General features: G+C 70.0%; 451 protein-coding genes, 3 tRNA genes and 1 riboswitch (1 of these 455 cut by a window edge). Of the genes, 237 read left to right on the top strand and 217 right to left on the bottom strand.

Translation table 11 applies throughout. The features are described 5' to 3' along the window. Positions 1 to 48: 48 nt before the first annotated feature. From WJM96_RS03055 to WJM96_RS03045, 3 genes are all read left to right on the top strand, one after another. Complete coding sequence (locus tag WJM96_RS03055; protein ID WP_424810947.1) at positions 49 to 663, top strand: YjbF family lipoprotein; 615 nt, start codon at positions 49 to 51, stop codon at positions 661 to 663. A gap of 61 nt (positions 664 to 724) precedes the next feature. After that, positions 725 to 1,258, top strand: coding sequence for a CHAP domain-containing protein (locus tag WJM96_RS03050; protein WP_424810946.1), 534 nt, complete (start codon positions 725 to 727; stop codon positions 1,256 to 1,258). Between the two features lie 32 nt (positions 1,259 to 1,290). Further along, a complete protein-coding gene (locus WJM96_RS03045; protein ID WP_424810945.1) occupies positions 1,291 to 2,265 on the top strand; it encodes a Bug family tripartite tricarboxylate transporter substrate binding protein in 975 nt (324 codons plus the stop codon). A 16-nt stretch (positions 2,266 to 2,281) separates the two neighbouring features. On the opposite strand, the gene WJM96_RS03040 is transcribed toward WJM96_RS03045, so the two are convergent. Beyond that, positions 2,282 to 2,476 (bottom strand): hypothetical protein, encoded by a 195-nt coding sequence (locus tag WJM96_RS03040; RefSeq protein ID WP_424810944.1) that lies wholly within the window; start codon positions 2,474 to 2,476, stop codon positions 2,282 to 2,284. Between the two features lie 205 nt (positions 2,477 to 2,681). On the opposite strand from WJM96_RS03040, the gene WJM96_RS03035 reads away from it, so the two are divergent. The 8 genes from WJM96_RS03035 to WJM96_RS03000 all read left to right on the top strand — a co-directional run bounded on the left by WJM96_RS03035 (position 2,682) and on the right by WJM96_RS03000 (position 8,043). Then, positions 2,682 to 3,008, top strand: coding sequence for a hypothetical protein (locus WJM96_RS03035; RefSeq protein WP_424810943.1), 327 nt, complete (start codon positions 2,682 to 2,684; stop codon positions 3,006 to 3,008). Between the two features lie 212 nt (positions 3,009 to 3,220). Next, a complete protein-coding gene (locus WJM96_RS03030) occupies positions 3,221 to 3,487 on the top strand; it encodes a twin-arginine translocase TatA/TatE family subunit (protein ID WP_424810942.1) in 267 nt (88 codons plus the stop codon). Positions 3,488 to 3,538: 51 nt separating this feature from the next. After that, the gene (locus tag WJM96_RS03025) at positions 3,539 to 4,156 is read left to right on the top strand and encodes a methylthioribulose 1-phosphate dehydratase (RefSeq protein ID WP_424810941.1); all 618 of its coding nucleotides are present in this window, start codon (positions 3,539 to 3,541) and stop codon (positions 4,154 to 4,156) included. Continuing rightward, positions 4,153 to 4,692 (top strand): 1,2-dihydroxy-3-keto-5-methylthiopentene dioxygenase, encoded by a 540-nt coding sequence (locus tag WJM96_RS03020; RefSeq protein WP_424810940.1) that lies wholly within the window; start codon positions 4,153 to 4,155, stop codon positions 4,690 to 4,692. The genes WJM96_RS03025 and WJM96_RS03020 overlap by 4 nt, the downstream gene beginning before the upstream one ends. Before the next feature lie 4 nt (positions 4,693 to 4,696). Then, positions 4,697 to 5,371, top strand: a complete 675-nt coding sequence (gene mtnC, locus WJM96_RS03015; protein WP_424810939.1) for an acireductone synthase — start codon at positions 4,697 to 4,699, stop codon at positions 5,369 to 5,371. A 45-nt stretch (positions 5,372 to 5,416) separates the two neighbouring features. Next, positions 5,417 to 6,397: a magnesium/cobalt transporter CorA gene (corA, locus tag WJM96_RS03010; protein WP_424810938.1), complete on the top strand. Its 981-nt coding sequence runs from the start codon at positions 5,417 to 5,419 to the stop codon at positions 6,395 to 6,397. Further along, on the top strand, positions 6,394 to 7,032 hold the full coding sequence (bluB, locus tag WJM96_RS03005) for a 5,6-dimethylbenzimidazole synthase (protein ID WP_424811815.1): 639 nt from the start codon (positions 6,394 to 6,396) through the stop codon (positions 7,030 to 7,032). The genes corA and bluB overlap by 4 nt, the downstream gene beginning before the upstream one ends. A gap of 57 nt (positions 7,033 to 7,089) precedes the next feature. Beyond that, positions 7,090 to 8,043 carry an acetamidase/formamidase family protein gene (locus tag WJM96_RS03000; protein WP_424810937.1) on the top strand — a complete coding sequence of 318 codons (954 nt, stop codon included), beginning with the start codon at positions 7,090 to 7,092 and terminating at the stop codon, positions 8,041 to 8,043. Positions 8,044 to 8,155: 112 nt separating this feature from the next. Here WJM96_RS03000 and WJM96_RS02995 read toward each other — a convergent pair whose 3' ends face one another. The 4 genes from WJM96_RS02995 to WJM96_RS02980 form a co-directional block, all read right to left on the bottom strand. Then, on the bottom strand, positions 8,156 to 9,178 hold the full coding sequence (locus WJM96_RS02995; RefSeq protein ID WP_424810936.1) for an amino acid ABC transporter substrate-binding protein: 1,023 nt from the start codon (positions 9,176 to 9,178) through the stop codon (positions 8,156 to 8,158). Between the two features lie 96 nt (positions 9,179 to 9,274). Then, complete coding sequence (locus WJM96_RS02990; RefSeq protein WP_424810935.1) at positions 9,275 to 10,297, bottom strand: amino acid ABC transporter substrate-binding protein; 1,023 nt, start codon at positions 10,295 to 10,297, stop codon at positions 9,275 to 9,277. 238 nt (positions 10,298 to 10,535) lie between these two features. Beyond that, entirely contained in the window at positions 10,536 to 11,585 is a 1,050-nt protein-coding gene (locus WJM96_RS02985) for an amino acid ABC transporter substrate-binding protein (RefSeq protein ID WP_424810934.1), read from the bottom strand. Between the two features lie 106 nt (positions 11,586 to 11,691). Beyond that, positions 11,692 to 13,110: a transglycosylase SLT domain-containing protein gene (locus WJM96_RS02980; RefSeq protein WP_424810933.1), complete on the bottom strand. Its 1,419-nt coding sequence runs from the start codon at positions 13,108 to 13,110 to the stop codon at positions 11,692 to 11,694. A gap of 188 nt (positions 13,111 to 13,298) precedes the next feature. Here WJM96_RS02980 and WJM96_RS02975 point away from each other — a divergent pair, with 188 nt between their 5' ends. Beyond that, positions 13,299 to 13,715 carry a hypothetical protein gene (locus WJM96_RS02975; RefSeq protein WP_424810932.1) on the top strand — a complete coding sequence of 139 codons (417 nt, stop codon included), beginning with the start codon at positions 13,299 to 13,301 and terminating at the stop codon, positions 13,713 to 13,715. Here the strand turns inward: WJM96_RS02975 and WJM96_RS02970 are convergent. Both WJM96_RS02970 and WJM96_RS02965 read right to left on the bottom strand, forming a co-directional pair. Then, the gene (locus WJM96_RS02970) at positions 13,712 to 15,073 is read right to left on the bottom strand and encodes an amidase (RefSeq protein ID WP_424810931.1); all 1,362 of its coding nucleotides are present in this window, start codon (positions 15,071 to 15,073) and stop codon (positions 13,712 to 13,714) included. The two genes, WJM96_RS02975 and WJM96_RS02970, sit on opposite strands and share 4 nt — an antisense overlap. Next, complete coding sequence (locus WJM96_RS02965; RefSeq protein WP_424810930.1) at positions 15,070 to 15,888, bottom strand: IclR family transcriptional regulator; 819 nt, start codon at positions 15,886 to 15,888, stop codon at positions 15,070 to 15,072. Before WJM96_RS02965 ends, WJM96_RS02970 begins: the two co-directional genes overlap by 4 nt. A 159-nt stretch (positions 15,889 to 16,047) precedes the next feature. On the opposite strand from WJM96_RS02965, the gene WJM96_RS02960 reads away from it, so the two are divergent. The 13 genes from WJM96_RS02960 to WJM96_RS02900 all read left to right on the top strand — a co-directional run bounded on the left by WJM96_RS02960 (position 16,048) and on the right by WJM96_RS02900 (position 30,201). Beyond that, positions 16,048 to 17,022 (top strand): Bug family tripartite tricarboxylate transporter substrate binding protein, encoded by a 975-nt coding sequence (locus WJM96_RS02960; RefSeq protein WP_424810929.1) that lies wholly within the window; start codon positions 16,048 to 16,050, stop codon positions 17,020 to 17,022. Between the two features lie 17 nt (positions 17,023 to 17,039). Beyond that, positions 17,040 to 17,726 (top strand): cyclase family protein, encoded by a 687-nt coding sequence (locus WJM96_RS02955; protein ID WP_424810928.1) that lies wholly within the window; start codon positions 17,040 to 17,042, stop codon positions 17,724 to 17,726. A 40-nt stretch (positions 17,727 to 17,766) separates the two neighbouring features. Then, on the top strand, positions 17,767 to 18,402 hold the full coding sequence (locus WJM96_RS02950) for an FMN-binding negative transcriptional regulator (protein WP_424810927.1): 636 nt from the start codon (positions 17,767 to 17,769) through the stop codon (positions 18,400 to 18,402). Positions 18,403 to 18,779: 377 nt separating this feature from the next. After that, complete coding sequence (locus WJM96_RS02945; RefSeq protein ID WP_424810926.1) at positions 18,780 to 20,954, top strand: TonB-dependent siderophore receptor; 2,175 nt, start codon at positions 18,780 to 18,782, stop codon at positions 20,952 to 20,954. Further along, positions 20,948 to 21,277 (top strand): DUF3649 domain-containing protein, encoded by a 330-nt coding sequence (locus WJM96_RS02940; protein WP_424810925.1) that lies wholly within the window; start codon positions 20,948 to 20,950, stop codon positions 21,275 to 21,277. Before WJM96_RS02945 ends, WJM96_RS02940 begins: the two co-directional genes overlap by 7 nt. Continuing rightward, on the top strand, positions 21,274 to 22,854 hold the full coding sequence (locus WJM96_RS02935; RefSeq protein WP_424810924.1) for a PepSY-associated TM helix domain-containing protein: 1,581 nt from the start codon (positions 21,274 to 21,276) through the stop codon (positions 22,852 to 22,854). The genes WJM96_RS02940 and WJM96_RS02935 overlap by 4 nt, the downstream gene beginning before the upstream one ends. After that, positions 22,854 to 23,192: a DUF3325 domain-containing protein gene (locus WJM96_RS02930; protein ID WP_424811814.1), complete on the top strand. Its 339-nt coding sequence runs from the start codon at positions 22,854 to 22,856 to the stop codon at positions 23,190 to 23,192. Before WJM96_RS02935 ends, WJM96_RS02930 begins: the two co-directional genes overlap by 1 nt. Continuing rightward, positions 23,189 to 23,866: a DUF4198 domain-containing protein gene (locus WJM96_RS02925; protein WP_424810923.1), complete on the top strand. Its 678-nt coding sequence runs from the start codon at positions 23,189 to 23,191 to the stop codon at positions 23,864 to 23,866. The genes WJM96_RS02930 and WJM96_RS02925 overlap by 4 nt, the downstream gene beginning before the upstream one ends. A gap of 161 nt (positions 23,867 to 24,027) precedes the next feature. Beyond that, positions 24,028 to 24,768 carry an LOG family protein gene (locus tag WJM96_RS02920; RefSeq protein WP_424810922.1) on the top strand — a complete coding sequence of 247 codons (741 nt, stop codon included), beginning with the start codon at positions 24,028 to 24,030 and terminating at the stop codon, positions 24,766 to 24,768. 79 nt (positions 24,769 to 24,847) lie between these two features. Beyond that, a complete protein-coding gene (locus WJM96_RS02915) occupies positions 24,848 to 25,756 on the top strand; it encodes a Ku protein (protein ID WP_424810921.1) in 909 nt (302 codons plus the stop codon). After that, on the top strand, positions 25,756 to 28,245 hold the full coding sequence (ligD, locus tag WJM96_RS02910) for a DNA ligase D (RefSeq protein ID WP_424810920.1): 2,490 nt from the start codon (positions 25,756 to 25,758) through the stop codon (positions 28,243 to 28,245). The genes WJM96_RS02915 and ligD overlap by 1 nt, the downstream gene beginning before the upstream one ends. A gap of 131 nt (positions 28,246 to 28,376) precedes the next feature. After that, on the top strand, positions 28,377 to 28,514 hold the full coding sequence (locus WJM96_RS02905; RefSeq protein WP_424810919.1) for a hypothetical protein: 138 nt from the start codon (positions 28,377 to 28,379) through the stop codon (positions 28,512 to 28,514). A 76-nt stretch (positions 28,515 to 28,590) separates the two neighbouring features. After that, entirely contained in the window at positions 28,591 to 30,201 is a 1,611-nt protein-coding gene (locus WJM96_RS02900) for a tetratricopeptide repeat protein (RefSeq protein WP_424810918.1), read from the top strand. A 43-nt stretch (positions 30,202 to 30,244) separates the two neighbouring features. Here the strand turns inward: WJM96_RS02900 and feoB are convergent, their stop codons facing one another. From feoB to WJM96_RS02880, 4 genes are all read right to left on the bottom strand, one after another. Beyond that, positions 30,245 to 32,134, bottom strand: coding sequence for a ferrous iron transport protein B (feoB, locus tag WJM96_RS02895; RefSeq protein ID WP_424810917.1), 1,890 nt, complete (start codon positions 32,132 to 32,134; stop codon positions 30,245 to 30,247). Continuing rightward, entirely contained in the window at positions 32,131 to 32,418 is a 288-nt protein-coding gene (locus tag WJM96_RS02890) for a FeoA family protein (RefSeq protein ID WP_424810916.1), read from the bottom strand. The genes feoB and WJM96_RS02890 overlap by 4 nt, the downstream gene beginning before the upstream one ends. A 111-nt stretch (positions 32,419 to 32,529) precedes the next feature. Beyond that, the gene (locus WJM96_RS02885) at positions 32,530 to 33,390 is read right to left on the bottom strand and encodes a hypothetical protein (protein WP_424810915.1); all 861 of its coding nucleotides are present in this window, start codon (positions 33,388 to 33,390) and stop codon (positions 32,530 to 32,532) included. A gap of 143 nt (positions 33,391 to 33,533) precedes the next feature. Continuing rightward, the gene (locus tag WJM96_RS02880; RefSeq protein WP_424810914.1) at positions 33,534 to 35,639 is read right to left on the bottom strand and encodes an AsmA family protein; all 2,106 of its coding nucleotides are present in this window, start codon (positions 35,637 to 35,639) and stop codon (positions 33,534 to 33,536) included. A 139-nt stretch (positions 35,640 to 35,778) separates the two neighbouring features. Here WJM96_RS02880 and WJM96_RS02875 point away from each other — a divergent pair, with 139 nt between their 5' ends. Continuing rightward, positions 35,779 to 37,830, top strand: a complete 2,052-nt coding sequence (locus tag WJM96_RS02875; RefSeq protein WP_424810913.1) for a catalase — start codon at positions 35,779 to 35,781, stop codon at positions 37,828 to 37,830. A gap of 8 nt (positions 37,831 to 37,838) precedes the next feature. Further along, positions 37,839 to 38,801, top strand: a complete 963-nt coding sequence (locus WJM96_RS02870) for an SDR family oxidoreductase (protein WP_424810912.1) — start codon at positions 37,839 to 37,841, stop codon at positions 38,799 to 38,801. An 8-nt stretch (positions 38,802 to 38,809) separates the two neighbouring features. On the opposite strand, the gene WJM96_RS02865 is transcribed toward WJM96_RS02870, so the two are convergent. Beyond that, positions 38,810 to 38,885: transfer RNA gene (locus WJM96_RS02865), tRNA-Ala, on the bottom strand. A gap of 154 nt (positions 38,886 to 39,039) precedes the next feature. Between WJM96_RS02865 and WJM96_RS02860 the strand changes: the two genes are divergently transcribed. Next, positions 39,040 to 39,351, top strand: a complete 312-nt coding sequence (locus WJM96_RS02860; protein WP_424810911.1) for a YggT family protein — start codon at positions 39,040 to 39,042, stop codon at positions 39,349 to 39,351. 10 nt (positions 39,352 to 39,361) lie between these two features. Then, a complete protein-coding gene (gene folD, locus WJM96_RS02855) occupies positions 39,362 to 40,201 on the top strand; it encodes a bifunctional methylenetetrahydrofolate dehydrogenase/methenyltetrahydrofolate cyclohydrolase FolD (RefSeq protein ID WP_424810910.1) in 840 nt (279 codons plus the stop codon). Positions 40,202 to 40,248: 47 nt separating this feature from the next. Here the strand turns inward: folD and WJM96_RS02850 are convergent, their stop codons facing one another. Next, positions 40,249 to 40,650 carry a group III truncated hemoglobin gene (locus WJM96_RS02850; protein WP_424810909.1) on the bottom strand — a complete coding sequence of 134 codons (402 nt, stop codon included), beginning with the start codon at positions 40,648 to 40,650 and terminating at the stop codon, positions 40,249 to 40,251. A 201-nt stretch (positions 40,651 to 40,851) separates the two neighbouring features. On the opposite strand from WJM96_RS02850, the gene WJM96_RS02845 reads away from it, so the two are divergent. The 6 genes from WJM96_RS02845 to WJM96_RS02820 all read left to right on the top strand — a co-directional run bounded on the left by WJM96_RS02845 (position 40,852) and on the right by WJM96_RS02820 (position 45,526). Next, positions 40,852 to 41,688, top strand: coding sequence for a DMT family transporter (locus WJM96_RS02845; RefSeq protein ID WP_424810908.1), 837 nt, complete (start codon positions 40,852 to 40,854; stop codon positions 41,686 to 41,688). A gap of 20 nt (positions 41,689 to 41,708) precedes the next feature. Then, positions 41,709 to 42,890 (top strand): bifunctional phosphopantothenoylcysteine decarboxylase/phosphopantothenate--cysteine ligase CoaBC, encoded by a 1,182-nt coding sequence (gene coaBC, locus WJM96_RS02840; protein ID WP_424810907.1) that lies wholly within the window; start codon positions 41,709 to 41,711, stop codon positions 42,888 to 42,890. Further along, complete coding sequence (gene dut / locus WJM96_RS02835) at positions 42,887 to 43,324, top strand: dUTP diphosphatase (protein WP_424810906.1); 438 nt, start codon at positions 42,887 to 42,889, stop codon at positions 43,322 to 43,324. Before coaBC ends, dut begins: the two co-directional genes overlap by 4 nt. Before the next feature lie 112 nt (positions 43,325 to 43,436). Further along, positions 43,437 to 44,234 carry a HesA/MoeB/ThiF family protein gene (locus WJM96_RS02830; protein ID WP_424810905.1) on the top strand — a complete coding sequence of 266 codons (798 nt, stop codon included), beginning with the start codon at positions 43,437 to 43,439 and terminating at the stop codon, positions 44,232 to 44,234. After that, positions 44,231 to 44,605: a DsrE family protein gene (locus WJM96_RS02825; RefSeq protein ID WP_424810904.1), complete on the top strand. Its 375-nt coding sequence runs from the start codon at positions 44,231 to 44,233 to the stop codon at positions 44,603 to 44,605. The genes WJM96_RS02830 and WJM96_RS02825 overlap by 4 nt, the downstream gene beginning before the upstream one ends. Before the next feature lie 48 nt (positions 44,606 to 44,653). Beyond that, positions 44,654 to 45,526, top strand: coding sequence for an SH3 domain-containing protein (locus WJM96_RS02820; protein WP_424810903.1), 873 nt, complete (start codon positions 44,654 to 44,656; stop codon positions 45,524 to 45,526). A 120-nt stretch (positions 45,527 to 45,646) separates the two neighbouring features. Here the strand turns inward: WJM96_RS02820 and WJM96_RS02815 are convergent, their stop codons facing one another. Together WJM96_RS02815 and accD are read right to left on the bottom strand one after the other, a co-directional pair. Then, positions 45,647 to 46,930: a bifunctional folylpolyglutamate synthase/dihydrofolate synthase gene (locus WJM96_RS02815; RefSeq protein ID WP_424810902.1), complete on the bottom strand. Its 1,284-nt coding sequence runs from the start codon at positions 46,928 to 46,930 to the stop codon at positions 45,647 to 45,649. 77 nt (positions 46,931 to 47,007) lie between these two features. Then, positions 47,008 to 47,883 carry an acetyl-CoA carboxylase, carboxyltransferase subunit beta gene (gene accD / locus WJM96_RS02810; RefSeq protein WP_424810901.1) on the bottom strand — a complete coding sequence of 292 codons (876 nt, stop codon included), beginning with the start codon at positions 47,881 to 47,883 and terminating at the stop codon, positions 47,008 to 47,010. A gap of 251 nt (positions 47,884 to 48,134) precedes the next feature. On the opposite strand from accD, the gene WJM96_RS02805 reads away from it, so the two are divergent. Further along, positions 48,135 to 48,758, top strand: a complete 624-nt coding sequence (locus tag WJM96_RS02805) for an FMN-binding negative transcriptional regulator (protein ID WP_424810900.1) — start codon at positions 48,135 to 48,137, stop codon at positions 48,756 to 48,758. Here the strand turns inward: WJM96_RS02805 and WJM96_RS02800 are convergent, their stop codons facing one another. Then, positions 48,759 to 49,313 carry a hypothetical protein gene (locus WJM96_RS02800; protein ID WP_424810899.1) on the bottom strand — a complete coding sequence of 185 codons (555 nt, stop codon included), beginning with the start codon at positions 49,311 to 49,313 and terminating at the stop codon, positions 48,759 to 48,761. It lies immediately after the preceding gene. Positions 49,314 to 49,324: 11 nt separating this feature from the next. Continuing rightward, entirely contained in the window at positions 49,325 to 49,657 is a 333-nt protein-coding gene (locus WJM96_RS02795) for a hypothetical protein (RefSeq protein ID WP_424810898.1), read from the bottom strand. 318 nt (positions 49,658 to 49,975) lie between these two features. Between WJM96_RS02795 and WJM96_RS02790 the strand changes: the two genes are divergently transcribed. The 3 genes from WJM96_RS02790 (at position 49,976) to WJM96_RS02780 (ending at position 52,729) form a co-directional block, all read left to right on the top strand. Next, the gene (locus WJM96_RS02790; protein ID WP_424810897.1) at positions 49,976 to 51,679 is read left to right on the top strand and encodes a transglycosylase domain-containing protein; all 1,704 of its coding nucleotides are present in this window, start codon (positions 49,976 to 49,978) and stop codon (positions 51,677 to 51,679) included. Positions 51,680 to 51,762: 83 nt separating this feature from the next. Continuing rightward, a complete protein-coding gene (locus WJM96_RS02785; protein WP_424810896.1) occupies positions 51,763 to 52,419 on the top strand; it encodes a hypothetical protein in 657 nt (218 codons plus the stop codon). A gap of 4 nt (positions 52,420 to 52,423) precedes the next feature. Then, positions 52,424 to 52,729 (top strand): AzlD family protein, encoded by a 306-nt coding sequence (locus tag WJM96_RS02780; protein WP_424810895.1) that lies wholly within the window; start codon positions 52,424 to 52,426, stop codon positions 52,727 to 52,729. Between the two features lies 1 nt (position 52,730). Here the strand turns inward: WJM96_RS02780 and WJM96_RS02775 are convergent, their stop codons facing one another. Then, positions 52,731 to 55,043 carry a mechanosensitive ion channel domain-containing protein gene (locus WJM96_RS02775; protein ID WP_424810894.1) on the bottom strand — a complete coding sequence of 771 codons (2,313 nt, stop codon included), beginning with the start codon at positions 55,041 to 55,043 and terminating at the stop codon, positions 52,731 to 52,733. Positions 55,044 to 55,119: 76 nt separating this feature from the next. On the opposite strand from WJM96_RS02775, the gene WJM96_RS02770 reads away from it, so the two are divergent. Both WJM96_RS02770 and WJM96_RS02765 read left to right on the top strand, forming a co-directional pair. Further along, complete coding sequence (locus WJM96_RS02770) at positions 55,120 to 56,337, top strand: MFS transporter (RefSeq protein ID WP_424810893.1); 1,218 nt, start codon at positions 55,120 to 55,122, stop codon at positions 56,335 to 56,337. Continuing rightward, on the top strand, positions 56,334 to 56,522 hold the full coding sequence (locus tag WJM96_RS02765) for a twin transmembrane helix small protein (protein ID WP_424810892.1): 189 nt from the start codon (positions 56,334 to 56,336) through the stop codon (positions 56,520 to 56,522). The genes WJM96_RS02770 and WJM96_RS02765 overlap by 4 nt, the downstream gene beginning before the upstream one ends. Before the next feature lie 42 nt (positions 56,523 to 56,564). Here WJM96_RS02765 and WJM96_RS02760 read toward each other — a convergent pair whose 3' ends face one another. Both WJM96_RS02760 and WJM96_RS02755 read right to left on the bottom strand, forming a co-directional pair. Beyond that, positions 56,565 to 57,536, bottom strand: a complete 972-nt coding sequence (locus WJM96_RS02760) for a Bug family tripartite tricarboxylate transporter substrate binding protein (protein ID WP_424810891.1) — start codon at positions 57,534 to 57,536, stop codon at positions 56,565 to 56,567. 167 nt (positions 57,537 to 57,703) lie between these two features. Continuing rightward, positions 57,704 to 60,010, bottom strand: coding sequence for an NADP-dependent malic enzyme (locus WJM96_RS02755; RefSeq protein WP_424810890.1), 2,307 nt, complete (start codon positions 60,008 to 60,010; stop codon positions 57,704 to 57,706). Positions 60,011 to 60,153: 143 nt separating this feature from the next. Between WJM96_RS02755 and mutS the strand changes: the two genes are divergently transcribed. The 4 genes from mutS to trpS all read left to right on the top strand — a co-directional run bounded on the left by mutS (position 60,154) and on the right by trpS (position 68,092). Beyond that, positions 60,154 to 62,691, top strand: coding sequence for a DNA mismatch repair protein MutS (mutS, locus tag WJM96_RS02750; RefSeq protein WP_424811813.1), 2,538 nt, complete (start codon positions 60,154 to 60,156; stop codon positions 62,689 to 62,691). Between the two features lie 10 nt (positions 62,692 to 62,701). Continuing rightward, the gene (locus WJM96_RS02745; RefSeq protein ID WP_424810889.1) at positions 62,702 to 65,464 is read left to right on the top strand and encodes a [protein-PII] uridylyltransferase; all 2,763 of its coding nucleotides are present in this window, start codon (positions 62,702 to 62,704) and stop codon (positions 65,462 to 65,464) included. Positions 65,465 to 65,468: 4 nt separating this feature from the next. Beyond that, complete coding sequence (gene murJ, locus WJM96_RS02740) at positions 65,469 to 67,007, top strand: murein biosynthesis integral membrane protein MurJ (RefSeq protein ID WP_424810888.1); 1,539 nt, start codon at positions 65,469 to 65,471, stop codon at positions 67,005 to 67,007. Positions 67,008 to 67,090: 83 nt separating this feature from the next. Beyond that, the gene (gene trpS, locus WJM96_RS02735; RefSeq protein ID WP_424810887.1) at positions 67,091 to 68,092 is read left to right on the top strand and encodes a tryptophan--tRNA ligase; all 1,002 of its coding nucleotides are present in this window, start codon (positions 67,091 to 67,093) and stop codon (positions 68,090 to 68,092) included. 114 nt (positions 68,093 to 68,206) lie between these two features. Here trpS and WJM96_RS02730 read toward each other — a convergent pair whose 3' ends face one another. Beyond that, positions 68,207 to 69,715, bottom strand: coding sequence for a bifunctional metallophosphatase/5'-nucleotidase (locus tag WJM96_RS02730; protein ID WP_424810886.1), 1,509 nt, complete (start codon positions 69,713 to 69,715; stop codon positions 68,207 to 68,209). Positions 69,716 to 69,877: 162 nt separating this feature from the next. On the opposite strand from WJM96_RS02730, the gene WJM96_RS02725 reads away from it, so the two are divergent. The 3 genes from WJM96_RS02725 to WJM96_RS02715 all read left to right on the top strand — a co-directional run bounded on the left by WJM96_RS02725 (position 69,878) and on the right by WJM96_RS02715 (position 72,053). Beyond that, complete coding sequence (locus WJM96_RS02725) at positions 69,878 to 70,759, top strand: sulfite exporter TauE/SafE family protein (RefSeq protein WP_424810885.1); 882 nt, start codon at positions 69,878 to 69,880, stop codon at positions 70,757 to 70,759. Between the two features lie 116 nt (positions 70,760 to 70,875). Then, entirely contained in the window at positions 70,876 to 71,565 is a 690-nt protein-coding gene (locus tag WJM96_RS02720; protein WP_424810884.1) for a TIGR02186 family protein, read from the top strand. Next, positions 71,565 to 72,053, top strand: coding sequence for a universal stress protein (locus WJM96_RS02715; RefSeq protein ID WP_424810883.1), 489 nt, complete (start codon positions 71,565 to 71,567; stop codon positions 72,051 to 72,053). Before WJM96_RS02720 ends, WJM96_RS02715 begins: the two co-directional genes overlap by 1 nt. Positions 72,054 to 72,162: 109 nt before the next feature. On the opposite strand, the gene WJM96_RS02710 is transcribed toward WJM96_RS02715, so the two are convergent. The 9 genes from WJM96_RS02710 to WJM96_RS02670 all read right to left on the bottom strand — a co-directional run bounded on the left by WJM96_RS02710 (position 72,163) and on the right by WJM96_RS02670 (position 83,916). After that, positions 72,163 to 72,615, bottom strand: coding sequence for a helix-turn-helix domain-containing protein (locus WJM96_RS02710; RefSeq protein WP_424811812.1), 453 nt, complete (start codon positions 72,613 to 72,615; stop codon positions 72,163 to 72,165). A gap of 273 nt (positions 72,616 to 72,888) precedes the next feature. Continuing rightward, positions 72,889 to 74,421: an apolipoprotein N-acyltransferase gene (gene lnt, locus WJM96_RS02705; RefSeq protein ID WP_424810882.1), complete on the bottom strand. Its 1,533-nt coding sequence runs from the start codon at positions 74,419 to 74,421 to the stop codon at positions 72,889 to 72,891. 37 nt (positions 74,422 to 74,458) lie between these two features. After that, positions 74,459 to 75,334: a hemolysin family protein gene (locus WJM96_RS02700; RefSeq protein ID WP_424810881.1), complete on the bottom strand. Its 876-nt coding sequence runs from the start codon at positions 75,332 to 75,334 to the stop codon at positions 74,459 to 74,461. Then, positions 75,334 to 75,840 (bottom strand): rRNA maturation RNase YbeY, encoded by a 507-nt coding sequence (ybeY, locus tag WJM96_RS02695; protein WP_424810880.1) that lies wholly within the window; start codon positions 75,838 to 75,840, stop codon positions 75,334 to 75,336. Before ybeY ends, WJM96_RS02700 begins: the two co-directional genes overlap by 1 nt. Then, a complete protein-coding gene (locus WJM96_RS02690; protein ID WP_424810879.1) occupies positions 75,824 to 76,897 on the bottom strand; it encodes a PhoH family protein in 1,074 nt (357 codons plus the stop codon). The genes ybeY and WJM96_RS02690 overlap by 17 nt, the downstream gene beginning before the upstream one ends. Then, the gene (gene miaB / locus WJM96_RS02685; RefSeq protein WP_424810878.1) at positions 76,894 to 78,291 is read right to left on the bottom strand and encodes a tRNA (N6-isopentenyl adenosine(37)-C2)-methylthiotransferase MiaB; all 1,398 of its coding nucleotides are present in this window, start codon (positions 78,289 to 78,291) and stop codon (positions 76,894 to 76,896) included. The genes WJM96_RS02690 and miaB overlap by 4 nt, the downstream gene beginning before the upstream one ends. A gap of 237 nt (positions 78,292 to 78,528) precedes the next feature. Further along, a complete protein-coding gene (locus WJM96_RS02680; RefSeq protein ID WP_424810877.1) occupies positions 78,529 to 79,704 on the bottom strand; it encodes a TolC family protein in 1,176 nt (391 codons plus the stop codon). Between the two features lie 5 nt (positions 79,705 to 79,709). Next, on the bottom strand, positions 79,710 to 82,829 hold the full coding sequence (locus tag WJM96_RS02675) for an efflux RND transporter permease subunit (RefSeq protein ID WP_424810876.1): 3,120 nt from the start codon (positions 82,827 to 82,829) through the stop codon (positions 79,710 to 79,712). Between the two features lies 1 nt (position 82,830). Continuing rightward, entirely contained in the window at positions 82,831 to 83,916 is a 1,086-nt protein-coding gene (locus WJM96_RS02670) for an efflux RND transporter periplasmic adaptor subunit (RefSeq protein WP_424810875.1), read from the bottom strand. Between the two features lie 240 nt (positions 83,917 to 84,156). Here WJM96_RS02670 and WJM96_RS02665 point away from each other — a divergent pair, with 240 nt between their 5' ends. Genes WJM96_RS02665 through WJM96_RS02655 form a run of 3 tightly spaced genes read left to right on the top strand, consistent with a single transcriptional unit; the run spans position 84,157 to position 87,112 of the window. Next, on the top strand, positions 84,157 to 84,903 hold the full coding sequence (locus WJM96_RS02665) for an SDR family NAD(P)-dependent oxidoreductase (RefSeq protein WP_424810874.1): 747 nt from the start codon (positions 84,157 to 84,159) through the stop codon (positions 84,901 to 84,903). Continuing rightward, complete coding sequence (locus WJM96_RS02660; RefSeq protein WP_424810873.1) at positions 84,900 to 86,252, top strand: cytochrome P450; 1,353 nt, start codon at positions 84,900 to 84,902, stop codon at positions 86,250 to 86,252. The genes WJM96_RS02665 and WJM96_RS02660 overlap by 4 nt, the downstream gene beginning before the upstream one ends. Beyond that, complete coding sequence (locus WJM96_RS02655; RefSeq protein WP_424810872.1) at positions 86,249 to 87,112, top strand: lysophospholipid acyltransferase family protein; 864 nt, start codon at positions 86,249 to 86,251, stop codon at positions 87,110 to 87,112. Before WJM96_RS02660 ends, WJM96_RS02655 begins: the two co-directional genes overlap by 4 nt. Here WJM96_RS02655 and WJM96_RS02650 read toward each other — a convergent pair. From WJM96_RS02650 to WJM96_RS02630, 5 genes are all read right to left on the bottom strand, one after another. Further along, positions 87,109 to 88,230, bottom strand: coding sequence for an alpha/beta hydrolase (locus tag WJM96_RS02650; protein ID WP_424810871.1), 1,122 nt, complete (start codon positions 88,228 to 88,230; stop codon positions 87,109 to 87,111). The genes WJM96_RS02655 and WJM96_RS02650 overlap by 4 nt on opposite strands. 8 nt (positions 88,231 to 88,238) lie before the next feature. Then, the gene (locus WJM96_RS02645; protein WP_424810870.1) at positions 88,239 to 89,690 is read right to left on the bottom strand and encodes a M81 family metallopeptidase; all 1,452 of its coding nucleotides are present in this window, start codon (positions 89,688 to 89,690) and stop codon (positions 88,239 to 88,241) included. A gap of 14 nt (positions 89,691 to 89,704) precedes the next feature. Beyond that, positions 89,705 to 89,977, bottom strand: coding sequence for a hypothetical protein (locus WJM96_RS02640; RefSeq protein WP_424810869.1), 273 nt, complete (start codon positions 89,975 to 89,977; stop codon positions 89,705 to 89,707). 177 nt (positions 89,978 to 90,154) lie between these two features. Then, positions 90,155 to 90,427: a hypothetical protein gene (locus tag WJM96_RS02635; RefSeq protein ID WP_424810868.1), complete on the bottom strand. Its 273-nt coding sequence runs from the start codon at positions 90,425 to 90,427 to the stop codon at positions 90,155 to 90,157. 121 nt (positions 90,428 to 90,548) lie between these two features. Next, positions 90,549 to 91,679, bottom strand: a complete 1,131-nt coding sequence (locus WJM96_RS02630) for a M20/M25/M40 family metallo-hydrolase (protein ID WP_424810867.1) — start codon at positions 91,677 to 91,679, stop codon at positions 90,549 to 90,551. A gap of 42 nt (positions 91,680 to 91,721) precedes the next feature. Between WJM96_RS02630 and WJM96_RS02625 the strand changes: the two genes are divergently transcribed. After that, entirely contained in the window at positions 91,722 to 92,453 is a 732-nt protein-coding gene (locus WJM96_RS02625) for an aspartate/glutamate racemase family protein (RefSeq protein ID WP_424810866.1), read from the top strand. A gap of 46 nt (positions 92,454 to 92,499) precedes the next feature. On the opposite strand, the gene WJM96_RS02620 is transcribed toward WJM96_RS02625, so the two are convergent. Continuing rightward, on the bottom strand, positions 92,500 to 93,330 hold the full coding sequence (locus tag WJM96_RS02620) for a DMT family transporter (RefSeq protein WP_424810865.1): 831 nt from the start codon (positions 93,328 to 93,330) through the stop codon (positions 92,500 to 92,502). A 262-nt stretch (positions 93,331 to 93,592) separates the two neighbouring features. On the opposite strand from WJM96_RS02620, the gene WJM96_RS02615 reads away from it, so the two are divergent. Next, positions 93,593 to 93,874, top strand: a complete 282-nt coding sequence (locus WJM96_RS02615; protein ID WP_424810864.1) for a hypothetical protein — start codon at positions 93,593 to 93,595, stop codon at positions 93,872 to 93,874. A 2-nt stretch (positions 93,875 to 93,876) separates the two neighbouring features. On the opposite strand, the gene WJM96_RS02610 is transcribed toward WJM96_RS02615, so the two are convergent. Both WJM96_RS02610 and WJM96_RS02605 read right to left on the bottom strand, forming a co-directional pair. Continuing rightward, positions 93,877 to 95,238 (bottom strand): sigma-54-dependent transcriptional regulator, encoded by a 1,362-nt coding sequence (locus WJM96_RS02610; protein ID WP_424810863.1) that lies wholly within the window; start codon positions 95,236 to 95,238, stop codon positions 93,877 to 93,879. After that, positions 95,238 to 95,534, bottom strand: a complete 297-nt coding sequence (locus tag WJM96_RS02605) for an Hpt domain-containing protein (protein ID WP_424810862.1) — start codon at positions 95,532 to 95,534, stop codon at positions 95,238 to 95,240. Before WJM96_RS02605 ends, WJM96_RS02610 begins: the two co-directional genes overlap by 1 nt. 322 nt (positions 95,535 to 95,856) lie before the next feature. Here WJM96_RS02605 and metZ point away from each other — a divergent pair, with 322 nt between their 5' ends. From metZ to WJM96_RS02540, 13 genes are all read left to right on the top strand, one after another. Continuing rightward, positions 95,857 to 97,065 carry an O-succinylhomoserine sulfhydrylase gene (gene metZ / locus WJM96_RS02600; RefSeq protein WP_424810861.1) on the top strand — a complete coding sequence of 403 codons (1,209 nt, stop codon included), beginning with the start codon at positions 95,857 to 95,859 and terminating at the stop codon, positions 97,063 to 97,065. A 5-nt stretch (positions 97,066 to 97,070) separates the two neighbouring features. Then, positions 97,071 to 97,682 carry a LysE family translocator gene (locus tag WJM96_RS02595; RefSeq protein WP_424810860.1) on the top strand — a complete coding sequence of 204 codons (612 nt, stop codon included), beginning with the start codon at positions 97,071 to 97,073 and terminating at the stop codon, positions 97,680 to 97,682. After that, positions 97,679 to 98,080: a Co2+/Mg2+ efflux protein ApaG gene (gene apaG / locus WJM96_RS02590; protein WP_424810859.1), complete on the top strand. Its 402-nt coding sequence runs from the start codon at positions 97,679 to 97,681 to the stop codon at positions 98,078 to 98,080. The genes WJM96_RS02595 and apaG overlap by 4 nt, the downstream gene beginning before the upstream one ends. A gap of 141 nt (positions 98,081 to 98,221) precedes the next feature. After that, positions 98,222 to 98,866, top strand: coding sequence for a GTP cyclohydrolase I FolE (gene folE / locus WJM96_RS02585; protein WP_424810858.1), 645 nt, complete (start codon positions 98,222 to 98,224; stop codon positions 98,864 to 98,866). A 122-nt stretch (positions 98,867 to 98,988) separates the two neighbouring features. After that, positions 98,989 to 99,648 carry a ribulose-phosphate 3-epimerase gene (gene rpe, locus WJM96_RS02580; protein ID WP_424810857.1) on the top strand — a complete coding sequence of 220 codons (660 nt, stop codon included), beginning with the start codon at positions 98,989 to 98,991 and terminating at the stop codon, positions 99,646 to 99,648. Further along, positions 99,648 to 101,282 (top strand): heparinase II/III family protein, encoded by a 1,635-nt coding sequence (locus WJM96_RS02575; RefSeq protein ID WP_424810856.1) that lies wholly within the window; start codon positions 99,648 to 99,650, stop codon positions 101,280 to 101,282. Before rpe ends, WJM96_RS02575 begins: the two co-directional genes overlap by 1 nt. A 16-nt stretch (positions 101,283 to 101,298) precedes the next feature. Next, on the top strand, positions 101,299 to 102,408 hold the full coding sequence (locus WJM96_RS02570; protein ID WP_424810855.1) for a glycosyltransferase family 4 protein: 1,110 nt from the start codon (positions 101,299 to 101,301) through the stop codon (positions 102,406 to 102,408). Between the two features lie 14 nt (positions 102,409 to 102,422). Then, entirely contained in the window at positions 102,423 to 104,000 is a 1,578-nt protein-coding gene (purH, locus tag WJM96_RS02565; RefSeq protein ID WP_424810854.1) for a bifunctional phosphoribosylaminoimidazolecarboxamide formyltransferase/IMP cyclohydrolase, read from the top strand. Positions 104,001 to 104,089: 89 nt separating this feature from the next. Further along, complete coding sequence (locus WJM96_RS02560; RefSeq protein WP_424810853.1) at positions 104,090 to 104,446, top strand: hypothetical protein; 357 nt, start codon at positions 104,090 to 104,092, stop codon at positions 104,444 to 104,446. 71 nt (positions 104,447 to 104,517) lie between these two features. Then, a complete protein-coding gene (locus WJM96_RS02555; protein WP_424810852.1) occupies positions 104,518 to 105,945 on the top strand; it encodes a DNA recombination protein RmuC in 1,428 nt (475 codons plus the stop codon). Continuing rightward, positions 105,945 to 107,177: a NupC/NupG family nucleoside CNT transporter gene (locus WJM96_RS02550; RefSeq protein WP_424810851.1), complete on the top strand. Its 1,233-nt coding sequence runs from the start codon at positions 105,945 to 105,947 to the stop codon at positions 107,175 to 107,177. Before WJM96_RS02555 ends, WJM96_RS02550 begins: the two co-directional genes overlap by 1 nt. A 36-nt stretch (positions 107,178 to 107,213) precedes the next feature. Further along, complete coding sequence (locus WJM96_RS02545) at positions 107,214 to 108,542, top strand: aspartate aminotransferase family protein (protein ID WP_424810850.1); 1,329 nt, start codon at positions 107,214 to 107,216, stop codon at positions 108,540 to 108,542. Continuing rightward, complete coding sequence (locus WJM96_RS02540) at positions 108,532 to 109,497, top strand: class I SAM-dependent methyltransferase (protein WP_424810849.1); 966 nt, start codon at positions 108,532 to 108,534, stop codon at positions 109,495 to 109,497. Before WJM96_RS02545 ends, WJM96_RS02540 begins: the two co-directional genes overlap by 11 nt. Before the next feature lie 28 nt (positions 109,498 to 109,525). On the opposite strand, the gene WJM96_RS02535 is transcribed toward WJM96_RS02540, so the two are convergent. Next, positions 109,526 to 111,061, bottom strand: a complete 1,536-nt coding sequence (locus WJM96_RS02535; RefSeq protein WP_424810848.1) for a M81 family metallopeptidase — start codon at positions 111,059 to 111,061, stop codon at positions 109,526 to 109,528. A 49-nt stretch (positions 111,062 to 111,110) separates the two neighbouring features. Between WJM96_RS02535 and argE the strand changes: the two genes are divergently transcribed. Continuing rightward, positions 111,111 to 112,274 (top strand): acetylornithine deacetylase, encoded by a 1,164-nt coding sequence (gene argE, locus WJM96_RS02530; protein WP_424810847.1) that lies wholly within the window; start codon positions 111,111 to 111,113, stop codon positions 112,272 to 112,274. A 32-nt stretch (positions 112,275 to 112,306) separates the two neighbouring features. Then, the gene (locus tag WJM96_RS02525) at positions 112,307 to 113,239 is read left to right on the top strand and encodes a peptidase M14 (RefSeq protein WP_424810846.1); all 933 of its coding nucleotides are present in this window, start codon (positions 112,307 to 112,309) and stop codon (positions 113,237 to 113,239) included. On the opposite strand, the gene WJM96_RS02520 is transcribed toward WJM96_RS02525, so the two are convergent. The 5 genes from WJM96_RS02520 to WJM96_RS02500 are packed head-to-tail and all read right to left on the bottom strand — an operon-like array spanning position 113,234 to position 117,789. After that, positions 113,234 to 114,016 (bottom strand): competence/damage-inducible protein A, encoded by a 783-nt coding sequence (locus WJM96_RS02520; RefSeq protein ID WP_424811811.1) that lies wholly within the window; start codon positions 114,014 to 114,016, stop codon positions 113,234 to 113,236. The two genes, WJM96_RS02525 and WJM96_RS02520, sit on opposite strands and share 6 nt — an antisense overlap. A 29-nt stretch (positions 114,017 to 114,045) precedes the next feature. Next, positions 114,046 to 114,996: a bifunctional GNAT family N-acetyltransferase/(deoxy)nucleoside triphosphate pyrophosphohydrolase gene (locus WJM96_RS02515; protein ID WP_424810845.1), complete on the bottom strand. Its 951-nt coding sequence runs from the start codon at positions 114,994 to 114,996 to the stop codon at positions 114,046 to 114,048. Further along, on the bottom strand, positions 114,977 to 116,206 hold the full coding sequence (gene argJ, locus WJM96_RS02510; RefSeq protein WP_424810844.1) for a bifunctional glutamate N-acetyltransferase/amino-acid acetyltransferase ArgJ: 1,230 nt from the start codon (positions 116,204 to 116,206) through the stop codon (positions 114,977 to 114,979). Before argJ ends, WJM96_RS02515 begins: the two co-directional genes overlap by 20 nt. 10 nt (positions 116,207 to 116,216) lie before the next feature. Further along, on the bottom strand, positions 116,217 to 116,771 hold the full coding sequence (locus tag WJM96_RS02505; RefSeq protein ID WP_424810843.1) for an NADPH-dependent FMN reductase: 555 nt from the start codon (positions 116,769 to 116,771) through the stop codon (positions 116,217 to 116,219). 4 nt (positions 116,772 to 116,775) lie between these two features. Continuing rightward, positions 116,776 to 117,789, bottom strand: a complete 1,014-nt coding sequence (locus WJM96_RS02500; protein WP_424810842.1) for a peptidylprolyl isomerase — start codon at positions 117,787 to 117,789, stop codon at positions 116,776 to 116,778. A 166-nt stretch (positions 117,790 to 117,955) separates the two neighbouring features. Between WJM96_RS02500 and secA the strand changes: the two genes are divergently transcribed. The 3 genes from secA (at position 117,956) to WJM96_RS02485 (ending at position 122,373) form a co-directional block, all read left to right on the top strand. Further along, complete coding sequence (gene secA, locus WJM96_RS02495) at positions 117,956 to 120,694, top strand: preprotein translocase subunit SecA (RefSeq protein ID WP_424810841.1); 2,739 nt, start codon at positions 117,956 to 117,958, stop codon at positions 120,692 to 120,694. 85 nt (positions 120,695 to 120,779) lie between these two features. Continuing rightward, on the top strand, positions 120,780 to 121,787 hold the full coding sequence (locus WJM96_RS02490; protein WP_424810840.1) for a Bug family tripartite tricarboxylate transporter substrate binding protein: 1,008 nt from the start codon (positions 120,780 to 120,782) through the stop codon (positions 121,785 to 121,787). Positions 121,788 to 121,794: 7 nt separating this feature from the next. Beyond that, entirely contained in the window at positions 121,795 to 122,373 is a 579-nt protein-coding gene (locus WJM96_RS02485; RefSeq protein ID WP_424810839.1) for a glutathione S-transferase family protein, read from the top strand. 1 nt (position 122,374) lies between these two features. Here WJM96_RS02485 and WJM96_RS02480 read toward each other — a convergent pair whose 3' ends face one another. Beyond that, positions 122,375 to 122,896, bottom strand: coding sequence for a cytochrome b (locus tag WJM96_RS02480; protein WP_424810838.1), 522 nt, complete (start codon positions 122,894 to 122,896; stop codon positions 122,375 to 122,377). A 32-nt stretch (positions 122,897 to 122,928) separates the two neighbouring features. Here WJM96_RS02480 and WJM96_RS02475 point away from each other — a divergent pair, with 32 nt between their 5' ends. Beyond that, the gene (locus WJM96_RS02475) at positions 122,929 to 123,867 is read left to right on the top strand and encodes a hypothetical protein (RefSeq protein ID WP_424810837.1); all 939 of its coding nucleotides are present in this window, start codon (positions 122,929 to 122,931) and stop codon (positions 123,865 to 123,867) included. Here WJM96_RS02475 and WJM96_RS02470 read toward each other — a convergent pair. Genes WJM96_RS02470 through WJM96_RS02460 form a run of 3 tightly spaced genes read right to left on the bottom strand, consistent with a single transcriptional unit; the run spans position 123,855 to position 126,735 of the window. Further along, on the bottom strand, positions 123,855 to 124,796 hold the full coding sequence (locus WJM96_RS02470) for a ketopantoate reductase family protein (protein ID WP_424810836.1): 942 nt from the start codon (positions 124,794 to 124,796) through the stop codon (positions 123,855 to 123,857). The genes WJM96_RS02475 and WJM96_RS02470 overlap by 13 nt on opposite strands. Then, positions 124,793 to 125,563, bottom strand: a complete 771-nt coding sequence (locus WJM96_RS02465) for a creatininase family protein (RefSeq protein ID WP_424810835.1) — start codon at positions 125,561 to 125,563, stop codon at positions 124,793 to 124,795. The genes WJM96_RS02470 and WJM96_RS02465 overlap by 4 nt, the downstream gene beginning before the upstream one ends. Beyond that, on the bottom strand, positions 125,560 to 126,735 hold the full coding sequence (locus tag WJM96_RS02460; protein WP_424810834.1) for a M20 metallopeptidase family protein: 1,176 nt from the start codon (positions 126,733 to 126,735) through the stop codon (positions 125,560 to 125,562). Before WJM96_RS02460 ends, WJM96_RS02465 begins: the two co-directional genes overlap by 4 nt. A 172-nt stretch (positions 126,736 to 126,907) precedes the next feature. Here WJM96_RS02460 and WJM96_RS02455 point away from each other — a divergent pair, with 172 nt between their 5' ends. From WJM96_RS02455 to WJM96_RS02415, 9 genes are all read left to right on the top strand, one after another. Continuing rightward, on the top strand, positions 126,908 to 127,846 hold the full coding sequence (locus WJM96_RS02455; RefSeq protein ID WP_424811810.1) for a Bug family tripartite tricarboxylate transporter substrate binding protein: 939 nt from the start codon (positions 126,908 to 126,910) through the stop codon (positions 127,844 to 127,846). Positions 127,847 to 127,939: 93 nt separating this feature from the next. Then, a complete protein-coding gene (locus tag WJM96_RS02450; protein WP_424810833.1) occupies positions 127,940 to 128,542 on the top strand; it encodes a hypothetical protein in 603 nt (200 codons plus the stop codon). Positions 128,543 to 128,565: 23 nt separating this feature from the next. Next, positions 128,566 to 130,068, top strand: coding sequence for a tripartite tricarboxylate transporter permease (locus WJM96_RS02445; RefSeq protein ID WP_424810832.1), 1,503 nt, complete (start codon positions 128,566 to 128,568; stop codon positions 130,066 to 130,068). 76 nt (positions 130,069 to 130,144) lie between these two features. Next, positions 130,145 to 130,897 carry an SDR family NAD(P)-dependent oxidoreductase gene (locus WJM96_RS02440; protein WP_424810831.1) on the top strand — a complete coding sequence of 251 codons (753 nt, stop codon included), beginning with the start codon at positions 130,145 to 130,147 and terminating at the stop codon, positions 130,895 to 130,897. A gap of 58 nt (positions 130,898 to 130,955) precedes the next feature. Then, positions 130,956 to 131,114 carry a hypothetical protein gene (locus WJM96_RS02435; RefSeq protein ID WP_424810830.1) on the top strand — a complete coding sequence of 53 codons (159 nt, stop codon included), beginning with the start codon at positions 130,956 to 130,958 and terminating at the stop codon, positions 131,112 to 131,114. 21 nt (positions 131,115 to 131,135) lie between these two features. Further along, a complete protein-coding gene (locus WJM96_RS02430; protein ID WP_424810829.1) occupies positions 131,136 to 132,704 on the top strand; it encodes a Na+/H+ antiporter in 1,569 nt (522 codons plus the stop codon). Between the two features lie 4 nt (positions 132,705 to 132,708). Next, complete coding sequence (locus WJM96_RS02425) at positions 132,709 to 136,998, top strand: DUF4011 domain-containing protein (RefSeq protein ID WP_424810828.1); 4,290 nt, start codon at positions 132,709 to 132,711, stop codon at positions 136,996 to 136,998. Between the two features lie 115 nt (positions 136,999 to 137,113). Continuing rightward, a complete protein-coding gene (locus WJM96_RS02420) occupies positions 137,114 to 137,689 on the top strand; it encodes a peroxiredoxin (RefSeq protein WP_424810827.1) in 576 nt (191 codons plus the stop codon). A gap of 161 nt (positions 137,690 to 137,850) precedes the next feature. Then, entirely contained in the window at positions 137,851 to 138,381 is a 531-nt protein-coding gene (locus tag WJM96_RS02415; RefSeq protein WP_424810826.1) for a carboxymuconolactone decarboxylase family protein, read from the top strand. Positions 138,382 to 138,405: 24 nt separating this feature from the next. Here WJM96_RS02415 and WJM96_RS02410 read toward each other — a convergent pair whose 3' ends face one another. The 3 genes from WJM96_RS02410 to tsaD all read right to left on the bottom strand — a co-directional run bounded on the left by WJM96_RS02410 (position 138,406) and on the right by tsaD (position 141,409). Then, complete coding sequence (locus WJM96_RS02410) at positions 138,406 to 139,047, bottom strand: trimeric intracellular cation channel family protein (protein WP_424810825.1); 642 nt, start codon at positions 139,045 to 139,047, stop codon at positions 138,406 to 138,408. 53 nt (positions 139,048 to 139,100) lie between these two features. Then, complete coding sequence (locus tag WJM96_RS02405) at positions 139,101 to 140,321, bottom strand: MFS transporter (protein ID WP_424810824.1); 1,221 nt, start codon at positions 140,319 to 140,321, stop codon at positions 139,101 to 139,103. Between the two features lie 62 nt (positions 140,322 to 140,383). Next, positions 140,384 to 141,409, bottom strand: coding sequence for a tRNA (adenosine(37)-N6)-threonylcarbamoyltransferase complex transferase subunit TsaD (tsaD, locus tag WJM96_RS02400; protein WP_424810823.1), 1,026 nt, complete (start codon positions 141,407 to 141,409; stop codon positions 140,384 to 140,386). Between tsaD and hemC the strand changes: the two genes are divergently transcribed. The 4 genes from hemC to WJM96_RS02380 are packed head-to-tail and all read left to right on the top strand — an operon-like array spanning position 141,408 to position 145,475. Further along, the gene (gene hemC / locus WJM96_RS02395) at positions 141,408 to 142,460 is read left to right on the top strand and encodes a hydroxymethylbilane synthase (RefSeq protein WP_424810822.1); all 1,053 of its coding nucleotides are present in this window, start codon (positions 141,408 to 141,410) and stop codon (positions 142,458 to 142,460) included. The genes tsaD and hemC overlap by 2 nt on opposite strands. Further along, a complete protein-coding gene (locus WJM96_RS02390) occupies positions 142,453 to 143,160 on the top strand; it encodes a uroporphyrinogen-III synthase (RefSeq protein WP_424810821.1) in 708 nt (235 codons plus the stop codon). Before hemC ends, WJM96_RS02390 begins: the two co-directional genes overlap by 8 nt. Next, positions 143,157 to 144,218, top strand: coding sequence for a hypothetical protein (locus WJM96_RS02385; protein WP_424810820.1), 1,062 nt, complete (start codon positions 143,157 to 143,159; stop codon positions 144,216 to 144,218). Before WJM96_RS02390 ends, WJM96_RS02385 begins: the two co-directional genes overlap by 4 nt. A gap of 6 nt (positions 144,219 to 144,224) precedes the next feature. After that, positions 144,225 to 145,475: a heme biosynthesis HemY N-terminal domain-containing protein gene (locus WJM96_RS02380; RefSeq protein ID WP_424810819.1), complete on the top strand. Its 1,251-nt coding sequence runs from the start codon at positions 144,225 to 144,227 to the stop codon at positions 145,473 to 145,475. Positions 145,476 to 145,478: 3 nt separating this feature from the next. On the opposite strand, the gene WJM96_RS02375 is transcribed toward WJM96_RS02380, so the two are convergent. The 7 genes from WJM96_RS02375 to radA form a co-directional block, all read right to left on the bottom strand. Beyond that, positions 145,479 to 146,054, bottom strand: coding sequence for a hypothetical protein (locus tag WJM96_RS02375; protein WP_424810818.1), 576 nt, complete (start codon positions 146,052 to 146,054; stop codon positions 145,479 to 145,481). A 40-nt stretch (positions 146,055 to 146,094) separates the two neighbouring features. Then, complete coding sequence (locus tag WJM96_RS02370) at positions 146,095 to 147,069, bottom strand: NAD(P)H-dependent glycerol-3-phosphate dehydrogenase (protein WP_424810817.1); 975 nt, start codon at positions 147,067 to 147,069, stop codon at positions 146,095 to 146,097. Further along, a complete protein-coding gene (locus WJM96_RS02365) occupies positions 147,062 to 147,880 on the bottom strand; it encodes a 23S rRNA (adenine(2030)-N(6))-methyltransferase RlmJ (RefSeq protein ID WP_424811809.1) in 819 nt (272 codons plus the stop codon). The genes WJM96_RS02370 and WJM96_RS02365 overlap by 8 nt, the downstream gene beginning before the upstream one ends. Before the next feature lie 3 nt (positions 147,881 to 147,883). Continuing rightward, positions 147,884 to 148,594, bottom strand: coding sequence for an SDR family NAD(P)-dependent oxidoreductase (locus WJM96_RS02360; protein WP_424810816.1), 711 nt, complete (start codon positions 148,592 to 148,594; stop codon positions 147,884 to 147,886). Then, complete coding sequence (gene purF / locus WJM96_RS02355; RefSeq protein WP_424810815.1) at positions 148,591 to 150,042, bottom strand: amidophosphoribosyltransferase; 1,452 nt, start codon at positions 150,040 to 150,042, stop codon at positions 148,591 to 148,593. Before purF ends, WJM96_RS02360 begins: the two co-directional genes overlap by 4 nt. Before the next feature lie 12 nt (positions 150,043 to 150,054). After that, positions 150,055 to 150,615: a CvpA family protein gene (locus WJM96_RS02350; protein WP_424810814.1), complete on the bottom strand. Its 561-nt coding sequence runs from the start codon at positions 150,613 to 150,615 to the stop codon at positions 150,055 to 150,057. Between the two features lie 78 nt (positions 150,616 to 150,693). Continuing rightward, on the bottom strand, positions 150,694 to 152,100 hold the full coding sequence (gene radA, locus WJM96_RS02345) for a DNA repair protein RadA (RefSeq protein ID WP_424810813.1): 1,407 nt from the start codon (positions 152,098 to 152,100) through the stop codon (positions 150,694 to 150,696). 162 nt (positions 152,101 to 152,262) lie between these two features. Between radA and WJM96_RS02340 the strand changes: the two genes are divergently transcribed. The 3 genes from WJM96_RS02340 to WJM96_RS02330 all read left to right on the top strand — a co-directional run bounded on the left by WJM96_RS02340 (position 152,263) and on the right by WJM96_RS02330 (position 154,629). Beyond that, positions 152,263 to 152,667: a hypothetical protein gene (locus tag WJM96_RS02340; RefSeq protein WP_424810812.1), complete on the top strand. Its 405-nt coding sequence runs from the start codon at positions 152,263 to 152,265 to the stop codon at positions 152,665 to 152,667. A 269-nt stretch (positions 152,668 to 152,936) separates the two neighbouring features. After that, positions 152,937 to 154,022: an acyltransferase family protein gene (locus tag WJM96_RS02335; RefSeq protein ID WP_424810811.1), complete on the top strand. Its 1,086-nt coding sequence runs from the start codon at positions 152,937 to 152,939 to the stop codon at positions 154,020 to 154,022. Between the two features lie 106 nt (positions 154,023 to 154,128). Next, positions 154,129 to 154,629, top strand: a complete 501-nt coding sequence (locus tag WJM96_RS02330) for a MarR family winged helix-turn-helix transcriptional regulator (protein WP_424810810.1) — start codon at positions 154,129 to 154,131, stop codon at positions 154,627 to 154,629. Here the strand turns inward: WJM96_RS02330 and ccmB are convergent. After that, complete coding sequence (ccmB, locus tag WJM96_RS02325; RefSeq protein WP_424810809.1) at positions 154,626 to 155,276, bottom strand: heme exporter protein CcmB; 651 nt, start codon at positions 155,274 to 155,276, stop codon at positions 154,626 to 154,628. The genes WJM96_RS02330 and ccmB overlap by 4 nt on opposite strands. Beyond that, positions 155,273 to 155,869 (bottom strand): heme ABC exporter ATP-binding protein CcmA, encoded by a 597-nt coding sequence (gene ccmA, locus WJM96_RS02320; RefSeq protein ID WP_424810808.1) that lies wholly within the window; start codon positions 155,867 to 155,869, stop codon positions 155,273 to 155,275. The genes ccmB and ccmA overlap by 4 nt, the downstream gene beginning before the upstream one ends. A gap of 66 nt (positions 155,870 to 155,935) precedes the next feature. Here ccmA and acnA point away from each other — a divergent pair, with 66 nt between their 5' ends. Together acnA and WJM96_RS02310 are read left to right on the top strand one after the other, a co-directional pair. Next, positions 155,936 to 158,632: an aconitate hydratase AcnA gene (acnA, locus tag WJM96_RS02315; RefSeq protein ID WP_424810807.1), complete on the top strand. Its 2,697-nt coding sequence runs from the start codon at positions 155,936 to 155,938 to the stop codon at positions 158,630 to 158,632. A gap of 4 nt (positions 158,633 to 158,636) precedes the next feature. Further along, complete coding sequence (locus WJM96_RS02310; RefSeq protein WP_424810806.1) at positions 158,637 to 159,044, top strand: hypothetical protein; 408 nt, start codon at positions 158,637 to 158,639, stop codon at positions 159,042 to 159,044. Positions 159,045 to 159,050: 6 nt separating this feature from the next. On the opposite strand, the gene WJM96_RS02305 is transcribed toward WJM96_RS02310, so the two are convergent. Next, complete coding sequence (locus tag WJM96_RS02305; protein ID WP_424810805.1) at positions 159,051 to 159,638, bottom strand: DUF4136 domain-containing protein; 588 nt, start codon at positions 159,636 to 159,638, stop codon at positions 159,051 to 159,053. Between the two features lie 112 nt (positions 159,639 to 159,750). Between WJM96_RS02305 and WJM96_RS02300 the strand changes: the two genes are divergently transcribed. Next, positions 159,751 to 160,434 carry a DJ-1/PfpI family protein gene (locus tag WJM96_RS02300; protein ID WP_424810804.1) on the top strand — a complete coding sequence of 228 codons (684 nt, stop codon included), beginning with the start codon at positions 159,751 to 159,753 and terminating at the stop codon, positions 160,432 to 160,434. Here WJM96_RS02300 and WJM96_RS02295 read toward each other — a convergent pair. The 11 genes from WJM96_RS02295 to WJM96_RS02245 all read right to left on the bottom strand — a co-directional run bounded on the left by WJM96_RS02295 (position 160,427) and on the right by WJM96_RS02245 (position 170,649). Further along, a complete protein-coding gene (locus WJM96_RS02295; RefSeq protein WP_424810803.1) occupies positions 160,427 to 161,014 on the bottom strand; it encodes a LysE family translocator in 588 nt (195 codons plus the stop codon). The genes WJM96_RS02300 and WJM96_RS02295 overlap by 8 nt on opposite strands. Before the next feature lie 132 nt (positions 161,015 to 161,146). Then, a complete protein-coding gene (rplI, locus tag WJM96_RS02290; RefSeq protein WP_424810802.1) occupies positions 161,147 to 161,698 on the bottom strand; it encodes a 50S ribosomal protein L9 in 552 nt (183 codons plus the stop codon). Between the two features lie 13 nt (positions 161,699 to 161,711). Continuing rightward, complete coding sequence (locus WJM96_RS02285; RefSeq protein WP_424810801.1) at positions 161,712 to 162,608, bottom strand: hypothetical protein; 897 nt, start codon at positions 162,606 to 162,608, stop codon at positions 161,712 to 161,714. A 16-nt stretch (positions 162,609 to 162,624) separates the two neighbouring features. Beyond that, entirely contained in the window at positions 162,625 to 162,903 is a 279-nt protein-coding gene (gene rpsR, locus WJM96_RS02280; protein WP_131548281.1) for a 30S ribosomal protein S18, read from the bottom strand. A gap of 4 nt (positions 162,904 to 162,907) precedes the next feature. Further along, entirely contained in the window at positions 162,908 to 163,372 is a 465-nt protein-coding gene (rpsF, locus tag WJM96_RS02275) for a 30S ribosomal protein S6 (RefSeq protein ID WP_424810800.1), read from the bottom strand. Between the two features lie 196 nt (positions 163,373 to 163,568). After that, a complete protein-coding gene (holA, locus tag WJM96_RS02270) occupies positions 163,569 to 164,582 on the bottom strand; it encodes a DNA polymerase III subunit delta (RefSeq protein ID WP_424810799.1) in 1,014 nt (337 codons plus the stop codon). 6 nt (positions 164,583 to 164,588) lie between these two features. Next, positions 164,589 to 165,134 (bottom strand): LPS assembly lipoprotein LptE, encoded by a 546-nt coding sequence (gene lptE / locus WJM96_RS02265; protein ID WP_424810798.1) that lies wholly within the window; start codon positions 165,132 to 165,134, stop codon positions 164,589 to 164,591. Next, positions 165,124 to 167,712: a leucine--tRNA ligase gene (gene leuS / locus WJM96_RS02260; RefSeq protein ID WP_424810797.1), complete on the bottom strand. Its 2,589-nt coding sequence runs from the start codon at positions 167,710 to 167,712 to the stop codon at positions 165,124 to 165,126. Before leuS ends, lptE begins: the two co-directional genes overlap by 11 nt. Positions 167,713 to 167,752: 40 nt before the next feature. Continuing rightward, on the bottom strand, positions 167,753 to 168,304 hold the full coding sequence (locus tag WJM96_RS02255; RefSeq protein WP_424810796.1) for a DUF3576 domain-containing protein: 552 nt from the start codon (positions 168,302 to 168,304) through the stop codon (positions 167,753 to 167,755). A gap of 89 nt (positions 168,305 to 168,393) precedes the next feature. Next, positions 168,394 to 169,839 (bottom strand): porin, encoded by a 1,446-nt coding sequence (locus WJM96_RS02250; RefSeq protein WP_424810795.1) that lies wholly within the window; start codon positions 169,837 to 169,839, stop codon positions 168,394 to 168,396. Between the two features lie 237 nt (positions 169,840 to 170,076). After that, positions 170,077 to 170,649 (bottom strand): thiamine phosphate synthase, encoded by a 573-nt coding sequence (locus WJM96_RS02245; RefSeq protein ID WP_424810794.1) that lies wholly within the window; start codon positions 170,647 to 170,649, stop codon positions 170,077 to 170,079. Between WJM96_RS02245 and WJM96_RS02240 the strand changes: the two genes are divergently transcribed. Then, a complete protein-coding gene (locus WJM96_RS02240) occupies positions 170,648 to 171,319 on the top strand; it encodes a YggS family pyridoxal phosphate-dependent enzyme (protein ID WP_424810793.1) in 672 nt (223 codons plus the stop codon). The two genes, WJM96_RS02245 and WJM96_RS02240, sit on opposite strands and share 2 nt — an antisense overlap. Here the strand turns inward: WJM96_RS02240 and WJM96_RS02235 are convergent. Then, positions 171,310 to 171,750 (bottom strand): hypothetical protein, encoded by a 441-nt coding sequence (locus tag WJM96_RS02235; RefSeq protein ID WP_424810792.1) that lies wholly within the window; start codon positions 171,748 to 171,750, stop codon positions 171,310 to 171,312. The genes WJM96_RS02240 and WJM96_RS02235 overlap by 10 nt on opposite strands. Before the next feature lie 133 nt (positions 171,751 to 171,883). On the opposite strand from WJM96_RS02235, the gene WJM96_RS02230 reads away from it, so the two are divergent. Next, the gene (locus WJM96_RS02230) at positions 171,884 to 172,441 is read left to right on the top strand and encodes a NifU family protein (protein WP_424810791.1); all 558 of its coding nucleotides are present in this window, start codon (positions 171,884 to 171,886) and stop codon (positions 172,439 to 172,441) included. A gap of 106 nt (positions 172,442 to 172,547) precedes the next feature. Beyond that, on the top strand, positions 172,548 to 173,138 hold the full coding sequence (locus WJM96_RS02225) for a malonic semialdehyde reductase (RefSeq protein ID WP_424810790.1): 591 nt from the start codon (positions 172,548 to 172,550) through the stop codon (positions 173,136 to 173,138). Between the two features lie 199 nt (positions 173,139 to 173,337). Here the strand turns inward: WJM96_RS02225 and WJM96_RS02220 are convergent, their stop codons facing one another. Then, positions 173,338 to 173,553 (bottom strand): hypothetical protein, encoded by a 216-nt coding sequence (locus tag WJM96_RS02220; protein WP_424810789.1) that lies wholly within the window; start codon positions 173,551 to 173,553, stop codon positions 173,338 to 173,340. A 145-nt stretch (positions 173,554 to 173,698) separates the two neighbouring features. Here WJM96_RS02220 and WJM96_RS02215 point away from each other — a divergent pair, with 145 nt between their 5' ends. The 3 genes from WJM96_RS02215 to WJM96_RS02205 are packed head-to-tail and all read left to right on the top strand — an operon-like array spanning position 173,699 to position 176,131. Next, the gene (locus WJM96_RS02215; RefSeq protein WP_424810788.1) at positions 173,699 to 174,055 is read left to right on the top strand and encodes a PepSY domain-containing protein; all 357 of its coding nucleotides are present in this window, start codon (positions 173,699 to 173,701) and stop codon (positions 174,053 to 174,055) included. Between the two features lie 48 nt (positions 174,056 to 174,103). After that, on the top strand, positions 174,104 to 174,766 hold the full coding sequence (locus WJM96_RS02210; protein ID WP_424810787.1) for a response regulator: 663 nt from the start codon (positions 174,104 to 174,106) through the stop codon (positions 174,764 to 174,766). A gap of 6 nt (positions 174,767 to 174,772) precedes the next feature. Beyond that, positions 174,773 to 176,131 carry a sensor histidine kinase gene (locus tag WJM96_RS02205; RefSeq protein WP_424810786.1) on the top strand — a complete coding sequence of 453 codons (1,359 nt, stop codon included), beginning with the start codon at positions 174,773 to 174,775 and terminating at the stop codon, positions 176,129 to 176,131. Positions 176,132 to 176,140: 9 nt separating this feature from the next. On the opposite strand, the gene WJM96_RS02200 is transcribed toward WJM96_RS02205, so the two are convergent. Then, positions 176,141 to 176,797 (bottom strand): response regulator transcription factor, encoded by a 657-nt coding sequence (locus WJM96_RS02200; protein WP_424810785.1) that lies wholly within the window; start codon positions 176,795 to 176,797, stop codon positions 176,141 to 176,143. A gap of 166 nt (positions 176,798 to 176,963) precedes the next feature. Here WJM96_RS02200 and WJM96_RS02195 point away from each other — a divergent pair, with 166 nt between their 5' ends. The 7 genes from WJM96_RS02195 (at position 176,964) to WJM96_RS02165 (ending at position 183,155) form a co-directional block, all read left to right on the top strand. Continuing rightward, entirely contained in the window at positions 176,964 to 178,124 is a 1,161-nt protein-coding gene (locus tag WJM96_RS02195; RefSeq protein ID WP_424810784.1) for a GTP cyclohydrolase II, read from the top strand. Positions 178,125 to 178,177: 53 nt separating this feature from the next. Further along, on the top strand, positions 178,178 to 179,443 hold the full coding sequence (locus WJM96_RS02190) for a glutamate-5-semialdehyde dehydrogenase (RefSeq protein ID WP_424810783.1): 1,266 nt from the start codon (positions 178,178 to 178,180) through the stop codon (positions 179,441 to 179,443). 79 nt (positions 179,444 to 179,522) lie between these two features. Next, positions 179,523 to 180,374, top strand: coding sequence for a 2-keto-4-pentenoate hydratase (locus WJM96_RS02185; RefSeq protein WP_424810782.1), 852 nt, complete (start codon positions 179,523 to 179,525; stop codon positions 180,372 to 180,374). Further along, positions 180,371 to 180,985: a nicotinate-nucleotide adenylyltransferase gene (locus WJM96_RS02180; protein WP_424810781.1), complete on the top strand. Its 615-nt coding sequence runs from the start codon at positions 180,371 to 180,373 to the stop codon at positions 180,983 to 180,985. Before WJM96_RS02185 ends, WJM96_RS02180 begins: the two co-directional genes overlap by 4 nt. Positions 180,986 to 181,000: 15 nt before the next feature. Beyond that, positions 181,001 to 181,789, top strand: a complete 789-nt coding sequence (gene rsfS / locus WJM96_RS02175) for a ribosome silencing factor (RefSeq protein WP_424810780.1) — start codon at positions 181,001 to 181,003, stop codon at positions 181,787 to 181,789. Further along, positions 181,786 to 182,250: a 23S rRNA (pseudouridine(1915)-N(3))-methyltransferase RlmH gene (locus WJM96_RS02170; protein WP_424810779.1), complete on the top strand. Its 465-nt coding sequence runs from the start codon at positions 181,786 to 181,788 to the stop codon at positions 182,248 to 182,250. The genes rsfS and WJM96_RS02170 overlap by 4 nt, the downstream gene beginning before the upstream one ends. Positions 182,251 to 182,312: 62 nt before the next feature. Further along, positions 182,313 to 183,155, top strand: coding sequence for an ion transporter (locus WJM96_RS02165; RefSeq protein WP_424810778.1), 843 nt, complete (start codon positions 182,313 to 182,315; stop codon positions 183,153 to 183,155). A 30-nt stretch (positions 183,156 to 183,185) separates the two neighbouring features. On the opposite strand, the gene WJM96_RS02160 is transcribed toward WJM96_RS02165, so the two are convergent. After that, on the bottom strand, positions 183,186 to 183,539 hold the full coding sequence (locus tag WJM96_RS02160) for a hypothetical protein (protein WP_424810777.1): 354 nt from the start codon (positions 183,537 to 183,539) through the stop codon (positions 183,186 to 183,188). Positions 183,540 to 183,594: 55 nt separating this feature from the next. Between WJM96_RS02160 and WJM96_RS02155 the strand changes: the two genes are divergently transcribed. Then, on the top strand, positions 183,595 to 184,125 hold the full coding sequence (locus tag WJM96_RS02155) for a TetR/AcrR family transcriptional regulator (RefSeq protein WP_424810776.1): 531 nt from the start codon (positions 183,595 to 183,597) through the stop codon (positions 184,123 to 184,125). Positions 184,126 to 184,149: 24 nt separating this feature from the next. Beyond that, positions 184,150 to 185,451: a DUF6765 family protein gene (locus WJM96_RS02150; protein ID WP_424810775.1), complete on the top strand. Its 1,302-nt coding sequence runs from the start codon at positions 184,150 to 184,152 to the stop codon at positions 185,449 to 185,451. Between the two features lie 146 nt (positions 185,452 to 185,597). On the opposite strand, the gene WJM96_RS02145 is transcribed toward WJM96_RS02150, so the two are convergent. Both WJM96_RS02145 and WJM96_RS02140 read right to left on the bottom strand, forming a co-directional pair. After that, positions 185,598 to 186,491: an NAD(P)-dependent oxidoreductase gene (locus WJM96_RS02145; protein WP_424810774.1), complete on the bottom strand. Its 894-nt coding sequence runs from the start codon at positions 186,489 to 186,491 to the stop codon at positions 185,598 to 185,600. A 5-nt stretch (positions 186,492 to 186,496) separates the two neighbouring features. Then, complete coding sequence (locus tag WJM96_RS02140; protein ID WP_424810773.1) at positions 186,497 to 186,934, bottom strand: carboxymuconolactone decarboxylase family protein; 438 nt, start codon at positions 186,932 to 186,934, stop codon at positions 186,497 to 186,499. A gap of 110 nt (positions 186,935 to 187,044) precedes the next feature. Here WJM96_RS02140 and WJM96_RS02135 point away from each other — a divergent pair, with 110 nt between their 5' ends. Together WJM96_RS02135 and WJM96_RS02130 are read left to right on the top strand one after the other, a co-directional pair. Further along, positions 187,045 to 187,932, top strand: coding sequence for an alpha/beta fold hydrolase (locus WJM96_RS02135; RefSeq protein WP_424810772.1), 888 nt, complete (start codon positions 187,045 to 187,047; stop codon positions 187,930 to 187,932). 45 nt (positions 187,933 to 187,977) lie between these two features. Then, a tRNA-Gly gene (locus WJM96_RS02130) sits at positions 187,978 to 188,052 on the top strand. A 108-nt stretch (positions 188,053 to 188,160) separates the two neighbouring features. Here the strand turns inward: WJM96_RS02130 and WJM96_RS02125 are convergent. Then, positions 188,161 to 189,090, bottom strand: a complete 930-nt coding sequence (locus tag WJM96_RS02125) for a Hint domain-containing protein (RefSeq protein ID WP_424810771.1) — start codon at positions 189,088 to 189,090, stop codon at positions 188,161 to 188,163. 224 nt (positions 189,091 to 189,314) lie between these two features. Here WJM96_RS02125 and WJM96_RS02120 point away from each other — a divergent pair, with 224 nt between their 5' ends. Continuing rightward, positions 189,315 to 189,647: a hypothetical protein gene (locus tag WJM96_RS02120; protein WP_424810770.1), complete on the top strand. Its 333-nt coding sequence runs from the start codon at positions 189,315 to 189,317 to the stop codon at positions 189,645 to 189,647. Here WJM96_RS02120 and WJM96_RS02115 read toward each other — a convergent pair. From WJM96_RS02115 to WJM96_RS02100, 4 genes are all read right to left on the bottom strand, one after another. Continuing rightward, positions 189,644 to 190,279, bottom strand: a complete 636-nt coding sequence (locus tag WJM96_RS02115; RefSeq protein ID WP_424810769.1) for a glutathione S-transferase N-terminal domain-containing protein — start codon at positions 190,277 to 190,279, stop codon at positions 189,644 to 189,646. The two genes, WJM96_RS02120 and WJM96_RS02115, sit on opposite strands and share 4 nt — an antisense overlap. A gap of 10 nt (positions 190,280 to 190,289) precedes the next feature. Beyond that, positions 190,290 to 191,258, bottom strand: a complete 969-nt coding sequence (locus tag WJM96_RS02110) for a Bug family tripartite tricarboxylate transporter substrate binding protein (protein ID WP_424810768.1) — start codon at positions 191,256 to 191,258, stop codon at positions 190,290 to 190,292. Positions 191,259 to 191,396: 138 nt separating this feature from the next. Then, complete coding sequence (locus WJM96_RS02105) at positions 191,397 to 191,750, bottom strand: Rieske (2Fe-2S) protein (protein WP_424810767.1); 354 nt, start codon at positions 191,748 to 191,750, stop codon at positions 191,397 to 191,399. After that, positions 191,750 to 192,178, bottom strand: coding sequence for an EVE domain-containing protein (locus WJM96_RS02100; protein ID WP_424810766.1), 429 nt, complete (start codon positions 192,176 to 192,178; stop codon positions 191,750 to 191,752). Before WJM96_RS02100 ends, WJM96_RS02105 begins: the two co-directional genes overlap by 1 nt. Before the next feature lie 110 nt (positions 192,179 to 192,288). Here WJM96_RS02100 and WJM96_RS02095 point away from each other — a divergent pair, with 110 nt between their 5' ends. The 7 genes from WJM96_RS02095 to ccmI are packed head-to-tail and all read left to right on the top strand — an operon-like array spanning position 192,289 to position 197,490. Next, on the top strand, positions 192,289 to 193,080 hold the full coding sequence (locus tag WJM96_RS02095; protein WP_424810765.1) for a heme ABC transporter permease: 792 nt from the start codon (positions 192,289 to 192,291) through the stop codon (positions 193,078 to 193,080). Continuing rightward, entirely contained in the window at positions 193,077 to 193,208 is a 132-nt protein-coding gene (ccmD, locus tag WJM96_RS02090; RefSeq protein WP_424810764.1) for a heme exporter protein CcmD, read from the top strand. Before WJM96_RS02095 ends, ccmD begins: the two co-directional genes overlap by 4 nt. Continuing rightward, entirely contained in the window at positions 193,205 to 193,699 is a 495-nt protein-coding gene (ccmE, locus tag WJM96_RS02085; RefSeq protein WP_424810763.1) for a cytochrome c maturation protein CcmE, read from the top strand. Before ccmD ends, ccmE begins: the two co-directional genes overlap by 4 nt. Further along, positions 193,696 to 195,663 (top strand): heme lyase CcmF/NrfE family subunit, encoded by a 1,968-nt coding sequence (locus tag WJM96_RS02080; protein ID WP_424810762.1) that lies wholly within the window; start codon positions 193,696 to 193,698, stop codon positions 195,661 to 195,663. Before ccmE ends, WJM96_RS02080 begins: the two co-directional genes overlap by 4 nt. Beyond that, positions 195,660 to 196,229: a DsbE family thiol:disulfide interchange protein gene (locus WJM96_RS02075; protein WP_424810761.1), complete on the top strand. Its 570-nt coding sequence runs from the start codon at positions 195,660 to 195,662 to the stop codon at positions 196,227 to 196,229. The genes WJM96_RS02080 and WJM96_RS02075 overlap by 4 nt, the downstream gene beginning before the upstream one ends. Then, the gene (locus WJM96_RS02070) at positions 196,229 to 196,699 is read left to right on the top strand and encodes a cytochrome c-type biogenesis protein (RefSeq protein ID WP_424811808.1); all 471 of its coding nucleotides are present in this window, start codon (positions 196,229 to 196,231) and stop codon (positions 196,697 to 196,699) included. Before WJM96_RS02075 ends, WJM96_RS02070 begins: the two co-directional genes overlap by 1 nt. Beyond that, complete coding sequence (ccmI, locus tag WJM96_RS02065) at positions 196,696 to 197,490, top strand: c-type cytochrome biogenesis protein CcmI (protein WP_424810760.1); 795 nt, start codon at positions 196,696 to 196,698, stop codon at positions 197,488 to 197,490. Before WJM96_RS02070 ends, ccmI begins: the two co-directional genes overlap by 4 nt. On the opposite strand, the gene mobA is transcribed toward ccmI, so the two are convergent. Both mobA and WJM96_RS02055 read right to left on the bottom strand, forming a co-directional pair. Then, complete coding sequence (mobA, locus tag WJM96_RS02060) at positions 197,483 to 198,067, bottom strand: molybdenum cofactor guanylyltransferase MobA (protein ID WP_424810759.1); 585 nt, start codon at positions 198,065 to 198,067, stop codon at positions 197,483 to 197,485. The two genes, ccmI and mobA, sit on opposite strands and share 8 nt — an antisense overlap. Further along, positions 198,064 to 198,522 carry a hypothetical protein gene (locus tag WJM96_RS02055; protein WP_424810758.1) on the bottom strand — a complete coding sequence of 153 codons (459 nt, stop codon included), beginning with the start codon at positions 198,520 to 198,522 and terminating at the stop codon, positions 198,064 to 198,066. The genes mobA and WJM96_RS02055 overlap by 4 nt, the downstream gene beginning before the upstream one ends. 91 nt (positions 198,523 to 198,613) lie before the next feature. Between WJM96_RS02055 and WJM96_RS02050 the strand changes: the two genes are divergently transcribed. From WJM96_RS02050 to nhaA, 4 genes are all read left to right on the top strand, one after another. Continuing rightward, positions 198,614 to 200,155 (top strand): acetolactate synthase large subunit, encoded by a 1,542-nt coding sequence (locus WJM96_RS02050; protein WP_424810757.1) that lies wholly within the window; start codon positions 198,614 to 198,616, stop codon positions 200,153 to 200,155. Between the two features lie 142 nt (positions 200,156 to 200,297). Beyond that, complete coding sequence (locus WJM96_RS02045; protein ID WP_424810756.1) at positions 200,298 to 200,864, top strand: DUF2585 domain-containing protein; 567 nt, start codon at positions 200,298 to 200,300, stop codon at positions 200,862 to 200,864. A 14-nt stretch (positions 200,865 to 200,878) separates the two neighbouring features. Then, positions 200,879 to 201,121, top strand: a complete 243-nt coding sequence (locus WJM96_RS02040; RefSeq protein WP_424810755.1) for a hypothetical protein — start codon at positions 200,879 to 200,881, stop codon at positions 201,119 to 201,121. Between the two features lie 119 nt (positions 201,122 to 201,240). Continuing rightward, on the top strand, positions 201,241 to 202,554 hold the full coding sequence (gene nhaA / locus WJM96_RS02035) for a Na+/H+ antiporter NhaA (RefSeq protein ID WP_424810754.1): 1,314 nt from the start codon (positions 201,241 to 201,243) through the stop codon (positions 202,552 to 202,554). Here nhaA and WJM96_RS02030 read toward each other — a convergent pair whose 3' ends face one another. Beyond that, positions 202,555 to 203,835, bottom strand: coding sequence for a TRAP transporter large permease (locus WJM96_RS02030; protein ID WP_424810753.1), 1,281 nt, complete (start codon positions 203,833 to 203,835; stop codon positions 202,555 to 202,557). Continuing rightward, positions 203,832 to 204,362 carry a TRAP transporter small permease gene (locus tag WJM96_RS02025; RefSeq protein ID WP_424810752.1) on the bottom strand — a complete coding sequence of 177 codons (531 nt, stop codon included), beginning with the start codon at positions 204,360 to 204,362 and terminating at the stop codon, positions 203,832 to 203,834. Before WJM96_RS02025 ends, WJM96_RS02030 begins: the two co-directional genes overlap by 4 nt. Positions 204,363 to 204,521: 159 nt before the next feature. Beyond that, positions 204,522 to 204,633: riboswitch (TPP riboswitch) on the top strand. Positions 204,634 to 204,685: 52 nt separating this feature from the next. Here WJM96_RS02025 and WJM96_RS02020 point away from each other — a divergent pair. After that, positions 204,686 to 206,257 carry an ABC transporter substrate-binding protein gene (locus tag WJM96_RS02020; protein ID WP_424810751.1) on the top strand — a complete coding sequence of 524 codons (1,572 nt, stop codon included), beginning with the start codon at positions 204,686 to 204,688 and terminating at the stop codon, positions 206,255 to 206,257. A 144-nt stretch (positions 206,258 to 206,401) separates the two neighbouring features. On the opposite strand, the gene WJM96_RS02015 is transcribed toward WJM96_RS02020, so the two are convergent. Both WJM96_RS02015 and WJM96_RS02010 read right to left on the bottom strand, forming a co-directional pair. After that, complete coding sequence (locus tag WJM96_RS02015; protein WP_424810750.1) at positions 206,402 to 206,824, bottom strand: phasin family protein; 423 nt, start codon at positions 206,822 to 206,824, stop codon at positions 206,402 to 206,404. Positions 206,825 to 206,919: 95 nt separating this feature from the next. Beyond that, positions 206,920 to 207,558, bottom strand: coding sequence for a TetR family transcriptional regulator (locus tag WJM96_RS02010; protein WP_424810749.1), 639 nt, complete (start codon positions 207,556 to 207,558; stop codon positions 206,920 to 206,922). Positions 207,559 to 207,635: 77 nt separating this feature from the next. On the opposite strand from WJM96_RS02010, the gene WJM96_RS02005 reads away from it, so the two are divergent. Continuing rightward, on the top strand, positions 207,636 to 208,445 hold the full coding sequence (locus WJM96_RS02005; protein ID WP_424810748.1) for an aminoglycoside phosphotransferase family protein: 810 nt from the start codon (positions 207,636 to 207,638) through the stop codon (positions 208,443 to 208,445). Here WJM96_RS02005 and WJM96_RS02000 read toward each other — a convergent pair. Then, complete coding sequence (locus WJM96_RS02000) at positions 208,442 to 209,419, bottom strand: Bug family tripartite tricarboxylate transporter substrate binding protein (RefSeq protein ID WP_424810747.1); 978 nt, start codon at positions 209,417 to 209,419, stop codon at positions 208,442 to 208,444. The genes WJM96_RS02005 and WJM96_RS02000 overlap by 4 nt on opposite strands. A 113-nt stretch (positions 209,420 to 209,532) precedes the next feature. On the opposite strand from WJM96_RS02000, the gene WJM96_RS01995 reads away from it, so the two are divergent. Next, positions 209,533 to 210,774 (top strand): amidohydrolase family protein, encoded by a 1,242-nt coding sequence (locus WJM96_RS01995; RefSeq protein ID WP_424810746.1) that lies wholly within the window; start codon positions 209,533 to 209,535, stop codon positions 210,772 to 210,774. Here the strand turns inward: WJM96_RS01995 and WJM96_RS01990 are convergent. From WJM96_RS01990 to WJM96_RS01970, 5 genes are all read right to left on the bottom strand, one after another. Continuing rightward, positions 210,737 to 212,137, bottom strand: coding sequence for a capsule biosynthesis protein (locus tag WJM96_RS01990; RefSeq protein WP_424810745.1), 1,401 nt, complete (start codon positions 212,135 to 212,137; stop codon positions 210,737 to 210,739). The two genes, WJM96_RS01995 and WJM96_RS01990, sit on opposite strands and share 38 nt — an antisense overlap. A 55-nt stretch (positions 212,138 to 212,192) precedes the next feature. Then, positions 212,193 to 212,966, bottom strand: coding sequence for a formyltransferase family protein (locus WJM96_RS01985; protein WP_424810744.1), 774 nt, complete (start codon positions 212,964 to 212,966; stop codon positions 212,193 to 212,195). 6 nt (positions 212,967 to 212,972) lie between these two features. Continuing rightward, complete coding sequence (locus tag WJM96_RS01980; RefSeq protein ID WP_424810743.1) at positions 212,973 to 214,274, bottom strand: aminotransferase class I/II-fold pyridoxal phosphate-dependent enzyme; 1,302 nt, start codon at positions 214,272 to 214,274, stop codon at positions 212,973 to 212,975. Then, positions 214,271 to 221,377: an SDR family NAD(P)-dependent oxidoreductase gene (locus tag WJM96_RS01975; RefSeq protein WP_424810742.1), complete on the bottom strand. Its 7,107-nt coding sequence runs from the start codon at positions 221,375 to 221,377 to the stop codon at positions 214,271 to 214,273. Before WJM96_RS01975 ends, WJM96_RS01980 begins: the two co-directional genes overlap by 4 nt. Before the next feature lie 135 nt (positions 221,378 to 221,512). Further along, positions 221,513 to 222,772, bottom strand: coding sequence for a glycosyltransferase family 4 protein (locus tag WJM96_RS01970; protein WP_424810741.1), 1,260 nt, complete (start codon positions 222,770 to 222,772; stop codon positions 221,513 to 221,515). Positions 222,773 to 223,089: 317 nt separating this feature from the next. Here WJM96_RS01970 and WJM96_RS01965 point away from each other — a divergent pair, with 317 nt between their 5' ends. Together WJM96_RS01965 and WJM96_RS01960 are read left to right on the top strand one after the other, a co-directional pair. Then, positions 223,090 to 223,524 carry a PaaI family thioesterase gene (locus tag WJM96_RS01965; protein ID WP_424810740.1) on the top strand — a complete coding sequence of 145 codons (435 nt, stop codon included), beginning with the start codon at positions 223,090 to 223,092 and terminating at the stop codon, positions 223,522 to 223,524. Then, on the top strand, positions 223,521 to 224,519 hold the full coding sequence (locus WJM96_RS01960) for an asparaginase (protein WP_424810739.1): 999 nt from the start codon (positions 223,521 to 223,523) through the stop codon (positions 224,517 to 224,519). Before WJM96_RS01965 ends, WJM96_RS01960 begins: the two co-directional genes overlap by 4 nt. 3 nt (positions 224,520 to 224,522) lie before the next feature. Here the strand turns inward: WJM96_RS01960 and WJM96_RS01955 are convergent, their stop codons facing one another. From WJM96_RS01955 to WJM96_RS01935, 5 genes are all read right to left on the bottom strand, one after another. Beyond that, positions 224,523 to 224,705 (bottom strand): hypothetical protein, encoded by a 183-nt coding sequence (locus WJM96_RS01955; RefSeq protein WP_424810738.1) that lies wholly within the window; start codon positions 224,703 to 224,705, stop codon positions 224,523 to 224,525. A gap of 60 nt (positions 224,706 to 224,765) precedes the next feature. After that, positions 224,766 to 225,209 carry an acyl-CoA thioesterase gene (locus WJM96_RS01950; protein WP_424810737.1) on the bottom strand — a complete coding sequence of 148 codons (444 nt, stop codon included), beginning with the start codon at positions 225,207 to 225,209 and terminating at the stop codon, positions 224,766 to 224,768. Further along, on the bottom strand, positions 225,187 to 225,561 hold the full coding sequence (locus tag WJM96_RS01945) for a hypothetical protein (protein ID WP_424810736.1): 375 nt from the start codon (positions 225,559 to 225,561) through the stop codon (positions 225,187 to 225,189). Before WJM96_RS01945 ends, WJM96_RS01950 begins: the two co-directional genes overlap by 23 nt. Before the next feature lie 61 nt (positions 225,562 to 225,622). After that, positions 225,623 to 226,015: a hypothetical protein gene (locus WJM96_RS01940; RefSeq protein ID WP_424810735.1), complete on the bottom strand. Its 393-nt coding sequence runs from the start codon at positions 226,013 to 226,015 to the stop codon at positions 225,623 to 225,625. 25 nt (positions 226,016 to 226,040) lie between these two features. Then, positions 226,041 to 226,757: a ribonuclease activity regulator RraA gene (locus WJM96_RS01935; RefSeq protein WP_424810734.1), complete on the bottom strand. Its 717-nt coding sequence runs from the start codon at positions 226,755 to 226,757 to the stop codon at positions 226,041 to 226,043. Between the two features lie 120 nt (positions 226,758 to 226,877). Here WJM96_RS01935 and WJM96_RS01930 point away from each other — a divergent pair, with 120 nt between their 5' ends. After that, positions 226,878 to 227,426 carry a DUF4142 domain-containing protein gene (locus WJM96_RS01930; protein WP_424810733.1) on the top strand — a complete coding sequence of 183 codons (549 nt, stop codon included), beginning with the start codon at positions 226,878 to 226,880 and terminating at the stop codon, positions 227,424 to 227,426. Here the strand turns inward: WJM96_RS01930 and WJM96_RS01925 are convergent. Both WJM96_RS01925 and gnd read right to left on the bottom strand, forming a co-directional pair. Beyond that, positions 227,417 to 227,911, bottom strand: coding sequence for a gluconokinase (locus tag WJM96_RS01925; RefSeq protein WP_424810732.1), 495 nt, complete (start codon positions 227,909 to 227,911; stop codon positions 227,417 to 227,419). The two genes, WJM96_RS01930 and WJM96_RS01925, sit on opposite strands and share 10 nt — an antisense overlap. Beyond that, complete coding sequence (gene gnd, locus WJM96_RS01920; RefSeq protein ID WP_424810731.1) at positions 227,908 to 228,861, bottom strand: phosphogluconate dehydrogenase (NAD(+)-dependent, decarboxylating); 954 nt, start codon at positions 228,859 to 228,861, stop codon at positions 227,908 to 227,910. The genes WJM96_RS01925 and gnd overlap by 4 nt, the downstream gene beginning before the upstream one ends. 69 nt (positions 228,862 to 228,930) lie before the next feature. Between gnd and WJM96_RS01915 the strand changes: the two genes are divergently transcribed. Next, positions 228,931 to 230,157: a pyridoxal phosphate-dependent decarboxylase family protein gene (locus tag WJM96_RS01915; RefSeq protein WP_424810730.1), complete on the top strand. Its 1,227-nt coding sequence runs from the start codon at positions 228,931 to 228,933 to the stop codon at positions 230,155 to 230,157. A 135-nt stretch (positions 230,158 to 230,292) separates the two neighbouring features. Here WJM96_RS01915 and WJM96_RS01910 read toward each other — a convergent pair whose 3' ends face one another. From WJM96_RS01910 to WJM96_RS01850, 13 genes are all read right to left on the bottom strand, one after another. Then, entirely contained in the window at positions 230,293 to 231,774 is a 1,482-nt protein-coding gene (locus tag WJM96_RS01910; protein WP_424810729.1) for a carboxypeptidase M32, read from the bottom strand. Further along, on the bottom strand, positions 231,771 to 232,514 hold the full coding sequence (locus tag WJM96_RS01905; RefSeq protein WP_424810728.1) for an SURF1 family protein: 744 nt from the start codon (positions 232,512 to 232,514) through the stop codon (positions 231,771 to 231,773). The genes WJM96_RS01910 and WJM96_RS01905 overlap by 4 nt, the downstream gene beginning before the upstream one ends. A gap of 185 nt (positions 232,515 to 232,699) precedes the next feature. Next, positions 232,700 to 233,536: a cytochrome c oxidase subunit 3 gene (locus WJM96_RS01900; RefSeq protein ID WP_424810727.1), complete on the bottom strand. Its 837-nt coding sequence runs from the start codon at positions 233,534 to 233,536 to the stop codon at positions 232,700 to 232,702. A 275-nt stretch (positions 233,537 to 233,811) separates the two neighbouring features. Next, entirely contained in the window at positions 233,812 to 234,432 is a 621-nt protein-coding gene (locus WJM96_RS01895; protein ID WP_424810726.1) for a cytochrome c oxidase assembly protein, read from the bottom strand. Next, positions 234,429 to 234,557 carry a hypothetical protein gene (locus tag WJM96_RS01890; RefSeq protein ID WP_424810725.1) on the bottom strand — a complete coding sequence of 43 codons (129 nt, stop codon included), beginning with the start codon at positions 234,555 to 234,557 and terminating at the stop codon, positions 234,429 to 234,431. Before WJM96_RS01890 ends, WJM96_RS01895 begins: the two co-directional genes overlap by 4 nt. Then, positions 234,554 to 235,516, bottom strand: coding sequence for a heme o synthase (locus WJM96_RS01885; protein WP_424810724.1), 963 nt, complete (start codon positions 235,514 to 235,516; stop codon positions 234,554 to 234,556). Before WJM96_RS01885 ends, WJM96_RS01890 begins: the two co-directional genes overlap by 4 nt. Positions 235,517 to 235,561: 45 nt before the next feature. Next, a complete protein-coding gene (gene ctaD / locus WJM96_RS01880) occupies positions 235,562 to 237,154 on the bottom strand; it encodes a cytochrome c oxidase subunit I (protein WP_424810723.1) in 1,593 nt (530 codons plus the stop codon). 85 nt (positions 237,155 to 237,239) lie between these two features. Continuing rightward, entirely contained in the window at positions 237,240 to 238,124 is an 885-nt protein-coding gene (coxB, locus tag WJM96_RS01875; protein WP_424810722.1) for a cytochrome c oxidase subunit II, read from the bottom strand. Between the two features lie 189 nt (positions 238,125 to 238,313). Next, a complete protein-coding gene (locus WJM96_RS01870) occupies positions 238,314 to 238,643 on the bottom strand; it encodes an ArsR/SmtB family transcription factor (protein WP_424810721.1) in 330 nt (109 codons plus the stop codon). 170 nt (positions 238,644 to 238,813) lie between these two features. Continuing rightward, entirely contained in the window at positions 238,814 to 239,398 is a 585-nt protein-coding gene (locus tag WJM96_RS01865; RefSeq protein WP_424810720.1) for a class I SAM-dependent methyltransferase, read from the bottom strand. A gap of 187 nt (positions 239,399 to 239,585) precedes the next feature. After that, a complete protein-coding gene (locus WJM96_RS01860; RefSeq protein ID WP_424810719.1) occupies positions 239,586 to 240,422 on the bottom strand; it encodes a DMT family transporter in 837 nt (278 codons plus the stop codon). A 118-nt stretch (positions 240,423 to 240,540) separates the two neighbouring features. Further along, on the bottom strand, positions 240,541 to 241,032 hold the full coding sequence (locus WJM96_RS01855; RefSeq protein ID WP_424810718.1) for a GcrA family cell cycle regulator: 492 nt from the start codon (positions 241,030 to 241,032) through the stop codon (positions 240,541 to 240,543). 177 nt (positions 241,033 to 241,209) lie between these two features. Then, entirely contained in the window at positions 241,210 to 242,439 is a 1,230-nt protein-coding gene (locus WJM96_RS01850) for an energy transducer TonB (RefSeq protein ID WP_424810717.1), read from the bottom strand. A 108-nt stretch (positions 242,440 to 242,547) separates the two neighbouring features. On the opposite strand from WJM96_RS01850, the gene WJM96_RS01845 reads away from it, so the two are divergent. Continuing rightward, the gene (locus WJM96_RS01845) at positions 242,548 to 243,639 is read left to right on the top strand and encodes a PQQ-dependent sugar dehydrogenase (protein WP_424810716.1); all 1,092 of its coding nucleotides are present in this window, start codon (positions 242,548 to 242,550) and stop codon (positions 243,637 to 243,639) included. Between the two features lie 3 nt (positions 243,640 to 243,642). Here the strand turns inward: WJM96_RS01845 and WJM96_RS01840 are convergent, their stop codons facing one another. Together WJM96_RS01840 and WJM96_RS01835 are read right to left on the bottom strand one after the other, a co-directional pair. Next, positions 243,643 to 244,206, bottom strand: a complete 564-nt coding sequence (locus tag WJM96_RS01840; protein ID WP_424810715.1) for a flavin reductase family protein — start codon at positions 244,204 to 244,206, stop codon at positions 243,643 to 243,645. Positions 244,207 to 244,241: 35 nt separating this feature from the next. Continuing rightward, complete coding sequence (locus WJM96_RS01835; protein ID WP_424810714.1) at positions 244,242 to 245,201, bottom strand: aldo/keto reductase; 960 nt, start codon at positions 245,199 to 245,201, stop codon at positions 244,242 to 244,244. A 131-nt stretch (positions 245,202 to 245,332) separates the two neighbouring features. Here WJM96_RS01835 and WJM96_RS01830 point away from each other — a divergent pair, with 131 nt between their 5' ends. Genes WJM96_RS01830 through WJM96_RS01810 form a run of 5 tightly spaced genes read left to right on the top strand, consistent with a single transcriptional unit; the run spans position 245,333 to position 250,430 of the window. Further along, positions 245,333 to 246,310 carry a Bug family tripartite tricarboxylate transporter substrate binding protein gene (locus WJM96_RS01830; protein ID WP_424810713.1) on the top strand — a complete coding sequence of 326 codons (978 nt, stop codon included), beginning with the start codon at positions 245,333 to 245,335 and terminating at the stop codon, positions 246,308 to 246,310. Then, entirely contained in the window at positions 246,310 to 247,245 is a 936-nt protein-coding gene (locus WJM96_RS01825) for a D-2-hydroxyacid dehydrogenase family protein (RefSeq protein ID WP_424810712.1), read from the top strand. The genes WJM96_RS01830 and WJM96_RS01825 overlap by 1 nt, the downstream gene beginning before the upstream one ends. Positions 247,246 to 247,282: 37 nt before the next feature. Continuing rightward, positions 247,283 to 248,512, top strand: coding sequence for an MFS transporter (locus WJM96_RS01820; protein WP_424810711.1), 1,230 nt, complete (start codon positions 247,283 to 247,285; stop codon positions 248,510 to 248,512). Between the two features lie 56 nt (positions 248,513 to 248,568). Next, positions 248,569 to 249,531 (top strand): Bug family tripartite tricarboxylate transporter substrate binding protein, encoded by a 963-nt coding sequence (locus WJM96_RS01815; protein WP_424810710.1) that lies wholly within the window; start codon positions 248,569 to 248,571, stop codon positions 249,529 to 249,531. A 17-nt stretch (positions 249,532 to 249,548) separates the two neighbouring features. Continuing rightward, a complete protein-coding gene (locus tag WJM96_RS01810) occupies positions 249,549 to 250,430 on the top strand; it encodes a TauD/TfdA dioxygenase family protein (RefSeq protein WP_424810709.1) in 882 nt (293 codons plus the stop codon). A gap of 9 nt (positions 250,431 to 250,439) precedes the next feature. Here the strand turns inward: WJM96_RS01810 and WJM96_RS01805 are convergent, their stop codons facing one another. From WJM96_RS01805 to WJM96_RS01790, 4 genes are read right to left on the bottom strand one after another with little or no spacing between them, the layout of a single operon-like run. Beyond that, the gene (locus WJM96_RS01805) at positions 250,440 to 251,366 is read right to left on the bottom strand and encodes a phosphatidate cytidylyltransferase (RefSeq protein ID WP_424810708.1); all 927 of its coding nucleotides are present in this window, start codon (positions 251,364 to 251,366) and stop codon (positions 250,440 to 250,442) included. Beyond that, a complete protein-coding gene (locus tag WJM96_RS01800; protein WP_424810707.1) occupies positions 251,363 to 251,965 on the bottom strand; it encodes a lysophospholipid acyltransferase family protein in 603 nt (200 codons plus the stop codon). Before WJM96_RS01800 ends, WJM96_RS01805 begins: the two co-directional genes overlap by 4 nt. Beyond that, positions 251,962 to 252,579 carry a CDP-alcohol phosphatidyltransferase family protein gene (locus WJM96_RS01795; protein WP_424810706.1) on the bottom strand — a complete coding sequence of 206 codons (618 nt, stop codon included), beginning with the start codon at positions 252,577 to 252,579 and terminating at the stop codon, positions 251,962 to 251,964. Before WJM96_RS01795 ends, WJM96_RS01800 begins: the two co-directional genes overlap by 4 nt. 3 nt (positions 252,580 to 252,582) lie before the next feature. Then, entirely contained in the window at positions 252,583 to 253,530 is a 948-nt protein-coding gene (locus WJM96_RS01790) for a tripartite tricarboxylate transporter substrate binding protein (protein WP_424810705.1), read from the bottom strand. Between the two features lie 100 nt (positions 253,531 to 253,630). Here WJM96_RS01790 and WJM96_RS01785 point away from each other — a divergent pair, with 100 nt between their 5' ends. Then, positions 253,631 to 254,470: an amidohydrolase family protein gene (locus WJM96_RS01785; RefSeq protein ID WP_424810704.1), complete on the top strand. Its 840-nt coding sequence runs from the start codon at positions 253,631 to 253,633 to the stop codon at positions 254,468 to 254,470. Here WJM96_RS01785 and WJM96_RS01780 read toward each other — a convergent pair. Together WJM96_RS01780 and WJM96_RS01775 are read right to left on the bottom strand one after the other, a co-directional pair. Next, positions 254,458 to 255,825 carry an ATP-binding protein gene (locus WJM96_RS01780; protein ID WP_424810703.1) on the bottom strand — a complete coding sequence of 456 codons (1,368 nt, stop codon included), beginning with the start codon at positions 255,823 to 255,825 and terminating at the stop codon, positions 254,458 to 254,460. The two genes, WJM96_RS01785 and WJM96_RS01780, sit on opposite strands and share 13 nt — an antisense overlap. A 1-nt stretch (position 255,826) precedes the next feature. Continuing rightward, complete coding sequence (locus tag WJM96_RS01775) at positions 255,827 to 256,960, bottom strand: penicillin-binding protein activator (protein WP_424810702.1); 1,134 nt, start codon at positions 256,958 to 256,960, stop codon at positions 255,827 to 255,829. On the opposite strand from WJM96_RS01775, the gene rsmI reads away from it, so the two are divergent. Then, on the top strand, positions 256,942 to 257,823 hold the full coding sequence (rsmI, locus tag WJM96_RS01770) for a 16S rRNA (cytidine(1402)-2'-O)-methyltransferase (protein WP_424810701.1): 882 nt from the start codon (positions 256,942 to 256,944) through the stop codon (positions 257,821 to 257,823). The genes WJM96_RS01775 and rsmI overlap by 19 nt on opposite strands. Position 257,824: 1 nt before the next feature. Here the strand turns inward: rsmI and WJM96_RS01765 are convergent, their stop codons facing one another. Next, positions 257,825 to 258,529 (bottom strand): substrate-binding periplasmic protein, encoded by a 705-nt coding sequence (locus WJM96_RS01765; RefSeq protein ID WP_424810700.1) that lies wholly within the window; start codon positions 258,527 to 258,529, stop codon positions 257,825 to 257,827. 79 nt (positions 258,530 to 258,608) lie between these two features. On the opposite strand from WJM96_RS01765, the gene WJM96_RS01760 reads away from it, so the two are divergent. Next, positions 258,609 to 261,221, top strand: coding sequence for a response regulator (locus WJM96_RS01760; RefSeq protein ID WP_424810699.1), 2,613 nt, complete (start codon positions 258,609 to 258,611; stop codon positions 261,219 to 261,221). Between the two features lie 134 nt (positions 261,222 to 261,355). Here the strand turns inward: WJM96_RS01760 and WJM96_RS01755 are convergent, their stop codons facing one another. The 3 genes from WJM96_RS01755 to WJM96_RS01745 form a co-directional block, all read right to left on the bottom strand. Beyond that, the gene (locus WJM96_RS01755; RefSeq protein WP_424810698.1) at positions 261,356 to 262,129 is read right to left on the bottom strand and encodes a creatininase family protein; all 774 of its coding nucleotides are present in this window, start codon (positions 262,127 to 262,129) and stop codon (positions 261,356 to 261,358) included. A gap of 120 nt (positions 262,130 to 262,249) precedes the next feature. Beyond that, positions 262,250 to 263,281: an aspartate-semialdehyde dehydrogenase gene (locus WJM96_RS01750; RefSeq protein WP_424810697.1), complete on the bottom strand. Its 1,032-nt coding sequence runs from the start codon at positions 263,279 to 263,281 to the stop codon at positions 262,250 to 262,252. 181 nt (positions 263,282 to 263,462) lie between these two features. Next, positions 263,463 to 264,299 (bottom strand): peptidase, encoded by an 837-nt coding sequence (locus WJM96_RS01745; RefSeq protein ID WP_424810696.1) that lies wholly within the window; start codon positions 264,297 to 264,299, stop codon positions 263,463 to 263,465. Between the two features lie 46 nt (positions 264,300 to 264,345). Between WJM96_RS01745 and WJM96_RS01740 the strand changes: the two genes are divergently transcribed. The 7 genes from WJM96_RS01740 to ureG are packed head-to-tail and all read left to right on the top strand — an operon-like array spanning position 264,346 to position 269,364. Next, positions 264,346 to 265,137 carry an urease accessory protein UreD gene (locus tag WJM96_RS01740; protein ID WP_424810695.1) on the top strand — a complete coding sequence of 264 codons (792 nt, stop codon included), beginning with the start codon at positions 264,346 to 264,348 and terminating at the stop codon, positions 265,135 to 265,137. A 24-nt stretch (positions 265,138 to 265,161) separates the two neighbouring features. After that, positions 265,162 to 265,464 (top strand): urease subunit gamma, encoded by a 303-nt coding sequence (locus tag WJM96_RS01735; protein WP_424810694.1) that lies wholly within the window; start codon positions 265,162 to 265,164, stop codon positions 265,462 to 265,464. A 10-nt stretch (positions 265,465 to 265,474) separates the two neighbouring features. Then, positions 265,475 to 265,780 carry an urease subunit beta gene (locus tag WJM96_RS01730; RefSeq protein ID WP_424810693.1) on the top strand — a complete coding sequence of 102 codons (306 nt, stop codon included), beginning with the start codon at positions 265,475 to 265,477 and terminating at the stop codon, positions 265,778 to 265,780. Further along, the gene (gene ureC / locus WJM96_RS01725; protein ID WP_424810692.1) at positions 265,780 to 267,489 is read left to right on the top strand and encodes an urease subunit alpha; all 1,710 of its coding nucleotides are present in this window, start codon (positions 265,780 to 265,782) and stop codon (positions 267,487 to 267,489) included. Before WJM96_RS01730 ends, ureC begins: the two co-directional genes overlap by 1 nt. 14 nt (positions 267,490 to 267,503) lie before the next feature. Then, positions 267,504 to 268,067: an urease accessory protein UreE gene (locus WJM96_RS01720; protein ID WP_424810691.1), complete on the top strand. Its 564-nt coding sequence runs from the start codon at positions 267,504 to 267,506 to the stop codon at positions 268,065 to 268,067. Beyond that, positions 268,064 to 268,735 carry an urease accessory protein UreF gene (locus tag WJM96_RS01715; RefSeq protein WP_424810690.1) on the top strand — a complete coding sequence of 224 codons (672 nt, stop codon included), beginning with the start codon at positions 268,064 to 268,066 and terminating at the stop codon, positions 268,733 to 268,735. The genes WJM96_RS01720 and WJM96_RS01715 overlap by 4 nt, the downstream gene beginning before the upstream one ends. After that, positions 268,732 to 269,364, top strand: coding sequence for an urease accessory protein UreG (gene ureG, locus WJM96_RS01710; protein WP_424810689.1), 633 nt, complete (start codon positions 268,732 to 268,734; stop codon positions 269,362 to 269,364). Before WJM96_RS01715 ends, ureG begins: the two co-directional genes overlap by 4 nt. Here ureG and WJM96_RS01705 read toward each other — a convergent pair. The 9 genes from WJM96_RS01705 to WJM96_RS01665 form a co-directional block, all read right to left on the bottom strand. Next, positions 269,354 to 270,682, bottom strand: coding sequence for an MFS transporter (locus tag WJM96_RS01705; RefSeq protein ID WP_424810688.1), 1,329 nt, complete (start codon positions 270,680 to 270,682; stop codon positions 269,354 to 269,356). The two genes, ureG and WJM96_RS01705, sit on opposite strands and share 11 nt — an antisense overlap. 85 nt (positions 270,683 to 270,767) lie before the next feature. After that, positions 270,768 to 271,376: a nitrile hydratase subunit alpha gene (locus WJM96_RS01700; RefSeq protein ID WP_424810687.1), complete on the bottom strand. Its 609-nt coding sequence runs from the start codon at positions 271,374 to 271,376 to the stop codon at positions 270,768 to 270,770. Next, the gene (locus WJM96_RS01695) at positions 271,376 to 271,687 is read right to left on the bottom strand and encodes an SH3-like domain-containing protein (RefSeq protein WP_424810686.1); all 312 of its coding nucleotides are present in this window, start codon (positions 271,685 to 271,687) and stop codon (positions 271,376 to 271,378) included. The genes WJM96_RS01700 and WJM96_RS01695 overlap by 1 nt, the downstream gene beginning before the upstream one ends. Beyond that, a complete protein-coding gene (locus WJM96_RS01690) occupies positions 271,684 to 271,989 on the bottom strand; it encodes a nitrile hydratase (RefSeq protein ID WP_424810685.1) in 306 nt (101 codons plus the stop codon). Before WJM96_RS01690 ends, WJM96_RS01695 begins: the two co-directional genes overlap by 4 nt. 42 nt (positions 271,990 to 272,031) lie before the next feature. After that, complete coding sequence (locus WJM96_RS01685; protein WP_424810684.1) at positions 272,032 to 273,762, bottom strand: polysaccharide biosynthesis/export family protein; 1,731 nt, start codon at positions 273,760 to 273,762, stop codon at positions 272,032 to 272,034. Then, positions 273,752 to 274,996: a capsule biosynthesis protein gene (locus tag WJM96_RS01680; protein ID WP_424810683.1), complete on the bottom strand. Its 1,245-nt coding sequence runs from the start codon at positions 274,994 to 274,996 to the stop codon at positions 273,752 to 273,754. Before WJM96_RS01680 ends, WJM96_RS01685 begins: the two co-directional genes overlap by 11 nt. Continuing rightward, positions 274,953 to 275,600, bottom strand: coding sequence for an ABC transporter ATP-binding protein (locus WJM96_RS01675; protein ID WP_424810682.1), 648 nt, complete (start codon positions 275,598 to 275,600; stop codon positions 274,953 to 274,955). Before WJM96_RS01675 ends, WJM96_RS01680 begins: the two co-directional genes overlap by 44 nt. A 6-nt stretch (positions 275,601 to 275,606) precedes the next feature. Continuing rightward, complete coding sequence (locus WJM96_RS01670) at positions 275,607 to 276,413, bottom strand: ABC transporter permease (protein WP_424810681.1); 807 nt, start codon at positions 276,411 to 276,413, stop codon at positions 275,607 to 275,609. 11 nt (positions 276,414 to 276,424) lie between these two features. Further along, complete coding sequence (locus tag WJM96_RS01665; protein ID WP_424810680.1) at positions 276,425 to 276,742, bottom strand: DVU3141 family protein; 318 nt, start codon at positions 276,740 to 276,742, stop codon at positions 276,425 to 276,427. Between the two features lie 195 nt (positions 276,743 to 276,937). Between WJM96_RS01665 and WJM96_RS01660 the strand changes: the two genes are divergently transcribed. Then, the gene (locus WJM96_RS01660; RefSeq protein WP_424810679.1) at positions 276,938 to 277,723 is read left to right on the top strand and encodes an SDR family NAD(P)-dependent oxidoreductase; all 786 of its coding nucleotides are present in this window, start codon (positions 276,938 to 276,940) and stop codon (positions 277,721 to 277,723) included. A 38-nt stretch (positions 277,724 to 277,761) separates the two neighbouring features. On the opposite strand, the gene WJM96_RS01655 is transcribed toward WJM96_RS01660, so the two are convergent. Together WJM96_RS01655 and WJM96_RS01650 are read right to left on the bottom strand one after the other, a co-directional pair. Beyond that, positions 277,762 to 279,108, bottom strand: coding sequence for a tetratricopeptide repeat protein (locus WJM96_RS01655; RefSeq protein WP_424810678.1), 1,347 nt, complete (start codon positions 279,106 to 279,108; stop codon positions 277,762 to 277,764). A gap of 4 nt (positions 279,109 to 279,112) precedes the next feature. Beyond that, entirely contained in the window at positions 279,113 to 280,231 is a 1,119-nt protein-coding gene (locus WJM96_RS01650; RefSeq protein ID WP_424810677.1) for a CaiB/BaiF CoA transferase family protein, read from the bottom strand. 129 nt (positions 280,232 to 280,360) lie between these two features. Here WJM96_RS01650 and WJM96_RS01645 point away from each other — a divergent pair, with 129 nt between their 5' ends. The 5 genes from WJM96_RS01645 (at position 280,361) to WJM96_RS01625 (ending at position 284,283) form a co-directional block, all read left to right on the top strand. Continuing rightward, positions 280,361 to 280,861 (top strand): DUF5675 family protein, encoded by a 501-nt coding sequence (locus tag WJM96_RS01645; RefSeq protein WP_424810676.1) that lies wholly within the window; start codon positions 280,361 to 280,363, stop codon positions 280,859 to 280,861. Between the two features lie 58 nt (positions 280,862 to 280,919). Then, entirely contained in the window at positions 280,920 to 281,885 is a 966-nt protein-coding gene (locus WJM96_RS01640) for a tripartite tricarboxylate transporter substrate binding protein (RefSeq protein WP_424810675.1), read from the top strand. Beyond that, complete coding sequence (locus WJM96_RS01635; protein ID WP_424810674.1) at positions 281,882 to 282,862, top strand: NADPH:quinone oxidoreductase family protein; 981 nt, start codon at positions 281,882 to 281,884, stop codon at positions 282,860 to 282,862. The genes WJM96_RS01640 and WJM96_RS01635 overlap by 4 nt, the downstream gene beginning before the upstream one ends. Next, entirely contained in the window at positions 282,859 to 283,857 is a 999-nt protein-coding gene (locus WJM96_RS01630; protein WP_424810673.1) for a hydroxyacid dehydrogenase, read from the top strand. Before WJM96_RS01635 ends, WJM96_RS01630 begins: the two co-directional genes overlap by 4 nt. Positions 283,858 to 283,926: 69 nt before the next feature. Next, positions 283,927 to 284,283 (top strand): PepSY domain-containing protein, encoded by a 357-nt coding sequence (locus WJM96_RS01625; protein ID WP_424810672.1) that lies wholly within the window; start codon positions 283,927 to 283,929, stop codon positions 284,281 to 284,283. Between the two features lie 261 nt (positions 284,284 to 284,544). Here WJM96_RS01625 and WJM96_RS01620 read toward each other — a convergent pair whose 3' ends face one another. The 5 genes from WJM96_RS01620 to WJM96_RS01600 all read right to left on the bottom strand — a co-directional run bounded on the left by WJM96_RS01620 (position 284,545) and on the right by WJM96_RS01600 (position 290,668). Beyond that, entirely contained in the window at positions 284,545 to 285,294 is a 750-nt protein-coding gene (locus WJM96_RS01620; protein WP_424810671.1) for an enoyl-CoA hydratase, read from the bottom strand. 29 nt (positions 285,295 to 285,323) lie between these two features. Then, entirely contained in the window at positions 285,324 to 285,827 is a 504-nt protein-coding gene (mobB, locus tag WJM96_RS01615; protein ID WP_424810670.1) for a molybdopterin-guanine dinucleotide biosynthesis protein B, read from the bottom strand. 9 nt (positions 285,828 to 285,836) lie between these two features. Next, the gene (locus tag WJM96_RS01610; protein ID WP_424810669.1) at positions 285,837 to 287,030 is read right to left on the bottom strand and encodes an MFS transporter; all 1,194 of its coding nucleotides are present in this window, start codon (positions 287,028 to 287,030) and stop codon (positions 285,837 to 285,839) included. An 84-nt stretch (positions 287,031 to 287,114) separates the two neighbouring features. Beyond that, positions 287,115 to 289,043 carry a lysylphosphatidylglycerol synthase domain-containing protein gene (locus WJM96_RS01605; RefSeq protein ID WP_424810668.1) on the bottom strand — a complete coding sequence of 643 codons (1,929 nt, stop codon included), beginning with the start codon at positions 289,041 to 289,043 and terminating at the stop codon, positions 287,115 to 287,117. After that, a complete protein-coding gene (locus tag WJM96_RS01600) occupies positions 289,040 to 290,668 on the bottom strand; it encodes a lysine--tRNA ligase (protein ID WP_424810667.1) in 1,629 nt (542 codons plus the stop codon). The genes WJM96_RS01605 and WJM96_RS01600 overlap by 4 nt, the downstream gene beginning before the upstream one ends. 173 nt (positions 290,669 to 290,841) lie before the next feature. On the opposite strand from WJM96_RS01600, the gene WJM96_RS01595 reads away from it, so the two are divergent. From WJM96_RS01595 to WJM96_RS01575, 5 genes are all read left to right on the top strand, one after another. Continuing rightward, a complete protein-coding gene (locus WJM96_RS01595) occupies positions 290,842 to 291,036 on the top strand; it encodes a DUF4089 domain-containing protein (RefSeq protein WP_424810666.1) in 195 nt (64 codons plus the stop codon). Next, entirely contained in the window at positions 291,033 to 292,427 is a 1,395-nt protein-coding gene (locus WJM96_RS01590; protein ID WP_424810665.1) for an AtzE family amidohydrolase, read from the top strand. Before WJM96_RS01595 ends, WJM96_RS01590 begins: the two co-directional genes overlap by 4 nt. A 7-nt stretch (positions 292,428 to 292,434) precedes the next feature. Then, a complete protein-coding gene (gene hpxZ / locus WJM96_RS01585; protein ID WP_424810664.1) occupies positions 292,435 to 292,827 on the top strand; it encodes an oxalurate catabolism protein HpxZ in 393 nt (130 codons plus the stop codon). 2 nt (positions 292,828 to 292,829) lie between these two features. Further along, the gene (locus WJM96_RS01580; protein ID WP_424810663.1) at positions 292,830 to 293,150 is read left to right on the top strand and encodes a hypothetical protein; all 321 of its coding nucleotides are present in this window, start codon (positions 292,830 to 292,832) and stop codon (positions 293,148 to 293,150) included. Positions 293,151 to 293,243: 93 nt separating this feature from the next. Next, positions 293,244 to 293,831, top strand: a complete 588-nt coding sequence (locus tag WJM96_RS01575) for a glycine zipper family protein (protein ID WP_424810662.1) — start codon at positions 293,244 to 293,246, stop codon at positions 293,829 to 293,831. Between the two features lie 4 nt (positions 293,832 to 293,835). Here the strand turns inward: WJM96_RS01575 and WJM96_RS01570 are convergent, their stop codons facing one another. Beyond that, positions 293,836 to 295,071, bottom strand: a complete 1,236-nt coding sequence (locus WJM96_RS01570; RefSeq protein WP_424810661.1) for an RsmB/NOP family class I SAM-dependent RNA methyltransferase — start codon at positions 295,069 to 295,071, stop codon at positions 293,836 to 293,838. 190 nt (positions 295,072 to 295,261) lie between these two features. Here WJM96_RS01570 and WJM96_RS01565 point away from each other — a divergent pair, with 190 nt between their 5' ends. From WJM96_RS01565 to WJM96_RS01500, 14 genes are all read left to right on the top strand, one after another. Next, positions 295,262 to 296,944, top strand: coding sequence for an ArnT family glycosyltransferase (locus WJM96_RS01565; RefSeq protein ID WP_424810660.1), 1,683 nt, complete (start codon positions 295,262 to 295,264; stop codon positions 296,942 to 296,944). After that, complete coding sequence (locus tag WJM96_RS01560; RefSeq protein ID WP_424810659.1) at positions 296,941 to 297,546, top strand: DedA family protein; 606 nt, start codon at positions 296,941 to 296,943, stop codon at positions 297,544 to 297,546. The genes WJM96_RS01565 and WJM96_RS01560 overlap by 4 nt, the downstream gene beginning before the upstream one ends. A gap of 225 nt (positions 297,547 to 297,771) precedes the next feature. Continuing rightward, positions 297,772 to 298,593, top strand: coding sequence for a prephenate dehydrogenase/arogenate dehydrogenase family protein (locus WJM96_RS01555; protein ID WP_424810658.1), 822 nt, complete (start codon positions 297,772 to 297,774; stop codon positions 298,591 to 298,593). Next, positions 298,557 to 299,306, top strand: coding sequence for an SDR family oxidoreductase (locus WJM96_RS01550; RefSeq protein WP_424810657.1), 750 nt, complete (start codon positions 298,557 to 298,559; stop codon positions 299,304 to 299,306). The genes WJM96_RS01555 and WJM96_RS01550 overlap by 37 nt, the downstream gene beginning before the upstream one ends. Positions 299,307 to 299,399: 93 nt before the next feature. Then, positions 299,400 to 300,380 (top strand): hypothetical protein, encoded by a 981-nt coding sequence (locus tag WJM96_RS01545; RefSeq protein ID WP_424810656.1) that lies wholly within the window; start codon positions 299,400 to 299,402, stop codon positions 300,378 to 300,380. Between the two features lie 71 nt (positions 300,381 to 300,451). After that, the gene (locus WJM96_RS01540; RefSeq protein ID WP_424810655.1) at positions 300,452 to 301,411 is read left to right on the top strand and encodes a Bug family tripartite tricarboxylate transporter substrate binding protein; all 960 of its coding nucleotides are present in this window, start codon (positions 300,452 to 300,454) and stop codon (positions 301,409 to 301,411) included. A gap of 7 nt (positions 301,412 to 301,418) precedes the next feature. Then, positions 301,419 to 301,916: a 2'-5' RNA ligase family protein gene (locus tag WJM96_RS01535; RefSeq protein WP_424810654.1), complete on the top strand. Its 498-nt coding sequence runs from the start codon at positions 301,419 to 301,421 to the stop codon at positions 301,914 to 301,916. A gap of 58 nt (positions 301,917 to 301,974) precedes the next feature. Further along, positions 301,975 to 302,826: a fumarylacetoacetate hydrolase family protein gene (locus tag WJM96_RS01530; RefSeq protein WP_424810653.1), complete on the top strand. Its 852-nt coding sequence runs from the start codon at positions 301,975 to 301,977 to the stop codon at positions 302,824 to 302,826. An 88-nt stretch (positions 302,827 to 302,914) separates the two neighbouring features. After that, positions 302,915 to 303,877 carry a Bug family tripartite tricarboxylate transporter substrate binding protein gene (locus WJM96_RS01525; protein ID WP_424810652.1) on the top strand — a complete coding sequence of 321 codons (963 nt, stop codon included), beginning with the start codon at positions 302,915 to 302,917 and terminating at the stop codon, positions 303,875 to 303,877. Next, positions 303,877 to 304,377 carry a prolyl-tRNA synthetase associated domain-containing protein gene (locus tag WJM96_RS01520; protein WP_424810651.1) on the top strand — a complete coding sequence of 167 codons (501 nt, stop codon included), beginning with the start codon at positions 303,877 to 303,879 and terminating at the stop codon, positions 304,375 to 304,377. Before WJM96_RS01525 ends, WJM96_RS01520 begins: the two co-directional genes overlap by 1 nt. Positions 304,378 to 304,456: 79 nt before the next feature. Continuing rightward, positions 304,457 to 305,377, top strand: a complete 921-nt coding sequence (locus WJM96_RS01515) for a tetratricopeptide repeat protein (RefSeq protein ID WP_424810650.1) — start codon at positions 304,457 to 304,459, stop codon at positions 305,375 to 305,377. A 73-nt stretch (positions 305,378 to 305,450) separates the two neighbouring features. Then, positions 305,451 to 306,116, top strand: coding sequence for an LON peptidase substrate-binding domain-containing protein (locus WJM96_RS01510; protein ID WP_424810649.1), 666 nt, complete (start codon positions 305,451 to 305,453; stop codon positions 306,114 to 306,116). A 10-nt stretch (positions 306,117 to 306,126) separates the two neighbouring features. Continuing rightward, a complete protein-coding gene (locus WJM96_RS01505) occupies positions 306,127 to 306,324 on the top strand; it encodes a Trm112 family protein (protein ID WP_424810648.1) in 198 nt (65 codons plus the stop codon). A 94-nt stretch (positions 306,325 to 306,418) separates the two neighbouring features. Then, positions 306,419 to 306,808: a gamma-butyrobetaine hydroxylase-like domain-containing protein gene (locus WJM96_RS01500; RefSeq protein WP_424810647.1), complete on the top strand. Its 390-nt coding sequence runs from the start codon at positions 306,419 to 306,421 to the stop codon at positions 306,806 to 306,808. Here the strand turns inward: WJM96_RS01500 and WJM96_RS01495 are convergent. Further along, positions 306,756 to 308,573 (bottom strand): glycosyltransferase, encoded by a 1,818-nt coding sequence (locus tag WJM96_RS01495; RefSeq protein WP_424810646.1) that lies wholly within the window; start codon positions 308,571 to 308,573, stop codon positions 306,756 to 306,758. The genes WJM96_RS01500 and WJM96_RS01495 overlap by 53 nt on opposite strands. 122 nt (positions 308,574 to 308,695) lie before the next feature. After that, positions 308,696 to 310,120: a mannose-1-phosphate guanylyltransferase/mannose-6-phosphate isomerase gene (locus WJM96_RS01490; protein WP_424810645.1), complete on the bottom strand. Its 1,425-nt coding sequence runs from the start codon at positions 310,118 to 310,120 to the stop codon at positions 308,696 to 308,698. 100 nt (positions 310,121 to 310,220) lie between these two features. Between WJM96_RS01490 and WJM96_RS01485 the strand changes: the two genes are divergently transcribed. Both WJM96_RS01485 and WJM96_RS01480 read left to right on the top strand, forming a co-directional pair. Next, positions 310,221 to 311,561: a glycosyltransferase family 4 protein gene (locus WJM96_RS01485; protein ID WP_424810644.1), complete on the top strand. Its 1,341-nt coding sequence runs from the start codon at positions 310,221 to 310,223 to the stop codon at positions 311,559 to 311,561. Next, positions 311,558 to 312,112: a DUF4214 domain-containing protein gene (locus tag WJM96_RS01480; protein ID WP_424810643.1), complete on the top strand. Its 555-nt coding sequence runs from the start codon at positions 311,558 to 311,560 to the stop codon at positions 312,110 to 312,112. The genes WJM96_RS01485 and WJM96_RS01480 overlap by 4 nt, the downstream gene beginning before the upstream one ends. Here WJM96_RS01480 and WJM96_RS01475 read toward each other — a convergent pair. From WJM96_RS01475 to WJM96_RS01465, 3 genes are all read right to left on the bottom strand, one after another. After that, entirely contained in the window at positions 312,109 to 314,418 is a 2,310-nt protein-coding gene (locus tag WJM96_RS01475; protein WP_424810642.1) for a hypothetical protein, read from the bottom strand. The genes WJM96_RS01480 and WJM96_RS01475 overlap by 4 nt on opposite strands. A gap of 97 nt (positions 314,419 to 314,515) precedes the next feature. Next, positions 314,516 to 315,232, bottom strand: a complete 717-nt coding sequence (locus WJM96_RS01470; protein ID WP_424810641.1) for a 2OG-Fe dioxygenase family protein — start codon at positions 315,230 to 315,232, stop codon at positions 314,516 to 314,518. Beyond that, the gene (locus WJM96_RS01465) at positions 315,229 to 315,993 is read right to left on the bottom strand and encodes a (Fe-S)-binding protein (RefSeq protein ID WP_424810640.1); all 765 of its coding nucleotides are present in this window, start codon (positions 315,991 to 315,993) and stop codon (positions 315,229 to 315,231) included. Before WJM96_RS01465 ends, WJM96_RS01470 begins: the two co-directional genes overlap by 4 nt. A gap of 264 nt (positions 315,994 to 316,257) precedes the next feature. Between WJM96_RS01465 and WJM96_RS01460 the strand changes: the two genes are divergently transcribed. Further along, positions 316,258 to 316,914 carry a hypothetical protein gene (locus WJM96_RS01460; protein WP_424810639.1) on the top strand — a complete coding sequence of 219 codons (657 nt, stop codon included), beginning with the start codon at positions 316,258 to 316,260 and terminating at the stop codon, positions 316,912 to 316,914. 6 nt (positions 316,915 to 316,920) lie between these two features. Here WJM96_RS01460 and WJM96_RS01455 read toward each other — a convergent pair whose 3' ends face one another. After that, positions 316,921 to 318,729: an ABC-F family ATP-binding cassette domain-containing protein gene (locus tag WJM96_RS01455; RefSeq protein ID WP_424810638.1), complete on the bottom strand. Its 1,809-nt coding sequence runs from the start codon at positions 318,727 to 318,729 to the stop codon at positions 316,921 to 316,923. 88 nt (positions 318,730 to 318,817) lie between these two features. Between WJM96_RS01455 and WJM96_RS01450 the strand changes: the two genes are divergently transcribed. Both WJM96_RS01450 and WJM96_RS01445 read left to right on the top strand, forming a co-directional pair. Next, the gene (locus tag WJM96_RS01450) at positions 318,818 to 319,987 is read left to right on the top strand and encodes a TMEM43 family protein (protein WP_424810637.1); all 1,170 of its coding nucleotides are present in this window, start codon (positions 318,818 to 318,820) and stop codon (positions 319,985 to 319,987) included. Next, positions 319,984 to 320,724 (top strand): SDR family NAD(P)-dependent oxidoreductase, encoded by a 741-nt coding sequence (locus tag WJM96_RS01445; RefSeq protein ID WP_424810636.1) that lies wholly within the window; start codon positions 319,984 to 319,986, stop codon positions 320,722 to 320,724. The genes WJM96_RS01450 and WJM96_RS01445 overlap by 4 nt, the downstream gene beginning before the upstream one ends. A gap of 47 nt (positions 320,725 to 320,771) precedes the next feature. Here WJM96_RS01445 and WJM96_RS01440 read toward each other — a convergent pair whose 3' ends face one another. The 6 genes from WJM96_RS01440 to WJM96_RS01415 all read right to left on the bottom strand — a co-directional run bounded on the left by WJM96_RS01440 (position 320,772) and on the right by WJM96_RS01415 (position 325,634). Continuing rightward, on the bottom strand, positions 320,772 to 321,410 hold the full coding sequence (locus WJM96_RS01440) for a carboxymuconolactone decarboxylase family protein (RefSeq protein ID WP_424810635.1): 639 nt from the start codon (positions 321,408 to 321,410) through the stop codon (positions 320,772 to 320,774). 64 nt (positions 321,411 to 321,474) lie between these two features. After that, positions 321,475 to 322,083, bottom strand: a complete 609-nt coding sequence (locus WJM96_RS01435) for a hypothetical protein (protein ID WP_424810634.1) — start codon at positions 322,081 to 322,083, stop codon at positions 321,475 to 321,477. Positions 322,084 to 322,150: 67 nt separating this feature from the next. Then, the gene (gene arfB / locus WJM96_RS01430; protein ID WP_424810633.1) at positions 322,151 to 322,558 is read right to left on the bottom strand and encodes an alternative ribosome rescue aminoacyl-tRNA hydrolase ArfB; all 408 of its coding nucleotides are present in this window, start codon (positions 322,556 to 322,558) and stop codon (positions 322,151 to 322,153) included. 33 nt (positions 322,559 to 322,591) lie between these two features. Next, on the bottom strand, positions 322,592 to 323,527 hold the full coding sequence (locus WJM96_RS01425; protein ID WP_424810632.1) for a tripartite tricarboxylate transporter substrate binding protein: 936 nt from the start codon (positions 323,525 to 323,527) through the stop codon (positions 322,592 to 322,594). 32 nt (positions 323,528 to 323,559) lie between these two features. Beyond that, positions 323,560 to 324,276: an ethanolamine ammonia-lyase subunit EutC gene (eutC, locus tag WJM96_RS01420; RefSeq protein ID WP_424810631.1), complete on the bottom strand. Its 717-nt coding sequence runs from the start codon at positions 324,274 to 324,276 to the stop codon at positions 323,560 to 323,562. After that, positions 324,273 to 325,634, bottom strand: a complete 1,362-nt coding sequence (locus WJM96_RS01415) for an ethanolamine ammonia-lyase subunit EutB (RefSeq protein ID WP_424810630.1) — start codon at positions 325,632 to 325,634, stop codon at positions 324,273 to 324,275. Before WJM96_RS01415 ends, eutC begins: the two co-directional genes overlap by 4 nt. A gap of 128 nt (positions 325,635 to 325,762) precedes the next feature. On the opposite strand from WJM96_RS01415, the gene WJM96_RS01410 reads away from it, so the two are divergent. Genes WJM96_RS01410 through WJM96_RS01395 form a run of 4 tightly spaced genes read left to right on the top strand, consistent with a single transcriptional unit; the run spans position 325,763 to position 329,249 of the window. Further along, a complete protein-coding gene (locus WJM96_RS01410) occupies positions 325,763 to 326,314 on the top strand; it encodes a phosphonopyruvate decarboxylase (RefSeq protein WP_424810629.1) in 552 nt (183 codons plus the stop codon). 4 nt (positions 326,315 to 326,318) lie between these two features. After that, entirely contained in the window at positions 326,319 to 326,924 is a 606-nt protein-coding gene (locus WJM96_RS01405) for a thiamine pyrophosphate-dependent enzyme (protein WP_424810628.1), read from the top strand. A gap of 13 nt (positions 326,925 to 326,937) precedes the next feature. Continuing rightward, positions 326,938 to 327,912 carry an NAD(P)-dependent oxidoreductase gene (locus WJM96_RS01400; protein WP_424810627.1) on the top strand — a complete coding sequence of 325 codons (975 nt, stop codon included), beginning with the start codon at positions 326,938 to 326,940 and terminating at the stop codon, positions 327,910 to 327,912. Beyond that, the gene (locus WJM96_RS01395; protein ID WP_424810626.1) at positions 327,909 to 329,249 is read left to right on the top strand and encodes an MmgE/PrpD family protein; all 1,341 of its coding nucleotides are present in this window, start codon (positions 327,909 to 327,911) and stop codon (positions 329,247 to 329,249) included. The genes WJM96_RS01400 and WJM96_RS01395 overlap by 4 nt, the downstream gene beginning before the upstream one ends. Here WJM96_RS01395 and WJM96_RS01390 read toward each other — a convergent pair. The 8 genes from WJM96_RS01390 to phnC all read right to left on the bottom strand — a co-directional run bounded on the left by WJM96_RS01390 (position 329,236) and on the right by phnC (position 336,812). Beyond that, positions 329,236 to 330,210: a Bug family tripartite tricarboxylate transporter substrate binding protein gene (locus tag WJM96_RS01390; protein ID WP_424810625.1), complete on the bottom strand. Its 975-nt coding sequence runs from the start codon at positions 330,208 to 330,210 to the stop codon at positions 329,236 to 329,238. The genes WJM96_RS01395 and WJM96_RS01390 overlap by 14 nt on opposite strands. Before the next feature lie 95 nt (positions 330,211 to 330,305). After that, positions 330,306 to 330,569: a hypothetical protein gene (locus WJM96_RS01385; protein WP_424810624.1), complete on the bottom strand. Its 264-nt coding sequence runs from the start codon at positions 330,567 to 330,569 to the stop codon at positions 330,306 to 330,308. A 147-nt stretch (positions 330,570 to 330,716) separates the two neighbouring features. Next, positions 330,717 to 331,904 carry a radical SAM family heme chaperone HemW gene (hemW, locus tag WJM96_RS01380; RefSeq protein ID WP_424810623.1) on the bottom strand — a complete coding sequence of 396 codons (1,188 nt, stop codon included), beginning with the start codon at positions 331,902 to 331,904 and terminating at the stop codon, positions 330,717 to 330,719. Between the two features lie 32 nt (positions 331,905 to 331,936). Next, positions 331,937 to 333,118, bottom strand: coding sequence for an MFS transporter (locus tag WJM96_RS01375; RefSeq protein ID WP_424810622.1), 1,182 nt, complete (start codon positions 333,116 to 333,118; stop codon positions 331,937 to 331,939). 63 nt (positions 333,119 to 333,181) lie between these two features. Then, positions 333,182 to 334,027: a phosphonate ABC transporter, permease protein PhnE gene (phnE, locus tag WJM96_RS01370; protein ID WP_424810621.1), complete on the bottom strand. Its 846-nt coding sequence runs from the start codon at positions 334,025 to 334,027 to the stop codon at positions 333,182 to 333,184. Further along, positions 334,024 to 334,905, bottom strand: a complete 882-nt coding sequence (phnE, locus tag WJM96_RS01365) for a phosphonate ABC transporter, permease protein PhnE (protein WP_424810620.1) — start codon at positions 334,903 to 334,905, stop codon at positions 334,024 to 334,026. The genes phnE (WJM96_RS01370) and phnE (WJM96_RS01365) overlap by 4 nt, the downstream gene beginning before the upstream one ends. Before the next feature lie 67 nt (positions 334,906 to 334,972). Then, the gene (gene phnD, locus WJM96_RS01360; protein ID WP_424810619.1) at positions 334,973 to 335,968 is read right to left on the bottom strand and encodes a phosphate/phosphite/phosphonate ABC transporter substrate-binding protein; all 996 of its coding nucleotides are present in this window, start codon (positions 335,966 to 335,968) and stop codon (positions 334,973 to 334,975) included. Positions 335,969 to 335,984: 16 nt separating this feature from the next. After that, entirely contained in the window at positions 335,985 to 336,812 is an 828-nt protein-coding gene (phnC, locus tag WJM96_RS01355) for a phosphonate ABC transporter ATP-binding protein (protein WP_424810618.1), read from the bottom strand. A gap of 120 nt (positions 336,813 to 336,932) precedes the next feature. Between phnC and WJM96_RS01350 the strand changes: the two genes are divergently transcribed. From WJM96_RS01350 to WJM96_RS01330, 5 genes are all read left to right on the top strand, one after another. Next, positions 336,933 to 337,910 carry a Bug family tripartite tricarboxylate transporter substrate binding protein gene (locus WJM96_RS01350; protein ID WP_424810617.1) on the top strand — a complete coding sequence of 326 codons (978 nt, stop codon included), beginning with the start codon at positions 336,933 to 336,935 and terminating at the stop codon, positions 337,908 to 337,910. Between the two features lie 2 nt (positions 337,911 to 337,912). Next, positions 337,913 to 338,101, top strand: a complete 189-nt coding sequence (locus WJM96_RS01345) for a hypothetical protein (protein ID WP_424810616.1) — start codon at positions 337,913 to 337,915, stop codon at positions 338,099 to 338,101. Positions 338,102 to 338,159: 58 nt separating this feature from the next. Then, the gene (locus WJM96_RS01340; protein ID WP_424810615.1) at positions 338,160 to 339,785 is read left to right on the top strand and encodes a long-chain-fatty-acid--CoA ligase; all 1,626 of its coding nucleotides are present in this window, start codon (positions 338,160 to 338,162) and stop codon (positions 339,783 to 339,785) included. A gap of 126 nt (positions 339,786 to 339,911) precedes the next feature. After that, entirely contained in the window at positions 339,912 to 341,534 is a 1,623-nt protein-coding gene (locus WJM96_RS01335; protein ID WP_424810614.1) for an ABC transporter substrate-binding protein, read from the top strand. 43 nt (positions 341,535 to 341,577) lie between these two features. Next, positions 341,578 to 341,913 carry an NIPSNAP family protein gene (locus WJM96_RS01330; protein WP_424810613.1) on the top strand — a complete coding sequence of 112 codons (336 nt, stop codon included), beginning with the start codon at positions 341,578 to 341,580 and terminating at the stop codon, positions 341,911 to 341,913. A 10-nt stretch (positions 341,914 to 341,923) separates the two neighbouring features. On the opposite strand, the gene WJM96_RS01325 is transcribed toward WJM96_RS01330, so the two are convergent. Next, positions 341,924 to 342,127, bottom strand: a complete 204-nt coding sequence (locus WJM96_RS01325; protein WP_424810612.1) for an isochorismatase family protein — start codon at positions 342,125 to 342,127, stop codon at positions 341,924 to 341,926. A gap of 52 nt (positions 342,128 to 342,179) precedes the next feature. Here WJM96_RS01325 and WJM96_RS01320 point away from each other — a divergent pair, with 52 nt between their 5' ends. Next, positions 342,180 to 342,593, top strand: a complete 414-nt coding sequence (locus tag WJM96_RS01320) for a hypothetical protein (RefSeq protein WP_424810611.1) — start codon at positions 342,180 to 342,182, stop codon at positions 342,591 to 342,593. Here the strand turns inward: WJM96_RS01320 and WJM96_RS01315 are convergent. Continuing rightward, on the bottom strand, positions 342,583 to 343,311 hold the full coding sequence (locus WJM96_RS01315) for a superoxide dismutase (RefSeq protein WP_424810610.1): 729 nt from the start codon (positions 343,309 to 343,311) through the stop codon (positions 342,583 to 342,585). The genes WJM96_RS01320 and WJM96_RS01315 overlap by 11 nt on opposite strands. A gap of 181 nt (positions 343,312 to 343,492) precedes the next feature. Here WJM96_RS01315 and WJM96_RS01310 point away from each other — a divergent pair, with 181 nt between their 5' ends. Then, complete coding sequence (locus WJM96_RS01310) at positions 343,493 to 344,509, top strand: enoyl-CoA hydratase/isomerase family protein (protein ID WP_424810609.1); 1,017 nt, start codon at positions 343,493 to 343,495, stop codon at positions 344,507 to 344,509. 38 nt (positions 344,510 to 344,547) lie between these two features. On the opposite strand, the gene WJM96_RS01305 is transcribed toward WJM96_RS01310, so the two are convergent. The 3 genes from WJM96_RS01305 to WJM96_RS01295 are packed head-to-tail and all read right to left on the bottom strand — an operon-like array spanning position 344,548 to position 347,470. Continuing rightward, a complete protein-coding gene (locus WJM96_RS01305; protein ID WP_424810608.1) occupies positions 344,548 to 345,459 on the bottom strand; it encodes an EamA family transporter in 912 nt (303 codons plus the stop codon). Positions 345,460 to 345,492: 33 nt separating this feature from the next. Then, positions 345,493 to 346,908 (bottom strand): amidohydrolase family protein, encoded by a 1,416-nt coding sequence (locus WJM96_RS01300; protein ID WP_424810607.1) that lies wholly within the window; start codon positions 346,906 to 346,908, stop codon positions 345,493 to 345,495. Positions 346,909 to 346,912: 4 nt separating this feature from the next. Next, positions 346,913 to 347,470 carry a histidine phosphatase family protein gene (locus WJM96_RS01295; protein ID WP_424810606.1) on the bottom strand — a complete coding sequence of 186 codons (558 nt, stop codon included), beginning with the start codon at positions 347,468 to 347,470 and terminating at the stop codon, positions 346,913 to 346,915. Positions 347,471 to 347,578: 108 nt separating this feature from the next. Between WJM96_RS01295 and WJM96_RS01290 the strand changes: the two genes are divergently transcribed. After that, entirely contained in the window at positions 347,579 to 348,247 is a 669-nt protein-coding gene (locus tag WJM96_RS01290; protein WP_424810605.1) for a Tim44/TimA family putative adaptor protein, read from the top strand. 4 nt (positions 348,248 to 348,251) lie between these two features. Here WJM96_RS01290 and WJM96_RS01285 read toward each other — a convergent pair whose 3' ends face one another. Genes WJM96_RS01285 through lysA form a run of 4 tightly spaced genes read right to left on the bottom strand, consistent with a single transcriptional unit; the run spans position 348,252 to position 354,187 of the window. Further along, positions 348,252 to 348,731 carry a DUF1003 domain-containing protein gene (locus tag WJM96_RS01285; RefSeq protein WP_424810604.1) on the bottom strand — a complete coding sequence of 160 codons (480 nt, stop codon included), beginning with the start codon at positions 348,729 to 348,731 and terminating at the stop codon, positions 348,252 to 348,254. A gap of 48 nt (positions 348,732 to 348,779) precedes the next feature. Further along, entirely contained in the window at positions 348,780 to 350,228 is a 1,449-nt protein-coding gene (locus WJM96_RS01280) for a DUF2252 domain-containing protein (RefSeq protein ID WP_424810603.1), read from the bottom strand. A 60-nt stretch (positions 350,229 to 350,288) separates the two neighbouring features. After that, positions 350,289 to 352,853 (bottom strand): TIGR02302 family protein, encoded by a 2,565-nt coding sequence (locus WJM96_RS01275; RefSeq protein WP_424810602.1) that lies wholly within the window; start codon positions 352,851 to 352,853, stop codon positions 350,289 to 350,291. Continuing rightward, a complete protein-coding gene (lysA, locus tag WJM96_RS01270; RefSeq protein WP_424810601.1) occupies positions 352,850 to 354,187 on the bottom strand; it encodes a diaminopimelate decarboxylase in 1,338 nt (445 codons plus the stop codon). The genes WJM96_RS01275 and lysA overlap by 4 nt, the downstream gene beginning before the upstream one ends. 82 nt (positions 354,188 to 354,269) lie before the next feature. Here lysA and WJM96_RS01265 point away from each other — a divergent pair, with 82 nt between their 5' ends. Both WJM96_RS01265 and WJM96_RS01260 read left to right on the top strand, forming a co-directional pair. Continuing rightward, positions 354,270 to 354,947 carry a substrate-binding domain-containing protein gene (locus WJM96_RS01265; RefSeq protein ID WP_424810600.1) on the top strand — a complete coding sequence of 226 codons (678 nt, stop codon included), beginning with the start codon at positions 354,270 to 354,272 and terminating at the stop codon, positions 354,945 to 354,947. A 186-nt stretch (positions 354,948 to 355,133) separates the two neighbouring features. After that, positions 355,134 to 355,895 (top strand): ADYC domain-containing protein, encoded by a 762-nt coding sequence (locus WJM96_RS01260; protein WP_424810599.1) that lies wholly within the window; start codon positions 355,134 to 355,136, stop codon positions 355,893 to 355,895. 4 nt (positions 355,896 to 355,899) lie between these two features. Here WJM96_RS01260 and WJM96_RS01255 read toward each other — a convergent pair whose 3' ends face one another. Continuing rightward, positions 355,900 to 357,075 carry a UxaA family hydrolase gene (locus WJM96_RS01255; protein ID WP_424810598.1) on the bottom strand — a complete coding sequence of 392 codons (1,176 nt, stop codon included), beginning with the start codon at positions 357,073 to 357,075 and terminating at the stop codon, positions 355,900 to 355,902. A gap of 10 nt (positions 357,076 to 357,085) precedes the next feature. Further along, complete coding sequence (locus tag WJM96_RS01250; RefSeq protein WP_424810597.1) at positions 357,086 to 357,370, bottom strand: UxaA family hydrolase; 285 nt, start codon at positions 357,368 to 357,370, stop codon at positions 357,086 to 357,088. Positions 357,371 to 357,503: 133 nt separating this feature from the next. Here WJM96_RS01250 and WJM96_RS01245 point away from each other — a divergent pair, with 133 nt between their 5' ends. Genes WJM96_RS01245 through WJM96_RS01235 form a run of 3 tightly spaced genes read left to right on the top strand, consistent with a single transcriptional unit; the run spans position 357,504 to position 360,427 of the window. After that, positions 357,504 to 358,757 carry a class I SAM-dependent methyltransferase gene (locus WJM96_RS01245; protein ID WP_424810596.1) on the top strand — a complete coding sequence of 418 codons (1,254 nt, stop codon included), beginning with the start codon at positions 357,504 to 357,506 and terminating at the stop codon, positions 358,755 to 358,757. Between the two features lie 22 nt (positions 358,758 to 358,779). Then, complete coding sequence (locus WJM96_RS01240; protein ID WP_424810595.1) at positions 358,780 to 359,658, top strand: branched-chain amino acid aminotransferase; 879 nt, start codon at positions 358,780 to 358,782, stop codon at positions 359,656 to 359,658. Between the two features lies 1 nt (position 359,659). Next, the gene (locus WJM96_RS01235; RefSeq protein ID WP_424810594.1) at positions 359,660 to 360,427 is read left to right on the top strand and encodes a helix-turn-helix domain-containing protein; all 768 of its coding nucleotides are present in this window, start codon (positions 359,660 to 359,662) and stop codon (positions 360,425 to 360,427) included. On the opposite strand, the gene WJM96_RS01230 is transcribed toward WJM96_RS01235, so the two are convergent. Further along, a complete protein-coding gene (locus tag WJM96_RS01230) occupies positions 360,417 to 360,749 on the bottom strand; it encodes a DUF1330 domain-containing protein (RefSeq protein WP_424810593.1) in 333 nt (110 codons plus the stop codon). The genes WJM96_RS01235 and WJM96_RS01230 overlap by 11 nt on opposite strands. Before the next feature lie 145 nt (positions 360,750 to 360,894). Between WJM96_RS01230 and WJM96_RS01225 the strand changes: the two genes are divergently transcribed. Continuing rightward, the gene (locus tag WJM96_RS01225) at positions 360,895 to 361,236 is read left to right on the top strand and encodes a nuclear transport factor 2 family protein (protein WP_424810592.1); all 342 of its coding nucleotides are present in this window, start codon (positions 360,895 to 360,897) and stop codon (positions 361,234 to 361,236) included. Here the strand turns inward: WJM96_RS01225 and WJM96_RS01220 are convergent. Both WJM96_RS01220 and WJM96_RS01215 read right to left on the bottom strand, forming a co-directional pair. Then, positions 361,233 to 362,201: a Bug family tripartite tricarboxylate transporter substrate binding protein gene (locus WJM96_RS01220; protein WP_424810591.1), complete on the bottom strand. Its 969-nt coding sequence runs from the start codon at positions 362,199 to 362,201 to the stop codon at positions 361,233 to 361,235. The two genes, WJM96_RS01225 and WJM96_RS01220, sit on opposite strands and share 4 nt — an antisense overlap. Before the next feature lie 92 nt (positions 362,202 to 362,293). Then, the gene (locus tag WJM96_RS01215) at positions 362,294 to 362,932 is read right to left on the bottom strand and encodes a glutathione S-transferase family protein (protein ID WP_424810590.1); all 639 of its coding nucleotides are present in this window, start codon (positions 362,930 to 362,932) and stop codon (positions 362,294 to 362,296) included. 27 nt (positions 362,933 to 362,959) lie between these two features. Here WJM96_RS01215 and WJM96_RS01210 point away from each other — a divergent pair, with 27 nt between their 5' ends. The 4 genes from WJM96_RS01210 to WJM96_RS01195 all read left to right on the top strand — a co-directional run bounded on the left by WJM96_RS01210 (position 362,960) and on the right by WJM96_RS01195 (position 367,065). After that, on the top strand, positions 362,960 to 363,619 hold the full coding sequence (locus WJM96_RS01210) for an RluA family pseudouridine synthase (RefSeq protein ID WP_424810589.1): 660 nt from the start codon (positions 362,960 to 362,962) through the stop codon (positions 363,617 to 363,619). Further along, positions 363,604 to 363,975 (top strand): hypothetical protein, encoded by a 372-nt coding sequence (locus WJM96_RS01205; RefSeq protein WP_424810588.1) that lies wholly within the window; start codon positions 363,604 to 363,606, stop codon positions 363,973 to 363,975. Before WJM96_RS01210 ends, WJM96_RS01205 begins: the two co-directional genes overlap by 16 nt. A gap of 85 nt (positions 363,976 to 364,060) precedes the next feature. Next, complete coding sequence (locus WJM96_RS01200) at positions 364,061 to 364,543, top strand: biliverdin-producing heme oxygenase (protein WP_424810587.1); 483 nt, start codon at positions 364,061 to 364,063, stop codon at positions 364,541 to 364,543. Beyond that, positions 364,540 to 367,065, top strand: a complete 2,526-nt coding sequence (locus WJM96_RS01195; protein WP_424810586.1) for an HWE histidine kinase domain-containing protein — start codon at positions 364,540 to 364,542, stop codon at positions 367,063 to 367,065. Before WJM96_RS01200 ends, WJM96_RS01195 begins: the two co-directional genes overlap by 4 nt. On the opposite strand, the gene pbpC is transcribed toward WJM96_RS01195, so the two are convergent. Further along, positions 367,058 to 368,926, bottom strand: a complete 1,869-nt coding sequence (gene pbpC, locus WJM96_RS01190; protein ID WP_424811807.1) for a penicillin-binding protein 1C — start codon at positions 368,924 to 368,926, stop codon at positions 367,058 to 367,060. The genes WJM96_RS01195 and pbpC overlap by 8 nt on opposite strands. Before the next feature lie 82 nt (positions 368,927 to 369,008). After that, a complete protein-coding gene (locus WJM96_RS01185; RefSeq protein WP_424810585.1) occupies positions 369,009 to 369,356 on the bottom strand; it encodes a hypothetical protein in 348 nt (115 codons plus the stop codon). 156 nt (positions 369,357 to 369,512) lie between these two features. On the opposite strand from WJM96_RS01185, the gene WJM96_RS01180 reads away from it, so the two are divergent. After that, positions 369,513 to 370,412 (top strand): LysR family transcriptional regulator, encoded by a 900-nt coding sequence (locus WJM96_RS01180; RefSeq protein WP_424810584.1) that lies wholly within the window; start codon positions 369,513 to 369,515, stop codon positions 370,410 to 370,412. A gap of 48 nt (positions 370,413 to 370,460) precedes the next feature. On the opposite strand, the gene WJM96_RS01175 is transcribed toward WJM96_RS01180, so the two are convergent. Continuing rightward, the gene (locus WJM96_RS01175; RefSeq protein ID WP_424810583.1) at positions 370,461 to 371,219 is read right to left on the bottom strand and encodes an HpcH/HpaI aldolase family protein; all 759 of its coding nucleotides are present in this window, start codon (positions 371,217 to 371,219) and stop codon (positions 370,461 to 370,463) included. Positions 371,220 to 371,375: 156 nt separating this feature from the next. Here WJM96_RS01175 and WJM96_RS01170 point away from each other — a divergent pair, with 156 nt between their 5' ends. Then, positions 371,376 to 372,770 carry an FAD-binding oxidoreductase gene (locus tag WJM96_RS01170; protein ID WP_424810582.1) on the top strand — a complete coding sequence of 465 codons (1,395 nt, stop codon included), beginning with the start codon at positions 371,376 to 371,378 and terminating at the stop codon, positions 372,768 to 372,770. Between the two features lie 33 nt (positions 372,771 to 372,803). After that, the gene (locus tag WJM96_RS01165) at positions 372,804 to 373,979 is read left to right on the top strand and encodes an MFS transporter (protein WP_424810581.1); all 1,176 of its coding nucleotides are present in this window, start codon (positions 372,804 to 372,806) and stop codon (positions 373,977 to 373,979) included. A 28-nt stretch (positions 373,980 to 374,007) separates the two neighbouring features. On the opposite strand, the gene WJM96_RS01160 is transcribed toward WJM96_RS01165, so the two are convergent. From WJM96_RS01160 to ada, 3 genes are all read right to left on the bottom strand, one after another. Continuing rightward, positions 374,008 to 374,433: a hypothetical protein gene (locus WJM96_RS01160; RefSeq protein ID WP_424810580.1), complete on the bottom strand. Its 426-nt coding sequence runs from the start codon at positions 374,431 to 374,433 to the stop codon at positions 374,008 to 374,010. A gap of 291 nt (positions 374,434 to 374,724) precedes the next feature. Then, positions 374,725 to 375,429 carry a 2OG-Fe(II) oxygenase gene (locus WJM96_RS01155; protein ID WP_424810579.1) on the bottom strand — a complete coding sequence of 235 codons (705 nt, stop codon included), beginning with the start codon at positions 375,427 to 375,429 and terminating at the stop codon, positions 374,725 to 374,727. Beyond that, positions 375,426 to 376,481 carry a bifunctional DNA-binding transcriptional regulator/O6-methylguanine-DNA methyltransferase Ada gene (ada, locus tag WJM96_RS01150; protein ID WP_424810578.1) on the bottom strand — a complete coding sequence of 352 codons (1,056 nt, stop codon included), beginning with the start codon at positions 376,479 to 376,481 and terminating at the stop codon, positions 375,426 to 375,428. The genes WJM96_RS01155 and ada overlap by 4 nt, the downstream gene beginning before the upstream one ends. A gap of 213 nt (positions 376,482 to 376,694) precedes the next feature. Between ada and WJM96_RS01145 the strand changes: the two genes are divergently transcribed. Continuing rightward, a complete protein-coding gene (locus tag WJM96_RS01145; protein ID WP_424810577.1) occupies positions 376,695 to 377,870 on the top strand; it encodes an MFS transporter in 1,176 nt (391 codons plus the stop codon). Here the strand turns inward: WJM96_RS01145 and WJM96_RS01140 are convergent, their stop codons facing one another. The 11 genes from WJM96_RS01140 to hisB all read right to left on the bottom strand — a co-directional run bounded on the left by WJM96_RS01140 (position 377,871) and on the right by hisB (position 385,001). After that, positions 377,871 to 378,722, bottom strand: a complete 852-nt coding sequence (locus tag WJM96_RS01140; RefSeq protein WP_424810576.1) for a SirB1 family protein — start codon at positions 378,720 to 378,722, stop codon at positions 377,871 to 377,873. It lies immediately after the preceding gene. 2 nt (positions 378,723 to 378,724) lie between these two features. Continuing rightward, a complete protein-coding gene (locus WJM96_RS01135; RefSeq protein ID WP_424810575.1) occupies positions 378,725 to 379,105 on the bottom strand; it encodes a histidine triad nucleotide-binding protein in 381 nt (126 codons plus the stop codon). Between the two features lie 61 nt (positions 379,106 to 379,166). Further along, positions 379,167 to 380,090 (bottom strand): DUF2332 domain-containing protein, encoded by a 924-nt coding sequence (locus tag WJM96_RS01130; protein ID WP_424811806.1) that lies wholly within the window; start codon positions 380,088 to 380,090, stop codon positions 379,167 to 379,169. Between the two features lie 68 nt (positions 380,091 to 380,158). After that, positions 380,159 to 380,716 (bottom strand): phosphoribosyl-ATP diphosphatase, encoded by a 558-nt coding sequence (locus WJM96_RS01125; RefSeq protein ID WP_424810574.1) that lies wholly within the window; start codon positions 380,714 to 380,716, stop codon positions 380,159 to 380,161. Beyond that, the gene (gene hisF / locus WJM96_RS01120; RefSeq protein ID WP_424810573.1) at positions 380,716 to 381,486 is read right to left on the bottom strand and encodes an imidazole glycerol phosphate synthase subunit HisF; all 771 of its coding nucleotides are present in this window, start codon (positions 381,484 to 381,486) and stop codon (positions 380,716 to 380,718) included. Before hisF ends, WJM96_RS01125 begins: the two co-directional genes overlap by 1 nt. A 127-nt stretch (positions 381,487 to 381,613) precedes the next feature. Next, entirely contained in the window at positions 381,614 to 382,045 is a 432-nt protein-coding gene (locus WJM96_RS01115) for an N-acetyltransferase family protein (protein WP_424810572.1), read from the bottom strand. Further along, positions 382,042 to 382,779, bottom strand: a complete 738-nt coding sequence (hisA, locus tag WJM96_RS01110; RefSeq protein WP_424810571.1) for a 1-(5-phosphoribosyl)-5-[(5-phosphoribosylamino)methylideneamino]imidazole-4-carboxamide isomerase — start codon at positions 382,777 to 382,779, stop codon at positions 382,042 to 382,044. Before hisA ends, WJM96_RS01115 begins: the two co-directional genes overlap by 4 nt. Next, positions 382,776 to 383,372: an N-acetyltransferase family protein gene (locus tag WJM96_RS01105; RefSeq protein ID WP_424810570.1), complete on the bottom strand. Its 597-nt coding sequence runs from the start codon at positions 383,370 to 383,372 to the stop codon at positions 382,776 to 382,778. The genes hisA and WJM96_RS01105 overlap by 4 nt, the downstream gene beginning before the upstream one ends. Next, positions 383,369 to 384,013: an imidazole glycerol phosphate synthase subunit HisH gene (gene hisH, locus WJM96_RS01100; protein ID WP_424811805.1), complete on the bottom strand. Its 645-nt coding sequence runs from the start codon at positions 384,011 to 384,013 to the stop codon at positions 383,369 to 383,371. Before hisH ends, WJM96_RS01105 begins: the two co-directional genes overlap by 4 nt. After that, positions 384,013 to 384,393: a DUF2628 domain-containing protein gene (locus tag WJM96_RS01095; protein WP_424810569.1), complete on the bottom strand. Its 381-nt coding sequence runs from the start codon at positions 384,391 to 384,393 to the stop codon at positions 384,013 to 384,015. The genes hisH and WJM96_RS01095 overlap by 1 nt, the downstream gene beginning before the upstream one ends. Further along, complete coding sequence (gene hisB / locus WJM96_RS01090; protein WP_424810568.1) at positions 384,393 to 385,001, bottom strand: imidazoleglycerol-phosphate dehydratase HisB; 609 nt, start codon at positions 384,999 to 385,001, stop codon at positions 384,393 to 384,395. The genes WJM96_RS01095 and hisB overlap by 1 nt, the downstream gene beginning before the upstream one ends. A 92-nt stretch (positions 385,002 to 385,093) precedes the next feature. On the opposite strand from hisB, the gene WJM96_RS01085 reads away from it, so the two are divergent. The 7 genes from WJM96_RS01085 (at position 385,094) to WJM96_RS01055 (ending at position 390,022) form a co-directional block, all read left to right on the top strand. Continuing rightward, positions 385,094 to 385,621, top strand: a complete 528-nt coding sequence (locus tag WJM96_RS01085; protein ID WP_424810567.1) for an HAD-IIIA family hydrolase — start codon at positions 385,094 to 385,096, stop codon at positions 385,619 to 385,621. Next, positions 385,618 to 386,070, top strand: coding sequence for a protoporphyrinogen oxidase HemJ (gene hemJ / locus WJM96_RS01080; protein WP_424810566.1), 453 nt, complete (start codon positions 385,618 to 385,620; stop codon positions 386,068 to 386,070). Before WJM96_RS01085 ends, hemJ begins: the two co-directional genes overlap by 4 nt. Continuing rightward, entirely contained in the window at positions 386,070 to 386,543 is a 474-nt protein-coding gene (locus WJM96_RS01075) for a hypothetical protein (RefSeq protein WP_424810565.1), read from the top strand. Before hemJ ends, WJM96_RS01075 begins: the two co-directional genes overlap by 1 nt. A gap of 169 nt (positions 386,544 to 386,712) precedes the next feature. Continuing rightward, a complete protein-coding gene (gene rho / locus WJM96_RS01070; RefSeq protein ID WP_424810564.1) occupies positions 386,713 to 388,005 on the top strand; it encodes a transcription termination factor Rho in 1,293 nt (430 codons plus the stop codon). A 477-nt stretch (positions 388,006 to 388,482) separates the two neighbouring features. After that, positions 388,483 to 388,722, top strand: coding sequence for a YMGG-like glycine zipper-containing protein (locus WJM96_RS01065; protein ID WP_424810563.1), 240 nt, complete (start codon positions 388,483 to 388,485; stop codon positions 388,720 to 388,722). After that, positions 388,719 to 389,279 carry an HD domain-containing protein gene (locus WJM96_RS01060; RefSeq protein WP_424810562.1) on the top strand — a complete coding sequence of 187 codons (561 nt, stop codon included), beginning with the start codon at positions 388,719 to 388,721 and terminating at the stop codon, positions 389,277 to 389,279. Before WJM96_RS01065 ends, WJM96_RS01060 begins: the two co-directional genes overlap by 4 nt. Continuing rightward, positions 389,276 to 390,022: an N-acetyltransferase family protein gene (locus WJM96_RS01055; RefSeq protein WP_424810561.1), complete on the top strand. Its 747-nt coding sequence runs from the start codon at positions 389,276 to 389,278 to the stop codon at positions 390,020 to 390,022. Before WJM96_RS01060 ends, WJM96_RS01055 begins: the two co-directional genes overlap by 4 nt. Here WJM96_RS01055 and WJM96_RS01050 read toward each other — a convergent pair whose 3' ends face one another. After that, on the bottom strand, positions 390,023 to 390,997 hold the full coding sequence (locus WJM96_RS01050; protein ID WP_424810560.1) for a quinone oxidoreductase family protein: 975 nt from the start codon (positions 390,995 to 390,997) through the stop codon (positions 390,023 to 390,025). Then, positions 390,994 to 391,476, bottom strand: coding sequence for a methylated-DNA--[protein]-cysteine S-methyltransferase (locus WJM96_RS01045; RefSeq protein WP_424810559.1), 483 nt, complete (start codon positions 391,474 to 391,476; stop codon positions 390,994 to 390,996). The genes WJM96_RS01050 and WJM96_RS01045 overlap by 4 nt, the downstream gene beginning before the upstream one ends. Before the next feature lie 98 nt (positions 391,477 to 391,574). On the opposite strand from WJM96_RS01045, the gene mnmE reads away from it, so the two are divergent. The 5 genes from mnmE to WJM96_RS01020 all read left to right on the top strand — a co-directional run bounded on the left by mnmE (position 391,575) and on the right by WJM96_RS01020 (position 397,085). Next, on the top strand, positions 391,575 to 392,894 hold the full coding sequence (mnmE, locus tag WJM96_RS01040) for a tRNA uridine-5-carboxymethylaminomethyl(34) synthesis GTPase MnmE (RefSeq protein WP_424810558.1): 1,320 nt from the start codon (positions 391,575 to 391,577) through the stop codon (positions 392,892 to 392,894). Positions 392,895 to 392,959: 65 nt separating this feature from the next. Then, complete coding sequence (gene mnmG, locus WJM96_RS01035; RefSeq protein ID WP_424810557.1) at positions 392,960 to 394,831, top strand: tRNA uridine-5-carboxymethylaminomethyl(34) synthesis enzyme MnmG; 1,872 nt, start codon at positions 392,960 to 392,962, stop codon at positions 394,829 to 394,831. Continuing rightward, complete coding sequence (gene rsmG, locus WJM96_RS01030) at positions 394,809 to 395,426, top strand: 16S rRNA (guanine(527)-N(7))-methyltransferase RsmG (protein WP_424810556.1); 618 nt, start codon at positions 394,809 to 394,811, stop codon at positions 395,424 to 395,426. Before mnmG ends, rsmG begins: the two co-directional genes overlap by 23 nt. Before the next feature lie 19 nt (positions 395,427 to 395,445). Continuing rightward, positions 395,446 to 396,240 (top strand): ParA family protein, encoded by a 795-nt coding sequence (locus WJM96_RS01025; protein ID WP_424810555.1) that lies wholly within the window; start codon positions 395,446 to 395,448, stop codon positions 396,238 to 396,240. A 2-nt stretch (positions 396,241 to 396,242) separates the two neighbouring features. Then, positions 396,243 to 397,085 carry a ParB/RepB/Spo0J family partition protein gene (locus WJM96_RS01020; protein WP_424810554.1) on the top strand — a complete coding sequence of 281 codons (843 nt, stop codon included), beginning with the start codon at positions 396,243 to 396,245 and terminating at the stop codon, positions 397,083 to 397,085. On the opposite strand, the gene WJM96_RS01015 is transcribed toward WJM96_RS01020, so the two are convergent. Further along, complete coding sequence (locus WJM96_RS01015) at positions 397,075 to 398,190, bottom strand: serine hydrolase domain-containing protein (RefSeq protein WP_424810553.1); 1,116 nt, start codon at positions 398,188 to 398,190, stop codon at positions 397,075 to 397,077. The genes WJM96_RS01020 and WJM96_RS01015 overlap by 11 nt on opposite strands. A 116-nt stretch (positions 398,191 to 398,306) precedes the next feature. Between WJM96_RS01015 and WJM96_RS01010 the strand changes: the two genes are divergently transcribed. The 8 genes from WJM96_RS01010 to WJM96_RS00975 all read left to right on the top strand — a co-directional run bounded on the left by WJM96_RS01010 (position 398,307) and on the right by WJM96_RS00975 (position 405,345). Next, positions 398,307 to 399,278, top strand: coding sequence for a tripartite tricarboxylate transporter substrate binding protein (locus WJM96_RS01010; protein WP_424810552.1), 972 nt, complete (start codon positions 398,307 to 398,309; stop codon positions 399,276 to 399,278). A 46-nt stretch (positions 399,279 to 399,324) separates the two neighbouring features. Further along, entirely contained in the window at positions 399,325 to 400,338 is a 1,014-nt protein-coding gene (locus WJM96_RS01005; protein WP_424810551.1) for an Ldh family oxidoreductase, read from the top strand. Then, positions 400,331 to 401,098: a TrmH family RNA methyltransferase gene (locus WJM96_RS01000; RefSeq protein WP_424810550.1), complete on the top strand. Its 768-nt coding sequence runs from the start codon at positions 400,331 to 400,333 to the stop codon at positions 401,096 to 401,098. Before WJM96_RS01005 ends, WJM96_RS01000 begins: the two co-directional genes overlap by 8 nt. A 35-nt stretch (positions 401,099 to 401,133) precedes the next feature. Beyond that, positions 401,134 to 402,240, top strand: a complete 1,107-nt coding sequence (locus WJM96_RS00995) for an ABC transporter permease (protein ID WP_424810549.1) — start codon at positions 401,134 to 401,136, stop codon at positions 402,238 to 402,240. Beyond that, positions 402,237 to 403,013, top strand: a complete 777-nt coding sequence (locus WJM96_RS00990) for an ABC transporter ATP-binding protein (RefSeq protein WP_424810548.1) — start codon at positions 402,237 to 402,239, stop codon at positions 403,011 to 403,013. Before WJM96_RS00995 ends, WJM96_RS00990 begins: the two co-directional genes overlap by 4 nt. Further along, positions 403,013 to 404,029 carry an MlaD family protein gene (locus WJM96_RS00985; protein WP_424810547.1) on the top strand — a complete coding sequence of 339 codons (1,017 nt, stop codon included), beginning with the start codon at positions 403,013 to 403,015 and terminating at the stop codon, positions 404,027 to 404,029. Before WJM96_RS00990 ends, WJM96_RS00985 begins: the two co-directional genes overlap by 1 nt. Beyond that, positions 404,026 to 404,625 carry an ABC-type transport auxiliary lipoprotein family protein gene (locus WJM96_RS00980; RefSeq protein ID WP_424810546.1) on the top strand — a complete coding sequence of 200 codons (600 nt, stop codon included), beginning with the start codon at positions 404,026 to 404,028 and terminating at the stop codon, positions 404,623 to 404,625. Before WJM96_RS00985 ends, WJM96_RS00980 begins: the two co-directional genes overlap by 4 nt. A gap of 249 nt (positions 404,626 to 404,874) precedes the next feature. Then, the gene (locus WJM96_RS00975) at positions 404,875 to 405,345 is read left to right on the top strand and encodes a DUF2939 domain-containing protein (RefSeq protein ID WP_424810545.1); all 471 of its coding nucleotides are present in this window, start codon (positions 404,875 to 404,877) and stop codon (positions 405,343 to 405,345) included. A gap of 21 nt (positions 405,346 to 405,366) precedes the next feature. Here the strand turns inward: WJM96_RS00975 and WJM96_RS00970 are convergent, their stop codons facing one another. Next, a complete protein-coding gene (locus WJM96_RS00970; RefSeq protein WP_424810544.1) occupies positions 405,367 to 406,626 on the bottom strand; it encodes a UbiH/UbiF/VisC/COQ6 family ubiquinone biosynthesis hydroxylase in 1,260 nt (419 codons plus the stop codon). Positions 406,627 to 406,836: 210 nt separating this feature from the next. Between WJM96_RS00970 and WJM96_RS00965 the strand changes: the two genes are divergently transcribed. The 3 genes from WJM96_RS00965 (at position 406,837) to WJM96_RS00955 (ending at position 408,952) form a co-directional block, all read left to right on the top strand. After that, positions 406,837 to 407,175, top strand: coding sequence for a P-II family nitrogen regulator (locus WJM96_RS00965; RefSeq protein ID WP_424810543.1), 339 nt, complete (start codon positions 406,837 to 406,839; stop codon positions 407,173 to 407,175). A gap of 65 nt (positions 407,176 to 407,240) precedes the next feature. Next, positions 407,241 to 408,569: an ammonium transporter gene (locus WJM96_RS00960; protein WP_424810542.1), complete on the top strand. Its 1,329-nt coding sequence runs from the start codon at positions 407,241 to 407,243 to the stop codon at positions 408,567 to 408,569. 98 nt (positions 408,570 to 408,667) lie between these two features. Next, the gene (locus WJM96_RS00955; protein ID WP_424810541.1) at positions 408,668 to 408,952 is read left to right on the top strand and encodes a hypothetical protein; all 285 of its coding nucleotides are present in this window, start codon (positions 408,668 to 408,670) and stop codon (positions 408,950 to 408,952) included. A 42-nt stretch (positions 408,953 to 408,994) separates the two neighbouring features. On the opposite strand, the gene bdcA is transcribed toward WJM96_RS00955, so the two are convergent. Next, positions 408,995 to 409,708, bottom strand: a complete 714-nt coding sequence (gene bdcA / locus WJM96_RS00950; protein WP_424810540.1) for an SDR family oxidoreductase — start codon at positions 409,706 to 409,708, stop codon at positions 408,995 to 408,997. Between the two features lie 134 nt (positions 409,709 to 409,842). Here bdcA and WJM96_RS00945 point away from each other — a divergent pair, with 134 nt between their 5' ends. Continuing rightward, a complete protein-coding gene (locus WJM96_RS00945) occupies positions 409,843 to 410,391 on the top strand; it encodes a TetR/AcrR family transcriptional regulator (protein WP_424810539.1) in 549 nt (182 codons plus the stop codon). A gap of 19 nt (positions 410,392 to 410,410) precedes the next feature. Here WJM96_RS00945 and WJM96_RS00940 read toward each other — a convergent pair whose 3' ends face one another. After that, positions 410,411 to 411,124, bottom strand: coding sequence for a DUF1428 domain-containing protein (locus WJM96_RS00940; protein WP_424810538.1), 714 nt, complete (start codon positions 411,122 to 411,124; stop codon positions 410,411 to 410,413). 77 nt (positions 411,125 to 411,201) lie between these two features. Here WJM96_RS00940 and WJM96_RS00935 point away from each other — a divergent pair, with 77 nt between their 5' ends. From WJM96_RS00935 to WJM96_RS00925, 3 genes are all read left to right on the top strand, one after another. Next, on the top strand, positions 411,202 to 411,660 hold the full coding sequence (locus WJM96_RS00935; protein ID WP_424810537.1) for a MarR family winged helix-turn-helix transcriptional regulator: 459 nt from the start codon (positions 411,202 to 411,204) through the stop codon (positions 411,658 to 411,660). 84 nt (positions 411,661 to 411,744) lie between these two features. Then, positions 411,745 to 412,212 carry a carboxymuconolactone decarboxylase family protein gene (locus WJM96_RS00930; protein WP_424810536.1) on the top strand — a complete coding sequence of 156 codons (468 nt, stop codon included), beginning with the start codon at positions 411,745 to 411,747 and terminating at the stop codon, positions 412,210 to 412,212. Further along, positions 412,199 to 413,098, top strand: a complete 900-nt coding sequence (locus WJM96_RS00925; RefSeq protein ID WP_424810535.1) for a sigma-70 family RNA polymerase sigma factor — start codon at positions 412,199 to 412,201, stop codon at positions 413,096 to 413,098. Before WJM96_RS00930 ends, WJM96_RS00925 begins: the two co-directional genes overlap by 14 nt. Here the strand turns inward: WJM96_RS00925 and phbB are convergent. From phbB to metX, 4 genes are all read right to left on the bottom strand, one after another. Beyond that, positions 413,073 to 413,795 carry an acetoacetyl-CoA reductase gene (phbB, locus tag WJM96_RS00920; RefSeq protein WP_424810534.1) on the bottom strand — a complete coding sequence of 241 codons (723 nt, stop codon included), beginning with the start codon at positions 413,793 to 413,795 and terminating at the stop codon, positions 413,073 to 413,075. The genes WJM96_RS00925 and phbB overlap by 26 nt on opposite strands. A gap of 140 nt (positions 413,796 to 413,935) precedes the next feature. Next, complete coding sequence (metW, locus tag WJM96_RS00915; RefSeq protein ID WP_424811804.1) at positions 413,936 to 414,532, bottom strand: methionine biosynthesis protein MetW; 597 nt, start codon at positions 414,530 to 414,532, stop codon at positions 413,936 to 413,938. Between the two features lie 377 nt (positions 414,533 to 414,909). Beyond that, entirely contained in the window at positions 414,910 to 415,476 is a 567-nt protein-coding gene (locus WJM96_RS00910) for a DinB family protein (protein ID WP_424810533.1), read from the bottom strand. Then, the gene (metX, locus tag WJM96_RS00905) at positions 415,473 to 416,621 is read right to left on the bottom strand and encodes a homoserine O-acetyltransferase MetX (RefSeq protein ID WP_424810532.1); all 1,149 of its coding nucleotides are present in this window, start codon (positions 416,619 to 416,621) and stop codon (positions 415,473 to 415,475) included. The genes WJM96_RS00910 and metX overlap by 4 nt, the downstream gene beginning before the upstream one ends. Before the next feature lie 111 nt (positions 416,622 to 416,732). Here metX and WJM96_RS00900 point away from each other — a divergent pair, with 111 nt between their 5' ends. The 3 genes from WJM96_RS00900 to WJM96_RS00890 are packed head-to-tail and all read left to right on the top strand — an operon-like array spanning position 416,733 to position 419,483. Beyond that, positions 416,733 to 417,515, top strand: a complete 783-nt coding sequence (locus WJM96_RS00900; RefSeq protein WP_424810531.1) for a chorismate mutase — start codon at positions 416,733 to 416,735, stop codon at positions 417,513 to 417,515. Beyond that, positions 417,512 to 418,603, top strand: a complete 1,092-nt coding sequence (gene hisC, locus WJM96_RS00895; protein ID WP_424810530.1) for a histidinol-phosphate transaminase — start codon at positions 417,512 to 417,514, stop codon at positions 418,601 to 418,603. The genes WJM96_RS00900 and hisC overlap by 4 nt, the downstream gene beginning before the upstream one ends. Beyond that, complete coding sequence (locus tag WJM96_RS00890; protein ID WP_424810529.1) at positions 418,596 to 419,483, top strand: prephenate/arogenate dehydrogenase family protein; 888 nt, start codon at positions 418,596 to 418,598, stop codon at positions 419,481 to 419,483. Before hisC ends, WJM96_RS00890 begins: the two co-directional genes overlap by 8 nt. 25 nt (positions 419,484 to 419,508) lie before the next feature. Here WJM96_RS00890 and WJM96_RS00885 read toward each other — a convergent pair whose 3' ends face one another. Genes WJM96_RS00885 through hemE form a run of 4 tightly spaced genes read right to left on the bottom strand, consistent with a single transcriptional unit; the run spans position 419,509 to position 423,570 of the window. After that, the gene (locus tag WJM96_RS00885) at positions 419,509 to 420,735 is read right to left on the bottom strand and encodes an MFS transporter (RefSeq protein WP_424810528.1); all 1,227 of its coding nucleotides are present in this window, start codon (positions 420,733 to 420,735) and stop codon (positions 419,509 to 419,511) included. 54 nt (positions 420,736 to 420,789) lie between these two features. Beyond that, on the bottom strand, positions 420,790 to 421,413 hold the full coding sequence (locus WJM96_RS00880) for an HAD-IA family hydrolase (RefSeq protein ID WP_424810527.1): 624 nt from the start codon (positions 421,411 to 421,413) through the stop codon (positions 420,790 to 420,792). After that, a complete protein-coding gene (gene hemH, locus WJM96_RS00875) occupies positions 421,410 to 422,495 on the bottom strand; it encodes a ferrochelatase (RefSeq protein WP_424810526.1) in 1,086 nt (361 codons plus the stop codon). The genes WJM96_RS00880 and hemH overlap by 4 nt, the downstream gene beginning before the upstream one ends. 31 nt (positions 422,496 to 422,526) lie before the next feature. Continuing rightward, positions 422,527 to 423,570 carry a uroporphyrinogen decarboxylase gene (gene hemE / locus WJM96_RS00870; protein WP_424811803.1) on the bottom strand — a complete coding sequence of 348 codons (1,044 nt, stop codon included), beginning with the start codon at positions 423,568 to 423,570 and terminating at the stop codon, positions 422,527 to 422,529. A gap of 304 nt (positions 423,571 to 423,874) precedes the next feature. On the opposite strand from hemE, the gene WJM96_RS00865 reads away from it, so the two are divergent. The 3 genes from WJM96_RS00865 to WJM96_RS00855 all read left to right on the top strand — a co-directional run bounded on the left by WJM96_RS00865 (position 423,875) and on the right by WJM96_RS00855 (position 425,460). After that, positions 423,875 to 424,765 carry a pyruvate, water dikinase regulatory protein gene (locus WJM96_RS00865; protein ID WP_424810525.1) on the top strand — a complete coding sequence of 297 codons (891 nt, stop codon included), beginning with the start codon at positions 423,875 to 423,877 and terminating at the stop codon, positions 424,763 to 424,765. Next, on the top strand, positions 424,762 to 425,355 hold the full coding sequence (locus WJM96_RS00860) for a Maf family protein (RefSeq protein ID WP_424810524.1): 594 nt from the start codon (positions 424,762 to 424,764) through the stop codon (positions 425,353 to 425,355). The genes WJM96_RS00865 and WJM96_RS00860 overlap by 4 nt, the downstream gene beginning before the upstream one ends. Positions 425,356 to 425,378: 23 nt before the next feature. Further along, positions 425,379 to 425,460, top strand: a tRNA-Leu gene (locus tag WJM96_RS00855). Between the two features lie 65 nt (positions 425,461 to 425,525). Here WJM96_RS00855 and WJM96_RS00850 read toward each other — a convergent pair. The 5 genes from WJM96_RS00850 to WJM96_RS00830 form a co-directional block, all read right to left on the bottom strand. Further along, positions 425,526 to 425,849 carry a hypothetical protein gene (locus tag WJM96_RS00850; RefSeq protein ID WP_424810523.1) on the bottom strand — a complete coding sequence of 108 codons (324 nt, stop codon included), beginning with the start codon at positions 425,847 to 425,849 and terminating at the stop codon, positions 425,526 to 425,528. Positions 425,850 to 426,027: 178 nt separating this feature from the next. After that, positions 426,028 to 426,867, bottom strand: a complete 840-nt coding sequence (locus tag WJM96_RS00845; RefSeq protein ID WP_424810522.1) for a YihY/virulence factor BrkB family protein — start codon at positions 426,865 to 426,867, stop codon at positions 426,028 to 426,030. A gap of 89 nt (positions 426,868 to 426,956) precedes the next feature. Next, positions 426,957 to 427,100: a hypothetical protein gene (locus WJM96_RS00840; protein ID WP_424810521.1), complete on the bottom strand. Its 144-nt coding sequence runs from the start codon at positions 427,098 to 427,100 to the stop codon at positions 426,957 to 426,959. Between the two features lie 52 nt (positions 427,101 to 427,152). Next, entirely contained in the window at positions 427,153 to 427,584 is a 432-nt protein-coding gene (locus WJM96_RS00835) for a phage holin family protein (RefSeq protein WP_424810520.1), read from the bottom strand. Continuing rightward, positions 427,584 to 427,847: a hypothetical protein gene (locus tag WJM96_RS00830; protein WP_424810519.1), complete on the bottom strand. Its 264-nt coding sequence runs from the start codon at positions 427,845 to 427,847 to the stop codon at positions 427,584 to 427,586. The genes WJM96_RS00835 and WJM96_RS00830 overlap by 1 nt, the downstream gene beginning before the upstream one ends. A 118-nt stretch (positions 427,848 to 427,965) precedes the next feature. On the opposite strand from WJM96_RS00830, the gene WJM96_RS00825 reads away from it, so the two are divergent. After that, complete coding sequence (locus WJM96_RS00825; RefSeq protein ID WP_424810518.1) at positions 427,966 to 429,690, top strand: AI-2E family transporter; 1,725 nt, start codon at positions 427,966 to 427,968, stop codon at positions 429,688 to 429,690. On the opposite strand, the gene WJM96_RS00820 is transcribed toward WJM96_RS00825, so the two are convergent. The 3 genes from WJM96_RS00820 to WJM96_RS00810 all read right to left on the bottom strand — a co-directional run bounded on the left by WJM96_RS00820 (position 429,626) and on the right by WJM96_RS00810 (position 434,230). Then, the gene (locus WJM96_RS00820) at positions 429,626 to 432,433 is read right to left on the bottom strand and encodes a PAS domain-containing protein (protein WP_424810517.1); all 2,808 of its coding nucleotides are present in this window, start codon (positions 432,431 to 432,433) and stop codon (positions 429,626 to 429,628) included. The two genes, WJM96_RS00825 and WJM96_RS00820, sit on opposite strands and share 65 nt — an antisense overlap. A 22-nt stretch (positions 432,434 to 432,455) precedes the next feature. Further along, positions 432,456 to 433,361 (bottom strand): transglutaminase family protein, encoded by a 906-nt coding sequence (locus WJM96_RS00815; RefSeq protein WP_424810516.1) that lies wholly within the window; start codon positions 433,359 to 433,361, stop codon positions 432,456 to 432,458. A gap of 104 nt (positions 433,362 to 433,465) precedes the next feature. Beyond that, positions 433,466 to 434,230 carry a Crp/Fnr family transcriptional regulator gene (locus WJM96_RS00810; protein WP_424810515.1) on the bottom strand — a complete coding sequence of 255 codons (765 nt, stop codon included), beginning with the start codon at positions 434,228 to 434,230 and terminating at the stop codon, positions 433,466 to 433,468. 38 nt (positions 434,231 to 434,268) lie between these two features. Between WJM96_RS00810 and WJM96_RS00805 the strand changes: the two genes are divergently transcribed. The 4 genes from WJM96_RS00805 to mdoH all read left to right on the top strand — a co-directional run. Further along, complete coding sequence (locus WJM96_RS00805; protein ID WP_424810514.1) at positions 434,269 to 435,342, top strand: sensor histidine kinase; 1,074 nt, start codon at positions 434,269 to 434,271, stop codon at positions 435,340 to 435,342. A 26-nt stretch (positions 435,343 to 435,368) separates the two neighbouring features. Then, a complete protein-coding gene (locus WJM96_RS00800; protein WP_424810513.1) occupies positions 435,369 to 435,548 on the top strand; it encodes a hypothetical protein in 180 nt (59 codons plus the stop codon). Between the two features lie 224 nt (positions 435,549 to 435,772). After that, a complete protein-coding gene (locus WJM96_RS00795; RefSeq protein ID WP_424810512.1) occupies positions 435,773 to 437,242 on the top strand; it encodes a glucan biosynthesis protein in 1,470 nt (489 codons plus the stop codon). After that, positions 437,230 to 437,699: the 5' portion of a glucans biosynthesis glucosyltransferase MdoH gene (gene mdoH / locus WJM96_RS00790; RefSeq protein WP_424810511.1), read on the top strand. The gene runs 1,423 nt beyond the window's last position; 470 of the gene's 1,893 nt are visible here — the first part of the coding sequence; it begins with the start codon at positions 437,230 to 437,232; the stop codon falls past the right edge of the window. Before WJM96_RS00795 ends, mdoH begins: the two co-directional genes overlap by 13 nt.

The following is a 437,699-nucleotide window of genomic DNA, read 5'->3' as shown; positions in this document are numbered from 1 at the left end:
CAAGACACCCCCCTCGCCACCGCCGGAACTTGTTCCTACTCTTCGCCGATGCGCACGATTCCGGTCCTGATGACGCTGCTTTTTCTTGCCGGATGCGAGGCGAATTCCTTTTGGCCCGCCCTGCCCTTCTCGGGCGAACCCGATCGCATGGCCATCGCCGCCGCCGAGAGCGGCGAGATCGAGCCGGATGCGCAGCAGATCCGCTTCCGCATCGGGCGGCGCCAGGCCACCGCCGTGCTCATCCAGCGGCAGGGCGAGCGGCGCATGTGGCGGGCGCCCGGCGGCGTGGTGGTGGCCACCGATGGCGCGCGCGTGGTCGCGACCGCGGGTCTGCCGCAGATCGTGACCGGCACGCGCTTCGACGGGCCCGACCCTCTGGAAGATCCGCGCGCCCTGCTGGACCGCAGCGCCGAGGCGCGGCGCCTGGTGGACGTCTCCGGCGCCTCGCGCGATCCGGCCAGCATGCGCTTCGGCCTCGCCTTCGACTGCCGGCTGCGCGCGGACCGGACGGAGGACAACGACATTGTGGTGGTCGAGCGCTGCCGCGTGCCGGGACAGTCCACCGTCACCAACCGCTTCTGGGCCGACGAGAACGGGCGCATCGGCTATGCCGAGCAATGGGCTGGCCCTGGGATGGGGCTGCTGGCGCTGGATTTCGATTAGCCGAATCCTGTAGCATCGCCTCGTCGCGCTTCGGGGGAAGCGCGCAGGGGGTTCTTTTCCAGTGCCGATCGCAAGCATTCCGCCGTCGCGGCGTGGCGTGCTGTGTCTCATCACCCTGCTGTCGCTCGCGGGCTGCGGCAGCACGCCCAGGCGCAGGCCCACCATCGCGGGCGTGCCCGATCCGGGCCCGTCGCTCGACCTCTCCTGCGTTCCCTACGCGCGGCAGCGTTCGGGCATCGACCTGCGCGGCGACGCCTGGCAGTGGTGGACCGCCGCGGAAGGCCGCTACCAGCGCGGCCAGAGGCCGGCGCGGGGCTCCGTGCTCGTGATCGCGCGCACGCGCCGCCTCCCCTCGGGGCACCTCGCCGTCGTCTCGCGCATTGTCTCGCCAAGGGAGATCCGGGTGGACCACGCGAACTGGGCCAACGGCTCGGGCCGGGGCCGCGTGGCGCGCGACCAGCCGGTGCTCGACGTCTCGCCGAACAATGACTGGACGGCCGTTCGCGTCTGGTATCCAGGCGCGGCGGACTACGGCAATACCGTTTTCGCAAGCCAGGGCTTCATCCACCCCCGGCTCGATTTCGCGGGAAGATGAGGGCATAACCGATCCAATCCCGGAGGATCGTAATGCCCGCCCATCGCCGCGCCGTTCTTGCCGTTCCCGCCTTGGCCCTGGGCGCCGGTGCCGCGCAGGCGCAACAGGCGTGGCCGGACCGGCCCGTGCGCCTGATCGTGAGCTTCCCCGGCGGCTCCACGCCCGATATCGCGGCCCGCGCCGTGGCCGGGCATTTCGCCCAGGTCTTCGGGCAGCCCTTCGTGGTGGACAACCGCGCGGGCGGCGGCGGCACCATCGGCGCCGAGGCGGCGGCGCGCGCGACGGATGGCCACAGCTTCGGCGTCACCATCGGCGGCCCCGGCTCCATCGCGAAGATCCTGAACCCGCAGCTCGGCTACGATCCGGTGCGCGACCTCGTGCCCGTCTCGCTGCTCGCACGCATGCCCTTCGTGCTGGCGGTGAACCCCAGCGTGCCGGTGCACAACGTCTCGGAGCTGATCGCATATGCGAAGGCCAATCCGGGCAAGCTGAACTACGGCTCGGTCGGCGCGGGCAGCACCGGCCATATGCTGGTGGCCGAGATGGCGGCGCGCCACGGCCTCGACATGACGCACGTGCCCTATCGCTCCGTGCCGCAATCCGTGACGGAGATCGTGGCGGGGCGCATCCAGCTCATGGCCGCGGCCGCCGGTTCGGTCCTCGCGCAGGCGCAGCAGGGCCAGGTGCGCGCCATCGGCGTCTCGGGCGACCGGCGCATGAGCCAGATCCCGGACGTGCCCCTGCTGACCGAACAGGGCGAGCCGGGCCAGGGCGTCTATGCCTGGATCGGCCTCTTCGCGCCCGTCGGCACGCCGCCCCAGCGCATCGAGCGCCTGGCGGCCGAGGCAGGCCGCGCCCTCTCGACCCCGGAGACGGGCCGCGTGCTGGAGACGGCGGGCTTCGAGCCGCTGGGCACGCCCCCCGCCGCCCTCGCCGCGCTGATCCGCGACGAGGTGGCGCATTGGGGGCCCGTCATCGATCGGCTGAACATCCGCCCCGAGAGCTGAGGGCGCCCGCGCCCCTTTAGTTCAACGCGCGATCCACGGCACGGCCCGCGCGTTCGGCCGGGCCGCTCGGCGGATCCACGGCATCGCGGATCCGTTCGCCCGCGCGGTCGAGCTCGCGCCCGGCCCGCTCGGCAGGGCCGGCGGGCTTGTCGCAGGCGGCGAGGCCAAGGCCGAGAGCCGCCACGGGAAGAAGAAGCAGGAAGCGTCGCATAAGGGGTTCCCTGAATGTGAAAGAACGCTGCCTGGGGAACGCCCGCATGCCTGCGAAGGTTGCCTTATATGGATGGGAAACCTCGCCACGCTGCGATGCGTTCGGTTTCCCAACGTTGCACTCATGGAGAAGCGGCCCTGCGAAGGTCCTGTTTCGACCGCATTTCCGGCGTGAACTGCAGCGGATGGATGGAAGGAAGAACGAGATGGAACGCCGTCGCATGATTTTGATGGGCCTCGCGGGCGCGGCCGTCGCCGCGCTGGGCGTGCGGCCGGCTGCCGCGGCCATCGGCAATGTCGTGGGTGCCGCCGTGCCCCCGCCCGGGGCCGAGCCCGTGCAGTGGGGCCCGCCGCCCGGCCCGCCGCCGGGCCATCCGCCTGGTCCGCCGCCGGGCTATGGCCCCCCGCCGGGGCCCCCGCCCGGCCATTGGCGCCGCGGGCGGCGTTGCTGGAACGAGACGCGCCGCGTCCGCTACCACGACCAGTGGGGGCGCCCCTATTGGCGCAACGTCACCCGTCGCGTCTGCCGCTGATTTCGACCCGGGGCGCGCGGGGGGCATTGCGTCCCGCGCGCGCTTGCACCACATGGAAGTCGGTGGGACGCGATCCGGAGGCCGGATCGCATGCCAGGGCCGGCCGATGGGGCCAGGCTGATGGCCCCCCGGGGCATCGCGGCTTCTGTTCGAGGCCAAGATGCTCTAGGTTCCGCACCATTACATAAGCTCCACGGGATCGAGGCGCGACGATGGGTTCCTTCAGCATCTGGCATTGGTTGATCGTCCTGATGGTTGTCCTGCTGCTGTTCGGCAGCGGCAAGATCAGCGGCCTCATGGGCGACCTGGCCAAGGGCATCAAATCCTTCAAGGCGAACATCAAGGAGGACGAGCCCGCTCGCGACGCCTCCATGGCCGCCGAGAGTGCGCCGCCCGCCGGCAGCATTCCTGGCCCGCAGCAGGCTGCGACGACCGCGCAGCCCGCCGCCACCAACACGACGGGCCGCCCCGCGGCCTGATTCACCTCCGGCCCGGGCGCCCCTCGCCCCGGGCCGCTCGGCGGGCTCGACATGCGCTCCATTCCGGAAATGGCGACCGAGGCGATCCGCGCCGCCGGCCGGCGGATGGACGCGCTCGGCTGGGTGCCGGCGACGGCCGGCAACATCTCCGTCCGCCTGCCGGATGGCCGCGTCGCCATCACGCGCTCCGGCTTTCACAAGGGCTTCATCCCGGAAGACGGGGTGATGGCCGTGGACCTGGACGGCCGCGCGGAGGACAGCAACCTCCGCCCCTCGGCCGAGACCGGATTGCATTGCGGCATCTATCGCCGCTTTCCCGAAGCGGGCGCCGCCCTGCATGGCCATTCCGTCCCCGCGACCGTGCTCTCGCGCCTGTCGGGCGATGCCATCGCGCTCGCCGGATATGAATTGTTGAAGGCATTTCCGGGCCTGCCGACGCATGAGGCCGCGATCCGCCTGCCCGTGGTCGACAATGACCAGGATATTCCCCGGCTTCAGGCCCGCGTGACGCAGGCCTGGGATGCCGACCCCGCCCATCCTCCGGGCTACCTCATCCGCGGCCATGGACTATATGTCTGGGCCGGCGATATGCCGGGGGCGCTGATGCGCCTCGAAGCCCTGGAATTCATGCTCGCCTGCGAGCTGGAAGCACGGAGATTGCGCCCATGAGCCGCTTGACCGTCTGGGATGCCGCCACGCAGGCAGAGCTCCTGAAGACCGAGGACCCTGCGAAGATCGCGGAGGCCCTCGCCCCTATCGGCGTGCGCTTCGAGCGATGGCCGGTGGCCGACCTGCCGCCCGGCGCCTCGGCCGAGGAGGTGCTCGAGGCCTATCGCCCGAAGCTCGACGCGCTCCTGAAGGAGTCGAAGGCCGGGACCGCCGACGTGATCCGCCTCACGGCCGACAATCCGCAGAAGGACGCGATCCGGCAGAAGTTCCTGTCGGAGCACATCCATACCGAGGACGAGGTCCGCTTCTTCCATGAGGGCGCGGGCAATTTCGTGATGCATGTGGACGGCAAGGTCTTCGACGCGCATTGCACGCGGGGCGACCTGATCTCGGTGCCGGCGAACACCAAGCACTGGTTCGACAGCGGCCTGAACCCGCATGTCACGGCGCTGCGCGTCTTCACCGACACCACGGGCTGGACGCCGCACTACACCGGCACCGACATGGCCGACAAGTTTCCGGTCGTGGTCGGATAGCCGCGTGTCGGGTGGGATCACGCATGTCCTGACGGACATCGAGGGGACCACCACCGCCATCGCCTTCGTCCATCGCAGCCTCTTCCCCTACGCGGCCTCCGCGCTCGAGGGGTTCCTGGCGCGGCATGGCGGCGAGGCGGAGGTGGCGGCGGCGCTTGCCGAGGTGCCGGGCGAGGACAAGCTCGCGCAGCTGCGTGCCTGGATGGCGGCCGACGCCAAGGTCACGCCCCTCAAGACGCTGCAGGGCCTCATCTGGCGCGAGGGCTACAAGGCCGGCGAGCTGAAGGGCCATCTCTGGCCCGATGTGCCCGGCGCGCTGCGGGAATGGCACGCCCGCGGCCTGCATCTCGCCATCTATTCCTCGGGCAGCGAGGAAGCGCAGCGCCTCATCGTCCGCCATTCCGAGGCGGGGGATCTGGAGCCCCTCTTCGAGGGCTTCTTCGACACGCGCATGGGCATGAAGCGCGAGGCCGCGAGCTACGCCAACATCGCCCGGGCCTGGGGCGTGGAGCCGGCGCGCATCCTCTTCCTGTCCGATGTCGCGGAGGAGCTGGACGCGGCGCGCGAGGCGGGCCTCGCGACCTGCCAGCTCGTCCGTGCCGAGGATGGCACCAGGCCCTCCGGCCGCCATCCCGAGGCCCATGATTTCACGGAGGTGACGCCGCTTCTCGCGGCGTGACAGCCTACCCCCTCTCAACCGCCTACGTCGCGCGGAGCGCCGCCCATGCTGACGACCTACACCGTCGAGAACGGCCAACTCGCGATGCGCGAAGGCGTGCACGACGCCCAGTCCCTTCGCCAGGCCATCTGGATCGACCTGATGCAGCCGACGCGCGACGAGGAGAACGCCGTCCAGAACGCGCTCGGCCTCGAAATCCCGACGCGCGAGGAAATGCAGGAGATCGAAAGCTCCTCGCGCCTCTATCGCGAGGGGGAGTCGCTCGTCCTCACCGCCAACTTCCTCTACGGCGTGGAGACGGGGGAATTCAGCTCGACGCCGATCTCCTTCGTGCTGGCCTACAACTCGCTCGTCACCGTGCGCTACGCCACGCCCAAGGCCTTCCCGGTCTTCGCCGCGCGCTGCCAGAAATCGCCCTCGCTGCTCAACAGCGGCGACGCGGTGATGCTGCATCTCTTCGAGCAGATCGTGGACCGCCTCGCCGACATCCTGGAGCGCATCGGCGCCGACATGGACCGCGCGAGCCACGCCGCCTTCCGCCGCGGCAAGCCGGGCGAGGTGACGCTCGGCCAGAACGACCTGAAGGAGACGCTGGTCACCCTCGGCCAGGTTGGTGAAGTCACGACGCGCGCCTCGGAGACGCTGCTCGGCCTCAACCGGATCCTGACCTTCGTGGGCGCCGAGAAGGCGACGGCCGTGCGCAAGGAGAACCAGGGCACCATCAAGACGCTGGTCCGCGACGTGCGCTCCCTGGTCGAGCACGCGAACTTCCTCAACAACAAGGCGACCTTCCTGCTGGATGCCGTGCTCGGCATCATCAATGTCGAGCAGACGAACATCATCAAGACCTTCACGGTCGTGAGCGTGGCGCTGATGCCGCCGACGCTGATCGCCAGCATCTACGGCATGAACTTCCAGCACATGCCCGAGCTGGAATGGGTGAGCGGCTATCCGCTCGCGCTCATCCTCATGGTCGCGACCGCGGTGGTGCCGGTCTGGTACTTCAAGCGGAAGGGCTGGCTCTGACACTCCCCGGCTTCGACGCGGCCTTCCGCGAGCAGCTCGACCTGCTGCTGCGCTGGCGGCGCGACGTGCGGCACTTCCGCCGCGACCCCTTGCCGGAAGGCACGCTCGAAGCCCTGGTGGAGCGCGCCTGCCTCGCGCCGTCGGTCGGCAACAGCCAGCCCTGGCGGTTCGTGGCGGTGGACAGCCCCGGTTGCCGTGCCGCGATCCGCGCCGAATTCGAGGAATGCAACGCCGCCGCCCTGGCCGCGCAGCCGGAGGAGCGCCAGGCCGCCTATGCCGCGCTCAAGCTCGCGGGGCTGCAGGAGGCGCCGGTCCACCTCGCCGTCTTCTGCGACGAGCAGACGCGGACCGGCCATGGTCTGGGCCGCGCGACCATGCCCGAGACCTTGCGCGCTTCCGCCATGGGCGCGGTGCTGACGCTCTGGCTCGCTGCCCGCGCGCGCGGGATCGGTGTGGGATGGGTCTCCATCCTGCGCGCCGGGCGCGTGGCGGCGATCCTGGACGTGCCCGGGAGCTGGGCACTGACCGCCTATCTCTGCCTCGGCTATCCGGAGCGCGAGGAAGAGACGCCGGAACTGGACCGGAGGGGCTGGCAGGGCCGCGACCCGGAGGCCGGGCGCATCCTCAGGCGTTGACCGCCTTGACCGCCGCAGCCGCGCCCGGCTTCATCGCGGCCTGACCAGGAGTCGCCGATGGCCGCCACCCACCATGTTTCCGCCACCCCTCAGACCATCCGCTGGGGCACCTTCGACGCCAGCTACAAGCCCGTGCTGGAGGTGGAGAGCGGCGACCTCGTGGTGCTGCAATGCGTCTCCGGCGCGCCGGACGTGATCGCCGAGGCCGTGGCGCTCGGCCTCAACATCCCGCCGGCCCTGACCGCCATCCACGCCAGCAACCCGCCGCGCCTCGGTCCGCACATCCTGACCGGCCCCGTCGCCGTGAAGGGCGCCAAGCCCGGCGACGTGCTGCGCGTGGATATCGAGAAGATCGAGCTCGGCGCCGAATGGGGCTTCTGCGGCTTTCGCCCGCTCGGCGGCACGCTGCCGGAGGATTTCCCCTACCGCCGCATGCTCCACATCCCGGTGGACCATGAGAAGCGCACAGGCCACGTGCCGGTCGGCCCCGGCATCGACCTGCCGCTCTCGCCCTTCTTCGGCGTGATGGGCGTGGCCCCGCCGCCGGAATGGGGCGCGATCTCGACCAAGGAGCCGCGCGCCCATGGCGGCAACCTGGACAACAAGGAGATCGGCGAGGGCGCCACGCTCTTCCTGCCGGTGCATGTCGAGGGCGGGCTCTTCTCCGCCGGCGACGGCCATGGGGTGCAGGGCGACGGCGAGGTCTGCATCAACGCGCTGGAGATGTGCCTCACCGGCCATTTCCGCCTGACGGTGGAGAAGGATGCCGGCCTGCTCTACCCGCGCGCCGAGACCAAGACGCATTTCATCACCATGGGGATGCACGAGGATCTCGACGAGGCGATGAAGAAGGCCCTGCGCGAGATGATCGGCTTCATCACCAGCCGCACCAACCTCAGCGCGGCGGACGCCTACCAGTTCTGCTCGCTGGCCGTGGATTTCCACGTGACGCAGACCGTGAACGGCGAGAAGGGCGTGCACGGGCTGCTGAAGAAGGGCCTGCTCTTCTAGCCCCTCGAACGCCGGGCGCGCGCGCTGCGCGCGCTTGGCTCCGCCGCCTTTCGCGGCCGTGTGATCCTGGGAAGTGAAGCCGGGCGCCGGGCCTGCCGGCGCCCGGGCCCCCTCAGCGCATCGGCAGGGCGTACATCAGGCCGCCATTGGTCCAGAGGTTGTTCTGGGCACGCGGCAGGCCGACCGGCGTGCGCTCGCCCATGGTGCGCTCATAAAGCTCGCCATAATTGCCGATGGCGCGGATCGCGTTATAGGCCCAGGCCGGGTCCAGCTTCAGCGACTGGCCGAGCTCGGGCGTCGCGCCCAGCAGGCGGCGGACGCTGGCATTGGTGCTGGTGCGGCGCATCTCCTCGGCGTTCGCCGCCGTCACGCCCAGCTCCTCCGCCTCGATCAGCGCATAGGTGTACCAGCGCACGAGGTCGAACCACTCGTCGTCGCCCCGGCGGATATAGGCCGCGTAGGGTTCCTTGCTGAAGCGCTCCGGCAGCACGACCCAGTCGCCCGGCGTCTGCATGGTCGAGCGCGTGGCGGCAAGCTGCGAAGCATCGGTGCCGAAGGCATCGCAGCGCCCGGCCTGCAGCGCGGCGGCCGCCTGGTCCGTGCGCTCGAACACCACGGGGGTGAAGGGCACGTTGACGCTGCGGAAGTAGTCCGCCGTCACCTGCTCGTTGGTCGTGCCCTGGATCAGGCAGATCGTCGCGCCGCCCAGGTCCCGCACGCGCTGCACGTTCAGGCTCTTGCGGACCATGAAGCCATGGCCGTCATAGAAATAGGTGACGGTGTGGCGCAGGCCGAGCGTGGTGTCGCGCAGCATGGTCTGCGTGCTGCCGCGGATGAGCACGTCGATCTCGCCCGAGCCCAGCGCGGTGAAGCGCGTCGAGGCCGTCAGCGGCACGAAGCGGATCTTGTTGATGTCGTTGAAGATGGCGACGGCCAGGCCGCGGCACATATCGACCTCGAGCCCCTGCCACACGCCCCGGCTGTCGGGCAGCGACATGCCGGCATTGCCGGTGTGGATGCCGCAGACGAGCTGGCCTCGCTGGCGGATCTGGTCGAGCGTGGGGCCGGCCTGGGCAGCGGCGCCCATCGCAACGGCGAATGCCGCGGCGAGCGCGGCACGGATATTCCATTTCATTCTGGCGATCCTGGTCCCTGTGGTAGTCCCCGGATGCTCGGCAGGCATCCGGGGGAAGTCAACATATGCGTGTGTTGCGTTGCGGTGACGGCCAGCTCAACGCATCGGCAGCGCGTACATCAGGCCGCCATTGGTCCAGAGATTGTTCGGGCCGCGCGGCAGGCCGACCGGCGTGCGCTCACCCATGGTGCGCTCATAGAGCTCGCCGTAATTGCCGATGGCGCGGATCGCGTTGTAGGCCCAGGCCGGGTCCAGCTTCAGCGACTGGCCGAGCTCCGGCGTCGCGCCCAGCAGGCGGCGCGTGTTGGCGTTGGTGCTGGTGCGGCGCATCTCTTCCGCATTGGCCTGGGTCACGCCCTGCTCCTCGGCCTCGATGAGCGCGGTGGTGTACCAGCGCACCACGTCGAACCACTCGTCGTCGCCGCGGCGGATGTAGGCGCCGTAGGGCTCCTTGCTGAAGCGCTCGGGCAGGATCTCCCAGTCGGCGGGCGTCTGCATGGTCGAGCGCACGGCCGCGAGCTGCGAGGCGTCGGTGCCGAAGGCGTCGCAGCGCCCGGCCTGCAGCGCGGCCTGCGCCTGGTCCGTGCGCTCGAAGACCACGGGGCGGAACTGCACGTTCACGCTGCGGAAGTAGTCCGCTGTCACCTGCTCGTTGGTCGTGCCCTGCACGAGGCAGATGGCCGCGCCCGCCATGTCGCGCACCCGCTGCACGCCGAGGCTCTTGCGGACCATGAAGCCGTGGCCGTCGTAGAAGTAGGTGGTGGCATGGCGCAGGCCGAGCGTGGTGTCGCGCAGCATGGTCTGCGTGCTGGTGCGGAAGAGCACATCCACCTCGCCCGAGCCGAGCGCGGTGAAGCGCGTCGAGGAGGAGAGCGGGATGAACCGCACCTTCGAGATGTCGTTGAAGATCGCGACGGCGAGGCCGCGGCAGAGATCCACGTCCAGGCCCTGCCACACGCCACGGCTATCGGGCAGCGAGAAGCCCGCGACGCCGGTGCCGATGCCGCAGTTCACGGCCCCGCGGGCACGGATCTGGTCGAGCGTCGGGCCGGCCTGGGCGCCGGCGCCAAAGGTCACGGCAAAGGCCGCGACGAGCGCGGCGCGAATGTTCCATTTCATGTTCTTGACCACCCAATCCCTGTATTGGCGGAAAGGATGGTCGCGGGGTGCGTGGCGCAGCGTCAACGCGGGAATCCGGCAGGCCAGCAGGGTCGTTTCGCCATTGCCGCCGCATTTGCGCTCGCGGCGCCGCAGGAGCGCCGCGAAATTGTGCAGCCCGGAAAACTTCGGCCCGAGGCGAGCCTCGGGCCGGGAGCGCAGAGCCAGCCGCGCGGAGCCCGCGCCCGGCGTCTGGGGCTTACCGGAAGGGCGGGGCGTAGAGCAGGCCGCCGCGCGTCCAGATCTCGTTCTGCGCGCGCGGCATCGCCAGCGGCGTGGTTGGGCCGAGGCTGCGGTTGTAGAGCTCGCCGTAATTGCCGATCGCACGGATGGCGTTGAAAGCCCAAGCCGGATCGAGGCCCATGCCCTGGCCCACCTCGGGCACCGCGCCCAGCAGGCGGCGGACGTTCGCGTCCTGCGAGGTGCGTCGCATCTCCTCGGCATTCGCCGCCGTCACGCCCTGCTCCTCGGCCTCGATGAGCGCGAAGGTGAACCAGCGCAGGATCTCGAACCACCGCTCGTCGCCACGGCGGATCACGGCGGTGTAGGGCTCCTTCGAGAAGCGCTCGGGCAGGATCACCCAGTCATTCGGGTTGGGCAGGGCCGAGCGCATGGCGGCGAGGCCCGAGGCGTCGAAGCCGAAGGCATCGCAACGGCCGGCGGAGAGGGCGGCCAGCACCTGCTCGTTCTGCTCCAGCAGCACGGGGCGGAACTGCAGGTTCTGGCTGCGGAAGTATTCCGCCGTGATCTGCTCGTTGGTCGTGCCGGGATTCAGGCAGATGGTCGCGCCGGCCAGGCCGCGCACGTTCTGCACATTGGCGTCGCGCCGCGCCATGAAGCCATGGCCGTCATAGAAATACGGCTCGACGAAGCGCAGGCCGAGCGTGGTGTCGCGCAGCACGGTCATGGTGCTGGTGAGGAAGAGGAGGTCCACCTCGCCCGCGTTCAGCGCGGTGAAGCGCGTGGCGAAGGAGAGCGGCACGAAGCGCACCTTGGTCGCGTCGCCGAAGATCGAGGCGGAGAGGCCGCGGCAAAGATCGGCCACCATGCCGCGATACTCGCCGCGGCTGTCGATGGTGGTGAAGCCCGGGGTCTGGGCGTTGACGCCGCAGATCAGGGTGCCGCGCTGGCGGATCTGGTTGAGCGTGGGCGATGTGAGGTTGGCTTGCGCCGAAGCCTCGGTCGCGGTCCAGGCGGCCGCGCAGAAGGCGAGCGCGGCCAATGGCGCGCGCAACCAGGAAGTCAGCATTCTCGATCCTCTCCCAAGCCGCCGGCGCGATTGGTGCAGCCCGCCGCGGAAGGCGAGGCTGCCTCCGCGACGGATTCGGATCAAGCAATGAAATGCAGCGCGCCGCTTAGTCCGGCGCGATCACGTTGCAGCCGCTGGCCGAGCGCACGCGCCCGCAGGCGGTCTGCGCGCTGCCTTGGCTGAGGCCCGCCACGCGCGCCCGGTAGAGCGTCGCGCGGCCAACCTGCACCGGCATCACGACGACGCGGCCATTGCCCAGGTTGCCCTGCGCGCCCTGGGCCGCGCGGCGCGCCTGGTCCGTCGAGGTGAAGGCGCCGACCTGCACCGCCCAGTTGCCGTTGGTGGCGACGGCCGGGCGCAGGGCGGCGGGCAGCGTGCCCGCATTCGCCGTGCCGATGAAGCTGAAGCGCGAGGGCTGCGCGGCCACCGGCGGCCGGCTGGCCACGAGCTGCGGCACGGCGCGCTCGGAACGCGAATTGGCCTCGGCGAGGCGCGCGGCGCCTTCCGGCGTCGAGCCATCGGGGATCGGGTCCATGCGGGCCACGACGATGCTGCCGCTGGACGGGGTGGGCGCGGGCTCGCTGTCGCGGATCGGCTCCATCGCCGCGACGACCGTGCCCTCGGGCCGCCACACGCGGCCACCGCCGGATTCGGCCAGGCTGCCGCCACCGAGGCTGCTGGCGGCGAGGCTGCTGGCCACGGCGCCCGAGGAGCTGACGGCACCGCCGCCGGTCTCGGCGAGGCTGCCGCCACCGGATGGCGCGGCCGAGGCGAGCACCGTGCCGCCACGCACCGGCGCGATGCGCGGCTCGGCAGGCGGGAGGGAGGCGTACTGGGCGTTGGACTCGCGGATCTGGCGGGCCTCGGCCAGCGCCATCTGCATGCTCGCATCCATGCGGCGCGGGCCGGCGGGAATGCGCAGCGGAACCTCGGCGGCCGCGTAAACCTCGGCCGGCGCGCGGCGGACCGGGCTGGAACGGATCACGTTGGGGCCGACGCGGGCGACGTAGTTGCGCGTCTCGGCGGGCAGGCCGCGGTTGTTGTAGAGGTAGTCCTCCAGGCGCCGCGGGCCGGCGTTGTACGCGGCCAGGAAGGCGGGCGAACCGTAGAGGTTGTACATCTCGCGCAGATAGGCCGTGCCGGCCATCAGGTTGTCGTAGGGGTGGTAGGGGTCGTCGCCCAGGTCGTGGCGGCGCTGCAGCTCGCGATAGGTGCCGGGCATCACCTGCATCAGGCCCATGGCCCCGACGGGCGAGGTGGCGGTGGCGCGGCCGCCGGATTCCTGGCGCATCACGCTGCGGATCCACTGCTCCGGCACGTCGAAGCGGCGCGAGGCCTCGCGGATCCAGGGCCCCCACGGGTCGCTGGCCGGGCCCGGCGGATCATAGCTGCGGCGGGCGTGATGGCTGGATGCGGTGGGACCGCTCGACGGCTGCGATCCGCAGGCCGCGAGGCTCGCGATCACGCCAAGCGCAGCCAAAGGGCGAACCAGCCGACGGGCTCGGCGCACGACGAAGATGGGCATTCCCCAGAAACTCCCCCTGATCGCTGCCTGGAAACCGAGACGTCCCAGGAACCACCCCCATGGTCAACAGGACACGGCAGCGATGAAACCGAGCCGCACAGTGGGCATGGCTGAGGCCAGAACCTACCGGCGGCGCTCCCCATGGAGCAAGAAAAGAAGACCACATCAGGGCAAAGGTGACATGGCCCATGGCAGACGGCCGCATGCTGCGGCATGATGGTCACATGTTCAACCCCGGCCTGAAGATCGTTCCCGTTCTGTGCTTGTTGGCGGCCGGTTGCGGCCCTGGCGGCGCTCCCTCGCAGCCGGCGGATGCGACGGGTGCGACCTTGGCGCCACAGCCCTCGCGGCAGACCGGCCATGTGGTGGGCGTCCGTCCGCTGGGCTCGGCCTCGGCCGGCGAGTCGCGGCAGCGCGCGATCTCGCAGGTGCTGGCCGTCTCGACAGGCGGCAGCGCAAGTCAGCAGGCGGGGATGGAGGTCGTGGTGCGCCTGGATCGCGGCCGCGACATCGCCTTCACGCGGCCGGCGGGCGAGAGCTGGCGAATCGGCCAGCAGGTCAGCGTGACGACGGCCGAGCGGCCGGAGCTGCTGCCGGGGACCTAGGCCGCCAGGAGACGCGCCACCTCGAAAAGCAGCTTCTCCGCGCCATACCGGCCTACGAGCTGCACGCCGATCGGCCGCCCGTCCGGATGTGTCTCGCCCGGCACGTTCAGCCCCGGATACCCGACCGCATTCACCCAGGTCGAAAACACGTTCATCGCGCGCGGATGGCCCGGCTTGCCATCGATCTCGCGCGGGAACTCGTCCTCGGCCGGCCAGGCGGGGGCGGCGGCGCTGGGCATGAGCAGCAGGTCGTACGCGCCCCAGGCGGCCGAGACATCGGCGCGGAAGGCATTCAGCCGGTCCACCGCGTCCACCAGCTCGGGGATGGAAAGGCGCGATCCCCGTTCGGCCATCGGGCGCAGCGACTCGCTGGAATCGCTCGCCCAGCGCTTCGGGAAGCGGCTGGCCATCCGCGCCACCCCGGCCACGGGGATGATGCCCCAGATCTCCCGGATCGCGGCGAGGTCGTAGGGCGGCGCGGCGGGCGCGACCTCCAGGCCCAGCGACGCGAGCCGCTTGGCGGCCAGCTCCACGGCACGGCGCACATGCGGGTCCACCAGCTCCTGGCCATAGGCGTTGAGCCAGCCCACGCGGATGCCGCCATCCACCCGCGGATCCGGCGGCAGGCGCTGGGAGGTGGGGTCGCGCGCATCGGGGCCGATGAGCGCAGCGTAGAGCAGCTCCAGATCCTCCAGCGTCCCCGCGATGAGGCCGACGGCCTGGAAATCCATCGCCATGGGCGGGAAGCCCCAGCGGCGCGGGACGCGGCCATTGGAGGGGCGGAGCCCGTAGAGGCCCCCATAGCCCGCGGGCAGGCGCGTGGAGCCCCCGGCATCGGTCGCGACGCCCAGCGGCACCATGCCCGCGCAGATGGAGGCCACGGCCCCGCCGCTGGAACCGCCGGGCGTGAGTCGCGGATCCATCGGGTGGCGCGTGTGGCCCGTGACAGGGCTGAAGGTGCGGCCGGAAAGCGCGAATTCCGGCGTGCTGGTCTTGCCCATGATGATGGCGCCCGCCGCGCGCAGGCGTTCCACCACGATGTCGTCGCGCTCGGGCACATGGTCCTGGAAGAAGGTGCTGCCCCAGCGCGCGGGCATGCCCTTCACGAACAGGTTGTCCTTCACGCCGACCGGAACGCCATCGAGCGGCCCGAGGCGCTGGCCGGCCTTCTGCCGCGCCTCCGCCTCGCGCGCCGCCGCGCGGGCCTCCTCGGCCGCGACATGCGCCCAGGCGTGCAGCTCCCCGTCCAGCGCGGCGATGCGCGCGAGGCTCTGCTCGACGAGCGCGACCGGCGTCGTTTCCCCGGCGTCGAGCCGTCGCGCCATGCTCGCGGCGCTTTCGCGTTCGAATGTCCTCACGTCCAGTCTCCGGCCGGTTCAGGATGGGCCTGCTGGGCGAGCAGGCCATTGAGGGTGCGGGCCTCGCGCGACAGCAGCGCCGCGACACGCTCCAGCCGCTCCGGCTTCAGGCGCTCGGAGATCGCGACGATGCAGAGCGAGGCCGCGGGCGCCGCGCCGGCGCCGAAGGGCACCGCGACGCCGCGATAGCGCGCCACGAAACGGCCGGTGGTGACGGCGTAGCCGCGCCGGTCCGTCGCTTGCAGTTCCTCCCTCACCCGCTCGGGCGTGATGCGGTAGCGCGGGTAGCGCGCGGCATTGGCGAGGACCGCCTGCTCGCGCTCCGGCCGCGGCAGCGCCGCCAGCACGGCCAGCGCGCCCGCCCCGACGCCGAGCGGCCTCCGGTTCCCGACCTCCAGCGGCAGCGCCTTGATCGGGAAGCTGCCCTCGCAGCGGTCGAGGCAGAGCGCGTCCTCCCCGCTGCGGACGGTGAGGTAGGTGGAATCGCCCGTCGCCTCCGCCAGGCGCCGCAGGACCGGCTCGCAGAGCTTGCGCAGGTCGAAGGGCGGCGCGGCGGCGAGGCCGAGCTCGTAGAGCAACCGCCCCGGCCGATAGGCGCGGCTGGCGGCGTCCTTGGCCAGCAGCTCCTCCTTCACCAAGGCCTGGAGCATGCGATGCGCGGTGGAAGGAACCAGCCCGGTGGCCGAGGCCAGCGCGCCGAGGGAGGCGCCGCCACCCCGCGCGGCCGCGATCTCGCGCAGCAGGGCGGCGGTGCGGTGGATGGTCTGGGCGCCGTCACGGCTGCGTGGTGCGGATTTAGTGCGATTTTCTTCCACTATGTGGAACCATGCCTTGCGGGGAGAAAGCTTGCTTTGCATGGTCCGGGCAAGCAATCCCGGCAGCGCCCATTTTCCACATTGTGGACGCTCCTGAAGGATTGGACACGGAAGGACCATCGCCATCATCACGGCCGCCTCCAACCGGGAGTTCCGCCGATGCGCGCCTTTTCCCGCCGTGGCCTTTTCGCCGCCGCCGCCAGCCTCGCCGCCGCGCCCGCCTTCGGGCAGGTCGGCAACTTCCCCAATCGCAGCCTGCGCCTGCTGGTACCCTTCCCGCCCGCCGGCGCAGCGGACGTGATGTCGCGCGTCATCGCGGAAGCCGCGCGGCCCGCGATCGGGCAATCGGTGGTGGTGGAGAACCGCTCGGGCGGCGGCGGCTCCATCGGCACCGAGGCGGCGATCCGCTCGCCGGCCGATGGCTACACCGTCTTCATGGGCAACCAGTCCACGCACTCCTTCAACCCGGAGATGCGGACGCTGGGCTACGACCCCGCCGTGAGCCTCGTGCCCATCGCGGCCGCGGGGAACGTCGCGCAGGTCATCTACGTGCGGAACAACCTGGGCGTGACGGATGTCGCGGGCCTCATCGCCCTGGCGAAGTCGCGGCCCGGCCAGATCAGCTACGGCACCTCGGGCGTGGGGACCGGCACGCACCTTTCGATGCTGCTGCTGGAGAGCCATGCGGGGATCGAGCTGAATCACGTGCCCTTCCGGGGCACGGCGCCCGCGACGGCGGCGCTGCTCGCGGGCCAGGTGGACCTGACCATCGACACCATGCCGACCGCGCTGCCGCATATCCAATCCGGCAGCGTGCGGCCCATCGCGGTTACGACCGCCACGCGCCACCCGCGCCTGCCCGACGTGCCCGCCCTGACCGAGGCGGGATTCCGCGACTACGAGGCGGTGCTCTACTACGCGCTCTTCGTGCATGCGGACACGCCGGCGCCCATCGTGAACTGGCTCGGCGACAAGTTCGAGCAGCTGATGGCGCAGCCCGCCGTGGGCACGAAGCTGCTCGACATGGGCTGCGACCCGCTGCCCGTCTCCCGCGCCGACCTTCCCGCCTACATCGCCCGCGACCGCGCGCGCTGGGGCGCCGTCATCCGCCGCGCCAACATCCGCGTCGAGTAGCCAGCAAGGACAAGACCATGGAATTCGTCGATCTCAGCCGCGAGCTCTTCCACAAGACGCAGGCGCACCCCTCGCACCCGCCGGTCATCATGACGGTCTGGAACGATCATTCGGAGCCGAAGAAGGCGGGCAACACCACCTTCACCAGCAAGGCGCTCTCCATCGCGTTCTCCGACCACGCGGGCAGCCATGTGGACGCGCCGGTGCATTTCGACCCGCGCCCGGAGGCGCTCTCGATCGACCAGATGCCGCTGGAGAAGTTCTACACCTCCGCCTTCTGCATCGATCTCTCGCACGTGCCGCTGCGCACCTCCGCGACGCTGGAGGAGGTGCAGGCCGCCGTCGCCAAGTCCGGCCAGACCATCCAGAAGGGCGACACGGTGCTGATCTATTTCGGCACCACGAAGCTGCTCGGCACGCCCGCCTACCAGCACGACTTCGCCGGCCTCTCGATCCCCGCGATCCGGTGGCTGGCGGAGCAGGGCATCGGGATGTTCGGCGTGGAGGCCATCAGCCCCGCACCCGAGGGTGAGCCGAATTTCCAGGCGCACATGGTCTGCGCGGAGCTCGGCATCACGCATATGGAATGCCTGACCAACCTCGACGCGCTGCTCGGGCGCGGGCGCTTCACCTTCATCGGCTTCCCGCTGAAGATTCGCGGCGGCACGGCGAGTCCGATCCGCGCCGTCGCGATGTTCAACTGAGCGCTTTCCCTCCCGGAGGTTTTGCCTGTAGCGATTCGGGATGCACCTCCTGCAGCCCGAATTCGCCATCCCGCCGGAAGAGGCCCTCGACTTCGCGGCAAGGCGGGGCTTCGGCCTCGTCACCTGCTTCGACGGCGAGCGGCCCATCGGCTCGCAGGTTCCGTTCGTCCTGCGGCGCGACGGCGCGTCGCCGGTCGTGCAGTTCCACGTCACCCGCCTGAATCCCCTCGCCGCGCTGGCCGATGGCGCGCGGGAGTTCCTGCTCGTCGCCAACGGGCCGGACACCTACATCTCCAACGACTGGTACGCGCGGGCGGACAACGTCTCCACCTGGCTCTACGAGGCCGTGCACCTGACCGGCCCCGCGCGGCGGCTGGAACTCGCGGCCAATCGCGGGCATGGCGACGCGCTGCTCGCGGTGGCGGAGGCGCGGGTGCCGCCCAAGCCGCCCTGGGGCCTCGCCACCATGGAGCCGGGCAAGCGCGAGGCGATGCTGGCCGGCATCGTCTCCATCGAGATCGCGGTGGCGCGCGTCGAGGGGCAGCGGAAGCACAACCAGCTCAAGCCCGACGAGGACCACCTCGCCATCGTGCGGATGCTGGAGGCGCGGGGCGAACCGAACGGCCTCGAGATCGCGCGCCGGATGCGTGAGGCCCGGCCGCACCTGCCCTACTGAAAAATTTTCGCGGCCCCACATTTTTCCTCTTGCCGCAAATGCGAATTAGTCGCATTTAAGGCGGGCCGGGGGCTGAGGGGTCTTCCGGTCGGACTTAGCCGGGGATCTCGCAGAGGCCCATCCCGACGTAGGGCGCGCGGTGACTGCCGCTAGACGTGACCGCGTCGCTCGAAGAGATCCCCGGCCCTTGTCCGCTCCAAGGCCGGCCTTCGGCCCGGCGCCCCGCGCGCGTCCCCCGCTCCCCACATCCCACTGAAATACCTGTGTTATTTTTGCCGCGCCGGTAACTTTCATGCAGTATAGCTCTTGATGACATTGCGAGTCAGTTGCAATAAGCCGCCAGGGCAGGACAGCCTGCCTGACTGACGAGGCGAGCTATGACCGACATCCCTTTCCGCCACGCCGCATGGCTTCCCGCCGTCGCGCTGATGGCTTTCGCCACCGCAGCCCAGGCGCAGCCTGCTGAGGGTGCCTCTTCCGTCGAGCTGCCGCTGCTGAGCGTCGAGGGAGCCCAAGGCACGGCGCGCGGCCCGGTCACCGGCTACATCGCCCCCACCGCCCTCTCCGGCACCAAGACCGACACCTCGCTGCTCGAGACGCCGCAATCCGTCTCGGTCATCACGCGCGACCGCATGGACACGCAGAACGTCCAGTCGCTCGGCCAGGCGTTCCGCTATTCCGCCGGCACGCACATGGAGCAGTACGGCGAGGACACGCGCGGCGAGTATTTCACGATCCGCGGCTTCGCGGCCGACGTCTATCTCGACGGCCTGCGCGCCCCCGCCTCCAGCGGTTACGGCGCGCTGCGGATCGAGCCCTGGGGCATGGAGCGCATCGAGGTGCTGCGCGGCGCCAATTCCGGCCTCTACGGCCAGGGTGGGCCGGGCGGCATCGTCAACGGCATCAGCCGCACGCCCAATGCCGAGATGCGGAACACCGTCACGGGCCAGACCGGCAGCTTCAACCGGCTGCAGGGCGCCTTCGACCTGGGCGGCGCCGTCAATGCCGACGGGACGATCCGCTGGCGCATGAACGGCCTGGTCCGCAACAGCGACACCCAGGCCGACAATGTCCTGAACAACCGCTACTACATCGCGCCGTCCGTGCGCTGGCAGCCGAACGCGCAGACCTCGCTGACGCTGCTGGGCAGCCTGCTCTACGACGACACGGGATCCTCGGCGCAGTTCCTGCCGCCGCGCGGCACCGTGCTCTACAACCCGAACGGCCGCATCTCGCGCAGCCTCAACACGGGCGATCCGGATTTCGACAAGTTCTACCGGCGCCAGGCCACGCTCGGCTACATGCTGGAGCACCGGCCGGCGGACAACATCACGCTGCGCCAGAACATGCGCTACACCTACCAGTCGCTCGACTATCTCTCGATCTACCCCGCCGCGGCCTCGATCACGGACCGGCGTGCCGTGGTCCGCGGCGTGGGCAATGTGCAGTCCGCCTTCAACAACATCTCGGTCGACAACCAGGCGGAGTTCCGCTTCGGCACGGGGCCGCTGCAGCACACCGTGCTCGCGGGCCTCGACTATCGCTGGCAGTTCAACGCGAACCGCACCGCCACCGGCACGGGGCCGGGCCTCGACTTCTTCACGCCGACCTATGGCGTGCCGATCATGCGGCCCTCGCTCTACCGCGTCGGCGGCACGACGCTCAGCGTCACCAACAACAACCAGTTCCTGAACCAGCTCGGACTCTACGCGCAGGACCAGATCCGCTGGGGCAACTGGCAGCTGACGCTGACCGGCCGGCAGGACTATGCCTCGGTCGACACGCGCAACAATCTGACCGGCGCCAAGAGCAACCTGGAGGATAGCGCCTTCACCGGCCGCGTCGGCCTGCTCTACGCCGCGCCCATCGGCATCTCGCCCTATGTCAGCTACGCGACGTCGTTCAATCCTTCGACCGGCACCTACGCGCCGCAGCGCGGCGGCGGCACCTTCGAGCCGACGCGCGGCGAGCAGGTCGAGATCGGCATCAAGTTCCAGCCGCGCGGCATGAACAGCTTCGTCACGGCCGCCGCCTACGACCTGCGGCAGACCAACGTCTCGACGGCCGACCCGGTCTACACCGGCTACAACATCCAGTCGGGCGAGGTGCGCGTGCGCGGGCTGGAGCTCGAGGCCACGATGAACCTGATGCCCGGCCTGAACGTCATCGGCGCCGTGACCTATCAGGAGCCGGAGATCACGCAGGCGAACAACCTGACGCGCGGCAACCGCCCGGTCGCGGCGCCCAACCACTTCGCCTCGCTCTGGGCCGACTACACCTGGCGCGTGAACGACGACCTGAGCTTCGGCTTCGGCAGCGGCGTTCGCTATGTCGGGAACACGCTCGGCAACAACAGCACCGGCTCGATCTACCACGTGCCGAGCTACACCCTGGTCGATGCCATGGCGCGCGCCGACTACAAGAACTGGCGCCTGCAGCTCAACGCCACGAACCTCGGCGACGAGTACTATGTCGCGGCCTGCAGCGGCGGCGCCAACTGCGCCTACGGCATCGGCCGCAGCATCTACGCGACGCTGGCCTACCGGTGGTAAGCGCGGGCGCCATCGCCGAGGGCCTGCGCTGGCGCAACATGCGCCAGTGGCGCTGGCCGGGCGTGCTCTCCCGGACCATAGCCGCCATTCTCGGGGGCTATGGTCTGGCGTCGCTCGCCGCGATCTGCATGGCGCTCTTCCTGCCCATGACCCGGGCCGACGCGGTCGTGACCGGCATGCTGGCGAGCTTCGCCATCTATGCCGGCGCGGTCATCTGGGTCTTCGCCGCCTCCAGCGCCTGGCGCGCCTGGCTCGGCCTCCTCGTGCCACTGATCGCGATGGCCGCCGCCGCCTGGCTCGCCACGCGGGGGATTTCCGCGTGAAGAACGGCTTCCGCCAGTCCATGGCCTGGCTGCACACCTGGTCCGGCCTGCTGGTCGGCTGGATCCTCTTCGCCGTCTTCGCGACCGGCACCGCGACGTATTTCCGCAACGAGATCTCGCAATACATGCGGCCCGAGTTGCAGGCGTCCGAACAGTCGCTCGAGCGCACGGCCCAGCTCACCTTCGCGACCCTGCAGCGGATCGGCGCGGGATCGCCCACCTGGTTCATCGGCATGCCGGACGAGCGCGACCCGGGCGTGACCGTCTTCTACCGGCGGCAGGGCAGCACCCAGCGGCGCTTCGACTTCGCGACGCTCGACCCTGCGACGGGCGAGCCGGTGGAGGCGCGCGGCACGCGCGGCGGCGAATTCTTCTACCGCTTCCATTTCGAGCTCCACATGCAGCCCCTCTGGGGCCGCTGGATCGTGAGCTTCTGCGCCATGATGATGCTGGTCGCCATCATCAGCGGCATCATCACGCACCGGCGCATCTTCGCCGACTTCTTCACCTTCCGCCCCGGCAAGGCGGCCGGACGCTCCTGGCTGGACGCGCACAACGCCTTCGCGGTGCTGGCACTGCCCTACCACCTGATGATCACCTACACGGGCCTCATCACGCTGATGCTGATGACCATGCCCTGGGGGGCGCAGGTCGTGTACAAGGGCGACACGCGCGCCTTCTTCAACGAGGCGATCGGCGCCATGCCCGCGCCGCGCCCCGCGCGCCAGGCCGCGCCGCTCGCCGATCCCGGCCCCATGGTCGCCGCCGCGCTGCGCGAGTGGGGAAGCATCGGCCGCATCACCGTGAACCTGCCGGGCGACGCCCATGCCCTCGTGCAGGTCAGCCGCGGCGATGGCGACCGCCTCTCGGCCAATCCGCAGACCATGGTGTTCAACGGCGTCACGGGCGCGCACATCTCCACGACGCCGATGGAATCCGCCGCGGCGGCGACGCGCGGCGTGACCTATGGGCTGCATCAGGGCCGCTTCGCCAGGCCCGTGATGCGCGCGCTCTTTTTCCTCTCCGGCCTCGCTGGCTGCGCCATGGTGGCGACCGGCCTCGTGCTCTGGGCGGCGAAGATCCGGCAGAAGCAGACGGCGCGGAAGCGCCGTACCTTCGGCCTCTGGCTGGTGGATTCGCTGAACGTCGGCGCCGTGGCGGGCCTGCCCTTCGCCATGGCCGCCTTCTTCCACGCCAACCGCCTCCTCCCGCTGCACATCGAGGACCGGCAGGAATGGGAGGTGAAGGTGTTCTTCGCCGCCTGGGTTCTCACGCTCGTCCACGCCATGTTCCGCCGCATCGGCCGCGCCTGGATCGAGGTCTTCGCACTCGCCGCCATCGCCGCGCTCGCCCTGCCCCTCGTGAACTTCGCCACCACTGGCCGTCACCTGGGCGTAAGCCTGCTGCGCGGCGATGTGGTGATGGCGGGCATGGACCTCGGCTTCGTCTTCCTGGGCCTGCTCTTCGCCGCGATCGCGCGCAAGCTGTGGCTGCGGGACAAGGCGCCCGCGCCGGTCCGCAAGTCCCGCGTGCCGCGTCCGGCCGCCTCTGCCCCGGCCGAGGTGGAGCCCGCGTGATGCTGCTCCTCGGCACGTCGCTCGCCTATGCGGGCTTCCTCGCGCTCTGCCTTTCGCTGGAGCGGCACTATCGCGACGTGGTGGGCGGCAGGCCCTCCTCCCGCCGGGTGCTTGCCCTGCGCGTGCTGGGCTGGGCGCTGATCGCGCTTTCCGCCTGGCCCTGCGTCTCGGTCTGGGGCTGGGCCATGGGCTCCGTCGGCTGGTTCGGCCTGCTGACCGCCGCGGCCCTCGGCCTCGTCTACCTCCTGCCCTACGCGCCCCGGCTCGCCGCGGCGCTGGGGCCCACCCTGCCGGTACTCGCCGGCATCGCCGTGTTCATCACAAGAGGAATGCCATGATCACCCTCCGGATCTCCATGATCGCCGCCGCGGCGGCGATGACCGCGATGGTCTTCGCCTTCTCGGCCAACGCGCACCAGATCTGGCTGGAGCGCGACGGCAACACCGCGCGCATATATTTCGGCGAACCCGTCGAGAATGTCCGCGAGAAGACGGGCGGCCTGCTGGACCGCATCACCGGCGCCCGCATCAACGGCCCCGACGGCAATGCCCTGCCCGAGACGCGCGCCGAGGACCACATCGCGGTGACGCTGCCCGCCGGCATGGGCGATGTGCGGATGGTCGCGAATTCCTTCCCGCCCTTCGGCCGCGCGCCGGAGCGTACGCGCCCCGTCATGCTGGCGCGCGAGGGCCGCAGCGAGACGCGCGCCGCCATGGATCTGGAGCTCGTGCCCGTCACCGCGAACGGCAACGAGTTCACGCTGATGCTGCGCGGCCAGCCGCTGCCGCGCGCGGAAGTCACGCTCGTCGCGCCGCCGCGCTGGGAGCGCAAGCTGCGCACGGACGCCCAGGGCCGCGTCACCTTCGAGACGCCCTGGGCGGGCCGCTACGTGGCCGAGGTGATCCACCTCGAGAACACGCCGGGCGGCGAGGGCGATGGCGCCTATGCGCGCGTCCGCACGGTGTCCACCCTGTCCTTCACGGTGGCCCAGGGCATCGCCTGGAACAACTAGGTCCTCCAAGCGGACCGCACTCCAGGCCCGGGGCAGAGCCTCGGGCCCCTTCCCTGGCCAGGCTCGCCCTGGAGGCGGGCCACGGTTCGCCCGCCCGCACGCGATGATGCAGAATGCTCCCCCGAGCCTCAGTGACAGTGAACGGGAGTGACGCATTGACCGTGGAACGCACGAATCTTCCCAGCTATCGGTTGCCCGCCCTGGACCAGGATTTCCTCCTGGGGGATTCCATGCGCGGCGTGCGCTTCCAGCTCGAATACGCGAAGGCCGAGGAGGCGCTGCGGAACTGGCGCATCCGCTCGACCATCGTGGTCTTCGGCTCGGCCCGCGTGCGGGAGGATGGGCCGGGCCGCCAGCCCTTCTTCTACGAGCAGGCGCGCGCCTTCGGCCGCATCGCCTCGGAACGCGGGGGCGCGCTGCGCCTGATGACCGAAGGCATCCGCGACAACGTCATCGCGACCGGCGGCGGTCCGGGCATCATGGAGGCCGCGAACCGCGGCGCGGCCGACGTGGGCGCGCCCAATATCGGCTTCAACATCGGCCTGCTGCACGAGCAGTTCCCCAACGACTATTCGACGCCGGAGCTCACCTTCCGCTTCCACTACTTCGCCATGCGGAAGATGCATCTGGCGATGCGGGCCAATGCGCTCGTCGTCTTCCCCGGCGGCTTCGGCACGCTGGACGAGCTCTTCGAGATCCTGAACCTCCGCATCACCGACAAGGCGCCCCCCGTCGCCATCGTCCTGGTGGACGAGGCCTATTGGCGATCGGTCGTGAATTTCGACGCGCTGATCGAGCACGGCATGATCAGCGAGCAGGACATGAGCGTCTTCGCATTCGCCGGCAATGCCGAGGAAGCCTGGGCGAAGCTCGCCGCCGCCGGGCTGGAGGCGCACGACTGACGCGAATTTCCTTGTAGGCCAAGCCTGCAACCGCCGATGCTGCAGAGGCGTTCCCATCCGGTTCAGGAGGAGGGATTCCATGGCGTCGCGCCCCACCTGGGAGGGCCATCTGCGGCTGTCGCTGGTCGCCTGCCCCGTCTCGCTCTACCCGGCCACCAGCTACGCCCGCGACATCCACTTCCACCTGATCAACCCGGAGACGGGCAACCGCATCCGCCAGGTCACCGTCGATCCGGAGGCGGGCGAGGTGGAGCGGAAGGAGCTGGTGCGCGGCTTCGAGTACGAGAAGGACCAGTACGTCCTCCTCACCAATGAGGAAATCAAGTCGGTCCGGCTCGAAAGCACGCGCACCATCGATATCGAGCGCTTCGTGGATGCCACGCAGATCGACCGGATCTGGTGGGATACGCCCTATTACCTGGCGCCTGACGGCAAGGCGGGCATCGACGCCTTCACCGTGATCCGCTCGGCGATGGAGGATTCCGCGAAGGTCGCCATCGCGCGCGTCGTCATCGGCACGCGCGAGCGCGTGGTGGCGATCGAGCCGCGGGGCAAGGGCCTGCTGCTGACCACGCTGCGCAGCCATGACGAGATCCGCGAGGCGGAGGAATACTTCGAGGGCATCCCCAACGCCAAGCCCGACAAGCGCATGCTCGAGATCGCCGACAAGATCATCGAGCAGCAGTCCGGCGCCTTCGATCCCACCCAGTTCAACGACCGCTATGAGGACGCGCTACGCGCGCTGATCGAGAGCAAGAAGGATGGCGGCGATGGCGGCGTCACCGCGCCCCCGCCGCGCGACGACAATGTGATCGACCTCATGGAGGCCTTGCGGAAGAGCCTGGAGCAGGGCGGCCGTCCGGCGAACGATCGCGGCAAGCCCGCGGCCAAGGCGCGGCCCGCCGCCAAGAAGCCCGCGGCGAAGAAGGCGCCAGCCAAGGCGCCGGCGCGGAAGGCGGCCCCTGCCAAGCGGCGCCGCGCGGGCTGATGGCCGACAAGCTCTCCGGCTACCGCGCCAAGCGCGATTTCTCGCGCAGCCCCGAGCCGCAAGGCGGCACGGCGGCGGGAGAGCGCCTCGCCTTCGTGGTGCAGAAGCACGACGCCACGCGGCTGCACTACGATTTCCGGCTGGAATGGGATGGCGTGCTGAAATCCTGGGCCGTGACGCGCGGCCCCTCCATGGACCCCGCCGACAAGCGCCTCGCGGTCGAGGTCGAGGACCATCCGCTGGACTATGGCAGCTTCGAGGGGATCATCCCCGCGCCGGGATACGGCGCCGGCACCGTGATGCTGTGGGACCACGGGTCCTGGGCGCCGCTGGATCCCAAGACCGTCGATCGAGACCTCGCGAAGGGGGAGCTGAAATTCGTCCTGGCCGGGGAGCGGCTGAAGGGCGGGTTCGTGCTGGTGCGCCTGAAGCCCCGCCCCGGAGAGAAATCCAAGCGCCACAACTGGCTTCTCATCAAGGAGCGCGACAGCATGGCGACGCCGGGGGCGGGCGATGCGGTGCTGAAGGCGCAGACCTCGGTGAAGACCGGCCGGACCCTGGATCAGATCGCGAAGAAGGCGCCGGGCAAAAAGGAAGTCTGGACGAGCGACGAGAAGAAGAAGCCCGCCGCCGAACCGATGCCCAGCTTCATCGCGCCGCAGCTCTGCCAGCTCGTCTCCACGCCGCCGGACGGGCAGGACTGGATCCACGAGCTCAAGCTCGACGGCTATCGCCTCCAGCTCCGCGTGGAGAAGGGCAAGGCCGCGATCCGCACGCGGACCGGCCTCGACTGGACGCAGCGCTTTCCCACCATCGCGAAGGAAGCGGCGGGCCTGCCCGATGCGATCATCGACGGCGAGGTGGTGGCGCTGGATGCCGACAACCAGCCGAGCTTCGGCCTGCTCCAGGCGGTGCTTTCCGGCGAGCGGAAGGCACCGCTGATCTACTACGCCTTCGACCTGATGCACGACGGCACGAAGGATATCCGGCGCGAGCCGCAACTGGCGCGAAAGGCCGCGCTGAAGGCGCTGCTGCCGGCGAAGGGGAAGTCCATCCTCTACCTCGACCATTTCGCGCAGCCGGGCGAGGCGGTGCTCTCCCACGCTTGCCGCCTCCATATGGAGGGCATCGTGTCCAAGCGTGCCGACGCGCCCTATGTCTCCGGGCGCGGCGGAACCTGGACCAAGGCCAAGTGCCGCGGTCGCGACGAGTTCCTCATCGGAGGCTGGTCGCTGGAGAAGCGCGGCGCGGGCAAGGGGCTCGGCTCGCTGCTGATGGGCGCGATGCGCGACGGCAAACTCGCCTATATGGGCCGCGTCGGGACCGGCTTCTCAGGCGCCGTGGGCGACAAGCTCATCGCCGCGCTGAAGCCGCTGCAGCGCAAGACCTCGCCCTTCGCCGGCGCCCAGCCCGCCCGCACCAGCGACGCGCTCTGGGCCGAGCCGAAGCTCGTGGCCGAGGTAGCCTATGGCGGGCTCACCGAGGAAGGCATCCTGCGCCACGCCAGCTTCCAGGGCCTGCGCGAGGACAAGCCGCCGGAACAGGTCGCGCCGCCGGAGCCCGCCGCGCCCAAGCCCAAGGCCCCGAAGCGCGCCAAGCCCGCGCTGGCGCTGACCCATCCCGAGAAGATCCTCTGGCCCGCGACGGAGACGACGCCGGAAGTCACCAAGGGCGATCTCGGCGCCTATTACGCGAAGCTCGCGGACCGCATCCTGGCCGAGGTCGCGGGCCGCCCCATCTCCGTCCTGCGCGCGCCCGACGGGATCACGAAGCAGCTCTTCTTCCAGCGGCACGCCATGCCGGGCCAGTCGCCGCTGATCCGTGCCGTGCCGGTGGAGGGGCAGCCCAAGCCCTACATGCGGATCGACGACGCGGCCGGGCTGGCGGCGCTCGCCCAGGTCTCGGTGGTGGAAATCCATCCCTGGGGCGCCAAGGCGGACCGCCCCGAGACGCCGGACCGCCTGATCTTCGACCTCGACCCCGCCGAGGGGCTGGGCTTCGACGCCGTGGTGAAGGGCGGGCTGGAGCTGCGCGAGCGGCTGAAGGGATACGGCCTCACGGCCTTTCCGCGCGTGACGGGCGGCAAGGGGCTGCACCTCGTCGTGCCGCTCGCGGTGCCGAAGCGCGGCGCGGTGCCCGACTGGCCCCAGGCCAAGCAGTTCGCGCGCCTCGTCTGCATGCTGATGGAGAAGGACGCGCCGAAGCTCTACACGACCACCATGGCGAAGAAGGCCCGCACGGGCCGGATCTTCCTCGACTATCTCCGCAACGACCGGCTTTCGACCGCCATCGCGAATTTCTCGCCGCGGGGCCGGCCTGGCGCGCCGGTTGCCCATCCGGTGGCGTGGTCGGAAGTAAAGCCAGGGCTGGACCCGGCCGGCCTTCGCCTGCCCGCTTTGCTGGACTCGCCGGTTCCCAAGGACCCCTGGAAGGACTTCGAGGCCATGGCGGGCTCGCTGCGGGCGGCGATGGAGAGAGCAATCCGTTGACAGGGGCACCCCCGAAGGGTGCACATTCCCCATCAACCTGTGGTTGTGCAGCCGTGAGCATAAGGCGGGAGGACCAGATGGGAGCCACCTGGTGGCTCGGCGGTGCCGGGCCTGGACCGAAAGCGGAAGGCATGGACGAACAGCGCGCGGGAACGATCGCGCGCCTCGCCGCGGTGACGCGTGAGCTGCGGGCGGCGCTGGACGCGGAAGCCGCCGCGCGCCATCCGTCGCGCGAGGATTTCTTGACTTCCCTCCGTCCGAATCCCTAAGCCTCCGCCTCTCGAGGAGGCCCGGACGGGCAGCCTGCGTTGCCCGGCCATGGAGCCTCCCGGTGGGGAGAGGTCCATGAAGCGTCACCCGAACATCGCGAGGATCGTCCTCGCCACCGGCATGGGGCTCGCCTGCCTCGCCGCCGCACCCGCCCATGGCCAGACGGCCGCGGCGCCCAGCCCGCACCGCACGCTCGGCACCGTGAACTTCCCGGTGACCTGCAGCCCGGCCGCACAGGCGGACTTCAACCACGCGATGCTGCTGCAGCACTCCTTCTGGTACCAGATGGCGGGGGAGAGCTTCCGCCAGGTGCGCCAGCAGGACCCGGGCTGCACCATGGCCTATTGGGGCGAGGCGCTGACGCTGCTCACCAACCCCTACAGCCCGCCCTCGCCGCAGAACCTGCGCCAGGGCAAGGCGCTGCTGGAAGAAGCGCAGCGGATCGGCACCCGCAGCCCGCGCGAGGCCGCCTATATCGAGGCGCTGGCCGTCCTCTTCGCGGGCGACAACCCGCCCGGGCATCGCGCACGCCTCACCGCCTATCGCGACGCGATGGGCCGCCTGCACGAGCGATTCCCGGACGACAAGGAAGCGATGATCCACTACGCGCTGCTGCTCGGCGTCGCATCCTCGCCCAACGACCGCAGCTATGCCGACCCGCTGCGCGGCGCCGCGATGCTGGAGCGCGAGCTGGTGCTGCAGCCGGAGCATCCGGGCATCGTCCACTACCTGATCCACCTCTACGACTACCCGGCGCTGGCCAGCCGCGGCGTGCGCGCCGCCGATCGCTACGGCACGCTGGCCGCCGATGCGCCACACGCGCTGCACATGCCGTCGCACATCTACACGCGCGTCGGCCGCTGGGAGGATTCCGTCGAGAGCAACAGACGCGCGGCCGAGCTCGCGCTGCGGAACCGCGAGCCGGACGATACGCTCCACGCCTATGACTACATGGTCTACGCCTATCTCCAGACCGGCCGCGACCGCGCGGCGCGCGAAGCGATGGAGCGTGCGATCTCGGCGCGGTTCGAGGGCCCTACGCGCAACGCCTATGCCTTCGCCATGGCCGCCATCCCCGCCCGCTTCGCGCTGGAGCGCGGCGACTGGGCGGATGCCGCGACCCTCACGCCGCGGGCCGAGCCGAACTTCGCCTATACCGAGGCGCTGACGCATTTCGCGCGCGCCATCGGCCTCTCGCGCAGCGGCCGTCCGATGGAGGCGACGCCGGATATCGAGGCGCTGGCCCGCATCGCGCAGGCGCTCCAGGCCCGCGATCCCTATTGGTCGGAGCAGGTGGCGATCCAGCGGGAGGCCGCCATGGGCGTCCAGCAATTCGCCGCCGGCCAGCGCGAGGACGGGCTGGCGACGCTGCGCGGCGCGGCCGAGCGCGAGGGCCGCACCGACAAGCATGTGGTCACGCCCGGCCCGCTGGCGCCGGCGCGCGAGCTCTATGCGGAGGCGCTGATGGAGGCCGGCGAGCCCGCGCGCGCGCTCACGGAGTTCGTGGCCGTGCAGGTGACCGAGCCGCGCCGCTTCCGCGCCATCCTCGGCGCCGCGCGCGCCGCGGAGGCTGCGGGCCAGCCCGACGAAGCGCGGCGCCACTATGCCGCGCTGGTCGATGTGGCGGGACAGGCGGATGGGCGGCGCGCGGAGCTGATCGCCGCGCGCGCCTATCTGGCGCGATAGCGCGAGCCAAGCCGCCGGAGGCGGCGCCCGGCGCCCGACCGCGCTATCCAGCCCCCAGCCAGCGCGCGGTCTGGAAGGTGACGAAGGCGGCGAGATAGGCGAGGCCCACCATGTAGGCGAAGGTGAACCACGCCCACCTGGCGCCGCCCGTCTCGCGCCGGATCACCGCCAGCGTCGCCGCGCATTGCGGCGCGAAGATATACCAGGCGAGGAAGGCCAGCGCCGTCGCCAGCGACCATTTCCCGGCCAGGGCCTGGCCGAGCTCGGTCGAATCATCCTCGGCATTCTCGATGGCATAGACGGTGCCGAGCGAGGCCACCGCGACTTCGCGCGCCGCCATGCCGGGGATGAGCGCCACGCCGATCTGCCAGTTGAAGCCGATGGGGCGCAGCACGGGCTCCACCGCATTGCCGATGGCGTAGGCGTAGCTGTACTCGATCGCGGGCTCGGTCGCGTCCTCCGGCGGGCGGGGCACGGAGGAGAGGAACCAGATCACGATCATCATCGCGAGGATGATCGTGCCCGCGCGCCGCAGGAAAGCCCGCGCGCGCTGCCAGAGCGCGATGGCCACGTCGCGCGCGCGCGGCCATTTGTAGTCCGGCAGCTCCAGCATGAAGGGGTCGTTGGGCGTTTTGCGCCACATCAGCTTGCGGAACACGAAGGACATGGCCAGCGCGCTCAGGATGCCGATGGCGTAGAGGCCGAACATCACCAGGCCCTGCAGCCCCACCCAGCCCCAGACCGTCTCGTCCGGGATGAAGGCGCCGATGATGAGCGTGTAGACCGGAATGCGCGCCGAGCACGTCATGAGCGGCGCGACCAGGATGGTCGCCAGCCGGTCGCGCCGGCTGTCGATGACGCGCGTGGACATGATGCCGGGGATGGCGCAGGCGAAGCTCGACAGCAACGGGATGAAGGCGCGCCCGTGCAGCCCCGCGCCGCCCATGATGCGGTCCATCAGGAAGGCGGCCCGCGCCATGTAGCCGAAATCCTCCAGCAGCAGGATGAAGAGGAACAGGATCAGGATCTGCGGCAGGAAGACCAGCACGCTGCCCACGCCCGCAATCAGCCCATCCTTCAGGAAGCTGCGCAGCAGCCCTGCCGCGCCCTCCTCCGGCAGGGTGGAGGCGACGAGATCGCCCAGCGCCGAGAAGCCGCCATCGATCAGGTCCATCGCGGGCTCGGCCCAGGCGAAGACGGCCTGGAACATCAGGAACAGCACCGCGAGCAGGATGACCATGCCCGCCACCGGATGCAGCAGCACGGCATCGAGGCGCCGCGTCAGCGGGTCGCGCTTGTCGGGGATGGCGACGCAGGCGGAGACGAGGCGGTCCGCCTCGCGCTGCGCCTCGCGCAGGGCGGCCGCGTCCGGCGCGCTCCATTCGAGGCGCTGCGCCTCGCCGGATGGCGCGGCATCGAAGGCGGCGAGCAGCGCATCCGTGCCGCCGCGCCGCACGGCGACGGAGGTGATGACCGGCACGCCGAGCTCCGCCGCCAGCTTCTCCACGTCGATCGCGATGCCGCGGTGGCGCGCGATGTCGATCATGTTGAGGGTGACGATCATCGGCCGCCCGGTGCGCTTGAGCTCCAGCGCCAGGCGCAGGCCGAGGCGCGGGCTGGTCGCGTCCACGACACAGACCAGGAGCTCGGGCGGCGCCACGCCTTCGACGCGGCCCAGCACCACGTCGCGCGCGATGGCCTCGTCGGGGCTGCGGGCGCGTAGCGAATAGGTGCCGGGCAGGTCCAGCAGCGAAACCTGGCGCCCGCCCGGAGTGGTGAGGCGGCCTTCCTTGCGCTCGATGGTCACGCCCGGGTAGTTCGCCGCGCGCTGATGGCTGCCGGTCAGCGCGTTGAACAGCGCCGTCTTGCCGCAATTCGGGTTGCCGACCAGCGCGATGCGGATGGCGCGCGCGCGCGAGCTGATCTCGTTCATGATGCGCTGCCGGCCGGCCCGACGAGGATGAAGGCCGCCTCGCTGCGGCGGAGCGCGACGGTGGTGGTCTGTACGCGGATGGCGATGGGGTCGCCGCCGAAGGGGCCCGTATGCAGCACCTCGACGCGGGCGCCCTCGACGAAGCCGAGCTCGATCAGCCGCCGTTCCAGCTCCTCGGCCGGGAGGCCGTGCGCGGCGAGCGGACGAAGGCCCAGGATGCGGCCGGAAAAGCCACGCGCCGCCTGGCCGAGATCGGCGGGCGGGGCGGGTTCGGAATCAGACATGCACGCGCGGATCCAGGAAGATGGCGCGCCTTTTTGATGCGAATAGCTGGCATTTGCAATTAGCCGGCGGCTTGATGCCGCCGGCGTTACGTTACGGGAGTGACACGTCCCTTAGTCGTCGCGCAACTGCCCGCCATAGGCCGCGGCCACGCTCGAGACGAAAGCCCCGATCAGCAGCGACAGCGCCATGAAGATGGCGAGCTTGGCGCCCGCCGCCCGCGCCTCGTCCGCCAGGCGCTGGGCGGCCACCTTGGCCTCCTTGCCCTGGGTCACGGCCTGGTCGATCCGCGTCCGCGCCTCGTCGGCCGAAACACCGGTCCGGGAAGCGATGAGGCCCGCCAGGTAGTCGCGGTCGGCCGCCGGAAGCTCGCCGGTCATGACCGCGTTGCTGACGATCCGCATGGCCTCGCCAGCGGCGACCCCGTCGTCACCCTGCGCCGGGGCGGCGCCGGGCTGGGCGGGGCGAAGCAGCCGGTCCAGCGCATAGGGCGTCACGGGACCCACGGTCTGCACCGCGGAGCTCGCGGCCGACCCCGCCGCGCCGACCACATTGCCGAGCGCCGCACCGAGCAGCGAGACGGCGATGATGGTCGCCAGCGCCCAGGACAGCAGGCCATGGGCGGTGTCGCGGAAGAAGACCTCGTCGCGGTGCACGGCCGTCCAGCGCGTGCGCAGCCGCCCGGCGACATAGCCGCCGAGGCCCGAGGCGATCCACTGCGTGATGATCAGCCACACGACGGTCATGACACCGAGCGTGGTGGCCGAAGCGCCCTGGCCCTCCCACGGGGAGACGGACCAGAAGCCGAACCCCGTGCCGATACCCAGCAGCACGAGCGAGGCACCGCAGGCCGCGACCGCGCCTGCGAAAATGGCCGCCCAGGATACGGCCGACTGTTCCGGCGCCGCGACCGCCGCGACGGGCGGCTCGCGGTCACGCAGGAACATCTCTCTGGATTCGACGAATTCCGACATGGCTCAGCGCCAGAGGAGCGCGAGCAGGATGATGACCGGGATGGGAACCCCGAGCAGCCAGAGAAGAATGCCGCGACCCATGTTTGCCTCCTTGGAATGATCGAACCTGTTGGCGAAACGGGAGAACTCGCCTCGCGGTTGCATCAGCGGGAAGCACCACGTGCACGGCCCACGAGATTCCGGCAGCGCGGGTCGTCGCCGATGCCGAACTGGATGGTCGGCAGGATCGCCAACGGCACCGCGACGAAGCCCAGAGCCGCCGCCAGGCCGCCGCGAATGCCCAGCTCGACCACATCCGGCGTCACCGAGGCATCGGCGAAAGTGCCGGCGATGTGGAAGCTCGTCGGCAGGGCGGCGATCGTCATGGACTTCGAATCCGTGCCGAGGCGCACGTCGATGCGCTCGTTCACGAGGTTCACGCTGCCCGTGGCGTTCATCAGCACGTCCTCGGTGTCGAGCAGGACGGTGCGCAGGTTCACGATGCCCCGCTGGAGGCCGAGGTCCGCGACGAAGCACTCCACGCGCGTCCGGTTCGGCAGGCCGAGCGCGGAGAAGATCGCATTTCCCAGCCTGAGGCCCGCAAGGTCGACCAGCAGGGCCGACATGTTGCCACCCGACATGAAAAGCCGCGCGCCGCCATTGCCGCGGGCGAGGAGCTGCGCGACGGACCGCCCGGTGCTGTCGAGCTGCAGCGTGCCGGAAAGCGCGCCGCCGCCTTCCGCGACACCCGTGGCGCCCAGCAGGCGCGAGACGTCCACGCGCTGGAACTCCGCCGTGCCGCGCAGCCGGAGCGCGCCATCCTCCTGCGGGGTCAGCACCATCTCGCTGGCGATGCGGCCCTGCCCGACGCCGAAGCTGACGGGATGCAGCGTCACGACGCCATCGACGATGTCCATGGCGACGCGCAGGTTGTCGAGCGGCATGTTGCGCCCCTCGATCCGCTCGGCGCGATAGTTCAGGTGGATGTTCGCGGCGCGAATGCGCGGCAGGCTCACCGGCGCATCCGGCAGCACGCGGCCCGAGCGCGCGTTGGATTGCCCCTCCGTCGGCGCGCCGCCGATGAAGCCCGCCAGATCGTCCAGGTTCACTCGGCGGGAGTTGAGGTTGGCCGTGACCTCGGGCCGCGGCCTTGTGCTTTCGGGCCGGCGGTCGGCCGGGACGGGCGGCGTGCGCTCGCGCCGGTTCGGCCCGGCCGCGGGAGGCGGCGCCTGCGTCACGGGCGGGCGTTCCGGCGGGCTCGCAGCGGCCTGCTGCTCCTGCCGCTGCTGGCGGCCGCGCGCCTGGGCGGGCGGCGCGGCGGGCGCCAGCGGCACCTCGGTCGCCGGACGCGCGGCATTGGGTGCCACCAGCACCTCGCCATTGAGATCCGTGCGGCCGACACGGCCTTGCATGTCATGGAAGCGCACGCGCCCCTCGGTGAAATCCAGCCGCCCCGCGACGCGATAGGCCGGCGTGGTCGGGATGGGCACGCCGGTGAGCGGCATGAGCAGCTTCATGTCCGGCCCCTGCAACTCCAGCCGCAGGTCGGCGCCGCGCAACGCGAGCGGCTCCGTCACCGTGCCTTCCAGCTTCACCTGGGTCGGTCCGTTCGCCAGCTGCATCCGCATGGGCCAGGGCCTGCTGGCATCGCGCAGGCCGAGCAGCGCGCCGCCCGTCATCTCGCCGTTGATGGGCTGCGCGGCATAGGTGCCCTCGGCCCGCATGGTGAAGGAAGGCTCCTGCCCTTCCGCATCCTGGGTCGAGAGCAGAAGGTTGAAGTCGGCCTCCAGCCGCTCCAGCGCGACGCGGGCACGCGCATCGGCGATGGCCAGGCGGCCGATCTCCACGCCCGGGCCGCCGCCGGCTTCGCCGCCCGCGCTGTCCAGCGCTGGGAAGGTGTAGTTGGCCGTGCCGTCCTCGCGCGCCAGCAACTGCAAGGCGGGCTCGCGCAGCGCGATGGAGGGGATGACCACGCGCCGCTCACGCAGCAGGGGCCAGAGCTCCACCGTCACCACCGTCTCGGGCAGGAGGGCGAAGGGCGGGTCGGCGGGGAATTCCGGCGGATTGGCGACGCGCATGTCGCGCAGCGTGATCTCCGGCACGCGGCCCAGCCGCACGTGGAGGTGCGCGATGCTCACCGGCCGGCCGAGCGCCGCGGTCGCGCGCGCCTCCACCAGCGGGATCAGCCAGTCCCATCGAAAGAGGAGTGCCAGGACCAGAATGGGAAGGGCGATGCCGGCGGACCAGCGCAACGCCTTGGGGATCCGCATCTCGATTCACCTCCAGGCCATGCAGCGAAACCCGCGCGACGCGGAGGGGTTGCCTTCATGCCACCGCACATAAATCCCGGTGGCGCCGAAACGGACGTCCTGCCCTCGGGTTCATGCTTCGGCGGAAGAGGGACATTCCATGGCTTCGGACGAGATGACCGGAAACGGCGGCGAAACCCATCAGACGGCGGGTGGCGCCCTTCCCACATTGACCACGAGCCAGGGCCTGCCCATCGCCGATGGCCAGAACTCGCTGCGCGCCGGCCCGCGCGGGGCAGGCCTGCTGGAAGATTTCATCCTGCGGGAGAAGATCTTCCACTTCGACCACGAGCGTATTCCGGAGCGCGTGGTCCACGCGCGCGGCTATGGCGCGCATGGCTATTTCGAGACCTATGAGTCCCTCGAGGCGATCACGCGCGCGGACCTGTTCCAGCGCGCGGGCGAGCGGACGCCGGCCTTCGTCCGCTTCTCGACCGTTGCGGGCAACAAGGGCTCCTCCGACCTGGCGCGCGACGTGCGCGGCTTCGCGGTGAAGCTCTACACCCAGCAGGGCAACTGGGATCTCGTGGGGAACAATATCCCGGTCTTCTTCATCCAGGACGCGATCAAGTTCCCCGACCTGATCCACGCCGCCAAGGACGAGCCGGACAGCGGCTTCCCGCAGGCCCAGACCGCCCACGACAATTTCTGGGACTTCGTGTCGCTGATGCCGGAATCCACGCACATGCTGATGTGGATCATGTCCGACCGCACGATCCCTCGCTCTTTCCGCTTCATGGAGGGCTTCGGCGTCCACAGCTTCCGCATGGTGAACGCCCAGGGCAAATCCACGTTCGTGAAGTTCCACTGGAAGCCGAAGCTCGGCATGCAGTCGGTGATGTGGAACGAGGCGGTGAAGATCAACGGCGCCGACCCCGATTTCCATCGCCGGGATCTATGGAACGCCATCCAGACCGGCGACTTTCCCGAATGGGAGCTAGGCCTGCAGCTCTTCGACGAGGAATTCGCCGCGAGCTTCGATTTCGACATCCTGGACCCGACCAAGATCATTCCCGAAGAGGTGGTCCCGGTTCGCCGCGTCGGCCGCCTGGTGCTCGACCGCGTGGTGGACAATTTCTTCGCGGAGACCGAGCAGGTCGCCTTCATGACGCAGAACGTCGTGCCCGGGATCGACTTCACCAATGACCCGCTGCTGCAGGGGCGGAACTTCTCCTACCTCGACACGCAGCTGAAGCGGCTCGGCGGGCCGAACTTCGCCCAGCTGCCGATCAATGCGCCGAAATGCCCTTTCCACCACTTCCAGCAGGATGGCCACATGGCCTTCCGCAACCCGAAGGGCCGCGTGAACTACGAGCCCAATTCCTGGGGAGAGGGCCCGCGAGAAGCGCCGGAGACGGGCTTCCGCAGCGTCCCCGCCGAGGAGATGGGACCCAAGCTGCGCATCCGGCCGGAACTCTTCGCGGACCACTACAGCCAGGCGCGCCAGTTCTTCCAGAGTCAGACGCCTGTCGAACAGGGGCACATCCGCGACGCCTTCGTCTTCGAACTCGGCAAGGTCCAGACGCCCGCCATCCGCGCGCGCATGCTCTCGCGCCTGCGGAATGTGGACGAGGCGCTGGCCGCGAAGATCGCCGATGGGCTGGGCATGGAGTTGCCCGGGGCCGCGGCGCCGGCGCGGCCCGTGATCGAGCTCGCACCATCGCCGGCGCTGAGCATCCAGCTGAACCCGCCCCCGAGCTTCGCCGGGCGGAAGGTCGGCGCCTTCGTCACGGACGGCACGGACATGGCTTTGCTGGCCGATCTGCAAGCCGAGCTGGCGGCGGAAGGCGCGGTGCTGGAGCTGGTGGCGCCGAAAGTCGGCGGAATCATCTCGAGCTCGGGCGAGATCGTGCCGGCCGACCACGCGCTGGAAGGCGGGCCGTCGGTGCTGTTCGACGCGGTGGCCTTGCTGCCGTCGGAAGCCGCGGCACGCATGCTCGCGCCGGTGGCCGTGATGCGCGACTGGCTCGCCGACGCGCATGCCCACTGCAAGTTCGTCGCCCACACCGCCTCCGCCGCGCCTCTCTTCGAGAAGGCCGGCGTGGCGATGGATGGCGGCTATATCCCACTCGCCAAGCCCGGCGATGCGGCGGGCTTCGTCACGGCCTGCCGCCAGCTTCGCTTCTGGGAACGCGAGCCACAGGTCAAGTGAGGAAGCCAATGAGCCAGGTCGAGGAACGCCAGCGGGCCATCCAGCGTCAGGTGAAGGAAGCCGACGCGAAGCGCCCGAAGGAGAAGCCCCAGGGAGCCATGCAGGCGGGCGCGCGCGAATACCCTGAACCGCCCTTCCCGGATCAGCTTCTGGACAAGCCCGGGCTGGAAAAGGACCAGAAGCTCCAGCCCATGTACGATGCGCCCTACTGGAAGGGCTCGGGCAAGCTGGAGGGCATGCGCGCCATCGTGACCGGCGGCGATTCCGGCATCGGGCGCGCGGTCGCGGTTCTCTTCGCGCGGGAGGGGGCGGATGTCTGCATCATGCACCTTCCCGGCGAGCAGGCCGATGCGGATAAGACCTGCGAGGCCATCCGGGGCGAGGGCCGCAAGGCGCACTCCATCGCTGGTGACGTCACCGACCGCGCCTTCTGCTTCAGCGCCGTGGAACAGGCCGCCGGCGCGCTGGGCGGGGTGGACATCCTGGTGAACAACGCCGCCTTCCAGCTTCACGTGGGCCAGTTCGAGGACCTGACGGAGGATCACTTCGACCTCACGCTCAAAACCAATCTCTATGGCTATTTCCACATGACGCAGGCCTGCATCCCCCGCATGAAGCCCGGCTCCTCCATCGTGAACTCGGGGTCGGTCACGGGGCTGATGGGAAGCCCGGCCATCGTGGACTACTCCATGACGAAGGGGGGCATCCACGCCTTCACCCGGGCGCTCTCGGGCGCGCTGATCGCGCGCGGAATCCGCGTCAATGCCGTGGCCCCGGGCCCGGTCTGGACGCCGCTCAACCCCAGCGACGATGCCGAGAAGGCGAAGCATTTCGGCGAGGGCACGCCCATGAAGCGCCCAGCCCAGCCGGAGGAGCTGGCGCCGGCCTACGTCTTCCTCGCGTCACCGCAGATGTCGAGCTACATCACGGGCGAGATTCTGCCTGTGATCGGCGGCTATGGGGCACATTGAGGGAGGGATGGTGGAGCTGAGCGGGATCGAACCGCTGGCCTCGTCATTGCGAACGACGCGCTCTCCCAACTGAGCTACAGCCCCGTATCCATCCGCCGCGTTGGGGCGCGGCGAGGGGCCGGTTCATGCTAGATCGGGCTTCCGGTGTCAACACCCCCCTCTCCCTCCAGCCCTGGCGCTTGCCCCGCGCCCTGCCATCCGCGACAAGGGGCGCTGACATCCGGAGTGCCGCCCCGCCATGATCCTCGATGCCGTCTTCTTCCTTCTCCAGGCCGGGCTCAGCCTGTTCTTCTGGGCCATCCTGATCGCGGCCGTCCTGTCGCTGCTGATCGGCTTCGGCGTCCTGGACACGCGTAACCGGCTGGTCTGGTCGCTCTCCGACTTCTTCTACCGCGTCACGGAACCTGCCATGCGGCCCGTGCGCAACATGCTTCCCAACTTCGGGAACATCGACCTTTCGCCCCTCGTGGTGCTGCTGCTGGTCCAGGCGGCGATGCTGCTGGTGGGGGCGATCCAGGGCTACCTGATCCGCGGCGGGCTTTATTTCTGAGGATTCGCGCATGACGCAGATCATCGACGGCAAGGCTGTGGCGGCGCGGCTGCGGTCGAGCCTCGCGGCCCGCATCGCCCAGCTCTCCTTCAAGCCCGGCCTGGCCGTCGTCCGCGTCGGCGAGGATCCCGCGAGCGGCGTCTATGTCCGCAACAAGGACCGCGCCGCGAGCGAGGCCGGCTTCGCCTCGCGCACCATCCACTTGCCTGAATCCACCACCGAGGCCGAGCTCCTGGCGCAGATCGCCGCGCTCAACGCCGACCCGGGCGTGGACGGAATCCTGGTGCAGCTGCCGCTGCCGAAGCACATCCGCTCCGAGGCCGCGATCGCCGCCGTGGACCCGGCCAAGGACGTGGACGGCTTCCACCCGGTGAATGCGGGCAAGCTCGCCTCGGGCCTGCCCGGCCTCGTACCCTGCACGCCGCGGGGCGTCATGCACCTGCTGGCCGAGGCCAAGGCCAAGCTCTCCGGCGCGCGCGCCGTGGTGGTGGGCCGCAGCCAGATCGTGGGCCGCCCCATGGCGCAGCTTCTGCTGGGCGCCGACTGCACCGTGACCATCGCCCATTCCCGCACCGCGGACCTGCCCGGCGAATGCCGAAGGGCGGATATCCTGGTCGCGGCGGTGGGCCGGCCGGAGATGATCCGGGGCGACTGGGTGCGCGAGGGCGCCATGGTCATCGACGTGGGCATCAACCGCATGCCCGACGGCAAGCTGAAGGGCGACGTCGCCTATGAGGAGGCGCTGCCCCGCGCCGCCGCCATCACGCCCGTGCCGGGCGGCGTCGGTCCCATGACCATCGCCTGCCTGCTGGAGAACACGCTGGAGGCGGCGCTGGCCCGCAGGGCCTAGCGCCTGGTCCGCGAAGCCGGCATCGCCGGAGAATCAGCCGCTCAGAATTATCCCGGCGTCCAGGCCTGCGGCCGGGCGCCGGGTACGAAGTCCAGCATCATCTGCAGGCTCCGCGCGATGCGGCTGGCGCGCTCCTGCAGCAGCGCCGCGGCTTCCGGCGGCATCTCGGCCTCCGTCGTCGCCTTCCAGAGCGCCAGCCAGCGCGCGAATTTCTCGGCGGAGAGATGCTCTCGGAGCCGCATGTGCACGGCCGCCGGATTTCCCTTGTACCGCTCGCCCCGGAGCATGACGCCGGACCAGAAATCCGCGAGCGTCTGGAGGTGCGCGGGCCAGTCGTCCACCTCGCCCTCGAAGACCGGGCCGAGCAGGGCGTCGGCGCGGATGCGTTCGTAGAAGCGCTGGACGAGGTGCGCCAGCGAGGCCTCGTCAATGCCGTCGGGGGTGGTCATGCGGTCAGGATAGCACGGAGATGCTTCCCAGCGCGCAGCGGACGACGGACAGGCTGCGCCTCACGGCCGGACTGACACAGCTCCTCCGGGCACAAGGAGGGCCCGCTATAGCATGGCAGTACCGCACCTCGACGCGCCCTTCCCCGCGCGCCAGGATGACGCCGAAACGACGGATCGCCTGTCATCAACCTTCTCCTCGTCGTGGCCTATGTCCTGCTCTGGGGCTCGGCCTTCAATGCCGCGCGGGTCATCGCGCTCGAATGGCCGCCGCTCTGGGCGCTGCTGCTCCGCTTCGCGGCGGTGGGGCCGCTGCTCTGGCTGCTGGTGCGTGCCCGCCACGCGCCGCTGCCGCGCGGGGGCGACCTGCTGCGCGTCATGGCCATGGGCGTCTTCGGCATGGGCGGCTACCTGGCCTGCGCCTGGGTCGCCTCGGGCTACGTGCCCTCGGGGCTGGTGGCCCTGCTCTCGGCCTGCGCGCCTCTCTTCGTCGCGCTGGGCGAGGCCGCGATGGGCCAGCGCATGTCGCGCACGGGCTGGCTCGGCCTCGGCCTTGGCTGGCTGGGCGTGGCGCTGCTCGGGCTGCTGCGTTCGGCCGATGGGATCGCGGCGGCCGAGGCCTGGGGGCTCGGCATCGCCATCCTGGGCGCGCTGCTCCAGGCCATCGGCGTGCTGGCCTATGCCCCCACGCGCGGCCGGGTGGCGGCCTGGCCAACCAATTTCGTGCAGACCGTGACGGCCAGCCTGCTGCTGCTCGTGCTCGTCGGCCTCTGGGGCGGGCCGATGCCGGGGGTGCCGAGCCTGCCGGTGGTCTCCGCGCTGCTCTACGTCTCGGTCGTGGTGGGCATGGCGGGCTATGCGCTGTTCTTCGTGGTCATCGCACGCTTCGGCGCCTCCAACGCGGCGGCGCTGCAGCTCATGGCCCCGCCGGTCGCGGCCGTCATCGGCTGGGCCCTGCTGGGCGAGCGGCTGGCCTGGGGCGACCTGCTGGGCGGGGCCATCACGCTGGCCGGGCTGCTGCTGATGTTCCGCGCGCGCTGAGGCTGGGATAGGGTCGCCGAATGCTCCAGGGCCGAAAGATCCTCCTGATCGTCTCCGGCAGCGTCGCGGCCTTCAAGGCGCTGATGCTGGTCCGGCTGCTGCGCGCCGAGGGCGCCGCCGTCCGCGCCGTGCTCACGGCCGGCGGCGCGCGCTTCGTGACGAAGGAGGCGCTGGCTGCCATCACCGGCGAGCATGTCTCCGACGACCTCTGGGCCGCCGAGGCCGAGATCGGCCATATCCGCCTCGCGCGCTGGGCCGATGCGGTCGTGGTGGCGCCCGCCTCCGCCAGCCGCCTCGCCCAGATGGCGCAGGGGCTCGCCGAGGATCTGGCAGGCTGCATCCTGCTCGCGACCCGCGCCCCGGTGCTGGTCGCGCCGGCCATGAATCCCGCCATGTGGGCCCATGCCGCGACGGCGGCGAACGTCGCTTCGCTGAAGGCGCGCGGCGTCCGCTTCGTCGGGCCCGAGGACGGCCCGATGGCCGAGCCCGAGAGCGGCCCCGGCCGCCTCTCCGAGCCCGAGCAGATGGCCGATGCCGTCCGCTCGCTGCTGTCCGACGGGCCGATGAAGGGCCGCCACATCGTCGTGACCGCCGGCCCGACGCAGGAGCCGATCGACCCCGTCCGCTACATCTCCAACCGCAGCAGCGGCAAGCAGGGCTACGCCATCGCCGCCGCCCTCTCGGCGCTCGGCGCGCGGGTGACGCTGGTCAGCGGGCCCACGAACCTCGCCGCGCCCGCCGGCGTCGCGCTGGTCCGCATCGAATCCGCGCGCGACATGCTGGCCGCCTGCGAGGCCGCCCTGCCCGCCGATGCCGCGATCTTCGCCGCCGCCGTCGCCGACTGGCGCGTGGCGCAGGAAGCGACGCAGAAGCTCAAGAAGGAGCCGGGCGCCGCCGCGCCGACGCTGACCATGGCGCTGAACCCGGACATCCTGGCCACCGTCTCGAAGCACGCGCAGCGCCCGAGGCTCGTCGTCGGCTTCGCGGCGGAGACGGAGCATGTCGTGGAGCACGCGCGGCAGAAGCTCGAGCGCAAGGGCTGCGACTGGATCGTGGCGAACGACGTGTCCGGCGACGTCTTCGGCGGCGAGCGGAACACGGTGCATCTGGTGACGAGGACTGGCGTGGAGGATTGGCCTGAAATGCCCAAGGGTGAAGTGGCGACGCGGCTCGCGGCGCGCGTGGCGGCGTTTTTCCAATGAAGGTTCTGGTGCAGCGCCTGCCCCATGCCGAGGGCCTTCCCCTCCCCGCCTACGCCACCGAGGGCGCGGCCGGCATGGACCTGCTGGCCGCCAAGGCCATGACCATCCCGGCCGGCGGCCGCGCCCTGGTGCCCACCGGCCTGCGCATCGCGCTGCCCGAGGGCTACGAGATGCAGATCCGCCCCCGCTCCGGCCTCGCGCTCAAGCACGGGATCACGCTGCCCAACTCCCCCGGCACGGTGGATGAGGATTATCGGGGCGAGGTGGGCGTCATCCTCCTCAACACCGGCGCCGAGGCCTTCGAGATCGCGCGGGGGGACCGAATCGCCCAGGCCGTCTTCGCGCCCGTGACGCGCGCGGAATGGGAGGAGGTCGTGGTCCTCCCCGAGACCCAGCGCGGAACCGGCGGCTTCGGCTCGACGGGCCGCAACTAGGCGATGATGGCTTCGCATCCGTTCACCTTCCATGGCCTGGCTGGTGGCGGGATTCAGACCCCCGGCGCATGCGCGCCTCTGTTCATCCCGCTCTAGCCCCCATATTCCCGCCATGGACCTCGATTTCACCGAAGACGAGCTGCACCGCTACTCGCGCCACATCCTGCTGAAGGAGGTCGGCGCCATCGGCCAGGCGAAGCTGCGGGCCGCGCGGGTGCTGATCGTCGGCGCGGGCGGGCTCGGCTCGCCGCTGGCGCTCTACCTGGCGGCGGCGGGCGTCGGCACGCTCGGCCTCGTGGACCATGACGAGCTGGAGCTGTCGAACCTCCAGCGGCAGGTCGCGCATGCGACCTCGCGCATCGGGCAGTTCAAGACGGACAGCACCGCCGCCGCCCTCAGGGACCTCAATCCCGACGTGAGGCTGGAGCTGCACACTCGCCGCATGGACCGCGCGGCGGCCGAGGAGCTGATCCCGCAATACGACGTGATCTGCGACGGCACCGACAACTTCCCCACGCGCTTCCTGCTGGGCGATGCCTGCCACCTGCTGAAGAAGCCGCTGGTCAGCGCCGCCGTGCTGCGCTTCGAGGGCCAGCTCTCGGTCTTCCGCGCGCATGAGGGCGCGCCCCAGCCCTGCCACCGCTGCCTGCACCCCGAGATGCCGCCCGAGGGGCTGGTCCCCACCTGCTCGCAGGCCGGCGTGCTCGGCGCCGTCGTGGGCGTCATGGGCACGCTGCAGGCAACCGAGGTGCTGAAGGTGATCCTGGGCATCGGCGAGGACATGTCCGGCCGCCTGCTGCTCTGGGACGCGCTGGATGCCCGCTTCCGCATGGTGAAGCTGCGCCGCGACCCCGAATGCGCGCTTTGCGGCGAGGCCGCGACGATCCACGACCTTTCCGCGCATTCATGAGCCGGCCGCTCGGAATCCTGCTCATCTCCGGCGGGCATGAGCGTGGGCACTACGCGCTGATGCTGGCCACCGGCGCCGCCGCCATCGGGCGGGAGGTGACGCTCTTCGCCACCAACGCCGGCTGCCGCCTGCTGCTGGCCGATGCGCCGCTGGAGCGCGACCCGCGCGAGTCGATGCTGGAATCGCGCGGCGTGGCGACAGTCGCGACGCTGATGGACGCGGCCCGGCAGCTCGGCATCCGGATGATCGCCTGCGAGGCCGGTCTGCGCGCCGAATCCCTGGAGGCCGCCACCCTGGCCGAAGGGGCCGAGAAGGCCGGCATCGTGACCTTCCTCGGCGCGGTCGGCGATGGGCAAATGCTGACCCTCTGACGGCACGGAGGCTTGACCCGGCGCGGCGGGAAGCGGCATCGAAGGGGCATGAGGGCTTTCTTCGCCATCGCGGTTCTCGCCCTGGCAGGCGCATCACTTCCGCCCGGCCTTTCGCGCGCGCAGTCCAGCCTGGGCGGCTCGCAGACGCTTGCGCCGCCCCGGGCCGCCGCGCCCGCTCCAACGGCCCAGGCGCAGCCCTCGACCACGCCCCGGACCAACACGGCCGGCCGCCGTCCCCCCGCCAATCCGCCGGCGGCCCAGCGCCCCCGCAGCGGCAGCCAGACGCAGGCCCGCCCCAACCAGGCCCGCCCCAACCAGGCCCGCCCGGCCCAGACGCCCGCCCAGCGCCAGGCGGCCGAGCGCCAGCGCCGCGAGGCTGCCGCCGCAGCCGCAGCCGCAGCCGCCGCTGCTGCTGCCGCCGCCGCGGCAGCGGCCGCCGCCCAGGCCGCCCCGCCCCCGCCCGAGCCGCAGCCCACCATCGGCAGCGTCACCGGCCTGCCCATGCCGCGCTTCGCGGCGCTGCGCTCGAACGACGTGAACCTGCGCGTCGGCCCCGACCGCCGCTATCCGATCGAGTGGCGCTACCAGCGCGCGGACCTGCCCGTGCAGATCATCCGCGAGCACGAGCAATGGCGGCGCATCCGCGACCCCGATGGCGCGGAAGGCTGGCTCGCCGCCTCCAACCTCCAGCCCGGCCGCCGCACCTTCATCGTGCTGGGCGAGCCGCAAGGCGAGGTCCCGCTGCGCCGCCGCGCGGAGGAAGGGGCCGCGCCCGTCGCGCGCCTGCGCCCCGGCGTCATCGGCCGCATCCGCGCCTGCGAAGCCGGCAGCGGCTGGTGCGAGGTGCAGGTGCAGGACCGCCGCGGCTACATCCGCCGCGCCGACATCTTCGGCGTGATGCCAGACGAGGAAATTAAGTAATTTCCTCGTTGCTTCTGCCCTCAGGCGCCCTGGGCTTGCGCGCCGCGCACAGGGGCGCTGGCTGAACCGCGGGCCTGGCGCGGCCGCGATCCGGGGCAGAGCCTCGGATCGTTCGTCCCCTCAGGCGCTGGTGCCGTCCAGCTTCAGCACTTCGCCGGCGAGGTAGAGGCTGCCGCAGATCAGGATGCGGCCCGGCTTCTCCTCGCGCAGGATTCGCGACAGCGCGCTCCGCACATCGGGCCCCGGCCGCGCGACGCCGCCGCTGGCCGCGATGATGTCGTCCACCGACATCGCGAGATGCTGCCCCGGCTCGCTCACCGCCGTCACGCTGGCCGCCAGCGGCAGGAGCGGCGCCAGGAAGCCTTCGGCGGTCTTGCCCTGCTTCATGCCCACGACGAGGTGCAGCGGGCGGTCGCGCCATTCCTCGGCGACGGTCTCGGCCAGGGCCTCGCCGGCCCCGGCATTGTGCCCGCCATCCAGCCAGAGCTGCCAGGGCTCGGCCGGCGCCAGCGCGCCCGACAGGCGCTGCATCCGCGCGGGCCAATGCGCCGCCGCGACGCCGCGCTTGATGGCCTCGTCCGTCAGCCAGGCGGGCTGCCAGGCGCGCAGCGACGCGATGGCGATGCCCGCATTGTCCGGCTGGTGGCGGCCGCGCAGTCCCAACGCCGGCAGCACGAGCCGCCCGCGCGCGTCGTTGTAGACATGGCCAGGACCGTGCGGGCCGATCGACCACGCCGCGTCGCGCGCCAGCAGCGGCGCGCGCATCTCCGCCGCGTAGCCGGCCAGCGTCGTCAGCGCCTCCGGATCCTGCCGCCCGGTGACGCAGGGCACGCCGGGCTTGATGATGCCCGCCTTCTCGTAGGCGATCTGCGCGAGCGTGACGCCGAGGAAGTCCATGTGGTCCATCGAGATGCTGGCGATGGCCGTCGCGGACGGGCTGTCCACCACATTGGTCGCGTCGTAGCGCCCGCCGAGGCCGACCTCGAGCACCAGCAGCTCCGCGGGCACGCGGCTGAAGAGCAGCAGCGCGACCGCCGTGGTGATCTCGAACACCGTGATGGGCTCCGCGCCGTTCACGCGCTCCACCTCCTCCAGCGCCTCGATCAGCGCTTCCTCGGAGACGAGCTTGCCCGCGAGGCGGATGCGCTCGTGGAAGCGCACGAGATGCGGCGAGGTGTAGACATGGACCCGCTGCCCGGCCGCCTCGCCGATGGCGCGCAGGAAGGCGCAGGTCGAGCCCTTGCCGTTGGTCCCCGCGACATGCACCACCGGCGGCAGCTTCCGCTCGGGATGGCCGAGCTGCGCGAGCAGCCGCTTCAGCCGGTCGAGGCTGAGATCGATCAGCACCGGATGCAGCTTGTGCAGCCGGTCGATGATCGCCTCGGAACGAGAAGATGGGATCATGTCGAAAAGCCTAGGCGCCAAACTTCCCGGCGAAGCCAAGCGCGCAGAGCGCGCGCCCGGCGCTTGAGGGCAGAGGATTAAGCCGCCTGCGGCGCCGGCTCCGAGGTTTCCGCATCGCGCAGCAGCCGGATCAGGCGGCCCAGCATCGCGCGCATCTCGCCGCGCGGCACCACCATGTCGAGGATGCCGTGCTCGAGCAGGTACTCCGCGCGCTGGAACCCCTCGGGCAGCTTCTCGCGCACCGTCTGCTCGATGACGCGCGCGCCGGCGAAGCCGATGAGCGCGCCGGGCTCGGCGATCTGCACGTCGCCCAGCATCGCGAAGCTCGCGGTCACGCCGCCCGTCGTGGGGTCGCAGAGCACGACGATGAAGGGCAGGCCCGCATCCTTCACCATCTGCGTCGCGATGACCGTGCGCGGCATCTGCATCAGGCTGACCGCGCCCTCCTGCATGCGCGCGCCGCCCGACGCGGTGAAGACGATCAGCGGCGCGTCCTGCAGCACCGCGAGCCGCGCGGCGGTCACGATCGCCTCGCCCACGCCCTGGCCCATGGAACCCGCCATGAAGGCGAACTCGAAGGCGGCGGCGACCGCCCGCTGCCCCTCGATCTGCCCGTGGCCGACCACCACCGCGTCATCCATGCCCGATTTCTGCTGCGCGTCGCGCAGGCGCTCCGAATAGCGGCGCTGGTCGCGGAAGCGCAGCGGGTCAGCCGGGGCCTTCGGCAGCTCGATCTTCTGCCAGCCTCCGTCGAGCGTGGCGTCCAGCCGCTGCCGGGCCGAGAGCCGCATGTGGAAGCCGCAATGGGGGCAGACGCGCAGATTCTTCTCCAGATCCGTCTGGAAGATCATCTGCTCGCACTGGGGGCACTTATGCCAAAGATTCTCCGGCACCTCGCGGGAACCGAAGAGCGTCTTGATCTTGGGCAGGGCCCACTCGGAAATCCAGTTCATGCTTCTTTGCCCTCAGGCGCCGGGCGCCGCCCCGGCGGCTTGGCTTCGCGCGGAGCTTACCCGGGTGAATGTCGGTCGCGCGCGCCGGCCGCCATGCGGCCGGAAGCGGTGTAGTCTCGTGGGCTGACATGACGGGGCTTGCCCGCCGGGTCAATGGTCCCGCACAGATTGGACCAGCAGACCCCACCCTGATTGGACGTAGCAACGGGACCAGTCTGGCGCCATGATCGCCCCAGACAGGAGCCCATGCCGTGTACATCCCGCCCGCCTTCCGCGTCGAAGACCTCACCCAGATCCATGCGCTGATCCGCGGCGCGCGCCTGGCCAGCCTCGTCACCGCGACGGCGGACGGGCTCATCGCCACGCCGCTGCCGATGCTGCTGGCGGCGGAGGAAGGGCCGAACGGCACGCTCTACGGTCACATCGCCCGCGCCAACCCCCAGGGCAAGCTGGCGGCGCAGGGCGAGGCCATGGCCATCTTCACGGGCCCGGACGCCTATGTGACGCCCGCCTGGTACGCTTCCAAGCCGGAGCACGGGAAGGTCGTGCCCACCTGGAACTACGTTGCCATCCACGCCTATGGCCCGCTGGAAGTCTTCGACGATGCGGAGCGGCTGCTCGACGTCGTCACGCGGCTGACGGAGCGGCACGAGGGCGGGCGGGCCGAACCCTGGGCCGTCTCCGACGCGCCCGAATCCTTCATCCGCGCCCAGCTTCGCGGCATCGTGGGCATCCGTATGCCCATCACGCGGCTCGATGCCAAGCGCAAGGCGAGCCAGAACCGCGACGCGGCCGACCGCGCGGGCGTGGCGCGGGGCCTCGGCGCCAGCGCCGACCCGGCGGACCGGGCCATGGCGGCCCTTATTCCCGAATAGCTAGCGCTTCCGGCGCGCGGCCTCGAGCCGGCGGGCCAGGCGCGGCTCCAGCGGCAGCGGGGGCTTGGGCGCGAAATGCCCGAAGGCGGCCGCCACCTCGTCGAAGCCGCGGTCCAGCCCGCCGCCGGGGATGGTGACATCGCCCATGCCCAGCCACTTGTTGCCCGGGCGCAGGATGGCATGCACCCATCCCGGCGGGTTCGAGGCGGGATCCTTCAGCCAGACCGTCACGTAGGCGATGCCCATATGCGGCCGCGCCTGCCAGCGGTCCACCGCGCTCCAGGGGATCGGCGTCTCGGACCAGCGGCGCCAGAGGAAGCCGTGCTCGTCCACTTCCAGCACCGGCCGCGAGTCGAACAGCATCCCCACCGAGAGCAGCATCCAGACGATGATGGGCAGCAGGACCACGAGCCCCAGGATCCGCAGCGCCAGGGGCGCGTCGGGCAACAGCACGGTCGCGGTGAAGCAGGGCGCGACCAGCGGCATCATGACAGCGATCAGGATCACGAGCCCACGGCGATAGGCATAGGCGCGGAAGGGCGGCCTCGTTTCCATGCGCGCCCTCCTCAGCGGCCATAACGGATGGCGACGAAGACACCGAGCACGGTGACCGCCGCCGAGAAAACGCACATCACGGCCACGGCGGCGTTCTTCAGCCGCTCGTGCCGCGCCGGATCGGGCGCGACATTGCGCTCCAGCCAGCGTCGGATCGGCCCCTTCAGCCAGTCGGACAGAAGGATCACGGCCGCGATCGCCCCGCCCCCGCCCAGGGTGAAGAGCGGGTCGCGGGCATGCACCCCCGGCCACAGCGCGATGCTCGCGTAGGCCGAGAGATAGAGCCACATCATGCCGTGGCCGATGGCGATTCCACGCCAGTCGGACAGGTCGATACGCGTCATCGGTGCCGGTGCTCCTGCCATGGGCCTTCAGGCAACGCCCGAGGCGGCCGAGCTTTGCAACGCTGGCGCCGTGCACGGGCAGGATGCTAAACCCGTCCCATGCCACGAGCGGCGGCCGCCAGGCTGCGTCCCGCGGCCCCTCGCCCTCGTGCCTCCCCCCGGCTCGAAAGACGGCCCCCCCCGAGCGGGCCCAAAACCAGCGGGCCCTCCCCGGGGTCCTCTGGCCGCACTGCGAAACCCGCGCGCCGGAGCCTCGGCGGGCGGCTCTTCCGGCTGGGCGTCATCCTGGCCATCTGGGGCACCTTCGCCTTCGCCGCCGTGCTGCTCTGGTTCACCTGGGACATGCCGCGCCCCGACGCCGCGCTCGAGCACCAGCGCCGCCCGAGCGTGACGCTGCAGACCGCCGATGGCGGGCCGCTGGGCAACCAGGGCGACCTCTATGGCGAGACGCTGCGGCTGCGCGACATGCCGGCCTATGTCCCCGCCGCGCTGCTCTCCATCGAGGACCGGCGCTTTCGCCAGCATTTCGGCGTGGACCCCATCGGCCTCGCCCGCGCGCTCTACCGCAACTTCCACGCGGGCGACGTGGTGCAGGGCGGCTCCACGCTCACGCAGCAGCTCGCCAAGAACATCTTCCTGAGCCCCGCGCGCAGCACGCGCCGCAAGGTGCAGGAGGCGCTCATGGCGCTCTGGCTCGAGCATCGCTTCAGCAAGGACCAGCTGCTCGAGATCTACCTGAACCGCGTCTATCTGGGCGGCGGCGCCTATGGGGTGGATGCGGCGGCGCGCCTCTATTTCGGCGTCTCGGCGCGGCGGCTGACCTTGCCGCAGGCGGCGATCCTCGCGGGGCTGCCGCAGGCGCCCTCCCGCTACAACCCGCGCTCCAATCCCGACGGCGCCATGGCCCGCGCGCGCGACGTACTGGCCGCCATGCGCGACACGGGCGCGATCGACGAGGCGCAGATGGCACGCGCCATCGACGAGATGGCCATCCCGCCCCGGCCCTCGCGCAATGGCGGCTGGTTCGCCGACTGGATCTTCGAGGATATTCCCGAGGCCTTCCCCGGCAGCGCCGACCTCGTGATCCGCACGACGCTGGATCCGCGCTGGCAGAACGCCGTGGAAACGCGCATGGCCGCGATCCTGGACGGGCCAGGGCGCGAGATGCGCGTCAGCCAGGGCGCCGTGATCGTGCTGGATGCGCAGAACGGCGCGGTGCGCGCCATGGCGGGCGGGCGGGACTTCCGCCGCTCGCCCTTCAACCGCGCCACGGATGCGCGCCGCCAGCCCGGCTCCACCTTCAAGGCGCTGGTCTATCTGGCGGCGCTGGAGCGCGGCGCGAGCCCCGGCGATTCCGTGAGCGACCTGCCCATCGCAGGCGGGCGCTGGTCGCCCTCCAACGGGCGCTACCGCTCACGCGGCTCCGTCACGCTGGAGGAGGCCTTCGCCCATTCGGTGAACACCTCGGCCGTGCGGGTGATGCAGATGGGCGGCGGGCCGCGCGCGGTGGCGGAGGTCGCGTCGCGCCTCGGCATCCGGGGCCGCTTCCCGCCGGACGGCTCGATCGCGCTGGGCACCGGCGAGGTGACGCTGATCGACCTCGCCGCCGCCTATGCCGCGCTGGTGAATGGCGGGCGGCGCGTGACGCCCTTCGGCATGGCCCGGGTGGAGGCCGAGCGCGGGCGCGTGCTGCCGGCTCCGCGCGTGGAGCCCGCCCAGGTGATCGCGGCCTCCCATGCCGAGCAGATGCGCCAGATGATGATGGCCGTGACGCGCTATGGCACCGGCCGCGCCGCGGCGGTCCCGGGCGTGACCACGGGCGGGAAGACGGGAACCACGCAGAACTATCACGACGCCTGGTTCATGGGCTTCGCGCAGCTCGCTTCCGGGCCGGTGGTGATCGGGGTATGGCTCGGCAATGACAACAATCTCGGGATGGACGATGTGGGCGGCGGCACCCTGCCCGCGCGGCTGTTCCGCGAGATCGTCGAGGCCGTGCGCGGCAATGAGTCGGCCCGGTAAACTCCCGCTTCTTCACTTTATTCCTTGTTATCATGTTGCAGTGCCTCCACGGTCCCGGAATGGGAAAACGGAGGGCGCGAACGATGCCTCACCTCAAGTGGTGCGGTTGGCTGCTCATGGCCGTTCTCGCCGCCGCCGGGCTGCGGCCGGCCCAGGCCGCCGGCGATCCCACGCGGCGCGACTGGCAGGTGAGCCTCTATGTGGGCCAGTTCCTGAAGGGCACCTTGCTGGAGCTTCCGAGCCAGTTCGTCCAGGGCGAGCTCGGCTTCCGCAGCGCCACCTTTTTCCAGCTCGACCTCGGCTACACGCCGTTCAAGTTCGACCTGCCGATCCCCTTCTGCACGGGCTGCGCCTTGCGCAACAACCAGTTCGAGCTGCATGCCGCCGTGGGACAGTATGCGGGCCGGCAGACCAATGCGGAGCTCGGCGCCTACTTCATGTTCCGCACCGGGCAGATCGGCCCGCGAACCGGGCTGCAGGCGAACATCGCCGCGGGGTGGGGCATCTCCTACGCCACCGGCACCACGGGGCTGGAGGTCGGCCGCACCGACATCCAGGGCGTGGACACCTACCGCACGCAGTTCCAGGTTCCCATCGAGGTCGAGTGGTGGCACCCCAACCTGCGCTCCGTCTCCATCGTGCTGCCGCGCATCCACCACCGCTCGGGCGGCTATGGCGCGCTGGCGGCCTATGGCAGCGGCTCCAACTTCATCGGCGGGTCGCTGCGCCTCAGCTGGTGACCGCATGACGCTTCGATGGGACGTGCTGCTCGCCATCCTCGGCATGGCGCTCTCGACCTACATGCTGCGCGCGGGCGGATATGCGCTGCTGCGCGCCTTCCGCCCGCCGCCCTTCGTGATCGCGATGCTGAGCCACATCCCGGGCTGCATCTTCGTGGCCTTCGTCACGCCCGCCATCGTGATGGGCGGCCCCTCGGCCGCCCTGGCGGCGGCCTGCACCATGGGCGTGATGATCGGCACGCGGAGCTACCTTCTGGCCATCGCCTCGGGCGTCGCGGTGATGTGGCTCCTGCGCGGCGCGGGGCTCTAGGTCAGGCTGGCGCGGTTTCCGGCTCGGGCGGGATGGGCGGCGTTTTGGCGGAGAAGAGGCGCAGCCCCGCCGCATCGCAATGCTTCTTCATGCGGCGGTTCAGCTCCCGCTGCACGGCCCAGCGGCGGGCCGGCGGGGTCATGATCCGGGCGCGCACGAAGACGCCCATATCCGTCATCTTGTCCAGGCCCATGACCTCGAGCGGCGCGAGGATCTGCGGCGCCCAGGCCTCGTCGTCGCGCATTTCCTGGCCCGCCTGGCGCAGCAGCAGCACGGCCTTGTCGGTGTCCACCGAGTAGTCGAGCGCGAAGTCCACCACCGCATAGCCGAAGTCGCGCGTCTGGTTCGTCACGGTGCTGACCGAGCTGAAGGGCACGATGTGCACCGAGCCATCGAGCGCGCGCAGCCGGATGGAGCGGATGGAGAGCTGCTCCACCGTGCCGGAGAGCCCCCCCAGCGTCACGGAATCGCCCACCGCCACCGCGTCCTCGAACAGCAGGAAGACGCCGGTGATCACGTCGCGCACCAGCGTCTGGCTGCCGAAACCGATGGCAAGGCCGACGACACCGGCACCTGCCAGAAGCGGTGCGACGTTGATGCCGACTTCGGTCAGCGCCGTGATCGTGACGACGATGACCAGCAGCACGCCGATGGCCGTCCGCAGCATGGGCAGCAAGGTCCGGACGCGGGCGCTGTTGGCGGCGGAGGCGCCATCGAGCCCGGTCAGCTTGCGCTGGATCGTCGCATTGGCGAATTCCCAGAACGCCACCGCCACGGCCGCGGTGATGGCGATGGTGAGGGCGGCCGAGACCAGCCGCCCGCCCCAGCGCCCCGGCCGGAACCAGGCAAGCGAGTTGAGCCCCCATGCCTGCAGCAGCAGCACCAGCACCACAGCCGAGATGACCATCGAGAGGATGGTCCGCAGCGCGGGAAGGTAGCGGTTCGCCCGCGCCTCCAGCCCCGGGAAACGATCCGCCAGCTCGCCGCTCACGCGGAACAGCCAGTCGAGCAGGCGCCGCGCGCCCTCGTCCACCAGCTTGGCGATGGCGATGATGAGCACGGTCGTGACCGAGGCGCCGAAGAGCCGCTCGAACCCGTCCTGGATCCGCAGCGCCCAGACGGCCCAGGCCGCGAGAAGCCACAGGATCACGACCACGTGCCAGGCCTGCGCGGCCTTGTCGCGCGCGGCCCGCATCCAGCGCCGGCCGGGCGCCACGGTCTCGCCTCCCTCGACCTTGGGCGCGGCGAGAAGGCGCGCGACGCTCGCGCGGTTCTGCATGACGACGATGGCGGTCAGCACCGTCATCACCAGCAGGCCGAAGCGCCAGATGACCTCGTGCGCTCCGTAGGGCAGGCCGAAGAGCATCACCGTCTCGGCCAGCGCGTAGAACAGCACGCCGGTGAGGGCGATGCGCCGCAGCCAGAGCATGGCGTATTCCGCGGTCTCGTCGTCGCAAGGCATGAGCCGGAGGCGCGGCTGGCCCGGCGCGAAGATCCGGCGGCCGACCGCCATGATGGCGCGCGCGGACATATAGGCGAAGACCACCGCCTCCATGATGATGCGGTTGGAAGGCCAGAGCGAATAGGTGCTGATCACGCCGATGCCGAAGAGGCCGAAGCCGAAAATCGGCACGGCATCCAGCAGCAGGTGCGCGATGATGTAGGGCATCCAGCGCAGCTTGCGCATCGGCCCCTGGATGGCTTCCGCCCGTGCCTCCAGCATCCGGTACGGCTTGCGCAGGACGAAGCGGAGGATCCGCTCGATGATGAAGCCGCCGATGAGGACCACGGCCAGCTTCCAGGCCAGCGCGAAGACCCGCTCCTGCAGGCGGTCGTCGAAGGTCAGGCGGCTGAACCACTCGCCGATGGCGCGCACCTCCATCGCCGAGGCGAGGGTCGAGAGCGCATTCTCCAGGAAGGCACCGAGGCGTTGGCCGACGCCGGTCACGATCTCGGCCGGAACGGAGGCGGCTTCCTCCACCGCCGGCTGCGCGGGGGCGGCGGGCGCGGCCGGGGCAGCTGCGGCCGCCGGCGCGGGAGCCGGGGCCTGAGCGGGGGCGGGCGCGGCCGTCCCGGCCGCGGGAGTCGCCGGCGGCAGGGATTCGAGGGCGCGAATCAGGGCGGAGCGGCGCGCGTCGTCCCGCAGCACCTCGAGCAGCGTGCCGAGCTCCGGCCCGGCCGGTGCCGCGGCCGGAGGCGCGGCGGCCGCCGGAGCGGCCGGAGCCGGGGCGGGAACGGGAACCGCCACCTGCGCCCTTGCCATGATGGGCAGGACGAGGAGCAGCGCGAGAAGGGGTAGGAGGCGGCGATGCATGGCCCCTGGTTTTGGGTCATGCCCGGGCGAGGTCAAGTTGCCACGACGCTTTGCGGCAGGCACCATGACCCATCCCATGTCCGAGAAAACATCCATCTGGGTCATCATGATCGCGCTTCTGGGCGCGCATATGGCAGGCATGGGAGCCTTCCTCACCGTCCCGGTCCTGGCCCCCGCCATCGCGGCGGAGACGGGGCTTTCGGCCAGTCTGGCGGGCGTCCACACGGCGCTGGCCTATCTGGGCGCGCTGTTCTCCGGCCCCATCACGCAGGGGCTGCTGAAGCGTCATGGCGGCGTGCGGGTCTGCCAGGGCGCGCTGCTCGTCATCGGCGCGGGCATCGCCATCGCCGCCATCGGGCATCCGCTCGCGATCGCGCTCTCGGCCATTCTGGGAGGGTTCGGGCATGGGCCCATCACGCCCTCCGGCAGCCACCTGCTGGCGCCGCGCACGCCGCCGGCGATCCGCAGCCTGATCTTCGGCCTCAAGCAATGCGGCGTGCCCGCGGGCGCGCTGCTGATCGCGGCGGTGGCTCCGGTCGTGGCGACGTATTTCGGCTGGCGCGCCGGGGTTCTCACCGTCTCCATCTTCTGCGTGGCCCTGGCCATGGCGCTGCAGCCCCTGCGCGCCGCGCTCGACACCGACCGCGCCCCGCCCGGCCAGGCGCCGCTGCGCCCCTGGCAGGACGCGAAATCGAGCCTCGCCATCCTGCGCGACGACCGCCAGGTGCGCTCGCTGACCATCGCCGCCGCGGGCTACGGCATCGGGCAGTTCTGCTTCAGCTCCTTCTTCGTGGTCTGGCAGGTGAGCATGTTCGGCCGCTCGCTGGAGGAGGCGGGGCTGACGCTGGCGCTGGCCCAGGCCGGGGGCGTCGCGGGCCGCATCGCCTGGGCCCTGGTCGCGGACCGTATCGGCGCGCGGCCGGTGCTGGTCGCGCTCGGCGTCGCCATCGGCTGCTTCAGCCTGCTCTTCGCCCTGGCGAGCCCGGGCTGGCCGGAGATCGCGGTGATCGCGCTCGGCGTCGCCATGGGGGCCTCGGCGGTCGCCTGGAACGGGGTCCTGCTGGGCGAGATCGCGCGCGTGGCGCCCGATGGCCGGGTGGGCGCCTCGACGGCCGCCATGGGCTTCGTCTTCGGGGGCACGATGGTGGTGGCGCCCACGCTCTTCTCCGGCCTGGTGCTGGCCACGGGCACCTATGCCTGGGGCTTCGCCATGTGCGCGCTCGCCGGCCTCACCGGCGCGCTGATCGTTGCACGTTTGATGATTCTCGGCGCCGGGCGCAGAATGACGGGATGAAGACTTTCTTCACCATCCTGGTCGGCGCCGCGATGCTGGCGACCCTCGGCGTCCTCATCGCGGGCATGATCGGCATGGCGCGCGGCCAGACGGGCGAGACCTCGCAGAAGCTGATGCGCTACCGCGTGCTGCTGCAGGGCCTGGCCCTGGTGCTCTTCGCCATCCTCATGATGGTGTGGCGCTAGCCGACGGGCCGGGCAACCCGGCGGCGCGCCATCCCCCGGGGATCAGTCGATACTGATCCGCGCATCCCGCGCGATGGACTGCCAGCGCATGGCGCTCGCCGCCACCCAGCTGTCATTCTCCGCGCGCGGCACGCTCAGCGGCTCGACGAAGGCGGTCTGCAGGCGCTGGGCCGTCTGCGGGTCGCGGCTTTTCTCCAGCGCCTCGGTCAGCCGCGCCACGATGTTCGCGGGCGTGCGCTTCACCACCGCCAGGTTGAACCAGATGCCGAGGTCGTAGCCCGCCAGGCCGGCCTCGATCATGGTCGGCACGTCCGGCAGCGCACTCGCTCGGCGCGTCGTCGTCACCGCCAGCGGCCGCAGCGCGCCCGCACGGATCTGCGCCGTCGAGGTCGCCGTGGTGTCGAAGCCGAAATCCACATCCTTCGCCAGCATCGCCGCCACCAGCGGCGAGGAACCGCGATAGGGCACATGCGTCGCCTCGATCCCCGCCATCTTCAGGAAGACGGTGGCCGAGAGATGCGAGGAGGACCCATTGCCGACCGAGCCATAGGTCAGCGGCCGGCGCTTCGCCTCCTGGATGAACTGCTGGACATTGGTCGCCTCCACCTTGCCCGGCACCACGGAGAGGATGTTCGCCACCTCGCCGATCGTGCCCAGGCTCGTGAAGTCGCGGACCGCGTCCACGCCCGTATTGGCGTAGAGGATGGGGTTCACGCCGAAGAGCGCCGTGGTCCCGAAGAGGATGGTGTGCCCGTCCGGCTCGGACTGCGCCACGGCGACGGTCCCGATATTGCCGCCGGCGCCCGCGCGGTTCTCCACCACCACGGGCTGGCCGAGCTCGCGCGACATGGGCTCGGCGATGATGCGGCCCACGATGTCGTTCACGCCGCCGGGCGGATAGGTGACGATGAGGCGGACCGGACGGCTCGGCGCCCAGGCCTGTGCATGGACGGCGGGTGCCGCGAGGAGACTTCCCATCCCGGCAAGTGCCGCGCGGCGCGTCGCAATCATCATCTCGGTCGCTTCCTTCCTTTGGGTCCCGAGTAGAACGGAAGCGAAGGATGGGCAACCACGGCGGACCTATCGGCCAGCCATCGGAGCGGCCCGAGGCTCAGCCTCGGGCCAGGCGCGCCAGCCAAGCCGCCGGAGGCTGCGCCCCGGCGCTCGAGGGCACTAGAAAGCTACTTCGCCTTCCGCACGATCGCCTGGTAGGCGGCCAGCGCCGACATATCCAGCACCTGGTTCACCCCCGCCCCCGTGGGCACGATCTGCGCGGGGTGGGAGGTGCCCATGAGCACCGGGCCGATGGTGGTGGCCGAGGTCAGGCGCGGCACCGCCTTCGTCAGGATATGCGCCGCGTGGAGGCCCGGCATCACCAGCACATTCGCCGGCCCCGTGAGGCGGCAGAACGGGTAGAGGCTCGCGCGCAGGTTCGGGTCCAGCGCCACATCCGCGCCCATCTCGCCGTCATACTCGAAGTCCACGCCCGCGGCGTCGAGCAGCTTCACGGCCTCGCGCAGGCTGCCGGGGATGCTGCCCTTGGGGTCGCCGAAGGTGGAGAAGGAGAGGAAGGCGACACGCGGCGTGAGGCCGAGCAGCCGCGCGGTGGCCGCGCTGCGCTGCGCGATGTCCGCCAGCGTCTTCGCATCCGGCCGCTCATGGATCGCGGTGTCGGCCACCAGCACGGTGCCCGAGCGGCGCGCGATCATCATGGTCAGGCCGAAGAGCGTGCCGCCATCGTCCAGCGCCATCAGAATGCCGTCGAGCGAGGCGGAGTAGCTGCGCGTCTCGCCCGTCAGCACAGCATCCGCATCGCCCATCGCCACCATGCAGGCGGCGAAGACGTTGCGGTCCTGGTTCACCAGGCGCTGGCAGTCGCGGAAGAGGAAGCCGTCGCGCTGCTTGCGCGCATAGAGCCAATCCGCATAGCGCCGGTTCTCGGAGGAGACGCGCGCGTTGTGGATCTCGATGCCGTCCGGCAGCCGCACGCCCAGCGCGGCGACCGTCGCGGTGATGCGCTCCTCGCGCCCCACCAGGATCGGCCGGCCGTAGCCCGCGTTGCGGAAGGCGATGGCGGCGCGGATCACCGTCTCGTCCTCGCCCTCGGCGAAGACGACGCGCTGCGGGTTCTCGCGCACGCGCTCATGGATCGCTTCCAGCGCGTTGGCCGCGACATCGAGGCGGCTCGCGAGCTCACGCCCGTAGCGCTGCGGGTCCACCAGCGGCTTGCGCGCGACGCCCGAGCGCACGGCGGCCTCCGCCACCGCCACCGGCACGCGCGCGATGAGGCGCGGGTCGAAGGCGTTGGGGATGATGTATTCCGGCCCGAAGACGAGCTGCCGCCCGGCGCCCGAGCGCGATACCTCCTCCGGCACCGCCTCGCGCGCGAGCTCGGCGAGCGACTGCGCGGCGGCGATCTTCATGTCGTCGTTGATGGTGCTGGCCCGCACGTCGAGCGCGCCGCGGAAGATGAAGGGGAAGCCCAGGACGTTATTCACCTGGTTCGGGTAGTCGGAACGCCCCGTGGCGATGATGCAGTCCGGACGGGCGGCGCGCGCCTCGTCGGGCGTGATCTCGGGGTCGGGGTTCGCCATGGCGAAGATGATGGGCTTGGGCGCCATCGCCTGGATCATCTCGGGTGTCAGCGCGCCCTTCACGGAGAGGCCGAAGAAGCAGTCCGCCCCTTCCAGCGCCTGCGCCAGCGTGCGGCGATCGGTCTCGATCGCATGCGCCGACTTCCACTGGTTCATGCCCTCGGTGCGGCCGCGATAGACCACGCCCTTGGTGTCGCAGAGGATGACGTTCTGCGGCGTCATGCCCATGGCCTTGAGCAGTTCGGCACAGGCGATGGCAGCGGCACCGGCGCCGTTGATGACGAGCTTCGTGTCCTTGAGATTTCGTCCGGTCAAATGCGCGGCGTTGATGAGGCCGGCGGCCGCGACGATGGCGGTGCCGTGCTGGTCGTCATGGAAGACGGGGATGTCCATGATCTCGCGCAGGCGGCTCTCGATCACGAAGCATTCCGGCGCCTTGATGTCCTCGAGATTGATGCCGCCGAAGCTGGGGCCGAGGAAGCGCACGCAGTTCACGAACTCGTCCACATCCTCGGTGTCGAGGCAGAGATCCATGCCGTCCACATCGGCGAAGCGCTTGAACAGCGCGACCTTGCCCTCCATCACCGGCTTGCCCGCGAGCGCGCCGAGATTGCCGAGGCCCAGCACCGCCGTGCCGTTGGAGACGACGGCGACGAAATTCCCCTTGCTCGTGTAGTCGTAGGCGAGGCTCGGGTTGCGGTGGATGTGCAGGCAAGGCTCCGCCACGCCGGGCGAATAGGCGAGGCTGAGGTCGCGCGCGGTGACGAGCGGCTTGGTGAGGCGCGTCTCCAGCTTGCCGGGGCGTCCCTCGGCATGCATGGCCAAGGCTTCCTCGCCGGTGATGCGCGCCGTTCGCGTATCGATCAATCCGTCCTTGCGCACATCATCCATCATGTGAGTTCCTGAATCGTGTCCATCGATTCACTTTGTAGCGAGCGCATTGCGGCCTGCGAAGGACGCCCCTTCGCGCCTGCGAAACGCTCGGCTATTCAAGCTTAGTGGAACAAAGGATCACCCCCGAAGGCGCGACGCCCGCGATGGCGCAATGGTTCGCGGCCAAGGCCGCGGCAGGCGCTGCGCTCGTCTTCTTCCGCATGGGCGATTTCTACGAATTGTTCCATGACGATGCGGAAGCGGCCAGCGAGGCCCTGGGCCTCGCGCTCACGCATCGCGGCGAGCATCAGGGCCGGCCCATCCGCATGTGCGGCGTGCCCGCGCATAGCCACGAAGCCTATCTCGCGCGGCTGATCCGCCGCGGCTTCCGCGTCGCCATCTGCGACCAGCTGGAGACGCCCGAGGAAGCCAAGGCCCGCCGCGCGCCGACCATCCGGCGCGAGATCACGCGCATCGTGACGCCCGGAACCGCCACGGAGGAAGCGCTGCTCGACGCCGCGCGACCCGCCTGGCTGCTGGCGCTCGTGCCCGGCGGCGCGGCGTGGCTGGACGTGACGACGGGGCTCTTCCACACCCAGGCGGGGGCCGAGCCCGCCGCGCTCATCGCCCGCCTCGGCCCGGCGGAGATCCTCGCGGAGGAAGGGATGGCCATCGAGGGCGCCATCCCCGCCGTCCCGCCGCGCGATGCGCCGTCGCGCCTCGCCGCCGCGCTCGACGCCGCCTCGCTGGAGGGTTTCGGCGAGTTCTCGGCGCCGGAGATCGCCGCGGCCTCCATGGCGGTGGAATATGTTCGCGCGGTGAATAACGGCGCACTGCCGCGCCTCTCGCCGCCGGTGGCCGAGGGCGCGCGCGGCGTGCTGCTGCTGGATGCCGCCACGCGCCGCAGCCTGGACATCCTGGACGGCCCGCGCGGCGCCTCGCTGCTGGGCGCGGTGGACCGCACACTCACCGGCCCGGGCGCGCGTGAACTCGCCGCCCGGCTGGCGAGCCCGCTGGACGAGATCGGCGCCATCCGCGCCCGCCACGAGGCCGTGGCCGAGCTTCGCGAGGACGCCGCGCGCCGGGAAGCGCTGCGCTCCGCGCTGAAGGGCGCGCCCGACATGGCGCGCGCCCTGGCCCGCATCAGCCTGGAACGCTTCGCCCCGCGAGACCTCGGCGCCATCCGCGACGGGCTGGCCCGCGCGGCGCAACTTTCTGTCGCGTTGGAAGCTTCGGAAGCTGGTTTGCTGACGGAAGCGATTTCGCCGCTTTCCGCCGCCCCGACGGTCGCGGCCGAGTTGTCGCGCGGCCTCAACACCGAATTGCCCGCCCGGCTCGACGATGGCGGCGTGGTCGCGCCCGGCTATGATGGGGAGCTGGATGCGCTCCGGCGGCTGCGCGACGACGCGCGCGGCGCCATCGCCGCCATGCAGATGCAGCTGGCCCAGGCCTGGGGCGTGGCAGCGCTGAAGATCCGCCACCACCAGCAGCTCGGCTACCTCGCGGAAGTGCCCTCCGCCGCGGGGGAGAAGTTGCTGCGCGAGGCGCCGGCGGCCGCGACCGGCGAGCTCGCGCCCATCCATCGCCAGAGCATGGCCAGCGCCCACCGCTTCACCTGCGCCGCGCTCGCCAGCCTCGACCGCCGCCTTTCCGAAGCGGGGGAACAGGCCGGCAGGCGCGAGAGGCTGGTCGTGGCGCACCTGCGGAAGATCATCCTCGCCGAGGCCGAGCCCATTGCCGCCGCCGCGCGCGAGATGGCCGGGATCGACGTCCTCGCGGGCTCGGCCGAGCTCGCGACCGAGGGCGAGTGGTGCCGGCCGGACCTCACCGAACGGCCGGACTTCGCCATCGAGGCGGGGCGTCATCCGGTCGTGGAGGCCGCGCTGCGCAAGGCCCGCGGCCCCGGCTTCGTGCCCAATGACTGCGACCTCTCGCCCGGCCACCGGCTCTGCCTGCTGACGGGCCCGAACATGGCGGGCAAGTCCACCTGGCTGCGGCAGAACGCGCTGATGGTGATCCTGGCGCAGGCCGGGCTGTTCCTGCCCGCGAAGGCGGCGCGGGTGGGCCTGGTGGACCGGCTCTTCAGCCGCGTCGGCGCTTCGGACGACCTCGCGGGCGGGCGATCCACCTTCATGGTCGAGATGACGGAGACGGCGGCGATCCTGAACATCGCGGGCCCCCGCAGCCTCGTGGTGCTGGACGAGGTGGGGCGCGGCACCGCGACCTGGGACGGCCTCGCCATCGCCACCGCCGTGCTGGAGGCGCTGCACGACCGCATCCGCTGCCGCACCCTCTTCGCCACGCATTTCCACGAACTCACCGTCATGGCGGACCGCCTGCCGGAGATGCGCCTCGCCGCCATGCAGGTGCGCGAATGGCGGGGCGAGGTGGTGTTCCAGCACAGCGTGGCCCCGGGCGCGGCCGAGAAGAGCTGGGGCGTGCATGTCGCCAAGCTGGCAGGGGTGCCGGCGCCCGTCCTGCGCCGGGCCGCCGCGGTCCTGGCCTCCCTGGAAGCCCGCGCCAAGGCCGCCGAGGACCCTCTGACGGCCGAGATGCCGCTCTTCGCGCGCCCGAGGCCCATGCCCTCGCATCCGGTGCTGGAGGCCCTCGCCGCGCTGGATCCGGATGCGATGAGCCCCCGCGACGCGCAGGAGGCGCTTTATCAACTCAAGGCCCTCGCGGCCGGAACGGAAGCTCTGTAGTCTGCTTGACATGACGACGACGACGGCCGCACGGGCCGAGGCGAGCTTGCTGGACGCCCTGCTGCCCGAGGGCCGGCCGGTCCCGCGCGACGTGGCGGTGGGCCTTCTCCGGCGCGAGTTGGGCAGCAAGCAGGCCAAGGTCCAGCGCGGGTTCGAACGGTACGAGTTCCAGGGCCTCGATGCCGCCAGGCAGCTCGGCCGGCACATGGATGGCATGCTGATGGCCATCCGCGCCTATGCGGAGGCCATGGTCCCGCCCGAGCGCGGCGCCCCGGACGACTTCGCGCTGGTCGCGACCGGCGGCTACGGGCGCGGCGTCCTCGCGCCGCATTCCGATATCGACCTGCTCTTCCTGACCGAGCGCGAGCCCGGCAAGCGCGGCCGCCGGCTCATCGAGTTCATGCTCTACCTGCTGTGGGATCTGGGCCTGAAGGTCGGCCACGCCACGCGCAGCATCAAGGACTGCCTGCGCGAGGGGAAGAAGGACACGACCGTCCTCACCGCGTTGGTGGATGCGCGCTTCCTTTCGGGCAACGCGCCGCTCTTCGCCGCCTTCCGCAAGAGCTTCGAGAAGCAGCGCGTCGACGACGGGCTCGCCCCCTTCCTCGCCGCCAAGCGGGCGGAGCGCGCCACGCGCCATGCGCGCTATGGCGAGAGCCCCTTCCTGGTCGAGCCGAACATCAAGGACGGCCGCGGCGGGCTGCGCGACCTGCAGACCCTCTACTGGCTCGCGCGCTACGCCTTCGGCGTGCGCCGGATGGATGAGCTGGCGGGCGCCGAAAGCCCCGGCGGCGGCCTGCTGACGGATGGAGAGGTGCGCGGCATCAACCGCACCTGGGACTTCCTCTGGACGCTCCGCTTCCACCTGCACTACGTCACCGGCCGCGCCGAGGAGCGCCTGACCTTCGACCTGCAGCCCGTGATCGCGGCGCGCATGTCCTACACCCGCCACGGCGCGCAGGATGGCGCCGAGCGGCTGATGAAGCACCTTTTCCTCACCTCGCGCGAGGTGGTGCGCCTCTCCCGCGTGCTGGAGCCCGCGATCGAGCGCGCCGCCCTCGGCCCGCCTGCCACGCGCAAGGGCGGCGACGACGGGCTGGCCGCGCTCGGCCTCGCCTTCGCCGACGGCAAGCTGGTCGCCGCGCCGCCAGACCGCGACTTCTCGCGCGAGCCGGTGCTCATGCTCCGCATCGTGAAGGCCGCGCGCGACCGCAATCTCGAGATCCATCCGCTCGCGATCCGCGCGCTGATCCGCCACTCGCGCCAGGCCGACCGGCTTCGCGGCGAGCCGGAGGCGAGCACCCTCTTCCTCGACCTGCTGACGGGCAAGGACGCGTCCAAATGGCTGCGCCTGCTGAACGAGGCGGGCTTCCTCAGCCGCTATATCCCCGAATGGGCCCGCATCGTGGGCCTCATGCAATTCGACACCTACCACGTCTTCACCGTGGACGAGCACACGATCGAGGCGATCGGCGTGCTGCAGCAGATCGAGCGCGGGGAGCTCGACAAGATCGCCCCCGTCGCGACCGAGCTGATGACGCAGCTCCAGTCCCGCCGCGCGCTCTATGTCGCGGCCCTGCTGCACGACATCGCCAAGGGACGCGGCGGCGACCATAGCGAGCTCGGCGCCCGCCTCGCGCAGGAGATCTGCCCGCGCCTGGGCATGAGCGCGGAGGAGACGGAGACCGTCTCCTGGCTGGTGCTGCACCACCTGCTCGTCAGCCAGACCGCCTTCAAGCGCGACATCGAGGATCCCAAGACCATCCTCGACATCGCCGACCAGGTGCAGTCGCCCGAGCGCCTGCGCCTGCTGCTGGTGCTGACCGTGGCCGACATGCGCGCCGTGGGCCCGCGCGTCTGGAACGCCTGGAAGGCCACCCTGCTGCGCGAGGTGTACTGGCGGGTCAGCGAAGTGCTCGCCGGCGGCATGACGGTGCCTGAGCGCGACGTGCGCGTGGCCCGGGCCAAGGAGGCCGCGGCCTCCCTCCTCACCCACTTCAAGCCCGAGGAGCTCGAGCACTTCATGGCGCTCGGCTATCCCGGCTACTGGCTCTCCTTCGATTCCGAGACGCATGCTCGCCACGCCGCCATCATCCGCCAGGCCGAGGCCGACAAGGCGCCGCTGACCGTCCGCACCCGGGTCATGCACGACCGCGCGGTGACGGAAGTGACGGTCTATTGCTCCGACCATCCGGGCCTATTCAGCCGCATCTCCGGCGCGCTCGCCGTCGCGGGCGCGACCATCGTGGATGCCCGCATCCATACGCTGACCAACGGCATGGCGCTCGACACCTTCTGGGTGCAGGACAGCGCCGGCGGCGCCTTCGAGGCCCCGCACCGCCTCGCCCGCCTCTCCGTGCTGATCGAGCAGGCGCTGTCGGGGCGGCTCAGGCTCGCCGCCGAGATCCGCAAGGTGCGGCGGGAGCCTGCCCGCCTTGCCGCCGTCACCGTGCCGCCGCGGGTGGTGGTCGACAATTTCGCCTCCAACACCCACACCGTCATCGAGGTGAACGGCCGCGACCGGCCCGGATTGCTGCACGACGTGACGGCCGCGATCAGCGAGCAGGGGCTGCAGATCGCCTCCGCGCACATCACCACCTATGGCGTGCGCGCGGTCGACGTCTTCTACGTGAAGGACGTCTTCGGCCTGAAGGTGGAGAACGAGCGCAAGCTCGGCCCGCTCCGGGCCGCGCTGCTGGAGGCGCTGACGCCCCCGCCCGCGCCGGGCGGCGGCAGCCCGCCCGCCCATCGCGAGGCCGCCGGCCCGGCCTGACCCGGTGCTCCGCTCCATCTTCACCGTCGGCGCCTGGACCATGGCGAGCCGCGTGCTCGGCTTCCTGCGCGACATGCTCATCGCGTCGAAGCTCGGCGCGGGGCCGATGGCCGATGCCTTCTTCGTCGCGCTCAAGCTGCCGAACCTGTTCCGCCGCCTTTTCGGCGAGGGCGCCTTCAACGCTGCCTTCGTCCCCGCCTTCGCCCAGGCGCTGACCCAGCGCGGCCACGCGGCGGCGCAGATGCTGGCCGAACGCATGGCGATGCTGCTGAGCCTCTGGCTCACGCTGCTCACGGTGCTGGGCATGGTGTTCATGCCGTGGCTGATGCAGGTGCTGGCGCCCGGCTTCTCGAACGATCCGGCCAAGTTCCAGCTCGCCGTCGAGCTGACGCGGATCACCTTCCCCTACCTGCTGCTCATCTGCCTGACGGCGCTGGTGAGCGGCGTGCTCAATGGCTTGGGCAAGTTCGCGGCGGCCGCTGCCGCGCCGATCTTCTTCAACCTGCTCTCCATGATCGCGCTCTTCGCGCTGGCGCCCTTCGTGGCGACGCCGGCGCATGCGCTGGCCTGGGGCGTCACGCTCTCGGGCATCGTGCAGCTCGGCTTCGTCTCCTGGGCCTGCGCGCGGGCGGGGATGGCGCTGAACCTCTTTCACGCGCCCAAGCTGCCGCCCGATGTGCGGATGGTGCTGCGGCGGATGGGGCCGGGGTTGATCGGCGCGGGGGTGACGCAGCTCAACCTCGCCATCGACGTGATCATCGCCTCCTTCCTGCCGGCGGGCGCGGTTTCCTACCTCTACTACGCCGACCGGGTGGCGCAGCTTCCGCTGGGGGTGATCGGCGCGGCGGTGGCCACCGCGCTGCTGCCGCTGCTGGCGCGGCAGATCCATGCCGGCCAGCCCCTCCAGGCGCATCGCAGCATCAACCGCGCCATCGAGATCTCGCTGATCCTGGCCGTGCCGGCGGCGGTGGCGCTGGCGGTGCTGGCGCTGCCCATCCTGGAAGCCCTGTTCCAGCGCGGCGCCTTCGGCGCGGAGGAAGCGCGGCTGACCTCCCGCGCGCTCGTCGCCTATTCCGTCGGCCTGCCGGCCTTCGTGCTGGTGAAGGTCTTCGTGCCCGGCTTCTTCGCGCGTGGCGACACGGCGACACCGGTGAAGGTGGGCATCTGCTGCGTCGTGCTGAACCTCGGCCTCAACCTCGCGCTGATGGGGCCGCTGCTGCATGTGGGCGTGGCGCTCTCCACCAGCCTCGCGGCCTGGGCCAATGCGCTGACGCTGGCCTTCCTGCTGGCGCGCCGCGGGCAGCTGGTGCCGGACCGGCGGCTCAGGCGCGCGGCGCCCCGGCTGCTGGGCGCCGCCATCGCCATGGGGGCGGCGCTGATGGCGCTGGCCTGGCTGCTGGGGCCCGGACCGGGGCTGCGGGGCGTGGTGCTGCTGGGCCTCGTCTGCGCGCTGGGCGCCCTCGTCTATTTCGGCGCGGCGCAGCTTTCGGGCGGCCTGGACCTGCGCGACCTGCGGCGGATGCTGCGGCGCCGGCGGAGCTGACAGGCCCGCTGCGGGGTTGACCTTCGCGCCCCTGCGCGCGAACCCTCTCCGGCCAATCCGGCACGCATACTCAGGAATTCGACATGAATCGCGTCTTCTCCGGCATCCAGCCCTCGGGGGTGCCCACTCTCGGCAACTACCTCGGCGCGATCCGCAACTGGGTGCCGATGCAGGACGAGCACGAGTGCCTCTTCTGCGTGGTGGACATGCACGCCATCACCGTGTTCCAGGAGCCCGCGCAGCTTCTCGCCCAGACTCGCGAGATGGCGGCGACGCTGCTGGCCTGCGGCCTCGACCCCGCCAAGTGCACGCTCTTCGTGCAGAGCCACGTGCCCGCGCACGCGGAGCTCGCCTGGATCTTCAACTGCGTGGCGCGGCTCGGCTGGCTGAACCGCATGACGCAGTTCAAGGACAAGGCAGGCAAGAATTCGGAGGCGATGTCCTCCGGCCTCTACGTCTATCCGAACCTGATGGCGGCCGACATCCTGGTCTACAAGGCCACGCGCGTGCCGGTGGGCGAGGACCAGAAGCAGCACCTGGAGCTGGCGAACGACATCGCGCAGAAGTTCAACCACGATTACGGCGTGGAGTTCTTCCCGCATATCGAACCGCATATCCTGGGCGTCGCCGCGCGCGTGATGTCGCTGCGGGACGGCACCAAGAAGATGTCGAAGTCCGATCCCTCGGACCAGTCGCGCATCAACCTCAACGACGATGCCGACACCATCCGCAACAAGATCAAGCGCGCCAAGACCGACCCCGAGCCGCTGCCCGAGGCGCTGGCGGGCCTGGAGGGCCGCGCCGAAGCGCGCAACCTCGTCGGCATCCTCGCCGCCATCACCGGCACGACGCCCGAGGGCGTGATCCGCGAGCATGGCGGCCAGGGCTTCGGCACCTTCAAGACGGTGCTGGCCGACGCGCTGATCGCGCATCTCGAACCCATCCGCACGAAGATGCTGCGCTACCTGGAGGACCTGCCCTCGCTGGATGCGGAGCTGCGCAAGGGCGCGGAGAAGGCCGAGGCGATCGCGCAGCCGATCGTGACCGAGGCGAAGCGCATCGTCGGCTTCCTGCCCAGGGCGTGAATGTTGATTTCTATAGGCTTTTCTGCCTATGGTGCGCCGCCAACGCCGGGGTCTCGCCCCGGCGTTTTCGATTCCGGCGGGTAAGATAGTAAGATGGTAAGATAGTAAGGCGGTTCAGCTGCCGAGCGACCGGCTCACCAGGTCCTCCAGCAGTGGCCCGTCGTCCCGCGCCTCCAGCGCCGCTTCCTGGAACATCGCGTAGCCGTCGCCGCCCCGGCGCAGGAAGTCGTTCGTGGCGACCACATAGGCGCGCTCCGGGTCCAGGGGCTTCCAGCTTCCATCGCCCTCGCGCACCTCCGCGCCCGTGACGCGCTGGCCCGCCGGGCGCGCGGCGTCGAAGGTGAAGCCCAGCCCCGCCGTCTGCGGAAAGCGGCCCGACCGCGCCGGCAGGCGCGAGAGCCCGTTCTCCAGCGCGGCGCGCAGCGTGGCGCCGCGCAGGCGGAGGCGGGCCACGGTATTGCCGAAGGGCAGGACGGTCAGCACGTCGCCCATGGTGACTTCGCCGGCGGGAAGGCCCGCGCGCAGGCCGCCGCCATTCTGCCAGCCGATCTCCGCGTCCATGCCACGGCGCATCGCCTCGGCCACCTTCTCGCCGAGGGGGCAGGGCGCGGTGCCGCAGGCGTCGTTGGGCAGGGCATCGGCCAGCCGGCCGACCACGCGGCGGCGCAGCGTCTCCAGCGGCGCGGCGAATTGCGCGACGATGGCGGCGACGGCCGGATCCTCGGCGATGTTGGCCGTCAGCTCCCGCATGTGCTGGGCGGAGGCCGCGATCTTGCCATCGGCCGCGATGTCGAGGTCGAAACGGTCCAGGTAGCGGCCATAGGCCTGAGCCTGGACGATGAGCACCGGCCGGTCCTGGCCGTCCACCACCACCGGCGGCGCGACCAGCGTGTGCGAATGCCCGCCCAGGATCACGTCCACCCCCGCGACCTCCGCCGCCAGGCGCCGGTCGGCGCTGAGGCCGAGATGGGAGAGCGCGACCACCGTTGCCGGCCCCTCGCGCCGGGCCTCCCAGACGGCGCGGTTCAGCGCCTCCAGCGGGTCGGTGAAGCGCAGGTTCCGGCCGGGCGCGGAGAGGATCGGCGTCTCCGGCGTCGTCAGCCCCACCACGACCACGCGCATGTTCTCGCGCCGGAAGGCCAGGGTGGGAAGGATCTTGCCCGCCAGCACGGGCTCGGCCGTCGCGTCGAGATTGGCCGAGAGCACCGGGAAGGGCACGGCGGCCAGGTAGCGGGCCAGCTTCTCCGGCCCGAGGTCGAATTCGTGGTTGCCGAGGGTGAAGGCCTGCACGCCCCAGGCCTTCTGCACGGCGGCCTCGGCGAGGCCCTCGTGCTCGGTGAAGAAGAGGCTGCCCAGGAAGGTGTCGCCGGCATCGAGCAGCAGCGAGGCGCGGCCATCCGCCCGCGCGGCCTCCCGCGCCTCGGCCACCGCGGTGGCGATGCGGGCGGAGCCGCCCCGGCAGGCATCGCCCAGACGGCAGGCGGCGGCACTTGGGGCGATGGATTCATGACGGCTGTGGAAATCGTTGAGATGGATGAGCGAGAGCCTCGTCGCCGCCTGGGCGGCAGCGGGGCGCAGCGCGGGGGCGGCAAGAAGGGCGGGCAGCAATCGGCGCGTCAGCATGGGGCATGTTCTAGACCCGTCGGCCGGCTCTGTAAGCTTCGGTCATCCATCGTGAGCCAAATCGCGCCGGCCCTGCCCTTGCCTTGCCATCTTTGCGGGTGAAGGGTGCGGCTCCCTTCTGCGTGGTCCTTGGTTTTGCAGGTCTATCTGCCGATCGCCGAAATGAGTGTGGATGCCCTCCTGCTGGTCGGCATCGGCTTCGGCGTGGGCTGGCTCTCAGGATTGTTCGGCGTGGGCGGCGGATTCCTGCTGACGCCGCTCCTGATGCTGATCGGCATTCCCTCCCCCGTCGCGGTCGCCTCGGGCGCCAACCAGACCCTGGGCGCCTCGGTCTCCGGCCTCATGGCCCAGGCGCGGCGCGGCAATGTGGACTGGCAGATGGGCACCGTGCTGGTCGTCGGCGGCCTGCTGGGCAGCGTCGTCGGCGTGCAGCTCTTCGCGCTGCTGCGGCGGGTCGGCCAGGTGGATGCGGCGGTCGCGATCTTCTACGTGGTGGTGCTGGGCACCGTCGGCACGCTGATGGTGATGGAGAGCGTGCGGGCCATCTTCCGGCGCCGCACCGCGCAGAGCCACCGGTTGCACACGCACAGCTGGGCGCATGGCCTGCCCTTCAAGATGCGCTTCCGCAAGAGCCGCCTCTACATCTCGGTCATCCCGCCGCTGGCGGTGGGCTTCATGATCGGCGTGCTCTCGGCCGTGATGGGCGTGGGCGGCGGCTTCATGCTGGTGCCGGCGATGATCTACATCCTGGGCATGCCGACGGCGGTGGTGATCGGCACCTCGCTGTTCCAGGTGGTCTGCGTCACCGCCTCGGTCACCTTTCTGCAGGCGGTGCAGGTGGGCGGCGTGGACATCGTGCTGACGCTGCTTCTGCTGCTGGGCGGCGTGGCGGGGGCGCAGTTCGGCGCCTCCATGGGCGGCAAGCTGCGGGGCGAGGAAACCCGCGCGCTGCTGGGCCTGCTGGTGCTCGGCGTCGCGACCTCCCTGCTGTGGGACCTGCTGCGCGTGCCGGCCAACCTGTTCAGCGTGGGGCCGGCATGGTGATGGCGGCCTCACACGCCGGGCGGCCACATCCGCGGCGGGCTTGGGTTCCGGCCCCCATTTCCGGCCGTAGTATCCTTCTGGCTTGCTGCCTGCTGCTGCTTGGCGCCCTGCCTGCCATGGCGCAGTCCTCGGAGCTGGTCGCCCGGCTTTCGACCGAGCGCGTCTCCATCACCACCGCCTTCACGGGCGAGAGCATCCTGGTCTTCGGCAGCACCGAGCAGCCCCTGGGCCCCGGGGGGGACGAGGTGGTGGTGCTCGCCCGCGGGCCCTCGGGCCCCTTCGTGGTCCGGCGGAAGGTGCAGGTGCTGGGCCTGTGGCTCAACGGGCCCTCGGCGCGGTTCGAGGACGTGCCGGTCTTCTATGCCGTGGCCGGCACGCGCCCCCCCTGGCAGCTGCTGCCGGAGCAGACGCGCCACCAGCTGGGCATAGGGCTCGATTCCATCCAGCTCGCCTCCACCGGCGCGCGGGCGCCGGGCTTCCGCCGCGCCCTGATCGAGCTCAAGCGCAGCTCCCGCCTTTGGCAGGAGGAGGATGCGCCGGTCGAGATCGCGGGCTCGCGTCTTTTCAACATGCGGCTGCAACTGCCTGCCACTGTACAACCGGGGAGTTACCGGGTCGAAGTGATGCTGGTGCGCGCCCGGCGTGTGGTGGCGGTCGAGCAGCTGGGCTTCATCGTGCAGCGCACGGGCACGGCGGCCGAGATCGAGAGTGTCGCGCGGGGCCGGCCCGTGATCTACGCTGCCATCTGCATTCTGCTCGCGGCCTTCGCCGGCTGGGCGGGCAGCGTGGTGTTCCGGAGGGCCTGATGCCAGAAGCAGCGGAACGGGCGAGGCGCGATCGCGTCTTCCTCGTCGTGGTCGACGACAGCCCCGAGCGGGCGGTAGCGCTGCGCTACGCCTCGCTGCGCGCCTCCAAATCCGGTGGGCGCGTCGCGCTGCTGCGCGTGGTGGAGCCGGTGGAACAGGCGGAATGGGCCGGCATCGGCGCCCTGATGGCGCAGGAGCGGCGCGAGGAGGCCGAGGCCCTGCTGGCAGGGCTCGCGGCCCAGGTGCGGGATATCACCGGCGGCCTGCCGATCCTCATCACGCGCGAGGGCAAGACGGCGGACCAGCTCATGGCGCTGCTGGCGGAGGACCCGCGCATCTCAATCCTGGTTCTGGCCTCGGCCGCGGACAGCAAGGGGCCGGGACCGCTGATCCAGGCGCTGACCGGGCGGCTTGCGGCGAAGATGACCGTGCCCATGACGGTCGTGCCCGGCACCATGTCCGACGCCGAATTGGAGAGGGTGACCTGATCCCACCTGCCAGGGTCATCGGGCCGCAAGGCCGCGAGCCCGTGGCGCGGCGGATGCCGCCGCCCGGCGTCCGAGGGCGAACAATATACCGAAAGAACCGCCTCGCGGATTATTCGGTCGGGGTCATCGCCTTGATGAGGTCGAAGACGCGCTTGCGGACCGAAGGGTCCGAGATGCGGTAGTAGGCGCGCACCAGTTCCAACGTCTCGCGGCGGTGAAGCGTGTCGTCCTCGAAGGCGTCCTGCGCCTCGGCGAAGCCGGAAACGCGGCGCGCGAAGCTCTGGCTCCCGCCGCCCACCGCGCCGGGCATGTCGTCGAAGAAAAAGCTGATCGGCACGTCCAGCACACGCGAGAGGTCGAAGAGGCGCGAGGCGCCGATCCGGTTCACGCCGCGCTCGTACTTCTGCACCTGCTGGAAGGTCAGGCCGAGAGCCTCGCCCAGCCGCTCCTGGCTCATGCCGAGGAGCGTGCGGCGAAGGCGCACACGTGAACCAACGTGAACATCGATGGGGCTCGGCCGATGCTCTCTTTCAACCCGCTCGACGCTCGTATCGCCCGACATCGCTTCTCTCATGCTGAACTGGTCCCGACTGGCTTGCGAGTGGCCTTCTTTGCTAGCCATACCTTGCCCCGAGGATCGGGGCCGAGGCCGCGCTTTCATGCCCGCCGGGGCCAAAAGCACGCCCATCTTGGGAGACGTACCTGACATATCTCGCGTCTCAGGCCAAATAGCGGCCATGCACACGAAGCGTCAATAATTTTCCCAGTCTCATTTATAATTTGCCGCGCGACCAATCGCTTGCGCTGGAAATAAATGCGGCGCGGCGTCCCGTTCTCAAACCTGGGAGGGCCGGCGCCACCCCAGAAGAAGCGCGACCGCCAGGCTCAAGATCAGGATTCCCCCTGGAATCCACCGCCCCCATCGGCCGAACAAGGTCGGCGGGCCTGCTGCCGGGAGCTCCGCGCGAAGCACGCCGGTCTCGCCCAGGCCCAGCCGCGCCACTTCCCGGCCGGCGCGGTCGAAGACGGCCGAAATCCCGGTCTGCGCCGCGCGAACCATCGGCAGCCCCTCCTCGACCGCCCGCATCCGCGCCGAGGCGAGATGCTGGTACGGGCCGGCCGAATTCCCGAACCAGGCGTCGTTCGTGACATTGAGCAGCCAGCCCGGCCGCTCGGCGCCGACCACTTCGCCGGGGAAGATGACCTCGTAGCAGATCAGCGGGCCCGGGGCGGGCAGCCCGCCCGGCAGGGGCAGGGTGCTGGGTCCCGGCCCGGCCGAGAAATCCATCCCCCCCGCCGCGAGCCGGATCGGCAGCAGGCCGCCGAAGGGCATGAACTCGCCGAAGGGAACCAGGTAGGACTTGTCGTAGAGGCCATGTCGCTGCCCGTCCGCATCCAGCACGACAAGGCTGTTGGCCAGCGCGTTGGCCCGCCCGTCCGGGCCCCATTCGGCGCGCACCGTGCCCGCCAGCAGCAGGCCTCGGGGAGGCAGCGCCTCGGTTGCGATGCGGATGGCCTCGGGATCCTGCGCCAGCAGGAAGGGGCTCGCGGTTTCCGGCCAGACGACGAGCACCGGCGCCTCGGGATGCTCCGCCACGGCGGCCGCGGCGCCCTGGGAGGTCAGGGCCACGTAGCGCTGGAAGATAGCGGCGCGGTGCGACGGGTCCCATTTCAGGTCCTGCCGCACATTCCCCTGCACGAGCACGAGTTGCGCGCCCGTGCCCTGCGGCGGCAGGCCCTGGAGCCTCCAAGCACCGTAGCCCATCCAGACGGCCAGGATGGCGCCGCCCGTGCCGAAGGCCCGGCGCGCACCGAGCAGCGGCAGCCCCGCCAGCAGGATGGTGAAGAAGGAGAGGCCGAAGGCGCCGATGAGCGCGGCCGGCTGCATCGGCAGGGGGGCGAAGGCCCAGGCCGTGCCCATGAGGTTCCAGGGGAAGCCCGTGAAGGCCCAGCCCCGCAGCAGTTCCGCCAGCACCCAGGCGCCCGCGAAGCCCAGGACCCGGGGCCACCCCGGCGCGAGCCGCCAGGCCACGAGAGCCGGGAGGATGCTGTAGAGCCCCATGGGCAGGGCCAGCCCCGGCGCGGCCAGCGGCACCAGCCAGAACCATTTGGCGACATCCGTCAGGATGGCATGGGTGACCCAGTAGAGCCCCACCAGCTGGTGCCCGAAACCGAACCAGGCCCCGATCCAGGCCGCCTGCCGCCAGCCCTTCGCCCGGCCCAGCAGGGTCAGCAAGCCCGGGATGGTCAGCAGAAGCACGGGCAGCGCGTAGACCGGCGGCAGCGCCAGCGCGGAGGCGGCGCCGAAGACGAAGGCCGCCAGCCACGGCCGCGCCGCGAGCCGCTCGAACACGGAATGAAGGCTCATGCGGATGTCCTGGAAGGGAGCTTTCGGCTCGAGGCCACTATTCCGCCGCCTGCGCGCCTTCCGAGGGGCGGCGGACGCGAAGGCGCCGGATGCGCCGGGCATCGGCGTCCAGCACCCGGAATTCGAGGCCCGAGCTGTGGGTGAAGATCTCGCCGCGCGCGGGCACCCGCCCGGCGATCGAGAGCACAAGCCCGCCGACCGTCTCGATATCGGCCACGCGCTCCTCATCCGTTAGGACAGGGCCGAGCTTCTCCTCGAAATCGGCGATCTCGGTGCGGCCATCGACCTCGAGCACGCCCTCGGCGCGCTCCACGATCTGCGGGGCCACGATCTCGTCATGCTCGTCGGCGATGTCGCCCACGATGGTCTCGACCAGGTCCTCGATGGTGATGAGGCCGTCGATGCCGCCGTACTCGTCCACCACCAGCGCCATGTGGATCCGCGCCTCGCGCATGCGGAGGAGCAGGTCGAGCACGGGGACGCTCGGCACCACCAGCAGCGGCTTGCGCAGGATGGCGCGCAGGTTGAACGGCGCCTGCCGGCCCACGGCCGCGAAGATGTCCTTGATGTGGACCATGCCCAGTACGTCGTCGAGCTGGTCCTCATAGACCGGATAGCGGCTGTGACCCTCGCGCTGCACGGCCGCCAGCGCCTGTTCGAGCGTGAGGTCGCAGGGCAGCGCGATGATGTCGGCGCGCGGCACCATGACATCGTTGGCCGTCGCGCCGCGCAGCTTCAGCACATTGCCGAGCAAGGCACGCTCATGCGGGCCAAGGTCGCGTGCGTCGTCCTCTTCCGGCTCGTCCGGGCCGTCGATGAGCTCCTCGACGCGGTCGCGCAGGCTCTCCTCGCGCTTGCCGAAGAAGCCCCTCAGGCGGCGCATGACGTCGTTCCGGTGATGATCGGAGGGCATCAGGCCGCCCACCGCACGCGCCAGGGGTTGGGCAGACCCAGCCGCCGCAGGATGCGCGCCTCGGCCCGCTCCATCGCCACCGCCTCGCCGGCCTCCAGATGGTCGTGGCCGAGGAGGTGCAGCAGCCCGTGCACGACGAGATGGGCGAAATGCGCCGGCAGCGTCCGCCCCTCGCCCGCGGCCTCGCGGCGCAGCACGCCCAGCGAAACCGCAAGGTCGCCCAGCGTCATGCTGCCATAGGGCGCGGGGAAGGAGAGGACGTTGGTCGCCTTCTCCTTGCCGCGGAAGCCGCCGTTCAGCCGGCGGATCTCCGCATCGTCGGTCAGCAGCAGGGTGAGATGGCCATTGGCGCCCTGGTCGGCCAGGGTGGCGTCCACGGCGCGGCGGGCCAGGGCCTCGACGCGCGGCACGGCGCCCCGCCAGCCGGGCGCCCCGAAGACGATCTCGACATCCGAAAGCCCAGCGGAGGAAAAACCTCCGCCGGGCGAACTACTTCCCGGCGACATCCAACTCCTTCCCGGAGCCGCGCCCCGGGTTGGACCTGGGTTGGGGCGGGCGCTCCATCTTCGCATAGGCCGAAACGATCCGGCCCACGAGCGGATGCCTTACCACATCGCGCTCGTCGAAATGGGTGAAACCAATTCCAGGCACGTCGCGCAAGACCGAAATGGCCTCGACGAGGCCGGATTTCTGGCCCGGCGGCAGGTCCACCTGCGAGGGATCGCCGGTGATGGCCATGCGCGTGCCCTCGCCCATGCGGGTCAGGAACATCTTCATCTGGGCGGCCGTGGTGTTCTGCGCCTCGTCCAGGATGGCGAAGCAATGCGCCAGGGTCCGGCCGCGCATGAAGGCGAGCGGGGCGATCTCGATCTCGCCCGCCGCCACGCGGCGGGCCACCTGCTCCGCCGGCAGCATGTCGTGCAGGGCGTCGTAGAGGGGGCGGAGGTAGGGGTCCACCTTCTCCTTCATATCGCCGGGCAGGAAGCCCAGCCGCTCGCCCGCCTCCACGGCGGGGCGGGACAGCACGATGCGGTCCACGCGCCCGGCCAGCAGCAGGGCCACGCCCTGCGCCACGGCCAGATAGGTCTTGCCCGTGCCCGCCGGCCCGATGCCGAAGACCATCTCGTTGCGCGACAGCGCGTCCATATAGGCCGACTGCGCCGGCGTCCGGGGCCCGATGAAACCGCGCCGCGTGCGGATCTGCGGGATATCCGCCAGCGGCAGGCGCGGGTCCTGCTCGGCCTCGCCCTCCGCCATGCGGATCGCCGCCTCCACTTCCGACGCGGTCAGGGCCTGCCCGCGCTCCAGACCGCGCCAGAGACCGCGCAGCACCTGTTCCGCCATTTCCGTCCTTTCGCCCGAGCCGCTGATGGTGAGCCGATTGCCGCGGCTCGCCAATCGCACGCCGCATCGCTGCTCGATCCGCGCCAGATGCCGGTCATGCTCGCCATAGAGCAGGGGCAGAAGGGCGTTGTCCTCGAATTGCAGCGTGATGCTGCGCTGGTCGGACGGAGGCGGGGCAGAAGCCCCGGAGCGGCTGCGGAGGGCGACGGTGTGGCTCAAGCGGCGTTCATCTCCCGGTCTAATGGCGTGGCGTGGAGCAGTTCGCCCAACAGAGAGTTGGGGTGACCCTTCAGAATCCGCACCGGGGCAACCTCCCCGATACGAGAAGAATTCGCGGCGACGTGCACCGGTTGCAGCCAGGGCGTACGGCCCGAGAGCTGGCCAGGATGGCGGCCGGCCCCGGTGAAGAGCACCTCCACCGTCTCGCCGGCCTTGGAGGCGTTGAAAGCCGCCTGCTGGTCGCGCAGCAGGGCCTGGACCTCCTGGAGCCGGCGGTCCTTGGTCGCCTCGTCCATATGGAAAGGCGCGCCGGCGGCAGGCGTGCCGGGCCGGGGCGAATACTTGAACGAAAAGGCCTGGGCGAAGCCGACCTGGCGGATCAGCTCCATCGTCGCCTGATGGTCGGCCTCCGTCTCGCCGGGATGGCCGGCGATGATGTCGGTCGAGAGCGCGAGGTCCGGCCGCGCGGCGCGCAGCCGCTGCACCAGCTTCAGGTAGTCCGCCGCCGTATGCCCGCGGTTCATCGCCTGCAGCACCCGGTCGGAGCCCGACTGCACGGGCAGGTGCAGGAAGGGCATGACGGCCGGCAGGTCCCGATGAGCGGCGATCAGAGCGTCGTCCATGTCCCGGGGGTGCGAGGTGGTATAGCGCAGGCGCTCGATGCCCGGGATCTCCGCCAGGGCGTAGAGCAGCCGGGCCAGGCCCCATTCGGAGCCATCGGGCCCTTCGCCGTGATAGGCGTTCACGTTCTGCCCGAGCAGCGTCAGCTCGCGCGTGCCCTGGGCCGCCATGCGGCGCGCCTCGGCCAGCACGGCGGCGGCGGGGCGGCTGTATTCGGCGCCGCGCGTGTAGGGCACCACGCAGAAGGCGCAGAACTTGTCGCAACCTTCCTGAATGGTGAGGAAGGCCGTGACGCCCTGCGGCGCGGCGGCGTCCGGCAGGTGGTCGAACTTCTCCTCGACAGGGAACTCCGTCTCCACGACGGCGCCCGCCGCGCGACCGGCGCGGGCCACCATCTCGGGCAGCTTGTGGTAGCTCTGAGGCCCGAGGACGATATCCACATAGGGCGCGCGCGCCACGATCTCGGCGCCCTCGGCCTGGGCCACGCAGCCGGCGACGGCGAGCACCATGCCCGCGCCCCCGGCCTCCCGCTCCTGCTTCATCAGCCGCAGGCGGCCGAGTTCGGAGAAGAGCTTCTCCGTCGCCTTCTCGCGGATATGGCAGGTGTTGAGGATGACCATGTCCGCGTCCTCGGGCGCATCCACCGGCTGGTAGCCGAGCGGCGCCAGCACGTCCGCCATGCGGCCGCTGTCGTACACATTCATCTGGCAACCCCAGCTGCGCACATAAAGGCGCTTCTTGTCCCGCGGCGGGAGGGGGGTCGAATTCGTCATGAAATGGCCTCGCTGCCCGCCCTCTGGGCGGTCCAGGCCAAGGAAATGCGGAGACTGGGCCGCGTGGTCAAGTCGAGCGGCCCATTTCCGGCTCGTTCCGGGGGCTTCTCATGCCCGGAAAACGTTCCAAACCGCCGCCGCGTCGGTCAAGAGATAGATTTGTTTTAGGCGGCCCCCAGGCGCCGGAGCGCACGCTCCGCGCTCGCGGACAGAGGCTCTGCCGCGGTCCGGTTATGCCTAGGGGACGATGCCCATCGCCTGGTTGAGGCGGGAGCGCGCGCGGCTCGCGTCGATCGTGGCGCGGCCCTCCTCATTCGCCGCCTCCAGCCGGAGCTGGCGCACGCGGTACAGGTCGAAGGTCCCCGTCTCGCCGGAGCGGAAGGCGCGCAGGGCCACGGCCTCCTGCTCATTAGCCACGCTCAGGCGCTGGCGGGCCAGGCGCTGCGCGGCCTCAGCGGCGGAGAGCGCGGCGCGGGCACGCGCGACCTCGGCATCCACGATACGCCGGGACTGGTTCAGCAGGGCGACGGCGCGCGTCACCTCGCTCTCCGCCTCCGCACGGCGCGGGGCGTTGCGCGCCTCGGTGGCGAGCGGGATACGGAAACGCAGGCCGATGCTGGTGGAATCGTTGGTACCGAGCCCGTTCTCCTGCCGCACGAAGGTTCCCAGCTCAGGATTGTCCCGCGGAGTGGCGGCGACGAGGCGCTGGCGCGCCTCGGCATGCGTCACGGCGGCTTCGGCCGCGCGCAAGGCAGGGTGCGGTCCGCGGCCACGCACTGTCTCCACGGGAAGGTTCGGCGGCAGCCCTCCGGTCAGCGTGCTGTAGGCGGCGGTCGCCTGTTCGCTCGCCGCCTCGGCCTGGGCGAGGCTCAGCTCCGCCGAGAGCGTCTCGTTGCGCGCCAGAATCGCCTCGGTCGGCGGAATGTCGCCGAGCTCGGCGCGGCGGGTGACGTCTCGCGCGATCTCGCGCGCCGTGCTGAGCCGTTCGCGCGCCAGCTGCGCGCCGCGGCGGGCTTCGGCCGCCTCCCACCACGTCTCACGCAGCAGGCCGGCGACCTCCAGCCGACGCAGCGCGATGCGCTGCTCGTACTCGGCGACCGAGCTTTCCACCGTGCCGCGGAGCGCGCCGCGCTGGCCCGGCAGCCACATGGGGGCCGCGAAATCCATCTCCATTTCGCGCTGCTCGCGGGGCCCGCGCGTGTCGGAGCGGAAGCTGCCGCTGATGGAGGGCGGGCCGGCGATCACGGATTGCGCCGTGACGCGCCGCGCCCCCGCCGCCATGCGCTGCGCCTCCAGCGAGCGGTAGCTCGCATCGAGCGCCAGCGCGGCCTCGAGATGGCGGTGCAGGCCGCCATCCTGGGCAATAGCGGGGAGAGGCGCCAGCAACGCGGCGCAAATAAGCAGATGTCGCATGGGCATTACTCCGCGGGCGCGTGCTGGACGGCGGGGGCCTTCGCTCGTGGCAGGGCAAAGCGCTCGTAGAGGATGGGCAGCAGCACCAGCGTCAGCACGGTCGCCGTCACGAGCCCGCCGATGACGACGATGGCGAGCGGCTTCTGGATCTCGCTGCCCGGTCCCGTCGCGAAGAGGAAGGGCACCAGGGCCAGGGCGGCAATGGAGGCCGTGAGCGTCACCGGCGTCATGCGCCGCTTGGCGCCTTCGCGCACGGCGGCGTGCAGCTCCAGCCCTTCCTCCGCCACCAGGCGGTTGATGTAGCTGATGAGCACGACGCCGTTGAGCACGGCGATGCCAATGAGCGTGAGGAAGCCCACCGAGGCCGGGACCGAGACGAACTCGCCCGAGGCCCAGAGCGCGATCATGCCGCCGATCAGCGCGAAGGGGACGTTGCAGAAGACCAGCGTCGCCTGCCGCACGGAACCGAAGGTGAGGAACAGCAGCAGGAAAATGGCGCCCAGGGCCAGCGGCACCACGATGGCCAGGCGCGCCTGCGCGCGCTGCTGGTTCTCGAACTGCCCGCCCCAGACGAGGCTGTAGCCCATCGGCATCGGTACCCGGGCTTCGACGGCCGCCTGCGCCTCGGTCACGAAGCCGCCGATGTCGCGGCCGCGGACATTGGTGATGACGGTCGCGAAGCGTTCCGCCTGCTCGCGGATCACCTGGACCGCGCCTTCCTCCTCGCGGATATCGGCCACCTGGTTCAGCAGCACCGTGCCGCCACTGGGCAGGGTGATCTGCACGCGGGCGAGGTCGGCGGCCGAGCGGCGGAGGCCGTCCTCGCCGCGCAGCAGCACCGGGATGCGGCGGTCGCCCTCCAGCACCGTGCCGGCGGAGCGCCCATCCACCCAGACGCGCAGCGCATCCTGCACATCGCTCGCATTCAGGCCGAGCCGGCCGGCCGCGAGGCGGTCGACGCGCACGGTCAGGTACTTCATGCCCTCGTTGCGGAGGGCGAAGACGTCGGAATTGCCGCGCACCTCCCGCACCACGGTCGCGATTTCGCGGCCCAGCCGGTTCAGCTCCGCGATGTCGGGACCGATGATCTTGATCACGACGTCGCCGCGCGAGCCGATGATCATCTCCTGCACGCGCATGTCGATGGGCTGGTTGAAGGAGAAGCTGATGCCGGGAACGTTCTCCAGCACGCCGCGAACTGCGTTCATCAGCGCTTCCATGCCGCCCTCGCGAATCTCCGGGCGCCATTCCTCCGGCGGCGCGATCGTGAGGAACATGTCCGTCTCGTTGAGACCGACGGGGTCGATGCCCAGCTCGTCGGCGCCGGCGCGGGCCATGATGCCGCGGATCTCCGGCACCTCGGCCATGATCTCCCGCTGCATGCGGAGATCCATCTGCGAGGCTTCCTCGATGCCGATGGTCGGGTGCTTGCGCAGCGTGATGACCGGCGTGCCCTCGTCCATCACCGGAATGAAGATGCTGCCGACCTGCGAGAAGGCCAGCACGGCCAGCACCAGCCCGGTGACGGCGCTGCCGCCGATGAAGAGAGGCCGGCGCATCGCCCATTCCAGGAAGGGATCGTAGACGGCGTGCATCTTGCGGACGAGCCAGGGCTCCTTCGAGTGGCCGCCGCGCAGCAGGAACACGCACATCACGGGCACCACCGTGAGCGCCAGGATCAGCGCCGCGAGCAGCGCGAAGATGATGGTGAGGGCGACAGGCCCGAAGAGGCGGCCCTCCAGCCCCTGCAACGAGAGCAGCGGCACGAAGACCGCGACGATGATGACGACACCGGAGACCAGCGGCACCATCACCTCACGCGTCGATTCGCCGACGATGCTCATGCGCTGGGTGAAGGTTGGCTCGCCATGATGCTCGCCCATGCGGTGGGCCGTGTTCTCCACGACCACCACGGCGCAGTCCACCAGCAGGCCGATGGCGATGGCCAGGCCGCCCAGCGACATGATGTTGGCCGATAGACCGTAGGAGGACATGACGCCGAAGGTAACCAGCACCGCCAGCGGCAGGCTGAGCGACACCACCAGCGCCGCGCGCCAGTTCCCGAGGAAGAGCAGCAGCAGCACCACCACGAGCGCGATGGCTTCCAGCAGCACCTTCTGGACGGTCCAGACCGCCTTCCCGATCAACTCGGCACGGTCATAGAAGACGACGAGGCGGACGCCCTCCGGCAACAGCCGCTCGATGGCGGGGATGCGCGCCTTGGCCCCATCCACCACGTCGCGAGCATTCACGCCGCGCAGGCCGAGGATGATGCCCCAGACCGCCTCGCCCTCGCCGTCGCGCGTCACCACGCCGTTGCGCGGCAGGGCGCCGAAGCGCACATCCGCCACATCCGCCACGCGCACCACACCGCCCGTGCGGCTCGCGAGCACGATGGCGCGCACATCCTCCAGCGACTGGATGCGCCCCTCGGCACGGACCAGCAGCGCCTCCTCGCCATCGCGAACCCGGCCGGCGCCGTCGCTGCGGTTGTTGCGCTCCAGCGCCTCCTCGAGCGCCGCCGTGGTGATCCCGCGCGAGGCCATGGCGGCCGGGTCCGGCACCACCTCGTAGGTGCGGACGAAGCCGCCCAGCACGTTCACGTCCGCCACGCCGGGAATGGAGCGCATCTGCGGCCGCACCACCCAGTCCATGAGGGTACGCGCGTCGGAAGGCGTGAGATTCTCGCCCTCCAGCGTGAACATGAACATCTCGCCCAGCGGCGTGACGATCGGCGCGAGCCCGCCCGAGACACCGTCCGGCAAATCATCCTCGATCTGCTGCAGGCGCTCGTTCACCTGCGCGCGTGCCCAGAAGATGTCCGTCCCCTGGGTGAACTCGAAGGTCATGAGCGTGACGGAGAAGCGCGTAGTGGAGCGCATGAAGGTGAGGCGCGGGATGCCGCGCATCGCCTGTTCGACCGGGTTGGTGACCCGCCGCTCTAGCTCCTCCGGCGTGAGGCCCGGCGCGCGAAGCGAAACGAGAACCTGTGTGGGCGATACGTCCGGGAAGGCGTCGATGGGCAGCGACTGATATGCGCGGAAGCCCCAGAAGGCGAGGCCGATGGCCATCAGCAGCACCAGCAGCCGCTGCCGGAGCGACGTCTCTACAAGCCGTCCCAGCATGTCAGCTCGCGTCGCCGTCGGAGAGCTCGCCCAGCAGGGCGAGGATGCCGCGCGTCGCGATCTGGTCGCTCGGCGAGAGCTCGCCGGTCAGCGAGGTGAACTGAGCCGTCTCGTTGAGCACGGTGACGGGGCGGGCGCGGAAGCCCTCCGGCGTGCGGATAAAGACCCAGCTGCGCTCCCGGTGGCGGACCACCGCGCCGGCGGGCACGCGGAACTGCGGTGCGCCGTTGCGGCGCAGCTCCATCGCGACGGTCACGGCCTGGCCAGGGCGCAGGGCCTCGGTGCCGTTGGTGATCTGGGCCACGGCGGTGACGCTCTGCGTGGGCGCATCCGCCGTGCGGCCGATGCGCAGCACGGTGCCTTCCGCCCCCTGGGCGGGTATCAGCACGCGCGCGCCGGGTTCGAGTGCCGGCACGCGGGAAATGGGAACTTGCACGTTGACCCAGAGGGCATGCAGGTCACCGATGGTGAGGAGCGGCGCAGCCTGGGCGACACGCTCGCCGGCAGTGGCGCCACGGGTCAGCACCACGCCGTCCACCGGGCTGCGGACGGCCAGCGTCGGCTGGATGCGGCGCGTTTGGCGGAGCTCCTCCACCGCCGGGTCTCCCATGCCCAGCAGCACCAGCATCTGCGTGCGCTCATCCAGCGCCGAGGCGGCAGCAATGGCTTCCGCCCGCGTGGTGATGAGGCGGCGCTCCGCGATCACGCGCTCGCGATGCAGCTGCTCGTCGCGGCGCAGCTTCTCGGCCGCGAGGTCATGGGCCGTGACGGCCTGCAGGAAAAGGCGCTGCGCCTCCACCAGCTCGGTGCTGCGAAGCTGGGCCACGGGCTGGCCACGGCGCACCGGCTCGTCCGGCGCCACCGTCAGGGTCTCCAGCAGCCCGGCCGCGGGGGCCGCGATGACGCGGAGCTGCATGGGCGGCACCACCACCGCGCCCGGCAGGGTGATCTCCGAGGGCCCGCTTTCAGGCTCGGGCCGGCCGAGCTCGAAGGCGCCGGCGCGCATCTGGCGCTCGTCCAGCCGGATCAGGACGTCGGGCGTCCCCGGCTGCGCGAGCGCCGGCGCGCCGAACGTCGAAAGAATCAACAGCGCACACGAACGGCGCGCGATGGCCCGGGACATCACGTCACTCCAAAGCCGGGCGAAGTCCCGGCGGCCTCGAATTTGCTTCCCTGGACGCGGGAAAGAGCACGTGATCGCGCTTCTTGGCCCGCGTCTCGGAATCGGGTGAAATCCCGTCCACAGGCATGGGCATGGATTAGGAAGGCTTGGCTTTACCCAGGCTGAACCGCACCTTGCCTCCAGCTGAACGGAGTCGAATCGCGCATGATCCTTCTCGTTACGGGTGCGACCGCGGGTTTTGGCCGCGCCATCGCGGCATGCTTCGCGAAGGAAGGCGCGCGCGTCATCGCCGCGGGCCGGAGAGAGGCGCGCTTGCTGCAGTTGCGCGAGGCGCTGGGCGCCGACCGCGTGCTGCCGATGGTGCTCGACGTGCGGGATCGCGCGGCGGTCGAGAGCGCAATTAACTCGCTTCCGGAAGAGTGGAAGGCCATCGACGTCTGCGTGAACAACGCGGGGCTAGCTCTCGGATTGTCCTCCGCGCAGGAGGCGAATCTCGACGACTGGGACCGCATGGTGGACACCAACATCAAGGGCCTCACCTATGTCACGCGCGCGGTGCTGCCGGGGATGGTGGCACGCGATCGTGGCCACATCATCAACATCGGCTCCACGGCGGGCGAGTTCCCCTACCCCGGCGGCAATGTCTATGGCGCCAGCAAGGCCTTCGTCCGCCAGTTCAGCCTGAACCTGCGCGCGGACCTCTTCGGAACGCGCGTGCGCGTGACGGAGATCGAACCGGGCCTGGTGGGCGGGACGGAGTTCAGCAACGTCCGTTTCGGAGATGACGCGAAGGCGGCGAACGTCTATGCGGGCGCCGACCCGCTGACACCCGACGACGTGGCCGAGGCCGTGCGCTGGGTGGCCATGCTGCCGCCGCGCGTGAACATCAACATCCTGCAAATGATGCCGGTGGGTCAGTCCTTCGGCCCGCTGAAGGTGCACAAGGCATGACCGACCACCCGCCCTATACCCCCCCGCATCCCACGCGATTCGAAGGCCGCCTTCCGATCACGGAGCTGCTGGCGCGCGCGCGCAAGAGCTTCCTGGAGATCTGGAGCGCGGGCTCCTTCCGCACGGAGGTGATCAACACGCAGATCATCCGCCAGCGGCTTTTCCTCTTCAACATGCCGGAGGCCATCCAGTCCGTCTTCGTCACGCAGGCCGCGGTCTTCGAGCGCAAGTCGCCACAGATGCGCCACGCCCTGGAGGCGCTGCTGGGCGACGGGCTCTTCATCTCCGACGGACTCGTCTGGAAGGAGCGCCGGCGCGTGGTCCAGCCGGTCACCCATCCCTCGCGCATGTCGGACCTCACCCCCGTCATGACCGAGGTCGCCGTGGAATGGCGCGACGCCTGGGGTAAGCTGCCGCAGAACGCCGAGATCGACGTGCTGAACGAGATGGGCCGCTTCACCGCCGAGGTGATCTGCCGCGCCATCTTCGGCACGGCGCTCGCGACCGGCGCTGGGCAGCAGGTGGTGAAGTCCTTCGCCGCCTACCAGTCCAAGATCGGCAACATGGACATGGTCTCGATCTTCGGCCTGCCGGATTTCCTGCCGCGCCTCCAGGGCTTCTGGGTCAGCGGCGAGGTTCGCAAGATCCATTCCGTGGTGGATGGGCTGATCGGTGACATCCTGGACGGCCGCGCCGGGCAGAAGTCGCTGATCGCGGCGATGGCCGAGCATTCGGGCATGTCGCGCATGGCCTTCCGCAACGAGGCCATCACCCTCTTCATGGCGGGGCACGAGACGACGGCGAACACGCTCGCCTGGGCCTGGTTCCTGCTTTCCGAGGCGACATGGGCCGAGGAGCGCATGCTGGCGGAGCTCGACAGCGTGCTCGGCGGCCGCGAGGCGACCTACGAGGATCTGGACAAGCTGCCGTATACCCGCGCGGTGGTGGAGGAGACCTTGCGCCTCTACCCGCCCGTCCCCGTGCTGGCGCGCCGGGCCTCCGAGGATACGGAAGTCGCGGGCCTTCAGATTCCGCGCGGCGCGGTGGTCGGCGCCTCACCCTGGCTGGTGCACCGGCACGAGCGGCACTGGGAGGCGCCGGACGAGTTCCGCCCGGAGCGCTTCCTGCCTGAGGCGACGCCGCCCGCGAAATACACCTACCTGCCCTTCAGCCTGGGGCCGCGCGTCTGCACGGGCCAGCATTTCGGGCTCTACGAGGCCATGATCTGCCTCGCCACGCTGGCGCAGCGCTTCAGGCTGCGCTGCCCGCCGGGCAAGACCGCCTATCCCGTCTGCCGCCTGACCCTCAGGCCCGGCGAGACGCTGCCCATGGTGCTCACGCGCCGATGAGGCGGCAGATCCTCGCGATCGTGGACCGCGTCTCGATCGCCTGGATGCGCCATGCGCCGGACCGCCTCGCGGATGCCTATGCGGGCTTCATGGCGCGGCGCGTCGTGCCGAAGCTGTACGGCGCGGCCTCGGCCCGCGCCCGCGCGAACTTCGCGCGGCTGCGGCCGGAGCTGGACGCGGAAGCCGCCGTCGCCGCGCATTGGGACAATACGGCGCGAAGCTTCCTCGAGGTGCCGCGCGCCATCCGCCTCTTCGACGAAGGGCGCGTGGCGGTCGAGGGCACGGAGCATCTCGGCGGGCGGCCGCTCATCGTGGCCGCGCTGCATCTCGGCAATTGGGAGATGGTGGGCCTCGCCATGGTTCGCGCCGGTTCGGCCCCCGTCGCCTTCTACCAGCCCACCAGCAGCGAGTTGCGCACGCGCACCGTGGTCGCCGAGCGGATCCGCGGCGGCGGGCGGCTGCTGCCCGTGGGGCGCGACGCCACGCGTCCCGCCCTGCGCGCGCTGGTGCAGGACCGGGACGTGCTGCTCGTCTTCCTCGACGAGCACCAGCACGGGCGCGTCGCCGCGCCCAGCCTCGGGCGCGGCCCCCGCAGCGGCGGAAACATCGAGGTCGCGGCGAGGCTCGCGCGGCATTCGGGCGCGGCCATCGTCGTCGGCCATTGCGAGCGCCTGGCGCCGGACGCATCCGGCCCGCGTTTCCATGTGCGGTTCGAGGCGCCGATCGAGGTGCCGCGCAGCGATGACCGCGACGCCGACATCCGCGCCGGGGTGGAGGCGCTGGATGCCTGCATCGAGCCGCTCATCCTCGGCCGGATCACGCAGTGGCTGATGCTGCCGGACTGGAAGCCCGAAGGTTAGTCAGGCGAGAGCATGCGCCCGGCCAGCCGGAAGGGGCTGGCCAGCACGGTGCCGACGGAATTGAAGACGAAGGCGCCCGCATGCCGCAGTTCGGAGCGCGGCGGGGCATGGCCGGCGGCCATCATCCGCGCATAGGCGGTGGCGAAGCCGACATAGCGGTCATGATTGAAGCCGTCCGAGGCGGCGACTTCGGTGATGTCGATGACGATGATCTGAGCGAGACGCGCGGCCTCCTGGACCTCGGGATTGTCGACGTCCAGCCGACCGAGCCGCCGCCGGTCCCCGGAAAGCCGACTGGAAACCGAGAGCGCCCGGTCGTCCCGCGACACCAGCACGGCCATGGGCGGGGAGAGGGGTCCGATCACCGCCACCTGCGTCCGGAAGACGTCGACATCGATGTCGGGCGATGCCAACGCCACCCGCAGCTGCTGCAGCACCTCCTGGCGTCCCGCCAGGCGCAATTGCCTCAGCGCCTCCACCGTCAGCCAGGCGCCCATGCTGTGGCCGATGATCGTCACCTGCTCCCCACGGCAAAGCTCGGCCACCCTGGCAAGAAGATTCGCCAGGGCGTCGCGCGAGTACATGGCCGAATCCCGGTCCGCCACATAGCCGAGCACCTCGGCGTCCGACGGCCAGGCGAACAGGATCGGGATGACATCCGGGTTCGTGTCCGCCGTCATCTGCACGACCCGGAACAGCGCCTCCGGGAAGTTGGTGTTGAAGCCGTGCACGAAGATGAAGACGCGCTTCCCGCCATTCTCGCAGCGACGGCCGCGCAATCCCGCCTCGAAGGAATCGCGGGTGAGGACATCGCTTCGCAGCGTCGTGAAGCTGGTGGCCGGGTCCGCCGGCACGCGGGGCCACTCGATCTGCCCCGCCCTGTGCGTCGGCGGCACGGATACGGCATATTCCGCGAAGTTGGTCGTTCGGGAGCGCGTGTTCGTGAAGCTGTTCGAACCGGCATCCGCACGCGCCCGCGTGGTGACCACCTGAACCGTGATGACCTGCCCATCGGCGGACACCGCTCCGGCGGGCCGAAGGACCTCCATGCCGGGCCGGGCGGCGCAGCCGATCAGCGAGACGGCGAGAACCAGCAGGAGGCAGATCCGGGACGACACGTGCCGACTTAAGCGCGCCACGCCCTGGGCACGTGGCGGAACGGCAGCGCCAGGAGGTCGAGCGCAGCGGGCCCTGGCGTGTCGCATTCCACGATGGCGCTGCAGCGCGAGGCGAAAGCCGCCCGGAAGTGGTTCTTCGCCTTGTTCGCGAGGATCCGCACGCCCGAGAGGTCGATGCCGTGCAGCTCGAAGAAGGCCGGGTCGACCGCGGCTTCCTTGCGGCTCGTGATCACCACGCGCAGCTTCCCCGCCCGCAGTACGGCCGTCGGGCCGAGGTCCACAGGTGCGCCGTGCTCCATCGGCCCGGTATTGAGGAACTGCCCGGCCGTTAGCGTCTCCACCACGCCGGTGAAGGGCACGGGCGGACCGAAATCGGACGTGGTGCGCCCGGCCAGCGGGCGCGCGATGGCGCCGCCCACGCCCGCCTGCTGCGCCGCCATCACGGCCTCCGGATCATGCAGGAAGCAATAGACGGTCTCGACCTGGAGCTTCGCGCCGAGCAGCACGCGCAGCAGGCCGGGGGTATCCGCCACCCCGCCGGAGAGCGGGTTGTCCGCGGGATCCAGCAGCGCGACCAGCCCGGCCGGCGCAGCCAGCGCCTTCTCCAGCGCCTCCTCCGGCGTTGGCAGGGTCACGGCGAAACGGTCGCGGCGCCTGTCGATCTCGGCCACCAGCTCACGCGCCAGGGCGCGGGCCGAGCGATGGTCCTCCGCCCAGACCATGGCGGAGGGCCCGGCGGTCGGCGTGTCGCCCCAGGCGAAGCCGCCGAAGAGAGAGGCATCCAGGATGGGCTTGCGCTCGGCCCTCCAGGCCTCAGCCCAGACCTCGGCCATGGGGCCGTCGGCATCGCGCATGTGGAAGGAATGCAGCACCACCGGCAGCTTGGCGATGGCGCCGTGGATGGGCTCGCCCGCGAGGCCGCGCTCCAGCAAAAGCAGCGCGCGCATCGCGGCACGGTCCATGTCGACATGCGGATAGGTGCGGTAGACCGAGGCGCCATCGAGCAGCGCCGCCACCTGCGGCGACATGTTGCCGTGGAAGTCGAAGCTCGCGACCAGCTTCACCTGCGGCCCGATCAGCGCGCGCACGCGGCGAATGGTGGTGAGGTCGGCTTCGGGATCGCTCTCCGTCAGGCAAGCGCCGTGGAGCGAGAGGTAGACGCCGTCGAAGCCGCCCTCCGAGAGGCCGGCCTCGACCTCGGAGATCCAGGCGTCATAGGCATCGTCGGTCATGGGGCCGCCGGGCTGGGCGGCCGTGCAGCGCAGGATGGTGGCGCTCCAGTCCGGCCGCTCGGCCAAGAAGGCATCGACGGCGCCGAGCTCGGTCGCCGTGCCGCGATAGAGGCGAAGCGCCTCGGTCCCCGCCGTCCATTCGCGCCCCTGGAAGGCGGCGAGAGGCGTGGGGACGGGCGAGAAGGAATTGCCCTCGAACCAGAGGCGGGCGACCGCGATCTTCGGCATGGGGAAAGTTAAGCTCAGCGCCCCTGCTGCGTGGTTCGCGGCTGGGACGCGGCCTGGCCCGTGCCGCTGAAGTTCTGGTTGAACTGCTGCTGCCGCTGGGCGCGGGCGGCGCGATCCGCGGCCACCGTGCCGGGCGAGGGCGCCACATTGCGCGCATTGTTCAGATCCTGGCCCATCGTCCAGTTCTGCCCGTGGATCGCCCCGCTGCCGCTGGAGCTGGTGCCCTGCGCGAAGGCCGAGGGGGCCAGGGCGGAAAGCAGGACGGTCATGATGGCCAGAGCGCGCATGCTGGGTCCTTCCAGGGTCATCTCGAGGGCGACAGAGTTAGCGCCTGATCCACCTTGGCGGAATCGCCGAAGTGGTGAGCAGTTGCTCAGACGTCGCTGAAGCGTGATCGGCGAAAGCGGATCACGCTTTAGCCCGGCCCCGCGCCTCGCGCCAGGACCGGGCTTTCGGCGCCCTGCTCAACGGGTCTGCAGGGAGGTCCGGCGCACCGGGGTGCCCACGCCGCTGTAGTACCGGTTGAATTGGGCCTGGCGCTGCGCGCGGGCGTTACGGTCCTTCATCCGGGGGCTGGTCTGCGGGGTCATGGCATCCAGGCTGTTCAGGTCCTGGCCCATGTTCCAGGCCTGGCCATGGTACACGCCCTGGGCGGTCACCTGCTGGGCGGAGGCGGGGGCGGCGGCCAGGCCGATGGTGGCCACCAGGATCAGGGCGGAGAAACCGATGCGGCGCATGACACTGTCCTTCGTCTCGGTGGCGGGGCCCGATGCCCCGCCGGTGAGAGAAGGAATAAGCCGCGGCTCACGATAGGCGTGAGACCGAGTTTTCTATTTCCACAATAGGTTTTGCCTATCGTCAGACGCTCTGCAGCAGCCCCGCAAAGAGCTTGGCGCGCGGCACGAGGCTGCTCACCTGCACGTGCTCCTCGAGCGTATGCGCCAGCGCGCCGACGATGCCGAGGCCGTCCAGAGTCGGGATGCCCATGGCCCCGGTGAAGTTGCCGTCCGAGCCGCCGCCGGCCGACTGGTGCGGCAGGGCGAAGCCCAGGCGCTTGGCGATGCCCTCGGCCGTCGCGTGCAGGGCCAGGACCTTGGCATCCGGCTCCCAGACCGGGCGCGTCACGCCGCGCTTCACTTCGAGCTGCACGTCGTTGCCGCTGGCCTTGAGCGCCAGCATCTTCTCGACCGCCGCGTCGAGGTCTTCCTGCCGCTTGGCCATGGAGAGGCTCTCGGCATCGCAATAGGTGGCGACGCAGTTCACCCACTGCCCGCCATGGATGACGCCGACCGAGAAGGTGCAGGCCTCGGTCGTCATCTCCTCGATGGCAACGATCTGCTTCGCCATCTCGCGGATGGCGCTGCGGCCCTCGCCCAGGCGCGCGCCGGCATGGCTCGGCCGGCCCGTGGTGCGGAGGTTGAAGCGCGCGATGGCGTAGCGGCCCGTGACCACGCCGCCATCCGGCCGCGCGGGCTCGGGCACCAGCACGATGGAGTGGCGCGACGCCTCGGCCTCGATGAGGTCGCGCGTCGAGGGGCTGCCGATCTCCTCGTCGGAGGTCAGCAGCACGGTGACGGGCTTGGACGTCGCGATCCCCGCCATGGCGAGCTGCCTGATCGCCTCGATGGCGAGGTAGGTGCCGCCCTTCATGTCCTGGATGCCGGGGCCGTAGGCCTTGTCGCCCTCGCGGCGGAAGGCCAGGCCGTTCTTCAGCGTGCCGACCGGATGCACCGTGTCGAGATGCGCGAGCACCAGGATGCCGGGCTCCTTGCTCGGATGCGGGAAGCGCGCGCGCACGCAGTCGCCCAGGCCCATGCGGCCGGGGATGGTCTCCACGCTCGCGCCCATGATGGCGAGGTGCCGCGCCGCGAGCGCCATCATGCGGTTCACGGCGGCGGCGTCATGCGTCGGGCTCTCGCACTCGACCCAGGTGCGGAGGCCCGCGAGCATCTCCTCGGCGTCGAAGGGCAGGTCGAGCTTGGCTTCCATGAATTCCTCGTTTCGTATGGCGGCATCGCCAGGGGAATCAGGATGCGTCTGCTCGTCGCCAATGCCAACACCACCGAGGCCATCACGCAGCTCTGCGCGGATTCCGCCCGCGCGGCGGCAGCAGCGGGGACGGAGATCGTCCCCGCCACGCCGCGATTCGGGCCCGAGGTCATCTCCACCCGCGCCGAGAACATCGTCGCCGGGCACGCGCTGCTGGAACTGCTGGCGGAGCATGCGGGCCAGGTCGACGCCGTGCTGCTCGCGGTCAGCCACGACACGGCGCTGGAGGCGGCGCGGCAGCTCATGCCCTGCCCGGTGGTCGCGATGACGGAGGCTGCGTGCTTCATGGCTTGCCTCCTCGGCGGCCGCTTCGGCCTCGTCACCTTCGGCGGCGTGGAGACCTACCGGGAGCGCATCGCCGCGCACGGCCTCGCGGACCGGCTCGCCAGCCTCGTCAGCGTGAACGCGACGCCGCAGGAGAGCGTGCGCGATCCGGAAGGCGTGGCGCGGAAGGTGGCGGGCGGCATCGCGAAGGCCGTGTCGGAGGGCGCGGATGCGGTGATCCTCAGCGGCGCCGCGCTGGCCGGCATGGCGCCGAAGCTGCAGGCGGAAGCGCCGGTGCCGCTGCTGGACGGGATCGCCTGCGGCGTGAAGCTCTGCGAGGCGCTGGTGACGCTCGGCCTGCCCAAGCCGCGCACGGGCAGCTACGCGGCGCCGGCCGGGCGCGTGACGAGCGGGCTTTCGCCCGCGCTGGCGGCGATGCTGAAGGCTTGAGCCGCCGATCCGCCGCTCCGGCGATGCCGCCTTCGCGGATCGGGCGCTAACGCGAGGCCTTGAGATTGAAGAGCCCCGCGCCGACCACCAGAACGGCGCCCGCCACCGTCAACGGTGCCAGCCGCTCGCCGAAGACGATGACGCCGGCGGCCGAGGCGAAGATCAGCTGGAAATAGGCCAGTGGCTGCAGCCGGCTCGCCTCCGCCGCCGCCAGCGCGCGGATGAGCAGGTAGTGCCCCATGGCGCCTGAGACGCAGAGCAGCCCCATCCAGAACCAGTCATGCATGGCGATGGGCGTCCAGATCCACGGCGTGGCCAGGGTGATGGCCGCGGCGCCCGCGAGGCCGGTGTAGAAGAAGCTCGTCTCCGGCGCGTCGTGCAGGCCCACCACGCGCGTCAGCAGCCCATAGGCCGCGAAGTTGAGCGCCGCGAGCAGCACGAGCAGCGAGGCGGGCGAGAAGAGTCCCGCGCCGGGCCGCAGGATGATGAGAACGCCCACCGCGCCCACGCCGATGGCGATCCATCGCCGCAACGTCACGCGCTCCCCCAGCACGGGACCGGCAAGGGCTGCGATGACGAGCGGATAGCAAGCGAAGATCGCATGCGCCTCGACGAGGCCGAGCAGGGTGAAGGACTTCACCATCATCCAGACCTGCACGACCAGCATCACCCCGCGCAGGGCTTGCAGGAAGGGCCGCTGGCTGCGGACGACCTGCCTGAGCCCGCCAGGCGCGCGCACCGCGCGCACCACCACGAAAGCCGCGAAGAACCAGTACCGGATGAGCAGGACGCCGAGCACGGAATAGCTCGCCGCCAGATAGCGGGAGAGCGCATCCTGCGTTCCGAAGACGAACATCGCCGCGACCATGAGCGCCATGCCGAGGCGCGTGCCGCTCGGTTGGGGAGGCGGCAAAACCCTATTCCGCGAGCGGCCCGGCGCCCCCCTCACGCAGGCGGCCTCGCGCTCGAAGGGCTTCCAGGTCGGGCGGCATCAGCTGGGTGGACATCCGCCCAGGCTAGAAAGCGGCCGGCCGCCACGCAATGGCATGCTGCAGTGCGAAACGCTCTGCACGCAGTCTCCTGCCCGAGGGCGGCCAAGAAGCTTGACGAAGATGACAATCACGCCATCTTTAGCGGCGATGATGGAATTCAGACCTTGCCCTCGCCGGAAGGCCATCGGCATCGGCTGCATCGCCCTGGGGCCGGTGGGGCTGATCCTGCCGATCATGCCCGGATTCATCTTCGTCGCCCTGGGTACCTTCATCCTGCGTGACCAGTATGCGTGGGCCCAGCGCAGCGTGCGGGTCGTCGACCGGCGTTGGCCGCACCTGATGCCGAGCATCGTGGAGCGCGAGAGCCGGGCCATGGCCTGGGGCGACCGGCAGATCACCCGCGTGAAGGGCGTCTTCCGCCTGCGCTGACCTCAGCCCGCCTTCTTCCAGGCCAGGAGCTTGCGGTAGATCGTGCTGGGGTTGACCTGCAGCAGCGCCGCCGCGCGCGGCACGTCCTGCCCCGTATGCTCCAGGGCCTCTAGGATCAGGCGCCGCTCCGATACCGCCAGGGGCTCGATCCGCGGGGGGTCAGGCGCGGGGCGCGGGTCCGGTTCGGCCGGGGCGTCGTGCAGCAGCAGCGCGGGCAGCATGGCCCGCGTTACCAGCGGGCCCTGGTGCAGCACCACCGCGTTCCGCAGCACGTTCTGGAGCTGGCGGACATTGCCGGGCCAGGGATAGGCGCGGATCGCGGCCTCCGCCTCGCCGTCGAAGCCCTCGAAGTCCTTGCGTTCCTCGCGGCCGTACAGGGCCAGGAGATGGCGCGCGATGAGGATCACATCCTCGCCGCGCGTGCGCAGGGGCGGCATCTCGATCGGCACGACATAGAGCCGGTAGTAGAGATCCTCGCGGAAGCGCCCGGCCTGGACCTCCTGCAGGATGTCGCGATGGGTGGCGCAGACGAGGCGCACATCCACCCGCTCAGGCTTCGTGCCGCCGAGCGGCGTCACCACCCCGGTCTGCACGAAGCGCAGCAGCTTCACCTGCATTTCGGCCGGCATCTCGCCGATCTCGTCGAGGAAGAGCGTGCCCCCATCCGCCGCCTGGGCGGCGCCGGCACGGTCGGCCGCCGCGCCGGTGAAGGCGCCCTTCACATGGCCGAAGATCTCGCTTTCCAGCAGGTCGCGGGGGATGGCGCCGCAGTTCAGGGCCACGAGCCGCTTGCCGGCGCGCGGCGAGGCGCGGTGCAGCGCCTCGGCCACCAGCTCCTTGCCGGTGCCGCTCTCGCCCGTCACGAAGACGGTGGCGCGGGAGGGCGCGGCGCTCTCGATGGTGCGGTAGACCGCCTGCATGGCGGGCGAGGCCCCGATGAAGCCATGGAAGCGCGCCCGGCCCAGCTCGTTCTGGGCGGCGTCCAGCTGGCGGCGCAGCAGCCGCTTCTCCAGCGCGTTCTCCAGCGTCACGCGCAGGCGCTCGGAGGAATAGGGCTTGAGGATGAAGTCGGCCGCGCCCTCGCGCATCGCCTCGACGGCCGCGTTCACCGAGCCGTGGGCGGTCAGCACGATCAGCGCCGCCTCCACCGCCTCGGCCCGAAGGCGGCGCATCAGCTCGATGCCCGAAAAATCCGGCAGGACGAGATCGACCAGGATGGCGTCCGGCCGCCAGGCGATGGCCGCGGCCAGGGCCTTCGCACCCGTCTCGGCGTGACGAATCTCGTGGCCCTGCTCGCGCAGCACGGCCTTCGCGATTTCGGCCTGGCTCGGCGTATCCTCGACGAGAAGGATCCGCCCCCGCATCAGTGGATCAGGGCGTGCAGCGCCTCGAGCGCTCCCTTCGCCTCCGCGAGGAGGCGGGGCAGCACGGTCGCTCCAGGCTCGGGCTGCCGGTGGTCCATGGCGATGCGGGCCTCCCGCTCCAGCCCCAGGGCGCCGACCGCGGCGGCCGCGCCGGCGAGGCTGTGCGCCGCGCGCATGTATCCGTCGAGGTCGCCCTTCTCATGCGCCTCGCGCAGCTCCCCCACGAGGCGGCCGAGATCCTCCTCGAAGGTCGCGATGATCGTGCGGAACACGTCGGGCGGGAGGTCGTCGGCCAACTGTTTCGCAACGCTTGGGTCTAGCGCACTCATGACGACGCATGACTGCATTCCGGAAGGTGCAACGTCAACAGTGCGATTCCAGCGCCAGCCGCGGCTTTCGTCGAGAAGGTTGACGGCCCCCCTGGGCAGGACTACGCATGGATGGTCCTCGCGATTTGTCCGGCCAGCTTGCGGCGAGGTCCCAACCGGGTCGCGGCCCCCCTTCTCCGGGAAGGCCGCGGAAAACAAGCGCGCTAAACGGCCCGGGACCGCCTTTCGGGGCGATCCCACACCCGTGACAGGGTGCCGGACGCCTGTGTTCCGAAGGGTGTCGATCCTCATGTCCCAGAAGTATCGCCCGGCTACCCAGCTCGTTCGCGGCGGCCTCACGCGCTCCAATCACGCCGAGACCTCCGAGGCGATGTATCTCACCTCCGGCTTCGTCTACGACAGCGCCGAGCAGGCCGAGGCGACCTTCAAGAACGAGATCGCGCACTACCAGTACAGCCGCTTCGCCAACCCCACCACGACCATGCTGGAAGAGAAGCTGGCCCTTCTCGAAGGCGCCGACCTCTGTCGGCTGATGGCGACGGGCATGGCGGCGGTGCATTCGGCCCTGCTTTCCCATCTCAAGACCGGCGACCGGCTGGTGGCCTCGCGCGCCCTTTTCGGTTCCTGCCATTGGATCGTGACGACGCTGCTGCCGCGCTACGGTATCGAGTCCGAGTTCGTGGACGGCGGCGACCTCGCGCAGTGGAAGGCCGCGCTGAGCAAGCCCGCGGCGATGGTGCTGCTGGAGACCCCGTCCAACCCGATGCTCGAGCTGGTGGATCTGCCGGCCGTGGCCAAGCTGGCCCATGAGGCCGGCGCGCTGGTCGTGGTGGACAATGTCTTCGCCACCCCCCTGCTGCAGCGGCCCTTGGAGTTGGGCGCCGACATCGTCGTCTATTCCACGACGAAGCACATGGACGGCCAGGGCCGCGTCCTGGGCGGCGCGGTGCTCGGGCCGAAGAAGTGGGTCGAGGAGACCCTGATGCCCTTCATCCGCAACACCGGCCCCGCCATGTCCCCCTTCAACGCCTGGGTGGTGCTGAAGGGGCTCGAGACGCTGAAGCTCCGCGTCGACCAGATGTGCCGCAACGCGGCCGCCGTGGCGGACTTCCTCTCCGAGCGGACCGAGGTGAAGCGCGTCCTCTACCCCTTCCGGGCCGACCATCCGCAGCACGCCCTGGCCGTGAAGCAGATGTCCGCCGGCGGCACGCTCGTCACCTTCGAGCTGAAGGGCGGCAAGGCGGAGACCTTCCGCTTCATGAACGCGCTGAAGCTCGTGGACATCTCGAACAACCTCGGCGACGCCAAGTCCATGGTGACGCACCCGGCCACCACCACGCATATGCGCGTGGCGCCGGAGGAGCGCGCGCGCCTCGGCATCACCGAGGGCACGGTGCGCCTCTCGGTCGGCCTCGAAGACGTGGCCGACATCATCGAGGACCTGGCCGAGGCGCTGGACGCCATCGGCGCCGGCGCCTCGGCGCGCGCGGCGGAGTAACCTGCATGACGGTCGAGACCTGGATCGCCTTCCTGCTGGCCTCGGCCGCGATGCTCGCGATCCCGGGCCCGACCATCCTGCTGGTCATCGGCCAGTCGCTGGGGGCGGGGCGCGGGCGCGCCCTGCCGCTGGTGGCCGGCGTCGCGCTGGGCGACCTCACGGCCATCACGCTGTCCCTGGCGGGGCTGGGCGCGCTGCTCGCGGCCTCCAGCCTGGCCTTCGCCATTCTCAAATGGGCGGGCGCGGCCTATCTGATCTGGCTCGGGGTCAAGCTGTGGCGGGCCCCCGTGGCCCAGGCCGCGGCACCGCCGCTCAGCGCGCGGCGGGCCATGCGCGACGCCTATGTGGTCACCGCGCTCAACCCCAAGAGCATCGCCTTCTTCGTGGCCTTCGTTCCGCAGTTCCTCGACGGCACACGCCCCTTCCTGCCCCAGGCCGCCATCCTGGTCGCGAGCTTCGTGACGCTGGCATCGGCCAACGCGCTGGCCTACGCGCTGTTGGCGGGCCGGATGTCGGGGCTGGTGACGCGCCCCGCCGTGCGGCGCGGCTTCAACCGGATCGGCGGCTCCATGCTCATCGGGGCGGGCGTGGCCACGGCCGCGATGCGACGCGCGTGAAGCCCTATTCCGCCACCACGCGGGGCGTTCGCGTCACCGTCCGGGCCTTCTACCTCGACGACCAGTCCAAGCCAGAAGAGGGCCAGTACGTCTGGGCCTACAAGGTCGAGATCACCAACGAGGGGCCGGCCGCGGTCCAGCTCCTGCGCCGCACCTGGCTCATTACCGATGCTCAGGGCCGCACGATCCGCGTCCATGGCGAGGGCGTGGTGGGCGAGCAGCCCGTGCTCGAGCCGGGCGAGAGCTTCGACTACACTTCCGGCACGCCCCTTGGCACGCCCTCGGGCTTCATGCGCGGCACCTATCACATGCAGGTGGTGGCGACCGGCGAGAGCTTCGACGCCCTGGTGCCTCCCTTCTCGCTGGACAGCCCGCACCAGGCCGGCGGGGTCCATTGAGGTGCTGACGATCCGGCGGAACGGCCCGCCTTCCGGGCGCACGCCACGATCTCCTGCGAGGAACTGCGGGTGGCGGCCTGAGCTTGCACCACAGCCAGCCTTGACCATGTTCCCGACCAGAGAAGCGAAAGTCACAACGCCATGAACCACCAGGCGCCGCCCGACCGGAAGCCGGACGAGGGGACGAAGAGCCCCACGAAGCCGACGCGCGAGGAAGCCGAGGCCGCGGTCCGCACCCTGCTGCTCTGGGCCGGCGACGACCCGGACCGCGAGGGCCTGCTCGACACGCCCGCCCGCGTCGTCCGCTCCTACGAGGAATTCTTCGCCGGCTATGGCGACGACCCCGAGGAGATGCTCGCCCGCTCCTTCGAGGAAACGGACGGCTATGACGAGATGGTCGTGCTGCGGGACATCCGGCTCGAGAGCTATTGCGAGCACCACATGGTTCCCATCATCGGCAAGGCCCATGTCGGCTACCTGCCGGATGGCAAGGTGGTGGGCATCTCCAAGCTCGCCCGCGTTATCGACGCCTATGCCAAGCGCCTGCAGATCCAGGAAAAGCTGACCTCGCAGATCGCCAATACGATCGAGAGCGTGCTGCAGCCCAAGGGCGTCGCCGTGGTGATCGAGGCGGGGCACCAGTGCATGACCACGCGCGGCGTCCACAAGACGGGCGTCTCCATGGTCACCTCACGCATGCTCGGCGCGTTCCGGACCAATGACAGCACCCGCCGGGAATTCCTCGCGATGATCGGCGGCCAGCGCGGCGGCGGGCTGGAGGGCTGATCCGGCCGCCGACGGCCTCCCCGCGCCATTTCCTCCGCGCGTAGGCCGTCGCTTGCGCTTTGCAAGGGTTGCATCCCGCATCGAATGGTTTAGTCCGATGCGACGCACCCTGCAGAGGCCCAATGACGGATATCCGCATCGCCCCTTCGCTGCTGGCAGCTGACTTTGCCCGCCTGGGGGAAGAGGTGCGCGCGGTCGAAGCGGCCGGCGCGGACTGGCTCCATCTCGACATCATGGACGGGCACTTCGTCCCGAACATCAGCTTCGGGCCCAGTCTGATCAAGGCCTTGCGGCCCCATTGCCGCCTCCCTTTCGATGTCCACCTGATGATCGCGCCGGCCGATCCCTACCTGGCTGCCTTCGCGGATGCCGGGGCCGACATCATCAGCCTGCACCCTGAGGCGGGGCCGCATCTGCATCGCAGCCTCCAGACCATCCAGGCCCTCGGCAAGAAGGCGGGCGTGGTGCTGAACCCGGCGACGCCGGTGGACAGCCTCACCCATGTCATGGACCTCGTGGACCTGATCCTCGTCATGTCCGTGAACCCCGGCTTCGGCGGGCAGAGCTTTCTTTCCAGCCAGCTGAGCAAGATCGCGACGCTGCGTCGCATGATCGACGCCTCCGGCCGCGAGATCGCGCTCCAGGTCGATGGCGGCGTCACCGCCAGGACGGCGCCGGACTGCATCGCCGCCGGGGCCGACGTGCTGGTCGCGGGGACGGCCGTCTTCGGCGCGCCCGACTATGCCTCCGCCATCGCCGCCCTGAAGAAGGGAGGCGCCTGATGTCCGATGTGATCCGCAACGCGCGGCTCCTCCTCGCCAAGCTCAAGCCCGTTCGCGTCCCCGACGCGCCCGCCCGCGCCTTCCGCGATCTCTGGCCCGGCGATGCCAACCGCGGCGCCCGCCTGCTACGCGGCGAGTTCGAGGTGCAGGGCAGCGCCCGCATCCTGGACGATTGGAGCCCGGCCGCCGGCCCGGTCCTCTGGCGCCAATGCGCCCATGGCTTCGCCTGGCTGCGGGACCTCCGCATGCTCGGCACCGATGCCGCCCGGGTGAAGGCGCGCGACCTCGCCGAGGATTGGCTGGCGCGCGGCGCCGCCGAGCCCATGGCCATGGCGCCCGAGGTCGCGGCCGCGCGCATCTCCGCCTGGCTCGGCCATTGGGACTTCCTGGCCGCGACCGCCGAGGACGGCTTCCGCCGCGCGCTCATGCAGCGCATGGCGCTGGACGGCCGCGCCATCGTGGCGGGACTGCCGGCCGAGGCCGCGCATCGCGGCGGGCTGGTCGTGCTCAAGGGCACCATCGCTGCCGCCGTGGCGCTGGAGGAAGAAGCCTGGCTGACCCGCGCCCTGCGCTTCCTGCCGGGCGAGCTGGAGCGCCAGTTCCACACCGATGGCGGCCATGTGGAGCGCAGCCCCGCGACCCAGCTCCTGGCACTTCAGGATCTGATCGAGATCCGCAACCTGCTCAACGGCTGTGGCGTGAACTCCCCGCCGCAGCTCTCCACGGCGCTGGACCGCGCCGGGCAGGCGCTGCGCCTTTTCCGCCATGGCGACATGGCGCTGGCCCTGTTCAACGGCACGCGCGAGGAAGCGCCGGCGCTGGTCGACGTGGTCCTCACCCAGGGCCAGGCCAAGGGCCGCGCGCCCCTCTCGCTGGAGGAGACGGGCTTCCATCGCCTCGCCGCCGGACGGACGCTCATCCTCGCCGATTGCGGCGCGCCGCCGCCGGGCCGGGCGCCGGATGCGCTTTCCGGCCTGCCCCGCGGGGCGGACCGCAACGCCCACGCGGGCACGCTGTCCTTCGAGATGTCGGTCGGCCGCGACCGCCTGGTCGTGAATTGCGGCGCCGCCCCGGCCGCCGAGGGCGGCTGGCGGGACGCGCTGCGCGGCACCGCCGCCCATTCCACCCTCATCCTCGACGACACCAACAGCAGCGAGCTGAAGCCCGAAGGGCTCGGCCGCCGGCCTGAGCGCGTGGAGATCGAGCGGCAGGAAGCCAATGGCGCGCAGTGGCTGGAGGCCGGGCATGACGGCTACCGCCGTACCCATGGCGTCATCCACCGCCGCCGCCTCTACCTCTCCGAGACCGGCGACGACCTGCGCGGCGAGGATGCGCTGGAACCTTTCCCGGGCCCTGCCGTGCCCTGGACCATCCGCTTCCACCTGCATCCCGGCGTGACCGCCGTGCTGCAGGAGGAGGAGGGCGGCGTCCTCATGCGGCTGCCCGGCGGCCAGGGCTGGCGCTTCCGAGCGCGCGGCGCGCGGATCGAGCTGGAAGAGAGCATCTACCTGGCCGCCGAGCCGCGCCGGACCAGCCAGATCGTCCTGACCTCCGACGGCGAGGCCGAGACGGTGCAATGGGCCATCAGCCGCGTCGTCTCGGGCGGGAATCACGAATCCGGCGGGGACGGCTGAGCCCGTCCATCTCCGGGTGAAGATCCTCGAGCTCACCAATGTCGATTTCTCGCTCCGGCACTTCCTTCTGCCGGTGATGCGGGGCGCGCGTGCGCGCGGGCATGAGGTGGTGGGCATCTCGGCCGAGGGGCCGCTGCTCGACGTCCCGCGCGCCGAGGGGTTTCGCATCATCCCCGTGCCGCTGGCTCGCAGCCTGAACCCGCGCGCCCATATCCCGGCCTTCCGCGAGCTCCGCCGCATCATGCGGGAGGAGAAGTTCGACCTGGTGCACGCGCACATGCCCATCTCCGGCTTCCTGGCGCGGATGGCGGCCAAGGTGGAGGGCGTGCCGCACGTCGCCTATACCTGCCACGGCTTCCTGTTCAACCAGCCGGGGCCGATCTGGCGGCGGGGCCTTTCGCTGGGCGTCGAATGGCTGGGCGGACGGATGACCGACACCTTCCTCACCGTCAGCGAGGAGGAGGCCGCCGATGCCCGGCGCCTCTTCATCCATCGCGGCGCGGTCGCGACCGGCAATGGCCGGGACCCGGCGATCTTCCATCCCGACCCCGCCGCCCGCGCCGCGCTGCGCGCCGAGATGGGGCTTTCCGAGGCGGATTGCGTCGTCATGGGCGCGTCGCGCCTCGTCCGCCATAAGGGCTGGCCAGAGCTGCTGCAGGCCATGGAGCGCGTGCCCGGCGCCCATCTCTGGGTGGTGGGCGAGCGCCTGCCGAGCGACCATGGCGAGGACCTCTCCCCCTATTTCGCCCGTGCTGCCGAGGTGCTGGGCCCGCGCCTGAAGATGCTGGGCTATCGCCACGACGTGCCCCGCTGGCTTCAGGCCGCCGATATCTTCGCCCTGCCGAGCCACTTCGAGGGTCTGCCCATGTCGGTCATCGAGGCCATGCTCACCGGCCTGCCCATCGTCGCCACCGACATCAGCGGGTGCCGCGAGCAGGTGGTTTCCGGCCAGACCGGCTATCTCGTGCCGCCCATGCAGGTTTCGGGCCTCGCCGATGCGTTGGAACGTCTGGCGGGCGACGCCGCGCTGAGGCAGAGGATGGGCGCAGCGGGCCTGGCCCGCGCCAAATCCCTGTTCACCGAGCAGGTCGTGGTGGACCGCACCCTGGACCTTCTTGGCTTATGATGGAGGTCCCCACCATGACCGACGCCCTTCCCATCCGCCGCGCCCTGCTCTCCGTCTCCGACAAGACAGGGATCGTGGAGTTCGCCCGCTTCCTGGCCGCCCGCGGCGCCGAGATCCTCTCCACCGGCGGCACCGCCCAGGCGATCCGCGACGCCGGCATCCCGGTAAAGGACGTCAGCGAGCACACCGGCTTCCCGGAGATCCTGGACGGCCGCGTGAAGACGCTGGTGCCGCAGGTGCATGGCGGCATCCTGGGCCGGCGTGACCTCGCGGACCACCTGGCGCAGATGGACAAGCACGCGATCGCGCCGATCGACCTCGTGGCCGTGAACCTCTACCCCTTCGAGGCGACCGTCGCGAAGGGCGCGGCCTTCGAGGATTGCATCGAGAACATCGACATCGGCGGGCCGGCGATGATCCGCAGCGCCGCCAAGAATTTCTCCGGCGTCGTGGTCTGCACCGAGCCCGCGCACCTGGCCCGGGTGACGGCGGACCTGGAGGCGGCCGGCGGCACCTCGCTGGCGTTGCGCAAGGAGCTGGCAGCGGCCGCCTATGCCCGCACCGCGGCCTATGACGCCGCCATCTCCGGCTGGTTCGCCGGACAGCTCGGCCAGGAATTCCCGCCGCGCCTCGCGGTCGCGGGCGTGCTGAAGCAGAGGCTGCGCTACGGCGAGAACCCGCACCAGAAGGCGGGCTTCTACCTGAGCGGCGAGACGCGCGAGGGCATCGCGACGGCCCGGCAGGTGCAGGGCAAGGAACTCTCCTACAACAACCTCAACGACACCGACGCCGCCTATGAATGCGTCGCCGAGTTCGACAAGCCCGCCATCGTCATCGTGAAGCACGCCAACCCCTGCGGCGTGGCCGAGGGCGCGGATCTGGCCTCGGCCTGGGACAAGGCGCTGCTCTGCGACCCCGTCTCGGCCTTCGGCGGCATCGTGGCGGCCAACCGCCCGCTGGACGCCGCGGCGGCCGAGAAGATCGCGGCCATCTTCACCGAGGTCGTGATCGCCCCCGGCGCCGACGAGGCCGCCCAGGCCATCTTCGCCAGGAAGAAGAACCTCCGCCTGCTGCTGACCGGCGGCGTGCCGGACCCGGTCGCCCCTGGCCTGTTCTTCAAGAGCGTGGCGGGCGGCTTCCTCGCCCAGTCGCGCGACGCCGGCCGCGTCACGGCCGAGGCGCTGAAGGTCGTGACCAAGCGCGCGCCGACCGAGGCCGAGATCGCCGACCTGCTCTTCGCCTTCCGCGTCTGCAAGCATGTGAAGTCCAACGCGATCATCTACGCCAAGGGCATGGCCACGGTGGGCATCGGCGCGGGACAGATGAACCGCGTGGAGAGCAGCCGCATCGCCGCCTGGAAGTCCGAGGCCGCCGCCAAGGCCGCCGGCCTGCCCGAGCCGCTGGCCAAGGGCAGCGTGGTCGCCTCCGACGCCTTCTTCCCCTTCGCCGATGGGCTGGAGACGGCGGCTGCGGCGGGCGTGACGGCCGTGATCCAGCCGGGCGGCTCCATCCGCGACAACGAGGTCATCGAGGCGGCGGACAAGGCCGGCCTTGCCATGGTCTTCACCGGGATGCGCCACTTCCGGCACTAAGCACCGCCGCTGATCGCCATCATCGGCACGGCCGATTGGCAGCTTCCTTCTTCCTCGCCCATCCTGCGGGGCAGAAAGGAAAAACCACGATGCTGAAGCCAATCGCCGCCGCCCTGCTGGCCCTCGCCGCCACCCAGGTCAGTCCCGCCCCCGCATGGGCGGCCACACCGCAATTCTGCGTCACCAACAGCAGTGCCACCATCATCCGTTCGCGCTTCAGCTATCTCTCGGCCGGGCAACGCTATCAGAGCGGCTGGGTGACCAGCGCCGCCGGACAGCAGAATTGCGTGCGGTTGCAGGACGTGTCGGAGATGGAATTCCAGGTGGACGTGAACGACTTCACCTGGAAATCGATCTGCCGCTCCAAGGCTCCGCGCCCCCTCGAAAGCGCCGTTCTCAACGTCACCGGAACCGCCTTCGGCGTGCAGTGCAACCTGCTGCAATAGGCTCTGCGCCGGGCTTCGCCGCGAATCCGGTTTGATGCGCATACTGCAGGCATGACGAACGGATTTGGGCGATGACGATGGAAGTGGCGCTGCTGGGCGTGGCGATCCTGCTGCTGCTCGCCGTGCTGGCGGTGCTGCTGACGCGGCGCGCCCCGGCCGATCCAGCCATCCCGGCGCTCCAGGTCGAACTGGCCGTCATGAAGGACACCCTGTCCCGCGACATGGCGCAGCAGAAGCTCGACCACTCGCGGGAGCTCTCCGGCTTCACCACCGAGCAGACCCGGCTGCTCGGCGAGACCATGCTGAAGCAGGCCGCGGCGCTGGCCGCGACCGAGAAGGCGCTGATGGAGCGGTTGGCCACCGGCGCCACTATGACCCAAGAAGCCACGGCCGCGCAGACCCAGGCCGTGGGCGCCGCCATGCTGAAGCAGACGGAAGCGCTCTCCGCCATGCAGGCGTCCCTGCTGGACCGGCTGGCCGCGCACGCCAAGGCGTCGCAGGAGGCCATGGCGGCCGAAACCACCCGCTCCCGCGACGTGCTGGACCGCAAGCTCAACGAGATGCGCGAGAACAGCGAGAAGCGTCTCGCCGAGATCCAGAAGAGCGTGAACGAACAGCTCGCGGGCGCGGTCGAGAAGCAGATGAACGAGAGCTTCAACCGCGTCATCGACCAGTTCACCGCCGTACAGAAGGCGATGGGCGACGTGCAGGCCGTCACCGCGCAGATCGGCGACATCAAGCGCCTCTTCGGCAATGTGAAGACGCGCGGCGGCTGGGGCGAGACGCAGGTGAAGGCCCTGCTGGACGATATCCTCCCCGAAGGCAGCTACGAGACCAATGTGCGCCTGCGCGAGGGCAGCGCCGATTCCGTCGAGTTCTGTGTCGTCATGCCGATGCAGGGGACCGAGCGCGTGCTGCTGCCGGTGGACGCGAAATTCCCCATCGAGGATTACGAGCGCCTGCTGACGGCCTGGGAGGCGGCCGACCCCATCGCGGAATCCGCCGCGCGCCGGGGCCTTGAGATCCGCATTCGGGGCGAGGCGCAGAAGATCGCGCAGAAATACATCATCCCGCCGCGCACGGTGGAGTTCGCCGTGATGTACCTGCCGACCGAGGGGCTCTACGCCGAGGTCGCGCGCATTCCGGGCCTCATCGACGATATCGGGCGCTCGCACCGCGTCCTGGTCCTGGGCCCGACTCTGCTGCCGGCCCTGCTGCGGACCATCCAGCTCGGCCACGTCACGCTCGCGCTGTCCAAGAATGCCGAATCGGTGCGCGAGCTGCTGGGCGCGACCAAGGCCGAGATGGCCAAGATGGAAGGCGTTCTGGGCCAGCTCGGCCGCCAGGTGGGCACGGTGGCCAATACCATCGGCAAGGCACAAACCCGCACGCGCGCCATCACGCGCAAGCTGCGCGGCATGGAGGCGCTGTCCGGCGAACGCGCGGAGGAGATCCTGGAAATCGGCCAGGACACCGCCGAAGAGGAAGACGAGGCCTGATGCTTCAACTCCAATCCGCCTTCGGCTTCGCGCTGCTCTGCGCGCTGTGCTGGCTGCTGGGCGGCTGCAAGCGCCATGTCTCGGCCCGCGCGGTGATCGGCGGCGTGGTCGGCACCATCGCCGTCGCCGCGCTGATGCTGAACATCCCACCGCTGCGCGCCGCCTTCGCCTATATCGGCCGGGCCGTGGACGCCCTGGCGCGCTCGACCCAGGCCGGCACCTCGCTGGTCTTCGGCTATCTCGGCGGAGGGCCGCTGCCCTATGCCGAGACGGCACCGGGGGCAAGCTTCATCCTCTTTTTCCAGGCGCTGCCCATTCTGCTGCTGGTCGGCGCGCTCTCGGCGCTGCTCTACCACTGGCGGGTACTGCCCTTCGTGGTGCGCGTGCTGGCCGTCGCCCTTCGCAAGCTGCTCGGGCTGGGGGGCGCGGCGGGCTTCTCCGTCTCCGCCAACGTCTTCGTGGGAATGGTGGAGGCCCCGCTGCTCATCCGCCCCTGGCTGGGCCGCCTGACCCGGTCGGAGCTCTTCGTCGTCATGGTCGCGGGCCTTGCGACCATCTCGGGCAACATGCTGGTCGTCTACGCGCTGATGATCTCCCCGCTCGTCCCCGATGCGGCCGGCCACCTGCTGACCGCCTCGCTGATGGGTGCGCCGGCGGCGGTGCTGGCTGCCCAGCTCATGGTCCCCTCGACAGGCGTTACGGAGGGCGAGGCAGAGGCCCCGCGCCTTTACGACAGCAGCATGGAGGCCATCGTCCAGGGCACGACGGACGGGCTTCAGCTTCTGCTCGGCATCATGGCGGCGCTCATCGTCTTCGTGGCGCTGGTGGCGCTGGGCAACGAGATCGTCCAGCCCCTCCTCGGCATCCAGCTGCAGCAGATCGCGGGCTGGATCCTCTGGCCGCTGGCCTGGGCTATGGGGACGCCCGCGGCCGAGGCGCAGGCGGTCGGCCGGTCGCTCGGCATCAAGCTCGTCATCAATGAGTTCGTAGCCTATCTCGACTTCGCCCGCTCGGGCGGCGAGGCGATGTCCGCCCGGACCCGCCTGATCCTGAGCTACGCGCTCTGCGGCTTCGCCAATTTCGGCTCGGTCGGGATCATGCTGGGCGGGATGTGCACCATGTGTCCCGAGCGCCGGGCCGAGATCGTTTCGCTGGGCCTCCCTGCCCTGGCGGCGGGAACCATCGCCTGCTGCATGCTGGGCGCGGCGGTCGGGGTGCTGACGCCGCCGTAATGCCGGGCTAGCTTCCGCGGACCAGCGGAGCCCGACATGTCCCATCTCGTCCATCGCAACCTGCGCGCCGACCCGCCCATCGCGGTCTCCGGCAGCGGCATCTGGCTTCGCGAGGCCTCGGGCCACGAGGTGATCGACGGCTCCGGCGGCGCGGCCGTTGCCTGCCTCGGGCACAGCCACCCGCATGTGCTGGCGGCGATGCGCGCGCAGCTGGAAAAGCTGACCTACGCCCATACCGCCCTCTTCTCCTGCGAGAGCGCCGAGAAGCTCGCGGACATGCTGGTCGGCCACAAGCCGGGCGGGCTGAGCCACGCCTACTTCGCCTCCTCCGGCAGCGAGGGGATGGAGGCGGCGATCAAGATGGCCCGCCAGTACTTCCTCGAGGCCGGGCAGCCGCAGCGCACGCGCTACATCGCCCGCCGCCAGAGCTATCACGGCAATACGCTGGGCGCGCTTTCGGCTGGCGGCAACGCCATGCGGCGCAAACCCTATGCACCGATCCTGAGCCAGGCCTTCAGCCATGTCTCGCCCTGCTATGCCTATCGCGACCGCGCGGACCACGAGACCGACGCCGACTACGTCCAGCGGCTGGCCGACGAGCTGGAGGCCGAGTTCCAGCGCCTCGGCCCCGATACCGTCATCGCCTTCTGCGCGGAGACGGTGGTGGGCGCGACGCTCGGCTGCGTCGCGGCCCTTCCCGGCTACTTCCCGGCCATGCGCGCGGTGTGCGACCGCCACGGCGCGCTGCTCATCCTGGACGAGGTGATGTCCGGCATGGGCCGCTGCGGCACCATGCACACCTGGGAGCAGGAGGGCGTGGTCCCCGATATCCAGGTCATCGCCAAGGGCCTGGGCGGCGGCTATCAGCCCATCGGCGGCATCCTGGCGCAGGAGAAGGTGATCGACACCATCCGCGCGGGCTCCGGCGGCTTCATGCACGGCCACACCTACCAGGCGCATCCCATGGCCTGCGCGGCGGCGATGGCGGTGCAGGAAGTCATCGCGAAGGACAACCTGCTCGGCAACGTGCAGGCCATGGGCGCGCTGCTGGAACAGCGGCTGACCGAGCGGCTCGGCAACCACCGCAACATCGGCGACATCCGCGGCCGCGGCCTTTTCTGGGCGATCGAGCTGGTGCAGGACCGCGGCACCAAGGCCGTCTTCGACCCGAAGCTCAAGATCAACGAACGCGTGAAGCAGGAAGCGTACAAGCGCGGCCTGGGCTGCTATCCCATGGGCGGCACCATCGACGGGCTGCAGGGCGACCACGTGATCCTGGCGCCCCCCTACACCGTCACATCCGCGGAGGTGGAGATGATCGTGGAGCGTTTCGGCGATGCCGTGGAGGCCGCCCTTGTCGGGTGAGGTGACGCGCGAGCACGTCATCCTCGCCTACCGCATGATGCTGGGCCGCGAGCCCGAGAGCGAGGACGTCATCCAGCACGGCATGACGAACTGGCCCGACCTCGCCAGCCTCGGCAAGGCCTTCGCGGGCAGCCAGGAGTTCGGGCAGCGCCACGGCGTCAACATCCACGGCATGACACCCCTCGATGCCGGGCCGATGGAGGTCGAGACCGAGGCCGATCCGAAGACGCTGGCCCGCATGATCAACCAGCTCGGCCATTACTGGAGCCAGATCGGCGAAAGCGCGCCCCATTGGTCGGTCCTGACCGAGGAGCGCTACCTGCCGGAGAATGTCGGCCCCAACCTCATGGCCTTCTACAGCCAGGGAGCCTGGGACGCGCGGCTGCTGGAGGCCGCCCTGGCCCGCATCGGACGGAAGCCGCAGGAATTCATGCACTGCGTCGAGTACGGCTGCGGCGTCGGGCGCGTGACGTTGCATCTGGCGGGCCTCTTCAAGAGGGTGACGGGGCTCGACATCTCCGCGCCTCATCTCAAGCTGGCCGGGGTCGCGATGCGCGAGGCGCAGTGCGAGAACGTGACGCTGAGGCGCGTCACCGCCGCCAACATCATGCCGGTCGGCGAGTGCAATCTCTGGTTCTCGCGCATCGTCCTGCAGCACAACCCGCCGCCGGTCATCCTGCACATCCTGGGCCGCGCCTTCGCGAGCCTCAAGCCGCGCGGCGTCGCCGTGTTCCAGGTCCCGGTCTGGCTCGAAGGCTACAAGTTCCGCAACGCCGAGTATCTCTCGCGCGAGCTCGGCACCGAGATGGAGATGCATGCGGTGCCCCAGCGCGCGGTGCTGGAGCTCGCCTATCGTCACGGGATGATCCTGCGCGACGTGCGCGAGGACAACTTCCTCGTCGGCGCGCCGGGGCGCGCCGTCTCGAACACCTTCGCCTTCGAGCGGATCTTTTGATGCCCTCAGGCGCCGGGCCGATGTTCGCCTAGTTCCAGCCCGGATCGGTCCACACGGCATCCGGGTTCAGCGGCCAGGCCGGCGGCAGGCGGCGCCAGGTGAAGTTGGTCAGCACCGGGCTGGTGAGCCCGGCGCTGTCCACCTCGAAGACGCGGTCCGGCGGGAAGAATTCGTCGAAGCCCGCGCGGAAATGCCCGCGGCTCTTGACCACCATCGTCTTCGCGGCGGCGATGTCGATCCCGTGCATCTCCAGCGTGCGTGGCTCGTGGCATTGCCGGCGCAGGCTGATGACCACGACACGCATCCCGGAATCGTCCAGCTCCAGCAGCGCGGTCGGGCCGAGGTCGAAGCGTCTCCCGGCCATGGAGCCACGCCGGCCGACGAGTTGGCCGTCCGTCGTCTTCAGCACACGCGCGCCGCTCTCGAAGCGTTCGGAGAACTCGCTTGGCTCGCGGTTGAAGACGGCGTGGAAATGCGCGCCCTCGCCCAGTCCCTGCGCCTCGGCCGCCAGCGCCGGATCGACGAAGAGGCCGAGCACCACGCCCGGTGCCCGCGCCTCATGCAGCTTCCGGAGCGTATAGGCCGTGCTGCCGCGCCCGCCGCCGCCCGGATTGTCGCCGGCATCGGAGAAAATGACGGGCGCGACCTCTCCCCGCCCCGCCGCGAGCGCGAGTTCCGCGGCCTCGTCCAGGCTCAGCAGCCGGCGCGTGTGTCGCGCGCGCTCGGCCCAGCCGCGCCGGGCCAGCTTCGCGCAGGCGCGCCGGGCCGCGCCCATGTCGCCGTCGCGCGCCGTCACGGTGACGGTGATGCCGCATTTGGGCAGGTCGCTGAAGGTGAAGCCGCCAGTGACGCTGGCGTTCAGGATGGCGGGATCCTCGGCCATGATGGCCTCGGCATCGCGCACCAGGTCGGCATAGGGCCCCTCGGCCGTCAGCAGCGTGACGGAGGGCGGCGTCAGCGGCAGGCGGATGAAGGCCTTCGCGGTCCGCATGCCGGTCAGCAACTCGCGCATCGCATCGGCCGCCTCGGCGCCGCGCGCCAGCATGTCGACATGCGGGTTGGTGCGATAGGCAATCAGCGCGTCGCAGTTCTCCACCAGCTTCTCGCTGACGTTGCAGTGAAGGTCATGCGTCACGACGATGGGCACGCCGGGCCCCACCACCTCGCGGACCATGGCCAGCATGGTGCCGTCGCTGTCCTCGTCGCCGGTCGCGCTGCTCGCCCCATGGCTGCCGATATAGACGCCGTCCACCGGCAGCGCGGCGGCCAGGCGGCTTCGCATCTCGTCGAGGAATGCCAGGAACACCGCCTGCGCGATCGGCCCGCCCGGCGGCGCGGCCACGACCAGGCCGGGGCAGGGCGTCCAGCCGCCCGTCTCGTCCATGCGGCGGTAGAAACCCGTCACCTCCAGCGGCAGCGTCGAGGATTCGGCGCGCGCCAGCTCCGTCATCGCCGCGCCGCGCGCGATGCAAAGACACTCGAAATCCTCGAGCACGGTGGGCGGCGCGAAGGCATTGGCCTCCAGATGCAACCCCAGGATGGCGATACGTGGCGCCTGCTTCACTTGAATCCCCCGGATGGACGCGAGGCTACGAGTGGATAAGCTTCCCTCCATGACGTCAATCGCGCGCGTCCTGTCCCTTTTGGAAACCCTCGTCGGCTTCGACACGACGAGCGCGCGGAGCAATGCGCCGCTGATCGAATTCGTGCGCGGCGAACTCGCCTCCCAAGGCATCGATAGCCGCGTGACGATGGAAGGCGAGAAAGCCAATCTCCACGCCATCATCGGCCCGCGCGTCGCTGGGGGGCTCGCGCTCTCCGCCCATGTGGACTGCGTGCCGGTGGAGGGGCAGGACTGGCTGGCCGATCCTTTCGTCCTGCGGCGCGGGAATGGCCGCGTCACGGGCCGCGGCACGACGGATATGAAGGGCTTCGTCGCCTGCATCCTCGCCATGGTGCCCGAGATGCTGGCCGCACCGCTGAAGCGGCCGCTCCACATCTGCCTCACCCATGACGAGGAGACGACCTTCCGCGGTGCCGAACGTCTGATGGACGAGCTCGGCGCGGATGCGCCACCACCTGGCCTCTGCATCGTGGGCGAGCCGAGCTCCATGACGCCCATCATCGCGCACAAGGGCTATGCGAGCTGGGATGCCGTGATCACCGGCCTCTCCGGCCACTCGTCCCGCGCGCATGAGACGGCGAATGCGCTGATGGCGGCGGCCGAGGCCGTCGCCTGGCTGGCGGAAGCCGCGCGCGTCCAGGCGCGCGAGGGGCGGCGGGTGGCGGGGTTCGAACCGCCCTACACCACGATCCATACCGGCATCTTCCATTCAGGCACCGGGCTCAACATCGTGCCGGACCGCGCGGAATTCTCCTTCGAGATCCGCGCCGTGCCCGGCGACGACGCGAACGCCATCCTCGAGCGCTTCACGGCGCATATCGAAGCCACGATCATGCCGCGCCTCCGCGCCGTGCACCCGCAAGCCGCGTTCCGCGTGACGCCGCGCGCCCTGGCGCCGCCGCTGGGCCTCGAAGAAGGGCATCCGCTGGTGAGCCTCGTGCAGCGCGCCTCGGGCAGCAATGCGGCGGGCTTCGTGAGCTACGGAACGGAAGCGGGTTATTTTCAGCGTGCCGGCATCCCCGCCATCGTCTGTGGCCCCGGTGACATCGCCCAGGCGCACCAGCCCGAGGAATGGATCGCCGAATCGCAGCTCATGGCCTGCTGCGACTTCCTCTCCCGCCTCATCGCCGACCAGAGCCGCGATCCGGCATGAGGCCGCACCTGCCCCCCACACTGGAGGCCCTGATGCGCGATGCGGGGGCGCCCCGGCAGACGCTGCGGCTGCGCACCCCCGATATCCGGCCCTGGCTGGAGGGCAATGCCGGGCCGGGCATATGGAGCTTCGGCAGCGGGGTGAAGGGGCCGCATGTGTGCATCGTCGGCGTCACGCATGGCAACGAGATTGCGGGCGCTGTGGTGCTGGACAATTTCCTGCGCGCCGGTCTTCGTCCCTCGCGCGGGCGCCTCTCGCTCGTCTTCGGCAATCTCGAAGCCTTCAGCCGCTTCGATCCCGACGACCCCACCGTCACCCGCTTCCTCGACGAGGATCTGAACCGCGTCTGGGCCCCGGAACTGCTGGACGGCAAGCGCGATTCCAGCGAGCTGCGGCGCGCACGGCAGATCCGCCCCGTGCTGGATACGGCCGACGTGGTGCTGGACCTGCATTCCATGCTCTGGCCGTCCGATCCGCTCACCCTCACCAACGGCCTGCCGCGGGCGCTGGACCTCGCGACGGCCCTGGCCGAGCCCATGCTGGTCGTCGCCGACCAAGGGCACGAGGCGGGCAAGCGCATCGTGGATTATGGCCGCTTCGCCGCTCCCGGCGGCACGGGGCGTGCCCTTCTCATCGAGGCCGGATGGCATTGGGAGCCGGAGACCGTCGCCCGGATGGATCGCATCGCCCGCCGCCTCCTGGCGCTGACCAGCGTGGTGCCCGCGCCGCTCGCGCCGCTGCAGCCCCCGCGCATCGCCCATGTGACGGAAACCGTGACCGCTCGCGGCCGCGACTTCATCTTCGCCAAGCCCTGGCGCGGCGGTGCCGTGGTGCCGGAGCGCGGCACGCTGATCGCGCATGACGATGGGCGCGAGATCCGCACCCCGCATGACGATTGCGTGCTGGTGATGCCCATGCTGCTGACGCAGCCAGGCCAGACGGCGATCCGCTTCGCGCGGCTATGAAGGCTCGCCCTGGATGGGGTCCGCACCCATCCGGCTCAGCATCTCGGTGATCTCGGCCGTCGCGGCTTCCACATCCGGAAGCGAGATGCCCTTGGAGACGAGCGCCACGCCGCCGCCGGGAAAGCCGGTCGCGCCGGGCACGGGGCGATAGAAGGGGTAGCTGCCGATGTCGAGATCGGGGAAGCGCTTCTGAATCGCCTCCAGCCCCTCGGCGATATTGCCTTCGAAGACACCCACGGCATGGACCGATCGCGAGACGACCGGCACGCCGCCCACCAGCGTCGGCGCCAGTACCTCGAACATCGCCTGCATGATGCGCGGCACGCCCGCCATCACATGCACATTGCCCATGGTGAAGCCGGGCGCGCTGGTGATCTCGCTGCGGATCGGCACGGCGCCGAGCGGCAGGGTCGCCATGCGCAGCCGCGCCGCGTTCATCTCCACCGGCGGGTCGCGGCGGGCATAGTCGGCCGCCATCAGCGCGCGGCTCTCCTCATGAACGGCCCAGGGCACGCCGAAGGCGGCGGCGATGCATTCGCTGGTGATGTCGTCATGGGTCGGGCCGATACCTCCCGTGGTGAAGACATGGTCGTACTTGGCGCGCACCTCGTTCACGGTCGAGATGATCGTGTCCGGCACATCGGGGATCACGCGCACCTCGCGCAGGGGAATGCCGAGCTCGCCCAGCCGGGTCGCGAGGAATTGCAGGTTGGCGTCGCGCGTGCGACCGGACAGCACCTCGTTGCCGATGATGAGCAGGCAGGCCGTCGGATTCAGCATTCTCGTATCCCTTCCGCCTCTGCCCGTCAGAGGAAATCCCGCAGCAGCGCCACCAGCGGCTCATCCGCCGGCGGCATCGGATAGTCGCGCAGCTTGTCGGGCCGCACCCAGGCGAGCTGCTGGCCCTCCTTCGGCGTCGCCCTCCCCTGCCATTTCCGGCAGATGTAGAGCGGCATCAGCAGGTGGAACTTCGCATAGGCATGGCTCGCGAAGAAGAGCGGCGAGAGGCAGGATTCATGCGTCTCGATGCCCAGCTCCTCCTGCAGCTCGCGGATCAGGGCGGCCTCGGGCGTCTCGCCGTCGTTCAGCTTGCCGCCCGGGAATTCCCAGAGGCCGGCGAGCGTCTTGCCCTCGGGGCGCTGCGCCAGCAGCACGCGCCCGTCGCCATCCACCAGCGCGCAGGCGACGACGAGCAGGATGGGCTTGGCCGCCGGCGCGGGGCGTTGTGCCGCCTTCCGGCGGAACATGGTCACCGGCATGTTGCGGTTGCGGGAGAGGAACTGCTGCACGCCCGGCCCGGCTTCCTCGAAGCCGAGCTTCCGCAGCACCGCCTGGGAGGCGAGGTTGTCCGTCAGCGCGCTGGCCTCGAACTCCGAGACCCCGAGCTTCTCCTCCGCCCAGCCCAGCAGCGCCGCGCCCGCCTCGCCCGCCACGCCCTGTCCCCAGAACTTGCGGCCGACCCAGTAGCCGATCTCGGGCAGCGCGTTCCGCTTGAGCGTGAGGCCGATGCAGCCCACCAGGGCGCCGTCCCGCGTGATGGCGAGGTGATAGGCGTCGCCCGAATCGATCTGCTCGCCCGCGGAAGCGATCCAGTCCAGCGCCAGCTGCTCGCGATAGGGGAAGGGCACGCGGGCCAGGTTGCCCGCGACCGAGTAGTCGTTCACCAGCCGCGTCACCGCCGCTGCATCCGAGGGCTCGAGCCGCCGAAGCTCGAGCCGCTCGGTCACGATGGGAAGATCAGCTGCGGTAACTGCCATTGATATCGATGTAGCCATGCGTGAGATCGCAGGTCCAGACGCGGGCCTTGCCGGTGCCGAGGCCGATATCCACGGTGATCTCGACCTCGCGGCCCTTCATGTGCGCAACGACGGGCGCCTCATCATAACCGGGGATGACGCCGCCCTCGCGCGCCATCCAGGTGCCGCCGACGGCGACGGAGAGCTTGTCGCGGTCCGCCGGCTCGCCCGCCTTGCCGACGGCCATGACGATGCGGCCCCAATTGGCGTCCTCGCCCGCGATCGCCGTCTTCACCAGCGGCGAATTGGCGATGGCCATGGCGATGCGGTGCGCCGACTTGGCGCTGACCGCACCCGTCACGTCCACCGTGATGAGCTTCTGCGCGCCCTCGCCGTCGCGCGCGACCATCAGCGCCAGCTCGTGCAGCACCTCGCCCAGGGCTCGGGCGAAGTCCTTCAGCATCGGGCCGCCCTCCGCGGGCACCCGCGGGTGCTTCGCCTGGCCGGTGGCGAAGAGCAGAACGGTGTCGGAGGTGGAGGTGTCGCTGTCCACCGTCACGCAGTTGAAGCTCTTGGCATTGGCCTTCACCAGCAGCTTCTGCAGCGCGGCCGCCGGGATCTTCGCGTCGGTCGCGATGAAGGAGAGCATGGTCGCCATGTCTGGCGCGATCATGCCGCTGCCCTTGGCGATGCCGCAGATCGTCACCGTCGAATCGCCGATCCTCGCCGTCCGGGTCGCGCCCTTGGGGAAGGTATCGGTGGTCATGATGGCCTTGGCCGCCGACTGCCAGGAATCGGCCTCCAGCTTGCCCACGGCGCCCGGCAGGGCGGCGAGCAGCACGTCCGTCGGCAGGCGTTCGCCGATCACGCCCGTGGAGGCGATGAAGACCTCCTTGGGCTTGCAGCCGATGAGCTTGGCCGTCTCGGCCGCCGTGCGCTCGCAGGTCTCGCGGCCGGCGCGGCCGGTGAAGACGTTGCTGTTGCCGGCATTCACCACCAGCGCCCGCGCCTTGCCGCCCTTGAGCGCGGCGCGGCACCAGTCCACGGGGGCGCCGGGGCACTTGTTCATGGTGAAGACGCCCGCGACCGTGGTGCCGGCGGCGAAGCGGAAGACGGTCATGTCCTCGCGCGCCTTGTACCGGATGCCGGCGGCGATGCTGGCGCATTCGGCACCCGCCACGGGCGGCATTTCCGGCAGCGGCAGCGCGAGGGGGGAGATGGCGGTGGTCATGTCGTCGAACTCAGCCCTTCAATCTGGCGATCCAGGTGCCGAAGGCCGCCATCAGCCGGCCCACGGCATCGCGGGTCTGCTGGTCGGTCAGCTTGCCTTCGGCGTCGAACTTGTCCTGCGCGCGGATCACGTAGACCTCCGGCGAGGGCATGGTCAGCGCGCCGCAGCCCTGCAGCGTCTGGCGCAGCTGCGCCTGGGCGCGGGCCGTTCCGATCAGGCTCATGGAGGCGCCCAGGATCGCGACCGGGCGGTTGATGAAGGGCGTCCTGGGCTCTCCATGCGGGCGGGACAGCCAGTCGACGGCGTTCTTCAGCGGCCCGGCGATGCCGTAATTATACTCGGGACAGCCGATGAGCAGCCCGTCGGCCGCCTTGGCGCGCAGCCGCAGTTCGGCGACCGCCTCGGGCATGCCTTCCTTCTCCAGGTCCTCGTCGAAGACGGGGATGCCGCGAATCTCGGCCATCTCCACCTCCATCCCCGCGGGCGCCAGCTCGGCGGCGGTGCGGAGAAGGGAACGGTTGTAGCTCGCGGCGCGGAGGCTGCCGCAGATGGCGAGAACCTTCATGGAGCTACCTCCGGGGCTGCGGCGCTCGCGCGGGCGCCGGCGGGTCGGCCTGGACGGCCGGGGCGGGCGCTTCAGCCGGAGGGGCATCCAGCCGCTCGATCCGGGCGGCGGAGCGGAAGCGTTGCACCGCGGCCTCCACCTCCTCCTGAATCAGGGTCTGGCGCAGCGTATCGCGGCTTTCCTCGAAGCTCGGCCCGCGGGAATTACGGCGCTCCTCCACCTTGATGATATGCCAGCCGAATTGGGTGCGGACCGGCTGCGGGCTCACCTGGCCGGGCTGGAGGGCGAAGGCGGCCGTGGCGAACTCGGGCACCATGTCGCCGCGCCGGAAAAAGCCGAGGTCACCCCCGTTGCGGGAGGCCGGGTCGGTCGAGCGGCGGCGGGCGACCTCCTCGAAATTCGCGCCCCGCTGGATTTCCTGGAGGATGGTGCGGGCATCCGCCTCGTTGGCCACCAGGATGTGGCGGGCATGGACCTCTTCCTCGGCCGGGCGGCCGGCGGCGTCGCGCTCGTAGCGGGCGCGCAGCGCCTCGTCGGTGATCCGAGGTATGATCTCGCGGCGGAGCAGGGTATCGCGCAGCTCGCTCTCCTCGGCCAGGCGGAGGCGGCGGCGCACCTCCGGATCCTGGTCCAGCCCGTCGCGGCGGGCGGCCTGGACGAGCGCACGGTCGCTGATGGCGCGGTCAACCAGCTGCTCGAAAACCTGCGGGGGCAGCATGCTGCGGAGCGTGGCAGCCGGGACCTGCCGCAGCTCGGGCGGCATGGCCTCGGCGGCGGCGGAAATCACATCCTCGAGACGGATTTCCTCGCCGTTCACGCGGGCTACGACCGGATTCGGCTCCCCGGCCGGGGCCGCGGGCGCGGCGGCGGGAGGGGTGGCCGCCGGGGGGGTGGCCGGGGCCGGCGTGGCGGCCGGAGGGGCCGCCGCCGGGCGGGTGCCCTGCGCGAAGGCAGGCGGCAGCGCGCCCCAGGGCGTGACCAGGAGGGAGGCCAGCAGCAACCGGGAGAGGGGGCTCATGATTCGCGATCCTTGGGTGGGCGGACAATGGCGGAAGGGCTCGCGCCCCACAACCCGGCTGGCCTTCGGGAGTTTCGGCACGTTGACCCGGCGGCATGCCGCGCCTACCTGTCACCCGCCCCCTATCCGCGCGTCCGCGCGCGGTTCCCGGAGAGTTTCGCCACTCATGTTCTCCCGTCTTGCCCGTGCCATTTTCGGTTCCGCGAACCAGCGCTCGCTGAAGCGGTACGAGGCGCGCGTCCCCGCGATCAACGCCCTGGAATCCCAGATGGAGGCCCTCCCCGACGAGGAGCTCCGGGGCAAGACGGCCGAATTCAAGCGCCGCCTGGCCCAGGGCGAGGATCTGGACGACATCCTGATCGAGGCCTTCGCCACGGTGCGCGAGGCCTCGAAGCGCGTCATGGGCATGCGCCATTTCGACGTGCAGCTCATCGGCGGCATGGTCCTGCACGACGGCAAGATCGCCGAGATGAAGACCGGCGAGGGCAAGACGCTGGTCGGCACGCTGCCGGTCTACCTCAACGCGCTCGCGGGCAAGGGCGTGCATGTCGTCACGGTCAACGACTACCTGGCTACACGCGACTCGGAATGGATGGGCAAGCTCTACGGCTTCCTCGGCCTCACGACCAAGGTGATCGTGAACGGGCTGAGCGACCAGCAGCGCTGGGAAGCCTACAATGCCGACATCACCTACGGCACGAACAACGAGTTCGGCTTCGACTACCTGCGCGACAACATGAAGTACCGGCTGGATGAGATGGTCCAGCGGCCTTTCTACTACGCCATCGTGGACGAGGTGGACTCGATCCTGGTGGACGAGGCGCGCACGCCGCTCATCATCTCCGGCCCCACCGAGGACACGTCGGACCTCTACCGCCGCGTCGACATGGTGATGGCCGAGTTCGTGAAGGACGAGGAGCGCTTCGAGAAGGACGAGAAGCAGCGCACGGTCGCCATGACGGAGAAGGGCGGCGAGGATATCGAGCGCCTGCTCGAGGAAGCCGGGGTGCTGACGGAGGGCAACCTCTACGACCCGCACAACGTCTCCATCGTCCATCACGTGAACCAGTCGCTGCGTGCGCACGTGCTGTTCAAGCGCGACGTGGAATACGTGGTCCGGCAGGACAAAATCGTCATCATCGACGAGTTCACGGGCCGCATGATGGAAGGCCGCCGCTACTCGGACGGGCTGCACCAGGCGCTGGAAGCCAAGGAGCACGTGACCGTCCAGCCCGAGAACCAGACGCTCGCCTCCATCACCTTCCAGAACTACTTCCGCCTCTACCCCAAGCTCGCCGGCATGACCGGCACGGCCGCGACCGAGGCCGACGAGTTCGCGGAGATCTACAAGCTCGAAGTGGTCGAGATTCCGACCAACCTCCCCGTCGCGCGCATCGACGAGGATGACGAGGTCTATCGCACGGCGATGGAGAAGTACGAGGCCGTCATCAAGCTCATCGGCGAGTGCAAGGAGCGCGGCCAGCCCTGCCTCGTCGGCACGACGAGCATCGAGAAGTCGGAGCTGATCTCCAGCCTGCTGAAGCAGCGCGGCATCGCCCACCAGGTGCTGAACGCCCGCTACCACGAGCAGGAGGCCGGCATCGTCGCCCAGGCCGGCCGCCCGGGCGCCGTCACCATCGCGACCAACATGGCCGGCCGCGGCACGGACATCCAGCTCGGCGGCAATGCCGAGATGCTGGCCCGCGCCGAGGTGCCCCGCAACGAGGACGGCAGCGAAGGCGAGGGCTTCGAGGAGGCGCTAGCCCGCCACAAGGCCGAGGTCGAGGCCGCGAAGCCGATCGCCAAGGCCGCCGGCGGCCTCTTCGTCATCGGCACGGAGCGGCATGAGAGCCGCCGCATCGACAACCAGCTGCGAGGCCGCTCCGGCCGCCAGGGCGACCCCGGCGGCAGCCGCTTCTTCCTCTCGCTGGAAGACGACCTGATGCGGATCTTCGGCAGCGACCGCATGGGCGGGATGCTGACGAAGCTCGGCCTCAAGGAAGGCGAGGCCATCATCCATCCCTGGATCAACAAGGCGCTCGAGAAGGCGCAGATGAAGGTCGAAGCCCGCAACTTCGACATGCGCAAGAACGTCCTGAAATACGACGACGTGATGAACGACCAGCGGCGCGAGGTCTACGCGCAGCGCCGCAGCTTCATGGAGGCGAACGAGCTCGCCGAGACCATCCAGGAGATGCGCGCCGAGACCATCGACGACATGGTCCGCCGCGCCATCCCCGAGAATGCCTATCCCGAGCAGTGGGACCTGGAGGGGCTGGAGAAGCGCACGCGCGACGTGCTGGGCCTCGACCTGCCGGTCGTCGCCTGGGGCCGCGAGGAAGGCATCGACGAGGTCCAGGTGCGCGAGCGCATCGAGGAAGCGGCCGACCAGCTCGCCGCGTCCAAGGCCGCCAATGTCGGTCCCGAATTCATGCGGATGGTCGAAAAATCCGTCCTGCTGCAGATCTTCGACCAGGTGTGGAAGGAGCATCTGCTGGCGCTTGACCACCTGCGCCAGGGCATCGGCCTGCGCGCCTATGGCCAGCGCGACCCGCTGAACGAATACAAGCGCGAGGCCTTCGTGCTGTTCAACGGCATGCTGGAGGAGCTGCGCGAGCGCGTGACGGCCATCCTCATGCGCGCCGAGTTCGCGCCCAACATGCCGCCGCCCATGCCGGAGCCCGTGGTCGTCACCGACATGCGCCACCCCGCGCCCGCCGAGGAATACGCGATGGAGGCGGGCCCCGCCCCCGCCTACGGGGCCGCGGCCGGCGAGCGGACCGAGCGGGTGATGGTCGAGGAGGTCGATCCCAATGATCCCTCCACCTGGGACCGCACGCCCCGCAATGCCCCCTGCCCCTGCGGGTCGGGCAAGAAGTACAAGCATTGCCACGGCAAGAGCTGAGACACACGATCCCTTCTTGGCGCTTTTCCGTGTTTTTGTTACAAAATGGAAACACGGGAACTTGGTCCCCCAGGGAGATGTCAGCATGAGCGCGCCGCTGGAGCGCCGCGTTGCCCTCGCAGTGGCCGGCAGCGCACTTTTCGCGCCGGCCCTGCGCGCCCAGACCGCGGTTCAGGCCCAGGCGGCCTGGAATCCTTCCCGCCCGATCACGATCATCGTCGGCTTTCCGCCCGGCGGCCGCACCGACGGCGCCGCCCGCATGATCCGCGCCGGGATGCAGACCGCCCTCGGCGTGCCGGTGGAGGTGGATAACCGCGGCGGGGAGTCCGGCAATTCGGGGACGGAGGCCGTGATGTCCGCCCGCCCCGACGGCCACACGCTGCTGGTCGGCAATATCGCTCCCATGGCCATCAACCCGCACACCATGGAGGGCATGTCGCTCGACCCGCGCGAGATGGCGCCGGTGGGCATGATCCTGCAAACCTCCCTGATCCTCGCCGCACACCCCTCGATCGGCGTGCGGGACCTCGCGGGGCTTCGGAGCTGGATCGCGGCGCAGGGCGGCCAGGGCATCCCCTATGGCTCACCCGGCACCGGCACCCTCTGCCACCTCGCCATGGAGTTGCTGCGCGAGCGCCTGGGCGAGCCCGCCTTGACGCATATCCCGGTGCGCGGCTCCTCGGCCGCCATCCATGAGCTCACGGCCGGGCGGGTGAAGCTGCTCTTCGAGGGCGCGGCGAGCCTGGCGCCCAAGATCCGGTCCGGCGCCGTGACGGGCATCCTGGCGACGGGCGCCACGCGCTGCCCCGCCCTGCCGCAGATCCCCACCGCCGCCGAGCAGGGACTGGAGAATTTCAGCTTCACCTCCTGGATCGGCCTGTTCGCCCCGCGCAAGACGCCCGCGTCCATCCTGGCGCGCCTCAACGCGGCGCTGAACACGACCCTGGCCGACAATGGCCTGCGCGAGCGCTCGGCCGGGCGCGGCGACGAGACCGGCGGTGGCCCGCCCGACACCATGGGCCGCGTCATGCTGGCCGACTACAACCGCTGGGGCACGGTGGCCCGCGAAAACAACATCCGCGCCGAGGACTGATCCGGGCATGCTGCGCCTCTATCTCTCGCCCGGCTCCAGTTCCATGGCCGCGCATATCGCGCTGCACGAGGTCGGCGCGGCCTTCGAGACGGTGCAGCTCTCCTTCGACCGGAAGGAGACGCAGACCCCGGAATTCCTCGCCATCAACCCGGCCGGCAAGGTGCCCACGCTGCTGGTCGACGGGCGTCCGCTGACGGAAGTGGCCGGCATCCTCTTCTACCTCGCCCGCCGCTTTCCCGAGGCCCGGCTGCTGCCTGAAGGGGCCGAGGAGCAGGCGCATGTCGTCTCCTGGATGTCTTTCTGTGCCTCCAGCGTGCATCCGGCGCGGCGCCTGGGAACGGAGCACGCGGTGGCCGTCTACCGCATCGTGGAAGAGAAGCTTGGCGGGCGGGAATGGTGCGTCGGCGCCTATTCCATCGCGGACATTCACCTCTTCCGGCTCTTCTGGCGCTTCCGGAACTCGCTCGGCCAGCCGGCCGGCACTTTCCCGGCTCTGGAGGCGCACTACGACCGCATGATGGCGCGGGCGGCGGTGCAAAGGACCATCGAGGCCGAGAAGGCCATGGGCTACGAACTGCCGGCCTGACTCACACCATCCGCAGCAGCGTGTCGTCCTTCCGGATCGCCTGATGGAAGATCACGCCGCCGATATGGGCGCAAAGCAGCAGCAGGATCGTCCAGCCGAGCCACACGTGACCCGCCAGCAGCGCATTCGCCAGGCCTTCGTTTGCCTCCATGAACTTCGGCAAGTTGATGAAGCCCAGGTAGGCCGTGTCGTCGCGCAGGGGGAAGCCGAAGGCATTGGTGGTGAAGAAGCCCAGCAGCGGCTGCAGGATCAGCGCGACATACAGCAGGTGATGCACGGAATTCGCCGCCACCCGCAGCATCGGCGGCAGGCCGGGGTCGAGCGGCACCGGATGCTTCACCTTCCACCAGAGCCGCAGCGCCGCCACGATCAGGATGGTGAGCCCCGCGCTCTCATGGATCGCGTAGAAGGCCATCTTGTGATCCTCGGCGATGTGCTGGATCACGAATCCGGTGGGCAGCGCCACCGCCATCAGGACCACGGTGATCCAGTGGAACCACTTGGCCGTCGTGCCGTAACCCATCGCCCTGCCCCCGATGTCCGGACCATCCTGGCATGGGCTTGATCGCGGCGCACGCGGATTGGTCGGTGGCGCCCGGCAAACGTTGGGCCTGCGTCGCCCGATCCAGCCCCGGCGGCTGGCGGGTCGAGGCACCGAGGCCGGTTCCTGAGCTCGGCCGCCTCGCCGGGGATCTGTTGCGGGAGGGCGTGCCGGCCGCGCTGGGGCTGGACCTGCCGCTCGGCGTGCCGCGCCATTACGCGGCACGGCGGCCGGAGCCGGGCTTCGTGGAATTCCTCCGCGCCCGCGCGGGCGATGCGCGCTTCTTCACGGTCAACGAGACGCTGGAGACCGTGGGCCTCGAGGCGCCCTTCTACCCGCGCCGGGGCCTGAAGGGCATGACGCGGGCGAGCCACGCCGCCGCGCTCGGCCTGCCGGACGCCCAGGCACTGCATCGCTGGTGCGACAGCGCCACCGCGCTGCGCCCCGCCGGCGCGCCGCCCTTCTGGACGCTGGGCGCCAACCAATCGGGCAAGGCCGGGCTGTCCGCCTGGCGCGACTGGTTGGCGCCCGCTTTGGCGGAAGGCGCGCCCATCGGGCTCTGGCCCTTCGCCGGGCCGCTGCACGGGCTGCTCGGCGCCGGGCGGCTGGCAGTGGCGGAGGTATACCCGGCGGAGGCGCTGCGGCAGCTCGGCCTGCGGCTGCGCGGCAGCAAGCGCGACCGCGCCGCGCGGCTCACCCTCGCGGAGCCCCTGCGCGAAGCGATGGCCCGCTTGTGCGCCAGGCCGGAGCCTGCGCTCTCCGCGGCCATCGCGGATGGCTTCGGCGCCGATCCGGCGGGCGAGGACCGGCTGGACTGCACCCTCGGCCTGCTCGCACTCATCGCCGTGATCGACGGCGCGCAGCCCGACTTCATCCCGGAGGACGAAGCCGTGCGGCGCTGGGAGGGCTGGGTTCTCGGCCAGCAGGAATTGCCGCGCGGCTACGCCGGATAGGCGCTCTTCCGCGCGAGGGCCACCATCAGCTCGAGCATCGGCGCCTTCACCCCGGCCTGGCGCGCCAGCTGCAGCGGGACGGTGAAGAGCGCGTCGAACTCCAGCGCCCGCCCCTGCTCCAGATCCTGCAGGATGGAGGGCTTGTGCGCGATGCCGACGGAGCGCTGCATCAGCTTCTCCGGCTCGCCCGGCACAGGATGGCCGAGCGCCTTGGCGATCTCCATCCCCTCGCGCAGCACGGCGAAGGCGGTGTCCAGGATCACCGGCTCGTCGAAGGTGCTCTTCATGTCCCGGCGCGAGAGCAGGCAGATCGGCCCGTTCGCGAGGTTGTTGAGCAGCTTCGTCCAGATATCCGTCCGGATGTCCCTGGACACGACACCGCCCATCCCGCCCGCATCCAGCACGGCCGCGATCTCCTGCACGCGAGGGGAGGCGCTGCCGTCGAGCTCGCCGAAGGCCACGCGGCTGCTGACGCTCTGCACCTTCACGGTGCCCGGGCTCGTCACGGTGCAGGCCGACCAGACGACGCCGCCGATGGTGCGGGCGAGGCCGATCTTCGAGCGCACGGCTCCGCCGGGATCGAGGATCGCGAGGTCGTCGTTCCACCACCAGGGAATCCCGTTGATGACGAAGACGACGGGCGTGTCGGGTCCCAGCAGCGGCGCGATGCTCTCGGCCACGCTGCCCAGCGCAGGCGCCTTCACCGTGACCACCACGGCGTCCTGGGCGCCGAGCTTCGCCGGGTCCTGCTCGGCGCGGACCTTGACGTTGAAGGTTTCGTCCGGCGTCTCGACGGTGATGCCGTTGGCCCGGATGCCATCGAGCTGCGGGCCGCGGGCGACGACGCTCACCTCCGCCTTGCCGCCCTTCGCCATGCGGCCGGCGACATGGCTGCCGATGGCGCCGGTGCCGAAAACGGTGATCTTCATTTCGAGTGATCCTTCATGGCGGCCAGCAGCGCGCTGGCCGCCTCGACGAAGCGCGCGACGATGCGCGCGCCATGATCGGCGCTGGCGCCCGACGGGTCCGCCGCCGCGACGCCGCCGGCCGCCACTTCCTCCAGCTCGATCGGCACGCCGATATCCACGCCCGCCGCGCGGATGGTCCCGAAGCCGCTGACCGGCAGGCCCAGGAAGGGCGGCAGGGGTTGGCGCGGCTTCATCGCCCCGGGCACACAAAGATCGGGGCGCAGATGCTGCGCGACGGAGGCGATCGGGTCGCCGCCATGGCCGAGCGCATCCGCCTTGCCGCCCAGCTCCTGCTGCCAACCCCCGGCAGACTTCCACAAGTGCAGCACGGGCGCGACCACGCCGTGGCCATGCCGGAGCCGGCGCTGCGCCTCCTCGATGGAAGCGATGTTCCCGCCATGCCCATTCAATATAAGGATGCGCTTCGCGCCGCCCTCGTGCAGCGCGACCAGCATCTCCGTCACGACCTCGGTCAGCGTCGAGGGGCTGAGCGCCACGCCGCCGGGGACGCCCCGGAAGAAGTCGGCCCCGCCGAAGGCGAGCGGTGGCAGGACCAGCGCCTCGCCGGTCGCCTCCGCGATGCGTAGCGCGATGGCCTCGGCGAACAGGTAGTCGCCCATCGGCAGCGCGGGACCATGTGTCTCCGTACTGCCGAGCGGCATGAGCACGGCGTGCCCCGCCGCGATGCGCCGCGCCACTTCCGGCGCGGCGAGCTCGGCGATCCTCACTTCAGCAGATCCGTGGCGATGCGCGACAGCGCCTGCACGCCGAGCGCGATGCAGCGCTCGTCCGGCTGGTAGAAGGCGTTGTGCAGCCGGTCCTCCCGGCCCTCGGCGCCGGAGCCCACGCGCAGGTGGAAGGCCGGCGCGCGGGAGGCGAATTCGGAGAAATCCTCGGCGCCCATCGAGGGGTCGCTGTTCTCCAGCTCCTGGCCGAAATGCGTGGCGACAGATGCGATGGCGGGCTCCAGCACGCGATCGTCATTATACAGAGCGCCGCAGAGGCGCGTGTACTCGATCGTCGCCTCCATGCGCATCGCGGCGGCCGAGGTCTCGACCAGGCGCCGGATCGCGCGCTCCGCCGTCTCGCGCGCCTTGGGGTGCAGCGTGCGGACGGTGCCCTTCAGCGTCACGCGCTCGGGGATGATGTTGTGCGTGGTGCCGCCCTGGAACATGCCGACGGTGACGACGCAGGAATGGATCGGGTTCTGCTCGCGGCTCACCACCGTCTGCAGCTGCGTCACGATATGCGCCGCACCCACGATGGGATCGACCGCCGCGTCCGGATGCGCGGCATGGCCGGACTTGCCGCGCAGCACGATGTCGAACTTGTCGGCGGCGGAGAGCGAATAGCCTCGCACATAGCCGAAGCTGCCGACTTCCATTTCCGGGTGGTTGTGGAAGCCGAGCGCGATGTCGATGCCCTCCGCCGCGCCATCCGCGATCATCGCCTTCGCGCCGCCCAATACTTCTTCGGCGGGCTGGAAGACCAGTAACACGCGGCCCGCGAGATTGGGCGCGAGACCCTTCAGGACCTCCGCCACGCCCAGCAGCGTGCTCGTGTGGATGTCATGTCCGCAGGCGTGCATCTTGCCCGCGACTTGGCTGGCGTAAGGAAGACCGGTTTCCTCCTGGATCGGCAGCGCATCCATGTCGGCGCGAATGGCAAGCGTCGGCCCAGGGCGCCCGCCCTCGATCACGCCGAGCACGCCCGTCCCACCCACGCCCGTGCGCGGCGCGATACCCATGCGCTCCAGCTCCGCGGCGACGATGCCGGCGGTGCGCACCTCCTCGAAGCCCAGCTCGGGATGCGCATGGATGTCGCGGCGTATTTCGATGAGGCGCGGCTCGATCTCCGCGGCGTGCTCTCGGATGCGCGCGGCAATGTCGTTGGTCAGCATGTCCGGTCCATTCTGGTGCGTTGCAATAATCTTCCCCCGTCGATTTCCGCTGTCCAGACGCGCTTGCCCCCGCTAAGCGACCATGCCATAGCCGAATGCGGGGAATGTCTGGTTGCCGGACAAATTGAATAAAAGGGAATAGATTTTTTTGACTTTCGCGCGACGCAGCTTGATGCAAGCGGCCGGGCTTCTGCTCCCGGTGGCGACGCGCGCGCAGACGCTTTGGCCCAGCCAGCCGATCCGGCTCGTCGTTCCCTTCGCGCCCGGCGGCACCACGGACCTCATCGCGCGGCTTGTCGCGACGCCCCTTCAGGAGCGCCTCGGCCAGCCCGTGGTGGTGGAAAACCGCCCGGGCGCCGGGGCGTCCCTTGGAAGCCTCGCCGTCGCGCAGGCTTCACCCGACGGCTACACCCTCGTCCTATCGAACATCGCGAGCCACGCGATCTCGCCGACGTTATACGGAAATCTGCGCTACGATCCGGTGCGGGACTTCAGCCACATCGCGCTGCTGACGCAGAACCCCTCGGTCATCGTGGCCCACCCCGGCTCCGGCCTTGCCAGCATGGAAGACGTCGCCCGCCACCACCGCGCCCGGGCGCTGGACATGGCGAGCAGCGGCTCCGGCTCCTCGAACCACCTTCTGATCGTCCGGCTCGGCCAGCTCCTGGGCCAGGACCTCAACCATGTGCCCTTCCGGGGTGCGGGCCCGGCCATGACGGCCGTCATCGGCGGCCAGGTGCCGCTGATGAGCGACAGCCTGCCCTCGGCCGCGGCGCATATCCGCCAGGGCAGCGTCCGCGCCATCGCGATGAGCAGCGCGGAACGGCACCCGTCCTTCCCGGACGTGCCGACGCTGCGCGAACAGGGCTTCGACGTCGTGGCCAGCAGTTGGTTCGGCCTTTCCGGACCGGCCCGCATGTCCCCCGCCGTCGTGTCGCGGCTGTCGGGCGAGGTCCGGGACATCCTGGCCGCGCCCGGGACCCGGGCGCGCTTCAATGAATTCGGCGGTACGCCAGGACAACTCAGTCCGGAAGAATACGCCGATTTCGTGAGCGCGGAGTTCGCTGCCTGGGCACCGCTCATTCGCGAAACTGGCGCCAAACCTGGGTAAAAAGTAACATCGTATCAGATTTTGCGGTTCGAGCTTGGCAGTTTAGACGAAATGCCGGAAGTTGCCGGCCCAAGTCGGGGGAGTACCTAATTTATGAAGTTGAAGCTGAACGGGAAGGATTTGGCCTCAGGCCTGCTCCTCATCGTGATCGCGCTGGTCGGCCTGTATCTGAACACGGATCACAGCCTGGGCACCGCCCGCCGCATGGGTCCGGGCTACATGCCCATGATGGTGTTCTGGATCCAGGCGCTGCTGGGCCTGGCCGTCGTCGGCATTTCCTTCTTCAGCGGGCCGGATCCGCTCGAGAAGTGGACCGGGATGGACACCGGCACGCTCATCGCCGGCATCGTGGTGGGCGTGATCGTCTATAAGGTCTCGCCGAGCATCTGGAGCTTCTTCGGGCAGACCTATAACGCGGTCGGCCTCGGCATCCTCGTCGGCTTCCTCGTCATGGCGGCATCGCCGGGATGGAAGCTGCTCGCCATCATCTGCGCCGCGATGGCCCTCTTCGGACTGCTGCTGGAGCAGGGCGGCTTCTTCGCCGCGCTGACCGGCCTGATCCTGCTGAGCTGCGTCGCCGAGCATACGCACACCAAGAAGGGCGTCTTCGGGCTGCTCGTCTTCCTGCTGGTGATGTGCTGGTGGGTGTTCATCTACGAACTCGATATCCGCGTGAATCTGTGGCCGCAGTGGTAACAGCGGGATAGGGAAAAGCGACCATGGAACTTCTTGTCTCAAACCTGCTGCACGGCTTCGGTGTCGCGCTCAGCATCCAGAATTTGGCCTTCGCGCTTCTGGGTGCCCTGATCGGCACCGCGATCGGCGTGCTGCCGGGCATCGGTCCGGTGGCGACGATCTCGCTGCTGCTGCCGATCACTTTCGGCCTCCCGGCCACCACCGCCATCATCATGCTCGCCGGCATCTTCTACGGCGCGCAGTACGGCGGCTCGACCACAGCCATCCTGCTGAACCTGCCAGGCGAGGTGTCGTCCGTCGTGACGACGCTCGAGGGCTACAAGATGGCCCGCAACGGCCGCGCCGGCGCGGCGCTGGCCACGGCCGCGCTGGGCTCCTTCTTCGCCGGCACGGTCGCCACCATCCTGGTCGCCGCCTCGGGCCCGCTGCTGACGCAGGTGGCGCTGAGCTTCGGCCCGGCTGACTACTTCTCGCTGATGCTGCTGGGCCTGATCATCGCCTGCGTGCTCGCGCAGGGTTCGATCGTGAAGGCGGTGGGCATGGTGGTGCTGGGCGTGGCGCTCGGCCTCGTCGGCACGGACGTGCAGACCGGCCAGCAGCGCTTCACCTTCGGCATTCCTGAGCTCTCGGACGGCCTGGGCTTCGTTCCCATCGCCATGGGCATGTTCGGCATCGCCGAGATCGTGCTGAACCTCGAGCGTCCGGAATCCCGCTCGGTGCTGAGCACCAAGGTCGGCCAGCTCTGGCTCACGAAGGAAGAGTTCAAGCGCGCGACCCCCGCGGTTCTCCGCGGCACCATCGTCGGCAGCTTCCTCGGCATCCTGCCGGGTGGCGGCGCCTCGCTGGCGGCCTTCGGCTCCTATATGATGGAGCGGAAGATGTCGAAGGGCCGGGCCATGTTCGGCAACGGCGCCATCGAGGGCGTGGCCGGTCCTGAGTCGGCGAACAACGCCGCCGCGCAGACCAGCTTCATCCCGCTGCTCACGCTGGGCATTCCGTCCAACGCCGTGATGGCGCTGATGGTCGGCGCGCTGATCATCCAGGGCATCCAGCCGGGCCCCCGCATGGTCGAGGCGCAGCCGGATCTGTTCTGGGGCCTCATCGCCTCGATGTGGATCGGCAACCTCATGCTGCTCGTCATCAACCTGCCGATGATCGGCATGTGGGTGAAGCTGCTGCAGGTTCCCTACCGCTTCCTCTACCCCTCGATCCTCGTGTTCTGCTCGATCGGCGTGTACTCGCTGAACAACAACGTGTTCGACGTCTACATGACCATCGTCTTCACGGTCTTCGGCTATGTCTGCAACAAGCTGAGGATGGAGCCCGCGCCGCTGCTGATCGGCTTCGTGCTCGGTCCGATGATGGAGGAGCACCTGCGCCGCGCCATGCTGCTCTCGCGCGGCGACTGGATGATCTTCGTCCAGCGGCCGATCTCGGCGACCATGCTGGGCATCGCGGCCATCGCGCTGATCCTGATGGCGCTGCCGACGATCCGCCACGGCAAGGAAAAGGCGATGGCCGAATAAGGCCCCGCCACCCACTTCAACATCGGCGCCTCGGAGGGCAACCTCCGGGGCGTTTTCTTTTTCGGGGGCTTGTTCGATGGATCTGCAGCTTCAGGGCAAGGTCGCCCTCGTCACCGGGGCGTCCGCTGGGCTGGGCCGCGCCATCGCCGCCGAGCTCGCGGCCGAGGGCTGCCGCATGGCGATCCTCGCGCGCCGTCGCCCCTTGCTCGAAGCCCTCGCCGCGGAGATGCCGGAGGGTGCGGAGCCGCTGCTCATCGAACAGGACTTCACCGCCCCCGGGGCGGCGGAGCGAATCCGCGACGCCGTGCTGGGCCGCTTCGGCCGCTGCGACATCCTGATCAACAATGCCGGCAGCTCCCGCCCGCAGACCGACCTCGGCAGCGACGAGGCCTGGATGCAGGCGATGGAGATCAACTTCCACGCCGGCCGCCGCATCGCCCATGCGCTGATCCCGGCCATGCAGGCCGCGGGCTACGGCCGAATCGTCAACATCACGGGCCAGGACGAGCCGCACAACATCAACGCGGCCAATGCGCCGAACGGGGCCGTGCACATCTGGGCCAAGGCGCTTTCCCGCCGGCTCGGGCGCGACGGGATCACGGTGAATTCCATCCCGCCCGGCCGCATCCATTCCGAACAGATCGACCAACGCATCCTGCCGACGGCGGAGGCCCAACAGGAATGGGCCGAGAAGGAGGTTCCCGTCGGCTATATCGGCGAGGCCCGGGATCTCGCGGTGCTGGCCACCTTCCTGGCCTCGCCGCTCGCCCGGTACATCACGGGCCAAGTGATCCACGTGGATGGTGGGACGCGCCGGTTTTCCCATTGATTCGCCTATGCATGACAGGTCCCCTCCCGGCGTGGCAGTCTTTGCGGCGGAGGTCCCCATGGCTTGGCTCGTTCGCATCGCTCTGATCGCCGGCGGCAGCGTGGCCGCCTACTTCGTGGCACCGGATTCGCCGAACTACACTGTCGTCCAGGGCATGATGACGGTGCTGCTCATCGCCATCATCGTCCTGGCATGCGTCGTCCTGCCGCGCCGCTGAGCAGCGGCGGAAGACCCTCCCATGCTGATCGTCGAGACCCTTCTCATCCTGATGGGCTTCTGCGTAGTGCTGGCTGTCCTCGCGCGGCTCGCCGGCATCCCTTATGCGGTCGCGCTCATCCTGGGCGGCATCGCCATTGCCTTCATTCCCGGCCTTCCGCGCGTACGGCTGGATCCCGAGATCGCGCTGGCCTTCTTCCTCCCACCGCTCCTCGTCTCCAGCGCCTTCCGCACCGACTGGACCGCCTTCCGGCGCAACATCCGGACCATCCTCCTGCTGGCGGTCGGGTGCGTCGTCTTCACGGCCTTCGCCATCGGCGCCGTGGCACGGATGATGATCCCAGACATGCCCTGGGCGGCCGCCATCGCGCTCGGCGCCATCCTTGCGCCGCCGGATGCCGTTGCCGCCTCGGCCGTGCTGAAGCGCGTCCGCCTGCCGCGCACGCTGGTCACGGTGCTGGAGGGCGAAAGCCTCATCAACGACGCCTCCTCCCTCGTCATCTACCGGTTTGCCGTGGCCGCGATGGCGGTGGGCAGCATTGCCCCGGCCGAGGCGGTGGGCACCTTCTTTCTCGTCGGGGTCGGCGGCATCGCGGTGGGCTATGCCATGGCCTGGCTGGCCCTCTGGATCATCGCGCGGCTCAACGAAACGCTGCTGGAGACCACGCTGACCTTCCTCGGCGCCTTCGCCACCTATTTCGTGGCGGAGGCGCTGCATCTCTCGGGCGTGCTGGCCGTGGTCACCGCTGGCATCATGTTCGGCCAGGCGCAGCATCGGGTCTTCTCCGCGCGAACGCGGCTCGAAAGCGTGTTCGTCTGGGAGTTCATCGAATTCGTGATGACCTCGCTGATCTTTATCCTGATCGGGCTGCAGCTCCGCGGCATCCTGGATCGGCTGGACGAGTATAGCGGCTGGTCGCTGCTGGGGCTGGCCGTCACCATCTCGCTCGCGCTCATCGCCTCGCGCTTCCTCTGGATCCTTCCGGCCATGTGGCTGCCGCGCCGGATCCACAGCCTGGCCCGACATATCGAGCCTCCGCCGCTGACGCACACCATCGCGCTTTCCTGGGCGGGGATGCGGGGCGTGGTCTCGCTCGCCGCCGCGCTGGCTTTGCCCTTCGACTTCCCGCAGCGCGACATCATCATCTTCCTCTCCTTCTGCGCGATCCTCGCGACGCTGGTGGCGCAGGGCACCACGCTCGAATGGGTGATCAAGCGGCTGGGCCTCGCCATGCCGCAGCACCCTCACGGCATCGACCCGGAGGAGGCGAAGGCCCGACTGATCGGCGCCCAGGCGGCGCGCGACGCGATCCAGGCGCGCGCCGACGACGTGCTCTACGGCCCGATCGCGCGCGACCTGCTGGGCGATTTCAAGGACCGCGCCGCGCATCTCGAGCGCATCAGCAAGGGCGGTGGCGCGGCCGCTGCCGAACGCGCCGCGCGGCGCGCCCTGCGGCTGGAAGCGCTGGATGCCGCGCGCGCCGCGATCCGCGAGTACCGCCATCGCCAAGGCCTGCCCGAGGAGCTTCTCGTGCGCCTCGGCCATGAGTTCGACTACGAGGAAAGCCGCCTCCGCCAAGCGCTGGGATGACGCCATGACCACCCTCGCCGACACGCTGAACCAGGCGCGCCGCGCGCTGATCGATCTTTCGGCCCGCAACCGGCTGCTGAGCCTTCCCGCGCCCGGGCGGGCGCGCGGGGTGATCCGCATCGATGACGAGGATGCGGAATTCGTGGTGGCCCAGCTCGCCGCCGGCAAGGCCTTCGGCTTCGAGGCCGGCGTCGTGGGCGCAGGCGGTAGGCGCCGCCGCGCGGATGGCGTCTCCACCGCCAAGGCGGATGCAACGCGCGAGGAGATGCGGCAGGACACCAACCTGCGCGTCGCGCAGACGCCGGAGGAGCTGACGCGCCGCCTCCGCAACCTGATGTCCGACGCCCGCAGCGCGCGGGAGGAGACGGGCGTCGCCAGCCTCTTCCTTGCCGTCGGCACGCTCGCCTGGCGCGATCCCGCGACACCGGGCACCGAGCGCCTCGCGCCCCTGCTGCTCATCCCCGCGAAGCTGGAGCGCGTGGGCGTCAGCAACCAGTTCCGCCTGACCGGCGTGCCGGAGGAGGCGATCGAAAACCTCTCGCTCCGCGAGAAGCTCTCGGCCGAGTTCCGCGTGACGCTGCCGGAATTCGCGGCCGAAGGCTGGACGGCGAAGATCGCGGAAGCCGTGGCCGGCCGGGCCGATTGGAAGGTGGATCCGGAGGCCCTGCATATCGGCCTCTTCGCCTTCGCCAAGTTCCTGATGTGGCGCGACCTCGACCCCGAGACCCATCCGGGCCTGCTCGAGCATCCGCTGCTGCGCCGCCTGCTCGACCCCCTGCCCGCCGCCCCCGAACCGCCGCCCTTCGCCGACGATGCCGATGTGGACACCGCCATTCCGGTCGAGCGGCTGGACCATGTGGTGGAAGTCGACGGCAGCCAGGCGCTGGCCGCCGAGGCGGTGCGCCAGGGCAAGAGCCTCGTCATCCAGGGCCCACCGGGCACGGGCAAGAGCCAGACCATCGTGAACATCCTGGCCCAGGCCGTGATGGACGGGCGCAGCGCCCTCTTCGTCGCGGAGAAGGCGGCGGCACTGGAGGTGGTGAAGCGCCGCCTGGACAATCTGGGCCTCGGCGCGGCGTTGCTGGTCCTGCACGGCGAGGATACGACGCGACGCGCCGTGCTGGACGAGCTGCGCGCCACCCTCGCCTTGCCGCCGCCGCCAACACCCCAGCGCGAGGCCGCGGTGCAGCGGCTGGGCGACCTCCGCGGCCGGCTGAACCGCCACGCGGCGGCCATGCGGGCGGCCGTCGGCCAGACAGGGGTCGCGGTGCAGGAGGTGGTGGGCCGTCTGGCAGCCCTTCGCGCGCAGGGCGCGACACCGCCGTCCTTCCAGCTCGATGCCTCCGGCTGGGATGCGACGCGGCTGCGCGGACTGCGCTCGGCGGGACGGGAGCTGGCGGCGCATGCGGCGGGCGCGCGCAGCCCGTGGCGCGGCGTCTCCCCCGATCTCGATGCGCTGACCGCAGCGCGGCTGCAAGCCGACCTGCCACGCCTCATCCGTGCCCTCGCCGCCTGCCCCGGCACCATTGCGGAGGCCGAGCAGGCCGCCGCGAATGTCGCGCTGCGCGCCGAGGCCCCCCTGCAGCCCGGCGATGTGGATGCGGCCCGGGAGCGTCTGGCGGACCTGCGCCTCGTGGCTTCGGCACGCGCCGACAGCCGCTACCTTCGCGGGGCGCTCGATATGCCAGGCCTCGCCGCCGCGCGCGGTACGCTGGCCAAGCCCGGCGGGCTCTTCTCCATCTTCGACGGCGCCCGGCGCGAGGCGCGCGAGAAGCTGGCTGCCGCGCTGCGCGACCCCGAGGACCAGCCGGCGCTCGAAGCGCTGCTCGCCGCCCAGGCGGCACAGACGCGGCTCGCGGGCTCCACCGGCGCGGACGAGGCGACGCTGAGCCAGGCGCTCGGCTGGATGGAGCGCCATGCCGGGATCTTCCAGGCCGCCCCGCCCAGCCCCGCCCAGGCCGAAGCCCTGGCGGCCTGGGCGACCGTCCGCGATACGCTCGGCCTCGCCGCGCCGGAGAGCTTCGCCGCGCTTGCGGAACGCCTTGCCGCCATGGCCGCGGAGCCCGAGGCGCTGGCGCCCTGGCAAGGCTGGGCGCGCGCCGTCGCTTCCGAACCCGCCCTGGCACCGCTCGCCGATGCGCTGCAATCCGGCGCGTTGATGCCCGATGCCGCCGAAGCCGCGCTCGACTTCGCGGTGTGGGAGGCGCTGTTCCGCCAGGCGATGCGCGAGCATCCCGAGCTCGCGGCCTTCGACGGCGCGGCGGCCGACCGTCTCGTCGCCGATTTCCGCGAGGCCGATGCGGCGCGCGTGCGCCTGGCGCGCGGCGAGGCCGCTTCGCGCCACGCCGCGCGCATCAAGGCGCTGGTGGCGGGCGAGGAGGCTGCCTCCCTCGCCTTCCTGCGCGGCGAGTTCGAGCGAAAGCGCGGCAACGCGCCCATCCGCACCCTGCTCTCGCGCGCCGCGCCGCTCATCCGCAAGGCCAAGCCCATCATGATGATGAGCCCGATGACGGCCTCGCAATTCCTGGCCAATCCGCATCACGCGACCATGCCGGGCTTCCCGCTCTTCGATCTCATGGTCATGGACGAGGCGAGCCAGATCGAGCCGGTGGACGCGCTAGGCGCCATCGCGCGCGCGCGGCAGATGGTGGTGGTCGGCGACGACAAGCAGATGCCGCCCTCCCGCTTCTTCCAGCGCATGACGGAGAGCGAGGATGACGCGCCCGTGGACGAGGACGCGGCGCTGGATGCGCGCGACGTGGAAAGCATCCTCGGGCTCGGCAATGCGCGCGGCCTGCCGGGCGCCATGCTGCGCTGGCACTACCGCAGCCGGCACGAGAGCCTGATCGCGACCTCCAACGCCGAGTTCTACGAGCACCGGCTGCTGGTCCTGCCCTCGCCGCGCCCGCGCAGCGCGGCCCTCGGCCTCTCGCTGGTGCGGGTCGAGGGGGAATATGGCGGCGGTGCCAACCTCCCGGAGGCCAAGGCGGTGGCCGAGGCGGTGATGCGCCATGCGCGCGAGACCCCCGGCGAGACGCTGGGCGTCGCCGCCTTCTCCGTCACGCAGCGCGACGCCATCCTCGACGCGGTGGAGGAGCAGCGGCGCGCGAGCCCCGGGACCGAGGGCTTCTTCACCGCGCATCCCGAGGAGCCCTTCTTCGTGAAGAACCTCGAGAACGTGCAGGGCGACGAGCGCGACGCGATCCTCATCAGCGTCGGCTATGGGCGCGGCACGGACGGCAAGGTCGCGATGCGCTTCGGCCCGCTCTCCATGGAAGGCGGCGAGCGGCGGCTGAACGTGCTCATCACGCGGGCGAAGCGGCGCTGCGTGGTCTTCTCCGGCATCGGCGCGGAGGAGATCGACCTCACCCGCGCGCAGGGCCGTGGCGTTGCCGCGCTCAAGACCTTCCTGGCCTTCGCCGCCGGCGGCGCGGATCGCGAGATGCAAGGCGGCAAGCCCTCGCCCATCGGCAGTCTGATCGAGGGGCTGGTGACGCAATCGGGACGCGAGCCGGTGGCGCAGCTCGGCCTTTCCGGCCTGTTCCTCGACATCGCGGCGAAGGGGCAGGAGGGCTACGACCTCGGCATCGAGCTGGACGCGGCCGACTGGTCCGGCCTGCGCTGCGCCCGCGACCGTGACCGGGGCCGCCAGGCCGCGCTGGAGGGCATGGGCTGGCGCCTCGCCCGCAGCTGGTCCTTCGACTGGCTGAACCAGCGCCAGGCCGCCGAGTCGCGGCTGCGCGCCGCCCTCGGGCTGGAAGCCCCCGCCGCACCCCCGCAGCCCGCGCCGGAAACCGGCCTCGCCGAGCCCTATCGCGAGGCCGCCATGGAGAAGCTGCCCGCGAATCGGGCCGAGCTCTCTGCGCTCATCGCCGCGATCGTGGAGACGGAGGCGCCCATCCACCCCGATGCGCTGCGTGAACGGCTCGGCCTGCTGCTCGGCGGCGCGGCTCCCGATGCGGCCGGATTCGCGGCCGTGCTGAAGGAGGCCCGGGTGCTCCGCGGCCTGCGCGAGGCGCAGGGCTTCTGGCTCGCCGAGGAGGACCGTCCTATCGAGCCGCGCGACCGCCGCTCCGCCGCGCCCTTCCTGCGCCGGCCCGCGATGATCCACCCGCAGGAGGTCGCCGCCGCCGCCCGCAAGCTCCTGGAGCTCCAGCCCCAGGCCAGCGAGGAGGAGCTGGCCGCCGGCGTGGCCCGGATGCTGGGCCTCGATGCCTCCGCCGCGCCCGCCATGGCGGCCAGAATCGCGGTCCTGCAAGGCTCTGGCGCGTTGAAAGCTCGCCCATCGACTTGATCGAAAATTCCGATCACTTGTGTTCAAACAATTCATTGGCCAAGGGCATGCTGCACTGCCATATCTGAGGCGTGGCCGGGACTTACCCGGCAGGACATCCGCAGGAGATAGCCGCATGCTGACCGTTGGCGACAAGTTCCCGAGCTTCGACCTCACCGCCGTGAAGGGCGGCGACGAGGGCCTGGGCGGCCCCGGCAAGTCCTTCACGCAGATCACGAGCGAGAGCGACGCGGGCAAGTGGAAGATCGTCTTCTTCTGGCCGAAGGACTTCACCTTCATCTGCCCGACCGAGATCGCCGCCTTCGGCAAGCTCGCCGGTGAATTCGCCGACCGCGACGCCGTCGTCTACGGCGTGAGCACGGACAGCGAGTTCGTCCACCTCAACTGGCGCGTCCACAATGCCGACCTGAAGGACCTGCCGATCCCGATGCTGGCGGACGTCAAGCGCGAGCTCTCGACCGCCCTGGGCATCCTCGACAAGAACGCCGGCGTGGCGCTGCGCGCGACCTTCGTCGTCGACCCCGAGGGCACGATCCAGCACGTGGGCATCAACGGCCTGAACGTCGGCCGCAACCCGCAGGAGACGCTGCGCATCCTCGACGCGCTGCAGACGGACGAGCTGTGCCCCTGCAACTGGACGAAGGGCGAGGACGCCCTGAAGCCGCAGGAGCTGTTCGAGAAGGCCGCCTAAGTATCTGTCGCTTGCGACGGTAGCCGCGACACCAACCCTACCGCCGCAAGCGAAAGGGGGGCATTCAGCCCCCCTTATACCCCCCGCTTTCCGCCGCCTTGGGCGGCGGAAAGTCGGTGGTTCTCTTCCCCACAATTCATCTCATTCGGAGCCCGCGTCCCATGTCGCTGGAATCGCTGCGTAACGCCCTGCCGGAATACGCCAAGGACCAGAAGCTGAACCTCGGTACCCTTTCCACCGAGCCCTCGCTCACGCAGCAGCAGCGCGCCGGCACCTTCATCGTCTCCGCTCTCGCCAGCCGCAACGCCCGCGTCATCCGCGCGATGATGGCCGAGTTCGGCCCGCAGCTGAGCGCCGAGGCCCTGACCGCCGCCAAGGCCGCCGCCTCCATCATGGGCATGAACAACATCTACTACCGCTTCACGCACCTCGTGGGCGGCGACTACCCGACCATGCCCGCCAAGCTGCGCATGAACGTCATGGCGAAGCCGGGCGTCGAGAAGGCGGACTTCGAGCTCTGGTCGCTCGCGGTTTCCGCCATCAACGGCTGCGGCATGTGCATGGAATCCCATGAGAAGGTGGTGAAGCACGCCGGCCTGACGGGCGAGCAGGTGCAGGCTGCCGTCCGCATCGCCGCCGTGGTGCATGCCACCGCCGTGACGCTGGATGGCGAGGAAGCGGTCGCGGCCTAAGCGCCCGCTCCAGGCGCCAAAGGCTCAGGGCGCCGGCGGCGGCCGCCCCGGCCTGGGGCGGTAGGTCGGCAGGCTCCAGCCGAAGCGCAGCGCCGCCGCGCGGATCAGGAAGCAGGCGCCCGCCGCGATCAGCAGCGCGGGCTCCCGCCAGGTGCCGGTCATCCGCAGCACGACGAAGACCGTCGCCCCGGCGGCGGCGGCCGTCACATAGATCTCGCGATGCAGGATCAGGGGCGACTCGTTGCTGATCACGTCGCGCACGATGCCGCCGCCCGTCGCCGTCGCCACGCCGAGCAGCACCGCCGCCCAGGGCCGCGCCCCGGCCAGAAGGGCAATTTCCGCGCCCAGCACCGCGTAGAGCGAGAGCCCCACGGCATCGGCCCAGAGCAGGGTGCGGTAGCGGTTCTCGATATGCGGCGCGATGAAGAAGACCAGCAGCGACACCGCGCAGGCCACGCCGATCAGTTCCGGCTTCTGCAGCCAGAAGACGGGCGTGCGCCCCAGCAGCACGTCGCGCAGCGTCCCGCCGCCGACGCCCGTGACGGCGCCCATGGCCATGAAGCCGATCACGTCCATCTGCTTGCGCGAGGCAACGAGCGCGCCCGAGGCGGCAAAGACCGCGATGCCCGCGAGGTCGAGCCAAGCCAACCAGGTATCGAGCAACACGAGCCAGCCTCCGCATCTCCGGACCGGATGATGCCATCCGGCGGGAGAATGCTCTACTCGGCCGGCTGCATCTGCGCGCGGCGCGAGAGCGACATGGTGCGCGCCCCGCCCGCGCAGACCAGCGAGAGCACCAGCAGCGCCGCCACCGTGGGCAGCACCATCCACGTCAGGCCGAAATCGATCAGCAGGCCCATCGGCACCGGCATGAGCGCGGAGCCCAGCGGCAGGCCGGAGCTGACGAAGCCGAAGACCTTGCCGATCTCGCCCGGCGGGCAGGCTTCCTTCAGCATGACGTCGCGCGGCGTGCGGGAGGAGCCCATGCAGAGCCCGCCCACCAGCGCCACCACCGGCAGCATGATCTCGGGATAGGGCACGAGGCCGAGGGAGAGCAGCAGCCCCGCCGCGATGAGCGTCAGCACGGTCACGAAGCCCAGCAGGTCGCCGCCGCCCTTCTTGTCGGTCCACCAGCCGCCGACCAGCGTGCCCATCGTCGCGCCGACCATGTAGCCGGTGAGCGCCATGGAGGCGATCGCGATCGGCGTGCCCCAGAGCTTGCCCAGCACGGTGATGAGGAAGGCCTGGATGCCCGCGCCCGACATGGCCGAGAGAAGGAAGAAGGCGAAGAAGGCGAGGATCGGCTTGCTGGTCAGCAGCCGCGCGCCGCCCTTGGGCTTGGCGCCGCGCGCCTTGGGCTGGTCGCTCAGGATGCGCGCCTGCCACAGGATGGTGCCCACCACCGGCACACCCAGCATGCCCAGCAGCAGCAGCGCACCGCGCCAGTCCATGACCAGCAGCAGCAGCGCGACCGTCGGGGGGGCGAGCGCGAAGCCGAGATTGCCGGTGAAGGTGTGCAGCGCGAAGGCGCGGCCCACGAATTCCTTGCGGATGGAGCCTGCGAGGATGGCGTAGTCCGCCGGATGGATGACCGAGTTGCCGACGCCCGAGAGCACGGCCAGCAACAGGATCTGCCAGAACTCGGTGGCGAAGGACATGGCGCTGATGGACAGCGCCATGAGCAGCGTGCCGCCCACCAGGAAGCGCCGCGCGCCGTGCTTGTCCACGAGGAAGCCGACCGGCGTCTGCAGCAGCGCCGTCGTGCCGCTCATCAGCGCGACCGCGAGCCCGAGCATCGCGAAGGAGACATGGAACTCGTCGCGCCAGGTCAGGAAGAGCGGCGCGAGGCAGAGCATGTAGAAATGCGAGAGGAAATGCCCGGTCCCGATCAGGGCGCAGATCTGCGCGTCGCGCTTGGGTGTCAGGGCCGTTTCGCTCATGTGGATAATTTCCGCCTCGGCCCGAGACACGTCAATCGAGTCACCAGCCGGTTACCGGAACTTCATGGCGGCGGAGACAGCTCTCCCAACGGCCAGCGCGGGCGGGGCGCCAGCCCCATCGGGTCCGTCTGGCCGGCCCGCAGCCGCTCCAGCCCCGCCCAGGCGACCATCACGGCGTTGTCGGTGCAGAGGCGCAGCGGCGGCGCCAGCAGCGGCAGGGGCGTCGCATCCGCCAGCGCGGAGCGCAGCGTCTGGTTGGCTGCCACGCCGCCTGCCAGCACCAGCGCCGTGGCGCCGGGCAGCATAGCATGGGCATGGCGCGCGCGGTCCGCGAGCACGGCCGCCACGCTGGCCTGGAAGCTGGCCGCGATGTCCTCCCGCCGCGCCTCGCCCTTCGCGACCGCGTGGGCGACGGCCGTCTTGAGCCCGCTGAAGGAGAAGTCGCAGCCCGCCCGGCCCAGCAGCGGACGCGGCAGCCTCAGCGCCCGGGCATCGCCCGTCCCGGCCAGCCGCTCCAGATGCGCGCCGCCGGGCCAGGGCAGGCCGAGCAGCTTGGCCGTCTTGTCGAAGGCCTCGCCCACCGCGTCGTCCAGCGTGGTGCCGAGGCGGCGGTAGCGGCCCAGCCCCTCCACCGCCACGCATTGGCAATGCCCGCCGGAGACCAGCAGCAGCAGGTAGGGGTAGGCCGGCGGCGCCTCGAAGAGCCCCGGGAGGCGCGCCGTCAGGGCATGAGCCTCCAGGTGATTCACGCCCAGGAAGGGCAGCCCCGCCCCCAGCGCCAGCCCCTTGCCGTAGCTTGCGCCCACCACCAGCCCGCCGATCAGCCCCGGCCCCGCCGTCGCGGCCACGCCGCCGAGGTCGCGCGGGGTCACCCCCGCCTCGCCCATCACCTGCGAAACGAGCCCGCCGAGCCTTTGCAGATGCGCGCGCGCCGCGATCTCCGGCACCACCCCGCCGAAGCGCGTGTGCTCCGCCACCTGGGTGAAGACCGCCTCGGCCAGGATGCGGCCGTCGCGGTCCAGCACCGCCGCGGCGGTTTCGTCGCAGCTGGATTCGATCCCGAGAACGGGCCCGAGGAGGGGGGCCATGGTGGGACAATCTGGCCGGGTTTCGCTCATCACGCCCGCCCTATATGACGCTGCCATGTCCTCCGCCATGCCTGGAGCCGCGCGTCCGCCTCATTCCCGCATGCGGGCCCTGCCGCTCCGCGTCGGTACGCGCGCCTCGCCGCTCGCCCTTTGGCAGACGCGGCATTTCCTCGAGATCATCACCGGCTTCTGCCCGGTGCTGCGCGGCGTGAACGCCTTCGAGGAGCACGCCATCCGCACGACGGGCGATCTCATCCAGAACCGGCGCCTCGCCGATATCGGCGGCAAGGGCCTCTTCGCCAAGGAAATCCACGAGGCGCTGATCGACGGCCGCGTGGATTTCGCGGTCCACAGCCTCAAGGACCTCGAGACGGAGATGCCGCCGGGCATCGTCCTGGCCTGCACGCTGAAGCGCGAGGATTCGCGCGACGCGCTGATCCTCGGGCCCGGCTGCGGCGCGCCCGATGCGGGCGACCCCTATGCCTGCCTGCCGGCGGGCGCCGTGGTCGGCTCCTCCTCGCTGCGGCGGCAGTCGCAGCTGCTCGCGGCGCGGCCGGACCTCCAGGTCGTCACCCTGCGCGGCAACGTGCAGACGCGGCTCGCCGCCGTCGCGGCGGGCGAGGTCACGGCCTCGCTGCTCGCGCTCGCCGGGCTGAAGCGCCTGGGGCTGCAGGGCGAGGCCGCGCTGGCGCTGGACCCCGAGGCCATGGTGCCCGCCGCCGGCCAGGGAATCGTCGCGATCACCTGCCGCGAGACGGATACCGAACTGCTGGAGCTGCTGGCCGGCATCGAGGACCGCGAGGCCTCGGCCGTCTCGAAGGCCGAGCGCGCGCTGCTGGCCGCGCTCGACGGCTCCTGCCGCACGCCCATTGGCGGGCATGCGCGGCTGCTGCCCGATGGCTCGCTGCATCTGACGGGCCTCGTCGCGCGCGCCGACGGCTCCTTCCTGCTCAAGCGCACCATCCACGGCGCGGCCGCCGACGCCGTGCGGCTGGGCCGCGAGCTGGGCGAGGAGCTGCGGCAGGACAGCCCGGCCGATATCTTTGCCTGAGCCCCGCCGCCCCGGCGTCCTGATCACACGCCCCGAGCCCGGCGCGGCGGAGACGGCGGCGCGCGTGGAGGCGCTGGGCTGGCGGCCCATCCTGGCGCCGGCGCTGGTGCTGGCCCCCCTTCCCGGCTTCCGGCCCGTCCCGGCCCAGGCGCTGCTGCTGACCAGCCGCGCCGCCGCCCGTGCGCTGGCGCCCTGGGACGTGCCGGTCATCGCGGTAGGCGATGCCACGGCCGAGGCGGCGCGCGAGCGCGGCTTCGTCCGCGTTACCGCCGCCGAGGGCGATGCCGCGGCCATGGCCGAGCTCGCCGCGCGGAGCCTGGACCCCGCCGCAGGGCCGCTGCTGCTCGCCGTGGGCCAGGGCTATTCGCTGGAGCTCGCGGCCGCGCTGCGGCGGCGCGGCTTCCGCGTGGTACGGCGCCTTGCCTATGCCGCCGCCGACGCCCCTGGGCTGCCGGAGGAAGCGGCCCGCGCGCTCCGCAACCGGGAAGTGTCACGGGCATTGTTCTTCTCGCCGCGCAGCGCGGCGTGTAGCCTCCGCGCCCTGACCGCCGCCGGGCTTGAGGAGACCACGCGCGGCATGGAGGCCATCGCGATCAGCCCGCGCGTCGCCCATGCGCTCCGGCCCGTTCCCTGGAAGGCGATCCGCATCGCCCCGCGGCCGGACCAGAGCCACATTCTGGAGTTGCTTGGTACCCCATGACCACGACCTCCCCTCGCAAGCTTCCGGTCGATCCCGCCTGGATCGCTCTGGCCGTGGCCGCCCTGGTGCTCATCGCCGCCGCCGCCTGGCTCATGTCGCGCGAGCGCCCGGCCCCGATGGCCGAGGCACGCCCCGGCGTGGCGGCGACCCCGTCCACCCCCGCGCCGCCGCCCGACCCGATGGCCCCGCTCAACGCCCGCATCGAGGAGCTGACGCGCCGGCTGCAGGCCAGCGAGGCCGCGCTGGCCGAGCTGCGCGCCCGCCCCTCCGGCGACCCTGCCGCCATCGCCGCCCTCCGGCAGGAGCTGGCGGCCGCCCGCGACGCCGGGCGCCGCGAGGCTGCGGAAAGCGCGACAGCCCTCCGCAACGAGGCCGAGGCCCGCGCCCGCGCCGCTGAGGAGGCGCTGACCCGCCGCCTGGCCGAGGCGCAATCGGCCCGGGCGAGCGCCGAGCAGGCCCTGGCGCGCCGCGTGGAAGCCGCCGAGCAGGCCGCCGCCCAGGCGCCCCAGGCCGCCGAGCGGCGCGTGGCAGCGCTGGAGCAGCAGATCAACGAGCGCCTCGCCCCCGTGCAGGAATCCCTGCGCCGCATTGCCGCCACGGAAGCGCGGGCCGAGCGCCTGGCCGCCATCGACGCACTGAACGCGCGGCTCGGCGCCGGGCAGCCGCTGGGCGACGCGCTGGGCCGTCTCGGCGCGCAGGCGCCCGCCGCCCTCACGCGCTACGCCAGTGCCAGCCCGCCGACCGAGGCCGCGCTGCGCCTTTCCTTCGAGGACGCGGTCCGCCGCGCCCGCGCCGCGACCCAGGCGCAGGACGGGCTGATCCCGCGGCTGAACTCCCTCATCACCATCCGCCGTGGCGAGGAGGTGGTCTGGGGAGATGCGTCGGAGACGCAGGTGGAGCGCGCCCGCCGCGCGCTGGAGGCCGGCGACGTCCCCGGCGCGCTCGCCGCCCTCGCCTTGCTGCCCGACACGCTGCGCCAGGCGCTCGGCGGCTGGATCGCCGAGGCCGAGGGGTTGGCAGCGGCCCGCGCCGCGCTGCGGCAGCTCGCGGCCGGCTGACGCGCCATGCGCCATGCGATCCGCATCCTCGTCGTCCTCGTCCTCGTCTTCGCGCTGGTGCTCTGGCTTGCCGGGCTCGGCGGCACGGTCGAGATCCGGCACGAGGACTGGTACATCGGCCTCACCTTGCCCGCCGCGATCGTGGTGGCGGTGCCGCTCTTCCTCGTGGGGCACGTGCTGCTGCGCTTCTGGTCCTGGCTGCGCGGCTGGCCCGCGCGCCGCCGGGAGCGGCGCCGGCTGAACGACCGCGCCCTGTCGGACATCGCGCTGACCCGCGCCATGGTGGCGCTCGCCGCCGGCCGCACCGAGGCGGCGCGGATCGAGGTGGAGCGGTCGAGGAAGCTCGGCAACGCCTCGCCCCAGCTGCTCATCCTGCAGGCCGAGGTGGCGCGCGCCCGGGGCGACGAGGCAGCCGCCACGGAGGCCTTCGAGGCCCTGGCCGCCCGGCCCGACGCCAGGTTCCTCGGCCTGCGCGGACTGCTGCGCCAGGCCGAAGCGCGTGGCGACTGGGACAGCGCACGGCAGATCGCCGCCGATGCGCAGGCGCTGGAGCCCAAGGCCGAATGGCTGCGTGCCGAGCGCTCCGAAGTCGCGCTGCGCCGCCAGGACTGGGGCGAGGCGCTCGCCCTCTCCAGCCCCGAGGCGCCGCGCGCCAGCCTCAGCCTCGCCGCTGCCGGGCAGGAGGCCGATCCAGCCAAGGCGCGCGAGCTGGAGCGCCAGGCCTTCATGGCGGACCCCAGCTTCTCCCCCGCCGCACTGGCCTATGCGAAGCGTCTCGCGGATGCGGGCAGCCCGCGCCGCGCGCGCAGCGTTCTGCAGCAGGCCTGGGACGCCGCACCGCAGCCCGATATCGCGGCCGCCTGGGTCGCCGCGGAGCCCGATCTCCTGCGCCGTGTGAAGCTGATCGACGAGCTGACGCGGGCCAATCCCTCCCATCCGGAAAGCCATCGCGCACGGGCACGGGTGGCGCTGGATGCGGGCCTTACCGGCCGCGCCCGGCAGGAGCTGCAGGCCTGGCTGGACAGCGGCCTGGCCGACCGCCGCTGCTACGCCCTGCTGGCCGAGCTGGAAGGCGCGGAGCACGGCCCCGACGCGGCGCGCGAGCGCGAGGCCGCCTGGCTGCGCGAAGCCGCCTCGGCGCCGGTCGCCCCCGGCTGGCGCTGCGGCCATTGCGGCGCCGAGCAGCGCGGCTGGGCACCGGTCTGCGATAATTGCGGCACGGCGGGCGCCATCGGCTGGACCGGCGCGCCGCGCTGAAACCTAGCCGCCGGGCGAGGTGGGAGCGAGGCGTGCCGGCGGCCGCGAGGTCCAGCGGTAGCCGGGCGGCACGGCGAAGCTGACGGCGCCCTGGTCCGCATAGCTGACGGCGACCGCCTCGATGCTGCCCCGCACGCCATCTGAAATCGCGTCGCTTCGCAGCAGCAGGCCATCGGGGGTGACGCAGAGCGTCCCCTCGGTCGAGCGGTCGCGGAATGCCCAGACGGTGCAGCCCTCGCCCGCCACCCGGTCCTGACCCCGGCGCGTGAAGCGCACGCGCGGCGAGGGGCCGAGCTGCCGGCGCAGCATGTCGGGCGGCATGGCCGTCACGCGCCGCGAGCCCTCGATGATGATGAAGCCCGTCTGCGCGCGGCGGTTCAGCACCGACCACCCGATGCCGGGCATCTCGACCCGCAGCATCTGGCGCGAGGCGGACCAGGAGGCCGCGACCTCGCGCGAGATCCCCTCGGAACCGCCCAGGCGATAGACCACGGCCACGTCCCGCTCCGGGAAGAAGGCCGGGCGCTCCTGCGCCATGGCGGGCACCGCCAGGAGCGACATCAGGAGAACCCGCTTCACCAACCGACCCATCCCGGTACTCCGCAATCCTGAGCGGAGACTATTCGTCGCGCGTCGGTCTGGCGAGAAGGGCGCGCGTGGCGCCCGCGACGTCGAGCCGGCCTTCGAGCACCTCCACCACGGAGGCGCAGATCGGCAGCTCCACCCCGGCCGCCTCGGCGCGGGCCAGCAGGGCGGGCGCGGTCATCACGCCCTCGGTCACCGCCTGGCGGCCCGCCAGGATCTCCTGCAGCTTCATGCCCCGCCCCAGCGCCATGCCGAGCGAGGTGTTGCGGCTGGAAGGCCCGGTCGCGGTCAGCATCAGGTCGCCCAGGCCGGAGAGGCCCGAGGCCGTCTCCACGCGTCCGCCCAGCCCGACGACGAGCCGCGAGAGCTCCGCGAGGCCTCGGGTGATGAGCGCAGCGCGCGCATTCTCGCCCAGCCCCGCCCCGGTCGCGATGCCGGCCGCGATGGCCAGCACGTTCTTCGCCGCGCCGCCCAGCTGCACGCCGAGCGCATCCTCGCTGCCATAGAGCCGCAGCGCGCCGCCCGAGAGCAGCGCCAGCGCACGTTCCCGCAGCGCCGGATCGGTGGAGGCCACGACGCTCGCGGCCGGAAGCCCCGCCGCCACCTCATGCGCGAAATTGGGGCCGGAGAGCACGCCCCCCGGCTGGCCCGGCCGCGCCTCGGCCAGCACCTCCAGCGGCAGGCGCAGGCTGCCGGCCTCGAGCCCCTTGCAGGCCAGCAGCAGGGGCGGCAGGCGCACGGGCAGGCGCGCCAGCACGGCACGCAGCGGCTGGACCGGGACGGCCAGCACCGTGAGCTCCGCCCGCGCCGCTTCCTCCGCATCGCCCGTGACGCGCAGGGCATCCGGCAGGAGAACGCCCGGCAGGCGAGGATTGGCGCGCGCCGTCGCGATCTCGGCCGCACGCGCCGGGTCGCGCGCCCAGAGCGTCACGCGATGCCCCTGGCGGCAGGCGTGGAGCGCCAGCGCCGTGCCCCAGGCCCCCGCACCGAGGACGGAGATCTCACTCATCGGCGACGCGCTCCAGGCTCCAGCCGCCGCCAGGCTCGCCGGTCGCGAGCCGTTCGGCCAGGGCCGCGAGGATCTCGCGCGCCGCTTCCTCGAAGCCGAAGGGCGGGTTCACCACCACCAGGCCGCAGCCATTGAGCCGCGCGGTATCGACCGGGTCCCGCAGATAGAGCTCGGCCGCCACGATGTCGCGCACGCCGCTTCCGGCCAGATCCGTGTGGAAGGCGCGCACGGGCGCGCGGCCCTTGATCGGATACCATGCCGCCTGCACCAGCCCGCGCGCGCGGCGCGAGACCTCGGCGATGGCGGCGGCCATGCGCTCGTACTCGCCCGGCTGCTCGAAGGGCGGGTCCATGAGAACGAGGCCGCGCTTCTCCGCGAAGGGCACCAGCGCCCGCAGCGCTTCCCAGGCATCGCGATGATGCACGGACACGCGCGGATCGCGCCGGAAGAGCGCGCGCAGCGTCGCGTGATCCTGCTCGTGCAGCTCGACGAGAGTGAGGCGGTCCTGCTCGCGCAGCAGCGCGGCGGTCAGCGCGGGCGAGCCCGGATAGTCCGTGCCGCCGCCCCCCAGCGCGACATAGTCGGCCAGCGGCCCGTCGCCGATTCCGGCGAGGCGCCCGATGCCCTCGCGCCACTCGCCCGTGCGCTGCGCCTCGCCGCCGGAAAGGTCATAGCGGCCGATGCCCGCATGGGTGTCGAGCACGCGGAACGCCGCCGGCTTGCGCGCGAGGGCGCGCAGAAGCCACACCAGCAGCGCGTGCTTCATGCAGTCCGCGAAATTTCCCGCGTGGAAGGCGTGGCGGTAGTTGATCGCTCAGATCCGCGTGACGTCGCCATGCGGGAAGGGCGAGCCGGCGACGAGAGCCGCGACCGCGGCGCCGACTTCCTCCGGCTGGCGGATCTTCTTCTGGTCCTCGCCGGGGAAGGCGACCATGCGAAGCTGAGTCGCGACAGGGCCCGGATCGACCAGCGCGACGCGCAGCTTGGTCTGCTCCAGCTCCGCGGCCCAGCAGCCCACGAGATGCGCCTGCGCGGCCTTGGCGGCGGAATAGAGGCCCCAATAGGCGGCGGGGGCGAAGACGTGGCGGTCCGTCAGCACCACCGCACGCCCTGCCTCGGCCGCGCGCAGCGGCGGATCGCAGGTGCGGATGAGGCGCCAGGTCGCACTGGTGTTCACCGCGAGGCTCTCCTCCCAGTCGCGCGGCATGATGTGCGCCACGGGAGTGAGCTTCGACAGCACGGCCGCCGCATGGACCAGGATGTCCAGCCGGCCGAAGCGCTCGACGATCGAGGGGCCGAGCATGTCGATCTGTTCGCCCTCGCGCTGGAGGTCGAGCGGGATGAGCGTCGCGCTGCCGCCGGCGGCGCGGATCATGTCATCCGTCTCCTCGAGGCCGCCCTGGCTGCGCGCCGTGATCACCAGATGCGCGCCGAGCCCGGCCAGCGCCACGGCCGTCGCGCGCCCGATCCCGCGGCTCGCGCCCGTGACGAGCGCGACCTTGCCCTTCAGGTTCTGAGTGGTCACGCGCTGATCCTGAGCCTGCCGGTCTGCTCTTCGGGCGTATCGGCCCAATCGGTGAGCGGGATCGCGTACTCGCCGGTGAAGCAGGCGTCGCAGAAGGCGGGGTCGCGCGCGTCGCGGCCCTTGCGGCCGAGCGCGCGGTAGAGGCCGTCGATGGAGATGAAGGCGAGGCTGTCCACGCCGATCAGCTTCGCCATCTCCTCGAGGTCGTGCTTCGCGGCCAGCAGCTGCGAGCGCTCGGGCGTGTCGATGCCGTAGAAGCAGCTGTGCGTCGTCGGCGGCGAGGAGATGCGCATATGCACCTCGGCCGCGCCGGCCTGGCGCACCATCTCGACGATCTTCTTCGAGGTCGTGCCGCGCACGATGCTGTCATCCACGAGGATGACGCGCTTGCCCTCGAGCATCGGGCGGTTGGCGCTGTGCTTCAGCTTCACACCCAGATGCCGGATCTGGTCCGTAGGCTCGATGAAGGTGCGGCCGACGTAGTGGTTGCGGATGATGCCGAGCTCGAACGGAATGCCGGATTCGGTGGCGTAGCCCATGGCGGCGGGGACGCCGCTGTCCGGCACGGGAACCACGACATCTGCCGCCACCGCGCTCTCGCGCGCCAGCTCGGCGCCGATGCGCTTGCGGGTGTCGTAGACCGGCGTTCCCTCGACCACCGAATCAGGGCGGGCGAAGTAGATGTACTCGAAGATGCAGAAGCGGTTCTCGGTGTTCGGGAAGGGCTTCACGGAGCGGATGCCGCTGTCGTCGATCACGACGATCTCGCCCGGTTCGATGTCGCGCACGAATTCCGCGCTGACGATGTCGAGCGCGCAGGTCTCGCTCGCGAGCACCCAGCCATCGTTGAGGCGGCCCAGCACCAGCGGGCGCACGCCCATCGGGTCGCGCGCACCGATGAGGCCGCCATTGTGGAGCGCCACCAGCGAATAGGCGCCCTGAACCTGCTTCAGCGCGTCGATCAGCCGGTCCAGCACCGTCGAGTAGAGGCTGATGGCGATGAGGTGGATGAACACCTCGCTGTCCGTGCTGGACTGGAAGAGGCAGCCGCGGCGCACCAGCGCGCGCTTCAGCGCGGCCGCATTGGTGAGGTTGCCGTTGTGGCCCACGCCGAAGCCGCCGAACTCGAAGTCGGCGAAGAGCGGCTGCACGTTGCGCAGCGCCGTCTCGCCCGTCGTGGCGTAGCGGTTGTGGCCGATCGCGGCGCGGCCCGGCAGGCTGTTCATCACCTTGGCGTCGCCGAAGATGTCGCCGACGAGGCCGAGGCCCTTATGCGTGTGGAAGATGCCCGCATCATCCAGCGTCACGATGCCCGAGGCTTCCTGGCCGCGATGCTGCAGGGCATGCAGGCCGAGGGCGGTCAGCGCCGCCGCGTCCTTGTGCCGCCAGACGCCGAAGACGCCGCATTCCTCGTGGAATTTGTCGTCGTCCGAGAGGGGCAGGGACATGGGGGGCGACCTCTAGGTTCGAGAGCGGGCAGGCGGACGCATCAGATCCTCCTGCGTCGGCTCGCGGCGTTCCGGGGGCGCCGCGATGCGGGGGCGATACTCCTCCGGCATCAAGGCCACAACCCATCTTGCGAGATCGACGACAAGAGGAAGCGCGCGGGCTTCACGCACCGCTTCGGGCCATCGTTCCACGGCGGGGACCACGAGTCCCGCGAGAACATAGGCCAAAGCAGCGATAAAGGCCCCGCGAACCAACCCAAATATGGCACCCAGGGAGCGGTCTACACCCCCCAGCGGGCTGCTCTGGACGCGACCCGCCAATGCGTGGATCACAAGCTTCAGCACCACCAGCACGACGAGGAAGACCACGCCGACGGCCACGCCATCGGCCAGCCAGTCGGGCTCGACCGTGCCTTCCATCATCGCCGCCAGCGGCTCCCGCAGGGCGAAGGCGGCGAAGGCGGCGCCGATCCAGGCGGCGACACCCAGGAATTCCCGCACGAAGCCGCGCAGGAAGGAAAGGATGGCGGAGACCACCATCACGATGAGGAGTATGCCATCCGCCCAGGTCATGCACCGCTGGCTATACAGGGCTCCAACGATTCGTGTGAGTCCCGGGCCTTCCTGGGGGCTTCCCGGGTTACCGCGCCGTCACGCCCGCGCCTTCTCCCGCTTGAGGGTTCCGGCCGCGAAGGGAGCGACGAGGTCTGCCAGATGGCCGATCTCGGTGAGCTTGAGCCCCTCCATCGGCGCCGGCGCCTTGTTGCCGCGCGCGACCCGGCGCGGCAGCACGGCCGCGCCGAAGCCCAGCTTCTGCGCCTCCCGCAGCCGCAGCTCGGCCTGCGAGACCTGCCGGATCTCGCCGGAAAGCCCGACCTCGCCGAAATAGACGGCGTCCGGGTCCGTCGGCCGGTCCGTGATGGCGGAGACCAGGGCCGCCGCCACCGCCATGTCCGCCGCGGGCTCGTTGATGCGCAGGCCGCCGGCGATGTTCAGGTAGACGTCCGCCTGCGCGAAGGTGAGGTTGCAGCGCGCCTCCAGCACCGCCAGCAGCATGGAGAGCCGCCCGCCCTCCCAGCCCACGACCTGGCGCCTGGGACTGCCGCCATTGCTGGGCGAGAGCAGGGCCTGCACCTCCACCAGCACGGGCCGCGAGCCCTCCATCCCCGCGAAGACGGCGCTGCCCGAGATGTTGCCCCGGCGTTCGGCGAGGAAGAGAGCCGAGGGGTTGGTGACCTCGACCAGCCCGCCCTCGGTCATCTCGAAGACGCCGATCTCGTCGGTGGCGCCGAAGCGGTTCTTGGTGGCGCGCAGGATGCGGAACTGGTGGCCCCGGTCGCCCTCGAAGTAGAGCGTGGCGTCGACCATGTGCTCCAGCACGCGTGGGCCGGCGAGCGTGCCCTCCTTCGTTACATGGCCGACCAGAACCAGCGCGAAGCCGCGCGCCTTGGCGCAGCGGATCAGCTCGAAGGCGCAGGTGCGGACCTGGGCGACGGTGCCGGGCGCCGAATCCAGCGCGTCGAGCCACATGGTCTGGATGGAATCGATGATGACGAGGGAGGCGTCCTTCTCGGCCTCGAGGCTCGCGATGATATCGCGGAGCGCGGAAGCCGCCGCCAGCGCCAGCGGCGCCTCAGCGAGGCCGAGGCGCCGCGCGCGCAGTCGCACTTGGGCCACCGCCTCCTCGCCCGAGATGTAGAGGACGCGCTTGCCCGCGCTCGACATGCGCGCGGCCGCCTGCAGGAGGATGGTGGACTTGCCGATGCCCGGGTCGCCGCCCACCAGCACGGCCGAGGCTGGGACGAAGCCGCCGCCCAGCACGCGATCCAGCTCGGCGATGCCCGTCAGGTGGCGCGGAGGCGGCGCGGATTCTCCGGCCAGCCCCACCAGCTCGATCCCGCGCCCGGGGGGCGCCTTGCCGGCGGGGCCGGGCCCGCGCGGGCCCACCGCTTCCTCGGTGAGGGTGTTCCATTCGCCGCAGGCGTCGCAGCGCCCCTGCCATTTGGGGAAATCGGCCCCGCAGGACTGGCAGACGAAGCGGGTGCGATCCTTGGCCATGAACAGAACGTATCAAGAACACAAGCCGCGCCGCAAGGGCGGGGAACGATAGGTTACGTCTATCGTGTCGTCTCGTTTCTTGGATTGGAGCCTATCGTCGGGCGCCGTTAGTTTTTCCTCATCGGACAGAACCGATCAACCCGATGGAAAGGAACCTCTGAGATGAAGACCTTCATGATGGCCACCGCGATCGCCGCCGCCACCCTGGGCATGACGGCCCTGCCCATGCGCGACGCCGCCGCACAAACCGCCCCCGCCAGCTACTGCCACAACCGCATCCAGGCTGTGAGCTTCTACGGCTCCGTGGCCAGCGACGGCCGTACCAGCACGGTGTCCTACTACGTGATCCTGCAGAACCGGACGGGCGAGCCGGTGCATTTCGCGGTGGCCTTCAACGCCACCCAGGCCCAGAACCGCCCTAACGGCACCATGTTCAGCACGCTGGGTCCCTGGGGCAACTCAGGCCCAATTTTGCTGGGCATCGATCGCTTCAACAACCCGAGCGGCTCTGGCGCGTTGAGCAATGTGTACGACCTGCCGCCCGCCACCCAGGTGGTGTGCCGCTAGGCCAAGAAAGAACTGCCGCCGCGCTGCCTCCCCCAACCCTGGCGCGGCGGACTTTGCCCCGGCGGGGTTCCCCCCACTCCCCGCCCCGCCGGGGCTCTTTCCCATCCCGAATTTATTTGCGAACGCGCGCCACCGGGGCGCGCGCTTTGCCGCATGGCTGCGGCCAGGCCGTCCGGCCTCTCCGGGGGCTTGTCACGATCGTTACTTGCCGACAGGGTCCAGAACGCCCCAGAAGAGCAACGGCTCCCAAAGGCCCCCAGAGGCATTATATGAAACGAACTGATATTTCTGTTGCCGCCGCCATGGAGCAGGGGTCGAACAACTTTGACTTGATACGGCTTATCGCGGCACTGACCGTGCTGATCAGCCATAGCTTCTCCCTTATTTCATCTCCGCATGAACCCTTCATTCGTTACCTGGGCAATTACGACAGTGGCGGCGGCCTTGCCGTCTCAATTTTCTTCTTCATCAGCGGGTTCCTTATATACCGCTCATCTGAGCGGCATAATATGGCCACCTATATGAAATCTCGCGCCCTGCGAATTATGCCAGGGTTACTGGTCTGCCTCATATTTACAACATTTATTGTAGGACCAATTTTTACAAATCTAAGCTTGGGAAATTATTTCACCAATTCGGAAACCCATAACCATCTTCTAGGCTTTTTTGTTTTTAATATTACGACCACACTACCCGGCGTTTTTTCTAATTTACCGATTCCCGCCGTTAATGGAAGCCTCTGGACACTGCCGATTGAGGCGACGTTCTATTTGTTGTTTCCCGTTTTTCTTTCTTTAGGTCTTATCAACGGGAGAACTCTGCTGTTGTGCGCTATTTTAGCGATAGGCTCTTACGTCGTCTTGCCCGCCTATTTGCCGCCAGAATTTGGCGTGCTTAGGTCCATACAATTTTTCCCCGCCTTAAGAATGTTTTGCTTTTTCACGATGGGCGCATGCTATTGGGAATTTCGCGACCGAATTAAACTTAGCGCAGGAACAGTGGCGTGCTTCGCGATTCTTCTCTATCTCGGAATATACAGCCCGGCCAAGTTCATCATTTACGTGCTCAGCGTGGGATATTTGGTCATGTACTTTGGCTTGGCTTTTCCCATCAAATTTGCGTTGGGACAAAGGGTGGGTGATATCTCTTACGGAACCTATCTGTATGCTTTCCCGGTACAGCAGGCTGTCATTACTGTGTTCGGGGCATCGATCGGCGCCCTCGGAGTTTCCGCCATCGCCGCTCCTATTGCCATGGGCTTGGGGTATCTCTCCTGGCGCTTCGTGGAGAAGCCTTTTCTCCAAATCCGGCACGCCATTCCCTCCTATGATAACGATTGGAACCGCGTGCGATAATAATTGCCCCGGGCATCGGTCCCGTACCCCTGCCCGAACCTGGGCCGAAGGTGCGGGCGCGGGCTTCTCTTTTTTCAGCATGCCTCCTGATAACGAGGTGCGAGAGATGTATATGCACAGTATGCACCGCGAGGCTCTCCGCACCCAGGATGTCGAATCGGCCTGCACCGCCATCAGTGCCGATTGCCTGGCTTTCGCCGCGCGCCGGGCGGCAAATCTGATTTCACGTGTCTATGCCCTCCACCTCTCGCCGTCGGGGCTGGAGCCTTCGCAGTTCCTCATCCTGAACGTCGTGGCCTCCCACAGCACGGGCTCCGCGCGCGAGTTGGCGGACCGTCTGGGCATCGAGCGGTCGACCCTGACGCGAAACCTCGCGCGGCTGCTGGAGGGTGGGCTGCTCGTCTCAGCACCCGGCGAGGGACGGCGCATCACCTATCGCCTGACGCCCGCCGGACGGGAGAAGCTGGCCGAAGCCCTCCCTCTCTGGGCCGCGGCGCAGGCGGCCGTGACCGCCAGGCTTCGCCCGGGCGTGGCCGAGGCAGCGCGGGATTCGCTCGATGAGCTGCACGGTGCCGCCGCCGAGCTGATCGACAAGGCGCCGGCCTAGCCTTCCCGCAGCGCGGCCCCGGCCGCGAGAGGCGCCAGCGGCGCGGCAAGGGCCAGCAGCGCGGCCTCCAGCAACAGATAGGGCTGCGCCGCCATCCCCTCCGCCGCCGCCGAGATCGCGGCGGCGCCGAAGATGATGGCGGGAATGCCCAACGGCAGCACGAGCAGCGGCAGCAGCACGCCGCCGCGCCGCGCGCCCAGCGTCAGCGCCGCGCCCGCCGTGCCCAGCAGGGAGAGAAAGGCCGAGCCCAGCGCCAGCGCCGCCACCGCCACGCCCCAGGCCTCCACGGGCAGGTTCAGCAACGCGGCCGCCACGGGCGTCGCGGCCATGAGCGGAACGCCCGTGGTGATCCAGTGCGCCAGCGCCTTCACCGCCGCGATCGCCGCAGGGTGCAGGCCGCTCAGCAGCAATTGATCCAGAGAACCATCCTCGGCCTCCGCGCCGAAGAGACGATCGAGCGGCAGCAGCGCCGCCAGCAGCGCGGCGGCCAGCATCGCGCCGGGCGCGAGCTGCGAGAGCAGCTCCGGCGAAGGCCCCGTGCCGAAGGGGAACAGCGCGGTCACCAGCACGAAGAACATCACGGCGGAAAGCGTGTCCGCCGGATGGCGCAGGGCCAGGCGCAGCTCGCGCCGGAGAAGGGCGATCACAGGCGCAGTTCCCGGCTGTCCGGCAGCGGCAGCGGCAGATGCGTCGCCGCGATCACCATGCCCCCGGCCGCGCGATGCGCGGCGAAGAGCGGCGCGAGACGCGCGACGGAATCCACGTCCAGCCCGACGCTGGGCTCATCCAGCAGCCAGAGGCGCGAGGTGCCCAGCAGCAGCCGCGCCAGCGCGACTCGGCGGCGCTGGCCCGCGGAGAGCACCCGCGCAGGCAGCTCCGCGAGCGGGAGCACACCCAAGGCATCGAGCGCGGCCATGACATCGCCGCCATGCAGCCCTGCCGACAAAGCGAGATTCTCGGCCACGGAGAACGAGGGCTTCAGGGCATCCTGGTGGCCGAGGTAGCGCAGGCGCGCGCCATGCGCCGGCAGATCGGCCAGCGCGTCCTCGCCGTTCCACAACAGCTTTCCGGCCTCCGCACGAAGCAGACCGGCGACGACACGAAGCAATGACGACTTCCCGGCGCCATTCGCGCCGGTCAGCAGCAGCGCCTCGCCGGGCTTTATTGCGAATGAGACGCAATTGAATACGAGCCGCTCCCCGCGCCAGCAGCCGAGTTCTTGCGCTTCGAGCAGCGTCACCTCCATGGACCGTCAACCGGCGTCATGCTTAAAATCGCGCCGAAAAAATATGAGGACGTATTCCAGATGCGGATGATCGGGCAGGACACTCTCAAGGTCGGCCGGACGCTTTCGGTGGATGGGAAGACGTATCACTATTTCAGCCTGCCCGAGGCTGCCAAGCAGATCGGCGACATCTCGCGGCTCCCCTTCTCGCTCAAGGTCCTGCTGGAGAACGTGCTGCGCTTCGAGGATGGTCGCAGCTACACCGTGGACGACGCCAAGGCCATCGCCGACTGGGTGAAGGAAGGCCGCAGCGATAAGGAAGTCCCCTTCAAGCCGTCGCGCATCCTGCTGCAGGACTTCACGGGCGTTCCCGCCGTCGTCGACCTCGCCGCCATGCGCGACGCGCTGCTCGGCCTCGGCGGCGATCCGCGCAAGGTGAACCCGCTGGTGCCGGTCGATCTCGTCATCGACCATTCGGTGATGGTGGATGTCTCCGGCACCGCCTCCGCGCTGCAGAAGAACGTGGACATCGAGTTCGAGCGCAATGGCGAGCGCTACGAGTTCCTGCGCTGGGGCCAGGAAGCCTTCAACAACTTCCGCGTCGTGCCGCCGGGCACCGGCATCTGCCACCAGGTGAACCTGGAATATCTCGGCCAGGTGGTTTGGACCGCGACCGACATCGGCAACACCTACGTCTATCCCGACAGCTGCTACGGCACCGACAGCCACACCACGATGATCAACGGCCTGGGCGTGCTCGGCTGGGGCGTCGGCGGCATCGAGGCCGAGGCCGCGATGCTCGGCCAGCCCATCGCCATGCTCATCCCCGACGTCATCGGCTTCAAGCTCAGCGGCAAGCTGCGCGAGGGCGTGACGGCGACGGACATGGTGCTCACCGTCACGCAGATGCTTCGTAAGAAGGGCGTCGTCGGCAAGTTCGTCGAGTTCTTCGGCCCCGGCCTCTCCAGCATGGCGCTGGCCGACCGCGCGACCATCGCGAACATGGCCCCCGAATACGGCGCGACCTGCGGCTTCTTCCCGGTCGACGAAGTGACCATGGGCTACCTGCGCCTCTCCGGCCGCGACGAGCACCGGATCAACCTCGTGCGCGAGTACTGCAAGGCGCAGGGCATGTGGCGCGAGGACGGCATGGCCGACCCCGTCTTCACCGACACGCTCGAGCTCGACCTCTCCACCGTCGAGCCCTCGATGGCCGGTCCGAAGCGCCCGCAGGACCGCGTGGCCCTGGGCTCCGTCGGCTCCTCCTTCGCCAAGGATCTCGCGGCGGGCACCATGGGCGTGCCGGGCGACGAGGCGAACAAGCGCGCGCCGGTCGAGGGCGCGCCCTATGACCTCGGCCACGGCGATGTCGTCATCGCCGCCATCACCTCCTGCACCAACACCTCGAACCCCTACGTGCTGGTCGCCGCCGGCCTCGTGGCGCGCAAGGCGCGGGCCAAGGGCCTCACGCCGAAGCCCTGGGTGAAGACCTCGCTGGCGCCGGGATCGCAGGTCGTCACCGACTACCTGAACGCCTCCGGCCTCACGGCCGATCTCGACGCGATGGGCTTCCAGACGGTCGGCTACGGCTGCACCACCTGCATCGGCAATTCCGGACCTCTGCCGGACGCCATGGTCGACGCGATCGAGGGCAACAAGCTCGTCGTCGCCGGCGTGCTCTCGGGCAACCGCAACTTCGAGGGCCGCGTCCACGCCAATGTCCGCGCGAACTACCTCGCCTCCCCGCCGCTCGTCGTCGCCTATGCGCTGGCGGGCACGGTGAAACTCGACCTGCAGCATGAGCCGATCGGCATCGGCAGCGACGGCAAGCCCGTCATGCTGCTCGACATCTGGCCGACGCAGGATGAGGTCAACGAGACCGTCCAGTCCGTGCTCACGCGCCAGATGTTCCAGTCGCGCTACTCCGACGTGTTCAAGGGCCCGCAGCAGTGGCAGGCCATCCGCGTCGATGCGGGCAGCGACACCTATCGCTGGAACTCGGGCTCCACCTACGTGCAGAATCCGCCCTATTTCGAGGGCATGAGCATGGAGGTGAAGCCGCTCGCCTCCGTCCATGGCGCGCGCGTGCTTGGCCTGCTCGGCGACAGCATCACGACCGACCACATCTCGCCCGCGGGCAACATCCGCAAGACGAGCCCGGCCGGCGAATACCTGCTGGAGCACCAGGTGCGGCCGCTGGACTTCAACAGCTACGGCGCCCGCCGCGGCAACCACGAAGTCATGATGCGCGGCACCTTCGCCAATATCCGCATCAAGAACGAGATGGTGCCCGGCATCGAGGGTGGCATCAGCAAGCACTACCCCTCGGGCGACGTGGCGCCGATCTACGACGTCGCCATGCGCTACAAGGCCGAGGGCGTGCCGCTGGTGGTCTTCGGCGGCAAGGAATACGGCACCGGCTCCTCGCGCGACTGGGCGGCCAAGGGCACCTTCCTGCTGGGCGTAAAGGCCGTCATCGCCGAGAGCTTCGAGCGTATCCACCGCTCCAACCTCGTGGGCATGGGCGTGCTGCCGCTGGTCTTCAAGGAAGGCGAGAACCGCAACACGCTCTCGCTGCGCGGCGACGAGGTGGTGGACATCATCGGCATCGAGAACCTGAAGCCCCGCATGATGCTGGAGCTTCGCATCACACGCGCCGATGGCCATGTAGTGACGACCGAGGTGCTGTGCCGCGTCGATACGGCCGACGAGGTCGAGTACTACAAGAATGGCGGCATCCTGCATTACGTGCTGCGCGGCATGGCCCGCGCGGCCTGATGTGATGATGCCGCGTTCCGCCGCGCTTCTCGCCGCGCTGTTCCTCGCGGGCTGCGCGGCGGAGCCCGCACGGAACGCGAACCTGCCGGCGATCGGCGTCGCCTTCCAATGGACGGCGGCCGATGGCTGCTCCCAGCGTTCCCCGGCGCTGAGCATCCAGGGCCTGCCGCCCGGCACCGCGCGGGTGACGGTTCGGATGACGGACCTCGATCTTCCTTCCTCCACGCATGGCGGCGGCGATGTCTTCGTGCCGCCTACGGGGCAGATCGCGGCCGGCACGCTGCCCGGCTATGCCGGGCCCTGCCCACCGACGGGCGAGATCCATTCCTACCGCATCACCGTCGACGCCCTGGATGCGAGCAACCGCGTCATCGGCACGGGCCAGGCGACGCGGCGCTTTCCGCCGACCTAGGCCGGCTTACCGTGCCGGCGCCGCCGGCGTGCCGACGCCCGCGCGATACGGATAGCGCGCGAAGATCGCGGCGACCGAGCTATCGATGCGCTCCTGCGGGTAGGTGCGGTCGCGCTCGGTGACCTGCGCCACCGCGACGCCCTCCCAGACCAGCGCGTCGCGCCGGCGATCCACCAGGTCGATGTTGATCGTGCCCTCGGTGTACTGGTCCACGAAGGGCCCGCTGCCGAAGGCGTAGCCGGGCCAGACCGCGTAGCCGCGATAGCCGTAATAGGCCATCGGCGGGGCGAAGGCCGGGCCGGGCGAAACCTGGATTCGCTCCTGCAGGCGGCCGTGGAAGTTCACCAGAAGGTCGGGGGCGGTGGCGGAATAGACGTAGCCGCGCGACGTCATCTCTCGCTCGGCCGCGGCCTTGAGGCGGTCCGTCGTCAGCGTGGTGTAGCCGGAGCGGTCTGTGCCCAGCGGGCTCGCCCAGCCGAAGGTGCGGTAGGCGGCGAAATTGGCGTTCCGGTCGTAATCCACGCGCACCTCGGGGCCGACGGCGCAGGCCGAAAGCGCGGCGAGAGGGGCGAGAAGGACAAGGCGGCGCAGCATGGGGCGTTTCCTTTAAAGGGCCTCACGCTATTGCGAACCGCTCGCAAATTCAACGTGAAGACTTGCCGCGGTGTTGCGCCGCCGTCACCATCCGCGCAGCAGGGAGAAGCGCATGACCCACCTCAACATCGGCAGCCTCATCTTCGACGAGCTGGATCAGGTCGATCTGACCGGGCCGCATGAGGTGCTCTCCCGCCTGCCGGATTCCACCTATGCGATCTACGGCAAGAGCCTCACGCCCGCGCGCGACATGAAGGGCCTGCGCATCCTGCCCGATGCGACGCTGGCCGATGCGCCGCAACTCGACGTGCTGCACATCCCCGGCGGCTTCGGCGTGGACGCACAGATGCAGGATGCGGAGACGCTGGAGTGGATCCGCCGCCAGGCGGAGGGCGCGCAGGCCGTGCTGACCGTCTGCACCGGCGCGCTGCTGCTGGGCGCGACGGGCCTGCTGCGCGGACGCCGCGCCACCACCCATTGGGCGAGCCATCACATCCTGCCGGCCTTCGGCGCGCTGCCCGTGCAGGCGCGGGTGGTGGAGGACGGGAAGTACGTGACCGCGGCGGGCGTCACCTCGGGCTTCGACGGCGCGCTGCACCTCGCGGCGAAGCTGCGGGGCCAGGCGGCGGCCGAGGGCATCCAGCTCTACATGCAGTACGACCCGAAGCCGCCCTTCAGCGCCGGCACGCCCGAGAGCGCGCCCGCCGAGATCGTGCAATCCACCCGCGCCGCCATGGCGCCCGTCATCGCCCGCCGCGAGGAGGCGGTGCGGCGGATCGCCGCAGCCTTCACCTGACCATCGGCACCAGGCTCAGCACCAGCAGCGCCGCCATCGACCAGTTGAAGGCGCGCAGGCGGATGCCATCGCCTAGCACCCGCCGCGCCGCCTGGCCCAGCCACGCCCAGAACAGCAGGCACGGCAGGCACACCACCGCGAAAACGGCCGCGATGGTCATGGCCTGGGGCAGGATGGGCTCGCCCGGCGTGGTGAAGGCGGGCAGGACGGCGAGGACGATCATCCAGGCCTTCGGGTTCACCCACTGGAAGGCGGCCGCCCCCAGGAAGCCCAGCGGCGGCGCCGGCTTGGCCTCGCCCGGCGGCGGGGCGGAGGCGATCTTCCAGGCGAGCCACAACAGCCAGCCGATGCCCGCGACCTGCATGGCCCGGTGCAGCCAGGGATAGCTCTCGAAGGGCATGCCGAGGCCGAGCGCGACCACGAGGAACATCGCCGGAAAGCCCAGGGTGATGCCCAGCATATGCGGCAATACCGGCCGGATCCCCACCTGCGCCGCGGAGGCCGCGACCATCAGCACATTCGGCCCCGGCGTGGCGGAGGTCGCGAAGGCGAAGCCGATGAGGGTGAGGAGGTACTCCATGGAGGGAGCGTCCAAGGAGGCGGGCATTACGTCAAATACACTGACGTAATGGCAGGGCCGCGCCGGGCGCGGGCACATGAAAAAGGGGGCCTCGCGGCCCCCTTTCCGTCTCGTGGGCCGGAGCCCCCGATCTTATTCGCGCGTGGCGGCGCCCAGCTCGGCGACCAGCTCGTCCTCGAGGGTGATCTCCTCCTCGCGGGCGATCTCCTCGCCACGGGCCTGCTTCTCCGCCTCTTCCTGGCTGCGAGCCACGTTGACGATCACGGGCAGCAGCACCTCGGGGTGCAGCTCGACGCGGACGGTCGTAAGACCGAGCGTCTTGATCGGCGCGTCCAGCAGCACCTGGGAGCGGTTCACCGTCAGGCCGGCGTCCGTGCAGCCATCGGCGATGTCGCGCGCGGAGACGGAGCCGTAGAGGCCACCACTCTCGCCGGCGGAGCGGATCAGGACGACCGTCAGGCCCTCCATGCGCTCGGCCACGCGCTCGGCCTCCTCGCGCCGCTTGAGGTTCTGCGCCTCGAGCTGCGCGCGGTCCTGCTCGAACCGGGCGAGGTTGGCCTTGGTGGCGCGGATCGCCTTGCCACCGGGGAGAAGGTAGTTGCGCGCGTAGCCAGGCTTCACCTTCACGAGCTCGCCCATCTGGCCGAGCTTGTCTACGCGCTGCATCAGGATGAGTTCAATCATGACACGCCTCAGATCAGGTTTGGGGCGGCATGGACTGCCGCCGGTATTGGTCGAAGAGGCCCACGCCGACCATCAGCGGAGCCATCACTTGCAGGAACAGGAGCATCAGCACGTAGAAGCCGGCCAGAAAGGCGACGCGCCCGGCCCGCCCGCGCAGCCGGCGATGCACGCCGAACACGCCAAGCAGGAAGACCGGCACCAGCAGCAGCAGCAGCGAGGACAGCGCGACCGCGCCCCCCGCGATGGCCCAGAAGGCCAGCGCCGCCGCCGGCAGCGGCAGGTACCAGGACGGCAGCCGCACACCCTCGAGCGAGGGGGTGGGCAGCAGCGCCAGGCCGCGCCGCGCGAGCAGAAGCTGCGCCGCGATGCCGTTGCCGAGCATGAGCAGCGCCACCCAGAAGCCGGCCGCAGCCGCCTTCACCTGGGTGATCTGCGCCACCATGCCGTCGGGCAGGTCCATGCCCATCCGGCGCAGGCCGCTCTCGACCGCCAGCCGCATCTCGTCCTCGAGGTCGGGGACGAAGAGGGCCAGCATCACCAGCACCACCACCGGCCAGAGACCGAGCAGCGCGAGCGGGAGCGAAAGCTCCATCCGCCCAGGCTGCATGGCGGTCGCCACCAGCAGAAGCGCCGGCACGCCGAGCATGGCCAGGTGGATCGCCACCCCCGCCGTGGAGACGCTGATCGCCAGCGCCACGGTGGAGACCACGACCGCGCCCAGAATGGCACGTACGCCGAAGCCGAAGCCCGCCGCGAAGAGCGGCAGCGGCGAGAGCCACAGCAACAGCCCGCCGAGCGGGAAGCCGCGCATCGCCGCGAGGGCGAGCAGCGCCGAGCCCAGCCCCGCGGCACCCGCCGCGAGGGCCGCAGGATGGCTGAAGAGCCCTCCCTGACCCGATGTCTGACTCACCCCGGACACTCCTGAATCAGTCGTTGATCACGTAGGGCAGCAGGGCCAGGAAGCGGGCGCGCTTGATGGCGTTCGCCAGCTCGCGCTGCTTCTTGCCGCTGACGGCCGTGATGCGGGACGGGACGATCTTGCCGCGCTCCGAGAGGAAGCGGGACAGGAGGCGCACGTCCTTGTAGTCGATCTTCGGCGCGTTCGGGCCGGAGAAGGGGCAGGACTTCCGGCGGCGGTAGAACGGGCGGCGGGCGCCCACGGCAGCGCGGCGGTTGGCGATGTTGGGTTCGGCGGTCTCGCTCATCGGCTCAGATCTCGTCGTTCATGTTGACGTCCATCTCGTCGCGCGGACGAGCACGGAACTCTTCACGGTCGTCGCGACCGCCGGTGCGGCCCGAGCTGAAGCGGCCAGCGGGCTTGGGCCCACGGAAGCCACGGTCGCGATCCTCGCCACGCTTGGCCAGGATGGCCGAGGGGCCTTCCTCGATCGCTTCGATCCGCAGCGTCATCTCGCGCAGCACGTCCTCGTGCAGGCCGAGCTGGCGCTCGACTTCCTGCATGGCGGCGGCGGGGGCGTTGATGCCGAGGAGCATGTAGTGCCCCTTGCGGTTCTTCTTGACCTTGTAGGCGAGGCCGCGGAGGCCCCAGTACTCGCGCTTCTGGACTTCGCCGCCCTGCTCGCCAAGCGTCGTCGCGATGTGATCCGCGATCGCCTCGACCTGCTGCTGGGTGACATCGTTCCGCGCGATGAACACGCATTCGTACAGTGGCATGTGAACTCCCTATGGCTGCTCAGCCCTGGCCCCGGGGATCGGTGCGCGCAAACGGGCATAGCCGCGGGCGTGCCAACGCCGGCGGCAGGGTCGGGGGCGTTAACCATGGCGGGCCCGGCGGGTCAATGGAGTTTTTGGTGCCCTCAGCGCCGAGCGCGGCCGGCTTCACCGGTGCAGCATTGATTCTGCTGGGAATCTACCGCGCGGCGCTCCGGGCCATGGCGAGCACGACCTGGCGCGCGATCACCTCGTCCGGCAGGCCCGTCGTCTTGGTCTGGCGCTCCGCGCGGAGCAGGGCCGCGCCCAGCGCCTCCAGCCGGGCGGGCGACCATCGCTGCAGCGCCCGCTCCGTGGCCGACTTCGCCTTCCAGAAGACCGGCGGCCGAAGCGCGCCTATCGCATCCGCCGGCGAGCTGCCGGACGCCACATCCAGCGCCGCGCGATGCAGCCGCTGCACATGCCGCAGCGCCGCCCTCAGCACCTGGACCGGATTGGCGCCCTCGGCGAAGGCCTTGGCGATGGCCCGGTCCGCCACCGAAACCTCGCCCAGCGTCGCGGCCAGCAGCGCCTCGTCGAGGTCCAGCATGCTGCCGTCGCCGAGGAGCTCCATCGCCTGCTCCCCGGTGATGCGCTCGCCGGGCTCGGCATGCAGGGCCAGGATCTCCAGGGAGCGGCGCATGGCCAAGCGGTCCTCGCCCGCGCGCTCGGCCAGCCAGTCGATGGCCGAGGGCTCGGCCTGCGCGCCCAGCTCGCCCAGGATGCGCGCGATCGAGGCCGTGAGGTCGCGCCCCCGCTCGGCATAGCATTCGATAACCTGGCCGCGGGCATGGGCGGCGACCAGCGTCCGGACCTTGGACTTGCCGGTGAGCCCCGTCCCCTCGACGATCACGAGCCCGGGCCCCGGTCCTTCCAGCGCCTGGCGCATCGGCTCGGACCAGGCATCGCGCGCCTCGCGCAGGCGGATGGCGACGCGCCCGCCGGTGAGCGGCACGGAAGCCGCCTCCCCCGCGAGCGAGCCTGGGTCCTTCGCGGCCTCGCGCCCCGGCTCCACGATGCGGATGGGATCGTCCCCGGCGACAGCACGCACCAGCTGGCCGGCACGCTCATTCACCAGGCCCGCGTCGTCGCCGATCAGCAGGACCACCCGGCAATCCTCGGGCGGGGAGGCCAGGAACGCCGTGAGGCGCTTCGGGTCGAGCTTCGCGGCCAAGCCGCGTCAGCCCTGCCCGCTGCGCCGGCGCAGCCCCGCCGCCACGGCGAGCACCACGCGCTCACTGAGTTCGTCGATGACGCGGCGCTCCATGGCATCGCGCGAGGAGTCGGCGGCGAAGAACTGCAGGTCGGGAATGTTGAAGGAGTCGAGCGTGCGGGCCGCGCCGCGATCCACCACCTCCGGCGGGACGGCGGCCGTGGAGAGAATCCAGTTGGCCGTCGCCAGCTGGCGCACGCGGGTGGGCGTGCCGTCGCGGCGGTAGCCCAGAACCTCGACCGCGAAGTTGAAGGTGACGGCGAGGTCGTAGCGCGCCGGCGTGCCTGGCCGCAGCCCTTCCAACTGCCGCTGCAGAGCGCGCCGCATGAGCTGGCCGTTGCGATCGTTGATCGGTCCGACCCTGACGGAGGCGAGCTGCGCCGTGAGGCTGGGCGACTGGCCGGCGACGGCCACGCTGTTGCGCTCGCCATCCGGCGCATAGACCGGCTGGAAGCCGCAGGCGCCGAGCAGCCCGGCGCCACCGCTCAGGAAAAGGGCGCGCCTAGACCACAAAATTGACCACCCGGCCCTTCACGTGGATGCGCTTCTTGATCGGCTTGCCGCCGAGCGCGCGCTGCACGTTCTCATCCGCCTCGGCCGCCGCGAAGACCTCCTCGTCCGTCGCATCGACCGAGACCTCGATCGTGCCGCGCAGCTTGCCCAGCACCTGCACGGCCAGCGTCACGCTGTCCGCGCGCAGCATCGCCGGGTCGGCCTCGGGCCAGGGCAGGTTGGCGACCAGCCCTTCGCCGGGGCGCAGCGTGGACCACAGCTCCTCCGCCAGATGCGGCATCATGGGCGAGAAGAGGCGCAGCATCGTCTCCAGCGCCTCGCGCCGTGCCGCCAGCGGGGCCGCGGAGGCATCGGCGATGGCATTGGCCAGCTCATGCGTCTTGGCGACGGCGACGTTGAAGGAGAAATCCTCCAGCGCCTCGGTCACCGCCGCGATGGCGCGGTGCGTGGCCTGCAGCAGCTTCTTGCCGGCCGCCGCATCGGGCTTGTCGGCCTCGGTCAGGTTCTGCGCCAGGCGCCAGACTCGGTGGATGAAACGGCTGGCGCCGGCCACGCCGGCTTCCGACCACTCCATGTCCCGCTCGGGCGGGTTGTCGCTCAGGATGAACCAGCGCGCGGTATCGGCGCCGTAGCGCGCGATGATGGCGCCCGGATCCACCGTGTTGCGCTTGGACTTGGACATGGACTCGACGCGGCCCACCGTCACCGGCTCCTCGGTCCCGCGCACCACGGAGGTTCCGTCCGCGCGCTTCTCCACCTCCTCGGGGTAGAGCCAGCGGCCATCGGCGCCCTTGTAGCTCTCGTGCTGGACCATGCCCTGGGTGAAGAGGCCCGCGAAGGGCTCGTCCAGCTTCACATGGCCGGTCTCGCGCATGCCTCGCGTGAAGAAGCGGCTGTAGAGCAGGTGCAGAATCGCGTGCTCGATGCCGCCGATATACTGGTCCACCGGCAGCCAGGCATCGACCGCCGCATGCGTCACCGGCTCATCGGCGTGCGGCGAGCAGAAGCGCGCGAAGTACCAGGAGCTGTCGACGAATGTGTCGAAGGTGTCCGTCTCGCGCCGCGCCGCCTTGCCGCAGGAGGGGCAGGCGACATGCTTCCAGGTCGGGTGGTGGTCCAGCGGATTGCCGGGACGCGAGAAGTCCACATCCTTCGGGAGCACGACGGGCAGCTGATCCCGCGGGACGGGCACGGCGCCGCAATCGTCGCAATGGATCACCGGAATGGGGCAGCCCCAGTAGCGCTGGCGGGAGACGCCCCAGTCGCGCAGGCGCCAGTTGGTGACGCCCTGGCCGCGGCCCATCTCCTCGATCTTCGCGATGGCAACGCGCTTCGCTTCCGCGACAGGCAGGCCGTCGAGGAATTGCGAGTTGAAGAGGGTGCCATCCTCGGTGAAGGCCTCGGCACCGATGGTGAAGGTGGCGGGATCCGCGCCCGGCGGCAGGACGACGGGCACGACGGGCAGGCCGTACTTGCGCGCGAAGTCCAGGTCGCGCTGGTCGCCGCTGGGGCAGCCGAAGATTGCGCCCGTCCCGTATTCCATGAGCACGAAGTTCGCGATCCACACCGGGTACTCGGCCCCGGTGAAGGGGTGCTTCACCTTGAAGCCGGTGTCGAAGCCCCGCTTCTCGGCCTGCTCGATCACGGCCTCGCTGGTGCCCTGGCTGCGGCACTCGGCGACGAAGGCCGCGGCCTGGGGATTGCGCGCGGCGGCCGCCGCCGCCAGCGGATGCTCGGCCGCGACAGCGAGGAAGGACATGCCGAAGAGCGTGTCGGGGCGCGTGGTGAACACCTCCACTTCCGACTCGCCGTCGACGGGCTGCGCCAGCTCGAAGCGCACGCGCGCGCCCTCGCTGCGACCGATCCAGTTGGCCTGCATGAGGCGCACGCGCTCGGGCCAGCGGTCCAGCGTGTCGAGGCTGGCCAGCAGGTCGGGCGCGAATTTGGTGATGGAGAAGAACCACTGGCTGAGCAGCTTCTTCTCGACCGGCGCGCCGGATCGCCAGCCCTTGCCGTCGATCACCTGCTCATTGGCGAGCACGGTGCCGTCGACCGGGTCCCAATTGACCCAGCTCTCCTTCCGCTCGACCAGGCCATCGGCCAGGAAGTCGAGGAAAAGCTTCTGCTGCTGGCCGTAGTACTCAGGGTCGCAGGTCGCGAACTCACGCGCCCATTCGATGGAGAGACCCATGCGCTTCAACTCTTCGCGCATGTTGGCGATGTTCTGGTAGGTCCAGGCCGCGGGATGCGTGCCGCGCTCGCGCGCGGCGTTCTCGGCCGGAAGGCCGAAGGCGTCCCAGCCCATGGGGTGCATCACCAGATGGCCGCGCGCGCGCTTGTATCGGGCGACCACGTCGCCCAGCGTGTAGTTGCGCACATGCCCCATGTGGATCTTGCCCGAGGGGTACGGAAACATCTCGAGCACATAGTACTTCTTCGTGCCGGCCGGCGGCACGTCGGGGACGGCGAAGCAGGCGGCGGCGTCCCAGCGCTGCTGCCAGAGCGGCTCGGCGGTGGCGAAGTCGTAACGGTCGGCCGCTGTATTCGCGACGACAGGGGGCTGAGGCGTATCGGGCATGGCTGACTGCATAGAGCCGGCCCGCCCACACCTCAAGCCGTCAGCGGCCGGCGGATTGGCTCCGCAGCTCGCGCGCGCGGGCGAGGACGCGGTCCTCGAGCTCGGAATTGGTGGAGGTGGAGGCCGGAGCGTCCACCCAGGCATTGCCACGGGACACCTGCCGGAAGACCTGCACGCGCACGCCGTCCGAGCGGAGTTGGCGGCCGATCACATAGGCGGTGGCCTTGAAGCGCTCGCCCTCGGCCTGCGGGGGCGTGTACCAATCGGTGATGATGACGCCGCCGAACGGGTCGGCGCTGGCCAGCGGCATGAAGGACAGGGTGTCGAGCGTGGCGCGCCAGAGATAGGCGTTCACCGTCATGCCGCCGCCGCCCGCATTGGCACCCGTTCCGCCGTTCTGCGCCTCTCGCGACCGGTCCACGCCGAACACTACGATACCGGAGGAGGAGCTGGCGCCGGTCTGCCGCAGCGCGAGCTCACGCGCATTGTCGGTGCCGTATTCGTCGTTTCGGACCTGACGGCCGCCAGAGCAGGCCGAGAGCAGGGTCAGACCGAGGCTGAGCGCGAGAATCGAGCGGCTGGCGTTTGTCATGGCTGCGCTTCTAGGCAAGCCCCGCGCAAAAGAAAAGAGGCGAAGGGTTACCCCTTCGCCTCCAATTCTTCACGAAACGTGACTGGCTATTAGAAGGCCAGGCGCGTGCCGAGGATGAACACGTCGCTGAACGCGCGGCTCTGGATGCCCGGGCGGACCGGGTCGAGGTCGCGGCCCTGCTCACGCACCGAGTAGTGAACCCACTCGGCGATCAGGTCCATGCCGGGGGCCAGGCGGTAGTTCGCACCGACCGAAACACCCCAACGGCGCATCATGGCGCAGTTGTTGGAGACGTTGACGTTCGCCGTCGCGCGGCAGCCGACCGACGTGACCGCCGTGCCCGCCGCGTTCTCCGAGTAGGTGTTCTTCGAGCCACCCTCGAAGAGGCCCGTCACGAAGTTCGAACCAATCGTGAAGGGACCGTAGGTGTACTGGGCGCCGATCGTCAGCTGCTCCGCCTGGCGGTCACCACGCATGGTGTTGCCCCAGAAGAAGTTATAGTCGCCCCAGGTGTAGTTCGCGCCGAGCGTGAAGCCATAAGCGCTCGCCTGCGCACCGACCTGCCAGATGTTCAGGCCGTTGAACACGCGCCACTGCGAGCCGTTCGCCGAGGCGAGGTCGCGGGCAGCGCCCGAACCGATGTAGCCGACCGTGGCGGCCAGGCCGACGCCGGCGTAGTTGCCGCGCCAACGGAGGGCAGCCTGCACCTCGTTGCGCTTCACAGCCTGCTCGGGACCCGCGGCGTAGATGCCGAAGTTACGAGCGCCAGAGAAGGCGTAAGCCGAGTCGCAGTAGCCCGAGCCGGAGTTGTTGGGGCAGCCCGTGTCCTCGCCGACGTTCGCGTTCGGAGCGTAGCTGGCGCCGAAGTCGAAGCCGAAGAACTGCGGGGACATGTAGATGATCTTGGAGGCGTCGCCGATGCCGCCCGGAGCGGTGACCGTACGGCCGCCGGCCTGACGGGTCACGAAGCTCTCCCAGGAGCCGTGCACGCCACCGGTACCGAAGCCCTGGACCCAGCCCGAGTTCATCAGGCCGCCCATGACACCGTCTTCGTCACCGAAGCGGACCTGACCGAAGCGGGCGTGCGCGATGAACGCGTACATCTCGTCAACCGCAACCGTCGTCTTGCCGGCCGAGGCGCGGCCGTTGACCACCTGGCGGCCTTCGAGGCCGTTGCTGTTCAGCGAGATGGTCGCACCGTAGGTGATGCCGTTCGCCAGCTTGCCGTTCACGATGACGTCGATGCCGGCGTCGGTCGAGATGTCGTGCTTGCCGAGGCGGGCGGTGTTCGCGCCGGCGACAGCGCCGGTCGGCGAGTTCCCCGGAATGCCTTCGGTGCCCGAGCCCACGTTCAGCGGCATGCCCGTACCCGTCACCGAGTTACGGCTGCTCTGCTGCGTGTAACCGTAGTAGGCACGGAAGTAACCGCCGATGCGGACGGTCGGCGCTTCCTGAGCGGAGGCCTCGGGCGCCATGACGGCAGCGCCCACGACCGCCGAGACGACTGCCGTCGTGCCCAGCAAAATCTTGCGCATGTTCAACTCTCCTCACGCGCCGGCCTCGACCGGCTTTGTTCCCCTGACCCTCCCCCCCCATCCCTGGGAGAGGCCGTGACCTCCGGTTACTCAGCAGGTCCGTAAGGACGCATCGCAACCGTATGTATCACCGAGCACATGCTGACTATGCGTTGCTGGATTGCGCGGCGGCAACCGGCTTCGGCATGGCGGCGCGACTTCCCTGAGACAGTGTGGCGCTTCCGCCACATCGGGCTGTCACCCCCAGGCGCCGATGGCCGCCCACCCCGCCAGGCGCCGCCGGGGCAGGCGCTTCGCCGATCGTGACGTCATTCCGCCGAGCGCCACGGCCTTCGCCCCGGAGGCCTTCGCCAGCGCCGCCCACCTATGCGGACCGAGGGCCGGGGCTCCCGGATGGCTCTCGGTGGGAAAGGCCGGCGAGACCAACACCGCATCCGCCCCCAGCCGCCGCGCCCGCGCGATCCCGTGCCGCCCATGTACCGCCACGGAAAGAAGGAAACCTCGCCGATTCAATAGGAAAGGCAGCAGATGCACTGTCCCCGCACGGTCCGGGACATGCAGGCCCGCGCCGATTCGCAGGGCCAGCCGGCCATCCCCGCTCACCACCGGCCGCAGCCCGAGCGCCCGGCAGCGCGCGGCAACGCGCCCCGCCAGCCGCGCCTCGATTCCCCGCAACAGCACGGCGGCCCCGCGCGGCAGGCGGCCCAGGAACGGCGTCGGGTCGGGCAGGCGCCGGGGGTCCGTGACCAGCCAGACACGGGGCACCGCCTGGCTGGCGCCGGGCCGGGCATTCCTTATTCTGGGGGACATGGATGACATCGGTGCAAACCTCGCCCGGATTCGCGAGAGAATCGAGGCTGCCGCCCACCGCGCCCGGCGTGATTCGGCGGAGGTCACGCTCGTCGCGGTCTCGAAGACACACCCGGCCGAATCGGTCCTGGCGGCCCTCGGCGCCGGGCAAACCACCTTCGGCGAGAACCGGGTGCAGGAGGCCGCGTCCAAATTCCCGGCGTTGCGGCCGGGGCATCCCGCGCTGCGGCTCCATATCATCGGCGGGCTGCAAACCAACAAGGCTCGCGACGCGGTGCGGATCGCGGATGTCATCGAAAGCCTCGACCGTCCGAAGCTCGCCGCCGCGCTCGCCGACGCCATGGAGAAGGAGGGCCGCCGACCCAGTCTCCTGGTTCAGGTGAATGTCGGCGACGAACCCCAGAAGGCCGGCATCGCCCGCGCCGGCGCCGCGGATTTCCTCCGCGCCTGCCGCGAGGAATGGAACCTGCCCGTCGAGGGCCTCATGTGCATCCCGCCGGCCGAGGGCGATCCCCGCCCGCATTTCGCCTGGCTGCGGGAACTCGCGGCGCGTGAGGGGCTGCGCACGCTCTCCATGGGGATGAGCGCGGATTTCGAGATCGCCATCGAGGAAGGCGCCACGCATGTGCGCGTCGGCTCCGCCATCTTCGGCCATCGCGACTACGCCTGAGCCGTCCTCGGCGGATCCGGCTGCGTCCATCGCCGGTAGGCCTCGGCCACCTGGCCGGACGGAACCGGCTGCCGCGCCAGGACCAGCGGGTCCGGCTCGCCATTCATCGCCGCGCGCAGCCGGCCGAGCGGTTCGGTCATCTCGATGGCCGAGGCGACACCCGCCAGGATCGCGCCCAGTCCGCCGCCCAGCACCGCCGCCCCCAGCACGCGCATGGCCGGATGAATCTCCGCCCCGGTCGCCGCCCGGTAGAGAATGCCCACTCCCGGCAGGTGATGCAGCGGGTTCAGCCCCTCCAGCACCTCGTCAAAGGTGATCTGGCCGGGGATGGGAATCGCTTCGTCCGGGCCGAGCGCCGGGCCGTTATCGGGCGCGGCCGGCACCTCGAGGCTGCCTGGCGGGCGGAAGGCGAGGCGGATCGGGTCGTTCATGGGGCCGGCCGTCGCAAACCGCATGCCATGATGGGCCGGCATGCCCGCCCATCGGGCTCGAACCGCCTCAAGCCTTGCGGCCGGTCGCAATCCAGACCACATCCGTCGTGATTAGACCGAGGTGCCCCGAGCCATGTTCATCGAGACCGAAAGCACGCCCAACCCCGCGACCCTGAAGTTCCTGCCGGGCCGGGACGTGATGGGCACCGGTACCGCCGATTTTGCCCTGGGCGACGACACCTCGCGCGCGCCGATGGCCGACCGCCTCATGGCGCTGGACGGCGTCGCGCGCGTGTTCCTCGGCGCCGACTTCATCACCATCACCAAGTCCGACGCGGCCGACTGGCAGGCGCTTCGCCCGCAGGTGCTGGGCGCGGTGATGGAGCACTTCCTTGCCGGTCTGCCGGTGATTGAGGGCCAGGAGAGCGAGGAGGCCGAGGATTTCGACCAGGCCGATTCGGATATCGTGGCCCAGATCAAGGATCTGCTCGACACGCGCGTCCGCCCGGCGGTGGCCGGGGATGGCGGCGACATCGTCTTCCGCGGCTTCCGCGACGGCACCGTGCGGCTGAAGATGCAAGGCGCGTGCAGCGGCTGCCCCTCCTCCCGCGCCACGCTGAAGCACGGCGTGGAGAACATGCTTCGCCACTATATTCCCGAGGTGGAGCAGGTCGAGCAGGTCGAGGGCTGAGCTCCCCTCATTTCATTTGATGATGAGGCTCATGGACCCGGGCGGGCTTGGCGCCCGGGCCCTGCTCTCGGCATAGTCGCCTCCAATTCCTCAATTGGAGCTCCTGATGACCGAGAAACTCTCCGACTCCGCGCTCGACACGCTGTTCCGCACGGCGCGCACGCAGAACAAGTGGCGCGACGAGCCGGTGACGGACGAGCAGCTCCATGAGCTCTATGACCTGCTGAAGTTCGGCCCGACGAGCGCCAATGCCTCGCCCGCGCGCTTCGTTTTCGTCCGCTCTCCGGAGGCCAAGGCCAAGCTCAAGCAGGCGCTGTCCGCGGGCAATACCGAAAAGACGATGACCGCGCCGGTGACGGTGATCGTGGCGCACGACCCCAAGTTCTACGACCACCTGACGCGCCTCTTCCCGCATGCCGATGCCAAGAGCTGGTTCGCGGGCAACTGGTCGCTGGCCGATACCACCGCCTTCCGCAACGGCACGCTGCAGGGCGCCTACCTGATACTGGCCGCACGAGCGATCGGCCTCGATACCGGCCCCATGAGCGGCTTCGACAACGCCAAGGTGGACGAGCTCTTCTTTGCCGACAGCGGGTTCAAGACGAACTTCCTCATCAACCTCGGCCATGGCGATCCGGCCGGCGTGATGGAGCGGCTGCCGCGCTTCGAGTTCGACGAGGTCGCCAAGATCGTTTGATTTTTCGTGCGTTCGGCCCGGGGCCTTGCCTCGGGCCGGGAGCGTGAAGCGCGATCGCGCCCAGGCCAATCGCTGGCCCCGATGCGACAGTACACGGGCCCAAGCCTAGGCCGCGGATACGGCTACCCGGCGCTTGCACGCATAAAAAAAGCGCCAGGGGCGAAGGGCCCCAGGCGCTTTTTTTCCATCGTCGCTGCGCTCAGCGGCGGGCGGCGTTGGTCATCCAGCCCGGCTGCATCGCACCGGCCACACGGCGGCTGCGAAGCTCCTCCGCGACCCGGGCCTCGCGGCGCAGACGGCCAGCGCGCTCGGCGTCCAGGCGCCGCCGGCGGCGGTCCTGCAGGACGAAGACGAGCGGGATGCAGGCCAGAGCCAGCATGAAGATCCCGAGCAGATGGGGCGCGACGTGTTCCACGGATCCAAACCTCTAAACACCGGAATCCGGGCCGCCCTTCGCGGCGCCGCCTTCCGACGATAGAAGCTACGTATTCCCCCTAGGCTGAACCGCTACTGAGTGCTCGGTTCAGGGATTGTTCAGCCCCCCAGGATCACTCAGCACCATGCGTCGCCGCTTCATTCCAGTACTGGCTTCCGTTGCGGCCCTTCTTGCCTCGCCCGTCGCGGCCCAGGACCGGCGGGACCATGAGCGGGCCCGCGCCGCCCTCGAAGCCGGGCAGATTCGTCCCCTGTCGGAGCTGTTGAGCGAGGTGGAACGCCGCTTCCGGGGCCGCGTCATCGAGGCCGAGCTGGAATTCGACGACGGCCAGTGGCTCTACGAGATCAAGATCCTCCCGCCCAATGGCCGGGTCTTCAATATCGAGCTGGACGCGGCCTCCGGCACCCTCATCCGTTCGCGCGGACCGGTGCAGGAGCGTTCGGCCGGCGAGATCCAGAACAACCGCGGCACGGCGCGCTGACGTCTTCGAAACTGGACGGCGCGCCTCTCTCCGAGCATGTTCCGCCGCATGCGCCTGCTCATCGTCGAAGACAGTCCAGAATTGCACCAACAGCTCCGCTCCGGCCTCTCGGAAGCCGGATTCGCGGTGGACGGCGCCATGGATGGCGAGGAAGCCCTGCATCTGGGCGAAACCGAGCCCTATGACGCGGTCGTGCTCGACCTGGGCCTGCCCCAGGTGGATGGCCTGACGGTGCTGCGCCGCTGGCGCTCGGCCGGGCGCAGCATGCCCGTCCTCATCCTCACCGCCCGCGATTCCTGGTCAGAGAAGGTCGAGGGGCTGAACGCCGGGGCGGATGACTACCTGGCCAAGCCCTTCGCCATGGCGGAGCTGGTGGCCCGCCTGAACGCCCTGATCCGCCGCTCCAACGGCGTCGCCTCGCCCGAGCTCGTCTTCGGCGACGTGCGGCTCGACACCTCGACCCGCAGCGTCTCCCGCGCCGGGCAGGCGGTGCGTCTGACGGCGCTGGAATACGGGCTCTTCGCCTACCTGGCGCTGCATGCCGGCCGCCCCGTCTCCAAGACCGAGCTGACCGAGCATCTCTATTCCCAGGATTTCGACCGCGACTCCAACACGCTCGAAGTGATCGTGGCCCGGCTGCGGCGCAAGCTGGGCGACGGGCTGATCGAAACCGTCCGCGGCCAGGGGTACCGGCTGCTCAGCCCCGGCTGAGCCGGCTTGAACTCCCTCACCCGCCGGCTCGTCATCCTCACCACGCTCTGGGTCTCGCTCGGGCTCGGCCTCATCGCGTGGTTCGTGGTGCGGACGGATGAGCAGCAGATCCAGACCACCGCCGATGCCCGCCTCTCCAGCCTGCTGGACGCGGTGGTGGCGGCTGTGGCCTTCGACCCTTCCTCGGGCCCGATCCTGCTGCGCCCCCTGGCGGACCCGGAGTTCGACCGCCCGCTTTCCGGCCACTACTGGCAGCTCACCGGGCCCGGCGGCACCCAGGCGACCTCGCGCTCCCTCTGGGATTCGCGCCTGGCGCCGCCCTTGCGCGCGCCCGAGGGGATTCGCGCCCGCAACATGGAGGGGCCGCGCGGCGAGCAGCTTCGCGTGCTGGAGCGCGACGTGCAGATCGAAAGCCGCGTCGGCCGCGTGCCCATCAGCGTCCAGGTCGCTTTCGCGCGCGAGAGCACGGATGACGAGATCGCCGACCTGCGCCGCGGCGTGATCCTGGCCTTCGCGCTGCTCGGCACGGGGCTGGTCGCGGTGGTGGCGCTGCTCGTGGTCTGGGGCCTCCGCCCGCTCAGCCGCACCCGGCAGGAACTGGCCGAGGTGCGCGAGGGCCTCCGCCAGCACATGGATGTCGTGGCCCCGCGCGAGATCGCGCCGCTCGTCGCCGAGATCGAGGCGCTGATCGAGCAGAACCGCGCGACGGTCGAGCGCGCGCGCAACCACGTGGGCAACCTGGCCCATGCGCTGAAGACCCCCATCGCCGTGCTGCGCAACGCACTGGATACGGGCGACGTGGCCGCCGCACGCGCCCAGTCCCAGACGCTGGAGCGGCTGGTGCAGCACCATCTGCGCCGCGCGCGGGCCGGCGCCCTGGCCGGCACGGCGGGCGCCGAGAGCATGCCGCTGGCCATCGCCGAAGCCCTGGCCAAGGCGCTGCACCGCCTCTCCGCCGCGCGGGGCATCCAGATCCGCGTGCTGGGCAATGCCGAGGTTCGGGTCCGCGCCGACAGCCAGGACCTGACCGAGATGCTCGGCAACCTGATGGAGAACGCCAGCAAGTACGGCGCGGGCCGCGTCACCGTGCGCGTGATGATGTCCAGCCCCGGCCGGGCGGCGATCCTGGTGGAGGATGACGGGCCCGGCCTGGCCGAGGGGCAGGATGGCGCGGCGCTGCTGCGCGGCGTGCGGTTGGACGAGGCGAAGCCCGGCTCGGGGCTGGGCCTTGCGATCGTCGCGGACCTCGCCTCGCTCTACGGCGGCACGTTGTCGCTGGAGCGCAGCCAGAGGTTGGGCGGGCTTTCGGCGCGGCTGGAGCTGCCCGGGCGGCTGGCGAGCGAAACCTATCAGGGGCCGGATTAGCGGCGCCGCTCAGCCGCCCAGCCGGTAGCCGCCCTCATCGGTCACCAGCAGCTGCGCCTCGTGCGGGTCGGCCTCGATCTTCCGGCGCAGGCGGTAGATATGGGTCTCCAGCGTGTGGGTCGTCACCGCGTCGGAATAGCCCCAGACCTCGCCCAGCAATTCGGCGCGCGGCACCGCGCGGCCCCCCGCGCGATGGAGATAGAGCAGGATGGCCGCCTCCTTCTCCGTGAGGCGGATGCGCTTGCCGCCCTCGGAGCGCAGCAGCTTGCCCACCGGATGAAAGGCATAGGGCCCGAGCGGGATGGCCGCGTCGGCCGAAGCGTCGAAGGTCGCCAGCACCGCATGCAGGCGGGAGACGAGCTCCGCGAGGCGCACGGGCTTGGGGACCACCCCGGCCACGTCCGGCGAGGGTGGCGCCCCGGCCGCCTGGCCGAGCAGGATCACCGGCCGGCCGGCGCCCGCCTCGCGCAGCCCCGCCGCCCATTCCGCCGCCGAGGCATCGAGCAGGGTCGCGTCGATGCGTCCGGCGGCCTCGGCGAGCTTGGGGCCGGCCTCCTCCGGGGTCGCGATATCGGCGCGGAATTCCGTGCCCTGGGCAAGCTGGGGCGGCAGCAGCGCGGCCAGCGCGGCGTCCGAGGTAACCAGCAGGAGTTTTCGGCCAGGCATGCGGGCCCATGTCGGTGGTGGCTGTCATTTTGGCATAGGCATCGGGGCTTGGTCAGGGGCTTCGTTGGAACCGGCCCAGGAAAGAATCTGCCCTGCCCCCCTGCAGCCGCGCATCTCATCGCCACATTCCAGCGTAAGGTAGAAGATGAAGCAGGATGCCAGTTGAATGAAAACATCCGTCCTCCGCCCGGCTGACGGCCAGGACGCGAGCGCGCCCTCCGCCGAAACGGCGGCGCTGCGCTCCGTCCATCGCGCCGTTTCGGACCTTCGCCGGGGCACGCCGGTCGTGTTGCGGGGCACGGGGGGCAGCCTGCTGGTGGCCGCGGCGGAAACCGTCTCCAACCCCGCCCTGGCGCAATTGACCGAGCTGGCCGACGCCGCGCCCGTGCTGCTCCTGCCGCCCGTTCGCGCGGCCGCCGTCCTGCAGCGCCCGGTGCCGCTCGCCGCGCCGGAGGAGGGCGTCGTCGCCCTGCGCCTGCCTGCCGCGCTGCTGATGCCGGAGCGCCTTCGGGCCCTCGCCGACCCCACTGAAGAGCTCCTCACCCTGCCCGGCGCCCCTGAGCGCGACGCGCCGCCGCCACCGCTGGCGCCGGCCGCCCTGGCCCTGGCCAAGCTCGGCCGGCTGCTGCCCGCCCTGGTCGCGGCGCCGGCCGCGAAGGTGCCGGCGCAGGCCGGGCTCCTGACCGTCGAGACCGCCGACATCCTCGCCTACCCCGAGAGCGCGGCCACGACGCTGCGCCAGGTGGGCACCGCCCGCGTCCCGCTGGAGGATGCGCCCGAGACGCGCATCACCGCCTTCCGCGCGGCCGATGGCGGTATCGAGCACCTGGCCATGATGGTGGGCGACCCGGCGGCGGTGCTGGCTTCCGGCGGCGCGCCGCTGGTGCGGCTGCATTCCGAATGCTTCACCGGGGACCTGCTGGGCTCGCTGCGCTGCGATTGCGGCCCGCAGCTGCGCGGCGCCCTGCGGCGCATGCACGAGGAAGGCGCCGGCATCCTGCTCTATTTGGCGCAGGAGGGGCGGGGCATCGGCCTCGTGAACAAGCTGCGCGCCTATGCGCTGCAGGACCAGGGGCTCGACACGCTCGATGCCAACCGCGCGCTCGGCTACGGCGCGGATGAGCGCAACTTCCTCGTCGCCGCCACCATGCTGCGGCTGCTCGACGTGCCGCGCGTGCGGCTGCTCACCAACAACCCGGACAAGATCGCGGCGCTCGCGGCCTGCGGGATCGAGGTGAAGGACCGCGTGCAGCACGCCTTCGCGGGCAATGGCGTGAACGACCGCTACCTCGCCACCAAGGCCGAGCGGTTCGGCCACCTGTTCTAGGACTAGCGGGGTCAGGGCACCGGGCCTATCTCTGGGCCCAGGAGTGCCATGACATGAACGTTCTCGCTGGTGATGCCGCCACGCTGCTCGACACCGCTGCCCGCGCCGCCCGCGCGGCCGCGGGCCCGCTCGCGCGCGCCGGCCGACCGGCGAAGGACGCGGCGCTGCGCCATGCCGCCGCCGCCATCCGTGCCCGCTCCGCCGAGATCCTCGCCGCCAATGCGGCCGACCTCGCCGCCGCGCCCGGCCTCTCGGCCTCCTTCCTCGACCGCGCGACGCTGACGCCCGCGCGGATTGAGGCGATGGCCAAGGGCCTCGATGAGATCGCGGAACTGCCCGACCCGGTCGGCCGCACGCTCGCCGAATGGACGCGGCCCAACGGGCTGCGCATCGCGCGCGTGGCCCAGCCCCTGGGCGTGATCGGCATGATCTTCGAGAGCCGGCCCAACGTCACCGCCGATGCCGGCGCGCTCTGCCTCAAGGCCGGCTCCGCTGTGCTGCTGCGCGGCGGCAGCGAGAGCACCCTTTCCGCCCGCGCCATCGCCGACTGCCTGCGCGCGGGCCTGCGCGAGGCGGGCCTGCCGGAGGACGCGGTGCAGCTCGCCCCCACGCAGGACCGTGCCTTCGTGGGCGAGATGCTGCGCGCGGCCGGGCTCATCGATCTCATCATCCCGCGCGGCGGCAAGGGCCTCGTGACACGGGTGATGGAGGAGGCGCGCGTGCCCGTCCTCGCGCATGCCGAGGGGCTCTGCCACACCTATGTCCATGAGGCCGCCGACCCGGCCATGGCGCGGACCATCCTCATGGATGCGAAGCTGCGCCGGACGGGCGTCTGCGGCTCGACCGAGACGCTGCTGATCGACGCCGGCGTCGCGCCCACGCTGCTGCCGCTGCTGGTGGGCGACCTCGCCGCCGCCGGCTGCCGCTTCCACGCCGATGCGCGCGCCCGCGCCATCCTGCCCGAACTGCCGGCGGCGACGGAGGAGCATTTCGCGACCGAGTGGCTCGACGCCGTGCTCAACGTCGCGGTGGTGGATGGGGTGGACGGCGCGCTCGCGCATATCCGCCGCTTCGGCAGCGAGCACACCGAGGCCATCGTCACGCAGGACGAGGCGGCGGCGAAGGCCTTCCTCGACGGGATCGATTCCGCCGTCGGCCTCTGGAACGCCTCCACGCAATTCTGCGACGGCGGCGAGTTCGGCTTCGGCGCGGAGATCGGGATCGCGACGGGACGCATGCATGCGCGCGGGCCGGTGGGGCTCGAGCAGCTTTGCACCTTCCGGTATCGCATCACGGGTACGGGGCAAGTGCGCGGCTGAGGGCAAGGCGCGCGGATCGGGCGCTAGCAAAACGATCCGCAATCCCGCTAAGCTCCCGGAAAACCGGGAGTAAACCCAGATGCGCCACCTGCTTCTCGCCGCCGCCGCGAGCCTTGCCCTGCTCCCCCAGGCGCGGGCCGCTTGTCCGAGCGCGGAGGCCATGCAGGCGCTCTCGCGCTCCATCCTCGCCAACACGCCTTCGTCCCCGCTCACGGGCATGACCAGCCTCGCCGACGGGCAATGCGCGCAGGACCAGCTCGTGCAGATCCTGGTGCCGCATTTCGGCCAGCCCGTGGGCTACAAGGTCGGCCTCACCAACGCGGCCGCGCAGCAGCGCTTCGGCGTCGCGCATCCGGTGACGGGCACGATCTACCAGAACACCATCCGCCTGCGCTCGGGCGGCGAGACGCCGGCGCGCTTCGGCGCGGTCCCCAATGTCGAGGCGGACATGCTGGTCCGCGTCTCCAGCGAGGCGATCAACGATGCGCGCGACCACCTGGCCGTGCTGCGCTCGATCGACCTCGTGATCCCCTTCATCGAGATGCCGGACCTCGTTCTCGCCTCCGGGATGGACGGTCCGAACCTGCTCGCCATCAATGTCGGTGCGCGGCTGGGCGTGGTGGGCGAGCCGATCCCGGTGCAGGTGACGGAGGATTTCGCCGCGCGCCTCGCCAGTATGACGGTGGTGCTGAGCAGCGACCAGCGCGAGATCGCGCGCGCCCCGGGCACGGCGCTGCTCGGCCATCCGCTGAACGTCATCCCCTGGCTGGCGCAGGACCTGGCGCAGCGGGGGCAGCGGATGCGCGTGGGGCAGTACATCTCCCTGGGCGGCTTCTCGCCCGCCGTCCCGGCCGAGGCCGGGCGGACCTATACGGTGCGCTATGAGGGCCTGCTGGCCCAGCCGGTGAATGTGACCGTGCGAACGAATTGAGCGGCGGAACAGGTGGCAGGCCCGGACGCTACGGCGATGGGCGCAGGCGGCGGATCGGCCTGCTCGGCGGCAGCTTCAACCCCGCGCATGAGGGGCACGCCCATGTGGCGCGGGCGGCGCTGCACGCGCTCGGCCTGGACGAGGTCTGGCTGATGGTCTCGCCGGGCAATCCGCTGAAGCCCAGCGCCGGCATGGCGCCCTTCGCGGAGCGCCTGGCCAGCGCGCGGCGGGTGGCGCGGGGGCGCGTCATCGCGACCGACATCGAGGCGAAGCTCGGCACGCGCTACACCCAGGACACGCTGGCCCTGCTGCGGAAACGCTTCCCGCGCGCGGAGTTCGTGCTGATCCTGGGCGCGGACAACCTGGTGCAGCTTCCGCGCTGGCGCCGCTGGAAGGACATCGCGCGCCACACGCCGCTGGCGGTCCTGCCGCGTCCGGGCTACAGCCGCCCGGCCTTGCACGGGCGGGCGGCCTCCGCGCTGCGGCGCAGGCGGCGGCGCGCGGGAGCCTTGCTCAATCGGCGCTGGACGAATGGGGCGCCCTGGTGCTTCGTGCCCGCGGCGGAACGGGCAATTTCCGCCACCGCCATCCGGGCGGGCTCCAAAACCTAGGGACAGACAGACTTCATGGCGCGCAAACCCGACGAGACCAGCACCAAGGCGCGCAAGCCCGCCACGGCGCGCGCCCCGGCCGCGAAGGCGCCTGCCGCGAAGGTGGCCAAGGCCCCCGCGGCGAAGGCGGCGCCCGCGCGCAAGCCCGCCGCGCCCAAGGCCGCCGCCCCCAAGGCCGCCGCCAAGCCGGCACCCGCGAGGAAGGCGGCGCCCGCCAAGCCGCGCGCCGCCGCCAAGCCTGCGGCCGCGAAGGCCGCCAAGCCGAAGGCAGGCACCCCGGCCCCCGCGCCGAAGACCAAGGCCGCCCCGCGCAGCACCACCGCCACGGTCCGCGCCGCCCCGCGCGCGGCCGCCAAGGCCCCGGCGAAGGCACCCGCGGCCAAGGCCCCCGCCGCGAAGGCCGCCAAGGCGCCGCGCAGCCGCAAGAAGCTCGATCCCAACCGGCTGGAGCGCCTGGTCGAGGCCGCGCGCAAGAGCCTGGAGGACGACAAGGCCGAGGACATCGTCGTCCTCGACGTCACCAACCGCGCCAGCTTCGCCGACCGCATGATCATCGCGACCGGCCTCGCCGATCGTCAGATCCAGGCGATGGCCTCGCATATCGACCAGGCGCTGGGCGAGGAGGGGCTGAAGCTCCGCCGCGACGCCGTGCAGAGCAGCGAGGAATGGGTGCTGATCGATGCGGGCGACCTCATCATCCACCTCTTCAAGCCGGAATCCCGCCTGAAGTTCGATCTCGAGAAGATGTGGGGCCCCGATAGCCCCCTGGGCGAGTCTGGCCCCGGCGAGCAGTCGCCCATTTGAAGGCACGGCTCGTCGCCATCGGCCGCTTCAAGTCCGGGGCCGAGGGCGCGCTCTTCTCCCAGTACAATGCCCGCCTGCGCCCGCCGCTGGAGCTCTCGGAACTGCCCGAGGCCAGCGGCAGCCCCGCCGAGGCGCGGCGGCGGGAGGGCCAGGCCCTCCTGGCCGCTCTCCCCGCCAACGCCCTGCTGGTCGCCCTCGACCTTGGCGGCGGCGCCGCCTCCAGCGAGGCGCTGGCCCAGCTCACGACCCGCTGGGAGGAGGCCGCGCGGCCCATCTGCTTCGCCATCGGCGGCGCCGAGGGGCTGGACGAGGCGGTGACCCGCCGGGCGGAGCACAGGCTCTCCCTCGGGCCGCTCACCTGGCCGCATCTGCTGGTCCGCGCGCTGCTGGCCGAGCAGCTGTTCCGGGCGCAGTGCATCCGCTCCAACCACCCTTATCACCGCGCGTGGCGCCCCGCCTGAAAGGGCTTGATCGACCGCGCGGGCCCGGCCATGCAGCCTGTCCGAAACATGGAGAATCGGACATGCAGGAAGTGCTGACCGCCGCCGACGAGGGCAGCGATCTGCGGGCAAGGGTGGCGCGCTTCGTGCTCGACCCCCGCTTCCAGCACTTCATCATCGGCCTGATCCTGCTGAACGCCGTGACGCTCGGCCTGGAAACCAGCGACTCCATCGTGGCGAGCTGGGGCACGGTGCTGAGGGCGATCGACGACGTGCTGCTCTGGCTCTTCACCGCCGAGATCGCGCTTCGCATCTTCGCCTTCCGCGGCCGCTTCTTCCGCGATGCCTGGGGCCTCTTCGACCTGGTGGTGGTGTCCATCGCCTGGGTTCCGGGCAGCGGGCCGCTCCAGGTCCTGCGGGCCGCGCGCGTGCTGCGGGTGCTGCGCCTCATCTCCGTCGTGCCCTCGCTGCGGAACGTGGTGGAGGCGATGCTGGGCGCGCTGCCGGGCATGGGCAGCATCGTGCTGCTGATGCTGCTGATCTTCTACGTCTTCGCGGTGATGGGCACGAAGCTCTTCGGCCCCGACATGCCGGAGCAGTTCGGCACGCTCGGCGCCAGCCTCTTTACGCTGTTCCAGCTCATGACGCTCGACGACTGGGCCAATATCGTGAAGCCGGCGATGGAGAGCCACTCCATGGCGCTGCTCTACTTCATGCCCTTCATCATCGTCTCGACCTTCGTGGTGCTGAACCTTTTCATCGGCGTCATCGTGGACAGCATCCAGACGCTGCGCGAGGAGCGCGACCGCGTGGCCATCGTCGCGGAGGAGGCGGCGAAGAGCGAGGAGCGGATGGAGATCCATCACCTCGTGCAGGAGATGCGGCTGCTGCGCGAGCAAGTGGCCGCGCTGCGCCGGGAACGCTGAGCGGCCGGCGCAGCGCGGCCCGGTCAGGCGCTAGCCGAAGAAGATTCCGTGCAGGTACCGCCCCGGCGCCATCGTGGCGGCGAGACCTGCCACGAAGAGCCCGCCGGCGTTGATCAGCATGATCCGCCGGTGCCGAGCGACATGTCCCTGCCGCACCATCCAGACCGCATAGGGCACCGTCAGCAGCGTCGCGACCGAGAGCAGGTGCAGGTAAGTGAAGTGCCCGTGCGAGCGCACGCCGAAGGAGGCGAGCGCCGTTCCCACCAGCGCGAGCCCCGCGATCCGGCCCAGCCATCGATGCGAGCCCCTGCCCTTGGGCAGGGTGAGCACCGCCAGCACGGAGACGAGCGCGAGAACGGAGAGGGACAGGTGCAGGATGAGCATGATGACAAGCCCGCCTCGATATGTGATCGTCGTTAACATACCTCGGATGTAATCAATGTCAACATCAGAAAAGCCGTATCACCACGGCGATTTGCGCGCCGCGCTGATCGAGGCGGGGGAGACCCTCCTGGATGCGGGGGGCGATGGCGCCGTGAGCCTGCGGGAGGCCGCGCGCATGGCCGGCGTCTCGGCCACTGCCGCCTATCGCCATTTCGCGGACAAGGACGCCCTGCTGGCGGCGCTGGCGGTGCGCGGCTTCCGCGCCTTCGGCCAGGCGCTGGGCGAGGCCGCGGCGGGCACGAAGGGCAATCCGCTCTACGCCCAGGGCCGGGCCTATGTGCGCTTCGCCCTCGCCCGGCCAGGGCGATTCCGCCTGATGTTCGGCCCGCTCCTGGCCCGCGCCGAGGCGCATCCCGAACTCCGGGACACCTCGCACCACGCCTTCGATGCCCTGCTCGCCGTCGCCGGGGACCGGGATGAGGCGCTGCGCCGCTGGGCCATGGTGCATGGCCTCGCGCACCTGCTGCTGGACGGCGCCATCCAGGAGGAGAATGTGGACGCGTTGCTGGAGCGCGTCATAAGTTGAACCGGCATGGATAGGAGGATCACCATGCAGCATCCCTTGCCCGGGCGCGGCGGCCGGCCGCTGCCGGATACGCTACGCGGCCAGCTGGAACGGGCCTTCGGCGCCGACCTGTCCGGTATCCGCCTGCATGGCTGCGCGGGGGCCCGGCGCGTGACGGAGTCCCTGGGTGCGCGCGGCGTGGCGGTCGACGGCGCCATCCTCCTCGCCCCCGGCGCGACGGCCGGGGTCGTGGCGCACGAGGTCGCGCACATCCTGCAATCGCGCCTGCCTGGCGACGCGCCGGATGCCGCCCGGGCCGAGGCGGAGGCGCGCCGCCTGGGGCCGCGCGCGCTCCGAGGCCTGCCCTGCCGGATCTCGGCGCCCGTGGATGCGCGCGAGCCGATGTGCTGGGAGGAGGCGGGGCACTACTACACCATCTACTTCACCGCGCTTGCCTGCCGCCTGCCGGATCGCGAGGCCATGCAGATCGCCTTCTGGGCGCAATTCCCCGACGAGGTCTCCGAGCTCGACGCCGTGAAGGCGGGCTTCGACATTCCCGCCGCCGCCGTCGGCCGTGCCGCCGCCTTCGTGACCGAGGACACGGGCATCAAATGGGCGTTCGAGGATTTCGTCTCGGGCCTCAACAACTCCATCATGAGTTCCTTCGGCATGGGCGGCTACGGGCGCATGCCGCCCTCGGCGCGCAAACCTTATAAGAACCTGCAGGTCAATCTGGACGTGCAGAAAGGCCTGCACTGCCTGACCGGCGCCAACTGGAATATCGAGACCAAGCGCCGAACGGATATCAGCCTGGCGGCCAGCCTGGCCGATGGCGCCTATGAGTTCGGCATGTCGCTGCATTCCTTCGGCGACAGCTTCGCCCATCGCAATCACGACACGGGCTGCATGTACCCGCCCTTCCTGGGCCATGGGCCGGAGACCAAGGTCGTCCAGATCGCGGGCGACGAGCTTTCGCGCAAGGCCGGGCTGGTGCATCCGGACTCGCTGGGCCCGCACCGGCAGTCGGAGTTCTTCGAGTATATCGAGCGGCTGCACGGGATCATCTCCACGCGCTACTCTCTGCTCTCGCCGGTGAAGAACGCGCAGCAAACGGCCTGGATCCTCGCGCCCATCATCGCGGACAAGCCGGACCCGAAGCAGCAGATCGGGCTCATCCGCAAGGCCGTCGTCGATGAGCTGCGCCTGCCCGCGATGCACGAATACGCGCCCGAAAAATACGAGGACCTGCCGCTCTCGGAATTCTCCAGCCATGACGCGCCCTACTACGCATCCTACTGGCATGTGCGGCGCGGGCTGGAGCTGGCGCGGGCCTGGGCCGAGGGCTGAAAAACTGGACTTTTCGGCGGGTTTCTGCTGATCTGTCTTCCAGCGGCGGGCGCATGGCGTCCGCCGTTTTCCGTTCGCCCGCACCGGTAAGATAGTAAGGTAGTAAGATAGTAAGGCGGACGGCCTTCCTGGCCGTCCGGGCCTCGCTACTTGTTGCCGCCGGCCAGCACTTGGTCGGCCAGCATCTCGCTCAGCTTCGCGACAGCCGTATGGTCCTCGCCGCGGCCGAGCATGGTGGCGGCGCTCGCCCACATCTCACGGCAGAGGGCGGCGAAGGGCGTCGGCACCGCCGTCTCCTTGCCGACCTCCAGCGCGATGGAGAGATCCTTCACCATCAGGTCCAGCCCGAAGCCGGAATCGAAGCGGCGCGACAGCACGAACTGGCGGAACTTCTTCTGCGTCGAGTTGTTCATGCCGGTCGAGGAGTTGAGCACATCCACCATCAGCCCGGGCTCCAGTCCGAACTTCTGGCCGATGAGCAGCGCCTCGATGCCGATAAGGAAACCGCCCGCGCTGACCAGGTTGTTGAGCGCCTTCATCGCCTGCCCCGCGCCGATCGGCCCGCAGCGGTGGATGGAAGTGCCCATGGCCTTGAGGAAGGGCTCGGCCGCGTCGAGGTCGGCATCGGCGCCACCGGCCATGATCGCGAGCTCGCCCGACTTCGCGCGCGGCACGCCGCCCGAGACGGGGCAGTCCACCATGCGGATCCCGCGCACCGCGAGCTTGTCCGCGATCTCGCGCGTGCGGGTCGGGTTGCCTGAGGTCATGTCGATGAAGAGCGCGCCAGGAGCGAGCGTCTCCGCCACCGCCTCCGCGACCTGCGCCACTTCCTTGCTGGTGGGCAGGATGCAGATGAAAGCGTCGGCGGTGCGGACAGCCTGCGCGGGCGAGGCCGCGGCGCTGCCGCCCACCTCGGTCGCGAATTGCGCCGTGCGCTCGGCGGAGATGTCGGTGACCACGACATCGAAGCCGGCCTTCACCAGATTGGCCGCCATGGGCCAGCCCATATTGCCGATGCCGGCAAAAGCCACGCGTGCCATCACCGCTACTTCTTCGTCTTCTTCTTCGGCTTCTCCTCGGCGGCCGCCTTAGGCTGGATCGCGCCTTCGGCGAGCAGCACCTCATGCGCCGCCTTGAAGGCGTCGAGGCCCGCGGGAATGCCGCAATAAGCGGTGGCGTGCAGCAGCGTGGCCTTGATCTCTTCCACGGTGATGCCGTTGTTCAGCGCGCCCTTCACGTGCAGCTTCACCTCGGGAATCTTGCCGAGCGCGGTGAGCATCGCGAGGTTGAGCAAGCTGCGCGTCTTGCGCGGCAGCGTCTTGTCGCCCCAGGCCCAGCCCCACGCCCAGGCGGTCGTCGCGCGCTGGAAGGACATCATGAAGTCGTCGGCCTTCGCCATGCTGGAATCGACGTATTCCGCGCCCAGCACCTCGCGTCGGATGGGCATGCCCTTCTTGAACAGGGCTTCATCATCGGCAGGCATTATACTCTCCTGGTCGTTTACAACGGCGGCACGCTCGCGCAGTGAATCTTCCGGGTCAATGGGCATGGACATCTACACGCGCTAGCTTCGGCTGAAATCGACGGGAGCGGATGATGTTCTTCGAGGGCTTCACGCTGGAAACACGGCAGGTCGGCGGGAATGCGGTGCGCTTCCGCAAGGGCGGCGAAGGACCGCCGCTGCTGCTTCTGCACGGAAATCCACAGACGCACGCGATGTGGCACAAGGTCGCGCCCGCGCTCGCGAAGCGTTTCACGGTCGTGGCCGCCGACATCCGCGGCTACGGCTATTCCGAGAAGCCGCCCGCCACGGCCGACCACGCGCCCTATTCGAAGCGCGAGATGGCGAAGGATGTGGTGGGGCTGATGCGCGAGCTCGGCTTCCCGCGCTTTCAGCTCGTCAGCCACGATCGCGGCGCGCGCCTCGCCCACCGGCTGACGCTGGATCACCCCGCTGCGGTGGAGCGTCTTTGCACCATGGACATCGTGCCGACGCTGCATCACTTCGAGCACACGAACATGGAATTCGCGCTCGGCTACTATCACTGGTTCTGGCTGGCGCAGCCGCATCCGGGGCCGGAGCGCATCATCGAGCAGGATGTCGAGCTGTGGTTCGACATCCACACCTCGCGCGAGCCCAAGGACAAGAGCTTCTTCCACCCTGAGGCGCGCGCCGACTATCTCAACGCGCTGCGCCAGCCCGGCACCATCCGCGCCATCTGCGAGGACTATCGCGCCGCCACCAGCATCGACCTGGAGCATGACCGCGCCAGCCGCGCGGCGGGCCAGAGGATCGCCTGCCCGCTCCTCGCGCTCTGGGGGGAGAAGGGCAAGATCGGCAAGTGGTACGAGCCGCTGAAGGTCTGGGGCGAATATGCCAGCGGGCCGGTGAGCGGCCATTCGGTGAACAGCGGCCACTACCTGGCCGAGGAGGCGCCGGAGGAGGTGCTGGCCGCGCTGGACGGCTTCCTGGCGCGCTGAGGGGCTTGAGAAGCGGGGCGCCGGGCGCTAAAGCCTGTAGACGATGCGGGCGTAGTTCAGAGGTAGAACGTCAGCTTCCCAAGCTGAATGTCGTGGGTTCGATTCCCATCGCCCGCTCCATCATTTCCCGCTCCCGGAAAGCGACAACGGCGCCGCGGCCAGGCCGGGCGCCGTTGCGATGTCCTGTCGACGATCGGGCGCGGGGGAACCGCGCCCGTCCTGGAGTCCTCAGGCTGCGACGCGGTCCTGCGCCAGCAGCTCGGCGGCGCGGGCGGCAACGCGCTCGCGGATCGCCGCCGGCAGCTGACGCGCGCTCTTCACGCGCGGCGACTCGAGCGCCTCCATGTTCTCGGCGGGCGTGCCGAACAGGGCCTTGTACTCGGCGTAGTTGTCGAAGCGGCCGCGGGAGACGAAGTCCACGAAGGTTTCGGCGGGCATCCCTTCCGCGAGCACCACGTCATGGGCATCGAGCTCGATGTGGTAGACCGTGAAACGCTCCCCGAGCTCGGACGGCGTCAGGCGGCGGATGGTGCTGCCGTTGACCAGGGCGCTGGCGTTCACCAGCAGTCCGTCGATCACCAGGGCATGGTCCGCCGTGACGCGCAGCTCGCGCGCAGGCAGGTTCGGGCCGAGCGCGCCGGCGGCGATGCTGACCGGGTGGCGCGTCTCATCGATGCCGAAGAGCGAAACGATCGTCTGGCGCCCCATCCACTTCACCGGGACAACGCCGCCATCGGCCGTGAGCACCATGTCACCGATCGCCAGGTCCTCGACCTTGACGGAGCCGGTCGGCGTGGCGATCAGCGTACCCGCCAGGAAGCAGTAGAGGCTCTCGTCGAAATCCTGGGCCGCATATGGCGGCGCGGTTCCTGCGCCAATGGGATACTCCGTATTACTGACAAAACCTTCCTGGCCGTTGAAGGTGAAATACGGCTCGCCAGTCGTGGTGCTCTGTCCGAGATAGGTGACGGAGGTGGTGGCGGGATCTCCATTTTGGTCGATGAAATTAACATTCACCGACGTACCAGGAGACAACGTATCTCCATCAGGGATATCGAAGGTATAGGGACCGGTTACCGTAAATCCGGCAATCTGATCTTCGGCGTTGATGTTTCCACCAGCTGTGTTGAAAAGATAATCGTAGGTATACGTCGCCATAACTATCTCTCCTCTCTACTGACAAAACAATCTCAGCCAGCCGGAAACCCAAGCTGAAGATTGGTCTCTCCAGCATGAAATATTCTTACGTCACTTTGCCTCATGGGAACGTTGGGGCGCAACGTAATTTTTCATGAATTCGGCGCCTTCGGTGCAACCCTCGCGAGTTCTCTGCCGTTCCCCTCTCGCGCCGAACGGACGCGCGCCCAACGGAGGTTGTGACCATGCGGATTGCCCTTTCCTCCATGGCCTTGGCCACGCTTCTCGTCACGGCGCCACTCCTCGGGGCACAGGCGCTGACGGAAGACGAGGCGCGCAGCGTGATCGAGCAACATGGCTATACCGGCGTCGGTGCGCTCGAGGCGGATGCCCGCGGCTACTGGCACGGACGTGTCCTGCGGAACGGCGCCGCGGCCGAAGTCAATGTGGATCGCGACGGGCATCTGGAAGACCGGTTGGAGCTGGCGGCCCTGCTGGCGATGGCCGAGCCTTCCGGTCAGGGCGGCATGCTGGCGGTAACGCCTCGGGTCACGCTCACCTCCAGCGTCGCGCGCTAGACCACTTTCTCCGTGATCGCCTGCGGCACCGGAGTGGTCGCCGCGAAGGACGGCCGCGACTCCAGCCGCGCGCTCATCGCCGCCAGGGCGGGGTACTCTGCCGCCCAATCGAATTCGGCGAACCGCACCGCGAGGTAGCGCAGAGCGGTGCCCGCGGCGATATCCGCCAGCCCGAAGCGCCCCGCCACCAGGAAGCCGCCATCGGCCGCCTCCGCGCGCTCGGCCAGGGCGCGCACGCCGCCCTCCACCTTGCGGCGCTGCCGCGCGATCCAGGGCTCGCTCGGCGCCTCGCGCTGACGTTCGAAGAATAGCAGCACCACGGCGTCGCAGATTCCGTCCGCGATGACCTCGACCTGCCGCGCCGCCAGGACATCTTCCTTGGTATCCGGAAGCAGCGGCGGCTCGGGGTGTTTCACCTCCAGCCATTCCAGGATGAAGCGGCTTTCGTAGATGCCGGCGCCGCTGGGAAGCACCAGCACCGGCAGCTTCTGCAGCGGGTTGTAGGCCGGGGTGGCCGTGTCGCCATGCCACGGCACCTCCGTCCGCAACTCGAACGGGATGCCCTTCTCGATCAGCGCGATCCGCACCTTGCGCGCATAGGGCGAGGGCGTCGCGCTGATCAGCTGGTACATGGCGGCGGGCCTACTGGATGTAGGCGCCCGTGGCGCGCACCACCTCGGCCCAGGAGGCACGCTCCCGCGCCTGCATGGCGGCGAGCTCCTCGGGCGTCGAGGGTTCGGGCACCGCGCCCTGCGTGCGCAGCACCTCGATGACGCCCGGCGTCGCCATGGCCTCCCGCGCCGCCTGGTTGAGGCGGTCGATGATGGGCCGCGGCGTGCGCGCCGGCGCGTAGAGCGCCTTCCACAGCCCGCTGTCCAGCGTGCCGCCGAGCTCGAGGATGGTCGGCGTGTTGGGGAAGAGGGCGATGCGCTGCTTCGCCGCTACGGCGACCGCACGGGTGCCGGTGTCGCGCGTCATCGTCTCGGCGCCGCCGGCCGGCAGGGACATGCAGTCCACCTGGCTCGCCATGATGGCCTGCATGCCGGGCGCCTGGCCGGTGAAGGGCACGTGCAGCATCTCGGCATGCTGCTCGCGGATCACGCGCTCCATGGCGAGGTGCGAGGTGGAGGCGACGCCCCAGCTCGCGAAGGTGATGGCTCCGGGCTGAGCCTTGGCCGCGGCCATCAGCCCCCCGAAGTCCCGGATCTGCGGCTTGGACGGGCCGACGACATAGGCGAAGGGCACGTTGGCCACGAAGGTGATGGGCGCGAAGTCGCGATCGGCGTCGTATTGCAGGTTGCGGTAGGCCGTCATGTTGATGGCCTGCGTGTCCACGATGCCCATCCACAGCGTATGGCCATCGGGCGCCGAGCGCGCGGCGGCCGTGGCACCCACGCCGCCCCCCGCGCCCGCCCGGTTCTCGACGACGACGGTGACGCCCAGGATGGGCGTCAGCGCCTGCGCCATCCCGCGGGAGACGATGTCGTTCAGGCCGCCCGGCGGGAAGCCCGAGATGATGCGGATAGTGCGGTCGGGATAGGCCAGGGCCGGCGTGGCCAGCGTGGCGGCGGCACCCGCGCCGAGAAGGGCGCGGCGGGTGAAGGCAGTCATTTGAACGTCCCTGTTGTTCGGGACTGGCGTCGTCCTCGGGACCACAGTGATGCAGAAAGGCTAACGTCCGGTCAATCGGACAAAAGCTTGCATGCCTAGGCTTTGACAGCGCCGGGCTTCCGCATCGCGCCCGCGCGATCAGGTGAGGCCGGCCTCCTCGGGCACGAGCACCTCGTCCGCCTCGATCCGCACCGGCACCGCTTCCAGCAGGTCGCCGATGCAGGGGCCGGAGACGCATTCGCCGTCGGCGATGCGGAAGCGCGCGCCATGGGCGGCGCAGACGATCATTTCGCCCTTGCGGTCGAGGAACCGGTTCGGGACCAGCTCCAGCGGCACGCCGACATGGGGGCAGGAGTTCACGTAGACGTGGATGGCCTCGCCCTTGCGGATGGCGAAGAGGCCCGAGAAGCCGCCGGGCGGCGCATCGAAGCCACGGGACTCGCCCTCCGGCAGGTCCCCGACCCGGCACAGGGTACGCCAACCCTCCGGCATCAGGCGGCGGGCGCCTTCTTCGACATTTCGAGGATGACCTTCGCGTGCTCCGGCGCGATGGGCATCACCGAGAGGCGCGACTGCCGCACCAGCGCGATCCCCTCCAGCCGGGGCTCGGCCTTGATGGCGGCGAGCGTGACGGGGTGCTTCAGGGGCTCGATGGCCTTCATGTCCACGCAGACCCAGCGGCCGGTCTCGTCGGTCGGGTCGGGATAGGCCTCGCGCGCCACCTCGACGATGCCGACCACCTCTTTCCCGATGTTCGAGTGGTAGAAGAAGGCGCGGTCCCCCTTCTTCATGGCCTTGAGGAAGGCGGCGGCCTGGTGGTTCCGCACCCCCGTCCAGGGCTCGACCTTGTTCTCCACCTGCTGCTGCCAGGAGAAGGCGTCCGGCTCGGACTTCACGAGGTGGATGGGCGTCTTGGCCATGGTGGGAATCCTCTGCGCCGGCCGAGCCTAGGCGGTTTCGGCGAAGGGAGGAATCTGCCCCGCGCGGCGGTGCTTTGATCGCCGGGGCGACAAGGCTTATATCCGCCCCCGTGGACACCGCCTCCCCTTCGCCCGCGGCGCCTCCGGCTCGGCCCGCGGGCGGATCGCTGCACCGCTTCGCCAATCCGGGACGCTTCCTGCGCCTCACCGAGAGCTGGCTGCCGTGGCTGTCGGGCGCGGCGGTGCTGGTGCTGGCCTGGGGCGTGGCCTGGGGCCTGTTCCGCGCGCCGCCCGACTGGCAGCAGGGCGAGACGGTGCGGATCATGTTCGTCCATGTGCCGATGGCCTGGCTGGCGATGGGCGGCTATGCCGGCCTCGCCGTGCTCTCGGTCATGTCGCTGATCTGGCGCCACCCGCTGGCCGACCTGACGGCGCGCGAGCTCTCGCCCATCGGCGCGGCCGTGACGGCGCTGTGCCTCATCACCGGCAGCCTCTGGGGGCGGCCCATGTGGGGCACCTGGTGGGTCTGGGACGCGCGGCTGACCTCGGTGCTCGTGCTCTTCTTCCTCTGGCTCGGCCATGCCGCGCTGGTCCGCGCCTTCGACGATACGGAGCGCGGCGCGCGCATGGGCGCGATCCTGGCGCTGATCGGCGTCGTGAACCTGCCGATCGTGAAGTTCTCGGTGGAGTGGTGGAACACGCTGCACCAGCCCGCGAGCGTCACGCGGCTGAATGCGCCGGGCATGCATGTGGACATCCTCTACCCGCTGCTGGTCTGCGCGCTGGGCTTCACGCTGGCCTTCGCCGCACTGGTGCTGGGCGCGACCCGCGCGGCCGTCATGGAGCGGCGCGTGCGCGCGTTGCAGCTGGCCGCCGCCCGGCGCGCGGAGCCGGCGGCATGACGCACCTGACCTTCGTGGCGGTGAGCTGGGCCCTGACGGCGTTGGTCTTCGCCGGCCTCGCCCTATCCATCATCGCGCGCAACCGCGCGGCGAAGCGACGCCTGGCGCAGCTGGAGCGCGCGCGATGACCCGCAAGCGCCGCCGCCTCTACATCCTGCTGCTCTGCGCGCTGGGCATCGGCTCGGCCACGGCGCTGACGCTGACGGCCTTCCAGGACAACCTCGTCTTCTTCCGTTCGCCCAGCGACATTGTTGCGGAGGCGCCACCCCCCGGCCGCGCCTTCCGCCTCGGCGGGCTGGTCGAGGCCGGGAGCATCGAGCGCGGCGGCGCCACCGTGCGCTTCCGCGTGACCGACGGCGCGCACACCATCCCGGTCGTCTTCAGCGGCGTGCTGCCCGACCTGTTCCGCGAGGGCCAGGGCGTCGTCACCCAGGGCGTGATGCGGCCCGACGGCACCTTCGCCGCGCGCGAGGTGCTGGCCCGCCACGACGAGACCTACATGCCGCCCGAGGTGGCCGAGGCGCTGAAGCGCTCTGGCCACTGGAACCCTTCCCAGGGCGCGGCCCCGCCGGCCGCCGGCTGGAACACCATGTCGCCGGAGCGACGGAGCGGCTCGTGATCCCTGAGCTCGGTCATTTCGCGCTGATCCTGGCGGCCATGCTCGCCGTCGCGCAGTCCGTGCTGCCGCTGGTCGGCGCGCAACGCGGCGATGCGCGGATGATGGGCTCGGCCGCGCCGCTTGCGGTCGCCGGGCTGCTGGCGGTGCTCGCCGCCTTCGCCGCGCTGATGTGGAGCTATGCGACGAACGACACGACGGTCTCGAACGTCGTCGCCAACAGCCATTCGCTGAAGCCGCTGATCTACAAGCTCTCGGGCACCTGGGGGAATCACGAGGGCTCGATGGTGCTCTGGGCGCTGGTGCTGGCGCTGTGCTCCGCCTCGGTCGCCGTCTTCGGCCGGGGCCTGCCCTCTGCGCTCCAGGCGCGGGTGATCGCGGTGCTGGGGACGATCTCGATCGGCTTCCTGGCCTTCATCCTCTTCACGTCGAACCCTTTCCAGCGGGTCTGGCCGCCGGCGCCGGACGGCAATGGGCTGAACCCGCTGCTGCAGGATATCGGCCTCGCGATCCATCCGCCGCTGCTCTACGCGGGCTATGTCGGCTATGCCGTCACCTTCGCCTTCGCGGTCGCCGCGCTCATCGAGGGGCGCGTGGACGCGGCCTGGGGGCGCTGGGTGCGCCCTTGGTCGCTGGCGGCCTGGTCCTTCCTGACGCTCGGCATCGCGATCGGCTCCTGGTGGGCCTATTACGAGCTCGGCTGGGGCGGCTACTGGTTCTGGGACCCGGTGGAGAACGCCTCGCTGCTGCCCTGGCTCGCGGGCACGGCGCTGCTGCATTCCGCCATCGTGGTCGAGAAGCGAGAGGCGCTGAAGATCTGGACGGTGCTGCTGGCGCTGCTGGCCTTCGCGCTCTCGCTGATGGGCACCTTCCTGGTGCGCTCGGGCATCCTGAACAGCGTGCACTCCTTCGCCTCCGATCCCGCGCGCGGCGTGTTCATCCTGGTGCTGCTGGGCATCTACATCGCGGGCAGCCTCGCGCTCTTCGCCTGGCGCGCGCCGGGGCTGGCGCCGGCCGGCATCTTCGCCCCCATGTCGCGCGAAGGCTCGCTGGTACTGAACAACCTGCTGCTCTGCTCCATCTGCGCGGTGGTGCTGGTGGGCACGCTCTACCCGCTCTTCCTCGACCTCCTGACGGGGCAGATGATCTCGGTCGGCCCGCCTTTCTTCAACACGGCCATCGCGCCGCTGACGCTGCCGCTGATCCTGGGCATGGCCATCGGCCCGCTGATGCCCTGGAAGCGCGCGGCGCTGTGGCCCGTGCTGCAGCGGCTGTGGTGGGTGGCCTGCCTTTCGCTGGGCGCCTTCATCCTGGCGCTCGCCGTGGCCGGCTGGCGGGTGCTTCCCGCGCTGGGCTTCGCCTGCGCCATGTGGCTGATCGCGGGCGCGGCGGCCGATATCGCGGATCGCGCGGGTCTCGGCCGCGCCAGCTTCCGCAATGTGCTGAACCGCGCGCGCCACCTGCCGCGGTCGGCCTGGGGCGCGGCCATCGCGCATGCGGGCATGGGCGTCACGCTGCTCGGCGTCGCCGGGATGGGGCTGGCCAGCGAGCATCTCGCCGCGCTGCGTCCCGGCGCCTCCACCCAGTTCGCCGGATACGAGTGGCGCCTCGATGGCGTGCGCGACGTGACGGGGCCAAACTTCACCGCGCGCCGCGCCACCATCACGCTGCTGCGCGACGGGCATCCCAGCCAGGTCATGGAGCCCTCGCGCCGCTTCTTCCCGCTCGCGCGCACCACGACGACCGAGGCCGCCATCCACACCAATCTGCTGCGCGACCTCTACGCCGTGCTGGGCGAGGAGCATGACGGCCAGGCGGTGCTGCGCCTGCACTTCAATCCGCTCGCGCCCTGGATCTGGCTCGGCGCCGCGATCATGGCGCTGGGCGGCGCGCTGTCGTTGAGCGATCGCCGCATACGCATCGCCGCCCCTGCGCGCCGCCGGCGCGAGGCCGAGGCGACGGCATGAGCCCGACCACCAAGCGCAAGCTGCTCTTCGCCGCGCCGCTCGGCGTCGCGGCCCTGGGCGGCGCCGGTTTCTGGGCGATGCTGAAGGGCCTCGGCGACGGCAGCTTCAATCCGCGCGGCGTGCCTTCCGCCCTGGTGGGGCGCCATGCGCCGGACTTCGCGGCACCCGCGCTGGAGGGCGGCAACCTGCCGCCGCTCGCGGCCAGCGACCTGCGCGGCTTCGGGCGGCCCGTCATCGTGAACTTCTGGGCGAGCTGGTGCGTGCCCTGCATCATCGAGCATCCGCAGCTCATGGCGCTGCATCGCCAGGGCGTGCCGATCCTCGGCATCAACTACAAGGACAAGCCGGCCGACGCGCGCGCCTTCCTCGCGCGGCATGGCAATCCCTTCACGCGGCTCGGCACGGACGAGGCGGGGCGCGTCGCGATCGACTGGGGCGTCTACGGCGTGCCCGAGAGCTACGTGCTGGACCGCGAGGGCGTGATCCGCTGGCGCTGGGCCGGCCCCATCACGCCCGAGGTTCTTTCCGGCGATATCGCCACGCTGCTGCGCCAATGGGGCGCGTGATGCGCTGGCTGCTGGTGCTGCTGCTCGCAACGGCTCCCGCCTGGTTCTCGCCCGCCTGGGCGCAGCGGCAGGACGACACGACCTATCGCCTGGCCGACCCCGCCGCCGAGGCCCGCGCGCGCGAGATCGGCAAGGAGCTGCGCTGCCTCGTCTGCCAGAACCAGTCCATCGAGGACAGCGAGGCCGAGCTGGCACGGGACCTGCGCCGCATCGTGCGCGAGCAGGTCGCGCGTGGCGCCTCGGACGCCGAGGTGATGCGCTTCGTCCACGACCGCTATGGCGATTTCGTGCTGCTGCGCCCGCCCGTGCGCGGCGCCACCCTGCTGCTCTGGGCCACGCCCGCGCTGGCGGTGCTGATCGGGCTCTTCGCGATCTGGCGGGTGCGGCGGCGCACGCCCGCCGCCGTCGCCGCCCTCACCGACGAGGAACGGGCGCGCCTCGCCAGCCTGCAGGGTGAGCCTCGCCCGTGACCTGGCTGGCCCTGGCGGTGCTGGCCGCCGTGATCCTCTCTCCGCTCGCCTATGCGCTGCTGCGGCCGGCGCGCGCGCGCGGCCGCGCCGAAGCGGACCTCACGCTCTACCGCGCGCAGCTCGCCGAGCTCGACACGCAGCTCGCGGAAGGACGGCTGGACCAGGCCGCGCATGCGGCGGCCGTGCTGGAGGTCCAGCGCCGCCTCCTCGCTGCCCCCGCCGACGCGCCGGCGGCGGCCCCGCGCTCCTCGTTCGCGCTGCTGCTGGCCTGCATCGCGGTGCCGGTGGTGGCGGTCTTCGTCTACCTGGACCGCGGCTATCCCGGCATGCCCTCGGCCACGCTGAGCGAGCGCCGCTCCGCCGAGGCCGCGGAGGACGCGTTGCTGCGGCAGCTCCGCGCCCGCCTCGCCCATGCCGATCCCGCGACGGAAAGCGGGCGCCAGGGCTTCAAGCTGCTCGGCAATGCCGAGCGCGGGCGCGGCAACCTCGCGGAAGCCGCCGCCGCCTGGGAGCGCGCGCTCTCCGGCCGGATGGACCTGCCCCTGCTGGGCGATCTGGTGGAGCTCCAGATCCAGCGCGGTGAAGCCGAGAGCGCGCTCGGCTGGACCGCGCGGGGCCTGGAGGCGTCACCAGGCGATCCGCGCCTGCGCTTCCTCCAGGGCCTTGCCCTGGCCCGCGCCGATCGCCGTGCCGAGGCGCGGAGCGTGTGGCAATCGCTGCTCGCGGATGCGCCGGCCGATGCGCCCTGGCGGCGCGTGGTGCAGGAAGCCGTCTCCGCCCTGCCTAACTGAGCAGGAGCCGCGCGGCCTCCGCCAGCTCCTCCGGCGTGTTGGCGTTGAAGAAGGGGTCGCGCGGCCCGGCGTCCCATTCCACTGACGCCGCGCCTTGGGCCAGGGCCCATTCGCCCACGCGCCGCTCGCCGCCCAGCACGGCCTCGCGCAGCGCCGGCGCCAGCGCGCGCGGCCAGAGACCGATGGGCGGGTGCCCCCGCCCGGCCGAGGATGCGAAGGCCAGCCGGGCGCGCGCCGCGTGCAGCCGCGCCACGAGGTCCGGCGGCAGGAAGGGCGCATCGCCGGTCACGGTCACGATCCAGGGAAGCGGCGAGGATTCCATCGCGGCCAGGATGCCCGCCAGCGGCCCGGGCCGGCCGCCGACGCTATCCGGCCAGACCGGCAGGCCGAAGCCCTCGAAGCGTGCTGGGTCCCCATTGGCGTTGATCGCGAGCCCCGCGCATTGCGGCGCCAGTCGCTCGATGACATGGGCCAGCATCGGGCGCCCGCCCAGCATGCTCAGCGGCTTGTCGCCGCCACCCATCCGGCGCGAAAGCCCGCCCGCGAGAATGACGCCGAAGGTGTCCGCGCGGCTCACCCGCGCACGGCGAAGGGTCGCATGAAGAAGACCGCGCCGAAGCCGAAGGCCCCGTTCAGCAGGACGGCGCGCGCGAGGAACTGGGTGCTGGGGCTCGTCACCGGCGCGCGGCCCATCAGCACGGGCAGGAGCAGCAGGTCCACCGCCGTCACGACGATGGCGCCGAAGAGGAAGCCGAAGGGCAGGTCCGGGAACTCCGTCGCGCGCAGCAGCGCCGCGATCACGATGCCCCAGAGCCCGCCCAGGATGAGCAGGAAGGCGAGTTGGGGCAGGCCGAAAGGTCCGGGAGCGAATACATATGCGCGCGGGAATTGGCCGAAGAACTCCACCAGAGCGGGAATTTTCGCGCCGTTGTGGTGCATGATGTGCAGCGTGCCCTGGTGAAAAGCCGCCATGGCGAGCACACCGGCAACAAAGCCGTAGAGAATGATCTTCCGCGGCAAGGAATGCGCCATCGATCGTCTCTCCCCGTCTTGTCGCGATGGCATCTTCGGCCCAGGCTGCGCGCCGCGTCCATAGGACAATCACGAAAGTGGAGTGTAGCGCGTGAACGGTGCCGAAAGTCTGGTCCATAGTCTGCTGAAGAGCGGCGTCGATGTCTGCTTCGCCAATCCCGGCACCAGCGAAATGCACTTCGTGGCCGCGCTCGACCGCGTGCCCGGCATGCGCTGCGTCCTCGGCCTGCAGGAGAATGTCGTCACCGGCGCTGCCGATGGCTACTACCGGATCAAGGGCAAGCCAGCGGTCACGCTGCTGCATTGCGGCCCGGGCCTGGCCAACGGCCTCGCGGCGCTGCACGACGCGCGCCGCGCCCATTCGGGCATCGTGAATTGCGTGGGCGACCAGGCGACCTACCATCGGCCGCTCGACGCGCCGCTGACGGCCGATACCGAGGGCTTCGCGCGCGGGGTCTCCGCCTGGGTGCGGACCAGCTCCAAGGCCAGCGAGATCGGCCAGGATGTCGCCGTCGCCGTGCAGGCGGCCAAGACCTCGCCGGGCCAGGTGGCCACGCTGGTCTGCCCGTCCGACACCTGCTGGGACGATGGCGGCGTGGTCGCCGAGGCCCTGCCCGTGCCTGCCACCCCGCAGGCCGAGGCGCATGCCATCCGCAACGCCGCGAAGGTGCTGCGCGAGAAGAAGAACATCCTGATCCTGCTCGGCGGCCCCACGGCGCTCACCGAGGCGGGGCAGATCGCGGCGCAGCGGATCGTGGCGCATACCGGCGCGCATATCCTGGCCGAGACCTCCAATGCGAAGATCGCGCGCGGCCAGGGCCGCATGCAGCTCGACCGCGTGCCCTATCCGCCGGATGCGGCCATCGAGCGGCTGAAGAACTACGAGCAGATCATCCTCGTCGGTTCCAAGGCGCCGGTCGGCTTCTTCGGCTATCCGAACTACCCCTCGCTGCACTATCCGCCGAAGGCCGAGATCACGGTGCTGACGCGGCAGGAGCAGGACGCGGTGACGGCGCTGACCGCGCTGGCCGAGGAGCTGGGCGCGCCCAAGGTCGCGATGCCGGACAACGGCCCGAAGCCCGAGCTGCCGCGCGGCGCGCCCTCGCCCGAGGGCCTGGCGAAGGTCATCGCGGCGCTGATGCCGGAGAACGCGATCATCGTGGACGAGTCCGTCACCTACGGCCGCGGCCTCTCGCCGCTGACGCATTGCGCGCCGAAGCATGATTGGCTGCAGAACCGCGGCGGCGCCATCGGCTATGGCTTCCCCGTCGCGGTCGGCGCGGCCGTCGGCGGCGAGGGCCGGCGCGTGATCTCGCTGCAGGCCGACGGCTCGGGCATGTACACGGTGCAGGCGCTCTGGACCCAGGCGCGCGAGAAGCTGCCGGTCACGACCATCGTGCTGTCGAACCGCAAGTACCAGATCCTGATCGGCGAGTATCACAATGTCGGCGCCAACCCTGGCCCGACCGCGATGCAGATGCTCGACCTCGGCAACCCGGACATCGACTGGGTGAAGATGGCGAACGGCATGGGCGTGGAGGCCGCCAAGGCCCACACGCTCGAGGAGCTGGCGGACCTCGTGTCGCAGAGCCTCGCGCAGGACGCGCCCTTCCTGATCGAGTTCATGATTTGACGGCGGCGCTCGATCTTGCCGATCGAGCGCACCCTCAGGCGCCGGGTGCAAACCTGCGGTTTGCTTGGCTTCACCGCATTCGCGCCGGCGCCCATCCGGGCGCTCGGCAGGTGCGGCGCACCTGCCGCCGGTTCCTGAGCCCATGAAGACGCTTTCGCGCGGCGCCTGGGTCGCGATCCTGATCGGGATGGTCGCCCTCACGGCGGCCATCCTGCTCTGGATGGGTCGCGTGCCCATCTGCACCTGCGGCTATGTGAAGCTCTGGCACGGCGTGGTCGTGAGCTCCGAGAATTCGCAGCACCTCACCGACTGGTACACGCCGTCGCACGTCATCCACGGCATTCTCTTCTACGGCGTGCTGCACCTGCTGTTCCCGACTGCCGGGCTGCTGCCCCGGCTGGCCCTCGCGACCATCGTCGAAGCGGCGTGGGAGATCACCGAGAACACCAACATGGTGATCAACCGCTATCGCGAGGCGACCATCGCGCTGGACTACTACGGCGACAGCGTCATCAACTCCGTCGCCGATATCCTGGCCATGTGGGTAGGCTTCTGGCTCGCCTCGCGCCTGCCCGTCTGGGTCACCGTGGCGCTGGTGGTGGTGCTGGAAATCGGCGTCGGCTGGATGATCCGCGACAACCTCACCCTCAATGTGCTCATGCTGCTCTGGCCGCTGGAGAGCGTGAAGGCCTGGCAGGCCGGGGGCTGAGGAGGAGGATCAGGATGGCAAGGACACCGTCGAAAACGACCGAGCCGGAACCGGAGGCCGATGCCGGCACGCCGCTCTCCGCGCTGACGCATCCCGAGGAGATGCGCGCGACCTTCGATGCAGAGTTCGGCAAATTCGCCTCCATGCGCGCGACCGCGCGCTGCACGCCCGCCGGCCTGGTGACCGTGGGGGTCATGGTCTCCAGCGTCCTGCTCTCCGTCGCCGCCATCATCTGGGCTTCCCGCCGCCGGCCGTAGCGGCCGGTTTCGGTTGCGCGGGCCCGGCCCGCATGCCAAACAAGGTGCGGGTGTCCGCCGCATTCCGCGGCGCGCAGGACGATGCGTGGTCGGGCCGCCACGCGGAGTCCGCGTGCCCGATGCCCCACACACTTCCCCGCGCCCAGCGCGTCGCCGAGCGCGCCTTCCGACGCTTCGAGGCCTTCCTGCATGTCGAGGCCGCGAGCGGCATCGTCCTGCTCGCGGCGGCGGCCGCTGCACTAGTCTGGGCCAATTCACCCTACGCGCACGCCTATGACGCGCTGTGGCACCTGCCGCTTTCCATCGGCCTCGGCGATGCCGTCTTCTCCCAGACGCTGCATTTCTGGATCAACGACGCGCTGATGACGGTCTTCTTCCTCGTCGTCGGGATGGAGATCCGGCGCGAGATGCATGAGGGCGCGCTGCGCGAACTCCGGCAGGCCGCGCTGCCCATCGGGGCGGCGGCCGGCGGCGTGCTGGTGCCGGCGCTGATCTACCTGGCCTTCAACGCCACGCCCGAGCGCGCCTCCGGCTGGGCGGTGCCGACGGCCACCGACATCGCCTTCGCGGTCGGCGTGCTGTCGCTGCTCGGGCGGTCCATGCCCTCCAACGTGCGGATCTTCCTGCTCGCGCTCGCCATCATCGACGACATCGCGGCGGTGCTGATCATCGCCTTCTTCTATTCGGGTGGGCTCGCCTGGGGCGGCTTCGCGATCGCGGGCACCGGCATCCTGATGGTGCTGGGCCTGCAGCGCATCGGCGTAGGCTCGGCCTTCGCCTATGTATTTCCGGGCGCCGTGGTCTGGGCCGGGCTGCTCGCGACCGGCGCGCATCCGACGCTGGCGGGCGTGGTGCTCGGCCTCATGACGCCCGTGCTGCCCGTTCGCCTGCGCGAGCGGCCGCTGGACACGATCCAGCGCGTCGCGAAGGAGCTCGGAGGCGGCGCGAAGCCCGAAGCCCGGCCGTTGCGGCAATTGCGCGTCGCGCAGCGCGAGATGCTGCCGCCCGTCGCGCGCGTGCAGGCGGCGCTGCACCCTTGGGTGGCCTATGGCGTGATGCCGCTCTTCGCCCTGGCCAATGCAGGGGTGAACCTGGGCGGCGTGGACCTCGCCTCGCCCGACGCGCGGATGGTGATGCTGGGCGTGGCGGTCGCGCTGGTGGTGGGCAAGCCGGCCGGCGTGCTCGGCGCGAGCTGGCTGATGGTACGGCTGGGCTGGTGCGCGCTGCCGCCCGGCGTCAGCTGGGCCGGGGTGACGCTGGTCGGCCTGCTGGCGGGCATCGGCTTCACCATGTCGATCTTCATCGCCATGCTCGGCTTCACCGACGAGAGCCTGCTGGGTGCGGCCAAGCTCGGCGTGCTGCTGGGCTCGGTCGTGGCGGCCATGCTCGGCCTGGCATGGGGTTGGCGCATCATGCGCCAACCCACCGGGTAACTACCGATACCACTTGGTCGGGAGCCACATCACCAGCTCCGGCACGTAGGTGCAGAGGAACAGCACCCCCAGCAGCGGAATCATGAAGGGCAGCACGCCCTTCGCCGCATCCTCGAAGCTGATATTCGCCACCTTCGCCAGGATGAAGAGCACGATCCCCACCGGTGGCGTCAGCAGCCCGATGCACAGGTTGAGCACCATGATCAGCCCGAAATGCACCGGGTCCACGCCGATATGCTCCATCACCGGCAGCATGATCGGCGTCAGGATCAGGATGGCCGGCAGCGGTTCGATGGCGAGGCCGACGAGCAGGAGGAAGATGTTGGCGATGAGCAGGATCGCCCATTTCTGCTCGGTGATCGCCAGTACCCATCCCACCACCTGCTCGGAGACGCGGGTCGTCGTCAGCAGCCAGCCGAAGATTTCCGACGCCGCGACGATGAGCAGGATGGTCGCCGTCACCTCCACCGCCTCGAAGCTCACCTTCGCCAGGGCCTTCAGCCCCAGCGTGCGGTAGACGAGGCAGCCGAGCAGCAGCGCGTAGGCCACGGCGCAGATCGCTCCCTCGGTCGGCGTGAAGGCGCCCGCGCGCATGCCGCCGATGATGATGACGGGCGTCAGCAGCGGCAGCATGCCGCGCGCCAGGGTGCGCCCCAGCTCGTAGATGCGGAACTTCGCATCCGCGCCGTAACCGTAGCGATGGGCGTACCACCACACCATCACCATCAGGCAGGCCGCCGTGATCAGCCCCGGGATGATCCCCGCCGCGAAGAGCTGCCCGATGCTCGCATTGGCCGAGACGCCATAGACCACCAGCGGCAGCGAGGGCGGCAGCAGCGGCCCGAGCATGGAGCTCGCGGCCGTGATGCCGACGGCGAATTTCGGGTCGTATCCATGCGCGCGCATGGCCCGCACCTCGATGGTGCCGAGGCCCGCCGCGTCGCCCACCGCGGTCCCGCTCATGCCCGCGAAGACCACGCTGCCCACCACGTTCACCTGGCCGAGCCCGCCGCGCATCCAGCCCACGGCGGCCACCGCGAAATCGTAGATGCGCTCGGTGATGCCGCCGGTGTTCATCAGCATCCCGGCCATCACGAAGAAGGGCACGCAGAGCAGCGGGAAGCTGTCCACGCCGCCCACCATGCGATGCACGATGGCCACCATCGGCACCGAGCCGTCGATCACCGCGAAGAGGATGGAGGCACCCGCCAGCGCGATCGCGACCGGCAGGCCCAGGGTCAGCAGGCCGAAGAAGCCGAGAAGGAGGATCGCCGCGGTCATGCCAGCACATCCTGCGCGCTGGGCGCGTCGCCATGGCGCCAGCGGCGTTGGATCCACCATGCCTCCCGCAGGGCCATGGCCACGAAGCCGGCTGCAACCGGCCAGTAGACCCAGGCCAGAGTGTGGTCGAGGCTGTCCATCGGCATGGTGCCCATCAGCCCCGCGAGCTCGATGCCCGCCCAGGCACCGAAGCTCCAGAAGGCCAGCCGCAGCGTGTCCTGGATGGCCCAGAGCACCTTGCGGGGGCCGAGCGGCAGCGCGAGCTCCAGCGTCTCCACGCGGATATGCGTGCCGCGCCGCACCGCGCCGGCCGAGCCGATGAAGGTCAGCACGATCAGCAAGTAGCGCGCGACCTCCTCGGTCCAGGTCACGCTGTCGTTCAGCGCGTAGCGCGTGAAGAACTGGGTGAAGACCAGGATGCCGAGGATCCAGAGCAGGACGAGGCCCGCCCAGTCCTCGGGCCCGTATCGCCGGATGTCGAAACTGCGCAGATCATCCGCGTAGCCGCCCTCCTGGGCTCCGGCCACGCCCTCGAACGGCTTGTCCAAAACGTCCCCCTGAATCTTGACGATTCTCGTTGGGCCGCACTTTGGACGGCGGGCCGGGGAAGAGGCGAGTAAATCCTGATCCATTCGCCATGAATTCTTCATGGGCTTGCCAGGAACCCACGCCCGGCGCATGCATCCACCGTCACCTGGGTGAGCGCCTGTCGCGGGCGCTGAGAGGCGGGATGCATCCCGCGAGCCCTGGAACCTGATCCGGTTCGGACCGGCGAAGGGAGCGGTGCGCCTCGCGGGATATCCCCCCGCGCCATCCCTCCCGTGCCCCCCGCGCCGCATGGAGAGCTTGGATGGACCGGCGTTCGCTGCTGATCTCACCCGCCGCCCTGCTCGCGGCGCCCGCATTGGCCCAAGGCAGCGCCCGTGCGCGTACCTTGCGCTTCATGCCGCAGGCCGCGCTCGCGACGCTGGACCCGATCTTCAACCCGACGACCATCGTCACGACGCATGGCTTCTGCGTCTTCGACACGCTCTACGGCTGCGACCGGGCCCTGCGCCCGCACCCGCAGATGGCCGAAGGCCACGAGGTCTCGGCCGATGCGCTCACCTGGCGCATTCGCCTGCGCGACGGCCTGCGCTTCCATGACGGGGAGCCGGTGCGCGCGCAGGACTGCGTCGCCTCCATCCGGCGCTGGGCGGTGCGCGACGGCTTCGGGCAGGTGCTCATGCAGGCGGTGGCCGAGCTCGTGGCCGAGGACGACCGGACCATCCGCTTCCGGCTGAACCGCCCCTTCCCCGCGCTGCTGGACGCGCTGGCCAAGCCCGGCTCCTCGCCCTGCTTCATGATGCCGGAGCGGCTGGCGAGCCAGCCCGCCGACCGCCCCATCACCGAGGCCGTGGGCAGCGGTCCCTGGAAGTTCCTGCCCGGCGAGTTCGTGCAGGGCGCCCGCGCCGCCTATGTGCGGAACGAGGCCTATGTGCCGCGCGCCGAGCGGGCCGAGGCCGCCGCGGGCGGCAAGCGCGTGCATTTCGACCGGCTGGAGCTGATCTGGATTCCCGATGGCGGCACGGCCGCCGCGGCGCTCCGCACGGGCGAGATCGACTGGATCGAGTACCCGCTACCCGACCTCGTGCCCGTGCTGGAGCGCGACCGCCACACCAAGACGCAGGTCTACGACCCCAACGGCTTCCTGGGCTTCCTGCGCTTCAACCACCTCTACCCGCCCTTCAACGACGTGCGCGTCCGCCGCGCCATCCGCGACGTGATCGAGCAGGCGGATTTCATGCAGGCGGTGGCGCTGCCGGGCGACTGGCAGGAATGCCACGCCATGTTCCCCTGCGGCCTGCCCGGCGTGGTCGAGAGCACGCCCGCGCCCCGCGGAGAGGCCGCCATGGCCCGCGCCCGCGCCGCGCTCGCGGAGGCCGGCTACAAGGGCGAGCCCATCATCCACATCAATCCGAGCGACTTTCCTGCCGTGACGCAGCAGGGCCGCCTGACGGTGGATCTGATGCGGCGGCTCGGCCTCAACATCCAGCCGGTCGAGAGCGACTGGGCCACCATCATCGCCCGCCGCGCCAACCGCGCGCCGCCCGCGCAGGGCGGCTGGCACCTGCACAACACCAACGGCCCCGCCGCCACCATCGCCAATCCGGCGGTGAGCTGGCCGACGCGCATGCACGGCAGCGCCGCGTGGCCCGGCTGGCCCGAGGATGCGGCAGTGGAAGCCGAAGTGGCGGCCTGGATCGGCGCCGCCGATACGGGCGCGCAGGAGGCCGCGATGCGTCGCCTCCAGGCCCTGCTGTGGGAGGCCGTGCCCATCGCGCCCACGGGCCTGTTCCGCCTCAGGACCGCCTTCCGGGCGGACATCACGGATGTCCTGCAGGCGCCAAATCCGATGCTGTGGAACCTGCGACGGGTTTAGCGAGCCGCCACGGCGCGAGGCTTGCCTCGGGCCGGGAGCGCAAGGCGCGACCGCGCCCAGACCATCAGATCAACCAACGCACCTGACGCGGCGCGGAGCCAAGCGCGCTGCGCGCGCGCCCGGCGTTTGAGGGCACAGAAATCTTCAGCCCTTCGCCATCAGCGCCTTCACCTCTTCCATCGCCTCGGCGAAGCGGCGGTTGAGAATGCCCACGGCCTCGCCATTGGATTTCTGGATGATCTCCGACAGCTCATGCATGTTCGCGATGGCATGCTCATAGGCGGCCTTCAGCAGCTCGGCCTGCCGGGCGGCCTTGTCGGTGGGCGAGCCTTCGGCGCTGGCCAGGCTCTGCACCGCCTGCGTCATCTCGCTCAGCGACTGCTGCACGATCTCCATGTTCCGCCGGGCCACGGCCTGGGCCCCCTCCATGGCGAGCTTGTTCGCCGTGGTCAGGGCCTCGATGTTGCGCTTCTGGGAATCCGCCAGCGCCTGGAAGTCCGGCATGTTCGGCATCTTCAGCGAGCCGAAGAGCTTCATGAATTCCTCGGGATTGAAGCTGCTGGACATGATGACCTCCTCGGAAGGGTTGCAGGAAGGCGGTAGTCTCGCCGGGATGGCCATTCAGGCGGATGACCAGGCTTCCCGGCGCAAGGCCCGACGTCTCAAACCGCCGCGGTCGGGGCCTCCGGCGGCGGCAGGGCTCCCGCGGGCGACGCCGCGGCGGCAGCGGAGTCGCGGTCGGCGAAACCGAACATCTTGGCCATTCGCTCGGCGCGATCGAGCGCGCGGTCGAGCGCGGCCATGGTGGCCGAGAGGTCCTGGCTCTCGTCCTTCTCCCAGGCGCGCAGCGCGGCGAGCCAGACGGTCACGAGGCCCTTGGCCCGCAGCAGCCCGCCGGGGCCCGCGGTATCGATGCCCGCCGCCTCCAGCATCCAGGCCATCGACGGCGTCAGGCGCGGCAGCAGCCAAAGCGCCAGCAAGGGGGAGGTCGGCAGGTCGCGCATCAGGCGCACCACGCCGGCACGGTCGGGCTGCAGCGCGTCGATGCGGCGCATCAGCACGTCGAAAAGACGGTCGCGCGCGGGGCTGGTGTCATCGGGAATGGTGCCGCCGATCACCTCGGCATCCACCGCGCGGCCATGGGCCAGCAGCAGGTCGAAGGGGCTGACATAGTGGCGCCGCAGGTCGGAGAGGGCCATGCCGGCTTCCGACGCCACGGCCCGCATGGTCACCCCATGCCAGCCCTTTTCGGCCAGGACCCGCCAGAAGGCGCTGAGTTCGGCAGTGTTGGTCGCGCTCATGCCTCCCAGGATCGGCCTCGGGGGCGTCCGGCGCAAGCCTAAAGCGATGATTTCACAATGCGGTTAAGCTGCGGAGAATGTTCGAACCCTATCTCGGCCGCTGGGGGCTCGTCCCGGATGGCCCGCCCATCGAGACTCATGCCGCGCACCTCCTGCCGGTGCGCCAGGGCCCCGTTCCCGCGATGCTGAAGCTCTCCGCCCATGAGGAGGAGCAGCGCGGCGGTGCGGTGCTGGAATGGTGGAACGGCGACGGCGCGGCCACCGTGCTGGCGCGCGACGAAGGGGCGCTGCTCATGGAACGCGCGACCGGCCCGCGCTCGCTCTCCGAGATGGCGCGGGCGGGCGAGGACGACGAGGCCAGCCGCATCCTTTGCGCCGCCGCCGCCCGCCTGCATGTGCCGCGCGGCGCCCCGCCCGCCGGGGTCGTGCCGCTTGCGACGTGGTTCCGCGATCTGGAGCCCTTTGCGGCCTCCCATGGCGGCATCCTCGCCCGCAGCCTCGGCGAAGCGCGCCAGCTGCTGGCCGCGCCGCGCGAGGTCGCGGTGCTGCACGGAGACCTGCATCACGACAACGTTCTCGATTTCGGGGCACGCGGCTGGCTGGCGATCGACCCCAAGGCCCTCGCCGGCGAGCGCGGCTTCGATCACGCCAACATCTTCACCAACCCGGACCTTGCCGACCCGACGCGCCCCGTCGCGACCTTGCCGGGCCGCTTCGCCCGGCGGCTCGAAGTGGTGTGCGAGGCCGCGGGGCTGGAGCGCGGGCGATTGCTGCGCTGGATCCTCGCCTGGGCGGGACTGTCGGCAGCCTGGTACCTGGGCGACGGCGATCCGGCGACGACCGACCTGGCCATCGCCGGGCTCGCAGCGGCGGAGCTGGACGGCTAGTCCGCCACGATGTTCCCGGCGCGGATCACCTCCCGCCACTTGTCCAGCTCGCCGCGGACCAGGGCAGTGTATTCCGCGGTCCCCCCGGTGCCGGGCACCACCCCGATGGCCGCGAAGCGCTCGATCACGCCGGGGTCGGCCAGCGCCGTGCCGATCTCCGTGTTCCAGCGGGTCACGATCTCGGGCGGGATGCCGGCGGGGGCCGAGAAACCGAACCAGTTGCTGGAAACCACCGCCGGGAAGCCGGCCTCGGCGAAGGTCGGCACATCGGGCAGCGAAGCGGGGCGCGTGGCCTCGCTGGTCGCGAGGGGGCGCAGCCGGCCGCCGCGCAGGTGCGGCAAGGCGATGGGCAGGCTTTCCATGATGGCGGGGATCTGGCCGCTGATCGTATCCGTCAGCGCGGCGGCCGAGCCGCGATAGGGCACATGCGTCAGCTCGATCCCCGCCGCACGGGCGAGCAGCTGGCCGATCAGGTGGTTCAGCGTGCCGTTGCCGCCCGAGCCGTAGGTCACCTCGCCCGGCCGCGCCTTCACCTGCGCCACGAACTCCGCGACCGTGCGCGCCGGGAAATCGAGGTTCACCGCGAGCACGCTCGGAAAGGTGCCGACCAGGCGGATATGCGTGAAGTCGCGCAGCGCGTCGTAGGGCGTGTTGCGGTAGAGCACCGGCCCGATGCCGTGGGAAGCCGCGCTCGACATCATCACGATGTGCCGGTCGCCCGGCGCCTTGGCCAGGATGTCGGCGCCGAGCGCGCCGCCCGCGCCCGGACGGTTCTCCACGACGATGGGCTGCCCGAATTTATTGCCGATGCTTGCCGCGAGGATGCGCGAGAGCGTGTCTGCCGCACCTCCCGGCGGGAAGTTCACGATCCACCGGATGGGACGGTCGGGCCAGGCGGCCTGCGCCAGCGCGGGCGCGGACAACAGCGCCGCCGCGCCGGTCAGCGCGGCGCGGCGGGAAAGGGTGGGGAGCATCGAAGCCTCCGGGACAAGGGTTTCCATCGAAGCGAAATCGAGCAAACCTCGTGCCAACAGGCCATGGGGGGATCGTGCCTCCGGCCGTCGCCTACTGAATCCGGAGTCCTCATATGGAATTCGACCTGCTGCTGCGCCGCGCGCGCCTTGCCGATGCCGCGCCCGATGCGCTGGTGGATATCGGCGTGAAGGGTGGCACCATCGCCGCCATCGCGCCGGATCTCGGCCAGGATGCGAAGGAGGTGCTGGACGTCGCGGGCGGCTTCGTCTCGCCCGGCTTCGTCGAGACGCATATCCACCTCGACAAGAGCTGCATCATCGACCGCTGCGGCTGTGCGCCCGGCCGCAATCCGCATCGCGCCATGGAGCGCGTCTCGGCCGTGAAGAACACCTTCACCGTCGAGGACGTGAACGCCCGCGCCCGCGCGACGCTGGAGCGCGCGATCAGCCACGGCACCACGCTCATGCGCACGCATTGCGAGGTGGATCCCCTCGTCGGCATCCGCGGCTTCCACGGCGTGAAGGCCCTGGTCGACGCCTACAAATGGGCGATCGACATCGAGATCTGCGTGATGCCGCAGGAGGGCCTGCTGGATAACCCCGGCACCGAGGAACTGATGGTCGAGGCGCTCAAGACCGGCGCCACCGTGATCGGCGCCGCGCCGAACTACGACCGCGACCGCGCCGGGCAGATCCGCCGCATCTTCGAGCTGGCGCGCGAGTTCGACATCGACATCGACATGCATCTCGATAGCGGCACGAACCCCGACGACCTCGACCTCATGCTGGTCTGCGAGCTGACGGAGAAGATGGGCTGGCAGGGCCGCGTCGCCTTCGGCCACGGCACCAAGATCGCGAGCGCCACGCCCGCGCGCCAGCGCGAGATCGGCAAGCGCATGGCCGATTGCGGCGTCTCGCTGGCCGTGCTGCCGGCGACGGATCTCTTCCTCATGGGCCGCGACCAGGACCACGACATCCGCCGCGGCGTCGTGGACGCGCACACGCTCATGGAGCAGGGCGCCCTCTGCAACATCTCCACCAACAACGTGCAGAACCCCTTCACGCCCTTCGGCGACGCGCAGCTGATCCGCATGGCGAACCTCTACTGCAACGTGATCCAGCGCGGCGACGAGGCGGAGATCCGCAAGACCTGGGACATGTTCACCGCCAATTCCGCGAAGATCCTGCGGCGGAAGGACTACGGCATCGCCGTGGGCAACCCCGCCGATCTCGTCGTGGTGGATGCGCCGACACCCGTGGACGCCATCCGCTCCATCTCGCCCGTGCTCGCGGGCTTCAAGCGCGGCCGCCGGAGCTTCACCCGTCAGCGCGCGGAGTTGCATCGGCCGGGCTAGACGCGGTCCGCGCCGTGCGCCTGCCGATCCCGTCCTGCCGGAAGATGGTCCACATCTGGCGGGGCGTCCGCGTCTCCAGCGGCGGGGATGGCGCCATCACGCTGGCGATGTCCGGCAGCCCGGCCTCCAGCCGCTCCACGGCCGCGACGACGGCGGCGGAAAGCCCCTCGGGGCCGTAGAACACGCCGCGCACATGCAGGTGGCGCGCGATGGCGCGCAGGAAGGCGTCCGTCAGCACCCGGTCCGGCTGGCGCGGTTCCTTCCAGAAGCTGTCGAGCCCATCCTCATGCGTCAGGCCCTCGACGCGGTAGAGCGCCTCGCCGAGCGCGATGATCGGCGTCGCCAGTTCGAGCGCGCGGATGCCCGCGGTGCTGTTCACCGTCACCACCCCCGCCGCACGGCGGATCAGCGCATCGAGCGGCAAGGCGTCCACGAAATGCACGCGGTCGGCCACCCCCGCGCTGCGCGCCATTCGCGCCAGCCGCCGGTTCCAGGCCTTCAGCCCGGGATCCAGCGGATGCACCTTCACCGCGAGATGCGCGTCGGGCGGCGCGTGGCGCGCGAAGCTCCGAACGGCCTCGCGCAGCGGCGTGTCCATGTCCGGATAGGGCGAGTAGGCACGGATGGAGTAGTCGGTCTCCATCTGCATGGCGAAGAGGTAGAAGGGCGCATCCTCGGGCAGGCTGGCCATCAGCTTCTCGGCGCGCCGCTTCGTCGCGCCGCGCCGGATCAGCCGCCAGAGCGTGCCGAGATAGGCCGGCACGACGGGGTGCAGCTGGAAGGTCTGGAAATGCGGGAAGGGCCAGACCGAGGCATTGGCGACGTGGAAGAAGACGTCCCACCGCGCCTGGTTCCGGAAACTGTCGATATAGCCGCGCGACTCGTCCAGGCGCGGCGCGTCCCGCGCCAGATCGAAGATCGCCTTGGGGTCGCGCGGGAAGCCCGACAGCGCGTTGTGGCCGTTGCGCTCCAGAATGATCCAGTCCGGCCGTAGATAGCCGAAATCCGTCGCCGTGACCGCGATGCCGCGCTGCCGGGCGGCCGCGATGGCGACGCGATGATAGGGCCGCTGCTCGCCCAGCAGAACGACGTCGGTGATGGCGTGACGGTCGAGATAGTCCTCGATGAAGTCCGACCATTCTGAGAAGGGGCGGTCGAAATCGACGGCCGGGATGGATTTGGTCGAATAGGCCCGCCATTCCTTCTGGGGCCAGAACCAGCCCTTCCAGAGCAGCCAGTCGCCGAAGCAGACATTGATCCGGTGCACCACATGCCCGCGGGCCTTCAGTCCAAGCGCGAGGCCGGGAAAGAAGGGACAGATCGGTCCCTGCAGGAACAGGAAGCGGCGCGGCGAGGGGATCATACTTCGCCCTCAGACGCCGGGCGCAGCCTCGGGCATGGGGGCTGGCACAAGGTGCTCACGGCCACCCGCCTGCCGGGGCCCGCCAGGCGGTGCCGAGATCGCTGCGGCGCAGCAGCCGTACGCCCGCGCCGCGGCGCTGGGCGCGCGCGGGCCAGCCGCGATAGGGCAGCGGCTCCGGCGGCGCAGGCACGGCTTCGCCGGCGGCGATGCGGGCGATGGCCTCCTCCACCAGCGGCACGGCCGCGAGGTGCAGCTCGCGGGCCGCCGCGAGGGCAGAGCTGCCGCCGGGCACCGTCACCTCGCGCTGCGCCCAGATGCCACCCGCATCGATCCGAGCCACCAACGCGTGCACGGAGACGCCGGTTCCGCCCTCTGCCAGGGCGTGGAAGGCCGGGATGGGTCCGCGATGGCGCGGCAGCAGCGAGGGATGGACGTTGATCCCGCCCCGCGACGGCACCGCCAGCGTCTCCTCGCCCAGGATGCGGTCGAGGTGGAAGGTGACGAGGAGATCCGCCCCCGTCTCGCGCAGTGCCGCGCGCATCGCCGCCTCGTCGCGCAGGCGGAGCGCACGGATGCCGCGCTCGGCGCAAAGGGCCGAAAGGCGCCGGGGCCGCCGCCAGGAGGAGCCGATGCCTGGCACCAGGTGGTTCACCGCCAGATAGGGCAGGATGCCCAGGCCCGCGCCGCGCAGGGCGCGCCATGTCGCGCGTCGCGCAGCCAGCGGCGGCGAATGACCCACAAGCACGAGACGGTCTCCCTGACCTTCCGCGAAGCGGAGCACAGCCTCCGCGCTCGCCGCGCTCTCCATGGTGAACAGCGCGATCCTCACGAAACCTTAAGCCGCTTCGCGCGCCACCCGCGAGAGGGTCCTGATGGTGTTGTCGATGTCCTCCTCGCTGTGCTCACAGGAGAGGAAGAAGCGCAACCGTGCCTGCCCTTCGGGCACCACCGGGAAGACGATGGGCTGCACGTTGACGCCGAGCTCGAACAGCCGCTCGGCCGCGCGGGCCGTGGCCACGCTCTCGCCCAGGATCACCGGCACAATGGCCTGCCCGACCGAGCCGCCCGTGTCGAAGCCCGCCGCCCGTGCCTTGTCGCGGAAGCGCCGCGCATTGGCGTGCAGCCGCGCGACGCGCCAGGGCTCCGCCTGCATCAGCCGCAGCGCGCATTCGGCCGCGGCCGCCAGCGGCGGCGCCATGCCCACGGAATAGACGAAGCCCGGTGCCGTGTGGCGCAGCAGGTCCACCAGCGTCCGGCTGCCCGCGATATAGCCGCCGCAGGCCGAGAGCGTCTTGGACAGTGTGCCCATCCAGATGTCCACGAGGCCGGGGGCCACGCCCTGCGACTCGAAGACCCCGCGCCCGGTCGGGCCCAGCACGCCCAGCGAATGCGCCTCGTCCACCATCAACCAGGCATCGTGGCGCCGCGCGATCTCGGCGAAGCGCGCGAGCTCCGGCACCGTTCCGTCCATCGAGTAGTGGCCCTCGATCAGCACCAGTGCGCGGCCGTGCCGGGGGCGCTCCGCCGCCAGCAGCGCGGCCGCGGCCTCCCAGTCGTTGTTCGGGAAGGCGAGGCGCCGCGCGCGGGAGAGCCTCACGCCCTCGGTCGCGCTGTTGTGGACCAGCGCGTCATGGACCACGAGGTCCTCCGGCCCCAGGAGATGGCCGATGACCGAGACGTTGGTGGCGTGGCCGGAGACCATCACCACCGCGTCCTCCGCGCCGTAATTGGCCGCGAGCGCGGCCTCCAGCGCGCCATGCACCGGCCGCTCGCCCGAGACGAAGCGCGAGGCGGACGCCGAGACGCCGTGCCGCGCGATGGCCTGCCGCGCGGCCTCGGCCACCCGCGGATCGCCGTTGAGGCCGAGGTAGTTGTAGGAGGAGAAGTTCACGTATTCGGCATTGCCGATGACGGTGCGCGCGCCGGCGATCCCCTCATGCGGCCGGAAATACGGGTTGGAGAGCCCGACCTGCCGGCCTAGCGCGCGCGTCGCCGCGACCTCGCGCGCCGCCGGAAGGGTCGAGAAGTCGCGGGCGGTGCTGGGCGCGACCTCGGGGGCCGCCGTGGTGCTGCGGCCCGCGAGCCGCTTGAGCAGCGCAGCGCGGTCGGCTTCCGAAAGGCCCCTGTTTCCGGTCATTCCGCAGCCTCGCGTGTCGAAGGAACTTGCGCAATCACGCATCTCGCCAATGCGTTCACCGTCAGCTCCTCGCTGACCGCCTGCATCGGGATGGAGACCGAGAAGCGCCGCTCCAGCCCGGTGCGGAGCTCGATGCTGCCCAGGCTGTCCAGCCCGAGCCGCGGCAGCGGCGTGTCGAGCGGAATGGCGCCGGGCGGCATGCGCAGGATGCGCGCGACCTCGCGGCCGACCAGGCGGCGGGCCAGGTCCATCCCCGCGCCCGGCTCGGCCTCCGCGATGGCGCGGAGCGGATCCTCCTCCGAGGCATCGCCCAGCGAGGCGCCGGTCAGCGCGGTGAAGATGGGCTCGGCCAGCAGGCGCAGGCTGCGATGCGCGACCTCCCAGTTCACGCGGGCGAGGCCGGCCACGGCCAGCCCGTCATCCAGCAGCGCGGGCAGCGCGCCCAGCGCCTCCGCCGCGTTCATGGCCGTGGCGCCGAGGCGCTGCGAGAGCGCCGCGCTGCCATCCGCGTCGGCAGCGAGGACGCCCGCATCCGCGATGGGCCCCCATTGCACGGCCAGCGCGGGCAGGCCCTCGGCCTGCCGGCGGCGGGCCAGGGCCTCCATCGCGGCATTGGCCGCGACATAGGCGGCCTGGCCGGGGCTGCCGATCGGCACCGTGGCCGAGGAGAAGAGCAGGAAGAGCCGCAGCGGATCCTGCCGCGTCAGCCGGTCCAGATGCGCGGCCGCCAGCGCCTTGGGCCGCCACACCGTCTCGACCGAGGCCTCGTCCAGCCGCGCGGCGATGCGGTCGGCGAAGACGGCGGCGGCCTGCACCACGCCCTCCAGCGGCCCCATCTCCGCGCGGATGCGGGAGAGCGCGGAATCCAGCGCGGCCTCGTCGGTCGCATCGGCCGCGTAGATGCGCGCCTCGGCGCCGAGGGCCGCCAGCCGCGCCACGGCCCCGGCCGCGCCAGGGGTCGCCTCACCGCGGCGGGAGAGCAGCGCGATCCGCTTCGTGCCCTGGGCCGCCAGCCAGCAGGCGGCTTCGAGCCCGAAGCCCGAGGTGCCACCCACGACCAGCGCCGCGCCGCGCGGCCGCCAGTCCGGATGGGCCGCGCCGGTGAGCTCGGCGGGCGGAAGGATGACGAGCTTGCCGATGTGCCCCCCGCTCTGCAGCTGGCGGAAGGCCTGCTCCATCTGGTCGGCGGTGTGGATGCGCGTCGGCAGCGGACGGATCGAGCCGTCCTCCAGCCGCGTCGCGAGCGAAGCCAGCATGCGGCCCGCCATGGCCGGACGGCGGCGCGCGACCTCGTCGAGATCCACGGCGAACCACGCGACGTTGCGGCGAAGCGGACGCAGGCCCACGCGGCGGGCCTCGGCGAAATCGCGCTTGCCCAGCTCCAGGAAGCGGCCGAAGGGCGCCATGAGGCCCAGGCTCTGCTCCATCGCCTCGCCCGACAGCGAGTTGAGGCAGACATCCACGCAGCCCTCGCCCGGCGGGGCAGGCCAATGCGCGCGCAGCGCCTCGGCGAAGCTCAGGTCGCGGCTGTTGAGCGCGACCTCGGCGCCCGCCGCGCGCAGGAAGGCGCGGCGTGCCTCAGTCCCGGCGGTCACGGCCACGCGCGCGCCCGCGGCCAGCGCGATCTGCAGCGCCGCGAGGCCGACCGCGCCCGCGCCGCCATGGATCAGCACGCGCTCGCCGGGCTGGATGCGCGCCAGCCCCTCCAGCGCATGCAGCGCCGTGAGGAAGGCGACGGGCAGGCTCGCGGCCTCCGCCATGCCGAGGCCGCGTGGCAAAGGCGCCAGCGCGGCCGCCTGCGTGATGGCGCGGGTAGCCAGTGCGCGGGGGGCGAAGCCGAAGACCGCCTGGCCCGGCCGCAGGGCGACGCCGCTGCCCACGGCCTCGATGATGCCGGCCGCCTCCATGCCCAGGCCGGGGCCCGCGAAGCCAGGCTGCAGGGCCTCCTCCGGAAGCAGGCCCTGGGCCCACATCAGGTCGCGGAAATTGAGCCCGGCGGCGGCGATCTTCAGCACCACCTCCCCCGGCCCGGGCGCCGCCGCGAGCTCGGGCGCGGCCTCCCAGGCAAGGCTGTCGAGCTGGCCGGGAATGCCCGCCTCCAGCCGGCGCGGGCCCGGCGCGGGGCGCGGGTTGGGGCGCAGGGTCGCCAGGCGGGGCACGAGGCAGCCGCCTTCGGTCAGGCGCTCCTCAGCCTCGTTGCCAGCGCCGTTGAGCAGCGAGGCCGCGATCCGCGCCGCCGCGTCGGCGGCGTCCATCCCGGCCGCGATGTCGTGCCGGCGGGGCTTGAGCCCCGGCATCTCGTTGGCGAGCACGCGCGCCAGGGCCAGCTGCCCGGCCGCCCGCATCCCCGTCTCCGCGCCCATGGTGACGAGATGGAATTGCGCCGCGACGCCCTCGGCGGAAGCCGCCAGCCGGGCGAGCATCGCTAGCCCGCGCGAGCCGCGCGGCGGAAGCGCAATCAGGCAGGCGCCGTTCATGGCGCGCGGGGCGGGATCGGCGGGGAGATGCGCGACCTGCGCGCCAGCGGCCGTCAGCGCCTCGTCCAGCGCCAGCGCCAGCGGACCGGGCGCCCCGCCGCTCCAAATCGTGAACCGGCGGGCGGGGGCGGCGTGCAGCAATTGCGCACCGGCCGGCTTGCCGACGGCGATGAGGGCCGCATCCCAGGGCAGCGCGGGCAGGCGCAGCACGCGGGCCCGGGGCCAGCCGCCCGCCTCCATCAGCGCGCCCCAGGCGGCGGCGTCGCGCAGGCGCGGCGTGGCCCACCAGCCGGGCGCGAGCCCTTCGGTCATGTCCCAGAAGAGGCCAGGCAGCGGCTCGGCCAGCAGCAGGGCGCCACCGGGCGCCGTCGCGGCGCGCAGCCCCTCGGCCAGGAGCGGCGACGCTCCGAGGCGCGGGGAGAGCATCATGCCGATGACGAGATCCGCCTCGCCCGGCGCGCCCTCGCCCTTCTCGGGATTCCATTCGACCATCTCGACGCGCGCGGGGTCCGCGCCCGTGGGTAGCGCGGGCGGGCGCTCCCCGGGCAGATGCGCGAAGGTGAGGCGGAGCGCGGTGCCGAGCGGCGCGAGAGCCCGCCAGATCGCGGAGCCCAGCGGGCCGTCCTCGGCGCCCGCCACGAGCACGCGGCAGGGGCGCCCCTCCGGCCAGGAGGCCAGCAACCCAGCCGCCGCCCCGGAAAGGGCGCCGGCCAGGCGGCGAAGGCTTTCGGCTCCCAGCGGCAGGCGGGCAGCCGAGGAGGGCAGGCCGGCCAGCGCGGCGGGAAGGCTCTCGGCGGCCTCGGCGAGGGTGGCGAGTTCCTGCGCCAGCGAAGGCTGCTCGAAGAGCACCTGCTGCCAGATGGCCGCGGGGGGCGGCATCGCGGCGGAATCCAGCGCCATTCCCTTCGCATGGGCGCGCATGGCCTCCGCGAGCGGCCCTTCGGCCGTGTCGGCGCCCGCCCCCAGCGCGGCGGCCACGCCATGGGCGGCGAGCAACATGGCCACGTCGTCCAGGGCGGGCTCGGCTGTCGGGGGGATTTCGAGCTGCGCGACCTCGAGAGGGGACGCCGGCGCGGGCCAGCCAGCCGGGACCGGCGCCGCGTGCCATTCCTCGCGGAAGGCGATGGCCGGGCCGCCCTGGGATGCGCGCGCCACCTTGTGGAACAGGGCGCCGGTGACGACAGCCAGCACGCCGCCCGTCGCGTCGCGCAGCACGAGCCCGGCGGTGACCCCGCGCTGGCCCGCATGCTCGAGCGCGACGCGCGCCGAGACGGCGAGCGCCTGGCGCCGGCGCACGGCCAGCCGGCCGAACCGCATGGGCACGTAGCCCGCGCCCGCATCCCCGCCGATCAGGCCGAAGAGGCCCTGCATGGCGCCGTCCAGCCGCACGGGGTGCAGGTGGAATTCCTCATCCGGCGGCGTGCCCTCCGGACGGTCGAGCCGCACCTCGGCCCGGCCCGCATCGGGATCGGCGCGCCAGCGCCGCACCGGCTGGAAGGCGGGGCCGTAGCCCAGGCCTGCGCCGGCCGCGAGCGCGGTCAGCTCCGCTCCATCGCGCCATTCGCCCTCGATCGCGACGTTTCCGGGATCAGTGATCTGCGGCACGGGCTGGACGCGGCCCGTGGCATGCAGCGTCCACCCCTCCTCCGAGAGGCGGCGGCGCGATTCCAGCGTGAAGAGCCCCGCCTCGTCGAGGCGGCTGCGGAGTTCGCGCGTCACATCGCGCGCCAGCGGCAGCGCGTGGTGGATGGCGAAATCCGTGACCTCCAGCGCGGGGGCCTGTCGGTGGCGCTGGAAGCCGGCCTCGAGCGCGATCTCGAGCATGCCGGCGGCGGGCAGCACCGGCTGGCCGCCCAGCGCATGATCCGAGAGCCAGGGTTCCTCCAGTGTGTCCAGCGTGCGGCGCCACTCGGCGCCCGCCTCGTCGCCCAGGTGCCGGAAGCCCAGAAGCCGGCCCTCCGGCACGCCGTCCAGCAGACCCGTCGCCTCGACCGTGCGCGGAACCCAGTGGCGGCGGCGAGCGCCCGGCGCGGAAGGCAGGCCGCGCCATTCGGCAGGCCCGTGGAATATCCGCGCGCCGCGCGGATCGGCGCCGGCGGCGGTCGCCTGGTCGGCCAGCGCGGGGAAAGGGTCGGTGCTTTCCAGCGTGTGGCGGCGCAGGCCGGGGAGGACGGCGGCCTCGCGCCCGGCGGCCCGGAGCGTTCCGCGCATATAGCCCTGCAGCACGGCATGCGCGCCGATCTCGAGGAAGACGGCCGGACGGTGATCCAGCGCCCGGCGCAGCGCGGCCTCGAAGCGCACCGGCTCCCGCAGGTTGCGCCACCAATAGGCGGGCTCGCAGGCGGCGGCGTCCAGCGCCTCTCCCGTCACGGTCGAGATCAGCGGCACCCGCCCCGCTCGCCCGCGCAACCCCCGCAAGCCCGCGAGGAGCGAGCCGCGCACCGGATCCATGGCGCCCGAATGAAAGGCGTAGTCGAGCTCGAGCATGAGCCAGGAGAGTCGCCGTTCCTGCGCCATCTCCCCCAGGCGCAGCAGCGCGGGCTCGGGCCCCGCGATGGTCAGCGCATTCGGGCCGTTATAGGCCGCGATCTCAAGCGGCTCCTCGCCCGGCAGGCGCAGTTCGGCGAGCAGGGCCTCGGCCTCGGCGGGCGAAGCGCCGAGTGCCGCCATCCGGCCGCGGCCGCGCGTGGGTGCCTGCGCCCGGCTGCGCGCGACGATGAGGCGCGCGGCCTGCGCGAGCGTCAGCAGCCCCGCCGCCTCGGCGGCCGCGACCTCGCCGACCGAATGGCCGAGGCACAGCGCGGGCGTGATGCCTTCCTCGGCCAGCGCCGCAACGATGGCATGCTGCACGGCGAAGAGCAGGGGCTGCGCGATTTCCGTCGCCGCGACATCCTCCACGCCCGGGCCGGCGGCAAGCTTCTCTGCCACCGACCAGCCCAGATGCGGCAGCAGCGCGGCATCCGCGCGCTCCACGGCCCGGCGGAAGGCGGCGCTTCCGCGCATCTCCGCCGCGCCCATACCCGCCCATTGAGCTCCGTTGCCCGCGAAGACGAAGGCCACCCCCTGCCCGTCGGCCGCCCGGCCCTCGACGGCGCCATGCGACGCATCGCCGGCCCGCCGGGCCGCGAGCCGCGCGGCCCAGTCGCCCTGGCCGCGCACGACCAGCCGGTGGCGCAACAGGTCGCGGTGGCGCGCCTGGCCGCGCAGCAGTCGCGCAGCCGCCGCTTCGTCCATGCCCTCCAGCCGCTGCTCCCAGGCCAGGGCCAGGGCGTCGAGCTGATCCGCCTCCCGCGCGGAAAGCAGCAAGGGAGGCACGGCCGTGGGGGCCGTGCCGGCGGAGCGCACCCGGCGCGGCGGGCGGCCGATCACCGCGCAGGCATTGGTCCCGCCGAAGCCGAAGCTGTTGACCGCCACCACCCCGCCCCGGAAGGGCATGGCGCGCGTCGCGGGCCGGATGCCGTATTCGGCGAAGGGGATATTCGGATTGAGCGTGTCGGCGTGGAGCGTGGCCGGGATGCGCCCCGTCTCCAGCACCACGAGGCCCTTGAGCAGCCCCACCAGCCCCGCCGCCGCCTCGGTATGGCCGATATTGCTCTTCACCGAGCCGATGGGCAGCGGCTGGCGGCGGCGCCCTCCGGGATTGGCGGCACGCGCGATCGCGGCGGCCTCGATGGGGTCGCCAGCCGCCGTGCCGGTGCCGTGCGCCTCGAAATACCCGATGTCGAGCGGATCGAGTCCCGCCGCCTCCAGCACCTCGGCGATGAGGGCGGATTGCGCCTCGCCATTGGGGAGCGAGATGCCGGTGGTCCGCCCCGCCGCGTTCACGCCGCTGCCGAGGATGACGCCGCGCACGAGGTCGCCATCGGCCAGCGCCGCGTCCAGCGGCTTGAGCAGCAGCACCACGCCGCCCTCCGCCCGCACATAGCCGTCCGCCGCCGCGCCGAAGGCCTGGCAGCGGCCCCGCGGCGAGAGCATGCCCGCGCGCCAGAAGCCCATGAAGGTGAAGGGCGAGAGCAGCATGTTCACGCCGCCCACCACCGCGGCCTCCGCCGCGCCCGCCCTCAGCGCCTCGCAGGCCGCATGCAGCGCGACGAGGCCGGAGGAGCAGGCCGTGTCCATCGTCATCGCCGGTCCACGCAGGTCGAAGACGTGGCCGACCCGGTTGGCCGCGATCGACAGCGCGCCGCCCGTCATGATGTAGCGATCCGCGCCGGACGCATCCTGGTGGCGAAGATCCGCGTAATCCGTCGTCGAGGCGCCGACATAAACGCCGATCCGCCGGCCGCTCAGCCGGGATTCGGGCCAGCCCGCATCCTCGAAGGCACGGCGCGCGAGGGTGAGCAGCAGCCGCTGCTGCGGGTCCATCTCGTCCGCCTCGCGCGGCGAGAGACCAAAGCCCATGGCGTCGAAATCCGCCGCGTCCTCGATCACCCCGGCCCGGAAATGCAGAGCGCGGCCGGGCTCGCCGGCGCGGGGATGCAGAAAGCGCTGCTGGGGAAAGCGGTCCGGCGGAACCTCGGTGACGGCGTCGCGCGCTTCTTCCAACAGACGGGCGAAGCCCGCCAGATCGGGAGCACCCGGCAGGCGGCACGCCGCGCCGACGATGGCGATCGGACGCGCCTCCACTTGCGGCTGCCCTCCCGTCATCCTGCGAGGTGTCATCATGCCCAGGAACCTTATTTGCTCGGCGCGACCGACAACATCTCCCGGAATGTGAATGCCATCCAGGAATGAATTACCAGAAATTTTCCTATTGCTACCTTAGATAGCAACGACGCGTCCGCTCTCAACCGGAAGGCTCGGCATGGAAGGTCCACGGACCAGATCGCTGAGAAAATTCTCGACGATTGAGAAGTGCCGGTTCCAGCTCGGTGCCGACCAGCCGGCGAGCCGCGCCAGCTGCGCCTCCCTCCGGGGGTGGCGGGGGTCGCTCATCTCCAGGATGGCGCGGCGCCATCCGAGGAAGTCCAGCGGGTGCAGATATTCCGGCACCTCGCCACCCACCTCCCGCGCCGCCGGGATGTCCGAGGCGATGACCGGCGTTCCAAGCGCGATCGCCTCGGCCAGCGGCAGGCCGAAGCCCTCGGTGAAACTCGGGCAGAGAACCGCGGTGGCCCCGCGCACGAGGCGCGCGACCTCGGAGTCCGGAAGCCGGCCGCATTCCTCGACGAGCCCGTGAAACTGCCCGCGGTCGAGCATGCGGAAGACATGCTCGTTCTCCCAGCCGCGCCGGCCGATGATGAGCAGACGCGGCGCGCCCTCGGGATCCTGCTGTGCGAGCTCGCGCCAGATCTGCAAGGCCAGCAGGTGGTTCTTGCGCGGCTCGATGGTGCCGAGCATCACGAAATACGGCCGCGTCGCGGGGGCCGAGCGGCGGACCGGCACGGACCGCAGGTCGAGCCCGAGCCCCGTGATGGCCATGCGCGGCCGGGGCTGCTGCCGCCGCTCCAGATACCTGGCCAGGCTGTCCGCCGCCGCCTGCGTCGTGATCATGGCGCCGGCCGCGCGGCGCGCCACCATGTCGATCTTGGCTACGTGCTGCTTCGTCGCCTGCGGCCGCGTGTATTCCGGATGAGACAGCGGGATCACGTCGTGAAGCAGGGGTACGAAGCGCGCGCCGAGCGCGATCAGCGCGCCCGTCGCGCGCTCATGATGCAGGGCGCGGTGGGAGACGATGAGAAAGACGCTGTCGTTGCGGCCGGCGACCCGCCGCGCGAGGTCGCGCCTGCCCACGCCGTAGAAATTGAGGGAGAGCGCCGCCGCCGCCATGGCCCGGAAACGGGTCAGCAGACCCTCCTTGCCGGGGGCCACGGCCCGGTCGGCTTCCTGCAGCAGGCCGCGCGCGAGGTTGTCCGGCAGCGCCGCGTACCAGCCCCAGGGCGATTGCGCGACGAAGGTGACGTCCCGCGCCGGGAAGCCACGCCAATGGCGGGAATGGGCGAATTCTACCCGGTCGATACCGGTGGGCTGGCCGGCCCAGGCCAAGCCGAGCAAACGCGAAATGTCGAGCACTACATGCACGGCCTCGCCCTCCTGCTCACGGAGCTGTCGCCCCGACCCGGTATGGGGCCGCACAACATGACCATTTCGACATGTTCAGCCCAATACCCCGAATACCTATGCCGATTTCATGCCGGCGCCAACTCATTGAACGCTCTCGCCCCAACAACTTCAGCCCCTGCCGCACAACATGCGCTCCCGCGCGTGGATCGGGTCCACGGCAGGCTCGGAGCTTCCTTCCCTAGGTATTGCGCGTGTCCGCGGTCGTTCCGGCGGTTGACACTGCCTGAACTTACTTCAGCCTTAAATCGACACCGAGGCAAGAAAAAGGCGATGGCATGAGTATCTGGCGTCAACCCACAACGCCCGAGCAGATCCAGGCGCGCCGCGGCGCCAGCGTAAATTCCCTGCTGGACATCCGGATCACCGAGATCGGCGACGACTTCATCCGGGGCGAAATGCCGGTGGATGAACGGCATATCCAGCCCTTCGGCATCATCCATGGCGGCGTCTCCGTCGTGCTGGCCGAGACGCTCGGCAGCCTTGGCTCCATGATGGCCTGCGACCCCGGCTTCCAGGCGGTGGGGCTGGAGGTGAGCGCGACGCACCTCCGCCCCAACCCCAAGGGCGGCACCGCTTACGGTTACTGCAAGGCCGTGCGGATCGGCCGCACCATTCATGTCTGGAACATCGAGCTTCGCCGCGACGACGGGGAGCTCTTCTGCGTCTCGCGCCTGACCACCGCCATCGTCGAGAGGAAGCCTGCCCGATGAGCCTGCCGCGTATCGCCGTGATCGGAACGGGGGGCACCATCGGCTCGCTCGGCCGTGGTCCCTTCGACATCGCCGACTACGCCTCCCTCGGCAAGGTCATGGATGCCGAGCAGCTCCTGGCCTATTGGCCCCAGGTGCGCGAGGTCGCCGACGTCGTCGCCGTGAAGTACTCGGCCATCGCCTCGACCGCGATCGGCCCGGCACAGTGGCTGGAGCTGGTCTCGCTCTGCGACCGGCTGGTGGCGGAGGACCCCTCCCTCTCGGGCATCGTCATCACCCACGGCACGGCGACGCTGGAGGAGACGGCCTATTTCCTCTCGCTCACCGTGAAGGTGGAGGTGCCGGTCGTGGTCGTGGGCGCGCAGCGCCCCTCCTCCGGCCTGTCCTCGGATGCGGGCATGAACCTCGCCAACGCCTGCCGCGTGGCGGGTGACCCGCGCGCGAGGGGCCTCGGCGCCCTGGTGATGATGAACGACGAGATCCACGCAGCGCGCGAAGTGACCAAGACCAGCACGAGCCGGCTGCAGACCTTCCGCAGCCCGGATTTCGGCTGCCTCGGCCATGTCGATGCCGACGCCATCGCCTGGTACCGCCGCCCGCTGCGCAAGCTCGGCCGCGAGACGGAGTTCGACGTGCGCGGCATGAGCAGCCTGCCGCGCGTGGACATCGTCTACTGCTATGCCGGGGCCGATAGCGCGGCGGTGGACGCCTTCCTGGCCGCCGGGGCCGATGGCCTGGTCTCGGCCGGCTTCGCGCCCAGCTTCGTGACGCCCGCGATGGCCGAGCGGATGATCGCGGCGATGTCGGGCGGCACGCCCATCGCGGCCAGCACCCGCGCGGGCTCCGGCCGCATGTTCTACACCACGCGGATGAGGGAGGCGGGCTTCGTGAACGCCGACAACCTCAACCCGCAGAAGGCGCGCATCCTGTTGATGCTCGGCCTGACCCGCACGCGGGACCGCGAGGAGCTGAACCGGATCTTCGCGCAATACTGAAACTCAGCGCGCGCCCGTCTCGGCGGGCGCGCCGGCGAGCAGGAGCGGCGCCGACTGTTCCCCGGCGACCTGCCGGTCACCGGCCGGCGCGCTGTCGGTGAAGGCCCAGGGCAGGATGAGCGCGAGAAGCATTCCGAAGGTCGCCGCGAGGAAAGGTGCCTCGCGCAGCTGTCGGATCGCCCTCATCTTACCCTCCGGCCGGAATCACGCATGTCCCGGAGGGAACGCGGCGCGCGGCCGCCGGTTTCAGGCGATCTCGGCGGGGGCGAAGCGCAACGCGGCCTCGCGCCACTCCGGCAGAACGGGAGCCGGCCGCCGCGTCTCGCGATCCATGAAGACGATGACGCTCTCGGCCTCGGCGAAGCGCAGCTCCCCCAGGAACAGCGCCTGGCGGATGGTGAGCGAGCTGTTGCCCACCCGCGCGATGGCGGAACCGACGCGCACGAGGCCCGGGTAATGCGCCTCGGCCAGGTAGTCGATGGTGACGCGCCGCAGCGCGGCGGCGAGCGGCCGCGTGCGCCAGTGGCCCGCGACCTGGGTGATGATCTCGCCCCGCCCGGCCTCGAACAACGCCGCGATGGAGGCGTTGTTCACATGGCCGTTCAGGTCGGTGTCCTGGATGCGGAGCTTCTCCTCCGTCCAGAAGGGGAAATCCCCAGATGGGCTATCAGCGTGCGAAGAGGCCTGCATTGGTCACCGCGATCTGGCTCGCGGCGCAGACGTTCACGCGGCGGATCTCGGCCTGCCGGCCGTCGTTCCACACCACCTTGAAGTCGTAGCCGCCCGGGTTCGCGGCCACGTAGTTCACGTAGCGCCCCGGATAGAGCACGTTCTGGCCGAGCTGGTCCCGGCCCCAGGAATTCGTCGACGAATGGCTGAAATACAGCTCGCGCACGATCTGCGAGGAGTTGTTCGTGACACGGAAGCGCGTGTCGCAGCCCGGGCCGCCCGTGACGGGACCGCCATATTGCTGCTGCTGCGGCGTGCAGCCCGCGAGAAGGCCGGCGCCGGCCAGCAGCGTCAGCAAGAACCTCTTTTTCACCGGCATTCCCCTAATTTAAGGAAAAGCCAGTGTAATGAGACGGAAAGGTCCAGCAAGCGGGCTATTCTACCCGCACCGCTGAATCCGTGACGATGACGGTGGTGTTGCGGCAAATCGGCAACCGGCGCTGCTCGATGGTCCGGCGGTCGGCGAGCACCACCACCATGTCGTTGGCACCGGGCCCGTCCGCGTTCAGGTTCACCGAACGGCCCACCGGCAGCACCGTCCGGCCGAGCCGGTCGCGGCCCCGCGTCGTGAGCGCGGAGTCGCTGACGAAGACCTGATGGATCTCCTTCGAGGAGTTGTTCACGACGCGGAAGCTGCCGTCGCAGGCCTGCCCCGCCGGGGCGGCGCTCGCCGTCCCGGCCGGGCGGACGCGCGGTTCGTAAGGCTCCGGCGAGGAGCAGGCACCGAGCACCCCGAGCGCCGCGGCGCAGATCCAGATCTTGTTCATCGCGTCCCCTCCCCGGTTCGCCGCCTCAGGCGCGGCCGGCAGCCTTGTCGGCCTCGTACTTCGCCTTGTTCTCGGCATTGGCCGGGTAGAGGCCGGGCAGCGCCACGCCATTCTCGACCTGCACCATGATCCAGGCCTCCAGGCGCTCCTGCTCGACCGCCTCTTCCGTCACGGCCTCGACGAGGTCCTTCGGGATCAGCACGCAGCCATCGGCATCCGCCACGATCACGTCGCCCGGGAAGACGGCCACGCCGCCGCAGCCGATCGGCTCCTGCCAGGCCACGAAGGTGAGGCCCGCCACCGACGGCGGGGCCGCGCCGCCGGCGCACCACACCGGCAGGCCCGTGCCGTTCACGCCGGCCACGTCGCGCACCGCGCCATCCGTCACCAGCGCCGTCACGCCGCGCTTCTTGAGGCGGGCGCAGAGGATGTCGCCGAAGATGCCCGCATCGGTGATGCCCATGGCGTCGGCCACCGCGATCACGCCCTCGGGCATCGCCTCAATGGCCGCGCGGGTGGAGATCGGGCTGGCCCAGCTGGCCGGGGTCGCGAGGTCCTCACGGGCCGGAACGAAGCGCAGCGTGAAGGCCTCGCCCACCAGACGCACGCCCTGGGCGGAGGGCGAGAAGGGCGCGGCGCCGCGCATCCAGACGTTGCGGAGGCCCTTCTTGAGCAGCACCGTCGTCAGCGTGGCGGTGGTGATCTTTTCGAGCTTGGCCTTGGTGGCGGCGGACAGCGACATCGGGGCAACTCCGGGAAGCGTTTCCCCCCGGTGTTATGCCGCGCCCCGCGAGCGGTCAACGCGGGCAACCCGGGGCCGCCGGGCGCCGTTCTTCCCGGTGGACGAACAGGAGACCGCAAGATGCAGCGCCGCCACGTCGCGGCCGGCCTGGCCGGCACCACCCTCCTCGCCGCGGGCGAGGCCATGGCCCAGGCCGTGCCGCCCGCGCCCCGCGTCACCGTGCCGCAGGCCCCCGGCGCACCGCCCTCGCGCGGGCCCGCCACCGACCCATGGCGCCAGGGGCTGGAGGCGGGAATCCTGTCCCTCGTCACGAGCCAGATCGCCGAAAGCCGCGCCGCGAGCCCGCAGGTGAAGGCCTTCGCGAGCTTCGAGGTGGCGGAGCAGCGGTCCATCGTGCAGGCGCAGCAGCTCGCCGGCCTGCCCGTGCCACCCCAGCTCAAGGTGGAGGGCGACGAGGCCCGCCTCGTGCAGCAGCTCGAGACCGCGAGCGGCGAGGAGTTCGACCGCCTCTACCTGCGCCTGCAGCTGGCGAGCCACCAGCAGCTCCTGGCCCTGCACCAGCGCTTCCGCGCCAATGGCTCCCGCGAGCAGAAGATCATCTCCACCATGGCGGCGGTGACGGCGGAGCAGCATCTGCGGCTGCTGCAGGGCATCCAGCGTCAGGGCTGACGCAGCAGCGCCACGGCCTGGGTCACCACCGCGCCAGGCTCGGCGGCGATATCGAGGATGAGCGTGCCGTCCTCGCCATCCGGCGATTCCAGCGTGGCGAACTGGCTGGCCATCAGGCTCGGCGGCATGAAATGGCCCTCGCGGGCGCCCTGGCGCGCGGCGATCAGTCCCGGCTCGCCCGCCAGGTGGACCACGCGCAGCCCAGGCACCCAGCCGCGCAGCCTCTCGCGATAGGCGCGCTTGAGCGCGGAGCAGGCGATCACGCCGCCGCGCTCCTCGGCCGCCAGCCACGCGCCGAGCGCATCGAGCCAGGGCCAGCGATCCGCATCGGTCAGCGGAATGCCGGCGGACATCTTCGCGACGTTCTCGGGCGGATGGAAGGCATCGGCATCGGCGAAGGGCAGGCGCAGCTCCTCCGCGAGGCGGGCGCCGATGGTGGATTTGCCCGAGCCGGAGACGCCCATGACCAGGACGCGCAGGCTCATCCCTTCTTCGGCTCCAGATGCCCGCCGAAGCCCTTGCGCATGGCGCTCAGCGCCTTGTCCGCGAAGCTCGCCTCCTGGCGGGAGCGGAAGCGGGCGAAGAGCGCGGCGGCCAGCACGGGCACCGGCACCGCCTGCTCGACCGCCGTGTCCACCGTCCAGCGGCCCTCGCCGCTGTCGCTCACATGGCCGCTGTATTCCGCGAGGTCCGGGTCATAGGCCAGGGCCTGCGCCGTCAGGTCCAGCAGCCAGGATGAGACGACCGAGCCGCGCCGCCAGGCTTCCGTCACGTCCGCGAGGTCGAGCTCGAAGGGCGCGGCGCGCATGAGGTCGAGCCCCTCGGCCATGGCCTGCATCATCCCGTACTCGATGCCGTTATGGACCATCTTGGCGTAGTGGCCCGCGCCGTTCGGGCCGCAATGCACGTAGCCCCTGGCGGGACGCGGGTCGCGCGCCTCGCGGCCCTCGGTGGGCAGCGCCGTGCCCTCGCCGGGCACCAGCGCGGCGAGGATGGGGTCGAGCCGGTGCACCACCTGCGCCTCGCCGCCGATCATGAGGCAGTAGCCGCGCTTCAGCCCCCAGACGCCGCCCGAAGTGCCGATGTCGAGGTAGTGCAGCCCATGCGCCGCGGCCTCTTCCGCGCGGCGGGCGGAATCCTTCCAGAAGGAATTGCCGCCCTCGATGATGATGTCGCCCTCGTGCAGCAGCCCGTGCAATTCGCGCAACGTGGCCTCGGTGGCCTCGCCGGCCGGCAGCATGACCCAGACGGCGCGCGGGGAGCTGAGGCTGGCCACGAGATCCGCGAGCGAGGCCGCGCCCTGCGCGCCTTCCGCGACCAGGCTGGCCACGGCCGCCTCGTCGCGGTCATAGGCGACGCCGACATGCCCCGCCTTCATCACCCGGCGCAGGATGTTCGCGCCCATCCGACCCAGTCCAACCATGCCGAGCTGCATTCGCTTTCTCCCTCGCCCCAGGATGGGCCGCATGTTGTGATGGCGCAAACGAGATTCGGGAGGAATGGGATGCGGGCACTTCCGCGCCAGGGCCAGGAATGGCCCGTGCTGCAACAGGCGCTGGCCGAGGCGAAGGCGCGCGACCATTCCTGGCGGCGCGGCCGCATGGCGGTGTTCTTCTACTACCTCGACGAGGCGCTGGAGCGCGTGCAGCAGCAGGCCTACGAGGCCTTCTGGACGGAGAACAATCTCGGCCAGCGCGCCTTCCCCTCGCTCGCGCGGCTGGAGGGCGAGGTGGTGGAGATGGCGCTCTCGCTGATGCGCGCGCCGGAGGGCGCGGCCGGCACCTTCACCTCGGGCGGCAGCGAAAGCATCTTCCTCGCGATGCTCGCGGCGCGCGAGCGCGGCAAGCGGCTGCGTCCCAACATCGTGATGCCGGACAGCGCGCACCTCACCTTCGATCGCGCCGCCTGGTATCTCGGCATGGAGGTGCGGCGCGTACCCGCCGCCGCCGACCGCCGCTCCGACGTTGCGGCCATGGCGGCGGCGATGGACGAGCAGACGGTGGCGCTGGTGGGTTCCGCGCCCAACTACCCCTTCGGCACGATCGACCGCATCGCGGAGCTCGGGCGGCTCGCGCGGGAGCGCGACGTCTGGCTGCATGTGGATGCCTGCGTGGGCGGCTTCCTCTCGCCCTTCCTGTCGAAGCTGGGCGCGGCGCTGCCGGAATGGGATTTCGCCGTACCGGGCGTGAGCTCGATCAGCGCCGACATCCACAAGCACGGCATGGCGGCAAAGGGCGCCTCGCTGCTGCTGGTGCGCGACGCGGCGCTGAAGGCGCATCACCGCTTCGAGAGCAGCGCCTGGGCACGCGGCACCTACGTGGCGCACACCGCACAGGGCACGCGGCCGGGCGGCGCGGTGGCGGCGGCCTGGGCGGTGATGAACTACCTGGGCGAGGCAGGCTACCTCGACTGCGCGCGGCGGATTCAGTCGGCGCGCGGGACCATCGCGGAGGGCATCGCGAGCGTGCCGGGGCTGGAGGCGCTGCCGGGCGAGCACGCCATCCTGGTCTATCGCAGCACCGACCCCGCGCTGCCCATCGCGCGCGTCGCGGCGGCGCTGGGCGAGCGCGGATGGCTGGTGAGCCGGCAGTTGGATCCGGATGGCATCCACCTGCACCTCAACCCGCTGCATGCGGAGGTGGCGGCAGAGTATGTCGCCGACCTGCGCGCGGCGGCCGAGGAGACGCGCGGCGGAGCGACGGCGGAGATGGCGGCGGGGCGGGCCTACTAGAACGGGCCGAGGCAATGCCTCGGGCCGGGAGCGCGAATGCGCGACCGCGCCCAATCCGACAGGCCCATCAGCACACCAGCGCACGGCGCGAAGCCAAGGCCGCAGATGCGGCCGCCCGGCGTTCGAGGGCGCGAATCAAAGATATCGGGAGGCCAGATGCTCCTGGAAATCCATCGGGTCCAGCGGCTTGCCCGTCGCCGCGCGCAGCAGGTCCTGGAAGCCCAGCCGCGAGCCCTGGCCGTGCACGTGTTTCCGCAGCCAGCCCAGCAGCGGCGACATGTCGCCCTTGGCCAGCGCCGCATCCAGCCCCGGCTCCGCCGCGCGCGCCGCCTTCATGAGCTGCGCGGCCGCCATGGCGCCCAGCGTGTAGCTCGGGAAATAGCCGAAGCCGCCGTCATGCCAGTGGATGTCCTGCAGGCAGCCGCGCGCGTCGTCCGGCGGAACGATGCCGAGCAGTGCGTTCAGCCCCTCGGCCCAGGCGCCGGGCAGGTCCGCGACTTCGAGGCGGCCCTCGATCATCGCGCGCTCCAGCCGGAAGCGGAGGATGACGTGGGCGGGATAGGTCAGCTCGTCCGCATCCACGCGGATGAAGCCGCGCTCCACATGGCGCCAGAGCTTCGCGAGGTTCGCCGCCGCATAGGGCGCCGGGTCGCCGCCATAGATCCGATGCAGCTCGGGGCCGAGGAAGCTCAGGAAGGCGTCGGAACGGCAGGCCTGCATCTCCACGATCAGGCTTTGCGACTCGTGCGCCGCCATGCCCGCGGCCTCGCCCACCGGCTGGCGCGCCTGGGCCAGCGGCAGGCCGCGCTCGTAGAGCGCATGCCCCGTCTCGTGCAGCACGCCGAGCAGCGCCTTGGCCGGGTCCGCCTCGCTGTAGAAGGTGGTGATGCGGACGTCGCTGGGCGTGCCGCCGCAGAAGGGATGGATGCTCTCGTCGAGACGCGAGTGATCCGCCTCCAGCCCGATCCTGAGCGAGAGCGCGCGGCAGAGCTCTCGCTGCTTCTCCACCGGGAAAGGCCCGCTGAGCGGGATGGGCGCGCCGCGCCGGGCCTGGATTTCCTCCGCGCGCGGCAGGGCATCGCGGAGAAAAGCCTCGTAGGCGTTGAAGACGGGCTCGACCTCGGCGGCGGTGACGCCGCGCTGGTAGCCCTCCATCAGCGAATCATAGGGCGAGAGGCCGGTGGCGGCGGAAAGCGCCTGCGCCGTCTCGCGCTGCAGGCGCAGCACCTCGGCGAGATAGGGGCGGACCCGCGCGAAGTCGGACTTCGCCTTGGCCTCGCGCCAGATTTTCTCGCAGGCGGAATTGGCGCGGGCCGTGGCTTCCACCAGCGCCGTCGGCAGGGCGGTCGCGCGCAGATGCGACCGGCGGATGAGCTCGAGATTGGCCTGGGCCCAGGGCTCGTCCGCCGTGGCGGCGGCGATGTCCTCGGCCATGGCGGGCGCGGTGAACAGCTCGTGCGAAAGGCCCGCGAGGGTCGCCAGCTGCTCGCCGCGCGCCTCGCCGCCGCCACGCGGCATCATGGTGCTCGCATCCCAATGCAGGACGGCGGCGGCCTCGCCCAGCGCGCCGAGTCGCGAGAGGCGGTGCGTCAGGCGGTCATAGGCGGCGTTGCTCATGTCTCTCTCACGCGTCGGATGGACCAGAGGGCAAAGATCACGACCCAGGCGGCGGCCAGGCCGAACCAGGTGATGGCGTAGCCGAGGTGGGGGTTGTTGGGCATGGGGAAAGCCCCGGCCGGATCGGGCAATACGGCGGGCATGGCGGGGGCCGAGGCGCCGAGGCCGCCGGACGCCGCCGGCCGGCCGGCCGGCACGACGACCGCGAGCGCGTAGGGCATCGCATCCGGCACGCCCAGGCTGGCGGCGATGGCGCGTAAGTCGAAGGTGTAGAAGCGCCGCGCGGCGGGATCATCCGTCGCGGCCATGAAGGCACGCCGGTCGGAGTAGCGGGCATAGCCGCTGAGCGTGACCTCGCCCTCCGGCCGCTGGACATTGCCGCCTTCGAGCGGCGCCCAGCCGCGGATGACCAGCAGCGGCCGGCCACCCCGGCGATCGAGCACCGAGACCAGGTCGGCGCCCAGCGTGGTGCCGCGCACCTCCAGGCCCAGATGCGCCTCCGGCGCCGGGCGCAGGCGGCCGGTGGCGGTGATGCGGGTGAAGGCGGGGGGCGAGTCGCTGGCCTCGACGGGCGGCGCGGCGGCGGCGGCCTCCAGCTCGGCGATCAGGCCGTTCTTCCACTGCAGGCGCTGGAGCTGCCAGGTGCCGAGGCCGAGCAGCACGGCCAGGACAGGAAGGGCAATGAAGCTCGGCAGGACGAGGCGCTGCCAGGGGATGGGCTTGGGGATGGGCCGGCTCATATGGGGTCCCATGAAACAGAAAGGCCGGACCCTTCAAGGATCCGGCCGCAAGGCGGCCGGCGCCGCCCATAAGGCAACGCCGCCGGGCGAGCCAGCGGCGCGGCGAAGCCCAGGCGGCGGGTGCCGCCGCCCGGCGTCTCAGGGCGAAAAACGGCCCTAGATCGAGGCGGCAGAGCCGCCTTCATTTAGTGCGCGGCGATTTCGCCCGCGCCCCACCAGTAGATGGAGACGAAGAGGAAGAGCCACACCACGTCCACGAAGTGCCAGTACCAGGCCGCCGCCTCGAGGCCGAAGTGGCGCTCGGCCGTGAAGCCGCCGGCCATGGCGCGGAAGAGGCAGACCGCCAGGAAGATCGTCCCGACAATCACGTGGAAGCCGTGGAAGCCCGTGGCGAGGAAGAAGGTCGAGGGATAGACGCCGCCGCCATGGAAGGCGAAGGGGGCCTCGGCATACTCCCAGGCCTGCAGGCCGGTGAAGGACAGGCCGAGCAGGACGGTCAGCGCCAGGCCCTGCACCAGGCCCTTGCGGTTGCCTTCGAGCAGCGAGTGGTGCGCCCAGGTCACCGTGCAGCCGGAGAGCAGCAGGATCATGGTGTTGAGGAAGGGCAGGCTGAAGGGATCGAAGGTCTTGATCCCCTCCGGCGGCCAGATGGCATGCGTGGCGCCGGACACGTGCTCCGGGTAGAGGGCGAAGTGGAAGAAGGCCCAGAAGAACGCCACGAAGAACATCACTTCGGAGGCGATGAACAGCAGCATGCCGTAGCGCAGGCCGAGGCGGACCACCGAGGTGTGGTAGAAGGGATTCTGGCTCTCCTTCAGCACATCCCGCCACCAGCCGAACATGCAGCCGAGCACGCCGAGCAGGCCGAGGCCGAACACCCAGTGGATGTTGTCATGCGCGAACAGCACGATGCCGAAGAGCATGATGCCGGCCGAGAAGGCGGACAGCAGCGGCCAGGGCGAAGGGTCCACCAGATGGTAGGGGTGCTTGTAGGGGGCGTGCCCCTCGACAGTGCTGGCCATGCTCTATCCTGCGCAGTGTCAATCGGGGCGCCGCGGCACCCATGAAGTTGCCGGCACAATCCACGGAAACGCCCCGCGAATCAAGGTGCGGGACCGTGGATAAGAGCCGCCCCGGCACGTCGCTCACGAAGCGTGCCGAACGGCCACAGGGGGACAAGCGACTCTCGATTTTCTCGGGAAATTTTCCTATGATCCGCGCTGCCAAGGGGAGTCGCGCGCCCAGGCGCCGCGAGGCAGCGGTAAGATAGTAAGATGGTAAGATAGTAAGGCGGCGATCAGCGCTGGAGGCGCTGGTTCCCCACATGCGGCCCCGCATTGGCCAGGGCGCCCGTCCGCTCGGCGTCGTTCAGGCTGCGGAAGAAGGTGTAGCTGATGGTGACGGTGCGGATGTCGCGCGTCGCGGGGTCCTCGGCGATCTTCGGATCCACCCAGAAGGCCAGCGGCATGTCCACGGTTTGGCCGGGCGCCAGCACCTGCTCCTCGAAGCAGAAGCAGGCGGTCTTGTGGAAGTAGCGCGAGGCGACCTCGGGCGTGACATTGTAGGTCGAGACGCCGCCCACCGGGGTCGTCGCCAGGTTGCGGGCCACGTAGAAGGCCATGCCTTCCTCGCCCAGGCGCAGCGGCATGGAGGTCTGCTGCGGCTCGAAGGACCAGGGGAGGCCCGGCTGGGTATGGGCGTTGAAACGGACGGTGATGCTGCCCGCGGCGGCCGTCGCGCCCGGCGCGGCCTGGCCGATCATGGGCGTGCCGCCGAAGCCGGTCGCCTTGCAGAAGAGGTCGTAGAGCGGGACGGCGGCGAAGGAGACGCCGACCATCGTCGCGACCAGCCCGGCCGCGCCCCAGCCCATGCGGCGGTTGCGCCGCGCGACGACGGCAGGGTCCGGCCGCTGGATCATCCGCGCAGCAGCCGGGCGACGGAGATGAAGTAGAACAGCACCGAAAGGGCGGCGAGCGCGGCCAGGATGGCCCAGTTGCGCCCGCGCCGGCGGCGCTCGAACTCGACGCGTTCCTCGGGGGTCATGCCAGTACCAGCCTGTCGAGCGCCAGCGCCCCGAAAAGGAGGAAGAGGTAGTAGATGCTATACTTGAAGCAGCGCTTGGCCGGCAGGTCGCCGGTCAGCGAGACGCCGGTGGCGTCCTGCTCATCGCGCCAGACCAGCCAGGCATGGCGCAGGAAATTGGCGCCGAGCGCGGTCGCCAGCACACCATAGGCCGCGGTGTTGAAGCCCATCCACCAGGGGGCGAGCGTCAGCGGTACCAGCAGAATCGTGTAGATCACGACCTGGCGCCGCGTCTCCCGCGCGCCCGCGATCACCGGCAGCATGGGCACGCCCGCGCGCTTGTAGTCCTGGTGCGCCCAGAGCGAGAGCGCCCAGAAGTGCGGCGGCGTCCACATGAAGATCATGGCGAAAAGGACCAGCGGCAGCGCATCGATGCTGCCCGTCACCGCCACCCAGCCGATGAGCGGCGGGAAGGCGCCGGCGGCGCCGCCGATGACGATGTTCTGCGGCGTGCGGCGCTTCAGCCACATGGTGTAGATGAAGACGTAGAAGCCGATCGAGCCCGCGAGCACCCCGGCCGCCAGCCAGTTGGTCGCGAGGCCCATCAGCGCCACGGAGCCCACGGCCAGCAGCACGCCATAGGCCAGCGCCGACTCGGCGGCGATGCGGCCGGCGGGGATGGGGCGCTTTTCCGTGCGGCGCATCACCGCGTCGATGTCGCGGTCGTACCACATGTTGATGGCGCCGGCGGCCCCGGCTGCGATGGTGATGCAGAGGATGGCCGTCAGCGCCAGCACCGGGTGGATGTGCCCAGGCGCCACCAGCAGGCCGATCACGCCGGTGAAGACGACAAGGGTCAGGACGCGCGGCTTGAGCAGCGTGATCCAGTCCCGCACTTCGGAGGTGTCGAGCGGGGGGGTCATGGAAGCATCGAGGGGAGCTTGCGCTCCCCCCATACCGGATACCGTCGCGTCACTCATATCGGTTCCTTCTGGCGCCCGAGATAGGGGGGCGCCAGCCGCGGGTCAACGGATCCGCGGCAACTCGTCGAAGGTGTGGAAGGGCGGCGGGCTGCTGACCTGCCACTCCAGCGTCGTCGCGCCCTCGCCCCAGGGGTTGGCCGCGGCCGGCACCTTCCGGCGGAAGGTGTCGTACATGACGTAGAAGAAGAACAGGAAGGCGGCGACCGAGACATAGGCGCCGAGAGAGGCGACGATGTTCCAGCCCCAGAAGGCGTCCGGGTAATCCGGGTAGCGGCGGGGCATGCCCTGGTTGCCCAGGAAGTGCATGGGGAAGAAGGTCAGGTTCACGCCCACGAAGGTCATCCAGAAATGGATCTGGCCGAGGCGCTCGGAGTACTGATACCCGCTCATCTTGCCGAGCCAGTAGTAGATGCCGGCGTAGATGCCGAACACCGCGCCCAGGCTCAGCACGTAGTGGAAGTGCGCCACCACGTAGTAGGTGTTGTGCAGGATCTGCGTGATGCCGGCATTGGCCAGCACGACACCCGTCACGCCACCCACCGTGAAGAGGAAGATGAAGCCGACGGCCCAGAGCATGGGCACCTCGAGCTTGATCGAGCCGCCCCACATGGTCGCGATCCAGGAGAAGATCTTCACGCCCGTCGGCACGGCGATGACCATCGTCGCGGCCATGAAGTAGGCGCGCGTGTCGACGTCGATGCCCGACTGGTACATGTGGTGCGCCCACACGACGAAGCCGACCACGCCGATGGCAACCATGGCATAGGCCATACCGAGGTAGCCGAAGACCGGCTTCTTCGAGAAGGTCGAGATCACGTGGCTGATGATGCCGAAGGCCGGCAGGATCATGATGTACACTTCGGGGTGGCCGAAGAACCAGAACAGGTGCTGGAACAGCACCGGGTCACCGCCGCCGGCCGGGTCGAAGAAGGCCGTGCCGAAGTTACGGTCCGTGATCAGCATGGTGATCGCGCCGCCGAGGACAGGCACCGCCAGCAGCAGCAGGAAGGCCGTCACGAGCATCGACCAGACGAAGAGCGGCATCTTGTGCAGCGTCATGCCCGGGGCGCGCATGTTGAAGATGGTCGTGATGAAGTTGGCCGCGCCCAGGATCGACGACGCACCGGCGAGGTGCAGCGCGAAGAGCGCCATGTCCATCGACATGCCCGTCTGGTAGGTGTCGTCCGACAGCGGCGGATAAATCGTCCAGCCCGCGCCCGCGCCCTGCCCCACGAACATGGAGCCGCCGAGCAGCAGGAAGGCAGGGACCAGCAGCCAGAAGGAGATGTTGTTCAGGCGCGGGAAGGCCATGTCCGGCGCGCCGATCATGATCGGCACGAACCAGTTGCCGAAGCCGCCGATGAGCGCGGGCATGATCACGAAGAACACCATGATCAGGCCGTGGGCCGAAACATAGGCGTTCCACATCTGCCCGTCGGAGAAGATCTGCATGCCGGGCTGCTGCAGCTCAAGCCGCATCAGGAAGGAGAGGCCAATGCCGATGATCGCCGCGAAGAGCGAGAAGATGATGTAGAGAGTCCCGATGTCCTTGTGGTTCGTCGAGAAGAACCAGCGGGCCACGAAACCGGGCGTGTGGTGGTCGTCATGCCCATGCGCTTCGGCGGCATTTGCCATATCCGGGTCGCCTTTCCTGATCAGTCGCAGCTCGTCCGGACAACGGCCGGAGGGGTCATCATGTTTGTTGGGGCTTCCGGGCGCGTCACTGACGCGCCGCGGCGAGCCGAATGGTCTCGTCCTGCACGGCGGCGGCCTGGACCGGCGCCTCGGCGCCATTGGCCGCGAAGCGCTGGCGGGCGCTTGCCACCCAGGCGTCGAACTCGGCCTGCGGCACGGCGCGGACCACGATAGGCATGAACCAGTGGTTGGTCCCGCAGATCTGGTTGCACTGGCCGTAGAAGGTGCCGACATGGTCGGCCTTCATCCAGGTCTCGAGCGTGCGGCCCGGGATGGAGTAGCGCTGAATGCCCAGGCTGGGCACGAAGAAGCTGTGGATCACGTCAGCGCCATGCGTCATCACGCGCACGGTGCGGCCGACGGGGATCACCAGCGGCTCGTCCACGTCGAGGTTGCGGAGCTGGCCGGGGCGAAGCTCCGAATCGGCGACCGGACGGCTGTCGAAGTTGAAGTTGCCGTTATCCGGGAAGGCGTAGTTCCAGTACCACTGGCGGCCGGTCACGTTGATCGTGATATCGGCGTCGCGCGCGCGGTCCTGGTAGTAGATCAGCCGGAAGGAGGGGATCGCGATCACCAGCAGGATCAGCACCGGGATCACCGTCCAGGCGATTTCCAGCGGCGTGTTGTGGCTGTTCTGCGAAGGAACCGGGTTGGCCTTGTGGTTGTACTTGACCAGGCACCAGGTCAGCAGCAGCGCCACGAAGATCGTGATCACCACGATGATCCAGAAGACCAGCGTGTTGAAGTCGTGGATACGCTCCTTGATGGGGCCGGCCGCGGCCTGAAGGCCCATGCCCCAGGCATGCGGCGCGCCCACCATCGCTTCCTGGGCCATCGCCCCGCCCAGCTTCGCCAGCCCGGCCATGGCCAGCACCGCCAGCCCGAAAATCCGTCCGATACGCCCGATCACGCGTCGCACCCTGCCTTCACTCCATGGTGAGTCCCGAGGGTCCCACCCGGCAGCCCCATCGCCGCCATGTCTCAGCATATCGCGTCCTTTCTCCAGAGGGGAGAGAGGGTTCGCGCGGCCGGACCATAGGCGCAGCCCCTGTGGCCGACAAGTCTCGCTCGGCAAGGTGAAAGGCGAATTTCCGGGAATTCAGCCCGCTTCGATCAGCTCGCCCTCGCCGCCCTCGGCGACGTGGTCGACCATGTCCGTGAGCATGGAGCGGATATGCGGATCGCCCACCATATAGAAGACCTGCCGTCCCCGCCGGTCCGCCTGCAGCAGGCGTGCCGCGCGCAGCAGGCGCAAGTGATGGGAGACGAGGCTTGGCGAGATGTTCAGCCCTTCCGCCGTGGCGCCGACGGAGACGGGTTGGTCCAGGCAGGCCAGGATGATCTTCAGGCGCGTAGGATCGCTCATCAGGCGGAACATTTCCGCGAGCTCGACGACCTCGTCCTCTTCGATGCGTATGCCGATCGCCATCGGCGGAGCTTCCTCCCTGCCGCGGTCCAATACAAGCCTTGTCGTCACAAAGGCTTGATTCCACTGCAAGGATGAAGAATTGAACAGCTGTTCAGCAGTCGCACCGTCGAGCTGTCTCGGCCGCCGCCATAACATCTTGAATCGGCCGCACTAACAGGCCGCCGGGCGGTTCAGCCGCCGTTGCGGACCTCGACCAGCGTGAAAAGCGACAGGGGCGGGCAAGCCTCCATGCGCTCGATCTTGACCTGATTGCGGTCCAGCAGATCCGCCAGCATGAAGTCGGGATGCCAGCCCAGAATGCGCGCCAGGGGCGCGGTGGTGCGCTCGAGCCACCAGCGGAAGCCCGAGTCGGCCGCGAAATGGTTCACGAAGAGCAGATGCCCGCCGGGGCGCACGACACGCGACATCTCGGCAAAGAGCTTCTTCGCATCGGGCACCACCGAGGCAGTGAACATAGCGACAGCGATATCGAAGCTGGCATCCGCGAAGGCCGTGTTCTCGGCATCCATCTCCAGCAGGCCCTGGACAGCGCTCAGCCCTTCCTGGCGGACGCGTTCCTGCGCCTTGCACAGCATCTCGCGCGAGAGATCGATGCCCACGACCTCCAGATCCCGCCGGTAATGCGGCAGGGCGAGGCCAGTGCCGACGCCGACTTCCAGAATGCGGCTGCCGGCATTCTGCGAGATGCGGTTGACGGCAGCGACCGCGGCCCGGCGGCCGAAAGCGGAAACGCCCCCGAAAACAACGTCGTACACACCCGCCCAGCGCCGGTACGCGTCGCGGACCGAAGCCGCATCGAGCGCGGCGCGGGGATGGGCTCGGTCCCCCTCGGAAAGTCCGATGCTGGAAATGTGACTAGTCCCTTTCAGCGCGGGGGTCCGGGTTACTCCCGCCCCCCGGCGCTTGCAAGCGCGATTGAGGCATGGCGGTTGCCATTCCGTCTCACCTGCGTTGCGGTAACGCGGCGAGAAGCCCTCCGGCCGCGATGATCGCCGCGCCGATCAGGCTGATCCCGTCGGGCCAATCCTGGAAGACCAGGACTCCGGCGCAACTCGCCCAGATGAGCTGGGTATAGGAAAGCGGGGCCAGCAGGCTGGCAGGGGCGCGCGCATAGGCCAGCACCAACAGGCCATGCCCCAGCGCCCCTAATACGCCGAGGCCCATCAAGGCCAGCCAGTCCAGCGCGGTGGGCGACACGAAGACGAAGGGCTGCACGAAAGTCGCGGCGAGGCCGCCGGCGATATTGGTGTGGAAGATGGTCACGCGGCTGTCGTCCAGCGACGCCAGGCGCCGGGTAAGGATCTGATAGAGGCCGTTCATCGCCGCCATCACCAGGGGCAGCAGATAGGCCCAGTGCAGCGGCGCGCCCGTCAGAAAAGGCGGCCGAAGCGCGACCATCACACCGACGAAGCCGATCGCCACGCCCAGCCAGCGGCGAGGCGAGACCTCCTCCCGCAGGATGAGCGCGGCCAGGGCCAAGGTGATCAGCGGAGAGGCGAAGCCCACCGCCGTCGCATCGGCGAGCGGAATATGAGCCAGCGCGATCGTGAAGGCGATGTTGCAGCCGCAGAGAAGCAACGATCGCAGGGCCTGGAGCCCTGGCGCACGGGACCGCCAGGGCAGCCGGCCCATGGTCAGCCACATGAAGGTCACGACCATCAGGCTGGAGAAGACGAAACGTGCCCAAGTGAGCTGAAGGACCGGATAGCTCGCGGTCATGAGCTTCAGCGAGGTATCCATGCAGACGAAGATCATGAGCGCGAGGAGCTGGATCAGCACGCCCCTCAACATGCGCGCCACATGACGCGCATCACGTCACCCCCGCGATCTCAGCCCCGGGGGGCTCTTCTCTCCGCATCTCCCGTCCTTAGGCGACGGGAAGCGACGCGCCCAGCCCTCAGGCCGCGTCCTCGCGGCGGTCCTTCACGCGGACATAGGCCAGCGACGCGTGCTCCGGGCAGTACGGCTTGCCGGCGATGGCGGCCGAGCAGCAGAAGTGGAAGCCCTCGGTCCCCGGCTCCCCGATCGGCCAGCAGCAGGTCTTGTTGCTGACGCGCGGGAAGGCGCGGACGACCGGCGGCTTCTCCAGCACGGGCGCGGCAACGGCGACCGGCGCGGCGGCAAACGGCTTCGCGGGCTCTTCCCGGCGCGGAACGCTGGGGAGGGCGGCGCGCAGCGGCGGCAAGGTCGGCCGGCGGCCCGTGGCGACCGGGCGCGGCGTGGCCGGATCGCGGCGAATGGGGCTCGGCCGGGCCGGCAGCTGCAGCCGGTGCGCCTTGCCCACGACGGCATTCTTCGAGACGCCCATGCGGCGCCCGATCTCGGCGGTCGAATGGCCTTCCGCCCAGAGCCCGCGGAGGCGATCGATCGACTCGTTCGTCCAATCCATGATGAGATCCCCCTCTCTCCCGACACCACATCGTGTAGCTCAAAAGGGGCTTGACATACAAGTTGTGGATTGTCCCGATTCGCCAGAAACTTGTGGAAAAGCTCTGGCAGCGCGTCTGCGCTCCGTGGGCGAGGCGCTTGCTACGCCAATGAATCCCGGAAGCCAAGACCCGCCCGCTCAGCGGCGGATCAGCACATAGTTCACCGTCAGGTCGATGGTCACCACCGGTTCGGAGCCCGGCGGGAAGGCCGGTAGCCGCGCTCCGTTGAAGGGCCAGGTGGTTCCGTGGTTGAGCGAGGGCGAAGTCGATGGACCGACGAGCTGCACGTTCCGCACCGTGCCGTCCGCCGAGGCCGTCACCCGCACCCGGACCACGCCGTCCTCGCCGCGCATGATGGCGTCCGGCGAGTAACGGATATTCTGGTCCAGCCAGCGCCGGAAGGCGGCGCGCCAGTCCGCGCCCACCTGCGCGCCCGACACGCGGACCGAGGGATCCCGCGCCGCCTGGCCCTCGATGATCCGCGGATCCACCGAAAGATCCATGCCCCGCGCCTGCGGCCGCCCCGAGGGCGGTCGCGATGGCTGGCCGAGCTGCACCCCATTGGGCATCCACATGCCGGGCAGATTGGGCCGGGGCTGCGGGCTTGGCGCGGGCGAGGCCTGGCGGGGCGGCGTCGGGCGCGGCGGCTGCGGCACCGAAGGCGGCAAGGTCTCGGAAAGGCGATCCGGCAGGCGCAGCTCGGTCTGCGGGGCGAAGAGCTCCACCGTCCCAGCCATCTCGGGCATGGGGGCGGGCTCGTCCGGCGGCTGCGGGATAGGCGGCGCCGGTGGCGGTGGAATAGGCAGCGGCATGGCCTGCTGCAGCGGCGGCTGGGGCGTCGGGGCGGGAAGGGGCGGCTGCGGCACGGGCGGCATGGGCGTCGCCTGCCGGACCGGGGGCTGCGGAACGGGCGGCGGCGGGACGTTCTGCGGTACCGGGGGCTGCGGAACCGGCGGCGGGGGCGGCACGTCGGGGGTGGGCGGGGCCGGCACCTCGGCGCTGCCAGGTGGCGTGGGCGGCTGGGGCTCGGTCTCGGAGCCCTCGGCCGGTTCGGCCTCGGAGCGCTGGGGGGCGCCGCCCTCGAAGACCACATCGAAGCTCGGCGGCGGCAGCTGTTCGGACGGCTTGCGGGGGTCCGGCCAGAACCAGAGGGCCAGCGCCAGCAGGATGTGCAGGAGCAGCGAGACCGTAATGAAGATCGGAAAGCCCATCGACGGGGCGGTGGGCGCCTGGGCCCGCCAGCGTGGACGCGGCGGGGCCGGCCGCAGCGAGGGCGGCAGGGGCTCGCGCCGCGCATTCACGCGACGCCGCGCGCCGAAGCGCGGGCGGGGTTGCAGGCGTGGAGGTCTCTGGTTCGCGATCGTCACTCAGGCAGGCCGGCCATGCCATCGGCTTATCGCAATTTCGCCGCGCCGCGAAACGCTGGCAGGTGACGAAATGTTCCCATGTGACATGGCGTCCACGGAGCCGTCCCCATGCACTTCCCCCGTCGCCTCGCTCTCACCCTGCCCGCGTTGCTTCCCGCCGTCGCCCGCGCGCAGGATGCGGAGCAGCTTCCGGGCGGCCTGCGCCTGGCGACCTTCGCTTCCGGCCTGGAATACCCCTGGGGTGCCAACTTCCTGCCCGATGGGCGCCTGCTGGTGACGGAACGCCCGGGCCGCATGCGGCTGGTCACCCCGGACGGCCACGTCTCCGCCCCCCTGGCCGGCCTGCCGGAGGTGGAGGCAGTGGGCCAGGGCGGCTTGCTCGATGTCGTGGTCGCGCCGGATTTCACGCGCAGCTCGGAAATCTTCTTCGCCGCCGCCGTCAGCACCGGGGAGGGCGCGCTCACGCGTCTCTACCGCGCGCGGCTCGGTGGCTCGGGCCTGGCGGAGGTGCGGCCGGTCCTGGACGCCACGCCTGGCCAGTCGCGCGGGCGCAATCATTTCGGCGGACGCCTCGCCTTCAGCCCGGACGGCGCGCATCTCTTCCTGACGACCGGCGACCGCAACGAGAAACGCGACCGCGCGCAGCGGCTCGACGACCTGGCCGGCAAGGTCATCCGCCTGACCCGCAACGGCGAGGTACCGCGCGACAATCCCTTCTTCGGCCGGCCAGGCGCGCGCGGCGAGATCTTCAGCTTCGGCCATCGCAACCCGCAGGGCATCGCCTTCAATCCGGCCACGGGCAGCCTCTTCGAGGTGGAGTTCGGTCCCCTGGGCGGCGACGAGGTCAACCTGATCCGGCCAGGCCAGAACTACGGCTGGCCGGAAGTCACCTATGGCCGCGAGTATTCCGGCCGCCCTATCAACAACGGCCGCACCAGTGCGCCCGGCTTCGTAGAGCCGCAACGCCATTGGGAGCCGGCGATCAGCCCCTCGGGCATGTGCTTCTGGCGCGGCGCGCTCTGGCTCGCCTGCCTCAATCCGCCCGGGCTGCTGCGCATCGCGATGGAGGGCGACCGGCTGGGTGGCGAGGAACGGCTTTGGCAGCGCCGCGCCCGCTGCCGGCATGTGGTGCCGGCGCCCGATGGCTCACTGCTGGTGCTGACAGATGAGTCGCGCGGGCGGATCCTGCGGATCGCGTGAAGCTCAGTCGGCCAGCATCCCGGGCGTGAACAGGCGGCGTCGCTTCACGGCATCGCCGCCCAGCATGAACTCGCCGTCGCCGCGATAGTGGCAGGTCCTGGGGTTCTTCGGCGATGCGGCGACGTGCGCCTTCACCACCTCCCACACGAAGATGCCATGGCCGCGGATGAGCCTGGCGTCGTGGAGGCGGCACTCGAAATTCGCGTAGCACTCGCGGATCAGGGGCGCGGCCACCTTCTCGGCCGGGTCGGCGGTGAGGCCGAATTCCGCGAACTTGTCGATCTCGCCGCCCGTGCAATTGCCGATGCGGATCGCGGTGTCGAGCAGATGCGCCTCGGGCACGTTGATCACGCACTCCTTGGAACGGCGAACCATCTGGTAGCTGTGGTTGGCATCCCAGATGTAGGTCGCGACCAGCGCCGGCGTGAAGCCGAGCATCATGTGCCAGCCCAGCGTCATGATGTTCGTCTCGCCCTTCCAGGCCGAGCTGATAAGCACGATCGGCCCCGGCTCCAGATGGCGCCGGGTCTTGTTGGTCGGGAAGTCCCGCTTGGCGTAGCGCCTCATGGGCGGGCAACGCGGCGTGGCACGGGCGGTTTCCCTCAGCCCGCCGCTATCCGGGCCAGCGCCTCCGCCGGCAACGGACCCTTCTTCACCGCAGCCACCGCATGATCCAGCTCGGCGAGGCTCGATGTGCCGACCAGCGCCGTGCTGATCTCGGACGGCCCGATGGCGTAGCGCAGCGCGAGCTCCACCAGGTCCTTCGCGTAACCTGCCTCGATCAGCGGGCGCAGCCGCTGCGCTGCCGCCACGTCGGCCGCGTAGCTCGTGCCCGAGGCGATGGGCTCCACCTTCTGCGCGCCATAGGCATGCCGCGCCTCGGTTCCGCTCAGCGCCCCACCCGCCAGGATGCGGATGGCGATGACGCCGATGCCCTGGCGCGCCGCCTCGCGGATCACGCCGCCGAGGTCGGGCCGCGCCGCGCCCGCCTCCACGCCGCTCGGGTTCAGCAGGTTGTAGGGCATCTGCGCGGTGGCGAAGCCGCCCTCTTCCATCACCTCGCGCAGCGCCGGCGCGTCGCCGAGGCCGGTGATGCCATAGAAGCGGAACTTCCCCTGGGAGCGCAGCTTCTGCAGCACGGGCACTGCCTCGTTGAGGATCTGCTCCGGCGTGAAGGCGGGCTCCGTGCCCGAGGCCGTGATCGGATTGTGCAGCTGGAACAGGTCCACACTGTCGCGGCCGAGCCTCTGCAGGCTGCCCTCCAGCGAGCTCACGATCGTGCCCACAATGTCGCCGCGCTGGTCGGGATAGACGCGCACCTTGGTGCCCACTGTCACCCGCGCGCCCAGCTTGCGCAGGGCGCGGCCGAGATTCCGTTCGGAAGCGCCCTCGCCATAGGCATAGGCCGTGTCGAAATAGGTAATGCCATGGTCGATGGCCCGGCCGATGGCGCGCTCCTGCTCGGCCTCGGTGCCCTTCACCATGAGGCCGCCGATGGCGCCGCACCCGTAACTGAGCACGGAGACCGAGATCCCCGTGCGGCCCAATGGTCTTTGCTGCATGAACCGTCTCTCCCGTTGCGGCGGATGCTGGGGCATGGCGCCACGGGCGGCAAGCCGCCTTGTCCTGCAGCCTGAACGGGCGTCATCATAAGGACGCACCGGCCGCAGATGCCGGGCAGGGAGAACGTCCGATGATCTCACGCCGCCTGCTGCTGGGCAGCGCCGCGCCCGCCCTTGGCTGGGCCGGTGCCGCCCGGGCCGCCTATCCCGACAAGCCGATCCGCGTGATCGTGCCCTTCGCCGCGGGCGGCAACACCGACATCCTGGGCCGCATCCTGACGCAGCGCATGGCCGAGAAGCTCGGCCAGCCCATGGTGGTGGAGAACCGCACGGGCGCCGGCGGCAGCGTGGGCGCGGAAGCTGTCGCGCGGGCCGCGCCGGACGGCTACACGCTGCTCTTCGGCGCGGGCGGGCCGCTGACCGCCAACCCCGTGCTCATGGCGCGCATCCCCTACGACGTGGAGCGCGACTTCATGGCCGTGGGCATGGTCGGCATCCTGCCGATGGTCTGCCAGGTCAGCACCAGGGTCGCCGCGCGCGACATGACGGAGTTCGTCGCGCTGATGCGCGCGCGGCCCGGCGAGATCACCATCGCCACGCCGGGCCAGGGCAGTGCAGGGCACCTGGCGCTGGAGCTCGTTCTCGCCGCCGCGCAGGTGCGCGCGCAGCACGTCCCCTATCGCGGCGGCAGCGCCATGATCCCGGACCTCATCGCCGGCACGGTGGACGCGGCCTTCGTCGAGCTGCCCTCCGCGCTGCCGCTCCATCGCGACCGCCAGGCGCCCATCATCGCCATCGCGACGCCGGAGCCCTTCCCGCTGCTGCGCGGCGTGCAGACCTTCGACCAGGCCGGCTTTCCCGGCTTCACCGCCGGGAGCTATGGCGGGCTGCTCGCCCCCGCCAACACGCCGCCCGAGATCTTCGGCGCGCTGCGCACGGCCTTCGCCGCCACGATGGCCGAGCCCGCCGTGCTCTCCCGTGTCGCGGAGGTAGGCGCCATTCCGGGCAGCACGGTCCAACGCACGCCGGAGGGCTTCGCGGCCTTCCTGCGCGAGGAGCTCGCCAAGGCGCGCCGGGCGGCGGAGCTCGCGGGGCTGCGGCCGTCCTGATGCGCCTGGCGATCATCAACGACTATCACGGCCTCTCGCTGGAAGCGGCCGATTGGTCCCGCCTGCCCGTCGAGCTGACCGTGCATGGCCGCGTGGCGGAGGAGGAAGCGCCCACGCTCCTCGCGGGCTGCGAAATCGTCGTGACGGCGCGCGAAGAGACGCGCTTCGACGCGGCGCTGCTGGACAGGCTTCCCCGGTTGCGGCTGCTCGTCACCCATGGCGGCAGCAACGCAGCCCTCGACCTGGAGGCGCTGGCCTCGCGCGGCATCACGGTCTGCGGCACAGAGCTCGGGCATGATCTCGCGACGGTGGAGCTCGCCTGGGCGCTCATCCTCGGCCTCGCCAAGCACCTGCCTGCCGAGGACCGCGCGATCCGCGAGGGTGGGTGGGGCGCGGGGCTCGCGCGCGGGCTGACGGGCGCGCGGCTGGGCCTGCTCGGCCTCGGGCGGCTCGGTACCGGGATGGCGCAGGTCGGCCGGGCCTTTGGCATGGAAGTGCTGGCCTGGAGCGAGAACCTCACCGCCGCACGCTGCGCCGAGGCGGGCGCGAGGCTGGTGACCCGGGAGGAGCTCTTCGCCGAAAGCGACGTGGTCAGCATCCACACGCGCCTCAGTCCGCGCACGCGCGGAATCGTGGACCGTGCCGCACTGGCCGCGATGAAGCCCGATGCCCTGCTCATCAACACCTCGCGCGGGCCCATCGTGGAGGAGGCCGCGCTGGTGGAGGCGCTGGAGCGGCGCTCGATCGGCGGGGCGGGGCTCGACGTCTTCGACCGCGAGCCCTTGCCGCCGGACCACCCGCTGCGGCGCCTGCCCCATACGCTGCTCACCTCGCATATCGGCGGCAGGACGCGGGAGAACATCCTGGCCCGGTACCGCGACGCGCTGGAGGATGTGGAGGCCTGGCTCAAGGGCGCACCCACCCGGGTCCTGTAGGGTTTACGCCGACCGCCCGCCGCCTAGAGTGCTCTCAATGGGTGGAAACGCGATCACGAATCCCGCCGTTGCGGGCGGCGCCATCGGGCGCCTGTTGCGGACCCCCGACTACCGGCGCATCTGGATGCTCGGCGGCATTGCCAATGCCATGCGCTGGCTCGAGATGCTGGCCGCCTCGCTCTGGACCTTCGAGGCCACGGGCTCGACGCTTGCCGTCGCCGCCGTCTCCATGATGCGGGCATTGCCCATGCTGCTGCTCGGGGCCGTCGCGGGTGCCCTGGCGGAACGCATGGACCGGCGGCGGCTGCTGGTGGCACTGCAGGCCAGCTCGGCCCTCGGGGCGGGCGCGATCGCGCTGCTCGCGGCATCCAGCCTGCTCGAACCCTGGCATCTCATGGGCCAGGGCTTCCTCGCGGGCCTCGCCTGGGCGGGCGAGATGGCCACGCGCCGCCGCATGGCCGCCGATGCCGCGCCGGCCGAGGACCTGGTGCCCGCCATCGCGCTCGACACCATGACAGGCAGCACGACGCGCGCCATCGGCCCGCTGCTCGGCGGTGCGCTGTTCCAATGGCTGGGCCTGGCGCCCGCGGCCGGCATCGCCTGCGCCTTCCATCTGGTGGCGCTCGGCCTCGCGCTGCGCGTGACGCCGCCGGAACGACCGCCCGCGCCGTCCAGCGGCGGACCGCTCACGGGCATCGTGGAGGCAGCACGCGTGGCGCTCTCCACCCAGGCGTTGCGGCTCGTGCTGATCGTGACGCTGGTGATGAACATCTTCGCCTTCGCCTATGCCGCCGTGCTGCCGGCCTTCGGCGCGATGGCCTTCGCGGCCTCCGGCGCCGCCATCGGCCTGCTCGCGGCCGCCGAGCCTTTCGGGGCGCTGCTCGGGGGGCTGTGGATCGCGCTCGGCCGCCGCTCGCCGCCCGGGACGCTGCCGCTGGTGGCCGGCTCCACGCTCTTCCTGCTGCTGCTCTTCGGCGTGGCGTCGAGCCATTCCTATCCGTTGGCCTGGGGCCTGCTGGCGCTGGGGGGCCTTGGGACCGCGCGTTTCGCGGCGATGCAGACCTCGCTGGTGATGACCTCCGCGCCGGCGGAGATCCGCTCGCGCGTGCTGGGGCTCGTCACCACTTGCATCGGCACGAGCCCGATCGGCGTGCTCAGCATCGGCGCGCTCGCCGACGGTTTCGGTCCGCGCTTTGCCATTATGGTCATGGCCGGGCTCGGCCTCACGGTGATGGTGCTGGCACTCTGGCGGGAAAGGCGCGCTTGACATCGGCGCCCGGGAGTCGTGACGTTTCATGAAGATCTCCTTGGGAGGAGATGAGCATGAAGCGTCCGGCGTCTCTGGCCGTGCTGTTGTTCGTTGCGCTCCTGCCGCTCTCGGCGCGCGCGGAGTTTCCTGACCGGCCGCCGCGCATCGTGGTCGGGCAGGTGGCGGGCGGTTCCTCCGACATCATTTCCCGCATGGTGGCGGATGCGATCTCGCCCACGCTCGGCCAGCGCGTCGTGGTCGAGAACCGGCCCGGCGTGAACGGCGCGATCGGCGCGGAGTTCGTGGCCCGCAGCGCGCCCGACGGCTACACCGCCTACCAGTGTCCGATGAGCACGCTGTCCATCACGGCGCAGCTTCCGGGCGGGGCGCCCATGGATGTCGGCGCGGAGCTGCTGCCCATCTCCAACGTCACGCTCTCCTCCTACGGGCTCGTGGTTCCGGCCAGCAGCAGCTACCGCAACGTCGGCGACATCCTCGCGGCCGCCCGCGCGCGACCAGGCGCGGTCACTTTCGGCAGCCCGGGGCCGGGCTCCGCCCAGCACCTCTCGGGCGAGCTCATGGCCCGCATGGGCCAGGTCAGCATGCAACACGTGCCCTATCGCGGCGCGGCACCCGCCGTGGTGGATCTGATCGCCGGCCGGATCGATTTCATGATGACCAACCTCGGCGACATCACGCGGCAGGTGCAGTCGGGCGATGTGCGCCTGCTGGCGCAGGGCGATCCCTCACGCTTCCCGATCTTTCCGGACCTGCCGCGCATCGCCGACACGCTGCCGGGCTTCGAGGTAACGGGCTGGTTCGGCTTCTGCCTGCCGAAAGGCACGCCCGCCGCGGTGATCGCGCGCTGGGACGATGCCATCCGCGCCGCAATGCAGAACGAGGCGTTCCGGCAGCGCCTGACCGAGGCCGGCTTCTCGCCCATCTATGAGGGGCCGGAGGCTTTCGCCACGCGCCTCGCCGCCGATCGCGCCAAATGGCTGGACGTGATCCGCGCCGCGAATCTGCGCGCCCAATGACCGCAAGGAGGATGGAGATGTTCACCTTTACGCCGCTCACCCCAGTCTTCGGCGCCCGCGTCGAGGGAGCCGATCTCCGCTGCCCGCTCACGCCCGAGCAGGCGCGAGAGATCGAAGACGCGATGGATCGCTACGCCGTGCTCGTCTTCCCGGGGCAGGACATCGACGACGACCAGCAGGCGGCCTTCGGCGAGAATTTCGGCCCCATCGAGGGCACGCGCGCGACCGTGGACGTGCACAAGCAGCGCCTCGCCAACACCTCCATCAACGACATCTCCAACCTGGACGAGAAGGGCAACATCCTCGCGGCCGATGACCGGCGCCGCTTCTTCTCGCTCGGCAACCGGCTCTGGCATTCGGATTCGAGTTTCAAGGCCACGCCCGCGAAATACTCCATGCTGCACGCCCGCAGCATCCCGCCCGAGGGGGGTGAGACCGAGTTCGCCGACATGCGCGCCGCCTGGGATGCCCTGCCCGACAAGACCAAGGCGGAGATCCGCGACATGGTCTGCGACCATTCGCTGCTCTTCTCCCGCGCACAGCTCGGCTTCGACGACTACACGGGCGACGAGCGCAAGCAGTGGGAGCCGGTGCCCCAGCGCCTGGTGCGGCGCCATGCCGGATCGGGCCGCATCGCCGTCTTCCTCTCGGCGCATATCGGCCGCATCCACGGCATGCCGAAGCCCGAAGCGCTGATGCTCATCCGCGACCTCACGGAGTTCGCCACGCAGCCGCGCTTCACCTACCTGCACCATTGGGCGGTGGGCGACCTCGTGCTCTGGGACAACCGCTGCACCATGCATCGCGGCCGCCCCTATGACGACAAGACCTACAAGCGCGACATGCGGCGCGTCACGCTTTCCGACGTGGCGCCGACGCTGGAGCAGGCCGCCGCCTGAAGCGCCGCTTCAGGTCCAGAAGTAGCGGACGATGTGGAAGAAGAGCGGCGCTGCGAAGGTCAGCGAATCGATGCGATCGAGCACGCCGCCGTGGCCTTCGATCACATAGCCCCAATCCTTGGCGCCCAGGTCGCGCTTGATCGCGGAGAGCACGAAGCCCCCGAAGAATCCGGCCACCACGATCACGGCGGAGACCAGCCCGGCCTGCCAGAGGTTGAAGGGCGTGATGCCATGCAGGAGCATGCCCACCGCGATGGCGCTGAGCCAGCCGCCGACCAGCCCCTCCAGCGTCTTGGATGGGCTGATGCCCGGCGCGAAGCGGCGCTTGCCGATGAGCTTACCCCAGACATACTGGAATACGTCCGATAGCTGCACGACGACGATGAGGTAGATCAGCAGCATCGCGCCATCGACCTCGGGCGAGAGCAGCAGCAATGCCGGCGCGTAGCTCACGCAATAGACGGTGAGCATCAGCCCCCACTGGACCTTCGCGCTCCGCGCCAGGAAATCCTTCGCGTCGCCCGCCAGCGTCGCGATCGCGGGCAGGATCAGGAAGGCGTAGACGGGGATGAAGATGCTCCCGAGCCCGTACCAGTGATCCAGCAGCAGTGCGTATTGCGCCGGCAGCACCACGAAGAACGACGCGAAGAGCGCGCGATGGTCGCCGCGATGCGAGGGCGTCAGCGTCCAGAACTCGCGCAACGCCATGAAGGAGAGCCAGCCGAAGAGCAGGATGGTCGCGACTTCGCCCAGCCAGATGGCCCCGCCGATCACGAAGACCATCACCCACCAGGATCGCGTGCGGGCGTTGAGGTTGCGGATGGTGGCGATCTGGGCAGGGTCGGTCGCGCGCCGGGCCAGCACGAAGCCCACGGCCGAGGCCACCACGAGAATGCCGAGGATGGCCCCCAGCACATGCAGCAGCGGCCCGTTCATGCGAGGTCCAGCACGGCTTGCCGCGCGCGCTCCAGGAAGGCCGAGCGCTCCTCGCCAGGTTCGGGGCGGACGGGCGCGCCGAAGCGCGCCGTACAGGTGACAGGGACCGGCAGCATGCTGCCCTTGGGCAGGATGCGCTGGAGGTTGTCGAGATAGACCGGGATCATCTCGGCCTCCGGGAAGCGCGTGGCGAGGCGATGCAGGCCGGCACGGAAGGGCCCGACTTCCTCGCCCGTGCCGCGCGTGCCCTCAGGGAAGATGATGATGGAATGCCCCTGCTCCAGCACCGTGGCGGCGGGGCCGAGAGGATCCTCGCCACGCACCGGCTTGCGGTCGATCAGCACGGCGCGCAGGCCGCGCTCCGCGATCCAGCGCAGCACCGCATTGCGGTTCCAGTAGTCGCGCGCGGCGACGGGATGCGTCAGGCGACGCAGTTCGTAGGGCAGGGCCGCGATGATGGCGACCGTGTCGAAATGGCTGTTGTGGTTGGCGAAGTAGATGCGCTGCCTGGGATCCGGCGCGCAGCCGCGCCAGTCGGCCCGCGCGCCGACCATCAGCCGGACCACCAGCACCAGGAAGCGACGGATCAGCGCGCTCACGCCGCTTCCTTCAATCCGCGCGCGATACCCTGGCTGCGCGTGACGCAGGTAGCGAGGCTGCCGAGCACGATCGCCCAGCCGCAGATCAGCAGCGACCATCGCGTGCCGAAGAGCGGCACCTCGATCGCGGCCAGCACCAGGGCCAGCGTCAGCGCCGCCATGCGCCGCTGCTTGGCCATCACGCCCGAGAAATCCTGCGCCAACCCGACCGAGCCGCCGAAGACGCGGACATAGGCCGTGAGGGCCGCCAGCAGCGCCGCCGCCCAGCCCAGCCACTCCACCCCCGCCGCATAGCCCAGCGGCACGAGGAAGAACGTGTCCGCCACGCGGTCTGGGAACTCGTTATACATCGCGCCGGTCGGCGTTTTCATGCCGCCCTCGATCGCAACCATGCCGTCCAGCAGGTTGCAGACCAGTCGCGCCTGCACGCAGAGCGCCGCCAGCACCCAGCCCAGCGGATGCGCCCAGAGCATCAGCATGCCGCCGAGCGCGGCGAAGCCGACGGACGCGACCGAGATGCTGTTCGGCGTCACGCCCGCGCGCGCCAGTCGCGAGCTGAGCGCGATGGCCCAGCCCGAGGACCGGCTGGCGATGGGACGGCGTGCAGAATCCATGCGTTACCGTCGCACCGCGCGGCGCAGCGCGTCGAGAACATTGTCCATCGCCGCCTGGAAGCCTGGCCCGTCGAGGTAGCCGTCCATCGCCCCCGTGCGCTCCAGGAAGGTGTTCCACGCCTGACCCTGCATGCCGCGGCGGAAGCGGTCATGCAGCGAGGCATAGATCGGGTCGGGCAGGCCGGCCGGCGCGATCAGGCCCTTCATGTTCTCCACCACGACGTCCCAGCCATTCTCGCGCAGCGTCGGCACGGAGCGAAACCCGGCGAGCCGCTGCTCGGACGCGACGGCGAGCGGCACGACCTCGCCGGCGTTGGAGAGGCCCGCCATCTCCTCAGGTGCCAGGACGGCCAGCTCCACCGTGCCGGACATCAGCGCGGCCAGCGACGGCGCGCCGCCCGTGAAGGGGACATGCAGGAACTCGACGCCCGCCGCCTGCTGCAGCAGCACGAAAACGGCGTGATAGATCGAGCCGTTACCGGACGACGCATGCGGCACCACGCCCGGCTGCGCCTTCGCCGCCTCCACCGCCTGACGGATGTCGGTGAAGCGCCCGCCGCGCTTGGCCACGATCAGCAGCGGCTGCCGTGTAAGGCGGATGATCGAGCGGAAGCTCCGTTTCGGATCGTAGGGCAGGTCGCGGAAGGCAGGGAGCGAGATGCTCTCGCTGCCGCCGCCCACCAGCAGGTTCAGCCCATCCGGCGTCATGCCGGCCACCTGCTGCGCCGCGATGGCACCGCCCGCGCCCGGGCGGTTCACGACGACGAGCGGCGTGGGGAAGAAGGGCGTCGCCGCCTCGCCCGCCGCGCGGGCCGCGAGATCCGCCCCGCCGCCCGGGGCAAAGCCCACGATAAGCTGGATGGGGCGCGAGGGCTCCCACCGCGCCTGTGCTCTCGCCGTGCCAGCCGCCAGCGCACCCGCGCCCGCCAGCCACGCCCTTCTCTGGATCATTCGTTCGCTCCCGGAATTTCCTTGTGCACAAACATAGTCGTGGCGCGCGCCGATGGACAAACGTCACCCTCCGCGCTTGGCTCGGCATCGAGGAGACACCATGACCACGACGCCGCGCCTGCCCGTTCCGCCGGGCGCCACCGACTGCCACATGCATATCTACGGCCCCGCCGAGCGCTATCCGGTCGCACCCAGCAACCCCTCGCCGGTGCCCTTCGCCTACGACCTCGCGGCCTATCGAGCGGTGCGTGACAAGCTCGGGATCTCGCGCACCGTCGTCGTGCAGCCGACCTCCTACGGCGACGACAATGCCTGCACCATGGATGCCGTGGCGGCGCTCGGCCCGGATGCCGCGCGGGCCGTCGTGACGGTCACGCTCGACACCCCGGAGGCGGAGCTCACGCGGCTCCATGCGCTCGGGGCGCGCGGGGCGCGGACCTTCATGCTCAAGGGCGGGCTGACGCCGTGGGAGAAGCTGCACGCGCTGGCCGCGCGCGTGGCGCCGCTCGGCTGGCATGTGCAGCTGCAGTTCGACGGCGGCGAGATGGCCGAGCGCGAGGCGCTGATCCGCTCGCTCCCCTGCCCGGCCGTGATCGACCATGTCGGCCGCTATCACGATCCCGTCCCGCCCGAGGCGCCCCAGGTGCGCGCGCTGCTGCGCCTGCTGGAGGGCGGGCGCGTGTGGATGAAGGCGTCCTCGCCCTACGGCGTCTCGCGCAGCGGGCCGCCGGACTATGCCGACGTCACGGCCGTCGCGCGCGCCGCCATCCATGTGGCGCCGGAGCGCGTGGTCTGGGGCTCGAACTGGCCGCATCCCAATGTGCACGAGAACAAGCCGGACGAGGGGCCGCTGCTCGATATCCTGGGCGCCTGGGCGCCGGACGAAGCGACGCGCCGCGCGATCCTCGTGGAGAACCCGGCGCGGCTCTACGATTTCTGAGCGGGGCCCGGCAGCCAGACTCGGAAGGTGGCACCCGATCCGGGCTCGCTCTCGATGTTCAGCTGGCCCCGGTGCCGCGCCACGATGTGCTTCACGATGGCCAGGCCGAGCCCGGTATTCCCCGCTCCGCGCCCGCGGGCCTTGTCCACGCGGTAGAATCGCTCGGTGAGGCGCGGGATGTGCTCGCGCGCGATGCCGGGCCCGTCGTCCCGGACGGCGAAGGCCACGCCATCGCGGCCGCCCTGCCGCGCCGCCATGGCATCCAAGCGGACCTCCGCGTTCGCATGGCGCAGGGCGTTGTCGAGGAGGTTCCGCGCCACCTGGGCCAGCTGGTCCGCATCGGCGGGCGCGGCCGTGAGCGCCGCCTCGGGTATACCCAGCGTCAGGCGTACCTTCCGCGCGGCGAGAAGAGGCTCCATCGCCGCCGCCTCGGCACGGAGCACGGCGGCAAGGTCCACGCTTCCCTCGGGCGGTTGATGCTCCGACATCTCGACGCGGGAGAGGCCCAGGAGATCGTCGATCAAGCGCCGCATGCGCTCCGACTGCTCGGCCATGATGCCGAGGAAGCGCTGCTGGGCCTCCGGATCGTCGCGCGCGGTGCCGCGCAGGGTCTCGATGAAGCCCATGAGGCTCGCGAGCGGCGTCCGCAGCTCGTGGCTGGCATTGGTTACGAAGTCCACGCGCATGCGGTCCAGCGCGCGGGCCGCCGTGCGGTCGGTCAGCACGACCAGCAGCTTGCCGCCATCGGCCAGGGGCGGGTCGAGCGCGAGGACCTGCGCCGTCAGCTCGCGGGCGACGGTGCCGGGCAGCGAGATCTCGACGGTCTGGGGCGCGCCGCTGGCCAAAGCCTGGTCCAGCGCCGCCGCCATGAGGGGGTGCCGCTTGAAGGCGCCGAGATCGCCACGCCCGGATCCGTCCTGCAGACCGAACAGGGAGCGCGCCGCGCGATTGGCGCGGAGCATGGTCGTGTCCGCCGCCAGCAGCAGCAGCGGCGCCGGCAGCGCCTCCACCACCACCTCGTCGGAGGCGCGTAACCGCGTGACCAGTGCCGCGCGGGCGCGGAGCGAACGCGTCAGCCGCTCGAGCCCTTCCTCGATCTCGCCGATCGCCGGCAAGTGCGGGATGGGCATGGGCGCGCTGAAGGGCCCTTCTTCCTCGGCCGCGCGCCGCAGCGCCGCGCCGAGGCGCGAGACCGCGGCCACCCAGAACCAGGCGAGCCAGGCCGCGAAGCCTATGCAAATCGCCAGCGCCAGGAGGCCCGGCCCCGGCGCCAGCTCCCCCAACGCCATCAGGCTCAGCAGCACCACGGCCGGCGCACCGGCCATCAGCGCCGAACTGGCGAGAAGGGGCGGCACTTTAGCTCCCGGCCGCTCCCGGCACCGGGGCGGGCTGGACGACCTGCGACTCGCCCGGCCGGACGGCGAAGACCGCCAGCCCGCGGGCCAGGCCGCCATTGGCCAGCAGGCGCACCGGCCCGTCCGCCCCCATGAAGGCCGAGCCCACCGGCGGGCCGCCATCCCGCGCCGAGCGCGCCGCGAGCGCCAGCGCGTCATAGGCGACGCCCGCGAGGCGCGAGGGTCGCTCCCCGAAGGCCGCGCTGTACTGGGATTCAAACCGGCTGCGCGCGTCCGGATCGGGCGCGGGGAACCAGGCGCCGGCCAGCGCGGGCTCGTTGCCGACGGTCCCGTCGTTGGACCAGAGCGCCGTGCCCAGCAGGCGCGGCGCGCCGCTGGGGAATGCGGCCGCCAGGGCCTGCGCGGCGGCGCGCGACCCCGCGGGGCCATGGCCGATCAGCACCGCCTCGGGCGAGGCCGCGGCGACCTGCTGCGCGGCGCCCGAGAAATCCGTCGCCCGCGCGGGCGTCATGACGATGGTGGGCGGCGGCCCGCCCATCTGCCCCACGGCGTCCCGCAGCGCGGCGGCGAGGCGCTGCCCGAAGGCGTCATCCGGCGCGATCATCGCGAAGCGGCTCACCCCGGCCTCGCGCGCCGCGGTGGCGATCCGGCGCACCTGCTGGCCCGGCGTCAGGCCCAGCACCCAGACCTGAGGCCCGGCCTGGGATTCGTCGGAGGTGAAGGCGAAGACCGGCACGTTGGCGCCGCGCGCGACATTCACCACCGCCGCCGTCTCGCTCAGCGTCAGCGGGCCGGCCAGCGACGTCACGCCGCTGCCGATCAGGCCCCGTGCGGCCTCGGCGGCGCCGGCCGGCGAGCCCCGCGTATCGCGGGGCACGACCTCGACCCGGCGGTCGCCCTGGTCGAAGAGCGCCATCTGCGCCGCGTTCAGCATGGCCTGGCCTAGCGGGGCATTGGGGCCGGTCAGGGGCAGGAGCAGCCCCACGCGGACCCGCGGCCCCGCCTGCTGCGCGCCCGTGTTCCAGGCAGTGACCCCTGGCCCCGGCCCGAACGGCCTTTGGGCTTGCGGCGCACAGCCGATGAGCGGCAGGAGAAGAGCGACAAGCGCGAATTTCCATGGAAAACGACGAAGCATCCCCTACCCCTTCATCCGCCGGCCTGATCCTCGTGGCCACTCCGATCGGCAACCTGGCGGATCTTTCCTTCCGCGCCCGTGACGCGCTGGCCGAAGCCAGCCTCGTGCTGTGCGAGGATACGAGAGTAACCTCCAGGCTGCTCGCGCGGCATAGCATTTCCGCGACAACCCTTGCTTTGCACGACCACAACGAGGAAAGCGAGGCCCCCCGCCTGATCGCCCGCCTCCTGGCGGGTGAGCGCATGGCCCTGGTCAGCGACGCGGGCACGCCCCTGGTCTCCGACCCCGGCTACCGGCTGGTGCGGGCGGCCATCGCGGCGGGGGTGCCCGTGACCGCGGTCCCCGGGCCCAATGCGGCGGTGATGGCGCTGACCCTTTCGGGCCTGCCGCCCCATCCCTTCCTCTTTCATGGCTTTCTGCCACCCAAGGCCGCCGCGCGGACCGCCGAGATCCGCAAGCTGGCCGCCATGGAGGGCGCCGGCCTCTCCGCGACCCTCATCTTTTATGAAGCGCCTCACCGGACTGCCGAGGCGCTGGCCGCGCTGGCGGAAATCCTGGGCACCGGCCGCCCCGCCGCGGTGGCGCGGGAGCTGACGAAGCGCTTCGAGGAGGTCAGGCGAGGCACGCTCGGACATCTGGCCGAACATTACGCCAGCCATGAGGCACGGGGCGAGGTCGTGATCTGCGTCGGCCCCGCGCCCCCGCCGGAAACCTCCGCCGAGTCGCTGGACGACGCGCTGCGCGCGGCCATGGCGCAGCTTTCCCTCCGGGATGCTGCCGCGGCAGTGGCGGAAGCGACGGGACTGCCGCGCAAGCGCGTCTACGCCCGGGCTCTCGAACTGGCGGCCGCCGGGCCGCGCTGAATCAGCGGATCAGGATAGGTGTCAGCCCATGCCGGGCGGCGGCGCGCGCCAGCGTGCCGTCGCTGCGGATCGCGCTGAGGAAGCTGTTCAGCTCCGAAAGCCAGGCCAGGTCGTTCTGCGGGAGGGCCCAGGCATAGAGGGTCTCGCCGAAGCGGTCCGGTGGCTCGATGATCCTGGCCCAGTCGTGCATCAGCAGCATCCGCCGGGTGTAGGGAAAGTCGCTCATGAAGACATCTGCGCGGCCGGCCTGGATCTCCGCCTCGCGGGTCCGGGGCGGGGCCACGATCAAAAGCTCCGCGCGCTTCAGGGTGCGGACCATCAGTGGCTCCATCACGGTCCCCGCCGCGACGGCGACCACCGTGCCGGGACTGTCGATATCCGCCCAGTTCCGGATCCGCTGGCTGTCCCGCGTGGTCACGGCATAGACCGGGCTGGCCAGGTAGGGGCGGGCGAAGGCGATGCGCTCGGCGCGGGCCGGGGTGATGCCCACGGCCATCATCGCGACGTCGCAGTCCCCGGCCTCCAGCCGGTCCATGAAACCCATGAAGTTGGTTTCGACGAAGGTGAGCCGGATGGAGAGCCGCGCGGCCAGGGCGCGCGCGAGATCGATGTCCAGGCCCTCGAGCTCGCTGTTGCGGGTGTTTCTATATGAAATGGCAAAATAGTCGGGCCAGATGCAGACCTTCATTTCGCCTCGCTGCCGCATCGCGTCGAGCCGCGGAGCGAGGTAATTTTGCGCCAATGCCTCGCAAATTGGGACAAACCCTGCGATAACAGCGAGAGCCATGCGCTTCAGAGCAGTCCGCGACAGCATCAGACGATCCTTCGGCCAGCGCCCGAAGGCGGAGCTCGGTGCCGCACCGCGGCCCAGCCGTCTTTACGCCCTCGTCGCCGGGCTCGTCATCCTCTGCCTGCTCTCCGTCTATGCCATCGTGATGTACCGCAGCCGCACGGACGCGCTCGCGGAGGCCCAGCGGCTGACCCATTCGGTCTCCGAGGCCCTGGCCGACCAGCTGACCCGGGCCATGCAGACGGTGGATATCGTGCTGACCGACACGGCCACCCGCACGCCGGCCGACGCCGCGGAGGTCTTCTCCGAAAGCCGCGCCAACATGCTGCGGGACCTGTCGCAGCTGCGCGCGCTGGTCATGACCGATGCGGCCGGCACCGTCATCCACGCCACCACCGAGGATCTGGTGGGCATCAACCTTGCCGATCGCGAATGGTTCCGGGTGCTGCGCTTCGGCGGCCAGGCGCTGCGGCTGGGCGCGCCGGAGCCCGCCCGCTTCCTCGCCGGGCCAGGCGCCAAGCCGATTTCCGAGACGGGGCTGTGGTCCATCCCGCTGGCGCGCGCCATACGGAACGACCGCGGCGAGTTCGGCGGCGCCGTGGTGGCGCTGCTGAACCCCGAATACCTGACCACCATCGCCCGCCGCTATGCCGAGGCCTTCGGCGTCTACATCCGCCTGCACTCCTTCAACGGCGCGCTCCTCGCGCGGTCCGACGGCGATCGTCTCGGGATCGGCTTCACGCATCCCGGGGCCTGGCCCTTCCGCAACTTCCTGCCGCGCCGAGAGGCCGGCAGCTTCAGCGGCGTGGACCAGGACGGGGTTGAGGTCTCGGGCAGCTTTGCCGTCACGCGCCAGGGGCTTTTCGTCGTCGAGGTCGTGCGCAGCCGCACGGACGCGATGGCCGCGACACAGGCGCTCGCCGTGCTGCTCGGCCTCGGCGTGGGCGGGGCGGGGATGTTCATCCTGCTCGCCCTCTGGCTGATGGTCCGCCAGGCGCACCGGCTGCGCGCGCAGGGCGCGCAGCTGGCGCTCAGCGAGGCCGCGGCCCGCGCCGGATCCCGCGCCAAGGAGGATTTCCTGGCCAGCATGAGCCACGAGATCCGCACACCGATGAACGGCGTGATCGGCATGACGGGCCTCATGCTCGACACGCGGCTCGACCCCCTGCAGCGCCGCTACGCCGAGACCATCCAGAACTCCGCCGAACACCTGCTGATGGTGCTGAACGACATCCTGGATTTCTCCAAGCTCGAAGCGGGCGCCGTCGAGCTCGAGCGCGTGCCCTTCGACCTGGAGAAGGAGATCGGCACCATCGTCGAGCTCTTCGCGCCCCGCGCGGCGAGCAAGGGCGTTGAGCTCGTGGTGGCCATGCCGCAGGAGCTGCCGCGCCTCGTCGTCGGCGATCCGAGCCGCTTCCGCCAGGTGCTGTTCAACCTCATCGGCAATGCCGTGAAGTTCACCGACAGCGGCTGGATCGAGCTCGACCTCTCGGCCGAAAGCCTCGGCCCCCGGCGCGGCTGGAAGCTGCGCTGCGACGTGCTGGATACCGGCATCGGCCTGGACCGCGCGCAGATCCCCCACCTTTTCGAACGCTTCACCCAGGCCGATGCGTCCATCCGCCGCAAGTACGGCGGCACCGGCCTCGGCCTCGCCATCTGCCTGCGCATCGCCGAGGAGATGGGCGGCAATCTCGAGGCCGCGCCGCGCGACCCGACGCGCCCGCGCGGCGGCGGCAGCCGCTTCACCTTCACCGCGCAGCTCGGCCAGGTCGCCGGGCCAGTGGATATTCCTGTCGCGCCCGCCCTGCTCTCGGGCCTCCGGGTGCTGGTGGTGGACGACCTCGCGGTCAATCGCGAGATCATCGGCCGGCAGCTCACGGGCATGGGCGCCGACCCGGTCCTCGCGCCGGACGGCCCGACGGCGCTCGCCACCCTGCAGAACAGCGCCAATGCGGGCAGGCCGATCCGCGCCGTCATTCTGGACGGCCAGCTCGGCGCCACGAATGGGCTGGAGGTGGCGGAGCAGATCCGCGCCCTCACCCAGCTTCCGCGCACCGCGATCCTGCTCTGCTCCTCCGGCGCCGCGCTGGGGCGCGAGCAGCCGGACCCGGCCCTGGTGGACGCGATGATGCTGAAGCCAGTGCTCCCGGCCCGGCTGCGCGAGGGCCTGCAGCTCGTCCTCGCACCGCCGATGCCGCCGACGCCGATCTCGCTGGAGACGCCGCCGCAGGAGGAAGGGCCGCGCCGGCGCATCCTCCTGGTCGAAGACAACGCCACCAACCAGCTCGTGATGAAGACCATCCTCGGCCGCGCCAATTGCCAGGTGGATGTGGCGGCCGACGGCTCCGTCGCCGTCGCCATGGCGCATGAGCAACCCTACGACGTCATCCTGATGGACCTGCAGATGCCCGTGATGGACGGGCTGGAGGCAACCCGGCAGATCCGCGGGACGCCCGGCCCGAACCGCCGCACCCGCATCATCGGCCTGACGGCCGCGGTGGGCCCGGTCTTCGAGGCGCAGTGCCGCGCGGCGGGGATGGACGACTATCTCGGCAAGCCGGTGCAACGGGCCGCGCTGCTGGAGCGCCTGGGCCTGGCCCTGGCCTGACCGGCCAGGGGGCGGAAGCCAGGCACCCGTCGCCTTACTATCTTACTACCTTACTATCTTACCGGTGCCTCGCAGCCCGGCGGGCGCGTCTCGCCCGTTGGCGGCGGGCATTATAGGAAAATTTACCCCTCGAATCAAACCTTCCAGACCCGCTCCGGCTTGGTCCAGAGCACAGGGTCCTTCATGGCCGCCGCGAGGTTCTTCGCCACCGCATCGATGATCGCGCGGCCCTTCGCGGCCGTCGCGGCGCGCGGATCGCCCTTCACCCCGGTTCTCGGCGCACGCTCGGCGAAGCTGTAGAAGCGCGAGAAGCCGGGGCGGACCTGGGTGCCGGCATTGCCGCCCGCGGCCTCCTCGATCTTGTCCTGGCGGACCTGTTCCGGCTCCAGCGCCAGCCAGACGGAGGTCTCGCCCTCGCAGGCATGCATGACGCCGGGCTGGGTGGTGAGTGTGGCGGCGATCTCGGCCGGGGCGACGCTGGGCCAGGTGGTGGTGACGATGGCCATGCCGAACTCATGCGCCAGTTCCCGCACCGAGACGGCCAGCGGGTCGATGTTGCCGCCATGCCCGTTCACGATGAGCAGCCGCGTGAAGCCCTGGGCCTGCAGGCTGCGGACGATGCAGCGCAGCAGCGCATGCATGGTCGCGTGGTCGATGGTGATGGTGCCGCCGAAGGGCAGGTGATGCTCGGAAAGCCCGGTCCAGAGCGGCGGCAGGACGATGGCGGGAATGTCGGTCGCGAGCTCGGCAGCCGCCACGCTCATGGCATGGGCGGCGTGGCTGTCGGTCCAGACCGGCAGGTGCGGGCCGTGCTGCTCCAGGCTGCCGATGGGCAGCACGGGCAGCGCGCCCCTTCCGGCCAGGGCCTTGAGTTCAGGGCCGGTCAGTCGTTCCCAGCGGACTTCCATGAAGCATGCTCCTTTGATGGGAGGAGCATGCCCTGTTCACATCCGGCCGCACAGCGGCGCGGGAAAGCCCAGCGGCGGTGCCGCCGCCGGGCGTCGGAGGGCAAAAATCCCGTTCCGGCCTCAGGCCGGAACAGCGATCTTCATCTTCTCGGCGATCTGCACCGCGTTCAGGGCCGCGCCCTTCAGCAGCTGGTCGCCGCAGAGGAAGAGGTCCAGGCCGCAATCGCCGAAGACGGGGTTCGAGCGGATGCGCCCGGCCTCGACATCGTCCTGGCCCGTGGCCGTGATCGGCATCGGGTATTGCTGCTTCGACGGGTCGTCGACCAGCTTCACGCCCGCCGCCTTGGCCAGCACCGCGCGGGCGGCTTCCGGCGTCACGGGGCGCTCGGTCTCGATCGTCACCGCCTCGCCATGGACGCGGTAGGTCGGGATGCGGACCGCCGTGCAGGAGACGAGGAGATCGGGCATGCCCATGATCTTCCGGCTCTCCCAGGCGACCTTCATCTCTTCCCGCGTGTAGCCGTTGGGCTGGAAGCTATCGATCTGCGGGATGACGTTGAACGCCAGCGGATGCGCGAAGACCTCGTTCTGGGCCGGCTGGCCCTCGACGAGGACACGGCGCGTCTCGCGCTCCAGCTCGGCCATGCCCTCGGCACCCGCACCGCTCGCGGCCTGGTAGGTCGAGGCGATGACGCGCTTGAGGCCGAAGGCCTGGCGCAGCGGCTCGAGCGCGACCACCAGGATGGCCGTCGTGCAGTTCGGGTTGGCGATGAGGCGGGCGTCGCCGATGGCATCCGCATTCACCTCGGGCACCACCAGCGGCACGTCGGTCTCGAGGCGGAAGGCGGAGGAGTTGTCGACCACCGCCACGCCCTCGGCCGCCAGCGCGCGCGCATGGGCCTTGGCAAAATCGCCAGAAACGGCCAGCAAAGCGAGGTCGAGATGGCGAGCGGCCTCGAGGCTGTACGCCTCGATGGTAATCTCGCCGAAGGGCGTTTTCGTTTTCGTGCCGGCACTGCGCGTCGAGGCGAAGAGCTTGAGCTCCGTCACCGGAAAGCGCCGCTTCGCGAGCACTTCCACAATTTCCTTACCGACCGCGCCCGTGGCGCCGATCACGCCGACCCGCATATGCAGGATCCCTTCGTGGTTCAAAACTCGGTGTTCCTACCGCTTTTCAAACCACCAATCCAATGCGGTGAACGCAAGGACGCCGGGCGTTTTTGGCGCCCGTCGCGTCAAGGCGGCATGCGGAACCTCCCGGAATCCGGCCGCAAGGCGGCGGATGCCGCCGCCCGGCGCCCGAGGGCGGGAGAAACTCCGGAAAGAACCCCGGCTAAACCGGCGCCAGCCGGGTCAGCCGGGACGGGTTCATCTCGGCCAGCAGCACGCCGCCATCCGGGTGCAGCGCCATGCCATGCGCCCCGTTCAGCACCGCCCGCGCCCGGCCGACCAGCGCGCCCTCGCGCGAGAAGACCGACAGCCGCGGCACCTGGTCCGTTACCCACCAGTTGCCCGCCGCGTCGGAGACCACGTCCATCGGCTTGAACACGTCCGTGATCTCGCGAAGGAAGGCGCCGTCGGCCGAGAAGATCTGGACCCGGCTGTTGTCGCGGTCGCAGACCGCCAGCTCTCCCGCCGCGTTCAGCCAGACGGCATGCGGCGTGCAGAACTGCCCGGGGCCGCGCCCCGGCTCGCCCCAGCCGCCATCGGGCGTGCCGTCCGGCCTGAAGCGATGGATGCGCGAGGCCGCGTAGCCGTCGCCCACATACATGGTGCCGTCGGGCGCGAAGCAGACGTCGCAGGGGCTGTTGAAGGGCTCGCCCGCGAAATGCCGCTTGCCCACGGCGCCGAGCTTCAGCCCGTCCGAGCGGAAGCGCGTGATCTCGTGCGCGTCGCGGTCCACGACATGGATGCTGCCGTCCGGCGCGGTCGCGAGCATGTGGCCATCGGACACGCCCTCGCCGAAGAGGCCGATCTGCATGCCCTGGGCATCCAGCACCACCACGGTCGGCGCCGGCAGGTCCTCGTAGGAATCGGCGCGGAGCAGCACGTAGATGTGGCCCTGGGCATCCACCCCCACGTCGCTGACGCGGCCGGGCCCGGCGGGAAGCTCGCCCCAGGGGCGCTGGATCAGATAGCGCTGAGCGCCGATGGTGACGTGAAGGGTCATGGCGGGAGCTTGTCATGTGGGGAGGTTCGCGGCCACCGTCCCGCGCATGATTCGCCATCAGCGCGCCCAGGGCGCCGCATCGCTGGAGGTCTCGGCCCAGGGCCTGGCGCGGCTGCACCAATCGGCGCCGCTGCGCGTGCTCTTCCCCACGCCCGAGCCGGGCGAGCCGCTGGAGGCCGTGCTGGTCAACGTCGCCGGCGGCCTGGCGGGCGGCGACGAGCTGCATGCGGAAATCCGCCTGCGCGACGGCGCGCGCGCCGTCACGACCACGCCGGCGGCCGAGAAGCTCTATCGCAGCCTGGGCGAGGAGGCGCGCATCGCCACCCGGATCGCCATCGCCGAAGGCGCGGTGCTGGAGCATCTGCCGCAGGAGGCGATCCTCTTCCAGGGCGCGCGGCTCCGCCGCTCCATGGAGGCCGAGCTCGCGCCCGGCGCCACGCTGCTGGCGGCAGAGTCGGTGGTGCTGGGGCGCCTCGCGCGCGGCGAGGTCTGGCGCAGCGGGGCGCTGCGCGATTCCTGGCGGCTGCGCCAAGGGGGGAGGCTCATCTGGGCCGATGCCATGGCATTGGATGCCGAGCGGCGCGACGCCCCCTTCGGCCTGGATGGCGCGGATTCCCTGGGCATGATCCTGCTGGCGGCGGAGGGCGCGGCGCGGCATCGGGAGCTGGCGCGCGACCTGACGCAGGGCACGGCCAGCCTGGTGCGGCCCGGCCTGCTGCTGCTGCGCTTCCTCGGCGGCGCGCAGGAAGTGCGCGGGGCCATTGCCACGGCGATCCGCGAGTTGCGCGGCGAGGCGCTCGGCCGCCCCAAGTCCTTGCCAAGACTGTGGACGTGCTGAGGCGCCTCGCGCCAATATGCTGCAATGCAACTCACCCCCCGCGAGAAAGACAAGCTGCTCATCGCCATGGCGGCCCAGGTGGCGCGAAGGCGGCTGGAGCGCGGCGTGAAGCTGAACCATCCGGAGGCGATCGCGCTGATCACCGATTTCGTGGTGGAAGGCGCGCGCGACGGGCGCTCGGTCGCGGACCTCATGGCGGCGGGCGGCGAGGTGATCTCCCGCGCCCAGGTGATGGAGGGCGTGGCGGAGATGATCCACGACATCCAGGTCGAGGCTACCTTCCCCGACGGCACGAAGCTCGTGACCGTCCACAACCCCATCCGATAGGCGGCGCGCGATGATCCCTGGCGAAGTGATCTGCGCCCCCGGCGAGATCGAGCTGAACGCGGGCCAGCCCGTGACCGAGATCTCGGTGGCCAATACCGGCGACCGGCCCATCCAGGTCGGCAGCCACTTCCACTTCTTCGAGACCAACGCGGCGCTGGAGTTCGAGCGCGGGGCCGCGCGCGGCAAGCGCCTGGACATCGCGGCCGGGACGGCGGTGCGCTTCGAGCCGGGGCAGACTCGCAGCGTGAGGCTGATCCCGCTGCTGGGGCTGCGCGTGGTCCATGGGTTCCGCGGCCTCATCGAAGGCCAAGTCTGATGGCCCGCATCTCCCGCTCCGCCTATGCCGGCATGTATGGCCCCACGGTGGGCGACAAGGTGCGGCTGGCGGATACCGAGCTCTTCATCGAGGTGGAGCGCGACCTCACCATCTACGGCGAGGAGGTGAAGTTCGGCGGCGGCAAGGTCATCCGCGACGGCATGGGCCAATCCCAGGTCACGCGGGAGGGCGGCGCGGCCGATACCGTCATCACCAATGCGCTGATCCTCGACCACTGGGGCGTGGTGAAGGCCGATGTCGCGCTGCGCGACGGGCTGATCGCGGCCATCGGCAAGGCGGGCAACCCGGACACGCAGCCGGGCGTGGACATCATCATCGGCCCGGGCACCGAGATCATCGCGGGCGAGGGCAAGATCCTCACCGCCGGCGGCATCGACCCGCATATCCACTTCATCTGCCCGCAGCAGATCGAGGAGGCGCTGGCGGCCGGCGTCACCACCATGTTCGGCGGCGGCACGGGGCCGGCGCACGGGACGCTCGCCACCACCTCCACGCCCGGCGCCTTCCACCTCGCGCGCATGATCCAGGCGGCGGAAGCCTTTCCGATGAATCTCGGCTTCCTCGGCAAGGGCAATGCCGCGAAGCCCGAGGCGCTGGAGGAGATGATCCGCGCCGGCGCGGCCGGACTGAAGCTGCACGAGGATTGGGGCACCACGCCCAAGGCCATCGACACCTGCCTCGACGTCGCGGACCGCTTCGACGTGCAGGTCGCGATCCACACGGACACGCTGAACGAGGCGGGCTTCGTCGAGGAGACCATCCGCGCCGTCGCCGGCCGCTGCATCCAGGCCTTCCATACCGAGGGCGCGGGCGGCGGCCACGCGCCGGACATCCTGCGCCTGGTGGGCGAGGCGAACGTGCTGCCGTCGTCGACCAACCCGACGATGCCCTACACGGTGAACACGGTGGACGAGCACCTCGACATGCTCATGGTCTGCCATCACCTGGATCCGCGCATCGCCGAGGACGTGGCCTTCGCGGAATCCCGCATCCGGCGCGAGACCATCGCGGCCGAGGACATCCTGCAGGATATCGGCGCCATCAGCATGATGTCGTCCGACAGCCAGGCGATGGGCCGCGTGGGCGAGGTCATCATCCGCACCTGGCAGACCGCGCATAAGATGAAGGTCCAGCGCGGCCGCCTGCCGGGCGAGACGGGCGAGAACGACAATCTCCGCGCGCGCCGGTACATCGCGAAGTACACGATCAACCCGGCGATCAGCCAGGGCATCGCGACGCATGTGGGCAGCGTCGAGGTCGGCAAGATGGCGGACCTCGTATTGTGGAACCCGGCCTTCTTCGGCGTGAAGCCGGAGATGGTGATCAAGGGCGGCACCATCGCCATGGCGCCGATGGGCGACCCCAACGCCTCCATCCCCACGCCGCAGCCGGTGCATTACCGCCCGATGTTCGGCGCCTTCGGCCGCGCGCGCATGTTCAGCGCCGTGACCTTCACCTCCGTCGCCGCCATCCAAGCGGGGCTCGACCGCACGCTCGGCCTCACGCGGCCCTTGCTGCCGGTGGCGAACACGCGCGGCGGCATCACCAAGAAGAGCATGGTGCTGAACGACGCGACGCCCGTGATGGAGATCGACCCCGAGACCTACGAAGTGCGCGCCGATGGCGAGCTTCTGGTCTGCGAACCCGCCGCCGTGCTGCCCATGGCACAGCGTTACTTCCTGTTCTGAAAGGAGGTTCGGTCATGCACGATATCCTCCCCCGCGCGACGGTCGTGGTCCCCGCCGGCAGCTTCACCGCCGATGCCGAGGTGATGCTCGACTTCGACGATCGCTTTCGCCGCCGCAAGCGCTACGAGACGGCAGCCGGCATTCCCTTCGTGCTCGACCTCGCCGAGGCGCAGGTGCTGCGCGACGGCGACGGGCTGATGCTGGATGACGGCCGCGTGGTGCTGGTCCGCGCCGCCGAGGAGCCGCTGATCGAGGTGCGCGCGACGAGCCAGCTGCATCTCGTCCGCCTCGCCTGGCATCTCGGCAACCGGCACCTGCCCGCCGAGCTGCAGGGCGACCGCATCCTGATCCGCGAGGATCACGTGATCGAGGCGATGCTCCGTGGGCTCGGCGCGCTGCTGACGCGCGTGCGCGCGCCCTTCAACCCGGAGGGCGGCGCCTATGGCGAGCACAACCGCAGCGCCCACCAGCATTTCCGCGAGAGCGGACACGGGCATCATCACCACGGTCATGATCATGACCACGACCATCATCACCACCATGATGACGGGCACCATCACCACCCGCCGCCCAGGTGACCGACGCCGATCTTTTCCGCCTGATCGCCTGGACCTCGCCCGCCTATCCGGTCGGCGGCTTCAGCTACAGCCACGGCATCGAGATGGCCGTGGAGGAAGGGCGGCTGCCTGACCGGGTCGCGCTCGTCTCCTATATCGAGGCGGTGCTGCGGCGAGGCGCGGGCCATGTGGACGCCGTGCTGCTCGCCGCCGCGCATCGCGCGCCCGACGACGCGGCGCTGGACGAGGTGGCCGAGCTCGCCGCCGCCTGGCGCGGCACGGCCGAGACCGCGCTGGAGGCGACGCAGCAGGGCGGCAGCTTCGCCAGCGTCACCGCCACCGCCTGGCCGCATGAGCGCTACGCGGCCTTCGCGAAGCGCCATCGCGGACGGCTCGCGCATGCGGTCGCCTTCGGGGCGGCGGCGGGAATGGCGGGGATGCCGCTGCGGCCCTCGCTCCTCGCCTATCTCCAGGGCTTCGCGGCCAATCTGGTGAGCGCGGGAATCCGCCTCGTGCCGCTCGGCCAGACGGATGGCCAGCTCGCCACCGCCGCCCTTTTGCCGGTCGTCGCGGAATGCGCGACACTCGCCGAAACCGCATCGGTCGAGGAGATCGGCACGGCCACGCCGCTGCTCGACATGCTCTCCATGCGGCACGAAACGCAATACACGAGGCTGTTCCGTTCATGAGTCACGGACCTTTCCGCATCGGCGTCGGCGGCCCTGTCGGTTCCGGCAAGACGGCGCTGCTGGAGCGCCTCTGCCGCCTGCTGCGCCAGACGCACAATGTCGCGGCCATCACCAACGACATCTACACCAAGGAGGATGCCGAGTTCCTCACCCGCGCCGGCGCGCTGGAGCCCGAGCGCATCATGGGTGTCGAGACCGGCGGCTGCCCGCATACCGCGATCCGCGAGGACGCCTCCATCAACCTCGCCGCCGTGGACGAGATGGTGGAGAAGTTTCCCTCGCTGGAGCTGCTCTTCATCGAGAGCGGCGGCGACAACCTCGCCGCCACCTTCAGCCCCGAGCTCGCGGACCTGACGATCTACGTCATCGACGTCTCGGCGGGCGACAAGATCCCGCGCAAGGGCGGGCCGGGCATCACGCGCTCGGACCTGCTCGCGATCAACAAGATCGACCTCGCCCCCTTGGTGGGCGCCGACCTTTCGGTGATGGACCGCGACGCCCGGCGCATGCGCGGCGCGCGCCCCTTCATCTTCTCCAACCTGAAGGTGGACAAGGGCGTGGCGGAGATCGCGGATTTCATCCTGGAGCAGGGCGGGCTGCCCACGCGGGCGGCGCGCGCTACCGCCTAGACAGGCTCGCCAGCGCCGAGAGCACGGCCAGCACGGCGCCGCACAGGAAGGCGAGCCAGGGCCCCGCCAGGGTGAAGCACGCGGCGGCCGTCGTCGCGCCGATGGCCTGGCCCAGCACCCGCGCCGTCGATTGCAGCCCGCCGGCGCCGCCGGCCCGCGCGCGCGGCGCGTTCACGACGATGGCGCGGTTGTTGGGCGCCTGGAAGAAGCCGAAGCCGATGCCCGCCAGCAGCAGCGCGGGGCAGATCAGCTCGGGCCGGCCCGCCGGCAGCACCGAGAGCAGCACCATCGCCACGGCCAGCAGCCCGCCGCCGATGGCGCAGGGAATGGCCGAGGGCAGACGGTCCGACAGCCGCCCCGCGATAGGCGCCAGCAGGCCGATGGCGATGGGATAGGGCGTGATGATCATCCCCACCACCATCGGCGAGAAGCCCGCCGCGGAGAGGTGAAAGGGCATGTTGATCGCGATCAGGATATGGACCGCGAACATGCAGATGGAGGCCATCACCGCGAAGCGGATGGTGGGCACGCGCAGCAGGTCCAGCGGCAGGAGCGGCGTGGAGCGCGACATCTCGCGCTTCAGCAGGAGCCCCGCACAGAAGATGCCTGCCGCCATCAGCGCGATGCCCGTCGCCGGCCGGTGCAGCAGCAGATCGATGCCGAGGAAGGCCAGTCCGAAGGCCGCGACGTTCAGCGCGGCCGAGAGGATATCGAAGGGCCGGCGCTGCGGCGGCACGTCCGGCAGGTGCCGCACGCCGAAGACCAGGGCCGCGAGGCCGATGGGCACATGCACCGCGAAGACGAAGGGCCAGGGCGCCACCGCCAGCACCGCCGCGCCGATGGACGGCCCCGCCGCCGAGCAGATGGCGACCGTCATCGCATTGTTGCCGATGGCCTGGCCGAGCTGCGAGGTCGGGTAGGTGTTGCGGATCAGGCCGGAGAGCAAGCTCATGACCGCCGCCGCGCCGAAGCCCTGCATCACGCGCGCCGCGAGCAGCCAGCCGAAATCCGGCGCGAGGGCGGAGGCCAGCGCGCCCAGGCTGAACAGCGCGAGGCCGAAGCTCCAGACCCGCTTGAATCCCAGGATCTCGCCCAGCGAGGAAAAGGGGATGAGCATCCCCACCACGGTGATCTGGAAGGCGTTCACCACCCAGACCGCCTCGGCCGGCGTCAGGTCCAGGGCGCGCGCCGCGGAGGGCAGCGCGATGTTCACCATGCTGGCGTCGAGCACCGCGATGGCGATGCCGGCCGCCAGGCAGATGGCGGCATAGGTCCGGCGCGGTTGCGGCAGGCCATCGGGCTCTGCCGCCATGCTCATCGTGGATGTTCCGTCCCGCATCGATCCGGGTTCGCACAGGACGGGACGGGCTGGAAGCGACGGGGCATCGCGGCTGCCCCGCGCCTCACGCCGCGTGCGAGACCTTGCGCCCGGCCTCGGGCAGAGAGACGCCCACCAGCGCGTCGCGCGTCACGAGCTGGGTGAGCTCGTCCTCGCTCCAGCCCTCGGTGCCGGCGGGGCGCAGCGGCAGGACCATCCAGCGGAAATCCGCCGTGCTGTCCACGACGCGCACCTGCACGCCCGAGGGCAGGACCGTGCCGAACTCGGCCAGCACCGCACGCGGCTCGCGTACCGCGCGGCTGCGATAGGCGGCCGACTTATACCAATGCGGCGGGTAGCCGATGATCGCGCGCGGGTAGCAGCTGCACAGCGTGCAGACGACGAGGTGATGGACGGCCTCGGTATCCTCCAGCACGCCCAGGGGCGGCTGGCCGCGCATGGGAATGCCCATGGCCTCGGCGGCCGCCGTGCCGTCGCGCAGCAGCAGCGCGCGCCATTCCGGGTCGATCCAGGCGCGGGCCACCATGCGCGCGCCCGTCGCCGGGTTGGCGCGGTCGGCGGCGGCCTGCTTCTGGACGATCTCATCCTCCGTCACGACGCCGCGGCGCTTCAGCGCGGCCTCGAGCTTGGCGAGAAGTTCCAGGCTTTCCGCGCGCGGGGGTTGGGTCGCCATTACGCTTCCTCCAGCCAATGCTCGAAGAGTTCGATCAACAGGGTGTCGCCGGCCTGCCCCTCGCCCCAGACGGGCTGCTGGTCGAAGAGCACGTGATAGAGCACGCGCGGGGCGGCGGGACGGTTGAAGGCGATGTCCTCGGGATTGGGAAAGGTGCCGAGGACGCTCTCCACCTTGCCGACCCGGCCACGCACATAATGCGGCGTGCGCAGGTGCAGCCGTGCCAGGCGCTCGGGCTTCGCATCCTTCACGCGCACGGCCTGGCCGGGCGCGAAGCGGGCGGTCGCGATCTCTCCGACGCCGGTGCTCACTGGATCTCGTCCCAGCTGACGACGCCCTTGGCGATCATCACGGCCGTCACCGAGCGCAGCCATTTCTCGTAGTAGGTGAGGTCGAAATACTCGGCCTCGGGCAGGCTCTCGATGCCCAGGCGCTGCTCGTCGGTGGTGAGCAGGCCCTTTTCGCGCAGGACGGCGCGGAGGGCGTCCACGCGCTTGCCGAAATCGTCCGGCGGCGCGTTCTCCTCCGTCTCGACGGGCGTGCAGCGGAAACGCGGGTTGCCGCCGAGGTCGTGCTGCGCCGGAAACGGCGCGAGGTTGGGCGTTTCTTCCATGACGGGGAGGTTAGGCCCTCCCCGCACGGACAGGCAACACGGCTAGTTCGTGAAGACGCGCGCCGCCAAAGCCGCCTGGAACATGACCTGCATCACGTCCGTCGCGAGCTGGAAGTAGCGCGAATCCAGCCGGGGCAGCGCGATGACCTCGTCGCCCGGGCGCGGCGGCACGTTGGGATCGAGCGAAACCTCGCCCGAGGCCCGGCGGATCATGATGTTTCGCGAATTGCCGCGGGCCGAGAACCCGCCCGCCTCGCGGACCAACTCATCCACCGTCATGCCGGCGCGCCACACGACGGCACGGGGCATGTTCACCTCGCCGGTCACGAGGATGGTATCGCGCCGCTCCGGGATCACGACGACGTCCGCATCCTCCAGGCGCACGCTGGTGCAGCGGCCGTTGTTGAAGGCGACGACGCGGCCCTCGGGCTGGATGCGGCGGGCACGCTGCAGGTACTGCGTGACCATCGCCGCCTCGGCCGTGCGGATGTTCGCGACACCCTGCGTCGCCGAGGTGGAGAGGAAGAGCGCGCGCTCCAGCCGGTCCGCCGCCTCGTCGATCGAGCGCTGCTGCTGGGCCGCCACGCTCTGGCGCAGGATATAGACGCTGCCCGTATCGGCCAGGACGGGGTCGACCTCGATGTAGTCCAGCACCTGGCAAAGGGTCGCGTCGCGGTCGGTGACCAGCACGGAGGGGCCGATGCGGCTCCCTTCCACCGTCACGCGCACGGTCTGGGCCGGCCGGTCGGTGATGAAGGTCACGATGTCCTGGTCGCCCAGCGGCACCGCCGGCAGCTCGGCCAGCGTGACGTAGCGCGAATAGGGGCGGCCGTTGCGCGTGCCCTGGATGACGGCGTTGGTCGCGCTCGGCAGGGGACGGGCGTAGTCGATCAGCTCCCGGCCGTTCATGCCGCGGCCCGAGACCTCGAAGAGGAAGTTGTTGCGCACCGCGCCGTCGGCGCCCGCCAGGGCGCGCTGGCGGCCCACGACGATGGTATCGCCCTCCTGCAGCCGCAGGACCGGAAGCTGGCCGTCGAGCAGGAAGCGGTACAGGTCCACATTCGTGATGGCCCGGCCGCCGCGCAGCACCGAGATCTCCCGGTAGCTGCCGCGCGAGGGGTCGACGCCGCCGGCGCGCAGCAGGAAATCCAGCACGCTGTCGGCGGCGCTGCCCGCGAAGCGGCCCGGCGTGCGCACGAAGCCCGTGACGAAGACGCCGATGCGCTGTGCCGAGGCCACGACGGCATAGACCTGGACCTGCTGGTTGTAGACGCGCGCCACCTCGGTCTGGACGCGGCTCTGCAGATCGCCGGAACGCACGCCGGTCAGGGAAATGGGGCCGACATTCGGCAGGAAGAAATTGCCCTGCGGGTCGACGAGGCCCGTGACCTCGGCATCCAGCGCGCCCCAGACGCGGACCGAGAGCCGGTCCCCGGGCATGATGACGTAGTTGGGGTTGGGCGCGTCGGAGCTCGCCGTCGCCTCCCGCGCAAAAAGCGTCGCGCCGAAGACGGCATTGAGACGGCCGGTCGCCCGCGTGCCCTCGCCGAGGGGACGCGTCGCAGTGGCACCGCCCTCGGCCTCGGTCGCCGAGCCGACGCGGTTGGTGCCCGGATCGCCCGGCGTCGGCGCCACGGCGGCCGGCGGGGCGGAGGCTCCGATGCCGCCGAGGATGGAGTTCGTCAGGACTCCGGCATTGCCCTGCGCATGGGCCTGCCCGGTCATGACAAGAAGGCCCAGGACCAGGCCCCGGAAAATCGGCTTAGCGCGCATGTTCCCTCATTCCCGTCAGGATCAGCCAGGCAAGGCCATACAGAACACAAAGAGAGGCGAAGACATAGAGGGTCATCCAAATCGGCTGCGGGAAGAGCGACCGCTCGGGCATGTTCGGCTCGACGATGCGCGAGAGGAATATCTGCTGGCGCTGCGCCTCGCCGATCGAGCGGTCCAGGTTGACGCGCGCCGCGGCCAGCTGCTGGGTGGCGATATCGACCTCGCTGGACAGGCGTGTGTAGTTCGCCAGCTGCTCGGTCACGCCGGTGCCGCTGGCCGCGATGCGCCGACGTTCCTCGGCCGCCTGGGCATCGAGGGCGGCGATGCGGTTCCGCAGGTTCTGGACCTGCGGGTTGTTCGGGCGAGAGAAGGCCAGGATCGTCTGAAGGTCCGAGCGGGCGCGGGCCGCATCGGCCTCCAGCTGGCCGATGGTGCCGATGTTCAGGTTGGTCGACTGGGTGGGGTCGACCACCGCGGCTTCCTGGCGGAAATTCGTGAGGGCGAGCTGGGCAGCGAGCAGCCGCTCCTCGGCGCGCCCCACCTCGGCCCGGGCTGAGCGGGTCGATTCCTCCAGCACGCGGACGTTCAGCTCGTTCACCTTCTCCTCGCTCAGCGTCAGCAGGAGGCGGTTGAGCTCCCGGCTGTCGCTAGGCCGGAAGGTCCAGACGCGCAGGGTGGTGATGCCGGTCGAAACGTCGATCGTGGGCTTCACCTGCCAGCGATAGTAGGAGCGCAGGCGCTCGGAGGTCGGCTCGGGCGACTGCAGGCGGAACAGCGGGTCCGCGAACTGGGGCCGGAAGATCTCGATCAGGTCCACCTTCTCGCGCAGGCGCTGGACCACGTCGTGCGAGCCCAGGAAGTCCGCGATGCTGGCGATGTTTTCGGGAGAGGTGACGAAGCCCGAAGCGGCCGCGATATCTCCCAGGCCGCCGGCCGCGGCCCGGGGGGTCTGGGTGCGGACGGTGTAGTGTGCCTCGCTGACATATTGGGGCGCAGCAAAGGCGAAGAGATAGATCGCGGCCGCGATGGTCGGCAGGAACACGAAGGTGACGAAGGGGTGGTCGCGGAACCACGAGGCCAGGTTGGTTCGCTTCTTCTGCGCCACGCCGGACAGCAGCATGCGCTCGCGCCCGCGCTCGGCCGGCACGGAGCGGGCGGAAGGTCCACGGGCCGGGATCGCCCGGCTCTCGCTAGAGATGTTGGTATTCGGCGAAAGCCTGGTCCAGATCTTCATGAAAGGTGAGCCTGCCTTCGTTGAGAATAGCGGCGTGCGAGCAGAGGCTACGCACGGTTTCCACCTGGTGGGAGACGAGAATCAGCGCGCTGCGGCCCCGCCGGGAGAGCAGGGACTGCCGGCATTTCTCGTTGAAACGGGCGTCGCCGACCGCGATCACCTCATCCACCAGATAGCAGTCGAAATCGATGGCCAGCGACAGCGCGAAGATAAGCCGCGCCCGCATGCCCGAGGAATAGGTCTTCACCGGGGCGCGGAACTGGTCGCCGAGCTCGGAGAAATCCTTCACGAAGCTCTCCACCCAGTCGAGCTTCCGGTCGTAGAGCCGCGCGATGAAGCGCGCATTGTCGGCGCCCGTCAGCGCATCATGCACCGCGCCGGAGAAGCCGATGGGCCAGGAAATGCTCATGTTCCGTCGCACGCGCCCGGCCGTCGGCTGCTCGACGCCGGACATGATGCGCATGAGCGTGCTCTTGCCCGCGCCATTGCGGCCGAGGATGCCTACGGCATCTCCGGGCCAGAAGGTGGCGTCGACGCCCTTGAGGACATCCCGCCTGATTCCACCTTTGACGAAGCTCTTGCAGACCCCGGACAGCTCCAGCATCGCTCCTCACATCTCGAAATGCGGACGCCCTGCCCTGATGGCGCACAACCCCAGGAAATTGAGCCCCACGATCCAGATCGCGACGTAAGTCAGGTCATAGTGATAGGGGATTCCCGGTCCGAACTGTCCCTCCCGCGTGAACTCCATGATGTGCACAAGCGGAACCCACCAGAGGATGTCCTGAAAAGGCTGCGGCAACCACCACATCATATAGAACATGCCGGAGAATGGTAGCATCAGATATGTGAACGGATGGACAAGGCGGTCGATCAGGTCCGCGCCCATGGCGGTCAGCGACAGCAGGCACAGGCCGAACCCATGGGAGAGCCCGAACATCAGCAGCACCCCGGCCACCATGTGCAGGGGATCGTAGGGCCAGTCTCCGTAGATCACGCCGATGATGACGCAGAAGGCGCTCATGCAGACCATGACCGCGCCCATGTCGAGGACATTGCGCGCCATCATCACGGCCTCGATCGTCACGCGCGAATGGTAGAAGAGCTGCACGTTCGCCTGGATGCCGTTGGCCGAGCGGTTCACGACCGTCCGGAACAGGTAGAAGACGATGTAGCCGATGATGAAGAAGGCGAATTTGTTGATGCCGCCCGGCATGTCGTGGCCCATGCCGCGGATGAACACGCGCATGAGCGCCACGCCCAGGCCGAGCATGGCGGGCTCCACGAAGAGCCAGACATAGCCGAGGTTGTCCCGCCCGAAGCGCGTGTGGATCTCGCGAATGATCAGGGCCTCGATCACGCGGCAGCGCGACCTGATGGCCTTGAACCAGCTCACTTCCTGCGGAACATACATCATTCCGCGCGGGCCTATCTGAGCGAGCCGCGCAGCAGCGGGCGCGAGGAGACGAAGCTGCCGTCCGGCTGGCGGCAGGCTACCGCCGTGCGCTCGTTGCCGCCGTAGCCCAAGGCGATTTCACGGCATTCGCGGCCACTCGCCGAGTTGTAGGCGCGGATGACCCGCGCGCGCTCGCCATTGACGCTGCCGGTCGTGCCGGGGGGCGAGGCCGCCGCGAAATCGGCCAGCGGATCGGGCCCGCGCGGGACGGAAACCACCACCGACGGATCCGCATAGGGCGCGGCGGGGCTCGTGGACAGGCTGGGCAACGAGATGTCGGGCATACTCATGCCGCATCCGGCCAGCGACGCACCGAGGACCAGGATCGCGGCGATCCGAGGGAAGCAAGGCAATGGCAGGCCCTTCTCGCTGTCAGGGCCCCTCGGCCCGAGGGCGCCCGGCATCCTTCTAACGTGCCTCGCCCGGTTCAACAAATCATTGTGCAGGCGCATGAAATGCCCGCCATCCCCCGCTATGCTCCGGCCATGCGTCCCACCCCGCCACCCGCCCGCGCCATCCTGATCACCGGGGCTTCCCGGGGCCTGGGCGCCGCCCTGGCCAGGCGCTTCGCGGCGCCCGGCACGGCGCTGCGCCTCGTGGCCCGCAGCGAGGCCGGGCTCGCCGCCATCGCCGCGGATTGCGAGGGGCAGGGCGCCGAGGCCGAAACCGCGGCCCTGGACGTCCGGGATGCTGCCGCCCTCGCGGAGACCCTCCTGCGATGGGACGCGGCCCGTCCCTTCGACCTCGTCATCGCCAATGCCGGTGTCACGGCCGGCACCCCGCCGGGCGGCGGGCTCGAATCCTGGGCCGATGCGGACCGGGTCCTGAGGGTGAACCTGCTGGGCGCGGTCAATGCGGCAGCCCCCCTCCTGCCCCGGATGATGGAGCGCCGGGCGGGGCGGCTGGTCTTCATCGCCTCGGTCGCCGCCTTCCGGGGGTTGGCCGACAGTCCGGCCTATTGCGCCTCCAAGGCGGGGATCTGGGCCTATGGCGAGAGCCTGCGCGCCCGGCTACGCGGGACGGGCGTGGACGTCACCACCGTCGCGCCGGGCTTCTTCCGCAGCGACATGAGCGCGAAGTTCAGCGGCATCCATCCCTTCGAGCTGGGTCTGGAGGAGATGGCGGAACGCATCGCCCGCGCCGTGGAGGCCGGGCATGGCCGGGCGATCATCCCGCGCCGGATGGGCTATCCGCTGCGGCTGCTGGAGCTGCTGCCGGCGCGGTGGGCGGACGCCGCGACGCGCAAGTTCCGCTTCACGATCAGCGGTTAGCGCCCGATCCGCTTCGGCGGAATCGCCGAAGCGGCGAATCAGTCGCGATAGGCCCGCGCCGCCTCGGCGAAGCCCAGCCGCCGCTCGGGGGGCGTCGGCCAGCGGCCGGCGACGCGCTCCAGGATCAGGCGCACATCCGCCTCCATTCCCGCCTTCACGGCGCAATCGAGGAAGAGCTGCTCCAGCACGTCCTGCTGGGCATGGCTTCCGCCGAGCTCGTAGAGCCCGCCGATCGAGGGTCGCATCGCCTCGACCGCGCCGGGGAAGTCGCCGCGCGCGCGCAGGATGAGCGCCGCGCAGCAGGGAATGGCCGCATCGCGGACGATGCGGGCATTCTCGCCCGTATTGGCGCGGGAATAGTCGCGCATCGCCTCCATCATGCGCTCGGCCGCCTCGAAGCGGCCGGTCGCCGTCAGGGCCATCATCCAATGCGGCAGGGTGAAGGCCGAGAGGCAATCGCCTATGCGCGCCTCAGCCTTCTCGGCCAGCTCCTCCCAGCGGTCGCCCACGGGCACGCCGTGCCGCTCCAGCCGGAACAGCATGGAGGCCGCGTTCTGGCAGTCGATGTAGAGGTCCGGCTGCATCTGCGTCACCGGGCTCTCGAGGTCGCGGAAGCCGGTGTCGTAGAGGCGCAGCACCTCGTCGAACTCGCCGCGCTCCATGTGGAACATGGCCTGGTGCCAGGAGAGGTGGTGCAGCAGGTTGTTGCCGCCGGCGAAGTTGCTGGCGAGCCCCTTGATCCAGCCGATGCCCTCCGAGCGGCGGCCCTGCATCTCCAGCACATGCGCCACCGCATGCGCGGCCCAGAGATCGGCCGGGTCGCGGCGGATGGCCTCGCGCCCCGCGGCCTCGGCGATGAGCAGGCTGCCGCATTCCTCATGCGCGAAGGACCGGCAGGCGAGGATGGAGCCATAGCCCGGCACCCCCCCGTCCCAATGCGGCATCACATGCTCGACCGCCGCCATCATCTCCGGCGACTTGCCCATCCAGAAGGAGGCGAAGTGATGCAGGCGGAAGGCCAGGATGTCGCGCGGATGCTCCGCCAGCAGCTCCTGCCAGATGGCGATGGCGCGGTCCTGCCCGCCCTCCGCCCAGGCATCGAGGGCCGCGACGTGCATCTTCTCGCGCGGGTTGCCGCCCAGCGCCCGCGCCTGGTCCAGCGCGCCCTTGGCCGCCGGGATATGCGCGGCCTTGTAGGCGAGCAACGCGAAGGCGCCTTTCATGGCGTGCAGCATGGGCGCCTCGCCATCCAGCTTCAGCGCGGCCTTGAGCCGAAGGGGCGTGTCGGCGCGATACTTGAGGAAGCCCTCGATCGTGTGATCGAAAGCCTGGGCGGCCTCGGCCGAGGCGAAGCTGGCGCGATTGCCCTGCGCATCGTGCACCATCGGATCAGATCCCCATTTCCGCCAGAACCGCGTCCGTATCCTGCCCCAGCGCCGGAGCAGGCTCGACCCAGGGCCCGATGCCAGGAATGACCGGCAGCGGCATGGGCCCGAGCCCCGGCTGCTGCAGAACCGGCGCGGCGCCGACCGCCTTCACATGTGCGTCGTCCAGCCATTCGAGCGGCGTGTTCACACGGTCGCAGAGCAGGCGCGCGGCCTGCATCTTCGCGAGCCATTCGGCGGAAGGCCGCGTCTGGAAAACCTCGCGCAGGATGGCGACCAGCGCGGGCTTGTTGGTGAAGCGAGCGGGGAAATCCTTGAAGCGCGGGTCGGCGGGCAGATCGGGCCGGCCGATCACCTCGCAGAGCGTCACCCACTCGGCCTCGCGCACCAGGGCGAACATGACGCCCACGCCGTCCTGCGCGGCATAGGTGCCGGCGGGGACGTTCACCTCGTCCGGCATGCGGCCGATCAGACCGGCCTCGGCCACCGGCAACACCAGCATCGAGGCCGCGGCCTGCATGAGCGAGACGTCCAGATGCCGCCGCTGCGGCGCGGCGCCCGAGGCCCGGTCCTGCGCCTGGGAGGCCAGCGCCGCCTGGCAGGCCGCGAAGGCCGAAAGGCCGGTGAAGACGTCGATGAGCTGCGTGCCCACGCGATGCGGCGTGCCGTCCATCCCCGGGTTCACGGCGCAGAGGCCCGAGAAGGCCTGGGCCACGCTGTCCGTGCAGGGGCGCTCCGAATAGGGGCCCTGCTGGCCGAAGCCGGAGATGGAGACGCAGACCGCATCCGGCTTCGCGGTCTCGGGGCCGAGGCCGATGCGGGCCGCGACGCCGGGGCGGAAGGCCTCGATCAGCACGTCGGCCCTGGCGGCGAGCTTCGCGGCCTTGGCGCGGTCCTCCTCCAGCGTCAGGTCGAGCACGATGGCGCGCTTGCCGCGATTGTAGACGGTGTGCATGGCGCTGTGGCTGCCCGAGCGCGTGGAAAGCCCGCGCGACCAGTCGCCCTTCGGCGGCTCGAGCTTCACCACCGTCGCGCCGTTCTGGGCGAGCAGCATGCCGCAATAGGGGCCCGCGATGCCCTGGGCGGCATCGAGCACGAAGAGACCCTCATAGGGCTTGGGCATGGTCGTCCTCCTTGTTGCGCCCATCATCGCGGAAAAGCCCTGCGGGGGAAGGGAGGGGTGTCGCATTCCTTTGCATGGACTCATGCCGAAAGCCGCGCCATCCTTCGCGGCCCCGGGAGGTTCGCGAAGATGGAATTGGTGCTCATCCGCCAGGTCGTCGTCGGCGAGGCCACCATCGGCACGCTCCAGGTCGACGGGAAATTCCAGTGCCACACGCTGGAGGACCTGGAGCGCGCGGAGAAGATCGCGGGCAGCACGGCCATCCCGCCCGGCAGCTACCGCATGACGATCGAGGAGAGCCCGCGCCTTTCCGCCCGCTACGAGCGCGCGGGACGCAGCCGCAAGATCCCGCGCCTGCACGATGTGAAGGGCTTCACCGGCATCCTGATCCATATCGGGAACAAGCCGGAGGACACGGATGGCTGCATTCTCGTGGGCAGCTGGAAGCCGAGCCAGGGCGCCTTCATCGCGAATTCCGGCCGCGCGTACGATGCCCTGCACGCGAAGCTCTCGGACGCCGCATCCCTGCGCATCACGGTGCGGAACGAGATGGCGCCGCCGCCCGCCAAGCTGCGGCAGCCGAGCTGGATGCTCATGGACAGCTTCATCACCACCATCGGTCCCGTCTGACGGATTTGCGCGGCGCGCGGTTCGGCTATCATCCCGCCAAACGTCCAGGAACACAGGAATGACCGCCACCCGCCGCGCCCTGCTGGGCGCCGCCCTCGCCGCGCCCGCGCTGCCCGCCTTCGCCCAGGACTGGCCCGCCCGCCCGGTGCGCGTGATCGTCCCCTATCCGCCCGGCGGCCCGACCGATCTCGTGGGCCGCGTCGCCGCGGCGGGACTGCAGGCCGAGCTCGGCCAGCCCTTCGTGGTGGAGAACCGCGCAGGCGCCGGCGGTTCCATCGGCGCCGGCGAGGCCGCGCGCGCGGCGCCCGACGGCCAGACGCTGCTGGTGAACGCTTCCGCGCATGTCATCGTGCCGCATCTCCAGCGCAACATGCCCTTCGACGCGCTGGCCGACTTCACGCCCATTACGGAGATCGTGAAGGTGCCGCTCATCCTCGTGGTGAACGGGGCGCTGCCGGTGCGCACGGTGCAGGACCTGATCGATCTCGCGAAGGCGCAGCCGGGGCGGATCTCCTACGCGTCCTCCTCCATCGGCGGCGCGCCGCACCTGGCGGGCGAGCTCTTCAAGTTCATGACGCGCACGGACCTGACGCATGTGCCCTATCGAGGCTCCGGCCCCGCCCTGCAGGATCTGCTGGCGGGCACGGTGCAGGTGATGTTCGACAGCCTCGCCTCCTCGGCCGAGCATGTGCGCTCCGGCCGTCTGCGCGCCATCGCAGTGACGACGGCGCAGCGCCTGCCGGACCATCCCGAGCTGCCCACCATCGCGGAGGCAGGCGTCCCGGGCTACGAGATCGCGACCTGGTACGCGATGTGGGCGCCCAAGGGCATGGCGCCGGCGCTCGCCACGCGCATCCAGCAGGCGATGGCGAAGGTCGTGGCGCGGGAGGATGCGCGCTCGCGCTACGGCGCCATGGGTGCCACGCCCATCGCGAGCCCGCCGGCCGATTTCGCGCGCTTCTGCGCGAGCGAGTACGATCGCTGGGGTCGCCTGATCCGCGACGCCGAGATCAAGGGGGAATGATGCGCGCGCTCGTCTGCGAATCCTGGCGGGACTTCGACCAGCTGGAAGTGAAGGACATCCCGCCGCCCGAGCTGAAGCCGGGCCAGGTGCGGATCAAGGTGGAGGCGGTCGGCGTCTCCTTTGCCGTGCAGCTCGTCGTCGCGGGCAAGTACCAGCGCAAGCCGCCGCTGCCCTTCGTGCCGGGCACCGAGGTCGCGGGCACCGTGCTGGAAGGCCCGCTGCCGCGCGGCACGCGGGTCTTCGCCGTGCTCGACTGGGGCGGCTTCGCGGAGGAGGCGGTAGCGGACGCGATCCATGTCACGCCCATCCCCGACGGTCTGCCGCTGCCGCCTGCCGTGGCCTTCCCGATCAGCTACCCGACCGCGGGCTCCGCGCTGCTCTGGCGCGGGAAGCTGAAGGCGGGCGACTGGGTGCTGGTGCATGGCGCGGCGGGCGGCGTGGGCCTGGCGGGCGTGGAGATCGCGAAGGCGCTGGGCGCCAAGGTGATCGCGCGCGCGGGCGCCGCGAAGCACGCGATGCTGCATGCGCGCGGCGCGGATGCCGTGCTCGACAGCGCCGCGCCGTTCCGCGAGCAGGTGCGCGAGATCACCGGCGGCGCGGGCGTGGACTGCGTGCTCGACACGCTGGGCGGCGACATCTTCGACGATTCGCTGCGCTGCCTTGGCGATGGCGGGACGCTGGTGGTCGTGGGCTTCGCGGCGGGCGGCATTCCGACCGTGCCGGCGAACATCCTGCTGCTGAAGAACATCGCCGTCGCGGGCCTCAACTGGGGCACCTATGTCGGCTGGTCTCCCGGCGACAATCGCGAGCATCACGCGGCGCGCGTGCGCGAGCTGTGGGACCAGCTCATGGGCTGGTGGGCCAAGGGCCTGCTGAAGCCCGAGGTGCATGCGAGCTTCCCGCTCGACCGTTTCCGTGAGGCCATGGCGGAGGTGCGCGAGCGCCGATCCGCGGGACGCGTGGTGATCGTGCCATGAGCGGCAATCGCCTCCGCGTGTTTCTCTCGCACGGGACGGACACCTTCCACGGCTATTTCGGGGACCGCGCGCTCGCCGCGCTGCGCGAGCATGCGGACGTGGTCCGCAACACGACGGATCGCGACCTGCGCGATGCGGAACTCGCCGAAGCCGCCGCCGGCTGCCAGGCCATCATCGCCTTCCGCGGTTCGCCCGGAACGGCGGAAACCTTCGCGCGCAGCCCCGACCTCGTGGCCTTCCTGCGCTGCGCGGTGGACATCAGCACCATCGATGTCCCCGCCGCCTCGTCGCAGGGAATCCTGGTGACGCGCGCGACGCCGGGCTTCGTGGATTCCGTGGCGGAGCTCGGCCTCGGAATGATGCTGGATCTCGCGCGCGGCATCTCGCGGGCGGGCCAGGCCTATCGGCGCGGCGAGAAGCAGCCCGCGCCCGGCGGGCAGATCCAGCTCTCCGGCGCCACGCTCGGCATCGTGGGCTATGGGCGCATCGCGAAGCGGCTGGACGCCATCGCCTCCGCGCTCGGCATGCGCGTGCTGGCGCATGACCCCTATGCGCGGCCGGAGACGAGCCTCGACGAGGTGCTGACGCAATCGGATTTCGTGGTCTGCCTCGCCATCTCCAGCCCGGAGACGGCGAACATCATGAATGCCGCCGCCTTCGCACGGATGCGGCGCGGCGCCCTCTTCATCAACCTCTCGCGCGGCGAGCTGGTGGACGAGTCGGCGCTGGCCGCCGCGCTGGATTCCGGGCATCTCGCGGGCGCGGCGATGGATGTGGGCCGCGCGCCCGACCAGATGCCGAGCCCGGTGCTCGCCTCGCGCCCGGATGTGGTGGCGACGCCGCATATCGGCGGGCTCACGCCCCAGGCGGCCGAGCACCAGGCGATGGACACGGTGCGTCAGGTCGCGGCGCTGGCCGAGGGCAAGCTGCCGGATGGCGCGGTGAACGCGGCAGAGGCGCACCGGCTGAAACGTCTCGGCATCGAACCGGGTTGACGATCAGGCTTGAACATCGCGCCGGGAATTGCTGAAACCGGCGCTCAATTTCGGCGAAAGGAGGATCCCATGCGCGGCATCACCGCCATCCTCGGCCTCACTGCCCTGGCCTTTGGAACCATGGCCTTCCTGCACATGCCCGCGCAGCGCGAGACGGCGGCGGCACCGCAGGTCGGCGCGCCGGCGGCAGAAGGCGAGCCCATGACGGCTTCGGCCATCGCGCGCCTGGCCGAGCGGCGCTACGGCGGCACGGTCATCGAGGTCGAGCTGGAGGAGAAGCGCGGTCGCCGCTACTTCGAGGTGAAGATCCTGCCCGCCAATGGCGAGCCCTTCGAAGTGGAGCTGGATGTGTCCAGCGGGGCGCTGCTGCGCGCGAAGGGAATCGATATGCGCCGGCTGCCGGTCGATACGGCCCTGGCAGACTAGGCCCGGCGGCGCGGAGGCTGCGCCTTCGCGAACATCGCGACAGGCACCACGGCCAGCGCCACCATGAAGGCGACGATCGCCAGTTCAGACATGGTGTAGCTCGTCTCGAAACTCATCTTCATTCCCCGATAGTTCAGCGAATATACGCTCTCACTACCGGGGCTCGTCTGAATGGGCGCTGAGCCGCTGCGTCAGCTTCCGTTCAGCCTTTGATCGCGGGATTCACGCCCCTGGCGCCTTCGCGCCTGCATTCGTCCCGCGCTACTTCTTCAGGAAGGCTGCGAAGATCTCCTGCGCCTCGCTGGTGCGAAGGCGTTCGGCGAAGGCCACGCGCTCGGCCGCCATGGCCTCCTTCACCATCGCGCGGTGCGGCGCCTTCACCAGCCGCTTCGTCTCGGCGACCGAACCGGGCGGCAGGGCCGCGAGCTGCTTCGCCATCTCCAGCGCCACCGGCTCCACCTCGTTGTCAGGCACGGCGCGGCTCGCAAGGCCCGCCTGCGCGGCCTCGGCGCCGCTGATCGGCGCGCCGGAGAGGAACCACCAATTGGCCCGCGCCGGTCCTACGCGGGCGGGCAGCAGCACGGAGGAACCGGCCTCCGGCACCAGCGCCAGCTTGGTGAAGGGCATCTGCAGCCGCGCGGTCTCGCTGGCCACCACCACATCAGCATGCAGCAGCATGGTGGTGCCGATTCCCACCGCATACCCGCGCACGGCGGCGATCACCGGCTTCTCGAAATCCAGGATGGTCTCGAGGAAGCTGAAGGCCGCGCCGGGCTCGGTGGCCGGGCGGTCGCCCACGGCGGCGAAATCCTTGATGTCGTTGCCGGCCGTGAAATCCGTCCCGCCCGCGAGGATGACGACGCGCACGCTCTCGTCGATCGCGGCCTGGCTCAGCGCCTCGGCCATGCCGTTGTACATGGCGCGGGTCAGCGCATTCTTCTTGTCGGGCCGGTTCAGGCGGATGGTAAGGATGGCGCCGTCGCGCTCGGTCAGCACATGCTGCTCGGACATGGTTCTCTCCCGTGGTGGGAGGGAGTTAATCAGATGCGCGCGGGTTCCGCGAGGCTCAGCGCCGCCTCGGCGATGGCGGCCAGGTCATCCAGTCGCAGCGGCCGCGGCGCCCCCTCCGGCGGCACCACATCGGACGCCACGGCCCGGATCAGCGGGTCCTCCGGAAAGAGGAAGGGCTTGCCGTTGGCGGCGCGGTGGATCTCGATCTTGGGCAGGGCCTCGCGCTTGAAGCCCTCCACGAGCACGAGGTCCACGGGGTTCAGCTTCCCCAGCAGCTCGGCCAGCGGCGGTTCCGGCGCGCCGCGATGCTCGGTCATCAGCGCCCAGCGCTTCGCGGAGGAGACGAGGACCTGCGCGGCGCCGGCCTGCCGGTGTTCGAAGCTGTCCTTGCCAGGCTGGTCCACATCGAATTCGTGATGGGCGTGCTTGACGGTCGAGACGGTGATGCCGCGCGCGATCAGCGCGGGCAGCAGCTTCACCACCAGGGTGGTCTTGCCCGCACCGCTCCATCCCGCGAGGCCGATGATCCGCATGGGCGGAACCTACCGCCGATCGAGACCCCAGGACACCATCCAGATCGCGAGCCCGCCCAGCGCCAGCCCCATGCCCACCCAGCCCGTCGAGGTCCAGCCATAGCCGGCGGCGATCGCAAGGCCGCCGAACCACGGCCCCAGCGCATTCGCCACGTTGAACGCCGAGTGGTGCAGGGCCGCGGCCAGCGTCTGCGCCTCGCCCGCCACATCCATCAGCCGCGTCTGGATGATGGAGCCCACGCCGCCGCCCGCGCCGATCAGGAACACCACGGGCAAGAGCGTGCCGAGATCCTGCGCCGCCCAGGGGTAGAGCGCCAGCACGCCCGCGCTGAAGGCCAGGGTCACCGCCGCCGCCGCCATCAGCGCGCGGTCCGCGGCCCAGGCGCAGACGAGGTTGCCCAGGGTCAGGCCCACGCCCAGCACGCCCAGCACCAGCGGCACCATCCCCGGCGAGACGCCCGTCACCTCCACCAGCGTGGAGGCCAGGTAGGTATAGACCGCGAAGAAGCCGCCAAAGCCGATGGCACCCGTGGCGAGCGCGAGCCAGACCTGCTTACGCTTCAGCGCGCCGAGCTCGCGCAGGGGGCTGCGCCTCGGGTCGCCCGGCTCCTGCGGCGCGAAGCGCGCGACCAGCAAGGCCGTCGCCGCCGCCAGCACGGAAACCAGCACGAAGCCCCATCGCCAGCCCATCGCCTGGCCCATGAGATTGGCGATCGGCACGCCCACGACGGTGGAGATCGCGAGCCCGGTCATCATGCGGGAGACCGCCTGCGCCCGCCGCTCGCGCGGCACGAGCGAGGCCGCCATCAGCGCGCCGACGCCGAAGAAGGCGCCGTGCGGCAGGCCGCTCAGGAAGCGAAAGCCCAGCATCCAGCCATAGTCCGGCGCCATCGCCGACAGCAGGTTGCCCAGCGCGAAGACCGCCATGAGCCCGACCAGCAGCGTGCGTCGCGCCAGCCGCGCGCCCAGCACGGCGATCACCGGCGCGCCCACCACCACGCCCAGCGCATAGGCGCTGATCACGTGGCCCGCCGTGGGCTCGTCGATGCCCAGGCCGCGCGACATGTCGGGCACCAGGCTCATGGTCGCGAATTCGGTGGTGCCGATGGAGAACCCGCCCATGGCCAGCGCGAAGAGCACCAGCGCCGGGTGCACGGCGCGGGGTGTGGAGGCGGAATCGAGTGTCGTCGCGTGGGAGTTCATCGGGCGGTCACCTTGCCGGTCGTGGCTTCGGATTTCCTGGTGACCGTTTCCCGTGTGGGGGATATCGCCGCGAAGGCCGGGTCTTCAACCCTCGCCGGGCACACCGCAGTGATGCAGCAGCAGATCCATGTCGCGCTCGGCATGGCAGGCGATGAAGCGTCCCGGCGCCTTGGGGTCCGGCACGGCCTGCAGGCCGGTATCGGCATAGACGCGCAGATAGGTCGGCCCAACGTTCACGAAGGCCGCGCGCGCGCCGTTCCGCTCGCAATAGTCCCGGAAGCGCCAGATGGCGGAAATCGCGTCCCGCACCTCGCCCACGGGGTCGCCATGGCCGATCCAGATCTGGCCCTCGCGGGAAAAGGGGAAGCCCGCGCGCCCGGCCTCGCCCCAGATCACCCCATCGGCCCGTTCGGGAAGCTTCGCGCCCAGCGAGGCGAGCAGCCCGCGCGAGACGGCGTCATAGGCGCCGGGGCGGATGCGCGCGGGCCGGAGCAGCCGCACCAGCCCGACCAGCAGCAGCAGCATGGTCATGCCGACCGCGAAGCGCAGCTGCGCCGGCGCGCCGGGCGAGAGCACCAGCTCCCACCAATAGGCGCCCTGGACGCCGACCGAATTGGCGATGATGGCGACGCCCGTGCCGCAGATGGCGACGGCGGCGAGCGGCAGCAGCATTTCCTGCGAGAGGGGTTCCGCGCGGATGCGGCTGTTGCGGTAGAAGGCGCTCCGCATCGTCGCCAGCAGCGCGGCTGTCAGCAGGAAGACCCCCCAGGTCCACCAATCCTCGTTCCGCATCCAGGCGATGAGTGCGCCCACCGCCAGCAGCACCAGCGCGCCCACCCAGGCGATGTTGAGCCGCCGCGCGAGCCCGAAAGCCATGACGATGAGCAGCGAGCCGAGGATGGACGCCGCGAATTGCGAGGCGATGGCGGTTTCGTACCCCGCCCATTCCTTCAATTCCTCGGCGGGCAGGGAGCCCAGGAAGATCAGCAGCGCCCCGCTGAGCGCGACGAGCCCCGTCAGCACCGGGACCTCCAGCGGCATGGCGCCGCTTCCCAGCGCGGCGAAGCGTGCGAGCGAGGCGCGGCGCTGCGTGATCTCGAATCCCGCGAAGAGCGTGCCGGCGATGAAGAGCGGCACGATGTAGTAGTAGAGCCGGAAGACCAGCAGCGCGCCCACCACCTCCGCCGTCGGCAGGTAGGGCGCCAGGCCGATGACGATGGCGCCGTCGAAGACGCCGAGGCCGCCCGGCACGTTCGCCACGATCCCCGCCGCATAGGCCGCGAGGTAGATGCCGATGAAGCGCACGAAGGTCAGGCCCTCGGCATCCGGCAGCAGCACATAGAAGATCGCGGCCGTCACCGCGACGTCCACGGTCGCCAGCAGGCTCTGCGCGACGGCCATGCCGGTGCTCGGCAGTTCCACCACATGGCCGAACAGCGTAACGGTGCGGCGGAAGCGGCTCAGCAGGATATAGGCCAGCACCACCCCGAAGAGCGGCACCGCGACAAGCTGCAGCGTCCAGCGCGGCAGCACGCCGCCGATCCAGGGCAGCACCTCCGGCTCCAGGATCAAAACCCAGCCGCCCAGCGCCATGCCGCCCAGGCCGAAGGTCAGCGAGGTGAAGCCGATGACCTTTCCGATCTCGAGCGCCGAATAGCCCCAGGCCGAATAGAGCCGGAACCGCACGGCCGCGCCCGAGACCGCCGCGAAGCCGAGGTTATGCGCCAGCGAATAGCCGCAGAAGGAAGCGACCAGCGCCCGCCCCCAGCTGGATGGCCGGCCGGCATATCGCGCGCCCAGCCAGTCATAGGCCGCCAGCACCAGATAAGCCACGACCGTCAGCCCCGCGCCGGCCCAGAGGGCGTGGCTCGTGATCTCGCTCATGGCCCGCGTGATGTCGGCGATGGCGAGGTGCCGGAACTCCCGCTGCACCACCCAGATGGCCGCGACCAGCAGGACCAGCCCGAAGACTGTCGCCCCGTGGCGCTTGATCAGGGGCAGCACGGCCTTCACGCGCTGGCACTCTCCCGCGCCAGCGCGTTCTCGATCAGCGCGCAGGCCTCGACGACGCCCATGACGGCGATGGTGCCGCCGAAGCGCGGCCCCTCGGTCTTGCCAAGCAGCACCTCATAGAGCGCGCTGAACCAGGCACGGCCCACGCCGGGGCGTCCGCCATCCTTGGCGGGCGTCTGGAAGGCAGGGAACTCGCGGCCGGCGTCGTAGACGGCTTCCTGCATCGCGGCCTCGCGCTGCGGGCCGGCGGGCAGCGCCTCGAATTCCGGCGCGCGCTCGCGCAGGATTTCCACGAGGCGGCGCATCGCGGCCGCTTCCTCCGGCGTCGCGTCGCGGAACTTGCGTTCCGGCGCGATGAAGTCCCGCCAATAGGCGCAGGCGTTGCGGACCATGCGGTCCAGCACCGGCTCGCCCTCGGGCGTCAGGCTGGGGTGGTACTTGCGCAGATAGGCCCAGAGCCGCTCGTGATCATCCGTGTTCGCGATGCCCGCGAGGTTGAGCAGCGTGGCATAGGAGACCGGCGGCGGCGCGAAGTTGGGCGAAGCGCCGCGATGGATGTGCCAGGCCGGGTTCGCCGGGTCCGGGTTCTCCCGCAGCTTCGCGAGGCCGGCGAGCCAGTCGTCCACCGCGCGGGGGATGACTTCCTTGTGCAGCCGCTTGGCGCTGCCGGGGGAGGCGAACATGAACCAGGCGAGGCTCTCGGGCGGGCCGTATTCCAGCCATTGCTCGATGGTGAGGCCGTTGCCCTTGCTCTTGCTGATCTTCTGGCCCTGGGCGTCGTTGAACAGCTCGTAGGTGAAGGAGACGGGCGGCTCGCTGCCCAGCACCCGGCAGATCTTGGACGAGAGCTTGACGCTGTCGATCAGGTCCTTGCCGGACATCTCGTAATCCACGCCCAGCGCGTGCCAGCGCAACGCCCAGTCGGCCTTCCACTGCGCCTTGCAGGCCCCGCCGGTTACCTTTGTCTCGAAAATTTCACCGGTATCGGGATCGCGCCAGACGATCGTTCCGGCCGCGGGGCGGGTTTCCTCCACCGGGACCTGCATCACGATGCCGGTCCTGGGATGGATGGGCAGGAAGGGCGAGTAGGTGGCGCGGCGCTCGGCGCCCAGCGTGGGCAGGATCACGTCCCGCACCTCGTCATGCTTGGCCAGCATCTGCAGCAGCGCTTCGTCGAAGCGTCCGGAGGCGTAATAGTCGGTGCTGCTGGCGAACTCGTATTGGAAGCCGAACTCGTCGAGGAAGCTGCGCAGGCGCGCGTTGTTGTGCTGGCCGAAGCTCGGATGCGTGCCGAAGGGGTCGGGCACGCGGGTCAGCGGCTTGCCCAGGTGCTGGGCCAGCAATTCCTTGTTCGGCACGTTGTCCGGGACCTTGCGCAGCCCGTCCATGTCGTCGCTGAAGGCGATGAGGCGCGAGGGCAGGCCCGTCAGCTTCGTGAAGGCGTGCCGCACCCAGCTGGTGCGCGCGACCTCGCCGAACGTGCCGATATGGGGCAGGCCGGAGGGGCCGTAGCCCGTCTCGAACAGCGCCTCGGTTTTCCCCTGGGCCGCCAGGCGGTCGGCGAGCTTGGCGGCTTCCTCGAAGGGCCAGGCGCGAACGGTGCGGAGGGAGGGATCGGCGGACATGGCGGCACGGGATGGCAGGGGGCGGACAGATGGTCAATGCGCCACTGCCCATTGCGACGGCAAGCCTGCCGCCCGAAAGCGCAAGGGGGCGCCGCAAGCGGGCCTCCCACCACGTGAAGCCTCTTTCGCGAAACCCGGCCATGCGGGACCGTTTCCGGGCAGGAGGGACCGCCATGCCCGAGTTCGACCCCGCCCGATATGCCGAGCAAACCGCCGCCGCCCTGGAGATGGAGCTGCGGCCGGAGCACCTGCCCGGCATCCACATGAACCTCGCCCTGGCCCATCGCATGGCGAAGCTGGTGGAGAGCGTCCCCCTCACGCCCCATGACGAGACGGCCCCCGTCTATGTCGCGGGGCCCGCCAAGTGAGCGTCGCCGCTCTCGCCGCCCAGATCCGGGCCGGGAAGCGCCGCGCCGCGGCCGTGGTCGAGGACCGGCTGGCCGATATCGCCGCCCGCGACCGCCTGCTGAACTGCTTCACCGAGGTCACCGCCGCCCGCGCGCGGGCCGAGGCCGCGGCGGTGGACGCCAAGGTGGCCGCCGGCATCGACCCCGGGCCGCTCGCGGGCGTGCCGGTGGCCGTCAAGAACCTCTTCGACCTGGAGGGGATCGCGACCCTCGCGGGCTCGAAAATCGAGCGCGACAGCCCGCCCGCGGCGCGGGACGGCTATCTGGTCCGCAAGCTGACGGCGGCGGGCGCCGTCATGCTCGGCGCGCTCAACATGGACGAATACGCCTACGGCTTCTCGACCGAGAACGCCCATGAGGGGCCGAGCCGCAACCCGCACGACGCGACGCGCATCGCCGGCGGCTCCTCGGGCGGCAGCGCCGCGGCGGTGGCGGCCGGGCTGGTGCCCCTTACCCTCGGCAGCGACACCAATGGCTCCATCCGCGTGCCGGCCTCGCTCTGCGGCATCTGGGGGGTGAAGCCGACCTATGGGCGGCTCTCGCGCCATGGCAGCTTCCCCTTCGTGGGCGCCTTCGACCATCTCGGCCCCTTCGCGCGGGAACTCGACGACCTGGCCCTGGCCTACAACCTCCTGCAGGGCGACGACCCGGAGGACCCGCACCAGACCTTCCCTGGCCTCCAGCCCGTGGACACGGTGCCGGAGATCGGGGGGCTCAGGATCGCGGTGGCCGATGGGCATTTCGCCAGGGGCGGGCACCCGGAGGCCTTCGCCGCCGTCGCGGCCGTGGCCCAGGCGCTGGGCGCCACCCGCCGCGTGACGCTTCCCCATGCGGCCGAGGGGCGGGCCGCCGCCTTCCTCATCACCATGGCCGAGGGCGCGAACCTGCACATGAAGAACCTCCGGGCGCGGCCGGGGGATTTCGACTTCGCCACCCGCGACCGCTTCCTGGCCGGGGCGCTGCTGCCCGCGCATTGGATCACCCAGGCCCAGCGGCTGCGGGCGCTCTACCGGGCCGAGGTACTGAAGCTGTTCCAGGAGGTAGACGTGATCCTGGCGCCCGCCACCCCCTTCGTGGCGCCCCAGATCGGCCAGGCGACCATCGAGGTGGATGGCGAGGAGATCCCGGTCCGCCCCAATCTCGGCGTCTATACCCAGCCCATCTCCTGCATCGGCTTGCCGGTGATCGCCGCGCCCCTCGCCGACCCGGCCGCGATCGGCACGCCGGAGGGGCTGCCCATCGGCGTCCAGATCATCGGCGCGCCCTGGGCAGAGGCGACCCTCTTCCGCGTGGCCGCCGCCCTGGCGAAGATGGGGGTCTGCGCCGCGCCGCCCTTGCCGCGCGGCAATTGAGGAAAGCATGACGCACGAGATCAACATCCCCGAGGTCCATGCCGAAGTCACGGCCGCCTTCAACCGCTACGAGCAGGCGCTGGTGAGCAACGATGTGGAGGTGCTGGACGAGCTGTTCTGGAACAGCGACCACACCATCCGCTTCGGCGGGGGTGAGAACCTCTTCTCCTATGCCGAGATCGCGGAGTTCCGCGCCAACCGCCCCTCCCAGGGGCTGGCGCGCCAGCTGATCCGGACGGTGGTCACCACCTATGGCCGGGACTTCGGCACGGCCAATACGACCTTCCAGCGCGACGGCTCGGACCAGATCGGCCGGCAGAGCCACACCTGGCTGCGCCTGCCCGAGGGCTGGCGGATCGTCGCGGCCCATGTCTCTCTATTGCCAAAGGGAGTGGGCTGATCATGCGCCGTATCGCGTTCCTTGCCGTGCTGGCGCTCGCCGCCTGCGCGGGCCCGCAGAATGATGGCTCAGGCGTGCTGCCGGTGCCGCCGGAGGATCGCGGCCGACAGGACGCCGCCCCGGATTCCCAGTGCCGCCGCATGGCGACCGACGCCATCCCCCTCGACACCGCCGCCGGCGAGGCCCTGGTGGCCAGCCTGCAGCCGCCCCCCTCCGGCCGCGCGGTGCGCCTGAACCAGGTGCCCTGGGCGCGGCTGGACGCCCAGGCGCGCTACGACCGGGTCTATTCCCTCTGCCAGGCGGGGCTCGGCCGGAACCCCTGATCCCGCCGAAATTTTGTAACCGCCGTTGTCCGGCCGCATTAGGCGGATGATATGCCCGCGCACCTATCCTCGCGGGTTTCCGGAGAGTCGGACATGAAGAATGCGATCACCCTGGCGGCGGCCGCCCTCAGCCTCGCCGCCTGCGCCACCTACCCCCCGTCCGGGCCGAGCATCGTGGCGCTGCCCGGCCAAGGGAAGGACTATGCCCAGTTCCAGCGCGAGGACGGCTATTGCCAGCAGCAGGCGGGAATCGGCACCGGCTATGTCGACCCGCAGGCGGGCACCAATGCCGCGGTCGGCAGCGCGGTGGTCGGGACCGCCCTGGGGGCCGCGACCGGCGCTCTGATTGGCGCGGCGGCCGGCAATGCGGGCGTGGGTGCCGCGATCGGCGCCGGCACGGGGCTGGCAGCAGGCAGCGTCTATGGCGCCAATGCCGCGGCGGGCACCCAGTATGGCGCCCAGGGCCGCTTCGATACCATCTACGCCCAGTGCATGACGGCCTATGGCAACACGGTGCAGCCCATGGCGGTCGCCGCGCCGGCTGTCCCCTATTACGGCTCGCCCTACTACGCCGCGGCGCCGGTCTATCCGGTGCCGGTGCCCGTGCCTTACCCGGCTTACCGCCCCTATTACCGCGGGTGGGGATGGGGCTACGGCGGCTATTGGGGCCGGCGCTGGTAGCCTCCTAGCCCTCCCGCACGAGGCGCATGGCGAAGAACCCGTCCATGCCCCCCTGGCCGGACCAGAAATCCGGCCGGGTGCGGAGCGCCCCTGGCCCGGCCGGGGCGATGCCGGGTAATTCCCCGTCCCGGATCGGGTCCAGCCTGAAGCCTGGGGGAATGCGCGCCAGATGCGCCTCACCCTCCTCCGCCTGGAGGGAGCAGGTGGCGAAGACCAGGCGCCCGCCGGGCTTCACGAGCCTCGCGGCCGCTTCCAGCAGCTGCGACTGCTGGCCGGCGAGGTTCGGCACATCCTTGGGCCGCTTGAGATAGGGCACGTCCGGGTGCCGGCGGATCGTTCCCGTCGCCGTGCAGGGCGCGTCCAGCAGGACGGCGTCGAACTGGCCCTCTGGCCGCCATTTCAGCACATCCGCGTTCACCAGATCCGCGCCGAGGCCGAGGCGGGCCATGTTCTCGCGCAGGCGGCCCATGCGCGACGCCTCCCGTTCCACCGCCACCACCTCGGCGCCGAGCGCCGCCAGCTGCGCCGTCTTGCCGCCGGGTGCCGCGCAGAGATCGGCGATCCGCTCCCCGGCCCTGGCGCCGAGCAGCAGGGCGGGCAGGGCCGCGGCGGCGTCCTGGGCCCAGAAATTCCCCTCGGCGAAGCCCGGGATCTCCGTGATGCGGGTGCCGGCGGGCAGGCGGGCCGTGCCTGTGGGCAGCAGCTCCGCGCCCTCGGGCGCCGCCACGCCCGGCTTCAGCGAGAGGTCGAGCGGCGCCTCGCTGCGATGCGCGGCGGCGATGGCGCGCACGGCGGGGCCATGGGCCGCATGCCAGGCGGCCCAGAGCCAGGCGGGCGTGTCCAGCCTCTCGGCGTCCAGCCCTTCCAGCGCCGCCGGCCCGGCTTCGGCGACCCGGCGCAGCACGGCATTCACGAGGCCCGCCAAGGGCTTCGGCACCAGCGACACGGCCGAGGCCACGGCGGCATGGGCAGGCGTGCCGAGCAGCAGCAGCTCCGCCGCGCCGATCCGCAGCGCGCGGCGGGCGGGCGGCGGCGGCTCGCGCCGCAGGAAGGGCTCCATGACGGCGTCCAGGCTGCCCAGGCGGCGGAGCACGGCGGCGGCGATGCGGTGGCCGGCGGCCTTGTCGCGCGCCTCGATGCCGGCCGGGACCGCGTCCAGCGCTTCCTCCAGCGCGCGGTGATCGTCCAGCACCGCTTCGAGGAGCGAGGCCGCCACGCGGCGGGCGGGAGAAATCTTCATGACGCGCTTTATGGCCGCGCCCGACCCCCCGTGCTAGAGCGGGAAAAGATGTCTACCTTGCCCTCAGACGCCGGGCGCCGCCTCCGGCGGCTTGGCTTCGCCGCACCTCTGGATCGCCTCGCCGCGTTGGCTCATGGGCGGCGCCGGCCGCCGTGCGGCCGGATGGCCGAAACGCAGCGCGCCTGATCCCATGACGACATCCCGCCTGGATTCCTGGCTCGACAGCGCGAGCGGCGCGGCCCAGCGCTGGCCGAAGCTCGTGCTCGTGCTGCTCTGCCTGCTGCTCTACCTGCCGGGCTTCTTCAGCATCCCCGCGACCGACCGCGACGAAAGCCGCTTCGCCCAGGCCACGCGCCAGATGGTCGAGACGGGCGACTACGTCCACATCCGCGTGGGCGACGAGGAGCGGAACAAGAAGCCGGTGGGCATCCACTGGGCCCAGGCCGTCGGCGTCCACCTGATGGAGGCCACCGGCCTCGGCGACCGCCGGGACATCTGGGCCTATCGCCTGCCCTCGCTGCTCGGCGCCATCCTGGCCGTGCTGGCCACCTTCCACTTCGGCCGCACGCTGGTGGGCCGCCGCTCGGCCATGCTCGGCGCCGCCATGCTGGCGGGCTGCATGGTGCTGATGGTCGAGGCGCATATCGCCAAGACAGACGCCGCGCTGCTGGCAACCGTGACCGCGAGCATGGGGCTCTTCGGCACGGCCTATCTGCGGCCCGGCGCCTTCGCGGCGCGGCAGGCAGCCGCTTTCTGGGTGATCCTGGGTATCGGCGTGCTGTTGAAGGGGCCGATCGCGCCCATGTTCCCGCTGCTCACCGGCATCACGCTCGCCATCGCCGACCGGCGCGCGCCCTGGCTGGCCGCGCTGCGCTGGCGCTGGGGCATCCCGCTGCTGCTGGCCATGGTGCTGCCCTGGATGGTCGCCATCGGCATCGCGACGGAAGGGCGCTTCTTCAGCCAAGCCATCGGCGGCGACATGCTGGGCAAGGTCGGCTCCGGCGACGAGAAGCACTGGGGCCCGCCGGGCTTCTACATCCTCACCTTCCTGATCGCGGCCTTCCCGGCCGGGTACCTGGTCCTGCTGGGACTGCACCGGGCCTGGACGCAGCGGCAGCAGCTGCCGACGCGCTTCCTCATCGCCTGGGTGGTGCCGAACTGGCTGGTCTTCGAGGCGGTGGCGACCAAGCTGCCGCACTACACCTTGCCGGCCTATCCCGCGCTGATGCTGCTGGGCGCCATCTGGGCGCTGGATCCGCTGCGGGGCGAGCCCCGGCCCTGGCTGCGCTGGCTCGCGCGGCTCGCGGTGGCGGGCGTAGCCATCGGGCTGGCCATCGCCGCCGTGGCCGTGCCCTGGGCCGCGACGGGCCATCTGGAGGCCGCGCCTTTCCTGGCGTTGCCCGCGGCCCTGCTCCTCATCTGGCTCTGCTGGCGGGAGATCGGGCGCGGCAACTGGGCGCGCAGCGCGGTGATGGCCGTGGTGGCCGCGATCCCGCTCTACTTCACCGTCATGCAGCTCACCTTCCCGCGCATCGACGCGCTGTGGATCGGGCCGCGCCTGGAGCGCCTGCTGGCCGAGCGCGCGCCCGGCCTGCCGCCCGAACGCTTCGGCATCACCGGCCATGCGGAGCCCTCCACGCTCTTCGCCATCGGCGGCGACGTGCGCTTCCTGCGCCGGGGCGAGGATGCGGCGATCTTCCTCGCCGCCGAGGAAGGCCGGGTCGCCGCGGTGGGCGAACGGGCGATCGGGGATTTTCAGCGCGAGGCCGCGCGTCTCGGCCTGCGACTTGAGGAGATCGGTTTGGTGGATGGCTTGAACTACACGCGCGGGCGGCATGTGACGCTGCGCCTCTTCCGGATCGCGCGCGCATGATGGACCTCGTCACCAGCTGGGTCGCGGCCGCCGGCTACTGGGGCGTCTTCGGGCTGATGTTCCTGGAGAACCTGTTCCCGCCCATTCCCTCCGAGCTGATCATGCCCTTCGCGGGCTTCGCCGCCGCGCGCGGCGAGCTGTCCGTGACGCTCGTCCTGGTCGCGGGCATCGCCGGCACGCTGGTCGGCAACATGTTCTGGTACGAGCTGGCGCGCGCCATCGGCACGGCGCGCACCCGCGCGCTCTGCACCCGCTTCGGCAAGTGGATCGGCGTGCGCGAGGAGGATCTCGACAAGGCGGAAACCACGCTGCGCCGCTGGGGGCCGCTGGCCGTCTTCCTCGGCCGCATCATGCCGGGCATCCGCACTGTCATCTCGATCCCGGCCGGGCTCATCGAGATGCCCCGCCTCACCTTCTACGGCTGGACGGCACTGGGCACGACGATCTGGGTCGGCGCCCTGACCATGGTCGGCTACATCCTGGAGGAGGGCTACAACCAGCTCGAGCCCTGGATCGACCCCATCGGCAAGGGGCTGATCGTGCTGGTGGGCGTGCTGTTCCTCTGGCAGCTCTGGCGCATCTGGCGCCGCCGGGACAATTGAGGCCGGCGGGGCGCGACGCGGGCGCCTGGCCCGCGCCTTGACTTCCGCACCCCGCGCGCCTTCATATGCCCGCATGACGACGATCCTTCCCACCTCCGGGCTGTATTACGCGCTGCTTCCATAGCGGCGCGTTGATCCTCGTTTTCTTCAACCGCTGCCTTGCCGGCGGTTGAACCCTTCCCTCACCAGCACCGTCGGCCTCGCAGCCTCCCGAGAGGCCAGACCGTGTTCCCAGCATCCAACCAGCCGCGTATCGGCATCATCGGCTTCGGCGCGTTCGGGCGGCTGATGGCCCAGCATCTGCGCCCGCATTTTCCGCTCTGCGCGCATGATCCCGACCTGGGCGCGGCGATGGAGGGCGTGGCGCGGGTCTCGCTCCAGGACGCCGCCGCCTGCCCCATCATCGTGCTCGCCACCCCGGTCGGCGCGCTGGCCGAGGTGGTGGAGAGCATCGCGCCGCATCTCGCGCCCGGCGCGCTGGTGCTGGATGTCGGCTCGGTGAAGTCCATCCCGGCCGAGATCATGCGGCGCGGCCTGCCCGCGCATGTGGAGATCGTCGCCACCCACCCGCTCTTCGGCCCGCAAAGCGCGCGCGACGGAATCCGGGGCCTCAAGATCGCCGTCTGCCCCGTGCGTGGTCCGCGCGCACCGCGCGTGGCGGCCTTCCTGCGCCGCGTGCTCGGCCTCGACGCCATCCTGACGACGCCCGAGGCGCATGACCGCGAGGCCGCGATGGCGCAGGGCCTCACGCATCTCATCGCGAAGCTGCTGATGCGAATGGAGCCGCTGCCCACGCGGATGACGACGCGCAGCTTCGACCTCATCATGCAGGCGGTCGGCATGGTCCGCGACGACGCGCCCGGCGTGTCGCGCGCGATCGAGCACGCCAACCCCTTTGCGCCGGAGGTGCGCCGCCGCTTCCTCGCCCTCGCGGCCGAGGCCGAATTCTCCGCTGTTGACGGCGCGCCCGCGCCGCGCCCGAATGCGGCGATAAGCAGGGAGAAGCCAACATGGCAGGACGTCTGGCGGGAAAGCGTGCCTTCGTGACGGCGGCGGGGCAGGGGATCGGCCGCGCGAGCGCCATCGCCATGGCCGCCGAGGGCGCCTCGGTCATCGCGACGGACCGCGACGGGGCCAAGCTCGCGGGGCTGGAGCAGCACGGCATCGCGACGAAGGCGCTGGACGTGCTGGACGACAAGGCCGTCGAGGCCGCGATCACCGGCGCGGGCACCTTCGACATCCTCTTCAACTGCGCGGGCTTCGTACACCAGAACACGGCGCTGACCTGCACGGACGAGGAGTGGGACTTCGCCTTCAACCTCAACGTGCGCGCCATGTGGCGCTGCATGCGCGCCGCGCTCCCGGGCATGATCGCGGCCGGGCGCGGCAGCATCATCAACATGGCCTCGGCCGCCTCCAGCATCAAAGGCGCGCCCAACCGCTTCGTCTACGGCACCTCCAAGGCCGCCGTGGTCGGCATGACGCGCGCGGTGGCGGCGGACACCGTGACACAGGGCGTGCGCTGCAACTGCCTGGCGCCAGGAACCGTCGATACGCCGAGCCTCGCCGATCGCATCGCCGCCAATGCCTCCGCGGCCGGCGGGCTGGAGCAGGCGCGGGCCGCCTTCGTGGCGCGGCAGGCCATGGGGCGCCTCGCGACCGCCGAGGAGATGGCGGCGCTGGTCGTCTATCTCGCGAGCGACGAGAGCACCTTCGTGACGGGCCAGGCCATCGTCATCGACGGCGGATGGACGCTGTAAGGCGGCGCCGCCTGGACGATCCGCCAGCCCTTCTTTAGTGCTGGCCGGGGCGCGCGACGGCGCTTGCTCCTCGGCCTTGGGGATGACTGCCGCTTGCTCCGATCCGGCCCCTGGCTGCCGCTTCTCGGCCTTCTCGCCGCCGCGCCCGGCGCCTGGGCGCAGGAGAGCCGCATCGCGGAGCTCGGCCCGGCGCTGCGAACGCGGAATGGCGGCCTCCTGGGCCTCATGGGCTACAACATGACGCCGGACGGCTCGACCAACGCGCTGCTGATCCAGCGCGGCTCGGGCAAGGCGGGCGGCGATGGGCAGACCGAGCTGCAGCTCAGCCAGTTCGGCTTCGGCTTCACCTGGAGCGAGAGCGTCCCGCTCTTCACGGAGGTCTATCTCGGCTACGCGCGCTACGATCCGCGCGCATACGTCACCGATGGCGCGGAGCAGAGGCGCGCGCCGACGCGCTGGAACAACATCACCTCGACGGTCGGCATCGGCTACGACATCCGGCTCGCCGAATATCTCTGGCTGCGGCCGATCCTGAACGGCGCGCTGGGAGTCGCCGCCTCGGACGCCACGCTCTTCGCCTCCTACATCCACCTGCGCACCGGCTATGACATCTCCGCGCTGACCGACCGGCACGTGAATGTCTATGGCCTCGGCGGCTCGCTGATGCTCGCCTACTACGACTACAAGCCGGAGCGGGATATCGACGTCGAGCTCCGCTACACGGAGCTGCGGCTGCAGACCTTCGGCAGCACCCCCTCCGGTGTCGGCGGCCGGTCGACGCCGCGCACGCTCGGCCTCTGGGCGCGGTATCGCTGGCCCACCGGGAGGGAGGCCTTCGGGCGCCCCATCCGCTGGGTGCTCGACGGTTCCGCCTCCGCCTATCTCGGCGACCAGCGTGAGGCGCTGGGCTATTCCTGGGGCGTGAAGATCGGCGGCGGCATCGAGTTCGACCTGGGCCGCCAAGAGATCGGCGCCCTGGGCCTCGACCTTTCGCGCGTGCGGCTGATCGGGCGCTACTTCTTCGGCGACAAGGGCGTCACCGGCACATCCTTCGGCATCGGCATGAGCTTCTGAACCGGCGGGCGTTTGACTTCACGCGCACGCGGTTCCGATACTTCCGGAAAATCGTCCCCGGGAGGACCCAGATGAACGTCTCACGCCGCGCGCTGCTTGGCGCTACCCCCCTGCTGGCCGCGCCCGCCTTGGCTCAGGGAGCCTGGCCCAACAAGCCGGTCCGCATCTTTGTCGGCTTCCCCGCCGGCGGCACCACGGACATCCTCGGCCGCCTTGCCGGGCAGTTGCTGCAGGAGGAGCTGGGCCAGCCCTTCGTCGTCGAGAACCGTCCCGGCGCGGGCTCCAACATTGCGGCGCAGGCCGTGCTGCGGAGCCCGGCCGATGGCTACACGCTGCTGCTCGGCTCGCCCGGCACCAATGCCATCAACCCGCATCTCTACAGCAATGCCGGCTACGATCCGCTGACGGATTTCCTCACCATCGGGCAGATCGCGGAGGTGCCGAACCTCATCGCGGCGCATCCCTCGCTCGGCGTGCGCGATGCGGCGGGGCTCATCGCGCTCGCGAAGCAGCGTCGGCTTTCCTATGGCGAGACGAGCATCGGCGGCTCCACGCATCTCTCGGCCGAGCTCTTCCGCCTGATGGCGGGCATCGAGGCCACGCACGTCCCCTATCGCGGCAGCGCGCCGATGATGACGGACCTGCTGCCCGGCCGCATCGACTATGGCTGCGACAACCTGCCCTCCATCATGCCGCATGTGCGCTCCGGCGCGCTGGTCGGGATCGGCGTCACCTCCACCGGCCGGTGGTCCGGCGCGCCGGACCTCGCCGCGATCGGCGAGACGCTGCCGGGCTACGAGGTTACCGCCTGGTTCGGGCTGGTCGCGCCCAAGGGCACGCCGGCCGAGGTCATCACCCGCGCCAATGCCGCGCTCCGCAAGGGCCTCACCAAGCCCGAGACGGCATCCCGCATGCAGGAGCTGGGCGCCACCCCGCTGCCCGGCACGCCCGAGGAGTACCAGGCGCGCAACGTCGCGCAGTTCGCCCGCATGGGTGACCTGATCCGCCGCGTGGGGATCCGCGCGGAATGAGGCGCCCGTGCCCTTCGCGCTGACGCTCCGCCTGGATGCCGCCGCCGAGGCGCGCGTTGAATCCCTCCAGGCGCGCCTCGACGCGGCGGGCATCGGCCATCCGTCACTGCGGCTCGGGCATCCGCCGCACATCACCCTGGCCGTCGCGGCGCAGGAGCCACGCCGCATCGCGCTGACCCCGCCGCCACGGTTGCGCCTGCGCCTCGCGCATCCCGGCCTCTTCGCGGCACCGGAGCGCGTGCTCTTTCTCTCGCCGCTCGCGACGCCGGAGCTGATGGTGCTGCAGGCCCGCGCGGCCGAGATGCTGGGCGCCTTCGGCCTCCACCCGCATTTCGCCCGCGGCGCCTGGGTTCCGCACGTGACGCTGGCGCGCGACGTGCCGAGCTTCGACGCCGCGCTGGACGCGCTCTCCCCGCTCGAACTGCCCCTCGAGGCGGAGGTCGCGGCGCTGGAGCTGGTCGCCTTTCCGCCCGCCCGCATCCTGGCGCGGCGGGCCGCGGAGTAGGACTTCGCAGCACACGTTTTCCCATGCACTCTCGCGCCAGATTCCAGGAGGAACCTTCATGAAGCTGCTTCGCTACGGTCCCAAGGGCCAGGAAAAGCCCGGCCTGCTCGACAAGTCCGGCACGATCCGCGACCTCTCCGGCTTCGTGCCCGACATCACGGGCGAGACGCTGGCCCCCGGCGCGCTGGCCAAGCTCGCGGCCGTGGATCCCTCGACCCTGCCGGCCGTCAGCGGCAGCCCGCGCCTGGGCGCCTGCGTCACGGGCATGAAGAACCTGATCTGCATCGGCCTGAACTATGCCGACCACGCGGCCGAGACGGGCTCCCCGCTGCCGAAGGAGCCGATCGTCTTCATCAAGTCGCTCGGCGCGCTCAACGGCCCCTTCGACGACATCATCATTCCCAAGGGCTCGGTGAAGACCGACTGGGAGTGCGAGCTCGCGGTCATCATCGGCACCACCGCGCGCTACGTGACGGAAGAGGCGGCGCTGGACCACGTGGCCGGCTACGCCGTCGGCAACGACGTCTCCGAGCGCGAGTGGCAGCAGGAGCGCGGGCCGACCTGGGACAAGGGCAAGGGCTTCGAGACCTTCGGCCCGCTCGGGCCCTACGTGGTCACGAAGGACGAGGTGCCCGACCCGCAGAACCTCAGGATGTGGACCGACGTGGATGGCGTCCGCCAGCAGGACGGCAGCACCAAGACCATGATCTTCGGCGTGAAGACGCTGGTCAGCTACGTCAGCCAGTGCATCACGCTCTTCCCCGGCGACGTGATCTTCACCGGCACGCCGCCGGGCGTGGGCCTCGGCAAGAAGCCGACGCCGTGGTTCCTCAAGGCCGGCCAGCAGCTCAAGGTAGGCATCGACGGCCTGGGCGAGCAGGTTTCGAACACGGTCGCCTACAAGGGCTGAAAATCGTTCCGCTTCCGGGCCGCGCGCCACGCTTGCGCGCCGGCCCGGGGCGGTGATGATGGCGGCGAATTCGTCCGGGAAAGAACCCATGAACCGCCGCCACATCCTGGCGCTGGCCGCTGCAGCGCCCCTCGCCACGCCCGCCCTCGGGCAGAACTTCACGCATCCGCTGCGTCTCGTGGTGCCCTTCGCGCCCGGCGGCACCAGCGACATCCTCGCCCGCATCCTGGCGCCAGAGCTGACGCGCCTGCTGGGGCAGAACGTGGTGGTGGAGAACCGCAGCGGCGCCGCAGGCAATCTCGGCGCGCAGCTCGTGGCACAGAGCGCGCCTGACGGGCACACCATGCTGCTCATCGACACGGGCGTGCTGGCCACCGCGCCGTCGCTCTACTCGCGCCTGCCCTTCGACCCGTCGAAGGACCTCGCGACCGTCAACCTGCTGATCTACGCGCCCTATATCCTCGCCGTTCACCCTTCCGTCCCCGCGCGCAACGCGGCGGAGCTGATCGCCTATGCCAAGGCGAACCCGGGCAAGCTGAACGTCGCCAATTCCGGCGTGGGTGCCGCGAACCATCTCACCTCGCTCGTGCTCGCCGCGCATTGGGGCGCCGAGGTGACGCAGGTCCCCTATCGGGGCGGCGCTGCCGCGCTGGCGGCCGTCACGGGCGGGGAGGCGCAGATCATCGTGAACGGCGCCACCGCCACGGCGCCCTTCGTGAAGGATGGCCGCCTGCGGGGCATCGCGGTCTCCGGCCCGCACCGCCTGGCCGACTTCCCGGACCTGCCCACCTTCTCGCAGCTCGGCTGGCCGGCCTCCGACAGCGGCACCTTCCAGGGCGTGCTGGTGCCCGGTGCCACACCGGCCCCGGTCGTCGCACGGCTGGACGAGGCGTTCCGCACGGCGCTGGCGGTCCCCGACGTGGCCCGCCGCATGGCGGAGCTGGGCGCCGAGGTCCGCGCCATGGGCCCGGCGCCCTTCCGCAGCTGGCTCGCTGCCGAAACGGAGAGCTGGGGCCAGGTCGTGCGCGCCAACAACGTCAAGCTGGATTGATGGAAACGCCGGAAGGGCTGCTCGCGCGGCTCCAGGCCGCGGGGATCGAGGCGCGCACCATCCGGCATCCGCCCGTCTTCACCGTCGCGGAATCCCAGTCCCTGCGCGGTGAACTGCCGGGCGCGCATTCGAAGAACCTCTTCCTCGCCCCGGCCAAGGGCGAGGGCCCTTATTTCCTGGCGGTGCTGGAGGAGGCCCGGCAGGTCTCCGTCAACGCGCTGGCCCGCGCCGCGGGCTGGGGGAAGGTGCGGATGGCCCCGCCCGAGGCGCTGCGCGAGACGCTCGGCGTCGAGCCCGGCAGCGTCACCCCCTTCGGCCTCGTGAACGCGCCACCCGGCACCGTCCGGGTCGTGCTGGACGCGGAGCTGGCGGGTGCCACGGGTCTGGCCTGGTTCCATCCGCTGGTAAACAGCGCCTCTACGGGCCTCAAGCCACGGGATTTGCTCAAATTCCTCCGCGGCCTGGGCCATGAGGTCGCGATCGTCGATCTGGCGGCATGAGGGGCGAGACTTTCCCCCCGGCTTGTCTTATGGCGCCAGCCGCAACATCTCTTCTCCGTTATCGCCAGGACCCACGGCCATGGATGTGATTCTCGACAAGAGCAACGGCGCCGATCCCGTCATGGACGGCGACCAGAAGACCTTCATGCAGGATGTGATCGAGGCCTCGCGCTCGGTCCCCGTCCTGGTGGATTTCTGGGCGACCTGGTGTGGCCCCTGCAAGACGCTGACGCCGGCCATCGAGAAGGTGGTGCGCGGTGCCGGCGGCCGGGTGAAGCTGGTCAAGATCGACATCGACAAGAACCGCCAGCTCGTCCAGCAGCTGACGCAGATGGGCCTGCCGCTGCAGTCGGTCCCGACGGTGGCCGCCTTCTGGCAGGGCCAGATCGCCGACCTGTTCCAGGGCGCCTTGCCCGAGAGCGAGGTGAAGCGCTTCGTCGAGAACCTGCTCAAGATCGCCGGCGGCCAGATGCCGTCCGAGGACCTGCTTGCCGAGGCCAAGGAGCTGGTCGAAGCCGGTGACCACACCGCCGCGCTGGAGATCTACGCCGCCCTCGCCCAGCAGGAGCCCGAGAACGCCGATGCCCTGGCCGGCCTGGCCCGCTGCCTCGTCGCCCTCGACGAGGAGGAGCAGGCGAAGAACATGCTCGACAACCTCGACGCCAAGCTGAAGGCCCATCCCGAGATCGCGGCCGTGCGCACGCAGATCGAGCTGGCCGCCGCGGGGCGCGAGGCGCAGTCCAAGTTCGGCGCCCTCGAGCAGCGCCTAGCGGCCGACCCGAACGACCATGAGGCGAGGATCGAGCTCGCCGTGGCCCTGAACGCCGCCGGCCAGCGCCCGGAGGCCGCCGCCGCCCTGCTGGAAGCGATCAAGCGCGACGCCGCCTGGAATGACGAGGCCGCCCGCAAGCAGTTGCTGAAGTTCTTCGAGGCCTGGGGGCTGGACGATCCGGCCACGCTCAAGGCCCGGCGCGGACTTTCCGCGCTTCTGTTCAGGTAACCCGCGCAGGTAGAATGGAGTTGTTGGTGGCGGTCACGAAATCGCCACCAAGGAGGCCTTAAAGGCATCTGCCATGAACCCCTTCCAGCCCGAACCGGAGCATCTGCCGGCGGAGATCTCGGTCTTCCCGCTCTCTGGCGCTCTTCTCCTGCCGGGTGGGAAGCTGCCGCTGAACATCTTCGAGCCGCGCTACCTCGCCATGGTGCTGGATAGCCTGGCCGAGGGCCGGATGTTCGGCATGATCCAGGCCGACCCGGCCCTGCCCGCCGACGAGCACGGCACCGGCATCTACCATGTGGGCTGCCTCGGCCGCGTGACCTCCTTCGCCGAGACCGAGGACGGCCGGCTGCTGATCACGCTGAACGGGCTGCTGCGCTTCCGCGTTGCCGAGGAACTGCCCATGCGGCGAGGCTATCGCCGCGTGCTGGCGGACTACTCGGAGTATCTGGACGACCTCGAACCGCCCGCCCCGCGCGAGTTGCCGCGCGAGGCGCTGCTCCAGGCCCTGCGCCCCTATTTCGCGGCCAAGGGGATCGAGGCCAATTGGCAGGCCATCGAGCAGATGGGCTGCCCCACGCTCGTCACCACGCTGTCCATGATCTGCCCCTTCGGTGTGGCCGAAAAGCAGGCGTTGCTGGAGGCCGCGACGGTGGCCGAGCGCGCCGACGACCTCATCGCCCTGCTCCGCATGTGGTCGCATGGCGGTGGGGAGCTTCCGCCCGGCGGAAGGCCGAGCTAGGAGTCGCTCCATGACCGATACGCCCCAGCCCCTCGGCGGCGCCGTGGACCCCCAGCTTCTGGAAATCCTCGTCTGCCCCGTCACCAAGCAGCCGCTCCGCTACGACCAGGAGCGCGGGGAGCTGGTGAGCGAGGCCGCCGGCCTCGCCTATCCGGTGCGGGACGGCATCCCCATCATGCTGCCCGACCAGGCGCGTAAACTGGATTGAAGCCCTCCAGCGCCGGGCGCCGGTTCGCCGGCCCAGCGGATGGCCTGGGCTCGCGCGTCGCGCGACGCGTTGGCCCCAGGCGAGGCGTCGGAACGTGGCTGTGACACACACCGTCACGGAGCTTCGCTACCGCTCGGCGGAGAAATCCCTGGAAGTCGCCTTCGACGACGGCAGCCGCTTCGTACTGCCCGCGGAGTACCTGCGCGTCGAAAGCCCCTCGGCCGAGGTGCAGGGGCATGGGCCGGACCAGAAGACCATCGTGCCGGGACGACGCCATGTGGGCATCATGCGCATCGAGCCGGTCGGCAACTACGCCGTGCGCCTGATTTTCGACGACCTGCACGACAGCGGCATCTACTCCTGGGCGGAGCTGCACCGGCTGGGCACGGAGCAGGCCAGGCTCTGGGCGGAATACGAGCGCGCCCTGGCCATCAAGGGCTTGTCGCGGGATCCACCGGCCCGGAAGCCTCCTCCGTCGCATTGACGAGGCCGAGCCGCGTCGAGAGGTAGCGGATCTGCGCGCCGCGATCCTCCTCGGCGCAGATCATGAGGCCTGTGAGCAGCAGCGTCAGGCGGCGCGTCTCGCCCTCCGGCGCCCGGGCGCCGGAGGTGTCGATCTCGACCAGGATGTCGCCTGCCTCGCAGGGCGGGATGACGAGGCGCAGGTGGCGGGCCTCGCCTGGGCCTAGCGTGGCGCGCATCCAGGGGCCGGGGTGGTCCATGTTGGGCCGGGTGGCGCGCAGCCCGACGGGCATGGCGATGCCCGGCGGCGCCGTCACTTCCAGCGTCAGCACCACATCCCCCTTCGGCGGGTCGCCCATCGGGAGGCGCAGGCGGGCGGCGCCGGTGGTGATCCAGATGCCCCAGCGCTCTTGCCGCTCCCAACCCTCGCCCTCGCAGAGAAGCTGGTGCAGCAGGCGGAAGGGGGAGGGCAGCTCCGGCAGGTCGGGGATCTGCGGCTCCTCGAAGCCGATGCGCTCGCCCATCGGGAAGTAGAGGCGCGCGAGCGGGGCGGGAAGCTCCGGCGCGGGGGCCGCCAGGTCGCCGGCGAGGCCCTCGGCCACCTGCCGCCAGCTTCGCAGCGCCATGCGGCCGGGGATCGCCTCCTCCAGGGCCGCGCGGCGCGCGGGGTCGCGCAGAAGGTTCCAGATGGTTTCGACCAGTTCCGGCTCGCTCTGCGGCGTGAAGTAGAGCGCGGCGCTGCCGCCGGCCTGACGCAAGCTGGTATGGTCCGGCGCCACGACCAGCTTGCCATGGGAGAGCGCTTCGGTGACCGGCAGGCCCCAGCCCTCGTAGAAGCTGTTGAAGACGGTGAAGAGGCAGCGCTGGTAGAGCAGCGCCAGGAGCCCGTCGCCCACGCCTTCCAGATGCAGCACGCGCTGGCGCAGCTCCGGCGCCGCGCGCATGAGGTCGAGCACCGGCCCGGAATTGTAGCCCCGCCGGCCGAGCAGGACGAGGTCGGGGATCACGGCATGGCCGTGGCGGCGCAGCAGCGTCAGCCAAGCATGGAGCAGCAGCAGGTGGTTCTTCCGCTGCTCGATCGTCGCGACGCAGAGCACGAAGGGCCGGTCGCGCAGGCGCTTCGGCAGGACGGGCTCCTCCTCGTCCGGCGCGGCGGGGAGTCGCGCATCGAGCGGCAGGCGCGTGACCGGAATGTCGAGCTGCGGCAGGTAGCGCCGCTGCCACTGCGTGAAGTCCTGCGCGCAGCGGTCGCTGGTGGCGATGGCGCGGTCGATCTGCAGGCAGAGGGCGAGGAAGTGCTCGGAGAAGCTGCGCGTCAGCTCGGGCGCGCAATGCTCGGGGACCGAGAGCGGGATGGTGTCGTGGATCAGCACGCAAAGCTGGATGCCGTGGCTGGCGCGCAGTTCGCGCAGGCGGCGGAGCTGGCCCGGATCCGCGCCAGTGAGGCCGAGCGCCACCACGCGGTCGCCCTCGGCAAAGGCGAAGGGAGGCGCTTCGGCCTGGACGGCGCGGGATTCGGCGCGAAGCGCCATCCAGTCCTCGCCATCCTGCTCGCCGCCGCGCCGGGCGCCGGCGATCATGCGGCGCAGAAGCTCCAGCGGATAGGCGACGAAGCGGGACTGCGCGAAGGAATAGGCCGCGAGCTCGAAAAGCGGCGGCGCGCCCTCCGCGAGCCCCGCCTCCAGGATCGCCGTCTGGACTCGGGCGATGCCCATGGGCGTGCGGTTGCCCTCGAAGAAATCGAGGAGGTCGGTGACATCGGCGACGAGGCGCAGCCCGTCAGCCATTCGACAGGAAGCCCCCATGCAGCGTCATCCGGCCGCACAGCGGCCGGCGCCGTCCATAAGCATCCCGGCCGGGCGAGCCCGCCGCGCGGCGAAGCCCGGCGCCCGAGGACAGAAAAGAAGCTTCAGCTTCTTCCATACGTATCTTCGAAGCGCACGATATCGTCCTCGCCGAGATAGGAGCCCACCTGCACCTCGATGAGCACCAGCGGGATCATGCCAGGATTCTCCATCCGGTGCGTGCAGCCCAGCGGCAAATAGACGCTCTGGTTCTCCGACAGCAGGATGCTCTCGTCGTCGCGCTGCACGCGGGCGGTACCGCTCACCACCACCCAGTGCTCGGCACGGTGATGATGCTTCTGCAGCGATAGCTTGCCGCCGGGCTTCACGACGATCTGCTTCACCTGGAAGCGGTTGCCCTGGATCATGCCCTCGTAATGGCCCCAGGGGCGGTACATGCGGCGATGCTCGGTGGCGAGCTTGTTGCCCTTGGCCCTCAGGCCCTCGACGATCTTCTTCACGTCCTGCGCGCGGTCCCGTGGCATGGCCAGCACGGCATCGTCCGTTACCACCAGCACCACGTCCTTGAGGCCGATGGTCGCGGTCAGCATGCCTTCCGAGCGGACAAGGCAGTTCTCCGTGTCCAGGGCCTCCACCGGCCCGTGCAGCACGTTGCCGTGCGCGTCCTTGGGCAGCGCCTCCCACAGCGCGTCCCAGCTGCCGACATCGCTCCAGCCGAGATCGGCCGGGACGACGGCGGCGTGGCGCGTGCGCTCCATCACCGCATAGTCGATCGAGATGGACGGCGCGGTGCCGAAGGCCTCCTCGCCGAGCCGGATGAAGTCCAGGTCCCGGCGGGATGTCGCGATGGCCTGGCGCACCGCCGCCACGACCTCGGGCGCGTAATGCGTCAGCTCCTGCAAAAGCGTCGCGGCCGTGGCCACGAACATGCCGCTGTTCCAGAGGTGCCTGCCATCCGCGGCGAGCTTCGCCGCCGTCGCGGCATCGGGCTTTTCCGTGAAGCGGGCCACTTCGTGGACCCCAGGGACCTCGTCGATCCCGGCGCCCATCTCGATGTAGCCGAATCCGGTATGGGCGCGGTCGGGCTTCATGCCGAAGGTCACGATCCGGCCGGTGCGGGCGGCGGCGGCGGCCAGGCCCAGCGCCTTGTGCAGCGCCGCATGGTCCTGGATCGCGGCATCCGCCGCCATGATCCAGAGCACGGCATCGGAGTTCTTCTCGGCGACCAGCAGGGCGGCAGTGGCGATGGCCGGGGCAGAGTTCCGGGCCTGCGGCTCCAGCGCGATGGTGGGATTCCTGATCCCGGCCTCGCGCAGCTGCTCGGCCACCAGGAAACGATGGACCTCGCCCACCACCACGATGGGGGGCGCGAAGCCGGGCCCGCTGGCGCGGTGCGCCGTCTCCTGCACCATGGTCCGCTCCGTCACCAGCGGCCAGAACTGCTTGGGATTGGTTTCGCGCGAGAGCGGCCAAAGCCGGCTGCCCGTCCCGCCGGAGAGAATGACGGGGACGATGTCGGTATCAGTCATCTGGCGTAACGATCCTGTGTCACGGTCGGGGTTTCGCCAGCGAAGGCGGTGATTTCATGGCAGCCTTGTCGCGAAGCTGGGGCGAAGGCAAGGTGCCTTCATGCCCGCTGACGCGCCTCGCATCTGGATGGATGGCTTTTCGCTCACGCATTCCCATGGGACGGGCATCACGACCTACACCCGTGGCCATGCGGCGACCCTCAAATCGCTCGGCGCCTCGCTGGGCATGCTCTACGGCCGGCCGATGCCACGCCTCAAGGATCCGACCGAACGAGAGGTGCGCTTTTTCGACGCCCGGGCGCGCGCCGGCCGGTCGCTGCGCCAGCGCCTGACGGACATGGCCTGGGAGCCGCGCGGGCCGATCGCCCAGCCCATCCAGATCTCGCAGATGGTCGACAGCAGCGCGACCACGGCCGTCACCTTCAGCAAGTTCACCACCGCGAGCCTCCCCCCGGTGGACGAGCTGTGGAACGCCAACGACGCCTTCGGCCGGGCCCTGGTGAACTTCACCGTCACCAAGCGCCTGCTGCCCGTGCGCGTCCAGGGCAAGCCGCCCGAGCTGATGCACTGGACCTACAGCCACGCCATGCGGCTGGTGGGCACGCGCAACATCTACACCATCCATGACCTGATCCCGCTCCGCCTGCCCTGGGCGACGCTGGACATCAAGTCGCGCTGGCTGAACACGCTGCGCATCCTGGTGCGGGACGCGGAGCATATCGTGACGGTGTCCGAGCATGCGCGGCAGGACATCATCGACCAGTTCGGCATCTCGCCCGACCGCATCACCAACACCTACCAGCCCGTCTTCCCACCGGCGGAACCCTTGGACGAGGCCATGTCGGTCGCGCGGCTGCGCGCGGCGCACGGATTGGAGCCACGCGGCTACTTCCTCTACGTCTCGACGGTCGAGCCGCGAAAGAACGTGGCGCGGCTCCTCGACGCCTACCTCGCCTCGGGCATCGAGACCCCCTTCATCATCGTCGGCAACACGGCCGAGCACGGCAAGGACGAGCTGCGCCTGCTGACGGAGGCCAACGGCACGCGCTCCGTCGACGGGCGAATCCGGCATCTCGGCTACGTGCCGCGCATCGACGTCGACATCCTGATGCGCCATGCCCGCGCCCTCTGCTTCCCGTCGCTCTACGAAGGCTTCGGCCTGCCGGCAGTGGAGGCGATGCAGGCAGGGACCGCGGTGATGACGTCGAACACCTCCAGCCTGCCGGAGGTCGTGGGCGACGCCGCCCTGACCGTGACGCCCACCGACACGCGCGCCATGGCCGAGGCGCTGCAGGCCCTCGACCGCGACGAGAACCTGCGCGGCCGGCTGCAGGAGGCTGGTCCCCGCCGGGCCGCCGAATTCAGCCCGGAGCGCTACGCAGAGCGCCTGCAGGCCCTCTACCGGCGCCTCGGCATCCATCTTCCGGGGGGCCAGCCATGATCACCGCGGGCGACCTGCTGCACGGTTCGGACGAGGATTTCGTCGTCAACGCTTATCTCGCAGCCCTCGGCCGCTGGCCGGACGAGGCAGGCTTCGGCCATTACCTGAATTTCGTGGCCGGCCAGCCCGCGCGCCGGGTCGAGGCGCTTCGCAGCATCGCGGAATCGGAAGAGGGGCGGCTGAAGGCCCTGCCGCTCTCGCTCGATGCCGCCCCTGTGCCGGTGGCCCAGGCCCTGGCCGCGCAGCTCGCCCTGCGCACACGCGCCCTGAAGGCCGAGTTGCAGGAGATCCGCGGGAAATCGGGCCAGGCCGAAGCGCCGGCCGCGCTCGCCGGGGAAGTCGCGGCGCTGGCGACCGAGCTCGCCGCGCTGCGCGAGGAGATGCGCGAGCGCATGGCGGCACTGGAGGCCATGCTGTCGGGGCGTCTGCCGGCCGCACCCAGCCTCTCGCCGGCGGTTTCGGTGGATTATGTGAACGACCTGATCGAGGGCGCGCAGGCGCAGCTCGGGCACAGGCTGCGGGCCATCGAGGCCAAGCTGCTGGGCGGCTAGCTGCGGCCCATCCTTCTCCGAAGCAGCGCGAGAAGGGCGTTCGCGACCTCCGTGGCGTCGAGATGAATGTTCTCCATCTTGGGACGCGTGGGACGGATCTGGACGGAGCCTTCCATTCCCGTGTCGGGCACCCCGCTGACGACGACGGGGCGGGGGATTCCCTCGGCCTCCCAGGTACCCGGCAGCAGGTTGATCCTGGCATAGGCGGCGTCAGTGTAGATGATTCCTGGCGCATCGGAGAACCAGCCGACCTTGTGCTGGCTTGTGCCTCGGGGGGCGACGTAGGCGTCGGCGCGGCCGGCCCAGATGACGGCCTCGCGCATGGTCTGTCCAACGAGGCTGACGATGCGGTCCGGGCGGCCGAGTTGGGCGGAGATACCTTCCACGACTTCCTGCATCCGGGCCATAGCGGGCGCCCAATCGCGGGCGACCTCTGTTTCGCCGAGGGGGAGGGTGAAGCCGTCGATGACGAAGGTAGCTTCCGGATATTCCGCGAGAATCTGGCGGCACATCTGGGCGATGCCGTTTTCCTGGTCGACCCAGGCCTTGTCGGTGACGCGTATGCCGATCCAGATGACGGGGCCGGAGGCGTCGGCGGGGTCGGGGGCCAAGGGGTGGGGCGGGTACTCCGACATGGCGCGGTTGATGCGGCGGCGGAGCCCGCGACCCATGAAGTAGCCGCCGACCGGGACGATGAACTCACTGGTGTCGAAGGGCTGGAAATTCGTTTCCTCGGTGCCGCGGACTTCGCTGACGAGTTCGCCGGGCAACTCCGGATAGAGCGGCGCCAACGGTCCGAAGAAGTTGGGGTAGAAATGGATCACCCGGCTCGCCCGGCCGAGCAGGCCCTGGGTCGCCAGCCGCTCGATCCCTGAGTACATATTCCAGACTTGGTGCGCGAAGTTGCGGATGTAGCGCACCACCACCTTGATCTCACGAGGTCCGGGCGGCGCGTTGCGAGCCGCCAGCGAGGCCTCCCGGTTTTCCGCGACACGCTTCAGGATGCGGCCGATGCTGCCCGGGACCAGCGGCGACTCCGCCAGAATTTCGCTTTCCCCGAGAGACAGCAGGATGCCCACCCCCGGGCACCAGAGCGCGATGGACCGCATCGCGTAGCCGCCTGCCATGAAGTAGAAAGTCTGCTTGCCGGCGAAGGCGTAATAAATCACCCCCCGCTCATAGAGCGAGTCGAAGGCGGAGACGGTTCCTCCACCGAGCGGACAGGGGCAGGACAAGGTGCCATCGCGGACGAAACGGTCCTGCCACATCACCGGGCCTTCGATCTTCAGCACATGCGAACTGATGCTCGGATTTCCGCGTTCGACGATCGCTTCCCGCCACTCGGGAGAATGGACCTGCAGCAGATCCCGCGCCCATTGCCGTAGCGGCCCCGGATCGATCCCCGCCTCGCGCAGGACGCCGAGGTCATAGGGATGGTCGGAGTCGAGCGGGATGGTGCGCGTCGGCATACTCAGCATCGCCGCGCGGATGGATTGCTGCGGAATCTCCGAAACGCGGGCCCATTGCTCCGCGTCGCCAGGACGCCCGTTCAGGTGGTCTTCCCAAACGGCACGGCAGTCCGCAGCCTGTTCGGGCGTGAGGCCCTGGATGTACTCGTCAAGTTTATGCCGGCGCCAGCGCTGGACTGCCAGGCGCGCGGTTTTCGGGGCGCCCGGCTCCTGCGCCAGGCGGTCCATCAACTCGAATGCCTCCAGAACCCCCAGTTGTTGCTGCCGGTCCTCGAACCAGGCCCGCAGCAGCGTGGGATCGGCCGGATTGGCCAGGATCGCGCGCCGCATGGCCTGCACGGCCAGTTCATCGTCGAACCCTCTGACCGAACGCAGGATCCAGGCGGCCGCCATGACCTCCACGGGGCCAGGGGCGGGTTCCATCATCGTTCGCTCCGCCCAGCCCGCGGCCGCGGCGGGATCGACGGTCGCCAAGTTCTGCATGAGGACGCCGATCAAGTCGGTTGGCCGGTCGGGACGGGCGGCAGCGAAGCCGAGCCCGGCGCGAATACCGTCGGGCCTATCGCTCGTCCCGAGAGTCTCGAACAGGGAGGCGAGCTGCCGCGCATGCGCCCTGTCGCTGGCGGTAAAGCGCGCGATGCAGGGGATCGCCTCGTCGAGCAAGACGCGATCGCCGTCCGACTTCAGCGCGGCGAACAGCTTTATGAGGTTGTGGTTCGTCCGCTCGGGCCATTGCTCCACGAGCGATATCAGCTGCCGGATGGCGAATTCGTCGGCAAGGTCGGAAGGCGTTGGGGATATGACATCGTCCGGCGCCGCAGTCCCACCCGATTGCACCCGATCACTCCATCACCGATTTTATGTCTCTGCATGAACAACATTCGTGCTGGAACATGCAAGGGCGAAACCTGCGGATGGCCCCTCCGGGAAGGCGCTAATCCACCCGCTTCCAGGTCAGCACCAGCACATCCCGGCAGGATGGCAGCGCCGGGTCCGCCGGCTCGACCGGCGTCACGCCATGCATCACGCGGCGGTCGTCGAGGATGGTGAGGTCGAGCAGCCCGTTCAGGGTGAAGCGGGCCAGCGTGCGCCGCTCGCCATCCGTCACCATGGTCTCGCCGCCGAGGAGGTTGGTGCGCGCCACCATCGCGATTAGCACCACGTCCGTGCCGTCATGGTGCACGCCTTCCGGCGTCGGATGGCCGGGCGAGTTGGGCTGCGCCTGCACGCGGAACTGGTGCATCTCCACGAACCAGCGCGTGCCGGGGTGCAGCCGGTCCGCGACCTCTCGGCCGAGGTCGAGCAGGCCCTGGCAGAAGGGGTTGGCGATGGTCTCGTCCTCGACCGGGGCGAACCAGCGGTCCAGCCCGCCATTGAGGGTGTTGTGCACCACCTCCTGGAAGTGCGGCCGGTGCAGGCCGCGCAGATGGCCGGGCACGCCCGGGACGGCCAGGAAATTCGCCAGGCGGCGCAGGCGGTAACGGCCGCCGTCGCGCATGAAGCCGTCCGTCTCGAGCCGCTGCCAGCTTTCGGCGAAATCCTCCAGCACGGCATCGGGCGCCGGGATCAGCTCCCGGATCTGGGCGGGGCCGCGGCGGGCGAAGCCCCGGTCGGCCACTTCGTCCGCGAGGCTCACAAGGCTCAGGCTCATCGCACTTCCCCAATGGGCGGGACCTCGCCCGCCATGTCGGCCAGCACTTCGGCCACGTGACGCACATGCACGGCGCTGCCTTCGCGACGGAGGCGCCCGGCCATGTTCAGCAGGCAGCCCATGTCGCCGGCCAGCAACGTGTCGGCGCCGGTCTGCTCGATATCCTGGGTCTTGTCCGCGACCATGCGCGTCGAGATCTCGGGGTACTTTACACAGAAGGTGCCGCCGAAGCCGCAGCAGATCTCGGGCTCGGCCATCTCGGTGACCTGCAGCCCCTCCACCGTGTCCAGCAGGCGGCGCGGCTGGCGCTTCACGCCAAGCTCCCGCAGCCCCGCGCAGCTGTCGTGATAGGTGACATTGCCCTCGTAGCGCGCCTTCACCCGCTCGACTCCCATCACATCCGTAAGGAAGGAGACGAGCTCGTGCGTCTTGGCGGCGAGCGCCTCGGCCTTGCCTCGGTAGAGCGGGTCCGACTCGGCGAAGAGCGAAGGGTAGTGCTGCGCGATCATCCCGCCGCAGGAGCCCGAGGGCGCCACGACGTGATCGTAGGGCAGGAAGGTGTCGATCACCTGGCGGGCGATCTCCCGCGCCGAGGCACGGTCGCCGCCATTGAAGGCGGGCTGGCCGCAGCAGGTCTGCGCGTCGGGCACGACCACCTCGCACCCGGCCTCCTCCAGCAGGCGGATGGCCGCGAAGCCGACACTGGGCCTGTAGAGGTCCACCAGGCAGGTGACGAAGAGGGCGACGCGGGGCTTGGCCATGGTCCCAAGGCTAGAGCTTTCGGGAGCCATCGTGAATGTGCCGCAGCCACGCGACCAACGCGACAATTCAAACCCCGTCATGCAATAGACACGACCCATGAATTTGAAGCATTTTTCCGCTCACTGAAGTCACGAAGGAAAATCGTTGCAATATCGCACGGGCTTAAGCAGCTGTGTGCGAGTAAGGGAGCGTGCTTAATGTACGATCTGCTCGGTCTGGCGAAGATAGCGAACGACATATACTTGCCAGTCAGTGATTCCTCGATGCTCAAGGATTGGGACACGCATGCGGTCCGCGATCTTTATGTCAATGACAACTTCTGCGCCCGGGTCTACTGGCGCCGGAGCAAGGTCAAGATCGCCTGCGTCTGCTTCCGCGGGACCGCGAATTGGAAGGATGCGGTGATCGCCGACCTCGGCGGCATCGGCATGGGCCTCAACGCGCTCGCGATGAAGATCAACGACGCGGTCGAGTTCACCGCCATGACCGCCCGCAAGGCGGAGATCACCTGGCTCACCGGCCACTCGCTGGGCGGCTGCTTCGTTCAGCTCGTCGGCTCGATCTGCAACCTGCCGGGCGTGTCCTGGAACGCGCCGGGGGCCCTGGCGCTGGTCAACCAGATGTCCTCCAACCCCCTGCGCGCCGCGGTGGGCGGGGCCGGTTCGGCGGGCGTCAGCGCGCTGGCTTCGCTGGCGACCGGATTCCTGGGCGGGCAATTCGTCACGCTGATGAACCGGGCCGTCGCCGCCTCGGGCGACGATGCCTTCCCGCCCATCGCGAATTTCCGTGGCAACATGGATCCGGTGAGCATGTTCGGCGCCCATGTCGGCATGCCCATGCAGACCATCCAGCTGCCGCGCCAGACCCCGCACCCGCACTCGATGGTGCCGCTGATCGAGGCGCTGCAGAACCGGAAGTAGTCGGCGCTAGCCTTCCAGCTCTTCCCGCAGCATCTCGAGGCGCAGCCACTCCTCCTCGGCAGCCTCGAGCGCTCTTTGGCGCTCGGCGAGGGCTGCGGTGCGCTGCTCGAAACCCTTGGGGTCGCGGGCGTAAAGGCCGGGATCGGCGAGCCAGTTCTGCAGCACGCCGATCTCTTTTTGCAGCCGCTCCATGGTCGCCGGCAGGGTGGTGAGCGCGTGCTGGTCCTTGAAGCTGAGCTTCTTGGCCGGCACCGCAGCCGCACGGGGCACGGCGGCCTCGCGGGCCGGTGCCGCCGGCTTGGCCACGGCGCGCGCCTGCACGCCCTCGCCCCGCTGGGCCAGCATGTCGCTGTAGCCCCCCGCGAAGTCCTGCCAGCGCCCCTCGCCCTCGGCCATCACGATGCCGGTGCAGACGCGGTCCAGGAAATCGCGATCGTGGCTCACCAGCAGGACGGTGCCGGCATATTCGGCCAGCAGCTCCTCCAGCAGGTCGAGCGTCTCCAGGTCCAGATCGTTCGTCGGCTCGTCCAGCACCAGCAGGTTGGAGGGCGCCGCCAGGGCCTGGGCCAGCAGCAGCCGCCCCCGCTCGCCGCCCGAGAGCTTGCCGACCGGCGTGCGCGCCTGCTCCGGCGTGAAGAGGAAGTCCTGCATGTAGCCGATGACGTGGCGCGGCTTGCCGCCCACCCAGACCTGGTCGCCGCGCCCTTCCGTCAGCGTGTCGGACAGGGTGCGGTTCGGGTCCAGCGCGGCCCGCATCTGGTCCAGCGCCGCCATGGCGATGTTGCTGCCGAGCTTCACCGTGCCCGCATCCGGCGCCAGCTTGCCGATGAGGATGTTGAGCAGCGTCGTCTTGCCCGCCCCGTTCGGCCCCACGATGCCGATGCGCTCGCCTTTCAGGATGCGGGTCGAGAAGTTCCGCACGATGGGCGTCTCGCCCCAGGATTTCTGCACGCCCTCGGCCGCGACGACGAGCGCGCCGGAGGAGCTGGCCTCGGCCGCCTCCATCTTCACGCTGCCGGTGGGGCGGATGCGCTCCCGCCGCGCCTGGCGCAGGGCGTGCAATTCGCCCACTCGGCGCATGTTGCGCTTGCGGCGGGCCGAGACGCCGTGCCGCAGCCAATGCTCCTCGCGCACGATCTGACGGTCGAGCTTGTGGGCCGTCTGCTCCTCGATCTCGAGCTGCTCCTCGCGCCACGCCTCGAAATCGGCGAAGCCGCGGTCCAGCCGGCGGGTGACGCCGCGATCCAGCCAGAGCGTCGCGCGGCTCAGGCGGGAGAGGAAGCGCCGGTCGTGGCTGATGAGCACCAGCGCGCCCCGCATGGAGGCGAGCTCCTGCTCCAGCCATTCGATGGCGGGCAGGTCGAGGTGGTTGGTCGGCTCGTCCAGCAGCAGGATGTCGGGGTTGGGCGCGATGGCGCGGGCCAGGGCGGCACGGCGCGCCTCGCCGCCCGAAAGCCGCCCGGGCTCCTCGGCGCCGGTCAGGCCGAGCCCCGCCAGTAGCGCACGCGCCCGGTAGGGGTCGTCCGAGGGGCCGAGGCCCGCCATCACGTAGTCCTCCACCGTCGCGTGGCCCGAGAGATCGGGCTCCTGCGGCAGGTAGCGGAGCGTGGCGCCGGGCTGGAGGAAGCGCGTGCCGTCCTCGGGCTCCAGCTCGCCGGCGGCGATACGCAGCAGGGTGGACTTGCCGCTGCCGTTGCGCCCGACCAGCGCCAGCCTCTCGCCGGGCGAGACGGAGATCGCGGCGCCGCGGAGCAGCGGCGTGTTGCCCAGCGTGAAGCGAATGCCGTCGAAGATGAGGAGCGGAGGCGCGGCCATGCCGGGGGCGATGGCCCGGCCACCCTCCCGCGTCAAGCTCTGGACAACGCCGCCCGCGCCGCCTTCCATAGCGTCAGGGAGGCGAGCCATGTCCGGTTCCGATGACGACACCATCCGGATCACCCCGGATGGCGGCGACGGCGACAGCTTCACCAGCACCACCTCGCAATCCTGGTTCTCGCGCATCGGCGGGGCCCTCATGGGACTGCTCTTCGCCCTGCTGCTCCTGCCCGGCTCGGGCTGGCTGCTGTTCTGGAACGAGGGGCGGGCGGTTCAGACGGCCCGCTCGCTGACCGAGGGCGCGGGCATCGTCCGCAGCGTGCCCGCCGAGCGGCCGGACGCGACCAACGAGGGCAAGCTGGTCCATGTCTCCGGCCCGGTACGGATGACGCAGCTTCCCTTCGATGCGGATTTCGACGTGAAGCCGCCCAACGGCACGCTCCGCCTCGCCCGCATCGTCGAGATGTACCAATGGGTCGAGGAGAACCACAGCGAGACGCGGACCCGCATGGGCGGCGGCACCGAGACGGTGACGACCAGCACCTACCGCCGCGAATGGCGCGAGGGGCGCGTGGACTCCAGCCGCTTCCGCCAGCCCAATGGCCACGAGAACCCGCAGCCGCGGCAGAGTTCGCGCAACTTCTTCGCCCAGGGGGTCACGCTCGGCGGCTTCCGCATCGCCGAGAGCCAGCTTTCGGCCATCCCGGCCGCCGAGCCGCTGACGCCCGCGAATGGCGAGGCCACGCGCTATGTCGGCAATGACGCGAACAACCCGCGCGTGGGGGATCTCAGGATCTCCTGGCGCTACGCGCATCCGGAGACGGTGTCCGTCATCGGTGCCCAGGTGGGCGACGGCTTCGGCCCCTATGCGACCAATGCGGGCGACCGGCTGCTGATCCTGCGCGCGGGCTCGCTGCCCGCCGCCGCCATGTTCCAGCAGGCGCAGGACGACAACAAGCTTCTGACCTGGATCCTGCGCGCCGTCGGCGTGGTGCTGATGTTCATCGGCTGGTCGCTGCTGCTGGCACCGCTCAAGGTGCTGGCGGATGTCATCCCGCCGCTCGGCGCCGTGGTGGGCTTCGGCACCATGGCCTTGGCAGGCGTCCTGACCTTCCTTGCCGCGCCGGTGATCATCGCCGTGGCGTGGCTCTTCTACCGGCCGCTGGTGGGGATCGCGATCCTGGCCGCCGGCATGGCACTCGCCTATGGAATCACGCGGCTGCGACGTCGCAGGCCGCAAGTGGAGAAACCAGCATGAGCTTCGACTTCAAGGGCAAGCGCGTCATCGTCTGCGGCGGCAGCAAAGGCATCGGGCGCAGCGTCGCGATCGGCTTCGCGCAGGCCGGCGCGGCCGTGTCCATCTGCGCGCGCGGTGCCGAGGCACTGGCGGCGACCAAGGCGGAGCTGGGCGCCAAGGGCCATGCCGGCACCTGCGACCTGGGCGACAAGGATTCGGTGAATTCCTACGTGGCCGAGGCGATCGGCGCGCTGGGCGGGCTGGACGTCCTTGTGAACAACGCCAGCGGCTTCGGCATGGTGGATACCGAGGAAGGCTGGAACGCGGCGCTGAACGTCGACGTGCTCGCGACCTTCCGCGCGACCCAGGTCGCGCTGCCCGCGCTGAAGGCGAGCAAGGGCAACATCGTCAATGTCTCCTCGATCTCAGGCTTCCGCGCCTCGACGCGCAGCCCGGTCTACAATGCCGTAAAGGCGCTGCTGGTAAACTACACCATGAGCCAGGCCGCGCTCTTCGCCGAGTTCGGCATTCGCGTGAACGCGGTGGCGCCGGGCTCCATCGAATTCCCGGGCGGCAGCTGGGAAAAGCGGAAGACCGAGGCGCCGGAGCTCTACAACCGCACGCTGGCCTCCATTCCCTTCGGCCGCATGGGCACGCCGGAGGAGGTGGCCAATGCGGTGCTGTTCCTCGCCTCGCCCCTGGCGAACTGGGTGACGGGCCACACGATAGTCGTGGATGGCGGCCAGCTGCTGAGGTGATTTCGTGCTTGCGGCCCGAGGCTCGGCCTCGGGCCGCGGCGCCCACTTCAACGGTTCAGCGTCGGCAGCGGCGTGCCGCCACCCGGCACCGCAACGCGGCCCACGTTCAGCGTCATCGAAACCAGCACGTAGTAGCCGCTGACCGCGATCAGATCGACGACGCCCTGCTCGCCGAAGCGCGCCTTCGCGGCGGCAAAGGTGGCATCGGAGACAAAACGGTCTCGGTGCATCTCGGTGCAGAAGTCGTAGACGATGCGCTGGTCCTCCGTCATGCCCTCGGGCCGGCGCCCCTGCGCGAGGTCGTTGGCGACGGAAGCCGGCAGGCCCGCCGCCAGCGCCAGGCGATGATGCGCGAACCACTCGTATTGCGAGGACCATTCGCGCGCGGTGATCAGGATCGCGAACTCATTGAGGTCGGTCGGGATGGAGCTGCGGAAGCGCAGCTCCGCGCCCAGCTGCTGGATGCGGTCGCCCACGCCCGGGCTGCGGAGCCAGATGTTGAAGGGCCCGCCGATGGAATTGTCGCGGCCCGGCACATTGGCGCGCGGCCCGCTCTGGATCGCGGCCGCCAGCGCCTGCTGCGCGGGGGTGCGCTGGTCGGCCGGGATCTGGGGAAAGCGCTCCTGCGCCAGGGCCGGCATGGCGAGCGTGGCGGCGAGCAGGATCGCGGGCAGCAATGGGCGCATGGACGTTCCTCCGGGGCTTTTTCGTTACGATCCCAGCCTGCGCCCGGCTCACCGGCGCGACAAGTCACACCTGCGCGGCCAGCACGTAGTAGGCCGGGCGCGGCGCGGGCAGCGGCGCGGAATCGCGGAAGGTGGGGATCAGGTCCGCGCGTTCCCGCACGCGGTTGAAGCCAGCCTGCCGCAGCAGCTCCGTGGCCTGGCCCTTGGTGTGGAAGTTGAAGCGGTCGGGCGGGAAGGCGCCGAGCGCCGCCACGATCTTCTTCGCCTGGATCTCGGCCCAGCCCCAGCCGGTCTCAGGGTCCGGCTCCGCGATCATCACCGTCGCCGGGCCGCGGAGCCGCTGCTTCACGTCGCGCAGCAGCCCGGCCACCTCCTCCGGCTTCAGGTACATGATCAGGCCAAAGAGCATCGCGAGGTCGAAGCCCTCCACATCCGGCCCGATGTTGGAGACGTAGTCGACATCCGCCCCCACGCCCTTCTGCGGGTTGGCAATGACGACCGTGACCCCGGGCGCCTTGGAGCGGAAGCCGCGCTCGGTCCCGCCCACGTCGAGGATGCGCGCCGGCGGCCGCGGCACCGTCGCATAGTCGCGCAGAATGGCCGCGACGCAGCGCGGATAGCTGGAAGGCGAGGCCCGGTTGAACACGGAGCTGCCGCCGAAACCCACCGCCATGTCATGCCCTCCCTTACTGGGAGGCTATGCGGGCGGAGCGCCCATCACAACATGATTTCGCATGCAATTATTCGGAGATCGGTCCCGATCGCAGGCGCTTGGTCGCGCCCCGCTTGGTCTTGCTGTCCATGCGCCGGGTTTGCGAGCCCTTGGTGGGCTTGGTCGGGCGGCGGACCGGCGGCGGGGGCTTCGCGGCCTCCTCCAGCAGCTCCGTCAGCCGCACCATCGCATCCTCCCGGTTGCGCTCGCGCGTGCGGTGCTGCTGGGCGGTGATGACGACGATGCCGTCCTTGGTCATGCGCCGCCCTGCCAGGGTCTTAAGCCGCGTATAGACGCGCTCCGGCAGCCCCGCGCGGTAGGCGTGGTAGCGAAGCTGGACGGCGGTCTCCAGCTTGTTGACGTTCTGGCCGCCGGGCCCGGAGGAGCGAAGGAAATCCTCTTCCAGGTCGGCATCGTCGATGGTGATGCGGGGCACGCCGCGCTTGTCGCGCGGAAACGCCCCCGCCGTCTATTGCCGCGAGATCCCGAGCTCCTGCAGCAGGGCGCGGTTTACGCGGCTCTCGGCGACGAAACGCTCGCGGAAGGCGGCGCCGGGCGCGAAGCTCGGCACCGCGTTCAGCCGCTCGGCCGCGGTGCGGAAGCCCTCGCTGCCGACGGCCGTCTGGCAGGCGCGCTCGATGGTGGCGGCGATGTTGTCCGGCAGGTCGGCCGGCGCGATCAGCCCGCCATAGGTGGTGCCGGCCATCGGGTAGCCCAGCTCCGCCGTGCTGGGCACGTTCGGCAGCGCGGGCAGCCGCTGCGAGCCCAGCACCGCGAGGACGCCAAGGCCTGTCGCGGCGGGGATGGAGCCGGCTTCGACGAAGACATGGATCTGCCCCGCCAGCGCGGCCTGCGCGATGGGGCCCGCGCCCGTGAAGGGAACGGCGAGGCCCGTCACCCCGATGGCGCGCAGCAGCTGCACGGTCAGGATGTGCTGCGTGCTGCCCATGCCGGGCACGGCGTAGGTCAGCGCCTCCGGCCCCGTGCGCGCATGCGCCACCATGCCGGCGAAGTCCGTGAAGGGCGCGTTGCGGCCGAGGATCAGCACCTGCGGGTTGTCGTAGACCAGGCAAAGGTAGCGAAAGCCCTCGGCGGTGTAGTTCACGCTCTGAAGATAGGGCTGCGTGGTGATCGCGTTGTTGGGCGAGATGCCGATGGTGTAGCCGTCGCCCCGCGTGCGGAAGAGCTCGGCATTGCCGATGGCGCCGGCCGCGCCGCCGCGGTTCACGCCGACCACCGGCTGGCCCAGCGCCTTGGAAAGCTCGGCCTGCAGCGCGCGCGCCATCAGGTCCGTGTTGCCGCCCGGCGGGAAGGGAATGATCATCTGCACCGGCCGAGTCGGAAAGTCCTGAGCCTGGGCAGGCAGGGCCAGCAGCAGGGCGGCCAGCATCGACAACCAACGCATTTCTCGGAGCTCCTCGGGCTTTGCGGCCGAGGCTAGGCAATGCTCCCCGGAAGCGCCACCCCGCCCGTGGGCATGTCGTCCTTCAGCGCGACGCCGGTGGCGCCCAGGGCACGCGCCCCGCGCAGGAGCCAATGGATCTTGGTTGCGGCATCCGCCGGGCTCAGCCCGCCGGGGCGGATGTTGCTGATGCAGTTCCGTTCCGCATCCGTGCGGCCACGGCGCGGCGACCAGGTGAGGTAGGCGCCCATGCTGTCCTGCGCGGAGAGGCCCGGCCGTTCGCCGATCAGAACGACAACGGCCTCGGCTCCCATGGCCTCGCCGATATCGTCGCCGATGGCGACGCGTCCTTGCTGCACGATCACCACCGGCCATTCGGCGGCGAGCGCCCGGATGAGCGGCACGGCCTGGCGCTGCACGCCGCTGGCGCAGAGCCCGTCCGCGATGACGATCGCCGTGCCCCCGGTGCGCGGCAGGCCCTCGCGATCGGCGTCGCGCAGGCGGCGGCCGAGATCGGGGCGCAGCAGATAGGAGCGGCGATCCTCCACCTCGCTGTGCAGCACCGGCACGGGGCCGAGCTCGGCGCGCAGGGCCTCCACGTCGAGCGCGGACCAGACGGCATCGCGGGCGGCGGCATGCGCCTCCTGGAAATCGAGATGCGCCGAGGTCGGCACGGCGTTGCCGGCGCGGCCGATGCCGACGCGCGCCCCGGTGAAGCGGCGCAGGTCGCGCCAGACCGACGGCGCGCTCATTCGAGCCCGATCAGGGCCGGCGACATGGCGGCAGGGATCGCCTCGCTCTCGCCGATGCCCATGCGCTCCAGCCAGGCCGCGAATTCGGGCGCGGGCGTCTTGCCCAGCGCGGCGCGCGCATAGAGCCCGTCGTGGAAGGAGGTGGACTGGTATGCCAGCATCACGTCATCCGCGCCTGGCACGCCCATGATGTAGGTCACGCCCGCCACTGCGAGACAGGTGAGCAGGGTGTCCATGTCGTCCTGATCGGCCTCGGCATGGTTGGTGTAGCAGATGTCCACCCCCATCGGGATGCCGAGCAGCTTGCCGCAGAAATGGTCCTCCAGCCCGGCGCGCAGGATCTGCTTCCCGTCGAAGAGGTATTCCGGCCCGATGAAGCCGACGACGCTATTCACCAGCAGCGGCGAATAGGCTCGCGCCACACCGTAGGCCCGCGCCTCGATGGTCTGCTGGTCCACGCCGCGATGTGCTTCGGCCGAGAGCGCGCTGCCCTGGCCCGTCTCGAAATACATCACGTCCTGGCCGACCGTGCCACGGCCCAGCGCCAGGGCCGCATCCTCGGCCTCGCGCAGCATGCCAAGCGTGACGCCGAAGCTCTCGTTCACCCCCTGCGTGCCGCCGATGGACTGGAAGACGAGGTCCAGCGGCGCGCCACGCTCCATCGCCAGCAGGGAGGTCGTGACATGGCTCAGCACACAGCTCTGGGTCGGGATGTCGAAGCGGGTGCGGACATTGTCGAGCATGTCGAGCAGGCGCAGCACCGCCTCGATATTGTCGGTGGCGGGGTTGATGCCGATCACGGCATCCCCCGCGCCCAGCAGGAGCCCATCCAGCACCGAGGCAGCGACGCCGCGCGCATCATCGGTCGGGTGGTTGGGCTGGAGGCGGATGGAGAGCGTGCCCGGAAGGCCGATCGTGTTGCGGAACCGCGTCACCACCCGGCACTTCTGGGCCACGGCGATGAGGTCCGACACGCGCATGATCTTGGAGACGGCGGCCGCCATCTCCGGCATCAGGCCGCGCGCCAGCGGCGAGACCTCCTCCGGCGCGGCTGCCAGCAGCCAGTCCCGGAAGCCGCCCACGGTAAGATGGGCGACGGGGGCGAAGGCCGCCGCGTCGTGGCTGTCCAGGATCAGGCGGGTGACGTCGTCTTCCTCATAAGGAATAACCGCCTCGCCCAGAAAATGCCGCAGCGGCAGGTCCGCCAGCGCCCGCTGCGCCGCGACCCGCTCGGCTGCGCTGACGGCCGCGACCCCGGCCAGCGCATCGCCCGAGCGGAAGGGCGTGGCCTTGGCCAGCAGCGTCCGCAGATCGCCGAAGACGTAGCTCGTGCCGCCGATCGCATGCCGGAACGCCATGCCGCCCCTTTCCGCCTGAAGGCCCCCAGGATCGGCCGGGGGCGCGGAAATCGCAACGACATCCTGCGCCCCACCGGCTTGTCAGATCGCGCCCCCGGACGGAGACTTCCCCCCAACGGAGGACATCCATGGATCGCAACGTCATCGAAAGCGCGCCCGACGCGGTGGCCGACTGGCCCGACCGCATCTACGACCTGCTGAAGCAGTACAATGTCCGGCAGGTGGCGCTGGTGCCCGATGCCGGCCATTCGCGCCTCATCAAGCGCTGCCTTGCCGACAACGAGCTCCGCGTCGTCACGCTGACGACCGAGGAGGAAGGCGTCGCCCTCATGCAGGGCGCCTGGCTGGGCGGCGATCGCTCGGTACTGCTCATGCAGTCTTCTGGCGTGGGCAACTGCATCAACATGCTCTCGCTCTCGAGCATCCATCGCACGCCGATGCCGATGATCATCACGATGCGCGGCGATTTCGGCGAATTCAATCCGGCGCAGGTCGCCATGGGCCAGGCGACGCAGGCCGTGCTGGAGGCGATGGGCACGCTGGTGCACCGCGCCGACCACGCGGCCGATGTCGCGCCCACCGTCGAGGCGACGCTCAAGCTCGCCTACAACACCTTCCGCCCCACCGCGACGCTGATCGGCCAGCGGGTGCTCGGCGCCAAGACCTTCGGGAAGGACTGAGGCCATGGTGAAGCTCGGAGCCTCCGGCAAGCTGGACCGGCGCGACCTGACGCGCGCCCTCTTCGAGGATCGCGGCGACATGCTGGTCGTCGCCGGCCTCGGCGCCCCCGCCTGGGATATCACGGCGGTAGGCGACGGCCCGCAGAACCTCCCGCTCTGGGGCGGCATGGGCGGCGCGGCCATGATCGGCCTCGGCTTGGCACTCGCGCAGCCGGACAAGACGGTGCTGGTGCTGACCGGCGACGGCGAGATGCTGATGGGCATCGGCAGCCTCGCCACCATCGCGCACCAGGCGCCGAAGAACCTCGCGATTGTCGTGCAGGACAACGAGCACTACGGCGAGACCGGCATGCAGGAGACCGCGACGCGCCACGGCACGGATCTCGTGAAGATGGCCGAGGGCGCCGGCATCCGGCACACCATGCTGGTGACGAAGCCCGAGGAGGTGCCCGCGCTGAAGGCCGCCATCCACAAGAAGGAAGGGCCCTTCTTCGCGGTGGCGAAGATCGACGCCGCCAACCTGCCGCTCGTGCTGCCGCCGCGCGAGGGCGCCATCCTGCAGGCCCGGATGCGCGAGCATCTCATGGGCCCCGCCGCGCATCTCGCCTGAGGAAGACAACCGAATGCCCCACGTCGCCCTGCTGCGCTCCGTCCATCCCGACGCGATCGCCGCCCTCGAGGCCGAGCCCGGCTTCACCGTCGAGGTCGTGCACGACACCTCGCGCGAGAACCTCCAGCGCGCGATGGAGAAGGCCGAGGCCATCATTGTCCGCGCCACGCCCATCAACGCGGATTTCCTGAGCTTCTCGCCCAAGCTGAGCATCGTCGCGCGCCATGGCGTGGGCTACGACGCCGTGGACGTGCCGGAGCTCTCGAAACGCGGCATTCCGCTGACCGTCACCGCCGATGCCAATGCGCTGAGCGTGGCCGAGCACGCGCTGATGCTCATGCTCAACCTCGCGCGCGGGACCAAGGCCTTCGACGCCAACACCCGCGCCTTCAAGTGGAGCAGCCAGGACGCGCCCGTGACCTGGGACCTGGCGGGCATGACGGTGCTGGTGGTCGGCTTCGGCCGCATCGGCGGCCGCGTGGCCCGGCTCTGCAAGGCCTTCGACATGGATGTCGTGATCTGCGACCCCAACGTGCCGATGAACACGGTGAAGGGCGCGGGCTTCCGCCACGTGAAAGCGCTGCAGGAGGGCCTCGCCCAGGCCGATTGGGTGACGGTGCATTGCCCGTCCAACGCCGAGAACCGCGGGATGGTGAATGCCGAGTTCCTGGCCGCCATGAAGCCCGGCGCGCGCTTCATCAACACCGCCCGCGGCACGCTGGTGCAGGAGCAGGCTCTGGCCGGCGCGCTCAAGAGCGGCCACATCTCCGCCGCAGGCGTGGACGTGTTCTGGGACGAGCCCGTGCACAAGGACAACCCGCTGCTGACCGCGCCCAACCTGATCATGACGCCGCACTCCGCCGCCGCGACGGAGCAGAGCATGCGCCGCATGGGCCTATCCTGCGTCGATTCCATCGTCCGGCATTTCCGTGGCGACATCGACCTGGACATGGTGATCAACAAGGAAGTGATCCGGAGCAACCGATGAACCCTCTGCTCGCCCTGGCGGAGCACGCCGCCTCCTGGCGCCAGGCCCCGCTTTCGGGCGAGGTGGAGCATCACGCGCGCCGGGCGCTGATCGACTGGTTCGCTTCGCTGCTGCCGGGCTGCCGGCTGCCGCCCGCGACGCTGATGGCCAAGGCGCTGGCCGACGAGCGTGGCTCCGGCCGCGCCGTCTCCTATGTGGATGGCGCGCGCACCGGGCTCCGGCACGCCGCGCTGATCAACGGCACGGCGAGCCACACGGTCGAGTTCGACGATATCTGGCGCTGGGGCGTCTACCACCCCGGCTGCCCGACGGTGGCGGCCGCGCTGGCCGCCGCGCAGTCGAAGCAGCTCGACATGCAAGCGCTGCTGCGGGCGCTGGTCGCGGGCTATGAAGTATCGTGCCGCATCGCGCAGGCGGTGCAGCCCTCGCACTACGACTACTGGCACACCACCGGGACCGTCGGCACCTTCGGCGCGGCCGCCGCCGTGGCCGTCATCTATGACTGCGACGCGATGCAGACGGCGCATGCCATCGCCACCGCCGCCACCATGGCGGGCGGTCTGCAGCAGGCCTTCCGCGGCGACGGCATGAGCAAGCCACTGCATCCCGGCCACGCGGCGGAGGCAGGTGCCCTCGCCGCCATGTCCGCGAAGGAGGGCATGACCGGCGCGCTCGACGTGCTGCACGGCCCGGCCGGCTTCGCGGCGGCAACCAGCGAGGACACGGGCAAGTGGGAAAAGGCCATCGCCGCCATCGGCAAGCCGCTCACCATCACGCAGATGACCGTGAAGAACCACGGCTGCTGCGGCCACATCTTCGCCGCCCTCGATGCGACGCGCGAGCTCCAGCGCGAGCATGCCTTCGCCTCGGACGAGGTGGAGGCGCTGCATGTCGGCGGCTATGCCGCGACCAAGAATGTCTGCGATCGCCCTTCCATCGTGACGGAGCAGGAGGCGCGCTTCTCCGCGCAGTTCACCATCGCCTCCATCATGGAATATGGCGGCGTGCGGCTCGACGCCTTCGCGCCCGAGCGCCTGGCGGACCCGAAGCTGCGGGCCATCATGCCGCGCATCAGCGTGAGCCTGGACGAGGAATGCGAGGCCGCCTTCCCCGGTGCCCGCAGTGCCAAGGTCTCGATCAGGCTGCGCGACGGGCGGGAGCTGTTCCGCCACCAGCCGACGCGCAAGGGCGACCCCGACGCACCGCTGACCGACCGCGACCTGGACGAGAAGTTCATGGAGCTGGTCGGCCCCGTGCTGGGCGACGAGGCGGCGAAGGACTTCCTCGCCGCCCTCTGGACCGGCAGCGCGCTGCCCGGGGAACTTACTCTACGGTGATGTTCGCCTGGCGGATGACATTGCCCCAGCGCTCGACCTCCCGGCCGAGGAACTGACCCGTCGCCGCTGGCGTACGGCCTTCCACGACGAAGCCCAGATCCTCGAGCCTCGCCTTCATCACGGGCTCCTGCACGATTTTCGCAACCTCGGCCGAGAAGCGCTCCACGATCGGCGCCGGCGTTCGCGCGGGGGCCAGCAGCATGCACCAGGAGCTGGCGTCGAAATCCGGCACGCCGCCGCCCTCTGCCACCGTCGGCAGGTCGGGCGCGAAGGGCGCGCGCCGCGTCGTCGCGATGCCGAGCGGGCGGATCGTCCCCGCCTCGAACTGCGCCTTCAGCGGCGAATAGGTGTCGAACATCAGGCCGATATTGCCGGACATGAGGTCGGCCAGCGCCGGCTGCGTGCCGCGATAGGGGATGTGCGTCATCTCCACCCCCGCGATGATCGCGAGCTGCGCCATGGCGAGGTGAGCCGTCGCGCCGATGCCGCTGGAGCCGTAGTTGATCTGCCCCGGGCGCGCCTTGGCATAGGCCAGGTACTCACGGAGCGTATTGGCCGGGATGTGCTTGCTGCCCGCCATGACCAGCGGCGCCTGTACGACCAGCGAGACGGGCGCGAAGCTCGTGACGGAATCGAAGGGCATCTTGCCCGCCTGCAGCGTCTGGTTCGCGGCGTGCGCGGGCAGCACCATCACCAGGGTGTAGCCGTCTGCCGGGCTGGTCGCCGCCGCGCCGGCACCCACGATGCTGTTCGCGCCCGGCCGGTTCTCGACCACGACCGGCTGGCCCAGGGCGCGGCCCAGAGGCTCCGCCACCAGCCTCGTCGCGATGTCCGTCGTCCCGCCGGGCGTATAGGGGACGATGATGCGGACGGGCTTGCTCGGGAAGTCCTGCGCGCGAGCGAGGGCGGGCGCCGAGAGCCCGGCCGCCAGGACGGCGCGGCGGGAGAGCCTGATGTGCATGGTCGTTTCCCCTGAATTTGAACGGCCTCAACTTACGGCCGCGTCCACGCCCGGCAAGCCGGGTGCGGACATGGGGAAGCGGCGCGGGGAAGGGATCAGGCGGCCGCGCGGGACGCTTCGCGCAGTTCCGTCACGCGGTGCACACCCACCAGCTGACGCAGGTTGCCCGCGACCAGATGCACCACCTCGGCCGGCATGTGCTCCATGCCCAGCTCGACGCGCATGCGGCCGCGGTGATGCTGGCTCACCATGTGGTCCGGCGTCAGGTCACGCTTGGCGAAGGGCTGCAACAGTCGGGGCAGCAGGCACGGAGAGGCCTCGGCCTCGACCGTGAAGAGCACGGAAACGGTATCGGTCATGTCGAAGAAGTTCCTGGGAAGCGGGGTTGCGGCTGCGAGCCCGGCGCGGTGACGCGCCACGGCATCGCGGCGCGGTTCAACCGGCCGGGCGAGTAATTCGGAGCGTGGCGCGCTTCAGGAACATGGTCGGAAGATAGGCCCCCAGGCTCAGCGAAGCAAGACCGGGAGCAGCGCGTCGAGGCGGACGCGGCCCTCGGGGGTCGCAACCAGCCTGTCCCCGCGCCATTCCAGGTAGCCCTCGTCCAGGCAGGCGGCGAGCATCGCGGGGTCCACGGTCTCCGCGAAAGTCAGGCCGCTGCGAGCCTCGATCCGGGCCGGATCCACGCCCTCGGCCAGGCGCAGGCCCATGAGCAGCGCCTCGCGGCCGCGGTCGCGCGGGGTCAGGCGCTCCTCCTCCACCGTCGCATGGCCGTCCTGCTCGACGCGGGAAAGCCATTCCTCGGGCGCGCGATGGCGGCGGGTGGCGACCATCTCGCCCTGCAGCAGCAGGCGCTGATGGGCCCCGGCGCCGATGCCGAGGTAGTCGCCATACCGCCAGTAGGCGAGGTTGTGGCGGCTCTCCGCACCCGGCTTGGCGTAGTTCGACACCTCATAGGGCGCCAAGCCGAAGCGCGCGGCCTCCTCGGCCGTCGCCTCGTACATGCGGGCCGCGTCGTCTTCCTCCGGCAGGGCGAAGGCGCCACGCGCATGCTCGGTGAAGAAGCGCGTCCCGGGCTCGATGGTGAGCTGGTAGAGGCTGAGATGGTCGGCGGCGAGGGCCAGCGCCTGCCGCAGCTCCGCCCGCCAGGATTCCTCCGCCTGGCCCGGCCGCGCGTAGATCAGGTCGAAGGACAGGCGCGGGAAGATGCCGCGCGCGGCTTCCAGCGCGGCGATGGCCTGCCCCACGTCGTGCCGGCGGCCCAGGAAGCGCAGTGCCTCCGCGTCCAGCGACTGCACGCCGAGGGAGGCGCGGTTCACCCCGGCGGCGGCGAACTCGCGCAGCTTGCCGGTCTCGACGCTGGTGGGGTTGGCCTCCAGCGTGATCTCGATGCCGGGCGCCGCGTCGAAATGGGCACGGGCATCGGCGATCAGCGCCGCCACCGTCTCGGGCTCCATCAGGCTCGGCGTGCCGCCGCCGAAGAAGATGCTGGCGAGGGCCGGCTTCGAGTTCCGTCCGGGCTCGGATGCCGCGATGCGCTCGGCCTCGAAGGCCAGCTCCCGCCGCAGCGCCTCGCGATGGCGCGCATGGTCCACGCCGCCCCCGCGCACATGCGAGTTGAAGTCGCAGTACGGGCATTTGGAGGCACAGAAGGGCCAATGGATGTAGAGGGCGAGGGGTTCGGACACGCCCGGCATATAGGCGCCTTGGCCGGGAGGCGAAACGTGGATCAGGACGGCGACCTGTCGCCGGCCGCGAGCCAGAGCCCCAAGGCCCCCGCCGCGATGAGGCCGAGCGCCAGGAAGGCAGCCCCATAGCCCCACCATTCCGCCACCATCCCCGCCAGCAGCGGACTGCAGGCCGCGCCGATCCCCTGGCCTGTCATCACCAGGGCCAGGCCGGTGTTGACGCGCCCTGTCCCGTTCAGCAGCCGCGCGATCAGCCCCGGCATGGCGACACCCAGCAGCCCTGCGCCCACGCCGTCCAGCATCTGCACCGGGATCAGCACGGCTGGATGGGGAATCAGGCCGGCCAATGCACCTCGCAGGGGCAGCGCGGCCAAGGCCAGGACGAAGACGATCCAGTACCCCCGCTGCTCCGCCAGCCAGGCGGCCAGCAGCGCCATGGGGATCATGGTGCCCTGCGCCACCAGCACCGTCGCGGCCGTATAGGCGCTGGCATCCCCCGCCGTTCCGCGCGCCACCATGGCCTGGCCAAGTAGCGGCAGCATCGCGGCATTGGCGAGGTGGAACAGCATCATGGAGCCGGCCAGCACGCGCAGCGGCCGGTGGGCCAGGAGATCACGGACGCGTACGGCCGAGGCGTCCCCCCGCTCAGCCGCGCCGCTGGCCGCCGCGTGGTCGATGGCGCCCGCCGGGATGCTGAGCAGCGCGAAGAGGGAGCCGCCGGCCATGGCGGCCATCAGCACGAAGACGGCGGGGAGGCCGAACATCCAGCCCAGCGCGCCGGACAGCACGGCGGCCGTAGCGTTGCCCGCATGGTTCCAGGCCTCGTTGCGGCCCAGCTGGTGCGGATAGCCCCCCTGGCCCACCAGACCGAGGGTCAGCCCCGCCATGGCGGGCGCCACCACTGCCGCCGCGATGCCCGAGACGATCTGCGCCGGCGCCACCGCGCCCAGCACCGGCATCGCGAAATTCGCCCCGCAGGAGAGGATGATGGCGATGGCCGCCAGGCCGAGCAGCAGCCGCAGGCGCCGGGAGCGGTCCACCACGAGGCCGAGCGGCGTGGCGGCCGCCACCCCGGCCAGGCCGCCGATGGTCATGACCAGGCCGATCTCGCCGGGCGACCAGCCCTGCCCCTGGAGGAAAATGCCCAGGAAGGGGCCCAGCCCGTCCCGCACATCGGCCAGGAAGAAGTTCAGCGCGTTCAGCGCGGCGATGGGTGAGTTCACGTCGGCGATCCGGGAGCAGCCGGCGCAGAATGCCGGCGGGCTGGCCTGCCCGCCAGCGGGCCTCTAACGCGCGCCGATAAGCTTCCGTCGCACGCGGCCAGAAATCCAGTCGATCGCCGCCACCGTCAGCACCATCAGGATGATGATGAAGGCTACCTCGTCCCAGTAGCGGACACGGATGCGCTCGGCGATCTGCAGCCCGATGCCGCCTGCGCCGACGACGCCCAGGATGGTCGCGCTGCGCGTGTTGCTCTCGAAGAAGTAGAGGGCGTGGCCGAACATGATGGGCGCCACCTGCGGCAGGATGCCGAAGCGCATCACCATGCTGGGCGAGCCGCCGGAGGCCGCGATGCCCTCGGCCTGCTTCTTCTCCGCGTTCTCGATCGCCTCGGCATAGAGCTTGGCGAGCACGGCGATATCGGCGGTCGCGATGGCCAGCACGCCCGCGAGCGGACCGAGGCCCACGGCGCGCACATAGGTCAGCGCCCAGATGAGCTGGTCCACGCCGCGGAAGCCGTCGAAGATCCGGCGCAGGGAGAAGCGGAAGAGCGTGTTCGTCACCACGTTCCGCGCGCCGAGGAAGCCCAGCGGCACCGCCACGAGGGCGGCGATGAAGGTGCCGAGGAAGGCCATCGCCAGGCTCTCCGCGAGGCCGCGCAGGATGTCCATCCACAGCTCGCCCGGCGAGGGCGGGAACATGAGCCGGAGGATGACGAGCAGCCCGTTCAGCCCGTTCCACAGCCGCTGCGGCGTGACGTCGAACATCCACAGGGTGCCGATGAGCCAGGCGAGGAAGGCGAAGCCGCCCAGCAGGCGCAGTGCGCGACCGCGCGCCGTGGGACCGAAGGCCCGCGGCATGCGCTCGCGCCAGGCGTCGATCTCGGCGGGAGACACGCGAAGGGCGCTCATGCCACGGCCTCGATGACGCGGCGGCGCAGCCGCTCTGAGGTAAGGTCGATGATCATCACGGCGAAGATGATCAGCAGGATGATGGCGCTGATCTCCTCGTAGTAGTTGAAGGAGATCACCTTGTAGAGCTCCTCGCCGATGCCGCCGGCGCCCACGAAGCCGATGACGCTGGCCGAGCGCAGGTTGATCTCGAAGCGGAGCATCGCATAGCTCAGCAGATCGGGCGCCGCGGCAGGCAGCACGGCGAAGCGGCAGGCTTCCGCCCAGGTGCCGCCGGAGGCGCGGGTGCCGTCCCACGGCCGCATCTCCACATTCTCCATCGCATCGGCGAAGAGCTTGCCCAGCGCGCCTGTCGTATGCAGCGCGATGGCGAGGATGCCGGCCAGCGCGCCCACGCCGAAGGCCCAGATGAAGATGAGCGCGAAGACGATCTCCGGCACCGTGCGCGTGGCTTCGAGCACGCGGCGGGTGAGGACGAAGACCCAGCGCGGCGCGCCCAGGTTACGCGCGGCCGGGAAGGCAAGCACCAGCGCGGCCGCCGCACCCATGAGCGTCGCGAGCGCGGCCATCTGCGCCGTTTCCAGCAGCAGCAGCAGCCAGGCGTCGAGGCGGTAGAACCAGAACGCGATGCTGCCCTCGGTCTCGGCCCCGGCGAACAGGTTGCGCCATTCCAGCGAGGGCAGGATCCGGCCGAGATACTCGCCGATGCGTGGCAGGCCGGCGATGAGCGTGGCGGGCGAGGACTCGCTGACCCAGGCGGCCGCGACCAGGCAGACGGCGAGCACCGCGGCGCCGATCAGCGTCGCGCGGCGGCGCTGGCGGCGCAGGTCGCGGAAGGCGGCTTCCTGCGCGTGGATCGCTGGGGAAATGGGCGTCAAGAAAGGGGCCTTACGACATCAAAAGCGCCGGGCGTCGCAGCCCGGCGCCTGTGGGCACGAGAAGACTTCAGCTGCGGCGGCGGCGCGCCGCAGCCTCCTCGCGGCGCAGCTCGACGATCATCTCGAACATCGCGTGGTTCGCCTCGCGATAGCCCGTGCCGCCGCCACGCTCCACCTGCTCGTAGATCGACGGGTGGGTCTTGGGCAGCGCCAGGTGGAACAGCTTCATGTCCTCCTTGAAGGAGGCAGGCAGGTCCGAACGGGCGGCCGTCGGCCCGTTCGGGATCGGGTCGGAGGTCCAGAGAACGCGGATGTCGGCCATGTTCAGCATGCCCTTCTCCACCATCGCGCGCAGATTGCCGCGGCTGTAGCCCTGCGCCGGATCGCCCTGGCCCGAGACCCAGGTGACGGCGCCGTCGTACTGGCGCTGCAGCACCGCGACCACCGCCTGCTCGTGACCGCCGCCGAAGCCGGTGCGCGAGAAGTACTGGCCGGGCTCCACGCCGATGCCCTGGCGGCGCAGCGCGAAGCGCGGGATCAGGTAGCCGGAAGTGGAGTTCGGATCGGCCCAGGCGAGGCTCTTGCCGCGCATCTGCTCCAGGTTCTGGATGCCGCTGTCGCTGCGCGTGATCAGCACGGAATGATAGGCGATGGAGCCGTCATTCTCCTCCGGCACCACCAGCGGCTCGATGCCGCCATGAGTGTCCAGCCACGCGCCCGCGTAGCCCGAGGAGCCGAGCGAGGACATCTCGATCTGCTTCGCCGAGAAGGCCTGCAGCACGCCGGCGTAGTCGCTGGCGGGGAAGAGGCGCACGGGGATCTGGAAGGTCTCCTGCAGAAGGTTCTGGTAGGCGCCGAAGCGGCCGAGGCGATCGGCCTCGTTCTCGCCGCCCAGCAGGCCGATGCGCAGCGTCGGAACCTGTGCGGCCCAGTCCCTCTTGCCGGTGGCCGGCATCGCGATGTTGTCGGCCGTGCGGCGCAAGGCGGGCTGCGCGCGCAGCATGGCGGGCGCCATCGTCGCGCCGAGCGCGAGCGCACCGAGATATCGGCGGTTGATGATCATGTTCTTCTCCAGGAAGTCAGGCCAGCGCGGGCTGGCCGGTAAGATCGAATGCGGGATTGGCCTTCACGGCGGCACTGGCCTCGGCCTGGAACTCGGCCTCGCTGATGCCGTAGATCTGGGTAATGCGCGCGGCATCGAGCTCGGCCGGAGAGCCGTCGAAGACGACGCGGCCCTGCTGCATGGCGACGACCCGGTTGCAGTATTCACGCGCGGTGTCGAGGTGATGCAGGTTCACCAGCACCGTGATGCCGTCGCGCCTGTTCACCTCGGCCAGCGCGTCCATGACCGTGCGCGCGTTGCGGGGGTCGAGGCTCGCGATGGGTTCGTCCGCCAGGATGATGCGCGGCTGCTGCATCAGCGCGCGGCAGATGGCCACGCGCTGCTGCTGCCCGCCGGAGAGCGTGTCGGAACGCTGGAGCGCCGTCTGCAGCAGGTCGAAGCGCTCGAGCGCGGCGAGCGCCATGGCGCGCTCCTCCGGCGAGAACTGGCAAAGCAGCGAGCCGATGCGCGCCACGATGCCATGCCGGTGGTTCAGCCGGCCGATCAGCACGTTGGTCAGCACGTCGAGGCGCTGCACCAGGTTGAACTGCTGGAAGATCATGGCGCAGCCCGTGCGCCAGTCGCGCAGCGCGCGGCCCCTGAGGCCGGTCACGTCGCGGCCCTCGAAGGCGATGCGGCCTTCGGTCGGTTCCGCGAGGCGGTTGATCAGGCGCAGCAGGGTGGACTTGCCCGCGCCCGAACGGCCGATGACGCCGACCATCTGGCCGGCGGGCACCGTCAGGCTCACGCCATCCACCGCCTTCACCTGGCCGAAGCGGCGCGTCAGGCCCGTGATCTCTAGCATCGCGTGAATTCTCGCATGCGGGGCGGATTAGTCCCGCCGTGTTGCAACCCTATGACGGTTGCGCGAAGGCCTGATGGCAGCGAGGCTTGTCCCCAAGAGTCACAGTTGGAGGAATTCGCCATGACGCCACGCCGCGCCCTGCTGGCCGCGCCCGCGCTGCTCGCCCCCTCGGCCACGCCGGGCCCCGCCCGGGCGCAGGAGGCCTTTCCCAGCCGCCCTATCGCGCTGGCATCCGGCTACGCGCCCGGCGGCGTGACCGATGTCACTGCCCGCGCGGTGGCCGAGCGGATGGCGCGCGAGCTCGGCCAGCCGGTGGTGGTCGAGAACCGCGTCGGCGCGGCCACCGCCGTCGCCAACACCTACGTCGCGCAGGCGCGGCCGGATGGGTACACGATCCTGGCCGGGACCTCGACGCTCGCCATCAATCCCGCGCTGCAGCCGAACCTCACCCCGCGCGAGCCGATGCGCGAGCTGGCGCCGGTGGGGATGATGTTCCGTTCCGCCTTCGCGCTGCACGTGCATCCCAGCCTGCCGGTGCGCACCACCGCTGAGTTCATCGCCTACTGCAAGGCCAATCCGGGCAAGGTGAATTTCGGCTCCAGCGGCACCGGCGCGGTGAACCACCTGGCGCAGGCGCTGCTCGCCTCGCGCGCCGGGCTGGATGTGGTCCATATCCCCTTCCGCGGCGGCACGCCCGCGTTGATCGAGCTTCGCGCGGGGCGGATCCACGCCATGTTCCAGGCCCTGCTGGAAGCCCTTCCCACGCTGCGCGAGGGGCAGACGCGCGGCCTCGCCATCTCGTCGAAGGAGCGCAATGCGCTGGTGCCGGACCTGCCGCCGGTCGCCGACACGGTTCCGGGCTTCGAGGCGGTGTTCTGGCAGGGCGTCTTCGCGCCGGCCGGCACGCCCCAGCCGGTGATGGACAAGCTCGGCGCCGCGCTGCGCGTCTCGACCGACGACCCCATGCTCCGTTCCCGGATGGCCGAGCAGGGTGTAGAACTCGTGACCGGCGACGCCGCCCACCTGCGGGACCATCTGGCGCGCGAGACGACCCTTTGGGGTGACCTCATCCGCGACGCCCATATCCGACCGGAGTGACGATGATGCGTATCCTTCCCCTCGCCCTTCTGCTGGCGCTCGGCGCCTGCGCCGGGCTCGACACCTCGCCCGGCGCCTCGGGCGTGCCGGATATTCCCATCGGCCCGCAGAACTTCACGCGGGGGCAGATCACCACCGGCGGGCAGGTCATCCTGAACCGCGAGCTGCCGCCGGGCTCTCCGCGCTACTGATTGCTGGAATCCGGCCCGCAAGGCCGCCATGATGCTCCCAACAACCGGGAGGAACTTCATGCGCGGCCTGATGCAGGACCATCCACTTCTCGTCTCGTCCATCCTGCGTCACGCGGCCCGGCATCACAGGGGGGCCAAGATCGTCTCGGTGGACCCCGAGGGCCGGGCGGAACCCTCCACCTGGCCCGAGGTCGCTCGGGGCGCGGCCAGGCTGGCCCAGGCGCTGGCCCGCATCGGCGTGAAGCCGGGCGACCGCGTCGCGACGCTGGGCTGGAACTCGCGCCGGCATCTGGAAGTCTATTACGCCGCCTCCGGCATGGGCGCCGTGCTGCACACGGTGAACCCGCGCCTCTTCGCCGACCAGATCGCCTATATCCTCGAGGACGCGCAGGACGTCGCGGTCTTCGTCGATCCCTCCGTGCTGCCCGCCTTCATGGCCGTGGCGGATCGCCTGCCCGCCTCGCTGCGCGCCGTCATCCTGATGGGCCCCGGCCCGCTGCCCGACCTGCCCATGCTGGTGATGGACCAGGACAGCTTCGCCGCCGCCGAGGATGGCGACTTCGCCTGGCCCGAGCTGGACGAGCGCGCGGCCTCCTCGCTCTGCTACACCTCTGGCACCACGGGCATGCCGAAGGGCGTGCTCTATTCGCACCGATCGACGGTGCTGCACGCCATGGCCGCCATCCAGCCGGACGCCTTCGGGCTCGCGGCAGTGGACGTGGCGATGCCGGTGGTGCCCATGTTCCACGTGAACGCCTGGGGCATTCCCTATGCGGCGCCGATGGCGGGCTCCTCCCTCATCCTGCCGGGGCCGAAGCTGGACCCGGCCAGCCTCTTCCGTCTCTTCGAGGAGGAGGGCGTGACCTTCTCCGCCGGCGTGCCCACCATCTGGACGCTGCTGCTGCAATGGCTGAAGGCCGACCCGTCGCGCCGCTTCAGCAAGCCCCCGCGCCTCGTCGTCGGCGGCACGGCGCTGCCGGTGGCGGTGACCGGCGGCTTCCTGCGCGACTACGGCGTGCCCATCCTGCACGCCTGGGGCATGACGGAGATGAGCCCGCTCGGCAGCCTCAACGCGCTGAAGCCCGAGAATCTCGGCTGGGACGAGGAGCGGAAGCTGGAATACAGCCGCAAGCAGGGCCGCCCGCTCTTCGGCGTGGACTTCCGCGTGCTGGACGGCGACGGCATCCCCATCGCCGAGGACGAGGTGGCCTTCGGCGAGCTGGAGGTCCAGGGCCACTGGGTCGCCAGCGGCTACTTCAACCGGGAGAAGGACCCGGCCGTGACGCCGGATGGCTGGTTCCGCACCGGAGACGTCGTGACGCTCGACACGCTGGGCGAGATCGAGATCGTCGACCGCGCGAAGGACGTCATCAAATCCGGGGGCGAATGGATCAGTTCCATCACGCTCGAGAACCTGGCCATGGCGCATCCCGACGTGGCGCTGGCAGCCGCCATCCCCGTGCATCATCCGAAATGGGACGAGCGGCCGCTGCTGCTGGTGGTCCCCAAGCAGGGAACCTCGCCCACGCAGGAAAGCGTCCTGGCCGTGCTGGATGGCAAAGTCGCGAAGTGGTGGATGCCGGACCGGGTGGAGTTCGTGGAGACCCTTCCGCTCACCGCCACGGGAAAGCTGTGGAAGGCGGAGCTGAAGCGGCAATGGAAGGACTTCTCCCTGCCCGCGTGAGAGGCTCTCCTGCGCGCCGATTGAGCAGTACCGGTCAACATCGCCCCGACTGCGCGATTCTTGAGCTTGTGAGGGCGTGGCGCCCGGCCTTCCATCTCTGTCGTCTCGACAGGGAGAGGCTCATCCATGCAATCGACGCTTCGCAGGCTCGGACTCGGCCTTGCCGCCGCTCTCCTGGCCTTGCCACTGGCGGCCCCCAATCCGGCGGGGGCACAGCAGCCGCGCACGCTCCGCATCGCCATGACCGCCGCCGATGTGCCCACTACCACCGGCATGCCCAACAACGGTTTCGAGGGCATGCGCTTCCTCGGCTTCCCGATCTTCGAAGGGCTGGTGCTCTGGGATCTTTCGACCGCCGAACGCCCGGCCTCACTGCGCCCCGGCCTCGCGGAATCCTGGCGGCAGGATCCCGCCGATCCGCAAACCTGGCTCTTTACCCTGCGCCAGGGCGTGAAGTTCCATGACGGCACAGATTTCAACGCCGATGCGGTGATCTGGAATCTCGACCGCTACTTCAACAACCAGAGCCCGCAATTCGACAGCGCCGGCGGCGGAATCTCCCGCGCCCGCGTGCCGATCATGGAGAGCTACCGCAAGGTGGACGAGCGCACGGTCGCGATCCGCACCAACCGCGTCGCCAGCTACTTCCCCTACATGGCGGTCTACCTGCTCTTCACCTCGCCGCAGAGCTTCGAGGCGGCGGGCCGGGACTGGGGCCGCGTCGCGACGCTCCCGGCGGCCGGCACCGGGCCCTTCCGCATCACGCGCTTCGTGCCGCGGACCTCGGTCGAGCTCTCGAAGAATGACGGCTACTGGGACCGCAACCGCATTCCCCGGATGGACCGCATCCTGCTCCTGCCCATGCCGGAGGCGACGACGCGCCTCGCGGCCCTGCGCTCCGGCCAGGTGGACTGGATCGAGGTGCCGCCGCCCGATGCGCTCCAGTCGCTGCGCGGCGCCGGATTCACCATCACCACCGGCTCCTACCCGCATGTCTGGCCGTATCTGCTGCAGACGGGCGGCGACAGCCCGCTGCGCGATGTGCGCGTGCGCCAGGCCCTGAACTACTGCATCGACCGCGCCGGCATGGTGCAGATGCTGAACGGCACGGCGGAGCCGAGTGTGGGCTGGCTCAAGCCCTCGGACCCGAATTTCGGCACACCCGAGAACCGCTACACATTCGACGCCGCTCGCGGCCGGCGCCTGCTGGCCGAGGCCGGCTACACGGCGCAGCGCCCGCTCGCCTTCAAGGTGATGATCTCCACCTCCGGCTCCGGCCAGATGCTGCCGCTGCCGATGAACGAGTTCCTGCAGCAGAACCTGCGCGAGGCCTGCGGCGTGAATCTCACCTTCGAGGTGACGGAGTGGAACACGCTGCTGAACGCGACGCGCGCCGCGCCCGGCTCGCCGCAGCTCATGGGCTCGGTGGGCCTCAATGTCTCGTCGCCGTCGAGCGACGCGGCGGTGGCGGCGCGCTACTTCCTGCAGGCCTTCGTGCCGCCCAACGGCTTCAACTGGCCGCAGTGGAACGACCCGCAATTCGAGGAAGCCTTCGCCCGGCTGGAGCGGGCGACGAGCGAGACCGAGTTCAACGCGGCCTATGCGGCGGCGCATGCCCGCCTCGTGGACAACCCCCCCTGGCTCTACATCGTGCACGACCTGAACCCGCGCGCGATGAGCCGCCGGATCCGAAACTTCGTGAGCCCGCAATCCTGGTTCGTGGATCTGGTCCCGGTGGACATGCAGTAGCGGCCCGCCATGATGGGGCGTTCCATTGGAGAGGGATCGCCCCATGATCATCGACGTCCGCATCTACACCTGCCTGCCGAACCGCATGAACGAGTTCGTGAAGCTCTACGAGGAGAAGGCCTGGCCGCTGCAGATCAAGTATCTGGAGAACTGCCTCGGCTGGTACACGACGGTGGAAGGCGAGCTGAACACCGTCGTCCACCTCTGGGCCTACAAGGACCAGGGTGACCGTGAGCAGCGCCGCACCGCGATGGCCGCCGACCCGGCCTGGGGCGAGTTCCTGGCGACCGTGGGCAAGGCGGGTTGCCTTGTGAAGATGCAGAACCGCATCACCAAGGAAGCGCCGCACTTCACCGCCTGGAAGGCATCGAAGAAGTAAGTCCGTCCGGTCAGCCGATCTGGCCGCTGTCGAGGAACACCACCCCGATCGCGGCCAGCCGGCGCCGCGCGGAATCGATCATGGTACCGCCTTCCGCCGGCAGGCCGATCCCGCGGCAGGCATCCTCGATGACGAAGACCTCGTAGCCGAGCTGCTTCGCATCCTCGGCCGACCAGGCCACGCAGAAATCCGTCGCGAGACCAGTCAGGAACACGCGGCGCACGCCGCGCGCCTGCAACCATCCGTGCAGCCCCGTGGTCGTGGCGTTGTCGTTCTCGAAGAAGGTCGCTGTCGATCGCCTGGTGGAATCCCTTGCGGACGATCAGCTCGATCCTCTCGTGCCGCAGGTTCCTGTGCAGCTCCGCATTCGGGCTGCCCTGGATCGCATGGTCCGGCCAGAGCGTCTGCGGCCCATAGGGCATCTCGACGATGTCGAAGGGCTGCCGGCCGGGATGGCTGCTGGCGAAGCTGCTGTGCCCCGGCGGATGCCAGTCCTGCGTCGCGAACGCATGCAAGAAGGGCCCGGCCAGCAATCGGTTGATGACCGGCACCACTTCGTCGCCGCCCAGCACGGGCAGTTCCCCGCCCGGCATGAAGGTCGGCTGCACGTCGACAACGCCGAGCATGTCGGTCGCCGCATCGAGGCGAATCATGCTCACGCCCCGATCATCAGACCTTGAGCGTCCCCGCCACGCCCGCATCGAAGCGGGTGCCGATCTTCGCCCAGTCCAGCACGTCCCACCACTTGCCGACATATTCGGCGCGGCGGTTCTGGTAGCGCAGGTAGTAGGCGTGCTCCCACACGTCATTGCCCATCAGGACGCGCTGGCCGTCCATCAACGGGCTGTCCTGGTTAGGCTTGGTCACGATGGCCAGCCGGCCCTCCCGCGTCACTGTCACGAAAGCCCAGCCGGAGCCGAAGACGCTCATGGCCGCTGCGTTGAAGCGGTTCTTGAACTCGCCGAAACCGCCGAGGTCGCGGTCGATAGCGGCCTTCACGTTGCCCGCCGCCTCGCCGCCCGCGCCGCCCATGATCTCCCAGAACATGGAGTGGTTCGCATGGCCGCCGCCAAAGTTGCGCAGCCGCGTGCGCAGGGCCTCGGGCGCCTGGTTGATGCCCATCACGAGCTCGTCCAGCGGCATGCGGGCCAGGGCATCCTGCCCCGCGACGGCGGCGTTCAGCCCGGTCACATAGGCCTGGTGGTGGAAGCGCCAGTGGAGCTCCATCGTCCGTGCGTCGATCGCGGCCTCGTTCTTGTCGAAGGCGTAGCCCAGCTGCGGCAGGGTGAAGGGGCCGGTCGGCGCCGCAGGGGCCTGGGCGCTCGCCGGGCGGACGAGGCTGGCGAGGCCGAGGCCGGCAGCCCCCAGCATGAGGCCGCGCCGGTGAATGAAGGCCATCTGTCGTTCTCCCTATGCGATGCGCCGGGGACATAGCCCCGAAGGCGGAAACGTCTATAGCCGCAATCGGCGGCGCCTCGCCGCCAAATTTCGCGTGCCAAGGATGGCCGCCATTCGTCCGGGCTTCTTGCCAGCCCCCGCCCCTCGGGCTACCGCCGAAGCAAGCCAACGAGGAATATCCATGACCGAAGCGAGCCTCATCCTGAACCGCGAGGGCCAAGCCGGCACCATCCTGATGAACCGGCCCAAGGCGCTGAACGCCCTGGATATCGGCATGATCCGCGATTTCGCCGCGGCTATCGCACAGTGGAAGGACGACGCTTCGGTCAAGCTCGTGATCCTCGAGGGCGCGGGCGGCCGCGCCTTCTGCGCCGGCGGCGACGTCCGCGCGGTGCGCGAGGCCGCCATCGCGGGTGACCGCGCGCCCGTCACCGCTTTCTTCACCGAGGAATACGCGGTGAACGAGGGCATCGCCCTCTTCCCCAAGCCCTGGGTCTCGCTGATCGACGGCGTCTGCATGGGCGGCGGCATCGGCCTCGCCATCCACAACGGCCCTCGCGTGGTGAGCGAGCATGCGCTGCTCGCCATGCCGGAGACGGCCATCGCGCTCTTCCCCGATGTGGGGACCAGCTACATCCTGCCCCGCCTGCCGGGCGCCATCGGCACCTGGCTCGCGCTGACGGGCGCGCGCCTGAACGGCGCGGATTCGGTGCATGCCGGCCTCGCCACCCATTTCGTCCCGCGCGAGAAGATGGCCGCGCTGCGCGCCGCGCTCGTGGAGACGGGCGACGCCAAGGTGGTGGAGCGTTTCGCCGAGCCCGCGCCGGAGGCGAGCTTCGCCCCGCATCGCGAGGCGATCGACCGCTGCTTCTCCAAGGACACCATGCTCGGCATCGTCGCCGCGCTGGAAGCGGAGGGCACCGAATGGGCCGCCGCCCAGCTCAAGACCCTGCGCCGCATGTCACCCACCAGCCTGAGCGTCTCGCTGGAGCTGCTGCGCCGCGGCGCCAAGCTGAACCTGCGCGGCTGCCTGGATGAGGAGCTGGTGCTGACGAGCAGCGTCGTGCACGAGCATCCGGACTTCCGCGAGGGCGTGCGCAGCGTGCTCGTCGACAAGGACGGCTCGCCGAGCTGGACCCCCAAGACGCTGGAAGAGGTGATGCCCGAGAAGATCCTCGCGCTCTTCCGCAAGGACTGACCGCCTTTCGGCCCGAGGCTTTCGCCTCGGGCCGGTGCCTATACCATCGAGCCGGCCAGCACGAGCACCACGCCGGCCACCACCAGCAGCGCGCCGATCACGTCCCGCGTCTTCAGCTTCTCTGACAGGAAGAAGCGGCCGAAGAGCAGCGTGAAGATGATCTCGACCTGGCCCACCGAGCGCACGAGCGCCACCGGCGCCAGGGCGAAGCTCACGAACCAGCAGCAAGACCCGCCGGCCGAAAGCGCGCCCACCTGCGCAGAGCTGCGCCAGCTGCGGAACACGGCCTTCGCCTGGCTCGGCTCGCGCAGCATCAGCCAGCCGCCCTGCATCAGCGTCTGCAGCGTGTTGGTGACGACGACGGAGAACAGCGCCTTCAGGATCGTGTCCGTGCCCGCCAGGTCGAAATTCGCCTTGCGCACGAAGATGGCCGTGAGCGCGAAGCAGAAGCCTGCCCCCATCCCGCAGAGCGCCGCATGCTGGAAGGTGGCGCGCAGGATATCCGCGGCGCGCATACCGCGCCCGGCGAGCGAGAGATACATCACGCCGAAGACGCTGACCGCGATGCCCAGCCAGGAAAGCGGCTCCAGATGCTCGCCCAGCAGGAAGACGGCGATGAAGGAGGCCTGCACCGCCTCGGTCTTGGAATAGGCCGTCCCCACCGCGAAGCCGCGGGAGGAGAAGGAGGAGATGAGCAGGTTCGTCCCGAAGATCTGCGCCAGGCCGGCCGCCCCGCAGAGCAGGATGAAGTACCAGGACGGGCTCTCGAAGCTGCCGCCCATGATGAGCCAGTAGGCGCCCAGGATCAGCAGCCCGAAGGGCACGCCATAAAGGTACCGCACCACCGCCGCCGCATTGAGCGAAAGCTGGCCACGAAGTCGCTGCTGGAGCGCGGTGCGCCAGGTCTGGAACAGGGCAGCGACAAGCGTGATGGGAACCCAGAGCGGCAAGGCAGGTGTCCTTATACCTGCCCGGGAGCTTACCTAACGCCGGACCCTCCGCCAGCCCGGGTCCTCGACGGCCAGCCATGCGAGGCCGGAACGACGCAGCATGGAGGCCGCTTCCGCCTCGGCCGCCGCCACGATCTCGGCCTCGTCCAGATGCGGCAGGCGGCGGTCCTCCATCAGGAGCTCGCCGCCGATGACCACGTCGCGCACATCGGCGCCGGTCGCGAAGCACACGATACGCCAGACCGGCATGTTGGCCGGCGCCATGTGGGGCGCGCGCAGGTCCACGGTGATGAGGTCGGCCCGCTTGCCGGGCTCCAGGCTGCCGATCTCGCGCCCCATGCCGATGGCATGCGCCGCGTCGATGGTGATCATCTCCAGCGCCTTGCCGGGCGGTATCAGCGAAGGGTCGCGTTCGGCGCGCTGCGCATAGCGCATCGCCTCGAAGGCGTGCCGGAAGAGGTCGCCGCTGCGGTCGGGCGCAGTCCCGTCGCTGCCCACGGCGACGTTCACCCCTGCCTCCAGCAGCCGCACCACCGGGCAGAAGCCCGAGACGGCGGCGAGCGCGGTGGGGTTGTGCACCACATGCGCGCCGCTGCGCTTGAGCGCCGCGAAATCGGCCTCCGTGAGGTCCGTGCAGTGGGAGAGGAAGGCATCGGGGCCGAGCAGGCCGAACATCTCCTCGGCCATGGCGATGCTGCCGGCCCGGTGGCCGTCCTGGTGGAAGATCGCGTTGAAGGTGGCGCCGAGCTCCCGCACCTTGCGGCCCTGCGCGCGGATCCCGGCGACCACCGCCTTGTCATGCACGGTCTCGCGGTACACCGGCATGAAGGTGCAGAGGCGCATGCGGCCCCTGCCGTGCAGCGCTTCGAAAAGCAGGCCCATCGTCTCCAGATGGTCCTCGAAGGAGATGGCGCGGGTAGCGCCGTCCTCCATCACATAGTCATGCGGGAAGGGCGGGCGCCGCGGGCCGACGGCCATCACCTCGCGGATGCCCACCTCGTCGACGGCGCGGGCCCGCGCCTCGCCGGCGGCGGGGGTGTCGGTCCGCATGATGCAGTCGCCGCCGCCGAGGACGGAGACGCCCGTGGTGACGCCCGCCTTCAGCCGCTCCAGTGCCGCGAGCCGCGCCTCGGCGTACCAGAAGCCGGGTGGCGAGGCTTGGCTGTAGATGACGCGGCAGGCCTCGCCCCAGGCGGCGAAATCGCCATTGCCCATGGTCTTCACCAGACCGTGGCCCGCATGGGCGTGCGCGTCCACCAGGCCGGGCAGCACGGCCTTGCCGCGCGCGTCGATCCGCTGATCCGGCGAGGGGAAATCGCGCTCGACCTCGGCCCGGGGGCCGACGGCCAGGATCCGGCCGCCGCGCATGGCGACCGCGCCGTCCTCGATGACCCGGCGTTCCTCGTCGAGGGTGACGACAACGCCGCCGCTGACGAGGATTTCGCTCATGGCGTCAGTGATGGCGCCATGAGACGTTCTCGGGCGCGCCCTTCGTCGGGTCGGCCTCGATCATCTCGCCGTTGGTCACGGAGCGGCCGGTGAAGGCCAGGATGAAGCCCCAGTGCGACACGACCAGGGTGTGCGCCCAATCATCCAGCGCCGCCATTTCAGCCCGGAACAGCGCTGCGCGCTCCAGCACGCCCTCCTGCGGTTCCTCGATGGCGGGCCACCAGACCTCCTCCATGGCGTGGAAGGCGAGCTGCGGCCAATTCGCCCGGAGCTGGCTGATGGGCGAGCCGACATCGCAGACGAAGGCGTAACGTTCCCGGACCGTGGGCGTTACGGTGAGCGGCAGATCGAGGGCGCGGGCGACGGGGGCGGCGGTTTCCAGCGCCCGGGTGTAAGGCGAGACGATGATGCGCCGGATGTCCCGGCCCTTCAGCGCCTCGGCCGCCTGGGCTGCCTGCTGGTGGCCCAGCGGGGTCAGCTTCGGGTCGACGATGCCCGGATCACGGCGGGTCGCCGTGAAGTGCAGGTTGAATTCGCTTTGCCCGTGGCGAAGAAAAATCATGCTTTCTCGCCTAGCCGGGCCGTTCCGGCGGGGCAAGACGGTGAATCGGCCCGCAGGAGATTGCAGCGGCGCCATGCCTTCCCTAAGTAGATCGGGCTGGAGGTACGAATGCAGGGCGGTTTCCCGATTGACCTGATCCTTTTCGCCATGGTCGCGGCCTTTCTGGTCCTGCGGCTCCGCAGCGTGCTGGGCAAGCGCCAGGGCTACGAGCGCCCGCCGCAGGCCCCGGGCGTGCCGGAAGCGCGTTCGACCCGGGTCGAGAACGTGACCGAGGACATCGCCCGTGCCCGTATCGACGGGCCGCGCCGTACCCTGCCGATCACCTCCACCCCGGCCGGCCAGGCGCTCTCGCGCATCGGCGCCGCCGACCCCAGCTTCGACCCCCAGGGCTTCCTGGACGGCGCCGAGCAGGCCTTCCGCATGATCGTGGAGGCCTTCGCGCGCGGCGACCGACAGACCCTGCGCTCGCTTCTCTCCGACGACACGTATGCCGGCTTCGAGGGCGCGGTGACGGCCCGCGAGCAGGCGCAGCAGAGCCAGCGCACCGAAATCCGCTCCATTCAGGAGATGGCGATCGAGGGCGCGGCGCTGAACGGCACCCTGGCCGAGGTCACGGTCCGCTTCGTCTCGGACCAGGTGAACATCACCACCGGCAGCGGCAACGAGGTCGTCGCCGGCACCGACGCGGTGACCGAGGTCGTGGACATCTGGACCTTCCAGCGAGACGTCGCGACGAAGGATCCGACCTGGAAGCTGACCGCGACCCGCAGCGCGTAGGGCCTCAGGCCCCGCGCTGCTCGATCTTCTCGGAGAGGCTTTCGATCACCGAGATCAGCCGCAGCAGCTCCTGCTCGCGGATGGCGTCGATCTTGGCGTGCAGCGCCTCGATCTCCAGCTCCGCCTTCTCGTTCACGCGGTAATCACACTCCGCTTCCTCGCGGTCGCGCTTCGCCTGCCGGTTCTGGCTCATCATGATGATGGGCGCCGTGTAGGCCGCCTGGAACGAGAGCGCGAGGTTGAGCAGGATGAACGGGTAGGGGTCCCACCCGCCGAAATACCCCACGACGTTCACCGCGATCCAGAGCAGCAGCAGCCCGGACTGGATCAGGATGAACCGCCAGGAACCGACGGTCGCGGCGACCCAGTCGGCTACCTTCTCGCCCGTGCTGACATGGTGCTTGCGACGGCGGCGCGCGGGCCTCTCGGCCCTGAGGGCGAGAAGCGCGGCTCTTTCCTCGGCGGTGAAGGGCGTGTGCGGCATGGCGTTGTTCCGGTCGGCTCCTGCCGAGCTTATCCGGAACGCCGAGCCTCAGCCCTGCGCCACCGGGATGCGTCCGTCCGCCGCCGCGCGGGCCAGGGCGGCGTGGTCCGCTTCCGTCTGCACGGCATAGGCGCGGGCGAAACGGGCCAAGGCCTCGTCCAGCTCGTCGCTCTTGCCGCAATAGCCGGCGATGGCAGCCGCATCGCCCGACTTCGCATGCGCCAGCGCCAGGGCCCAGCCGCAGAGGGCACAGTATTCCGGGAAGCTCCTCAGGCTCTCTGCGCCATCGTCGAAGCTCGCGCCCCCCTTCATGTCGGCCAGCTGCCGCACGTAGAAATCGCGCTTGCCGACCTTGGCCCAGCCCAGGAAGATATCCGGCGAGCCCTGGGTCAGCCGCTGGCCGATCACGACCCGTTGCCCCTGGTTCGTCACCTTGAGCTTGGATTTCGCGTAGGGCGCCAGCACCGAGGGCCCGGCCTCCTTCACCTGGAGGAAGAGCGGATCGTCGCTGTCGAGGCCCTGGAAATAGGCCACCCAGCAGCTTGTCCCCACGCTGCCCACGCCCACCGTCTTCCGCACGACGTCCATGATGCGGTAGCGCGCCAGCAGCCGCTTGCGGTCCTCGGGCAGGGAGCCGAGGTATTCCCGGAACAGGACCTCCATCGCCTCGGTGATGGGGCGGCCCTGGGCATCATGCGTCTCGCGAACGATGAGCGGGATGTCCTCCACCAGGCGGTGGGTGCCCCCCACCTGCTCGGTCATGCGCTCCAGACTGCGGAGGTGGCCCTTGGCGCGCGCCTTCGCGATGATGCGCTCGGCCTTCTTGCGGATGCTCGACGGGATCGCCTTGAGGATGGAGCGGTCGTCGATCCGCTCGTACCAGACCTGGAGATACGGCATCTCTGCATATTCGCGGATGCGCCGGCGGTAGCTGGCCACCAGCTTGCGTACCGCCTCGTCGCCGTCCTTCGCGTCGCCGCCCATGAAGCGCGCCGCCACGGCCGCGCTCGCCGCCAGGCGCTTGAGATCCCATTCCCAGGGCCCCGGATGCATCTCGTCGAAGTCGTTGATGGCGAAGATCAAATTGCGCTCGGCCGAGGCGAAGAGGCCGAAATTCGCCACATGCATGTCCCCGCAGGCCGCGACGTTCAGCCCGGTGACCGGGGTGGGGGCGAGGTCCGCCGCCATGATGGCCGCCGACCCGCGGAGGAAGGCGAAAGGCGAGGCCAGCATTCGGCCATGCCGCACCGGTACTAGCGACGGCACGCGCGATGCATTCTGCGCGGTGATGACGGCCACCGGATCCTGCCGATCCGCTGCCGGGGCCCAGTCGCCATGGCTCTCGCGCGTCACGCTCTTCCGGAGCGCCCGGCCCGCCGCGAGCCGCTCTTTCAGCGACGGCCGTTCCCGCGCGAGGTCCTTCAGTAGCGCGCCGGCCTTGGCCCCCTGCAGCAGACCGAAGTAGTTGCGATCGATTTCAGGCTCTTGCGTGGCCATTGTCCAACCCCAGGATGACGCATGCATCCTGGCGCATCCGGCGCCGTCAGGACAAGAATCTCAGAAGCGGCGGAGCAGGCGGTCGATGTATTCCAGCTCCTCGGCGGGGCGCTCGCGTTCCGCGCCGCGGCGGCGCAGCTCCTCCTGCAGGCGGCGGGTGCGAAGCAGCTCCGCCTCCTCCGGCACGCGGGTATCGCTGCCATTGTCGGCATTGCCGGTGGACTCGCGGGGACGCCGGCCGAGCGGATCGCGGCCCTGGCCGAGCTGTTGCTCGCCCTCCTGCCCCTCGCCGCCCATTTCCATGTCGCCGCCGGGGTCGTCCTCCGCCTCGCCCTCGCCCTGCCCTTGGCCCTGGCCGAACTGGCGCTGCATCTGCTGCGCCATCTGCCGCCCGCCTTCCTGAAGGTTGCGGATCGCTTCCTGCTGCGACTCTCGGGCATCGCGGCCCTCGCGCAGGGCGTCCTGGGCCTCGCGCATGGACTGGTCGGCGCGGCCCAGCGCCTCCGGGATCTCGCCGGTCAGGTCGCCCTGCTGCTGCATGAGCTCGCCGAGCGCGCGGCGCAGCGCGCGCTGCCGGCGCGTCTCGGCCTGGCGCGACTGCTCTGCCTCGCGCTCGCCTTGGGACGGGTCTTCCTGGCCCTGCTGGCTGGGCGGCTGGAACGGCCGCTGGTTCCAGGGCTGCTGCTGGCGACGGCGCTGCTGCTCGCGCTGCTCCTGCTGCTCGCTGCGGCGCTGGCCCTCGTCCACCATCTCGCCCTGGCGGCGGATCATGTCCTGTACGGCGCCCATCTGCTGCTGGCCGCGCTCCCGCTGACGCTGGCGCTCGGGGCTCTCGCCGCGCGCCACGCGGCCTTCCTGGAGCGCGCGCAGCATCTCCTCGAGCTCGGCCAGTTCGCGCCGGGCGTCCTGCATGCGGTTCTCGCGCGCCGCGTCCTCCATGCGCCGGGTCCGGCGGTCCATGTCGCGCTGGTCGAGCATGCGCTGCTGCGGGTCATAGGGCAGCGCTTCCGCATTCTCGCGCTGCAGCCGCTCGGCAAGGGCTTCGAGGTGGCGGCGGATGGCCTCGCGCAGCTGCTCGATCCGGCGCTCGACCTCGCTGCGCTGCTGCTCGTCCTGCGGGTTTCGCTCGGCCTCGTTCAGCGCCTCGCGGAGCTGGCGCTGCGCCTCGGCCAGGGCGCGGGCAGTGCGGCTGTCGCGCCCTTCCTCGAGCGCGAGGGCAGCTTCCCACAGAAGGTCCTGCACCTCGGCGACCGCCTCCGGCCGGCGATCGCGCTGCAGCTGGCCGCGCGCGGTCCGGAGCGCGAGCAGCGTGCTGGAATCATTCTCGAACGCCTCCGGCGCGTTCGCGAGCTGCTCCAGATCCCTCATCGCCGGAAGCCGCGCCTGGGGCGCGAGCGAAAGCGCCTTGCGCACCTCGATCATCGCGCGCGCAACGGGATGATTGAAGCTGCGCTCGGGCAGCGTCAGCTCCACTTCCTCCGAGACGCCTTCCTGTTCGGCGCCGTCGCGCGCCACGAGCCGCAGGCGCACGGGCAATCCGGCCCACGGATGCGCAGAGAGGTCAGGTTGCGCCAAGCCGCGCGCCTGCTTCGGGGCGGCGGAAGGCAAGGTCATGTCGAGGGTGACCGGTGCCGCGTCCAGGCGCGCCGCGAGGCGAAATTCGGCGCGCAGCGAGATCACGCCCCAGTCGTCCTCCGCCCGCCAGGGGAGCCGGATAGCAAGGCCACGCTGCGCGCGCGCGGGCGGCTCGGTGAAGCCGGCGACGGGAGGAGCATCCGCCTGGACCGCCAGATTCCAGGCCACCAGCTCCCGCCCATCGTGCTGGATGGCGATCCGCGCGCCGCTGTCGAGCACGGCCTGGGCCGTAAAGCTGCCGCCGCCCAGGGGCTGGAAAGCCAAGCCCGCCGGCCCGGTGGCCTCGGGCGCCCGGCCGAGCGCGCCGGAAACGGCGATCTGCAGGCGGCTGCCGGCCGGAACCGTCGCGGCCCCGCCCTCGGCCGCGAGGAAGATCGGCGGCGCGCCGGTATATCCGGGCGGCGTCACCCAGGCCTCGGTACGGAGCGGCGCGGGCGGGGGCGCTACGTGGAAGCTCGGCGTCAGGGCGCGGCGGACGAGGCCGGGCGCATCCTCCGGCCCGGCCATGACCAGCGCGGCGGCCAGCGCCACCAGGAGCCCGCCGCGCAGAGCCCTGCGGTCCCGCGCCGCCAGCCCGGGGCGCGGACGGCCGACGCGCAGCCGCGCGATCATCCGCCGCATGCGGGCCTGATGCGCGGCCCAGAGCGCCTGGCCGGCCGGATCCTTGGTCGCGGGCTGGTCGGCCAGCGCCGCCAGCGGGCGGTGCGCGAGGCCGCTCGCGCGCTCCAGCCGGCGGTCAACGGCGGAGAGGCCGGGGCGGCCGAAATGCCGGAAGCCGCGCCACAGCGCGAAGCCCAGGCCCAGCCCGAATCCAAGCAGGACAAGGACATGCAGCCAGCCGGGCATCACCGACGGCAGGCCCAGCAGGGCGAATATCAGGAACAGCCCGGCCACGCCGAGCGCCGGCCAGGCGGCCGGCCAGACGGCCTCCCACCACAGCGCGGCGCGGGCGAGCGCGCGCTTGCGGCGGAGGGCCGGGCTGTCGTTCATCCCGCCCAATCCGGCAGGCGCTGGCCCGCGAGCAGCGCCTCATAGGGCTGCCGGTCGCGGATCACGGCGAAGCGGGCGCCATCCACCATGACCTCGGCCGCGAGGGGCCGGGCATTGTAGGTGCTGCTCATGGACGCACCGTAAGCCCCCGCATCCAGGATTGCCACGAGCGATTCCGGCGGCAGGGCCGGCAGGTCCCGGCCGCGCGTGAAGGTATCGCTGCTTTCGCAGACAGGCCCGACCACATCCGCCGGGGAAAGCGGCGCATGGAAGCCGGAGGCCGCGACAGGCAGGATGCCGTGCCACGCCTCGTACATGGCCGGGCGCAGCAGATCGTTCATCGCCGCGTCCAGGATCACGAAGCGGCGCGTCGCGGCCTTCTTCTCGATGATGACGCGGGAGAGCAGCACGCCGGCCGGCCCCGCGATCCAGCGCCCCGGCTCCAGCATCACCTTCACACCGAGATCGCCCAGCCCCGCCTTGATAGCACCGGCCAGCGCCGCCGGGCTGCCCGGAACCTCGTCGCGATAAGGAATGCCGAGGCCGCCGCCGCAATCCACCCGCTGCACCGGAAGCCCGGCCGCCCGAAGCTCGCGGACCAGCTGGCCCAGGCGCTGATAGGCCGCGCGATAGGAGCCGACGCCCTGGGCGATCTGGCTGCCGATATGCACGGTGAGACCTACGGGATCCAAGCCCGGCAGGGCGCAGAGCCGAGCGTAGAGTTCCGGCGCGAGGGCGATCGGCACGCCGAACTTGTTCTCGCTGAGGCCCGTCGTGATCTTGGCGTGGGTCTTGGCATCCACATCCGGGTTCACGCGCAACGCCACGCGCGCCTTGCGGCCGAGCGAGGCGGCCAGCGCGCTCAGCATCTCCGCCTCCTCGGCGGATTCCAGGTTGATCTGCAGGATGTCCTCTGCGATGGCCAGGCGCATCTCGCGCTCCGTCTTACCGACGCCGGAGAAGACGATGGAGCCCGCCGGCACACCGGCGGCGCGGGCGGCACGAAGCTCGCCCTCGCTGACCACGTCGGCACCGAAGCCTTCCTGCGCCAGCAGGTTCACCACGGCCAGGGCCGGGTTGGCCTTGGTGGCGTAGTGGATGGAAGCGTCGAGCCCCGCCTCGGCCAGCGCGTCCTTCAGCAGGCGCGCGCGGCGGCGGAGCGTGCCAGCGGAATAGACCCAGGTGGGCGTTCCGACCGCGGCGGCGATGCGGGCAAGCGGAACCTCCTCCATCATCAGCCCGGCCAGCGGGTCGAGCGCGAGGCCAGGGCGGGCGGCGAGCAGGTCGCCGAAGGAGGGGTCGGGGCTGTCGAAGACGGGGGCAGGTGCGGCCATCGCGGTAGATAAGGGGGGGCGGGCGCGCTCGACAACAGCCGGGGGCCAAGGAATGCTGTCCGGGCATGACAGGAGTTGCCGCGTGAGTTCCACCGCCCCGATCCAGCTGCTTTCCACCCTCGGCGTCGTGGGCGTGCTGGAGGAGGTGCTGCCGCGCCTCGGCTTCGAGGTCGCACCCATCTTTGAGCCGACCAAGAAGCTCATGGAGCGAATTGCGGCCGGGGAGCGCGGGGATGCCGTGATCCTGACCTCCGACGCCGTCGAAGAACTGCTGGAGAGCGGCGTCCTGGCGGCGGGCAGCCGGATCGACTTCGCGCGCTCACATGTCGGGATGGCCGTGGCGAAGGGCGCGCCCCGGCCGGACATCTCCACGGTGGAAACCTTCCGGCAGACGCTGCTGGCGGCGCGCACCGTCGGCTACTCCCGCGCAGGGGCGAGTGGCATCTTCTTCGCCGGGTTGCTGGAGCGCATGGGGATCGCCTCCGAGATCAACGCCAAGGCGACCATCATCCCGGCAGGCTTCACCGGCCAGCTTCTTCTCGATGGGAAGGTGGAACTCGCCGTGCAGCAGGTCAGCGAACTGATGGCGGTGCCGGGAATCGACCTGATAGGCCGGCTTCCTCAAGAAATTCAGCCAGATACCGTGTTCTCCGGCGCCGTTTTCCCGGGCCGGCGCCCGGATGCGGCTCGCTTTCTTGCCGCGCTGGCCGCTCCCGCCCTCGCGGCCGTCTATGCGGAGAAAGGCCTGGAGCCTCTTTGACCCTCCCCAACTTGGGAAGGCGAGGGATTCCCGCCACATGGCCGATTAATTTCGGCCGGGGTGCAACCAAAGCTTCATTCGCGAAACCCGCACGCTAGAGTGGATCCCGATCGCAGCCGCGATCAGGGGCGCCAGACATGATCATTTAGCCGCGGCCCTGCCGCGGCTCAGTCTTGTCGAGGCGCCATGATCCGAAACCTGATCGCCCTTCCCGCCCTGGCCCTGCTGCTGCTCGCTGCCGCCGCGAATGCCGCACCGTCCCGTGCCACCCGCGTCACGGCCGATGGCGGCGGGTTGCGGGCCGAGATGCAGGACGGGCGCGTCCTCACCGGCGCGCAGCTCGCCGGCACCGTCCTGCGGTTCCAGGGGCTGGAGGTCCGCGTGGAGGACGCGCGCCAGGACGAAGGAATTCCCGGCGCGCAGCCCGGCCAGCCCGCCGGCGATATCTGGCTCTACCGGCTCTCGCTGCGCGGCGCGGATGGAGAGTGGGCCGAGCCCTGCGACGGCGGCGCGCTCGGTATGGTCTTTCCCGGGCCAGAGGGTGCCTTGCGGCTCACCTGCTCCTCCAGCGCCATCGGAACCTGCATCCGCTATGGCTACCGCCCATGGGCCCGCACGGCCGAGGGCGTGGCCCTCGCGCCCTATCATCGCGCCTGCGTGAACCTGCTCCGCTCGGCCGAGGGCGGCCAGGCGGCCGGCATATATGATCGCATCGGCATCCAGCGCGCGCCCGCCGCGCCCGGCAGCGAATTCGCGGCGGGCTGGACGAGCGAGGGCGCGGCCTGTCTGGCGCAGCCAGAAGCCGCCATGCCCGGAAAGGACGATCAGGCCGATATCGCGCTGGCCATCATGGCCATCGCCGGCCGCATGGGCCGCGACCAGTGCACCGAGGAACGGGCCGCCGCCCTCGGTGCACTGGTGTTCAACCGCAGCCTTCCGCGCGGCTGACGCGCTACGCGCTCTCGTAGAGGCGCGTCAGGGAGAATTCCCGGTGGCCGAGCAGCTCGGCCGCCGTCAGTTCGCCATCGGCGGTACGGAGCATGCAGTCGAGCAGCGCCTCGCCCGCGTCGTGCATGTTCATCTTCTTCTGCAGCAGGCCGGTCACATCGACGTCGATATGCTCCGACATGGTGCGCTGCGTGCGCGGGTTCGCCGTCAGCTTGATGACCGGCAGGATCGGATTGCCGATCACATTACCCTGCCCCGTCGGGAAGAAATGCACGGCGTAGCCTGAGGCGGCGCAGAGCGTGACCATCTCCGCCGCCGCCGACGAACTGTCCATGAACCAGAGGCCGGAATGAGTCGGCGCCTCGGCCTTGTCGAGCACGCCGTCCACCAGGCACTTCTTCCCGATCTTCTGGATATTGCCGAGAGCCTTCTCCTCGATGGTGGTGAGGCCGCCCTCGATATTGCCCTTAGTGGGTTGGCTCTCGCTGAGATCGGAGGTCTTGTTGGCCTCCACCACCGCCTGGTAGCGGTCGAACATCGCCTGGAACTGCGCGCGGATCTCGGGTGTGCGGCAGCGCGCGGCGACGAGGTGCTCGCCGCCGGTGAGTTCGGTCGTCTCGCCGAAGACCAGGGTGTTGCCGTTCTCCCAGAGCTTGTCGAAGGCGTCGCCCACCGTTGGGCAGCTCGCCAGCCCGCTCGTCGTGTCGCTCTCGCCGCATTTGGTGGAGACCCATAGCTCGACCAGCGGCGCCTTGCTCTTCTTCAGGCGCGAGGCGTGCTTCACCATCCGGTAGGCGGCCCGGGAGGCATGGGCGATGGTGTTGATGTCGCCGTTCTGCTCGATGGCGAAGCCCTCCACCGGCTTGCCGCTGGCCGCGATGCCCTCGACGATCCGGCCCGTCCAGCCCGGCTCGATGCCGATGACGATCACCGCCGCGACATTCGGGTTGGTGCCGGTCCCGATCAGCGTGCGGAAATGCAGGTCGAGATCCGCGCCGAACTGCAGCCGCCCATAGGCGTGCGGGATGGCCAGCGCGCCCTTGATGTTGTTCGCCACCGCCTCGGCGGCCGCATTGGAGAGATCGTCCACCGGCAGGATGACGACGTGGTTGCGCACGCCCATCCGCCCGTTCTCGCGGCGCCAGCCTTCGAAGGAGCCGCCCTTCAGGTTCATGCCCATCGGTGCCCCCTTACCAGCGCTTCGTTTTGACGTTGTGGACGTGCAGGTGCTCGCCGGGCGCGATATCCGCGACGGCCTTTCCGATATCGACGCCGTACTTGATGATCGTGTCTCCGGCCTTGATGGGCCGGATCGCCAGCTTGTGGCCGATCGGGATGTCCGACTTCGCGTCGAACTCGATCATCTTGTCCTGGTCCATGACCCAGCCGTTGATACGGTTGCTGGCGCTAAGCCCTTCAACGACCACGACTCCCACGGAATCGCCTTCGTCATGAACGACGAAATGGATGGTCACTCCCGGTCCTCCCTTTGTTTTATTGAGGCCACGCTAGACCGCAGGCTGGGGGCTCACAACACCGCCATGCACCGGATGCATTCATCCTTGGACTTGCGAAATCCCGTGGCCTTACGACTAACATGACATTGGAATGTTGGGAGAATTCGGGGTGCTGCATGCGATGCTGCGCCGCTTCGTCCAACGGGGCGCGCTCCTTGTCCGGATGCCGGACGGTTCTGAAACACTCTTCGGCCCGGGCGGTGAGCCCGCCGGAGGGCTTCATCTCAAGACGTCACGCGCCGTCCGGCGCATGATCGCCAACCCTTCCCTGGCCCTCGGCGAGCTTTACATGGATGGCGAGCTGGAGCCGATTGGCAGCCTGCACGGCATGCTGAACGTGCTGAGCCTCAACCAGACGCTCATGGGCGATCCGGGTTTTTCCTGGATCCTCGACTGGGGGCGCAAGGCCATCCGGCGGCTGAAGCAGATCAACCCGGCCGGCCTCGCCCGGCGCCGCATCTCGCACCACTACGACATCGACGAAGCGGTCTATGGCCTCTTCCTGGATGCCGACCGGCAATACTCCTGCGCCTATTTCCCGACAGGCCGCGAGACGCTGGAGGAAGCGCAGCTTGCCAAGAAGCGGCACATCGCGGCCAAGCTGCAGCTGGACCGGCCGGGGCTGGAGGTGCTGGACATCGGCTGCGGCTGGGGCGGCATGGCCCTGACCCTGGCGCGCGAGTACGGCGCCAAGGTCACCGGCATCACGCTTTCCCGCGAGCAGCTGGCCATCGCCCGCGCCCGCGCGCAGGAGGCCGGGCTGGAGAAGCAGGTGCGGTTCGAGTTGGTGGACTACCGCGCCTGGACCCAGCCGATGGACCGCATCGTCTCCGTCGGCATGGTGGAGCATGTGGGCATCAATCACTTCCAGGCCTATTTCGGCATGATCTCGCGCAGCTTGCGTGAGAATGGGGTGGCGCTGGTGCACGGCATCGGCCGCTCCGACGGGCCGGGGGCCACCAACCCTTGGATCAACCGCTACATCTTCCCCGGCGGCTACTCTCCCGCGCTGTCGGAGGTGGTGCCCGCCGTGGAGAAATCCGGCCTTTGGATCACGGACATCGAGATCCTGCGCCTGCACTACGCCAGGACGCTTGCCGAATGGAGCCGCCGTTTCGCCGCGCACCGCGAGGAGATCCGCGCCCGCCACGATGAGCGCTTCTGCCGCATGTTCGAATTCTATCTGGCGGGGTCCGAGGCCGCCTTTCTCCACGGGCTGCACATGAACTGGCAGGTGCAGCTCACCCGGACGGTGGATGCCCTGCCGCTCAGCCGCGACTACATGCTGCGCGAAACGCCGCCGGGTTTCGCCGATCTGCCTCCCGTGGCAAGTTCGGCAGCCTGAACTCAGCGAGGAAGTGCCCGAGATGGCTGGCTTGTTCTGGTACGATGGCGCGTGGTCGAGCGAGGAACCCAAGCTGCTCGGCCCCATGGATCACGCGATGTGGCAGGGCTCCGTGATCTTCGACGGTGCGCGCGGCATCCATGGCTGGGCGCCGGACCTGGACCGGCACTGCGCCCGCGCGGTGCGCTCCGCGCTCGCCATGGGCATGAAGCCGACCAAGACCGCCGAGGAGATCGAGGCCCTGGCGCGGGAGGCCGTGGGCCGCATGGGCCCGGAGGCCGAGGTCTATATCCGGCCGATGTTCTTCATCCGCCGCGCCATCGGCTCCTCCCAGCCCGACCCCGACAGCACGGATTTCCTGCTCGCGGTCTACGACGCGCCGCTGCCGGGCTTCACCGGGTTCTCGGCGATGATGACGCCCTTCCGCCGCCCGACGCCCGACATGGCGCCGACGGGCGCCAAGGCCGCCTGCCTCTACCCGAACAGCCAGCGCGCCGCGGGCTGGGCGCGCAGCCAGGGCGCCGACAATGCGGTGCTCTGCGACGCGGTGGGGAATGTCGCGGAATTCGCGACGTCCAACATCTGGTTCGCCAAGGACGGCGTCGTCGTGACGCCCGCCCCCAACCAGACCTTCCTCAACGGCATCACGCGCCAGCGCATCATGAAGCTGCTGCGTGAGGCGGGCGTGACGGTGGAGGAGCGCAGCGTGGCGCCGGAAGAGCTGGAAAGCGCGGACGAGATCTTCTCGACCGGCAACTTCGCCAAGGTGCAGCCCGTCATCCGCTACAATGGTCGCGACCTGCAGCCGGGGCCCTTCGCCCTGAAGGCGCGCGAGCTCTACTTCGCCTGGATGAAGGCGCAGCCTCGCGTCGCGGCGCCGGCGGCGGTCGCCGCCGAGTAGAATGGAGCGCGCCGTCGGCGAATTGCTGCGCGACTGGCGGCAGCGGCGGCGCATCAGCCAGCTCGACCTCGCGCTCGATGCCGGTGTCTCGGCCCGGCATCTGAGCTTTCTCGAGACCGGCCGCTCGCAGCCGAGCCGCGAGATGCTGGTCCTGCTGGCCGAGCAACTGGACGTGCCGCTGCGCGAGCGCAACACGCTGCTGCTGGCGGCGGGCTATGCGCCGCTCTATCGCGAGCGCGGGCTGGATGACCCGGATTTCGCCGCCATCCGCTCGGGCGTGGAGCGCGTGCTGAAGGCCCACGAGCCCTTTCCGGCGGTCGCGGTGGACCGGCACTGGAACCTGGTGGCCATGAATGCCGGCGTGGCGCCGATGCTCGCGGGCGTGGATGCCTCGCTGCTGGCGCCGCCGGTGAACGTGCTGCGGCTTAGCCTGCACCCCGAAGGGCTCGCGCCGAGCATCGCCAATCTCGGCGAGTGGCGGGAGCACCTGCTGGCGCGCCTCGCGCGGCAAATCGCCGAGAGCGGTGATCCCGTGCTCGCCTCCCTGCGGCAGGAGCTGCAGGCCTATCCGCATGACGGCGCCGAAGCGCCGGAGGATGCGGGACTCTCCCTGGCTGTGCCGCTTCAACTGAAGACTCAGAACGGCGTCCTCAGCTTCATCGGCACCACCATGGTCTTCGGCGCGCCGCGAGACGTCAGCCTCGCCGAACTCGCCATCGAGGCCTTCCTGCCGGCCGACGAGGCGACGGCGGCCGCGCTCAGGGCATGAACTGACTCACGCGATCAGCCGCGCGGTAGCCCTCCTTCGTGCCCTGGATGAGGAAGGCGGTGGAGTTCGAGTTCCTCGTCCGCAGCGGCAGGATCGCCTGGTACGCCTCTGATTCGTACCAGGCCTTGGCGGCCTCCATGTCCGGGAAGCCGATGATGACGATGCGGCCGAGCCATCCGGGCTCCAGCACCTCTGGCTCCGCCCCGTGGACAAGGAAGCGGCCGCCGAAGGGCTCCAGCGTGGCGTCGATCCGCAACAGGTAGTCCGCGATGTCGGGGCCGAGCTGGACGTCCTGAAGCTGGGCGATGGCGTAGGCGGGCATGGTGTCGTCTCCTTCAATGACGCCGTGCTTATGCCGGGGCCGCGCGGGGCTCCGCGATTACCTGCCGAGTAATCGCGCGCGCCTCCCGCCCCGCCCATCCTCCCGCCACGCCCGGAAACGTCCGGGTGCGATGAAGGAGGTTCCCATGAGTGACGCCAGCCAGGTCGCCGAGGACTACATGGCCCTGTGGAATGAGGCGGATTCCGGCCGCCGCCGGGCCATGCTCGCGAAATCCTGGACGGAAGGAGCGAAGCTGGCCGACCCGTTCGCACGCTGCCAGGGCCATGCCGAGATCGACGCGCTGATCGGCGGCGTGCAGTCGCGCTTCCCCGGGATCCGTTTCGCGCTGACCACGCCCGCCGATGGCTTCGGCGAGTTCGTACGCTTCTCCTGGGGCGCAGGCCCCGTGGAAGGCTCGGACGTGCTGATGATGGAGGGCGGGAAGATCGCCTCCGTCATCGGCTTCATCGACAAGATGCCGGGCTAGTCCACTTTCGCGCCGGAAGCGCGGATCAGCGGCGCGAAGGCCGCTTCGTTCGCCACGCGGAAGGCGGCGAGATTCTCGGGCGAGGTCCACCAGGGCGTCGCCCCGTTATCCTCGAAAAGGCGGATCGTCTCCGGCAGTTCCAGCGCGCGCTTCGCCAGTTGCGAGATGCGGTCCACCACGGCCGGCGCCATCCCCGCCGGCCCGATCACCGAGCCCCAGGAGGTGATCTCGAAGCCCGGGATGAATTCCGCCATGGCCGGGATGTCCGGGGCCTGCGGGCTGCGCCGCGCGCCGGTGACGGCCAGGGCGCGTACCTTGCCCTCGCGCGCCTCGGCCAGCGCCTGGGGGATGTTGTCGAAGATCATGTGCACGCGGCCGGCGAGCAGGTCGATATGCGCCGGCGCGCCGCCGCGATAGGGCACGTGCAGCATGTCCACGCCCGCCATCACCTTGAACATCTCGCCCGAGAGATGGACGGTCGTGCCCGAACCGGAGGAGGCGAAGGTGTAGCGCCCCGGATTGGCCTTCAGCAGCGCGATGAGCTCCGGCACCGTACGCGCCGGCACGTCATTATGCACCACCAGCATGTTCGGCAGCTGCCAGAGCCCCGCGATGTAGGTGAAGTCGCGCGTCACGTCGAAGGGCAGGCGGCTGTAGAGCGTCGGCGCGATGGCCAGCGGCGCGACGCTGCCCAGGCCGATGGTCCGCCCATCCGGCGCCGCGCGGGCGATCGCCTCGGTGCCCACATTCCCGGCCGACCCTGCGCGGTTCTCCACCACGAAGGATTGCTGCGTGATCTCGCCCATTTTCTGGCACCAGATGCGCGAGAGGATGTCGGTGCCGCCGCCGGGCGGAAAGATGCCGATGAAGCGCGTGGAGCCCTGCGGCCAAGCGCCCTGTGCGCGAGCGCCGGCGGTCATGCCCAGCGCAGCGCCCATTCCGAGCGCCGCGCGACGGGTCTGCATGCCCATCCTGTACCTCCCTGACACCCGGCTTTTCCGCCGGTTTACCCCGTCATGCGAGGGCATCCGGCGCGCCGGAGTCAAGGAATCCGTGCTCACGCCGCGTAGGCTGTCCTCGCCCCGGGCAGCAGCTCATAGGCCGGCTTGTAGCCGGGCATAGCGCGGAAACGGCCGATCCAGGCCTCGATGCGGGGATAGGCCGACATGTCGAGCGGCCATTCCTCGCGCGGGTAATGGAGGTAGCCCTGCAGGGAGATGTCGGCGATGCAGGGCTCGGCGCCCAGCAGGAAGTCGCGGCCTTCCAGCTGCGCCTCCACCACGCGGAAGGCGTTTTCCACCCGCGTGCGGAAGAAGGCGACCACGGCCGGGTCGGGGTCCTTCACCCAGCCCAGCAGGAAGCGCCATGTGGCGAGGTAGCTGGTGAACTTGTGGTTGTCGAAGAGGATCCAGCGCAGCTCCTCCTCCCGGTCCGCGCCCTGGAAACGGCCGAGCTTCTGGGAGAGGTAGGTCAGGATGACGCCGGACTGCGTGCGGCTGCGGCCGTCGCTCTCCAGCACCGGGACCTCACCCATCACGCTGACGCGTTTCTTCCATTCCGGCGTTCGGGTCTCGCCACCGCCGCGGAAATAGTCCACCCAGATGCCCTCCCAATCCGCTCCGGAAAGGGCAAGCATCAGCGCGACCTTGTAGCAGCCGCCGGACTCGGGAAAGCAGTGCAGCCGAAACTCCGCCACCGGGAACCTCCTTCTGAACAGGGTGTCATGCTGCCCGAGGATCTGCGGGCCCGCATTCTGTTTCAGGACAATGAGGTGCTCATCCTGAACAAGCCTGCCGGGCTCGCCGTGCATCCCGGACCGCGCGGCGGCCCCAGCCTGTCCGACTGGCTGCCGGCCCTGCAGCAGGGGAAGCGGCACCTGCCGCAGCCGGCGCACAGGCTCGACATGGACACGGCGGGATGCCTGGCGTTCGGCCGCACCAAACCGGCGATCGTGGCCTTGAACCGGCTCTTCGCCGAGGGCCGTACCCAGAAGACCTACTGGGCGGTGCTGACCGCGCCGCCCCCTTCCGACGAGGGCGTCTGCGAGGCCCCTCTGCTCAAGCGCAGCTCGAAGGAAGCCGGCTGGCGGATGTTCGTGGACCCCACCGGCCTTCCGTCCCGCACGGAATGGCGCGTCATGGGCAGGGACGGCGCGCTCACGGCCGTCGAGCTCACGCCGCGTACCGGGCGCACGCATCAGCTCCGGCTGCACATGTCGCATCTGGGCTGCCCGATCCTGGGCGACGGCTTCTATGGCGGCGGCGAGGGGAGGCTCCACCTCCTGGCCCGAACGCTGGTCCTGCCGCTGGACCCGCCGCGCGCCGCCACCGCGCCCATCCCGCCCCATATGCAGGAGGCCCTCGCACGATGCGGCGTCTCCTGATCCTGCTCGCCCTGGCGCCCATGCTCATGGGCCAAGGCATCCCCCGGTCGAATTGCGGGTTCAGCGAGGGCTGGGACCTGCTCCGCTCCGCCGAGCGCGAGGCAGCCAAGCCCGTCGCCGGCATCACCGAGGGCCGGGAGCGTGGGGAAGCGGTCCTCGCCGCCCTCCGGCGCGCGGCCGGACAATTCCTGCGCTGCGGCTGCCCCCGCCTTGCCGAGATGACGCAGGAGGCGGCGGTCGCCGTCGCCAGCGCACCCTCCGAGGCGAGCGTCGCCCGGCTGACCACGGTGCTCGGCAATACCCGCTTCCGCATCCAGCTTGCGCGGGAGTTCTTCGAGGCGCAGTCGTGCAGGTAGTATTATCCATGCCAGGCGATTAGATCATCGGATGAACCCCGCGCCTTCCCTCACCACCGCCCGCGATGCGCTGCGATCGGCGACCATGCCGCTGCACCGCGCGGTGGAGGACGGGTTCGCCGACCTCGACCTCACCAAGCCCGCGGACTACGCGGAGTTCCTGCGCGTCCACGCCATGGTCATCCCGCCGCTGGAGGCCGCACTGGAGCGCATTGGAATCGCCGGGATCCTTCCCGATTGGCCCCGGCGGCGCCGGGCCTCCGCCCTGGCCGAAGACCTTCGCGCGCTGGGTGCCCAGGTGCCCGAGGCGGAGTCCGTCCGCATCGCGCCGGGTGCCGAGGCTCTCGGCGTGGCCTATGTGCTGGAGGGTTCGCGCCTCGGCGCGGCCATGCTCCTCAAAACGCTCCCGGAGAGCCTGCCGCGCGCCTTCCTGGGACACGGACGCGGCGAAAAGCTGTTCCAGAGCTTCGTTCCCATTCTGGATACCCTGGAAGGAAAGGAGCGGGAGGCGGCAACCCGCGGTGCTTCGCAAGCGTTCGAAATGTTCTTGAGCCATCAGAGCGCATGAACTTCACGCCTCGCGAAAAGGTCGACCTGACCAACTGTGACCGGGAGCCTATCCATCGCCCGGGCCAGATTCAGGATTTCGGCATCCTTATCGTCATCGACCAGGAAGGGATCGTCCGGCAGGCCTCGGCGAACCTCCCCACCTACCTCGGCGTCGAGCTGTTGGATGTGGTGGGCTTCCCGCTTGCCCAGCTTCTGACGCCCGAGGCACGCGGCGTCATCCTGCCGCGCATGGCGGCGCCCATGGAAAATGGGGAACGCTTCTTCGACGTGCCCCTGCGCGAGGGCCAGGGCATGTTCGACGTGGCGCTGCACATGTCGGGCGCATGGCGGATCCTCGAGGCGGAGCGTAGCGCGGGTGGCCAGGTCGAGGTCACGGAGGACCTTCGCCTGCTGATGGCGAATTTCGACCAGGCCGCCGGATTCCAGGTTTTCTGCCGCCTCGCGACCGAGCGCCTGCAATCCATCCTCGGCTACGACCGGATCATGGTCTATCGCTTCGACGAGGATGCGTCCGGCGAGGTCATCGCGGAATCCGCGCGGCCGGCGATCGGCAGCTTCCTGGGCCAGCGCTATCCGGAGGCCGACATCCCTCGCCAGGCGCGCATGCTCTATCTGCGGAACTGGCTGCGCAGCATCGCCGATGTGAATGCCGCGCCCGTGCCCATCATGGCGCAGACCGGCGAGGAGCCGTCGATCGGGCTCGACATGTCGCTCAGCACGCTGCGCGCCGTCTCGCCGATTCATCTGGAATATCTGCGAAACATGGGCGTGAGCGCGTCGCTCTCGATCTCCATCATCGTGCAAGGGCGGCTCTGGGGACTGTTCGCCTGCCACCACTATTCGCCGCGCCTTGTCGATTTCAGGCGCCGCACGGCGGCCGAGCTCTTCGGCCAGATGTTTTCCCTCCTCCTCGACAGCCGCGAACGGCGCGAGGAGGCGGAGCACGAGGCCAGCGCCCGCATCGTGCAGGACGCCATCATGACCCGCGTGGCACGCAGCGAAGACGCTGCCGTCGGTGTGCGCGAAGCCCTGCCGCAGATCGCCGAGACCATCGCCAGCGACGGGATTGCCCTCGTCATCGGCGGCGAGGTGACATTGCATGGCGAGACCCCGGCGCGCGAGGAGTTCGACGGCCTCCTGGAATTCCTCCGCTCCGAACCCCGCGGCGACGTGCTCGCGGAAGAGAGCATCGCGCGGCTCTATCCGGATGCGAGCTCCTGGTCCGACCGCGCGACCGGCATGATGATGCTTCCGCTCTCGACCGTGCCGCGCGACTACCTGATTTTCTTCCGCAAGGAATACGCGCGCACGGTGGTGTGGGGCGGTGAGCCGATGAAGCTCGTCACCATCGGCCCGCATGGTCCGCGTCTGACGCCTCGCGCGAGCTTCGAAGCCTGGCAGGAAGTCGTGCGCGGACGCTCGGCGCCCTGGACGGCGCTCGACCGCCGCATTGCCGAGGGGCTGAAGATCGGGCTGCTCGACGTCATCTTGCGACTGACGCATCTGGCTGAGGAACAGCAGCGCCTTGCTTCCGAGCGGCAGAAGCTGCTGATCGCGGAACTGAACCACCGCGTCCGCAATATCCTCGCGCTCATCGCGGGCTTGGTGAAGCAAGCCAATCCCGCGGAATCGACGACCGAGGAATTCGCTCGTCAGTTGGAGGGCCGTATCAATGCCCTTGCCCGCGCGCATGACCAGATCACGCGGGACAATTGGGGCCCTGCACCGCTTCGCGGCCTGCTGCGTGCCGAGACCGCGGCCTTCGAGACGCGAGAGGGCGAACGCATCCAACTGGACGGGCCGGATACGCTCCTCTCGCCGCTGGCTTTCTCGACACTGGCGCTGGTGGTGCACGAGCTGGCGACGAACTCGGCGAAGCATGGCGCGCTCGGCTCCGAGGGCGGGCGCGTCTCCATCAGCTGGAAGCTGGAGCGGGGCGGCCTCAGCCTCGAGTGGCGGGAAATCGGCGGGCCGCCTGTGCGCGAGCCCACGCGCCGCGGCTTCGGCAGCAGCTTCGTGGAGCGTGCCATTCCCTTCGATCTGCATGGCGAAGCGCGTGTCGTTTTCGCGCCGAGCGGCCTGCAGGCGCACTTCGTGATTCCGGCCGCTCATCTGGGCGCCGTGGCTGCGGAGCCGGCGGCGGCGGAGCCCGCGGCGGTTCCCGGGCGGGCGTCGGGGCTGCCGCGCAGCGCGCTGGTGGTCGAGGACAACATGATCATCGCCATGGACGCGCAGGCCATGCTTCGGAAGATCGGCGTGCCCGACGTCGTCATCGCCAGCCGCGTGCGCGAAGCGCTGGACCACCTGGACGCTCATCCCCCGGATTTCGTCCTGCTCGACCTCAATCTCGGACGTGAGACGAGCCTGCCCATCGCGGAGGAGCTCGACCGGCGCGGCATCTTCTTCGCCTTCGCGACAGGCTATGGCGAGGGCAGCAAGATGCTCGGCCGCTTCGCCGAACACCCGGTAATCCGCAAGCCCTACGCGCGCGAGGCCTTGCAGAAGCTTCTGATCACCTGACGCGCAGCTGGGTGCCAGCCGCGGAACCGGCTGCGTCCAGCACGGTGATACGATAGAAGCCCGGCCCCGGCGGTACCCAGCCCGTTTCTCGGCGCGCCGGATCGGTGGCGAGCGGCACGCCGTCCACGAGGAACGTCAGAGGCCGTTGGCCACCGCTGGCGCGGAGGATGACCCGGCCAGCCTCGGGCAAGGTGGAACGCGGCGGCGGGAAAAGCAGCCGCAGCGCGTCGGTCGGCGGGCCGGAACCGGTCGCGAGTGTCCGCTGCGGGGCGGCTGGCCGCGGTGCCGGGGGCAGGCGTTCGAAAAGCTGAGCCAGAACCGGCAAGGCGAGCTGCGCGCCTGTGGCTCCCGGCATGGGCGTCCCGTCCGGGCGCCCGAGCCAGACGCCCGCCACATGGCGCTGGTCCATGCCCAAGGCCCATGCGTCGCGGCCGCCCCAGCTCGTCCCCGTTTTCCAGGCGATACCTTCGGGCCCGCCACCCGGAAAGCGCTGCACGAGGATCGAGGTGGCGAGCCTGGCGGCACGCGGCTCCACCACCGCCTGTCCCGCGCCGGCGGCGCGGCCGCCATTCCCCAGCATGGCGTAGAGCCCCACCATCTCGCGCAACGTGACGCCGACGCCACCCAGCGCCAACGGCAGGGCCGGTTCCGCACCCGGCGGCAGCCGCGGCACCACGCCGCCGGCCTTCATCGCACTGGAGAGCCGCAGCGGCCCCAGCCCGTTGAGCAGCGCCACGGCCGGCTGGTTCAAGCTGAGGCGCAGCGCGTCGGCTATGCGGAGGCGGCCCTGGAACTCGCGGTCGAAGTTCTCGGGCGCGTAGTCGCCGAAGCGGCGCGGCACGTCTTCCAGCACCGTATCCGGCGTGACGATGCCCGCCTCGAAGGCCAGCGCGTAGATGAGCGGTTTCAACGTCGAGCCGGGCGATCGAATGGCCCGCGTGAGATCGAGCGCGCCCGCGCGCGACGGGTTCATCCAGTCCCCGCCCACGATCGCCCGCGTCTCGCGCGAGGAGAGGTCCATCACCATCAGCGCGAGGGAGACGCGCTCCGGCAGGCGGCGCAACGTCTCCCGCGCCAGGGATTCCACCCCGCGCTGAAGGTCGAGGTCGATGGTGGTCGGCCCCTCGCGGCGCTCCCGCGCGAAATGCGGCGCGAGGCGCGGCATGGGCCGGCGGCGCGCGGGAACCTCGCCCGCCAGGGCGATCTCGGCTCCGGTGGCGATATCGGGCGCACGGCGCAGCAGCACGGCGTCGCGCGCGCGACGAGCGGCATCGGGATGCCGGTCGGGCCGGAGCGCCTCGGGCCTGCGCGCGAGCGCGACCAGCAGGGCGCTCTCGCTCGTATCGAGCGCGGAGGGTGGCCGGCCGAACCAGGCGAAGGATCCGGCGCGCAGCCCTTCGAGGTTGCCGCCCTGCGGCGCCAGGGTCAGCCAGATCTCCTGAACGCCGCGCTTGCCATAGCGCCACTCGAGCTGAAGCGCGCGGGCGATCTCGATGAGCTTGCTGCGGAGGGTGCGCGGTCGCGGCTCGAGCAACCGCGCCGCCTGCATGGATAGCGTCGAGCCGCCGGAGACGACGCGGCCCGCACGGATCCACTGGAACGCCGCGCGCGTGAGCGCGAGCGGATCCACGCCCGGGTGCCAGTCGAAGCGCGCATCCTCGGCGGCAATGAGCAGGGAAAGAAGATGCGGCGGGACATCCTCGGGCCGCGTCCGCAGGCGCCACACGCCGCCCGGAGCGGGCAGAACGGAGAGCAGCCGCCCGTCGCGCGCCGTCACCTCGCGGGCCAGGTTCTCGAAGCGGGCCATCGGCGGCGGCAGGGCACGGTCGAGTGCCCAGGCGCCGCCAAGCAGCGCGAGCATCGCCGCCAACAGAAATGCCGCCCGTTTCATCGGGCGGCATTCTGAACCTAAAGCGGGGAACTTGTCCCGCGAAGTCGGACGGTTAGCCGCGCGGAGCAGCCGGGTTGCCGGCGGTCATGGTCGAGGCAGGAGCGCTGGGCACCCAGACGATCTCATGGCTGCTCTCGGGGCCGACCAGGATCGGCTGCAGGCCCGGGGCCGCATGCTGCACGCCCTGCGTATCCGCGTGGCGGGCGACGGGCTTGCCCTGCTCCTCGGTGATCACGGCGACGGCGCCGCCGCCGACCACGTTGTTCATGGAGCCCGGAGCGTACTCGACGGTCGAGTTGTCCGCGCCGCCGATCAGGCGGGGGTAGGACTGGGCCGACGCCGCGCCGGCGGCAAGGCCGGTGGCGAGAAGGGCGGCGGCAAGGGAGAGACTGGCGTTCATTTATTTGACCTTTCTGAAACCGGCGGGGGCGTGCGCCCCGTTCGATGACGGTGAGATGACCCTTTCCGCCTCTCTTCGGCAGTCGCGAATGTTGTACATCCCCCATGCACTCCTGTATGGCTCTCCCCGCGCATAGTTCCAGGATGCATGGCCGTCATGGCTGACCTCGCCCATTCGCTAGACTGGTCCTTGCTCCGTGCCTTCGTCGCCGTGATCCGGCACGGAAGCCTTTCCGCCGCGGCCCGCGCCCTGCGCCTGACCCAGCCCACGCTGGGGCGGCAGGTTCGCGCGCTGGAGGAGCAGTTGGGCGAGGCCTTGTTCGACCGTTTGCCGAGCGGCCTGCGCCCCAACGCGCGCGCCATGGCCCTGCTGGCCCAGGCCGAGGCCATGGACCAGGCGGCGGCCGAGCTCTCGACGGCGCTGGCCGGCAATCCGGATGCCCCTTCGGGCACCGTGCGGCTCTCCTCCAGCGAGATCATTGGCACGCGGGTGCTGGTGCCCATCCTCGGGGATCTCGCCATCAGCCATCCCGAGATCGAGATCGAGCTCTCCATCTCCAACACCTACGAGAACCTGTTGCGGCGCGACGCCGACATCGCTGTGCGCCTCGACCGGCCGGCGCAGGAGGAGGTGATCGCCCAGCGGGTGGGCGAGCTCGAGGTCGGCATGTTCGCGTCGCGCGCCTATCTCAAGCGGCGCGGCATGCCATCGAGCCTGACGGATCTCGGCCAGCACCGGATGATCGGGCCCGACCAGGACCAGCGCGCCATGAGCATCATCATGGAACGGCGCGGGCTACCGCTCTCGCGAGGCCTCTTCACCTTCCGCAGCGACAGCCGCCTGGCGCAGGAAGCCGCTGTGCGCGCCGGGATCGGCATCGGCCCGATCCGCACCTTCGAGGTCGAGGACGATCCCGAGATGGTGCGCGTCCTGCCGCAGGGCTTCGTGGAGCGCCTGCCCATCTGGGTGACGGCGCATCCCGACATGCGCCACGCCCGCCGCCTGCGCGTGGTCTATGACGCGGTGGTCGCGGGCTTTCGCGCGCGCTTCAAATAGAAAAGGGGGCCGAAGCCCCCTTTCCGGCTGGCGAGTTGCCGCCGCGGCTCAGCCGCGCGCGACCTTCACCGCCTGCGTGGCGGCGGCGACCATGAGGCCGACCTCGTTCGCGATGGTGACGAGCTTGAAGCCCTTCTTGATCATCTTGTTCGCGTATTCGGCCGTGCCGTTGTGCAGGCCCGCCGCGATGCCGCGCTTGGCGGTCTCGGCCAGCAGCATGTCGTAGATCGCGAGAATCTCGGGATCCTCCACGTCGAGCTTCGGCTCCTTCCCGTACGAGAAGCAAAGGTCCGACGGGCCGATATAGATGCCGTCGATGCCCGGCACGTCCAGGATCGACTGGATGTTCTCGATCGCCGTCTTCGTCTCGATCATGGGGATGACGAGGATCTCGTCATTCGCCGTCTTCTGATAGCCGCCCGAGGAGCCATAGGCGCCGGCGCGGATCGGGCCGTTCGAGCGCGTGCCCATCGGCGGATACTTGCTGTACTGCACCAGGGCGCGGGCCTCCTCGGCCGTATTCACCATGGGGCAGATGACGCCGTAGGCGCCGGCGTCGAGCACCTTGCCCACGATGCCGGGCTCGTTCCACGGCACGCGCACCATCGGCGTGGCGCCGGAGGGCTGGATGCCCTGGAAACAGGAGACGCAGGAGAGGTAGTCCTGCACGCCATGCTGCATGTCGACCGTGACGCTGTCCCAGCCGGCCTTGCTGTACATCTCCGCGGAGAACGCGTTGGGGATGGCGAGCCATCCGTTCACGACGGCCTTGCCGGCCTTCCAAGCTTCCTTGACCTTATTCGCCACCGCTTTTCCTCCTGCGCGTATGCGTGGGAACGCTAGGAGCGGGCCGGTTGCGCGTCAACGCGCCCCGGGGAATTTCGGAACCTTAGCCCGGCTTAGCGGTGCCTCGCTTTAAGCGCCACGGCGCGCGTGTTACGCCTGGGGGGCAAAGGACCAGCCATGAACACCATCGCCCCCCTGCCCGCCGCCGCCGTCATCGCCGCCGCGCGCGAGCTCCTCGGCGACCGCCTCACGACCAACGACGCCATCCGCCAGCAGCATGGCCGCGGCGAGGACACTTCGACGCCGACGCTGCCCGATGCTGTCGCCTTCGTGGAGACGACGGAAGAGGTGAGCGAGCTGCTCAAGCTCTGCCACCATCACGGCGTGGCGGTGACGCCCTTCGGCGCCGGCACGTCGCTGGAAGGCCATGTGAACCCCGTGCGCGCCGGCATCTCGCTCGACCTCAGCCGCATGACCAAGGTGCTGGAGGTGAACGCCGAGGACATGGACTGCCTCATCGAGCCCGGCGTCACGCGTCAGCAGCTCAACGAATACCTGCGCGACCAGGGCCTTTTCTTTCCGGTCGATCCCGGCAGCCACTGCACCATCGGCGGCATGTGCGCGACGCGCGCCTCCGGCACGAACGCCGTGCGCTACGGCACCATCCGCGAGAACGTGCTGGGGCTGGAGGTCGTGCTTTCCGACGGGCGAGTGATCCAGACGGGCGGGCGCACCCGCAAGGCGGCCAATGGCTACGACCTCACGCGGCTGTTCATCGGCAGCGAGGGAACGCTCGGCGTCATCACGAAGATCCGCCTGCGCCTGCACGGCATTCCGGAGGCCATGACCGCCGCCGTCTGCCAGTTCCCCACGCTGGATGCCGCGGTGAACAGCGTCATCACCACCATGCAGGCGGGCGTGCCCGTGGCGCGGATCGAGCTGCTGGACGAGGTGCAGATGGAAGCCTGCATCCGCTACTCGAAGCTGGAAGGCTACAAGCCCGTCCCCACCCTCTTCCTGGAGTTCCACGGCACCGAGGCCGGCGTCGTCGAGCAGGCGGAGCTGGTGGAGGCCATCACTTCCGACCATGGGGGCGAGGGCTTCGCCTGGGCGCGCGACGCCGAGGCGCGCAACAAGCTGTGGAAGGCGCGGCACGATGCCTATTGGGCCTGCATCGCGCTGCAGGCGGATTCACGCGGCATCGCGACCGATGTCTGCGTGCCCATCTCCCGCCTCGCCGAGGCGCTGCTCGGCGCCAAGCGCGACATCGAGGAATCCGGCCTGCTCGCGCCCATCGTGGGCCATGTCGGCGACGGCAATTTCCACACGGTCATCCTGGTGAAGAACGACGATCCCAAGGCGATGGAACGCGCCTGGGAGCTCGACAAGAAGATCGTGAAGCGCGCGCTCGACCTCGGCGGCACCTGTTCGGGCGAGCACGGCATCGGGCTGGGCAAGCGGGAGTTCCTGGAAGCCGAGCACGGCGCGGAGGCCATGGCCGTGATGCGCGGATTGAAGGTTGCGATGGACCCGAAAGGCATCCTCAATCCCGGAAAGATCTTTCGAAACTAGCTTCGCTCTTCCAGTCGCACGGCACGCAAAAGAATGAATCCGGTCGCATGGCCGCTGCTCGCGCTCACGCTCGGGCACATGTTCTCGAACGCCATCCGCACGCTGCCCGCCGTGGCCAGCGACGTGCTGGCACGCGACCTCGCGATCACGCCCGAGGCGCTGGCGGGCATCACGGGCGCCTTTCCCGCCGCCTTCGCCGCCGCGATGATCCCGGTGGGCGTGGCGCTAGATCGATGGGGGGTGAAGCCCGTCTCGCTCGCGCTGCTGGCCATTGCCGCCGTGGGCACGGTGATCGCGGCGCTGGCGCCATCGGCTTCCACCATGCTGCTCGCGCAATGCGTCCTCGGCGTGGGCTGCTCGGGCATGATGATGTGTCCGATGACCTATGCCGCCCGCGCCGTCCCGCAGGAGCGTTTCAGCGTCTGGGCGGGGCTGATCCAGGGGGTGGGCAATTCGGGGATGATCCTCTCGGCCTCGCCGCTCGCCTGGCTGGTGGAGGCGCATGGCTGGCGCGCCGCCTTCCTCGCCTGCCTCGCAATCCTGGCCATCGCTCTGGTGGCCGTGCCGCTCACGGTGCGGAAGGACCGGCAACAAGCTGGTCCGGCGCGGTCGATCTGGCAGGACGCCAAGGAAGTCATGGCCATCGCGCTCTCGCCCCGCTTGCGGGGGTTGATGGCGCTGGCCTTCTGCTCCTTCGGCGCCGTGCTGGGCGTGCGTGGCCTCTGGGGCGGCCCCTGGCTCATGGAGGTCAAGGGAATGGGCCGCGTGGCGGCGGGCAACCTGCTGCTGGGCGTCACCTTCGCGCTGGTGATAGGGCCGGCCTTCGCGGGCTGGGTCGTGAGCCGCGTCGGGCATCTGCGCCTGCTGCTGGTAGGCGGGCATCTGGTCGCGGCGGGGCTGATCGTAGCCTTCGTCGCCGGCGGGCCGCTCGGCTTCCCGGCCTGGCTGGACGGCGTGATCCTGACGGCATTCGGCCTCAGCATCGCCTTCCAGATCCTGTGCTTCGCGCTGTTGCGCAACCTGGTGAAACCGGAGGAAGCGGGGCGCGCGCTCTCGGCGCAGAACATTTTCTTCTTCGGAGGCGCCGCCGTGCTGCAAGGCGTGAGCGGTATTTCCGCGACCCTCGGAGGGGTAGCGGCGGCGCTGCTCACCTTCGCCGCCGCGCTTGTCATCGCCAGCGCGCTCTTCCTGCGCTGGCAGCGTGCCTGAGCTCCAGAGGGAGCTCAGGCGCCGCCTATCAGAAGGCCGCGCAGATCACGCTGACCGCGTGCGGCACGCCGTTATTCAGGTCATAGGGGCTGAGCGCGCCGTGGCCCGAGGGATTGGTGAAGTTCTGCTTGCCGAGCAGCACCGTCACCTGCTGGTAGGGCTGCAGGCTAGGACCAGCCGGCGGCGGAGGTGAGCCGCTGATGCGGTCATGCGCCGGGGTGTAGCTGAACGTCACCGAATACAGCGGGATGACCCGGTTCGTGCGGTTCTGGAACTGCGCATAGTACAGGACGGTCGAGTTGCGGCCGTTGCTCTGCACATTGTTGTAGAAGGCGTTGGCCGACACCGAGCCGTTGCAATAGGTCGCGATCTGCGCCTGCGCGCCGCCCGCCGCCAGAGCCATGGGAACGGCCAGAGCCGCCGCCAGGACCGGGATCTTCAGGAACTTCGTCATGATCAGGCTCTCCTTTCCTTGGTCAGGTCCGGAGGGCCCGGCCTGATGAAGCGAGACTAGAAGGGGTCGGCTTATCGCCACCAATACATGGAAGCGGTCCCGCGGATCGGTTTCGCCTATCGGTTCCCGTCATGGCCTCGGAATGGAGGTTGGCGTGGGCGGAGCGCAAAAGATAGCTTTGAAAAACATGAATTTTATGGAGATTGGCGTAAAAGCGTCCTCAACCTTCCGGCGAAATCCGGGTCGAGCGCCCTGGGTTCCCGCCAGGGTTGTACTATGCGCCCCAAGTATTCACGCGGCGTCGTGCAGGATAATGCCCAAAGTCTCCCGCCTTCCGCTGCGCACGCGGCTCACGCCATGGCGCAGGTTCACACGGTAGGTTCCGCGGCTTCCCTGCACGGGCCGGTTGCGGACCGCGAAGATCACGCCCTCGCCCTGGGCCAGCGGAATCACCGCCGGGCGCGACTGCATGCGCGGCCGCTGCTCCGTCATGACGAACTCGCCCCCCGTGAAGTCACGCCCGGGCGCCGAGAGCAGGAAGGCGATCTGCAGCGGGAAAACATGCGCGCCGTAGAGATCCTGGTGCAGGCAATTGTAGTCGCCCGGCCCGTATCGCAGCAGCAGGGGCGTCGGCCGGGACTGCCCGGCCGCGTGACAGCGCGCGAGGAACTCGGCGTGCTCCGCCGGGAAGCGCGCGGCCTCGCCCATGCGCTCGTGCCAACGGTTCGCGAGCGGCGCGAGCCGCGCGTAGAAGGCGCCCCGCAGGGCGTCGATCTCCGGCGGCAACGGCGCGGCGAAATACTGGTACTCGCCGCTGCCGTAGCCGTGCCGCGCCATGACGACGCGGCTGCGGAACCGGCCTTCATCCTCGTACATCGCCGCCAGCCGCGCGCATTCCTCCGGCGTCAGCAGCGGGCCGGTGGTGGCGGCCCCCTCGGCATCGAGACGCTCCTCGAGCGCCTCCCAGCCTAGGGCCGCGATACGCTGGGCGATCACGCCGCGCCCTCGCGCCGCAGCAGCGCGCGCTTGCGCTCTATGCCCCAGCGATAACCCGCCATCGTGCCGTCCTTGCCGATGACTCGGTGGCACGGAATCGCGACCGCGATCTCGTTGCGCGCGCAGGCCGAAGCGACAGCGCGGACCGCGTTGGGTTGGCCGATGCGGTCCGCCAGCTCGGAGTAGGTGAGGGTGGTGCCGGCGGGAATCTCCCGCAGCGCCTTCCAGACACGCTGCTGAAAGGCCGTGCCGCGCACGTCCAGCGGCAGCGCGGCGGATTCCGACGGGCGCTCCACCAGCGCCACGGCACGCTGCAGCAGCGCCTCGAACCCGGCATCTCCCGCGATGAGCCGCGCCTTCGGAAAGCGCGTGCGCAAGGCGGCCTCGTCCTCGTGGAACGCGATGGTGCAGATGCCCTTCCGGGTTGCCGCCACCAGCAACGGCCCCAGCGATGTCGCCGCCACCGCGAAGCGGATCTCCGCGTCGCGCCCGCCATCCTTCCAGTCCGTGGGACGCATGCCGAGCAGCGCGCCGGCCTGCTCGTAGAACCGGCCGTTGGAACCGAAGCCCGCGCCGTGGAAGGCCTCCGTGACACTAGCCTCGCTCTCCAGCCCTTCCTTCAGCCGCTCGGCCCGGCGGGCAGCCGCATAGTCGCGCGGCGTCACGCCCGTCGCCTCGCGGAAGACGCGGTGGAAATGGAAGCGGCTGAGACCGACGGCCTTCGCCAGGACATCGAGGCTCGGCGCTTCCTCGGCCGCATCGATGATGCGGCAGGCCTCGGCGACGGCGGCCGCATGGCGCTCCGCCTGGCCAGGCCCATTGGGGCGGCAGCGCTTGCAGGCACGGTAGCCCGCGCGCTCCGCCGCCGGGCCATCGGCGTGGAAGGAGACATTCTCCCGCCGCGCCGGCCGCGCCGCGCATGACGGGCGGCAATACACGCCGGTCGTCAGCACCGAGAAGACGAAGTGACCGTCCGCGGCCGCGTCGCGCGCCCGCACGGCGGCCCAGCGCTGCTCCTCGGTCTCGTAGGGCGTCTCTGTGTCGAGAGGCATGATGGCGTTCCTTCAGCCGGCGGCGGAGGTGCCGCGTCGGGGCCTGAGATGCGCCCCGGCGCCGCGCGCTTCGCTCCGCCGCTTGCTGCCGAATTGGAAATGGGGCTGCGGAGGCCCGCGGTCCAGCACATTCGAATTCAACCGCAAGCGGCGGAGCGCCGGGCCGGCGCGGCGCGGACCAACTGCGCGCCGAACCCTTGCGGAGATCGCGCCATGCGAAGCCCCTTCCACTCCCTGCTCGGCGGCGCCGCCGGCATCCATGCGGCGGATCAGCTGGCCATGGCCGCGCTGCCGCTCAACACAGTCCTGTTACTGGGCGCGGGCCCCGGGATGGTGGGGATGCTGCTGGCCGCGCAGGCGGGGGCCTGGCTCCTCGGCTCCCTGCCCGCCGGCCTGGTGGTGGATGGGATGACGCGGCGCGGCGCGCTGCTGCTGGCGGCCGCGCTGTCCATCGCCGGCTGCGGCATCGCGACGCTGGCGACGGAGCCCGGCCTGCTCGGCCTCGGCACCTTCATCGGCTCGCTTGGCACCGTGCTCTTCGTCCTGGCCGCCGGGTCGGCCGTGCCGGACCTGGTGGCGCGCGATGGCCTGGCCCGGGCCAATGCGCAGTTGGAGCTCTGCCGCGCATCCGTCACGCTGCTCGCCGCCCCAACTGTCGGCGCTCTGGCCTCGCTCGGCTGGCTGCGCGCGGCCTATGGCGCCGCGATGCTGTCGGGGCTGCTGGCGCTGGCGGCCATCTCGTTGCTGCCGCGCACCGCCGCGCCCGCCCGCTCCACGCGGCCGGATCTGCTGGAAGGCGCGGGCTTCGTCTGGCGGCAGGAGCTGCTGCGCGCCATCGGCTTCTGCGCGGTCTTCTGGAACACGGGCTTCTTCGCGCTGACGGCGGGCTTCGTCCCCTTTGCGCTCGACCGGCTCGCACTCGACCCCGCGCGGATCGGGATTGCCCAGGGCGGCTATGGCGCGGGGCTGCTAGCCGGCGCGGCGGCGGCACCCTGGTTCATGCGGCGCTGCGGCCTCAATGCCGTTCTGCTGGCGGGGCCGGGCCTTTCAGCCCTGGCGCCGTTGCTCCTGCTCGCGGCGCCGGCGGGTGGCACGGCAACGCCCCTGCTCGCGCAGTTCCTCGTCGGCTTCGGCCCCATGATGTGGTTCGTGTGCCAGGTCAGCATCCGGCAGTCCGTCACCCCGCGCGAGATGCTGGGCCGCGTCGGCGCCAGCCTTCAGGTCGCCATATACGGCGTGCGGCCGCTCGGCGCGCTGGCCGGCGGCTGGCTCGCGAGCCGCGACCCAGCCTGGGCCATGGTACTGGCCGCGGCGCTCTTCATCGCCTCGACCCTCGTCGTGCCGTTATCGGCGTTGATCCGGCTGCGCAGGCTGCCTTCGCCTGCCTGATCAGTTCAGCCGGTTCCGCAGCGACTCCAGCAGCTCCCGCGTCTGGATCGCCGCCTCGCCGCGCGGCTCCAGCTCCAGCGACTTCTCGAGGCTCTGCAGCGCCGCGCCGATGCGTTCCAGATGATGCTCGATCATGCCCGCCTCCCGCCAAAGCGTGGCGTGGCGCGGCGCCAGGCGAAGCATGTCTCGCGTGCAGACGAGCGCGCCTTCGAAATCCCGGGCGGAGAGGCGGCGCAGCTTGATGTTGTTCTGCAGGCGCAGCAGCACGTCGCGCTTCGACATGGGCGCCAGCGCCGCCGGCGGCAGCAAGGGCTGGTCACCCTGGCCGCGCCTCGCGATCTCGCGCAGCTGGTGCGGCTGCAACTGGCGGCCCTCATCGAAGGCATCGAGGATGATCTGCCCGCGCGCATGCTCGAGTGCGAGCAGGAAGTGCCCGGGCGTGTTCACCCCGTGCGCCGCCCAGCCCACGGCTTCCGACGCATGCAGCCAGAGGATGCCCAGCGCGACAGGCAGGCCGCGCCGCCGCTCGATCACCCGGATAAGGTTGGCGTTCGCCATGTCCTCGTATGTTTCGGAATCGCCGTGAAATCCCCATTCCCCGTGCAGCAGCCGTGCCAGGACGCGGCGCCGGGGCTCCGGCTGGCCGCCATCCGCGTCGCGATCGGCGGCAGCGAGTTCCACCGCCCGCCGCGCGATCGCCGAGAGTTCCGCCGCGGCGGCGCGCCAATCGGCATCCGGCGCATCGATCCGCGCGAACTGCAGCGCAACCGCGGCGATATCGAGCTCGGAATCATCGAGCTGACCCGCCGCTTCGAGCGCGGCACGCGCTTCTTGCTGGGAGGTAGCCGGCATGCTCAGGCCGGCGGGACCATGCGCCCGAGGCGCCTGCCGCCGAACAGGTGCACGTGGAAGTGGGGAACCTCCTGCCCGCCATTGCCGCCCATGTTGCTGAGCAGGCGATAGCCCTCCGCATCCAGGCCGAGCGACTTCGCGACATGGCCGACCGCGCGCCAGAATCCAGCGATCTCGGCATCGCTCGCCTTCTCGTGGAAATCCGCGGCGCTCACGTAGGCGCCCTTCGGAATCACCAGCGCGTGGATGGGCGTCAGCGGATTGATGTCGTGGAAGGCGAGGGCGAATTCGTCCTCATGAATGCGCTTGCAGGGAATCTCGCCGCGCAGGATGCGCGCGAAGATGTTCTGCGGGTCGTAAGGCGGCAAGCCGGTGACGGACATGAAGCGAATCCCGATCGAATCGGCGCGCAGAATGCCCACCGATGCCTCTCCTGCAAAGCGCTCAACCGAACCAGGAGATGGAGGCGCCGTGAGGATCGGTCCAGGCCACCGGCCGGCCATTGACCGAAAGCAGGAAATGCCCTGGCGGAGCAGGCGACGGCGCCTGTGCGGCAATGGCAGGAAAGACCGAAGGCGCCTCGTTCGCGATCCATACATCGGCGTGGCGCATCGCCGCTTCCGCGAAATTTTCGCGATCCGCCTGGGAGGTGACGTAGGCCAGGACCGCCGTGTGAAAGACGACGCGCGTGGCTCCGGCCGGCGCCTGGGCCAGCAAGGCCACGAGATCCTGCCGCAGGTCGCCCTGATGCAGCGGGGGGCGCTCCTTGGCCGCGAGACCGATGGCCTGGCGCAGGCGGGAGCGGCGCTGCTCCTGCTCCGGCCAGACCAGCGTTTCCAGCCACGACACGTCCGCCGCCGATGTCACGTCGAGGGGATGGAGGTCGAGCCCCGCCCGCCAGGCTACGAGGGGGAGCCGGGTCGGCAAGGGGGTCGCGGAGTTCGCCTCGCAGGGAAACACCGGCTCTTCGGCGCCGAGGCGATGCTCGCCATAGGCGTAGCCATACCTCTCAGGCAGAAGGCACAGCCCTGCCGAGGCGCCTACCTCGAGCAGCGCCAGCGGCTGCGGCAAACCGGCCAGCACGGGCAGCAGCACGGCGCAGCGCGCGGGCTCGTTGGTTTGTGTGGTGCGCGTGAGCATGACGGCGCGCAGTTCTTCGGGTTTCGCCTGCAGCGCATCGCGGAAGGATTCGAAATTCGGAAGTGTTCCGTGAAGGTGCCGTACGGCCGCGAGGAGCAGATTGGCCTGCCGGCGGGCGGGGGGCAGGTCCAGCAGGAAGTCCAGGATGCCGCGGTCACCCGCCACGCCGCGGGCCAGTTCCTCGTAGAGCGGCGAGCGGCCCTGCGCCTCTTCGGAGGCGAAGCGCAGATAGGCCGCGGCCAGGACCTCTCGCGGATGCGGCTCCGTCAGGCGGCGCCGCGCCAGCGGGCGGCGAATTATGGCAGCTTGCTCGTCTGCGCGATCGCCATCAGGCCCTTGGGCTTCGGGCGGGAGGCCTTCTCCATGATTCCGGAGATGCCCTCGCGGCGGCGCAGCTCGGCCCAGACCTCATCGGCGCCGATGCCGGCGTCCACCAGCACGACCATGAGGTGGTAGAGGACGTCCGCCGCCTCGGCGATGGTGGCGTGGCGATTGCGCGAGACAGCCTCGATCACCAGTTCCACCGCTTCCTCGCCCAGCTTCTGCGCGACCTTGGCGGTGCCCCGCGCCATCAGGCGCGCCGAATGCGAATGGGCGGCGTCACCAGCCGCGCGCCGGGCCTCGATGGTCGCCCACAGGCGATCCAGCACCGTCGCGTTGCCGTCCTCCGGTAGTTCCAGCGGCTTGAGGTGCGACGCCTCGGCGCGCAGCACCGCCTTGCGCACGCGCGCCTTCTTGGCCGGCACGTCGGCGGGCATCGGCACGCGGGCGCGCTTGGTGGTCTTCTTTGCCGGCTTAACCGCCTTCAAAGCCTTCGCATCCGCCTTCTTGGTCTTCTTCTCGGCCTTCGCCATCAAGCCATCTCCCGCACACGGCGGACGGGCAGCCCCGCCGCGGCCAAAGCATCCTTCGCGTCCGCGATGCGGAACACGCCGTCATGGAACACGCTGGCGGCGAGCAGGCCCGTCGCCCCCACCTTCGCACCCTCCACGAAATGATCGAGCGAGCCGACGCCGCCCGAGGCGACGACCGGCACCCGCACCGCGCCGACCACACGGCCCAGCAGGTCCAGGTCGAAGCCCTGCTTCGTCCCGTCGCGGTCCATCGAGGTCAGCAGGATCTCTCCCGCGCCGAGCGAGGCCATGCGCCCGGCCCATTCCACGGCGTCGATGCCGGTGGCCCGGCGGCCGCCATGGGTGAAGACCTCCCACCGGCCCTCGGCCACGCGCTTCGCGTCCACCGCCACCACGATACACTGGCTGCCGAAGGCCTCGGCCGCACGGCTGACGAGCTCCGGCTCCGATACCGCCGCGCTGTTGATGCTCACCTTGTCCGCACCGGCCAGCAGCAGCCGCCGCACATCCTCGACGCTGCGGACGCCGCCGCCGACGGTGAGCGGGATGAAGACCTCGGCCGCCGTGCGGGAGACGACGTCGTACATCGTGTCACGGTTCTCGTGCGACGCGCCGATATCGAGGAAGGTGACCTCGTCCGCGCCCTGCCGGTCATAGGCGCGGGCCTGCTCCACCGGGTCGCCGGCATCGCGCAGGGCGACGAAGTTCACGCCCTTCACGACGCGACCGTCCTTGACGTCCAGGCAGGGGATGATGCGCAGCGCGAGCATCGCGGATGAATTCCATGGGTCATCCAGGCGCCCTTTCGCGCCTGGGCTAGGGCGAATGGGGATTTTTGCGCCTGGGGTCAAGGGACTGTTTTGCGACGCAGCCCCCGTGACCGCGCAAGGACTTTCTCTAGGGCCGGCGCGCCTGGAAAAACGTCTTGCCGCCGCGCTCGAACCCCGCGCCCTCGTAGAAGCGCAAGGTGCTCTCCTGCCGGGAGCCCGTGGCGAGCATCACCTTGTAGCATCCCTCCGCCCAGGCACGGTCCAGCGCCGCGGCCAGCACCGCCCGGCCCAGCCCGCGCTGGCGGTGCCCGGCGTGGGTGACGACATTCTCGATCAGCGCATAAGGCCGCGTGCCCCGCGTCAGGTTCGGGATGACAACCAGCGTGCAGGAGGAGACGAGCTCGCCCGCCTCCTCGGCGACCAGCACCGTCGCCATGGCGAGCAGCGCGGCCAGCGCCGTACTGGCCTGCTCGCGCTCCGGGGCGGGATCCTCCGCGTTCAAATGCCTGTAGAGCGCGAGAAGCCCGTCGAGATCCTCCGGGCCGGCCGCGCGGATCATGGCGCCCCGGCGAGCTCCAGCGCCTTCACCGGTTCGATCCGCCCGTCATAGAGCGCCCGGCCCAGGATGCACCCCTCGATCCCGTCCTCGCGAGCGGCCTTCAGCGCCACGAGATCATCCAGCGAAGCCACGCCACCCGAGGCGATGACCGGCGTGGCCAGCGCCAACGCCAGTTCCCGCGTCGCCTCGACATTCACGCCGCCCAGCATGCCGTCGCGGTCAATATCCGTGTAGACGATGGCGGCCGCGCCGGCGTCCTCGAACCGGAGCGCCAGCTCGCGGGCGGGCAGGGTGCTGGTTTCGGCCCAGCCTTCGGTCGCGACCATGCCGCCGCGCGCATCGATGCCGACCACGACACGGCCCGGGAAGGCCCGGCAGGCCTCGCGCACGAAGACGGGATCCTTCACTGCGGCTGACCCCAGGATGACGCGCGTCACGCCGCCCTGCAGCCACGCCTCCACTGTCGCCATGTTGCGGATGCCGCCGCCGAGCTGCACCGGCATGGAAGCGGCGCCGAGAATGCGAGCCACGGCCTCGGCATTGGCGGGCTGGCCGGCGAAGGCGCCGTCGAGATCCACCACATGCAGCCAGCGGAAGCCCTGGGCGGCGAAGGCGCGGGCCTGCTCGGCCGGGTCCTCGGCATAGACGGTGGCCTGGGCCATGTCGCCGCGCTTGAGGCGGACCACCTTGCCCTGCTTCAGGTCGATGGCGGGATAGAGCGTGAAACCGTTCATTGCGAGGAGCCCCCGATCTCACCCAAGGCGTCGGCCGAGCTGCGGCCGCGGGGAATCTCGATCACGCGGTAGTAGTAGTGGCCTTCGATGGTCTCGCCGTCCACGCGGGCATAGGCCGGATGCGTGCCCCAGCGCGTGTAGCCCAGCCCCTCGAAGAGCGAGATGGCGGTGCGCTGCGTGGCGCGGACATCGAGGTTGATGACGCGGATGCCCTGCGACGCCGCGTATTCCTCCACCCTCCGCACCAGCAGCCGCGCCATGCCGAAGCCGCGCGCATAGGGCGCCACGAAGGCGTGGGTCAGCGTGCCCGCGAAGGCCTGGGCTTCATTGTTGCGCGGCGGGCGGACGAATTGCGCGCTGCCCACCACCTCGCCATCCAGCCGCGCGATGAAGAGCTCGCGTTCCGGCACCAGCAGGACGCCGCGGAAATGACGCTCAAGCGCCGTGCGGCTTTGCGCCCCGATCCAGCCGAAGCCGCCGCCCTCGACAATGGCGGCGTTCGTCGCCTCGCACAGCTGCGCGAGGTCGTGCTCGTCGATGGCGTCCACGCGCTCGATGTCGAGGCGATGAACCACGGAGGGTTCGGAGCTCATGGCTGCCAGCCCAGGAAGTTGGACAGGATGCGCAGGCCGACGGCGCCGCTCTTCTCCACGTGGAACTGCGTCGCGACCATGTTGTCGCGCCCGAGCATGGCGACGACAGGGCCGCCGTAATCCGTGGTGGCCAGCAGGTCGGCCGGATCGCCGTTCCGCCAGGCGTAGGAATGCACGAAATAGGCGCGGTCGCCCGGCTCCAGCCCCGCCAGGACCGGGTGCGCGCCGGGCGTGAAGTCCAGGCCGTTCCAGCCCATCTGCGGAAGTGGAAGGGGGTGGCCGGTCGCGTCGTTCGGATCCATCGGCGCGACCTCGCCCGGCAGCCAGGCGAGGCCGGGAGTCACGCCATGCTCCAGCCCCTTGTCGGCCAGGAGCTGCATGCCGACGCAGATGCCCAGGAACGGCTTCCGCTGGACCTGCACCTGCTCGTAGAGGGCCGCCACCATGCCATCCAGCGCATCCAGGCCGGCGCGGCAGGCGGCAAAGGCGCCCTGGCCGGGGAGGACGATGCGGTCCGCCTGGCGCAGCGCCTCGGCCTCCCGCACCAGATCCACCTGGATGGGACCGTCGGAAGCCCGCTCCAGTGCCCGGCGCACCGAGGCCAGGTTGCCCGAGCCCGGGTCGATCAGGGCGACGCGCATCATGCCCGCGCCCCCGCATAGAGAGGCACGAGGCCAGGCTCGGCCGTCAGGAGGCGGAACAGCGCCGCTTCCTCGTCACGGCCCAGGACGACATGCGCCACCGGGCGGCCGCGGCGCGCCAGCGTCCAGCGCCGCAGATCATGCCCGTGGAAGCCCAGCAACAGGGCTAGTGCCGGGGGCAGCGCGTCGCCTGCGACGCCCGGCAGCGCGGCGGCTGCGACCATCGCGGCCAGCGTGCCGATACCGGCCAGCAGGGCGCCGTGGCGGAACAGCCAGAGCGGCCCGAAGAGCATCGCCCAGAAGCTGAAGCCTTCCGGGACGAGCACAGGGATCCGGCGTCGCGCGCCGGGCTGGGGGAGGTGCACCGTGAAACCGCGCATCAGCCGTCCAGCGAGCCCTTGGTGGAGGGGATGCCCGTGGCGCGCGGATCGGGCTCCACCGCCATGCGGAGCGCGCGCGCGAAGCCCTTGAAGCAGGCCTCGGCGATGTGATGCGCGTTGGTTCCCGCCTTCATGGTGATGTGGCAGGTCAGGCCAGCATTGAAGACCAGCGCGCGGAAGAACTCCTCGAAGAGCTCCGTATCCATCTCGCCGACCTTGTCGCGCGGGAAGGTCACGTTCCAGGCCAGGAAGGGCCGGCCGGAGATGTCGATGGCGCATTCGGCCAGGGCTTCGTCCATCGGCAGCAGGCATTGGCCGAAGCGCGTGATGCCGCGCTTGTCGCCGAGAGCGACGCGGATGGCCTGCCCCAGCACGATGCCGCAATCCTCGGCCGTGTGGTGGAAGTCGATGTGCAGGTCGCCCTTGGCGGTCAGGGCCAGGTCCAGCAGCGCGTGGCGCGTGAGCGCGTGCAGCATGTGGTCCAGGAAGCCAATGCCCGTCGAGATCTCGGCATGCCCCGTGCCGTCCAGCGCGAGCCTGGCGTGGATCTCGGTCTCGGCGGTACGGCGGGAGATCTCGGAGCGGCGGGTGGGGGCGACGGCGTCCATGCGCGCCCCTCTAATCCCTCCGGCCGCGGAAGGCCAGCGGGAAGGAAGCCGGCGCTGTGCGGGTGGCGCATCCGTGCTATCCCGTTGAACCCATGGAGACGACGCGCGCGCGGCCCTGCGCCTTCCTCGACCGGGACGGGGTCCTCATCGAGGATACGGGCTATCCCCACAAGCCGGCCGAAGCCGTCTGGACGCCCGGCGTCATGGCCGCCCTCCGGCGGCTGAATCAGGCCGGCCTGGCCGTCTGCCTCGTCACCAACCAGGCCGGAGTGGCCCGCGGGCTCTACGACGAGGAGACGGTGGCGCGCTTCCACATCTGGATGGCAGCCGAGGCGCGCGCTGCCGGCGCCCGGATCGATGGCTTCGCCTATTGCCCCTTCCACGAGGCCGCACAGCAGGAGCGCTACCGGCGCGAGAGCGCCCGCCGCAAGCCGCGTGCGGGCATGATCGAGGATTGGCTCGCCCTTTTCCCCCTGCGGCGCGAGGGCAGCTTCCTGATCGGCGACCGGGAGACGGACATGGCGGCGGCAGCAGCAGCGGGAATTCCGGGCCATCTCTTCCCGGGAGGCGACCTCGACGTCTTCGTCGCCGGCATCCTGGACCAAAGGGCGGCGGCATGACGCTGGATTTCCTGGCGCCGGCCTATTCCTGGGTGAAGGCGCTGCACCTCATCGCCGTCATCTCCTGGATGGCCGGGATGCTCTATCTGCCCCGGCTGTTCGTCTACCATTCGGAGATCGCGCCCGGCGGCGTGGAGCACGCGCGCTTCGTGACCATGGAGCGGCGCCTGCTCAAGGCCATCATCAACCCGGCCATGGCGGCCACCTGGCTGCTGGGCCTGACCCTGGTCCTGACGCCGGGGGTGATCGACTGGAAGGCGGGGTGGTGGCACACCAAGCTGCTCTGCGTGCTGCTCATGAGCGGCTTCCACGGCTACCTCTCCAAGAACCAGCGGGCTTTCGCGGCGGATGAGCGGCCGAAGAACCAGCGGCACTGGCGCATCATGAACGAGATGCCGACGCTGCTCATGATCGTCATCGTCATCATGGTCATCGTGAAGCCCTTCTGATGGCATCCTGGCGCCCGGCCGTGGCGGGGGGCCTTGCCTTCGTCGTCTCCATGGCGGCGGAGGTCGGCGTGCTGGCCGCGATCGGCGGCGAGGGGCGGCTTCCCATCATGCCGGTGCTGGTGGCTCCCCTGGCGGAGGAAGGCGCCAAGCGGCTGGCGGCCCAGGGATTGTCGGCGACCTTTGGGGTAACCGGCCTTGGCTTCGGCGTCATCGAAGGGCTGCTGAAACTGCTGGAATGGGGACCGGGGGCCTTGCCCGGGGCCGTGGCCTCGCTGTTGCAGCACTGGGCCTATGGCCGCTGGATGGAGCGGGCAGGGTTCTGGATCGCCCTGGGGCTCCATGCGGCGTTCAATGCCCTCAGCTTCGTGCCGGTTCCGTCGTGGCCCTGGATGGGGCTGATGCCGCCCCTCCTGGCCGCCCTGCTGCTGGCGGCGAGTTTCCGGGGCAAATTTCCTTCCCCTGGGGGGCGTTGACGTCAGGTCAAGGGCTCCCTAGGTTTCGGCTGCCGGTTCGTGGGACCACCCCTGGGCCGGTCCCTCCCCTTCCAAACGCCGATCCGCCAAATGCCTTCGCGCATGATGCGGCCCTCGGGGCAGCCACCACCGCCCCCCGCGTTTTCCCTGCTTTATCTTCGGATGCTGCATGCACCTCTCTGAACTCAAGGCCAAGACGCCGCCCGAACTCCTCGCTTTCGCCGAGGAGCTGGGCGTCGAGAACGCGTCCATCCTGCGCAAGCAGGACATCATGTTCGCCGTCCTCAAGACGCTGGCCGACAACGACCAGGCCATCTACGGCGAAGGCACGCTGGAGATCCTCTCCGATGGCTTCGGCTACCTGCGCAGCCCGCAGGCCAACTTCCTGCCTGGCCCCGATGACATCTATGTGAGCCCCGCCCAGGTCCGCCGCTTCGGCCTGCGCACCGGCGACACGGTCGAGGGCCAGATCCGCGCGCCCAAGGATGGCGAGCGCTACTTCGCGATGCTGAAGGTCAATGCGGTCAATTTCGAGCCGCCCGAGAACCTCCGCCACCGCATCAACTTCGACAACCTGACCCCGCTCTACCCGAACCGGCGCCTCAAGATGGAGAACCCGGAGCTCGAGAAGGAGAAGGAAAAGGAAGAGAAGAACAAGGGTCCGGCCAAGGACTACACTCACCGCGTCATCGACCTGATCGCGCCCATCGGCATGGGCCAGCGCGCCCTGGTCGTGGCGCCGCCGCGCACCGGCAAGACGGTGATGCTGCAGAACATCGCGAAGTCGATCACCGCCAACCACCCCGACGTCTTCCTCATGGTGCTGCTCATCGACGAGCGCCCGGAGGAAGTGACGGACATGGCGCGCACCGTGCGCGGCGAGGTCGTGGCCTCGACCTTCGACGAGCCGGCGACGCGCCACGTGCAGGTGACGGAAATGGTGCTCGAGAAGGCCAAGCGCCTGGTCGAGCATAAGCGCGACGTCGTGATCCTGCTGGACTCCATCACGCGCCTCGGACGCGCTTACAACTCGGTCGTGCCCTCTTCGGGCAAGGTGCTGACAGGCGGCGTCGACGCCAACGCCCTGCAGCGCCCGAAGCGCTTCTTCGGCGCGGCGCGCAACATCGAGGAAGGCGGCTCGCTCACCATCATCGCCACCGCGCTGATCGACACCGGCAGCCGCATGGACGAGGTGATCTTCGAGGAGTTCAAAGGCACGGGTAACTCCGAACTCATCCTCGACCGCAAGCTCTCGGACAAGCGCGTCTTCCCGGCGATCGACATCACCAAGAGCGGCACCCGCAAGGAAGAACTGCTGGTGGATCGCGCGACTCTCTCGAAGATGTGGGTGCTGCGCCGCATCCTCAACCCGATGGGCACGCAGGATGCGATGGAGTTCCTGTTGGACAAGCTGAAGTACAGCAAGACCAACCAGGACTTCTTCGACGCGATGAATACCTAAGTCGCTCCCAGCGGTTTCCACGCGCGGGATATCCTTCGCGGCTTGAAGCAGAAGAGAACGCGGGCGGAATTCCGCCGATCCGCGTTCATTTTCCTGCCACCTTTCCCCGCCACCTTCTTCCCGTTTCGGGGAAGTCGCCACCATGACGGGGAAACTCGCCATTCTTGCCGGTTTGATCGGGCTTCTTGGCCTGTCGGCCTGCAATGAGAACTATCGCGGCTATGGCAACAATCGCGGGTACTACGGCGGGCGCGGCTACAACAGCGGCTATCGCCCTCCGCCGCCCCGTTATGACCGGCCACCGCCCAGGAATTACAATTCAGCGCCCAGCCGCCCGCCGTCGCAGAACTGGAACCGCGGCGGAGGGGGAGGCGGGGGCGGAAATCCGATTCCGGGCCCTCCGCCGCGTCCGGCGCCGCCCGGCGTCGATACGAATCCTCACCAGGGCAACTGAACTACAAGGAGTACCAGTATTTTATGAGTAAGCTTTTTCTTCCCCTCGGTCTGCTCGCCGCTCTCGGCACCTCCGCCTGCACCAACCCCTATAGTGAGGGCCAGCGCGCCGCAGGCGGCGCGTTGATCGGCGCAGGCTCCGGCGCCGCGCTGGGCGCTATCTTCGGCGGCGGCCAGGGCGCCGCGATCGGTGCCATCACGGGCGGCGCGGTCGGCGCGGCAACGGGCGTGATCACCACGCCGCAGCGTCCACGCGGCTATTGAGCCCGAAGGTTCTGGTGGCCGCGCATTTCGCGGCCACCGTCCACACCACGCACCGCCGGAAAGGGGCGGCGCAGGAGCCATACATCAACCATCCGCTGGAAGTGGCCATGCTGCTCGCGGAGCACGGCGCGCCAGAGGACGCTGTCCTGGCCGGGCTGCTGCACGACACGGTCGAGGACAGCTCGGACGATCCAGAGCCCGTCACGCTGGAGATCCTGGCCGAGCGCTTCGGCGCCGAGGTCGCCGCGATCGTCGGCGAGGTCTCGGACGACAAGAGCTTGCCGAAGGAGACCCGCAAGGCCCTGCAAGTGAAGGCCGCCGCCAAGAGCTCGGATGCCGCCAAGCAGGTGAAGCTGGCCGACAAGATCTCTAACCTCCGCGCCATCATGTCGGCACCGCCCGCCTCCTGGGATCATGCGCGTCGCGTCGAGTACGTCGGCTGGGCCGGGCGCGTGGTCGCCGGGCTTCGCGGGGTAAACCCCTCCCTGGAGGCCCTGTTCGACGCGACGTATCGTACGGCGATGGAATCCCTCGCACGTGAGGCTGCCTCGACTTGACCGATCTTTCGCTGGCCCATGCCTTGGAGCGCGCGACGCTCAACGCCCTGCCCTCGCCTCGCGTCCGCTTCGATGGGCCCTTCGTGGTCCGCGCCTTCCTGGGCGGCACGGGGCGCGCCAACGCGGCGTGCTCCCTCGACCCCTCGCCCGATCCTGGCATGGCGGAGCGCGTGCTGCGGATCGAGGCGCATTACCGGCGGCTCGGCATGACGCCCCGCATTCGCTCCTCGGCCCTCGATCCGCAAGGCCTGGGCGCGCATCTGCACGCCACCGGCTGGGCCGAGGATGACCACAGCCTCGTCACCTGCGGCCCGGTCAGCGCCTTCGGCGCCGCCCAGCCCGACGTCGAAGCGCATGACGAGCCTGTCGCAGATTGGATGGAGGTACTGGGGACAGTCGAATATCAGTCCGACGCCCGCCGGGCGGAGAAGGTGAACGCGGTGCCGCTGTTCGCCATCCCCGCAGCCTGGCTTGTACTGCGGATCGAGGGCCGTCCGGCAGCCGTGCTCTCCACGACCTGCGACGGCGAATTCTGCGGGTTGTTCGACCTTGCGGTCCGGCCGGAATTCCGCCGGCGCGGGCTGGCGGCGCGCATCGTGGCGGCCGCCGCCGATTGGGGCGCCCAGCAGGGCGCACGGCACATGTTCGCCCAGGTCTCAGCGGCCAATGCGCCGTCGATAGCACTTCAGGCCGGGTTGGGCCTCGTGGAACGCTATCGGTACAGCTACTTCACGAAGAAATAGTCACGGAAGCAGGACGGTGCTGCCGGTGGTCTTGCGTGCCTCGAGATCCCGGTGGGCCTGGGCCGCGTCCTTGAGCGCGTAGCGCTGGTTCACATTCAGCTTCACCTTACCGCTCGCCACCACATCGAAGAGGTCCTTCGCGACCGCCTCGAGATCCGAGCGCTTCGTCGTGTAGGAGGCGAGCGTGGGCCGCGTCAGGTAGAGCGAGCCCTTGGCGGCCAGGATGCCGATGTCGATGGGGGGCACGGCGCCCGAGGCGTTGCCGTAGCTCACCATCATGCCCAGCGGCGCCAGGCAGTCGAGCGAGGGGACAAAGGTGTCGCGGCCAACGCTGTCGTAGACCACGGGCAGCATGGCGCCGCCCGTGATGCGCTTCACGGCCGCGGGCAGATCCTCGCCCGTCATGACGATGTGGTCGGCGCCGTGGCCGCGGGCGAGTTCGGCCTTGGCCTCGGTGCTGACAGTGCCGATGACCGTGCAGCCGAGCGCCTTGGCCCATTGCACCATGATCAGCCCGACGCCGCCCGCTGCGGCGTGCACGAGGATCGTCTCGCCCGGCTTCACGCGGTAGGTGCTCCGCAGCAGGTACTGCGCAGTCATCCCCTGCAGCATCATGGATGCCGCATCCTCGAAGCCGATGCTCTCCGGGATCTTCACGAGGCGGTCGGCTTTCATGCTCCGCGCCTCGGCATAGGATCCGATGGGGCCGGAGGCATAGGCCACGCGGTCGCCGACCGCGACCTCGGTCACGCCTTCGCCGATCGCCTCGACGATACCCGCGCCCTCCATGCCGATGGAGGTGGGCAGCATGGGCGCCTTGTAGAGGCCGTTGCGGAAATAGACGTCGATGTAGTTGAGGCCCACGGCCTTGTGGCGGACCAGCGCCTCGCCGGGCTTGGGATGGGGGACCGGAACCTCCTCCCAGATCATCTTCTCGGGGCCGCCGTATTCGTGGATGCGGATGGCGTGGTTCATAGGAGGGTTCCTCCGGCCGTGAAGGGCCGATTGAGAGCGCGAGCCTCGAGCTCGAGCAGGAAAAGTTTGGTGACGGTGCCGTTCAGGCCCGAATAGCCGCCTATCCCGCCGCCCGACGCCAGCACGCGATGGCAGGGGATGATGATGGGGATGGGATTGGCGCCATTGGCCTGACCGACGGCTCGCGCGGCCGAGGAGACCTCGCGCGCGATGTCGCCATAGGTCCGGGTCTCGCCTGCGGGAATGCGGCACAGTGCGTCCCACACGCGGCGCTGGAACGCCGTGCCGTGGGGAGCGAGCGGAAGCTGGAAGCTCACCCGCTTGCCGTCGAAATAGTCGTGAAGCTGGTCACGGCCTTCCTTCAGCAGGGGTGTCGCCTCCTGGTCCGCGCCCCGGCCCCAGTCGAGGGCGACGATGGCCCCGTCCTCTTCGGACAGGGTGAGCTCGCCCAAGGGGGAGTGAAGTGAAAGCTGGGGCATGTTTCCCGATATTGCAGGCGAGAAGATGCAGCACCGGGTGGGGGGCGCCGTCAAGCGGCGGCCTGGAAGGGCGGCAGGCGCGCGGGTAAACGTCGCATGTGGATAGGACAGAGATCGGGCGGGCGGCTGGGGCGCCCATTTTCGCGCTGGCGAGCGGCGCGGGGCGGGCAGCCCTGGCCGTCATGCGGCTTTCCGGCGACAGGGTGGACCGCATTCTGGGCGCCTTGCTGAAGCGCCTGCCGGAACCGCGGCGCGCCAGCCTGCGGGCCCTGCGTCACGGCGGAGAGGTACTGGACCGCGCGCTGGTGCTCTGGATGCCAGGGCCGGCCAGCTACACGGGAGAGGACAGCGCGGAATTCCACCTCCATGGTGGCCCGGCCGTCATCGCGGCCGTGGCGGAAGCGCTGGTAGCCCTGGGCGCCCGGCCGGCCGAACCCGGCGAGTTCACGCGTCGCGCCTTCCTGAACGGAAGGCTGGACCTGACCGCCGCTGAGGGCATCGCCGATCTGATCGCGGCGGAGACGGAGTCCCAACGGCGCCAGGCGCTTCGCCAGGCCGATGGCGGGCTGGCAGGGCGCCTCGACGAATGGACGGCTCGCCTGGCGCGCCTGCTCGCCCGGCAGGAGGCCTTCATCGAATTCGAGGACGAAGATCTCCCCTCCGACCTGGATGCGCGCGTCGCCAAGGACGCGGCGGAACTGCAGGAGGAGTTGGCGGCCATGCTGCAGGAGGGAGCGCGCGGAGAGAAACTGCGCGACGGCTTCTCCATCGCGATCCTGGGCGCGCCGAATGCTGGAAAATCCTCTCTTCTCAATTATTTATCGGGGAGTGACGCCGCCATTGTCTCCCCTCTCGCGGGAACGACGCGTGACGTGGTGGAGGTCCGGCTCGCCCTGGCCGGCGTGCCGGTCACGCTCGCCGACACGGCGGGCCTGCGCGCGGCGATGGACGAGATCGAAGCTGAGGGCGTCCGCCGAGCCCTGCAGCGCGCGGAGCAGGCCGATTTCCGCTTGCTGGTCTTCGCCGCGGATGCGCAGCCGGACGAAGCCACGCTGGCATTGCGGGGAGCGGATACGCTCGCGGTGGTGAACAAGTCCGATCTCGGCACCGCATCAATCGACGCGCTCCCCGTTTCCGCGCGCACGGGCGATGGCATGCAGGAGCTGCGGCAAGGGCTGGAAGAGGCTGTGGCGGCGCGGGCGGGAATGAGCACGCAGGCCACCCTGACCCGCCCCCGGCATCGCGCCGCCCTTACGGAAGCCGTGGAATGGCTTGGGCAACTGCCTTCGGCCCCGCTGCCGGAGCTTCGGGCCGAAGCCTTGCGCGGCGCGTTGAGTGCGCTGGGGCGGATGACCGGCCGGGTGGATGTGGAGCGCGTGCTCGACTTGGTCTTCGGCGAGTTCTGCATCGGCAAATAGAGCGGGCGCCTGATGCGCCGGATCTGCGTTTCCGCCTTCGCGGATCAGGCGCTATAGGGCGCGCTATGCGGGATGCATCCTTCGATGTCGTGGTGATTGGCGGCGGGCACGCTGGCTGCGAAGCAGCCGCGGCAGCAGCGCGCTGCGGCGCGCGCACGCTTCTCCTCACACATGACCCTGCTAAGCTGGGAGAGATGTCCTGCAACCCGGCCATCGGCGGGATCGGCAAGGGCCACCTGGTCCGCGAGGTCGACGCTCTCGACGGGCTGATGGGGCGCGCCGGCGATGCGGCCGGCATCCATTTCCGGCTCCTCAACCGCAGCAAGGGGCCGGCTGTCCGCGGCCCTCGCGCGCAGGCCGACCGAATGCTTTACCGCGCGGCCGTGCAGGCCCTTCTCGCCGAGACCTCCGGACTGACGGTGATGGGCGAAGCCGCCGAGGACCTCGTGCTAGAAGCCGGCCGAGTTCAGGGCGTGTTGACCGCTTCGGGCCGGCAGATTGACTGCGGCGCGGTTGTCGTCACCACCGGGACCTTCCTGCGGGGCGTCATTCACATCGGCGAGACGCGCATTCCAGCGGGGCGCGTGGGCGAGGCGCCCTCAATCGGGCTCGCGATGGCGCTCGCTAGGCTCGGCCTGCCGCTGGCGCGCCTCAAGACGGGCACCCCGGCGCGCCTCGACGGGCGGACGATCGACTGGGCCAGCCTGGAGATGCAAGCCGGCGATGCCGAGCCGGAGCCGCTCTCCTGGATGACAGAGAAGATCACCAACCGGCAGATCGAATGCGGGGTGACACACACCACGCCCCGGACGCACGAGATCATCCGCGCCAATCTCAGCCTCTCGGCGGTGTATGGCGGACGGATCGAAGGTGTGGGCCCGCGCTACTGCCCTTCGGTCGAAGACAAGGTGGTGCGCTTCGCCGATCGGGAACGGCACCAGATCTTCCTGGAACCTGAAGGGCTGAACGACCACACGGTTTATCCCAACGGCATTTCCACGAGCCTGCCGGAAGACGTGCAGCGGGCGATGATCGCCAGCATCCCCGGCCTCGAGCACGCCGCCATCCTGCGGCCGGGCTATGCCATCGAATACGATCATGTCGATCCGCGCTCGCTGGAGCCGACGCTTGAATGCAAGGCCGCGCGAGGATTGTTCCTCGCCGGGCAGATCAACGGCACCACGGGCTATGAGGAAGCCGCTGCGCAAGGGCTGCTGGCGGGAGTGAACGCAGCTCAGGTCGCGGGATCGGGCAAGGCCTCGGCGAGCCTGAACCGCGCCGAAGCCTATCTCGGCGTCATGGTGGACGACCTGACCTTGCAGGGAGTGAGCGAGCCCTACCGCATGCTCACCGCTCGCTCCGAGTTCCGGCTGAGCCTGAGGGCCGACAATGCCGGCATGCGGCTGACCGAAACCGGCTTGCGCTGGGGCTGCGTGGGCCAGATCCGCGCCGCCCGCCACCAAGCATTTGTGCGTGACGTCGGGGATGCCATCGCCCGGGCCAGGACTGACGGCGCAACCCCGGCCGTCTACGCGGCAGCCGGCATCCCCGTGAACCAGGACGGCCGTTGGCGCAGCGCCTTCGAGGCCCTGGCCCTGCCTGCCATGACGCCACAGGGCGCGCGGGGCCTTTTTCCGTGGCTGAACGACCTGTCGCCCCGCGTCCACGACTACCTGATGGCCGAGGCGCTCTACGAACCCTATCTCCGCCGCCAGGACGCCGAGCGCCGACTGGTGGAACGAGAAGAAGAGCAGCGTATTCCGTCGGATATCGACTTCGCCGGCGTGGCCGGCCTCTCGCGCGAGATGCAGGACCGCCTTCGGCGTGCGAGCCCTGCCACACTGGGCGGTGCCGGCCGGTTGCCGGGCGTGACGCCTGCCGCCATCGCCGCGCTCGCCATCCACCTTCGCCGGAATGTTTCACGTGAAACACCCTGAGCTCGACCTGGCAGATGTTTCACGTGAAACAACGGAGCGCCTGCGGGCCTATCTTTTGCTCCTGATGTCCTGGAACCAACGCATCAACCTCGTGGCGAACGCCCCCGAGCAGGAGCTGTGGTCACGACATATCATCGATTCCTGGCAGCTTCTTCCGTTGCTGCCCGACGAAGGCGTGCTGGTCGATCTGGGCTCAGGTGGCGGACTTCCCGGGCTCGTCCTGGCCATCGGACGCGAGCGGCCGACGCATCTCGTGGAATCTGACCGTCGCAAGGCGGCCTTCCTTCTGGAAGTGTCGCGCGCACTGGGGTTGAAGCATGTCACCATCCACGTCTCGCGAATCGAGGCGGCGAAGGTGCCGCCGGCACAGGTAGTGACGGCGCGCGCGCTCGCGCCGCTGAAGGAGCTTCTGCCGATGGCAGCACGAATCCTGGCCCCCGGCGGCGTCGCCGTGTTTCCGAAGGGCCGAAGCGCCGATGTGGAGTTGACGGAAGCCTCCCCCCATTGGTCTATGCAGACAGAGCGGTTCGCGAGCCGGACCGACCTGCAAGCCACCATCTTCCGTCTCAGCGAGATCCGTCCTGCCAGTGCCTGACCCAGCTGCCACCCGAATCATGGCCCTCGCCAACCAGAAGGGGGGCGTCGGCAAGACTACGACGGCAGTGAACCTGGCGGCCGCGCTCGCCGCCCGTCACCGCGTCGTGCTGATCGATCTCGACCCGCAGGGAAATGCCTCGACCGGTCTCGGCATCCCTCGCGCGGAGCGCGGCGCCGGAAGTTACTCGCTGCTGGTCGAAGGCCGGCCCCTCGCTGAGGTGCTGCGTGAGACCTCGGTACCCAACCTCTCGATCGTGCCGGCCGACCCCAATCTCGCGGGCGGGGAGCTGGAGCTGGTGGACCTCGCGAAGCGCGAGACACGCCTGCGCGATGCGCTGGATCAGGGACGCGATGCGCTCAAGGGCGTGGACTGGGTGCTGCTGGACTGCCCGCCTTCCCTGGGGCTCCTGACACTCAATGCGCTCGTGACCGCCGAGGCCGTGATGGTGCCTCTCCAGGCCGAATTCTACGCGTTGGAAGGCGTATCGCAGATTATCCAGACGCTGGATCGGGTGCGGGCTGGCTTCAACCCGTCGCTGCGCCTCGAAGGCATCGTGCTGACGATGTTCGATCGGCGGAACAACCTCTCGGAAGCCGTCGCAACCGACGTCCGCGGCTTCTTCGGCTCGCAGGTCTACGACACTGTCATCCCGCGCAATATCCGCGTGTCCGAGGCGCCTTCGCATGGCCTGCCTGTCACGCTCTACGATCCGCGTTCCCCTGGCGCCGAGGCCTATGCGAAGTTGGCGACGGAGTTCCTGCGACGTCATCGAGCGCGCATGCGCGAACTCGCCAAATCGGAAGGCGCCTGAGCATGGCCAAGCCCCCGCCTCTCGGCCGCGGCCTCTCCGCCCTGCTGGGCGACGCCGCGGCCGCCGGCCCCTCGACCCCAGGGCTGCGGAACCTGCCGATCTCGGCCCTCGAACCGGGCCCCTTTCAGCCACGCGAGGCGATGGACGAGGCCGCCCTGGCCGAACTCGCCGCCTCCATCCGCGAGCATGGCGTCCTCCAGCCGATCCTCGTGCGCCCCATCAAGGGCAAGCCGAACCAATTCCATATTATCGGTGGCGAGCGCCGCTGGCGCGCGGCCCAAGCGGCCGGCCTGCATGAAGTCCCTGCCTTGGCGCGCGACTTCTCCGACCGCGAAGCGATGGCCGCGGGCCTTGTCGAAAATCTTCAGCGGCAGGATCTCAACTCGGTGGAGGAGGCGGAGGGCTACAGCCGCCTCGTGGACCAATTCGGACTGACGCAGGACGCGCTGGCCCGCGCCGTGGGCAAGAGCCGGCCGCATGTCGCGAACACGCTGCGCCTCCTCAACCTGCCGCCGCGCGTGCGGGAACTGCTGCGGGAGGGGGCTTTGACTGCAGGCCATGCCCGTGCCCTGCTAAGCGCGAAGGATCCGATTGCCGCTGCCCTCCTGGTGGTGGATCGCGGCCTCAACGTCCGGCAGACCGAGGCACTCGTCTCGGTCAAGAAAATCGGCGCCGCGCCGCGCCAGCCCAAGTCGGATGCGGAGACACGGGCCCTGGAGCGGCAGATCACGGAACACCTCGGGCTCAAGGTCGCCATCCGCCACGGTCCTCGTGGCGGGCAGGTCGTGCTCTCCTACAAGGACCTCGATCAGCTCGACGGCCTGGTGCGCCTGCTTACGAAGTAATCGCCGTGTGGGCGAGGGTGCTCACCGTGTCCATGCGCGGGCCATGGAAGGCATTGTCCTGCCGCGTGTTCGAGAGGAACGCGAAGGAGACACCGGAAACGGGGTCCGCCCAGCAATAGGACGAGCCCACGCCGCCATGGCCGAAGGTCCTGGGATGGGCGATGGCGCCAAGCCCGCGTGAGGCAGCCGTCTCCCCGCGCAGATGCGGTCCCAGGCCTCGATGCATCGCGATCTCGTTGTACTCGTCCACTCGGTCGCCCGTGTAGTTCCGCACCGCATAATCGATCATGCGTGGCGAGAGGATGCGCTTACCCGCGAGCACGCCGCCCTGCGCCAGCGCCTGGTAGAAGGCCGCCATGGCGCGGGCGGTGCCATAGCCACCCCCGCCCGGGATGCCGGCCGCACGATGCGCAGGCGTTCCCTCGGGCATGCGGACGCTACCGTCGGGGTCGTGCATGTCGGCGGCCCGAACATGCTGCTCGGCCGGAAGGCCCACGAAGAGCTCATCGCCAAGCCCCAGCGGCGCGATAATCCGCCGGCGGATGTAGGCGCGGTGGTCTTCGCCGGTCACCGCACGGATCACCGCCGCGGCCACCCAATGGGCCGCCGCGGGGTGGTAGCGTACGCGGCTGCCCGGCGCACATTCCAACGCGAAGCCGCAGACGACCTCGCGAATCCGAACAGGATCCTCCCACGCCGAGGCGGGCACCTCCGCCGAGGGAAAGCCCGCCTGGTGAGTCAGCAGCTCGATGAAGGAGATCTGCCCCTTTCCATGCGCCTCGAAGCCCGGAAGGTGCTCGGCGATCGCGTCGGTAAGGCGGATCGCGCCGTCTTCCGCCAGGGCCCAAAGCGCCGCGGCCGTGATGACCTTGGTGTTGGAATACAGAAGCCAAAGCGTTCCCGGGGTAGCGGCCGAGCCCTTGCGAGCGTCGCCGAAGCTTCGGAAGAGCGCGAGCTTACCGTGCCGAGCCACCGCCACCTGTGCGCCAGGATGCTTGCCCGCGGCGATATCGGCCTCGATCCGTCGGCACATCAGGTCGAGGCGCGCGGGGTCCAGGCCCAGCTCCTCGGGCGTGGCATCGGGAAGGGGGAAGGCTTCGATCATCGGCGTCTCCTTTCCCTGCATCTCGCCAGAGGCCGGCATGCTTGCCAACCGCCCCTGCGAGGGAAGTAAGCTCCCACGCAAGCGGGACGGCCGAGCCCGCATACAGGGAGAATCGCATGCCGATCGCTCGCCGTCAGGCGCTGGGGCTGCTCGCCGCCGCGCCCGCGACCGCCCTTGCCCAGGCAGCCGCCTTCCCCGATCGGCCGGTGCGCTACATCGTGCCCTTCACCCCTGCCGGCCTCACCGACATCATGGCGCGCCTCGTCGCTCATCGGCTTGGCGAGATCTGGAACAGGCCCGTCGTCGTCGAGAACCGCGCAGGCGGCAACGCCATGATCGGGGCCGACGCGGCCGCCAAGTCATCGCCCGACGGGCACACGCTGCTCGCTATCACGCTGGCGCATGCGGTGAATGTCAGCCTCTTCCCGCAGGCACCCTACGACCTGGTACGCGACTTCGCGCCCATTTCTGTCCTGGGATCCCTGCCGCTCGTCGTCTGCGTGAACCCGTCCAACCCGGCCCGGACGCTCAGCCAGCTCATGGAGCAGGCGCGGCAGCGGCACATGAACGGCGGCTCCTCCGGCAACGGAACGCCACCGCATCTGGGGCTGGAGCTACTGCGCCGGGCATCGGGTGCCGGCGGGAACATCACCCATGTGCCGTATCGCGGCGGCGCACCCTCGGTCACCGACCTGGTCGCGGGCAATCTCGACCTGATTGTCTCCAACCTTCCCGAATGCCTGAGCCAATTGCAATCCGGCCGGCTTCGCGGCCTCGCGGTGACTGGCGCCCAGCGGCACCGCCTGTTGCCGGACGTGCCGGCCGTAGCGGAACTCGGCTCGCCGGAGATGGAGATCACGAGCTGGACCGCGATGGTCACCAACGCCGCCACTCCCCGCGAGGCTCTTCAAGAAATCTCCCGAGCCACCGGCCTCGCGCTGCAGGATGCCGAGCTTCGCCGACGCGCCGAGGAAGGCGGCTTCGATCTTCTCGGATGGGACGCCGACCGCAGCGGAGGCTTCATCCGCCAGGAGATCGACCGCTGGGGCCGGCTGGTGCGCGAGGCGCATATCCAGGCCAATACCTGATGCCTCTCGCTTGCCGCGCCCGCCGATCCAGGCTTGAACCGGCACCATGACCGAACCGCGCCGATGGAGCCTCGCGGAGGCCCAAAGCCTGGCCGCGCGCGCGCTGCGCGCAGCCGGCGCCAGCCCCGCCATGGCCGAGGATACCGCGGCGGCCCTCGTCGCCGCGGAAGCCGAGGGACAGGCCGGCCATGGCCTGTCGCGCGTCAGCATGTATGCGGGCTTCCTTCGGGAGGGGCGGGCGGACGGTTCGGCCCAGCCCCGCGTCACGGCCGCCCGCGGGGGTGCTGCCCTCGTTGATGCCGGCAACGGACTGGCCTATCCCGCGCTCCGGATGGCGGAGGACCAAGCCGGACGCCGCGCGCTCGCACATGGCGTAAGCTTCGTCTCGGTCACGAACAGCCACCACGCCGGCGCCATGGCGCTGCCCGTCCGGCGTTTGGCCAGCCGGGGACTGGTGGCCCTGGCTTTCACCAACTCGCCCTACGCCATGCCCGTTCCGGGTGGACGCCGTCCGCTTCTCGGAACCAATCCGGTTGCTGCCGCCTTTCCCCGCCGGGACGCCCTGCCCATGGTCGTCGACCTGGCCCTTTCGGAAGTGGCGAGGGGCAAGATCATGGTCGCGGCGAAGGAAGGCCGGCCCATTCCGGAGGGATGGGCCTTCGACGCCGAAGGCCGCCCCACGACGGACGCCCGGGCCGCGCTGGACGGAGCCATGCTCGCGGCAGGAGGCGCCAAGGGCGCGGCCCTGGCCTTAGTAGTGGAGCTGCTCTGCGTCGCACTCGGCGGTGCCGCCTTCGGCTTCGAAGCCGACAGCTTCTTCGCCCCATCGCCTAACCCGCCCCGCCTTGGTCATGCCCTTCTGGCCATCGATCCATCGGCCTTGGCCGGACGCGAAGCCTTCCTTGACCGGATGGAAGCTCTGGTCGGGGCCATGCTGGCCGAAGATGGCGTGCGCCTCCCCGGAACCCGCCGCGACAGCCTGATCGCTCAAGCCCGTGTCGATGGTATTTCGATATCGAAACAACTGGAAGAACAGCTTCGGTCCCTCGCTCATGTCTGAAACTTTCGACACCCGACCGCCGCGCCGGCCGGATCCCCAGCGCATTTGCGGGCTAAACGCCGTCCGCGCGCTCTTCATCCGCCGTCCCGAACAGGTGCTGCGCCTTCATTATCTGGCCGAGCGGCGGCAGGTGGCCGGCCCGCTGTGCCGCTATCTCGCCCGGCATCATCGCGCCTATCGCCAGGTCCTTGAGGACGAACTCGCCCGCATCGCGGGGACGGAGCATCACGGCGGCATCGTCGCCATCGCCGAGCCACGGCGCGCCCTCCCCTTGCCGAGCCCGCCGCCTCCCCTCCTCTTCGCCGGGCCCCTGCTGCCCGTACTCGACGGCATCGGCAATCCACACAACCTCGGCGCCATCGCCCGGGGCGCAGCCTTCTTCGGCGCCAAGGCCATGCTGCTCTCCGGCGATGCCCGGCAGGCCGACCTCTCGGATGCGGCCTTCCGTACCTCGGAGGGCGCACTGGAACATCTCACCGTCTTCCGTGCTGAGGATCTCCCCTCGGCGCTGCGCCGCCTCCAGGGCCGCCTGCTCATCGTGGGTGCGGCCGCTTCCGGCGGCGTTCCACCAGAGGCCATCCCGCGGACCAAGCCGATCGCCCTCGTCATGGGCGCCGAGGAAACTGGTCTCTCCGCCCCGATCCTTGCGGCCTGCGAGGCCAGGGTGACGCTACCGGGATCGGGCCTGGTCGAAAGCCTCAACGTGGCGGCCGCCACCGCCGTCCTGATGCATGCGTTAGGTTCACGCTCCAGCCCTTGAACCGCGCCCCCCGGGCGGCGCATGGTCTCGCCCGCATGTCTGCCGATCCATTCCAGGCCGAAACCCAGGCCGGACGCCTTCTCCTGCGTTTCTCCGGGCCGCTCGATACCGCTGCCGCCGTCCGGCACTGGGAAGAGGCTCACCGCAAAGCCCGGGGCGCCGGCGCCGTGACGCTCGATGCGTCCGGTGTGACGGCACTCGATTCGGGCGGCGCGGCACTGCTCGTCTCCCTCGCGGGCCCGGAAGCCGAATGGCACGAGCCGACGGATGCGACGGCACGGGGCGTCCTGGACCGCTTCCGCAGCGGCCTGGGCCCGCCGGCGGCGCCCCAGCGCCACCACCACAGGCACTTCCGGCCGATCACCGCCCTGGGTGCCTGGACCGTCGGCCGTTTCCGGCTCCTGCTCGCACGCCTCGATTTCTTCGGCGAAGCCGCCGTCACCACCGCCGGCCTTACCGCCAAGCCATGGCAGTTGCGCTGGAGCGAAGTGCTGCGCCATCTCGACGAAGCCGGCACCCGCGCCTTCGGGCTTTGCCTGCTGATCGGCACGCTGTTTGGCGTCATCCTCGCCTTCCAATCCTCGGTACCCATGCGGCAGTTCGGCGCAGAAATCTTTATCCCTCAGCTGGTTGGGATTTCCGTGACTCGCGAGCTCGGGCCGCTCCTGGCGGGGGTGGTCCTGGCCGGCCGCACCGGCTCCTCCTATGCGGCTGAGCTCGGCACGATGCGCGTCAACGAGGAGGTGGACGCGTTGCGGACGATGGGCCTTGATCCCATGGCGTGGCTCCTGGTCCCGCGGATCGTCGCATCCACCCTCGTGATGCCGGCGTTGAGCATGGTCATGAACATTTCAGCCATCATCGGGATGGGCTTCGTCATGGCCGGGCTCGGCTTCCCGCCCATCGCCGTCGCCAACCAGCTCGAACAGTGGCTTTCCCTCGGGGATCTGGCGGGAGGCCTCGGCAAGAGCGCCATCTTCGGACTGGCCATCGGTTATGTCGGCTGCCGCTGCGGCCTCAATGCCGGTGCCGGCCCCCGTGCCGTGGGGGATGCCGCCACCGGTGCCGTGGTGGGCGGCATCATTTCGCTCGTGCTGCTGGACGGTATCTTTGCCGTTCTCTTCTTCCGGCTCGGCTGGTGACGGCCGCCACGGACGCCGACCGGCCCAAGGAGCCGGTGATCCAGGTGCGAGGGCTGGCCAAGCGGTTTGGTCCCCGCACCCTGTTCCGCGATGTCAGTTTCGACGTCCGCCGCGGCGAGATCTTCGTGATCCTGGGCGGCTCGGGCTGCGGCAAATCCACCCTGCTCAAACTGCTCATCGGGCTCCTGGAGCCAACGGCGGGCCAGATCGATGTGCTCGGCGAGGACTGGGCGAAGCTGCAGGACAAGGCACGGCGCTCTCTGCTCCAGCGCATCGGAGTCATGTGGCAGTCCGGCGCGCTGCTGGGCTCGTTCAACCTCGCGGAGAATGTCGAGATTCCGATCGAGGCGCATACGGCCCTTCCGCCCGAGGCACGAGCGCTCATTTCCCGCGCCAAGCTCGGCCTCGTCGGGCTCCGCGACGCGGCCGGGCTGCTGCCGGCGGAGATCTCCGGTGGCATGCTCAAACGTGCCGGCATCGCGCGGGCCATGGCGCTCGATCCCGAGATTCTTTTCCTGGATGAGCCCTCGGCCGGGTTGGACCCCATCACCTCCGCCGGGCTCGACAAGCTGATCGTTTCCCTGGCACGGGAAACCGGCACCACCTTCGTGGTGGTGACGCATGAGCTTCAGTCGATCCTGGCCATCGGAGACCGCTGCATCATGCTCGACAAGGAGGCTCAGGGCATGATCGCCGAGGGCGATCCCAGAAAGCTGCGAGACGAAAGCGAACACCCGACCGTGCGCGCTTTCTTTCGACGGGAGGCCATGTGATGGCGCGCTCGCGAAGGGTCTATCTCTCTGTCGGCATCATGGTGCTGGTCGCCATGGCCCTGGTGCTGGCCTTCGTCCTCTTCCTGACCCAGAACCGGTTGCGGACGACCGACTCGGTCATGGAGACCTATCTGCGCGAGAGCGTGCAAGGGCTCGAGGTCGGCGCGCCCGTCCGCTACCGGGGCGTGGCGGTCGGCCGCGTCACGTCTATCGGCCTCGCCTCGGCCGAGTACCGGCGGCCCGAGGGAGAACCCTTCGCGGGCGCCTTCCAGCTTGTGGTCGTGCGTTTCGCGGTGAATCTGGCCGTGGTCGGCGACATTCCCGAGGCGGAAAACGCCGTGGAGCTCGGGCTGCGCGCCCGGCTGGCGAGCCAGGGCATCACCGGCGTCTCGTATATCGAGCTCGACTTCGTGGATCCGGACCGCAACATCCCGCCGCGCGTGCCATGGACCCCGCGCTACAAATTCATTCCGGCGGTTCCATCCACCGTCGCGCAGGTCACGTCGGCCGCCGAGAATATCATGCGGCAGCTGCAGGACATCGATTTCGCCGCCCTGTTCGGCAACCTCTCCGGCCTTGTCTCGACTCTCCGGGACCAGGCGCAGGGGCTTGAGCTGCAGCAGGCGGTGAACGAGGCCACAGGGCTCCTGGCCGACCTGCGGCGGGTGGTGGCCGAGGCGAATCTGCCGGCGGTCGCCGAAGACGTCCGCGGAACCTCGGCCTCGTTCCGGGCCCTCGCGCAGTCGCCGGATATCCAGAGAGTGCTCGATGGCCTGGCGACCGCCGCGCAGGACCTCCGGCGCAGCACGGCTCAATTGCCCGGCACCCTGCGCCAGATCGAAAGCGGCGTGCGCGGCGCTCGCAGCGTGACGGGCGATTTCCAGGCCGATCTCATCCCCATCCTGCGCGATCTTCGGGCCACCGCGGCCAATCTGCGCGACACGACCGAGGCACTGCGGCGCTCGCCTTCCCAGGCCATCCTGGGCGCGCCGCCCCCCGCCGGAGCCCCCCGATGAATCGCCGCGCCCTCCTCATCGTTCCGCTCCTGAGCGGATGCTCCGTCCTGCCCGACCGGCCATACATCGAGACACGCCGCTATGCGCTGGATCCGGAGAGGCCCAGCTCGGCACCACGCGCCGCTCGGGCGCGCGGAGTTCTGCTGGTGCGGACGCTGCGGGCCGGGCCCGGAATGGAGACGCGCGGACTGCGCCTACTTCGCCCCGACGGCACCCTGGGGAGCACCTTCTACGACGAGTGGCTCGCTCCTCCCGCTGAGCTCGCCGAGAATGCCCTGCGCCAATGGCTCATCGCATCCGGCATCTTCACCGCCGTTACCGCCCCCGGGTCTCGCCTCACGGCGACCGTGGTCCTGGAGGCCGGGCTCGTCACCCTTCAGGCGGAGCCGGGCCAGGCCCGGGCCGCGATGAGCGCCCTGCTTCTTGGGCAGGCGAGCGGCATCGGGGATCCGCGCGTGCTGGCTCAGCGGCCCTTCGAAGCGACCAGCCCCTTGCCGCCTGAAGCCTCAGCCGTGCAACAGGCGGCGGCCATGCAGGCGGCTCTGGGCGTCGTCTTCACGCAGCTGGAACGCTGGATCGCCTCAAACGTCCTATAAAATGGACGGCGTTAATCTCTTGCTCACCGCTCCACCTCCATAGTCCCAAAATGGAGACCGCGTCTCCGTTCGAGGGATGTCTCGCTGCTGGCGGGACGAGGAGGCGACATGGCCGCGGCAGCATCCAGTATTTGGGATGAGATTTGGGCGGAGTTCGATGCTCGGCAGGCGCGGGGCGCTCCCCCAACACTGGTACGGACAGTTCCAAGCCAGGCTCCGCGGATTTCGGCCAAGCCGCGTTTGGCGCCAGTGGTCGCCCTGATCGGGTTCTTGGTGGGCGCACTTTATCTGGTCAGCCCGATCGCGCAGGCTGTTGGCGTCGCTGGCGCGATCCAGCGTCGCGACAGCGCGGCCCTGTCGGAACGGATCGATTGGAACAGCCTCGCGCCCGCCGTCGAGACCGAGCTGGCGCGCGAAGCCATGCTGCCGGAAGCCACTCCCGGCTTTCTCGTCGACATGGCGCAGGAGCTCGGCCGCCGTCTCACCTCGCCCGAAGAACTGACCGCGCTCCTCTACGAGCGCTTTTCGGATGCGACGGCTCGGGGCCGCGACATGCTCGGGGCCATCCGGATCCTGGGCCTGGACCGTTGGGAAGTGACGTTGACGGCGCCTCATTCACCCGGCCGCCGGCTCCGTATGGAGTTGACGCTTGCCGATCCCATACGGCTGCGCTGGGTCATCAGCGCCGTCGCCCTGCCGAGCCGCGCGGGCAGGCTGTAGGGAAGACGGCTGCCCCGGCCTTCAGCCGAGGGCGCGCAATCCCATCGCCTGCCGAGCGAAGGCGCGCTTGAGCGGCGGGAGACGGTTCACGGCCGCGATCCCGAGGCGCCTCGCCAGTCGCACTGGCCCGAAGTCATTGCCGAAAAGCTTTTCCAGCACATGCGTCGCGCCGATCATCATCAGCGCATCTGGGCGCCGCCGCGCCTGATAGCGCGCCAGGAGGGCCGGGCTGCCGACATCCTGGCCGGCGGCATAGGCCTCCGCCACCAGCTCGGACAGCGCGGTCACGTCCCGGAAACCGATGTTCAACCCTTGCCCGGCAATCGGGTGCATCCCGTGGGCCGCGTCGCCCACCAGCGCAAGCCGTTCGGCCACGTACCGGGTCGCGTGCATGGCGCTCAGCGGATAATGCCACCGGCGTCCGATCGGCTCGATGGCGCCGAGATGATCTCCGATCCGCCGGCGCAGCTCGCGCGCGAAATCCGCGTCGGGAAGCGCCAGCATGCGCTGCGCCACCGGCCGCCGCTCCGTCCAAACGAAGGCGGAAGCATGCGGAAGGGCGCTCGTCCCGAAGCTGCCGAGGTCGGAGAGCGGCAGCTGCGCGAAGGGCCCCGCCGGCAGGAAGAGTTCCAGGGCGCGGTTATGGTGGGGATTCTCGTGCGCAAAGGCCCCGACGAGACCGATCTGCCCGTAGTCGTGGCGCGCGACGCCGATACCTGCGGCCTGGCGAAGCGGGCTGTTCCGCCCTTCGGCGCCCACCACCAGGCGCGCCCGGATATCCCGCCCATCGGCCAGATGCACCGTCACGGCGTCCGGCCCACGTTCCACCCTCGCTGTCATGGGCGCGTAGACGGAGAGGTTGGGCAGGTGCGGCAGCCTTGCATTGAGCGCCACACGCAGGGCCCGGGCCTCGACCATCCATCCGAAGGGATCCTCGGCCACTTCGGCGGCTTCGAAATCCAGATCGAGCGGGGAAGGGGCTTCGCCGACACGCCCATCCGCCACCTTGATGCCCTCGATGGGACAGGGCGTGGCGGGCAGGCGGTCCCATACGCCGGCGGCCTCCAACAGCCGCTTGGATGCAAGGGCGATCGCATAGGCGCGGCCGTCGAAGCCGGCCATCGCCATTGGCGGCAGCGGGGCCGCGTCCACGACCGCGCAGGGAACTCCACGTGCGGCAAGGGCGGCGGCGAGCGTGGCGCCGACCGGGCCTGCGCCGATGATCGCCACCGCGACGTCTTCGGGCGGAGGAGGCAGCGTGTCAGGCAAGGGTATGCTCATGGCGCCGAGCTTAACCCAACCCCTCGCCGAACGAGAGCCACCTCGGCGCCGCCGAACTTCACGCCGCGCGTGGGCGTCTCTGCTTAAGATTCGGGCAGATTTGTCCGTAACCCCAGGAATCACAGGGTTTGCGTGATTGGCACGCAACTTGAAAGGCGGCTGACTGACCATCGGTTTGCGATGGCTCGAAATTGGGAGAGAGGCAGGCGGATGAAGCTCGTGATGGCGGTCATCAAGCCCTTCAAGCTGGACGAGGTGCGCGATGCGCTCACCCCGCTCGGCGTTCAGGGGCTGACGGTGACGGAAGTGAAGGGATTCGGTCGCCAGAAAGGCCAGACCGAAATCTACCGGGGGGCCGAGTACCAGGTCAGCTTCCTGCCGAAGCTCAAGATCGAGGTCGCCGTCGCGTCCGAACTCGTAGACGCGGTCGTCGAGGCCATCGCCGCTTCAGCCCGGACCGGCAAGATCGGCGACGGCAAGATCTTCGTTCTCGACCTGGACCGCGCGCTGCGCATCCGGACGGGCGAAACCGACGGGGCCGCGCTGTGAAGCATCCCTGCCCTCAACGAAATGAGCGCGCGCCGTCGCGCATGATCCTCGGGAGAATTTGCAACATGAAATCCTGGACGCGCGGCGCCCTTTCGGCCGCCCCGCTGCTGGCCCTGTCGATGCCGGCCTTCGCGCAGGACGCGAAGGTGGACACGGGTGACACCGCCTGGATGCTCGTCTCCACGGCGCTCGTGCTGATGATGACGATTCCCGGCCTCGCGCTCTTCTACGGCGGCATGGTCCGTAAGAAGAACCTGCTTTCCACCCTCGCGCAGTCCTTCGCCATCACGGCGCTGGTCTCGGTGGCCTGGATCGTCGTGGGCTACAGCCTCGCCTTCGGTGAGGGTGGCGCCTATATCGGCGACTTCTCCCGCCTGATGCTCAGCGGCATCGCCGACAGCTGGGACAAGCCGTTCAGCCTGGGCTCGGGCGACGGCGCGGTGGCGTTCACGATCCCTGAGAGCGTCTTCGTCGTCTTCCAGATGACCTTCGCCATCATCACGGCGGCGCTGATCACCGGCGCGCTCGCGGATCGCATCAAGTTCTCCGGCCTGCTGGTCTTCACGCTGCTGTGGACGCTGCTGGTCTACTCGCCGATCGCCCACTGGGTCTGGCATCCGAATGGCTGGATCTTCGCCCTCGGCGCGCTGGACTTCGCGGGCGGCACGGTCGTGCACATCAACGCCGGTGTCGCGGGCCTCGTCGGCGCGCTGATCCTGGGCAAGCGCACGGGCTACGGCACCGAGAACATGTCCCCGTACAACCTGGCCTTCGCCGTCATCGGCGCCTCGCTGCTGTGGGTCGGCTGGTTCGGCTTCAACGCGGGCTCGGCCGGTGCAGCCGGCGGCCGTGCGGGCATGGCTTTCCTCGTCACCAACACGGCGGCGGCCGCCGCGGCCCTGACCTGGATGATCGCGGAATGGGCCACCAAGGGTAAGCCCTCCGTCCTCGGCGTCATCTCCGGTGCCGTGGCCGGCCTCGTCGCCATCACGCCGGCCGCCGGCTTCGTGCTGCCGGGCTCGTCCATCATCATCGGTGTGGTCGCGGGTCTGGCCGGCTTCTGGGGCGCCACCGCGCTCAAGCATTGGCTCGGTTACGACGACAGCCTGGACGCCTTCGGCGTGCACGGGATCTGCGGCATCGTCGGCGCGCTGCTGACCGGCATCCTCGCCTATGGCCCGCTCTCGGCCACGACGGCGGCGCCGGAAGGCATCTCGGGCTCGACGGACCAGCTGCTGATCCAGATCTATGCGGTGGTCGCGGTCTTCGTCTTCACCGCGGTGGCCTCGGCCATCCTGCTGAAGATCGTGGACGGCATCGTCGGCCTGCGCGTCAGCGAGGAAGAGGAACGCGAGGGTCTCGACGTCACGCAGCATGGCGAGCGTCTCGGCTGAACCTTGCCTGTCGGGAATGAATCGGGCGCCGGGGACACCTCCGGCGCCCTTTTCGTTGTGCTTGACCGGGCACGGGCGGGGAGACTTCACTGATCCCTATGGCGAGCATGGCGGTCGTTCCCAGGGGCGACGAGGATACGTTATGGGCCGTGGTGGCGACCGTTGGGCGCGCCAACCGCGTCGCCGAGATTTTTCGCAGCCGGACTGCCGCCCTGGAAGACCGGGCATGGCGGGCGCAACAGGTGCGGGCCTATGAGGACTTCCTCGTGCGGTCCAAGCAGCCGGTCCCGCATTACTCAGTGACCCCGATCAGGCGCTCGGACCTGCCTCGGAAGTGGACCCCTCTGCCGGCATTGGGATTCCTGCGAGGGAAATTCATCTGATCCGAAGGAGTGGCCGCTCCGACCACCCCCTGGATCACTCGCTTAGGCGCCGAAGCCGCCGTCGATCGTGTGCATGGCCCCGGTGACGAAGCTGGCCTCCGGTCCCGCGAGCCAGGCCACCATTCCCGCCACGTCCTCGGGCCGCCCGTGACGCTTCAGAGCCATGACGGCGTGCTGGATGTCCTTCATCGGCCCATCCGCCGGGTTCAGGTCCGTGTCGATCGGGCCGGGCTGCACGACATTCACCGTGATGCCGCGCGGGCCGAAGTCCCGCGCGAGGCCGCGGGCCATGCCCTGCAGAGCCGACTTGCTCATCGCGTAGGCTGAGAGTCCCGGAAAGGGAATCCGGTCCCCGTTCACGGAGCCAATCACGATGATCCGCCCGCCATCCGGCATGCGTCGCGCCGCCTCAACCGCTGCGTGGTAAGGGGCATTCACGTTGATCCGGATCAGCCGGTCCACCGCGTCAGGGTCCTGCTCCAGCGGGTCGCCGAAGGCGCCTACTCCCGCATTCACCACGAGGATGTCCAGCGGCCCGCTGTCGCGCACCCGCGCGATCACCGCATCCCGATCGGCGCTGTCCGTCACGACGGCCGTGCTGCCCGTCTCGGCCGCCAGCCGCTCCGCGGCCTCGTGGGATCCGGCATAGGTGAAGGTGACGGCGGCACCGTCGGCGGCGAAGCGACGGACAATCGCCGCGCCGATCCCACGGCTTCCGCCAAGCACGAGAATGGATTTGCCCTGAAAGCTGGTCATGACCGCTCCTTGAGATTTAATTTAGTGGTGCCTACATAAATTCGCGCAGGGCACCGTCAAGGAGTTTTGTAGGATTGACTACAAATATATCCCGGCCCCGTGGCCGGCCGAGAGGCTTCGACCCGGATCAGGCCATGGCTGTTGCCCAGGGCCTCTTTCACGCGCGTGGTTATGATGCGGTGAGCGTCGCCCACATCACGGAAGCGCTGGGCATCAACCCGCCGAGCTTCTACGCCGCCTTCGGCAGCAAGGCGGCTCTCTACACGCGCGTCCTGGCCCACTATTCAGCGACGGAGGGCGTGCCGCTCGCGGAAATCCTTCGCCCAGGGCGCCCCGTAGCTGAAGCCCTTTCCGCCGTGCTGGAGGATGCGGCCCGCCGATACGGCGCCAACACGGCCGCCGCCGGCTGCCTCGCGATCGAGGGGACCCGCTGCAACGATCCTGACGCTCGCAATGCCGCCCGCGCGCTCACCTCGGCGGGCGTGGCCGCCATCCGTGAATTCGTCGCCGCCACGCATCCAGAGTCCGCGGGGCGGCTGGCCGACTATGTCGGGACGATGATGAGCGGCCTCTCCGCCATGGCCCGCGAGGGTCACGGCATCGAACGCCTCGTGGAAACGGCCAGGCTCGGCGCCCTGGCGGTCGAGCGGGAGCTTTGCGCCTCAGTGATCCGGACCGCATAGCTCCCGTCCGGCGCCAACGTCAGGCGTCGATCATCGGCGCGAAACCGCCATGGACCTGGCGCCTCCCGTCATGCACCAGCGGCGCCGCATGCATGCGTGGATCCTGCATGATCTTGTCCCAGCCCGCATCCCGCACGGCCCGCGAGGGCCATTCGATCCAGGAATAGACGACCGCCTCATCCGGCTCGGCCTTCACTGCGCCCTTGAAGTCCGTGACCTTGCCGTCCGGCACGTCATCGGCCCAGGCGGCCACCACGCGGGTGGCTCCATGCTCGCGGAAGATGGCGGAGAACTCCTCCGCCTGGGCCAGATAGGCCTCACGGCTCGCGGCCCGCACTGGGAGGAGCGAGCCGTCCACATAGCCCATGGCGCCCGTCTCGCCCTGGTCGATCACCGATGCGAAGCCGCCGAAGATCATACGCTTACCGTCGAAGGGGAGATTGACGCTCATCGCCTTCGCCCGCGGATCCTCCATCATGCGCCGGGTCGCGGCGTCCCGCGCGGCGCGGTCAGGGTATTCGAACCAGGCGAAGACGATCGACTCGTCCTCCTTCGCCTTCACCGCTCCCTTGAAGTCCGTGAGCTTACCGTCCGGCACGTCGTCGCCCCAGGCCTCGACCACGCGGCTGACGCCGAATTCCTTGAAGAGCGGTGCCGCCTCGGCCGCATGGCGGCGATAGGCTTCCTTGTTGGCGCCGGGCACCGCCACGACGAATCCTTCGACATAGGCCATGAGAAACTCCCTGAATGCGCTGATTTCGATTTCGTATCAGTCTTGACGTCATGAGTTGATATCAACATAATTGGGCCATGTCAAAATCCCATGCGGCAGCATCGTCAGTTTCCTTCCAGGATACGCTGCATGTGCGTGACCATTGCCTCTGCCTCGCCGTCCAGGCCGCCGCCCGCAGCCTTGCGCGCCGCTTCGACGAGGCGCTGCGCCCGGTGGGGCTCACCAATGGGCAATTCTCGCTGCTGATGTCGCTCAACCGCCCCGAGCCTGCCTCGATGGCCTCCGTCGCTTCGCTTCTCGCGATGGACCGCACGACGCTCACCGCCAACCTCAAGCCATTGGAACGGCGCGGCCTGCTCGAAACTCGCGTGGATGCGCATGACCGCCGCGCCCGACGGCTCGTCCTCACCCCCGCCGGGAGTGCGGCATTGGCCGCCGCGCTGCCCATCTGGCGGGCGACCCATGCCGAGGTCGATCACCTGTTGGAGCAAACGGGCGCGACGGACCTCCGCGCGGGCCTTCGCGCTGTCGCCTGAGCGGCGGAAAAATTTCGCGGCGCCATGTCACGACCCGATGGACCAACTCGTCTTGTGGGCATCCCGACCAACGGAGACCCGAAGATGACTACCCCGCGACTGACCAATGCCCACGGCTACGCACCGGAATCCATCAAGGCCATGATGGCGCTCGAGGCCAGCTTCCGGAAATCGTCCCTGGAGCACAATTTGATGGAGCTGGTGCGGATGCGCGCCTCGCAGATCAACGGCTGCGCCTTCTGCCTCAACATGCACGCCACCGATCTGCGCCGGCACGGCGAGACGGAGATGCGCATCTACATGCTCAACGCCTGGCGCGAATCCACGCTGTACTCCGCGCGCGAGCGCGCCGCGCTCGGCTGGACCGAGGCGCTGACCCGCCTCGCCGAGACAGGGGCGCCGGACGCCGATTACGAGGCCCTGAAGGCCGAGTTCACCGAGGCCGAGCAGGTGCAGCTGACGCTGCTGATCGGTTCGATCAACACCTGGAACCGGCTTCAGGTCGGCTTCCGCGCCGCGCATCCCGTGGACGAAACCCGTGACGCCGCCTGACCAGGCGACGCAGATCTTCGAGGCGCAGCGCCCCCGGCTGCGGCGCCTCGCCTACCGCATGCTCGGCTCCCTCGCGGAAGCCGAGGATGTGGTGCAGGAGGCCTGGCTGCGCTGGAGCGGGGCCGGGCACGACAAGGTCCAGTCCCCCGGCGCCTTCCTTTCCCGCACCGTCACGCGTCTCTGCCTGGATGCCATAAAATCCGCGCGCTCGCGCCGCGAGACCTATGTCGGAAGCTGGTTGCCCGAGCCCATGCTCACCACGGAACCGGAAGAGCAGGCGGACGACCTGACGCTGACCCTCATGCTGGCCCTGGAACGCCTCTCGCCGCTGGAGCGCGCCGCCTTCCTGCTGCACGACGTCTTCGCCGTCCCGCTGGAAGAAGTGGCGACGACCTTGGACCGCGATGCGCCGGCCGTGCGGCAACTTGCCGTACGCGCGCGACGGCACGTGCAGGAGGCTCGGCCGCGCTATCCGGTCGCGCCAGAGGAAGGCGACCGCATCGCCCGCGCCTTCTTCGCGGCGACGCGCAGCGGCGACACGGCGGCGCTGCAGTCGCTCCTCGCCGAGAATGTGGTGCTGCAGTCGGATGGCGGAGGAAAGGTGCTCGCCTTCCTGAATCCCATCGAGGGCATGGCCCGCGTCCTGCGGCTTTTCGACCGCCTGCACCGCAAGCCGAAGGCCGAGCCCGCCGAATTCCTGCGCCCGCTTATCGTCGACGGCCTTCCGGGCTTCGCCAGCCGCGAACGCGGGGGTGTGCTGCAGACCACCGCCCTGGAGATCGAGGGCGGGCGCATCACGCGCATCTACATCACGCGCAACCCGGACAAGCTTCACCGGATCGCGCAGATGCTGGATGGCCCTAGTACATATGCTGCCCGCCATTGATGGATAGCGTGGAGCCCGTGACGAAGTCCGCGTCGTCCGCCGTCAGGAAGAGCACGCCGCGCGCAATATCCTGCGCCGTGCCGAGGCGACCGCGCGGGATGCGCGCGATGATCTTCTCCAGAACCTCGGCCGGCACGGCGCGCACCATCTCCGTATCCACATAGCCGGGCGCGATCGCATTCACGGTGATCTGGGCGCGCGCGCCTTCCTGCGCCAGCGCCTTGGTGAAGCCATGGATGCCGGATTTGGCGGCCGCGTAGTTCACCTGGCCATACTGCCCGGCCTGCCCGTTGATCGAGCCGATGTTCACGATGCGCCCGAACTTGCGCGCGCTCATCCCATCCCAGACCGCCTTGCAGAGGTTGTAGCAGGACCCGAGGTTGGTATCGATCACCTCATCCCACATCTTCCGATCGAGCCGCTTCATCACGGCGTCCCGGGTGATGCCGGCGTTGTTCACCAGGATCTCGATGGCGCCGTGCTCGGCCTCGATCTTCGCGACGGCCGCGACGCATTGCTCGAAGTCGGAAACGTCGAACTTCATGCAGGGAATGCCCGTGCGTGCCGTAAACTCGGCGGCCGCCGCGTCATTGCCGGCATAGTTCGCCACGACCTTGCGGCCTGCCGTTTGCAGCGCCTCGCTGATCGCCGCACCGATGCCGCGCTGACCACCCGTCACCAATGCCACCCGCGCCATGTGGGGAACCCTCCCTGAAACCTCGTTGACCATGGGAAGTCTGCGCGAAGGGCACATCCCTTCGCCATCGAAATCTCAAGCTGGATATTGGGTTTGTCAGCCGCAGCGCGTGTGCAGCGCAGCAAAATGGAACGCCCGGTTCAGCCGCGCCGCAGCTGGAACAAGGCCTGTTCGCCGAAGATGTTCGCGAGCCTCGCCGAACGCCTCCATGGCGCCTTCAGCCCCTTCTCATCCACGGCCAGCCACTCCTCGATGACATAGCCTTCCATCGCCGCCAGTTCGAAGAAATCCAGGATGGTGCAGGGGTGGATATTGGGCGTCTCGTACCACGGCTTCGACCAGGTTTCGGTATCCGGCATCCGCCCGCCGAAGAGCAGCTTCAGTCGCATCTCCCAATGGCCGAAATTCGGGAAGCTCACGATCGCGTGCCGGCCGATGCGCAGCATCTGCCGCAAAACTTCTCGCGGCTTTTCGACGGCCTGCAAGGTGCGGCTCAGCACCACATAATCAAAGGCGCCATCCGGATAGAAAGCGAGGTCGTTGTCCGCATCGCCATGGATGACGGCGAGGCCCTGGGCCACGGCTTCCGTGGCCGCCTGCATGTCGATCTCGATGCCGCGCGCATCCACACCCTTGGTGGCAAGCTCCGCCATGAGCGCACCGTCGCCGCAACCAATATCGAGGACCCGCACATTCGGCGGGATCATCCCGGCAATGAGCCTGAGGTCCAGCCGCATGTTCTTCGCGACATACTGGACGGCGCCATTGGCCACGCGGCCGCGGGCGGATGCCGTGGGCGCCGGAACAGCTGTCTCCTCGGCAACCATGACGGCAGGTCCCGGCGCCTCGGCTTCGGTCAGGGAAAGCTCCGGCAGCCCGGGCTCATTCCTCAGCGCGTCGAGAGGGTCCGTCGTGCCGGCCCAACGCAGCACCAGCCGGCGCTGAAGATCCACCAGGACCAGGCACAACCCCGGCTTCAGCCGGGCAGCCTCTCGTTCGAAAATTCTCAGGATACGCTCAGCGCCTGAGAAATCGCGCCGCCGCGTGACGACGCGCCAGCCAGGCCCGTCTTCGGGTCGGCCCGAGAAACCGCGAAGCGTCAGGAGAATATGGCTCACGCCTGGTCAGGCCAGATATCGCGTTCCGCCCAGCCGAGCTCGGCGAAATCCTCCGCTCGCAGCGAGGCCTCGCCGACCGAGAAGAACTCGTCCAGCTGCGGCGGCTTGACGCTGGTTCCGGAAAGCATGGCGTGGACCTGTCCGCGATGATGAATGTCATGTTCGAAGAGATGCAGCAGCAGCCGGTCCGCGCGTTCGCGCTGAATGCGGGCACCTCGATGGACCTCGACGATGTGGCTGAGGTCGGCCAGCGATTCGCACCAGGCGATCAGCCGATTGTCCACCGCCGCCTGCTCCCGCTGCAGATCGGCGACGGTGGCGCAGGGCAGGCGGTTCGCGAAGGCGGCGGGGCCGAGCGTGCCGCCTTCCATGGCGTCCACATAGAACCAGTCGATGATCAGGATGTGGTTCAGCGTCGCCTTGATCGAGGGGAAGAAGCTCGTGCGCGTCGCCTCGAACTCTTCCTGCGAGAGCTTGCCGCAGGCCTTGAGGAGGCGATGGTTCGCCCAGGCATTGTTGCGCGCCTGGGCGGCGAAATAGAGCGTCGCGGGATAGGCCGTCATAGCTGCAGCGCCCTCGCTGCGCCCGCCAGGAAGCCGCCCAGCGCGCGATGGAACTCCGGCTCGTCCAGCAGGAAGGCGTCGTGGCCCTTATCCGTCGGGACTTCGATAAAGCTGACCGGCGCGGCCGCCGCGTTCAACGCACGGACGAGCGCGCGACTCTCGCTCGTGGGGAAAAGCCAATCGGAGGAAAAGCTCGCCACGAAGAAGCGGCTGGACGTCTTCGCGAAGGCACCAGCCAGGCTGCCATGCTCGTTCGAGAGGTCGAAATAGTCCATCGCGCGGGTGATGGTCAGATAGGAATTCGCGTCGAAGCGGCGCACGAAGGTGCTGCCCTGGTGGCGGAGATAGCTCTCCACCTGGAACACGTCCTCCAGGAAGGTCACGGCCGGGGCCCCCTGGAGTCGCCGCCCGAACTTGCGGGTCAAGGCAGCCTCCGACAGGTAGGTGATGTGCGCGACCATGCGCGCGACCGATAGCCCTTGGGCGGGGATGCGCCCGTCCTCCCAGTAGCGGCCGCCGCGCCAATCCGGGTCCGCGTGGATGGCGGCGCGGCCCACCTCGTGGAAGGCGATGTTCTGGGCCGAGTGGTGGCTGGCCGTGGCGATCGGGGCGGCCGCGAAGACGGCTTCCGGAAAAGTCGCGGCCCATTCCAGCACCTGCATGCCGCCCATCGAACCGCCGATCACGGCCAGCAGGCGCTCGATGCCCAGATGCTCCACGAGCTTCTTCTGGGCGCGGACCATGTCGCGGATGGTCACCGAGGGGAAATCGATGCCCCAGGGGCGGCCCTGCGGCAGGCCCGCGGCATCCGTCATTTCCTCGCGCGGGCCGGTGGAGCCCATGCAGCCGCCGAGGACGTTGGCGCAGATCACGAAGAAGCGCTCCGTATCGACCGCTTTGCCCGGCCCAACGATCGCCTCCCACCAGCCGGGGCGCCCGGTCAGGGGGTTGCGCTCGGCCACGTACTGGTCGCCCGTCAGGGCGTGGCAAACCAGAATGGCGTTGCTGCGGGCGGCATTGAGCGTCCCATAGGTCCGGTAGGCGACGGAAAGGGGCCGGATGGTGACGCCGCAATCCAGGACGAGCCCGTCCGGCAGGACCGCTTTCTGATGCTCCACCTCCGGAAAGGGCGCTTCTCGATCCATCGGGATGGAAAGTAGGGCCTGGCATGCCACCGGGCAACGCCATCCGCATGGCACCGGCGCGTGCCGGGTAACTTGGCGTGGATGACTGGCGCCGCTATGCCCTATCCCTAAATGTCCGAAGCCCCCACCGCCAGCGAAGCCCTGGACGCGATCCGCGCCGAGATCGACGCGATCGACGACGCGATGCAGGATCTCCTGATCCGCCGGGCGCAGATCGTCCACAGGCTCAGCCAGAGCGGCAGCAAGCCCGCGGGCACCGTGCTGCGCCCCGGCCGCGAGGCCATGATCCTACGGCGACTGCTCGCCCGCCACGAGGGGCCGCTTCCCCGTACCGCCCTGGTGCGTCTTTGGCGGGAGCTCTTCGCCAGCTCCATCGCTCAGCAGGCCAGCTTTTCCATCGCCCTGCCGCCGGACGCCACCCTGGCCCGCCAGGCGGCCGAGCATTTCGGCCCTGCCACGCCGCAGCGCCAGCATCCGTCGCAGCAGGCGGCCCTGGCCGCGCTCAGCGCACGGGAAGCCACCATCGCGGTCCTCCCCTGGCCCCGCGAAAGCGACGACACCGAGGAGGAATGGTGGGCCAATTTCGACCCCAGCCATCTGTCGGTGATCGCCCGCCTGCCCTTCTTCAGCGAGCGCGAGCCGGCGATGGAAGCGGCCGTCATCGGCCTCCAGCCGGCCGACCCGTCCGGCCATGACGCCACGCTCTCGCGCATCGAGCTGCCGGGCGAGGCCAGCCGCTCGGCGCTGGCCGCGGCCTCGGGCGGCGGGCGCCTCCTCGCGATCCGGCGCGAGCACGGCGTAACTCAGGCCCTCATCGAAACCAACGGCCCTGCCCCGGCCGGTGCCGTCATCCTCGGTAGCTACGCCATCCCCGAACGAGGCGCGAACCCATGAACGCCCTGCTGCCCCGCCCCTCCATCTTCTCGATCGAGCCCTATGTGGGCGGCGAATCGAAGATCCCGGGGGTGAACCGGATCATCAAGCTCTCGAGCAACGAGGGCGCCTTCGGCCCGCCACCGGCCGCACAGGAAGCCTACGCCGCCATGGCGAAGGAGCTGCACCGCTATCCCGACGGCAACGCCACCGCGCTGCGCACGGCGATCGGCGGCTATTTCGGCCTGGATCCCGCCCGCATCGTCTGCGGCAATGGCTCGGACGAGCTGCTGGCCTATCTCATCCTCGCCTATGGCGGCGAGGGCACCGAGCTCATCATGTCCGCCCATGGCTTCGTGATGTACGAGCTGACGGGCCACTACGCCGGCTGCCGCGTGCTCAAGGTGCCGGAGAAGAACCTGGTCGCCGATGTGGATGGCATCCTGGCAGCCGTCGGCCCCCGCACGCGCATCGTCTGCCTGGCGAACCCGAATAACCCTACCGGCGCCCTGCTGCCGAGCTCCGAGGTGCGGCGCCTGCGCGCCGGGCTGCGCGGTGACATCCTGCTGGTGCTCGATGCCGCCTATGCCGAGTACGTGACCGAGCCCGATTTCGACCCCGGTGAGAAGCTGGTGGACGAGTCCGGCAACACGGTCATGACGCGCACCTTCAGCAAGATCTTTGGCCTGGGCGGGATGCGCCTCGGCTGGGCCTACATGCCCCAGCAGGTCATCGACGTGATGAGCCGCATTCGCGGCCCCTTCAACGTCAACGCCGCCGCCCAGGCGGCCGGCATCGCGGCCCTGTCCGAGAAGGGCTGGGTGGCAAAATCCGTCGCGCACAACAACGAGTGGCGCGCCAAGCTGGTCGCGGCGCTCGAGGCCCTCGGCATCAAGGTCTGGCCGAGCCACGGCAATTTCATCCTCGCCGATTTCGGCACGGGTGAGCGCGCCAAGGCCGCCGATGCCTTCCTGCGCGCCCGCGGGCTGATCGTACGGGCGATGGGCGCTTACGGCCTCGGCCAGTGCCTGCGCATCACCATCGGCACGGGCGAGGAATGCACGCTGGTGGCGGAGGCGCTGGCCGCTTTCGCGAAGCAGGATGGCTGAGCCTCTTTTCGACCGCCTCTGCCTCATCGGCGCGGGCCTGATCGGCGGCTCCATCGCGCGCCGAGCGAAGGAGCGCGGCGACCTCGCGCGCGAGGTCGTGATCAGCGCACGCACCGGCAAGACCCTGGACCGGGTGCGGGAGCTCGGCTTCGCCGATCGCGTCGAAGAGAGTGCCGCCAAGGCTGTGGAAGGCGCGGACTGCGTCATCCTATGCGTTCCCGTGGGCGCCTATGCCGCGGTGATGGCGGAGATCGCACCGCATCTGAAACCCGGCGCGATCCTTTCCGACGTAGGCTCGACCAAGGGATCGGTGATCCGGGATCTGGAGCCGCTGCTGCCAGCGGGAGTCCATCTCGTGCCGGCGCATCCCATGGCCGGCACCGAGTTCTCGGGGCCCGATTCAGGCTTCGCCACGCTCTTCGAGAACCGCTACGTCATCCTCACGCCCGCGCCGGGAACCGATGCCGAAGCGACGGCGAAGGTGCGGGAGATGTGGGCGCGCTGCGGCTCCATGATCGAGTGCATGGATGCCACGACGCACGACAAGGTCGTGGCCATCGTGTCGCATCTGCCGCATCTGATTGCCTTCACGATCTGCGGCACGGCCGATGACCTCTCCGAGGAAACGCGCGAGAGCGTGTTGAAATTCGCCGCCTCAGGCTTCCGGGATTTCACGCGCATCGCGGGTAGCGATGTCGCCATGTGGCGCGACGTATTCCTGAACAACCGCGCCGCGGTGCTGGAGATGCTGGCCCGCTTCACCGAGGACGCGCAGGCCTTCGGGCGCGCCATCCGCTGGGGTGAGGAGGACTTCATCGTCGACCGCATCCAGCGCGGCCGGAAGATCCGCAAGGAACTGATCGAGCACAAGCAGGCCTGAGCCTGCTTGCTCGCAGGTCCTGGAATCAACCGACCTCTGCAGGAAATCTCGCCTGGCGCCGAAGCAGCACAGCCATGATGGCGAGCTGCACGAGGTTGAAGGCGATCCCCACCCACCACGCGGCCGCGTAGAAGCCCACGCGGTCGTAAATTGCGCCCGCCAGCCAGGCACCGAAGGCCATGCCGCTCAAGCTCGCCAGGAACATCAGCGGGACACGCCAGTTTGCCTCCAGGGCTGGGAAGAGGGAGCGGACGGCCATCACGTAGGCCGGCACGATCCCGCCGAAGCCCAGCCCATAGGCGGCGGAGACGAAGAACAGCCCAGCCTCGTCCTGGGTCGCCAGGAAGCCCAGCATGCCGCCCACCTGCGCCACACCGCCCAGGAAGACCGTCCAGAGCCCGCCGATCCGGTCCGAGAGCCATCCCCAGAACTGCCGCGCCACGAAAGCCGCTGCGAGCAGGACCGAAAGCATGGCGGCGCCGCGCGAGGCGCTGATCCCGAGATCCCCGCAGAAGGCGACCAGATGCGCCGCCGGCATCGCCATGGGCACGCAGCACAGGAACGAGCAAAGCGCGATCCAGCCCATGGCCGCATTGGGCGCCATTCCCAGCACCGGCCGGCCACGCAGGGCCTGGCCTCCCGATAGTCCGCTCAACGGTACGGGTGCCGGCCGGAGCACCAGCAAGGCGAGCGTCACGACCGAAATCGCCACCAGCAGGCCGTAGCCTATCATGGCACGTTGCCACCCGGCGCCCGCGATCGCTCGCTCGAAGACGAAGGGCCATAGAAAGCCTGCCACGTACTGGCCCGACGAGACGAGCGCCAGCGCCGTCCCCCGCCGCCGGTCGAACCACATGGAGACGTAGGCGAACATGGGCGGAAACAACGCCCCATTGCCCAATAGCCCCACACCCAGCCCAATTCCCGCCAGCAACGACCAGGACTGCCCCATGGAAGCCAGCGCGAGTCCGAGGAAGATGGATGTTCCGCCCAGCACCGCCACGGCACGCTGTCCGATCCGCGCCGCCAGGAGGCCGCAGAAGACGCCACCGAGCCCGCTGCCCAGATAGGCGAGGGAAGACGCCAACGCGGGCACGGAGCGCCCCGTGCCCAGGCTCTCGGCAATGGGCACCAGCCCGATCACGACGAGCATGGGGCCTCCCGCGGCCAGTGCCAGCATGGCCGTCGCCGTACAGGCAATGATCCAGGAGCTGCGCGTCTCGATGCTGGGCGCGGCAGCGGCGATTGACATGGGTTTCCTCTCCGTCGCCCAGTCTCGGGGCGGCAGGGGAAAGCGGCAAGTGGGCTAGGCGTTCTCGGCCAGGAAGGCCGCGACGGCGGCCATGCCATCCAGATACGGGACGCCGATGTCCGGCGCGATACCGACCACTCGGCATCCCGCGGCAAGGCCGGCCGCAGCGCCCGTCGCGCTATCCTCCACGACCAGGCACTGGGCGGGCGCGACCCCGCAGGCCTGTGCGGCGGCCAGATAAAGATCGGGTGCGGGCTTGGGACGCGCCACATCCTCGAAACTGAAGACGCGCCCCTCGAAATACTTGCCGAAGCCCAGCGCGCCGAGTTTCACTGCAAGCTCCCCGCGCGAGGAGTTGGAGCACAAAGCCATGGGCCTCCCCGTCGCTCGTGCGGCTTCCAGCGCCGCCTCGGCACCCGGAATGGGCTGGAGGCCGACGGAGAGCTCACGCTCGATCTCGAGCGCCAGGGCGCGCGACCAGCCGGACGGTAGCCGGCCTACTCGCGCCTCGATCCGAGGCTCCATGTCGGGCAATGCCATGCCGAGGAAGGTGCGCCGGGCCTCTTCCATATCCATGGGCCAGCCCAACGCCGTCACCTCGCGCGCCACGACCGAATTGGCCAAGGCCTCGCTATCGGCAAGCACACCGTCGCAATCGAAGAGAATCGCTCCGATCATGCGGCCTTCGCATTCACGACATGGGCATGCGTATGGGGGCAATCGGTGAGCTGGCGTGGACATTGCCGTCCGCCCGCGAAACTGCACAGCGACCGCGCGGAACCCTGGACGCGCCGCACGAGATCGGCGAGCGCGTCGATGAACCGGCTGTCGGAATTCTGGGCGGGAACACGGAAATACCCTGGAATTCCGTGCTTCTCGCCGAGCTGCCGATACTCGACATCCAACTCGACCAGCGTTTCCGAATGATCTGAGACGAAGGCGATCGGACAGATCAGCACGGCGACGCCTTCCCGCGCGGCGCGTTCGATTTCGGTATCGGTCGAAGGACCGATCCAGACCTGTGGCGTGACGCGTGACTGGTAGCAGACCTGGTACTCCAGGTCCGGGAGGCCGAGCGCCGAGAAGACCGCCTCGGCGCTGCGCTCCACCTGCCACTGATAGGGATCGCCGGCCTTCACGATGTCCTCGGGCAAACCATGGGCCGAGAAGAGCAGGCGCAACTTCGTGCCTTCGGGTAGCGAAGCGCGCGCCTTGTCGTACTCCACCCGCAAGAGGCGCGCCGTCGCATCGGCGAAAGACGCATCGGAATGAAAGCAGCAGAGCGTCGAGGTCGGCCACACCACGCCTGCCGCCCGGCATGCCGCATCCCAATCCGTGATGGAACTGCCCGTCGTGGTCGTCGAATACTGGGGGTAGAGGGGGATGAGCAGGACCTCGTCCGGTCCCCATTCCTTCACCTCGCGCACCACCTCGGCAGCGAAGGGGTGCCAGTACCGCATGGCGACGAAAGAACGGAACTCGAGGCCTGGCTCATTCGCCAGCGCTGCCTCCAGGGCCGCGGATTGCTGCCGCGTCAACTCCAACAGCGGCGACCTGCCACCGAGGATCTGGTAATTCTCCAGGGCCGGCTTCGTCCGGCGCCAGGCGATGAAGCGACCCAGCAAAGGCCGGAGCCATCCCGGCACTCGCAGGATCGCCGGATCCGTAAAGAGGTTCGTGAGAAAGGGCCGCACCGCGGAAGGCGCGTCAGGCCCCCCGAGGTTGAACAAGACGACCGCGACGCGCCGCTTCATCTGCATGCCTCCGGAAATGCCGGCTTATGCACGAACTTCAAGCGGCGCGGACCTGCGCCAACAGCGCGGCGACATGCTCCGGCGGCGTGGGTTGTTCCACGCCATGGCCCAGGTTGAAAATGAAGGCCCTCCCCCGCACAGCCTCGAGGATGCAAGCGGCCTCGCGGCGGAGGGCCTCGCCACCCGCCAGCAAAGCCTCGGGATCCAGATTGCCCTGCAGCGCCACGTGAGGCGGAACATGCCGGGCGGCCCAGGCCGGATCCATGGACGTATCCATTCCCACCGCCTGCACACCTGTTCTGGCCGCGTATTCACTGAGCATGGGACCCGCAAGGCGCGGAAAGCCGATGACGGGCAGGCCGGGATAGGCGGCGGCTATGGCGGCCCTCAGGCGCTTCGTGGGCTCGATCACCCATTGGCGGAAGGCGGAAGGCGGCAGTTGCCCCGCCCAGCTGTCGAAGATCATCAGCGCTTCCGCGCCGGCTTCGGCCTGGGCCAGGAGATAGGCGAGCGTTGCCGCCTCAAGCTTCGCCATCAGCGCGGCGAAGAACACCGGATCGCCATGCATCATGCGGCGGGCCTGGCGGAACTCCCCGCCTCCCTTGCCCTCGATCATGTAGCAGGCAACCGTCCATAGGCCGCCCGAAAAGCCGATCAACGCCGTTTCCGGCCGTTCCGCAGCCAAGCCCGCTCGAACGCGGCGCACCGTTTCCATAATAGGGGCGGCACGTACGGCGACGCCGGCGACATCCAGCGCATCGAGGCCAGCCTGATCGCGAATGGGCGGCAGTCGTGGGCCCTCGCCCTCGGCGAAGGTCAGCCCCTGACCCATTGCCCACGGAACGATCAGGATGTCGGAAAACAGGATAGCCGCGTCCACGCCATAGCGGCGCACGGGCTGCAGAGTGACCTCGGCCGCCAGTTCAGGGTTCAGGCACAGGTCCATGAAGCTGCCCGCCTGCTGCCTCGTTCGCCGGTATTCCGGCAGGTGGCGGCCGGCCTGGCGCATGAGCCACGCGGGAGGGGGCCAGGCGCTCTGGCCTGAGAGCACGCGAAGAATGGGTTGTGCCGTCATGCCCAGGACAAAACCAGAGAAAGGAAGAAAGAAGAAGGGTGGCAGTGGTGGTGGGGCCTGTGACTCCTGGGGAAGCAATCCTTCCACAGTCTATCCACAGCTTCGTCCAGGGGATTGACGTGCGCCGAATCACGAAGCTCCGCGCCGCCGTGTCGAAACGGTCCCGGCTGTCCCCAACCGGCTGGAAAAATGATCCCCGGCGGAACAAGATGCGCCATCCATCCCCGGAGCCTCGTCGACGGATTGCTGCGGGGTGATTCCATCCCCACAATCCCCAAACGACAGCCGCCCCATACACAGGTTTTCCACGGTGCCGCGCAGCATCAACCTCCATCTGGTCTCCGACAGCACCGGCGAGACGCTCAACAGCATGTCGCGCGCCGTGCTCTCGCGCTTCGACAATCCCGGCGTGGTTCAGCACCGCTGGTTCCTGGTCCGTTCCCGCATGAATCTCGACCGCGTGATCGAGGGGATCGAAGCCGAGCCGGGACCGGTCATCTTCACCCTGGTGGACAGCAGCCTGCGGCACACGCTGGAGGAGACCTGCGGGCGGCTCGGGGTCCCCTGCCTCTCGGCATTGGACGGCGTCATGAACCTGCTGCAGGCCGAGATCGGCGCCCGCGCCGCCGAGCGCCGGGCGGCCCAGCATGTGCTGGATGCCGATTATTTCCGCCGCATCGATGCGATGCATTACGTTCTGAGCCATGATGACGGCCAGGGCACGGCAGGCATCGCCAATGCCGATGTCGTACTCGTCGGCGTTTCGCGAAGCAGCAAGACGCCGACCTGCTTCTATCTGGCCAACCGGGGGGTGAAGGCGGCGAATGTGCCGATCGTCCCCGGGGCCGCCCTGCCGCCGGAGCTGGAGAACCCGCCCTGCCCCGTGGTCGGCCTGACCATCGACCCGGCGTCGCTGCTCGATATCCGCCGGCATCGTCTCAAGATCATCGGTGCCGACGGGATGCGGATGGGCGAGAGCGAGTATGTCGATCCTGATTCCGTGAAGAAGGAAATCCTCGCGGCGCGGCGTCTCTGCGCCGCGCGCGGCTGGCCCGTCATCGACGTCACGCGCCGCTCCATTGAGGAGACAGCGGCGACGGTACTGCAACAGATGGAGCTCTGGCACGCCCGACAGGGCGTGCACCGGAACGCGGATCCCGAGGATCCGGCGGCCGCTATCCTGGGACGCGGCGCGCCGTGAAGCTGATCCTGGCATCGCAGAGCCTGGCCCGGCGCGCATTGCTGGAAGCGGCAGGCCTTGCCTTCGAGGCAATGGTATCGGCGGTGGATGAGGCCGCGATCAAGGAAAGCGCCCAGTCGGAAGGCGTTTCGCCGGCGGATGCCGCGGTATTGCTGGCCGACGCCAAGGCTGCCCGCATTGCCCGGCGTGAGCGCGATGCGGTCGTGATCGGGGCCGACCAGTTACTGGTTTGCGAAGGCCAATGGTTCGACAAACCCGTGGATGTCGAAGCTGCTCGTGCCCATCTGGAGCGCCTGCGGAATCGTTCGCACGAACTGGTCACGGCGGTGGTGGTGTGGCGCGAGGGCCAGCGAGCTTGGCATCACGTCTCCACGCCACGGATTTCGATGCGCGATTTCTCCGATGCGTTTCTGGATTACTACCTTGCCCGCGAGGGCGCGCACGTCACATCAAGCGTCGGCGCCTACCGCCTGGAAGGACCGGGCATCCAGCTGATGCGGGATATCCGTGGCGACCATAGCGCCATACTGGGCCTGCCGATGCTGCCGCTCCTGGCCTATCTGCGCGAAAGTGGGGTTTTGCCGCGCTGATCGCGCTGGCATGATCGGTCGGCGCGGGCGTGCCGGAACGGTAGACGGAAGCGACTTAAAATCGCTCGGCCTTTGGCCATGCGGGTTCGAGCCCCGCCGCCCGCAGGTTCATCAAAAAAAGGGCGCGGCGCTTCAGGCGCCACGCCCCTTTCAACGCCGAAGCGTCACGATTAGCGCGTCGTGGTGCCGAGTGCCCGGCCGGCGGCCGTCCCACGCGGATTGGCCGGTGTGCCATCCGACTGCGAGGGATACGCGCCGGAGGTGTTGGTCCCGGCAGCCCGGTCGAGCGCACGCTCAGCCGCCGTGCCCGGCGGGTTACCCGGCATGCCGTCCGACTGGCGCGGGTACGCGCCCGACGTATTGGTGCCGGCAGCCCGGTCGATCGCACGCTCGGCCGCCGTGCCCGGCGGGTTGCCCGGGCGACCGTCATTGGGGTCGGCGCAGGCCACGACGCCAAGAGTCAGGAGGCCAGCGGCAAGAAGACGTGCGTACATGGAATATCCTTCCATCCGGAATGGTGCTGCGCCATTGTTGAGGCGTGTCGAGGCAACGCCGATAGCGACGCACGGTTGCAACGAATGGAAGTTTGAAAGAGAGACCGGCGAGAAGCCATGAACCGCACTCTTCTCTGGCTCGTGCTCGTGTTGCTGCTGATGATTTTCGGCCTCTATTTCATCGACGCGATCTGACGGACAAACGATAACCTCGCTTCGTGAGTACCGCGTCCAGTTCCGCGCCTAGCAGGATCAGGTAGACGCTCAGGTAGAGCCAGGTGAGAAGCGCGATCGCCGCGCCCAGGGGGCCATAAGTCGAATCATACGCAGCGAAGTGGCTGACGTAGAGCGAGAAGGCGGCGGAGGCGATCAGCCACAGGACGGTTGCCGTAATCGTCCCGACGGAGAAGATCCGGTAATTATCCGGACGCCGGGCGGGGCCGTATCGGTACAGCGCCGCAATCGCCAGCGTCACCGTGCAGATCAACACCCCGAAGGAAGCCGTTTGCAATAGCAGAGCGGTACGAAAGGGGAAGTTCAAGGCATTGAGAAAGGTCGGAAGAGCGACGAGGAAAGCCAGCCCGATGATGACCGCGAGGATGGCGCCGATCGTGATCAGGATCGCGGTCAAATAGAAGACGATGACATTGCGCTGCTCCGCCTGATCCTGGGCGATGTTCAACGCGTTCAACAAGGCGCGCACGCCGGAGGAGGAAGACCAAAGTGCGATGACGGCGCTGATGATGACGCCCCATCCCAAGGCTTCGCGCGGTGCCGCCACGAGCTCGTGAACGCGATCTCCGATGAGCTTGAAGCTTTCTTCGGGCAGTAGACGTTCCAGAACCTCCAGCTGCGGCTCCACGGTCGCGAGATTGAACCACATGCCGTAGAGCGTGAGCGAGAGTGAGATGGCCGGGAACAGGGCCAGCATCGCGTAGAAGGCACAGCCGGCGGCGACCAGCGAAATCTGGTCGGACGTCGCCGCCACCCAAAGCTGGTACCAGAACTGGTCCTTCAACCCCTTGGGCTTCGATCGCTCGGCCTGACCTGGGGCCTCGTCGCTCAGGAGATGCTCCTTCGGGTGGCGGTGATGGTCCTACCGCAACCCTATTCTGCCGCGATGCGGTAATCCAGCAGCGGATTCTCTGCCAGCAGGCCATTCGGCACGCTGGCTAGGACCGGCGCCGCGATCAGCGCCGCGGCGGCGATCATGGCCCAGACGGGGAGAGCGGGACGGGGGGTTCGCCGCATTTTTGCCTCCATTCGTGATGGCTCTTCCAACACGGGAGAAGGCATAGGGTTTCTACCCCTGCCGTTTCGTGAAGATGCGCAGAATTTGCTCTCCGATGATGCCGCCGACCTCGTAAGCCGGACCGCGCCGGCCGAGGAGGCTCACAGCCTCGCCCACCGGCGAGAGTTGCGACAGCTGCGCCAGCGATCGCTGGCGCAGGAGCTTCGCTTCCTGCGCGACCGGGTCGGGACGTGCCCGTGCCAGGAACAGCAGAATGCCCGCCGCGACCAGGTCGGCCAGCCCGAGATAGAGCGTGGCCGAGAGCGGCCCCTGCCAACGCGCCAGCGCGATCCAGGCGGCCGCGTGCAGGAAACCCAGCGCGATCACAGCGAAGACGCCCGCGATCCCCATCAGCACGACGCGGGACGCCATGGCCCCCGCCTCGCGCTTCAGGCGCAGCGTCTCTGCTTCGGCTGCGACGCCGAGGAGCTGGAGGCTACGCATCAGCGCCGCATCATCTGCGCGAGAACGAAGCCGGCCAACGCCGCGAGGCCGAGCGAAGTCAGGGGCTTCTCCCGCACAAAGGCGCAAAGCTTCTCGGTCTGCTCCTGCAGCTGGTCGTTCGCGTTCCGAGCCATGGCTTCGGCCTGGTCCGCCACGGCGCCCACGGCGGGTGCCACCCGCTCCTTCATCAGGGCCTCCACCCGACCGCGGAGATAGGCGATCTCGTCGTTCGGGTCCTGCTGCGGCGTGTAGGAGGAGCTCATGTTGCTGGTCCCTTTCCGTTCCTTCACCCCGCGAGGTTGGCACATTCCGAGGGTGTGATCCTAGGCCGCAACGCGCACGCCGAGCGGGCGTTGCAACGATCTCAGGACGGACACGAACATGGCTCCCTTCAGGGCACCTCCCCCCAGGCCGCGCGACATCTGGCCCACGCGCCTTCTGATTGCGGCCGGCGTCATCGCCTGCCTTTATCTCGGCCGGGAGGTGCTGGCGCCGCTGGCGCTCGCGCTGCTCCTCACCATCGCGGCGCTTCCCGCGGTGGCGTGGCTCGAACGGAAGCACGTGCCGCGAATTCCAGCCGTCCTGCTGGTGATGCTGGTGTTCATCTCGGTCGTTATTGGCATGGCCTACGTCGTTCTGACGCAAGCCTTCGCGCTGGCCGCCGAGCTCCCGAACTATGAATCCGTCCTCCGCGAAAAGCTCCGGACCATCAGCCAGGAAGGCTCCGGCCCGATCGAACGTCTGATGCATCTCGTCCGCCGGCTGGGAGAGGTGCTGACGCCGGCCGAAGCGTCACCCGCCACCACCGTCACCGTCGCGGCGGCCGAGCAAGGGCCGCTCAGCACGCTCTTCAGCCTCGCGGTCGTGATCATCCGCCCCGTGGCGACGCTGGCCATCACCTTGCTCCTCATGACCTTCATCCTCGTCCGCTACGAGGATGTGCGTGACCGCGCGCTGCGCCTCGCCGGTACGCACGAGATGCATCGCACGACCGGCGCTATGGCCGACGCAACGGCACGCGTCGGTCGGTTCCTGGCCATGCAGGTGCTGATCAACGCCATCTTCGGCTCGTCCATGGGACTCGGCCTTTGGCTGCTCGGCGTGCCCAATGCGCCGCTCTGGGGTGCGTTGGGGTTCGCGTTGCGCTTCGTGCCCTTTCTCGGTGCCCCGCTGTCGCTCCTCTTTCCCCTGCTTATCGCCTTTGCCACCACCGAGGGCTGGCATACCGTGATCATGGTCGTCCTGCTCTTTGCCGTCGTCGACGTGACCGTGACCTATCTGCTGGAGCCCTGGCTCTATGGCAGCAGCATGGGGATCGCGCCGCTCGCACTCCTGCTCTCCTCGGCGTTCTGGGCGGTCATGTGGGGGCCGCTCGGGCTCATCCTGGCGCCGGCCATCACCGCCTGCCTGGTGATCCTCGGACGGCACGTCCCCTCGATGAGTTTCCTGGAGGTCCTCTTGGGCGATTCCCCGCCGCTGCCCGAGCCAGCCCGGTTTTACCAGCGGCTCCTGGCGGGCGACGCGCCGGGCGCAGCCGGGCTTCTAGGAACAGAGGCCGGCCGGAATGGGGTGGACTCCGCCCTGGAGCGCTTCGTTGTCCCAGCCATCCACCAGATCGCGGCGGACCGGCCGAACGAGGCCTTCGGTCCGGCGCTCGCGATCCGCACGTCTCGGCTGCTGACCCAGGTGCTGGAAGCCGTTTCCGCCCCGGACGAGGGGCCCGCCGAAATTCTGGTCGTGCCCGTCGCAGGCGCGCTAGATCATGCGGCCGCGGCTGCCGCCGCCATGTCATTGGGCGAGGCAGGCCACCTCGTCACCACATCCCGCACATCCGCTCTGAAGCCCGAAGTGGTGATCCTGGTCGCGGCCTATGAAGCGCCACCGCACCGTTTCGCGCGGGTGCGCGCCATCGCCCAGCGCCTCACGCCCCACATCCTGGTTTACGCCGCGACGGATGAGGCGGCGATGGGCCTCTACCGCAGCACGCCGGAACTGCCGGTCATCAACACGCTGGCGGCACTGGCTTCGGATGTAGATGCCATCATGTCTCCTGATCAGCGGTCAGAAGCAGCCGGACCAGCGCCTCGCGCAGCCCGCGAGGCGTGACAGGCGCTTCCAGCACGTGCGCCTCGCGCGCGTCGGGTGGGACGCCCAGCGGCGAGAGGTAGAGGATCGTCGCTGCGCGCCGCTGGAGAAGCTGAGCCACCGGCTGGACCGATCGCCCCTGCAGCGTGCCGGCAAGGACGGCGGCATCCAGCCGTCCTGCCTTCTCGACCAGAGCAAGGGCCGCTTCCACCGTGGCCGCCGGGCCCTCGACCTCGCAGCCAGCCTCCCGCAGCGCGGCGCCGAGCGAGATGGACATGATGGGATCGCCCTCCGCGAGGAGCACCCGACGGCCGATGAGCGGTGCCCCCTCTGCCGGCTGGTCGGGTCGCCGGCCGCCCGCCAACGTGTCCGCGCCCAACGTGATCGCGCAGCGGAGGCCCTCGGGATCCCAGTGGCGCTCGATGGTGCCGGCGAGCTGACCGCGAATATTGGCGTCGATCAGCATCGAGCCGAAGCCGGTTCGGCCCGGAGGACCCGACACGGGCGGCCCGCCGCGCTCGATCCAATGCAGCAGGAAGCCGTCGGCGGCGTTTTCCCAGCGAACCGCGACACGCCCGCCCGGCTGCGACAGCGCCCCATACTTCACCGCGTTGGTGATGAGCTCGTGCAGCACGAGCGTGAGCGGCTGCGCGGCTTCCGGCACCAGGCGGAGGCTGGGGCCCTCGGCCTCGACCCGCCCGGCATGGGCGGCAAGCTCCTGCCCGACGATTTCGCCCAGGTCGGCGCCGACCCATTTCTCACGGCTGAGCACGTTGTGGGCACGGCTCATCGCGCCGATGCGCCCTTCCAGCACCTCCACCAGAGCGGGCACGTCGTCGCGCGCATCGGCCGCGGAGAGGCGCACCAGACCCCGCACCACGCTCAGAGCATTCTGCGCGCGGTGATCCACTTCGCGCGAGAGCAGGCGCTCCGTGGCCTCGATCCCCTTACGCGCCGTGATGTCGATCACCGCGCCGCTCACGCCGGTGATCCGGCCCCGATCGCCGCGCACGGGATGGAAGCTGCAGAGCCAGTAGCGGTCGTCATCGGCGCCACGTACGCGTAGTTCGTATTCCTGGATCGGCTCCCCGGTTTCCAGGACCCGGCGCATGGCCGGTTCCAGCTCGGCCGCCAGATGGGGCAGGACCTGGGCGAGCGGCTGGCCGATATAGGCCGCCGCGTCGCGTCCCGTCAGCTGGGCCAGCATCTGGTTGGCGGCCAGAAAGCGGAAGTCGCGATCTAGCAGGCACAGTCCCACGGGGGCGGATTCATAGGTGGCCCGCAGCTGCGCGGTGGTCGCCGCGAAAGCCTCCTGCGCCTTGCGGCGTTCCTGGTAATCCACGCCGACCGCGGTCCAGGCGATGGTGTTGCCGGCGCCATCGTGAATCGCTGCGCCATTGAGCAGGAACCACCGCCAGCTGTCGTCGGATTCGCGACGCAGGCGAATCTCCTTCGAGAACTCCGCGGACTCTCCGCGTAGACCGGCCGCCAGCGCCGCGCGCCAGGCCTCGCCCGCGCCGTCGCGATCATCGGGGTGAACGGCGGCGAGCCAGCCGGCGCCGCGGCTCTCGCTGTCCGAAAGGCCGGTCAGCGCCGTCCAATACTCGTTCACCCAATCCACATGGCCCTGAGCATCGGCCGTCAGCACGACCTGGGGCGCGAGACTTACCACGGCCTGCATCCGGGCGATGGCGCGCAGGCGCGCGGCTTCGCGCGCCTGGACCGCCTCGGCCATGCTGTCGAAGGCCGCGGCGAGGCGCCCGAACTCGCGGCCCCCACCAACCGTGCCGACGCGCACCGTCCAGTCCTGCATCGCCCAGCGTTGCGCAGCCCCCAGCAGCTTTCGCACCGGACGCTCGATCGCCGCATGGAACCCGAGGACCGCCAGGCAGAAGGTCAGCAGCAGCGAGCCCACGATCATGATGGCCGAGCGCCGGTCGGCATGTACCGCGGCGCCCATGTAGCGCTCCGCATCCAGGCCCACCGCGACGAAGAGCCCCTTCGCCTGGGGGGCCACCGGGACATAGGCGACAATTCGGCGTACCCCGTCGCGGCCCGAGAGCTCCACCACCCCAGGTTCCGTCCTCCTGGGCAACTCCGTGGCTTCCCCGGCAAGCGGCTGGCCGATGTAGCGTTCCGGATCGGAGGATCGCGCCAGGACCACTCCAGCGCGATCCACGATGACGGAAACGCCCCCCGCCGGCATGGCGACGCTCCGCAGGTTCTCATTCAGCCATTCCACCGAGAGCCCGACCACCACGACGCCGACGGGCTGGTTCGCCGCGTCGCGCAGGGGAGCCGCGAAGTGCAGAGTCTGCTCGCCCGTTCCCCGGCCGACGGCGTATTGGCCGACCTGGAAATCATTCTCACGCAAGACCGCGCTGAGATAGGGCCGGTTGCCCACATTGGCCGTGCGGATCAGCGCGGGCTGTGCGGAGCAGATGTTGTCGCCCGATGGCGCGAAAAGGTTCGCGGTCACGTAGCGCGGGTTCGCGGCGATGATGCGCTCCAAGAACGCATCGCATTCCGTGCTCGGCTGGTTCGCGCGGATGATTTCGGCGGCCGCGACGGCGCTCAGAAGCTGTCGGGCAGCCTCGATGGTGCTGACCTGCTCACGCGCCAGAAGCCCCGCGAGGCGCATGGCCTGCTCCCCCAGCTGGTCCCGGCGTTCCTGCCGGGCCTCGCGCTCCAATTGGATCTGCACGATCCCGGCGGGAATGAGGGCGAGGAGCAGGCCCAGGAAGACGCGGAGCGCGAGCGGCAAATTTCCATCTCCGCGGCAAGGGTCACGCCGCTTGCTGTGTAGCCTCGTCCGGCGCCGCCTGGACGGCCACGTCCACACTAAGGCCGAGGGGATCGGCCGGATCGCCGATAAAGCCCCCGGCGACGGGAAGGGCCTGCTCCGGGGAGCGAACGACGCCCACGCGGATCAGATTCGCTCCGGCGACGAGACCGTTGGTTGGATCGAACTCCACCCACCCCGCGCCGGGCAGGTAGATACTGCACCAGGCATGGGTCGCGCCGCCACCCTTGAGGTCCGTCTCCGTGCTGTCATAGAGGTAGCCAGTAACGAAACGGGCCGCGAGGCCCAGGCTCCGCGCTGCTTCCATCATCAGCAATGCGAAGTCGCGGCAGGTGCCGGTGCCCAGAGCCAGGGTCTCGGCGGGCGTCTGCGTCCCCTCTTCCTCCCGAGCGCCATAGGTGAAGTTGGCCTTCACGGCCATCGTCATCGCTTCCAGCATGGCGAGGGTCCGGACCTCTCCTTCCCCGGCGACGAATTGCCGGGCCCAGGCATCCACGCTCCGCTCCGGGTCGGGCGTCTGGCGTTCCGTGAGGCGGCTGAGGTCGGGAACCTCGTCGGCCGCGTAGGAGAAGGGGAAGATCTCGGCCGCCGGGTCCAGCGTTGCGCGCGGGAGGGCCGGCCCGGCGGGGAAATGCGTGAGATCGAGGGTGGAGACGATCTTCAACTCCTGAGTACGGATCGCTTCGTCCCATTCCAGAAAACAGATGGAATTCCCGAAGACGTCATGCGCCCAGCGCGTCGCGGTGGGCGCCGGCTCCACGGTCAGCGTCGCCTCGTGCAGCCGCAGGTCGTGACTGTCCTGCGGCCTCACCATGAGCCGGTGGCGCGTGAGGCCGACCGGGTTCCGGTAACGATACCCGGTGGTGTGGACGATGTGGACGTGCGGCATGGGGGGAGCTTCCGGTTCGGCTGCGGCAACGCGTGGGCGCGGCCCGGGTTGCGGCGGCCGCGAAGCCTAGCGCCAGATCAGCCTGGGCGGAACGGCGATACCGTTCACAGCAGTGGCCGGACGGGGGCCGGCTGCTCCCAATAGGCGGCCACGCGCCGCAGGGCCCGCAAGTCGCCAATGGCGAGCCGGCCTTCCGACAAGCGGATGAGCTGCTGCTTCCGCAGCCGTTGCAGCACGCGGTTCACGTGCACGGTGGAAAGGCCCAGCGCATCCGCCAGATGCGGCTGAGTCAGGGGGAAAGGCACGGTATCGCCCTCGCGCAGACCGGCCGAAGCCGCCCGGCGGAAGAGATGCACCAGAAGCATCGCGACCCGCTCCAAGGCGGTGCGACGGCCTATGGATAGCAGCACGTCATCCGACAGGCGCTCGCTATGAGCGGCGAGCCAGGTGACGTCCAACCCAAGCGTCGGGTGATCCTGGTACATGGCGAGCATGGTGTCGCGCCGGAACACGCAGAGGTTGGTGTCGGTGAGTGCCTCGACATCGTACTGCAACGTTCCCATCAGCTCGCCCTGCAGGCCGATGAGGTCGCCGGGCAGGAGGATATTGAGGATCTGGCGCCGCCCGTCCGGCAGCGTCTTGTGCCGAAAGGCCCAACCTTCGAGCAGCGTGAAGAGCCGTTCGTCCGCCGCGCCGGCGGAGGCGATGGCCCCGCCCGCCGATACGCGGAACTGTCCGAGCTTCCGCTGCTGAATCCAATCGATCTGCTCGCGGTTCAGGGGTTTGATCTCAGGCAGCCGGCGGAGCGGGCACGCACGACACGGTAGTTTAGGTTCCAGTCTCTTCGCTTTCCAAAGCAGGCTTCCCACAATTGGGCGCAACCAACATTAACACATTAACCTGTGTTATGGATGGCCCGTCGGGCAGGGTTCACCCTTGGGGCCAGTTTTCCGGATCGCCCAAGATCATGCCGATTATCAGCCGTCTTGCTCGGCAACCGCGTTCGTTCACGAGAGGTCTTCTCATCGGCGGAGCCGCCTTTGCCGCCGCCTTCCTGGTACGCTGGATGGCCGGCCCGGCTGCCCTGCCCTTTCCCACCTTCTTCCTCGCCGTGCTGTTCACCGCCGTCTGCGCGGGCTGGCAGGCGGCACTCGGGGTAACCATCCTGTCCTTCGGGGCGGTCTGGTACTTCTTTCTGCCGCCGTTCCAATTGCTGCAGCTCACGGAGCCGGATGGCGTCATCTCGCTCGGGTTTTTCCTGCTCGTTTGCCTGGCTCAGATCTGGCTCGTGGAGACGTTGCACCGCGCGGCCGCGGAAGTGGTCCGCTCGCGCGAGCGGATCGCGGCGCTGCTGCAGCAGGAGCGTCACCTCTATCACGAGCTGCAACACCGGGTGGCCAATTCCATCCAGTCGCTCGCCTCGATCCTGTCGATCCAGGCCTCCGCCATTACCGATCCCGAGGATGCCAGTCAGGCACTGGCCGACGCCGTGCAGCGGCTGCTGGGCGTGGCAGCCGTCCATCGCCGCCTCCACGACCCGGAGCTTTCCGGCTCGAGCTTGGCCGAGGCCATGGATGGGTTGATCAGGGACCTTCTCCGCTCCGTCGGGCGGGAGGATATCTCGATCGAGGTCGCGTGCACCGTTCCGCCGCTGGACCCCACGGTCGCCAATCTCGTGGCGATGATCGTGGCGGAGGCAACGATGAACAGCATCAAACATGGTTTTGCAGGGAGGCCAGGGGGCCGGCTTTCGATCGCGCTGCACCAGGATGCCGGCGAGAACATCCTCACCATCGCCGACAATGGGCTTGGCCTCGCGCCGCACGGCTCCACGACCGGCCCAAGATTGGGAACCACCATCATGCGGGGCTTCGCCGACAGGCTCGAGGGCAGCTTCGTGCTCGAGCCCGCGCCATATGGCGGCGCCCAGGTCCGCGTGAACTTTCCATCCTCCGCAACCTCCTCCGGCCGTCCGCGTTGAGACCGGCAGCAGCAGGAATGAGGAGGGTGATCGAGATGCTCAAAGTCTTAGCCAAGCCGATGCGGATCCGCACGCCTTCCGGTCCGATCTTCGCGCGCTTCGCGATGGTGCCGAAGAATGATGGCGAGCCTTGGTGGGTCGTTTATCGTGACGATGCGGGCCGCTGGTTCACGGCCATGCTGGATCGCGCACCCCGCCTGGCCTGATCGCGCCACCAACACCTCCCCTGAAGGTTGCCGGCGGCACCGAGGCGTGAGGCTTTACCTGACAAACCGATTTCCGCGTGCCTGTGGCTCGCGAGGAGGACATATGTGCGTCGTCGCGAACCGGCTGGGCGTGTTCCGGCCCTCGGCCCTGGGCTGAGGCGGTCGTGCACCGGCGCAGCATCATATTGGGTGCCGCGGTAGGCTCTTCGTTCTTGCTCGGCGGAATGGGGGGCACGACGCAGGTTCTTCCCTCCGAACAACGTGGACCTGCGCCCTTCGACGCTGAGACTGTCCCGGCTATCGCGCAGTTCCTGTCCAACCAGCCTTATCGCCGCCGAACCGCCAACCTGCCGCGTCAGTTGGACCGATTGGATTATGATGGCTATCGCAAGATCCGCTTCGATGCGGCCCAGGCGTGGTGGTCCGATCCGGATTCTCCCTTTCGCATGCAGCCGCATCACCGCGGCTTCCTTTTCAAGGATCGCGTCGAGCTGTTTGAGGTCGCCGAGGGGCAATCCACGCCGATCCGCTTCCGACCCGACCAGTTCCGCTACGAGGACGTGCAGGGCCCGGCGGACGACGAGGACATCGGCTTCGCAGGGTTTCGCCTGCTGTCGCCGCTGAACCGGCCGGATCATTTCGACGAGCTTTGTTCCTTCCTGGGCGCGAGCTATTTTCGGGGCCTCGGCCGCGGGAATGTCTATGGCCTTTCCGCGCGTGGGCTGGCCATTCGCACCGCCGATCCACGGGGCGAGGAATTCCCGGCTTTCACTGCCTTCTGGTTGGAGAAACCTAGGGCCGGTGACAGCGCCGCGATCGTGCATGCCCTCCTGGAGAGCCAGAGCCTGACAGGCGCGTACCGCATCGTCATCACGCCGGGCGATACGACCGTGATGGAGGTGAAGGCGACGCTCTATCCGCGCCAGGAAGTCGCCGGCGTCGGCATCGCCCCGGCGACGAGCATGTTCTTCTTCGGGCCGCAGGATCGAGCCGAAGTCGCGGATTTCCGGCCGGCTGTCCATGATTCCGACGGGCTGTTGATGCGCACCGGCCAGGGTGAGCAGATCTGGCGGCCCCTCGCCAATCCACGCGACCTGCAGGTCAGTGGGTTTCAGGATCGCGGGCCGCGCGGCTTCGGTCTGCTGCAGCGAGCTCGCCAATTTGCCAGCTACCAGGACCTCGGCGCCGAGTACCACCGGCGTCCAAGTCTCTGGACCGAGCCGCTGGGCGACTGGGGCGCGGGTGAAGTCCGGCTCGTGGAGATCCCCACGCAGAGCGAGATTCACGACAACATCGCCGCCGCGTGGGTTCCGTCCGCGCCGCTGAAGGCCCAGGAGCCCTTCCCTCTGCACTATCGGCTACATTGGACGGGGGCTGCCTGCGGCGATTCCCGCCTGCCTCGCTTCGAGGAGACGCGGGTCGGTGTCATCGGCGACGGAGGGCGCGCGCGGATCTTTGTTCTGGAACTCGGGGCGGTTCAAGCCGGCTCGGCGGACGCGGCGCCGGAAGTGGCAGCCGAAACCAGCGCGGGCGAGCTCAAGAACATCGTCCTGCAATCCAATCCGCAGACCGGCGGCATGCGTCTGGCGTTCGAGCTGCATCCCGGCAGCGCTCGCATCGCCGAAATCCGGGCGCGGCTCATGCGCGGCCAGATTCCGGTGTCGGAGAGCTGGGCTTTCCGATGGACGGCCTGAACCGCCTTCCGGGCTTCGAGATCCTGCCGCCGGAAGCGCCGATGCCGATGCCGGCGCAGGATCTTTCCGCAGCCCCTCGCCAAGTCCGTCGCGGCACTTCGTCGCCGCCGCTGATGTGGCTCCGCCGGCTGCTCGTCATCGGTGGCGCGCTGCTGCTGACGGGCGTTGCCACCGCCGAAATGTCCCTTGTGCTAGGGTTGTCTCGCTGGAGCGCCACCGGGGTGGTGCTAACCGCGATCTTCGCCCTGCTGTCGATCTGGATCGCCCTGGCGTTCACGAGCGCGGTGGCGGGCCTACCAGGGCTTCTCCGCCGGTCCGACCCGTTGCGGCTCGGCGAGCAGAGTCCGCTGCCTCAAACGCGGACGGCGCTCCTAATGCCCGTGTACAACGAGGATGTGGGCCAATGGAGCGCACGCCTTTCCGCGATACGGGCGTCGCTGCGCGCAGCGGGAGTGGT

The organism is Roseococcus sp. YIM B11640, assembly GCF_049727625.1.
Lineage (GTDB): Bacteria > Pseudomonadota > Alphaproteobacteria > Acetobacterales > Acetobacteraceae > Roseococcus.
Note: the sequence above shows the minus strand (reverse complement) of the source record. Positions and strands in the feature narration are given on the sequence as shown.

Excerpts from the sequence above, each read along its gene's own strand:
- eutC (WP_424810631.1), bottom strand. The coding sequence starts at position 324,276 with ATGAGCGCGCCGTCGGTCTGGCGCGACCTGCGCCGCTTCACCGGGGCG.
- leuS (WP_424810797.1), bottom strand. The coding sequence starts at position 167,712 with ATGCCCGATACGCCTCAGCCCCCTGTCGTCGCGAATACAGCGGCCGAC.
- WJM96_RS01785 (WP_424810704.1), top strand. The coding sequence starts at position 253,631 with ATGACCACGACGCCGCGCCTGCCCGTTCCGCCGGGCGCCACCGACTGC.
- WJM96_RS01645 (WP_424810676.1), top strand. The coding sequence starts at position 280,361 with ATGGAATTGGTGCTCATCCGCCAGGTCGTCGTCGGCGAGGCCACCATC.
- WJM96_RS00970 (WP_424810544.1), bottom strand. The coding sequence starts at position 406,626 with ATGAGCATACCCTTGCCTGACACGCTGCCTCCTCCGCCCGAAGACGTC.
- WJM96_RS02850 (WP_424810909.1), bottom strand. The coding sequence starts at position 40,650 with ATGACCACCCCCGACGGCATTGACGAGGCCTCGCTGGCGCACCTCGTC.
- WJM96_RS02200 (WP_424810785.1), bottom strand. The coding sequence starts at position 176,797 with ATGCCTGGCCGAAAACTCCTGCTGGTTACCTCGGACGCCGCGCTGGCC.
- WJM96_RS02930 (WP_424811814.1), top strand. The coding sequence starts at position 22,854 with ATGCTGCTCCTCGGCACGTCGCTCGCCTATGCGGGCTTCCTCGCGCTC.
- WJM96_RS01245 (WP_424810596.1), top strand. The coding sequence starts at position 357,504 with ATGTTGGGAGAATTCGGGGTGCTGCATGCGATGCTGCGCCGCTTCGTC.
- WJM96_RS01510 (WP_424810649.1), top strand. The coding sequence starts at position 305,451 with ATGAACCCCTTCCAGCCCGAACCGGAGCATCTGCCGGCGGAGATCTCG.
- WJM96_RS02575 (WP_424810856.1), top strand. The coding sequence starts at position 99,648 with ATGTCCGATGTGATCCGCAACGCGCGGCTCCTCCTCGCCAAGCTCAAG.
- WJM96_RS00965 (WP_424810543.1), top strand. The coding sequence starts at position 406,837 with ATGAAGCTCGTGATGGCGGTCATCAAGCCCTTCAAGCTGGACGAGGTG.
- WJM96_RS02380 (WP_424810819.1), top strand. The coding sequence starts at position 144,225 with ATGCGCCATGCGATCCGCATCCTCGTCGTCCTCGTCCTCGTCTTCGCG.
- WJM96_RS02595 (WP_424810860.1), top strand. The coding sequence starts at position 97,071 with ATGACGGTCGAGACCTGGATCGCCTTCCTGCTGGCCTCGGCCGCGATG.
- WJM96_RS01280 (WP_424810603.1), bottom strand. The coding sequence starts at position 350,228 with ATGGCCACGCAAGAGCCTGAAATCGATCGCAACTACTTCGGTCTGCTG.
- WJM96_RS01620 (WP_424810671.1), bottom strand. The coding sequence starts at position 285,294 with ATGTCCGAGCAGCATGTGCTGACCGAGCGCGACGGCGCCATCCTTACC.
- WJM96_RS01685 (WP_424810684.1), bottom strand. The coding sequence starts at position 273,762 with ATGCGCGCTAAGCCGATTTTCCGGGGCCTGGTCCTGGGCCTTCTTGTC.
- trpS (WP_424810887.1), top strand. The coding sequence starts at position 67,091 with ATGAATCGCGTCTTCTCCGGCATCCAGCCCTCGGGGGTGCCCACTCTC.
- WJM96_RS00795 (WP_424810512.1), top strand. The coding sequence starts at position 435,773 with ATGGGGGGCACGACGCAGGTTCTTCCCTCCGAACAACGTGGACCTGCG.
- WJM96_RS01085 (WP_424810567.1), top strand. The coding sequence starts at position 385,094 with ATGGAGACGACGCGCGCGCGGCCCTGCGCCTTCCTCGACCGGGACGGG.
- WJM96_RS02070 (WP_424811808.1), top strand. The coding sequence starts at position 196,229 with ATGCGCTGGCTGCTGGTGCTGCTGCTCGCAACGGCTCCCGCCTGGTTC.
- WJM96_RS01650 (WP_424810677.1), bottom strand. The coding sequence starts at position 280,231 with ATGCCCAAGCCCTATGAGGGTCTCTTCGTGCTCGATGCCGCCCAGGGC.
- purF (WP_424810815.1), bottom strand. The coding sequence starts at position 150,042 with ATGTCCCTGCCCCTCTCGGACGACGACAAATTCCACGAGGAATGCGGC.
- feoB (WP_424810917.1), bottom strand. The coding sequence starts at position 32,134 with ATGAACGAGATCAGCTCGCGCGCGCGCGCCATCCGCATCGCGCTGGTC.
- WJM96_RS01960 (WP_424810739.1), top strand. The coding sequence starts at position 223,521 with ATGAGCCTGCCGCGTATCGCCGTGATCGGAACGGGGGGCACCATCGGC.
- WJM96_RS00840 (WP_424810521.1), bottom strand. The coding sequence starts at position 427,100 with ATGCGGCGAACCCCCCGTCCCGCTCTCCCCGTCTGGGCCATGATCGCC.
- hisF (WP_424810573.1), bottom strand. The coding sequence starts at position 381,486 with ATGCTCGCGCTGCGCATCATCCCCTGCCTGGACGTCAAGGACGGTCGC.
- WJM96_RS02460 (WP_424810834.1), bottom strand. The coding sequence starts at position 126,735 with ATGCTGACCAACGACATTGCCGCGCGCATCCGAGAGCACGCCGCGGAG.
- WJM96_RS02825 (WP_424810904.1), top strand. The coding sequence starts at position 44,231 with ATGAGCCGGCCGCTCGGAATCCTGCTCATCTCCGGCGGGCATGAGCGT.
- WJM96_RS02630 (WP_424810867.1), bottom strand. The coding sequence starts at position 91,679 with ATGGAAGCCAAGCTCGACCTGCCCTTCGACGCCGAGGAGATGCTCGCG.
- WJM96_RS02030 (WP_424810753.1), bottom strand. The coding sequence starts at position 203,835 with ATGACCGCGGCGATCCTCCTTCTCGGCTTCTTCGGCCTGCTGACCCTG.
- pbpC (WP_424811807.1), bottom strand. The coding sequence starts at position 368,926 with ATGCTCGCGCTGCTTGGCGGCGCCTGGGCACTCGACCGTGCCCTGCCG.
- WJM96_RS02015 (WP_424810750.1), bottom strand. The coding sequence starts at position 206,824 with ATGTCCAGCAGCTTCAATCCCGAGGAATTCATGAAGCTCTTCGGCTCG.
- WJM96_RS02155 (WP_424810776.1), top strand. The coding sequence starts at position 183,595 with ATGTCAACATCAGAAAAGCCGTATCACCACGGCGATTTGCGCGCCGCG.
- WJM96_RS03040 (WP_424810944.1), bottom strand. The coding sequence starts at position 2,476 with ATGCGACGCTTCCTGCTTCTTCTTCCCGTGGCGGCTCTCGGCCTTGGC.
- WJM96_RS01050 (WP_424810560.1), bottom strand. The coding sequence starts at position 390,997 with ATGAACCACGCCATCCGCATCCACGAATACGGCGGCCCCGAGAAGATG.
- WJM96_RS01505 (WP_424810648.1), top strand. The coding sequence starts at position 306,127 with ATGACCGATACGCCCCAGCCCCTCGGCGGCGCCGTGGACCCCCAGCTT.
- rsfS (WP_424810780.1), top strand. The coding sequence starts at position 181,001 with ATGGCGCGCAAACCCGACGAGACCAGCACCAAGGCGCGCAAGCCCGCC.
- WJM96_RS02525 (WP_424810846.1), top strand. The coding sequence starts at position 112,307 with ATGCGCGATGCGGGGGCGCCCCGGCAGACGCTGCGGCTGCGCACCCCC.
- WJM96_RS01440 (WP_424810635.1), bottom strand. The coding sequence starts at position 321,410 with ATGCGCCCATTGCTGCCCGCGATCCTGCTCGCCGCCACGCTCGCCATG.
- WJM96_RS01395 (WP_424810626.1), top strand. The coding sequence starts at position 327,909 with ATGAACCCTCTGCTCGCCCTGGCGGAGCACGCCGCCTCCTGGCGCCAG.
- WJM96_RS01125 (WP_424810574.1), bottom strand. The coding sequence starts at position 380,716 with ATGGCGAAGGCCGAGAAGAAGACCAAGAAGGCGGATGCGAAGGCTTTG.
- WJM96_RS01735 (WP_424810694.1), top strand. The coding sequence starts at position 265,162 with ATGCAACTCACCCCCCGCGAGAAAGACAAGCTGCTCATCGCCATGGCG.
- WJM96_RS02475 (WP_424810837.1), top strand. The coding sequence starts at position 122,929 with ATGGGCTTGATCGCGGCGCACGCGGATTGGTCGGTGGCGCCCGGCAAA.
- nhaA (WP_424810754.1), top strand. The coding sequence starts at position 201,241 with ATGCCCCACACACTTCCCCGCGCCCAGCGCGTCGCCGAGCGCGCCTTC.
- hpxZ (WP_424810664.1), top strand. The coding sequence starts at position 292,435 with ATGACGCACGAGATCAACATCCCCGAGGTCCATGCCGAAGTCACGGCC.
- WJM96_RS01565 (WP_424810660.1), top strand. The coding sequence starts at position 295,262 with ATGACGACATCCCGCCTGGATTCCTGGCTCGACAGCGCGAGCGGCGCG.
- WJM96_RS01340 (WP_424810615.1), top strand. The coding sequence starts at position 338,160 with ATGCGCGGCCTGATGCAGGACCATCCACTTCTCGTCTCGTCCATCCTG.
- WJM96_RS01260 (WP_424810599.1), top strand. The coding sequence starts at position 355,134 with ATGATCCGAAACCTGATCGCCCTTCCCGCCCTGGCCCTGCTGCTGCTC.
- WJM96_RS01895 (WP_424810726.1), bottom strand. The coding sequence starts at position 234,432 with ATGATCCAGCGGCCGGACCCTGCCGTCGTCGCGCGGCGCAACCGCCGC.
- WJM96_RS02100 (WP_424810766.1), bottom strand. The coding sequence starts at position 192,178 with ATGGCCAAGACGCCCATCCACCTCGTGAAGTCCGAGCCGGACGCCTTC.
- WJM96_RS01105 (WP_424810570.1), bottom strand. The coding sequence starts at position 383,372 with ATGAGCTCCGAACCCTCCGTGGTTCATCGCCTCGACATCGAGCGCGTG.
- WJM96_RS02215 (WP_424810788.1), top strand. The coding sequence starts at position 173,699 with ATGCGTCGCCGCTTCATTCCAGTACTGGCTTCCGTTGCGGCCCTTCTT.
- WJM96_RS01315 (WP_424810610.1), bottom strand. The coding sequence starts at position 343,311 with ATGGCCTTCATTCACCGGCGCGGCCTCATGCTGGGGGCTGCCGGCCTC.
- WJM96_RS01415 (WP_424810630.1), bottom strand. The coding sequence starts at position 325,634 with ATGGCGTTCCGGCATGCGATCGGCGGCACGAGCTACGTCTTCGGCGAT.
- ada (WP_424810578.1), bottom strand. The coding sequence starts at position 376,481 with ATGCCTCTCGACACAGAGACGCCCTACGAGACCGAGGAGCAGCGCTGG.
- miaB (WP_424810878.1), bottom strand. The coding sequence starts at position 78,291 with ATGACGAATTCGACCCCCCTCCCGCCGCGGGACAAGAAGCGCCTTTAT.
- WJM96_RS02135 (WP_424810772.1), top strand. The coding sequence starts at position 187,045 with ATGATGTTCTTCGAGGGCTTCACGCTGGAAACACGGCAGGTCGGCGGG.
- WJM96_RS02430 (WP_424810829.1), top strand. The coding sequence starts at position 131,136 with ATGCTGATCGTCGAGACCCTTCTCATCCTGATGGGCTTCTGCGTAGTG.
- WJM96_RS02715 (WP_424810883.1), top strand. The coding sequence starts at position 71,565 with ATGCCAGAAGCAGCGGAACGGGCGAGGCGCGATCGCGTCTTCCTCGTC.
- WJM96_RS03000 (WP_424810937.1), top strand. The coding sequence starts at position 7,090 with ATGGCCGCCACCCACCATGTTTCCGCCACCCCTCAGACCATCCGCTGG.
- WJM96_RS02195 (WP_424810784.1), top strand. The coding sequence starts at position 176,964 with ATGAAAACATCCGTCCTCCGCCCGGCTGACGGCCAGGACGCGAGCGCG.
- WJM96_RS01965 (WP_424810740.1), top strand. The coding sequence starts at position 223,090 with ATGAGTATCTGGCGTCAACCCACAACGCCCGAGCAGATCCAGGCGCGC.
- gnd (WP_424810731.1), bottom strand. The coding sequence starts at position 228,861 with ATGCAGCTCGGCATGGTTGGACTGGGTCGGATGGGCGCGAACATCCTG.
- WJM96_RS01625 (WP_424810672.1), top strand. The coding sequence starts at position 283,927 with ATGCGCGGCATCACCGCCATCCTCGGCCTCACTGCCCTGGCCTTTGGA.
- WJM96_RS01915 (WP_424810730.1), top strand. The coding sequence starts at position 228,931 with ATGCGGGCACTTCCGCGCCAGGGCCAGGAATGGCCCGTGCTGCAACAG.
- WJM96_RS01185 (WP_424810585.1), bottom strand. The coding sequence starts at position 369,356 with ATGAACGCCAGTCTCTCCCTTGCCGCCGCCCTTCTCGCCACCGGCCTT.
- WJM96_RS02665 (WP_424810874.1), top strand. The coding sequence starts at position 84,157 with ATGATCCTTCTCGTTACGGGTGCGACCGCGGGTTTTGGCCGCGCCATC.
- WJM96_RS02445 (WP_424810832.1), top strand. The coding sequence starts at position 128,566 with ATGGAACTTCTTGTCTCAAACCTGCTGCACGGCTTCGGTGTCGCGCTC.
- WJM96_RS01790 (WP_424810705.1), bottom strand. The coding sequence starts at position 253,530 with ATGATCCAGAGAAGGGCGTGGCTGGCGGGCGCGGGTGCGCTGGCGGCT.
- WJM96_RS02915 (WP_424810921.1), top strand. The coding sequence starts at position 24,848 with ATGGCGTCGCGCCCCACCTGGGAGGGCCATCTGCGGCTGTCGCTGGTC.
- WJM96_RS01705 (WP_424810688.1), bottom strand. The coding sequence starts at position 270,682 with ATGAGCATGGCGGCAGAGCCCGATGGCCTGCCGCAACCGCGCCGGACC.
- WJM96_RS02550 (WP_424810851.1), top strand. The coding sequence starts at position 105,945 with ATGCTTCAACTCCAATCCGCCTTCGGCTTCGCGCTGCTCTGCGCGCTG.
- rpe (WP_424810857.1), top strand. The coding sequence starts at position 98,989 with ATGACGGATATCCGCATCGCCCCTTCGCTGCTGGCAGCTGACTTTGCC.
- WJM96_RS02725 (WP_424810885.1), top strand. The coding sequence starts at position 69,878 with ATGAGTGTGGATGCCCTCCTGCTGGTCGGCATCGGCTTCGGCGTGGGC.
- rpsF (WP_424810800.1), bottom strand. The coding sequence starts at position 163,372 with ATGCCACTGTACGAATGCGTGTTCATCGCGCGGAACGATGTCACCCAG.
- WJM96_RS01310 (WP_424810609.1), top strand. The coding sequence starts at position 343,493 with ATGACCGAAGCGAGCCTCATCCTGAACCGCGAGGGCCAAGCCGGCACC.
- WJM96_RS02340 (WP_424810812.1), top strand. The coding sequence starts at position 152,263 with ATGAAGACCTTCATGATGGCCACCGCGATCGCCGCCGCCACCCTGGGC.
- WJM96_RS02450 (WP_424810833.1), top strand. The coding sequence starts at position 127,940 with ATGAAGTTGAAGCTGAACGGGAAGGATTTGGCCTCAGGCCTGCTCCTC.
- WJM96_RS01830 (WP_424810713.1), top strand. The coding sequence starts at position 245,333 with ATGATCTCACGCCGCCTGCTGCTGGGCAGCGCCGCGCCCGCCCTTGGC.
- WJM96_RS02875 (WP_424810913.1), top strand. The coding sequence starts at position 35,779 with ATGGCTTCGGACGAGATGACCGGAAACGGCGGCGAAACCCATCAGACG.
- WJM96_RS00880 (WP_424810527.1), bottom strand. The coding sequence starts at position 421,413 with ATGATCGGAGCGATTCTCTTCGATTGCGACGGTGTGCTTGCCGATAGC.
- WJM96_RS02980 (WP_424810933.1), bottom strand. The coding sequence starts at position 13,110 with ATGCCCATCTTCGTCGTGCGCCGAGCCCGTCGGCTGGTTCGCCCTTTG.
- ccmE (WP_424810763.1), top strand. The coding sequence starts at position 193,205 with ATGACCCGCAAGCGCCGCCGCCTCTACATCCTGCTGCTCTGCGCGCTG.
- WJM96_RS02755 (WP_424810890.1), bottom strand. The coding sequence starts at position 60,010 with ATGATGGATGATGTGCGCAAGGACGGATTGATCGATACGCGAACGGCG.
- WJM96_RS02150 (WP_424810775.1), top strand. The coding sequence starts at position 184,150 with ATGCAGCATCCCTTGCCCGGGCGCGGCGGCCGGCCGCTGCCGGATACG.
- WJM96_RS02635 (WP_424810868.1), bottom strand. The coding sequence starts at position 90,427 with ATGCGCCGCATCGGTTTCTCCGCCCTGATCCTGGTGGCCACCATCGGC.
- phnE (WP_424810621.1), bottom strand. The coding sequence starts at position 334,027 with ATGAGCGCCCTTCGCGTGTCTCCCGCCGAGATCGACGCCTGGCGCGAG.
- tsaD (WP_424810823.1), bottom strand. The coding sequence starts at position 141,409 with ATGGCCCCCCTCCTCGGGCCCGTTCTCGGGATCGAATCCAGCTGCGAC.
- WJM96_RS02145 (WP_424810774.1), bottom strand. The coding sequence starts at position 186,491 with ATGGCACGCGTGGCTTTTGCCGGCATCGGCAATATGGGCTGGCCCATG.
- WJM96_RS02925 (WP_424810923.1), top strand. The coding sequence starts at position 23,189 with ATGATCACCCTCCGGATCTCCATGATCGCCGCCGCGGCGGCGATGACC.
- WJM96_RS01015 (WP_424810553.1), bottom strand. The coding sequence starts at position 398,190 with ATGATCGAAGCCTTCCCCCTTCCCGATGCCACGCCCGAGGAGCTGGGC.
- WJM96_RS01700 (WP_424810687.1), bottom strand. The coding sequence starts at position 271,376 with ATGGCGACCCAACCCCCGCGCGCGGAAAGCCTGGAACTTCTCGCCAAG.
- WJM96_RS01300 (WP_424810607.1), bottom strand. The coding sequence starts at position 346,908 with ATGAGCGAAATCCTCGTCAGCGGCGGCGTTGTCGTCACCCTCGACGAG.
- WJM96_RS01635 (WP_424810674.1), top strand. The coding sequence starts at position 281,882 with ATGATGCGCGCGCTCGTCTGCGAATCCTGGCGGGACTTCGACCAGCTG.
- WJM96_RS01195 (WP_424810586.1), top strand. The coding sequence starts at position 364,540 with ATGAACTTCACGCCTCGCGAAAAGGTCGACCTGACCAACTGTGACCGG.
- WJM96_RS02615 (WP_424810864.1), top strand. The coding sequence starts at position 93,593 with ATGATGGAATTCAGACCTTGCCCTCGCCGGAAGGCCATCGGCATCGGC.
- WJM96_RS02405 (WP_424810824.1), bottom strand. The coding sequence starts at position 140,321 with ATGAGCGAAACGGCCCTGACACCCAAGCGCGACGCGCAGATCTGCGCC.
- WJM96_RS00885 (WP_424810528.1), bottom strand. The coding sequence starts at position 420,735 with ATGTCAATCGCCGCTGCCGCGCCCAGCATCGAGACGCGCAGCTCCTGG.
- WJM96_RS01955 (WP_424810738.1), bottom strand. The coding sequence starts at position 224,705 with ATGAGGGCGATCCGACAGCTGCGCGAGGCACCTTTCCTCGCGGCGACC.
- WJM96_RS01075 (WP_424810565.1), top strand. The coding sequence starts at position 386,070 with ATGGCATCCTGGCGCCCGGCCGTGGCGGGGGGCCTTGCCTTCGTCGTC.
- rsmG (WP_424810556.1), top strand. The coding sequence starts at position 394,809 with ATGTTTCACGTGAAACACCCTGAGCTCGACCTGGCAGATGTTTCACGT.
- WJM96_RS03055 (WP_424810947.1), top strand. The coding sequence starts at position 49 with ATGCGCACGATTCCGGTCCTGATGACGCTGCTTTTTCTTGCCGGATGC.
- WJM96_RS02310 (WP_424810806.1), top strand. The coding sequence starts at position 158,637 with ATGATGCCGCGTTCCGCCGCGCTTCTCGCCGCGCTGTTCCTCGCGGGC.
- WJM96_RS02370 (WP_424810817.1), bottom strand. The coding sequence starts at position 147,069 with ATGAGTGAGATCTCCGTCCTCGGTGCGGGGGCCTGGGGCACGGCGCTG.
- WJM96_RS01795 (WP_424810706.1), bottom strand. The coding sequence starts at position 252,579 with ATGGATTCTGCACGCCGTCCCATCGCCAGCCGGTCCTCGGGCTGGGCC.
- WJM96_RS01455 (WP_424810638.1), bottom strand. The coding sequence starts at position 318,729 with ATGGCCGCGCCTCCGCTCCTCATCTTCGACGGCATTCGCTTCACGCTG.
- WJM96_RS01950 (WP_424810737.1), bottom strand. The coding sequence starts at position 225,209 with ATGCAGGCCTCTTCGCACGCTGATAGCCCATCTGGGGATTTCCCCTTC.
- WJM96_RS01470 (WP_424810641.1), bottom strand. The coding sequence starts at position 315,232 with ATGAGCCTGAGCCTTGTGAGCCTCGCGGACGAAGTGGCCGACCGGGGC.
- WJM96_RS02560 (WP_424810853.1), top strand. The coding sequence starts at position 104,090 with ATGCTGAAGCCAATCGCCGCCGCCCTGCTGGCCCTCGCCGCCACCCAG.
- secA (WP_424810841.1), top strand. The coding sequence starts at position 117,956 with ATGTTCTCCCGTCTTGCCCGTGCCATTTTCGGTTCCGCGAACCAGCGC.
- WJM96_RS01655 (WP_424810678.1), bottom strand. The coding sequence starts at position 279,108 with ATGGTGCACGATGCGCAGGGCAATCGCGCCAGCTTCGCCTCGGCCGAG.
- WJM96_RS00995 (WP_424810549.1), top strand. The coding sequence starts at position 401,134 with ATGTCTGCCGATCCATTCCAGGCCGAAACCCAGGCCGGACGCCTTCTC.
- WJM96_RS03020 (WP_424810940.1), top strand. The coding sequence starts at position 4,153 with ATGAGCCGCTTGACCGTCTGGGATGCCGCCACGCAGGCAGAGCTCCTG.
- WJM96_RS02420 (WP_424810827.1), top strand. The coding sequence starts at position 137,114 with ATGCTGACCGTTGGCGACAAGTTCCCGAGCTTCGACCTCACCGCCGTG.
- WJM96_RS02140 (WP_424810773.1), bottom strand. The coding sequence starts at position 186,934 with ATGCCTGCCGATGATGAAGCCCTGTTCAAGAAGGGCATGCCCATCCGA.
- WJM96_RS00940 (WP_424810538.1), bottom strand. The coding sequence starts at position 411,124 with ATGGCCTATGTCGAAGGATTCGTCGTGGCGGTGCCCGGCGCCAACAAG.
- accD (WP_424810901.1), bottom strand. The coding sequence starts at position 47,883 with ATGAACTGGATTTCCGAGTGGGCCCTGCCCAAGATCAAGACGCTCTTC.
- WJM96_RS01200 (WP_424810587.1), top strand. The coding sequence starts at position 364,061 with ATGCCGCTGCACCGCGCGGTGGAGGACGGGTTCGCCGACCTCGACCTC.
- WJM96_RS02730 (WP_424810886.1), bottom strand. The coding sequence starts at position 69,715 with ATGCTGACGCGCCGATTGCTGCCCGCCCTTCTTGCCGCCCCCGCGCTG.
- WJM96_RS01330 (WP_424810613.1), top strand. The coding sequence starts at position 341,578 with ATGATCATCGACGTCCGCATCTACACCTGCCTGCCGAACCGCATGAAC.
- WJM96_RS01845 (WP_424810716.1), top strand. The coding sequence starts at position 242,548 with ATGCACTTCCCCCGTCGCCTCGCTCTCACCCTGCCCGCGTTGCTTCCC.
- ureG (WP_424810689.1), top strand. The coding sequence starts at position 268,732 with ATGAGTCACGGACCTTTCCGCATCGGCGTCGGCGGCCCTGTCGGTTCC.
- hemH (WP_424810526.1), bottom strand. The coding sequence starts at position 422,495 with ATGCAGATGAAGCGGCGCGTCGCGGTCGTCTTGTTCAACCTCGGGGGG.
- WJM96_RS02490 (WP_424810840.1), top strand. The coding sequence starts at position 120,780 with ATGAGCGCGCCGCTGGAGCGCCGCGTTGCCCTCGCAGTGGCCGGCAGC.
- WJM96_RS02770 (WP_424810893.1), top strand. The coding sequence starts at position 55,120 with ATGTCCGAGAAAACATCCATCTGGGTCATCATGATCGCGCTTCTGGGC.
- WJM96_RS01890 (WP_424810725.1), bottom strand. The coding sequence starts at position 234,557 with ATGACCCCCGAGGAACGCGTCGAGTTCGAGCGCCGCCGGCGCGGGCGC.
- WJM96_RS01520 (WP_424810651.1), top strand. The coding sequence starts at position 303,877 with ATGGAAACGCCGGAAGGGCTGCTCGCGCGGCTCCAGGCCGCGGGGATC.
- mobB (WP_424810670.1), bottom strand. The coding sequence starts at position 285,827 with ATGCGGATCATCGGCCTCGCGGGATGGAGCGGTGCGGGCAAGACCACC.
- rplI (WP_424810802.1), bottom strand. The coding sequence starts at position 161,698 with ATGATTGAACTCATCCTGATGCAGCGCGTAGACAAGCTCGGCCAGATG.
- WJM96_RS01610 (WP_424810669.1), bottom strand. The coding sequence starts at position 287,030 with ATGAACTCCCACGCGACGACACTCGATTCCGCCTCCACACCCCGCGCC.
- WJM96_RS01660 (WP_424810679.1), top strand. The coding sequence starts at position 276,938 with ATGCGTCCCACCCCGCCACCCGCCCGCGCCATCCTGATCACCGGGGCT.
- WJM96_RS02485 (WP_424810839.1), top strand. The coding sequence starts at position 121,795 with ATGCTGCGCCTCTATCTCTCGCCCGGCTCCAGTTCCATGGCCGCGCAT.
- WJM96_RS00935 (WP_424810537.1), top strand. The coding sequence starts at position 411,202 with ATGTCAAAATCCCATGCGGCAGCATCGTCAGTTTCCTTCCAGGATACG.
- WJM96_RS01525 (WP_424810652.1), top strand. The coding sequence starts at position 302,915 with ATGAACCGCCGCCACATCCTGGCGCTGGCCGCTGCAGCGCCCCTCGCC.
- WJM96_RS02240 (WP_424810793.1), top strand. The coding sequence starts at position 170,648 with ATGGATGACATCGGTGCAAACCTCGCCCGGATTCGCGAGAGAATCGAG.
- WJM96_RS01005 (WP_424810551.1), top strand. The coding sequence starts at position 399,325 with ATGACCGAACCGCGCCGATGGAGCCTCGCGGAGGCCCAAAGCCTGGCC.
- WJM96_RS02045 (WP_424810756.1), top strand. The coding sequence starts at position 200,298 with ATGAAGACGCTTTCGCGCGGCGCCTGGGTCGCGATCCTGATCGGGATG.
- WJM96_RS01640 (WP_424810675.1), top strand. The coding sequence starts at position 280,920 with ATGACCGCCACCCGCCGCGCCCTGCTGGGCGCCGCCCTCGCCGCGCCC.
- WJM96_RS01045 (WP_424810559.1), bottom strand. The coding sequence starts at position 391,476 with ATGCCCCAGCTTTCACTTCACTCCCCCTTGGGCGAGCTCACCCTGTCC.
- WJM96_RS02160 (WP_424810777.1), bottom strand. The coding sequence starts at position 183,539 with ATGCTCATCCTGCACCTGTCCCTCTCCGTTCTCGCGCTCGTCTCCGTG.
- WJM96_RS02700 (WP_424810881.1), bottom strand. The coding sequence starts at position 75,334 with ATGCCCTCCGATCATCACCGGAACGACGTCATGCGCCGCCTGAGGGGC.
- WJM96_RS02950 (WP_424810927.1), top strand. The coding sequence starts at position 17,767 with ATGCACCTCCTGCAGCCCGAATTCGCCATCCCGCCGGAAGAGGCCCTC.
- WJM96_RS02000 (WP_424810747.1), bottom strand. The coding sequence starts at position 209,419 with ATGCTCCCCACCCTTTCCCGCCGCGCCGCGCTGACCGGCGCGGCGGCG.
- WJM96_RS02120 (WP_424810770.1), top strand. The coding sequence starts at position 189,315 with ATGCGGATTGCCCTTTCCTCCATGGCCTTGGCCACGCTTCTCGTCACG.
- WJM96_RS02955 (WP_424810928.1), top strand. The coding sequence starts at position 17,040 with ATGGAATTCGTCGATCTCAGCCGCGAGCTCTTCCACAAGACGCAGGCG.
- WJM96_RS02415 (WP_424810826.1), top strand. The coding sequence starts at position 137,851 with ATGTCGCTGGAATCGCTGCGTAACGCCCTGCCGGAATACGCCAAGGAC.
- WJM96_RS01495 (WP_424810646.1), bottom strand. The coding sequence starts at position 308,573 with ATGGCTGACGGGCTGCGCCTCGTCGCCGATGTCACCGACCTCCTCGAT.
- WJM96_RS01335 (WP_424810614.1), top strand. The coding sequence starts at position 339,912 with ATGCAATCGACGCTTCGCAGGCTCGGACTCGGCCTTGCCGCCGCTCTC.
- WJM96_RS01765 (WP_424810700.1), bottom strand. The coding sequence starts at position 258,529 with ATGCGGCAGCGAGGCGAAATGAAGGTCTGCATCTGGCCCGACTATTTT.
- WJM96_RS00945 (WP_424810539.1), top strand. The coding sequence starts at position 409,843 with ATGGCTGTTGCCCAGGGCCTCTTTCACGCGCGTGGTTATGATGCGGTG.
- WJM96_RS01205 (WP_424810588.1), top strand. The coding sequence starts at position 363,604 with ATGCGGCGTCTCCTGATCCTGCTCGCCCTGGCGCCCATGCTCATGGGC.
- WJM96_RS01240 (WP_424810595.1), top strand. The coding sequence starts at position 358,780 with ATGGCTGGCTTGTTCTGGTACGATGGCGCGTGGTCGAGCGAGGAACCC.
- WJM96_RS02020 (WP_424810751.1), top strand. The coding sequence starts at position 204,686 with ATGGACCGGCGTTCGCTGCTGATCTCACCCGCCGCCCTGCTCGCGGCG.
- WJM96_RS01805 (WP_424810708.1), bottom strand. The coding sequence starts at position 251,366 with ATGAACGGGCCGCTGCTGCATGTGCTGGGGGCCATCCTCGGCATTCTC.
- WJM96_RS01820 (WP_424810711.1), top strand. The coding sequence starts at position 247,283 with ATGGGTGGAAACGCGATCACGAATCCCGCCGTTGCGGGCGGCGCCATC.
- WJM96_RS02680 (WP_424810877.1), bottom strand. The coding sequence starts at position 79,704 with ATGCGACATCTGCTTATTTGCGCCGCGTTGCTGGCGCCTCTCCCCGCT.
- ligD (WP_424810920.1), top strand. The coding sequence starts at position 25,756 with ATGGCCGACAAGCTCTCCGGCTACCGCGCCAAGCGCGATTTCTCGCGC.
- WJM96_RS01025 (WP_424810555.1), top strand. The coding sequence starts at position 395,446 with ATGGCCCTCGCCAACCAGAAGGGGGGCGTCGGCAAGACTACGACGGCA.
- WJM96_RS02235 (WP_424810792.1), bottom strand. The coding sequence starts at position 171,750 with ATGAACGACCCGATCCGCCTCGCCTTCCGCCCGCCAGGCAGCCTCGAG.
- rsmI (WP_424810701.1), top strand. The coding sequence starts at position 256,942 with ATGGAAAACGACGAAGCATCCCCTACCCCTTCATCCGCCGGCCTGATC.
- WJM96_RS02880 (WP_424810914.1), bottom strand. The coding sequence starts at position 35,639 with ATGCGGATCCCCAAGGCGTTGCGCTGGTCCGCCGGCATCGCCCTTCCC.
- WJM96_RS01410 (WP_424810629.1), top strand. The coding sequence starts at position 325,763 with ATGGATCGCAACGTCATCGAAAGCGCGCCCGACGCGGTGGCCGACTGG.
- WJM96_RS01165 (WP_424810581.1), top strand. The coding sequence starts at position 372,804 with ATGAATCCGGTCGCATGGCCGCTGCTCGCGCTCACGCTCGGGCACATG.
- WJM96_RS02645 (WP_424810870.1), bottom strand. The coding sequence starts at position 89,690 with ATGCCGAAGATCGCGGTCGCCCGCCTCTGGTTCGAGGGCAATTCCTTC.
- WJM96_RS01230 (WP_424810593.1), bottom strand. The coding sequence starts at position 360,749 with ATGCCCGCCTACGCCATCGCCCAGCTTCAGGACGTCCAGCTCGGCCCC.
- WJM96_RS02795 (WP_424810898.1), bottom strand. The coding sequence starts at position 49,657 with ATGACGCGTATCGACCTGTCCGACTGGCGTGGAATCGCCATCGGCCAC.
- rpsR (WP_131548281.1), bottom strand. The coding sequence starts at position 162,903 with ATGAGCGAGACCGCCGAACCCAACATCGCCAACCGCCGCGCTGCCGTG.
- WJM96_RS01835 (WP_424810714.1), bottom strand. The coding sequence starts at position 245,201 with ATGCAGCAAAGACCATTGGGCCGCACGGGGATCTCGGTCTCCGTGCTC.
- WJM96_RS02625 (WP_424810866.1), top strand. The coding sequence starts at position 91,722 with ATGCGTCTGCTCGTCGCCAATGCCAACACCACCGAGGCCATCACGCAG.
- folE (WP_424810858.1), top strand. The coding sequence starts at position 98,222 with ATGAACCACCAGGCGCCGCCCGACCGGAAGCCGGACGAGGGGACGAAG.
- WJM96_RS02470 (WP_424810836.1), bottom strand. The coding sequence starts at position 124,796 with ATGAAGATCACCGTTTTCGGCACCGGCGCCATCGGCAGCCATGTCGCC.
- phbB (WP_424810534.1), bottom strand. The coding sequence starts at position 413,795 with ATGGCGCGGGTGGCATTGGTGACGGGTGGTCAGCGCGGCATCGGTGCG.
- WJM96_RS01900 (WP_424810727.1), bottom strand. The coding sequence starts at position 233,536 with ATGGCCAGCACTGTCGAGGGGCACGCCCCCTACAAGCACCCCTACCAT.
- WJM96_RS02230 (WP_424810791.1), top strand. The coding sequence starts at position 171,884 with ATGTTCATCGAGACCGAAAGCACGCCCAACCCCGCGACCCTGAAGTTC.
- WJM96_RS02335 (WP_424810811.1), top strand. The coding sequence starts at position 152,937 with ATGAAACGAACTGATATTTCTGTTGCCGCCGCCATGGAGCAGGGGTCG.
- WJM96_RS02305 (WP_424810805.1), bottom strand. The coding sequence starts at position 159,638 with ATGCTGCGCCGCCTTGTCCTTCTCGCCCCTCTCGCCGCGCTTTCGGCC.
- WJM96_RS02250 (WP_424810795.1), bottom strand. The coding sequence starts at position 169,839 with ATGCGCAAGATTTTGCTGGGCACGACGGCAGTCGTCTCGGCGGTCGTG.
- WJM96_RS02675 (WP_424810876.1), bottom strand. The coding sequence starts at position 82,829 with ATGCTGGGACGGCTTGTAGAGACGTCGCTCCGGCAGCGGCTGCTGGTG.
- WJM96_RS01180 (WP_424810584.1), top strand. The coding sequence starts at position 369,513 with ATGGCTGACCTCGCCCATTCGCTAGACTGGTCCTTGCTCCGTGCCTTC.
- WJM96_RS00930 (WP_424810536.1), top strand. The coding sequence starts at position 411,745 with ATGACTACCCCGCGACTGACCAATGCCCACGGCTACGCACCGGAATCC.
- WJM96_RS01825 (WP_424810712.1), top strand. The coding sequence starts at position 246,310 with ATGCGCCTGGCGATCATCAACGACTATCACGGCCTCTCGCTGGAAGCG.
- WJM96_RS01740 (WP_424810695.1), top strand. The coding sequence starts at position 264,346 with ATGATTCGCCATCAGCGCGCCCAGGGCGCCGCATCGCTGGAGGTCTCG.
- mnmG (WP_424810557.1), top strand. The coding sequence starts at position 392,960 with ATGCGGGATGCATCCTTCGATGTCGTGGTGATTGGCGGCGGGCACGCT.
- WJM96_RS01530 (WP_424810653.1), top strand. The coding sequence starts at position 301,975 with ATGAAGCTGCTTCGCTACGGTCCCAAGGGCCAGGAAAAGCCCGGCCTG.
- argJ (WP_424810844.1), bottom strand. The coding sequence starts at position 116,206 with ATGACCACCGCCATCTCCCCCCTCGCGCTGCCGCTGCCGGAAATGCCG.
- WJM96_RS01295 (WP_424810606.1), bottom strand. The coding sequence starts at position 347,470 with ATGATTTTTCTTCGCCACGGGCAAAGCGAATTCAACCTGCACTTCACG.
- hemW (WP_424810623.1), bottom strand. The coding sequence starts at position 331,904 with ATGCCGGGCGTGTCCGAACCCCTCGCCCTCTACATCCATTGGCCCTTC.
- WJM96_RS02820 (WP_424810903.1), top strand. The coding sequence starts at position 44,654 with ATGAGGGCTTTCTTCGCCATCGCGGTTCTCGCCCTGGCAGGCGCATCA.
- WJM96_RS02105 (WP_424810767.1), bottom strand. The coding sequence starts at position 191,750 with ATGCCGGAGGGTTGGCGTACCCTGTGCCGGGTCGGGGACCTGCCGGAG.
- phnD (WP_424810619.1), bottom strand. The coding sequence starts at position 335,968 with ATGATCATCAACCGCCGATATCTCGGTGCGCTCGCGCTCGGCGCGACG.
- WJM96_RS01940 (WP_424810735.1), bottom strand. The coding sequence starts at position 226,015 with ATGAACAAGATCTGGATCTGCGCCGCGGCGCTCGGGGTGCTCGGTGCC.
- hisH (WP_424811805.1), bottom strand. The coding sequence starts at position 384,013 with ATGCGCGTCGCCCTGATCGACCCGGGCTCGGGCAACCTGGCCTCGGTG.
- WJM96_RS01855 (WP_424810718.1), bottom strand. The coding sequence starts at position 241,032 with ATGGATTGGACGAACGAGTCGATCGATCGCCTCCGCGGGCTCTGGGCG.
- WJM96_RS01910 (WP_424810729.1), bottom strand. The coding sequence starts at position 231,774 with ATGAGCAACGCCGCCTATGACCGCCTGACGCACCGCCTCTCGCGACTC.
- WJM96_RS03045 (WP_424810945.1), top strand. The coding sequence starts at position 1,291 with ATGCCCGCCCATCGCCGCGCCGTTCTTGCCGTTCCCGCCTTGGCCCTG.
- WJM96_RS01490 (WP_424810645.1), bottom strand. The coding sequence starts at position 310,120 with ATGACTGATACCGACATCGTCCCCGTCATTCTCTCCGGCGGGACGGGC.
- WJM96_RS02765 (WP_424810892.1), top strand. The coding sequence starts at position 56,334 with ATGAAGACTTTCTTCACCATCCTGGTCGGCGCCGCGATGCTGGCGACC.
- ureC (WP_424810692.1), top strand. The coding sequence starts at position 265,780 with ATGGCCCGCATCTCCCGCTCCGCCTATGCCGGCATGTATGGCCCCACG.
- metX (WP_424810532.1), bottom strand. The coding sequence starts at position 416,621 with ATGGATCGAGAAGCGCCCTTTCCGGAGGTGGAGCATCAGAAAGCGGTC.
- WJM96_RS01745 (WP_424810696.1), bottom strand. The coding sequence starts at position 264,299 with ATGACCCTTCACGTCACCATCGGCGCTCAGCGCTATCTGATCCAGCGC.
- WJM96_RS00850 (WP_424810523.1), bottom strand. The coding sequence starts at position 425,849 with ATGTACGCACGTCTTCTTGCCGCTGGCCTCCTGACTCTTGGCGTCGTG.
- WJM96_RS01160 (WP_424810580.1), bottom strand. The coding sequence starts at position 374,433 with ATGACGAAGTTCCTGAAGATCCCGGTCCTGGCGGCGGCTCTGGCCGTT.
- WJM96_RS02350 (WP_424810814.1), bottom strand. The coding sequence starts at position 150,615 with ATGACCTGGGCGGATGGCATACTCCTCATCGTGATGGTGGTCTCCGCC.
- WJM96_RS00890 (WP_424810529.1), top strand. The coding sequence starts at position 418,596 with ATGGCTGAGCCTCTTTTCGACCGCCTCTGCCTCATCGGCGCGGGCCTG.
- WJM96_RS01345 (WP_424810616.1), top strand. The coding sequence starts at position 337,913 with ATGATGCGTATCCTTCCCCTCGCCCTTCTGCTGGCGCTCGGCGCCTGC.
- WJM96_RS01220 (WP_424810591.1), bottom strand. The coding sequence starts at position 362,201 with ATGCAGACCCGTCGCGCGGCGCTCGGAATGGGCGCTGCGCTGGGCATG.
- WJM96_RS02440 (WP_424810831.1), top strand. The coding sequence starts at position 130,145 with ATGGATCTGCAGCTTCAGGGCAAGGTCGCCCTCGTCACCGGGGCGTCC.
- WJM96_RS02815 (WP_424810902.1), bottom strand. The coding sequence starts at position 46,930 with ATGATCCCATCTTCTCGTTCCGAGGCGATCATCGACCGGCTGCACAAG.
- WJM96_RS00955 (WP_424810541.1), top strand. The coding sequence starts at position 408,668 with ATGGCGAGCATGGCGGTCGTTCCCAGGGGCGACGAGGATACGTTATGG.
- WJM96_RS02040 (WP_424810755.1), top strand. The coding sequence starts at position 200,879 with ATGGCAAGGACACCGTCGAAAACGACCGAGCCGGAACCGGAGGCCGAT.
- WJM96_RS01930 (WP_424810733.1), top strand. The coding sequence starts at position 226,878 with ATGCAGCGCCGCCACGTCGCGGCCGGCCTGGCCGGCACCACCCTCCTC.
- WJM96_RS01145 (WP_424810577.1), top strand. The coding sequence starts at position 376,695 with ATGCGAAGCCCCTTCCACTCCCTGCTCGGCGGCGCCGCCGGCATCCAT.
- WJM96_RS02165 (WP_424810778.1), top strand. The coding sequence starts at position 182,313 with ATGCAGGAAGTGCTGACCGCCGCCGACGAGGGCAGCGATCTGCGGGCA.
- WJM96_RS01435 (WP_424810634.1), bottom strand. The coding sequence starts at position 322,083 with ATGGCGGTGGGTTTCGGCGGCAGCTCCGTGTTCAACCGGGCCTCGCCT.
- WJM96_RS02655 (WP_424810872.1), top strand. The coding sequence starts at position 86,249 with ATGAGGCGGCAGATCCTCGCGATCGTGGACCGCGTCTCGATCGCCTGG.
- WJM96_RS01140 (WP_424810576.1), bottom strand. The coding sequence starts at position 378,722 with ATGCCGGCTACCTCCCAGCAAGAAGCGCGTGCCGCGCTCGAAGCGGCG.
- WJM96_RS01020 (WP_424810554.1), top strand. The coding sequence starts at position 396,243 with ATGGCCAAGCCCCCGCCTCTCGGCCGCGGCCTCTCCGCCCTGCTGGGC.
- WJM96_RS02545 (WP_424810850.1), top strand. The coding sequence starts at position 107,214 with ATGTCCCATCTCGTCCATCGCAACCTGCGCGCCGACCCGCCCATCGCG.
- ybeY (WP_424810880.1), bottom strand. The coding sequence starts at position 75,840 with ATGTCGCCGGGAAGTAGTTCGCCCGGCGGAGGTTTTTCCTCCGCTGGG.
- purH (WP_424810854.1), top strand. The coding sequence starts at position 102,423 with ATGACCGACGCCCTTCCCATCCGCCGCGCCCTGCTCTCCGTCTCCGAC.
- WJM96_RS01995 (WP_424810746.1), top strand. The coding sequence starts at position 209,533 with ATGGAATTCGACCTGCTGCTGCGCCGCGCGCGCCTTGCCGATGCCGCG.
- WJM96_RS01810 (WP_424810709.1), top strand. The coding sequence starts at position 249,549 with ATGTTCACCTTTACGCCGCTCACCCCAGTCTTCGGCGCCCGCGTCGAG.
- WJM96_RS01885 (WP_424810724.1), bottom strand. The coding sequence starts at position 235,516 with ATGAGTGACGCGACGGTATCCGGTATGGGGGGAGCGCAAGCTCCCCTC.
- WJM96_RS02830 (WP_424810905.1), top strand. The coding sequence starts at position 43,437 with ATGGACCTCGATTTCACCGAAGACGAGCTGCACCGCTACTCGCGCCAC.
- coaBC (WP_424810907.1), top strand. The coding sequence starts at position 41,709 with ATGCTCCAGGGCCGAAAGATCCTCCTGATCGTCTCCGGCAGCGTCGCG.
- WJM96_RS01670 (WP_424810681.1), bottom strand. The coding sequence starts at position 276,413 with ATGATGTATGTTCCGCAGGAAGTGAGCTGGTTCAAGGCCATCAGGTCG.
- WJM96_RS01720 (WP_424810691.1), top strand. The coding sequence starts at position 267,504 with ATGCACGATATCCTCCCCCGCGCGACGGTCGTGGTCCCCGCCGGCAGC.
- WJM96_RS01460 (WP_424810639.1), top strand. The coding sequence starts at position 316,258 with ATGCTCAAGGATTGGGACACGCATGCGGTCCGCGATCTTTATGTCAAT.
- WJM96_RS01350 (WP_424810617.1), top strand. The coding sequence starts at position 336,933 with ATGACGCCACGCCGCGCCCTGCTGGCCGCGCCCGCGCTGCTCGCCCCC.
- WJM96_RS02190 (WP_424810783.1), top strand. The coding sequence starts at position 178,178 with ATGAACGTTCTCGCTGGTGATGCCGCCACGCTGCTCGACACCGCTGCC.
- WJM96_RS00835 (WP_424810520.1), bottom strand. The coding sequence starts at position 427,584 with ATGCGTAGCCTCCAGCTCCTCGGCGTCGCAGCCGAAGCAGAGACGCTG.
- WJM96_RS02640 (WP_424810869.1), bottom strand. The coding sequence starts at position 89,977 with ATGCGCGCTCTGGCCATCATGACCGTCCTGCTTTCCGCCCTGGCCCCC.
- WJM96_RS01550 (WP_424810657.1), top strand. The coding sequence starts at position 298,557 with ATGGCAGGACGTCTGGCGGGAAAGCGTGCCTTCGTGACGGCGGCGGGG.
- WJM96_RS01600 (WP_424810667.1), bottom strand. The coding sequence starts at position 290,668 with ATGTCCGCCGATCCCTCCCTCCGCACCGTTCGCGCCTGGCCCTTCGAG.
- WJM96_RS01095 (WP_424810569.1), bottom strand. The coding sequence starts at position 384,393 with ATGCGCGGTTTCACGGTGCACCTCCCCCAGCCCGGCGCGCGACGCCGG.
- WJM96_RS01000 (WP_424810550.1), top strand. The coding sequence starts at position 400,331 with ATGTCTGAAACTTTCGACACCCGACCGCCGCGCCGGCCGGATCCCCAG.
- WJM96_RS02115 (WP_424810769.1), bottom strand. The coding sequence starts at position 190,279 with ATGTACCAGCTGATCAGCGCGACGCCCTCGCCCTATGCGCGCAAGGTG.
- hemJ (WP_424810566.1), top strand. The coding sequence starts at position 385,618 with ATGACGCTGGATTTCCTGGCGCCGGCCTATTCCTGGGTGAAGGCGCTG.
- WJM96_RS01870 (WP_424810721.1), bottom strand. The coding sequence starts at position 238,643 with ATGGCGATCGGCATACGCATCGAAGAGGACGAGGTCGTCGAGCTCGCG.
- bdcA (WP_424810540.1), bottom strand. The coding sequence starts at position 409,708 with ATGACCAGCTTTCAGGGCAAATCCATTCTCGTGCTTGGCGGAAGCCGT.
- WJM96_RS01730 (WP_424810693.1), top strand. The coding sequence starts at position 265,475 with ATGATCCCTGGCGAAGTGATCTGCGCCCCCGGCGAGATCGAGCTGAAC.
- WJM96_RS00980 (WP_424810546.1), top strand. The coding sequence starts at position 404,026 with ATGAATCGCCGCGCCCTCCTCATCGTTCCGCTCCTGAGCGGATGCTCC.
- WJM96_RS01570 (WP_424810661.1), bottom strand. The coding sequence starts at position 295,071 with ATGAAGATTTCTCCCGCCCGCCGCGTGGCGGCCTCGCTCCTCGAAGCG.
- WJM96_RS02775 (WP_424810894.1), bottom strand. The coding sequence starts at position 55,043 with ATGCATCGCCGCCTCCTACCCCTTCTCGCGCTGCTCCTCGTCCTGCCC.
- WJM96_RS02975 (WP_424810932.1), top strand. The coding sequence starts at position 13,299 with ATGGCAGACGGCCGCATGCTGCGGCATGATGGTCACATGTTCAACCCC.
- WJM96_RS02255 (WP_424810796.1), bottom strand. The coding sequence starts at position 168,304 with ATGACAAACGCCAGCCGCTCGATTCTCGCGCTCAGCCTCGGTCTGACC.
- metW (WP_424811804.1), bottom strand. The coding sequence starts at position 414,532 with ATGCGGCTGGACCTCAGGCTCATTGCCGGGATGATCCCGCCGAATGTG.
- WJM96_RS01135 (WP_424810575.1), bottom strand. The coding sequence starts at position 379,105 with ATGTCCGTCACCGGCTTGCCGCCTTACGACCCGCAGAACATCTTCGCG.
- WJM96_RS00805 (WP_424810514.1), top strand. The coding sequence starts at position 434,269 with ATGGATGGCCCGTCGGGCAGGGTTCACCCTTGGGGCCAGTTTTCCGGA.
- WJM96_RS02660 (WP_424810873.1), top strand. The coding sequence starts at position 84,900 with ATGACCGACCACCCGCCCTATACCCCCCCGCATCCCACGCGATTCGAA.
- WJM96_RS01665 (WP_424810680.1), bottom strand. The coding sequence starts at position 276,742 with ATGAGTATGCCCGACATCTCGTTGCCCAGCCTGTCCACGAGCCCCGCC.
- WJM96_RS01775 (WP_424810702.1), bottom strand. The coding sequence starts at position 256,960 with ATGCTTCGTCGTTTTCCATGGAAATTCGCGCTTGTCGCTCTTCTCCTG.
- WJM96_RS01445 (WP_424810636.1), top strand. The coding sequence starts at position 319,984 with ATGAGCTTCGACTTCAAGGGCAAGCGCGTCATCGTCTGCGGCGGCAGC.
- WJM96_RS01760 (WP_424810699.1), top strand. The coding sequence starts at position 258,609 with ATGCGCTTCAGAGCAGTCCGCGACAGCATCAGACGATCCTTCGGCCAG.
- hisC (WP_424810530.1), top strand. The coding sequence starts at position 417,512 with ATGAACGCCCTGCTGCCCCGCCCCTCCATCTTCTCGATCGAGCCCTAT.
- dut (WP_424810906.1), top strand. The coding sequence starts at position 42,887 with ATGAAGGTTCTGGTGCAGCGCCTGCCCCATGCCGAGGGCCTTCCCCTC.
- hisA (WP_424810571.1), bottom strand. The coding sequence starts at position 382,779 with ATGAACGGTTTCACGCTCTATCCCGCCATCGACCTGAAGCAGGGCAAG.
- WJM96_RS01675 (WP_424810682.1), bottom strand. The coding sequence starts at position 275,600 with ATGCTGGAGCTGTCCGGGGTCTGCAAGAGCTTCGTCAAAGGTGGAATC.
- WJM96_RS02890 (WP_424810916.1), bottom strand. The coding sequence starts at position 32,418 with ATGTCTGATTCCGAACCCGCCCCGCCCGCCGATCTCGGCCAGGCGGCG.
- phnC (WP_424810618.1), bottom strand. The coding sequence starts at position 336,812 with ATGCTAGAGATCACGGGCCTGACGCGCCGCTTCGGCCAGGTGAAGGCG.
- rho (WP_424810564.1), top strand. The coding sequence starts at position 386,713 with ATGCACCTCTCTGAACTCAAGGCCAAGACGCCGCCCGAACTCCTCGCT.
- WJM96_RS01480 (WP_424810643.1), top strand. The coding sequence starts at position 311,558 with ATGATCACCGCGGGCGACCTGCTGCACGGTTCGGACGAGGATTTCGTC.
- mutS (WP_424811813.1), top strand. The coding sequence starts at position 60,154 with ATGGCGCAATGGTTCGCGGCCAAGGCCGCGGCAGGCGCTGCGCTCGTC.
- metZ (WP_424810861.1), top strand. The coding sequence starts at position 95,857 with ATGTCCCAGAAGTATCGCCCGGCTACCCAGCTCGTTCGCGGCGGCCTC.
- ctaD (WP_424810723.1), bottom strand. The coding sequence starts at position 237,154 with ATGGCAAATGCCGCCGAAGCGCATGGGCATGACGACCACCACACGCCC.
- WJM96_RS01690 (WP_424810685.1), bottom strand. The coding sequence starts at position 271,989 with ATGGAAGAAACGCCCAACCTCGCGCCGTTTCCGGCGCAGCACGACCTC.
- WJM96_RS02780 (WP_424810895.1), top strand. The coding sequence starts at position 52,424 with ATGACGCTTCGATGGGACGTGCTGCTCGCCATCCTCGGCATGGCGCTC.
- WJM96_RS02945 (WP_424810926.1), top strand. The coding sequence starts at position 18,780 with ATGACCGACATCCCTTTCCGCCACGCCGCATGGCTTCCCGCCGTCGCG.
- lnt (WP_424810882.1), bottom strand. The coding sequence starts at position 74,421 with ATGAGCCTTCATTCCGTGTTCGAGCGGCTCGCGGCGCGGCCGTGGCTG.
- WJM96_RS02010 (WP_424810749.1), bottom strand. The coding sequence starts at position 207,558 with ATGAGCGCGACCAACACTGCCGAACTCAGCGCCTTCTGGCGGGTCCTG.
- hemC (WP_424810822.1), top strand. The coding sequence starts at position 141,408 with ATGGTGGGACAATCTGGCCGGGTTTCGCTCATCACGCCCGCCCTATAT.
- WJM96_RS02720 (WP_424810884.1), top strand. The coding sequence starts at position 70,876 with ATGGCGCAGTCCTCGGAGCTGGTCGCCCGGCTTTCGACCGAGCGCGTC.
- WJM96_RS01540 (WP_424810655.1), top strand. The coding sequence starts at position 300,452 with ATGAACGTCTCACGCCGCGCGCTGCTTGGCGCTACCCCCCTGCTGGCC.
- WJM96_RS01980 (WP_424810743.1), bottom strand. The coding sequence starts at position 214,274 with ATGACCGGAAACAGGGGCCTTTCGGAAGCCGACCGCGCTGCGCTGCTC.
- WJM96_RS00825 (WP_424810518.1), top strand. The coding sequence starts at position 427,966 with ATGGCTCCCTTCAGGGCACCTCCCCCCAGGCCGCGCGACATCTGGCCC.
- WJM96_RS02710 (WP_424811812.1), bottom strand. The coding sequence starts at position 72,615 with ATGTCGGGCGATACGAGCGTCGAGCGGGTTGAAAGAGAGCATCGGCCG.
- WJM96_RS01990 (WP_424810745.1), bottom strand. The coding sequence starts at position 212,137 with ATGATCCCCTCGCCGCGCCGCTTCCTGTTCCTGCAGGGACCGATCTGT.
- WJM96_RS02005 (WP_424810748.1), top strand. The coding sequence starts at position 207,636 with ATGTTCGAACCCTATCTCGGCCGCTGGGGGCTCGTCCCGGATGGCCCG.
- WJM96_RS01680 (WP_424810683.1), bottom strand. The coding sequence starts at position 274,996 with ATGAAGATCTGGACCAGGCTTTCGCCGAATACCAACATCTCTAGCGAG.
- WJM96_RS01575 (WP_424810662.1), top strand. The coding sequence starts at position 293,244 with ATGAAGAATGCGATCACCCTGGCGGCGGCCGCCCTCAGCCTCGCCGCC.
- WJM96_RS02985 (WP_424810934.1), bottom strand. The coding sequence starts at position 11,585 with ATGCTGACTTCCTGGTTGCGCGCGCCATTGGCCGCGCTCGCCTTCTGC.
- WJM96_RS01450 (WP_424810637.1), top strand. The coding sequence starts at position 318,818 with ATGTCCGGTTCCGATGACGACACCATCCGGATCACCCCGGATGGCGGC.
- WJM96_RS02515 (WP_424810845.1), bottom strand. The coding sequence starts at position 114,996 with ATGGCAGTTACCGCAGCTGATCTTCCCATCGTGACCGAGCGGCTCGAG.
- WJM96_RS01010 (WP_424810552.1), top strand. The coding sequence starts at position 398,307 with ATGCCGATCGCTCGCCGTCAGGCGCTGGGGCTGCTCGCCGCCGCGCCC.
- WJM96_RS03035 (WP_424810943.1), top strand. The coding sequence starts at position 2,682 with ATGGAACGCCGTCGCATGATTTTGATGGGCCTCGCGGGCGCGGCCGTC.
- WJM96_RS02295 (WP_424810803.1), bottom strand. The coding sequence starts at position 161,014 with ATGGAGTACCTCCTCACCCTCATCGGCTTCGCCTTCGCGACCTCCGCC.
- WJM96_RS02435 (WP_424810830.1), top strand. The coding sequence starts at position 130,956 with ATGGCTTGGCTCGTTCGCATCGCTCTGATCGCCGGCGGCAGCGTGGCC.
- WJM96_RS02960 (WP_424810929.1), top strand. The coding sequence starts at position 16,048 with ATGCGCGCCTTTTCCCGCCGTGGCCTTTTCGCCGCCGCCGCCAGCCTC.
- WJM96_RS01115 (WP_424810572.1), bottom strand. The coding sequence starts at position 382,045 with ATGATCCGCGCGGCCGGCCCGGAGGATCTCGACGGGCTTCTCGCGCTC.
- WJM96_RS02425 (WP_424810828.1), top strand. The coding sequence starts at position 132,709 with ATGACCACCCTCGCCGACACGCTGAACCAGGCGCGCCGCGCGCTGATC.
- WJM96_RS03025 (WP_424810941.1), top strand. The coding sequence starts at position 3,539 with ATGCGCTCCATTCCGGAAATGGCGACCGAGGCGATCCGCGCCGCCGGC.
- WJM96_RS02245 (WP_424810794.1), bottom strand. The coding sequence starts at position 170,649 with ATGTCCCCCAGAATAAGGAATGCCCGGCCCGGCGCCAGCCAGGCGGTG.
- WJM96_RS02330 (WP_424810810.1), top strand. The coding sequence starts at position 154,129 with ATGTATATGCACAGTATGCACCGCGAGGCTCTCCGCACCCAGGATGTC.
- WJM96_RS00900 (WP_424810531.1), top strand. The coding sequence starts at position 416,733 with ATGTCCGAAGCCCCCACCGCCAGCGAAGCCCTGGACGCGATCCGCGCC.
- WJM96_RS02610 (WP_424810863.1), bottom strand. The coding sequence starts at position 95,238 with ATGCGGGGGCGGATCCTTCTCGTCGAGGATACGCCGAGCCAGGCCGAA.
- WJM96_RS02860 (WP_424810911.1), top strand. The coding sequence starts at position 39,040 with ATGATCCTCGATGCCGTCTTCTTCCTTCTCCAGGCCGGGCTCAGCCTG.
- WJM96_RS02455 (WP_424811810.1), top strand. The coding sequence starts at position 126,908 with ATGCAAGCGGCCGGGCTTCTGCTCCCGGTGGCGACGCGCGCGCAGACG.
- WJM96_RS01840 (WP_424810715.1), bottom strand. The coding sequence starts at position 244,206 with ATGAGGCGCTACGCCAAGCGGGACTTCCCGACCAACAAGACCCGGCGC.
- hisB (WP_424810568.1), bottom strand. The coding sequence starts at position 385,001 with ATGGACGCCGTCGCCCCCACCCGCCGCTCCGAGATCTCCCGCCGTACC.
- WJM96_RS01630 (WP_424810673.1), top strand. The coding sequence starts at position 282,859 with ATGAGCGGCAATCGCCTCCGCGTGTTTCTCTCGCACGGGACGGACACC.
- WJM96_RS02210 (WP_424810787.1), top strand. The coding sequence starts at position 174,104 with ATGCGCCTGCTCATCGTCGAAGACAGTCCAGAATTGCACCAACAGCTC.
- WJM96_RS02745 (WP_424810889.1), top strand. The coding sequence starts at position 62,702 with ATGACGACGACGACGGCCGCACGGGCCGAGGCGAGCTTGCTGGACGCC.
- WJM96_RS02480 (WP_424810838.1), bottom strand. The coding sequence starts at position 122,896 with ATGGGTTACGGCACGACGGCCAAGTGGTTCCACTGGATCACCGTGGTC.
- WJM96_RS00830 (WP_424810519.1), bottom strand. The coding sequence starts at position 427,847 with ATGAGCTCCTCCTACACGCCGCAGCAGGACCCGAACGACGAGATCGCC.
- WJM96_RS01210 (WP_424810589.1), top strand. The coding sequence starts at position 362,960 with ATGCTGCCCGAGGATCTGCGGGCCCGCATTCTGTTTCAGGACAATGAG.
- WJM96_RS02785 (WP_424810896.1), top strand. The coding sequence starts at position 51,763 with ATGCCTCACCTCAAGTGGTGCGGTTGGCTGCTCATGGCCGTTCTCGCC.
- WJM96_RS01905 (WP_424810728.1), bottom strand. The coding sequence starts at position 232,514 with ATGAGCCGGCCCATCCCCAAGCCCATCCCCTGGCAGCGCCTCGTCCTG.
- WJM96_RS01560 (WP_424810659.1), top strand. The coding sequence starts at position 296,941 with ATGATGGACCTCGTCACCAGCTGGGTCGCGGCCGCCGGCTACTGGGGC.
- WJM96_RS03030 (WP_424810942.1), top strand. The coding sequence starts at position 3,221 with ATGGGTTCCTTCAGCATCTGGCATTGGTTGATCGTCCTGATGGTTGTC.
- WJM96_RS02995 (WP_424810936.1), bottom strand. The coding sequence starts at position 9,178 with ATGAAATGGAATATCCGTGCCGCGCTCGCCGCGGCATTCGCCGTTGCG.
- WJM96_RS02500 (WP_424810842.1), bottom strand. The coding sequence starts at position 117,789 with ATGAGCCCCCTCTCCCGGTTGCTGCTGGCCTCCCTCCTGGTCACGCCC.
- WJM96_RS01595 (WP_424810666.1), top strand. The coding sequence starts at position 290,842 with ATGCCCGAGTTCGACCCCGCCCGATATGCCGAGCAAACCGCCGCCGCC.
- WJM96_RS02800 (WP_424810899.1), bottom strand. The coding sequence starts at position 49,313 with ATGGAAACGAGGCCGCCCTTCCGCGCCTATGCCTATCGCCGTGGGCTC.
- WJM96_RS00960 (WP_424810542.1), top strand. The coding sequence starts at position 407,241 with ATGAAATCCTGGACGCGCGGCGCCCTTTCGGCCGCCCCGCTGCTGGCC.
- acnA (WP_424810807.1), top strand. The coding sequence starts at position 155,936 with ATGCGGATGATCGGGCAGGACACTCTCAAGGTCGGCCGGACGCTTTCG.
- WJM96_RS02555 (WP_424810852.1), top strand. The coding sequence starts at position 104,518 with ATGACGATGGAAGTGGCGCTGCTGGGCGTGGCGATCCTGCTGCTGCTC.
- radA (WP_424810813.1), bottom strand. The coding sequence starts at position 152,100 with ATGGCCAAGGATCGCACCCGCTTCGTCTGCCAGTCCTGCGGGGCCGAT.
- corA (WP_424810938.1), top strand. The coding sequence starts at position 5,417 with ATGCTGACGACCTACACCGTCGAGAACGGCCAACTCGCGATGCGCGAA.
- WJM96_RS01225 (WP_424810592.1), top strand. The coding sequence starts at position 360,895 with ATGAGTGACGCCAGCCAGGTCGCCGAGGACTACATGGCCCTGTGGAAT.
- WJM96_RS01935 (WP_424810734.1), bottom strand. The coding sequence starts at position 226,757 with ATGTCGCTGTCCGCCGCCACCAAGGCCAAGCTCGAAAAGATCACCACC.
- WJM96_RS01290 (WP_424810605.1), top strand. The coding sequence starts at position 347,579 with ATGCAGGGCGGTTTCCCGATTGACCTGATCCTTTTCGCCATGGTCGCG.
- WJM96_RS01385 (WP_424810624.1), bottom strand. The coding sequence starts at position 330,569 with ATGACCGATACCGTTTCCGTGCTCTTCACGGTCGAGGCCGAGGCCTCT.
- WJM96_RS01405 (WP_424810628.1), top strand. The coding sequence starts at position 326,319 with ATGGTGAAGCTCGGAGCCTCCGGCAAGCTGGACCGGCGCGACCTGACG.
- WJM96_RS02760 (WP_424810891.1), bottom strand. The coding sequence starts at position 57,536 with ATGATGATTGCGACGCGCCGCGCGGCACTTGCCGGGATGGGAAGTCTC.
- WJM96_RS01275 (WP_424810602.1), bottom strand. The coding sequence starts at position 352,853 with ATGAACGACAGCCCGGCCCTCCGCCGCAAGCGCGCGCTCGCCCGCGCC.
- WJM96_RS01390 (WP_424810625.1), bottom strand. The coding sequence starts at position 330,210 with ATGCACATCAGGCTCTCCCGCCGCGCCGTCCTGGCGGCCGGGCTCTCG.
- WJM96_RS02185 (WP_424810782.1), top strand. The coding sequence starts at position 179,523 with ATGCGCCACCTGCTTCTCGCCGCCGCCGCGAGCCTTGCCCTGCTCCCC.
- WJM96_RS02870 (WP_424810912.1), top strand. The coding sequence starts at position 37,839 with ATGAGCCAGGTCGAGGAACGCCAGCGGGCCATCCAGCGTCAGGTGAAG.
- WJM96_RS02505 (WP_424810843.1), bottom strand. The coding sequence starts at position 116,771 with ATGAAGGTTCTCGCCATCTGCGGCAGCCTCCGCGCCGCGAGCTACAAC.
- WJM96_RS02300 (WP_424810804.1), top strand. The coding sequence starts at position 159,751 with ATGACCCACCTCAACATCGGCAGCCTCATCTTCGACGAGCTGGATCAG.
- WJM96_RS02385 (WP_424810820.1), top strand. The coding sequence starts at position 143,157 with ATGACCACGACCTCCCCTCGCAAGCTTCCGGTCGATCCCGCCTGGATC.
- WJM96_RS01515 (WP_424810650.1), top strand. The coding sequence starts at position 304,457 with ATGGATGTGATTCTCGACAAGAGCAACGGCGCCGATCCCGTCATGGAC.
- WJM96_RS01465 (WP_424810640.1), bottom strand. The coding sequence starts at position 315,993 with ATGGCCAAGCCCCGCGTCGCCCTCTTCGTCACCTGCCTGGTGGACCTC.
- WJM96_RS01235 (WP_424810594.1), top strand. The coding sequence starts at position 359,660 with ATGGAGCGCGCCGTCGGCGAATTGCTGCGCGACTGGCGGCAGCGGCGG.
- WJM96_RS02225 (WP_424810790.1), top strand. The coding sequence starts at position 172,548 with ATGACCGAGAAACTCTCCGACTCCGCGCTCGACACGCTGTTCCGCACG.
- folD (WP_424810910.1), top strand. The coding sequence starts at position 39,362 with ATGACGCAGATCATCGACGGCAAGGCTGTGGCGGCGCGGCTGCGGTCG.
- WJM96_RS00910 (WP_424810533.1), bottom strand. The coding sequence starts at position 415,476 with ATGACGGCCTATCCCGCGACGCTCTATTTCGCCGCCCAGGCGCGCAAC.
- WJM96_RS02075 (WP_424810761.1), top strand. The coding sequence starts at position 195,660 with ATGAGCCCGACCACCAAGCGCAAGCTGCTCTTCGCCGCGCCGCTCGGC.
- WJM96_RS02905 (WP_424810919.1), top strand. The coding sequence starts at position 28,377 with ATGGACGAACAGCGCGCGGGAACGATCGCGCGCCTCGCCGCGGTGACG.
- WJM96_RS01815 (WP_424810710.1), top strand. The coding sequence starts at position 248,569 with ATGAAGCGTCCGGCGTCTCTGGCCGTGCTGTTGTTCGTTGCGCTCCTG.
- WJM96_RS02125 (WP_424810771.1), bottom strand. The coding sequence starts at position 189,090 with ATGGCGACGTATACCTACGATTATCTTTTCAACACAGCTGGTGGAAAC.
- argE (WP_424810847.1), top strand. The coding sequence starts at position 111,111 with ATGACGTCAATCGCGCGCGTCCTGTCCCTTTTGGAAACCCTCGTCGGC.
- WJM96_RS00985 (WP_424810547.1), top strand. The coding sequence starts at position 403,013 with ATGGCGCGCTCGCGAAGGGTCTATCTCTCTGTCGGCATCATGGTGCTG.
- WJM96_RS01580 (WP_424810663.1), top strand. The coding sequence starts at position 292,830 with ATGCGCCGTATCGCGTTCCTTGCCGTGCTGGCGCTCGCCGCCTGCGCG.
- WJM96_RS02110 (WP_424810768.1), bottom strand. The coding sequence starts at position 191,258 with ATGACTGCCTTCACCCGCCGCGCCCTTCTCGGCGCGGGTGCCGCCGCC.
- ccmD (WP_424810764.1), top strand. The coding sequence starts at position 193,077 with ATGACGCACCTGACCTTCGTGGCGGTGAGCTGGGCCCTGACGGCGTTG.
- WJM96_RS01400 (WP_424810627.1), top strand. The coding sequence starts at position 326,938 with ATGCCCCACGTCGCCCTGCTGCGCTCCGTCCATCCCGACGCGATCGCC.
- WJM96_RS01925 (WP_424810732.1), bottom strand. The coding sequence starts at position 227,911 with ATGAGCCTGCGCGTCCTGGTCATGGGCGTCTCCGGCTCGGGCAAATCC.
- WJM96_RS01425 (WP_424810632.1), bottom strand. The coding sequence starts at position 323,527 with ATGCGTTGGTTGTCGATGCTGGCCGCCCTGCTGCTGGCCCTGCCTGCC.
- WJM96_RS01255 (WP_424810598.1), bottom strand. The coding sequence starts at position 357,075 with ATGGGCATGAACCTGAAGGGCGGCTCCTTCGAAGGCTGGCGCCGCGAG.
- WJM96_RS02990 (WP_424810935.1), bottom strand. The coding sequence starts at position 10,297 with ATGAAATGGAACATTCGCGCCGCGCTCGTCGCGGCCTTTGCCGTGACC.
- WJM96_RS01285 (WP_424810604.1), bottom strand. The coding sequence starts at position 348,731 with ATGCCGCACACGCCCTTCACCGCCGAGGAAAGAGCCGCGCTTCTCGCC.
- WJM96_RS01485 (WP_424810644.1), top strand. The coding sequence starts at position 310,221 with ATGCCCGCTGACGCGCCTCGCATCTGGATGGATGGCTTTTCGCTCACG.
- WJM96_RS01065 (WP_424810563.1), top strand. The coding sequence starts at position 388,483 with ATGAGTAAGCTTTTTCTTCCCCTCGGTCTGCTCGCCGCTCTCGGCACC.
- WJM96_RS01170 (WP_424810582.1), top strand. The coding sequence starts at position 371,376 with ATGAACACCATCGCCCCCCTGCCCGCCGCCGCCGTCATCGCCGCCGCG.
- WJM96_RS02055 (WP_424810758.1), bottom strand. The coding sequence starts at position 198,522 with ATGGCGCATTCCTTGCCGCGGAAGATCATTCTCTACGGCTTTGTTGCC.
- WJM96_RS02620 (WP_424810865.1), bottom strand. The coding sequence starts at position 93,330 with ATGGCGCTCATGGTCGCGGCGATGTTCGTCTTCGGAACGCAGGATGCG.
- WJM96_RS01755 (WP_424810698.1), bottom strand. The coding sequence starts at position 262,129 with ATGGAAGTCCGCTGGGAACGACTGACCGGCCCTGAACTCAAGGCCCTG.
- lysA (WP_424810601.1), bottom strand. The coding sequence starts at position 354,187 with ATGGCCGCACCTGCCCCCGTCTTCGACAGCCCCGACCCCTCCTTCGGC.
- WJM96_RS00815 (WP_424810516.1), bottom strand. The coding sequence starts at position 433,361 with ATGCCGCACGTCCACATCGTCCACACCACCGGGTATCGTTACCGGAAC.
- WJM96_RS02885 (WP_424810915.1), bottom strand. The coding sequence starts at position 33,390 with ATGTCGGAATTCGTCGAATCCAGAGAGATGTTCCTGCGTGACCGCGAG.
- WJM96_RS02900 (WP_424810918.1), top strand. The coding sequence starts at position 28,591 with ATGAAGCGTCACCCGAACATCGCGAGGATCGTCCTCGCCACCGGCATG.